Raw genomic sequence first — 442,353 nt, 5'->3', positions numbered from 1 at the left:
GGCAGGAGAGTTACTTCGACGGTGAGGAGCAGTGGCAGGAAGATAACACGCCGCGGGAGTTCATCTTCCCCGGCGAAAAGGGGTTCAGCGATTTCAGGCCCCGCTACGGATGTAACGCGCTACAGGCGAGCTTCGTGCCGCCAGTCAGCCAGTGAAGGAGACACCCATGACCAAATACGATGAGGCCTGGGCTGCCGAACATGAGCAGCACCGCAAGTGGCTCAGCGAAAACGGCATGTACCACGAGACCGAGGAGAAAAGCTCCTGTGGCGTGGGTCTGGTTGTGTCGATCGACGGCTCACCCAGCCGCAAGGTGGTGGAGAACGGGATCGAGGCGCTGAAGGCGATCTGGCACCGGGGCGCGGTGGATGCCGATGGCAAAACCGGCGACGGCGCGGGCATCCACGTGGAGATCCCGGTCAACTTCTTCTACGACCAGATCGAGCGCACCGGCCACGTGCCGGACAAGAACAAGCTCATCGCCGTGGGGCAGATCTTTCTGCCGCGCACCGATTTCGGCGCGCAGGAGCGGGCGCGGACCATCGTGGAGGCCGAGGTGCTCCGCATGGGCTATTACATCTACGGCTGGCGCCACGTGCCGGTGGATATCTCCTGCCTCGGCGAGAAGGCCAACGCCACCCGCCCCGAGATCGAGCAGATCCTGATCTCCAACATCAAGGGCGTGGATGAAGAGACCTTCGAGCGCGAGCTCTACGTCATCCGCCGGCGGATCGAAAAGGCCGCCGCTGCCGCGCATCTGCCCGCTTTCTACGTGTGCTCGCTCTCCTGCCGGAGCATCATCTACAAGGGCATGATGCTGGCCGAGCAGGTGGCCGAGTTCTACCCCGACCTGATGGACGAGCGCTTCGAGAGCACCTTTGCGATCTACCACCAACGCTACTCCACCAACACCTTCCCGCAGTGGTGGCTGGCCCAGCCGTTCCGCATGCTGGCCCACAATGGTGAGATCAACACCATCAAGGGCAACATGAACTGGATGAAGAGCCATGAGATCCGCATGGCCTCGTCGACCTTTGGCGAGTTGGCCGAAGACATCAAGCCGATCATCCCGCAGGGCGCCTCCGACTCCGCCGCGCTGGACTCGGTCTTCGAGGTGCTGGTGCGCGCCGGGCGCTCCGCGCCGATGGCCAAGACCATGCTGGTGCCCGAAAGCTGGAGCAAGCAGGCGGTCGAGCTGCCCGAGGCGTGGCGCGACATGTACAGCTACTGCAACTCGGTGATGGAGCCGTGGGACGGCCCCGCTGCCCTCGCCATGACCGATGGCCGCTGGGTCTGCGCCGGTCTCGACCGGAACGGGCTGCGCCCCATGCGCTATGTCGTCACCGGCGACGGGCTGCTGATCGCCGGTTCCGAGGCCGGGATGGTCACCATCGACGAGTCGGTGGTGCGTGAGAAAGGCGCGCTTGGCCCGGGGCAGATGATTGCCGTGGACACCAAGAAGGGCCTGCTGTTCCACGACGTGGAGATCAAGGACAAGCTCTCCCGCGCCCTGCCCTTCGGTGAGTGGGTCGGCAAGATCAACGATCTCGACGAGGCGATGGTGGGCATCGAGGAGAAGCCCCTGTTCTCCGGCGACCAGCTGCGCAAGCGGCAGATCGCGGCGGGCTACTCGATTGAAGACCTTGAGCAAATCCTTGCGCCGATGGCCGAGGACGGCAAGGAGATGGTCGCCAGCATGGGCGATGACACGCCCTCTGCCGTGCTCTCCAAGAAGTATCGGCCCCTGAGCCACTTCTTCCGCCAGAACTTCAGCCAGGTCACCAACCCGCCGATCGACAGCTTGCGCGAATACCGGGTGATGAGCCTGAAAACGCGCTTCGGCAACCTGAAGAACGTGCTGGATGAAGACAGCAGCCAGACCGAGATCATCGTGCTGGAGAGCCCCTTCGTCGGCAACACGCAGTTCGAAGAGTTGGTGAAGCACTTCAACGCCGAGATGTGCGAGATCGATTGTACCTTCCCACGTGACGGCGGCGCCCACGCCCTGCAAGAGGGGCTGGAGCGCATCCGCGCCGAGGCGCAGGATGCCGTGCGTTCGGGCTCGGGCCACATCGTGCTGACCGATCAGCATTCGAGCGAAGACAAGATCGCCATGCCGATGATCCTCGCCACCAGCGCCGTCCACAGCGGGCTGACGAGCAAGGGCCTGCGGACCTTCTGCTCGCTCGGCGTGCGCTCGGCAGAGTGCCTTGATCCGCATTACTTCGCGGTGCTCATCGGCTGCGGCGCGACCATCGTGAACGCCTATCTGGCCGAAGACAGCCTCGCCGACCGGATCGAGCGCGGCCTGCTCGACATGACCCTGACCGAAGCGGTCAAGAGCTACCGCGAGGCCATCGACCAGGGCCTGCTGAAGATCATGTCGAAGATGGGCATCTCGGTGGTCTCCTCCTATCGCGGCGGGCTGAACTTCGAGGCCGTGGGCCTCTCCCGCGCGATGGTGGCCGAATTCTTCCCCGGCATGACCAGCCGCATCAGCGGCATCGGCGTGCCCGGTATCCAGAAGAAGGCCGAAGAAATCCACGCCCACGGCTGGCTCAAGGGCGCGACCCCGGTGCTGCCGGTCGGTGGCTTCTACAAGGCGCGGCGCTCGGGCGAGACCCATGCTTGGGAGGCCTCGTCGATGCACCTGCTGCAAAGCGCCTGCGACCGCGGCTCCTTCGAGCTCTGGAAGCAGTACAGCGCCAAGATGCAGGCCAACCCGCCGATCCACCTGCGCGACCTGCTGGCGATCAAGCCGCTGGGCAACCCGATCCCCGTGGAAGAGGTCGAGAGCGTCACCGCGATCCGCAAGCGGTTCGTGACGCCGGGCATGTCGCTGGGCGCGCTGTCGCCCGAGGCGCACAAAACCCTCAATGTCGCGATGAACCGGATCGGCGCCAAGTCGGACTCCGGCGAGGGCGGCGAGGATCCGGCGCACTTCGTGCCCGAGCCGAACGGCGACAACCCCTCTGCCAAGATCAAGCAGGTGGCCTCCGGGCGCTTTGGCGTGACCGCCGAGTACCTGAACCACTGCGAAGAGCTTGAGATCAAGGTCGCACAGGGCGCCAAGCCCGGCGAGGGCGGCCAGCTGCCCGGCATGAAGGTCACCGACCTGATCGCCCGGCTGCGGCACTCCACCAAGGGCGTCACCCTCATCAGCCCGCCGCCGCACCACGATATCTACTCGATCGAAGACCTCGCGCAGCTGATCTACGACCTCAAGCAGATCAACCCGACGGTGAAGGTGACGGTGAAGCTCGTCGCCTCCTCCGGCGTCGGCACGATTGCGGCGGGCGTGGCGAAGGCCAAGGCCGACAACATCCTGATTTCCGGCCACAACGGCGGCACCGGGGCCTCTCCGGCGACCTCGATCAAATACGCCGGCCTGCCGTGGGAGATGGGCCTGACCGAGGCGCATCAGGTGCTCTCGCTCAACAACCTCCGCTCCCGCATCACTCTGCGGACGGACGGCGGGCTGCGCACGGGCCGCGATATCGTGATGGCCGCGATGATGGGCGCTGAGGAATATGGCATCGGCACCGCCGCGCTGATCGCGATGGGCTGCATCATGGTCCGGCAATGCCAGAGCAACACCTGCCCGGTTGGCGTGTGTACCCAGCGCGATGACCTGCGGGCCAAGTTCACCGGCAACGCCGACAAGGTGGTGCATCTCATCACCTTCTACGCGCAAGAAGTGCGGGAGATCCTCGCCTCCATCGGGGCTCGCAGCCTCGCCGAGGTGATCGGCAGGGCCGACCTGCTCGGTCAGGTCAGCCGTGGCTCTGCCCACCTCGACGACCTCGACCTGAACCCGCTGCTGATCTGCGTCGATGGCGCCGACAAGGTGGATTACACGGTCGAGCGGTCGCGCAATGCGGTGCCCGACACGCTGGACGCCCAGATCGTGCAGGATGCCAAGCGGTTCCTGCGGGACGGCGAGAAGATGCAGCTGCAATACGCGGTGCAAAACACGCATCGGACGGTCGGCACCCGCACGTCCAGCCACATCGTGCAGAACTTCGGCATGCGCAACGCCTTCCTCCCCGATCACCTGACGGTCAAGCTCTCGGGCTCCGCCGGGCAATCGCTCGGGGCCTTCGCGGCGCCGGGGCTGAAGCTGGAAGTCGCGGGCGATGCCAACGACTACGTCGGCAAGGGGCTGAGCGGCGGCACCATCGTGGTGCGGCCAACCATGTCGAGCCCGCTGGAGGCAAGCTCCAACACCATCATCGGCAACACCGTGCTCTACGGCGCGACCGACGGCTACCTCTATGCCGCGGGCCGGGCGGGCGAGCGCTTTGCGGTGCGGAACTCCGGCGCCAAGACGGTGATCGAGGGCTGCGGCTCCAACGGGTGTGAATACATGACCGGCGGCCTCGCGGTGATCCTCGGCACCATCGGCGCCAACTTCGGCGCGGGCATGACCGGCGGCATGGCCTATCTCTACGATCCGGACGGCAAGGCGGCTGACATGATGAACATGGAGACGCTGGTGACCAACCCGGTCACCGTCGAGCACTGGATCGAGCAGCTGCACGAGATGGTCTCCAACCATCTCAAGGAGACCAAGAGCCGCAAGGCCGAGGCGATCCTGCAACATTGGGAGAGCGAGCTGCCGAACTTCATCCAGGTCTGCCCGAAGGAGATGCTCGACAAGCTGAGCCACCCGCTGACGCTCGAAAAAGGCGCTGTTCCGGCGGAATAGAGCCTTTAACGCGGGGTGGGTCGCCCCCATCCCGCGCGCGGGGCGGCCTCCGGGCTGCCCCCGCCCGCGCGCGGCAGGGTGCCTGACGGGTTTTCGAACCCGCAGCGGCGGCGTATAGCAATCAGGATGGCGAAAGCGAGCAAGACAGCGAAGGCCCCGGCCAAACGGACCCGCCCCAAGCCGCCGGCGGTGCGCCGGGCCTGGCGGTGGTTTCTGCGCCGTCTGGCGCTGGTGCTGGCGGTGCCGGTGCTGCTGGTATTTCTCGCTATCCTGCTCTTCGCCTTCGTCGACCCGCCCACGACCCACACCATCTGGTCCGAAAAGCGCCGCCTCGGCGATGTGGACAGGCAATGGATTGGGATCGAAGAGGTCGCCCCCGCCGCCGTGCGCGCCGTGGTCGCCGCCGAGGATGCCAACTACTGCCTGCACTGGGGCTTCGACGTGGACGCGATCCGCGATGCGCTGGAAGACGGCGGCACACGCGGCGCCTCGACCATCAGCCAGCAGACGGTGAAGAACGTGTTCCTCTGGCAGGGCCGCAGCTGGCTGCGCAAGGCGCTGGAGGCGCTGATCACTCCGGCGGCCGAGGCGGTCTGGAGCAAGCGGCGGATTCTGGAGATCTACATCAACGTGGCCGAGTTCGATGAGGGGGTCTTCGGGATCGACGCAGCCTCGCACCACTACTTTGGCGTACCGCCCGGCAAGCTCTCGCCGATGCAGGGCGCCCTGCTCGCCAGCGTGCTGCCCAACCCCAAGGGCCGCTCGGCCTCGCGCCCCTCGACCAGCCAGCGCAAACGCGCGGCGCGGATCGCCGATGGCGCCGCCACCATCGCCGCCGACGGGCGGGCCGCCTGTTTCGAGGATTGAAGGTTCTTTGATTGAAGGCGGGGCCTTGGCCGCGTTATCACGGGGCAATTCACCAAGTTCCCGGGGGAGCCCATGAGCAGCCGCCTTTACCACGTTCCACTCTCACCCTTCTGCCGCAAGGTGCGCCTTGTGATGGCGGAAAAGCGGCTGGAGGTGGAGCTGGTCGAAGAGCGCTACTGGGAGGCGGAGCCTGATTTTCTGCGCCGAAACCCGGCGGGCAAGGTGCCCGTGCTTCGGCTCGACGGGCAGATGATGGCCGAGAGCCAGCCGATCTGCGAATACCTCGAAGAGCGCCACCCCGAGCCGCCGCTAATGCCCAAGGATGCCGAGGGCCGCTACGAGGTGCGCCGCATCTGCGCGTGGTTCGACGACAAGTTTCACCACGAGGTCACCGCCAACCTGCTCTACGAGCGCGTGAACAAGAAGGTCACCGGGCAGGGCTATCCCGAAAGCCGCAACGTGAAGGCCGGGGCCAAGGCGATCAAGTATCACCTCGATTACATGAGCTGGCTGCTCGACCAGCGCCGCTGGCTCGCGGGCGACTCCCTGAGCCTCGCCGACTTTGCCGCCGCCGCGCACCTGAGCGCGCTCGATTACATCTCCGACGTGGACTGGAACCGCAGCGAGAACGTCAAGGACTGGTACGCCAAGATCAAATCCCGCCCCGCCTTCCGCGGGCTTCTGGCCGACCAGGTGCCGGGCTTCCCGCCGCCGCCGCATTATGCCGATCTGGATTTTTAGGAACAGGCGTTGGAGTGGGGGCCAGCCCCCACGCCCCCGGGAATATTTTCAGCAAGAAAATGGGGCGGGCTGGTGAAAGAGGCGATCGTCTCGCGTGCGCTGGAAGAGGGATTCTCGCTCTGCCGCGTGGCGCGGGCAGCGCCGTTTGACCGGGTGCCGGAGTGGCTGAGGGCCTTCCTGCGGGAGGGCCGCCATGGTGAGATGGCTTGGATGGAAAAGCGCCTTGAGTGGCGGGAAGACCCCACGGCGCTCTGGCCCGAGGCGCGGAGCATTCTGGTGCTGGGCGAGAGCTACGGGCCGGAGTTCGACCCGCTGGCAGCGTTGGGAGAGAGCGAACGCGGGCTGATCTCGGCCTATGCGCGGGGGCGCGACTACCACGATATCGTCAAGAAGCGGCTGAAACGGCTGGGGCGCTGGCTGATCGAGGAGTTCGGCGGCGAGATCAAGGTCTTCGTCGATACCGCCCCGGTTGCCGAGAAACCGCTGGCGCAGGCAGCGGGTCTCGGTTGGCAGGGCAAGCACACCAATCTGGTGAGCAGGGAAATGGGTTCGTGGTTCTTTATCGGCTCGGTCTTCACCACGCTCGAAATCGAGCCTGATCCTGCGGAAACCGACCATTGCGGCGGCTGCAGGCGGTGCCTCGACATCTGCCCCACAAGCGCCTTTCCCGCGCCCTACCAGCTCGATGCGCGGCGCTGCATCTCTTACCTGACCATCGAGCACGCCGGACCAGTGGACGAGGCCTTGCGCGGCAAGCTGGGCAACCGGATCTACGGCTGCGACGATTGCCTCGCCGTCTGCCCGTGGAACAAGTTCGCGGTGGAGGCTGCCGATATGCGGTATCACGGAGGATCAGAGACGGATTTGCCCGCGCTGGAGGAACTGGCCGCGCTGGATGATGCGGCCTTTCGGGCGCGGTTCTCCCGCTCCCCGATTAAGCGGATCGGGCGGGGGCGGTTTGTGCGCAATGTGCTCTATGCCATCGGCAACTCGGGCGCGGCGCGGCTGAAGCCGGTGGCGCAGGGGCTGTGTGAGGATGAAGACCCGGTGGTGGCCGATGCAGCGCGCTGGGCGGTGGCAGAGCTGTCCTAGGGCCACGCTTGTCTCGCCTCAATCCGGCGCCAGCATATACCCTTCGCCGCGCACGGTTTGCAGGTAGCGCGGCTGTTTCGGGTCGGCCTCGATCTTGCGCCGCAGCCGAGTGATCTGCACGTCCACCGCGCGTTCCTGCGCCTGCCCGCCATCGCGGCCGAGGTCTTCAACCAGCTTGGAGCGGGTCACGGCGCTTCCGGGTTGGGTGGAGAAGATCCGCATGAGGGCGCTTTCGGTCGCCGTCAGCCGCACCATCTCCTCGCCCTTCCACATCTCGCCGCGGGCCACATCGTAGCGCACCGGGCCGAGCGAAAGCACTTTGGGGCCGGTATCCACCGCCACCTCGCTCGGCACCCGGCGCAGGATGGCGTTGATCCGCAGCAGCAGCTCCTTCGGCTCGAAGGGCTTGGGCAGGTAGTCATCCGCCCCGGCCTCCAGCCCGGCGATCCGATCTTCGGTTTCGCCCTTGGCGGTGAGCAGCAGGATCGGGGTGGCGAGGCTCTCGCGCAGGCTGCGGGTCAGCTCGACCCCGGTCTCGCCCGGCATCATCACATCCATCACGATGAGGTCAAACTCCAGCCCGGCCAGAAGGCGGCGGGCGTGGGCGGCATCGCGGGCGGAGGTGGTGATGAACCCGTGGCGCAGGAGGAACTTTTGCAGCAGGCCGCGAATACGCTCGTCATCATCCACGATCAGCAGATGGGCATCACACTGGTCGACTGGAGTCATCAATTCCCCTCCTTGAGCGCGGTATAATGGTGCCGCAGCTCGGGGTCCATCATGGCCTCCAGCACGGCGCGAAAGCCAATCACGGCTTCGGGACCGGCCTGCCGGAAGGCGTGGCGCATCCGGTCGCGCTGGGCATCCGAGAGGCGGCGCTCCAGTTGGGTGCCTGCCTCGGTCAGGTGCAGGTGGCGCTCGCGCCGGTCCTGCCGGCCCACCCGGCTCTCCACCAGCCCGTCCTCGATCAGCGTGCGCAGCACCCGGTTCAGCGATTGCTTGGTCACGCCCAGGATCGACAGCAGGTTGTTGACGGTGGTGCCCGGCGAGCGATGGATGAAATGCACCGCCCGGTGATGCGCCCGGCCATAGCCCAGCTCTTCGAGGATCCGGTCAGGATCGGCGGTGAAACCACGATAGGCGAAGAACATCGCCTCGATTCCCTTCCGCAGCTGCTCGTCGGTCAGAAACAGCAGGCTTTCGCTTGTCGCCGGGTTGCCGGGGCCGTCGGCCATAGTGTTGTCCTTGCTGGATTTCTCCTCTTGGGGCGAGACAATACGTCAGCCTTGTTGACTTTCCAAGCGCGGATCGGTAGTGAGTCGCAGGTTTTGCGCAAGAAAATGTCCGATGCGGACGTAACTGGCGCAACAAATGCAAATTGGAGGGAGCGAGATGGCTGGATCCTACGACGACCGCGACGGCAAGATCTGGATGGATGGCAAGCTGGTGGACTGGCGCAGCGCCAACGTACATCTGCTCACTCACGGGCTGCATTACGCCTCCAGCGTGTTCGAGGGCGAGCGCTGCTACAACGGCAAGATCTTCGAGAGCCGCAAGCATTCCGAGCGGCTGATCGCCTCGGCCAAATGGCTGGATTTCGAGATCCCCTACACCGTGGATGAACTGGAAGCGGCGAAATACGAGATGCTCAAGGCCAACGGCTGGACCGACGCCTACGTGCGCGCCGTCGCATGGCGCGGCTCGGGCGAAGACATGGGCGTGTCGTCCATCCGCAACCCCGTCCGCGTGGCGGTAGCCGGCTGGGAATGGGGCAACTACTACGGCGACGCCAAGATGAAGGGCGCCAAGCTCGATGTCGCCAAGTGGAAGCGCCCGTCGCCCGAGACGATCCCGGTGCACGCGAAGGCCGCCGGGCTCTACATGATCTGCACCATGAGCAAGCACGAGGCCGAGGCCAAGGGCTGCTCGGACGCGCTGTTCATGGACTACCGCGGCTATGTGGCCGAGGCGACCGGCGCCAACATCTTCTTCGTGAAGGACGGCGAGGTGCACACGCCCAAGCCCGATTGCTTCCTCAACGGCATCACCCGGCAGACCGTGATCGGCATGCTGGAGGACCGCCAGATCAAGGTCCACGAGCGGCACATCATGCCCGAGGAACTGGAAGGCTTCGAGCAGTGCTGGCTCACCGGCACCGCCGCCGAAGTCACCCCTGTGGGTCAGATCGGCGACTGGAAGTTCGAGGTCGGCGCGCTCTGCCGCGAGATGAGCGACAGCTACGAGAAGCTGGTGCGGAGCTGAGGCTGACGGCGGCGCGCAACGCGGGCCGCTCTTAACCGGATCGAAAGGCGGTGCTGGGAGACTGGCACCGCCTTTTTCATGCCGGAGCGCCCTCATGTGGGCCAAGCAGCTTCTTTACGGGATCTTTCTTGCCGCCGTGGTCGCCCTGCCCTCGGCGCTTGCGCTCGGGTATTACAAGATCACCGGCGACCCTTCGCTGCGCCCACTCGCGCAGAGCATCGAGTCGGTCGTCTTTGGCGGCACGCTGGGCGAGACCCGCGATCTCAAGGTCGAGCTGCGGCTGCACACCCCGTCGCAGGAGCGCGGGTTCCGGATGGCGCGGCAGATCCAGCGCAGCTTTACCGCGAAAGGGATCGACGCGCAGGTGTTCGTCATCAGCGCGGCGGCGGGCGAGCCGGCCAATGTGGCCTTTGTCGTTCACCGCAACCGGATCGGCCCCTTCCCGCTGTCACGCGCCTCCGACGGCATTCAGGCGGCGGTCTCGGCCTATCACATGACAGTCGGGCGCGCGGCGGAGTGATTTGCGGTCGCACCCGCCGGGCGGACGTGATCTAAGGGCGGCAGACCCGAACAGATTTGCAGTATGAAACCCCTCGTCGGAATCTCGCTCACGCTGGGCGCGATCTTTCTCTTTTCCATCATGGGCGCCCTGGTGAAAGCGGCCGAAGGCGTGCCGGTCGGCCAGACGGTGTTTTTCCGCGCGGGCTGCGGCCTGCCGGTGATCGTCGCATGGCTCTGGCTGCGCGGCGACATGCCCGAGGGGCTCAAGGTGCAAAGCGTCAGGAGCCACGCGATCCGTGCGATTGTCGGCTCTGGCGCAATGGGGCTGGGCTTTCTGGGGCTGCGCTACCTGCCGCTGCCCGAGGTCACGGCACTGCGCTTCATCACCCCGATCCTCATCGTGATCTTCGCCGCCATCCTCCTGCGCGAGCGGGTGCGCCTGCTGCGGATCACCGCCGTCGCCGTAGGGCTGGTGGGGGTGCTCATCATCATGTGGCCCCGCCTCTCGCTCGATGGCGGGGAGCGCGAGTTCATCGGCACGGTGATGATCCTCTCTTCCGCCCTGCTGGCCTCGCTGGCGCAGATCTTCGTCAAGGCGATGGCCTCGAAAGAGAGCACCGCCGCCATCGTCTTCTACTTCTCGGCCACCGCCACCACCCTCTCGCTGCTGACGATCCCGTGGGGCTGGGTCTGGCCGACACCGCTGGAATGGGCCCTGCTCATCGGCGCGGGGCTGACCGGCGGCGCGGGGCAGATCCTCGTCACCTCCTCCTACCGCTTCGCCGATGCCTCGCTGCTCGCGCCTTATACCTACAGCTCGATGATCTGGGCGCTGGTGATCGGCTTCTTCGTGTTCAACGAGGTGCCGACCCTGCAAATGCTGGCCGGTGCGGCGCTGGTGATCTGCGCGGGTGCCTTCATCGTCTGGCGCGAGCAGCAGCTCGGCAAGGACCGGGCCGCGCGCGGCAAGATCAACGCGACGATGAAGTAACGCTCAGAGCAGCGTGCGTTCGACCACCCAGAAGGCGGCCACGGCGGCAATCGCCAGCGAGGCCGGGATGGCGATGAACCGGCGATACCACGGCTTGCGGCCAAACCAGTAGCCCACCGTCAGGAAGGCCACGGCAATCACCGTCAGCTGCCCGATCTCGACCCCGATGTTGAAGCCGATCAGCCCGGTCAAAAAGCGCGCTGGCTCCAGCCCCACATCGCCCAGCACATAGGCAAAGCCCAGCCCGTGCAGCAGGCCGAAGGTCGTTACCACCGCCACCCGCCACCAGCCGAGCCGCCCGCCAAAGATGTTTTCAACCGCGACATAAACGATCGAGGCGGCAATCAGCGGCTCCACCACTGCCGCAGGGATCACCACGATCTTCAGGCTCGCCAGCGCGAGCGTGACAGTATGGGCCAGCGTGAAGGCCGAGATTTGCCAGACCAGCGGGCGCATCTTGAGCGAAAAGAAGAACAGCCCGAGCACGAAGAGGATGTGATCCAGCCCCTTGGGGATGATGTGCTCGAAGCCCACCACGATGTATCGGGTGAAGAGGGCGGCCCACCCCTCGGTCACGATTTCGCCGCTCCGGGGCAGCGGCTGGCTCACTGTGCCGGGGTTGAGAAAGTCCGAATAGGCATCTTCCCCGCCGCCGACCTGCCGCAGGATCAGCGGGCCAAAGCCCGAGGTCCAGCCCACCGTCACCGGCGCGTCACCGGGCGGCAGCGCGCCCGTGATCACGGCGCGCCCATCGCGCGGCAGGCTTTCATCGGGCACGTCGGCAATAGTGATATCGGTCAGCTCCAGCGTTACCGGCGCGTCGCCAGCACGCAAGTCAAAATCCGCTCGCAGGGTGGGCCAGGCCTCGTAGAACCGCTGGGCCAGCTCTTCAGCGGGCAGGGCGCGCAGCGCGTCATACTCCGCCGCTTCGGGCGCATCATCGGTGTTCTCGCCGGTGGATTGGTCGATCCCCGCGAGCATGGCCTCCGTGTTCAGCGAGAGTTCCAGTTTCACTGTTTCGGCCGAAACCGTCACATCCGCCACCGAGGGGTTCAACTCGTGGGCGGCGCTCGCGGAGGCGTGGGTTGACAGCAGAAGGGCAAGTGCCAGTGTCCGTAGGATGTTCATGCGTCTCGCCTCACTCGCCATGTGCCTCAGCGCCGCGCTGCCTGCTGCGGCCCATGAGTTCTGGATTTCGCCCGATGCCTATGCGGTCCCGGTTGGCGGCACGCTATCGGCGGAGTTCCGGGTAGGGCAAGAGTTCAAGGGCGCCGGATACGTCTTTGTGCCCGGCCGCTCCGAGCGCTTCGAGGTGGTCACGCCCCAGGGCGTGGTGGAGGTGACACCCCGCGTGGGCGACCGCCCCGCACTCAACATCCCGGCCCCCGCCGAGGGGCTGCACGTGGTGGTCCACCAGACCGGCGAGCTGAGCCTCACCTACAAAGACGTGGCCCAGTTCCGCCGGTTCATCGAACACAAGGATTGGGCCGAGTTAGAGACGGTTCATCACGAGCGCGGCCTGCCGGAAGAACGCTTCAAGGAGGCCTACCGCCGCTACGCCAAGAGCCTCATCGCCGTGGGCAATGCCGAAGGGGCTGACCGCGCGATGGGGCTCGAGATCGAGATCGTCGCGGTGAAAAACCCCTATGTCGACGACCTCTCCGGCGGCATGGTGGTCGATGTCATCTACGATGGCGCCGCCCGGGCCGATGCGCAGGTGGAGATTCTCGACAAGGCCCCCGACGGCACCGTCGAGGTCAGCCAGATCCGCACCGATGCCACCGGGCGCGCGGTGTTCCCGGTCACGCCGGGGCATGAGTACCTCGTCGATAGCGTGGTCGTGCGGGCCGAGCCGAACGACGATGCCCAGGCCGGGCCTGTCTGGCGCTCGCTCTGGGCCTCGCTCACCTTCCGCGTCCCCGAGTAGCTTGCGGGCGCGCGCCCGGCGCGGCAGGGTAGCGCCATGACGACCGCCCTCTTTACCCATGACGATTGCCTCCGGCACCTCACGCCCCCCGGCCACCCCGAGCGGGTGGCGAGGCTGGAGGCGATTCTCGAAGTGCTCGAAACCCCCGAATTTGCCGCGCTGGACTGGCACGATTGCCCGCTCGCCGACCGCGCCGAGCTGCTGCGCGTCCACCCCGAGGCCCATGTGGCCGCGGTGGAGCGCGCGGTGGAGGCCGCGGGTGATGGCTGGGCCTCGATCGACGCCGACACCCACGTGATGGCCGGCTCACTCAACGCCGCCCTGCGCGGCGCGGGCGGCTGCGTGGCCGCCGTGGAGCGGGTGATGAGCGGTGCGGCCCAGAACGCCTTCGTCGCCGCACGGCCGCCGGGGCACCACGCCGAAAAGACCACGCCGATGGGCTTCTGCCTCTTCGGAAACGTCTCTATTGCAGCGAAAAACGCACTCGATGTTCACGGACTGAGCCGCGTCGCCGTGATGGATTTCGACGTTCACCACGGCAACGGCACGCAGGACTTGCTGTGGGACGAGACCCGCTGCCTGTTCATCTCCACCCACCAGTCGCCGCTCTACCCCGGCACCGGCGCTCAGCACGAGTCCGGCGCCGACAACAACGTGATGAACGTGCCGCTCCCGCCCGAGACCGGGAGCCAGGGCTTTCGCCGGGTGATGGACGCCGAGGTTCTGCCCGCGCTGGATGACTTCGCGCCCGAGCTGCTGCTGATCTCCGCCGGGTTCGACGCCCACCGCGCCGACCCACTGGCCCAGCTGAACCTTGTGGAGGAAGATTTCGCATGGGCGACCGAGCGGCTCTGCGATGTGGCCGATGCGCACGCCGGTGGCCGGGTGGTCTCGACCCTCGAGGGCGGATATGATCTGGAGGCGCTGGCCGCGAGCACGGCGGCGCATGTGAAAGTGCTGATGAAACGGGGCGCAAGATGAACGACAAGCCGGTGGCAGAGATGAGCTTCGAGGAGGCAATCCGTGAGCTGGAGGCGGTGGTGAGCCGTCTGGAGGGCGGCGAGGTGCCGCTGGAGGATTCGATTGCCCTCTACCAGCGCGGCTCGGAGCTGCGGGCCAAATGCGATGCGCTGCTGAAGGCCGCCGAGGAAAAGGTCGCCAAGATCACCACCGACGCCGATGGCAATGCGGCGGGCACCGCCCCGCTGGATGTCGACTAAGGCCGTTTTGCCGTGAAACAGAGACTTTCCGAGGCGCAGCAACTCGCCAGCGCCGCGATTTCTGCCGCGCTGCCCAAGGGCGGCACGGTGGCCGAGGCGATGGGTTATGCCTGCGCGGGCGGCAAGGGGCTGCGGGCGCTTCTGGTGGTCGAATCGGCGCGGCTGCACGGCATGGCCGCCAAGGCCGGGCCGGTGGCCGGAGCAATCGAGGCGCTTCACGCCTACTCTCTCATCCACGATGACCTGCCCTGCATGGATGACGACGATCTGCGCCGCGGCCAGCCCACCGTGCATCGCAAGTGGGATGAGGCCACCGCCGTGCTAGCGGGGGACGCGCTGCAATCGCTCGCCTTTCAACTCATCGCGGAGGCCGACCTGCCTACCGGGGCCCGTATTGCGCTGGTACAGAGCCTTTCCGTGGCCGCCGGCGTGCGCGGCATGGTCGGCGGCCAGGCCGCCGACATCGCCGCCGAAACCGCCGAAACGCCCCTGACCCTGCCCCAGATCGAAGCGCTGCAAGCGGGCAAGACCGGGGCGCTGATCACTTGGTCTGCGCTGGCCGGGCCGCGCATGGCAGGGCAGGATTCCGCCGGGCTGCGACACTATGGCGATGCGGTTGGACGGGCTTTTCAGATCTTTGATGACATATTGGATGTAGAGGGCAGCGCCGAGGCCGTCGGCAAGGCGGTCGGCAAGGATGCGGCCCGGGGCAAGGCGACCTTCGTGTCGCTCCTCGGGCTGGAGCCCGCGCGCAAGCGTGCCGCCGATCTGGTCGAGGAAGCCATCGCGGCGCTGGAGCCCTACGGGCAGGAGGCCGAAACGTTGCGGGAGCTTGCGCGTTTCGTTATTGCCCGCCGCAGTTAGGAGGCCCCGATGAGCCAAAGCCCAGCCACGCCCACGCTCGACCGTGTGAACGAGCCCGCCGCCCTGCGCCAGATGAGCGACGCCGAGCTGAAACAGGTCGCCGGGGAGCTGCGGGCCGAAACCATCGACGCCGTCAGCCAGACCGGCGGACACCTTGGCGCGGGCCTCGGCGTGGTGGAGCTGACGGTGGCGCTCCATGCGGTGTTCGACACGCCCCGCGACCGGCTGATCTGGGACGTGAGCCACCAGTGCTACCCCCACAAGATCCTCACCGGCCGCCGCGACCGCATCCGCACCCTGCGCCAGAAAGACGGGCTGAGCGGCTTCACCAAGCGGACCGAAAGCCTCTACGACCCCTTCGGCGCCGCCCATAGCTCCACCTCAATCAGCGCCGCCCTCGGCTTTGCCGTGGCGCATGATCTCGGCGCGCCCGCCGACCCGCCGCTGGGCGACGCGATTGCCGTCATCGGTGACGGCGCGATGAGCGCGGGCATGGCCTATGAGGCGATGAACAATGCGGGCCACCTCGGCAAACGGCTCTTCGTGGTGCTGAACGACAACGAGATGAGCATCGCACCGCCCACCGGCGCGATGAGCGCCTACCTCAGCCGCCTTTATGCCGGCGCGCCGTTTCAGGAGTTCAAGGCCGCCGCCAAGGGCGCGGTCTCGCTGCTGCCCAGCCCGTTTCAGGAGGGCGCGCGGCGGGCGAAGGAACTGCTGAAGAGCGTCACCGTGGGCGGCACAATGTTCGAGGAGCTTGGCTTTTCCTACGTTGGCCCGATCGACGGGCACGACATGGAGCAGCTTCTGCCGGTCCTCCGCACGGTCAAGGCACGGGCGGACGGGCCGGTGTTGATCCATGTGATCACAAAGAAGGGCAAGGGCTACGCCCCCGCCGAAACGGCGGCAGACAAGGGCCACGGCGTCGCCCGGTTCGATGTGATCACAGGCGAGCAGAAGAAGGCGCCGAGCAACGCGCCAAGCTACACCAAGGTCTTCGCCCAGAGCCTGATCCAAGAGGCGGAGGACGACCCGCTGATCACCGCCGTCACCGCCGCCATGCCCGATGGCACTGGGCTGGACCTTGTCGGCAAGCGCTTTCCGACCCGCGTGTTCGACGTGGGCATTGCCGAGCAACATGCGGTGACCTTCGCCGCCGGTCAGGCCGCTGGCGGGCTCAAACCCTTCTGCGCGATTTACTCCACATTCCTGCAACGCGGTTACGACCAGGTCGTGCATGACGTGGCGATCCAGCGCCTTCCTGTCCGCTTCGCAATCGACCGCGCGGGGCTGGTCGGGGCCGATGGCGCCACCCACGCGGGCGCGTTCGACGTGGCCTTTATGGCCAACCTGCCCGGCATGGTGGTCATGGCCGCCGCCGACGAGGCCGAACTGCGCCACATGGTCGCCACCGCCGCCGCGCATGACGAGGGGCCCATCGCCTTCCGCTATCCGCGCGGCGAAGGCACGGGGGTCGACATGCCGGAGCGCGGCGTGCCGCTCGAAATCGGCAAGGGCCGGATCATTCAGGAGGGCAAGCGCGTGGCGCTGCTGTCCTTCGGCGCGCGGCTCTCCGAGGTGATCACCGCCGCCGAGGCTCTGGCTGCAAAGGGTATCACCCCGACAATCGCCGATGCCCGCTTCGCCAAACCGCTGGACCAAGAGCTTTGCCTGCGACTCGCCGCCGAGCATGAGGCCGTGATCACGATCGAGGAAGGCGCGGTGGGCGGATTCGGCAGCCATGTCGCCCAGCTCTACGCAGAGGAAGGTGTGTTCGACCACGGGCTGAAATTCCGCTCGATGGTCCTGCCCGATATCTTCATCGATCAGGCCAGCCCGCGCGACATGTGGTCGGTTGCGGCGCTCAACGCAGAGGACATCGAGGCCAAGGTGCTCAGCGTGCTCGACGTGGCGAAGATCGGCTCGAAACGGGCCTGAACAGAGCCTGTTTCAGCTCAACAGCCAGTAAATCGCCCCACCGGCCACGCCAATCCAGAGGTAGCCGAGCAGGGTATAGAGCCCGTCGCGCACCAGCAGGCCAATGGCCAGAAGGCTGATGGCAACCGCAAAGAGCGATGTGACCATCGGCAGAAGTTCGAGGAAGGGGATCACGACGCAGATTAGCGTGATCACAAGCGCGGTGATCAGGTTGGCCGGGCGTGAAACCAAGGGGCTGAGCCGCTTACGCGAGTGATCGTCGATCCAGCGGCAGGGCTTGCGCATCCAGTCCACCGCCCCCGCCAGCCGCTCCCCGGCCACATTGCGACGGGTCAGCCAACCGGGCAGCCAAAGGTGGGTGCGACCTATCAGCTTCTGCACGATCACCAGAGCGATCAGAGTGGCCCCGATGGTCGGCAGTCCGGGGATGCCCGAAAGCGGCGTGACGAGAATCAGCGCCGGGATCAGCACCAGCGGCGCGAAGGCGCGCATCCCGATCTCTTCCAGCAGGTCCTTGATCGAGACTGTTTCGGGCTCGGAGAGCCGGTCAAGCGCCTCCAGCACGTCGCTCAGCGAGCGAATCTCATGCGTCGCGGAGGAGCGCGCCGAGCCCTTCCCGGTAGGTCGGGAAGAGGAGTTCCACTCCAAGGTCTCGCTTGATCCGGTCATTCCTCACCCGCTTGCTCTCTGCATAGAAACTGCGGGCCATGGGGGTAAGTTCCGCCTCTTCGAAGGGAATCGCCTCGGGCACCGGCAGGCCGAGCAGTTCGGCGGCATGAGCGATCACATCCTGCGGTGGGGCCGGGTCGTCATCGCAGAGGTTGTAGATCGCGCCAGGGTCGGGCCGCGCCATCGAGGCCGCGAGCACTTGGGCAATGTCCTCGACATGGATGCGCGAAAACACCTGCCCGGGCTTGATGATCCGCCGCGCGGTGCCGGCGCGCACCTTGGTGAACGGACCGCGCCCGGGGCCATAGATGCCCGCGAGCCGAAAGATATGCAGCGGCAGGCCATGGGTGGCGGCGAGGCTTTGCCAGGCGGATTCGGCTTGAAGCCGCATCTCGCCTCGGCGGGTCGAGGGGGTCAGCGGTGTCTCCTCATCCACCCACTCACCAGAGTGGTCGCCATAGACCCCGGTGGTGGAGAGGTAGCCGATCCAGTCAGGCCTCGTTTCAGCAAGGATAGAGCCGATCTCCGGCAAAAACGGGTCGCCCTCCTCGGTTGGCCCTGCGTTCAGCAGAACGTGCGAGGCGCGGGCGGCGAGCGGGGCGAGGTCGGTGCCCGGCCAGAGGTGCATCTCGGCGTGACCGGCCTCCAGCTTCTCAGCGCTGCGCGTGGTGCCGATCACTGTCCACCCCTCAGGGGCGATCCGTGCGGCGAGGGCGCGGGCCGAATAGCCGTGACCGAGCGACAGAAGGGTTTTGCCCGGCGCGTCAGTCACCGGTCACCGCTTTGACGGCGGCAAAGAAGGCCTCGGCATCCGGCTCAGGCCCAGCGGCGGCCAGCTCGTCAGGCAGAATCCGCAGCGCGTGGCCGGTTGCCAGCGCCCGCAGGTAGGTGCCGGCGGCCCGCTCGAAGCGGTGAAGGTTCGACAGCGCGTGAGACACCCGGCTGCCGAGGGTCAGCACGCCCTGGTTGCCGATCACCGCGGCGCGGGTGTCGGGCGCGGCGAGCAGCGCGGCAAGGCGCGGGCCTTCCTCTTCCGCCGGGCGGCCCCCGAAATCGGGGTCGACCACGTGGCGGTGATGAAAGAGCGCGGAGTCCGGGCAGATCGGCGGCAGCAGGCTTTCGGAAAGCGCGGCCAGCGCGAGGGCGTTCTGCGGGCGGGCGAAGATCAGGCAGCGGGCGTCCACCTGCCCCAGCGCGGCGGCCAAGGCGGCGCCCATCCCGTGCGGCGCCTCGGAGCCAATCGCATCCGGCCCGGCGCCCGCGCCGCCCGCCACGAGCACCGTGTCGCCATCGGCCTTGAGCAGCGCCAGAAAGTCCCCCGGCTCGCCCAGCCCATTGCGCAACGCCCAGCCGCTTGCCGCCGAGAGGTCGGTGCGATCGGGCCAATTGCTGATGCTTGGCAGGCTGGAAAAGAGGCCTTTTTGCATGAGATCCTGAATAATCAGGTGGGCTGGCGGGTCAAGGCCCTGCTGCGGCGCAGAGCGGGCCTTCGCCTAGGGCTGCCAGCGCGCGATCAACTTCAGGAGCCGCCGCTCGGGCAGGCGCAGGCCGGGGCGGTCGGGCGCTGTCTCAGGCAGGGCGGATGGGTCTTCAGCGAGGTCGATCACGGCGGGGTGGATGTAACTGTTGCGGGCGATTGTGGCGGTATTGCCGAGCCGCTGTGCCGCGGCCTCCGACATGGCCTTGATCGTGACTGTTTCAGCCGAACTCGCCGCCTCGAGCGCCGCCACCGAGCCGGACCACGTGCGAAAGGTCTTGGCGGTGATGCCCGGTGTGCCGGTCAGATCAGCCAGCCAGGCGTTCACCCTGGAGGAGCTGACGGTGCGCGCCTCGCCCTCTTCATCCACCCATGTCACCAGCTCGGCGCCGGGCAGATCATCAAGCTCCTGCAGGGTCTGCTGCATCCGCTTGTTGCCAATCTTCCGCCGCACCTTCTTGCCGCCCTTTGAGGTGTAGCCAAGGTGCAGGTCACCGTCCTTCAGCCGCAGGTGGCGGGAGCGGAGCGTGGTGGCGCCGTAGGTGCCGTTTTCGCTGGCATAGTCACTGTTTCCAACCCGCAGCGAGAGCCTGTCGATCATCGCGATGACGGCGGCGAGGGCGAAGGCCTCCTCGCCTGCATCGAGGTTCAGGTCGCGGGCCACGCGGCGGCGGATCGCGGGCAGGGCCTCCCCGAAGGCAGGCAGCTCGGAGTATTTGGTGGCGGCACGAAAGGCCGTCCAATCCGGGTGGTAGCGATATTGCTTGCGCGCCCGCGCGTCGACCCCCGTGGCCTGCAAGTGGCCGTTCAGCTTTGGCGAAATCCAAACATCCTCATAGGCGGGCGGCACTGCCAGCGCCTTGAGCCGCGCGCGCTCCGTGCGGTCGTCGATCGTGGTGCCGTCTGGCGCGGTGTAGGTAAAGCCGCGACCGCAGCGGCGCCGGGCGATGCCGGGGCGGCTGTCGGGATAGTACACGAGGGAGGCGGGCGCGGCGTTCATGGCCAGAAAACGCATCTGCCGCCACGGCGGTTCCGCCGGGGGTTGCGCAGCCGGGCGGCGCATGGACAATTGCGCCATGACGGCTGATTTCAAAACATGGGCGGAGGCGGCACCCGAGCTGGTGGCCGTGGCCGCAGGGCGCGAAGCGGCGGATCTGGTGATCCGTGGCGGCAAGCTGGTGAACGTGCAGAGCCGCGAGGTGCTGGACGGCTGGCAGGTGGCGGTGAAGGCGGGGCGGTTTGCCTATGTCGGGCCGGATGCCTCCCATTGCATCGGCGATGCGACCGAGGTGGTGGAGGCCGAAGGGCGCTACCTGATCCCCGGCCTCTGCGACGGGCATATGCACATCGAGAGCGGCATGCTGACCCCGGCTGAGTTCGCCCGCGCGGTCACCCCCCACGGCACGACCGTCATGTTCACCGACCCGCACGAGATCGCCAATGTGCTGGGGCTGGAAGGCGTGCGGCTGATGCACGATGAGGCTCTGTTGCAGCCGGTTTCGATCTTCACCCAGATGCCAAGCTGCGCCCCCTCCGCGCCGGGGCTGGAGACGACCGGCTTCGAGATCAGCCCCGAGGATGTGGCCGAGGCGATGGATTGGCCCGGCATCATTGGGCTGGGCGAGATGATGAACTTTCCCGGTGTCAGCGCGGGCGACCCGAAGATGCTGGCCGAGATCGCCGCCACCCAGCGGGCCGGCAAGACGGTGGGCGGCCACTATGCCTCGCCCGATCTTGGCCCGGCGTTCCATGCCTATGTCGCCGGTGGCCCGGCGGATGACCATGAGGGGACCGGCGAAGCCGATGCGGTGATGCGCGTGCGGCAGGGGATGCGCTCTATGATGCGGCTGGGGAGCGCCTGGTATGACGTGGAGAGCCAGATCACCGCGGTGACCGAAAAGGGCCTCGACCCGCGCAACTTCATCCTCTGCACCGATGATTGCCACTCCGGCACGCTGGTGCATGACGGCCATATGAACCGGGTGGTCCGCCATGCCATCGACTGCGGCTGCGACCCGCTGATCGCGCTCCAGATGGCCACGGTGAACACCGCCACCCACTTTGGACTTGAACGGGAGTTGGGCTCCATCGCACCGGGCCGGCGGGCGGATGTGATCCTGACCTCCGATCTCAAGGCCCTGCCGATTGAGAAGGTCTGGGCAAAAGGCGTGCTGGTGGCTGAATCCGGCAAGGTCAGTGTCGATTTTCCGCATCTGGACTGGCCCGAGAAGGCCCGCAACACGGTGCATCTGGGCAAGACCCTCACGGCGCCCGATTTCATCATCGAGGCTCCGGAGGGGGCCAACTCCGTCCGCGCCCGGGTCATCGGGGTGGTCGAGAACCAGGCACCGACCAAGGCCTTGGTTGAGGAGCTGCCGGTGGTCGACGGCGTGGCCGAGGGCGCGGAGGGCACCTGCCAGATCGCGCTGGTCGAGCGGCATCGCGGCACCGGGGGCGTGACCAACGGTTTCGTCAAAGGCTTCGGCTACGAGGGGCGCATGGCGATGGCTTCCACCGTCGCCCATGACAGCCACCACATGATCGTCGTCGGCACCGACCGCGAGATGATGGCGAAGGCCGCCAACCGGCTGGGCGAGGTGGGCGGCGGCGTGACGGTCTGGAAGGACGGCGCCGAGCTGGCGCTGGTCGAGCTGCCCATCGCCGGGCTGATGAGCGACAGCCCCGCCAGCGAGGTCGCCGAGAAGGCCGCGCAGATGGTGAGCGCGATGGAGGCCTGCGGCTGCACGCTCAACAATGCCTACATGCAGCATTCTCTCCTCGCGCTGGTCGTGATACCCGAACTCAGGATTTCGGATCTCGGGCTTGTCGATGTCACCAAGTTCGAGCTGACCGAGCTGTTCGAGGAGGGGGCAGGATGAACGCGAACGAGCAAATCACCCCGGTCGTCACGCCAGAGGGCCAGCGCGCCGAGCTGTTTGACGATCCGGCCAAGGCCGTAGAGCGGCTGGAAGAGCTGTATCACGACAGCACCCGCTTTCTGGCCAAGCACTTCAGCGAGGCGGTCACCGGCGATGCGCCGACTGTACGCTACCGCGCCTACTACCCCGAGATCCGCCTCACCACCACGAGCCACGCCAAGACCGACAGCCGCCTTGCCTTCGGCCATGTCGCCGGGCCGGGCACCTACAGCACCACTGTCACGCGGCCCGATCTGTTCCGGTCCTACCTCAAGCAGCAGATCGGCCTGCTGATCCACAACCACAACCAGCCGGTGCTGATCGGCCCCTCCGCCACGCCGATCCCGGTGCATTTTGCCGTGGCGAACGATGCCAAGGTCTCGGTCCCGCAGGACGGCGCGCTCAGCTACCCGCTGCGCGACGTGTTTGATGTGCCGGACCTCTCCACCACCAATGACGCGATCGTGGATGATTTCGGCTATGTCCATGAAGATGGCAGCCACCCGCTTGCCCCCTTCAGCGCCCAGCGGATCGATTATTCGCTCGCCCGGCTCAGCCATTACACCGCAACCGCGGCGGACCACTTCCAGAACCACGTGCTCTTCACCAACTACCAGTTCTACGTCGAAGAGTTCGAGGCCTACGCCCGGCACGTGCTGGCCGATCCCAAGAGCGGCTACACCAGCTTCGTCAGCACCGGCAACGTCGAGATCACCGATCCCGAGGCCGAGATCCTGACACCGGCAAAGATGCCGCAGATGCCGACCTATCACCTCAAGGCCGAGAACGGCGCGGGAATCACCCTCGTCAACATCGGCGTCGGCCCCTCCAACGCCAAGACGGCCACCGACCATATCGCCGTGCTCCGGCCCCACGCCTGGCTGATGGTGGGCCATTGCGCGGGCCTGCGGAACAGCCAGAGCCTTGGCGACTTCGTGCTCGCCCACGCCTACCTGCGCGAAGATCACGTGCTGGATGATGACCTGCCGGTCTGGGTGCCGATCCCGCCGCTGGCCGAGATCCAGATCGCGCTCGAGAAGGGCGTGGCCGACGTGACCCAGCTCGAGGGCTTCGAGCTGAAGCGCATCATGCGCACAGGCACCGTCGCCACCATCGACAACCGCAACTGGGAGCTGCGCGACCAGTCCGGCCCGGTCCAACGCCTCAGCCAGTCCCGCGCCGTGGCCCTCGACATGGAGAGCGCGACCATCGCCGCCAACGGCTTCCGCTTCCGGGTGCCCTACGGCACGCTGCTCTGCGTGAGCGACAAGCCGCTGCATGGCGAGCTGAAACTGCCCGGGATGGCCTCGGAGTTCTATAAATCACAGGTTGCAAACCATCTTCTGATCGGGATACGAGCGATGGAACACCTGCGGACAATGCCGCTGGAGCGGCTGCACAGCCGGAAATTGCGCAGTTTTGACGAAACTGCCTTCCTCTGATCCCGAAAATCGCAGAAAACGCCTTGATTTACTGGGCGAAGGGCCACTAAACGTTGTGGGACGCCGCAAGATGGCGTAGATTTGCCAAACATAAGACCCAGACTTGGGTCACTTACGAGGAGACAAGTACATGGCAACCAAACCGATGACCAAGACTCAACTGGTCGCCGCCATCGCCGAAGAGCTGGACAGCGACAAGAAGTCCGCCGGTGCCGCGCTCGAAGCGATCACTGCGATCATCACCAAGGAAGTTTCCGGCGGCGGCGCCGTGACCCTCCCCGGTGTGGGCAAGATCTACTGCCGCGAGCGCCCCGAGCGCATGGTGCGCAACCCCGCCACCGGCGAGCAGATCAAGAAAGAGGCCGACAAGGTGGTGAAGATGACCATCGCCAAGGCTCTGAAAGACAGCGTGAACGGCTAAGCCGACCGCTAAAAGCTGCCAAGGCTTTCGAGGCCGCCCCATCCGGGCGGCCTTTTACTTTGGTGACCCACTTTCTCGGCAGCGCGGCATCCGCCAACATGCTTGCTCTCGTCATGCAAATCGGCTGGACCCTCCCGCGCGGGAGGCGTAGGGCGGTTGGGCGACGACAAGGGGCTGAATATGGATATCCGCGCAATCTTCATGGGGCTGACTTTTGCCTTCATCTGGTCGTCGGCCTTTACCTCGGCGCGGATCATCGTCACCGCCGCCCCGCCGCTGGCAGTCAGCTCGATCCGGTTCTTTCTGGCGGGCTGCATCGCGCTGCTGATCGCGCGGGCGCTGGGGCAGAGCTTCAACCTCACGCGCGGCCAATGGCGCGCGACGATCATCTTCGGCGTCTGCCAGAATGCGCTCTATCTTGGCCTGAACTTCATCGCCATGCAATGGGTCGAGGCCGGGCTGGCGGCGATCATCGCCTCCTCCATGCCGCTGCTTGTGGGCCTGATCGGCTGGGTCGCACTGGGCGATCGGCTGCCGCGCGTCGGCGTGCTGGGCCTCGTGCTTGGCTTCGGCGGGGTGCTGCTGATCATGGGCGCGCGGCTTGAGGCGGGCGTGAGCCTGCCCGGCGTGGCGCTTTGCGTGGTGGCGGCCCTTGCGCTGGCGGTGGCCACGCTGGCCCTGCGCGGCGCCTCCGGCGGCGGCGGCAACCTCATGGTCGTCGTCGGCTACCAGATGCTCATCGGCGGGGCCTGCCTGATCCTGCCCTCCGCCCTCTTCGAGACGTGGGAATACACCCCCAGCACCTCGCTCCTGCTGGCCTTCCTCTACACCGTCTTCGTCCCCGGCCTGCTGGCGACCTGGATCTGGTTCCTGCTGGTGGGGCGGATCGGGGCGGTGAAGGCCGCCACGTTCCACTTTCTGAACCCGTTCTTCGGCGTGCTGGTCGCCTGGATCTTCCTCGATGAGCGTATCGGCCCGCTCGATATTGCGGGCGTCGCCATCATCGCCGTGGGCATCCTGCTGGTGCAGCTCGCCAAGGTCGCCAAGAAGGCCGAGGGCTGACCTACGCGCGCTCCCGCGCCACCACGGCCTGCACCGCCGGGCGGGCGTTGACCCGGTCGAACCATGCCTCGATCACCGGCACCTTGGGCAGCCAGTCGCGGTTCCACTGGTAGGGCGAGGCCATGATCAGGTCGGCCGCCGAAAAGCCGCTTTCGAGCAGGTAGTCCTGCCCCTCCAGCGCCGCTTCCATTCGCGCGGTCATGGCCCCCATATCGCGATAGGTGGTCACCCAGATCGGGTTGTCCGCCACCTCGCAGACCATCCCCATGATCAGCGGCTCCACCACGCCCGCGTAATAGGCCAGCCACATCAGGAACGGCCCTCTCTCGGGGTGGCCGGGCGGCACTGCTGTGGGCGCATCGGGGAAGAGCTCGGAGAGCAGCGCGAGGATCGCGGCACGTTCCGTCACCAGCGTTCCGTCCACCTCCAGTGCGGGCACTTTCTTTTCGGGGTGGGGGTTGTCGGCGTCCGGCCCGCCGGAGCCATCCTGCCGCGCAACAGAGACGATTTTCGTCTCTATTTCTGCGGAAAGGCCCATTTCTTCGATTGCCATGGCAACGGTGCCGCTGCGGGAATGTGCTGAATGGTAGAATCTGATCATGACTGTCTCCTGTGTCTGCCGCCTCCCTAGCAGAGCCCACCTGACAGGGTTGTGTCAGGAGCGCTGGCAGGATCGGCGACAGGAGGCAGTCAGCCGATCTTGCCGGGCAATCCTTCGCCCACCTGCCCGCGATGCAGCAGGATGTGATCGAGCAGCACGCAGGCCATCATCGCCTCGCCCACCGGCACCGCGCGGATGCCCACGCAGGGGTCGTGCCGGCCCTTGGTGATGATCTCGGTCTCCTCGCCCGCCTTGTTTATCGTCCGCCGCGGCTTGAGGATCGAACTTGTCGGCTTCACCGCGAAACGCACCACGATGTCCTGCCCGGTCGAGATACCGCCGAGAATGCCGCCCGCGTGGTTGGAGCTATAGACGGGCCCGCCCTGGCTCATGCTGATCTCGTCGGCATTCGCCTCACCGGTGAGCCGCGCAGCGGCGAAACCGTCACCGATCTCCACGCCCTTCACCGCGTTGATGCTCATCATCGCGGCGGCAAGATCGGTGTCGAGCTTGCCATAGACGGGCGCGCCAAGCCCCGCAGGGGCGCCCGAGGCCACAACCTCGATCACCGCGCCCACCGAGTTGCCGCTCTTGCGCAACTCGTCGAGGTATCCGGCCCACTCTTCCGCAGCCTGTGCGTCAGGGGTCCAAAAAGGGTTCTGGTCGATCTGGGCCATGTCGTAGCGGGCCGGGTCGGCGGCACGGTTGCCCATGCTCACCATGAACCCCTTGATCGAAAGCGACGGCGCCAGCTTGGCCAGCGCATTCCGGGCCAGCCCGCCCGCCGCCACCCGCGCCGCGGTTTCCCGCGCCGAGGAGCGGCCGCCGCCGCGATAGTCCCTGATCCCGTATTTCTGCCAATAGGTGATATCGGCATGGCCCGGCCGGAACTTCTCGGCAATGTCGCCATAGTCCTTCGAGCGCTGGTCGGTGTTGCGGATCATCAGCTGCACCGGTGTTCCGGTGGTCACACCCTCGAACACGCCCGAAAGGATCTCCACCTGATCCGGCTCGCGCCGCTGTGTGGTGTATTTGTTCTGCCCCGGCTTGCGCTTGTCGAGCCAGACCTGCAGCTGATCCGCTGTCACCGGCACGCCCGGCGGGCAGCCATCGACGGTGCAGCCAAGGGCAGGCCCGTGGCTCTCGCCCCAAGTGGTGACGCGGAAGAGGTGGCCGAATGTGTTGAGGCTCATGGGCAGGGCTCCTTTGGCAGCAAGGAGTTACCCAAGGCGCGGCGCGGTGCCAAGGAGAAACAAACCGGCAGGAGCCCGGGACAATCAATGATGACAATGCCACCGCCCAGCTCTTTCAGAGGCCCCCGGTGGCATATTGGGGGGCCCGAGCTCCTGCCGATTCAGTTCAGCAACGAACCCCCGGTAACCATGGGGGCATCGTAACCACACTGGTCGTTGCGAGGCGCTTGGAGCGCCTTCGTTATGTCAGAGAACATACCACAACCCGGCGCGAACCGTTTCGCATTTCGCGCCAATCCGCACGCGGCGGCGGGAATGTTGCAGATGGGTTACGCTGGGTTAACTTCGGATAACACCCTATAAAAGCGAGTGATTTTCCTTACGGCAACGGAAGGTTGTGAAGCACCCCGCGGCGCGAGGAGAACTCCGGCCGCGCCGCACGCCGCCCGTCGAGCGGAATGGTGATGCCAACGGCCACCCAGTTTTCGCGCTTGTCCAGCAGGTCAAAATGATGCTGCCCGGCGGCGACCGAGAGCTGTATCTCGCGCCCCGAGCCGGGCATTTCCAGCCATGTGTCGACCCCGAGGGCGAGGCGGTAGAAATCCTGATCGCCCGAGGCGAGGTTGGCGGTGTCTTTCAGGAAGGCACCATAGGCCGAGACCGGCCCCTGCCCGGTGTACCCCACCCGCAGGCCCTTGTTGGTGGCATAGCCCTCATCGCCCAGCACGCCGCCCCGGGTCTCGCCAAACCACAGCTCGCCGCCCCAGCCGGAGGCGGTCTGCACTGCGGCCTCGACCCCCAGCGCATAGGCCCCGCCGCCCTCGCTCTGGCTGCCGAGCCAGAGATAGGGGCCAAGCGCCACCCAGCTGGCGGGCCGCGCGGAGGCATGCACCAGCACCCCGGCGGCTGTCAGGCTCTCAGACCCGGCCTCGGTGGTGGAGAGCGAGAGGTCTACCGCCAGCTCGCCCCAGCCCAGCCCATAGATCGCGCGGGCTTCGCCGGTGAGGCCAAGGTAGTCCCCCGCCGGATGTCCGCCGCCCTCCAGCGTAACGCCGAAGGACTCAAAGCCAGTGGCCTGCTGCGCGGCGGCGGGCAGCGGCAGAAGACAGGCCAGTGCGAGGGCGATTGGGCGGATCATGTCGGTCTCCATTGAACAGTCACAAATGCTAGGCCGCGCGCATCAAAAGGGAAGGCCCGGGCGTGCCGCAGCGCAGCATCTGTGACCTCCTTGCCATTGCACCGCACCGCTCTATGCTGCGCCTCACCTCGGGGTGCCCCAGCAGTGGGGCTGAGATGCCGGCCAAGCGCCCGCGAACCCGTCGAACCTGAACCGGCTAGAACCGGCGGAGGGAAGGTTTCGAGTCCCCTCGATTGCCCGCTCCGTCCGCATGCAATGGAGGATACCCATGAAGACCCCCCTCATCGCCGCGGGATTTGCCCTTGTCGCCAGCATGGCGACGGCGGAAACCCTGACGGTCTATGCCCCTGACTACTTCGCCAGCGAGTGGGGCCCCGGCCCCGCGATCAAAACCGCCTTCGAGGCCGAGTGCAGCTGCGAGCTTGAGTTTGTCACCGGCGACGTGCTGCCGCGCATCCTGCTGGAGGGCGCCCGCAGCGAGGCCGATGTCGCCATCGGCCTGAGCCAGGATGAAATGGCCCGCGCCGCCGCCTCCGGCCTCTTCGCCGCCCATGGGCAGGATGTTTCGACCCTGACCATGCCCGTTTCGTGGGAGGATGACACCTTCCTGCCGTTCGACTGGAGCCACCTCGCCTTCATCTACGACCAGCGCACCGAGACCCCGCCAACCAGCTTCGAGGCGCTGCTGGCCATGCCCGATGACACCCGCATCGTCATTCAAGACCCACGCGCCTCTGCCGCCGGGCTGGCGCTGGTGATGTGGGTCGAGGAGCTTTACGGCGACAAGGCGGGCGAGGCCTGGGCGCGGCTGGCGCCCAAGATCCTCACTGTCACCAAGGGCTGGAGCGAGGCCTATGGCATGTTCACCGAGGGCGAGGCCGACATGGTGCTGAGCTACACCACCTCGCCCGCCTATCACATCATGGCCGAGGGCGATGAGAGCAAGAAGGCGGCGATCTTCGAAGAGGGCAACTACCTCTACGTCGAACTGGCCGCGCAGCTTGTCGGCACCGACCAGCCCGACCTTGCGCAGCGCTTCATGGATTTCATCCTGAGCGACGGTTTCCAGACGGCCATCCCCGAGGGCAACTGGAGCTTCCCGGCCAAGCTGGACGCCGAGAAACTGCCCGAAACCTTCCGCACCCTCCCGGTGCCGGACAAGGCGCTCTACGTCGATGCCGAGACGGCAGAGGCCATGCGCGATGAGGCCATCGAAACGTGGCGGCAGGGTCTCAGCCAGTAACCCGCAGCCTCGCCGCGCTCGCGGCGGCGCTCGTGCTGGCGGTCACGCTGGGCACGCTCGCCGCCGTGGCATGGCGGGCCGAGGGCTTTGCCGGGGTCGGGCCTGCGGCGCGCGATGCGCTCTGGTTCACCCTCTGGCAGGCCGTGGTTTCGGCCAGCCTCAGCGTGATTCTTGCCGTCCCGGTGGCCCGCGCCCTCGCCCGGCGGCGCTTTCGCGGCCGGGGGGCGGTGATCACCCTCATGGGCGCCCCCTTCATCCTCCCCACCATAGTCGCCGTACTGGGCCTCGTCGCCGTCTTCGGGCGCTCCGGCGTGGTCAACGTGGCACTCCGGGCGCTTGGCCTGCCCGAGGTCAGCCCCTACGGCGCGCAGGGGGTGATTCTGGCCCATGTCTTCTTCAACCTGCCTTTGGCGGTGCGCCTCGTGCTGCAAGGCTGGCTCTCGATCCCTGCCGAACGCTTCCGCCTCGCCGCCTCGCTGGGCATGGAGGCAGGCGCGGTGCAGCGCGCGCTGGAGTGGCCCATGCTCCGCAGCGTGCTGCCCGGCGCATGGCTACTGATCTTCGCCCTCTGCCTCACCAGCTTTGCCGTGGCGCTGGCCTTGGGCGGCGGGCCGGGCGCCACCACCGTCGAACTGGCGATCTACCAGGCCTTCCGGTTTGACTATGACCTTGGCGCCGCCTCGGTACTCGGCCTCGTGCAATTCGCCCTCGCGGGCGTCGCCGCCGCGCTGGCTTGGGGCCTCGCGCGGCCTGCCGTCTTTGCCGGGGGGCTGGGCGGCGTGGTGCGCCGCTGGGATGGCGGCGGCTGGTTGCGCCTGCAGGATGCCACGGTGATCGCGCTCGCCGCGCTCTTCCTGCTCGCACCGCTGCTGGCCGTGGGCCTGCGTGGCGTGGCAGGCCTCGCCGAGATGCCCGCCGCTGTCTGGTGGGCCGCGCTGCGCTCGATCCTCGTGGCCCTCGCCTCCGCCGCGCTCTGTCTCGCCCTCGCCCTGCCAATGGCGCTCGCCGCCCGGCGCGGGCTTTGGGTGCAGCTTGTCGGCGTGCTGCCCATCGCCGCCTCGCCGCTGGTGATTGGCACCGGCCTCTTCATCCTCAGCTACCGCTGGGTCCGCCCCGATGAGATCGCGCTGGCGGTGACCGCCCTCGTCAACGCGGTTCTGGCCCTGCCGTTCGCCCTCGCCGCGCTGGTGCCCGCCGCGCGCGAGATGCGCGCAGGCTCCGGGCGGCTGGCCGACAGCCTCGGCATGAGTGGCTGGGCGCGGATGCGGCTGGTCACCCTTCCTGTCCTCCGCCGCCCCATCGGCTTTGCCCTCGGCCTCGCCGCCGCGCTCTCGATGGGCGACCTCGGGGTGATCGCGCTTTTTGCAGATGGCGACACCGCCACCCTGCCGCTGCAACTCTACCGCCTGATGGCCTCCTACCGGATCGATCAGGCGGCAGGCGCGGCGTTGCTGCTTCTGGCCCTCTCGCTGGCGCTGTTCTGGGGATTCGATCGGGGAGGGCGCGCAAATGCTGGCGCTTGAAGGGCTGCGGCTCACGCAGGGCAGTTTCACCCTCACCGCCGATTGGGCCTTGCCCCCCGGCGCCCGCGCGGCGGTCATCGGCCCCTCCGGCGCGGGCAAATCGACCCTGCTGATGGGCATCGCGGGCTTCGTAGAGCCTGCGGCGGGCCGGGTGCTCTGGGACGGCGCCGAGATCAGCGCCCTGCCGCCCGGCGCGCGGCCCGTCAGCGTACTGTTTCAGGAAGAGAACCTCTTCGGCCACCTCAGCGTGGCCCGCAACACCGGCCTCGGCCTGCGGCCCGACCTGCGGCTCTCTGCCGAGGAGCTGCGGCACGTCGAGGCGGCGCTGGACCGCGTCGGGCTGGGGGGCATGGGCAACCGGCTCCCACGCGCGCTGAGCGGCGGCCAGCGCAGCCGCGTGGCCCTCGCCCGCGTGCTCCTCCGCGCCCGCCCGGTGCTGCTGCTCGATGAGCCTTTCGCCGCGCTGGGGCCTGCGCTGAAACGCGAGATGCTGGCGCTGGTGGAGGAAATCGCGGGCGACGCGGGGGCCACGGTCCTGATGGTCACCCACGACCCCGCCGATGCCCGCGCCTTCGCCGGGCAAACCGTGGTGGTCGCCAATGGTCAGGCCGCCCCGCCGGTCGAGACCGGCCCGCTGCTCGATGATCCGCCCGAGGCGCTGCGGGCCTATCTAGGGTAGCTCGTCATCGGCCCCTGGCCATTCCTCGCCACTGCGAAGACGCCTCGAAGGGCGGATGAGCAACCCCCCAAACGACGAAGGCGCGAACCTTGCGGTCCGCGCCTTTTTGTCAGTCTGCCGTCAAGGCTCAGTCCTTGGCGTTGAGCGCCTTGGCCTTCGCCTTATGCGGCGCCCAGAGGCGCTTGTTGGTCAGGTAGAGCAGCACCGAGAGGAAGATCAGGAAGCCGACGATCAGGAAGCCGGTCTCCTTGCGCTGCATCATCTTCGGTTCGGCAGCCCACATCAGGAAGGCGGCGATATCCTCGGATTCGTGGTGCAGGTCGTTGCTGTGACCATCGTCAAAGTCCACGTCCTCACCGGCGAGCGGCGGGGCCATCGAGATCCAGCCACCGGGGAAGGCGGTGTTCTCGTAGAGGGTCGCGCCATACTCAGTCTTCTCCTCGCCGGTGTAACCGGTCAGGAGCGAGGCGATGTATTCGGCGCCGCCCATGCCCTTGAAGAACTGGTTGATGCCGGTGCCGTAAGGCCCGTGGAAGCCCGCGCGCGCCTTGGCCATCAGGCTGAGGTCGGGCGCGTTGGCGGTGGTCACGGCCGGGAAGTTGTCTGCCGGGGTGGGCGTGCGGAACTCGCCCGTCTCGGCATCGTAGTAATCCCGGTTGGCGTCTTCATCGAGGATCGCGACCTGCGAGGCGTAGGCGCGCACCTGATCTTCGGAGTAGCCCAGCCCGCCCTCTTCGGCCATCGACCGGAAGGAGACGTATTTCAGCCCGTGACAGGCCGAGCAGATCTCGGTGTAGATCTTCAGGCCGCGCTGCAGCTGGTTCTGGTCATACTTGCCGAAGGGGCCCTCGAAGGAGAAGGCAAAGTCTTCGACGTGGCCCTCGGCCCCCGCCGCGAGGGCGGAGGTCGCCGGCGTTGCCAGCGCGAGGAGGGCGGTGAGTGCGAGTTTGCGGATCATGTCTCTCTCTCCGTCCTCTTATTCGGCGGGCGTGGCCGATTTGGCCTTGCCGTAGTGGGCGTTGAAGTCGTCTTCGATCGTCGCCGGGCGCGGCAACGGTTTCTCGATGACGCCGAGCAGCGGCAGGATCACCAGGAAGTAGGCAAACCAGTAGGCCGAGGCGACGAGCGAGAAGCTCGAGTAGGGCTCTTCCGCCGGCATGGCGCCAAGCCACATCAGCACCACGAAGTCGATGACCAGCAGCAGGAACCACCACTTGAACATCGGGCGGTAGCGACCGGAGCGCACCGAGGAGGTGTCGAGCCAGGGCGCCAGCGCCATCACCGCGATCGCGCCGAACATCGCCAGCACACCGAAGAACTTGGCGTCGATGATGCCGAAGCTGATCCACTCGGCGAACATCACCACCCAGACGTCGGAGGTGAAGGCCCGCAGGATCGCGTAGAACGGCAGGAAGTACCACTCAGGCACGATGTGCGCAGGCGTCGAGAGCGGGTTGGCTTCGATGTAGTTGTCGGGGTGGCCGAGGTAGTTGGGCATGAAGGCCACCACCGCGAAGAACACCGCGAGGATCACCGCCAGCGCGAACAGGTCCTTGATCACGAAGTAGGGCCAGAAGGGCAGCGTGTCTTTCTCGGCCTCTTCCTTGGTCGCGGTCCGCACGGAAACACCCGTCGGGTTGTTATTGCCAGTGGTGTGGAAGGCCCAGATGTGCACGGCCACCAGCGCCGCGATGACCATCGGCAGCAGGTAGTGCAGCGAGAAGAAGCGGTTCAGCGTGGCGTTGTCCACGGCCGGTCCGCCGAGCAGCCAGGTCTGGATGTCGGGGCCGATGAAGGGGATCGCGCCGAACAGGCCGGTGATCACCGTGGCACCCCAGAAAGACATCTGACCCCAAGGCAGCACGTAGCCCATGAAGGCGGTGCCCATCATCGCGAGGTAGATCAGCATGCCCACGATCCAGGTCACTTCGCGGGGCGCCTTGTAGGAGCCGTAGAACAGGCCGCGGAAGATGTGGATGTAGACCGCGAAGAAGAACAGCGAAGCGCCGTTCATGTGGGTGTAGCGGATGAAGTAGCCGCCGTTCACATCGCGCATGATGTGCTCGATGGAGGCAAAGGCGTAATCCACGTGCGGGGTGTAATGCATCACCAGCACAACGCCGGTGGCGATCATCAGCACGAGGCAGAAGGTCAGGACGATGCCCCAGATCCACCACCAGTTCAGGTTCTTGGGGGTGGGGATCATCAGGGTGTCATAGGCCAGCCCAACGATGGGGAGGCGCGAGTGAAGCCATTTCTCGATGCCCGTCTTGGGCTCGTAATGGTCGTGCGGGATACCGGACATGCGCGTTTTCTCCCTTAGCCGAGCTGAATGGTGGTTTCGTCGACGAACTCGGCGACAGGCACCGGAAGGTTCTCGGGCGCCGGGCCTTTGCGGATACGGCCCGAGGTGTCGTAGTGCGAGCCGTGGCAGGGGCAGAACCAACCGCCGAACTCGCCAGCACCATCACCGAGCGGCACGCAGCCGAGGTGGGTGCAGACCCCCATCATCACCAGCCACTCGCCGTTCTCGTCCAGCGAGCGGTTCTCATCGGTCGCGGGCAGGCCGGGCTTGTTGGCGTTGCGGTCCTCGGGGTCGACCAGCTGGCTGACCTCGACAGCGCGCGCCTCTTCGATCTCTTCGGCGGTGCGGCGGCGGATGAACACCGGCTTGCCGAGCCATTTCACGGTCAGCTGGGTGCCGGTCTCGACACCCGAAACATCGACGCGAATCGAGCTGAGCGCCCGCACGTCGGCAGAGGGGTTCATCTGGTTGATGAGACCCCATGCTGCACCGCCAGCAACGACGGTGCCCGCCGCTGCGGTTGCATAATAGATGAAATCCCGGCGTGTACCTTCGGGCTCGTGAGTGTCCGACACGGGTTGTTCTCCTTCTCACCGGCCCGGCGCGTGGCGGGCCATGACGCGGCATGACAAGGGCGTGAACCCCAGCCATTTCGCGCGGTTATTAGCTGGCCCATCCGCGCCAGTCCAGCGGACATTCCCGCGCAGTTGCGGCCAAGTGACGCAAAAATCGCGGAACTGCCGGAAAAATGGCACAGGCAGGCCGGTTCTGCAGCGGCGCGGGCGCCGCTGGCTGTAAATCCGCCAGCGGCGTGCTAGGTGAGGGAGAACGCACCTGAAGACCCCCGGAGCACAGCCCACATGCGCATTTCCGCCCTGCCCCGCATCGCCGCGGCCCTCGCCCTATCCCTCGCCAGCACGCTGGCCGTCACCCTTCCGGCACAGGCCGAGATGGAGCTGAGCGTCTACACCGGTTACCAGACCGCGCCGCACAGCCGGGTCGAGGGCAATGACGGCACCGCCGACTTCTCCTTCCTGTCCGAGTGGGAGGGCCGGAGCTTCGAGATGCCGCCCTACTACGGGATTCGCGCCACGTGGTGGCGCAACGCCAACCTCGGGTTCGGCGCCGAGTTCACCCACACCAAGGTTTATGCCTCCGACGAAACCCTTGCCGACAACGGCTTTGACCGTCTCGAGTTGACCGACGGGCTGAACATCATCACCGCCAACGTGCTCTACCGCTGGCCCGGCCAGTGGGCCTCGGGCAAGGTCACGCCCTACGTGGGTGCAGGCCTCGGCATCGCCGTGCCGCACGTGGACATCACCCCCACCGGCGGCTCCAAGACCTTTGAATACCAGTTCACCGGCCCCGCCGCGCGCTGGCTGGCAGGCGCCTCCTACGCGATCAACGACACGTGGTCGGTGTTTGGCGAGTATCAGGGCACCTATTCGTCCAACAAGGGCGACCTCGCAGGTGGCGGCGAGTGGGAATCGAACATCCTCACCAACGCCATCAACATCGGTGTGAGCTACAAGTTCTGATGAAAGCGGCGGGTGCCTGCACCCGCCCGGCAGGCTGAGCGCCGGTTACGCCTCGGGCGGCCGGGTCGCCTGCATCGAGGGGCGCTCGCAGAAGCGGGCGTACCACTCGGCCAAGGCCTCGTTGCCCGCGCGCCAGTCGCGGTGCGGATGGCGGAAATCGGCATAGCCAAGGCCACAGGCCAGCGCGATCTGGGCCACGTCGAGCGGGCCGGACAGGTGGCTCATCCAGCGCGCGTTGGCATGGGTCGCCGCCCTCTGCGCCTTGCCCCATTGCGCCTCCACGATCTCGGCACTCTGCATCGCCTCGGGCCGCAGCCGGCCCTCATAGGTCATCGCCAGAATCGCCTCGGTAAAGCCATGCGCCAGCGCCTCCAGCGTCAGCACCTCCCAGATCCGGCTCTCCGGATAGAGCGTGCCGCTGCCCTGCGTGTCGAGAAACCGGCAGATCACCCGGCTGTCGAACATCGCCGGGCCATCTGGCCGTTCCAGCGTGGGGATCTTGCCGAGCGGGTTCTGCGCCACCGGCATGGTGCCCGGCTCCAGCGGGGTGCCCACGGCCTCGACGCAATCGATCTCATCGGCCAGCCCGACCTCATGGGCCACCACCATGACCATACGGACAAAGGGCGAGGCGGGGCTGTGATGGAGAATGTAGGGCATGGTGGAGCAACCGGCTGTGTTTGTGAGATATTCACGTTGGCCGAAGTTTGCGCCACTGGCAAGTTAACCTTATAGGCGGCCCGCTTCCGGCCACGGATCGCCGCGCAGGCTCAGTCTCCCGCGCCCATCATCAGCGCCGCCAGCAGCGCCACCTCCTGCCCGATGCCATAGCCCTTCACCTGCCGCGCCGCCGCCATCCTGTGCTCCGCCGGCTTGTTCTGCGCCAGCTTCCACGTGCTCTCCACCTTCTCGACGGCAAAGCGGAACGGCACGATCATCCGCATCAGCCGGGCCAGCGCATCGGCTGGCATCTTGTCCGCGGTCCACGGCGGCTTTGGCAGCAACCGCTGCTCGAAATGCTCCGACAGCGCGTCAAGCACCGCCCGCAGCTCGCTATCCGGCATCGGGTGGAGCGTGCCGTCGAGCTGCACCGCCACATAGTTCCACGTGGGCACCTGATGGTCCATCTCGTACCAGTCCGGCGAGATATAGCTGTCCGGCCCCATCACCGAGAGCCGCGCGGGCAAGGGTGCCGTGCAGGCCCGCGCCAGCGGGTTGGAGCGCATCAGGTGCAACAGTGCCACCCCGCTCTCGGTATCGAGCACGAAGGGCACATGGGCCGTGAGCGGCAGCGTCTCGCCATTGGCACTCAGCGTGCCGAAACCGCGCTCGGCGGCAAATTCGAGGCTCTGGGCGGTGGGCGCGTCACGGTAGATCGGGTTGGGATGCATCGGCAGATCCGGGCGGCGAAGGTTCGGCCCCCACCCTAAGCGCTTCTGCGCCGGGTGGAAGGGCGTCCCGCGCGGCCTCCTTCCGGCCTCCCCACCCAACGCGCCAAACGGCAACCGCCCGGCCAAAAGAGATTCAGGGCCTCCGGCGGGAATACTTGCAGCAAGAAAATGAACAAGGTGATCCAAACTGCACGCACCGCCCGCGCCTCAACCCTTCTTCAACCCCCCGGCATAATCCTCTACCCTGCCCGCAACCCACCCCAACCACGGGAGACCCTGATGACCCAGCGCCTTCACCTCGTCTTCGGCGGCGAGCTGATCGACCCGTCCAAAAGTGCCTTCAAGGATGTCGACGCCATCGACATCGTCGGCATGTTCCCCGATTACGCCTCCGCCTTCGACGCCTGGAAGGCCGCAGCCCAGCGCACCGTGGATAACGCCCACATGCGCTACTACATCGCCCATATCCACCGCCTCCGCGACGAGGAGGCCGAGGCCTCTCCGACCGAGGAACTGGGCTGACCGCCCTTTCCGCGCCCGGCCTGCCATGAGCCCCTCGCCGCTCTCCCGGGCCTTCGCCGGTCTGACCGGCCGCAGCCGCACTGCGCCTGCACCCAGCCCCGCCGGGCAGCGCCCGCCGGGGCGGCTGGTGTGGTGCCACGTGGCGGGCGGATGCGATGTGGAGACCCTTATCGAACTCGCCCGCGACATGGCCGAGAGCCACCCGGTCACCCTGCTTGTCACCGGGCTGGGCGAGCGCGCGGCAATCCATGATGAGAGCGATGGGGTGCTGCTGTTTCGCGCGCCGCCCGTGGCCGGGCGCACCGCGGCTCGCGCCTTTCTCGCGGCATGGCGGCCCGATGCCGGGCTCTGGGTCGGCCCGCCCGACAATGCCCCCCTGCTCACAACCCTCGGCACCGCCTGCCCGACCACCTTGATCGCGGCAGGAGACGACCGGCTCGCCGGGGCAGACCGCGCCACCCGCGCCGCGCTCCGGCTGGTGGCCGAGATCTGGGTCGGCAGCACCAGCGTTGCCGGGGCCGCCCGTGCCACCGGCATCGGCCCCTCGCGCATCCGCGTCACCGGCCCGCTCTTCGCCCCGCCCGCGCCGCCGCCCTGCATCGAGAGTGACCGGGCCGAACTGGCCGAACGCCTCGCCGCCCGCCCGGTCTGGCTCGCCGCCCGCCCCGCCGCCGATGAGTTGCCCCATGTGCTCGCCGCCCACCGCGCCGCGCTCGCCATTGCCCACCGCGCCCTGCTGCTGCTGATGCCGGGGGAGGATTGCCCCGAGGATGCCGCCCTCGCCGAGCGCCTCGCCGCGCAGGGCTTCAGCACCGCCAGCCGGGCCGAAGGCGAGGAACCCGCCGACAGCACCGAGATCTACCTGACCGACCGGCTCTCCCCCGAGGAAGATGGTCTCTGGTTCCGCCTTGCGCCGCTCTGCTACCTCGGCGGCACGCTGACCACCGGCACCCCTGTGCAACCCGCCGCCCCTGCCGCCGCGCTCGGCTCGGCCATCACGTTCGGCCCCCACGGCGAGGCGGAGGCGGCAACGCTGGCGCGACTCGCAGGCGCAGGCGCCGCCCGCGCACTGGCCGATGGCGCCGCGCTGCCCGCCGCCGTCTCCGAACTGCTCTCGCCCGACCGCGCCGCCGAACTGGCCGCCGCCGCATGGACGGAAATCTCCGAAGGCGCCGCCGTCATCTCGCGGCTGGCCACCCACCTCGGCACCCAGCTCGAAACCGGGGGCGCGATCTGATGCGCGCCCCGCTCTACTGGTACACCGCGCCAGAGGCCCCGGCGTGGCAGGCCCGCGCCCTCGCCCCGCTCGGCTGGCTCTACGCCCGCGCCACCGCCCGCCGCCTCGCCCGCCCCGGCATGCGCGCCTCGGTGCCGGTGATCTGCATCGGCAACATCAACGCGGGCGGCACCGGCAAGACCCCCACCACCATCGCGCTGGCCCAGCGCATCGAAGGCGTCCACATCGTCTCGCGCGGGCATGGGGGCAGCCTCGAAGGCCCGGTGCAGGTGAACGAGCGCAGCCATACCGCCGCCGAGGTCGGCGACGAGCCGCTCCTCACCGCTGCCTTCGCGCCTACATGGGTCGCCAAGGACCGCGCCGCCGGAGTCCGCGCCGCCGAGGCCGCAGGCGCGCGGGCAGTCATCCTCGATGACGGCTTCCAGAACCCTTCGGTCCATAAGGACTTCTCTCTGGTCGTAGTCGATGCCCATCGCGGCTTCGGCAATGGCCGCTGCCTGCCCGCCGGGCCGCTGCGCGAGCCGGTTGCCGCCGGGCTGGCCCGGGCGGACCTGCTGCTCTCCATTGGCCCGGAAGCCGCGCAGCAGAAGTTCGCCGCCGATTGGGGCCATGCCATCACCGTGCCGCACCTCACCGGCCACCTTGAGCCACTGCAAACCGGGATGGATTGGGAGGGTCTACCCACGCTCGCCTTCGCCGGAATCGGCCACCCCGAGAAGTTCTTCGCCACCCTGCGCGGCCTCGGCGCCAATGTGATCCGGGGCGAGGCACTGGACGACCACCAGCCGCTCACCCCCGCCCTCATGGCCCGGCTGGACCTGGAGGCCAAAGCCCTCGGCGCCCAGCTTGTGACCACCGAGAAGGACGCCGTGCGCCTGCCGCCCGACTTCCGCCAGAAGGTGCTCACCCTCCCCGTCCGCCTCGAACTCTCCGACTGGTCCGCCCTCGACGCCGCCCTGCCCTAGGCCGGGACTCGTCTCACTCCGCCTCACACCACACCCCGACCAGCGTGCGTTGTATTAGTTAATGCCCAAAACCCAACGTGCGTATGCATGGGATGTGCATCACTTGTGCATCGGATGTGCATGCCCCGAAATGCCGTTAACCCCTATGGGTTAACACAAGGCACGCTGCCCCGGCCCAAGGCCCGCGCCGGGCAAAAAAGGGGCCCCGTTGCCACTGGGGCAAACGGGGCCGAAGGTCGTGCCATGTGTCAGGCCACAGGCACCGGCGGTAACTTTGTGAACTCGAAGGGCTCTAGTCGCGCATCTCGGCGCGGATCTGCTGGCGCAGCACATCAATGCTCACCGGCTTTCCATCTTTCTTGAAGTGCCAATAGGTCCATCCGTTGCAGCTCGGCGCGCCTTCCAGATGCGCCCCCACCTTGTGGATCGAGCCCTTTACGTCATTGGCCACAAGCGTGCCGTCTGCCCGCACTTTGGCCGCGTTCTTGCCGTTGCCGCTCACCAGCATCTCGCCGGGGCGCAGCATCCCGCGCTCCACAAGCTGGCCAAAGGGCACCCGCGGCTCGGCCCGTTTGGAGGTGCTGACCGTCAGCGCGTCGCTGTCGATTTTCCGCACGTTATCAATGCGCTTCTGGGCAACTTCGCGGTATTCTGCCTCGCGCTCGATGCCGATGAAATCACGCCCGAGCATCTTGGCCACGGCGCCTGTGGTGCCGGTCCCGAAGAACGGGTCCAGCACCACATCGCCAGGGTTCGTCGTGGCGAGCAGTACACGATGGAGCAGGGCTTCCGGCTTTTGCGTCGGGTGCGCCTTCTCCCCCCTGGAGTTCTTGAGCCGCTCGTGGCCATTGCAGATGGGCAGCACCCAGTCCGACCGCATCTGCACGTCGTCGTTGAGCGCCTTCATTGCCTCGTAGTTGAAGGTGTATTTGCCACCCTCGGATTTGCTGGCCCAGATCATGGTTTCATGGGCGTTGGTCAGCCGCATGCCGCGGAAGTTGGGCATGGGGTTGGATTTGCGCCAGACCACGTCATTCAGAATCCAGTAACCCGCATCCTGTAGCTTGGTCCCGACCCGAAAGATGTTGTGATAGCTGCCGATCACCCAGATCGCACCATCTGGTTTCAGAATCCGGCGCGCGGCAGCCAACCACTCCTCGGTGAAGCGGTCGTAGGCCTTGAAGCTGTCGAACTGGTCCCAATGGTCGTCGACGGCGTCGACCTGCGAGTTGTCGGGGCGATGGAGGTTGCCCTTGAGCTGCAAGTTGTAGGGAGGGTCCGCGAAGATAAGATCAACCGAGGCCTCGGGGAGCTTGTTCATCTCCGCGATGCAGTCACCAGCCAAGATCTGGTTGAGCGGCAGCTCACGCTGCCCCTGTCGGGTCGTCGTCTTCGTCATGTGTCTGCCTCTGTCCCTGCGCTCTTTTGGCGCTCGGTGTTGTTGACTTGAGCATGAGTCAGAGGCGATTCGCGGTCAATTTCTTTTTTGAATCAGGGGTTTGTAGATTTTTGTTGCATCAAGATATTGCGTATCGGGGCAAAGGAACGCCGATGATGTTGTGTGACCCCCAATTGCTGGAGTGCCCTCAAGTGCACACTCGTTCCGTAGCCCGCGTTGCTCTCCCAGCCGTAGCCGGGGTGTTGTTGCGCCAAATCCACCATGAGCGCGTCACGGGCCACCTTGGCCACGATCGAGGCCGCCGCGATGGAGAGTGATTTGCCGTCACCCTTCACCACCGCCTCGGCCGATCCGCAGCCCTGCGGCAGCTTGTTTCCGTCGATCAGCAGGTGGTCCGGGGCGTTTGGCAGGCCAGCCACGGCGCGGGTCATCGCGGTGAGCGCGGCCTGGAGGATATTGATCTCGTCGATCTCCTCCACGCTCACATGCACGATGCAAACCTGCGCCGACGCATGGATCGCCTCGTTCAGCGCAAGGCGGCGTTTCTCGGTCAGCTTCTTGCTGTCGTTCAGCCCGGGCGGAATATTCGCAGGGTCCAGCACCACCGCCGCCGCCGTCACCGGCCCGGCCAGCGGGCCGCGCCCCACCTCGTCCACCCCGGCCACGCGGGCGAGGCCGCGGGCAAAGGCAGCTTCTTCAAGCGAGAAATCAGGAAAGCTCTTCATACCCTCCCATCACCCGGCAAGCGGCGGGGCGCAATGGGGAAGAGACCATAAAAATGCGCCATAAAAATGGGGCGGAGAGCCTCACCCTCCGCCCCCAGTCCAGCGTGGCCCCATGGGGATGACAGCCACGCCCTGCTCGGCGGTGCGCCCCAGGAGACCGGGACGCGCCTTGCCTGTTCGGTGTTCAGTTCCGGCGCATCAGGTCCGGTAGCCGGCGCGGCGCAGGCAGCGCTGCTCGTAGGCCTTCACCCGCTTGCGACCGAGGTCGAGCGTGTAAGAGCAGTTCTGCGGCAGCCGGGCCCGAAAGCCGCTGCGGTCGAGGCAGGGCTGGCCGTAGAAGATCTGCGTGCCCCGGCGGGTCGGCACGGCGGTTTCGCAGCGCTGCGGCAGCCGCGCATGGCGATTGCGATCCTTGTAGCGGTCGCCGCCGTAGCCGGGGGTGACCCGGATCACCCGGTCGGTGTCGCGGCGCGAGGTGCTGGCGCGGTCCTTGTTGCGCTCGTTGGCGGCCACCAGCGCGCCGATGGCACCAAGGCCGAGCAGCAGGCGGAGGGTTTCGCCCCGGTCCATCTCGGCCTGTGCGGGCGAGCTGAAGGAGGTGAGCGCCACGGCGGCGGCGAGGGCGGTTGCGGTCAGGGTCTTGAACATGGCGTTGTCCTTTCTTGCGTCTCAGGAGCCCGGGATGGGCGTCTGTCCGAGACGCGCCGGGGCGGTGATGAGATGAGGATGGGCGGGGGTGGGCCGGACAAACAATATCGCCGCCCGGCTATTGGCTATCAGGCCGAAACCGCGCTGTTGTTATTGAATATCGGCGCCGGTAACCGCATGACTATGCGCATGAAAACGCTCTTCACCCTCCCTGCCGCCGCGCTGGCTCTCGCGCTGGCGGCCGCCCCTGCGGGGGCCACCTGCTACGCCGAGTACAAGGCCAAGCAGGACAATCCGCTCAAGCTCCATTACGGCGTAATGGAGCTCGGGCCAGCCTGCCCGCCCCGCGGCGATGCCAAGGCGCAGGTCGCCGCCCGTTTGCAGCGCGGCGGTTGGGTGCTACTCAATGTCATCTCGCTCTTCGAGGGCACCCCCAGCAAGGCGCAGCAGCAGAATGCCGGATCAAACTTCCTTCGCTACTGACCTGCGGAGCACGGGCAACCGTGTTGTCACATTCGGCATCGCCGGGATCGTTGCGATCCTCGGCCTTGCCGCGGTGTTCCTGTTCCTGACCCTGCCGGATGGCAACGCCTTCAACGAGCGGGTCGAGCAGATCTTCACCGAGAACGATGCGCTGGTGACATCCGAGGCGGTGAAGTTGCTGGAGGTGCTGGCCCAATCCGGCACCGCCTTCGGCGATGTGCTGGTCAGCTACCGGATCGTCATTTTCGTGCTGCTGATCTTCTCTACCGCCCTGCTGATCGCCGCGCTGGTGTTTCTGGTCACCATCATCGCGCTGAACAAGCGGATGGGAGAGATCGAGAAGCAGGGGATTCAGGTTTCCTCGCTGGTCATTTCCCGCGAGGAGCGGGTGGTCCTGCTGAACAACATGGAATTCAAGCTCACCGAGGCCGCCATCGAGACCCTCGCCGTGCTCGCCGAGGCCCGGATGGATGAAGATGTGCTCTCCGGCGCCGCCATCGAGGGCGTGATCCAGGGCAAGCCTGAGGCCGATTGCGACGAGGCCGCCGGGGCCACCCGGATCAAGCGCCTGCGCGACTCACTCGGCAACCAGATGGTTTCGGAACTGCTGGTGAAGAACATCGCCCGCAAAGGCTACATGCTCGCCATCGACAAGGACGTGATCCGGATGGTGTGAGGCGCCGGGTAGCGCCGTCCCGCGGGGTGGCGCCATCAACGGGTGTTTGGGTCACTTTATGGCGCAGAGGTCATCTTCCATGCGAGGTTATCCGCAACCTCACCGAAGCGCCGCCCCGGGGGGCGGGACGGCGCTGCCCGGCGCCTGCGGCGCGCATCGGGCGGGCGCACTCCATCACCCCGGCAGCGGCAACTCCCCCCGCTTGTAAGGCCCCCAATCGGTGATCTCCGGGTAATACATCGCCCGCCACTTCCGCACCCGCGGGTTCATCGCCCTGAACCACAGCGGGCTCACCAGCGCCATGAACCCCATCGCCTGGTATCCGAATGGCAGCTGCGGGGCCTCGCCTGCATCGTAGGTCTGCAGAAGCGGAAATCGCCGCGATGGCTTGTAATGATGGTCCGAGTGCCGCTGCAGGTTGATCAGCAGCCAGTTCGTCGCCCTGTGCGACGCGTTCCACGAATGATGCGGCCGCACCGGCTCGTAGCGGCCCTTGCCAAGGTGCTTCCGGGTCAGCCCGTAATGCTCGATGTAATTGGTCAGCTCCAGCAGCCAGATCGCAGTGCCCGCCTGATAGAGAAACAGCAGCAGCCCAGCCCAACCGCCGAGCGCGATGGCCGCAATGACAAAGGCCAGCTGCAGACCCCAGTAGCGCCAGTGCGGATTGCTCCGGTGCCACCACGGCAGCCCCTTGCGCGCCAGCATTGCCTTCTCGGCATGGAACGCGCTCACCGGCTCCTCGCGGACAACCCGCAGCAGGTAACGCCAGTAGTTTTCACCATAGCGCGCCGTCACCGCATCGCGCCGGGTGCCGACATGCACGTGATGCACCAGCAGGTGCTCCGACCGGAAATGCGAGTAGAGCACCGAGGCCAGCAGGATATCCCCCAGCCACCGCTCCAGCCGGTTGCGCTGATGCACCAGCTCGTGGGCATAGACGATCCCGATCGCGCCATTGGTCACGCCGATGCCGAAGAAGATCACGATTTTCTCCACCACATTCAGATGATCCGCCCCCGGCACCCATGCGAGCATCAGCAGCAAGAGCGCCACCTGCACCGGGCACCAGACCAGCGTGATCAACTTGTACCAGAAGAGCTGCGCCTCCTCGGTTTCGGTCTCTGGATTGTCGAGGTTCAGCCCGGTGACCCCATCCAGCAGGGTGAAGCCCACGAGGGTGAAGAGCGGCACCCCTAGCACCCAAAGCCCGCCCCACGCGGCGGAGGCGATCACCAGAGGCACGGTCAGGAGCGACACCCAGAAGGGCGCCGCCGCGCGGAAACTTGAGATAGGTGCAGAGGCCATTGGCCCTCTCCCGATGGTCATGCGCGCCCCGGCCAGATCATACGGGGGCAGGGCGGCGTTTCAATCGCCTGTGACATTCAGCGCTTGCGACGTTGCGGCAAGGTCGTAGGCCTTGCGCATCACGGTGGGCAGCGCAGCCGGCGCCAGCCGTTCCCAATGCAGCCCGTCCGGCGCGTCGACCTCGGCCATACCGGCATGAACCCGCAGGATCAGGTGGAAGTGCGTGAAGGTGTGGCGCACCTCCCCGACCTCCTCCAACGCGGCGCTCACCGGAGACGCGCCTTCTGGCGGCTCCTCGGCCCAATCCGAGCCGGGCCAGCCGAGCATCCCGCCCAGCAGCCCCTTCTCCGGCCGCCGCTCCAGCAAAAACGCCCCGTCCCCCCGGCGGATCACGTAGACATGCCCCAGCCGCACCTGTTTGGGCTTTTTCGGAGACTTTTTCGGCAACTCCGCCGCGATGCCCTCCGCCCGCGCGGCGCAGGGCTCCCGCCACGGGCAAATCCCGCAGGCCGGGTTCTTCGGGGTGCAAATCGTAGCCCCAAGGTCCATCACCGCCTGGGCATAATCTCCCGCCCGCGCCTCAGGCGTCAGCGCAGCGGCATGACCCACCAGCACCGGCTTGCTCGCGGGCAGCGGCTCCTGCACCGCATGGAGCCGCGCCATCACCCGCTCCACATTACCATCCACCACGGTCTCCGAGCGGCCAAAGGCAATCGCCGCCACCGCCGCTGCCGTGTAGGGGCCGATGCCCGGCAAATCGCGCAGGCCCTCAACGGTGTCGGGAAAGCCGCCGCGCTTAGCCACGACGCGGGCGCATTTCAGCAGGTTGCGAGCGCGGGCGTAGTAACCAAGGCCAGCCCACCGGGCCATCACATCCTCGTCCTTCGCCGCCGCCAGTGCCTCCACGGTGGGCCAGAGCCGGGTGAAGGTGTGAAAGTAGTCTTTCACCGCAGCCACCGTGGTCTGCTGAAGCATCACTTCCGACAGCCACACGCGGTAAGGATCGGCCCGCTCGCCGCTGCCCGGCGGCACCCGCCACGGCAGCACGCGGGCGTGGGCATCATACCACTCCAGCAGCGCCCCGCTCATCTCCCCGGCCTGTAACTCGTCACGCAATGTTTATGGCTCTCCTGCCCGCATTTGGCTGGCCCCGCCGTGGCCGCGGGCGGTAAGATAGGGGCCACACAGCTGAAATGCGAGGCCATGGCCAAGGCACCTGCAAAACCTCCCAAGCGCCACATGCGCGGCTTTGCCCAGACGGCGAAGTTCGTGACCGGCGATATCCGCAAGGCAACGGAGAAACGGGGCTTTGCCGAGATGCGCGTGCTGACCCATTGGGCCGAGGTCGTAGGCGAGGAAACCGCCGCCGTCACCCGCCCGATCGATGTGAAGTTCGGGCGCGGCGCCTTTGGTGCCACCCTGCGCGTGCTGACGACCGGGGCCCACGCCCCGATGCTCGAAATGCAGAAGGAGCAGATTCGCGAGCGGATCAATGCTGTCTACGGCTTTGCCGCGATCCAGCGCATCCAGTTCACCCAGACGGCCCCCACCGGCTTTGCCGAGGGGCAGGCCGATTTCAACCACGCCCCCAAACGCCGCGCCCAGCCCGCCCCAGCCCAACGCGAGGCCGCCGAGGTGCTGGCGCAGGGCGTCACCGATCCCGCGCTGAAAGCGGCCTTGAGCCGGCTCGGCGCCCATGTCATCCACAAATCCGAACGCGGCTGAAGGCCCGCGCAGAAGTCCGAAAGGCCCTTTATGAACTCCAAGATTCTCTATTCCGCCGTCTTCGCCGTGGCCATCGCCGCCGGGACGTACTTTGCCATCAGTCGCACCAGCACCCCGGCCGGCACCGGCTTCGACCTTGCGGCACAGGCCCAGACGGCAGCGGATGTCGACACCTCGGGCATCGCCGAGATGACGCTGGGCGAAGAGACCGCCCCGGTGAAGGTGATCGAATATGCCTCCTTCACCTGCCCGCATTGCGCCAGCTTCCACCAGAACGTGTTCAAGAAGCTGAAGGAAAACTATATCGACACCGGCAAGGTCCACTTCACCTACCGTGAGATCTACTTCGACAAGCCCGGCCTCTGGGCCGGCATGGTCGCCCGCTGCGCCGGCCCTGTGCGCTACTTCGGCCTCTCCGACGCGATCTACAAGGAGCAGACCGAGTGGCTCAAAACCCGCGATCTGGCCGGAATCCACGGTGACCTGCGCAAGCTGGCGATCAAGTCGGGCCTCGGTGCCGAGCAGGTCGACGCCTGCCTCGCCGATGCCGAGAAGGCCCAGGCCCTCTATGCCGTCTTCCTGAAGAACGCCGAGGCCGATGACATCAGCTCCACGCCGTCCTTCATCATCGACGGCGAGAAGCATACCAACATGAGCTACGACGATTTCGCCGCCATCCTCGACGAGAAGATCGGCGAATGAACGCAAGGCCCTGTCGCGGTTAACGAAAAGATAGGGCTTTCATCTTAGCACCTTGAGAGCGTGGGCGCGGCCAGTCGCGCCCGCACTCGCAAGGAGGCGGTGGATGAGCGTTGAACAGGAGCGGCGGCAGGAATGGCGCCCGGAACGGGGCGAAGCGCCGTTTGATCTTGGCGAAGTTTTCTATTCGCGCACCGATGAACGCGGCATCATCCAGAGCGGCAACTACGTGTTTCAGCGCGTCGCCCATTACGAGTGGGACGAGCTGATCGGCGCCCCGCACAAGACCGTGCGCCACCCCGAAATGCCCAAGGCCGTGTTCCGCGTGTTCTGGGATGAGCTGAAGGCCGGCAAGGTCACCGCCGCCTATGTGAACAACCGCGCCAAGGACGGGCTGCACTATTGGGTCTTCGCCATCGTCGCGCCATGCAAGGGCGGCTACCTCTCGGCCCGGATCAAGCCCACCAGCGAGCTGCTGGAGCCGGTCAAGGCGCTCTATCAGAAGCTCCACAAGGCCGAGGTGCAGGGCAGCTCGGTGGATGACAGTGCCGCCGCGCTGCTGGACGGTTTGCGCGCAATGGGCTTTGCCGATTACGACAATTTCGTGCTCAAGGCGCTGGGCACCGAACTCGTGAGCGAATGCCGCGAACTCGGAATTCCCCCAACCGCCAACGTCACCGGGGCCACCGAGCTCGTCGACCTCGCCAAGCAGATCGTCGAGGCCACACGAGAGCTGTCCGGCGAGTTCTCATACCTTGAGGGCATCCCCCGCAACCTCCAGATCAAGGCCGCCCGCGTCGAACGCACCGATGGGCCGCTGAGCGTGCTGGCCCGCAACTACGAGGGCATGTCGATCGACATGTCGGAATGGTTCGAGGCTCATGTGGTGGGCGAGAACACCAGCTTTTCCTCGATTCGCGGCACCATCGAACGCGCCATGCTGGTGGGCTCGGTCGCCACGATTCTCGCCCGCTGCGACAAGCAGCTATTGGCCGAGCGGCGCGGGTTGGGCGGGGTCGATATCATGCCAGAACGGACGATGCTGAGCGAGCTGCAGGCCAGCTACAAGGCCAAGTCACGCGAGGCCTTCGCCCAGGTCGCGAGCGAGGCAGGCCGCATCGTCGCCTCCTGCCGCGACATGAAGCGCATGCTGCTCGGCCTCGACACCCTGCGCGTCGCCTTCAAGATCGAGGACAGCCGCTCAGGCGAGGCCAATGCCGGGATCGGCGACATCATCGCCCAACTCGCCGCCGCACAGGAGCGGGCCAACACGCACCGAAACACCATCCTCGAACGCAGCGAACGCATGGCAGAACTCGCCGCAGAGATGCAAGGGCCGGAGCGCTCGCACCAGCCCGACCTGCTGCTCTACGGCCCGAGGATGTTGCCCGCCGTCGAGAAGAGCCCCGCGCTGAGAAAGTCCGCAGCCTGATCCGCCCCTTGCCCCTCCCATCCCCGGCCTGACCGCAGTAGCTTGGCCCGAGCGCCCGCATGCCTTGCGGGCGGCACACAAGGGGAGGCAGGCCCATGGCCATGCAGTGCGCGATTCTCGATGACTACCAAGGCGTGGCACTCACCTGCGCCGACTGGTCGGGCCTCGCCCCGGCGGTCGAACCGGTCGTCTTTTCCGACACGATCTCGGGCGACGCCCTCGTGGACAGGCTCCAGCGCTTCGAGGTGATCGTTGCCATGCGCGAGCGCACCCCGTTCGACGCTGCCCTGCTCGCCCGCCTTCCCAACCTGCGCCTGTTGGTCACCACCGGCATGCGCAACGCCTCCATCGACATGGAGGCCGCCAAAACCCAAGGCGTCACTGTCTGCGGCACCGCCAGCCTCGGCCACCCGACGCCCGAGCTGACATGGGGCCTGCTTCTCGCCCTCGCCCGCCGCATCCCCCAAGAGGATGCCGCCCTTCGCGCTGGCGGCTGGCAAACCACCCTCGGCATGGACCTGAAGGGCAAAACCCTCGGCCTCATCGGCTTTGGTCGGGTGGCCCAAGCGATGGCCCGCTACGGCCTCGCCTTCGAGATGGAGGTGCTCGCCTTCAGCCGCAGCCTGACCGACGAGGCCGCCGCCGCGAAGGGCGTGCGCCGGGCAAACGGCCTGCACGCCCTGCTGGCCGAGGCCGATGTCGTCAGCCTGCACGTACCCCTAAACGACAGCACCCGCCACATCATCGACGCAGCCGCCCTCGCCGCCATGAAGCCCTCCGCCTATTTGCTCAACACCTCCCGCGCCGGCGTGGTCGGTACCGACGCCCTCGCGACAGCCCTACACAGCGGCCAGATCGCCGGCGCCGGGGTCGATGTGCACGACCCCGAACCCCTGAACGGCACCTCGCCCCTGCTTACCGCCCCCAACACCGTGCTTACCCCTCACCTCGGCTATGTCTCACAGGACAACTACGCAGGCTTCTATACCGAAGCGGTTGCAAACATCCGCGGCTGGCTCAACGGCGCGCCGCTGCGGGTTCTGGCATGAGGGCTGGTGATCCCGGCAGGATTCGAACCTGCAACCTGCCCCTTAGGAGGGAACCGTTCATAGCGCTATTCCTTCTGTGATTTCTTACGATTGGGTGTTTGTACAGCGTCCGCCTGTACGTGGTTTGTACGAAAACGGGCTCTGACATCGGCCTCATCCGTCTCTGCATGAGCGTAGATGCGCATCGGCAATTTGGGGTCAGACCAACGCCCGGCCTTGGCCGCAGTAACCGGGTCGACGCCTTGGCGCACGACCAATTCCGTGAAAAACCGTGCCGTCCTGCTGGGTGGGCAGAGAGGTATGGGATGCCCGCGCTCTTGCAGATCGTCTTCCAGCGTGTGTTCTAGCCAGTGGAGCTTCCATAACCGAAGACACGCGGCTTCATGAACTTGCCTGTCTTGCGGTTTTTCGGCCGATTCGGCGGCAATGCTAGGAACTCGTCCATCATCTGGGGCGATACGGTGATCCAGCTTTCTGGGTGTCCTTTTTACGCTTTCACCCTGACCTTGTTTTCGGCGGTTCGCAGATCGTCAGGCTCAATCGAGACAGCCTGACCGGTCCGCGCCGCTGTCTCAAACATGAACCGCACCAGGGCCGCGTTGTACGGATCAGCGGCCCGGCAAAACGCCTCGATCCAAGCCTTGTCGGCGGGCTTGCGTTCAACCCGGCTATGCTTGCCGCGCCGCTTGTCCTGTGCGATCCGCTCAAATTTGTCGTAAGGCTTCACTCGAATGAGCGGCGTCCCTTCCAGCTCATGCGCGTTGTTGATGACTGCGCTCGCGGGCGTCACGATCTCGCGCCACCAAGTGTCCGTCGATGCCTTTGGCTTCAGCCTCGGTCCTAGCCCTTTAAGGAGAGCGCCAGAAATCGCGCCCAGAGGCGTGTCGCCGATCTCTTCGACAATAGGGATTAGCTGCTTCGCGGTCTTCGGCGACGCGTTTTAAATCATGATCGCATCCGAGAAGGTCTTGCTCGGTTCATCGCCGACCACATGGCGGCGTATCTGCATCTCGGTTTCGCGGTTAATCCAGTCCCTTGCGCCTGCTTCTGTAGATGCCTTAGTGCTTCGCCGGTATGGGCCTGCGATTGGCCTGCCGTTGTACTCGACCCAGCCCGTAGCCCAGTAGACGCGGCCCCTCTTATAGATTTGGAGCGGCATGACTGGCCTCCTTCAAAAATCTTGTCGATCTGCGCAGGCGTGATGGGCATGGTCCGTCCAAGCCGGTAGAACGCGCCCGTGTCATTCGCCTTTTCGCGCAAGGTACGTTCGGAGATGTCGATCCCCATGCCTGCCATGACCTCGACCCATTGCGCGGGCGTTTTGCCAAGCCCCAGGATTTGCGAGCTGTCTGAGTTTTCGGTCTCTGCCATTTCAGTCGTCCTTGTCCGCTATGGTTGAGCTCAGAAATACGCATGGAATCGCTTGTTCAGTACCTTCTGACGTGCTCAGATGGGATCAACCGTGAATATGCGTCACTTTGTGCGATATTTATACAAAATTGCGCCACCGTCGATTGGGAAGTCAAAATGGCGCATGAAGATGCGGATTTGTTTGCAGAGATAGGTGCGCGCCTAGCCATCTCCCGCAGCGAAATCGGCGTTTCGCAGGCCGCGATGGCAGAGGCGATTGGCGTCTCGCATCGGGCCTATCACAGCTACGAAAAAGGCAAGCGCGGCATCCCTGTCGAAGCATTGGTCAAGCTGCAAAGCCGATATGAGGTTGACGTTGCCTGGTTGCTGCTCGGCATGAAATCAATCCGCGCCGGTCACGATTTCGATGCGCTGAAAGAGATCGAGACCTCGCTCGATCAGTACCTGGTGAGCGCTGGCATCAAGATCAAAAGCGAGAAGCGTGGGGCAATAGTCGCGCGCTGGTACGAGTCACATGTCAAGGGGCGGGAAGTAACGGATGATGAAGTTCACACTTGGATCGAGTTCGCAAGGGAATAGGCGATTGGAAAAACCAAGCAAGAAGTGGCAGAACTTGCGCAGGGCAACATTGGAACGCGTCCGCAGGACCGCGATAGAACCACTTACGCCATTATACATGATTTATGTGGGCGTTTGTGTTTGCTAACTGACCAGTTTCCTGCGTTTCCAATTCTTCGACCATGGCGCCGATCTCAACTGGATCACGGCGGCGCAGCTATTGATTGCGGCTTTAGCGGGGGCTTTGGTACCTTTTCTGACCGGATCGGTGCTGACCCTGCATTTCGCCCATCGCAAGCTGGAAGAATTGGCGAGCGAGTAAGCGTTGCAATCAAACCAGCCAAACCTTGTGTAAATGGCAGCATCCCGCGATAAGTTGCGGGAAACGAAAGAAAGAAGGCATCCGCATGTCCGGCAAATACGATGATCTCAACAAGGCGCAACTGATCGAGCTTCTGGAAAAGCGCGACCGGACCAAGAAGCTTGGGCTGGTCTGGGAACGCGATGAAATCGCGGCGGATCAGGCCATCGACGAGAATTTCATCGCCTGCGAGATCGTGCCGGAGCTGTCGGACAAGCCCGCGCCCTGGCCGAACATGGTGATCGAGGGCGACAATTTCGATGCGCTGCGCTGGCTGCGGATGACGCTGGCGGGGCGGGGCGGGTCAAATGCATCTATGTCGATCCGCCCTACAACACCGGCAACAAGGACTGGGTCTATAACGACCGTTACATGGACCCCGAGGACCGGTTCCGCCAGTCCACATGGCTGGAATTCCTGTACCGCCGCTTCACGCTGGCCCGCGATCTTCTGGCGGAGGATGGGGTGATACTTGTCTCGATCAATGATGACAATAGAGCGGTATTGGAGCTCATGATGGACCAGGCAATACCGGGAATGCGACTTGGTTCTTTGGTCTGGAGGACTCGAGATACAACCAGTGCGAAAGGTGGAAACTTCTCGGACGTTCACGAGCACATCTTGGTATACGTCAAGCCTAACTTCATCTTCACGGGTAAGCAAAAGTCGAACAAAAAGTATAAGAACCCAGACAATGATCCTCGTGGGATATGGAATGTTGATCCTCTGACACTTGCGTTCGATCGAGATGATCGAGAGAACTTGTTCTACCCATTGCACGATCCCAGAACCGACATTTGGTATCACTGTGACCCTGATCGTGTGTGGGCCTATGCATCCAAAGATCGGCTGAAACCGGGTCAAAAGACACGCTCAGACACTATGGAAGCGCATATCGAAAACAGAATGATATTGTTTCCAGAGCAGCAAGAAGTAGTGGTCTTGAATTCCAAGGAAGAAGTGCTTTCTGCTATCGAGCTAGGCGCTGCTCCCGTTGCGCCCAGAGATAAAAAACCATTGATCTGAATAGATACCTATCCCGATTTTTGGGCTGGGAAGAAAGTTGGATTTGGCCGCCCAGGTTTCAAGAAGTTTTGGAAAGATCTGCGAAGCCATGTATCCCCGTTGAGTAGCTGGATCGCACGAATGAACGAGGATGAACTCGATAATCTTTTTACACTTAGAACGGGGTCCGGCGGCGGTGCTGGCACCAACGAAATTCAAGGTATCTTTGGAAGGAAAGCATTCCAGAATCCAAAGCCAAAAGCACTCATCAAACAGTTGGCCGCTCAGGCTTCTAGTTGTAGCGACATAGTCGTTGATTTTTTTGCTGGCTCAGCCACAACTGCTCATGCGGTTATGGAGCTGGACGCCGAGGATGGCTGCGACCGGCGGTTCATCATGGTCTCCTCGACCGAGGCTGCGGAGGAGGAACCGGACAAGAACCTTTGCCGCGATGTGATGGCGGAACGGGTACGGCGGCTGAATGCCAGCGACGATCCGGAATATGCCGATCTTGCCGCGCCCTTTGCCTATCTGCGCACCCGCGAAATCGCCTTTGAGGATCTGGATTACGATCTGGCCCCCAAGGATGCCTGGGCCGCGCTTGAAACCCTGCACGGCCTGCCCTTGAGCGTCTACGACAGGACAACCCCGTGGAACGCGCATGAGGGTGACGGCGTCACGCTGGTCATGGTGGACCGCTATGACGCCGCGCTGCTGGACTGGCTGCGTGACCGGTCGCGCCAGAACGTCTTTGTTTATGCCTGGGCACCGGGGCAACTGGCGCGGGAATTGTCCGGCGTTGAGGTCGAAATCCGTTCGGTCCGTGACACGCTAGTGCGGAGCTTCCAGCAATGAGCGACGGGCGCTACGCACTGGCAGGATACCAAACCCGCGCGGTCGCGGCGCTGACCGGCGTGATCCGCAAGGTGACGGAATATCACGACAACCGCCCGCAGCACCGACAGGAGATCGCGCTGAAGAGTGGCGTGACACTGCTTCAAGCACCGACCGGCTCGGGCAAGACACTGGTCCTGGGGCGCACACTGGAAGGGTTGCGCGGGGGGCTGTCGCGTCCTGTCGTTTGGTTCTGGTTCGCGCCCTATGCAGGGCTGGTCACGCAGACCCGGGATTCGATTGTCGAACAATGTGGTTCGCTTTGGGTCCGGGGCATCACCAAGGATCGCGAGCCAGTTGGAACACGCGACGGCGATGTATTCGTCCAGACCTGGGGTGCGGTCGCTGCGAACAACAGGGACGCCCGCAAGGTAAGGCGTACAAAGGAAAGCGCGCTGTCGCTGGACGACATGATCGAGACGCTGCGCGACGACGGATTCTTCATCGGTGTGGTGATCGACGAGGCGCACCTCAATTTCGGCGCGTCCGCAGCCGCCGCCGCCTCTTTCTATCTAAATGCTCTGAAGCCGGATTTCACGATCCTTGCCACGGCAACGCCGAATGATACCAGGCTTGAAGCATTCGAGGAAGAAGCCGGTGTCGAAGTTGCGAGCAGAGTAATTGTCCCGCGAGGAGAGGTCGTAGAAGCTGGACTGAACAAGGAAGGCCTGATGATGGGCGTAATTCGCATGAGTGATGCGGATCGCGACTTGGTGGACCACGAGCAAGCCACCCTTACCGCCGGGTGGACGCAGCATCTGCGCCTTAAGACAAGACTGGCGGAGCGCGGCATAGCACTGACCCCCCTGATGCTGGTTCAGGTGGAGGATCAGTCAAAGGGCCGCGATGATCCGGTCGCAAGGGTTCGGGAAAAGCTGATCGAAGTTGGTGTGCCTGATGCCGCGATTGCCACCCATACCTCTGGACAACCCGGTCCTGATTTCCACACGCTCGCCTATGACCCAGACAAGGAAGTGCTGATTTTCAAGGTTGCGGTCGCCACTGGCTTCGATGCTCCCCGCGCCTGGACTTTGGTTTCCGTTCGTCCGAACCGTGGCGTCGAATTCGGCCTCCAGATTGTTGGCCGGATCATGCGGGTGCACCCCCTGATCCGCCCCATTGACGGGCAGGATGCCTTGCTGGATCGTGGCTATGTGTTCCTGACAGACCCTGAGTTGCAAGCGGGCCTCGATGCCGCCGTCGAAGAGGTCAAGGCGGTGCGCCAGAGCATTGAGCTGATTACGGATCGGCTCGATGTCTTCGAATTTGGAAGCGCTTCAAAACCGCTTGTGTGCAACGATATCGCTACAACCTCCCGGTTTATGCCCCCTATGCCGACAACGCCAGAAGACCGCCAGATGCGGCTTTCGAATTTGATCGAGAGCGGCTTGGTGAAATCGGACGTATCGCAGCTGCCTGAAGCCGAACAAGACCGCGCCATCCTTGCGGGCGAGGCATGGCAGCAGTTGGCGCAAACGCCCTTATTCGGCAACCTGCCGGAAGCAGAACGCCCTGCGTCCGGGGCCAGCATACCGGCCAAGCCCAATCTTCGCCACTACCCCCTGCGCAGAGATATCGACCTTCCGAAAGGCCTCTGGCGGGAAATGCCGCCCGATCCCGGCAGCGCGGAAAAGCTGGTCGATGACACTGCGAAGCTCTTTTGCAAGAGCTCGAACACCGTGTCGCTTTTGCAGAAGCGGAAGACCAAGGCCAAGATGAGCCTGCGCGATTTGTTCGTCGTGGACCTGACCGAAGAGGTCGATTTGCGTCTGCGTCTCTCGAATGCGCGGGTCGCAGAGAAGGCGCAGATGGCCTTCAACTTAAACGACGCCATCGATCCGAGATTGCTGAAACGAGCGCTGATCACAGAGCTGCGCCGGGTGGTTGATGATGAGGGTATCGATGCAGAGGAACGCGACTTGCGCCGCGCGCTGGATTTCGCGGTGATGGGTGAGCCGGAGAAGCTGAAAGAGGCGATGAAGACTGCGCAAGGCCGAAACGTGCGGCTGTCTGACGCCGAGCGATCCCCGAAAGCTAATACGGCCCCGATGGCCAGCCGGTCGCCAGGAAGTCAGCCTATGGCGTCTTTGCTGCACGCCTGAACGAGGAAGAGCAGAAGTTCGCAGAGGTCCTCGATGAGGATGGGACCGGCACCGTGCTCTGGTGGATGCGAAATCCGGAAAACGAACGCTGGGCAACTAGGATCGTGCTGCCGAGCGGCAAGAACTTCTTTCCGGACTTCGTTGCTGGTGTCGCCGGACGCGCCACGCCAAACGCAATTGCCTTGGTCGAGATCAAGGATGACGGCGAAACCGGGCGCCTTCAATCCGACCGAAACATCGACAAGATCAGGGTGCAGCACCGCGAATATCGCAACGTTTTCTGGACTTACCGAGACAACGGTGACTGGGTTCGAGCACGATACGCCGAGGGGCTACACCGAATAGTGCCGAAGGATATGTTCTCCTTGTCGGAAATGCTATTCCTCGAGTAAAGGCGCCCCAGTTTATAAGACCTACCGAGATCTTCCTGCCTTTACGCGCATTTCCCGGTCATTGGAAAAGAAGCTCTCTTTTAGCACCTTTGCGCCGATTTCTTGGCTGTTATGGGTCTCGGAGATGATGGTGAATTCTCCAGGCAACGTGCGAAGCGCCTCCGCGACAGGGTCCGGCCTGGGATGGAACAAGCCGTCTCTTGAGCTTTCGCCCACAGCGGCTTCTCCAAAAAGGTCTTTCTGCTCTGGTTCGGGATAGTGATCATCTACTGCACGATGCTGAATCTCTCCCCGTGGCCCGAAATGGATCGGAGTATAGTGAAAATGCGCTCGTTTCAGTGGGTTATTATCCAGGAAACCTTGAATTTCATTGCATAGAGCGAAAATGTTATCCGCGTTCTCTAGAGTTCCCAACGTTCTCGCATGCACGTGCCCAAAATCGATGCAAGGATGAACACCTTCAATTTGCTTCGATAACGATAGGATTTGATCGACAGAACCCAGCTGACCGACTTTCCCAGCTGTCTCGATAAACAGTCCAATGTCAGTGGAACCAAGTTGCTCGACGAACTTGGCCGCATTGTCCGCAAACCGAGCCGAAACCTCGTCTTCATCTCCACCGTACAGTGGTCCTGGATGAAGAATCACCTCTTTGCCGCCGAGTAGGTCGGTCAATTCGTAGGTCTTGTTCAACGTGTCGATCGAGCGAGAAATCTTTTCTTCCTCACTACTTGTCAAGACAATGTAGTATGCTGCGTGCACCGATACCCTTATCCCAAGGTCATCAGCTAGCGCCTTATATTCTATGCATTTTTCAGGCTTGGTCCTCGGACCATAGGTCATCTGCAGCTCAACCGCATCCAAGCCAATTTTGGAAACCCATTCAAAGATTTTTGAGCGGTCTTTTCCGTCAGGGCCTTCAATGAAAGCCAACGGGTATCCTGCGACACCAAACCTCACCATCGGGCAACGTTGCGGGCAGCACTGGAACTGACTGAATGCGCCCAGGACTTCCCTGCGGCCATTGCCTGAACAATACCGCGCGACACTCCTGCAGCGTCCCCGATGACATAAACACCTTCGACCGACGCCTTGAACCCTCGAGACAGTTGCACCTTGGGCCAGTACAGATCGATCGAGGGACCGAACACTTTGAGAGGCCCATGCTCTCCTTTGGCATCATCGAAAACCTGGCAAGACTGGTCGTTGAGAAGCCTGTGAAGCAAAGCCTGAAGAACCTTTTTGTACTGCGGGCTCGGTCCTTCGGGGATCACGTCAAGAATATCTTGCTCCAACGTGGAATCGCTTCCCGAAAACTTGTCAATGGCTCCGAGGAGTAGCCGACCCTCACTCGCCTCGTTAACGGACTGGCACCATTCCTCAAGGAGCTGCGGTTCAAAAACCTCTCCAGTTCTTGCCATTAGCGCGACGTTGGTCCGCCCGGTGTCTTTTCTTACAAAGGCACCATCCGCAAAGAAGCCGTTTCCAAATTTGACGGGAACAATCTGCCCGCCCTTGCATGTGCAGAAGGTTCTCGCCTGTCCCAGCCCCCCAAAATCAAACTTAAACTTCGGGTCATCCTGGTAAAGGAACTGCCTGCTGATCGTGTTCGACGGGGTCTCGATCCGAACACCGATGTCCGGCGAGTTCTCAGCATATTCAATGCCCAGCTGATCCAACCACCGTCGCAAGGCAATGTGCCCGCTTCTACCAGTTGCGATCACAACGTTCTCGGTTTCGATGGTCTCACCCGTTTCCGAGACCAGTCTGAACCAGTTGGCACCAAGGCGCTCAACGCGCTCCACCGACCAACCTTCGAAGATAGGTGTCGTTGATTGCACGTCCGAGACTAAGTCGTCGATGGTAGTTCTGTAGCTATCCGCATGCGCGATGCTGACGTCATATACTTTGCGGTTCGGCACGTTGGGGTGTTGAACCACAACGCGTCTTCCATGAGTGGATGCCTCGGCCAGCGCGATAGGTTGGGCGTTCATCAATTCTTGGACGCCAGAACTGGCAGGAAAGTGGCAGTACTTGTTGCCGAACGTTGCTGATGCCCCACCTATGCCATTGATGACATGGCATTTCTGCTCGAAACAACTTGAACAAGACTGGCGCTTCAGCGACGGGCAAACCTTCCGTTCGCCCCTGAGGCCTGCGTCGAGAACTACAGACGACAAACGGTCGTCGAGAGGCAATTCGACAACTGAATTTAAGGCGGCTGGACCCGCGCCGATGAGGGCGTACTTAAACATCGCTCTACTGCTCCACTTCCGAGTTCGCGCTCGGATTTTGCACTTCATCTTGCACTACTTCCGGAGAATTTTCAATCTGCCGCTGGAGTTCCAGGAGGCGTGTGCTGATCTCATCTATGCGAGTGGCGACAGCGTCCAGTCTGTTATTGCCATTAGAAGAGTCTTTGATCGTCTCGATCTCCGCTTCCAGAGTGGAGAGTTGCCCGCCCAGGTCTTGGTCGAAGTCAGTAAAGGCCAGCGGACGAGCAAAGTTGATAGCAAATCCTATGAGGAAGGGAATGAGCACAGAAAATGCAGCGATGCCTAAGCCGCCAAGCAAAAGCTGCTTCTTAAAAGCCCGCTCGTCTTTCTGAAGAGCTGTTAGCGCCCGATCGACTTCAGTTTTTGCGTCCAACTTTGACTGCAAAACAGCAAATCTGTTCTCAATTAACCCATCGAGAGACCTTTCCAGCTCTGTCTTCGAGGACTCAATTTTGGTCATCGCAGTTTTTAATTCGTCTCTGTTTTCCTCGACTAGTTTGAGGAGGCCGCCGATTTGGTTTTCTGCAAATTCTGTATTCTCCAGAAAATTTCTCAGAGTCCTAAACTCCTTTAGCTCCTCTGGTTCTTCCGCAACTCCATTGGTAAACGCAAATTGTATAGTAAATATTCGTTCTGCGTCGTCGCCTCCCCACTTCAGCTCGACCGGAGATGCAGTCACATTGTGAATAATTGCAAAAAGCCTTCCCTTGTAGTGTGGCTCGACTTGAGTGCCCATTTGCACAAAGAGGCCTTTCACGGCCAATTTGATACGAAGATCAAAATCGCCTACCACATTGCCCGGCATCCTCAAGAATTCTCTTGTGGAAACAATCAAGCTACCCAAGGGGGGTACTACGACGTTGCAGCCTTGTAGGGGTTCTCGTGCGAACTGTTGCTTACCGTCGGTGCTTACGTAGAGATCACCGATTCTCAAATCGTAACTAGCGGGCTTGAAGCAGTGTTCAGCGGAGCCTTCGCTGATGATCTTCAGGTCGCGGATGTCCTTTTTAAGCAGGAAACCTGATGGCTGCTCGACTTCAACTTCACCTTGCGTGGCCATCGTTCCCCCTTAGTGGTATCGGCGCTGTAAGTTCCTTCACCACATTGGTACTATTGGCACAAACGGCGGTAAAGCAAAGAACCTCAAAGGTCGTCTGCGATGGATCAGCATTTCATCACGATCACCGGCGCGCACGGCGTCGGCAAGACCTCGCTAATCGAGGAAGTAACCGCGCAAGCGGCAAGGCGGGAAGACATCAGCGTCATCCGCGAACCAGCAAGGGAGATCGCCAAGCGTGGCTTCTACGTCAATGACAAAATATCGCTTGATGGCGTCTTCGAGTACCTAGGCTACTGCCTGGCCGAGGTGCGCCAAGTTCAAACCAAGCTCGTCTTGACCGACAGATCGATCCTCGACCTCTATGCCTACACTCGTGACCAGTTCCCTCATCGGTTTTCGTACTCACTTGAGAAGCTGATCGTTGAGCAGATACATGCGGAAAAGCACAGAACCCGGCTATACGTATACCTGCCGATTGAGTTCCCGATGGAGCATGACGAACTGAGACCGGCGGACCTTGAGTACCAGGCGTACATCGATGGAGTCATCCGAGAACTGCTGGATCACTTCAGGATGCCAACCCTCGAAGTGCGCGGTACTATCGAAGAGCGTTCCTCCAAACTCCTGGAAGCGATTTCGAGCTTGTCGGAAGTGGCGTAGAGCTTAAGCGATATCGGTGACCGCAACGTCAAGAAACGACACTACTTTTTCTCCCAGCTGTGACGGAGAGGCATTCTCTGCATCGAGCATGAGGTCGGAAATTCCAGCCAATTCTGACTGATAGCTTTCACTGACATCTTTTGCGAGGACGCTGTAATCTTGTCCGGCATCTATGTCCCGCGATCTCAGACTATGACGATGAACAAGGTGGTCATAGCCGGCCCCAAGGTGAACGTGCGTCAGATTCAGGGTAGTTTGCGCACGAAGCACAAGAACCTGCTCCGGTTTGCGCACCGCATCGACCACCAATGAATGATCAGGAAACTCGCGCTCAAGCGTTGACACTTCGTCAGCGATCCAACGAAAATTGGTTTCTTCGTCGAGACTATTCCCCGCGAGTTGCAGAAACGCCCTTCCCGGCGATAGCGCAGGTCGGATGCTGGAAATCAACGAACTGGTTGAGACATGGAGCGCCCCGAGGCGTTTGACCAATTCTTGCGCCAATGTCGTTTTTCCGACTCCGGTCGGGCCAGAGATCACTATGATATGTGCTCTTCTGTCCTTCATGAGTTCTTGGTGCCTTCTCAAGGGCTTCTGTCAATCGACTGTTTATGTACAAGTGGTGTTTCAAGCAGTCTCTGCCGACTCTTGTCAGCCCGACAGTACACAGGATTGGACTAATCAGAAAGAGCAGCCTATCCCTGTTCGCCGTGCATGCCTTCATCCCGCGATGACCGTAACAAATTCTACCAACGGCCCGAACTCAAACACATCCGCAGCCTGCAGTGCCGCGATGAAGCGAGCCCGATGGTCGTTATCAGCCGTCAATGTACCGCCACCTGACCAATCGAGTTAGATATCCGGATCAATCGTGGCCAAGTAGGTATCCGCCATCATCCTTGCCCAGCGTCCGTTGCCGTTGGCAAAGGGGTGAACCCAGACCAGCTTGTGATGGAAGCGTGCCGTGGCTTCCAGCGGGTCGTAGGTGCCGTTCTCGCGCCAGTAGCGGGCATCGTCCATGCAGGTGCGCATTTCGGTCGATATGTGCCAGACTGGCACGCCAATGTACTTCTCGGTCAGACGATAGACACCCGCCCAATCCCAGACTTGCCCGAACAGCCGCTTGTGGACCTCGGGGGCTGCATCGTCGGTCAGGATGTTGAAAGACTTGGGCCGCCGGTCCAGCCAGGTCAACCCCTCGATGATGTTTTCGCCCTCCAGCTCGTTCAACTCGCCGCGCGTGGTGATGTGCTTGGCCTTGAGGCCAAGCAACTCGTCGGGCGTGAGTGGGGTCGCGCCGGTGGGTTCGTGCAGTTCCAGGGTCACTTCCAGAAATCCCTCGGCATTTCGCGGGCGATTTCACCCGCCAGGTCCTCGATCATCTCGTCCTGGCTGCGTAAGCCTTCGGTCTGCTCTTCAAGGGCCATGTGCGCGCGTGTGCGCTGGATGATGCGTCTGGCCTTCTTGCGGGCCTGGGCCGTGACAATCTCTTCGACCGGCCCTTCGCGCGGGATGATCGCGTAGACCAGCTTGCCGCCCATTGCCTCGGCCATCTTGTCGAGCTGGTTCAGGGAGATTGTCCCGGCTTGTTCGTTCTGGATAGAGCTGTAGACGCTGTTGCGAGACACGCCCAACCGCTCGGCCAGCGCGGGTGCGCTCATGCCGATGGCTTCCTGGAAGGTCGCAATCCAGCCCCCAAGTGGCTTGGCGAATGCTTGAGCCACTTGTCTGGCTTGATTGATCTTGCCTTCTGCTTGCCGCTGTTTTGCGCGAGAAACGGACATTTGCCAACCTGTGAGTTTGCATACTGGATCAGTTTGTAATTCCAAAATATGGCATTTGTTCGGATATTGCAGTATTATGGTATGGCGAAATCTCATGGAACGCCAAACCACGCTATGGCAGCTATCGCTCAAACTTAATGCGTCAGCCCCCGGTCTATGCCCCGATCCTGCACCTCTAGCTCTGTTTCAGCCGCTCTTCGGCGTGCCTCGCTAAGGTCAAGCTCTCGTTCAACTTCGCGTCCAGCGCGTTGTAGGTGGCCTCTTCGCTCAGCAAGCCACGCAACGCCTGCATTGACGCGATCTGCGAGCGTATGAGCAACGTCGCGCAGGCCGCGATACCATCCAGCTGGGCTTGCAGCCTCTTCGTCGAGCGCGCTCCCAAGCCGCTCAATTCCTGCGCTGAGGTTTCGCAGGCCGTCACCAACCGCTCGACGCAGGCGAGCAAGTCGCGCTCCAAGGCTGTCAGGGGCGTCGTCATTCATCTCTCCTCGATCTTGATGCAGATGACCGGCGTCCCGGCCAGTGTGCAGGTCTTCAACTCGGTCCTGGCCGGGTCCAGCGTCAGCCAGGTCTCTTCCCCCTGCTCGATCCGCGTCTGACCCAGCTCCACCATCTCCGAGCGCGTCAGCATGGCCGTCCAGAACCAGCTCGCGGCCATCATCGAGGCGATCCCCGTCACGATCAGCCCCGAGATCACCCAGGGCGAGATCGTCAGCCAAAGCCTGATCTGCTCGGTCCGCGTCTCGAACAAGCTCCTGTTCTCGTTCAGGAAGTGGCGCGTATCGCTCTCGATGGTACGCCGCGCGTCGCTCGCAATGGCTGTCAAATCGGTCCTGAAGCTCTCCAGCTGGGATGCCATCGAGGCGGCGTAGTCCTGGCGTATCGTGTCCAGCTCCGCGTTCAATTTCTCGCTCAGCCGAGTCGGCTTGCCAGTCTTCATGAAAAATCTCTCCTTTCAGGCGCCAGCGTTCGCCGGTCTCGGGGTCCTGCGCGGTGAGGTAGGCCTTGCCGACGCGGGGCAGGTCGAAGCCCGCATCGGCTAGGGCATCGAGCATGCTGGCGCGATCCTCGATTAGACCCATCGATATCTGATCGAGGATCCACGCATGCAGCTCGCCACGGCCATGGGCGCGGGTCGGAGCCTCGATGGTGTCGCGCACCCCCTGGGCGCGCTCCAGCTCCATCGAGTCGGCCCAGCCGTGGCGCTGGTTCATCAGGTCGCGCAGGCTGTCATAGGCGTCCTGATAGCCCGGCGGTGCGATGTTCAGGCTGCGCCCAGTTGTCAGCTCAAGACGCGGGGTACAGAAGTGCAATTCAATGCGGTCCTCGTCGCTGTGCCGGACCCAGAGTATGTCGTATTGCTCTCCTTCCAGCCCTGCGAAGGCCAGCTTTTCGAAGGCGTCCATGGCCTCGGCCTGCTGCGCTTCGGTGGGCGCATCCTCGGTGGCGAAGCTGATCACGCCTGCGCGGTAGGTCCACTGGTGGCGACTGGCGTCGATCAGCGCCTCCGTGCGGCCTGGATCGCCGCGCAGCACCTCGGGCAAAGGGTCGCGGGCCGCGGTCAAGGGTTGGCCCTCGGCATCGCGGACCAGGTCGCGATTGCCGTCATAGGACAGCACGCGCTCGGCCACGAGATACCCGACCGGCCCCGCGCCTGTACCCTTGCCGTTGGGAAAGAACTTGATCAACACCGCCGCGCCTCATCGAGGAGCTGAGCGAGCTGGCGTTCGATTACCAGCAAGCGGCGCGCGACGGTCAGACTGTCGAGGTCAGTGCGGCCAGCCTTCATGGCGCGGTTCAGCCAGCGTGCGATCTGGCTGAGGTTGCCGCCGATGCGCCCTACGGCCAGCACAAGCGCCGGATCGACGCGTGGCACGGGCTTGCGGCGGCGGGCCTCGGTGAGGCCAAGCGCCTCGCGCAGGAGAGTTGCGGCGGGCAGGCCAGCGGCCTCGGCCTTGGCGCGCAGCTCGGCCTTCTCGGTCGCCGTGCAACGGAAGACGAAGGTCTCCGTCAACGGCTCCTTTGCGCGGGGCTTGCCCGCGCCGGTGGGGTTCGAAGGGGAGGTTCGCCGCCTGGATTTGCGCCTTTGTCACCAGCTTTGCGGCCAGCAACGCATCGACTTGGCCCGCCACCTGCCGGACTTGAACCAGTTATCGGAGAAACAGACCTTCGACCGGGTGAAGCCCGAACTCTCGGTCGTATAGGCCTTCACGGCCGGCAACAGGTCCTCGACCTCCGTCCCGGCATCCAGGGCCTCCCTGATCCGCCTGAGACAATCCGCCCTCCTCCGCACTCGGTCCGGTGGATAGGCCGCCAACACCTTCTCGGCTTCGTCATCCTCCGCCGCCACGCGCTCGCGCGTAGGGGGTTTCTGGATGGTTTTAGGATGGTTTGGGGGCCGCTGTGGCCCCGGTACCCCGGCCACTGTGGCCCCCGTTCCGGGTCCGGTGTGGACGGGGTCCACTGTGGCCCCCGTCTCGATATCGGGCTCGGCAGTCAGTTCCAGCGCCTCGATCCGGGCCAGATCGATCCGGTAAACGACGGTGAATCCGTTCTTGCATCCCCGCGCGCCGGTCTCGACCAGGATGCCTTCCTTCAAGAAATCCCGGATCGTTCGTTTGACCGTGGTCTCCCCTAGCTCCGTGTGTCGCTGGATCGTCCCCTTGGAACACCAAATCCCCGAGCCGTCATCCGACGCCTTGTCTGCCAAAAACATGATGATCTGCTTGCGCGCCGCACTCCCGAGCTTCCGCTCGGCGCACGCATTCGCTACCCGCCAGCTCATTGGAAAGCCCCAAAAGCCGCACGAGCGTGCGAATCTTGTACAGGCTTCGTACGAGATTTCGGTCGTTTTCGGGGAATTCGGCGGAGAACAAATCGGGTGTTTCTGCACGCTTCCGCAGAACCTCTTGCAAATAAGCCATATTTTTCAGGTGTTTTTGGCGACCCCGGCAGGATTCGAACCTGCAACCTGCCCCTTAGGAGGGGGCTGCTCTATCCAGTTGAGCCACGGGACCACGCCGGGCGGGTTTAGCCCGCGCGGGCGGGTCGATCAATCCTGAAGCCCAGCTTAAGGGTGCGCCGGCGCTCGGGCCTTTTCATTTGCGCGCCCACGGGCCAAAAGCTGTGTCAAGGAGGAGACACCCATGGTCACAGTTTCGCAGCGCACCGGCCGCCTTGGCACCGAAAGCGCCTTCGAGGTCCTCGCCCGCGCCGGCAAGCTCGCCGCGCAGGGCAAGAGCATCATCAACCTCGGCATCGGTCAGCCCGATTTTCAGACGCCCGCCCACATCGTCGAGGCCGGGATCAAGGCGCTGCGCGACGGCCACCACGGTTACACCCCTGCCAACGGGCTGCCCGCCCTGCGCGAGGCGGTGGCCGCCGACCTGCATCGCCGCCACGGCTGCGAGGTGAACCCCGATAACGTGGTCGTGCAACCCGGCGGCAAGCCCACCATGTTCTTCGCCTGCATGCTGCTGGGCGAGCCCGGCGCCGAGATCATGTATCCCAACCCCGGCTTCCCGATCTACGAGAGCGTCATCAAGTATTCCGGCGCCACGCCCGTGCCGATCGCGCTGCGCGAGGACAAGGGCTTTGCCTTCTCTGCCGAGGAGGTTCTGGGCCAGATCACCGAGCGCACCCGGCTGATCATCATCAACTCCCCCGCCAACCCCACCGGCGGCGTGACCCCCAAGGAAGAGATCGACAAGCTGGTCGCGGGCCTCGCCGATCACCCGGATGTGGTGCTGATGTCGGACGAGATCTACTCCTGCATGCTCTACGGCGGCCGCTCCCATGTGAGCCTCCTGAACTACCCCGAAATCCGTGATCGCCTCATCATGCTCGACGGCTGGTCCAAGACCTACGCGATGACCGGCTGGCGCCTCGGCTATGCCGTCTGGCCAGATGCGCTGGTCGACCATGCCACGCGCCTCTGCATCAACGACCACTCCTGCGTGAACGCGCCCACCCAGTTCGCCGGTATCGCCGCGCTTGAAGGCCCGCAGGACGAGGTGGTGAAGATGGTCGAGGCGTTCGACCGCCGCCGCCAGGTCATCGTCGAAGGCCTCAACGCGCTTCCCGGCGTGCGCTGTGCAGATGCGGCAGGCGCCTTCTACGCCTTCCCCAACATCGAGGGCACCGGCCTTTCGGCCCGCGAGGCGCAGGACCGCTTCCTCGAGGAATGCGGCGTCGCCACCGTTGCGGGCACCAGCTTCGGCGCCTTCGGCGAAGGGTTCCTGCGGTTCTCCTATGCCAACAGCGAGGAGAACATCCGCGAAGCGCTGTCGCGGATCGGCAAGGTTCTGGAGAGCTGAAATGGCGCATGAAAAGGCTCTAACTCAGCTTGAAAGCCTTCTTGGCGACCGGCTGAAGCGCTCCGATGCCGAGCGTGCGGCCCACGGCCAGAACGAGGCGCATTTCCCCGATATGCTGCCCGATGCGGTTGCCTACCCCAAGAGCACCGAGGAGGTCGCCGCGGTAATGCGCATCGCCCATGCCGAGGAGATGCCCGTGGTCGCCTACGGCACCGGCACCTCTCTGGAGGGCCATCACCTGCCGGTTCGGGGCGGCCTTACGATCGATCTTTCGCTGATGAACCGCATCCTCGCCGTACATGACGCCGACATGGATGTGACCGTGCAGCCCGGCGTCACCAGGACCCAGCTCAACGACGAGCTTCGCGCCACCGGCCTCTACTTTCCGATCGACCCGGGCGCCGATGCCTCGCTTGGCGGCATGGCCGCGACCCGTGCGAGCGGCACGATGGCGGTGCGCTACGGCACCATGCGCGAGAATGTTCTGGCGCTTGAGGCCGTGCTCGCCGATGGCCGGGTGATCCGCACCGGCTCCCGTGCCCGCAAGTCGTCATCCGGTTACGACCTCACCCACCTGCTGATCGGCTCCGAGGGCACGCTCGGCATCATCACCGAGCTGACCCTCAAGCTCCACGGCCAACCCGAAAGCATCGTCGCCGCCACCTGCCGCTTCCCGACGGTCGAAGACGCCGTGAACTGTGTGATCACAACGATCCAGACCGGCATCCCGATGGCCCGGATCGAGTTGGTCAACGGCACCATGGTCCGCGGCTTCAACCGTGCCAGCAACGCAGGCCTGCCCGAGGAACCGCATCTCTTCCTCGAGTTTTCCGGCTCCGAGACGGCGGTCGAAGAGCAATCAGCCATGTTCGAGGAGATCGCCGCCGATTTTGAAGCGCAGGACTTCAAGCGCGCCACCCGGATGGAGGAGCGCAACGCGCTCTGGGCCATGCGCCACAACGGCCACCACGCCTCCAAGGCGCTCTACCCCGGCAAGCGCATCTTGGCGACCGATGTCTGCGTGCCGATTTCTCAGCTGGCCGAAGCCGTCACCGCAGCCGAGGACAAGGCCCGGGAGCTTGGGCTGGAGCCCTGCATCGTCGGCCATGTGGGGGACGGCAACTTTCACACCGGCATCGGCTTCGACCGTGACGATCCCGCCGAACTGGCCATGATAGAGACCTTTTCGGCCCATCTCGCCGAAACCGCCCTGCGCCTAGGTGGCACCGTCTCGGGCGAGCACGGCATCGGCCTCGGAAAGCGCAAGTACATGGAGGCCGAGCACGGCCCGGCGCTTGTGCCGATGCGCGCGATCAAACAGGCGATGGACCCGAAGGGCATCTTGAACCCCGGAAAGGTTCTGCCGGACTAAGCGGTCAGCAAGCCCTTTAGCATGGAAATTTCGGCGGCGAGGCGGCGGGTCTGATCCGCCGCCAGCCGGGTGAACCGTTCCGGCGCGTGGCTCTCGCCTGCGACTGCTGCGATCTTTGCCCAAAGCGCCAACGCCATGGTGCAGCCGCACAAGCGGCAGAAGTCGTGCGCCAAGGGCGCAGCGTCTTCCGCTCCGGCCAAAGCCATACGCGCTTCTCCCCAATCCCGCGCGGCCTGTGCCACGGCATCAGACCCTGCTTCGGCTGAAACAGTCTCTAACCATGCCCCAAAGGCATCCGCGCTCTCGGCATATTTTCCCCGCACGAACCGCTCCGCCAGCGTCCGCGCGTGGATGCCATTCGCACCCTCGTAGATCGCGGCGATCCGCACATCGCGGTAGCTTTGCTCCAGCCGATATTCCTTGAGGTAACCGTAGCCACCGAGCACCTGCATGCCGGTCTTGGTCGCCCGCATGCCCGCCTCGGTGCACCACACCTTCGCCAGCGGTGTCAAAAACTCCACCAGCGCCGGGTTGTCGCCCGACTCCAGCAAAACCAGCGCCACATGAGCCATCGCCCGGGCACTCACGGCATGGGCGTCGATCTCGTCGATCATCCTCTGCACATCCGCATGGGCATCCAGCGTTACCTCGCCCTCCGGCCCGCGACCCTGCACGCGCTCGGCGGCATAGCTGCTGGCCACGTCCCAGGCGCGAGCAGCATGGGCGGCGCCCTGCAGGGCCACGTCGAGTCGGGCGTGGTTCATCATCGTGAACATCGCCATCAGCCCCTCGCCCTCCTTGCCGATCAGTTCCGCCTCCGCGCCGTCGAACGCAAGCTGGCAGGTCGGCTGGGCATGGATCCCCATCTTCTCCTCGATCCGCGTCACGCTCACCGCATTGCGGCTGCCATCCGCCTTCGCGGACGGGCAAAGAAACAGACTTAGGCCGCGCAGCCCGTCATCCGAACTGCGGGCCAGCACCAGATGCAGGATCGTCTCCGTCGCATCGTGATCGCCGCCGGAGATGAAGATCTTCTCGCCGGTGATCTTCCAGCCATCGCCCGCTGGCACGGCCCGACAGCGAATGCGGCTGAGGTCAGAGCCGGCGCCCGGTTCGGTGAGCGCCATCGTCGAGAGCCATTCGCCGGACGCCAGAGGCGGGATGCAGCGCTGCTTATGCTCATCGGTCCCGAATTGCAGGATCGTGTCGATCGCTCCATGCGCGAGGCTCGTGAGCATCTGCAGCGCATGGTTGGCGGCGGTGAAGATCTCGGAGGTCACCGCAAACACCGGCCGCCCCATCTCTTGCCCGCCATAGGCCTCGGGCGCCATGAGCCCCTGCCAGCCTTGCTCGGCGAGGCTCTTGTAGGCGGCCACAAAACCATCAGGCAGGCGGACCCTGCCATTCTCCAGCCGCGCGCCTTGGGCATCACCCGCCTCGTCCAGCGGCGCCAGCTCACCCTCCGCGAAGGCGGCAAAATGCGCCCCGATCTCGGCGGTCAGCTCGGGGTCATACCCCGGCAGGCCTTTGGCCCCTGCCACGGCTTCGAGACTGAAAAGAATGTCCTCCAGCGGCGCTTTGAACGGCTTCATCAGTCTCTATGCCAGCCCAAGGAGCCGCGCGGCATTGCCCTTGATGATGTCTTCGCGCAGCTCGTCCTTGATCGCGATCTTCTCAAAATCCGCCAGCCAGCGCTCGGGGGTGATCATCGGCCAGTCGGAGCCAAAGAGCACCTTCTTGCGGAGGATCGAGTTGCAGTAGCGCACAAGGATCTCGGGGAAGTACTTGGGCGACCAACCGCTGAGGTCGATGTAAACGTTCGGCTTGTGCTGGGCGACCGCAAGCGCCTCCTCCTGCCAAGGGAAGGAGGGGTGCGCGAGGATGATCTTCATGTCGGGGAAGTCCACCGCCACGTCATCCATATACATCGGGTTCGAGTATTTCAGCCGCATCCCGTTGCCGCCCGGCATCCCGCTGCCCACGCCGGTTTGCCCGGTATGGAAAAGTGCGATGCAGCCCTCTTCCTGGATCACCTCGTAGAGCGGATACGCCATGCGGTCGTTGGCGAAGAAGCCCTGCATGGTGGGGTGAAACTTGAAGCCCTTCACCTTGTATTCCCGGATCAGCCGGCGCGCCTCGCGGGCGGCCATCTTGCCCTTCCACGGGTCGATCGAGGCGAACTGGATCAGCACATCGCTGTTCTCGGCCACCAGCTCAGCGACCTCATCGTTGGAGTAGCGCCGATAGCCGGTCTCGCGCTCAGCATCGACGGGGAAGATCACCGCGGCGATGTTCTGCTCACGGAAGTGCGCCGCCGTCTCGGGGATGGTCGGCGGGTGCTCCCACGGGGCGCGGAAGTACTTGGCCATGGTGCTTTGCAGGTCGTCGTAGCCGTCATCCGTATGGCAGCCGCAGGGCTCCTCGGCGTGGGTGTGAATGTCGATCGCGCGGACCTTGGATATATCGACCATGTCAGCTGTCCTTCAATGTGATCACAGCCGGATCGGCGTTGTCGTAAAGCCGTTCCAGCATTTCGGCGCGGCGCGTCAGCACCTTGCGGAAGTTGAGGTTTCCCTTCGCGGTCATCTCGCCGTCGCCCATCGAGGGCGGCTCGGAGAGAACGAGGGCGCGCGTGATGAGTGAGGCGGAGCCAGAGGTTTGGCCGGCCCGCTCGGCAAGGCGGTGACGGATTTCGCGCTTCAGATGCTCGCCGACCAGCGCGCCATCGGCGGCGTCTTCCTCGAAGCCGGCCTTTTTGAGCGCTCCCATGTTTGGGAAGATCAGCAGGCCGATCTCCTTGCGGTCGGCGCCTGTGATCACAAGATCGGAGGCGATGCCATCCAGCAACTTCAGCGCCTCCATCCTCAATCCCGCGGCGCGGACCCAAGTGCCGGTTTGCAGCTTGAAATCCTCCGAGATCCGGCCGTCGAACTTCATCCCTTTGTTGATATCGCCCGCGTCGACGAAGACCATCGCATCGCCGGTGATGAAGTAGCCCTCTTCGTCAAACGCCTCTGCGGTCTTGGCCGCGTCCTCGAAGTAGCCGGGCATGATGTTCGGCCCCTTCACGCGCACCTCGCAGCGCATCTCCTCATCGGGGATAAGCTTGGTCGTCACCCCGGTCAGCGGAACGCCGACGATGCCGGAACGGTCGGTCGGCTCATGCTGGAGCATGGTGGCCGGCGCGGTTTCGGTCAGGCCCCAAGAGGAGGTCATAAGCGGGAGCGCGCCGCGCACCTCCATCGCCATCTCTTCCATCGCCGTCCACACGTCTTGCGGCAGGGAGGCGCCAGCGTAGAAGATCATGTCGAGTTCCGAGAACACGCTGCGGCGCAGGGCTTCGTCGCTCTTCATCGCGTCCACGACCATGCCAAAGCCCACCGGCACGTTGAACCAGATGGTGCCGGCCTTCATGGTCAGGTTCTCGAGCGTGCGGTCGATCAACGCGGGGGTTGGCTTGCCGTCGTCGATGTAGATCGAGCCGCCGTTGGCCAGCATCATGTTGAAGTTGTGCGACCCGCCGAACACATGGTTCCACGGCAGCCAATCCACGATCCGGGGCGGCTTGGTGCCGAGGAAGGGCAGAGCGTCGAGCAGCTGGGCCTGGTTGGCGCACATCATCCCATGCGTTGTGATCACGGCTTTGGGGTTGGAGGTGGAGCCACTGGTCAGCAGGTATTTCGCCACTGTATCGGGGCCGATTTCCGCGTGGATAGTATCGATGTTAACGCCAGTGTCGCCTTTCAGAAGTTCATCGAACGCAACCATCCCCGGTTCTGCATTCACTGAAACCAACCGCTCCAGTGCTGCGATCTCGGGCAGCGCCAGCGCCTCCGCGTAGCGGGCGGCGTCATCGGCGTAGATCATCCGGGGCTTTACCAGTTCCACCGCATGCTTCAGCCGCCCGTGGGCGCCGTGGATCAGCGCGTATTGCTCGGCCACGGGCACCAGCGGGATGCCCACGTATTGGGCCGCGAGTGCCAGCAGTCCGTGGTCCACGCCGTTGCCCGACATCACGAGGATCGGCGTGTCGGCGCCAAGGCCCCGGCCCACAAGAGCCGACCCAATGGCACGAACCTGCTCGAGCACTTCGGCATAGGCCAACTCGCGCCAGCCAGCGCCGGAGCGCTCGGCGATGAACACGCGGTCCGGTGCCTCCTCGGCCCAGCGGTGCAGCCAATCGCCTGTGACAGGCGCGGGCGTGCTCATCTGGTAGCCGGAGCGCAGCAGCATGGTGCCATCTGCGCGCGTCTCCTGCTCGACCTTATGCGCCAGATATCGGCTGTCGGTGGTCATTTCGGGCTCCTCCCCAGTTTGCCGTTGCGCTCGATCCGGCGCAGGGCGGTGATCAGCAGGTCGAGTTCGGCGTCCGTCAGCCCCTCGGCCATGCGTTTGTCATGCGCGCTCACGGCGATCCGCGCCTCTTCGCAGAGCGCGAGGCCCTTGGCGGTGACGTGCAGCGCATAGGCTCGCCGGTCGTCTGGGGCGCGATCGCGGGTGAGCAACCCGGCCTGCTCTAGCTCATCGAGAATCACCACGAGGTTTGGGCGCTCGATGGCCAGCAGTTCCGCCAGTTGCGATTGCCGCAGCCCCGGGTTTTCCATCACCACGACCAGCGCTGAGAAGGTCACCATCCGCAGGCCGAAGGGCGCGAGCGTGGCGTTCACATCCATCTGGATCATGTGAAACGCCCGCTTCATGTTGTAGCCGACGTGGCCGCGCAGCCCCTCGTCATCCGGGTCCGGCTGCACCAGTTGGGGGCGCGGCGCTGGCATCAGCTGAATTTCGGCGCGCGCTTTTCGAGAAAGGCAGCCAGCCCCTCCAGCGCATCCGGCGATGTTTGTGTCAGGGCGGCACAGAGACTTTCGGTAAAGAGCCCGTCCGCCTTGGCCATGTCTTCGATCCGGGCGATGGCCTGCACCATGATGTAGTTGGAGAGCGGCGCGTTGGAGGCGATCTTTTTCGCAAGATCCATCGCCAGATCGAGCGCCTCGCCCTCACCCACGGCATAATGGGCGAGGCCAAGTGCTTTGCCCTCCTCATGGCCATACTTCCGGCCGGTCAGCATCATCTCGATCATCCGGTCGGCGCCGAGGATGCGGCCCACCCGCACGGTCGCTCCGCCGCCCACGAAAATCCCGCGCCGCCCCTCGGGCAGCTGGAAGATCGTCGAGGCTTCGGCGATGCGGACATGTGTGGAGGTCGCCAGCTCCAGCCCGCCGCCGATCACGGCGCCATACATGGCCGAAACCACCGGAACCCCGCCAAACTGGATACGGTCCATCACCTCATGCCATCCACGCGAATGGCGCATGGTGCCCTCGGCGTCGCGCGCCTTGTGCTCGCTCAGGTCGAGCCCGGAGCAAAAATGCCCTTCGGTGCCGGTCAGCACCACTACGCGCACGCCCTCGGGCACCTTTCGGAAGAACCCGTCGATCGCCTCCAGCAGTTCGTCGCACATCGCGTTGCGCTTGCCGGGGCGGTTCATGGTGAGCACGGCAATGCCGTCATCCCTCACGTCGATTTTCAGCATGTCGCTCATCGTGTTTCCTTATCGGGGCGGCAGGCGGGTGGCGCCGTCGAGCCGGATCACCTCGCCGTTCAGGTAGGCATTTTCGACCATGTGCTGCACCAGCATGGCGTATTCTCGCGGCAGGCCGAGACGGTGCGGGTAGGGCACGTTTGCGATGATCGCCTGCGTCGTCTCTTCCGGCAGGCTCTCCATCATCGGCGTGTTGAAGAGGCCAGGAGCGATGGCGTTCACCCGGATGCCGGTCTTGGCGAACTCACGCGCCGCTGGCAGGCACATTGAGGCCACGCCTCCCTTTGAGGCCGCATAGGCCGCCTGCCCAAGCTGGCCGTCTTGGTAGGCGGCGGAGGCGGTGTTCACGATCACGCCGCGCTCGCCATCTTCGTTCAGCGCTGGCAACTCCTGCATCAGCCGGGCAGCATGGGACATCACGTAATAGGTGCCGAAAAGGTTTACCTTCATGACCTTCTCGAAGAGATCGGTAGAGAGCTTGCCCTCCCGCCCCACGATCCGCGCCGCCAACCCAAGGCCCGCGCAGTTGACCGCGATGCGCGGGGCCTCGCCCAAGTCGGCCGCGGCCTTCTCGACCGCCGCCTGCACTGCCGCCTCGTTGCTCACATCCGCCGGGCAGGCCGCGCCGCCAACTTCTGCCGCCACGGCCTCTGCGGCCTCGGCGTTGTAGTCGAGCACGGCGACCTTTGCGCCAAGCCCGGCCAGGTGCCGCACAGTCGCCGCGCCAAGGCCGCTTCCGCCGCCCGTCACGAGGGCTACGTTTCCGCTGATATCCATGAGTCCTCCCAGACGAATTTAAAACAGTTATAACTCATACCTAAATTTGCGCAAGCCACCCGCGCTCGGCTTTGGCGCGGGTGTCAGACCGGAATGAGAAAGAGCGTGATGACCGGGAAGGCCACGAGGATGGCCACCCGGACGATGTCGGAGGTCACGAACCACATGACCGCCTTGTAGGTCTCCACCATGGGCGTTTTGCGGTCCATCGCGTTGATGATGAACAGGTTCATCCCCACCGGCGGCGTGATCAGCCCCACCTCGACCACGATCAGCACAAGGATGCCGAACCAGATCGCCACATGCTCCAGCGAGACACGAGCGAGGTTGGACTCATTCGCCCCGCGCAAGCCGATGGCCTTCATCGTTTCGTCATCCAGCGTCGCGCCCGATTCGAGCGTGGCGCGGGCGGCCTGCACCACATCCGGCGTGGTCTCGCCGAAGATTGCGGCAATCTGCATCGGGGCAAGGCTGGCGGCGTCGGCTACGGTTCCGAGGCCAAGCACGGCCATCTGCTCGTTGGCGCCCTCCAACTCCCGGGCAAAGCGGCTTTCGCGCATACCCTCAATCGCCCCGGCCTGTAGCCCCTCGAACCACATCTGCGCTTCCGCGAACCAACTCTCGAACCGGGCCTCCTGCAGCGCGTGCAGCGAGATCAGGCCAAAATCGAGGTTGGAGATGATCGGAAAAAAGATCGGGATCGTCAGCAGGATCATGCTGAGGCTGTCCATCAGGCAGCCGAAGACGAGGTAGAAGGCGAGGATGATGATCAGCACCATCCAAGGGCTCCAGCCGAGGCCGACGATTGTGTTCGAGAGTTCCTGCGGCACTTGAGAGAGCGCGAGGAACGAGTTGTAAAAGCCCGCGCCCAGCACGATGAAGAAGATCATCGCCGTGGCCTGGGCCGTGCTGATGATGCTTTCCTTGAACCGCGCCCAATCAAGCTGGCCGCTCACCAGCGCGATCAGCCCGGTGCCCGCCGCGCCCACGGCGGCGCCCTCGGTCGGGGTGAACCAGCCAAGGTAGATGCCACCCACCACGAGACCGAAGACCAGTAGCACCGGCCAGACATCGAGCAGCGCGCGGATGCGCTCGCTGTAGGGCACTGGCTCACGGGTGCCGGCGGCGTCGGGGTAGAGCCGCACGTAGATGCTGATGGTGATCATGTAGCCGATGGCCGCAAGCACGCCTGGGATGAAGGCGGCGAGGAACAGCTTGGCGATGTTCTGCTCGGTGAGGATCGCGTAAATCACGAGGATCACCGAGGGCGGGATCAGGATGCCAAGCGTGCCGCCCGCGGCCAGCGTGGCGGTGCTGAACCCACCCGAGTAGCCGTAGCGCCGCAGCTCGGGCAGCGCGACCCGGCTCATGGTGGCTGCGGTGGCGAGCGAGGAGCCACAGATCGAGCCGAAGCCCGCACAGGCGCCCACCGAGGCCATCGCCACGCCGCCCTTCCGGTGACCCAGCCAGCTTTCCGCCGCCTTGAACAGGGCCGTCGACATGCCCGAGAGCGTGGCGAACTGGCCCATCAGCAGGAACATCGGGATGATGCTCAGCGAATAGCTGGAGAAGGTCGTGTAGACCTCGCTCTTCAGCTTTGCGAGAAACACGGTCGTGCCGCCGGTCGCGTAGTAGAGCCCACCAAGGCCGACAACGAGCATGGCAAGGCCAATCGGCGCCCGCAGGAAGATCATGATGAGGAGGATCGGGAACGAGAGGTATCCCAGTTCGAGCACGCTCAATGTGCCGCTCCTTCTGCTTTGGGCAGCCAGTGCTGATCGGTCGTCAGCTCCATGACCCGCCCCACGGCGCAATAGATCGCCACAAGCGAGGCGACGACGGCGGCGATGAAGCTGGCGAGGAACGCCCACCAGATCGGGAATTGCAGCAGCAGCGAGGTCTCACCGTTGCCGATCTTGTCTTCGAGGCCGTAGTAGAGCCGCCATGTGATCAGCAGCACGATCACGGTAAAGACGATTTCCCAGAAGGCGATGATCACAGCGTTCTTCCGCTTGGAGAGGAAGGAGGTGAACACATCCACAGTCGCATGGGCCGAGAAGAGCTGGCAGATCGGCAGGAAGGAGAAGATCGCAAAGGCGATGCCGGCCTCGACGATCTCGAAATCGCCGTTCACCGGGCCAACCCCGGTGCCGAGCAGCGTGTTGGCCAGCCCCTCGGCGGCGTTCTGCAGAAAGTCGGAATGTCCAAAGGTGTTGAGCCCGCGCCCGACCACGCTGATGCAGGTGAGGAGGATCAGCGCCACCAGCACGACCCCGCCAGCCAACGCCATGCCTCTTGCAAGACCTGTCATGAATCTAAGCACTGTCTCCCCCTCCCCAAGGGCGCGCCCGGCCTTGTTTCCCTAAGGCTGGCGACGCGGCTCCCCTAGCCTGAGTTGCACGCCATTTCCAGCTTCACTTTCGGTTTTTGAATGATGCTCCCGCAAGATTCATCCACCGCCGCCGAAGCCCTGCAATTTCGTTATGGCACATAACTATATTGGACGCGCACCTGTAAACCCTGTTTATGCCGGCGCTGCGCCCAATGTCTCACTCGAGACAGCCCCCTCAAGCCCGGTCGAACCATAAAGCCAAGCGACGGCCTCATACCAGTCTTCCGGCCTCTTGGCGCTCATCACGGTGTTGCGAAGCTCCGCATGGGCGCCCTCGGGGTGGTAAACGTGTGTGCCGATCTCGCGGCTTTGCAGTTGGATGCGGGCGGTGCGCTGGCGGCGCATCTCGTTGTAGCGGGTCAGCACCGCCCCCACCTCGCCGCCCTGCTCGACAAGGTGCGAAAGGGCCACCGCATCCTCCATCGCCATGCAGGCACCCTGCGCGAAGTATTGCATCGTCGGGTGCGCCGCATCGCCCAGCAAGGCCACGCGGCCATCGACCCAGTTCAACACCGGGTCACGGTCGCACAGCACCCAGACCTTCCAGTCCTTGCCCTTCTCGATGATCTGCCGCGCCTTCGGGCTGATGTGCTCGAAGCCCTGCGCCACCTCCTCATGCGTCACCGGCTTGCCCGCCACCGGCTCGGGCGCGTGGTTGTGGTAGGTCACCACAAGATTCCACGTCTTGCCGCCCTGAAGCGGGTAATGGACGATATGGCACTTCGGCCCGGCCCAGAGCGTCGCCGCGTTCCAACGCAGATCTTCCGGCATGTCCTCGGTCGGGATCACCGAGCGATAGGTCGAGTGGCCAGACACGCGCGGCATCCCGTCCCCAACCAGTTGCTGCCGGATCTTGCTCCAAAGCCCCTCCGCCCCGATCAGCGCCTTGCCCGTGACACGCTCGCCGCTGGCCAGCACGGCGCTGGCGCTGCTTTCGTCCTGCTCGTAGCCCGTCACCTCGCAGGAGGTGCGCAGCTCGACCAGAGCATGCGCCATACAGGCTTTCAAAAAGACGCCGTGCAAATCGCCCCGATGAACCACCGCATAGGGGTTCTTGAACCGAGTGCGGAAGTCCTCGCCCAGAGGAATGCGGGTGATCTCGTCACCGCTCATCGCATCCATCAGGCGGAGGTTGTCGATATACACCGCCATCTCCCGCGCGGTGTCACCCACGCCAAGGTAGTCGAAGGCATGGAAGGCGTTCGGCCCCAGCTGAATGCCCGCACCGATCTCTCCGAGTTGGCTTGCCTTCTCCAGCACGATGGAGCGTTGCCCCTTCTGGGCAAGGCCAATGGCGAGGGCGAGTCCGCCTATCCCACCGCCTGCAATCACGAAACGGTCGTTGCTCATCGGGTCTCCTCCCCCGTTGTGGCTAGTCAGCGCCGGTCATTCTGCATCGGGCTGTTTGCTCGGGTGCGCCTCGGCAAAGGCCGGTAGCGCGTTGCAGGTCTCCGCAATGCGCCGCAGGTTGGGCATGGCGCTCAGGTCCACCTTGAACCGCGCGGCAGAAAAGACCTGCGGCACAAGGTAGATATCGGCCATCCCAGGCGCGTTGCCAAAGCAGAAGTCCTGCGCCGGCCGCTTGGCCAGCAGCGCCTCGCAGGCCGCCAGCCCGTTGCCGATCCAGCGCTGGCACCAAGCCTCCACACCCTCCTGATCCTGCCCGTATTCACCGCGCAGGTATTGCAGCACCCGCAGGTTTTGCAGCGGGTGGATCTCGCAAGCGATGGCGGCGCAGAAAGCCCGCACATGGGCGCGCTCAATCGGGTCATCTGGCAGCAGCTTCGGCTCCGGGTAGGTCTCGTCGAGCCACTCCAGAATGGCGGGCGATTGCGTCAGCACCTCGCCGCCCTCCAACTCGAAACTCGGCACCAACCCCTGCGGGTTCAGCGCCTTGTAGCCTTCCCCCTTCTGCGCGCCGCCATCCTTGGTGAGGTGAACAGACACGAAGTCATAATCCACCCCCTTCAGGTTGCAGGCGGTCCGGCAGCGGTAGCTGCTGGACGACCGGAAGTAGCCGTGAAACTTCATTCCGCTGGCCCGATATCGAGTGCGATCGGCGCGAGGCCGTCGATGCCGCCGGTCAGCTTGTCACCCGCCACCACCGGGCCAACGCCCTCGGGCGTGCCGGTCAGGATGATGTCACCGGGCCGCAGGTGGTAGAAGCCGGAGAGGTGGGCGATCACCTCGGGCACCTTGTGGATGAGCAGGTCGAGGGTCGAATCCTGCTTCTGGGCCCCGTTCACCTCCAGATGAATCCGCTGCGTGCCCACGCTAAACCCGTTCGCCTTGGTCATCGGCGAGAGCACGCAGGAGCCTTCCACGTCCTTGCCCAGCATCCACGGGCGCTTCTTGTTGCGCGAGGCGATCTGCTGGTCGCGCCGGGTCATGTCCAGCCCGCAGCCATAGGCGTACACCGCCGCCGCCCCCTGCTCGGGCGTGCCCTTGAACACCTCCGCGCCCAGCGCCACCGCAAGCTCCATCTCGTAATGAAAGTCCTCGGTGCCGGGCGGGTAGGGCAGGGTGCTCCCGGTCGGCAGCACGGCATGGAGTTGCTTCGAAAAGTAGAACGGCGCCTCCCGATCCACCTCGAACCCCATCTCCTCGGCATGGGCGGCGTAGTTCCGGCCAACGCAGAAGATCCGGTGAATCGGGTATTCCGCGCTTTCACCCTCCACCGGCACGGATTTCACCTCCGGGGCATCAAACAGGTAGTCGGTCATCGGGCGCGCTCCTCGTAGTAGTCCAGCTTCTCCTGAAGCGGGCGGTCATGGATGCGAACGAGAAAGGCTTCCTCATCCGCGTGATGGGTGATTTCTGCAAAGACCGGGGCGGTAAACGTGTCTTTCGCCGCCCAGTCGATCCGCTCGCCGTTGACGATGGAGTGGCCCTTGCCCTCGATCACATGAAAGGCAGAGGAGCAGGAGCGCAGCGGCGGTGTTTCCGTGCCGCCCGCCTCGATCATCATGGCGGTGAACCCCATGGTCGGCAGCACATCCGTCCCGGTCTCGGGGTTGATGTAATCCAGCTCCACCACCGGGCCGCCATCGTATTTCATCGTCTCCACCAGTGCCTCGCGGGTCCGGGCCCAGGGGTAGCGCGCCATCGGGTAGCGCTTTTTCTGCGCCCCCAGCTTGCGGGCCGGGGCGAGACCGGCGGCGCGATAGTCGATCTGGCTGGGGTCAGGCCGGTTGCGCTGGTTTTGCAGCGGGCCTTCTTCGGCATAAGACCCTTCGAGGTAAACAAAGAGCGGCAGGTCCAGCGCGTCGAGCCAGACAACGGGGTCCTTGCCCTCATGCCCGTGGTCATGCCACTCGCCGCCGGGGGTGAGCACAAGGTCGCCCTCCTGCATCGGCAGCTTCTCTCCGTTCACCACCGTATAACCGCCCTCGCCCTCCACGATGATCCTCACCGCGCTGGGTGTATGCACATGGGCCGGGGCGGTCTCGCCCGGCAGCAGGAACTGGAGACCAAGGTAAATCGAGGAGGTCGCCTGCATCGACCCCGTCCCGCGCCCCGGATCGCTCAGCACCAGCACCCGGCGCTCGGCCTTTTCAACCGGGGTCAGCTCGCCCGCGCGATGCAGAAGCGGGCGGATCGCCTCGTAGCGCCAGTGGCCCGGCTTGGTCACCGGCTTGGGTGCGCCATGAGGCAGCACGTTGCGCATCATCGGCCAGAGCGGGGCCACGCCCGCCGCCGTCATGTCTTCCCGGTAGTCCTCCGGAAGCTCCTCGAGTGTTCCGAGCAGAGCCATCGCTTCCTCCCTATCGCGTTATTGGTATGCATACTTACTATAAGCATGCTTGTCAATTGCCCTCCGCGAGTCTACCCTGCCAAGCCATCCGCCCCACCACAAGAGGCCCGTCTTGCCCGCCATCCACAACATGCCCGGCCACCTGATCCGCAGGCTGAACCAGATTGCGGTGGCGATCTTCACCGAGCGGCTGGCCGAACGCGGGCTTGAGCTGACCCCGGTGCAATATGCCGTGCTCTCCACGCTGGGTGAATCCGAGGGGCTGGGGCAGGCCGCGCTCGCCGGGGCCGTGGCCTATGACAAGGTCACCATCGGCGGCGTGCTTGACCGGATGGAGAGCAAGGGCCTCGTCGCCCGCCGGGTCAGCCCGCGAGACCGCCGCGCCCGCGAACTCTCCCTCACCGAGCAAGGGGCCGCCCTGCTGGCCAAGGCCAAGCCGGTCGTCGCCGCACTGCAATCCGATATCCTAGCGGGGCTAGATACCGCCGAGCAGGCCACCTTCCTGAGCCTGCTGCAAAAGGCCACCGAGGCGGGCAATGCCCTCAGCCGGGCGCCGCTAAAGCTCTGACCCGGCCTGCCAGACGCGCTGCACGTTCAGGCTCTCATCCAGCGCGATGAAGTCGGCCGGTGCCTTGGGCCTGAGCCGCCCCACCTCGGCCTCCACCAGCGCGGCAGGCACGCCGGTCGCCATCGCAATCGCCTCCTCCACGCTCAGCCCCATGAGCCGCACCGCGTTCTGCACCGCCTGCGCCATCACCAGATCGGCGCCCGCCAGCGTGCCATCGGCCAGCGTGAGCCGCCCGTCCCGCCGCAGGATCTCGCGCCGGTCCAGCGTGAAGCTGGCAATCTCGCTGCCCGCGCAGGCCATCGCATCGCTGACCAGAAACAGCCGCCCCGGCCCCTGCTTGCCCCGCGCCGCCAAGCGCATGGTCTCCGGGTGCACATGCACCCCGTCGCAGATCAGCCCGGCGCTCAACTCGCCGCAGGCCAGCGCCGCCCCCGCCAGCCCCGGCGCGCGGCTCTCCATCTGGCTCATCGCATTGAACAGGTGGGTCACACAGCGCGCGCCTGCCGCCGCATAGTCTCTCGCCTGCTCATAGGTGCAAGCGGCATGCCCGAGCGACACCAGCACACCATCCGCCGCCAGCCGCTCGACCTGCCCCAGACTCACGCTGTCAGGCGCCAGCGTCACCTTCAGCCGCCCCCGCACCGCCAGAAGCCGCGCAAGGTCATCCTCCCCCATCGCCCGGATCAGCCCGGGGCTGTGCGCCCCCGCCTTTGCCGGGTCAAGGTGCGGCCCCTCCAGATGCAGCCCGATCACGCCCGGAATGGCCGTTTCAACTGCGGCAATGGCCTGCTCCGTGGTATCGGGCGCAGCAGTGATAAGGGTCGGCAGAATCGAGGTGGTGCCGCAGGCGGCGTGGGCGCGCGCCATCACCCGCAACCGCTCCGGCGATGGCCCGTCGTTCAGCATCACCCCGCCGCCGCCGTTCACCTGCAAATCCACGTAGCCGGGCGCGATGATCGCCACCCCGGTCTCCACCAAAGCGCAGTCCTCGGGCAGCTCTCCCGCCGCGGCCAGCCCGCGCACCACCGGCCCCTCGACCACCAGTGCCACGCCCCGGCGCAGCGCGGTGCCGTCATGCACGGCCCCGGCGGTATAGGCGACGGCGCTCACGGGCGCTGCTCCAGCGCGAGGGCAAGCGCCCCATCCAGCGCCGAACCGCAGGCAGGCACCAGCGCGTCCTGCATCTCCTGCGGCAGAAACCCGGCATAGCGCGGCCCCGCGCCGCCGGTCAGGCAAATCACATCGCCCGCCGACCAGCCCAGCGCCAACAGCCCGCGCGCAATGTAGTCGCCGCCGCACACCAGCATGTGCCGCGCCACCGAGTCGCCCTCGGCCTCGAAGACCCTCGGCGCAAGGCTGGCAAACTCCTGCGGCCTCGCGCTGGCGGCGAAGGCCACAACGCCAGAGGCGCCACCGAACTCAGCGCTCACCGCCCGCGTCAGCGGCGTAGCAGGCTCCATCCCGTCCGCCACCGCCAGCACGGCCCGCAACAGCTCCCGCCCCAGCCACGCGCCCGAGGCCTCGTCGCCCAGCACCAGCCCGTGCCCGCCGATGGTGGCAAATCCGGCCTCTCCCTGCCGCGCAAGGTAGGAGCCGGTGCCGATGCCCGCCACGAAGCCCGGCTCTGCGCCGAGCGCCCCCCGCACCGCAGCGCGCTGGTCTTCCTCCACCACGCCCGGCACCGGCAGCGCCTCCGCCACTGCCTGGGCGATGCCCTCGTCGACAACGCCCGCAATCGCGTAATGCGCCGGGAGGCCCTTCAACGCCTCCACCGCAACGCCCGCCGCTTCCGCCGCGCGCGCCAGCAGCGCCGCAATCTCCGCCACCGCGCCCGCCCTGTCGCTCGTCGCATTGGCTGGCCCGCCCGTCACCTCATGGCGGGCACCGTCCCACAGCAACACAAGCCGCGAGCCGCTTCCGCCGCCGTCACAGCCGACCGCCCGCGCAACCGCCATCGCGCCGCTACCTCCCGCCATACGTGCAAACCCGGTCTGCACGTTGCGAAAAAGCGACGTTCTCGCTAGCGTTTTGGCGGGGAGATTCATGTGCCATCGGGGGATTCACATGCCAGACCAGAGTGTCCAAGCGGTTGCCAAGCACATCCTGTCGCTCGGCGACGTCGAAGTCGCTGATTTCATTCGGTGTGAAGTATCGCACAAACGTCTCAGCTCCAAACTGCACCTGCTGAACGACGGGGTCCGTCGCGGCAATTCCGATTCGCGCGAGTTGGCGCTTCAGGCCATCGAGCGGCTGGGCTTCGTCTGACAGGCGGGGCCGTTCGCGCCGCATCGGCGCCGGCCCGCTCCCGTCAGTTGCTCAGCTGATTGCCAACACCCACCGCGCTGCCCACCAGCGAGAAAATCGTGCGCGCGTTCGTCACCGGGCTTTCGGTCACGAGCACCGTGTCCTGCGGGTGGATCGCGAACTTCTCGGCCGAGAACAGGCCATCGGCCCGCGTGAGGTCAATGGTGAAGACCGTCCGCACGTTCTGCGGCCCCTTCACCCCGTCCGCCCGCACCGCGCGCGGGCTGTAGTGCCGCAGGATCAGCACGCCCTTGGGGTTGGCCCGCGTATCTTCCAGCCCGCCGATCAGCGACATCGCATCCAGAGCCGAAATATGCTCTTTCTCGAAGTAGATCAGCTGCTCGGTGCCGCTGGCGCCCAGCGCGCGGAAGTAACGATCATCGGCAAACAGCATTACCTTGTCGCCGCCCACCAGCGTGGTGTCGAGCGAGGGGTTGTCATAGAGCCGCTGCAGCGAGGTGGCATAGGTGTGGCCGCCGCGGATCAGCCGCACACGCGGGTTGCGCAGCCCTGCCTGCGGACCACCGCCTTGGGCGATCAGGCCAAGCACAGTAAAGCCGCCATCGGGCAGCGCCACGGTGCCCGGCGCGTTGACCCCGCCCACCAGTGAAACAGCGCTTGCGGTGCCGGGCAGCACGGTGAGCTGCACCTGCGCCGAGGGGACAATCTCGATCATCCGGCTTTCCAGCTGGCGGCGGGCGGCATCGGCCGTCTTGTCGGCAATGCGCTGCTCGCCAAGGTAGGGCACGTAGATATGGCCGCTCTGATTGACCCGGAGGTTGCGCAGTTCAACCAGCTTGGCCCCAGTCGGGGTGATGAGCGAGTTGTCCTCTGAATCCCAGATGATCAGGTCGACCCGGTCGAAGGGCTTGATATGCGGCTCGCCGGTGCGCCCGGAGCCACGCAGCCAACCGTCCGAGCGGATGCCGCTGCCGGTATAGGGCCAGGAGGCAAAGCGGGGCAGCAGGGCGCGGGTCACCGGGTACACCGCGATCTGCGGGTTCTCCGCATTCTGCTCCTTCAGCACCTCGTTCGAAATCGCGGCACCCCGCGGAAGCGAACAGGCCGCCAGAAGCAACATCACGATCAATGGCCGGAGAATCTTCACGCCGCTGTCCCTTGCGCCCGTTCGACGCGGTCTTTGCGCCGCACCTTGGGCACAAAATAGAGGGGCAGGCGCAGTCAGGTCAACCAAGATGCTGCGGTCCTTGCGCAGCGGCACCCTCCCGCCACCCGAGGCCAAGGGCCCTTGGAATCACTCAGATTTTTACCATCATTTTAAGCAGCTTGTTCGCAAGATGCGCCGTTCAGCCACAATCGCGCCCCGGCTCCCGCCCGTGGCAGCCGCCAGAAATCCGCCATCGCAGCTTTTCAGGTGAGCAATCATGGCGGCATTTCAGTTCGTGGGCCTTCTTCCCGGAGACGGCAGCCCCTTTCCCGTGATGCTGGGCACACTCGCCAGCACATCCACCGGCGTCACCTTCATCGACCACGGCAACGACGCGGTCGTGAGCTACGACGCCACCGGCGCGGGGCTGGCGAGCACCGGCAGCAGCTCGGCCCTCGGCGGGCGCATCAGCTTCACCCTCTTCGGCCAGAGCGTCAGCCTCGCTAGCAGCGTGATCGAGGCGATGCTGGCAGAGCTGGCCGCCGGAGACACCAGCTCCGAGCGGGCCTTCCTCTCCACCATCAAGAGCCAGGCCAATGCCGCAACGCTCATCTGCGCCAGCGTCGGCGGAACCGATTATCTCTTCGTCGCGCCCCAGAACGGCGCGGGCGTGGCCGTCTATGCCGTCACCGATTCCGGCAACACACTCACCCTTGTCGAGAGCCAGCCCGATGCCTACAGCCACTACGCCGCCAATGTATCCGCCATGACGATGGTCACGGTGGACGGCACCCCCTACCTGCTGGCTGGCTCGTCCAGCGAAGACGGTGTCAGCAGCTACCGGATCAACGCCAACGGCACCCTCACCGAGGTCGACAGTTTCGGCCGTGACGAGAGCCTGCCCGTGCAAACCGTGACCGCGATGGACAGCGCCGAGATCAACGGCACCACTTACGCCATCATCGCCGCCTCCGACTCCAGCTCGCTCAGCGTGGTCGAGGTGCAGCCCGGCGGCCTCATGGCCCCTGCCGAACATGTCGTCGATAGTCTCGATACGCGCCTTGACGGCGTCTCCGCGCTGGAGATCGTCGAGCTTGGCGGCGGGCGCACCCTGGTCATTGCCGGCGGCAGTGATGGCGGGCTCACGGTCTATACCCTTCTGCCGGATGGCCACCTCGTCCCGTTTCAGGTGATCGAGGGCGATCTGGAGAGCGGGCTCGACAGGATTTCTGCCATCGGCACCCACCTCTCCGGCGCCCAGCTCGACCTCTTCGTCACCACCGAGGGTGCGCCCGGCGCGGTGCAATACACCCTCGATGTCACCGACCTCGGCCCGCTCGACTTCGCCACCGCCAGCGGCCACCACGGCACTGCGGCGGACGACCTGATCGTACTCGACGCACTTGGCACCCTCTACACCTATGGCGGCGCGGGCGATGACATAATCGTCGACGGCCTCGGGAGGGACAGGCTCTATGGCGAGGCCGGAGCCGATGCCTTCGTCATCATCGGCGGCGACCTCGAGCGCGACCGGATCATGGACTTCGAGATCGGCATCGACACCGTCGACCTCTCCGATTGGACCATGTGCTACGGCACCGCCTGGCTCGATGTCTACGAGTGGCACAACGGCGCCCTGCGGATCAACTACGGCACCGAAAGCCTCGAAATCTTCTCCGCCGACGGCCAGCCGCTGACCTTCGCCGACTTCGACAACATCACCTTCACCTTCTCCAGCAACTACGAGGTGGTCCGCGCCCCGCTGGAGGAGGCCGGTGAAGAGACAGGCGCCGACCTGATCGGCACGGTCGAGGATGATGTGCTCAACGGCACCGATGGCGATGACGACATGCACGCAGGCGGCGGCGACGACCTGATGATCTCCGGCGGCGGAACAGACAGGTTCTGGGGCGGGTCAGGCACAGACACCGTGAGCTTTGCAGGCTCTGGTACGGCGGTCACCATCAACCTCTCCGACTCCAGCCAGAACGCGGGCGCGGCGGCGGAGAGCCTGTTCTACGACATCGAAAACCTGATCGGCTGCGCGCTGGCCGACAGCCTCACCGGCGATGCCCTCGCCAACCGGCTCGAAGGCGGCGATGGCAACGACTGGCTCGACGGGCTGGAGGGCGACGACATCCTGATCGGCGGAGAGGGTCACGACTCGCTGCTGGGCCGGGGCGGCAACGATTACATCGAAGGTGGCGCCGGGGACGACAACATCGCGGCCTCCGACGGTGATGACGAGGCGCATGGCGGCGCGGGCAACGATGCGCTCGGCGGCGGCAATGGCAACGATCTGCTCTATGGCGATGACGGCAATGACCACCTCGGCGGCGGCCCGGGGGACGATTACCTCTCCGGCGGCGATGGCAACGACCAGCTCTCCGCCACCTATGGAAACGACACTATCTATGGCGGAAACGGGCACGACCATATCGCGGGCGGCCCGGGCACCGATCTGATCTATGGTAACGCTGGCGATGACAACATCGGCGGCGGCGCAGGCTCCGACGAAATCCGCGGCGGCGGCGGCAATGACGTAGTCGGCGCCGGAGACGGGCATGATCACGTCTGGGGTGGCAGCGGAGCCGACCAGCTCAATGGCGGCGCAGGCAATGACACGTTGGAAGGCGGCACCGGTTCTGACCGCATCAATGGTGGCACCGACGATGATGTGATGACCGGCGGCGCCGACGCCGACACCTTTGTCTTCGCCGCATTCACTGCTGGCGAGACCGATGTGATCACAGATTTCGACTGCCTAGGCGGCGACATGCTCCAGCTCGCGGGCATCTCCGGCAGCTCACTGGCTGGCCGCCTCGCCGCCCTTACCCCGACCCAGCTGGGCGATGACGTGGTGCTCACCTATTCCGGCCACACGATCATTCTCGAGAACGTCGATCTGACCGATCTCACCCTCGCAGATTTCACCTTCCTCTGAGCCGGGCCGCGCCGCTTGCGCCTACTCGTTGCGGTCCGTCTTCATCAGCCGCATGTGGTGGGCAATCGCGTCTTCCACATCGGTGTAATAGTGCAGCTGCCCTTCCTCCAGCACCGCCCCCTGGCTGCACAGCCGTTTGACCTGCGGCAGGGCGTGGCTGACAAAGATCGCCCCCGATTTCTCCAGCCGCGCCCGGATCACCGCCTCCGATTTCGCTTTGAACGAGGCATCCCCCACCGCCGTGATCTCGTCGATCAGGTAGGTGTCAAAATGCACGCCCATCGAGGCGCCAAAGGCCAGCCGCGAGCGCATCCCGCTGGAATAGGTCCGCACCGGCATCCGAAAATGCGCGCCCAGCTCGGCAAAATCCTCGACGAATTCCACCAGCTCATCGGTATCCACCCCGTAGACGCGCCCGATGAACCGCACGTTCTGAAGGCCTGTCAACTCGGGGTGGAAACTGCCCGCAAACCCCACTGGCCACGAAACCGTACCGCGAATTTTCACCTCGCCCCAATCCGGCTCCATCGCGCCCGAAATCATCCGCAACAGGCTCGATTTGCCCGCCCCGTTCCGCCCCAAGATCGCAACCGCGGTGCGCGCCGGAAAGGTGACATTCAGGTTGTCGGCCACGATCTTGCGCGTGCCCTTCACGCTGTAGGACTTGGTGAGGTTGCAAAGCTCGATCATCGCAATGGGTCCGGCACGGGCGGCAGCAGTCAGCGCCGGTCGCGCAGCGAGTAGTAGATCATCGTCAGCACCGTCCATGCCGTGGCCAGCGCGCCAAAGAGCGTGAGCAGGGTCGTCCAGCGGCGCGGGAACAGCGGCGTCTCGGCGGCGGAAGGCTCGATATAAGTCGCAAGGTAGCGCGACTGTCGCTGCGCCTCGGCAATCGCCGCGTCATAGGCAGCCAGCGTGGCCACGTAGGATTCTTCGGCGAACTTCTGATCGACCGCCAGCGCCTCATATTGGCTGATGAGCTGCGAGTAGGCCTCCTGCTCCTGGCTGGCGTCGCCATCCTCGCTGAACCGGGCCCGCTCCTCGCTGATCCGCACCCGGATCACCTCCACTCGTCGCTCCGCCTGCACGATCCGCGGGTCATCCTCCCGGCTGTTCTGGCGCAGCAGGTCCAGGTCGATGAGCGCATTGGCCAGCTCCGCCTGCAACGTGTTGAGCAGCCCCATCCGGCCTTGAATATCCGCCGCCGGGTCGACGATCTGGTTGCGCGTCCTGAAGTCGGTCAGCGCCGCGCGGGCCTGCTTGAGCCGCTCCAGAGAGCGGTCCAGCTCCGCGCGGGCATAGCGCGTTGCATCCTCGCGCGCGATGGCCGAGAGCTCGTTGATCGTGCGGTTGCTCTCCTTGCGGATCGCCTCGGCAATGTTCAGCGCATCCTCCGGAGTGAAGGCCTTCACCCGGATCTCGATCAGGTGGCTGGACCGGTCGAAGTACACATTGACCATCCGCCCCCAATAGTCCGAAACCGCCTCGATCCGCGTGTCATCCCCCAGCGAGAACACCGGGTCAGTCGGCCGCGTGTAGGCCGCAACAAGGTCCACATCCCGCATCACCGCCCGCACCATGTTGGGGCTCTGGATATACTCGAACAGAATGTCGGTATCGTTGGTCGAGGACCCGCCTGTGAGGTCGGTGATCCCGCCAAGGATCTCCACCGCACTGCCGATGTCTTCCTTGCGCACCGAGAAGCCTAGATTGCTGGCGTATTGGTCTTCCGCAACGGTGAAGAGATACCAGGCCGTCACGCCGACAGGGGCACCGACCAGAAACAGGAACGTAACCAGCAGGCCCCAGTGCCGGCGCTTTGGCCGTGCTGCGCGCGCAGGTTTTGCCGGAACGTAGGAGTCGGCCGCCTCGGGCGCGAACGCCCCTGCCTTCCCGCCCTGTCCAGCGCCTGCCAGCTTTTTCGGGGACTGAGCCGCCTTCGCCCGGGGTCCACCACCCTGCGCGTTGCGCCCCTTGCCTGCACCTCCCCCGCGTGCCTTCTGCGGGTCGGCCTTGCCTTGGGCCTCGGGGTTTGCGGACTCGTTACTCGGATTCTCGTCCAATCTGTTGCCCTTCGTCCTTAGGCTGTGCGATTTAGACGTAACAAACCCCGACAGGTTGCGCCAGTTGTGACGATCCCCAGCTCAGCAGATGCCCAGAGCGTGCCCATCCCGGAGCTGCCGCTGGCCAAACCTGCCCGGTTCCGGACAGGGCGGACCATCGCGGCGCTCTTCATCCGCGAAATGTCCACGACTTACGGCCGCAATGCGGCAGGCTACGTCTGGGCGGTGCTCGAGCCGGTGGCGGGGATCGCACTGATGTCGATCATCTTTTCCATCGGCTTCCGCTCGCCTTCGATCGGCACCAACTTTCCTTTGTTCTATGCTTCAGGGCTGCTGCCGTTCCTTGCCTACATGAGCGTGAGCAACAAGGTCGCCCAGTCGGTCCGGTTTTCACGGCAGCTCATCATCTACCCGGCAGTCACCTTCATCGACGCGATCATCGCGCGGTTCATGCTCAACGCTGTGACAGAGATCCTCGCCTTCATGATCCTTCTGACCGGCATCATCATCGCCTTCGATGTCAGCGTCATCCTCGATGTGCCCGCCATGGCCCTCGGCATGTTCCTCGCGCTTTGGGTGGCACTCGGGGTTGGCACGCTCAACTGCTACCTGCTGGCGACCTACCCCTCATGGGAGCGGACATGGGCAATCCTCAACCGCCCGCTCTTCATCGTGTCCTGTATCTTCTTCATCTACGATGACATCCCCCACCCCTATCAGGAGTGGCTTTGGTACAACCCGCTGGTGCATTGCGTCGGCATCGTGCGCTCCGGCGTCTACGCCACCTATGATGCAAGCTACGCCTCTGCGGGCTATGTCATCGCCTTCGGCGCGGTGCCCATGGCGCTGGGCCTCGTGTTTCTCCACCGCAACCACCGCAACATCATCAACAACACCTGACTGGCAGGCGCTGTTCGCGCCAACCGGCCGTGCCTTAACGTTCGCCGCTTAGACGAAATTGAAGTCGCTGATCGTCAGATCCGTCGCAGTGTAGTCGAGCAGAACCACCGTCTGACCACCCGCCCATGTGATCTCGGTGTCAAAACCGGACTGAGAAATGGTGAGGCTGTTGAACTTGTCCACATCCGTCGCACCGGCCACGCCCCCAAGCGTCATGAAATCGCCTTCGGGGGAGTGGAAGTCGAGAATGTTGTCCGTATCGATGGCGCTGTAGTCGGTGAAGATAAACTCATCCGCCCCGCTGCCGCCAGACAGGATATCATCGCCCTGACCGCCATCCAGCTTGTCGTTACCCCCTTCGCCATCGAGAATGTCATCGCCATCCTCGCCGAACAGCTTGTCCTTGCCGGTGCCGCCTTCGATGATGTCGTGACCTGCGCCACCGAAAACCGTATCGGCGCCGCCTTCAGCGACGATCTGATCGTCATCGCCCTGCCCATAAATTTTGTCTGAGCCTCCGCCGCCATTGATGATGTCGGCTCCATTGCCACCGAAGATCTTGTCGATGCCGTCTTCACCTAGCAACTCATCGGCGCCATCACCGCCGATCAAGGTGTCATTACCGGTGCCGCCAAAGATTCTATCGTCACCGCCTTGGCCATTCAGAAGATCGTTGTCAGCGTCCCCGTAGATTTTGTCTTTACCACTGCCTCCGACGATTTTGTCATTGCCGGCGCCGCCAAAGATCGTGTCTGCGCCACCCTCGGCCCGGATGTCGTCAGCGCCGTCTTGGCCGTAAATCTTGTCAGACCCGCCACCGCCATTGATGATGTCAGCGCCAGTGCCGCCGAAGATCTTGTCAATTCCGGCTTCCCCGTAAATCTCGTCGTCACCATCCCCGCCGATCAAGGTGTCGTAACCCTCTCCCCCCCGGATCACATCGTCGCCGCCCTGGCCGTTGACGGTGTCGTTCTCTCCGTCACCGTTCAGGTCGTCTGCACCGCCGCCACCAAGAATCCGGTCTTCACCATCACCGCCATAGACTTCGTCGGCACCTCCTTGGGCAGTTATCTCATCGTCGCCGGACTCGCCGTAGATGGTATCGGAGCCACCACCGCCATCGATTGTGTCATCGTCTGCGCCACCCCAGATCGTGTCCTTCCCGCCCAATCCATTGATCGTATCGTTCCCCGCAAACCCGTAGATTTCATCATCATCCTCGGTGCCATTCAGAGTGTTCGGGTCCTCGTCACCCTCGATCGGCCCACCTGCCAGCGCCAGAACTTCTGCCTCCGTCAGGATCCCGTCGGTGAACTCATAGAACTCGACGCTGCTGTAGGTGTCGGTGCCGAGGCTGGAGGTCACCTGAAGCGTGCCGCCGCCCATGTCGGTCACCGAGATGCCGCTGGTGTCGATAGTGTAGATCACACGGTCGGAGCCGGTGCCGCCATCAAAGGTATCGTTGCCGAGGCTCTCGTAGTACCAGTCGCTGCCGCCGCCGCCCTCAATGTCGTTGTCGGCATCGTTCCCGTAAATGTCGTCATTCCCGGAACCACCGATCACGTTTTCGATGATCGTGCCGAGCGAAACGACGATGTTGCCGACAACCCCGCCAATATCGCTGACCCCGCCTTCCATCAGGTTGATAACCTGAGCGACCACAACACTGGACAGATCCCAAGTGTCGATGCCATCAGTGTCGACCACCGTCATCCCGAGGTCGCCGCCTTGGTAGATATCGGTATCCCAGGTGTCGCCATCAAAGATGTAACCGAAGACCGTCCCCATGGTCCCGCCGACGTTGGAATTTCCAAACCAAGTGGTGTTGCCGGCGTAGACTGGTGTGGTCGGCTCGCCGTAGAGCACCCACATGGCCGCCACATCAGCGATCATCGGCGTGGCAATGGTGACATAGTCGCCCAGCCCCGCCTCATCGGCGCCGAAGTAAGACATCACCGTCATCTGGGTGGTGTCATTGATAAAATGGTTGTCGACGCCGTAGGTCGCGAACCCGTCGTAGTTGCCGGAGTGCACGAGGCCCAGCGCATGGCCGATCTCGTGAAGGTAGGTTTGGAACGAGTAACTGTCGATTGTGGTGCCGTTGACCGCAAGCCAGTCATACGCCCCCGGCGGCAATTCAGAGCCCGTACCAACATTGACGAGAGCCTGGCTGATCTCTCCACTGTTGTAATCGCTCCAAGTCTGCGGACCGGCAAAGGCGCCTTCCTGGCTGTCATCGAAGACGATATCCGCAGAACCGCTGAAAACGGTCTCGGTAAAGGTGATGCCAGTGACGATCGACCATTGCTCCAGCGCCCACTCTGCAAGCTGGCGGCCATCGGCGTTCAGGTCATTGAGAAATACCGTCATAATATCGCCGGTGTCTTCGTCGTGCCCGATGGCCGTGGAGTAGCCCCAGCCAAACTCGGTCAGCTGGCTGACGACATCGTCCACGTCAAACTCGTTGGTCGAGGTGCGCAGAATGTAGTCGCCGGTATCGCCGCCAAAGCCTCTGACTTCGATGTAGTAGGTCCCGCTGCTGGTGACGGTGTACTCGACCTGCGAGTGATACAGTCCGAGCGACTCGTTGGCCGCATCGTTGTAGGCAAGCTCGGTGGTCCCGTCGGAGCCGTACAGGTGGATCACCGAATCCGATAGGCCGACGTTATTGCCGTTGGTCCCGTAGGCCGAGAGTACGATCGACTCACCTGCCTCGAGGTAGATTGCGATGTAGTCGCTGTCGCCGAAGGTGATTTCGCCCTCGAATGTGTCGCCGAGGTCGATGGAGTAGCTCGGGTCCGCGCTGTCAGGCGCGTCGGTGGAGCCTTCCGTCACATCCGCATCGGGCACATCGTTGATGAAATGTCGCGTCGCCGCTTCGCCTTGGAAAATGCCGAACAGCGGTGAGATCGAAACATCTTTCGCGACCTGATAGCAAAGCTGACACATTTTAAACCATTCCTATCCATTATCCGCCCATCGCAGTGCCGACGCACCACAGACCGGGCCCATCCATCCACGGGCCGAATGACCAACGTAGGGCGTATAAATGACGAAAACGTGCCACCCCGCACCGAATGTCCACAATTCACCGCCGCTTCGCGGTCTTCCACCGCTCCCTCAAGCGCCTCTTTCTGTCCCGAAAGGGGCGGTGTCCGAATACCCCAGCACTTCCGATCTGGGAACAGGGCAATCTTCACAACTGAGGAAGTCCGCCACCGTGGTGCTCGCCGCGTTCCGGCCTGACCCGGCGCAGCTCGAAGCCCAACTGGCCAGCATCGCCGGGCAGAGCCTGCGGCCCGCGCAGATCGTGGCTGTGATCGCCGATTTGACCTCGGGGCCGTTGGTGGAAGAAGTCGCCGCGCGGCACGGGCTCGCCTGCCATCTCGTGCTGCCGGAACGCGGCCTCGATGCGCCGCGGGCCTTCGCCGCCGGCTTGGCCGCCGCGGTCGAACACAGCGCGCCCGACAGCCTCATCGCCCTCTCCGATCAGGATGACATCTGGCACCCCGAGCGGCTGGCGCGCGGCGCCGCCTTGCTGGAGGATCCGGAAATTCAGCTCATTCATTCCGATGCGCGTGTCGTCGATGCAGAGGGGGCCGAGCTGCACCCTTCGGTCTTCGCGCTGGAACGGCGGATGCGCGCGCCCTCCCTGCGTGACCTGCTCTACCGCAACACTGTCACCGGCATGACCACCCTGTTCCGGCGCGAGCTGGCCGAACTCTCCCTGCCCTTTCCCGGCCAGTCCGGTGTGCATTTTTACCATGATCTCTGGCTCGCGCTCCTTGCCACAGCCACCGGGCGCGTGGCGCTGATCGAGGAGCCGCTGGTCGACTATCGCCAGCACGGCGCCAATGCCGTCGGGGCCATCGGCGGGGCCCGTCGCCTGCGGCTCTGGCAGTTCCGCCGCCCGGCGCTTCGGATCTGGCTAAGGCAAAGGGCCACCAGCTACGCGCTGGCACGGTATCTCGCCCGCTGCGTGCAGGCCCGCGTGTCAGAAGCGGTGATCTCAGGCCGCCTCGCCCCCGACAAACCCGCAACCCACGACCTCCGCCCCTATCTCCGGCGGCGCGGCCTCGGCCTGCCGCATCTGACCGACAGCCTGCGGCTGGCGCTCCACTTCCGCGGCGAATTGGCCAGCATTGCCGCCTCGCAGTTCACCATCGCGGCGGGCCGGTTGCTGTGGTCCCTCCGCGAGGCGCTCACCGAGGGTCTGCTCGGCGCGCTCTCCCGGTTCGACACCCGCCTCTTCACCCTCTCGCCCGGCATCGCCCCGCCCGAGATCGACCCGGCGGGCAACGTGGTGCGCCTTCCCACGCCTGACGTTCAGCATCCGCAGCCACAGCCCAAGCCCCATGCGCAGCCCAAGCCCTCCGCCGCCTTCGTCGATACCCGAAAAACCCCCTCGTGGACGCCCAAGTTCACCGCACCGGAACCGGCCCTTGCGCTGCTCGTCCCCACGCTCAACCCGACCGAGGCGTTTGCGGGCATCGCCACCGCGATTGACATCGGCATCGGCCTCGCCGCCCGTGGCCACCGCGTCCGGATGATCGCCACAGACCTGCCGATGGCCAACCCCGCCGCCTCCCGCGCCTTCGTCGAGGACCGTGCCGGGCAGGCCGGGTCACAGGCCATGCAGCGCATCAGCCTCCACTGCGGGCTGACGGGTGACAGTAACGGGCCAGACGGACCAGTCATCGCCCAACACGTCGGCGATGTGTACCTCGCCACCGCATGGTGGACCGCCCATGTCGCTCAAACACTCACCCGCAGGCACCCGTTCCTGAATCCGCAGTTCCTCTACCTGATTCAGGATTTCGAGCCCAACTTCTATGCATGGGGCACCACCTGCGCCGATGCCGCGGCCTCCTACACGATGGATTATCTGCCGGTTTTCAACACCACCCTGCTGCGCGATCACTTCGCCCATCTTGGCCTCTGCGCCCCCGATGCCCTCGCCTTCCGCCCCTCCATCGAGGTCGAGCGCTATGCCCGCGGCACCCGTCTGCCCCGGAACGGCCCCCGGCGGCTGGCGCTCTACGGGCGGCCCGAGGTGGAGCGCAACATGTTCCCGATGGCAATCGAAGCGCTCGAAGGCTTCCTCACCGCCGAAGGTCTCGGCCCCAATGACATCTCCCTCGTCTCGGTCGGCCTCCGGCACGAGCCGGTCGCCTTCTCCACCGGCGTCCGACTGGAGAGCCTCGGCAAGCTGCCTTGGGCGGAGTATCCCGACTTTCTCCTCGGTGTCGATCTGGCCCTCTCGCTGATGTACTCGCCCCACCCGAGCCACCCGCCGCTGGAGATGGCGGCCTCCGGGGTGCGCGTCGTCACCAACCGCTTTGGCGTCAAGGATCTTGGCCGCCTCTCGCCCGCCATCCTCTCCGCCGAGCCCGCGCCCGAGGCGCTCGCCGCCGCGCTCTCGCAGGCATGGGCCGCCGGGCCCGTGCCCGAACACCAGCGCCAGCTTGACCTCACGCCGCTCGGCCTGCCGCTCGACGCGATGATCGACGAGCTTTCTGCCGGGCTCTTCCCCCTTCTCAAACCGGAGGCTTCCGCCGCATGACCCGCAAACTCCTGCTTCACATTGGCATGCACAAATGCGGCTCGACCTACCTACAGCAGGTGCTGCTGCGCAATCAGGCCCGGCTCAAGGCGGCGGGCATCGCCTATCCGCACAAGGGGGTTGACCATCCGGGCAATGCCGAGGGGATCGAAGCCGCCAACGCCGCCCGGCTTGCCGCACTCTTTGGCCCGCATGACCGGCTGGTGCTCTCCTATGAGGATCTCATCTCTCAAGGCGCCGCCGCCCAGCCCTTTGCCCGGGCCGTCACCACCCTCGGTGCCGAAGTCGAGATCGTGGCCTTCATCCGCCCCTTCAGCGAGATCGTCTTTGGCGATTACTCGCAGGTGATGAAGCAGCATTTCCGCACCTTCATCGCAGCAGGCGCCGCCTATGGCGGCAAGAGTTTCGAGCGCTTCGCCGTGGCCCGCAGCCGCCAGATGAACCCGCGCGGCTGGCTCCGCGCTTGGCGGCAGGCCTTACCAGCTGCTCGCTTCACCCTCGCCAGCCACCGGGCAATCCGCGCCACCGTAGAGCCCTTCCTCGCAGGGGCGGAGGTCGGCTGGGAGGTGCCGCGCCACCTCACCAACCCCTCGTTGCGCACCGAGGATTGTGACCGCATCGCCGCGATGATCACCGCTGGCGAATCGCCCGGCCGCCGCATCGTCGAACGGGTGAAAGAGGCGCTCCACGCCCCGAGCACGCCTGACGCCGGGCGCACGCCCGAGCGCCAAGCCTGGATCGAGGCGGTTTTCGAGCATCACAACACAGCGCTTCTCAAGGAGTTCGGGTATGACAACCGTCTGCCCGCCCCGGCCATCAGCGCTTTGCCGGAACCCATAGCAGAAGGCGCGGCCTGAAACGGTCGCGCCCACTGTGCTGACTTCGGGGAGTTAACCGGCCTCTCAGAGCCGGCCGAGTGCCACCGAGACCCACATGATCGAATTCGCAAACTGGGTCTGACGGTGAATGCCTGCCTCGCGCAGCATCTTCATCCGCACCGCCAGCGGTTGGCGGCGGGCCGCCATCACCCGGCGCAAAAGGCGCCGGTTTTCGGGGGTGAAGTAGGGCGCGCAGGTCTTCAGCGCCTTCAGGTTGGTTTCCATCCAGCCCTTGTAGGTGCCATCCATCACCATGCGCAGACGCCGCGCGCGGGCGCGCATGCCGTCATTCGCGCCGATCAGGTTGGCGCCGTGCTGGCGATAGAGCAGGCTCGGTGCATCATCATGCACCACCACGCCGCCCGCACCGGTGATGAGCTGATAGAGCCACCAATCATGCACGGTCACATCGTCCACGTCTTGAGCCGCGGCGTGGACCAATCGGCTCGCCGCCGGGTTCAGCACGATGGTGTTGCCGCCCGCGATGTTCTGCACCAGCGCATTGGCAAAGCTCGGCGGCTTGGGACGGGCGGGCGAGATCCGGTGATTATCGAGCGAGTCGTCGGTGATCAGGCAGCGGCTGTGATACATCGCCGGCGTGTTCCACGAGACCTCCTCCAGCCGCTCGATCGCGCGGGAGAGTTTGTGCGGCAGCCAGAAGTCATCCTGATCGGAAAAGGCCCAGTAGTTGCCCGGGTCCACCTGCCGCATCAGGTGCAGAAAGTTCGCCGCTGCGCCCTTGCCCGGCCCGCTGATCTGGCTGATCCGGTTGCTCGCCGCGTGGTTCTCGATGATCTTCGCGCAGCCGTCGTCCTCGCCATCGATGCTGACGACCAGTTGCCAATGCTCGTGCTCTTGGGCGGTTAGGCTGTCGAGTTGCTCTTCCAGATGCGAGGCGCCCTGATGCACGGCCATCAGCACGGTGACGGGCTGCGACTCCTGATTGCTCGTGTATCCAGATGCGCTTTTTCGCCATTCTGGCGTCAATTGCAGCATGACCAGCCCCAAAATCATTCCAACCAAGCAAACCCCCGCAGCGGGAGAACGCCATGCAACTCTGCGAAACCTACGAAAGCGCGTGGAACGCCCCCGCATCGACCCTTGCCCGCCGTCTCCAGATGGCTCCTTCCCCGAGCCTGACAGGAAGCAGTAAAGAGTCGATTACTTCTACTCAGCCGGTCGCTCGCCTCAAAGGGGAAAAGTGAGTGAAATCCGGGGTGAAGGGGGCAATCGGCACCTTCTCGCGCACCCTTCCGAGGTTCCCTTGGGTCACTTCGGCAGGTTCTGGCCCGAATCCTTCAAAGCGCTTTTAACGCTTCCGCCCAACGAATCAGCCAAGCGCCTCGAAAACGATCAGTTGAGCAGGTTCAGCAGGTAGGCACCGTAGTCGTTTTTCGCGAAGAGTTTCGCCCGTTCAACCAGCGCCTCGCGGCTGATCCACCGCTTGCTGTAGGCGATCTCCTCCAGCGAGCCGGTCTGCAGCCCCTGCCGTTTTTCCAACGTTCGCACGAAGTTACCCGCATCCAGCAGGCTGCCGTGGGTGCCGGTATCGAGCCAGGCGTAGCCCCGGCCCATCGTCTTCACGTCGAGCTTTCCATCGGCAAGATAGCTCTCCAGCAGCGTGGTGATCTCAAGCTCACCCCGCGCCGAGGGTTTCACCTGCCGTGCCCGCTCCGGCGCGCTGCCGTCGACAAAGTAGAGCCCGGTGACCGCGTAGTTCGAGGGCGGCACCGGCGGCTTCTCGATCAGCGCGCGCACCCGGCCTTCGCCGTCGAAATCGACCACGCCATAGCGCTCCGGATCGGCCACGCGATAGCCAAAGACGGTCCCGCCATCGTCTTTGGCTCCGGCCTCCGCGAGCATCTCCGGCAGGCCGTGGCCAAAGAAGATGTTGTCGCCCAGCACCAGCGCCGAAGGCGCGCCTGCAAGGAACTCCTCGGCGAGGATAAACGCCTGCGCCAGCCCGTCGGGCGATGGTTGCTCGATATAGGAAAACCGCAGGCCCCATTGGCTGCCATCCCCCAGAAGTCGTTGAAACTGGTCAGAATCTTCCGGTGTGGTAATCACCGCGATGTCACGGATACCCGCCAGCATCAGCACCGAGATCGGGTAGTAGATCATCGGCTTGTCGTAGATCGGCAGCAGCTGTTTCGAGACGCCCATGGTGATGGGATAGAGCCGTGAGCCGGTGCCCCCGGCGAGGATGATGCCCTTGCGGTCGGTCATATCGCTCTCCTCAGGCCGAAAGGCCCAGCCGCTGGCCCACGCCCGCGCGGTCGCGCAGGGCCTGCCACCAGCCCGTGTTCTCCAAGTACCACGCCACCGTCCGGCGCAGGCCCTCCTCCAGCGTCACGCTCGGGCGCCAGCCCAGCTCGCTGGCAATCCGGCTCGGGTCGATCGCATAGCGCATGTCATGCCCCGGACGGTCGGTGACGAAGGTGATCAGCTCTTCGCGCGGGCGGTCGGCGGGCCGGGCCTCATCAAGCAGGCGGCAGATTATCCGAACGAGGTCGATGTTGCGGGCCTCGTTCTCGCCGCCAATGTTGTAGCTCCGCCCGACTGCGCCGCGCTGGATCACCGTCAGCAGCGCATCGGCGTGGTCTTCGACAAAGAGCCAGTCCCGCACGTTCTCACCGCGCCCGTAAACCGGGATCGGCTTGCCCTCCAGCGCGTTCAGAATCACCACCGGCACCAGTTTTTCCGGAAAGTGGAAAGGCCCGTAATTGTTGGAACAATTGGTCATGACCACCGGCAGACCATAGGTTTCGTGCCAGGCCCGCACGAGATGGTCGGAACTCGCCTTGGAGGCCGAATAGGGGCTGCGCGGGTCGTAGGGCGTGGTCTCGGTAAACTGCCCCTCCGCCCCCAGCGAGCCAAAAACCTCATCGGTGCTCACGTGATGAAACCGGAAGCCCTCGGGCTGGCCTTGCGCCTGCCAAAAGGCCCGCGCGGCCTCGAGCAGCTGGAAGGTGCCGATCACGTTGGTCTCGATAAAGGTCGCAGGCCCGTCGATGGAACGGTCCACATGGCTTTCGGCGGCAAGGTGCATGATCGCGTCCGGCTTGTGCTGCGCGAGCACCCGGTCGAGCGCCGCGCGGTCGCGGATGTCGACATGTTCAAAGGCATAGCCCGGCGCATCGGCCACGCTGGCCACGTTGTCGAGGCAGGCGGCGTAGGTCAGCGCGTCGAGGTTCACCACCTCATGCCCCGCCGCAATCGCCTGCCGCACGACAGCCGAGCCGATAAACCCGGCACCGCCCGTCACTAGCAGCTTCATGCGCTGCCCTCCCAAGTGAACGGGCTGTCAAAACCCGCGAGGCGGCTGGCCGCAGCGTCTTTCTCCGAAAGCACCGGCTCCGCGCCCTCCAATCCCCAGTCGATCCCGATGTCGGGGTCGTTCCACAGGAGCGCGCCCTCGGTCTCGGGCGCGTAGGTGTCGGAGCATTTGTAGACGATCTCGGTATCCGGCACCCGGGTCACGAAGCCATGGGCAAAGCCCGCGGGCACCAGCAGTTGCGCCCCGTTTTCCTCGGTCAACTCGGCGCCGAACCACTGGCCGTAGGTCGGGCTGCCCCTGCGAATATCGACTGCCACGTCGAAAAGCGCGCCACGCCCGCACCGCACCAGCTTGTCCTGCGCGCGCGGCGGGGCCTGAAAGTGCAACCCGCGCAACGTGGGCGTCACCCGCGACAGCGAGTGATTGTCCTGCACGAAAACCGTGTCGACTCCCGCCTCCGCCAGCTTGGGCAGCGAGTACGTCTCGGCGAAGTAGCCGCGATGGTCGCCAAAACGCGGCGGGGTAATCAGCATCACGCCGGGCAGGGGGGTCTGTTCTATCTTCACGGTGCCTTTCGCCTTTTGGCTGAAGTCATCTTAATCAGGCCGGAGCAATGCGGCCAGAGCGGATCATTTTTGCTGAAGCACCCGCGCCAAAGCCACCCGCCAATCCGGGCGAGGGATGGCAAAAGCGGCCTCGGTCGCGCTGCAATCGAGCCGCGAGTTGAGCGGGCGTTGCGCCGGGGTCGGGTAATCGCTGCTGGGGATGCGCGCGACCTCGCAGGTGATCCCGGCCTGATCGAAAATCTCCATCGCGAACTCGGCCCAGCTGACATCGGGCGCGCCCGCAAAATGATAGGTGCCGCTCTTGGCCGGTTCGTTGCGCAGGGCGCGGGCGATGGCCACGCAAGCGGCGGCAATGTCGGCGGCCTCGGTCGGGCCACCGCGCTGATCGTCGACAATCGTCAGCCTGTCGCGCTCGGTCCCGAGCCGCAGCATGGTCTTCACGAAGTTCGCGCCATGGGCCGAAAACACCCAGGATGTCCGCAGAATTGCATGCGCTCCGCCCGCCGCGCGCACCGCCTCCTCGCCCGCCAGCTTGGTGCCGCCATAGGCGCCGAGCGGGGCGGTAGCGGCGCCCGGCGCGCGGGGCTCATCGCCGCTGCCATCGAAGACGTAATCGGTGGAGATATGCACCAGCGGCAGCCCGCGGTCGGCACATGCCTTCGCGATGGCACCCGGCGTTTCGGCGTTGACCTTGCGGGCCAGCGCCTCCTCTTCCTCGGCCTTGTCCACGGCGGTGTAGGCCACGGCATTGATCACCGCATCGGCCTCCGCCTCGGCCACGATCCCGGCGGCGGCGGCAGGGTCGGCAAAATCCGCCTGCGCCCGTGGCACGCAAGTCACCTCAAGGTCCGCCTTGGCCAAGGCCGCAAGCTCGCGCGCCACCTGACCGGTTTCTCCGAACACCAGCAATTTCATGCAGTCTGGCTCCCGCCTCTCTCAGCTTACAAGTTCAGCGTCGTACCATTCGAACGTGCGCGCAATCCCGTCGCGCAGGCTGTGGCGCGGCACAAAGCCAAGGTCGGCGCGGGCGCGGGCGATATTGGCGCAGTTGTGGCGGATCTCCCCGCACAGCGCCGGGCCATGCTCCACCTGCAGCGCCGCGCCGGAACCAAGCGCGCGGAAGATGCTCACCACCTCGTTCAGCGAGGTCGGCACCCCGGTGCCCAGCTGGTAGAGCCCTTCGGCCCGCATGGCGACCGCGCCTGCGATGGCACGGGAGATATCATCGACATAAATGTAATCGCGGGTCTGCCCGCCATCACCGTTGATCCGCAGCGGCGCGCCCGCCAACAACCGCCGGCAGAAGTGCGGAATCACCCCGCCCTGCCGCCGCGACCGCGGGCCATAAACGTTGGAAAACCGGAGCGAGACCCCGGCAAAATCCCATGCGCTGGCATAGGCAGCCATCAGCGCCTCGGTGGCCAGCTTGGATGCGCCGTAGGGCGAGGCCGGGTTGGCCGTGGCGCTCTCGTCGATCGGCCCCTCGTCCTGCGAGACTGCGCCGGTAGAGGCAAAGACAAAATGCACATGCGGCGCGTGGCGGCGCAGATGGTCGATCAGCCGGTGCGAGCGGGCCGCGTTGTTCTCGAAGGTGCCGAGCGGGTCGATCATGCTCTGCTGCACCGAGGCCTGCGCCGCCAGATGCACCACCGCGTCGCCGCTGGCCGCCAGCCTGAGCGCCGCGTCGGAGGTGAAACAGCCGGTGTGAAACTGGTCGAACACATCGCGTTCCGAGGCCGGTCCGTCGCTGTATCGATCGATCCCGATGAGGGTGACCTTGCTGCCGGTGCTGCGGAAATAATGGGCCAGATTCTGCCCGATGAACCCGCGCGCGCCGGTAATCACCACCTTCATCATGCACCCACACCCAGCATATCGTCTCCATCAAAAAGCCGTCGCCTGACCGGCTCCGCACACACGCGGAAGGTGCAATTCACTGCACCCCCTTGATTTTGCCTCTACGCGAAAGCGCCGCGCAGGCAAACCCTGATCCCCACGTAAGCCCGTCTCTCGGCGGAATACCCCCGCAAGTTGACCAAAGGGTTAACCATGCTGTGAAAACGCCGAAAAAGGGCTCAGACCCGCGCCGCCTTGGCCCGCAGCCGGTTCAGGCGCGCGCCGGGCAGGGGCGCCAGCTTTCCGGCGGTGAGATAGAGAATGTAGAGATCAAGGCAGAGGCTCCGGCGGGCGGTATAGAGCCTGTCGATGGCCGCTTTCCGGGGCACGCATTGCCGCACGTAGATCTCTTCAGTCTCCTCCGCCGAGCGGCTGTGCTTCAGCAACCGCTCCTCGTGGCTGTGGTGCATGATCGTCGCCAGCCCGGTGATTCCCGGGCGGCTTTCAAGCACCTCGCCGTAGATCGCCGGAAACTGCTCCACGTATTGCCGCATCGGCGGGCGCGGGCCGACAAAGCTCATGTCGCCTTTCAGTACGTTGAAGAGTTGCGGCAGCTCATCCAGCCGGAGGCGGCGCAGGGTCCGGCCCAGCGGGGTGATCCTGTCGGCCTTGTCGCCGCCCGACACGCCCACCTCGGCCTCGCCCGAGCCCTTCCGCATGGTGCGGAACTTGTAGAGGTCAAAGGGCACCCCCGGCGCCTTCATCCGCTCCGAGGTATAAAGCGCCGGCCGCCCGTCGCGCAGGGCGATCACGCACCAGAGCACAGCCATCACTGGCAAACCCGGCACCAGCAGCAACACCGCGAGTGCCACGTCGAAGATCCGCTTTGAGGGTGTCACCCCGAGGTCTCCCGCCCGGCCCGGTGTCAGCCCGCCGCGGCGACGCCCGGCTCGCCCTGCAGCGCCGTGGCATCCGGGCGGCCAACGCAAACGTAGGCCTCGAACCCGGCAGAGCGGGCATCGTCACGCGAGTAGATGTTGCGCAGGTCGGCCATGCGGGCGCCGCGCATCTCACCGGCCATCCGGGTCAGATCCAGCGCGCGGAACTCGTTCCACTCGGTCAGCAGCACCAGCACATCCGCCCCCTTGGCGGCGGCGTAGGGGTCTTCCTCCCATGTCACGCCGGGCAGCAGCGCCTCGCCCTCGCGGCGGCCTTGCGGATCGACCACGCGCACCTCGGCCCCTCCGCCCACCAGCGCGGGCACGATGGTGAGGCTCGGGGCCTCGCGCATGTCATCGGTGTTGGGCTTGAAGGTCACGCCCAGCACCGCCACGACCTTGCCGTTGAACGAGCCGTCACAAAGATCGCGGAGCTTTTCGACCATCCGGCGCTTCATGTCCTCGTTCACGGCAATGACCGCCTCGGTGATCTCCAGCGGCACCGCATGGTCCTGCCCGATCCGGGCCAGCGCCTTGGTATCCTTCGGAAAGCACGAGCCGCCATAGCCCGGCCCGGCGTGGAGGAACTTGTTGCCGATCCGCCCGTCGAGGCCCATCCCCTTGGACACCGCCTTGATATCGGCCCCCACCCGCTCGCAGAGCATGGCGATCTCGTTGATGAAGGTGATCTTCGTGGCCAGAAAGGCGTTGGCCGCGTATTTGATCATCTCGGCGGACTCCAGATCGGTGTAAACAATCGGAAAATCACGCAGGAAGAGCGGGCGGTAGATATCGCCCATCACCTCTTGGGCCGGCTTCGCCTCGACGCCCACCACAACCCGGTCCGGCCGCATGAAATCATCAATCGCGGCGCCCTCACGGAGGAACTCGGGGTTCGAGGCCACGTCAAAGCTGCCCTCTTCGCAGGTCTTCGCGATGATCTCGTAAACCTTCCGGTTAGTGCCCACCGGAACGGTGGATTTGGTGACAACCACGGTGAACCCGTCGAGCGACTGGGCGATCTCCTCGGCGGCGGCGAAAACATAGGTCAGGTCGGCATGGCCGTCGCCCCGGCGGGTCGGCGTGCCCACGGCGATAAACACCGCATCGGCCCCGGCCACCGCAGGCGCCAGATCCTCGGTGAAGGTCAGGCGCCCGGCGGCCACGTTCTTGGCCATCAGCACATCCAGCCCCGGCTCGTAGATCGGCACCTCGCCCCGGTTCAGCTGCGCCACCTTCTCGGGGTTCTTGTCGACGCAAACGACCTCATGCCCGAAATCCGAGAAACACACCCCCGAGACCAAGCCCACGTAGCCCGTGCCGATCATCGCAATCTTCATCGTCCGCCCATCCTTATGCGCCTTGCGGTTCTGCCGCCCCTGAATGGCGGCAGCGGCGCTCAAAAGCAACCTGTGCAACGGTGTTTCCCAATTGGCGCCTTATTCTGGCCGTCTCGGGGGGATTGTCTGCACTCAAAGCAGATGGTGGGGGCCAGATGCTTGAGGTAACCAATGCAGAAGGCACTTCGCCTGGCCCTCGGGGCCGTGATGACAGTGGCGAGCCTGTCCACATCCGCCAACGCCTGCACCCGTGGTGCGGTCTCCGGCGCAAACGCAGCGATTGACCCGGCCCGGCTGAACCAGCCGCTGCTGGATGCCGCCATCGCCGTTGAAGTGAACTACCAGCGCTGCCGCAAGGGGCTGTCTCCGCTGGCCGATGCACCCGCGCTGCGCAATGCCGCCCTCGGCCACGCCAAGTGGATGGCCCGCAACAGCACGCTCAGCCACAAATCCACCCGCCCCGGCCGCGCCACGGTGAAAGCCCGCATCCTCGCCTCCGGCCTCAAAATCCGCCGTGGCTCCGAGAACATCGCCCGCGTGGCGCTCTATCAGGTCGAGGGCAGCACCGGCTACCGGATCGTGAATGCCTCCGCCTGCCAGTTCGCGACCCCTGCGGGCAAGCGCATCGGGCGGCACAGCTATGCCTCGCTCGCCCGCTACACGGTCACGCTCTGGATGAACTCGCCCAGCCACCGGGTCAACATTCTCGGGCGAAAGTACAACATGGCTGCCACGGCGGTTGCGCATGACCCTCGTGGTCGCGCCTGCGGATCTCTGTTCATCACCCAGAACTTCGCGGGCTGAAACGCCCCACCGAGGGCAGCGTGACGATTCCGCCACAAATCCCTGTCGGACTGGCCCGTGCAGGGCCGTCCAACCCCTCTGTTTTCAAACGATTTTCGGGGCCACACCCCTAGGATGACTTAAGGTCATACGAAGATTCCCGCCGATTGCGCCGGAAAACGTCATCTGCCGCTTTACGGTTAACGCCCTGATAACAATAATGGCTGTGAAAGTTTTCGCGTAACGGAGCCAGACATGTTCAAGATTCTCACCACCGCCGCCTTCGCCTCCGCGCTGGCCACTTCCGCCTTCGCTGGCGGCTTCGAAGAGCCCGATCTCGAAGGCGAAGTCTTCGTTGAAGAGAGCGGCAGCTCGGCTTCCAGCGGCCCGTCGCTCGGCGGCGCCAACGCCGGCCCGATCATCGGCGGCGTTCTGGCTCTGGCCGTCATCGGCGCCCTCGCCGGCTCCGACGACGACACCGCCGAAGAGCCGACCCAGGCTGTGCAAAACTGAGGTCAGGCCAACGGCCAAGAATTAAAGCGCCCGTCGGGGAGACCCGGCGGGCGTTTTCTGTTTCCGGGTAAGCCCCTGACAATCAGTTATAATGCCTGTCGTACCACTCCACGAAGGCGCGCACGCCCTGCGTGATATCGGTCTGTGGCAGCGGGCCAACGAGCTCGGTGAGCAGTGTGGTATCGGCCCACGTGGCAGGCACGTCGCCGGGCTGCATCTCCATCATGTTCTTCTGCGCGGTCTCGCCCAGCGCCGCCTCGATGGCTTCGATGAAGGTGCCCAGTTCCACCGGCGCGGCATTGCCGATGTTCACCACCCGCCACGGCGCCACGGGTGAAAGACTGTCGGCCTCGCCCACCGGTGCGCCGCGCTCGGGCGCCACATCCACCAGCCGCCGGATGCCCTCCACCAGGTCGTCGATATAGGTAAAATCCCGACGCATCTTGCCGTGGTTGTACACGTCAATCGGCTCTCCGGCGCGAATCGCCTTCACGAACTTGAAGAGCGCCATATCGGGCCGCCCCCACGGGCCGTAGACCGTGAAAAAGCGGAACATCGTGATCGGCAGGCCGTAAAGATGGGCGTAACTATGCGCCATCGCCTCGTTGGCAGCCTTGGTCGCGGCGTAGAAGCTCATCTGATGCGCCACCCGGTCCGTCTCGGCATAGGGCATCTTCTCGTTCGCGCCATAGACCGAGCTGGTCGAGGCCATCAGCATATGCTTGGGCGGGTGGGCACGGGCAGCCTCCAGCAGGCGGAAGGTGCCAATCAGGTTGGCCTCCACATAGCTCTCCGGCGCGTCGATCGAGTAGCGCACCCCCGCCTGCGCAGCGAGGTGAATCACGATCTCGGGCGCGTGCTCCTCCAGCAATTCCTCCAGCCGCCCCGGCTCGTCCAGCCGCGCCTCCACCGCGCTGAACCCCTCGCTCTGCATCAGCCGCTGGTGCCGCCGCTGCTTGAGGCTCACGTCGTAGTAATCGGTCATCGCATCCAGCCCGATGACCCTGAAGCCATCGTCCAGCAAACGGCACGAGATATGAGAGCCGATGAATCCGGCGGAACCGGTCACGAGCGCGGTGCGGGTCATTGGGCCTTACCTGCGCAGGAGTTGAATCGCGATGTAGCCGATTTCCGGCCCCATCCACTGGCGCGAGTTCCAGATCGTGCCATCCCCGGCCACCTGATAGATGTTGGTAAAGGTCTGGCCGCCGCCATGACAGATTTCCACCATCCGCACCGCGCCCACCGTGCCCGCCGTCGCAGTCTGGATCGGCTCGGCCTTGTCGCGGCTGATCCGGCAGTCGAACCGGGTCGGGACTTCATCGTTCTCGCCGTTGAGCCAGCGCATCACGCGCACCGCCTGCCCGGCGCGTCGGCCGGTGACAAGCGCAGTGCTCTGGGTGATCTCCGAGGACATCAGGTCAAAGCCCACGCCCCGCGTCTCCGCCAGCATCCCGCGCCGCAGCACAAGCGTCTGGCCCTCGGTGGTCAGATAGGTCCGCCACGGCCCGCGCGTCTCCTGCTCGCCGAGCGCGGCCAGCTGGGTGTTGTCGCGCAACAGGATCATGATCGCAGAGCCTCGGATGCGCTGCAGCGCCACCGGGATCAGCGCGGCCACCTGCGCCGGGGTCACCTCCTTCGGCTTTCCGCGCTTGGCGGTCACGCTCTGCACCGCCATCTGCAACAGCCCCGGCCCCTGCCGTGCAGGGTCGTTGCTGCACCCGGCCAGCACTGCAAGGGCGGCCAGCGCCCCGATCCAACGCATCTTCCGCATCATCTCCAGAACCGCCCCCACCGGTCTTCCAGCTCAGGGCGGTGGGTGTCGCGCACCGTGTCATAGAGCCGCCCGTTGACCGAGAGCTTCGCGCCCCCGTCCCGCGCCAGCGAGCGCAGCGTGGTGCCCGCGGTCTTCTTGCTCGGCTGGCCGGTGAAGAAGCTGTAAGGCACGGTCACCCGGATGCCCTTGTCAAACGAGCCTTCACCAAAGTCCTCCGCCGAAACATCGGTGACCGTGGCATAGGCCCCGATCCGCCAGCCGTTGTCGAACTCCCGGTCCAGCGCGACGGTCGCGCCCCAGTCACCCGCAAGGTAGCGGCCCACGTCGAGCGTGCCGTGATAGCCGTTGCCAAAGTCGTAGTAGGCAGAGACATGGCCGGTCACGACCTCGTATTCCCGGAAGCTGAAGAGCTGGTCATAGTCCCGCTGCTTCACCCAGTTCAGCTCGCCGCCCAGCGCAAGGCGGCTGTCCACCGGCTTCCAGAGCAGCTCGCCCGAGACCCCGCCAAACATCGATTCCAGCATACCCACCGTGAGGCGGCTGTAGAGGTTGGGACCGGGGCGGCCATAGTAGGCCAGCGTCAGCCGCTCGATCGCCGGGTCGCCCTCGGCGGCATAGAGCGCCGCGTCCGAGCGAACATGCGGCAGAACCGAGGTCGATGGGTTCTCATCCTCGCCGCCGTTGCCGAACACCTTCTTGGTGATCGCACCCTCCAGCACCCAGCCCGGCGCAAGGTCATACCGGCCCGAGAGCCGCAGACCCACGTCGCCGCGCAGGGGGCTTTCGGGGTCAAAGGCGGTGAGCGCCACATAGGGCGAGAGAGACCACGTGAACCGCGGATACTGACCGGGCAGATACTCCAGCCCCGCCGGATCGGGCGCAGCGGCGGTATCGGTGATCTGCGCGGCAGCCAGCACCGGGGCCGAGCCTGCGTGTTCAAATGCCTCAAGGTCGCTGCGCTTCAATGTCACCCGAGCGCCCGGCACCCCGTTCTGCACCGGCACAAGGCTGAAGGTCTCGACCGAGGCGGGCAGGGCGCGGGTCAGAATGCGCGAGATACGCCCCATTGCCTGCGGCTCGGCAATGTAGCGCGTGTTACGATAGCGCAGCTCGATACTCCGCCCGCTGTAGGCCATCGCCTCGAGGATCAGCCCTTCCTTGGCCATCGCATTGCCCAGCACCCGGCGCAGGCCGGGCTTGGTCGCCGGATCACTCGCCCAGGCGGTGTCCCAGGCGCCGGGATCCGACCGGCGGGCAGGGCGCCCCGCCACTGGCAGCGGCGCGGTCTCGTTGCCCGGCCCCACCGCAGGCTTGCGCGGGTTGGTGCTGAAGCTGAGCTGCACCGCCACCTCAGAGCCGCCGATATAAGCCGCCTGCAAATGCGCGTTTTCGCGGATCTTGTAATCGAGGCCAAAGTTCCACGGGCTCTTGCGGTCGATCAGGTCGTCGCCCGCCTCGTCCACATAGCCCGCCGTGGAGTATTCGGCCTTCAGCGTCAGCCTGTCGCTGGCCTGAAAGGCGAGGCCGCCAAACGCCGCCACATCGCCCTGAAACCAGCTGCTGGCATTCACAGTGCCGCCCTCGTCGCCGGGGATGTAAGGCTCGCGCTCGCCCGCGCTGCCGATCACCCCGTAGCGCGCCAGCCCGCCCCAGCCGAGCCCGGCGCTGAACCGCAGCCGGGGCGATACCGTCTTGGTCGCCACAATGTATTCGCCGCTATAGATCCCGCTGCCCAGAAAATCCTGAAAGCCCACAGCCACCGCCGGCCACCACTTGCCGGGCTGCTCCTGCAGCACCTGAAACTTCAGGTCAAAGCTCCGGTCGGAGAGCGGCTCGCCGTCCATGTAATAGTCTTCGATGCGCGAGTAGCGGAAGCTGCCGGTGATCCGCGGCGCAAGCTGGAACGAGAAGCTCGCCCGCGTCTGCCCGCCCATCGAGGTGAGCGTGGCCGAGATTTGTCCATCCTCCAGCGCCTCCGCAGAGGGCATCGAGAGGATGCCGGGCGTCCCGAAAAGCGTCAGGCTGTCGGTGATCTGGGGGTCGGCCTTGGTGGCCCGCGGTCCGGCTCCCGCCACGAGGCCCGCCACCAGCGCCACAGCACTCACACCCGCCCAACTCTTGATCCGTGCCACGGCTCGCCCCTCGCATCCTGTCGGCACCCGACTATAGCAACGGCACGTCACCGCAAAAGCCCTCCGCTCACAAAGTGGAGGATTGTCGCCGTTCTACATCGCCCGTCACTGGCCCCAGCAGTCGCCCGGCACCCGCCAGACCTGCTGCGGACGCCGCCGAAAGGCCCCCTCTCGCGGGATGATCGGCTCTAGCGCCTCGGCCGCCTCGCAGATCGGGGGGTCTGCGCGGCGGGTCACATAAAGCACCTCGTCTTCGCCGCCCGGCCACGCATGGCTCTGCACATAGTGGTTCGGCGGGCGGCCCAGTTCGGGTCGGGCATAGGCCTCCAGCCCGATGATCTGCCCCTCCACGCCCCGGCCCCGGATGCGGTAGAAGAGGTCGGCCAGCACGTCGCGGTCATCAGCCACAATGGTCGTCACCCCCGCCGCCTTTGACCGCGCGGCAATCTGCGCGCTCATGTCGATCCGGCCCAAATAGCGCTCCATCAGCAATGGCCCGTCCCCCAGCCGCAGCGAAGCGGCAAAGACGGTTGCGCCCACCAGCACCACGGCAAAACCCGTGCCCAGCGCAAGGCTCGCCCCCATCGCCCAGCGGCCCCAGCCGCGCACTACCATCACGGCAGCGATGGTGCCCGCCAGATAGGCCGCCGCCGCCCAGTTGGCATAGGCCTTGGAGAGCAGCGCCTGCCCGCAGACCAGCGCAAGGATTGGCAGAGAGAACCACAGCAGCATCGCGCTCCGCCGCCACACCGCCGACCAAAGCAGCCCCGCCAGCAGCACCGGCCCGAACACCACGATCTGCGCCCCGGCAAACTCCGCCAGCGAGGCCCAGTTCAGCCCCGCCCGCTTGCCCGGGTCGCGCACCCATTCGGCGTTGTCCATCGTGTGCTCGAGGGTCGAGAGGCCGTTCTGAATGTTCCAGATCACGTTGGGCGAGATCACGATCAGCAGCGCCACGATTGCCGCCACCGCATCACCCCAGCGCACCCGCGCCGAGGGCACGAAGAGCGCCGCCAACCCGGCGCAAAGCACGTAGTAGATGCCCGCGTATTTGCTCATCACCGCCAGCCCCACGCAGGCCCCGGCCACCACCGCCGCCACCCGGCTCTGCTCGCGGGTCACTCGCACCCACGCCCAGAGCGCGCCCGCAAGGAAGGGGAACATCACCGTGTCGGTGCTGATCAGAAAGCTGCCCACCGCCACCAGCGGCAGGGTGATGTAACTCGCCGCCACGAGGATCGCCGTGCGCCTGTCGGCCAGTTCTGCCGCCAACCCGGCCAGCAGCAGCGCGGTGATCCCGTGCAGCACCGCCGCCGGGGCGCGGAGCCAGAAGGCCGCATCGCTGCCCGCCAGGTCGGTGACCGCCCGCAGCAGCCAGCCGATCATCGGCGGCTTGGAATAGTAGCCAAAGGCCAGCTCCTGTCCCCAGAGCCAGTATTGCGCCTCATCCACAAAGATCTCGGCCCGCGCAAAGGGGAGCAACGCGAGGCGAAACACCACCAGCGCCGCCACCACCGCAAAGGCAGGGCCAAACCAGCCGGCGCCCTCAGGCTTCGCGCTTGCTGACATGGATCAGGTAGAGATTGCGAACATAGATGAAGAGCCCCATCGCCTGCCCCAGCACGAACACCGGGTCTTTCCGGTAAAGCGCATAGGCCAACAAGATCAGCCCGCCGAAGATCGAAAAGTACCAGAACGCCAGCGGCACCACCGACCGGCGGGCCCGCTCCGAGGCGATCCACTGCACCAGAAATCGCGCGGTGAACATCAGCTGCCCGCCCAGCCCGATGATCACCCACCAGAACTCAACCCACGTCTCGACATGCAGGATGTTGAAGAGCCATTCAGCCATCCGGCGTGATCTCCGTGGGGGTCTGGGTCTTGCGCCGCTTGATCAGCCAAGCCACGCCGATCAGGTCGTAAATCCCCACAAGCGCCCTGCCGAAGTTGGTGTATTTGCTCCGCCCCGCGGCGCGCTCGGCATGGCTCACGTCCACATGGGCGATCTCCCAGCCGTCCCGCCGCATCAGCGCAGGCAGGTAGCGGTGCATGTGGTTGAAGAACGGCAGGGCCAGAAATGCATCGCGGCGAAAGCCCTTGAGCCCGCAGCCGGTGTCGCGCGTGCCATCCTTCAGGATGCGTGCGCGCAGACCGTTGGCAAACTTGCTCGCCCAGCGCTTGCTCGCGGTATCCTGCCGGTCCACCCGCTGGCCCGCGACGAGGCCCAGCTTGCCCGTGGTGTCGGCCAGCAGCGGGCCATATAGCTTTGGCAGTTCCTCCGGCGGGTTCTGCCCGTCGCCATCCAGCGTCACGCACACCGCGCCCCGCGCCGCCCGCACGCCCGAATGCACCGCCCCGCTCTGCCCGGCAGGCCTCGGGTGTTGCAGCACCCGAATGCGGGCATCCTCCCGCGCCAGCTTGAGCAGCTCATCGCCCGTCGCATCGGTGGACCCGTCGTTGACCGCCACCACCTCGAACTCGACATCCGCGCAGGCGGTCACGATCCGGCCGATGAGCGGCGCCGCGTTCTCCGCCTCGTTCATCATCGGGATCACCACCGAAACCTTGGGAGACATGCGCTCAGCCCCGCGCCAGCGTGTCGCCCAGCGCCAGCACCGGCTCCAGCTCGGTCACCGTGCCGCCGCCTTCGCCCGCCAGATCGCCGCTCGCTGTGCGCTCCGCCACGATCCGCGCCGCCGCCTCGCCAATTTCGCGGCGGCAGGCGTCCATCGTCGCCAGCTTCTGCGGGAAGGCGGCCAGCATCTCCAACGCGTTGAAGCCCGCAAGCCCCAGCTCGCCGGGAATGTCGATGCCGGCCGTCAGGCAGTGCAGCATCCCGCCCGCACCGATCATGTCGTTGGAATAATAGATGAAATCCAGCTCCGGCGTGCGCTCCAGCATGGCCGCCGTCATCTCGCGCCCCTTGGCGAGGCCGCTGCCGCCCGCGTAAAACTCCCGGTCCCGCACCTCCAGCCCGGCGCGGGCCAGCGCCGTAGTGAACCCCTCGAACCGCTTTCGCGCCCGGTGATCCAGCGGCATCTTGGTGCCTGCGAACCCGATGTTCTTGTACCCCGCACCGGCAATCGCCTCGGCCATCATCCGCCCCGCGCGGCGATGGCTGATGCCGACCATCGAGTCGATCGGCTCGCCGTCCACATCCATGATCTCCACCACCGGGCAGCCTGCGTTGGCCAGCATGGCGCGGGCGGCATCGGTATGTTCCAGCCCCGCCACGATCACGCCCGAGGGCCGCCACGAGAGCATCTCGTAAAGCACTTTCTCGGCGCGCTCGGGCTTGTAATGAGTCACGCCAACAACCGGCTGAAGGTCGGTGTCGTCCAGCACCGCACCAATGCCCGTGAGCACCTCGGGGAAGACCATGTTGGAAAGCGAGGGGATCACCACCGCCACAAGGTTCACCCGGCTGCTCGCCAGCGCCCCCGCAATCTTGTTGGGCACGTAGCCCAACCGCTTGGCTGCAGCGAGCACCTTCTCCCGCGTGGCCTGGCTCACATCACCCCGGTTCCGCAGCACCCGGCTCACCGTCATTTCGCTAACGCCAGAGGCCTCCGAAACGTCTCGGAGCGTCAGCGGGCGGCGCGGCGGGATGGGCTTGGGAGCGTCCTGGTTCAACGGAGCGGGCCTTTCAACGGGTCTTTCTCCCTGCTTACCGCCTTATGAACGCCTGTCCAAGCGGTTGCCGTGTCACAACCGGATGGCGCGATAGCTCAGGATCTTGTCGCAAGCCTCTTCCAGCGTCAGATGCTCCCACTCCTTCGCGTAAAGGTAATCCAGCCATTGCGGGTCGAGGATGCGGGCGGAAAGCTCGGCCACATAAGCCTCCTCCTCCGCCTCCGGCACCTCCGCGGCCACCAACCGGCGCAGCCGCGGCTCCAGCTCCTCGCGGGTAAAGGGCTGCAGGGCAGTCACCCGCCCTAAAGCTCGATGTCCGGCAGGCTGTCGAGCGCGGCGGTCAGGGCCTCGCCCCAGCCGCTTGAGATGCGCTGAAAATCGGCGTCATCGGCCTCGATCCGGCTCTGGTAGCCCAGCGTGAGGCTGCCTTCTTCATAGAACTGCACATCGAACGGCAGGCCGACCGTCAGGTTGGCTTTCACCGTCGAGTCGAAGCTCACCATCAGCAGTTTCACCGCTTCGGCAAAGCTCATCTCCGGGCGGTAGGCGCGCACAAGGATCGGGCGGCCATATTTGGTCTCCCCGATCTGGAAGAACGGTGTGTCGTCCCCTGCCTCGATGAAGTTGCCTTCCGGATAGATCAGGAACAGCCGGGGCGCGGTGCCGTCGATCTGGCCGCCAAGGATCAGCGTCGCGCCAAAGGCAGCGGCCTGCTGGCCCGCCTGCTCATGCTCGGCGATCACATCCTTCAGCACCTTGGCCACCATCCGCGCGACCTGGAACATGCTCGGCGCTTCCAGCAGCGAGGGGTTGCGCTCGCTCTGCGCCTTGGTCCGCTCCTCAAGGATCGAAACCACCGCCTGCGTCGTCGCCAGATTGCCCGCGCTCATCAGGGTGATCACCCGCTCGCCGGGCACCTCCCACGAGTGCATCTTCTTGAAAACGCTGATGTTATCGACGCCCGCATTGGTCCGGGTGTCAGACATGAAAACGAGCCCGCGATCGAGCTTCATTCCGACGCAATAGGTCATGTTACTGTTCTTGGCTCTGGCTCATCTGTTGCGCCACCTCTATGGCGACGGAAAGGGATTCTTCCTCGCCACCGGTGCGCGTTCCAGTTACCGGCGCAGCGCCTGCGTAGTCCAGCCCTGTCGCAACGCGAACGTAACGTGTGTCGGGCGACTGATCGTTGCTCACGTCAAAGCCAACCCAGCCCAGCGCGTCCACATGGGCCTCGGCCCAGCCGTGCATCGCCTCCTGGCTCTGGCGGTCGTCCAGCATCAGGTAGCCCGAAACGTAGCGCGCCGGATGGCCGAGCAGCCGCGCGGCGGAGATGAACACATGGGTCTGATCCGAGCACACGCCCTTGCCGGCCTCCATCACCTTCTCCGCGCTCCAGTCCGAGGCCGAGGCGCCCGCGGTGTACTTCACCGCCTTGGCCACCGCCGACATCAGCGCATGGAGCTGGTCCAGCCCCTCGCGGCCGTGTAGCGAGCGGGCCAGCTCACGCACATGCGGGCCGGGCTTGGTTTGCGGGGTCTGCCGGTCGAACAGCCAGAGCGGCGTCAGGCTCTCATGCGGGCCGATCACGCCATTGGTCTCTTCCAACTCCACCTCGCCCTCGCTGCGCAAAAGCAGCTCGGTCTCGCCGGGAGTGATCGAAATCAGTTCGACCGTGTTGCGGTGCTGGTCCTCGTACTGCAGCTCTTTCTTGCCGCCGATCACCGAGGTCTCCCAACTCACAACCTTCTGGTTGCGGTAGGATTTGGGCGTTTTCCGCATCTGTTGCAGCCCATAGCGCACCGGCTCCGAAAAGCTGTAGCGGGTCTCGTGGGCAATCTTCAGGCGCATGGTCTGTCCGGCCTATTCATAAAACCGATAGTCGACCTCAATCTGGCGGCTGAGCTCGCCCAGCGCAATGAGGATCTCCTGGATGAACTCGTGCAGCCCGATATCGAAGATCTCATCGATGCTGCGTTCCTTGAGCCGTTTGCCAAGTTGCACGGCAAGGTCGTGGCTTGTGGCGGTCTCGCCGTAGTCATGGGCGAGGTAGCCGAGGTTGTCTTGCAACTTCTTGGCGCAGAAGTAGAGACTGCGCGGCATCCGCCCGTCGAGAATGAGGAAGGCGGCAATGTCGCGTGGGGTCGGGTTGTGGCCATAGACCATCCGAATGCCGCTCTCGCCGCTGACCGAGCGCAGGATCGTCTCCCACTGCACGTTGTCGAGCTGGGAGCCGACCGCATTGGCCGAGGGCAGCAGCACATAGTACTTCACATCTAGGATACGGCCGGTGTTGTCGGCCCTCTCGAGGAAGGTGCCGATCCGGGCAAAATCGTAGATGTCATTGCGCAGCAGGGTGCCGTGGGTCGCGCCGCGCACGAGGGCGGTGCGCTGCCGGATCAGGCCCAGCGCCTGCGGCAGGTCGCGTTCGTTCACCTTGCGCTTCAGCAACTCCTTCAGCCGCATCCAGCAGCCGTTCATCGCTTCCCATGTCTCATGGGTCAGCGCGCCGCGCACCTGCCGGGCGTTGTTGCGCGCAGCTTCCACCGCGCTCATCACCGAAGAGGCGTTGTCCTTGTCGCGCAGCATCCAGTCGATGACCGTGTCCTTGCTGAGCTCGTCGTATTTTTCGAAATAGCCGAGATCGACCGAGGCGGTCTGAAGCACGCTCGCCCACTCGTCGTCATTCTCCTGATTCCGGGTGAGCGCAATGCGCTGGCCGGTCTCGATCATCCGGGTGATATTCTCGGCCCGCTCAAGGTAGCGGTACATCCAGAACAACCCGCCTGCCGTCTTGCCTAGCATCGCGTCAGTCCTCCAGCACCCAAGTGTCCTTGGTGCCTCCACCCTGGCTCGAGTTCACCACGAGGCTGCCCTTCTTCAGGGCCACGCGGGTGAGGCCGCCGGGGGTGATGTTCACCCCTTCCGGGCTGACGAGCACGAAGGGCCGCAGGTCCACGTGGCGCGGGGCAAGGCCCGCTTTGGTCATGATCGGCACGGTCGAGAGACTGAGCGTCGGCTGGGCGATGTAGTTGCCCGGCTTCGCCTCCAGCTTCTTGCGGAACTCGGCCAGCTCCTTCTTGCTCGCGGTCGGCCCGATCAGCATGCCGTAGCCGCCCGAGCCATGCACTTCCTTCACCACCAGCTCGTCGAGGTTGTCGAGCACGTATTTCAGGCTCTCCGGGTCGTTGCAGCGCCATGTCGGCACGTTCTGCAAGATCGCCTTCTCGCCGGTGTAGAACTCCACGATCTCCGGCATGTAGCTGTAGATCGCCTTGTCATCGGCAATGCCCGTGCCCGGCGCGTTGGCAATGGCGATGTTGCCCGCGCGATAAACATCCATGATCCCCGGTACGCCCAGCGCACTCTCGGGGTTGAAGGTCAGCGGGTCGATGAAATCGTCATCGATCCGGCGGTAGATCACGTCGATCGGCTTGTAGCCCTGCGTCGTCCGCATCGCCACGCGCCCGTCGACAACCCGCAGGTCCGAGCCTTCCACCAGCTCCACGCCCATCTGATCGGCAAGGAAGGCATGCTCGAAGTAGGCAGAGTTGTAGCTCCCCGGCGTGAGCACGGCCACAGTGGGCGTGCCCTCGGCACAGCTCGGCGCACAGGCCGAGAGCGAACGCAGCAGCGAGCGCGGATACTGGCTCACCGGCTGCACCTTGGTCTGGCTGAACAACTCGGGGAACATCTTGTACATCGTCTCGCGGTTTTCGAGCATGTAGCTCACACCGCTCGGCGTGCGGGCGTTGTCCTCCAGCACGTAGAACTCGTCGTCGCCGGTGCGCACGAGGTCGATGCCGACAATATGTGTATAAACGCCGCCCGGCGGGGTCACGCCCACCATCTCCGGCAGGTAGGCCTCGTTGTTCTTGATCATCTCCACCGGCAGCCGCCCAGCGCGGACGATCTCCTGGCGATGATAGATGTCATGCAAGAAGGCGTTGATCGCGCGGACCCGCTGCTCGATGCCCCGGGTGAGCTTCTTCCACTCCGCGCCGCTGATGATCCGCGGCACGATGTCGAAGGGGATCAGCCGCTCCTCGGCGGCGGCCTGCCCATAGACGTTGAAGGTGATGCCGGTGAGCCGGAAAACCTCCTCCGCTTCGCGCTGTTTCGCCCGCAGTCTCGCCGGGTCTTCGCCCTCGAACCACTGCCCGAATTGGGAGTAAGGCGCCCTGAGCGCGTCTTCTCTCCCCCACATCTCGTCAAAGATTTTTGTCATTGCTTCAATTATCCACGTCCCCGATGGCAATACAAAGCGAAATGACACAGAATCCTGTATCTCCCCGAGATTGCCCGTTTTTTAGGCGTCCGCCAAGCCCCTGAGGGTGGCCGCGATGGCCCGGACGGCAGCGCCAAGGTCGTCCGATTCCGCATGTTCGTCGGGCCGGTGGCTCACGCCGCCACGGCAGCGGATGAACAGCATGGAAATCGGGCAAAGGTCAGCAATTGCGCTGGCGTCATGGGTCGCGCCCGAGGTCAGCTCCAGCCCCTTGCCGCCGCCCTGCTGCACCGCCTTGACCAGCGCTGCCCGCAAGTGCGGATCGCAGGGCGCGGCTGGCTGGGCATAAGTCCGCCGGGCTTCCAGCGTCAGCCCCATATCGGCGGCCACGCGGCTGGCGAAGCTGGCAATCGCCTGCCCCGCCTCCTCCCGCGCCGAGTCGTCCTCGCTGCGCAGTTCCACCGGCATCCTCACTTCGCCCGGCACCGCGTTCACCGCCCCCGGGCGCACATCCACCTGCCCGACCGTTGCCCGCAGCCCCGGCGTCGCCCGCGCCAGCCGGTCGACCTCGGCAATCACCCGCGCCGCGCCCACCAGCGCATCCTTGCGCGCCTCCATCGGCACCGTCCCGGCATGGCCGGTCTCCCCGGTGAACGTCAGCGCGTGCCGCTCGATCCCGCAGATGCCCGTCACCACGCCCAGCGCCTCGCCCTCGGCCTCAAGCACCGGCCCCTGCTCGATATGCGCCTCCAGATAGCCCAGCGCCTGCGCCCCGTCCCGCGCCACCTGCGGAATCGCCTCCGGGTCGCAGCCAAAGCCCTCCAGCGCCGCCCGCAGGCTCACGCCGTCCCGGTCCACCATGTCGAGCACCGCCATATCCACCGTGCCCGCCACCGCCCGGCTGCCGACGAGAGCTGTCGGAAAGCGCACCCCCTCCTCATCGGCAAATGCCATGACCTCCACCGCGAAGGGCAGCACCACGCCTTCCTCCGCCAGCAACTGCATCGCCATCACCGGCAGCACCACGCCCGCGATCCCGTCAAACGCCCCGCCCTGCGGCACCGAGTCCTGATGGCTGCCCATGTAGAAGGTGCCTGCCCCGCCGCCCTCCGTGCGGCCCACCAAACTCGCGGCGGCATCCAGTGCCGGCACCAGCCCGGCGCCACGCATCATCTCCCGCAGGTAATCCACCGCCTGCCGATGCTCCGGCCCGTAGGGCAGGCGGGTCACGCCGGGGCCGGGCACGGAAATCTCCGCCAAGGCCTGCAAATGCCGCGCGGCCTCCGCGCCCCAATCCTTTCCGCTGCCGGTCATTCCTCCGGCTCCGGCACCAGCGTGCCCGTCAGTGCCTCGTCCAGCACCCGTTCCGGCGCTTCCAGCGTTGGCACCTGCCGCGCCCAGTCGCCGTAATCCCCGCTCGTGGCCCGTTCCAACAGCGCGCCCAGCGCCTCCAGTGGCTGCTCCGAGTAGTCCACCCGCAACGTCAGCGGTGCCGCATCAGGCCGCAGCACCAGCAGGGCCGCAGAGAGCAACCCACGCTTGTCGCTCCCGCCCTTCGCCGCCGCCCAGAGCGCGGCCATCAGGCGTTCGGGCAGGCTGCCCAGCGCCTTGAGGTAGGCCTGCGCCATCGCCTCCGGCAGCTCCGCGCTGCCCAGCATGTTGCCAGCCGCTACCCCGCAGTCAAAGACGTGCGAGGCCACCAGTGCCGTGTTTCTCTTGCCGCTGAAGCAGGCCCCCGCGCCGCCCATGTCCAGAGCCGAAAGCTGCCGCCAGTCGCGCCCCTCGTCCGGGCCGGTCACAGCCTCCACCGCCGCGGCGGCGCCCTTGCCGCCTGCCATCTCGTGCAGCACCTGCTCGCCCCACATCGTCGAGGGCGCCGCGCCCTGGCTCGCGCTCATCCCCGCACCCCACCGGCCCCGCAGCACCCAGCCGCCCACGCAGAGGCTTCCGGTCGCCGCCGCACCGGCAATGGCGTTTGTTTGGGCGTCCTGCACAAGAATCGAGAAAGTCATATCGGCGCGGGGCTCCTTGCGAAGAAATTTATCATGAAAAATTGACCGGTCAAATTTATCATGATTAATTTCTCACACGAACACCCGGCTTCCGCAAGGGAATCGCCGCCATAAAAACCACAGGGAGATGCTCCAATGACCCTCTTCAACTGGACCCGCCGCGCGGTCCTCGCTGCCGGAGCCGCGCTCGCGCTGGCACCGATGGCGGCCACCGCGCAAACACCCGAGGGCGTGCTGATCGTCGGCCAGGTGGCCGAACCCAAGTCGCTCGACCCGGCCGCCGTGACCGCGGTGAACGACTTCCGCATTCTGGTGAACCTTTACGAGGGCCTGACCCGCTACAAGCCGGGCACGCTCGAGGTCGCGCCCGGTCTGGCCGAAAGCTGGGAGGTCTCCGAGGACGGCACCGAATATACCTTCAAGCTGCGCGAGGGCGTCACCTTCCACGACGGCACGCCCTTCAACGCCGAGGCGGTCAAATTCAACTTCGACCGGATGCTCAACGAGGATCACCCCTTCCACAACACCGGCCCCTTCCCGCTGGCCTTCTTCTTCTCCTCGGTCGAGGAGACAACGGCGGTCGATGAGACCACCGTCAAGTTCAAGCTCTCCGCGCCCTACGCGCCCTTCCTTTCCAACCTCGCCTATCCCACCGGCCTCATGGTCTCCCCTGCCGCCGTCGAGGCAGGCGGTGCCGACTTTGGCCGCGCACCCGTGGGCACCGGCCCCTTCAAGTTCGTCGAATGGCGCGCCAACGAGGCCGTGGTGATCGACAAGTATGAAGAATACTGGGGCGAGCCCGCCGGGGCGCAGGCCGTGGTCTTCCGCCCGATCGAAGACGCCAACACCCGCGTTGCCGAGATGATCGCAGGTGGCATCGACATGATGGTCGAGGTCCCGCCCACCGCGCTCTCCCAGTTCGAGGGCGACGGCTTCAACGTGGTCGAGCAAGCCGGCCCGCACGTGTGGTTCCTGATCCTGAACGCCAAGGAAGGCCCGCTGGCCGACAAGAAGGTGCGTCAGGCGGTGAACTACGCCATCAACAAGGAAGCCATCGTCAACGATGTACTCGAAGGCACCGCCGAGGTCGCCGCCGGCCCCACGCCGCCCGCCTTCGCATGGGCCTATAACGACAGCCTCTCGCCCTATTCCTACGACCCTGAAAAGGCCAAGGCCCTGCTGGCCGAAGCCGGGGCAGAGGGCGCCTCGCTCACCTTTTATGTGACCGAAGGCGGCTCCGGCATGCTCGATCCGGTCGCGATGGGCACCGCGATTCAGGCCGACCTCGCTGCCGTGGGCCTCGATGTGTCCATCGAGACCTACGAGTGGAACACCTTCCTCGGCAACGTGAACCCGGGGCTGGAGGGCAAGGCAGACATGGCCGAAATGGCCTGGATGACCAACGACCCCGACACCCTGCCTTACCTCGCCCTGCGCACCGACGCATGGCCCGACAAGGGCGGCTTCAACTCGGGCTACTACTCCAACCCCGAGGTCGACGCCCTGCTCGAAGAGGCCCGCACCGCCGTCGATCAGGATAAGCGCGCCGAACTCTACAAGCAGATGCAAGAGATCGTGCAGGAAGACGCCCCCTGGGCCTTCATCGCGAACTGGAAGCAGAACGCCGTCACCAACGACCGCGTCGAAAACTTTACGCTGGAGCCCTCCTTCCTGCTCCAGCTCGAGAAGGTGGTGAAGAAGTAACGAGTAACCACCGGCTGCTCCACGGCCACCCCCGGCTCTCCTCGCACTCGCGATGAGGACCAGGGCGCCGGGAGCGACCACCGCGGCGGGCACCTGTGTCACCTCCCCGTGCCCGCCGCACCCCCCACGCAGGGTGCGCCCTCATCGCGCATCACACCGCAGGAGACATCATGGGCAGCTACATCCTCAAACGCCTCGTCGCCGCGATCCCGGTGCTCATCGGCGTCTCCGTCCTCGTCTTCTTCATCATGGCGATGATCCCGGGCGATCCGGCCCTTGCCATCCTCGGCGCCTATGCCACGCCCGAGAACGTCGCCAAGATCAACGCCGACCTCGGCCTCGATAAGCCTCTGGTCCAGCGCTACTTCATCTGGCTCGGCAACATGCTCACCGGCGATTTCGGCCGCAGCTATTCGCAGAACAAACCGGTGATCGACGAAGTGATGGGTCGCTTCGGCAACACCCTCATCCTCGCCGGCGTCGCCTTCGTGCTCTGCTCGGTCCTCGGCATCCTCGCCGGAGTGGTCTCGGCGGCACGGCAATACGGCCTCGCCGACAAGCTGATCACCTTCACCGTGCTCATAGGCATCTCCATCCCAAGCTTCTTTCTGGGCATGATCCTGATCATCATATTCGCCCTGAAACTGCGGATGTTCCCGGTCTCCGGTATGTATCTCATCTACGGCGGCGGCGGCCCGGTGGACCTGATGAACCACCTCATCCTCCCCGCCTCCGCTCTCGCCGTGGTCGCCACCGGCGTCATCGCTCGCCTCTCCCGCTCCGCCATGCTCGAGGTGCTCCGGCAGGACTACATCCGCACCGCCCGCGCCAAGGGCGTCGGCGAGCGGAGCGTGATCATGGGCCATGCCCTCAAGGCCGCGATGGTCTCGATCATCCCGGTCCTCGGCATTCAGGCCGGCTTCGTAGTCTCCGGCGCGGTCTATATCGAGATGGTCTTCGACTGGCCCGGCATCGGCCAGATGCTGGTCAACGCCATCTCCCAGCGTGACGTGCTGCTGGTGCAGGGCGGCGTCGTGGTGGTCGCCGCCTGCTACGTGCTCTTCAACATCGTGGTCGACGTCGCCCAGGCCCTGCTCGACCCGAGGATCAAGTCATGAGCGCCCATCGGACAGGGCTTGTCCCGCCATCGCACCCGCCAGCCAACACAAGCACCCCGGAGCGCACAAAATGACCGCCTTCCTCAAGCTCCTCTTCCGCAACCGCCTCGCCGCCATGGGCGCGGTCGTGCTCGGCATCATCCTCCTGCTGGCCCTGCTCACCCCCATCCTGCCCCTGCAGGACCCCAACATCACCAACACCGGCGACCGGTTCGCCCGCCCCTTCACCGAGGGCTACGTCCTCGGCGCTGACCACTTAGGCCGCGACCAGCTCTCCCGCCTGCTCTACGGCACCCGCACTTCGCTCGCCGTGGGCGCCGTCGCCGCCTTCCTCGCCGCCTTCTTCGGCTCCGCGATCGGCATAATCGCCGGCTACTTCGGCAAGCGCACTGACAACATCCTGATGCGCCTGATCGATATGCTCATGGCCTTCCCCTACATCCTGCTCGCCCTCGCCATCGTGGCCGCGCTGGGCACCGGCCTCATCAACGCGCTCATCGCCGTCGCCGCCGTCAACATCCCCTTCTTCGCCCGCAACATCCGCGGCATCACCGTGGGCCTCGCCCACCGCGAGTTCGTCGATGCCGCCCGGCTGGCAGGCAAGGGCCACATCCGCATCATCCTCACCGAGGTGCTGCCCAACGTGCTGCCGGTGATCGTCATCGCCATGTCCACCACCGTCGGCTGGATGATCCTCGAAACCGCAGGCCTCTCCTTCCTCGGCCTCGGCTCCCAGCCACCCGATTCCGACCTCGGCTCCATGCTCGGGCAGGCCAAGAACCACTTCACCACCCACCCGCACACCTCCATCATCCCCGGCGTGATGATCTTCCTGATCGTCATGTCGGTGAACCTGCTCGGCGATGGCGTGCGCGATGCGCTCGACCCCCGCCTGCGCTCCGGCGCCCTCTCGCGCCCGCTGGCAGTGACCAATGTCGCCAAAAACCGCAGCCTCCCCGCCGCCAACCCCGAGGCCCCGCTGCTCGACATTCAGGAACTGGAAACCCAGTTCCATGTCGGTGACCGTGTCTATGAGGCGGTCGGCAAGATCTCTCTCTCGGTCAAACCCGGCGAGTGCCTCGGCATCATCGGCGAAAGCGGCTCCGGCAAATCCGTCACCGCCCTCTCCGTCACCGGCCTCGTCGCCTCGCCCCCCGGCGTCATCACCGGCGGCGCAGTGCGGCTCGAGGGCGAGGATCTGCTCTCAGCCAGCTACGAAACCCTGCGCCGCACCCGCGGCAACCGCATCGCCTATATCTTTCAAGACCCGCTCAGCACCCTGCATCCGCTCTACACCGTGGGCGACCAGCTGGCCGAGGCGATCCGCGTCCATGACAGCCGGGTGAGCAAATCCGCCGCCCGCGCCCGCGCTTTGGAGCTGATGAAGCAGGTGCGCATCCCCAACCCCGAGTCCCGGCTGGGCAACTACCCGCACGAGATGTCGGGCGGCATGCGCCAGCGCGTCGGCATCGCCATGTCGCTCGCCAACGAGCCTGACATCATCATCGCCGACGAGCCCACGACGGCACTTGATGTCACTGTTCAGGCCCAAATCCTCTCTCTGCTCAACGATCTGCGCCGCGAGCGCGGGCTGGCGATCATCTTCATCACCCATGACTTCGGCGTGGTGGCCCAGCTCTGTGACCGGGTCGCGGTCATGTATGCCGGGCGGATCGTCGAGGAGGGGCCAACCCAATCGGTGCTCGATGCGCCCGCCCACCCCTACACCAAGCGCCTCATCGCCTGCGTGCCCGAGCTTGGCGGCGGGCGGCGCGAGCTGGCGGCCATCCCCGGCCTGCCCCCGGTGGTGAATGACCTGCCCCCCGGCTGCCACTTCGCCGCCCGCTGCGATAAGTGCCAACCCGAGTGCAAGGTCGGCTACATCCCGCTGGAAGGGAGCGATAAGCGCACCGTCCGCTGCATCCACCCCGAGGAGGTGCTGGCATGACCACGCAAAAACTCGCCCTCAAAGTTTCGGACCTCTCCAAGACCTTCCCAATCGGCGGCGGCCTCTTCTCCAAGCCCAAGGCCGGGGTCCGCGCCGTCCGCCCCGTGTCCTTCGAGGTGCCCGAGGGCGAAACCCTCGGCATCGTCGGCGAGAGCGGCTGCGGCAAGTCCACCTTCGCCCGCATGCTCGTTGGCCTCTTGGAGCCCACCACCGGCCATATCTTGATCGCCGGAAAGGCGCTCGACAATGCCGATCCCGCCGCCTTCGGGCGGCTCATCCAGTACATGTTCCAAGACCCGATTTCGTCTCTGAACCCGCGCAAAACGATCCGCCAGATCATGGAAGCGCCCCTCAAGCTGCTCCACGGGATGGACAAGCCGCAGCGCGACGCCCGCATCTCCGAGATCTTCGCCTCCGTGAACCTCCGCGAGGAATTCCTCGAGCGCTATCCGCACGAGTTTTCCGGCGGTCAGGCCCAGCGCATCGGCATCGCCCGCGCCCTCGCCGCCTCCCCCGAGATCATCATCCTCGACGAGCCTGTTTCGGCGCTGGATGTCTCTGTTCAGGCCCAAGTCCTCAACCTGATGGCCCGTCTCAAGGCCGAGTTCGGCCTGACCTACCTCTTCATCAGCCACGATCTCGCCGTGGTCGAGGCGGTGTCTGACCGGATCATGGTGCTCTACTTCGGCTCCGTCGTGGAGATCGGCCGCGCCGAGAATGTCTTCTCCGCGCCCAAGCACCCCTACACCAAGCTGCTCGCAGGCTCCGCCCCCGTGGTCGGCCGCCCGCTGACCGCCCCCGAATCCGCCGCCGCCGAGCTGCCAGACCCGCTCAACCCGCCCCCCGGATGCCCCTTCGCCGGGCGCTGCCCGCGGGTCACCGACAAATGCCGCGCCGAAGAGCCACCGCTCGAGGCCATGGGAGAAGATCACTTTGCCGCCTGTTTCCACCCCCTCTGACACCCGCCTCAGCCGCCCCGTTCAGGTCGCCGAGGCAATCAAGACTTGGGTCGTCGAGCACGGCATGAAAGCTGGCGACCGTCTGCCCGCCGAGGCCGAGCTGATCGAGCGCTTCGGCATGGCCAAGGGCACCATCCGCGAGGCGATGCGAATCCTCGAGGCGCAGGGCCTTGTCAAAACCCGCACCGGCCCCGGCGGCGGCGTCTTCGTGCACGAGGTCAGCCGCGAGCGGGCGCGGGCGCTGCTCGGCAATTACTTCTACTTCAAGGATCTCACGATCGCCGACATCTACCAGCTCCGGCAGGCGCTGGAGCCTGAGTTGGTCGCCTCTCTGGCCGGCAAGCTCTCACCTGATGTGCTGGCCGAACTTGAGGCCAACATTGCCACCTACGCCGAGCCGTCCAAGACCATCGAAGAAGAGCGCGAGCAGCACATCGCCTCGCTCCGCTTCCACGCCCTGCTGGCCGCCCAGTCGCCCAACCCGCTGCTGAGCTTCTGCATCGACTTCATGGTCGCCCTGCTCTCCGACATCACGGTTTACCGCGAGCTCTACGCGCCGCCCAACATCGAGCTCTGGCAAAAGGGCCGCGACTTCCAGTGCCGCCTCGTCGATGCGCTGCGCGATGGCGAGGCAGAAGAGGCCCGCGCGATCATGACCGAGCACATGGCCACCGCCCGCGCGCTGATGGAAGGCCAGGAGGCGGTGATGATGCAACGCTTCATGACCGGCTGACCGGGCTCCATCAAACCCATCCGCTGTGAGCGAGAACGACCGCTCGGTGCATTGATTAATGCACCCGTATGTCATCTGACATACACATCATTTGTGCATCGGATGTGCATCAGTTGTGCATCAAGAAAATATGGGGTTAACGCCGGATTCTTAACCCGGCGTACGCTCCGCCCAACCGGCAAAAATGCTCTCCAGCCAGACCACGATGTAGTAGAGCAGGATACCCAGCGCCGCGAGGGCGATCAGCACCGCAAACATCAGCGGATAATCCGAGTTGGTCTTGCCGCTGTCGAAGAGCGCGCCAAGGCCTCTGCCATGGGGCGAAACGATCTCCATCAGGTTGGTCCCGATGAAGGCCAGCGTCACCGCCACCTTCAACGCCCCAAAAAACTCCGGCAGGGTTTTAGGCAGCGCGATCTTCCAGAAGATCGTGCTCTGCGATGCCCCCAAAGCCCTTAGAATATCACGATATTCCGGCTCCAGCGTGCTCAGCCCGATGCTGATGGAAACGGCAATCGGGAAGAACGAGATCATGAAGGCAATGAGCACCGTGTTGAAGTCATGCGCCCCCACGAACATCAGCGCCACGATCGGTACGACCGTCGCCTTGGGGATCGCGTTGAACCCCACCAGAAGCGGGTAAAGCGCCTCCCGCATGGTCCGCGAAAAGCCCATCACCATGCCAATCGCCACGCCCACGATGATCGCTAGGATCAACCCCACCACGGTGCGCCACAGCGTCTGCCAGCCCATCACCAGGAACAGTTCCCAGTAACGGCTGAAGGCCGGCACCAGGTCAGACGGCGAGGCCATCTTGTAGTTCGGCCAACCCATTGCCCAGACAAGCAATTCCCAGAGGATCAGGAAGATGACAACCGCCGCCAGAGGCACCGCGATCTTGCGCAATCTCGGGCTCATGCCGCCCCCTCCTCAGCCGGGGCCCGCCCCTGCGCCACCTCGATCTGGTGCCGCAGGATCGCCAGCATTTCCGCCGATTCAGGCGTGTAGAGCTGCTCGATGTCATGCCCCCGGTCGGGCACGTCGAGCACGTACTGCGTGCGCGCCGGACGCCCCGAAAGCACCACCACCTGATCGGCCAGATAGATGCTCTCGCGCAGGTCGTGGGTGATCAGCACGCCGGTGAACGGCTCGGCCTCCTTCACCTTCTGCATGGTCTGCCATAAGTCTTCGCGGGTGAAGGCGTCCAGAGCCCCGAAAGGCTCGTCCAAAATCAGAACTTCAGGCTTGTGAACAAGGGCGCGGCACAGGCTGGCGCGTTGCCGCATCCCGCCCGAAAGCTCGCTTGGCCGCTTGTCTTCGAACCCCTCGAGGCCCACCAGCCCAAGCAGGTACCGCGCCCGCTCTTCCTGCTCCTTCCGGCCCATCTTGGTGGGCACGATCTCCAGCGGCAGCATCACGTTCTTCAGGATCGAGCGCCACTCCAGCAGCACCGGGTTCTGAAACGCCATGCCCACCGTCGAGCGCGGCCCTTTCACCTTCTCCCCGTGCAGCCAGACCTCGCCCTCGTCGGGCTTCATCAGCCCGGCCACCAGCCGGGTGAGGGTGGACTTGCCGCAGCCCGAGGGGCCGACCACGGCCACAAAGCCGCCTTCGGGCACCGCCACATCCAGCCCATCAAGCACCGGCAGGCGCCCGCTCGGGGTCTGGTAGGCGTGGCGGACGCCCTTGATTTCTATGAGGTTCGTCATGCTGCCCAGCCCGCAGGGTGGGCTACCCGCCCACCGCCACGGACCCTCCGATCACTTCAGCGCAAAGCCGCCTTCGGGCAGATACTCTTCGGTGAAGTAGAGCGACGCATCGGGTTCATTCACGAACTCATAGGTGCTCTTGATCTGCTCCACCGAGGAGGTGAGACGCTCTTCGTCGATGGTGCCAAACCCGCCGTCCATCGTGTAATCGGTCAGCACGTTGGCATCGATCGAAAGCTGCAAGCGGCGCTGCTCCAGCTCCGCATCAGCAGCCGGGTTGCGCTCCATCAGGCTAGCGGTCGCGGCCGCCGGGTCGGCAATCGCGTCTTTCCAGCCGGCGGCGACAGCGGCCAGAAACCCCTTAAGCGTGTCGCTGTTTTCGGCGGCCCACTCGGTGTTGACGATGATGGCATTCCCGTAGAGGTCCACGCCGTAATCAGCCATTAAGATTGTCGAGATATCGTCCTCTTCGATCCCGAGGCGCACGAGGTTCAGATAGGAGCTGAACGAGAAGCCGGTGATCGCGGCGACGTTGCCCTCGGCAAGCATCGGCTCCCGGGTCGGAAAGCCCACAGGCTCCACGGTGATCGCCGCCATATCCAGGCCGTTTTCCGCGGCAAAGATCGGGAACTGCGCCCAGGCCCCATCGGGGGGCGGCGCACCCAGCACCTTGCCTTCAAGGTCTTTGGGCTCCGAAACGCCGAGCGACTTGCGGCCAATCACGGCGAACGGCGGCTTGTCGTAGATCATCATCACCGCGGTCACCGGGGCGCCGGGGTTCTGGTCGAGGAACTTGATGAGCGAGTTGATGTCGGCAAAGCCCACGGGGAAGGCGCCGGTGGCCACTTTCGGGATCGCGTCGAGCGAGCCGGAGCCTGCGGTGATTTCCACGTTCAGGCCATTCGCCTCGAAGTGGCCGTTGTCGATGGCGGCAAAGTAGGGGGCCGAGGGGCCTTCGAACTTCCAGTCGAGGGCAAAGGGCAGCGCCATGGCATGGCTTTCGGCGCGGGCGTCTTGCGTTGCGGTCAGAGTGGCGGCAACCAGCGCTCCGGCGCCGAGGATTGTGCGAATGAACACGGGTGAAAACCTCCGTTTCAGGTGTTGAGCGGACCGACATAGCCACGCCGCCGCGCCAAGGTGAATTGCCGCCGGGACAGGAACACAACGTCAGCGAGATTCGCCTAAAGATTAGGCCATTGCGTACTGCATGGCTGCAAAAATATGCGCCGCCCTGTCTGAAGAGGGTGATGCAAGTTTTACGAAAACACCGCTGAAAGCCGGTCTGGCCTCAACCCGCTTTTAACCCAAGGGCCCTAGCTTCCGCGCTCATGGCGGCACCTATGCTGCCGCTTTTCCCTGCTGAGCAGACCGCAGACACCGGAGACCCCATGTTCAAAAAACCCATCCTCGCCGCCGCCCTCGCGGCCCTCGCCCTGCCCGCCGCCGCGCAGGATTATCATGCCGCCATGACCGATTATCTCTCGGCCAGCGTCGCCACCTGGGCCAGCAACGATGTGCTGGTCGCCGCGATCAAGGCCGCCAACGCCGACCGCGCCGCGCTGACGCAGGCCGACATCGACGCGATGGACCAAGCCTGGCGCGCCGAGGCCGATGCAGGCGCCGGCCCCACCATTGACCCGATCATGCAGAACGCCGCCGCCGAGTTCCTGCGCCAGCAGGTCGCCGGCTCCGGCGGGCTGATCTCCGAGGTCTTCGTGATGGATAGTCATGGCCTCAACGTCGCCTCCTCCGCCGTCACCTCCGACATGTGGCAAGGCGACGAGGACAAGCACGCCAAGACCTACGCAATGGGTGCCGGAGCCACTTTTGTGGACGAGGTCGAGTATGATGAAAGCTCCGACACCTACCAAGGGCAGGTCTCGATGACCATTTCCGACCCGGCCACCGGCGAGCCCATCGGCGCCATCACCGTGGGGCTCGACGCCGAGGCCCTATGACCCACTGCGGGACCCCGGCCGCCTCACGCGCGGCCGGGCCAGCCCAGCGGCCCTGAGATTGCACGCTAGGAAACCTTTCGCAGATGCGGCATAAATTGTGTGTTCGGAACAATTAAGAGCACGCACAGCGGCATGGCCATTCTCGCAAGCATCTACCATCTGACGCACTACAAGTATGACCGTCCGGTCACCCTTGCGCCGCAGATCATCCGGCTCAGGCCCGCGCCACACTCGCGCACCCGCGTGCTCTCACACAGCCTCAAGATCTCGCCCGGCGGGCATTTCGTGAACCACCAGCAGGACCCTTACGGCAACTGGCTCTCCCGCTTCGTCTTCCCCGAGCCGGTCCGCGAGCTGAAGATCGAGGTCGACCTGACGGCAGACATGACCGTCTACAACCCCTTCGATTTCTTCGTGGAGGAAAGCGCCGAGAAGTGGCCCTTCGACTACCCCGAAGACCTGCGCGAAGATCTCAGTATCTACCGCCGCCCCGAGCCCGAAGGCCCCAAACTGGCCCAGTTCATCGGCGGGCTGGACTTTGGCACAGATGGCACGGTCGACTTTCTGGTGGCGCTCAATGCCCACATCTCAAACACGGTCGACTACACGATCCGCATGGCGCCGGGCGTCCAGACGCCGGAAGAAACGCTCACCGTCAAATCCGGCTCCTGCCGTGACAGCTCTTGGCTGCTCGTCCAGTGCCTCCGCCACCTCGGTTTTGCCGCCCGCTTCGTCTCGGGCTACCTGATCCAGCTCAAGCCAGACGTGAAAGCGCTCGACGGCCCCTCGGGCACCGAGGTCGACTTCACCGACCTGCACGCATGGGTCGAGGTCTACATCCCCGGCGCCGGCTGGATCGGGCTCGATCCCACCTCCGGCCTGCTGACGGGCGAGAGCCACATCCCGCTCGCCGCCACGCCCCACTACCGCAACGCCGCCCCAATTACCGGCGGCTTCACTGCCGCTGGCACGCCTGAGGTCGACTTTGCCTTCGACATGAAGGTGGACCGCGTGGCCGAGCATCCGCGCATCACCAAACCCTTCTCCGACGAGGCTTGGGGGCGGTTGAATGACCTTGGCAACAAGGTCGATGAAGACCTCAAGGCCGCCGATGCCCGCCTCACCATGGGCGGCGAACCGACCTTCGTTTCGATCGACGATTTCGAAGGCGCCGAGTGGAACACCGCCGCCGTCGGCCCGATGAAGCGCGAACTGGCCGACCAGCTTATCCGCCGCCTGCGCGACCGTTTCGCCCCCGGCGGCTTCCTGCACTACGGGCAGGGCAAGTGGTATCCGGGCGAGACCCTTCCGCGCTGGACCTTCTCGCTCTACTGGCGCCGCGACGGCAAGCCTGTCTGGGCCGATGAGGCATTGGTCGCCAAGGAAGGCGAAGACACAGGCGCGACCGCCGAGCACTCACAGCAGTTTCTCGAGGGCATGGCCGAGGAGCTTGGCGTAGGCGCCGACTTTGTTGCCCCGGCCTTCGAGGATCCGGGCGAGTGGATCCTGAAGGAGGCCAACCTCCCCGAGAACGTGACCCCCGAGAACTCCAAGCTGAAAGACCCCGAGGAACGCGCCCGCATCGCCAAGGTCTTCGAGCGCGGCCTCACCGAACCCGCCGGCCATGTGCTGCCGATCCAGGCGTGGCAGTCCAAGGCCTCCGGCCACAAGTGGCGTTCCGAGAAGTGGAAGCTCCGGCGCGGCAAGGTGTTCCTCGTGCCCGGGGATAGCGCGGTCGGCTACCGCCTGCCCTTGGGCACACTGCCCTACGTCCCGCCCAGCCAGTTTCCCTACACATACATCACCGATCCCAGCATCGAGCGCGGCCCGCTGCCCGACTATCACGAGGAGGCCGGAGACGCGCTGCCCGAGGTCACTGAAGAGCGCAGCCAGCCGGTCTCTGCCCCCAAGGCGACCGGCCCCACGCAGGACATCGTCGAGCAGGAGCTGACCATCGGCGGCGCCGTCCGCACGGCAATCTCCGTCGAGCCGCGCGATGGCCGCCTTTGCGTGTTCATGCCGCCCGTGGAGAGCGTGGAGGAGTATCTCGACCTGCTCGCCGCCGCCGAGGCGACCGCCAAGAAGATGGGCCTGCCCATTCACATTGAGGGCTACGCCCCGCCCCACGACCACCGGCTCAACGTAATCCGTGTCGCGCCCGACCCCGGCGTGATCGAGGTCAACATCCATCCAGCCTACGACTGGCAGGATTGCGTGGCGACGACCGAAGCGATCTACGAAGAGGCCCGCAACTGCCGCCTCGGTGCCGACAAGTTCATGATCGACGGGCGCCACACCGGCACCGGCGGCGGCAACCACGTGGTGGTCGGGGGGGAAACACCAAATGACTCGCCATTCCTCCGCCGCCCCGACCTGCTCAAAAGTCTGATCCTGATCTGGCAGCGCCACCCATCGCTAAGCTACCTTTTCTCCGGCCTCTTCATCGGCCCCACGAGCCAAGCGCCGAGGATCGACGAGGCCCGGCATGACACGCTCTACGAGCTGGAAATGGCCCTCGCGCAGGTGCCCGCGCCCGGCGAGGGCGACATGCCGCCGCCCTGGCTGGTGGACCGGCTGTTCCGCAACATGCTGACCGACGTGACCGGCAACACCCACCGCGCCGAGATCTGCATCGACAAGCTCTACTCCCCCGACGGCCCCACCGGGCGCCTCGGGCTCATCGAGTTCCGCGGCTTCGAGATGCCGCCGCACCCGCGGATGAACCTCGCGCAACAACTGCTGATCCGCGCCATCATCGCCCGCTGCTGGAAGGCGCCGGTGCAGGGCAAGCCGGTCCGCTGGGGCACCGTGCTGCACGACCGCTACATGATGCCCGAGTTCCTCTGGGCCGACTTCCTCAAACTGCTCGAAGACCTCGCGCAGCACGGCTATGCCTTCGACCCCGTCTGGTACGAAGCGCAGGCCGAGTTCCGCTTTCCGTTCTGCGGGCAGGTCGAGGTGGAAGGCGCGCATCTGGAGGTCCGACAGGCGCTGGAGCCGTGGCACGTGCTGGGCGAAACCGGCGCCATCGGCGGCACGGTGCGCTACACCGACAGTTCGGTGGAGCGCTTGCAGGTCAAGCTGACAACCCAGCATCAGGGCCGCTATCGGATCATGGTCAACCAACGCCCGGTGCCGCTGTCGCCCGGCAACCAGAGCGGCACGCAGGTTGGGGCAGTGCGCTTCAAGGCCTGGCAACCGCCCGAGGCGCTGCACCCGGTGCTACCGGTGAACACGCCGCTCAGCTTTGACATCTACGATGATTGGACGGGCCGCCCCATCGGTGGCTGCACCTATCACGTAGCGCACCCCGGCGGGCGCAATTACGAGACCTTCCCTGTCAACGGCAACGAGGCCGAGGCGCGGCGTCTGGCGCGGTTCGAGCCCTATGGCCACGCCCCGGGCGCCTACCGGCCCGCGCCCGAACAGCCGCACCCGGAGTTTCCTTGCACGCTCGATCTGCGGCGCGATCCGAGGCTCGACGCTTGAGTGACGCAAACGCCCTCCGTGCCGATGGCCTTTCACATCTGTTGAAGGGCTACAGCCCGCGCAAGGGCACAGCGGATGAGTTGATCGACGGGCAGGGCCGGATGCGTCCGGTGTGGGAGAGTTTCATCTCTTCGCTCAGCAACCTGTCACGGCAGGAGACCGAAGAGCTCTTTGCGCGCGGCACCCACTACCTGCGCGATGCTGGCGTGTATTTTCGGCAGTATTCCAACGACCCGGCGCCCGAGCGCGACTGGCCCTTCAGCCATGTGCCGGTGATCCTGCACGAGCAGGAGTGGTTCTCGATTTGCGACGGGCTGGCCCAACGTGCCGACCTGCTGGAGCAGGTGATGGCCGACCTCTACGGGCCGGCCGAGTTGGTGCAGGGCGGCCACCTGCCTGCCGAACTGGTGGCCCGCAACCCCAACTGGCTGCGCCCGATGGTGGGCATCACCCCGGCCTCCGGGCACTTTTTGCACCTCATCGCCTTCGAGATTTCCCGCAACCCCGATGGCAGCTGGTTCGTACTGGGCGACCGCACGCAGGCTCCCTCCGGCGCAGGCTTCGCGCTCGAGAACCGGATGGCCACCTCGCGGATCTTTCAGGACCCGTTCCCACGCGCCAATATTCACCGCCTCGCCGGGTTCTTCCGCGCCTTCCGCGCCGCGCTCGACAGTCAAGCGGGCCCCGCCGGGCGCCGCGCCGCCATCCTCACGCCGGGGCCGGGCAACGATACCTATTTCGAGCACACCTACATTGCCCGCTACCTCGGCATGATGCTGCTCGAGGGCGAAGACATGATCGTTCATGACGGTCAGCTCAAGGTGCGCACCGTCGAGGGGCTAGAGCCGCTTGGCACGCTCTGGCGGCGGCTCGACAGCGAGTTTGCCGACCCGCTGGAGCTTGATGAAACCTCCTATCTCGGCACGCCCGGGCTGGTGCAAGCCTTGCGGCTCGGCACGCTCTCGATGGTCAATGCGCTCGGCGCGGGCGTGCTTGAGATGCGCGCCATTCAGGCCTTCCTCCCCCGGATCTCCGAGGTGCTCACCGGCCAACCGCTGAAGCTGCCAAATATAGCGACATGGTGGTGCGGCACCGAGAGTGAGCGAGAACATGTGCGCAGCCACACCGCCGAGATGATGATCGGCGAGGCCCTTGCCTCCGACCTGCCGTTCGAGCTGGGCGCGACGACGGCGCAGGGCGGCGACTTCCGCTCAAGCGCGCAGCCCTCCATCGACGCGTGGATCGAGGCCGAGGGCGGCAACCTCGTGGCGCAGGAGATGGTCACGCTCTCCACCACGCCCGCATGGGAGGAGGGCCGGCTCGTGCCCCGCCCCATGACCGTGCGCGTCACCGCCGCCCGTACCCCCACGGGCTGGACCTTCATGCCCGGCGGCTATGCCCGCATTGGCTCGTCGGATGATCACTCGGCCCTCGCCATGCAGCGCGGCGGCACGGTGGCCGATGTCTGGATTATGGGCGATGCGCCGGTGGCGGCCGAGTCGATGCTTGGCTCCACCTCCGCGCTCGCGCCACGCACCGGCACTCTACCGGCCCGAGCGGCAGAGAACCTCTTTTGGCTGGGCCGCTATGTCGAGCGCTTCGAGGGGGCCGTGCGCCTGCTTCGCGCCTACCACCTGCGCCTCGCCGAAACCGGCGACCGGCAGGATCCCCGCCTAGTTGCCCTTTCCAAGTTCATGGAGAGCTTCGGGATCGACAGTGACGAGCCGGTACCCGCCGCGCTGGAGGGCTTGCTCGGCTCTGCCCGCACCTGCGCTGGCAAGGTGCGCGACCGGTTCTCGATCGACGGCTGGAACGCGCTCTCCGATCTCGCCCGCGGCCTCGATGCGATCCGCGGGTCGACCTATCCGGGCGATGGCGTGGCCCACGAGATGGGCGTGCTGCTCCGCAAGATCACCGGCTTCTCCGGCCTCGTGCAGGAAAACATGTATCGCTCGATCGGCTGGAGCTTTCTTGCCTTCGGGCGGGCGCTCGAGCGGGCCGATGGCCTCTCGTCGATCCTCGCCGTCTTCGGCGAGGCCAGCCAGCCGCAGGGGAGCCTCGATATTGCGCTCGAGCTGGGCGACGCAGTCATGACCCACCGCCAGCGCTTTCCCATCGAGGCGAGCCGGGGCACCGTGGTCGACCTGCTGGCGCTCGACCCGAACAACCCGCGTGCCGTAGTGTTTCAACTCTCCGAGATGCGCGAGCTCTCCCGTATGATGCCCGGCAGCACCGCGCCCGGCCGCCCCTCGGCCCTGACGCGGGCGATCATGCCCACCGAGACCCGGCTGCAAACCACCGACCCCGGCATTCTGGGCTGCAAGGCCTTTGTCGAGCTGCGCGCCGAGCTGGCGAACATCTCCAACCTGCTCTCCACGCTCTACCTGAGGTGACCCGGTGCGCTACGATGTGAAACTCCAGATCGAGTACGAGTATCAGGGCACCTCCGACCATGCCCGCAACCTGCTCCACCTATTGCCAGCCGAAATCCCCGACAGGCAGCGCATTTCTGCCAGCCTGCTGACGGTCGACCCGATCCCGAGCGAGCGCCGCGACCTGTTCGACTTCTACGGCAACCTGATGACCTTCATCGCCTTCCACGAGCCGATCGACAAAATCTCGCTGACCCTCGCCGCCCGGGCCGAGCGGCTGCTGCAACCGCCGGGGCTGGAGCTGTCTCCGCCGCTGGCGCAAATGCCCTCCGAGATCTCGGCGCACAACGCCATCGGCGGCACCGCCCCGCATCACTTTCTCGGCCCCAGCCCGCGTGTGTCGCCCGACCCGGATATCAGCGCCTTCGCCCGCAATGTGGCCGCCTCAAACATGCCCGTGCTTGAGGCGGTGCGCAGCCTCGGCAAGGCGCTGCATGAAGAGATGAGCTTTGATCCCGAGGCCACCGAGGTTGATACCCCCGCGTCCGAAGCCTTCGCGGCCCGCCACGGGGTGTGTCAGGACTTCTCGCACATCATGATCGCGGGCCTGCGTGCGCTTGGCATCCCTGCTGGCTATGTCTCGGGCTTCCTTCGCACCATCCCGCCTGAGGGCGAAACCCGGCTCGAAGGCGCCGATGCCATGCACGCATGGGTGCGAGCGTGGTGCGGCGCGCAACTCGGCTGGGTGGAGTTCGACCCGACCAATAACATCAGTGCCGGGATGGACCATATCACCGTTGCAGTCGGCCGGGATTACGGCGATGTCGCGCCCGTCAAAGGCGTCATCCGCACCGCCGGGGAGCAAGACACGCACCATAGCGTCGACGTGATTCCCCTCACCGCCGCCTGATTGACAGCTCTCGACCGCGGCAGCCATGCTGCCTGCGGCCCAACACCAGAACGGACCTGCCCGTGAAGACCTCGATCGCCACCGTCTCGATATCCGGAAACCTGCGGGAAAAGCTCGAAGCCATTGCGGCAGCGGGCTACGACGGGATCGAGATTTTCGAGCAGGATTTCATCGCCGACGAGGGCAGCCCGCGCGATGTGGGCCGGATGGTCAGGGAACACGGGCTCGAGATCACCCTGTTCCAGCCCTTCCGCGATTTCGAGGGCCTGCCACAGCCGCTGCGGGCCCGCGCCTTCGACCGGGCCGAGCGCAAGTTCGATGTCATGCAGGAGTTGGGCACCGATCTGGTGCTGTTCTGCTCCTCCTGCCACCCCGAGGCGCTGGGCGGGATAGACCGGGCCGCCACCGACTTTCGCGAGCTGGGCGAGCGGGCCGCCGCGCGCGGGCTGAGGGTCGGCTACGAGGCGCTGGCCTGGGGCCGCCACGTGAACGACCATCGCGATGCCTGGGAGATCGTCCGCCGCGCCGACCACCCCAACATCGGCCTGATCGTCGACAGCTTCCACACCCTCGGCCGCAAGCTCTCGCCTGAGAGCATCCGCGCCATTCCCGGCGACCGTATCTTCTTTGTTCAGTTGGCGGATGCCCCCGCCATCGAAATGGACCTGCTCTACTGGTCCCGCCACTTTCGCAACATGCCCGGCGAGGGCGACCTCGCGGTGACAGACTTCATGCGCGCGGTCATGGCCACCGGCTATGCGGGACCGATCAGTCTCGAAATCTTCAATGACCAGTTCCGGGGCGGCAACACAAAGGCCATCGCCCGTGACGGTTATCGTTCGCTCATGGCGGTGATGGATGATGTGCGGCGCTCGGAACCGACGCTGGATGTCGACCTGCCGGCCTTTCCCGCCCCCATCGCCCCTAAGGGCGTGGCCTTCATCGAGTTCGCAACCCGCGGCGACGAGGCGCGTGCGCTGGGCGCGCTGCTCTCCACGCTGGGCTTCTCCCACACCGGCCAGCACCGCAACAAGGCGGTATCGCTCTGGCAGCAGGGCGATGTGCGGATCGTGCTCAACGAGGAAACCGAGGGCTATGCCTCCTCCGCATGGGCCGCGCGGGGAACCACTGTTTGCGACATCGGCCTTCAGGTCGGCTCCGCGGCCGAAACCATTGCCCGCGCCACGGCGCTCGGCGCGCAGAGCTTCTCTCAGCCCATCGGCCCCGGCGAGCTGGAAATCCCGGCCATTCGCGGTCTCTCCGGCAGCCTTCTGCATTTTCTCGATGACAGCAGCGGGCTGGAGCGGGTCTGGGAGGTGGAGTTCGAGCCGGTCGAGCAGCCCAATGAGGGCGCTGGCATAAGCCGGATCGACCACCTCGCACAGACCATGAGCTACGACGACATGCTCAGCTGGACCCTGTTCTACACCACGCTCTTCGAAATGGCCAAAACCCCGATGGTCGATGTGATCGACCCGGACGGGCTGGTGCGCAGCCAGGCCCTCGCCGCGCCCGACGGCGCCCTGCGCATCACCCTCAACGGGGCCGATAGTCACCGCACCCTCGCAGGCCGCTTCCTGTCAGACACCTTCGGCGCGCCGCTCCAGCACATGGCGCTGGCCACGGACGACATCTTCGCCACTGCCGAGGCCCTCGCCGCCCGCGGTTTCCAGCCCTTGCCCATGCCCGCCAACTACTACGCCGACCTCGCGGCGCGCTTTCCGCTGGCGCCAGAAATGCTGGTGCGCCTGCAGGCCGCCAACATCCTCTACGACGCCGACGAGAACGGCGAATTCTTCCAGCTCTACAGCCGCGCCTTCGCCGGCGGCCTCTTCTTCGAGATCCTGCAGCGCAAAGGCGGCTACGCCGGCTACGGCGCCCCCAACGCGCCCTTCCGCATCGCCGCGCAAAAGCGCCTCACGCGGGCAAAGGGCATGCCCAGCGGCTAGGGATGTTCAAGAAAACTGGTGCCGCTGAAGCGCACTGAACAAGCTGACTAACGCGACGGTGAAATCCGCCAAGCCCAGAATTCACGGCGGACCGCTACAACACCGGCGGTGAACTTCCTTTCCTGGCTATCCACCTATGGTGCTGGCTGTGTCGTAAATCCACAATCATTCCATGCCGAGCTGCTTAGACGGGTGGGTCTTGGCCCGGTTGTAAATAACTGAATATAATCAGCAGGTTAATGACAATTTTGCCTACTATTCCAGCAAAGATTCGTATGGATGACATCGCTTCTCCATACTCAAGTGTCGCTTGAATAAAGGATTTTAATCGGCGGGATAATAAAGCTAGATTCAGTAACACGAACGAAGTTTGGCAAGGGGGTCTAGATGGTGCGTACATCCGGAAAATACACACAACAGCTTGAAGGCTACAAAGCGTTCATCCCTTTTGACCTCCCACCAGCTCCGCCAGTTGAAATTGACGAAGAGATGTACGGGCTCCTGTCAAAGGCGGACAGAGCACTTGGTCGTCTGGACGGATCAATTCAATCGCTACCGAACCCTGACCTCTTCGTGTTCATGTATGTAAGGAAGGAAGCTGTTCTTTCCTCACAAATCGAAGGGACACAGGCATCGTTGGGCGACGTTCTCGAAGTCGAGGCTCAAATATTCGATCCAACTAGGCCCGACGACACTGAAGAAACGCTTAACTACGTCAGTGCGCTGAACCATGGGTTAGCGCGCCTCGCCGACCTTCCAATGTCGCTTCGCCTCATCAGGGAGATTCATGCTCTCTTGATGCAGGGCGTACGCGGGCAGCATGCAACACCTGGCGAGTTCCGTACGACCCAGAACTGGATCGGAGCGGCTGGCGTCACACTCAAAGACGCTACTTTCGTTCCGCCGCCTCCCGATACTCTGTCGGGACTACTCGGCAATCTTGAAAAATACATACATGAAGAAGACACAACGCCGCTTCTGATTAGGCTTGGTTTGATACATGCTCACTTTGAAACCTTGCACCCATTTCTCGATGGCAACGGGCGGATGGGGCGTCTGCTCATCGCGTTTACGCTATGCGAGCGGGGGGCACTGCTCAAGCCAGTCCTCTACATTTCTCACTACCTGAAGAGAAACCGCGCGGAGTACTATGATCGATTGCAAGCAACACGCGATCGAGGCGACTGGGAAGGCTGGATGAAGTTCTTCTTAACTGGGATTGCAGTTGTTGCCAACGAAGCTACTGAAACCGCCCGGGACATTGTTCAAATGCGCGAAGAGCATCGTCAGAGGTTAGTGGACAACCTTGGTCGCGGCGCAGCCAATGGATTGAAATTGCTTGAATCACTCTACCTGAGGCCAATCTTTAACGTCGCAACAGTCTCGGACTTTTTGCAGATTTCGCCGCAAGCCGCGAATACATTGACTGACAAGTTCGTGGAGCTTGGCTTGGTAGAGGAAATAACCGGTCACCGAAGGAACAGGATTTATCGCTACACGCCATACATTGAGCTATTCAGCGACTAGCAGCCAGAGGTGGTACCGCATTGCTGGCAACCGGGAGGAGCAAGTCCGCCCGCCTGATCAGCACTCAAAGGCGCGTCATGCGTGGACAGCGAGGCGCATACGCTCAAAAGAACCGTCGCCAGACCACCGTATTTGCTACACATTTCTGAGAAAACTGGTGCCGCTGAAGGGACTCGAACCCCCGACCCCATCATTACGAATGACGTGCTCTACCAGCTGAGCTACAGCGGCAACCGGCGCGGTCTATAGCGCGGACGCTTCCTGCGGGCCAGCCCTATTTTTCCTTCTCTTCCACTGGGCCGTCCTCTTCCGGCTCCGTGGCGGGCTCGACGGTTTCGGCCTCTTCCACCTCGCCTTCATGCAAGACCACAGGGGCCTCTTCGGGCTCCGGCTCGGGCGCCGGGCCAACGAGCAGCGGTAGCATTTCGACGCCGCCGGGCATGCTGACCTCGGCTTTCGGCGGTTCGCGCCAGCTGAGGGTATCGAAGGCGCCGCAGTTGTCGCAGGTCGGCGACCATTGGCCGTGGATGTTTTGACACTTGTCACACACCCAAGCCGGACCGCGCGGCGCGGTCAGGGCGCGGGCAAGCCAGGCGCGAACAACGTGATCGTCACCGCCTTCACCGCGTTCGACAGCGGCCATGATCGTGAGCGCACGGGCGTTGGCCCCCTCGGCACTGGCAATCTGTGTCACCGACTTGCGGGCAGCCGGAAAGTCTTCTGCCGCGAGGTTCAGCTCGGCCAGCAGCAAGCGCGCTTCCTCATGCTCCGGGTGCGAGCGGAGCAGCGGCTGGAAGCGCTTCAACCGGGCTTCCGGCGACTCATCGGGCTGGATCGCGGCAAAGGCCGAGGCCAGATCGGGGTGCGGCTGAGCCTCCCAAGCCTTCTTGATCACGCGGGTCGCGTAGCGCGGCTTATCCTGTTCGATGTAGCTGTGCGCGGCCATGACGGCGGCAGGCACCAGATCGGGCGAGAGCCGGTTCGCCTCGATCGCGGCTTCGCGGGCCTCGATGCTGCCGCCCTCGTCGACCACTCCCTTCGCCTCCGACAGCGCCAGAACCGCATCGCGGCGGCGATGCACATCGCGCGGCAACGAGCCGTGCTTCAGCTTGGCACTGAGGGTTTTGCGGGCGCCGGTCCAATCGGCATTGCCGGCCTGGAGTTGCAACAGGGTATCCTGCACCTCCTCGTGGCCCGGCTTCATCGAGAACGCCTTCTCGGCGAGCTTTAGCGCGGTATCGGTCTCGCCAGCGGCGAGCTTCTGCTTCATCAGGCCACGCACGCCGACAAAGCGGGTGCGGTCATCGGTGAGCATGGCCTTGTAGGCTTCTTCCGCCGTCTTGCGGTCGCCCACCTGTTCGGCAGCCTGCGCGGTGAGCAGGCGGGTCAACTCGGGTTTGCCAAGGTAGCGCTCGGCCCGGTTGGCCTTGGTTAGCGCCAGCTGCCCCTCGCCCGAGGCCAGCGCCATCATGCCGTCCGAAAGCGCCTCGTAGCCGCGTTTTTCGCGGTGGCGATCGAAATACCGGCTCATCGCTGTTTCGTCGCCGTTCAGAAAGCGGACAACGGCCACCAGAAGCCCGGCCAGCTTGAGGATGACCCAGACCGCCAGCAGCAAGAGCAGCGCGCAGATGATCGCCACCAGCGGCGAGGGCGCAAACTCGATGGAGCCGACGCGCAGCAGCACCGATGGGCCATTTTCCATCACGAACCCGGCGCCCAGCGCGAGCGCCGCGACGATCACCACGAAAAACAGGATTTTGAGAACCGACCAGAGCATTCGCCTGTTTCTCCTAGTTACTTGTCAGTGTGGCAGAGAGGCTTTCGGCCCCGGTGACGGCATCGTTGCGGATGCGGGCCTGCGCGGCCCAATCTGCCATGGCGTCCTGACCGCTTGGGGGCAGGGCGGCAATCTCTTCGAGCGCGGTCGCCAGCGCGCCGGTGGTTAGCGCAGCCTCGGCGCGGGAGAGCACGGCATCTGGGTCGCCGCCCTCCTTTGGCTCGAGCGAGCGCGCGCCGACCTGGCGGGTGAGCCACGAGCCAAACCCGCCGCCATCCTCGCCCGCCGTCTCGGCTCGGGACACCTTCAGCGCCTCACGCGCCGCTGCGGGGAAGCCGGACTTCAGGGAATCTAGCGTGGGCACGCCCTCGGTGGCGGTAGCTGCCAAGCCTTCCGGGATCTCGGCAGAGGAGATCCGGCCCAGCGCTTCGCTATAGGGCACACCGGTCTCCAGCGCCTGCTGCACATCCAGCAGCGCACGCTGCTCGGCGGCGCGTGCTGCGGCAGCAGCAGCCTCTTCCTGTCGCGCGGCGGCCTGTGCCTCGGTCTCCTTGGCGGCCTCCAGAGCGGCATTCATCTGGCTCATCTGCTCCGAGACTTCCTTGCGCAGCGCCTCGACCTCACGGCCATAGGCAGCCAACGCGGCTTGGCTCGCCTCGTCGGACGAGCCCTCGACCGGAGCCTTCTCCAGCTCCTCGATCCGCGCAGAAATCGCGGCCAGAGCCTCTGCCTGATTGGCGATGGTGGTCTCTGTCTCGCTGGTATCCGCCGCAGGGGCCGACTCCAGCGTGGCGATCCGGCTATCCAGCGCCGTCACCGCCTCGACAGAAGCCTTGGACTCGACAGAGGTTTGAACGACCTCCAGCGCCTCCGCCTGTGCATCGACGCGGGCCGTAAGCTCGGCAGCCGATCCATCGCGACCCCAGATGTACCACGCAGCGATAAAGCCGATCAGCCCGGCAAGGAGGCCGCCGAAGAGCATGGGGACTACGGTGGACTTCTGCGGCGCGGGAGCGGGCGTCGCGAGCGCGGTAAGGGTTGCCTCCGGCTCCGGCTCACTCGTGAGGTCGGGCACATCGTCAGCGGAGGCATCAGCCGATCCATCCGATGTATCGCCTTCCAGCGTGTCAGGGCCCCGCTCGGTGGCGCCGGTCTTCAAGGGCTCGGCAGGCTCTAGCGTGGCGTCGGGCGCGGCGGCATCACCGCTGGGGGCATCGGCGGCCGAAACCGGCTCTGGCTTGGCTGTCTCATCCGCGGGCTCTGTACCGTCAGCAATATCACCCTTGGCCGAAGGGTTCTTGAGGCCGCTCTGTTCGGGGATCGAAAGTTTGGTATCGGCCTTGGCCGCGTCGTCCGATGTTTTGTCCGGCTTGTCGTCAGAACCCGCCACAGTCATTCCTCTCGTCACTTTGCCGCGCTGCCGCATGCCACCCTAGCCTGCCGCCCTCAGGCGCTCAACCGGACTCACGGAGCACAGTGTCGCGCATCGCCTCAGCATCCGGCCGGTCCGCAAGGGCGCAGGGGCCCGGCCACTTGTCGGCCACTGCCTCACTCAACGCGACAACCCGCAGATTCGCACCAATGTTTTTGACTTCTGCGGCCAATAGCCCTGCCGTGCGCGGTGAGAAGAGCGGCGTAACCATCGCCTCACCGGCCCCGATCCGGGCGCGCACGGCGGGGTCCAACGGCACGGCGGGCTGATCGTAGATCACCACGCTGCGGGCCTGAATGCCAAGGGCAAACAAGTCGCTCGCAAGGTCGCCGCGCTGGTGCGTCCCATGCAGATGCCAGAGCAGGCCAGTGCTCCTTTCGGCCCGAATGATCTCAGGCAGTTGCGCCGCCGTTCCGGCCCCCGCCACGGCCTGAAACCCCGCAGCCCTCGCCGCCCGCGCCGTGCGCTCTCCCACGCACCACGCCCGGCGGCCCGCACCCTCCTGCCATGCGCTGAACGCTTCGACACCGCTGACGGAGGTGAAAATCACCGCATCCTCCGGCCCCGGCAGTGTGGCAGGGCGCATCGCTTCGATCCGGATGAGCGGGCTGGTGATGATTTCGATGTCGCGCGCCGCCTCCTGCAGCAGTGCGGCAAATTCCGCCGATCCCCGCTCCGGGCGGGTGAGCAAAACGGGGAGGCGGTTCACAAGGCGCATCCGGCGGGATAACAACGTTCAGCCATCAGCGCGGGTGATGCCGTGCGCCCCTGAAAAAGGCAAGACATGAGCACCATCACCGTTCTTGGCATCGAATCCAGCTGCGACGACACCGCCGCCGCCGTTCTGCGCTGGGATGGTGCGGCGGAGGTGCTCTCCTCCGAGGTCTCCGGCCAGACCGATCTCCATGCCGCTTTCGGTGGCGTCGTGCCCGAGATCGCCGCTCGCGCCCATGCCGAACGGCTCGATCTCATGGTCGAACTGGCGTTGGAGAAGGCGGGCCTCGGGCTGGGCGACTTGGATGCCATCGCCGTCACCTCGGGTCCGGGGTTGATCGGTGGCGTGGTCTCCGGCGTGATGTGCGCCAAGGGTCTCGCGGCGGCCACCGGCCTGCCCCTCCTCGGGGTCAATCACCTCGCAGGCCACGCTCTGACCCCGCGCCTGACCGATGGCCTCGCCTTCCCCTACCTGATGCTGCTCGTCTCCGGCGGGCATTGCCAGTTTCTGATCGCCCACGGGCCAGACAACTTCGAGCGGCTCGGCGGCACGATCGACGACGCCCCGGGCGAGGCCTTCGACAAATCCGCCCGCCTCCTCGGCCTGCCCCAGCCAGGCGGCCCTGCCATCGAAGAGGCGGCAAAGGCGGGCGATCCCTCACGGTTTGACCTGCCCCGCCCGCTGATCCGTGAGCCGCATTGCGACATGTCCTTCTCCGGCCTCAAGACCGCCCTGCTTAGGGCGCGGGATGCGGTGATGCAGGAGGGCAACCGCCTGAATCAGCAGGATGTTTGCGACCTCTCCGCCAGCTTTCAGGCGGCTGTGGGCGAGGTGCTCGCCGCCAAGACCGCCCGCGCGTTCGAGACCTACATGGCGCTCGGCCCAAGCGAGCCTGCGCTGGCCGTAGCGGGCGGCGTGGCGGCCAACCAATCGCTGCGCGCGGCACTTGCTGCCGAGGCCGAACGCGCCGGTGCCCGCTTCACTGCACCGCCCCTCGCCCTCTGCACCGACAACGCTGCAATGATCGCATGGGCCGGGATAGAGCGGCTCCGCGCGGGCGGCCAGGCCGACGACATGACCCTCGCTGCCCGCCCCCGCTGGCCGCTTGACAGCGCCGCCGTTCCAATGCTCGGCTCCGGCAAGAAAGGCGCAAAGGCATGAGTGATATTTCCGTTATTGGCGCCGGAGCGTTCGGCACCGCTCTGGCCAGCCAGCTTGCCGGGCATGATGGCCCTACCGTCACGCTCTGGGCGCGTGACGCGGAGCATGCCGCGCAGATGAACGAGAGCCGCGAGAATGCCCGCTACCTGCCGGGCGTCACGCTCCCGCCGGAGCTGGCCGTGGTCAATGACAACGGCGCCTTCGCCGCGCCAATCATCATCATGGCCACGCCGATGCAAACGCTCGCGGGCCTGCTTGAGAGCCACCGTCAACACATCGGCGAGGCCTGTGTCGTTGCCGCCTGCAAAGGCGTCGACCTCGAGCGCGGCAAAGGGCCGACCGGGATTATCGAGGGCGCTGCGAAAAAGGCGATCCCGGCAATCCTGACCGGCCCCTCTTTCGCAGTCGATATCGCCCGGGGGCTGCCGACCGCCCTCACACTCGCATGCGCCGACAAGCAGACGGGGGAAATGCTGCAATCGGCGCTCTCCACCACCACGCTCCGGCTCTATCTCTCTACCGATCCGATCGGGGCGGAGTTGGGTGGCGCGCTGAAGAACGTGATCGCCATCGCCTGCGGGGCCTGCATGGGCGCAGGCTTCGGCGAAAGCGCCCGCGCTGCGCTGATGACTCGTGGCTACGCCGAAATGGCCCGTCTCGCCTCGGCTCTGGGCGGCAAGAAAGAGACCCTCGCTGGCCTCTCCGGCTTTGGCGACCTCGCGCTCACCTGCACCTCCGACAAGAGCCGCAACTTCCGCCACGGCTTCATGCTGGGCCGAGGCGAAACCCCGGAACCGGGCGTCACCACCGAGGGCATCGCCACCGCCGAGGCCACGTTGCGCATCGCCAAGAGGCGCAAGCTGGACATGCCGATCACAGAGGCTGTGGCCGCGCTCACCGATGGCACCCTCTCAGCTGGCGAGGCCATGGCCCTGCTGCTCTCCCGCCCTCTGACCAAGGAATGAACCGATGGCCTACTGGCTCTTCAAATCTGAACCATCGACATGGAGCTGGGATGACCAGGTCGCCAAGGGCGAGGCTGGTGAAGAGTGGGATGGCGTGCGGAACTACCAGGCCCGCAACATGATGCGTGAGATGAAGCTCGGCGATCTCGGCTTCTTCTACCACTCGCAGAAGGACAAGGAGATCGTCGGCGTGGTCGAAGTCTGCGCCGAGATCCACCCCGACAGCACCACCGATGACCCGCGCTGGGAGTGCGTCGATATCAAGGCCGTCGGCCCGGTGCCGAAGCCGGTGACGCTGGCAGACTGCAAGGCAGAACCGGCGCTGGCAGATATGGTTCTGGTCAACAACACCCGCCTCTCGGTGCAGTCGGTGACCGAGGCCGAATGGGCCGTGATCTGCAAGCTTGGGGGCTATTCCCCGAAAGGTTGATATGCGGCATACTTCCTGCAGATCACGCAGGGAGGGAGACCCATGGGGTTCATCGCAGTCATCGTCGCCGCCATCGCCGGGTTCGCCGTTGGGGCCGCCTGGTACATGACACTCTCGAAACAGTGGATCGCTGCAGTCGGGATCGCCACCGATGAAAACGGCAAGCCCGCCAATGTCGGGTCGGTGACGCCCTTCATCATCTCGGGTATCGCCATGCTGCTGGTCGCCGGGATGATGCGGCACATCCTCGTCATGGGCGGGATCGAGGGCGCCGGAAAATCCGCCCTCGTTGGCCTCGGCATCGGGCTGTTCATGATCACGCCCTGGGTGGCGATGAACTACGGCTATGCCGGGCGAAAGCGCGAGTTGACCATCCTCGATGGCGGCTACTCGATCTTGGGGCCAACGGTGATCGGGCTGGTGCTCGGCTTCTTCTGATCGGCGCTCAGCCAGCCGCCTGCGATAGCGCAATGCGGCAGGCTTCCCACTCCGGCAGGGCCTCGTCATGGCTTGTGCCGAATGTCGCCACGCAGATCGGCCGGGGGAGGCCTTCAAACCGGTAGATCGCGCAGGAGCTGAACGGCCCTGATCCGGAGTGGCCAACCACGCGCCCTGCTCCTTCGACGCGCCCCGCCATGACCCCCAGCCCATAGCCGGTTTCCACCCACGGGCGGCCCTCAAGCGGGCCCCCCAACGGGATCACAGGCGCGCCTTCCAATAATGGCAGAACACGCGAAAGCACCCGCACCGCATCCAAAGGTGTGCCCATGAAGCATCCGTGGTAGACCCAGCCGGGGTGGTAGCCATCGGCACCGGGAACGGCGGCAAAGTCGCTCGGGCTGCGGGCAAGCCTGAAAGTGCTGAGACCCTCGCCAAAGTACCGGCCCGCCAGAGTGCCAATATCGCACTCCGCCGCCGCCTCGATCCGCTCCCGCGCCAGCAGGTAGCCAATGTTAGAGTAGGCCCAGCCCTTGCCGGGCGCAAACAGCGGCTCCTTCGGCACCTCGGTCATCAGCCGCTCCCGGCTCCACGGCGCCTCTCGCTGGGCAACGGCATGGTGATAGGCCTTCAGCCGCGCATAACAGGGCGCGCCCGCGTCGTGGCGGAGCAGTTGCATGGGGGTCCACTCGCCGTCATCCGGCGTATCGAGATCAAGCCTGCCCTCAGCGTGGAGCCGCTGCGCACAGGCGGCAATGATCGTTTTGGAAAAACTCCACCATGGCAGGCTAATCTGCGCATCCCCGGATGTGCCGCTTTCACCATCGTCGAAGAGCCAGGCCGCGGTCATGGTCGCCTCACATCAAGTCACCCCAAAACAAAATGGAGGGCCTCGACCCCCGAGACCCTCCATCTTCCCACGAGCTCCCAATCGCACCGCTCGTATCTGGTATGTCCCGGGTCATCCTGACCGTTCGCTTGAGATCCTTCTACCGCAAAGCAGCGCAAAAAGCAATCTCAGCGTGTGGAAAAATGTCTGTTTTACAGTAAGTTAGGCATTTAGGCGCGTTAACCAAAATCCCGCAGCCCATCTGCGGGAAGATGTGCCATCACGGGCCACCGGCAATCCGGCCAAAGCACCGAAAACACAAGAGGGAACCGCCTTTATCTAGCCCCCTCCTTCAATGACAGGCGCAGAGAGCGCCCGCCACACTCCTTTACGGCAGCTTACCGTTTCGGCGGGTTCTGGCCGCTTAATTGTAAACGGAGTCTTTCTTGAAGTGCTTCACGAGCAGGTAATAAAACACCGCGCGATACTTGTTGCGCTCCGATTTGCCGTAGGTCTCGATCGCCTTCTCGATACCGGCCATCAGGTCAGGGCCAGCCTTCAGGCCGAGTTTCTTGACCAGAAAGTTTTTCTCGATGGTCTCAAGCTCGCTCTTCTGGCTCGCGGCAACGGTGGAGGCATCATCATTGTAGATCGACGGACCGCAGCCGATGGTGACTTTCGTCAGCAGATCCATGTCGGGGGTCATCCCGCATTTGTTCTTCAGGTCGTCCGCATACTTCGCGATCAACTCGTCTCTCTTGCCCATGATGCTTCACTCCCTCGCATGGTGGCGTTCCGGCGAGTTCTCCCGCCGTTGCATCGGACCATACGCAACGCCCCCCCACCGGCAAAGGAAAAATGCCCCCGACGCTGGGTCAACCGCATGTCGGGCGACATCCCGCCAGCGCACCCGCTTCCCGCACCAAAAGCAAAAATTCCGTGACAGAGGCATGCGTTATCGCACAGGTTGTGAGGGCGAGCCGCCGGTTGCGTTCGGTTTCTTGGCAAGTCCGGCGGGACTGACACAAGAGAAACGGGGGACAACAAATGAGTTCAGAGACATTTATCGTCGCGTATGAGGGCGAGAAGGGCGATACGCCCACGCTCGATTACGCGATCGAAAGGGCAAAGAAGGATGGGGCGAACCTGCTGGTCGTCCACATTCTGGAGTGGTCGCCCTACAGCTTTCTAACACCCGACGAGCTTGAAGAGCGTCATGGGCGCCGCAAGCAGGAGATGGCCCGCGCCAAGGAGATCGTGCTCGATCCCGCGGTCGCCAAGGTAAAGGCCGCCGGTCTCGAAGCCAGCGCAGAGCTGCGCTACGGCAGCGTGGTCGACAAGATCGTGGAGATCGCCGCCGAAAAGAGCGCCTCGATGATCTTCGTCGGGCGGGCCGGGTCCCAATCCATGGCGGCCCGCGTCTTCGGCTCAGTGCCCATCGGGCTGGCACAGGTTGCCCCCGTTCCCACAGTGATCGTGCCCTGAGCGCCGGAGAAATCAGATGAACATCAAAGCAACTCTCGCCGCCCTGCTCGTTACGCTGCTGGCGCCCTTCCCGGCGCTGGCGCAGGGCATCGACGAAACCATCAACAGGATCTTCGCGGACTATACCGGCTGGTATGTGTCCTTCATCTTCGCGCCCCTTCCGGGCACCACCTTCTCGTGGATCGCGCTCTGGCTTGTCGTCGGCGCGCTGGTTTTCACGCTCTATTTCGGCTTCATCCAGATCAAGGGCTTCGTCCACTCGATCCAGCTGGTGAAGGGCGATTACTCCGACCCGAACGATGCCGGCGAGGTCAGTCACTTTCAGGCACTCGCCACTGCGCTTTCGGGCACCGTGGGCCTCGGCAACATCGCCGGTGTGGCGGTCGCCGTGGGCATTGGCGGGCCGGGTGCAACCTTCTGGATGGTGATCGCGGGCCTCTTCGGCATGGCAACCAAGTTCACCGAATGCACCCTCGGCGTGAAGTATCGCAACGAGTACCCCGACGGGCGCGTCTCGGGCGGCCCGATGTACTACATCACCAAGGGCTTCAACGAACGCGGCCTGCCCGGCGGCAAGATCCTCGCGGTGCTGTTCTGTGTCTTCACCATCCTCGGCGCACTCGGCGGCGGCAACATGTTCCAGGCCAACCAGGCCCACGCACAGCTTGCTGGCGTGATCGGTGACTATCCCGGCTGGATCACCGGCATCATCCTCGCCGCCGTGACCTTCGCGGTGATCGTGGGTGGCATCAAATCCATCGCCCGGGTGACCGAAAAGGTCGTGCCCTTCATGGGCATCTTCTACGTCGGCGTGTCGCTCATCATCCTGATCATGAACTACGACATGATCGCATGGGCCTTCGGGCAAATCTTCATGGGTGCTTTCACCGGCCTCGGCGTGGTGGGTGGCTTTACCGGCGCGCTGATCCAGGGTTTCCGCCGCGCTGCCTTCTCCAACGAGGCAGGTATCGGCTCGGCCGCCATCGCCCACTCGGCGGTGCGCACCAAGGAGCCGGTGACGGAGGGCTACGTCGCCCTGCTGGAGCCCTTCATCGATACAGTGGTGATCTGCACCATGACCGCGCTGGTCATCGTCATCACCGGGGTGCTCAACGTCGATCCCGAAACCGGGCTCTATATCTGGAACGCTGAAGCGGGCCGCATCGCGACCGAAGGCGAGGTTTCGGGCGTTGCCCTCACCTCGGCGGCCTATGCCAAGGCCTTCTCGTGGTTCCCGGTGCTGCTGGCCGTGGCGGTGGTGCTCTTCGCCTTCTCCACCATGATCTCGTGGAGCTACTATGGCCTGAAGGCGTGGACCTACCTCTTCGGTGAAGGAAGCTCGAAGGAGGTGATCTTCAAGATCATCTTCTGCCTCTTCATCATCATCGGCTCAGCCGCCAACCTCGGCCCGGTGATCGACTTCTCCGATGCCATGCTCTTCTCGATGGCGATCGTGAACATAATCGCGCTTTACCTGCTGATGCCGATCGTGAAGCGAGAGGTGAACAGTTACATCGCCCGGCTCAAGTCGGGTGAGATCAAGCGGTTCAAGCACTAAGCTTTCGGCGCTCCGCGATCTGTCGCGGGGCGCCAAACCCGTAGGGTGGGCGATCTGCCCACTGCCGCTGAGAATCTACCCGAACAGTCTGGCCCGCAGCGCGTCAGCCGTCAGGCTCCCGGGTTTACCACCCTCCGCCATCATCTCTACAGACAAAGCCTGAACCCGCGCATTCAGCGGCGCACGCACGCCATGTTGCCGGGCCAGCTGCACGATTTCGCCATTCAGCCAATCGGTCTCCACGCTGCCCGTCGCCCGCGCCAGACTTTGAGTGGTGGAGTTGCCCGCGCGGCCCTGCACGTTGTCGCCCCGCTTCTGCATGAACTTCGCCCGCCGCTCGGTTTTGCCAACATCTTCCCAAGCGATCCCCGCGGCCTTCAACACCGCCTTGCCTTCGTCGCGGAGCGGCCCGTCGAACTCGGCACAATCCGCGCCCGGCGGCAGCAGAGCGCCAGTGATATTACCGAGGTTCAGGATCAGCTTGCCGTATTTCGGGGCCATCGCATCGTCCCGCACTTCAGTCGCGATGTTGGCGCGGTTCAAGGCCTCCGCCATCGCATCGTCGGCCCCGTCATGCCCGCCGGGATAGCGGCCAATGTCAAACACACCGAACTTGGGCTGACAGTGGATCTGCACCTCTCCCGGCTCGAGGTAGCTGGCCGGCATCATCACCGTGACGGCGTGGACATTGGGGAAGAACCGCAGCGCAAACGGCTCGTTGGCTACCCCATTCTGGCAACAAAAAACCGGCTGATCCGTCAGCCCCGCCGCCCGCAGATCGGCCAGCGCGGCGGCAGTGTCCTGCCCCTTCACGCAAAGCAGCACCGCGTCATCGGGCCTGAATGTGATTTCGCTCGGATGGCCAACACAGTCGAACCGCGCCAGCTCCCTTCCGCGCTCACTGTCGAGCAGCAGCCCCTTCTCCCGGATCGCCTCCAGCATCCGGCCACGCGCAATGCCGATCATCTCTTGCCCGCTCAGGGCCAGCGCCGCCGCAACTACGCCACCAATCGCGCCCACTCCGTAAACGATGATCCGCATGTTACCTCCAGAAAATCAAAAAGCCCCGAGGTCTCCCCCGGGGCCCGTTTGCCGTAGGGTGGGTGAAACCCACCGCAGGTTCAATAGCGGTAGTGCTCGGGCTTGAACGGCCCTTCCGGCGTGACGCCGATGTAGGCCGCCTGCTCACCCGAGAGCTTGGAGAGCTTCACCCCGATCCGCTCAAGGTGAAGCATCGCCACTTTCTCGTCGAGGTGCTTGGGCAGGATGTAGACGCCCGGCTGATATTCTTCGCCCTTGGTCCAAAGCTCGATCTGCGCCAGCACTTGGTTGGTGAAGGAAGCGCTCATCACGAATGAGGGGTGTCCGGTTGCGTTGCCGAGGTTCAGCAGGCGCCCTTCAGAGAGCAGGATGATCCGGTTGCCACCCGGCATCTCGATCATGTCCACTTGGTCCTTGATGTTGGTCCACTTGTGGTTCTTCAGGTTGGCAACCTGGATCTCGTTGTCGAAGTGGCCGATGTTGCCGACGATCGCCATGTCCTTCATCTCGCGCATGTGCTCGATGCGGATCACGTCCTTGTTGCCGGTGGTGGTGATGAAGATATCGGCCTTGCTCGCCTCATCCTCCAGCGTCACCACCTCGAACCCGTCCATCGCAGCCTGAAGTGCGCAGATCGGGTCGACTTCCGTCACCTTAACCCGCGCACCGGCGCCCCGCAGCGAGGCGGCGGAGCCCTTGCCTACGTCACCATAGCCGCAGACCACCGCGACCTTGCCGGCCATCATCGTGTCGGTCGCGCGGCGGATGCCGTCTACCAGCGATTCCTTGCAGCCGTACTTGTTGTCGAACTTCGACTTGGTCACCGAGTCGTTCACGTTGATCGCCGGGAAGGGCAGTTGCCCCTTCTTGTGCAGGTCGTAGAGCCGGTGCACGCCGGTGGTCGTCTCTTCGCTCACACCCTTGATCTGCTCGCGGACCTTGGTGAACCAACCGGGGGAGGCCGCCATCCGCTTGGCGATCTGCTTCTTGATCACCTCTTCCTCTTCAGATTGCGGCACAGGGATTACGTCTTCCCCCGCCTCAGCCCGTGCGCCGAGCAGCACGTAAAGCGTGGCATCGCCGCCATCGTCGAGGATCATGTTGGGGCCGTCGTCGAAGAGGAAGGACTTGTCGAGATAGTCCCAGTGCTCCTCAAGGCTCTGGCCCTTTACGGCAAACACAGGCACGCCTGCTTCGGCAATCGCCGCGGCGGCATGGTCCTGGGTCGAGAAGATGTTGCAGGAGGCCCAGCGCACATCGGCGCCCAACGCGACCAGCGTTTCGATGAGCACGGCTGTCTGGATGGTCATGTGCAGCGAACCGACGATCCGCGCGCCCTTCAGCGGTTGGCTCTCACCAAACTCGGTGCGGCAGGCCATGAGGCCGGGCATCTCGGTTTCGGCGATGTTCAGTTCCTTGCGGCCAAAATCGGCAAGAGAAATGTCTTTAACAATATAATCTGCGGCCATCGGGTGCTCCTGATGCGTGTTATGCGTCCATCGGCACATAGCATCGGCCCCGAAGTGCGGCAACAGAGCGTGGGCAATCTTAGGAAGCTCGCCTTGGCTTGAGGCGTCAGGACGCCTCGCCTTTCACGCCGACAAACCCACTCGCTTCATGAAAATCCTCACCCGTGAACGCAACGCAGGTTTTCCCGGCTGCGTCCGTCACGAGGATGGTAAAGCTCCCGGTCTTCTCCGAGGCCCAGATCTCCACAAGGGACTCTTCGCTTTGGAGCCCGCCAGCCACCGGCTGCTCCTCGTAAGTCTCGACCAGTTGATCCACGAAGTACTCACGCTTGCCGCAGGGTCCATCCATCTGCTGTGCTGCCAGCGGGGCTGCTGCGAGAAGGAGAGTGGCGGTTGCGATGATGGTTTTCATGGTCCTGTCCCTTGGGCGGCTCACCAACGGCGGAGGCTTGGCCCGGTTTCAAAAAGTCTTGCGTGTTGGGGAGTTAACCGGGGAATGGCAGGATCGGTTCCGCCCCGCGTTTACACCTCGGCGTGATCGCGCTACCCAAATCCTGCCAATTCGGGCGAGAGGGAGACGACGATGGCCAAGGCACCGCCCCGCGCGTGGCAGCGCATGCTGTCGGGTCGCAGGCTTGATCTGTTGGACCCGACGCCGGTGGATATCGAGATCGAGGATATCGCCCACGGCCTCGCCTTTGTTGCCCGCTGGAATGGGCAGACGCATGGCGACTTTGCCTATTCCGTGGCCGAGCATTCGCTGCTGGTCGAGGCGCTTTTCACGCGAATGAACCCGTCCGCGCCGGTCAAATGGCAGCTTGCCGCCCTGCTGCATGACGCACCTGAATATGTGATCGGCGACATGATCTCCCCGGTGAAGGCCGCCGTCGGCCCGAGCTATGGCGCGCTGGATGATAGGCTGACCGCCGCGATCCACCTGCGCTTCGGCCTGCCCGCTCAGGTGCCCGTGGCCGTGAAGAAGCAAATCAAGAAGGCCGACAAGGTCTCCGCCTGGCTGGAGGCGACGCGCATCGCGGGCTTTACCGTGGCGGAGGCCAACAAGTTCTTCGGCGTGCCCGTCCCCGAGCTGATCGAAGACATGGAAATCACCCTGCGCCCGCCGGTGGAAGTGCGAAACGAGTTCACCGCCCGCCACAACACGCTGCTGGCGGCGCTCTGATGGCCCCCGCCGCGCTGCGCAGCCTCGTTTTTCTGGTCTATGCGGCGCTCGCCTATGCCATCTTCTTCTTTGTTCCGTCCGACACCAACGTTCTGTGGCTGGCGCTCTGGTTCGCCCTCGGTCTCGGGCTGGCCGGCCAGTTGGTATTCGACTGGCACCGAAGGCTGCGGTTCTGGGCAGTCGTCGGCCGCACCAGCCTTGCGATGCTGCTGGTCGCCTGCGTGCTGGCCATCCTCTGGATCGAAACGGTGATCTGTATCGCCATGATCCTGCCCATCGCCATCCTCATCGCCATCATCGGGATCGCAGTAATGCGCGTCGTGCTGGACCGTTTCGAAAGCGGCAGCCAACTTTGCCTGCCCTTGCTTGCGCTTCCACTCGTGGTGCCGGTTTTCGATTTGCCGTCACCTACGTCAAACGAGCTTGTCTCGGTCTCGACGACCGTCACCATCGCCGCGCCGTTGGGCGTGGTCCGCGCGCAGGCAGAAAGCGTCTCTGATATAGCCAAAAACGAGCTTCCTTGGACGGTCACCCACAGCCTCCTGCGAGCGCCCAGCCCACTCGCTGCCCACACCGAGAACGGCGTAAGACATGCCCGATGGACCAACGGCGTACGGTTTGAGGAGCACCTGCTGCCCGGCCCCGATCTGGCTTGGCGGTTCGTATTCCCTGACCCAAGCCTGATGCGGGCCGTTGATCCCCGGATCTCTCCAACTGGGCCCGAGGTAGAGATGCTGGAGGGACGCTATACTTTCGAGCGCCTCGACCCCGCCCGCACCCGCGTGACGCTGACTACGAGCTACCGACTGACGACGCCGGTCAACGCATACCTGAAGCCGTGGGGCAGGCTCATTCTCAACGACATGCACCACGCCGTTTTGCATGTGATCACAAATCGAGCCGAGGCCGCCTCATGATCCATATCCGCCGCGCCGCCCCGGCTGATGCCCGGGCCATCACTGAACTGCTGCAAGAGGTTGTCGATGCCGGCGGCACCACAGCCATCACCGGCACGGTGAACCGCCGCGATATTGAAGCGCAGCTTGCGTGGACCGACCGCGCCGCTTGGCATGTGGCCGAGGATGATCAGGGCGAGCTGCTCGGTTTCCAGTGGATCGAGCCAATGGTGGACGAGCCCGAGACCTGCGCCGAGATCGCCAGTTTCGCAAGACGCGGCAAAACCGGCCTCGGGATTGGCTCAGAGCTGTTCGAGGTCACCCGCACGGCGGCTAAGGCGCTTGGCTACACGTGGATTCGGGCCAATATCAGGGCCGACAACGCGGGCGGGCTGGCCTACTACCAGTCGAGAGGCTTCGAGGATTATGGTCGGATCGAAGGCTACGTGATGGCTGATGGTACGGTCGTGGACAAGGTGCTCAAGCGCTACGATCTGTAAGCTGGGCAATCTGCCCTCAGACGCCTCAGCAAGTCGCCCCCGCAGACTGACCCGCTGCCTGCCAGCCAACGAACTCGCGCCCCTGGAACACCGCTGTCAACCCGTCCCGAAACCCGATCAGCGCCATGCCGTTTCCGCAGGCCTCCTCGGTCGTGACCGGCCCGGCCAGCTTCTGTAGCGCGACGGTCGCCCCGGGGTTCACCCGATCGAAGCTCACCTCCTGCGGGGAACCGGGAACGCCAATTCCGGTCTGCCGAAGTTCGTAACCAAGAGGTTTCTGGGCCGGGCGCTGGGCCTCACCAGATGTGGTGCAGCCCGCGAGCAGAATCACAAGGAGCCCGAGTTGCGTATGCATTAGATGTGCATGGGTTGTGCATGGGTTGTGCATCACCGCTGCAGCGCCGATCCGGTCACTTGGGCGACCGTTTGGCGAGGATCCGCTGCAAGGTGCGCCGGTGCATGTTAAGCCTGCGCGCGGTCTCGCTGACGTTGCGGTCACAGAGCTCGTAGACCCGCTGAATATGCTCCCACCGAACCCTGTCCGCGCTCATCGGATTCTCGGGCGGCGGAGGCAGTTCATCATCGCTCGCCAGTAGGGCCGCTGTGACCTCATTGGCGTCCGCGGGCTTCGAAAGATAGTCAGTCGCACCGATCTTCACCGCGGCGACCGCGGTGGCGATTGCGCCATATCCAGTGAGGACGACGACCTTGGCATCCGGTCGTTTTTCACGAATGGTTTCAACCACATCGAGGCCGTTGCCATCCTCGAGCCGCAGGTCGACCACGGCATATGCAGGGGGCCGGGCCGTTGCGATTGCCCGGCCAGCAGCGACTGATCCGGCCATCTCCGGCTCGAACCCGCGTTTCTCCATCGCACGCGCCAGACGCCGCAGAAATGGTTCGTCGTCATCGACGATCAGAAGAGATCTGTCCTCCCCGATCTCGCTGAGATCCCGCTCGGCCACGCGCGTCCTCCGCCGGTCATTCGTTGTTACGGTTCAGGCTATACGGGCTATGATTCAGCGACAAGCCTTTCCGCACAGGGCCTTACCCCGCGTCGAGAAAGCACTGCACCTCATCCGCGAGCTGTTCCCCAGAGAGTTCACGCCGGAAAAACCCTGCAAAACCAGTGTCCGGGAAGGTGAGGTAGGTGAAGGTCGAGTGGTCGACCAGGTAGTAATCAGGGTCGTCATCGGTGTGGGCCTTGTAGTAGGTGCGGTAGGCCTTGGAGGCCGCCTCGACCTGCTCTGAGCTACCGGTCAGACCGATCAATTTGTCACTGATATTGGCAGCAAAATCACCCACCGCCTCGGGTGTATCGCGGGCCGGGTCGACCGAGATGAAGACCGGCGTCACATCATAGCCGCGCTCGGCCAGAATCTCGGTTGCCTCGGCGTTCCGGACAGTGTCGAGCGGGCAGACATCGGGACAGAAAGTGTAGCCAAAATAGAGCAGGGTCGGCTCGGTGATAACGTCCTTGTCCGTCACGGTTTCGCCCTGCGCGTTGACCAGCTCGAACGGCCCGCCGATCGCAGCAGAACTGGCCCCGCCGTTGCATTGGGCAAAGGCATTTTCCGGCACGTCGAGATAGACCTTCCAGACCGTGAAGCCGATCACACCGCAAATCGCGGCAACAGCCGTGCCTGCCCATATCGCCGTTCGCATGGTCCACTCCCTCTGGCGCGTGTTGCCCTTTGCTGACGCCTCCGCTGCGGGCTAACAATGGGTCCGACTGTCACACCAGAGGCGCTGCCCGCAAATCAAATGCCAGAGACTGGCCTGTCCGATAACCCCTTCCAGCATCCGCGCCGGGCCAACTGGATTCGCCTGCGGACGTTGATCGTTTTGCGCTGGGTCGCGGTGGCCGGGCAGAGCATCGCAATCGCTGCGGCGCATTTCTTGTACGAGCTGCAGCTCGAAATTGGCCTGTGTGTTCTGGCCATCGGCATGTCGGTCATTGCCAACCTTTTGGCCATGTTCATCTACCCGGCGAACAAGCGGCTGAACGAGGTGGAGGCCATGCTGATGCTGGTCTTCGATCTCGCGCAGCTTGGTCTGCTGATCTACCTCACCGGCGGGCTCCACAACCCCTTCGCCCTGCTGCTTCTCACCCCCGTCACTATCGCCGCCACCGCGCTGGGCCTGAACGCCGTTTTGATCGTTGGCGCCGTGGCCATCGGCATCGTGACTTTCGTGGCTTTCGACTATCTGCCGTTGCGCACCATCCAAGGCTTCGTACTGCGTGTGCCCTCGATTTTTTTGTTCGGGTCGTGGATCGCCATCGTGATCGGCGTTTCATTTCTCGCGCTCTATGCCCGCAAGGTGACAACGGAAATCGCCGCGATGGGCGACGCGCTGCTCGCGACGCAACTGGCTCTGGCTCGCGAGCAAAAGCTCACTGATTTGGGAGGTGTTGTAGCCGCCGCAGCGCACGAGCTTGGTACGCCCTTGGCCACCATCAAGCTGGTGAGTTCGGAGATGGCGGACGAATTGCAAGGCGATGCCGAGGTTGACGGACTGCTTGAGGACGCGCGCCTTATTGGCGAGCAGGCCGACAGGTGCCGTGAAATCCTCCGCTCAATGGGCCGGGCCGGGAAGGACGACCTGCACATGCGGACGGCTCCGCTTCAGTCGGTGCTGGAGGAAGCAGCCGAGCCTCATCAGGAGCGGGGGAAAAGGCTGCATTTTGACATGCATCCGGGCGCCGGAAGCGACGAGCGGCAGCCCGATATCCATCGCAGCTCCGAGATGATCCACGGCATGCGAAATCTGATCCAGAACGCCGTGGATTTCGCCGCCGGGAACGTGTGGATCGAGGGGCGCTGGACGGCCCAAAACGTGGTGGTGCGCGTGATCGACGATGGAGAGGGTTATCCGCCGCATCTCATCGGCCGGATCGGTGACCCTTTCGTCCGCCGCCGCCGGGCGCCGGATGAGCCGCGGAAAAGGCCTGAATACGAAGGCATGGGGCTCGGCCTGTTCATCGCGAAAACACTTTTGGAACGTATCGGTGCCAGCCTGACGTTCGCCAACGGATCCGACCCGTTCCTCGCACCGGATGAACGCCCCGACAGAGGTGGGGCCATCGTTGAGGTCACTTGGCCGCGCAAGCTGCTAGTCGCTGAGGAGGCGGAAGCGCGGGGTGCCCTTGGTGACAATCTACGCTTCGAGTCCTGATCTGCTCGCATACCCCTAACCGCCGCGCCCGGCATTAACCTGCGGTTAACCAAAATCACGTCTTCTTTGACTTGGAGTTTTACTCTCTTCGGGAGCGTGAACGGATTGTTGGGTGAGCTGCCTTGGGCATTTGCATTTGTTCTGGTGACAACGTCATTCGGGACCGCCCTCCTTGCCATGCTGGCGGTTGGCTACCTGCAACCCAAGCGGCGTGTAACGTGGGACAAGCTGACAGGCGTTTCAGGCGATGACATGACCTTCCTGTTCGAGGACGACGAGTTGGTGGACGCAAGCGAAGAGGCACATGTGTTTTTGGCATCCGGGCCGGAGACACTGCCGCCTTGGCCGCGCTTCCTGGCCCTTCTCGCAGGCTCCTTCCCCGACATCGGCAGCCGACTCGGCCAATTGGCAGAGTTGGGCAAGCTGGAGCTGAGGGCAAGGGACGGGACATCACGGCTGGATGCCGAGTTGAAAAACGGCCTCACGCGTTTCTCCTTGCATCAAGGCGAGGAGGATGAGCCAGTCGAATACGATTCCTTCGCCGTGACGGCCATGGCTGAAGAACTGGATGTGCTGCGAACAGTGGTCGACGACGCACCGGTGCTGGCGTGGCGCGAAGATGAAGATGGCAACGTCACCTGGGCGAATGGTGCCTACATCGACCTTCTGCATCGGATGCAACCCAGGAAGGCCACACTGGCTTGGCCCCTGCCCCGCGCAATTTCTCACAGCTTTCATGACTGTGAGACCGATGTGCTCCATCGCGTCTCGATAACAATCCCCTATATCGAGCAGGTCATCTGGTACGATTGCAGCACGCGTGAGATGGGCGAAGAAACGCTTGTGTTCGCGGTGCCTGCCGACCGGTTGGTTCAGGCGGAACGGTCACGCATCGAGTTTTTGCAGACCCTCACGAAAACCTTTGCCGATCTGCCAACCGGGCTTGCCGTGTTCGACCGTGGCCGCCAGCTGGCTCTGTTCAACCCCGCGCTGACCGATCTTTCCTCCCTCGAACCGCATTTCCTCTCATCTCGCCCGACTTTAGTGTCCTTCCTCGATCACCTCAGGGAAGCCCAGAGGATGCCGGAGCCAAAGGACTATAAAAGTTGGCGGGCCAGTATCGCAGAGTTGGAGAGCGCCGCATCGGAAGGGATGCATCAGGAGATCTGGTCACTTCCGACCGGCCAGACCTATCGGGTGACCGGCCAGCCACATCCGGATGGGGCCGTGGCCTTCCTGTTCGAAGATATCTCTGCCGAGATGTCGCTGACACGCAGGTTTCGCTCAGAACTCGAGATGGGGCAGGCCGTCGTCGACAGCCTTGATGAGGCCATTGCTGTGTTTGCCCACACCGGCTCTATGGTATTGTGCAACCGCGCATACCAGGAGCTTTGGAACTGCGACCTTGTCGGGTCTCTTTCTGACGTCAGTGCGCAGGAAGCGGTGCGAGACTGGTCAGCCCTCTCCGATGACGATGCCCTTTGGACTCGCGCAACACGGTTTCTATCCGGCCGAAGTGATCGACGGTCGTGGAGCGTGATCCTCGATACCGCGGCCTACGGCCGGGTCACTTGCCGGTTCGCGCCTGTCGCGGGCGGAGCGGCCCTTGCAGGTTTCAAGCTGGGAGACGGCGCAGCGGGTGCTCCGGAGCGGTCTGACGTGGCTAAGATGACCGCCTGATTTCTTACGCCTTGCCCTGCGCGGAATGGCGGATAGTCTGGCCGCGATGACCCGCGCTGCTTCGTTCCCACTTACCTTGCACCTCGCCTCTCCCGAGCACACCGCCCGGCTTGCAGCCGTTGTGGCACCGCTGCTGGGAGCCGGTGATGTGCTGCTGCTGTCCGGCCCTGTCGGTGCTGGGAAGAGCCACTTTGCCCGTGCCTTGATCCGTTGGCGGATGGAGCGGGCGGGTTCGGTGGAGGATGTGCCTTCGCCCACCTTCACATTGATCCAGACTTACCCGCTACCGGATGGCGAAATCTGGCATGCCGACCTTTACCGCCTGTCGAGTGCGGATGAAGTGGAGGAGCTCGGGCTTTCTGCGGCCTTTGAAGATGCCATCTGCCTCGTCGAGTGGCCGGATCGCTTGCCCGAGCCCCCCGCAGGTGCGCTTTGGCTGGAGTTTTCCAATGCGGAAGAGCCGAATGCACGCAGCCTTGTGGTAAATGGCCCGGAGCACTGGTCACAGCGACTGGCAGAGCCACTTGAGGCGGCGGCATGAGTGCAGTCGAAGATTTTCTGACAAGTACCGGATGGTCTGGCGCGGAAGCTGCTCCGCTGGCCGGCGATGCTTCCGCCCGGAGTTATCAGCGGCTGACTCGCGGGAGCGAACGGGTTGTGCTGATGGTGGATCCGGAAGGTAACGTTGAGGCATTTCTCGCCATCGCCCGCCATCTTGCGGCACAAGGCCTGTCCGCCCCAGTGATCTTCGCGGATGACGCGGACTACGGGTTGGTTTTGATGGAGGATCTCGGCGACCGGCTCATCGCTCGTCTTGCCGCCGATGACCCTTCCGCTGAAACGGACCTTTATGTTGCGGCGACCGAGGTGCTGGTCAAACTGCACGAGGCGCCATTGCCGGAAGGCCTTCAACTTTATGGCCCGCAGGAAATGGCGGTCATGATCGGACCAGCGGCAGAGTTCTATGCTCGGGCCGCAGGAGAACCGGTAACCCATGAAGGCTGGCTCCAGTTGACGGCTGCGCTCGAGGAAGCACTTTTCCAAACAGACACGCAGCCGCAAGTGATGATTCACAGGGACTATCACGCCGAGAACTTGATCTGGTTGCCTGAACGAGCGGGCACAGCGCGTGTTGGCCTGCTGGATTTTCAGGACGCGCTCATCGGACATCCTGCTTATGATCTCGCCTCGCTGCTTGGTGACGTTCGCCGGGACATCGGCGCAGACGCACAGGAGGCCGCTGTTCGGTGCTATGTGGACTCGACGGGCTGTGACGAAGGCAGGTTTCGGGCGGCACTTGCAGCGCAGGGAGCCCAGCGCAACTTGCGAATTCTCGGCGTCTTCACCCGGCTTTGCACTGTCCTTTCAAAGCCCGGATACCTTGATCTGATGCCCCGCGTCTGGCGCAATCTGATGCGCGATCTTGATCATCCTGATCTCGCGATCCTGAAAGATGCGGTGCTCGGTACACTGCCCGAGCCGACGGCGGAGCGATTGGACCGAATTCGTCGCGTGGCAATATGAGTGCGCCTAACTCCGCCATGGTCTTTGCGGCGGGCTTCGGCACGCGGATGCGTCCGCTCACGGATACCCGGCCCAAGCCACTCGTGGAAGTTGCCGGAAAGCCGCTCCTCGATCATGCATTGGAATTGACCGAGTGCGTGTCACGCGTGGTCGTGAATGCTCACTATCTGGGGGAGCAGATTGCAGACCATCTCGCTGGTCGTAATGTCGATGTTGTGCATGAAACCGAGATTTTGGACACTGGCGGTGGTTTGCGAAACGCGCTGCCACGGCTTGGCCCAGGCCCCGTTTTTACTCTCAATTCCGATGCAGTTTGGACAGGCCCCAATGCGATCGAGACACTGAGGGCCGCGTGGTTTCCGGAAGAGATGGACGCTCTGTTGCTGCTGGTCCCGGTGCAGAACGCACGCGGCTACTCCGGGACCGGTGACTTCTCGCTCGACCGTGAGGGTCGCCTGACTAGGGGTGACGGTTACGTTTACTCCGGTGCTCAGATCATCAAACCCGATGGGCTCTCTGAGTTCTCCGAACCAGCGTTCTCACTGAACTTGCTGTGGAACAAGATGCAGGCTGCAGGCCGCCTGTTTGGCGTGGCTCATCCGGGCGGCTGGTGCGACGTGGGGCACCCTGGTGGGATTGCAGTGGCTGAGGAGATGTTGGCGGAGGCGGGGAATGTTTGAGCCTTCAGCCACGCCACGCCTGTTTGGCACGCCGATCGGCGCAGACTTTGGAGCGACGCTGCTGGAAGGGCTTGAAGCACGGCTTGCGGGAGCGCCGCCCGAGGCATGGGGGCGTGTGACGCTTTTGGTCAATACGACCCGGATGAAGCGACAGCTACTGGATCAATTCGCGGCGGGGCCAGCACGACTGATGCCGCGCGTGCATCTGGTGACCGATCTGGCAGGTGGCCTCCACCTGACCGGGCTGAAGCCTGCCGTTTCGTCCTTGCAGCTACGCCTTCAACTGCGGCAAGCCGTGGCCCGGCTGATCGACCTCCAGCCTGACATCGCTCCAAAGAGCGCCGCTTTCGACCTCGCCAACAGTCTGGCTGCCTTACTTGAAGAGATGGACGACGAGGGAGTAGACCCGGCGACACTTGGCGACCTAGATGTTGGCGATCACTCTGCGCACTGGGCGCGGAGCCTTTCAGTCATTTCGCTGCTTTCAGGCCAGGATAGTGACATTTTTCGCACTCAAGCGGCTTTCAATAGAGATGCTTTGTCGGCGCTTTTATCGCTGTGGGACGCTGCTCCGCCGCAGACTCCAATTATCGTGGCGGGTTCCACAGGATCACGGGGCACGACGCGGCTGCTGATGGAAGCCGTGGCCCGCTTACCTCAAGGCGCGGTGGTGTTGCCAGGGGTGGACAGGGACACGCCTCAGGAGGTCTGGCGCAACTTAACAGCGTCCTGCGATAACCCCGACAGGGCGCCGGAAGAAGACCATCCGCAGTTTCGCTTTGCAGCGCTTGCCAAACGCCTGGGCGTCGCTCCAGACGACATTGCCCCTTGGACCGATACCAAGCCCGACACGCATTCGCGCAACAGGCTGGTTTCGCTGTCGCTCCGGCCGGCTCCTGTGACTGACCAATGGCTCAGTGACGGACCGAAGCTTGTCGAGGAACTGCCAGACGCTACGGATGGGCTCTCGCTGATTACAGCCCGAACTCCACGCCATGAAGCCGCAGCAATCGCATTCGCGATCCGGGAGGCTGTTGAGGCCAACAAGACGACGGCACTCATAACACCCGACCGGACATTGGCACGGCAGGTCACTGCTGCTCTGTCCCGCTGGGGCATCGTACCGGACGATTCTGCTGGTATGCCCCTCCACCAAAGCCCCCCAGGGCGATTTTTGATCGAGACAGCTGCGCTGTTTGGCCGCCCGTTGGACCTTGCTGTCGCGCTGTCGCTTCTGAAGCACCCACTTACGGCTTCAAACGCCGGCATGCGCGGCCCTCACCTGCTAAACGTTGGACGATTTGAAACTTGGGCAAGGCGCAAGGGCGTGCCGCGCGTTGATGCGGCGGTATTGCAAGACTGGTTGGGCAGCTGGAGCGCAACGGATGAAGCGAAGGATTGGGTTGGTTGGCTAGGCAGCGTGCTAGAGAATTTGCCCAACACAGGTGGCGAACCTCTGGAGGCCCGACTTGAACGACACATCGACTTGGCGGAAGCCATCGCCGCGGGGCCCGATTCCAGCGGGTCTGGGCAACTCTGGGCGGATAAACCCGGGGAAGCCGCTGGTGCTGCAGTAGATGAGCTGCGCATGGCGGCGCCGTTCGGCGGAGCGGTCGATAATGTGCAGTATCTCGGCATCATCAGATCTGTTCTCGCCGGCGGGGAGGTGCGGGAAGCGCCAATTGCACATCCGCTGGTCTCCATCTGGGGCACGATTGAAGCGAGAACCCGAACAGTCGATCTGTCCATTCTTGCAGGGTTAAACGAAGGGACATGGCCTGCCGCCTTGCCCCACGATCCGTGGATGAACCGGGCGATGCGGCGCGATGCCGGGATGCTGCTGCCTGAGCGGCGCGTCGGGCTTGCTGCCCATGACTACCAGCAGGCAATGGGCGCGCGCGAGGTTATCTTCAGTCGCAGTGCACAGAGCGCAGACACCGAAACCGTGCCTTCCCGCTGGCTGAACCGACTGACGAACCTGCTTTCGGGCCTTGGTGAAATCGGCGAAACCTGCCTCAAAGAGATGCGCGCACGAGGAGACCGGCTGGTAGCCATCTCATCAGTCTTGGCGGTGCACTCCGAAAACCCGATCTCCGCTCTGCCTGCGCCCCGGCCCGCTCCAGCTCCTCCAGCTGAAGCGCGACCCAAGGGGCTCTTTGTAACCGCGGTATCGACCCTGATCCGAGATCCCTACGCGGTCTATGCAAAGAACGTCCTCGAGCTGAGAAGGCTCGGCCCGAGAGCACCGCAACCGGATGCCGCGATGCGTGGAACGGTGCTTCATGCGGTGATGGAGCAGTGCCTGAAAGACGGTTTCGATTTCACCGGTCCGTCGGAGTGGACTGCCGAAGCGTTCATGGAGGTTGCGGCAGAAGTCGTTGCGACCCACGTGCCCTGGCCCGCCACGCGGCGGCTCTGGTTGGGCCGTCTGGCCTCTTCCGCACCGGCGTTGGTCCGGGTTGAAGCAGCACTCCAAGCGAGCGGGATGCCAATCATCGTGGAGGAAATCGGCTCTGTTCAACTGCGAGGCGTCGATTTTAGGGTGTCGGCAAAACCCGACCGGATTGACCGACTGGAAGCCGGCGGTTGCGCAGTGCTCGATTACAAGACGTCGACCAAGCCGCCGTCCGAAAAGGAGGTGGAAGCCTTCGACAAGCAGCTACTGCTGGAGGCGGCCATTGCCGAGGCAGGTGGCTTCAAGCAACTCGGCGCAAAGCGGGCCGCGCGGGTGGGATACATCTCAATCGGCAACCCCGCCAATTCACGGGACGAACCGCTGGAGATCGAGGGCGTTTGGCGCCCGGATGCGATGCTGCAAAACCTCGCTGCCTTGATCCGAACCTACGAAGACCCCTCCAAGGGGTACACGGCACGGCGCGCGCCGCAGTTCCTGATCTACGCAAGCGACTACGATCACCTTTCGCGATTTGGGGAGTGGGACGTAACTGCCGCGCCTGAAACGATACTGGTGGGCCAATGACCGCGCCGAACGAAGCCACCGCCGCTCAGATCAAGGCCGCGACACCGGAGCTATCCACGTGGCTTTCGGCCAACGCCGGCTCCGGCAAGACGCGCGTGCTGACCGACCGGGTGGCGCGGCTTCTTCTCCGCGATGTCCCGCCGCAGAACATACTGTGCCTCACCTTCACCAAGGCCGCCGCCGCTGAGATGCAGAACCGGCTGTTCTCACGGTTGGGCGAGTGGTCGATGCTCACGGACAGGGAGCTTGCCGATGCTCTTTCGACGGTCGGGGAGGACACGTCGGATGCGAACCGGCTTGCCAAAGCCCGTCGACTCTTTGCGCGGGCGATCGAAACGCCAGGTGGCCTGAAGATCCAAACGATCCATTCGTTCTGCTCCGCCATCCTGCGCCGGTTCCCGCTGGAAGCAGGCGTGCCCCCGGGTTTTGTGGAACTCGATGACGTCAGCGCCAAGGCGCGATTGCAGGAAGCGTTGGACAAGGTCGCAGAGGATGAGCCAGCTGTCTTCGATACCTTTGCCTCCCTGTTCTCAGGAATCGAGGTCGAAGGGTTTTGCGCTAAGTTGGCCGGACAGAGGAACGCCTTTGGAAGCCTCAGCAGTTTCGAGACTATTTCGGCTGCAGTGGGCCTTCCGGAGGGGTACGATGAAGCGACCTTGATCCCTGAGGTCTTCCTTGGAAACGAGAGAAGCCTTGTCGCGTCGGTCTTGCCCTATCTCGCCGCGGGCAGCACAACCGATGCAAAAGCCGCCAGCGAACTGGCGGAGCTTGCACAAGATCAACTTACTACTCTGGCGATACTCGACAAACGGTTTGTAGGTCAGTCCGGAAAGTCCGCGGGTCAGCCACGGATCGGGAGCTTTCCCACGAAAGCCACACGTGAAGCGATGCCATCTGAGTTGCTGGCCCAACTCGAAAACCTGATGACGCGGGCCGCCGATGCACATGATCGCGCAAAGCAACTCCGTCTAGCAAGGCGATCTGATGCCTTGCACCAGTTCGCTGGGGCCTTTCTGCCTGCTTACGAGGCCGCCAAAGCAGCGCGGGGCGAGCTCGATTTTGACGATCTGATCTTCAAGACTCGAGATTTGCTGACCAATGACAGTGTGGCCGATTGGGTGCTGTTCCGGCTCGATGGCGGAATTGACCACATCCTCGTGGATGAGGCGCAAGATACCAGCCCGGCGCAGTGGGAGGTGATCGATCTGATCTCCCGCGAGATCACGTCAGGCAGTGGCCGCCGGGAAGCCGGGGAACGGACGATTTTTGTCGTGGGGGACAAGAAACAGTCGATCTATGGCTTTCAGGGCGCCGATCCTGACGGGTTCGAACGTATGGCAGACACGTTCTCCGATCGGTTGGGCACATCCGGCGCCGCGCCACAGCGGATGGAGTTGCAATACTCCTTCCGTTCAGCTGCCCCCATACTGCGGGTGGTCGACGCAGCCTTCCCTGATGAGGCGCGTGCGATGGGGGGTGCCTTGAACCACATCGCTTTCCACTCTGAGATGCCCGGACGGGTGGATCTTTGGCCATTCATCCCCAAGCCGGAGAAGGCCGAGGACGAAACCCCGTGGTTTGACCCCGTCGACATGGTCAGTGCAGACGACCCTCAGGTGCAGCTTGCCCAGCGCATCGCAAAGGAAATTTCGCGAATGCAGGCGGAAGAGAGACTTTTTGACCATGTCGATGGTGAGTTCCGGCCACGACGTATCACGGATGGCGACGTTCTCATTTTGGTTCAGAGCCGGAGCCTGATCTTCCATGAGGTGATCCGCGCCTGCAAGGCCGAGGGGCTTGAGGTGGCGGGGGCCGACAGGGTGCGCCTTGCCGATGCCATGGCGGTGAAAGACTTGCTGGCGTTGCTGGCATTTCTCGACACGCCCGATGATGATTTGTCCCTCGCTGCGGCGCTCCGCTCGCCCCTGTTTGATTGGGATGAAGACGCGATCTACCGCTTGGCACAGCCGCGGGAAGGCCGGCTGTGGGAGGCCCTTCGGAACTACGAAGCAGGGGAGCCTGCGCTGATGATTTTGCGCGACCTGCGCAATCAGGCTGGCTTTCTCCGCCCATATGAATTGCTTGAGCGCATTCTTACCCAGCACGAAGGCCGTGCACGCTTGATTACGCGGTTGGGTGCGGAGGCCGAGGAATCGATAGATTTGCTCCTCGCAACCGCGCTGTCCTACGAGCAGGCCGAAACGCCGAGCCTGACCGGCTTTCTCGCTTGGATGGAGGCTAGTGAGATTGACATCAAGCGCGGTCAGGAGAGCGGCGGACGGGCTATAAGAGTGATGACCGTGCATGGCTCCAAGGGGTTGGAGGCGCCGATTGTGTTTCTCGCCGAAAGCGGAGACCGCCAGCCGCCACGCGAGGATGGTGCCGTGATGCTCGAGGGACTGCCTCCGCTCTGGAAGCCCTCAAAGCCGGATACCCCGGAGCTACTGGTGGCGCCGCTCGCCGCGTTGAAGGAGCGGCAGGAAGAAGAGCGGCTGCGGTTGCAGTACGTTGCGATGACCCGTGCAGAGCAATGGCTGATTGTTTGCGGTGCGGGGACCGCGAAGGAAGACAAGGAAAATTGGTATCGTCGCACCGAAGGCGCACTTGAGCAGGTTGGGGCCGTAACGCACATGTTCCCGTTCGGAGCGGGTAAGCGCTACGAGAACGCACGGCCGGATGAGGAGGGCGTGACCGAAACGACGGACAAGAGCGCGGCGCAGGTCATTCTGCCCGACATCGCTTTGGCCCAGCCCGTAACTCTGCCGCGGCCACCCCAGGTGCTCTCACCGTCAGGGTTGCCGGGTCCGAAAACCTTGCCCTCTGAAGGTGTTGGCAACCCGGATGCGCTTGATCGTGGGACGGCTTTGCACCTGTTACTAGAGCACCTCCCCAGATTTGAGGCGTCCGATCGCGAAGTCCGGGCCAGCGCCTTGCTGGAGGCGTTTGCGCCTAGCACTGCGCCCGATTTGATTGCAGAGACATTGGCAGTGCTGCGGGCGCCCGAACTGATTAAGTTGTTCGAAGGCGACGCGTTCGTTGAGGTACCCGTTACAGCCCGCCTCCCCGAGAGAGGCGGAGAACCGATGCAGGGCATAATTGACAGGCTCGTTGTCACCGAAAGCACAGTTACCGCCATTGACTACAAGTCCCATCAGGTGGTGCCGGAACGGATTGAAGATATCCCCTCGGGCCTGCTCGCCCAGATGGGCGCCTATGCCTCGGCACTAACCCAGATCTACCCAAACCATCACGTTCAAACGGCACTGCTCTGGACGAAGATCCCGCGGCTCGACGTTCTTCCACACGACCTTGTGACGAATGCGCTCAAAGCTACCGCATCTGCTTGACCTGCCCAAGCCGCAACCCTACCTTCCCAACCCGAACCGCAAAACATCAGGAGAGCCGAGATGGCGACCGTTGCCGTGACCGATGACACCTTCGACACCGAGGTGAAGGAAGCCGACATCCCCGTAGTGGTGGATTTCTGGGCGGAGTGGTGTGGCCCCTGCAAGCAGATCGGCCCGGCACTCGAAGAGCTTTCCGAAGAGCTCGACGGCAAGGTGAAGATCGTCAAGGTCAACGTCGACGAAAACCCCAACTCCCCGGCCCAGATGGGTGTGCGTGGTATTCCGGCACTGTTCCTGTTCAAGGACGGTCAGGTGGTGTCCAACAAGACCGGCGCTGCGCCCAAGGCCGCGCTGCACGGCTGGATCACCGAGTCGATCTGAGCACCGTCTCACCGCATGGATCGGGGCGCTTCGGCGCCCCTTTTTCTTGCGGGCGCCGGGTGGCATGGCCATATACCCCAAGAACGAAACGGAGAGCGGCATGAGCGACAGCGAATTTCCCGGTTGGCACGGCACGACGATCATCGGTGTCCGCAAGGGCAACGAGGTGGTGGTGGCCGGTGACGGGCAGGTGAGCCTTGGTCAGACGGTCATCAAGGGGTCTGCCCGCAAGGTCCGCCGCATCTCGCCCGGTGGGCACGAGGTGGTTTGTGGCTTTGCCGGGTCAACGGCTGATGCCTTCACTCTACTGGAGCGTCTGGAGAAGAAGCTGGAAGCCACGCCCGGTCAGCTCGCGCGGGCCTCGGTTGAGCTGGCGAAAGACTGGCGCACTGACAAGTACCTGCAAAAACTCGAAGCCATGCTCATTGTGACCGACGGCAAGGAGCTTCTGGTGATCACTGGCGCCGGTGATGTTCTGGAGCCGGAACATGGCATCGCGGCCATCGGCTCGGGTGGGAATTACGCGCTGGCAGCGGCCCGCGGGCTGATTGATCAGGATATTGATGCCGAGACCATCGCGCGCAAGGCAATGGGCATTGCGGCCGACATCTGCGTTTACACCAATGGCAACCTGACCGTGGAGAAGATCGGCGGATGAGCATCACCCGTGATGACATCCGGGCCGCCGTGGGTGCCGGCAAGATCAGCGAGGCGCAAGCAACCGCCATTGTTGCGTTGTCCGACGCGCGGCGCGGCGCGCGTGAAAACCTTGGAGGCCTTGATGAACCATTCGAGCTGTTCAAAGGCTTCAACGAGATATTCATCGTTGTCGGACTGACCATCCTCTACGCCGGATGGACAGGATTGACCGGCATTTCCACCTATCTGGCCAGCAGCAGCATGGTCTCACTCCTGCTTTGCGGGTTGGCCGGGATGGCTGCGCTCGCCGGATTGGCGCTTTACTTCACGCGCCGGCGGAGGATGGTTGCGCCTTCAATCGCTCTGGCGATCATGTTTGCCTTCTCCGCCGTGCAAGCAGGCTGGGCGGTGAGCTATTGGATGGTTCCCGATAACGGCATCCCGAAGATCACCGGCTTCAATGACGTGCGAACTGTGATCATGCTGGCCTTGGCGACACTGGCACTGATCGTCTACTGGCTCGCATTTCGCGTGCCGTTTGCGATGCTGCTCATTGCGCTGGGCTTCTATGCGACCTGCTTCGGGCTTACCGCGCTGAACGGCCCGGAATTGGAGAGCGTGCGCGATGTTTTCCTGCTGTCCGCCAACTCCGCCTTTTCGTGGATAACGCTTGCGCTGGGCTTGCTTGGGCTAGCCTTGGCGCTGAGGTTTGATGTGTCCGACCCGCACCGGGTGACACGCCGCGCCTCGCAAGCGTTCTGGCTCCACGTCATCTCTGCCCCGGCCATCGTGAACACGGTTGCCTTCACGCTATTCCAGCAAGGTGGAGCCGTGGACTACCTCATCCTCAGCGGCTTTCTTGTGCTCATGGCGGTCTTTGCCATCGTGATTGATCGTCGCTCCTTCCTCATATCGGGTATCGGCTATGTGGTGGCACTCACCGCACTTGTGGCTGAAGGCCAGACTTGGGCCTTCATCCTGCTTCTCGGCGTTTTCCTCGTTGCGCTTGGTGCGTTCTGGGAGAGCATCCGTGGCGGGATCATGGCCGTGATGCCCGGCTTCCCCGGAAAAGACAGACTGCCGCCCTGGACGCGGCCGAGAGAGTTTTCTGCATGACTGATCTGACGCCCCGCGAAATCGTTTCGGAGCTTGACCGCTTCATCATTGGCCAGAAGGACGCCAAGCGTGCCGTCGCCGTGGCGCTGCGTAACCGTTGGCGGCGCAAACAGCTGGCCGATGATATCCGTGACGAGGTCTATCCGAAGAACATCCTGATGATCGGCCCTACCGGCGTCGGCAAGACCGAGATCAGCCGTCGCCTCGCCAAACTGGCGCGGGCCCCCTTTATCAAGGTCGAGGCGACCAAGTTCACCGAGGTTGGCTATGTTGGCCGAGATGTTGAGCAGATCATCCGCGATCTCGTTGATGCCTCCATTGCTCAGACCCGCGAGTTGATGCGGGAGGACGTCAGAGCCAAGGCCCGCGATGGGGCTGAAGAGCGGGTGCTGAGGGCGATCGCCGGAGAAGACGCGCGAGGCAAGACACTGGAGATGTTCCGCGACAAGCTCCGCAGCGGGGCGCTCGACGATACCGTGATTGAACTGGATATCGCAGAGCCCACCCCCTCAATGCCGATGTTCGAAATCCCGGGCCAGCCCGGCGGCGGAATGCAGGGGATGGGGAACTTGCAGGACCTGTTCGGCAAAGCGTTTGGGGGCCGCACGACCCGCCGCAAGATGACGGTGGCCGAGAGTTACGACATCCTCATTGGGGAAGAGGCTGACAAGCTGCTCGACGACGAAACGGTCAAGACCGCGGCTTTGGAGTCGGTGCAAGAAAACGGCATCGTCTTCATCGATGAGATCGACAAGGTGTGCGCCCGCGCTGAAACCCGAGGCGGTGATGTGAGCCGCGAAGGCGTTCAACGCGACCTGCTTCCGCTGATCGAAGGCACAACCGTCAGCACCAAGCATGGCCCGGTGAAGACCGACCACATCCTTTTCATTGCGTCCGGGGCCTTCCACATTGCCAAGCCATCCGATCTGCTGCCGGAGCTACAGGGGCGGCTGCCCATTCGAGTGGAACTGCGTGCGCTGACCGAAGAAGATTTCGTTCGTATCCTTACGGAAACAGACAACGCGCTGACCCGGCAGTACACCGAGTTGATGAAGACCGAGGGCGTGGATGTCAGCTTCACTGATGACGGAATTTCGGCGCTTGCCCGGATTGCCGCCGAGGTAAACCAGAGTGTCGAGAATATCGGCGCGCGCCGGCTCTACACGGTGATCGAGCGCGTCTTCGAGGAGCTTTCGTTCGTTGCGCCCGACAAATCCGGCGAAGCTGTTCAGATCAATGCTGACTACGTTGAGGAGAACCTTGGCGAGCTGGCCCGATCGACCGATTTGTCGCGCTACGTTCTATAGCGATGGTGCCCTTGGTGGGGCCGCGCTAACGTTGACCCATGACGAGGTTCGCGCGGCTTCTCCTGATATCCCTGCTCCTCACGGCCTGTGCGCCGCGAGCGACTCTTGTCGTTGTGCCGAGTGCGGTTGGGGTGGGGACGCCCTACAAGATCTTTGTTGGGAGCACCCGGCTGCGTGACCCGAACAAGAAAGTGGTGAGGTACACTGATCGCGGTCCCTTGGGTTATCTGGCCTATGAGGTTTCCGTGCCCCCGCTGCGTAACCCGGGCGATGTACGCACCGCCCGTCTTAAGGGCCCGGATGTGCAGCGTGATTTCGTCGCCACATCAGCCAGCCGGTTTGCCACACCGCAGGTATTTCGGGTTGCGGTTCGTGAGGCATTAAAGGCGAAGCCGGCGGCCAGAGGAAACGTCATCGTGTACGTCCATGGCTACAACAACACGATCGGAGACGCCGTTTTTCGCCTCGCGCAGCTTACCCATGACCTGAAGATCGATGATCTGCCGGTCAGTTACACGTGGCCATCCGCGGAGAACCCTCTTGCTTATGCTTACGACCGGGACAGTGCGCTCTTTGCTCGGGACGGGCTCGAGGAGTTTTTGACGGAAGTCTCAAAGTCCGGCGCGCGGTCGATTACGATTGTGGGCCATTCAATGGGCTCTCTTCTTGTGATGGAAACCCTGCGCCAGATGGCCATTCGGAACGACCGGCAGGTGATGCCTAAGCTCAATGGCGTCGTGCTCATGTCACCCGATCTGGACGTGGATCTCTTCCGCTCTCAGGCGACCCGGATCGGCGATTTGCCCGAACCCTTCGTTATCTTCACATCCAGCCGCGATAAGGCCCTGCGTTTGTCGGCCCGGCTCACCGGCCTGCCAGCGCGGCTTGGCAACCTGAAGGATGTTGAGGAGGTGGCAGACCTCGACGTGACCGTGATTGATGTTTCCAACTTCGGGACCGGTGGCCTGGATCACTTCGCGGCGGCCGAAAACCCGGCTTTGCTAAAGATACTTGGCCAGATCACGGCCGTCGACGCCGCCTTTGGCCGCGACAATGCTGGGCGGGCCGGATTGTTGCCCGGCACGATCCTTACTGTTCAGAGCGCGACCTCGATCATCCTTTCTCCGGTGACGGCCATCACAGGAAACTGAGCGCTTTTCATTGCCGAGGGCCGGGGCGATAACGGCGGCATGGGTTTGCTCAGCTTCCTACGTGGTAACGCCCCGTTCCTGCTGGTCGGAGCCTTGCTATCGTTTGCCTCATCTTTTGGGCAGACGTTCTTCATCTCGATCTTCGCTGGCGAGATCATGGAGAGTTTCAGCCTGTCGGACGGTGAATGGGGCCTGATTTACACGGTCGGCACCACGATTTCCGCCATTACGATGGTCTGGGCCGGCGCATTGACGGACCGTTACCGGGTGCGGGCGTTGGCCAATGTCGTTGGCCCAGGGCTGGCACTTGCCTGTCTTGGGATGGCGCTTTTGTCCGGGCCGGTCGCACTGGTTTTCGTGATATTCGCGCTGCGCCTGTTCGGCCAAGGGCTGTTCTCTCATCTGTCTATCGTCGCAATGGCCCGATGGTTCGTTGGACGGCGTGGTTTGGCACTCTCGATTTCTTCGATGGGCTTCGCCTTGGGTCAAGCCATTTTGCCGGTGGTTTTTGCGGCCGGGATGGTCTGGATCGGCTGGCGCTGGCTATGGGTGGTTGCTGCACTTGTGGTCCTGGGGGCGCTTCCAATCCTCGCTCGGCTCTTGCGCGCAGAGCGGACGCCACAAGCCGCAGCCGATGCCACCCCATCTGCGGGGATGGACAACCGACATTGGACGCGGAGTGAGGTATTGCGTCACCCACTCTTCTGGTTCTCCGTCCCGCTGTTACTGGGCCCTCCAGCTTGGGGCACCGCCCTCTTTTTCCAGCAGGTTCACTTCGCAGCTGTGAAGGGGTGGGCGTTGGTCGACTATCTGGCGCTCATGCCTGTTTTCACCGCGGTATCCATCGCCGCAACCTTCGCATCCGGCGCGTTGATTGACCGTTTTGGGACAGCGCGGCTAATGGTGTTCTACATGCTGCCCTTTGCGATCGGCTTTTTCATCCTCTGGCAAGCAGAGGGCCTCGTGATGGCGGCACTGGGCCTCGCAGTTTTTGGCATAGGCACCGGCGCGCAGGCGACGCTACCGGGCTCCTATTGGGCAGAATTTTTTGGCACCCGGCACATCGGCTCCATCAAGGCGATGGCGGGCGCAATCATGGTGTTCGGCTCAGCCATCGGGCCAGGTATCACGGGTTGGCTTATTGACACCGGGCTGACGTTTGAAGACCAGCTGCCGTGGATTTCTTTGTACTTCTGCCTCGCAGCATTGAGCATTGCGCTCGGTGTTGCCGCAGCACAGCGGCGGCTACCGGGTGCGGCGTAGGTAGACGTAGAAGGCACCATCTCCGCCGTGCCTCAGGTTGGCTGGTATGACCTCAAGCACGAGCGATGCCAAGGGTGGGCGGGTGAGCCAGTCTGGCACTTGGCGCCGGAGGACTCCGGGACGCGACGGGATGGGGCCGTCGTCATCTGGTTTGGTTCTACCTTTGCCGGTGATGACGAGGACCAATCGCTTGCCGTCCGCATGCGCAGAATGAATGAACTTCATCAATCGCGGCTGGGCTTCGGCAAGTGTCATACCGTGCAGGTCTATCCGGCCTTCGGGCTTCAACTTGCCGCGCTTCATTCGGTTGAAGGCCTTCCGATCCATGGCGGGCGGCGGCGGCGCTGTGTTTTGGATTTGGTGGCGAGGCTGCGATCGCTCGCCCACCGAAAAGGCCTGCGGTGTGAACACAGAGCGGAGCTCGGGCTCATGATGCGGTTTATCGACTGGTTTGAGCTTGGGCCGGTTCTTGGCCATTGGCGTGGCATTTTCGACGACCTTGCGCCAGAGCGCCTCATCCTCGGCTGAAAGACGCTTTGGAGTCTTCCGGGTCATAGGCCGGCTCGCGGCACGAGTTTGTAAGATCGGATTGTGGTAAATAGCTTCCCGGCCTGCTCACCGGCGATATTGCCGGTACCACAGAACAGGTCTGTCCGGCCCGGCCCTTTGATTGCCCCGCCTGTGTCCTGGGCGACGCAAAGCCGAGACGGCGTGTCAGCATCCGGTATGTCGAGGTAGATCAAGCTGCCGAGGGCGGTGGACGCAGGGTCAACCGCGACGCTTCGCTGCGGTGTCAACGGCACGCCCGATGTGCCGATTGGGCCAAGTTCCGGCGCGATATCCAGTGGCTTGAAGAAGACGAAGCTGGGGTTTTCGAGGAGGGCCTTCGCACCCTCTTCCGGGTTGGCATTATACCAGGCGCGAAGGGCCTGCATGGAAACATCTTCGGGCGTGAGCGCACCGCGCTCCAGCAATAGTCGGCCGAGCGACACATAGGGATGACCGTTCTTTCCGGCAAAACCGAGCCGGAGCTCCGACCCACCTGGCAGGGCAATGCGGCCGGAGCCCTGCACCTGAAGGAGAAATGCATGCAGCGGGGAGGCTAGCCAGGCAAGTTCGCGACCGGCCAACAGGTTCTTTTCGACGATTTCAGTACGCGACGCGAAAGATTGCCCAGTCTGCCAACCTTCAGGTACGGCGTAGACAGGTGCCGGATATCTGTCACTTCGCTCCAATGCGCCGCGATAGACTGGCTCGAAATAGCCAGTGAGTACCGCGCCTTCTGCCAGCATTTCGGCTTGGAAGTGGGTCTCGAGGTGTTCCTTTGCCGCGCCGGGCATGACCCCGTGCGCAGGGTCTTCGGGAGTTGCGGTTGTCAGAAAGGTCCGGAATGCTGCCTCGTGGTCATCCTCGGCCCAGCCGGGGAGGTTGGCGAGCTCTATCCGGGCCAACGTGCCTTACTCGCCGGTCGCGACCAGTTTCCAGTTCGGGTCACCGGTGCCCATCTGCCGCGCAAATGTCCAGATATCGCGCTGGCGCTTCACCGCGTTCGGATCGCCTTCGACAATGTCTCCGCCTGCATCGCGAACCACGCTTGTCAGCTCACCGATAAAGCGAACCGTGATCTCGGCCTCGCTGTTTGCCTCATCAAAACTGGCTTCCGTGAGTTTTACTTCGCGGACGCCGATGAAACTCGCATCTACGGTTACACCATTCTCGGCGCGCATCTTCACGACTTCATTGAAGCTATCCATGACATCTTCGCCCAGGAAGGGTTCAACACTGACCAGATCACCGCGTTCGAATGCCATCAGGATCATCTCGTACGCTCCGCGGGCGCCCTGAAGAAACTCACCAACTGAGAAACCCGGCTCGACGCTCTTCATGCGTGCAAGTGCGTCCGCTGTAGGACCTTCCTCGACGTGGTCGGCAATATCACGATCCACGCCGCCCTCGATAACCTCGAACTCGTGGCGGCCATTGTCGCGGCTGCGGCTCGCCTCAGGGACCGGCGCTTGCGGCTTTTCAAACCCCTCTCGGGTGCCCAGCACAGAGCGCAGGCGCAGGATCAGGAAGATCGCAACGCCGGCGAGCACAAGGAGCTGGATCACGGCAACATTCATTGGGGCCTCGGGCACAAAAGTGGCAATTGGAGCGTTCCGAACATATGTAGGCTTTCGCAGGGGGCAAGTCCACCAGCCGCCTTGCGACACTTACGGAGGTTTGATGCCCCTTTTGGCGCTTTTCATCGCGGTCCCACTCATCGAGATCGCACTCTTCATCCAAGTTGGCGGGTTGATTGGCTTGTGGCCGACTCTCGGCATTGTGCTGGTGACTGCCGTTCTCGGAACATGGTTGGTCAAGAGCCAGGGTCGGCAGGTTCTGGCGGACATGCAGGGTCGGTTCAATGAGCTAAGTGACCCCACTGAGCCGCTCGCACATGGGGCAATGATCCTGTTCTCCGGTGCTCTGCTGCTGACGCCAGGGTTCTTCACCGACGCTGTTGGTTTCCTGCTGCTGATTCCGGCGTTCCGGACGGCCGCATTTTCCTGGCTCCGGAAGCGGGTGAAGGTGCAGAGCTTTACGATGGGCTCCGGCCCGGCCCAGCGCCCGGCGCGGGATGACGTGGTGGACGGCACCTATCGCGAGGTGACGCCCGACAAGCCGGAGATCCCGGGAAACTCAGGCTGGACCCGCCATTGAGGCTGCCGTCGCACCCTGATAAAGCAGGCGCGACCCAAGATAACCGGAGAGAGCCCGATGGCCGACACCCCCGAGAATGGCGCCGCCGCGCCACAGCAGCAGCCGCAGGTGCAGTTGCAGATCCTTGCTCAGTTCATCCGCGACATGTCTTTCGAGAACATCGTCGTTCAGAAGGGTATTCAGGGCGAGGTCCAGCCCGAGATGCAGGTCGCTGTCGCGGTGGATGCCCGCAAGCGCACGACCGAGAACCAGTACGAAATCACTCTGAAGACCAAAGTCGAGAGCAAGAACAAGCCCGACGGCAGCACGCTCTTCCTGCTTGAGTTGGACTATGGCGCCGTGTTCCAGATCGATGGTGTTCCGGATGACCAGTTGCATCCCTTCTTGCTGATCGAGTGCCCGAGGCAGATTTTCCCCTACGTTCGCCGCATCGTGTCTGACGTGACCCGCGACGGGAACTTCCCGCCGGTGAACCTGCAAAACATCGATTTCGTGGCGCTGTACCGTCAGCAACTCGCCCAGCGCGCAGAAGCTGCGCCCAAGGCCGACGCCTAATTCTCGAAGCGTTTCCAGACCGCCGCGTCACCTAGCTTTTCAACGAAGGCTTGGTGCGTGGCGGTTTCGCTTTCGGTCAGCCGTGGCGGAAGTGGCTGCGGCCGCGGTGAAGGCCGCCAGTTTGTGTCAACTGTGGTGGTGTTGGTCTGGGTACGCGCCTCAGAGAGCACCAAGCCGGGTTGGCGACCACCAATGAGTTCAAGATAGACATCAGCCAAGATCTGACTGTCGAGCAATGCCCCGTGCAACTCGCGCTCGGTTGTAATCCCGAACCGCCGACAGAGCGCATCGAGCGACGCCGGAGAACCAGGAAATTTCCGACGCGCCATAGCCACGGTATCGATCGCGCGGTCATCGGAGATTAGTGGCTTGTTGACCCATTTGAGTTCGGCATTGAGGAATTTCATGTCGAAGGCGGCGTTGTGGATGACGAGCTTGGCGTCTCCGATGAAATCCAGGAAGTCCTGAGCGATCGCGGCGAAAAGCGGCTTGTCGGCGAGGAATTCCTCGCTGATCCCGTGGACTTCAAAGGCCTCGGTGGGCATGTCGCGTTGCGGGTTGATGTACTGGTGATAGTGGTTGCCGGTTGGCATATGGCCCACGAGTTCGACGGCGCCGATCTCGACGATGCGGTCACCGCTGAACGGATCGAACCCCGTTGTCTCTGTGTCGAGTACGATCTCACGCATCGATTGTCCTCCTGACCTCTGCCAAAACCGCCTCAACTTGTGCTCGCGCATTCTCCACTGTGTCAGTGATGATCACCCGATCAGCTTGTGCCTGTTTTTCTGCATCCGGCATCTGTGCTTTCAGAATACGTTCAAGAGTCTGCTCGTCCATGCTGCCACGCTCAAGAACGCGGCGGCGTTGCTCTTCCGGGCTGCACGAGACGGTGACTGTCAGATCCATCTCTTGGTCTGCACCAGTCTCGAAGAGGAGGGGAATATCAAAGAGGACGATAATGGCATCCGTCGTTTCGGCAAAGTCGGCTCGATCCTGTTGTACAAGAGGGTGAACCAGCGCTTCGATCTGTGCTAGTGCGCTTGCGTCCTCGGCGATCCAAGCGCGGAGGGCCGGGCGCGAAACCGTGCCACCTTCAACGGCTTCTGGCCTCAACGCTGCGATTTCTGGAACGGCAGCGCCATTCTTGGCATAGAGGCGGTGTACCGCGGCATCGGCGTCCCAGACCGCCACGCCCGCATCTGCGAACATCTTTGCGGTCATCGACTTGCCCATCCCGATACCGCCCGTAAGACCTATTCGGAACGGTCTGCTCACCAACCCATCACCGCGGCACGGGTTTTGTCGGTGACGGGTGGTCGTTGCCCAAACCAGCGTTCGAAGCCCGGGGCGCCTTGGTGAATCAGCATGCCCAACCCATCGACCGTCGTGCAGCCAATTTCAGCCGCAGTCTTGAGGAGCTCTGTTTGAAGCGGCGTGTAAACGATGTCTGTTACGACCATGTCAGGAGTAAGCGCGTCCAGCGGTACCTTGAACTCCGCTTTCCCGACCATGCCAAGGGAGGTGGTGTTAACGATAAGTGCAGCGCCTTCGATCATCGAACCGGCCAGCACCCAATCGAAAACAGTGATCTTTGGTCCGAACTCTGTTCGGAGCGCTTCGGCTCTTGGCCGCGAGCGGTTGGCAAGGCGGATGTCGGTGCAACCAGCTTCAATGAGAGAGGCCAGCACGGCCCGGCAGGCTCCGCCAGCACCGAAGATCACCACTGGGCCATCTTGGGGCGACCATCCTGGGGCGCCGGCTCTCAGATTGGCTATGAAGCCGTAACCATCTGTATTATCGGCATAAATCGTACCGTCATCACGAAAGATCAGCGTGTTTGCAGACCCGATCAGGGCTGCGCGGTCGCTGACAGCATCTGCCAAGTTCAGTGCCGCGACCTTATGTGGGATCGTGATGTTGCACCCCACGAAGCCCATTTTGGGAAGAACACGCAGTACCTCTTCGAGGTTCTCATGGCTGACATCCATCGGGATGTAGTGGCCCAGAAGACCAAGTGCCTCGAGCCAATGCCTGTGAAGTGCAGGGGAACGCGAGTGGGCGATCGGCGAGCCGATCACGCCAGCCAGCGGTATCTTCTCCGTCATGTCGGGATCACACCCTTGATCGCCAGATAGTTCAGCAGTTCCAATAACGGCAATCCCAGCACATTGAAATAGTCCCCCTCGACGCGGGCAAAGAGCCGCGCACCCTCTTGCTCGAGCTGGTAGCCGCCTGCGCACCAGCGGATGCTGTCCCAGGTACGGGCAACGTAGTCTTCGATGTACGCCGGCGACAGAGGGCGCATGTGCATACGGACGACACCGACATGCCGCCAGATTGGCGCTCCGTTCTCGTAGATGACGGCCGCCGACAGAAGCCGGTGTGTTTGCCCTGCCATCGCGGTGAGTTGGCGAATTGCCTCCTCGACGCTCCCCGGCTTGGCGAGGATATTCCCGTCAAACTCAAGCACCTGATCACAGCCGAGAACCATTCGATCAGGTCGCTTGCTGGCAATCTTGGCAGCTTTCATCTCTGCGAGTGCATCGGCGATGTCCCGGGCCTTGGCGCCTTCAGCTTCAAGTCCCGCCCTCAGTGCCCCCTCGTCGACTCTCGGTGCTTCTATATCAAACGGTACGCATGCATTCCGAAGCAAGGTCGCTCGGATCTCTGACCCTGATGCCAAGAGAAGCGATGTTGTCATGTGGATAACCTCGGGGATGACTCTGAGTGTAGGGTGTGACTCCGATGTGGCCGGTTTTGGGAGAGGGAGCAACCGGGTGGTAGACGACCCACTTGTCAACTCGGAGTCAGGTTTCGTCCCCATGAGGAGAACACTTCACTTGCGTTCTGGATAACTCATGATCGTGGCGGTTCGCCCCCGAGTGTGCCCACGAGTTCTCCATGTGTTGAGTTCTTATATGACTGGAATCATTGAGTAATGTTTCATTAGTCAGTTCTCGATCGCATGGATACTCTCTGTGTGTGGATCTGTGGAAAACCGAGTAATCCCCATATCCCCAGCCCCTACTACAAAAACAACCTTTCTTAAGATTCTATTTTATTATTGAAGGGTGCGAGGAGGTGACCTGTGCTCTCAGACTTTCTTACGTGGTGCTATCCTTGGACCAAAGCGCTCCATATTCTTGCCGTCATCTCTTGGATGGCAGGTATCTTCTACCTTCCCCGCTTGTTTGTACATCATGCAGAGAAGGGCGTTGAGCAGGTACATTCGGACGAGATGCTCCAAATGATGGAGCTGAAGCTGCTGCGGGTCATCATGAACCCTGCCATGATCGCGACTTGGATCTTGGGCATCATGCTCGCGCTGACCCCCGGGATCATTGATTGGTGGGCAATCTGGCCCTATGCGAAGTTCGCCTCGGTTGGGGGCCTTACTTGGTTTCACCACTGGTTGGGAAAGCGGCGGAAGGATTTTGCCAATGGCGCCAATGTCATTTCCGGCCGCACCTATCGAATGATGAACGAAGTACCCACGCTTCTGCTTATCATCATCGTTGTCGCTGTCGTTGTCCGTCCCTTCTGAGGTACGCTTGACTCAAAGCGGCCTGCGGCTTATCTCACCGTCCTAAGTGGCCGTTCTGGCCGTGGATCCTCCAGTTACTACATTTCGCGCCCCGCAGCAGATCTGCGGTCTGCGCAGCGAAGGCCTGTTCATGACCCAGCCGCAACTCTCTCTCTACGATCTCAAATCCAAAACGCCTGCCGACCTTCTGTCGATGGCTGAGGAGTTGGAGATCGATAACGCCTCCACCATGCGCAAGGGCGACATGATGTTCGCCATCCTGAAGGAACGCGCGGAGGAAGGCTGGGACATTTCCGGCGATGGTGTTCTCGACGTGCTGCAGGACGGTTTCGGGTTTCTACGGTCGCCAGAGGCCAACTACCTGCCCGGTCCCGATGACATCTACGTTTCGCCAGAGATGATCCGCCAGCACGGGCTGCGCACCGGCGACACCGTGGAAGGCTTTATTAAGGCACCCGGCGACAACGAAAACTATTTCTGCATGACGAAGGTCACGCAGATCAATTTCGAAGAGCCCGAGAAGGCCCGGCACAAGATCAACTTCGACAACCTGACGCCGCTTTACCCCGACGAGCGGCTGAACATGGAGATCGACGATCCGACCATCAAGGATCGGTCTGCCCGGATCATCGACCTGGTGTCGCCCATTGGCAAAGGCCAGCGCTCGCTTATCGTGGCGCCGCCGCGGACGGGTAAGACCGTGCTGCTGCAAAACATCGCGCATTCCATCGAGACGAACCACCCCGAGTGCTACCTGATTGTTCTGCTGATCGACGAGCGCCCGGAGGAGGTTACCGACATGCAGCGCTCGGTGAAGGGTGAGGTGATTTCCTCTACCTTCGACGAGCCCGCCACTCGCCACGTGGCTGTGTCAGAAATGGTGATCGAAAAAGCCAAGCGCCTGGTGGAGCATAAGCGGGACGTGGTTATCCTGCTGGACTCGATTACGCGCCTGGGCCGTGCCTTCAACACGGTGGTTCCTTCCTCCGGTAAGGTGCTCACCGGTGGTGTGGATGCCAACGCGCTCCAGCGCCCCAAGCGGTTCTTCGGCGCTGCCCGGAATATTGAAGAAGGTGGCTCGCTGACGATCATTGCTACGGCCCTGATCGATACCGGTTCGCGCATGGACGAGGTGATCTTTGAAGAGTTCAAAGGCACCGGTAACTCCGAAATCGTTCTCGACCGGAAAGTAGCCGACAAGCGCGTGTTCCCGGCGATGGACATCCTCAAGTCCGGCACTCGGAAAGAGGATCTTCTGGTCGACTCGAAAGACCTCCAAAAGACCTTCGTGCTTCGCCGCATTCTCAATCCTATGGGCACCACCGATGCGATTGAGTTCCTTATAGGCAAGCTTAAGCAGACCAAGAGCAACGCTGAGTTCTTCGACTCCATGAACACCTGATACATCAGGAAAATCAAAGAGTTAAACATGGATACCATTGTTGCTGAAGCCACCGCGGCCGGCCGTGCGGGGGTTGCGGTAATTCGTATCTCGGGCCCTTCTGCAATTGCGGCGCTTCAGCATCTGGCTGGACGTGCTCCCGAGCCGCGACGCGCAACGTTGATGCCCTTGCGGAGCTCAGATGGAATCCTCGATACGGCAGTGGTGCTCGTTTTTGAGTCTGGAGCCAGTTTCACCGGGGAAGCGGTTGTTGAGCTGCAAACTCACGGTTCGGTTGCAGTGGTTAGGGCGCTGATTACGGAGTTGGTTTCTCTGCCTGATATCCGATTGGCGGAGGCAGGCGAGTTCACCAAGCGTGCGCTTGAGAACGATCAGTTGGACTTGGCTCAAGTGGAAGGCCTTGCGGATCTGATAGACGCGGAAACTGAAGCGCAGCGACGGTCAGCACAGGCAGTTTTTGCCGGAGCATTGGGTACCAAAGTGGAAGGGTGGCGAAGCCGACTGGTGCGTGCCGCTGCCCTTCTCGAGGCCATGATCGACTTTGCGGATGAGGAGGTTCCGGAAGACACAAGTGCTGAGGTGCTGGAGTTAGTTGATATTCTTGCCTCGGAGTTCGATGCCGAGGCACAAGGAGTGAAGGGGGCGGAGCGGGTCCGCCAAGGGTTCGAAGTTGCGATCGTGGGAGCACCGAACACGGGCAAGTCGACCTTGCTGAATCGTTTGGCGGGGCGCGATGCTGCCATTACTTCTGAGATTGCCGGAACGACCCGAGATGTCATCGAAGTGCGAATGGATGTAGCTGGATTACCGGTTACACTGCTTGACACAGCGGGGCTGCGAGAAACTATTGATCACGTCGAGGCGATCGGTGTGGAGCGTGCAAAGGCACGCGCATCCGCTGCCGACCTTCGCATTTTTCTTGGAGAGATCGAAGGTTTGGCGTTTCAGGATGGAGACATCCTTGTTCGTCCCAAGTCGGATTTGGGTGGAGAGGCTAGTGAAGGCTTACCGTTATCTGGTTTAACTGGCCAAGGCGTAGACGATCTACTCGCTCGTATCGAGCGGGAGCTCGAGGTCCGTGTCCCTGCTCTAACAACTGCTACCCGGGCCCGCCATCGTTCCACTCTTGAAGATGCGGCCGCGGCTTTGCGGGCCTCTCGAATCGAGGTAGAAGCTGGTCCAGGGCGGGCGGAGCTGGCAGCGGAAGAACTTCGGACAGCATTGCGCCGCATTGAAGCCCTTACAGGGCGAATTGGTGTAGAGGACCTGCTGGGCGAAATCTTCTCAAGCTTTTGTATCGGCAAGTAGGAGTGTTTCACGTGAAACATGATTTCGATGTCATCGTAGTTGGCGGTGGTCACGCCGGTGCGGATGCTGCCCATGCCGCCGCTAGAATGGGTGCGCGCACGGCTTTGGTCACATTGCGATCCAGTGATCTCGGGGTCATGTCGTGCAACCCGGCAATTGGGGGTTTGGGAAAGGGGCATCTCGTTCGCGAGATCGATGCCCTCGATGGTTTGATGGGGCGAGTGGCTGATGCGGCCGGAATCCAGTTTCGGCTTCTGAACAGAAAGAAGGGGCCGGCGGTTCAGGGTCCACGCGCTCAGGCGGACCGGAAACTCTACCGACAAGCGATGGCTGCTGCCATCAGCAGCACGCCGCTACTCAGCGTGATCGAAGCCGAGGTCGCTGGCTTGGTCATAGAGAGCGGTGAAGTTTCAGGCGTGGTTTTGGGCGATGGCTCAAATCTTCGGTCCGCGGCGGTTGTACTGACCACGGGAACTTTTCTTCGCGGCACAATCCACATTGGTGATAAGTCATTCCCCGGTGGTCGAATGGGTGCTGATCGGTCTCAGATGCTTGCGGAACAACTCGCCGCTCTCGAGTTGCCTCTCGGGCGCCTTAAGACCGGAACACCGCCGCGTCTCGATGGCCGTACCATTAACTGGGACGAGCTTGAATCTCAGCCTGGCGACGACGATCCGGTGCTCTTCTCTTTTCTCTCTAAGGAGCCATTGGCGCGGCAAGTTTCCTGCGGGATTACGTACACAAACGCTCGTACACACGAGATCATAAACGAAAACCTCCATCGCAGCGCGATGTATGGCGGGCATATTGAAGGCGTTGGTCCGCGATACTGTCCTTCGATCGAGGATAAAGTGGTTAGGTTCGCCGCGAAGGACTCACATCAGGTATTCCTTGAGCCGGAGGGGTTGGACGATCCGACGGTCTATCCCAACGGTATTTCAACTTCGCTGCCGGAAGAGGTGCAGGAGGACTATGTTCGGTCGATCGCCGGACTTGAGAATGTGAAGATACTCCAGCCAGGCTATGCCATCGAATACGACTATATTGATCCCCGGTCGTTGGCTGCGTCTCTAGAGCTTCGGGCTCTTAAGAACCTCTACCTTGCGGGACAGATCAACGGGACGACTGGATACGAAGAAGCTGCTGCGCAAGGGCTGGTTGCCGGTCTGAATGCCGCTAGACGCGCAGCGGACGAAGAGCCGATCACATTCGGGCGGGCGAAGTCCTACATCGGCGTAATGATTGATGACCTGACGACACAGGGTATAGCTGAGCCGTACCGCATGTTCACGTCGCGCGCTGAGTTCCGGTTGTCGTTGCGCGCGGATAACGCCGATCAGCGTCTCACTCCTATGGGGCGTGAGATTGGATGCGTGAGTGACCAAAGACACTCAGCGTTTTCGGTGAAAATGGACGCGATTGAGAAGACTCGGCGCAATTTGGGAGAAGTGAGCTTTTCGTCCCGGGAGCTTTCGGAGGCGGGTTTTCGTGTTAACGCTGATGGCCCACGGCGTAGTGGTCTTGAGGCCCTTGGTCTTCCGGATGCCTCGATTCAGAAACTGCATTCATATGCGCCTGAGTTGGCGTTGGTTGAGCATGACATTGCCGTACAGGTTGAACGGGACGCTCTTTATCAGAACTATATTTCGCGGCAGGAACAAGACGTTGCAGCTTTAGAGCGTGATGAGAACCGCACCATTCCTTCCGACTTCGACTACAATGACCTTGAGGGCCTCTCCAACGAGTTGAAGATGAAACTGAATGCGGCACGACCGAATTCTTTAGGGCAAGCGTCGCGGATAGGTGGGATGACTCCTGCTGGATTGGGTTTGATTCTCGCCCGCTTGCGCCGCGACGAGAAGCGGAAAGCCTCGTGACCCGGGAAGCTACGCTGGCTCAGCTTGATGTTTCACGTGAAACAACGGCCAAGTTGGACATCTACGCCACGCTTCTGAGTAGGTGGAACAGAGCCATCAACCTGGTAGCGCCCAACACGCTGCCCGACCTATGGCGGAGGCACTTTCTCGATTCGGCACAAGTGCTGGCCTATGGGCCCGATAAGGGAATTTGGCTAGATATTGGGACGGGTGGTGGCTTCCCGGGACTTATCTGTGCGCTACTGGCACATGAAACACGCCCGCAGCTCAATTTCCAGTTCATCGAGTCCGACCAACGAAAATGCACGTTTCTTGCAACGGTAATCCGTGAAACGGGCATCAACGGAAGGATTCACGCGGAACGAGTGGAGTCACTGCCTCCTGTCGGCGCTTCTGTTGTCTCGGCGCGCGCTTTGGCACCACTAGCGATACTAATTGAGTATGCCGAGCGGCATCTAACACCTGGCGGCACTGGCCTCTTTTTGAAGGGTACGAAACACGATCAAGAGATTGCCACGGCACTTGAAACCTGGTCGTTCGACGTTCAGAAACACACAAGCGAAACCGACCCATACGGCGCTCTTCTCACAGTAGGAAACATAGCTCGTGTCTGATCCCACCCGCCCCAAGGGACCAAAGATCATCGCTGTCGCCAACCAGAAAGGCGGCGTTGGCAAGACAACGACGGCCATAAATCTTGGGGCGGCTTTGGCCGCAGAGGGCAAGGCGGTGCTAATTGTGGATCTCGATCCACAGGGAAACGCATCTACCGGTCTCGGGGTCGAACCGATTGATCGTAAGAGAACAACTTATGATCTGCTGCTGGATGACGCGCCGCTTCGTGACGTAGTTCTCGCCACAGATGTTGACAACCTACTGCTCGCACCTGCGACAACGGATCTTAGTTCGGCCGATATTGAATTGGTTGCCAACGAGCGCCGCAGCCACCTGCTCCATGACGCTCTCCGACAACCAGAAATCGACCGCTACTCGCTCGACTACATTCTAATCGACTGTCCGCCTTCGTTAAACCTTCTGACGGTTAACGCAATGATCGCCGCAGATTCCGTGCTAGTACCGCTTCAATCTGAGTTCTATGCACTCGAGGGACTTTCGCAGCTCATGCTGACCCTTCGTGAGGTTCGGGAGACAGCAAATCCCAATCTACGGATTGAGGGTGTCGTCCTTACGATGTTCGATATGCGAAACAATCTCTCGCAACAGGTTGATGACGATGCCCGCGAAGCGCTCGGGGATCTGGTCTTCCAAACACGTATTCCGCGCAATGTGCGGGTCAGCGAGGCGCCGAGTTTTGCTATGCCGGTGCTTGACTACGATCCTTCGTCAAAAGGCAGTATCGCCTATCGAGACCTGGCAAAAGAACTGCTGGGTCGGCCGGCACAGTAGGGGGAACAGAAATGGCTGAGAAAAAGAGAGGCCTGGGCCGTGGATTGTCTGCCTTGATGGCCGATGTCGCTCCGAGGGATGATAGCTCTTCTGTGCCGACAGCAGCTGAGCGCCGACTGCCGATAGAGCGTGTTGAGCCGAACCCGGAGCAACCTCGCCGCGATTTTGAAATGGAACCACTGCAGGAGCTGGCCGACTCGATCCGCGAGCACGGCATCATCCAGCCTCTCATAGTTCGTGAAAATTCATCTAAATCAGGTACTTACCAGATTGTAGCGGGCGAGCGAAGGTGGCGGGCGGCGCAAATGGCGCAGCTGCATGAGGTGCCGGTAATCATCCGCGACTTTTCGGATGAAGAAGTGCTGGAAGTCGCAATCGTCGAAAACATCCAACGCAAAGATCTCAACCCGATCGATGAAGCCCATGGATATCGCCAACTGGTCGAGCGGTTCGGCCACACACAAGAACATTTGGCTAAAGCACTGGGCAAAAGCAGGAGCCACCTGGCCAACCTCATGCGGCTCCTTCAGTTGCCGGAAGACGTTCAGCGATTGCTTCGAGACGGCCGGCTTTCATCCGGACATGCCCGCGCACTTATCACCTCCGAAAATGCCTCTGAACTCGCTCGCACGGTCGTCCAGAAAGGGCTGTCGGTTCGCGACACTGAGAAACTAGCCAAAGGTGGTGCCCAGTCAAAACGGCAAGCAAAGCCAAGACCATCGAAAGATGCAGACACCCAAGCGCTGGAGAATGACCTTTCGGCTAACCTTGGTTTTAAAGTCTCAATAGAGCATGCCGCGAACGGATCTGGTAAAATGATACTGTCCTACCGAGATTTGGATGATCTGGACGCCCTTTGCCGCCTTCTGACAGCTACGCCTCTGGACGTGTCCAGATAAACAGCATGACGCAGCTTAAGATAACGCACTGAATAATCAGGATTTCCGAGGCAAGCTGAAAGCCAACAGAGATGCTGAATACCACTACAACCGACAGCGTTACCGCAATTTTCGCTGAACGGCCAATTGTGCCTTTGCTCTGCCAGTTCTCAATCATCGGCCCAAAGGATCGGTGGCTGACAAGCCAGCGGTGAAGCCGATCTGACGAACGCGCGAAACAGAATGCGGCCAGCAGAACGAACGGAACTGTCGGAAGCAAAGGTAGTATCACCCCTAGCAAGCCCAATAGAAGCGCGAGGGATCCAGCGAGTCCCCACAGGGCACGCATGCTAGACCATGAGCTCGCGGATCACGGCATTGAGCACCATTCTGCCGCGTTGGGTGGCCCGAGTCCGGTCTCCCTGCACCACTATGAGCCCTTCGTTGACTAGGTCGAGAAGTTTGGTCTTTTGGAGGGCTATGCCACCTAAAGCCTCAAATCGCTCAAGCGAAATACCGTCATTAATCCGAAGGCCCATCATGAGGTACTCAGACGCCTGCTCGGCACCAGAAATCACCTCGCGCGACTCTACAGATCCCTCAGCCTGTTTTGTCAACCAAGACGAGGGCATTGTTGATGCAACCGTCGCCAATTTCTGCCCATCGAGCGTGAGCCTTCCGTGAGCTCCTGGGCCAATACCCGCATAGTCGCCATACCTCCAGTAAATGAGATTATGCCGCGATTCAGACCCGTTTTCAGCATAGTTAGAGACTTCATAGGCTGACAATCCAACGCTAGAAGTTATCTCTTGAGTTAGCTCATACATGTCCGCCCCGAGGTCGTCATCAGGCAGCCCCCTGAGCTTTCCGACAGCATAGCGATCACCGAATGCGGTGCCGGGTTCGATGGTCAGCTGATAGAGCGAGAGATGATCTGCAGAGAGCTCAAGCGCCTCATCTAGTTCTTCCTTCCATGCATCGAAGGTCTGATGTTGCCGGGCGTAGATCAAATCAAAACTCACACGATTGAAATGAGACTTTGCCACTGAAAGCGCAGTCTTGGCTTGTGCCACATCATGCAGTCTACCCAGCGCCCGAAGGTCGTCGTCACGAAGGGACTGTACCCCAAGGGACACCCGGTTCACGCCGGCCTCTGCATAGCCTGCAAAACGCCGAGCTTCGACTGAGGACGGGTTTGCCTCGAGTGTTATCTCGATGTCATTGGCTCTTGGCCAATACAGGCCGATCTCGGCGAGGATTGCAGCCACCGTATCGGGCTCCATGAGCGAGGGTGTGCCGCCACCGAAGTAAACAGAGTTGAGCACGCGCCCTTCGGTTTCGCTCCCGATACGGGCGATCTCTCTCAGATAGGCTTCCCGCCACGCGGCGTGATCAATCCTAGAGGAAACGTGCGAGTTGAAATCGCAGTACGGGCACTTGGCGGCGCAGAACGGCCAGTGGATGTACAGGCCGAAGCCGCCGTGCTGCCAGTCAGCGAGCAAAACAACCTGCAACGAGTTTTTCGAAGGCCTTGGTGCGGTGCGCAAGCGGTGCCTTTTGCTCTGGCGCCATTTCGCCAAAGGTCAGGTTCTGGCCTTCTGGCAGGAACATGGGATCAAACCCAAAGCCGCGATCACCGCGCAACGGCCAAACGAGCTGGCCCACTGCCACGCCTTCAAACACTTCGTCATGCCCGTCGGGCCACGCCAGGCAGAGCGTGGCCTTAAACCTCGCCAATCTCGGCTCGGGAGCAGAGATACTCTCACATTCCTCCCAAACTTTGGTCATCGCGAGAACGAAATCTCTGCCGTCCGGCGTTTCGGCCCAGTCGGCAGTAAACACACCGGGCCTGCCGCCAAGGGCATCCACCTCGATACCGCTATCGTCCGCGAGAGCAGGCAGGTTGGATGCCTTGGCCGCGAAGTGCGCCTTGATACGCGCGTTGCCGACAAAGGTGGTTTCAGTCTCTTCAGGTTCTTCCAAACCAAGCGAACCCGCGCTAACAACATCAACCTCAAAAGGAGCCAAGAGAGTAGAGATCTCCCGCAGCTTGCCAGCATTGTGGGTCGCGATAACCAGCTTGTTGTCGTCAAACTTGCGCAACTACTACGCCTCCACGGCGGACTTCTGTGCTGCGACCAACTGAGCGACGCCTGCCTCAGCGAGATCCATCAACGCGTCCAGCTCAGAACGCGCAAAAGTTGCGCCCTCTGCGCTTGCCTGAACCTCAATCAGTCTGCCGGAGCCGGTCATCACGAAATTGCCATCGGTGCCCGCTTCGCTGTCTTCTGCATAGTCGAGGTCCACTACGGGTTGGCCCGCGTAGATCCCGCAACTGACAGCGGCGACATGATCGAGGATCGGATTGGTCTTTACCAGACCGGCTGCCATGAGCTTTTTGACCGCGAGACTCAGCGCGACCCAGCCGCCGGTGATGGAGGCGCAGCGCGTTCCGCCGTCAGCCTGGATCACATCACAGTCGATTTGAATCTGACGCTCGCCGAGCGCCTGAAAATCAACTCCAGCACGGAGCGAACGACCAATAAGTCGCTGAATTTCCTGCGTTCTTCCGCTTTGACCATTCTTGGCTTCACGGCGCATACGGCTGTGGGTCGCCCGCGGTAGCATGCCATACTCAGCCGTCACCCAACCTTTGCCGCTGTTCTTCAGGAATGGCGGAACACGCTCCTCCACTGTCGCCGTACAAATGACGTGAGTCTCGCCGCATTTGATCAAGCATGAGCCTTCCGCATAGCGCGTGACTTCAGTTTCAATCTCGATCGGGCGCATATCGCCAAGGGCGCGGCCGGAAGGGCGCATGTTCAGTCCTCCTCATGGGTTGCCCCGTCTTGGCCCCGCCGGCCAGCGGACGCAAGCAAGATTGACGTTTCCTGTGCTGCGTCCCTATCTAAACCCCATGAATGACGCCGGAAAAATTCTGGAAGAGATGAACGATCGGTCCCGCGAGGTCTTCCGCCGCGTGGTCGAGAGCTATCTGGCAACAGGTGAGCCTGTTGGCTCAAGAACACTCACCCGCGTGCTGGAGGAGAAGGTCTCTGCCGCCACGATCCGAAATGTCATGCAGGACTTGGAGTATCTTGGGCTCTTGAATAGCCCTCACGTGAGCGCTGGCCGGGTGCCGACTCAGCAAGGCTTGCGCATGTTTGTCGATGGATTGCTCGAAGTGCGCGATCTGGGTGCGGAAGACCGTGAGAAGATTGATGCCACCCTCGGCACGAACTCTTCAGATGTTTCCAGCCTTCTCTCTCGCGTCGGGTCAGCGCTTTCGGGAACCACGCAAGTTGCCAGCCTCGTGTTGGCACCCAAGCATGAGGCTGAGATCAAACATATCGAGTTTGTTCAACTCGGGCCGGAGCGAGCCCTAGTGGTGTTGGTCTTCTCGGACGGTCACGTTGAAAACCGGGTGTTCACACCCCCGCCCGGGCAAACCCCCTCTTCCATGCGAGAAGCAGCCAACTTCTTGAATTCATTTGCTGAAGGGCATTCTCTTTCAGAGATGCGAGGAGTAATCCAGCGAGAGATTGGCCAACGTCGGCAGGAGATCGATGCCTTGGCCGCAGAGCTTGTTGCCGAGGGAACCGCGATTTGGGAAGCGCAAGGCGAGCCGCATGAACGCCTCGTGGTCCGTGGCCGCGCAAACCTGCTGGGCGAGTCGGAGCCCGAGGAACTGGACCGCATACGCACTCTCTTCGATGACCTAGAGAGAAAACGGGATATTGCAGAGTTCCTCGAACTCACCGACGAGGGTGAGGGTGTGCGCATTTTTATCGGCTCCGAGAACAAGCTGTTCTCACTTTCGGGTTCATCTTTGGTGGTTTCTCCTTATATGAATGCCGACCGGAAGATCATCGGCGCCGTAGGTGTGATCGGGCCGACGCGGCTCAACTATGGCCGGATCGTTCCAATCGTGGATTATACCGCGCAGCTTGTTGGAAAGCTGATCGCGGATCGAGGCAAAGGGTAAGACATGGCAGATCCGAAGCAGGAACCCGAAGAGCTCATCGACATCGACGCGCTCGCCGATGAAGACGGCGAGGCGGTGGAATTGGACGAGCTCGAGATCCTCCGCGCTGAGCGGGATGAAATGCGTGACCGGTTCATGCGCGCACTGGCGGATGCTGAAAACGCCCGCAAGCGCGGTGAACGTGATCGTCGGGAAGCAGAGCAATACGGCGGCTCCAAACTCGCCCGTGACATGCTACCAGTCTATGACAACCTGAAGCGCGCGCTTGACGCGGCGGGCGACCATGAGGGACGGAGCGAGAGCATGTCTGCCCTGATGGAGGGTGTTGAGCTGACCATGCGCGAATTGCTGAATATCTTCGAAAAACACGGCATCAGCCGTATTTCTCCAGAGGTGGGCGACAAGTTCGACCCGCAGCTGCACCAAGCGATGTTCGAGGCTCCTCTGCCCGATACCAAGCAGGGAGATATCATCCAGGTCGCTGCCGAGGGCTTCATGCTCTACGATCGCCTCTTGCGCCCAGCACAGGTCGGAGTGAGCTCCAACCCCGGTTAACTCTTGTGCTGCGCCCGATGTGTTAGTCGGCCAAGCGCTTTAACTCATAGATAACCTCAAGCGCCTCTCGAGGCGTCAGCTCGTCGGGTAGAACCTCGGCGAGCTTTTCTTTGAGCGCGTTGTGCTCAGCCGTCTTCGGCAATGAAGACTGTTTCGGTATTGCAGCGAAGAGCGGCAGATCGTCGATGAGCTTTGACTTGTCACCACCTTCCCGTTCACCTTTTTCCAGTTGCTCCAAAACCATTCGAGCGCGCGAAACCACTGCTTCCGGAAGCCCGGCCAACTTCGCGACCTGAACGCCATAGCTCGCTTCTGCTGCACCCATCTTCACCTCGTGGAGGAAGATGACGTCTCCCTCCCACTCCTTCACCGCCACGGTCGCATTTTCAGCGCCTTCGAGCTTGGCGCTCAGCGCGGTCATTTCGTGGTAATGTGTCGCGAAGAGCGCGCGAGACCGGTTCACATCATGCAAGTGCTCCATTACCGCCCAAGCAATGGAAAGACCGTCATAGGTTGCAGTGCCCCGACCGATCTCGTCCAAAATCACCAGGCTCCGGTCGTCAGCCTGGTTCAGGATTGCGGCGGTTTCGACCATCTCGACCATGAAGGTCGAGCGGCCACGCGCGAGGTCATCCGCCGCGCCGACCCTTGAGAACAGGCTTGAGACGATACCAACGTGCGCGCGTTTGGCTGGGACGAAACTTCCAGCTTGCGCGAGGAGAGCGATCAGCGCGTTCTGACGAAGGAAGGTCGACTTACCCGCCATATTCGGTCCGGTCAGCAACCAGATGTGCGCGCCGTCCGCACCGTCAGACAATCCACAGTCGTTCGCTACGAAGGATTGACCGCCTTCACGACGAAGCGCGGCTTCCACTACGGGGTGACGACCGGCTTCGACTTCAAAGGCACGGCCTTCATCCACGTCCGGTCGGACCCACCCTTCCCCGCTGGCCAGATCAGCAAGTGCACAAGCCAGATCGAGTTCTGCGAGAGCCCGCGCCGCGCCGCCCACGTTGGCAGATGCATCCAAAACAGCTTCGCTCAGGTCAGAGTAGAGGCGTTTCTCGACTTCCAGCGAGCGCCCGGCTGCGTTCAGAATCCGCGTTTCAAGTTCGCTCAGTTCTACGGTCGTGAACCGTATCGCGTTGGCAGTGGTTTGGCGGTGGATGAAAGTTTCCGAAAGTGGCGGCTTCATCATCTTGTCGGCGTGTGTTGCCGTTGTTTCGATGAAGTAACCGAGGACGTTGTTATGCTTGATCTTTAAAGCCGATATCCCCGTCTGTTCAGAGAACTCCGCCTGCATTCGCGCAATTACTCCGCGACCCTCGTCACGGAGGGTGCGAGCCTCGTCCAGCTCGGCATTATAACCGGTGGCAACGAACCCACCGTCGCGCGCCAGCAATGGCGGTTCCGCGACCAACGCTGCATCCAGCAAATCAGCCAACTCTGTATGCCCTCGAAGAGCGTCCGCGGCCTCGGTCACAAGCTCCGGCAGCTCACCGATTAGCGACGAGGCCAGCAATTCAGCCTGTGCCAGCCCGTTTCGAACGGCAGCCAAATCGCGTGGCCCGCCCCGGTCGAGTGCCAGTCGCGAGAGTGCCCTGTCCATATCTGGCACGCGGCGAAGTGCGTCTCGCAACTGTTCTCGCCGCCCGCTATCCATTGCCCATTGGACCGTGTCGAGACGTCGTTGGATCTCAGGCAGTTTGCGGGATGGCGAAGAGATTCGCCTTTCGAGCAGACGACCACCGCCAGCGGTAAGTGTTCGGTCGATTGCGGCGATCAGGCTCCCCTCGCGGCCCCCGCTCAGACTGCGGGTCAGCTCAAGATTTCGCCTCGTGGCGGCGTCGATCTGCATGACCCCGCCCATGTCCTCAGACACCGGAGGGCGCAGAAGCGGCAGTTGGCCTTTTTGGGTGAGTTCCAAATAGGCGACGATTGCGCCGAGTGCTGCAAGATCGGCCCGCCCAAAGGTGCCGAAGGCGTCCAGCGTTTTTACCCGGAGGGCCGCACAGAGCCGTACCTTACCACCCTCACTGTCGAAGCTCTCTGCAGAGGCCATAGTGGGTGCACCACCAAGGTCAGACACTATTTCAGCCAAAAATCCTTCTGAGCGCTCGCTTAGCAACACCTCGCGCGGCATCAGCCGCGCCAATTGCGGCCCCAGCATTTCGGACCCGCAGCGCACGACCCGAAAGGCCCCGGTCGAAATGTCGACCCATGCCAAGGCGCCCTCCCCACGTACATCTGCATAGGCAGCGAGGTAGTTGTGGCGTCGCGGCTCAAGCAAACTTTCCTCGGTCAACGTGCCGGGCGTGACCAAGCGCACCACCTCGCGACGAACCACCGCCTTGTATCCGCGCTTCTTGGCTTCGTCCGGGCTTTCCATCTGCTCGCACACGGCAACCCGGAAGCCCTTCCGAATGAGCGTCAGCAAGTAGCTCTCGGCGGCATGAACCGGCACACCGCACATCGGGATGTCGTCCCCATCGTGTTTACCACGTTTCGTGAGTGCGATATCGAGTGCTTCTGCCGCCGCCACTGCGTCGTCAAAGAACATCTCGTAGAAGTCGCCCATTCGGTAAAACAGCAGCGCGCCTGGATGATCTGCCTTGATCTCCAGGTATTGCGCCATCATCGGTGTGACTGCTGCTGAACTCACACTTGCCCCCGCCTGCTGATTTGGCGGACCATAGCCCCAGCGCATGGGAGGAAAAACCCCCGGTGGACGTCACGTCACCGCCGGATTAAGACGCGCGGCGCAAGGAGGAAAGACATGGCCAAATCTCGCATCACGCCCGAAGAGGCGCTGAGTTTCCATCTCGAGCCCCGCCCAGGCAAGCTCGAGATCAACGCCACCGTGGCCATGACCACTCAGCGCGACCTCTCGCTGGCCTATTCACCCGGTGTTGCTGTGCCAGTGGAAGCTATCGCCGAGAACCCGGCTGCCGCATACGACTACACCTCCAAGGGCAACCTGGTGGCCGTCATCTCCAACGGCACCGCGATCCTCGGCCTCGGCAACCTCGGTGCTCTGGCCTCCAAGCCAGTGATGGAGGGCAAGGCCGTGCTGTTCAAACGCTTCGCCGACATCGATTCGATCGACCTTGAGCTCGATACCGAAGACGCGCAGGAGTTTATCAACGCGGTCAAACTGATGGGCCCCTCCTTCGGCGGCATTAACCTTGAGGACATCAAGGCGCCCGAGTGTTTTATCATCGAGCAGCAGCTCAAGGAGTTGATGGACATTCCTGTGTTTCACGACGACCAACACGGCACCGCCGTGATCTGCGCCGCCGGTCTCATCAATGCGCTCCATATTTCCGGCAAGAAGATCGAGGATGTCCGTATCGTGCTCAACGGCGCCGGCGCGGCGGGCATCGCCTGCCTCGAGCTTCTCAAGTCGATGGGCGCGCGGCATGACAACTGCATCATGTGCGACACCAAGGGTGTGATCTACCAGGGCCGCACCGAGGGCATGAACCAGTGGAAATCGGCTCACGCGGTCAAGACCGACCTGCGCGAGCTGAAGGAGGCGATGGCGGGCGCAGACGTTTTTCTCGGTGTCTCCGCCAAGGGAGCAGTGACCCAGGAGATGGTGATGAGCATGGCCGAGAACCCGGTCATCTTCGCCATGGCCAACCCCGATCCCGAGATCACCCCCGAAGAGGCTCACGAAGTTCGCCCGGATGCCATCGTAGCGACAGGCCGCAGTGACTACCCCAACCAGGTCAACAACGTCCTCGGCTTTCCTTACCTCTTCCGCGGCGCTCTCGACATTCATGCCCGCGCCATCAACGACGAGATGAAGATAGCTTGCGCCGAGGCGCTGGCCGAGCTCGCCCGCGCAGACGTTCCCGATGAAGTGGCCATGGCCTATGGCCGCAAGCTGAGCTTCGGACGCGACTACATCATCCCCACGCCTTTCGACCCCCGTCTGATCCATATCGTTCCGCCCGCGGTGGCACGCGCAGGAATGGATACCGGCGTCGCCCGCCGCCCGATCGTCGACATGGATACCTACGAGGCCAACCTGAAGGCCCGGATGGACCCGACCGCCTCGATTCTCCGGTCGATCCACGCGCGCGCCCGGAATGCTCAGGCCCGCATGATCTTTGCAGAGGGCGATGACGTCCGCGTGCTCCGTGCCGCTGTAGCTTATCAGCGGCAGGGATGTGGCAAGGCGCTCATTGTCGGCCGTGCAGAAGATGTGAAGGAACGGCTTGAGGGCGCTGGGCTTGGCGATGCTGTCCGCGAGTTGGAGGTGGTGAACGCTGCCAACACCGTTCATCTCGATCACTACAAGGACTTTCTCTATTCGCGCCTACAGCGCCGCGGGATTGACCGGCAGGATGTTCACCGCCTCGCCGCCCGGGATCGCCACGTGTTCGGTGCGCTCATGCTGGCCCACGGCCACGGTGACGGGCTGGTAACAGGCGCCACCCGCAAGTCAGCTCACGCGTTGCAACTGGTTGGCAACGTCTTCGACGTCACGCCCGAATCTGGAGCGGTGGCTGTGACGGCCCTGCTCCACCGAGGGCGGATCGTGCTGATCGGGGACACTCTGGTGCACGAGTGGCCCGATGAAGAAGACCTCGCCAACATCGCGGAGCGCGGTGCCGCGGTGGCGCGCTCCCTCGGCTTGGAACCCCGTGTCGCGTTTCTCTCGTTCTCGACATTCGGATATCCGGTGTCGGAACGGGCGGAAAAGATGCATCTGGCGCCGCAAGTTCTTGATCGCCGTGCAGTGGACTTTGAGTACGATGGCGAAATGACGGTTGACGTGGCGATGAACCGCGACCAGATGGCCAACTACCCCTTCTGCCGCCTAACTGGCCCGGCCAACGTGCTGGTCGTTCCAGCGCGCCATTCCGCCTCGATTTCGACGAAACTGATGCAGGAGATGGCAGGTGCTACCGTGATCGGCCCGATCCTCACCGGCATCGACAAGTCGATCCAGATCTGCTCGACAACCTCGACTGCGAGCGACATTCTCAACATGGCCGTGCTTGCGGCAGCCAAGATCGGATAAGGCAGGGCGGAGCGTGACAGTCTACAACTTCGGCTCGATCAACCGCGACCTCATCCACGAGGTTCCGCACATGCCAGCACCGGGCGAGACCCTTGCCGCCACGCGCTACTCAGTCGGACTCGGCGGCAAGGGCGCCAATCAGTCGGTCGCCTGCGCACAAGCCGGGGCAATGACTGTCCACATAGGCGCCGTGGGAAAGAACGACAGCTGGGCAACAGGCCAGCTCGAGCGTTTCGGCGTTGATATCAGCCAGATCCGGCGGGTCGAATCCGAAACCGGCCATGCCGTGATCTATGTCGATGCAACGGGCGAGAACTCAATTGTCATACAGCATGGCGCCAACGCTCAACAGTCTCTGGAATCGGTTGAGGCCGCGCTCTCTGGGGCGGTGGCTGGCGACATCCTGATGCTACAGAACGAGACCCCGTTTACCGAAGAAACCGCAAAACTGGGCCGAAACAGAGACCTTTTTGTCATCTATTCTGCCGCCCCCTTTGAGCCCCATTCTGTCAGCGTAATGCTACCCTACATCGACCTTCTAGTGATGAACCGTGGCGAATGCGAAGAATTGGAGCGCCGCAACCAGATGCCGCTTGCCGACATCCCGGTGCCGCACGTCCTGGTCACGCTGGGGGCCGACGGAGCAATCTGGCGCGATCAATCCGATGGTAGCGTCACGCACGTTGCTGCCCGCAAGGTCGAGGCCGTGGATACCACCGGTGCAGGCGATTGCTTCACCGGGGTCATCGCCGCCGCCCTTTCGGAGGGCAAGAGCCACAAGCAGGCACTCGAAATGGCCACAGCCGCTGCCAGCATCCAGGTCACACGGCCCGGTGCAGCGCCTGCGATGCCGTCCCGCGACGAGATCGACGCCGCGCTGTAGGGCGAAACCGGTCTCGCCTATCCGCCAGCAAACGGCGCTGCCGAGCCCCAAAGCTCTCGCACCCGCGCATCGCGCCCGCATCCTTCACGATAAAGCTTGTAGGCATTGGCCTTCGACTTCGGCCCGAACCGCGTCAGGATGATATCACCCTGCTTGTAGTAATCCTGATGATAAGCCTCCGCCGGGTAGAAGGCGCTTTCGTCCAGTACCGGTGTTACAACCTTGGCCCCAAGCGCCTTCTGTGCATCCCGCAACGCGGCCTCGGCGGCTTGCTTTTCGGAAGAGTTGGAGACAAATATCGCGGTCCGATAGCTCTCGCCCCGGTCGCAAAACTGGCCGCCCGCATCGGTCGGATCCACGCTGCGGAGAAAGCTGTGCAGGATCTGGTCGTATGAGACAACGGCCGGGTCGTACCTCACTTGAACCGCCTCATAGTGCCCCGTCCCGCCGCGCACGACCTGCTTGTAGGTCGGGTTCGCCACGCTCCCGCCGGTAAAGCCCGAGATCACCTCTTCGACTCCCTTCACCTTCTCGAAGTCCGCCTCAACGCACCAGAAGCAGCCACCGGCCAGCACCGCCGTTTCGGTCGCCGCGGCCTTTGCCGGTGCGCAGTTCACCACGATCCCCAGCGCCATCGCCAGGGCCAGAGCCATCGGTCGTCCGCGTTTCATCTTCATCAACATCGCCATTCCTCCTCTTGATCCGACCCTTGCCGCCACCCCCATGCCTGGTCCAATCACCGGCCCGTGACCTCACACCGTCTTTACCCTTGGAAACATTCGCGGCCCTGCCTAGCGTGGCGCCATGGATACCGAAGTCACCACCCACACCGCCGAGGACGACCAGCGCAACGAGTCGCTCCTCATCTGGCTGAACGGCGAGCTCAAGCCCCGTGCCGAGGCCCTCGTCAGCGTCTACGATTCCGGCTTCATGCTGGGCGATGGCGTCTGGGAGGGGCTCCGCCTCTATGATGGCCGCTGGACTTTTGTCGACGAGCACATGGACCGTCTGTTCGAAGCCGCCAAGGCGATTGATCTCGACATTGGCATGACCCGAAAGCAACTCGTTTCGGCGATATCAGAGACACAACAGGCTAACGGCATGACCACCGACGCCCATGCGCGCCTCATGGTCACACGCGGCATCAAGACCCGCCCTTTTCAGCACCCGTCGCTCTCCCGTCAGGGCCCGACCGTGGCGATCATCATGGAGCACTCCAAGCCCTCCATCCCCCGCCCGATACGGCTTGCCACCGTCCCTTACCTGCGCGGTCTGCCAATGACGCAGGACCCGAAGCTGAACTCCCACAGCAAGCTCAACTGCATCCTTGCCTGCATCGCCGCCGAGAAGGCCGGTGCCGACGAGGCGCTCATGCTCGATGTGCATGGCTTCGTGAACACCACGAACGCCTGCAATTTTTTCATCGTCCGCAAGGGCGAAGTTTGGACATCGACAGGCGACTACTGCATGAACGGCATCACCCGCCAAAAGGTGATCGACCTCTGCCATGCAAACGGCATCCCCTGCCGCGAGAAAAACTACTCCCTCGTCGAGGCCTACTGTGCAGAAGAGGCCTTTCTCACCGGTACATTCGGCGCGCAAACCCCGGTTGGCCAGATCGATGGCCGCACAATCGGTTCCGGAGAGATGGGTCTAGTGACCACGCGCATCCGGGCGCTCTACAAGGCGCTGGTGACCCCATGAAAATCGCCATGTGGTCCGGACCGCGCAATCTTTCGACCGCAATGATGTATGCCTTCGGCAACCGGGCCGATTTCCATGTGGTGGACGAGCCCTTCTATGGCCCCTACCTGCGGCTGACAGGTCTGGACCATCCGATGCGGAGCGAGATCCTCGCAAGCCGCCCCGAAAACACCGAAGAGGTCTCGGCGCAGCTTCTGGGGCCCATCCCAGGCGGCAGGCCCCACGCGTATCACAAGCATATGACCCAGCATATGATTCCGGGCGTGCCGAGGGGGTTCATAGAATCCTGTGTGAACGTCTTCCTGCTCCGCCATCCTGCCCGCGTTCTGGCGAGTTTTTCCGACAAGTATGAGGGCGTTACCGCCGACGATATCGGCTTTCGCCAGCAAGCGGAGCTCCACGATCACGTCCTCTCGCTCGGCCAAGCCCCGGTCGTCGTGGACAGCGCCGATATCCGGCAGGACCCCGAAAGGATGCTGAGAAAACTCTGTGCCGCGATCGGGCTGGCCTGGGACCCGGCGATGCTGAGCTGGCCCAAGGGCGGCCACGCCTCCGACGGCGTCTGGGCCGCGCATTGGTATGCATCGGTGCATGACAGTAGCGGCTTTGCGGGGCCGGAAGGGCCTCTGCCAACGGTTCGGGCCGAACTGCAGCACCTCGTGGAAGGGGCGATGCCGCACTACGAGCGATTGGGTGCCGTTGCCCTGAAACCCTAGGCTTCTAGATACTTCGCCAGTTCCATCGCGGCGGCGGGATTGCCGGAAACCCTGAGCTTGCCCATGACCACGCCGGTCATCGGATTGAGCTCTCCCTTGAGCAGCTTCCTGAGGTTCTCGAGCGACAGTCTGATCGTGCAATCGGCGGGCCGGTCATCGACCGCAACCTCGCGGCCGTCCAGCACCATGATCCCGTCACTGCCGCAGTCGAACTTCAGGCTTCGCTCATTCTCGCTGGCGGCAAGATGAGGGGCGATCTTGTCGGCGATCTCTTGCAGGGGGGTCGTCACTCTGGCGCTCCGGCTGTCTCTGGCAGCAACGAAGTGGCCCGCCGAAGCGGGCCAGATCAAGCGTAACGCGGCGTCCGACTAGCCTTTAACGCGTTGATTCCGCTTTGCGATCAGCTTCAGCCGCAGCGCGTTGAGCTGGATGAAGCCCTGCGCGTCCTTCTGGTCGTAGGCCCCTGCGTCCTCCTCGAAGGTCACATGCGCCTCGGAATAGAGCGAGTGATCCGACCACCGCGCAACCGTGCGGCAGAAACCCTTGAACAGCATCAGCTTCACCGTGCCGGTCACCTGCTCCTGGCTCTTGTCGATCGCGGCCTGAAGCATCTCGCGCTCGGGGCTGAACCAGAAGCCGTTGTAGATCAGCTCGGCATAGCGCGGCATCAGGCTGTCTTTCAGGTGCCCCGCGCCGCTGTCGAGGGTGATCTGTTCGATCCCCCGATGGGCTTCAAGCAGGATTGTGCCGCCCGGGGTCTCGTAAATCCCGCGCGATTTCATCCCGACAAACCGGTTTTCCACAAAGTCCAGCCGCCCGATTCCGTGGTGCTTGCCGACCTCATTGAGCTTGGTCAGGATCGTCGCCGGGCTCATCGACTCGCCATTGATGCTGACGGCGTCGCCCTTCTCAAAACCGATCTCGATGTATTCCGGCTCGTCCGGCGCGCTCATCGGGTCATCCGTGCGCTGATACACGTATTCCGGTGCGTTCTGTCCCGGGTCCTCCAGAACCTTGCCCTCGCTCGAGGTGTGCAGAAGGTTCGCATCCACCGAGAACGGCGCCTCGCCGCGCTTGTCCTTCGCAATCGGAATCTGGTGTGCCTCGGCAAACTCAATCAGCTTGGTGCGGCTGGTTAGGTCCCATTCGCGCCAAGGGGCGATCACCTTGATTTCTGGGTTCAGAGCATATGCGCTGAGTTCAAACCGAACCTGATCGTTGCCCTTACCCGTTGCACCGTGAGCGACTGCATCGGCACCGGTTTCAGCAGCGATCTCGACAAGCCTTTTAGAGATCAGAGGGCGGGCAATGGATGTGCCGAGCAGATAGAGCCCTTCGTAAACCGCGTTGGCGCGGAACATCGGAAAGACAAAGTCGCGCACGAACTCTTCGCGCACATCTTCGATGAAGATGTTCTCGGGCTTCACACCCAGCATCTCGGCCTTCTTGCGCGCGGGCTCCAGTTCTTCACCCTGGCCCAGATCAGCGGTGAAGGTCACCACTTCGCAGCCGATTTCCACCTCGAGCCACTTTAGGATGACCGAAGTATCAAGCCCGCCGCTGTAGGCGAGCACCACTTTTTTTGGGGCAGTCATGTGAGGGGCGCTCCGTCGCTTACGTTCAAGGCGGCGGTGTAGGCGGTTTCTGAAGTGAATCCAAGAGGCCGGCGGTCGTTCGCCTCAGCGGTTAAGTCCCTGCTCGAATTCAGTCATCGAAGCGCGGAAGCTTGCCGCTACTGCGGCTGCATCTGAGGGACCTGCCTCGCCGTAGCGAGCACGGACCTCAGCATCCTGACAGAGGCGGGCGACTTCCTCGAAACCCATATTCAGGGCCGAACTTTTGAGGAAGTGGAAGTCCTCTTCCCACCTGCCGGAGCCACCAGCCTCAAACTGGCTCAACAGTTTCTCGGCCTCATCGATGAAGATAGCCCGAACCTCGGCGAACGCCTCTTCTCCCACGTCGCCCCGCAACTCGGACACACGCTCCCAATCAATCATATCCCACTCCTTCACGTGATCACCGCGAGAAGCTAGTCGTCACCAGTTTAGGAAAAATTACTTCGCCGCCGAAAACTATGCGGTTCATCCAACCTTAACTGCTTCCTGACAAACCTTGCTGGTCACGAACGAATGAGCTCAAAGCCCCTTGCAGCACAGCCATGTAGAACCTGCGCGCACACACTCTGTTGCGCCCGCAAACTCCAGGCGGGTTCTGGTTGTCGACGACAGCCGGATGCAGCGCCGTATCCTTGCTGCGATGCTCAAGAAATGGGGCTATCACGTTATCGAGGCCGAGGGTGCCCGGCAGGCGTTGGGCATCTGTGTTGATGAACCGCCAGACTTCGTCATTTCGGACTGGATGATGCCCGGGATGAACGGCATTGAGTTCTGTTCGATCTTTCGGGCGATACCCCGCGAAACCTACGGGTACTTCATTCTACTGACCTCAAAAAGCAGCACGGAAGAGGTTGCTGCCGGTCTCGATGCTGGCGCCGATGACTATCTGTCAAAACCCATATCGCCCGATGAACTGCGCGCGAGGCTGGCGGCGGGTGAACGCATTTTGGGAATCCACGCTGAACTGGTTGAGAAAAACCGGCTTGTCAGCCAGACCCTCTCCCAAATCTCAACGCTGTACGATTCCCTCGATCGAGATCTTCAAGGCGCGAAGAAACTCCAACAGTCTCTCGTCAAGGAGCGTTTTAGGGATTTTGGCTCAAGCCGTGTATCGCTTTTGCTGCGCCCATCCGGCCACGTTGGAGGCGATCTGGTCGGTTTCTTTTCGATCAACGCTGACAGGGTCGGGCTCTTTGCAATCGATGTATCGGGCCACGGTGTCTCCTCTGCCCTCATGACCGCTCGGCTCGCAGGATTCCTATCCCCAACCTCTCCCGACCAGAACGTCGCCATGACTGAAAATGAGCTGGGTCTGTACGATGCCATGCCACCTGCTGATCTGGCTGCCGCGCTGAACCGTCTTGTGTTCAGCGAGCTCGACACTGACCATTACTTTACCCTAGCCTATGCTGACTTCGACCTGACGTCCGGCAGCTTTACACTTGTACAGGCGGGTCATCCGCATCCGATGATCCTTCGGGCCAGCGGTACAATTGAACCTCTTGGACACGGCGGATTGCCGGTTGGGCTAGTTGAAGAAGCGACTTACCAACAAATTAGTGGTCGACTGAAACCTGGCGACAGGCTCTTTCTAATGTCGGATGGGTTGACTGAAGCGGTGGATGCGGAGGGCAAAATGCTTGGTGACACCGGGCTAGCCGCGCTGCTGCGCCGAAACGCCGGAACAAGGGGACCCGGCTTTCTTGAAGCACTGACTTGGGACCTCAGCGAATATACGGGAGCCGACGACTTCGAAGACGATGTGTCGGCCATCCTCGTCGAGTACGACGGCCCAAAGCAAACCGTCTAACGGCTGCCTTTCAAAGCCTGCTGGGCAAACATGACGTCTCCGGCATTTCCGAGCAATTCCAGAGCGTCATCAACTTTGAGCCAAACCGCACTGTGCCCCGGCTCAATCGGCGGCCCGTGTTGGTGGATCGGTTTTGCCAATACGACGGTGCAGACTTTCTCCGCCCAAAGATCGTAGTCCGGCATGTATGTGAAGCGCCGAAAGAAACCCAGCCTTTTGATGGGCTCGATGCGCCAGCCTGTTTCCTCCATCACCTCCCGGTGCAGAGCAGCCATCGGTTGCTCACCCGGGTCAATCCCGCCACCGGGCAACTGGAACTCCGGCCTAGGCTGCTCCTGAAACGTCACCAGCAAATCATGGCCGCGTGTTAGCAACGCGTATATGCCCGGTCGCCTGACGTAGCGCTGTCCTGCCTTCACAGGCTCACCCACTCTCCGCGTCACACTCCGCCCCTTTGCCTTGTCAACTTCGGCCCTTATATGGCACCGACAAACCATGCCCACACCGTCAAGGAAAGCAAATGACCCTCGGTGCACAGATCGCCTGGGATGACACCGTCCTGCCCTTTCAACTCGACCGATCCGACATTCGCGGCCGAGTGGCGCGGCTCGATGGGGTCCTCGATGAGATTCTCGCCCAGCACAACTATCCGGATGCGATAGAGCAACTGGTGGCAGAAATGGCCCTTCTCACGGCCATGATAGGCCACACAATGAAGCTTCGTTGGAAGCTGTCCCTGCAAGTCCGCGGAGATGGACCCGCACGGTTGATCGCAACCGATTACTACGCACCGGAGAAAGAGGGCGGACCTGCACGCATCCGGGCCTACGCGAGTTTCGATACAGCACGTCCGCTTACGGGACAGCCCTTCGACCTGATTGGAAAGGGTTACTTTGCAATCCTCATCGACCAAGGTGAGGGCACCACACCATATCAAGGGATCACGCCAATTGATGGCGGCTCGCTCTCGGCCTGTGCAGAAACCTATTTTGCCCAATCCGAGCAACTGCCGACGCGCTTTCAACTTCGATACGGACGTTCTCTGGATGCCGACGGGACCGCTGGGAGTTGGCGAGCTGGTGGCATGATGTTGCAACTCATGCCAGAGGCTTCACCATTTCTGAAACCTGCTGAAAGTGACGAGCCGCGCCTGCTGCAGCCGACCGATATGCTCGACGATGAGAACGAGGAGCACTGGAATCGCGCCAATATTCTTCTGGATACGGTGGAAGAGCTTGAACTCGTTGGCCCGACCGTGCAGCCAACCGACCTTCTTGTGCGTCTCTTCCACGAAGAGAGCCCTCGCGTGTACGATCCACAGGCCATCAAGTTCGGCTGCACCTGCTCGGAAGAGCGTGTGCGTGAGTCGCTCTCCATCTATTCGGCGAAAGACATTGCTACGATGACCACCGATGAAGGCCGGGTGACGGCTGATTGCCAGTTCTGCGGGGCACACTACGATCTGGACCCGGCGACGCTTGGGTTCGAGGCGAAGGATGGCAATGACTGACATTGAGGCACGGCTTCTAGCGGCTATAGCTGCAGAGGGCCGTCCTTCGTCGGACTACGACCTCAATCCGAGCCGACCATCGGTGCGGGCTAAGACGCGAGCGGCCGGAGTGTTGGTGCCTGTCTGGATGACCGGCCACGAGCCACGTCTGATCCTGACCAAGCGCAGCTCCCGGCTCAAACATCACCCGGGGCAGATCGCATTTCCTGGCGGAAAAGTTGATCCGCAAGATGCAGATGTCGTGGACGCGGCGTTGCGCGAGGCGAGTGAAGAAGTCGGCCTCCCCCGAAAGACGGTGCGTGTGCTCGGCACACTCCCACCGCATGAAACCGTTACGGGGTTTTCGGTGACGCCTGTGGTTGGGCTGATCGACGGTGAATTCGCGCCGCGCCCTGAGGTTGGTGAGGTCGATGAGGTTTTCACCGTTCCGCTTAGCCACGTCACTGAGCCGACCAACTACATAGTGCAGGGCCGTTTCTGGCAGGGATACAACCGGCGCTACTACACTGTCCCCTACGGCCCCTACTACATCTGGGGGGCCACTGCCCTGATGCTTCGTGCGCTGGCAGACCGGATGCAGGCATGAGACGTATCAACGCATCGTGGCTCGCGGCGGTTGGCCCTCAGGCACTGTGTGGAGCGCTCGAGAACAAGGGCTTCAAGGCGCTTTTTGTTGGAGGTTGCGTTCGCAACACGCTTCTCAGCGCTCCGGTATCAGATCTTGATCTGGCAACTGATGCGCTGCCTGAGAGCGTCACCGAAATAGCCAAGCAAGTCGGGTTTCGGGTTGTCCCTACGGGCGTCGAGCACGGTACCGTCACTGTCCTTGCCGGGGATGAACCGATCGAGGTGACCACTTTCCGCAATGATGTGTCTACCGATGGCCGTCGCGCCACGGTGGCTTTTGCACGCAACATTGCCGAGGACGCCGCCCGACGCGACTTTACCATGAACGCGCTGTATTGCGATGCACGTGGAGATTTGATCGACCCATTGAATGGGCTGCCCGATCTTGAGGCCGGGCGGGTGCGCTTCATCGGGAGACCCGAAGAGCGGATCGCTGAAGACTACTTGCGGATCCTCCGCTTCTTCCGTTTCACAGCGTGGTACGCCGACCCAGCTCAAGGCATCGATGAAGAGGGTGTCGCCGCCTGCGCTGCAGGTGTCGATGGGCTGGCAAGAGTTTCGGCTGAACGCATCACGACCGAACTACTGAAGCTGCTGGCTGCTCCTGACCCTTCGGCTGCCGTAGCCGCCATGGCTGCTTCTGGGGTTTTGCATCACGTCATCCCTGGTGCCGATGCACCGACGCTTGCGAGATTTCTGCACTTCGCTCCCACTTCAGAGGTGACGGCACGCCTCGCAGCACTGGGTGGCGACCGCGATGGGCTGAGGTTGCCCCGCGCGCATGAGCGCGGCATCGAAATGCATGTGACAGCCGCGAGCTCGATGTCCTCTGCGAGTGAGCTTGGCTACCGGTTCGGGTCAGAAACCGGGCTAGATGCCATTCTCTTGCGCGCGGCCCAGACAGAGACGCTTCCACCGGAAAACGCAGGCGAAGAAGCTAGAAAGGGCGCAGGCCAAACGTTTCCAATCAAAGCAGCCGACCTGATGCCACGGTTCTCTGGTCCGGAGTTAGGCGCACGCCTGAAAACGTTAGAGGCGCGTTGGATCGCGTCCGGCTTCGAGTTGACACGAGAAGAGTTGCTCAAGGCCTAGTTTCCTTCTTCCGCGCCCGGGCTACGTTGCTTCCGGACGCCCAAGGACTGCCTATGCAACGCATTGCCCGCCGCCTCGCCAATTTGATTGACGCCTTTCGCCACGCGGATGGCGCGCCGCCGGACAAGCTGATGCCGTTTATGCATTGGGCTGTGCGTGGCGCGGAAGTGCCTCTCGTCGCATCGGGCTTGCTCTTCACAATCACCGGGACGCTGGAGGTCATCACCGCCCTCCTGCTTGGCCAGATCATCGATTCTGCTCTCGCTGCGGGTCCGGATGCCTTCTTCTCAACGCACCTCTGGCTGATCCTCGGCACGCTGGGCTTCTTTATTATAATCCGCCCCGCCTGCTTTCTGGCGTCCGCCGCTGCCAACACGCTGGTCATCCAACCCAACGTGATGCCTCTCGTTTTATCGCGTCTGCATCGCTGGACGATGGGCCAGGCGGTGCAGTTCTTCGACAACGACTTTGCGGGTCGCATCGCGCAGAAACAGATGCAGACCGCACGCGCGATCACCGATGTCATTTCGGAAATGGCCAACACTGTCTGTTTTGCCTTGGCTTCGCTCGTCGGCGCGGTGCTGCTGCTGATCGGGATCGATTGGCGAATCGCGCTCACGCTCGCGGTTTGGCTCATCGCCTATTTTTGGCTGATCGCTTGGTACATGCCGCGCATTCGCGTGCGCTCCAAAGCCCGAGCCTCGGCGCGCGCGATGGTCACAGGGCAGGTTGTGGACACCATCACTAACATTAAGACGGTCAAGCTGTTTGCCCACGCCGACCATGAAGATCGCGCTGCGCTCGGCGCAATGGGGAAGTTCCGTGACTCAGTGATCCACGTCGGCACGCTTGCTGCCGGGTTTCGTGGTGCGCTCATGTTGCTGGCGGGCGTTCTCCCTGCCCTCCTTATTGGGGGGACGCTCTTGCTCTGGAAAGGCGGCACTGCAACGGCTGGTGACATTGCCGCAGCCGGTACCATCGCGATCCGCATCGCGCAGATGACAGGCTGGGTCAGCCACACCCTACTCGGCATCTACGCCAGTGTAGGTGAGATCGAGGACGGGATGAGAACGCTCACGCCGAGCCATTCGGTCACCGACGCATCAGATGCGGTGGCGCTCGAAGTGCCTGAAGGCGCGATTGAGTTCCAAGACGTGGAGTTCACCTACGGTCGTGAGCGTGATGGGGTGCATGGAGTGTCGCTTCGCATCGCGCCCGGGGAGCGCCTTGGTATCGTCGGGGCCTCCGGGGCAGGCAAGTCCACCATGGTCTCGTTGCTCCTGCGTCTCTACGATACGGAGAAGGGCCGCATCCTGATCGACGGTCAGGACATCTCTACTGTCACTCAAGAGAGCCTTCGCCGTGCCATTTCAATGGTCACGCAAGACACGGCCATGTTTAATCGCTCCGCGCGCGACAATCTGAAGTACGGTCTCCCGGACGCTCCGGATGAAGATATGGAAGAGGCCGCCCGCCGCGCCGAGGCCCATGAGTTCGTAACAGGCCTTGAAGACTTCAACAGCCGGCAGGGCTACGATGCCCATCTTGGCGAGCGTGGCGTGCGCCTTTCGGGCGGGCAGCGACAGCGTGTTGCCCTTGCTCGCGCTATTCTTAAGAACGCTCCGATCCTCGTACTCGATGAAGCAACCTCCGCGCTGGACTCAGAGGTTGAGGCCCAAATCCAAGGCGCGCTTGATGAGGTGATGGAGGGCAAGACCGTGCTCGCGATTGCCCACCGCCTCTCAACTATCGCCCGGATGGACAGGATCGTTGTGTTGGACGATGGCCGCATAATCGAGGAAGGCACCCATGAGGAGCTGGTCGCGCTGGGTGGGCGCTACGCGGGCTTCTGGCATCGTCAGTCCGGAGGTTTTCTTGACCTGACTGAGGCCGCCGAGTAACGCCTCGAGCATGGAAGAGGTAGTAGTCGAACGGCTGAATGTTCGCGGCGAAGGGGTTGCGGAGGGCGTGCAGCCCGTTCCGCGTGTGCTCCCGGGTGAAAAGGTCGCAGTTTCCACAGGCAAGGTGCAGGTTCTGACGCCGTCAGGGGCGCGAGTGTCACCTCCCTGCCGACACTTCAAGGCCTGTGGTGCCTGTGCGATGCAACATGCATCTGACGGGTTCGTTGCCGAGTGGAAGACCTCGGTCATTGTGCAAGGCTTGGCCGCCCAAGGAATCGAGACTGAGATCCGGTCCATAACGACCTCGCCTCCCGCTTCCCGGAGGCGCGCAACCCTCCATGGGCGACGCACCAAGAAGGGGGCAATGGTCGGGTTCATGGCCAGAGCTTCCAACGAGCTTGTAGAGGTGCCGGACTGCGAGGTACTCCATCCTGATATCATCGCTGCCCTTCCAGCGTTGGAGGCTTTGACGCGGATCTCGGCCACACGCACCAGTGGCGTGGATATCGCAGTAGCGGTTTCTGAATCCGGCCTCGATGTTCGTATAAGCGGCGGCCGATCGGCGGACCGATCTGTTCTGGTTGAGTTGGCACAGTTGGCCGGGGAACATGGCCTCTCGCGGCTGACCTACGGCGATGAGCCCATCGTGACCCGTGAGCCGCCGGTTCAGCGCTTTGGTGCCGCCCGCGTCGTTCCGCCACCCGGTGCGTTTCTTCAGGCAACCGCCCATGGGGAAGCGGCCCTTTTGTATGCAATACAAGACGCTTTGGGCCAAGATCAGACCCTGATCGCCGATCTGTTTGCAGGTTGCGGAACTTTCACGCTACCGCTTGCTGCTGGTAGTGAAGTTGAGGCGTTTGAGGGCTACAGGCAGCTTGTCGAAGCTTTGGACGCTGGCTGGCGCTCGACCGGTGGAGGCCTCCGGCGAACCACTGCCAAGGTGCGAGATCTCTTTCGCCAGCCACTATTGCCCGATGAATTGGAGCGCTTCTCCGGCGTGGTCATCGATCCGCCCCGTGCCGGCGCCGAAGCGCAGCATGACGCTCTCGCCAAGAGTATGGTACCGACCATCGCGGCTGTTTCCTGTAATCCGGTCACCTTTGCCCGTGACGCCCGCATTCTGGTTGAGGGCGGCTACACTCTGGATTGGGTTCAGCCAGTAGACCAGTTTAGGTGGGCGTCTCATGTGGAGCTGGCAGCGCAATTCACGCGGGCGTGAGACGCACCGTCGCACCTTCTCAGACCAGCCAAAATCCGTATAGTGCGGCGCATAAAAACAAACAGGCACATGCTGGGATTTTAACGGTGATCAAGCTGACACGCCGCGCCACGCTCTTTGGCGCTACGGCCCTTGCCATTGCGGGCTGTTCGAGCAAGTTCAAAACCTACAACGGACCGGAAGTTACTCGGATCGTCGTCTATAAGGACCGTCGTCGCATGTACTTGCTTCATCACCAAGAGGTGTTGCGCGAGTACAAAATCGGGCTTGGCTTCGCGCCGAGTGGCCACAAGCAGTTCGAGGGGGACGGCAAGACGCCTGAAGGCCGCTACACGATCGATAGGCGGAACCCGAACTCGAGCTTTCACCTTTCGTTGGGGATCTCATACCCCAATGACGCAGACCGTGAGTTTGCAGCCTCTCAAGGCAAGAAGCCCGGCGGCGACATCTTTATCCATGGTGCACGCGAGAGCAAACGCGACCGGAAGGGCTCGGATTGGACGGCTGGTTGCATCTGGGTCAAGAATCGAGAGATCGAGAAGATCTACGCCATGGTCCGCAACGGCACCGTGATTGATATCCATCCGTAGTGTTGCGCTCACACAAAAGCGCCCGGCGCAAAGCCCGGGCGCGTTGACTGTCTGTATTTAAGTTTAGCTTCCGGTGATCAGGGTCCACCAGATCTTGCCGTTCGGCTCTTGGTACCAGGCAAAACCGAGGTTTCGTGCGGAGGGGGCTAGGATCACATTGCGCGTGTCGGGCTGCTCCATCCAGGCGGACACAGTCTCGATTTCGGACTCAAACGTCTCGCTGATATTCTCACCGAGGAATTGCCCCGAATACCCGGTGCGACGCACCCGATCCAACGGGCTAGAGCCATCGGACCCAAAGTGCCACGGTCTGTTCTGAACCGACATGTCGCGCGCATGGGTCGAAGCCGCCGCAGTCAGCTCCGAGCTCAGCGCAACAGGACTCACGCCGCGAGCGGCCCGCAGCTCATTGACGGTGTCGAGCACCCGATAGGGGATTTGGTTCGCGTCGCGGGCGCTGATGTTGTACACCCGAACGCCGCCCTCGCCGCTCGTCGTAACGGCGGGTGCACAAGCGGAGAGCGAAACCGCACTCACGACAATCAAGGAAATCATCCGCAGCATGATGAAGGCAGCCCCTGTAAACAGTGTCGGGCGTCAGCCATAGCTGCTTGCCCTTAGTTCTGCAATTGCGGCGACATCACGTTCACGGCTTTGCCATGTGTTTGATTTGCGACTGAGGCTTTCACGCAATATAAATGCTACCCAGCGGAGATCTGCACTCCGCGAACATTATTTCGAGGACAGGATGACTGATTTTTCGAATGCCAAGTTAAACCGCCGCGCATTTTTGGGGGCCACGGCTGCTGCTGCAACTTTTCCAGCCGCAAGCTGGGCCGAAGAGGTCGACCCTTCGGCTTTGCGTTCGCAGGAACAGGTTACCCGCAACATCTCCAGCTTTCGTTCGCTTGATTGGCGGCCTTACTTCAGCTCCACCCGAGGTGGCGCCATTCTGGTGGATCTAACCTCTCGTGCACTTCACTACTGGTCGCCTGACCAATCGGTTTACAAGCTGTACCCAACCTCTGTGCCCATCTCTGAGGATCTTACCCGCCGTGGCCGCACATCGGTTGCGCGAAAGGTCGAGGGCCCGACGTGGTCGCCAACCCCGGCCATGAAGCGCCGTAACCCCGAGTGGCCCGACTTCGTGCCTGCTGGGCCGGATAACCCGCTCGGCACCCACGCCCTTTACCTCGGCTGGACCTACTACCGCATCCACGGCACCCACGACACGCGCAAGATTGGACGTAAGTCATCTAACGGCTGCATTGGTCTTTACAATGAGCATATTGCCGAGCTGTTCAGCCTGGTGCGCGTGGGCGCTCAGGTGCTTCTCATCTGAACATGGCGCCGGGACAGGTGCTCGCGGCGGCACTCGAATGTGCCGTTCTATTGGTTCGTAGTCTGGGCGTGCCGCGGTAGACCCTTGCTCAATAGCTTTGTGTTGGCGCATAGACGGGGGGCATACAAGGAGCCTCGATGCCTGTCATAACGACTGATCTTAACCTGCTGTTGGTCACTGCACTGCTGGCCTACCTGTTAGGTTCCGTACCCTTCGGCTTGGTCATGGCACGGGCGTTCGGTTTGGGTGATCTGCGCAAGATTGGTTCTGGAAATATCGGGGCAACAAACGTCCTGCGTACCGGCAACAAGCTTGCCGCCCTTCTCACCTTGGTCTTCGACGCTGGCAAAGGCGGTATCGCTGTGCTCGTGGCTCGCTGGCTCCTTGCCGAAGATGCGGCCCAAGTGGCGGGCCTATTCGCCTTCCTAGGTCATCTTTTTCCGGTTTGGCTCAAATTCAAGGGCGGCAAAGGCGTTGCCACCTTCCTTGGCACACTTCTCGCTCTGCACCCACTCACAGGCCTGGCAGCCTGTGGAACATGGCTGATCGTTGCCTTTGCCACGCGCCTCAGTTCTCTGGCGGCCCTGATCTCGGCGGCGACTTGTACGTTTTGGATGTTCACACTCGGCTATCCCAACGGTTTCTTCCTTGGTATCGCGCTGACAGTGCTCATCTACATCCGACACGTTGAAAACATCCAACGGATGAAGGCAGGCACCGAAACCCGCATAGGCGAAAAAAAGAAAACCGGGCCCTGAGGCCCGGCTTCCCTAACTTCAAAGGTGTGGCGCGTTTTAGCGTCCGGCCAGCTTCTCCACCGCTTCGGCGGTGCGCTTGGTGTGGTAGTAGATACCGATTTGGATGAAAAACAGGGCCATGATGATCACGGCGTAGAGGATGCCGCCGATGATGAAGCCGAGGCCAACCACTTCGCCCTGCGCCAGAACGACAATACCGGCGATGATACCGCCGATGGCAGTGATCGCACCGATCACCCAGATAAGGACGTCGAAAATCTTGATAATGGTGTCACGCATTGAATAAATCCCTCTTCACGTTCAATGTCTTGTGCCGAGAGATTGGGCACTTTTTTACCGTTGGGTCAAGTAAGGTTAACATTTCCGTGTGCTCCCGCCCGACTGTGACGGAAGTTTTCACGTAGCCCTCACGCGGACTGCACTTTAGTAGCTGTAAGCCGGATAGATCCGCTTGAGGTCTCCACTCCAATCGGTGTCGAAATGCTCGAGGAGTTCATCCGCCGGGGTCTGTCCGCTTTCGACGCTGTCCTGCAACGCATTGAGAAAATGCGTCTCGTCGGCGACCATCCCGCCAGAACCGGGCCGTGCGCGCGCCTTCAGGCCCGCTTGCGCTATGGCAACCGCTTCCTTGGCCAAATCGAGCATCTTCAGGCCGTTCACTTCGCCAGCAAGTCCTTGTTCGCCTGCCGAAACACGCAGCGCTTGACGGGTTTCAGCATCCCAGCCCTTCACAATGTCCCACGCGGCATCCAATGCGCCTTGGTCATACGTCAAACCCACCCAGAATGCAGGCAAAGCGCAAAGCCTACGCCACGGTCCGCCATCGGCGCCGCGCATCTCGATGAACCGCTTCAGGCGCGCCTCGGGAAAGAGCGTCGTCAAATGATCGGCCCAATCGCTCAATGTCGGCTTCTCGCCGGGCAAAGCGGGTAGTTCACCCTTCAGAAAATCCCGAAACGACTGACCGAGTGCGTTGATGTAAGTGCCGTCCCGATAGACGAAGTACATGGGCACATCGAGAGCGTACTCGGCGTAGGCCTCAAATCCGAAGCCGTCGTCGAAGACAAAGGGCAGCATCCCGGTGCGGTCATCATCCAGATTTCGCCAGACGTAGGATCGGAAGCTCTTCATTCCGTTCTTCTTGCCTTCAAAGAACGGCGAATTGGCGAAGAGGGCCGTGGCCACTGGCTGTAGTGCCAGCGCAACGCGCATCTTCTGAACCATGTCAGCCTCGGAGCCGAAATCGAGGTTCACCTGAACCGTGCAGGTTCTCCGCATCATAGTCGTACCCAGCGGCCCGACCTTCTGCATGTAGTCGTTCATCAGCTTGTAGCGGCCCTTGGGCATGAGGGGCATTTCATCATGCATCCACTCGGGCGCAGCACCCAAACCGATGAAACCCACTCCGATCTTGTCAGAGACCTCTTTGACCTCCCGAAGGTGCTCGTTCACCTCGTCACAGGTCTGGTGAATGGTCTCTAGCGGGGCACCGCTAAGCTCCAGTGCCCCGCCGGGCTCCAAGCTAACATTGGCACCATCCTTCTCAAGGCCAATAAGATGGCCCCCCTCTTCGACGGGCGCCCAGCCATAGGTATCCCTCAGTCCCTCGAGCACTGCCCGGATCGAGCGCTCGCCTTCGAATGCAAGAGGCTTGAGCGAGTCTTTGCAGTAGCCGAACTTCTCGTGCTCGGTGCCAATGCGCCATGCGTCCTTCGGCTTGCAGCCAGACGCCAAGTACTCTGCAAGTTGCTCGTGCCGCTCGATCGGCCCGCCGCCGGATTGGGGGATAGACATGTATGGCTCCGGGGTTTGTGGCCTTCTGAACCGTCAGACTTGGCGGCATGAGCGGTGAAGTCAATGCACCAGAAGTCTATCCTTCTGCCACACGATGAACAGCCGCGGTTCGGTGCTTCCGGAGGCCGCGATGACCTGCTCGTAACGAGCCCCAGAGAAGGCGGCAAGGGCATCTACCAACTTCTCTGAGCCAGTTGCGGAGGCGGGAATGCGAGCGGTGCCTTCCGGCGTCACCCACAACCAAAACAGATCATCCTCTGTCGGGCCATCACCGGTGGTCTCGATCTCAACGCGCACGACTTCCGGCAGCGAGACGATCACCCCGCCTTCGCCAGTCAGGTAGCGCAACGCGCCCTCATCAAGCTCGATCACACCGCGCCCGCCAGAACGTGGCCGAATACGGGCGCGTTGCAGGCCCGTGAAAAAGGCCAAACCACCCAAAGCCGTCAGTGCGACCGCCAACCACCAGACAAGCCCGGAAAAGTTGAGCCCAAAGAATACTCCGAGGACCGCAACACACGCACCAGCTATGCACTCTCTCCAACGGTAGAGTACGGCCTGCGCTTCTGGGCGAATAAGGCTCATTCGAGGACCCGCGCGGCTGTGGGTCGGGCAAGAATTGAGATCCGGTAGTGCCCAACTTGGTTGAAACCAATTGCTTCGTAAGCCCGAGCGGCAGCCGGATTGTTGGCAAAGAGCACTGCGGTGCGGGCGCCCTTGATTCGCTGCTCTGCTAACAGCGCCGCCGTAACCCTGCGGCCGAAGCCCTGATTGCGCATCGATCGCAGCACATGAACGGAGCCAAGCTGCACAAAGTCCGCCACGCGCGCATTGATGCCCGCCATCGCCACCGGGACGCCACCCTCGATAAGAATGCGCAGATCATCGCTTCGAGCCATTCGCTCTGCACGGCGCCGTGCGTCGACCATCGCCTGGTTCTTATTGGGCGCAAAACCTGTGTCGAGGAAGTGCTCGGCGTACCAAAGCCGGAGCATCTCTTCGTCGCCGGCCTGTGGAGGCCGCAACTTGGCCGAGGGGTCTTCGAGCCTATCTAGTTCGAGACGGTAAAGCGGTTCATCGTGGTTTAGCGTGTACTCCGCGTTCGCAAGGCCCAAGCCTTGCAGCGCCGTTTGGACCTGTCCGTCTTCGCCTGTCATTCCGGCAAGCTTGCGACCGCCAAGTGCGTTCGCCACTGCCTCCCAAAGACTCGGCTTAGGTTCAGGCACCTGTGCCATCAGGAAACCATCGTTGTTGCACCCCACAACCGCACGAACGTTGCCCGCCTCGGTTTCCGAAAGCCAAAACGTACTGGCGTGCGGGTGATCACTCGGAGAAAGTCCATGGGCAGCAAGGTTGCCGCGTAGAAACATCGAAGTGTCGGGATGCTTCGCCAGAAACGCATCCAGCCGAGCTTCGTCGCCGGGATGCGCCTGACGGATCATTGCCAATCTCCATGGGTTGATTGCCAAACAGTCAGCGCTGCAACTGCCGCAGTGTCGGCCCGCAGGATGCGCGGGCCAAGACTTACCGCGTGGGCTTGGGACAGCTCCGAGAGCCGCTGGCGTTCGGCGTCAGAAAAACCACCCTCGGGGCCGATCAATACCGCCCAAGGGCCTCGTGTTCCGGCAAGCTTTCGGTCTTCGCCCACCAACGCTTCGTTGCAAAACATCAGGCTTCGTTCCTGCGGCCACATGTCCAGCAAGTTTGCCAACTTCACCGGCTCAGCCACCTTAGGCACAAATGTCCCGCCACACTGCTCGGCTGCCTCCACCGCATGGGCTTGCAACCGGTCGATCTTCACCCGCTCCGCGTTGGTGAACTCGGTCAGCACCGGCACTATCCGGCGCGCGCCCATCTCAGTCGCCTTCTCGACGATAAAATCGGTGCGCGCCTTCTTGATCGGTGCAAACAGCAGCCACAAATCGGGCGGCGAGACCTGCGGGCCGGTCTGCGTGCGACACTCCAACACCGGGTTACGCTTGTTCGCCACGATCACCTCGGCCAGCCATTCGCCGGCCTCGCCGTTGAACAGCAGCACGCCGTCACCCGCCTCGAGTCGCATGACGGCGAACAGGTAGTGTGCCTGCTCCCGCGACAATCCAACGGTTTGCCCCGCGCCCAGCGGGTGATCTACATAGAGGCGAACTTTTGCTTTCATGGGGCCAGAGATATGTCTGCCGAACCCGAAACGCCAGATGCGGGACAGGTCGCGGATGCGGTGAGCGGCAACTGGGTCGACCGCTTGGCCCCGCCTGCCACACGCCCCTATCTGCGGCTGTCGCGTGCCGACCGCCCGATCGGAACATGGCTGCTGCTTCTGCCGTGCTGGTGGGGCGTGCTGCTCGCCGCCGCATCGACCGGCTGGCGCTGGTTCGACCTCTGGATCATCGCAGGCTGCGGCATCGGCGCGGTGCTGATGCGCGGCGCAGGCTGCACCTGGAACGACATTACCGACCGCCACATCGACGGCTCGGTGGCCCGCACCCGTTCGCGGCCGATCCCCTCGGGCGCGGTCTCGGTCAGGCAGGCGCTGGCCTGGATGGCGGCGCAGGCGCTGGTCGCCTTCGGCATCCTGCTCACCTTCCCGCCCACCGCGATCTGGCTCGGGATCGGCTCGCTGGGGCTGGTGTGCATCTATCCCTTCGCCAAGCGCTTCACATGGTGGCCGCAGATCTTTCTGGGCCTCGCCTTCAACTGGGGCGCCCTGCTGGCCTGGGCCGCGCATACCGACAGCCTCGCGCTTGCGCCGGTGTTCCTTTATCTCGCGGGCATCGCCTGGACGGTGTTCTACGACACCATCTATGCCCATCAGGACATCGAGGATGACGCGCTGATCGGGGTAAAATCCACCGCCCGGCTCTTCGGCGAGAACTCGCCCCAGATCCTGCGGCTCTTCCTCGCGCTCACCGTGACCCTGATGACCGTCGCGATGATCGCCGCGCTGATCGAGCCCGCCTCGCCGCTACAGCTTGCGGTGGCCGCCTGCGGGGCTTGGGCGATGGGCTGGCACCTTGCGTGGCAGCTCGGACAACTCAACACCGGAGACCCCGCCACTTGCCTGCGTCTATTCAGATCCAACCGCGACGCTGGGCTGATCCCCGTGCTGTTTCTCGCCGCCGTCATCCTTCTGTGATCGCGGCATGATTGCGCCCGGCTCCCCGGCACTCTAAAGCAAAGGCCTACCCGCAGCTGCGCCGGAGCACCAATGCGTCTCAGCCCCAAAGCCGTCACCCTTGCCGCGCTCGTTATTGCCGCTGTTCTTTGCTACGTCAGCGCCACGGCTGCAGCTGGGTTGATTGAACGGGGTTCACACTCTGCGGTGCGGACAGCGCTTATCGAGGGCGGCCATGACTGGGCGACTGTCGAGACAGATGGTCTCCAAGTGCTCCTATCCGGCACTGCGCCCTCCGAGGCAGCTCGCTTTCGGGCTCTTTCCGCGACCGGTGCTGTTGTTGATGCCTCCCGGGTAATCGACCAGATCGAGGTAGAGCCCGCCAAGCCAATCACGGCGCCCAAGTTCTCCATCGAGATCCTGCGAAACGATGATGGCATCTCGATGATCGGTTTGATCCCGGCGGAAATTGACCGGGATGATTTCGCCGGCCGGATCACCAAGGCGGTCGGGCAGGGGGTCGGGATCACCGATCTGCTGGAAACCGCCGACTACCCCGTGCCAGACGGCTGGGATCGTGCTGTTGAGTTCGGGCTCTACGCGCTCAATGCGCTGCCGCGCTCGAAGGTCTCTATCGCGGCAGATCGTGTGGCAGTCACCGCAATCTCCTCGTCAGGCGCTGAAAAGCGCAAACTTGAGACGATGCTGGCCAGGCAAGCACCTGACGGTGTGCAACTTGTAGTCGATATCACAGCCCCGCGCCCGGTCATTACCCCCTTCACGCTCCGCTTTCTGATCGATGAAAACGGAACAGCCCGGTTTGACGCCTGTTCAGCCGATACTGAGCAAAGTCGTCGCCGGATACTCTCCGCTGCTCGTGCTGCGGGGCTCGAAGGTCAGGCCGATTGTGTGCTTGGACTTGGCGTACCTACGCCGGACTGGGCTGGCGCCGCCGAACAGGCAATCGCAGCGGTGGGCGCACTGGGTGGCGGTGCGGTTACCTTCTCCGATGCCGATATTTCCCTCGTGGCGCTCGCGGGCACCTCGCAGAGTGATTTTGACCGCGTTGTGGGTGAGCTTGAGAGCAACCTGCCGGAGGTCTTTTCTCTCGCTTCCAAACTCCCTGAGCAGGTAAAGGTCGACGGCACGGGCGAGGCAGATCAGGGTCCGCCCGAGTTTGTCGCCACTCGTTCTCCCGAGGGCCGTGTGGCGCTCCGTGGCCGGGTGACCAACGAACAGGTGCGCGAAGCGGTAAAGAGCTTTGCACAGGCCAGTTTCGGATCAGAGGCCGTTTATCTGGCCACTCGGCTCGATCCTGACCTGCCCGACGGTTGGCCAATCCGTGTTTTGGCGGGCCTTACGGCGCTCGGCCAGTTGAACAACGGTACGGTGGTGGTGCAGCCCGCATACATCGAGGTCCGTGGCCAGACAGGCAATCCAGACGCAAAGGCTGAGATCGCCCGCCATCTGGCGGAGAAACTGGGCGAGGGTGCGCATTATGAGATTGCCGTCACGTATCAGGCGCAACTCGACCCTCTCGCCGATTTGCCCACTCCCGAGCAATGTGTCGCGAAGGTCGTCGCGGTCAACGAAGCCACAAAGATCACCTTCGAACCTGGCTCCACCGAGATCACAGGCCCCGCTATCGGTGTGATGGACAAGATCGCCGAAGTGCTTAAAGGCAAGTGCTCGGAGGTCGACTTTGCAATGGAGATCGGCGGCCATACCGACAGCCAAGGCCGCGAGCAAATGAACCAGAAACTCTCGCAACAGCGCGCAGATGCGGTGCTCAACGCCCTGATGAACCGCCGTGTTCTGACCTCCAACATCACCGCCACGGGCTATGGTGAAGAGTTACCGATCGCCGACAACGAAACCGAGGAGGGCCGCGAAGCCAACCGCCGGATTGATTTCACTCTGGTTTCCGCAGATGCCGTAAGAGAAGCCGAAGAGGCTGGCGCTGCTGCCAGTGATGAGGCAGAAGGTGAAAACCCGTCAAATGACGGGGTTGAAGAAGAAGGTGAGGCGGAGACCGCGGGTGAGTAGATCAGAATTCATCATCGTCACGGCGATCATCCTCTTTGTCGCTTTCATTTTGGGGTGGTTCGCTAACTGGCTCATCCACCGCCTCAGCCGGGTGACGCAATCGGAAATGGGCGAACTCGACAAGATGGCCCAATCGCTTCACGAAGCTGAAGAGACCCGTGATCAAGCAATTGCCTACTTGCAACAGCGCGAGGCTGAGTTGACCAACCAGCTTTCGCAAACCGAGGCCGAGCTAACTGCTGCGATGGACGGGCTTCGCGATGCACGGCGGGAAGCAGAAGAACTCCGGAGCTACATTGAGCGTCATCAGCAAGCCGGATGACGGGATCGCTGCCTTCACTCGACGCCCCCTCTCCAACTCGCGCGGCGCACTCGGTGGAGTGGCACCTTGGCTGATCCAGGCAGTTACTGAAACCCAAGCGGCCCGTTGGGACGGTCCCGGCTATGGCAACTCCCCAGGCGCCGCGCGTGTGTCAAAAAGGGCTGGCTTGCCACCTTCCGCAGGAACTATTTGGCCAGCCGCTTCAGCCCTAGGAAGCTGCTGTTTCAGATGCAACGCACAGCCATAGCGAAACCATTCGAACGCACTGGTCCGATCCCGGCTACGATCATGGCGAATGGTTTTTCGGCACCGATGCCTACTCCCGGTGGCTCGGCTATTCCGCCGCTTCTTAGATCATCTCGCAAGACTCGAAGATCACACAGCGGCCAATGCCGCGGCTTTGGAACGCTATCCACCGGAGCGATTTCGGGGTGAGCTTCAGCTCTGCAAGCCCGTAACTTCACCAGCGCTTCAGCGCATCCTCGTCTGCTTCCACAGCTGCTACCCAGCCAGCGCCATCGCGTGCCACTTCTTTCTTCCAAAAAGGCGCTCGGCTCTTCAGGTAGTCCATCAGGAACTCCGCAGCTTCAAAAGCGGCGAGACGGTGCGCGGAGGCGGTGGCAACCATCATGATCTGCGCGCCCGGCTCTAACCGCCCGTAGCGATGTATCACAAGTGCGCCGGTGAGCGGCCACCGGCTCTTCGCGTGTTCCACAATCCCTGAAATCGCCTTTTCGGTCATGCCCGGATAATGCTCGATCTCCATCGCATTCAGACCGCCGGCGACATCACGGACCACACCCGTAAAGCTCACGACAGCTCCGGCACCGTCTTGTGCTTCAGAGAAACTGTTCAGCTCTGCTCCGGCGTCAAAGCTCTCCGTCTGGACCCGAACCTCGGCCATCACCCGCCCGTCATCGGCGGGAAGAAGGCCACCTCGCGTACGCCCTCAAGAGAAGCATCAAAGTCAGCTAATTCCTGATCCAGTGCCACGCGCAGGGCTGAGACATCCTCGAACGCTGCGGCATAGCGTGGCTCGCGGACGCGGAGCTCGTCAACCAACTCTGCTACTGTCTCGGCCCCGGTTTCGACGATCTCGCGCGGCAACCCGATCCGCTCACGGACCCATGCAAAGTAGAGCACATCCACCGTCATTTCGGCCCCTTCAGGAAGGGCAGCGCCTTACGGAAATAGTCCCATCCTGTCACCAACGTAAGCGCGCCAGCGAGCCAGAGGACCCATATTCCCGTGACCGTTGCCCATCCGGCCGGGCCGTCCCGGAAGCGCGCCAAGCCTCCCGGCCCGTCACCGCGATGGGTCAACCAGTCCAGACCCGTGCCCAGAAATAGAATAGCGATCGCCACCATCTGCGTCGTGGTCTTCCACTTTGCGAGCTGCGTCACCTTCAAGGTACCTGCCGTGTCGCCAAGGTACTCGCGCAAACCCGACACAAAGACCTCGCGAAACATGATCAGTGTTGCCGGCAGAAGGATCCAGGGGTTCATGCCCGAGAAGCCCGTGATGACCAGCAGCGCGATCACCACCATCGCCTTGTCGGCAATTGGGTCGAGCATAGCGCCGATCTTGGTTTCCTGCTTCCATTTGCGAGCAAGCCATCCGTCGAAGAAGTCCGTCACTGCGGCGGCCATGAAGAGCACGAGAGCAAACCAATCTGCCCATGGGCGATGGAAGTACAAGAACATCACCGCAACGCCGGGGGCGGCAAGCAGGCGCAAGACCGTCAGGATATTGGGTATCGTCCAGACCATGCTTCGGGTTTACCTCAGCCTTGGGAAGGGTGGAAGTGCGACGATTTCACGGTGTACTAACGTCTGCGGTCTGTCGTTCCGTGCTAACATGCACTGGCACGACAGGAGCGCAGACATGTCTGGAATACTTGCCGATGCGCATGGTCGCTATATAGGCACTGGCCGCTGGGCTGATGGAAAGGGTGACAGCCATGCTTACAACGTGGAACTCGAGCTCGCGCCCGAGGGTGACTACGGGATTTGGCTTCGGTTCCGGCACGTCTTTGTAGAAGAGAAAACGCCGGATGTGGTGATGGAAATTCCGATGCAGGCGACTGCTCCCGGCATCGTCACGTTTGAGATTTCCGGCATGCCCCAAGGCCTAGGTTACTTTACTCAGACGGCACTGCATTTCTCTCTGCCCGTGCCTAATGCCACCGTCGAGGTAACGCACATTTTCGAGAATGGAGGGTGCCATGTGCTTGGTTCCAGCCAAAAAAACTCTCTTGGCCGCTATGTGATGTGGGAGGAGCGGCTGGCGCACTCATGAAGGTTCATCACCCCTTCTCGTGGAAAAAGTCGTAGATTTTCTGCGCCAAACCTTCGCTCACTCCATCGACGGCCTTTAGGTCCGCCAACGCGGCTCTGCTCACGGCCTTGGCTGAGCCAAAGTGCGCCAGCAGCGCCCGTTTCCGGGTGGCGCCAACGCCAGAAATTTCGTCTAGCGGAGTAGCTGTCATCGATTTGGAGCGCTTGGCGCGGTGTGTTCCAATGGCAAAGCGATGTGCCTCGTCGCGCATTCTCTGGATAAAGTAGAGCACGGGGTCATTGTGCCTTAGAGCCATCGGCCGTTCACCCGATCTGTGAAACTCCTCCTTGCCCGCATCCCGGTCGATGCCCTTTGCAACGCCGATGAATGGCACATCTTCCACTCCAAGCTCGGCCATGATCTCGGCAACCGCACTCACTTGCCCGGCACCCCCATCAATCAGCAAGAGGTCAGGCCAGGCTTCGGACTGGCGGTCAGGGTCTTCCCTCAGCAGCCGTTTGAACCGGCGTGAGAGCACCTCCTTCATCATGCCAAAGTCGTCGCCAAGCACCAGCTCCTCACCCTTGATGTTGAATTTCCGATACTGGCTTTTCACCCAACCGTCTGGGCCCATCACCACCATCCCGCCGACGGCATTTGTGCCTTGGATGTGGGAGTTGTCGTAGATCTCGATGCGCTGGGGAGCTGCAGCAAGGTCAAAGGCTTCAGCCAGGCCCTTCAGCAGCTTCGACTGTGCTGCGCTCTCGCTCATCTTCCGTGCCAGACCTTCTCGCGCATTCCTGAGCGCGCCTGCCACGAGTTCAGCCTTTTCGCCGCGCTTGGGTACGTTCACTTCTACTTTGCGTCCGGCAGCCTCAGTCAGCAGTTCCTCCATAACCTCGCGATCTTCGATTTCGTCCGACAACAAAACCAGCTTTGGGGGCTCTTTGGTTGAGTAGAACTGACCAACGAAAGCTTGCAAAACCTCTGCCGGGCTCTCCGCACCACCAAGCCTCGGATAGTAATCCCGGTTGCCCCAGTTCTGCCCGGCACGGATGAAGAACACTTGGACGCAGGCTTGGCCACCTTCCATGTGCAGCGCCAACACGTCTGCCTCCGGAGTGGACCGCGGGTTGATGCCCTGGGTTGTCTGCACAGCTGTCATTGCCCTTATCCGATCGCGCAACGCAGCGGCCCGCTCGAATTCCATTGCTTCCGAGGCTTCCTGCATCTGCTCTGCCAGTTGTTCCTGCACACGGGTCGACTTGCCCTGCAAGAAACGCTCTGCATCGGCGACCAAGGCACAGTAGTCGGGCTCGCTGATGTGCCCGACGCAAGGGGCTGAGCACCGCTTGATCTGGTAGAGTAGGCAGGGTCGTGTCCGGGTTTCAAACGTGGCGTCGGTGCAGTTCCGAAGCAGAAACACCTTCTGCAGTTGGTTCAAGGTCCGGTTCACCGCTCCGGCGCTTGCGAAGGGGCCGTAGTAAGCGCCCTTTTCCTTCTTGGCACCCCGGTGCTTCTTGATCTGCGGAAAACTGTGATCCTTTGCCACGAGGATATTTGGGAAGCTCTTGTCGTCCCGCAGCAGCACATTGAACTTGGGTTTGAGCTGCTTGATGAGGTTCTGCTCAAGCAGCAGCGCCTCCGTTTCGGTCGATGTGGTCAGGAACATCATCGACGCGGTTTCGGAGATCATTCGCTCAATGCGAGGGCTGTGGCCGGTCGGCCGGGCGTAGGAACTGACCCGTGCTCTTAGGTTCCGGGCCTTGCCGACGTAGAGTACCCGGCTCTCCGCATCGAGCATCCGATAGACACCAGGAGACCCATCGAGGTGCCGCAACTGGTCGCGTATGACCTCATGGCCGGTCTTCATGCCACCTACTTGATCTAGTTCGTGATTCCCGCTCATGGCTGCAATGGTAGTCGGATAGGGGCAAGAGGAAAGCTCTCCACGTTTTCTGTGGATAACTCTTTGGAGAAACCCTCATGGAATGGAAAATCTCTTTGAATCACGGCGGATTCTGGAGTTTGCCTAAATTTTATGCGTGACGTTAAGGTGTTATAATTACGCGCTATTTTTTCTTCAGTTTTGTAAATAAATGATTTCATTGAGGAATTTCTAACGGTTTTGTAACGTTCGCGGCTACGCGGGATAACTCTGTATCCCACGGTATTCATGCCTTGATTGTCAGGAGACAACTGGACGCAACGGCAACTTTCGGCGACTCGTGGTCAGCTCACCACGACCACAAGATATGCCACGTAGAGAAGACTGAATATCACCCCGACAGCACGGCCCATGTTTTGGCGGAGGAATACAAAGGGGATCAGGGCCAATGACGCCGCCAGCATGACCCACAGATCAAACTGTAGGATCTCCGGGTCGACCGGGATCGGGCCAACGAAGCTCGCGATACCGATAATTGCGAGGAGGTTGAACATGTTGGAGCCGATGACATTGCCAAGCGCCACATCAGCCTGGTTGCGTAGTGCCGCCATGACTGTGGTCGCAAGCTCGGGCAAAGATGTTCCAATAGCCACCAGCGTAAGGCCGATCACCGTGTCGGAAACCCCCAACACGGTCGCAATCCGAACTGAACTGTCCACGAGCAGATCTGCTCCGAGGGGCAAACCGACGAGCCCAAGGACGGTGAACACACCAATCTTCCACCAAGGCATCGTCGGGTCGGCGCCTTCCAACTCCTCTTCCTGGTCCGCGCCATAGTCCTGAGTGGCTGTAGCCCTACGGTGACTGCGCGCGGTGTGGATTGCATCCCACAGAACTCCCACGAGGGCAGCGCCAAGAACGAGACCGTGCCACCAGCGGATCGGACCTAGGAAGCAGAGAGCAATGAAGAGCAGAGACCCCGCCACCATGAACATGAAGCTACGGCGGGTGTCGTGATCCTTAGTCGCCAAGACCCGCATCAAGGCGGGCACCCCGAGTACGAGCAAAATGTTGGCTATGTTCGATCCGACGACATTGCCGAGCGCTAGCCCTCCTGCGTTGTCGCGCACAGCTTTGACTGAAATCAGAAGCTCTGGCGCCGAGGTGCCGAATGCCACGATCGTGAGAGAGACGATGAGTGCCGGGATGCCCAGTCGAAGTGCGATGTTGACGGCACCTCGCACCAATGCGTCGCCCGCCAACAGCAGGATCACGAGGCCAAGCCCCGCGATCATGAGATCATAGGTCATGCTTCAGCGCTTCCCGCAGGCACAGTCGCCCGTCCCGATCCGGTAACTCCCACAATCCGGGCACTTCTTTGCCGACTCCATCCGCTTCGGCGCTGGCTTCTTGCCGGAAACCTTCTTCTTACCGAAGATCGCCAGCAGGCCCATCGCGGCCAGAAAGAGAATGACAGCCTTGAGCAACATTTAAAGCCCGAACCTCGCCCACATCGCGCGGTCTTCCACTGCGCCGACTACACCGTTCATGGTCTCCGCGCCCAACCGCCGCAAGAGGCCCCTCTTTGGGCCGTATACGGCAAACCGGGTCTTCTCTCCGAAGCGCTCTTTCATGGTTGGAATGAGATGTCCGACTGCATCGGCGAGACCGAGGTCAACGGCTTGGCGCCCAACCCAGATATCGCCTGTGAACAAGTCGACACCTTCTCGGAGCTTGCTCCCGCGCCGTGCTTTCACCTGATCGATGAAGTTGTCGTGGATAACTTTCTGAAGTGCCTCGAGACGCTGGACATCCTCAGGTTTCTCCGGCCGAAACGGATCCATGAAGCTCTTGCTTTGCCCGGCGGAGTGGACCCGTCGCTCGATACCGTGCTTGCCTATGAATTCGTGCAGCCCAAAGCTGGCAGAGATCACACCGATTGAGCCAGTGATCGAGTTCGCGTCAACAATGATCTCGTCACCTGCAGTCGCCAGCCAGTAACCGCCAGACGCCGCAACGTCTTCTACGAAGGCAAAAACCGGTACTTTCTTCTCATCAGCAAGCCGGCGAATACGCGCTGCGATCAACGCACTTTGAGTCGGAGAGCCGCCGGGCGAATTGATCTGCAGAGCGATCGCTGCAGGCTTCCCGCGTCCGAAAGCGCGCTCGATGGCTGATGCCATACCGGCATCGCTCATGCCCCGCGCGCCGACGCCAATGGCGCCCTGCAAGCGCACTACGGCAATCAACGGAGGTTTTTCTACAAAGGGTATGAATCGGCGCATGACCACCCATGTATGTACGCCCGTGCATACTGGCAACCCACGCCGCTGCGATGTTGCAATGCACGTTTCGGCCGTTAACTCCCTAGCGTGTGTCCTCTCGGGCATAGAGCTTCCACGTGAGCATTAACGCACGGTCAGCGCGCGACCGGATTTCGGCCTTGGTGGGCTGCGGAGCAGCGTGGATCGCGCGACGGATCTGGGAGTCTCCGAGCAGTAGTGAGATGTAAGTGTCGTAAATCGCGTCTGCATCGCCACCCTTCAATGCGCGCTCGTCCAGAGCCTTCTGGCAGAGCGCCGCGATCATGGGCTTAACTTGGTGCCGACCGGCGTCCGCGAGCGCGGAACCTAGGCTGCCTGTAGGGTCGGCCGCGGCCGCCCGGGCCAAAGCAACGGCGCGGGAGGAGGTCAGCAGTTCCAGCAGCACCGGGCCCAGGCCGTCAAGCGCCTCGAGCGGCGAGGCATCTTCGGCCAGCGCCGCCTCCAGTCGCGCCACCAGCGCCTCGCCGTTGCGCTCGGCCATCGCCCGGAACAGGCCAAGCTTGTCGCCGTACCAGTTGTAGAGCGTCTCGTTGCTGGCCTTCGCCGCCTTGGCCACGGCCAGCATCGACATACCTGCAGCGCCCTTCTGCTCGAGCAGCATATAGGCCGCGTCGATGATCTCGGCTTCCCGCTTGGCCCGGGTCTCGTCGCGCATGATGCAATCCCGTGTTGACACATTTCCGTATATCAGATTACGGATACGGCACAAGCGTAACTAAATGTACGGATCGCAGCATGACCCTCGCCTTTCGCTTCTCTGCCCTCGTGGCGCTTCTGCTCAACGGCGCCTTGTTCGGGTTCTTCTATGCCTGGGTTTGCTCGACCATGTGGGGGCTCGATGCGGCCGCGCCGGAGGTGGCGATCCGCGCGATGCAGGCGATGAATGCCTCTGTCCGCAACGCGGTGTTCGCCCCGGCCTTCTTTGCCACAGGCCCGCTGTTGCTCGTCACCGCGGTGCTGGCATGGAAGAGCGGTCAGAGTGGTAAGGTCTCGGGGCTCTTGGTGCTGGCCGGCGGCGTGGTGCTGCTGGGCGGCACGGTGCTGACCATGGTGGTCAACGTACCGATGAACGAGGCTCTGGCCCTCGTGACCGAAGCGCAGATCGAGGCGGGTCCCGCGGCGATCTGGGCCGACTATTCCGCCCCTTGGCAGGTGTGGAACCAGACCCGCACCGCGCTCACCGGCCTCGGGCTCGTGCTCGCCGGCGCGGCTCTGCTGGCGGCGCGGCCGACCGGAGCCTAGGCCCCGGTGATCTCGGCCATCGCGGCAAGAAAGGACGCAACCTCGCCCTCGGTGTTGTAGTGGCACAACGAGACCCGCAGGCAGCCGTCGTAGCCCAGCGGGGTGAGCACATTGCCTGAGTAGTGGTCGGCCTTGCGGGCGTGGGTGCGGATGCCGCGCACCCGCAGCTCCGAGACCAGCGCCTCGGCCGTCATGCCCTTGACGACGAGCGACACGAGCCCCTCGCGCGCCGGGTTGTCGGCGCCGCCGAGCACGGTGACGCCGGGCAGTTCGGTCAGGCCCTTCTGGTTGTCAGTGCCGCGCAGCATGGCCTCGGTCAGGTCCCATTCGTGGGCGTGGATCGCCTTGGCCGCCGCCTCGATCTTGGCGCGCTGGTCGCCGGTTGCCCCCACCGCCTCACCGAGCCACGTAAAATAGTCGATCACGTCGGAGAAAGCGGCATAGGCCCCGGTGTCGCGCGTGCCCATCTCCCATGAGCCGCCGCCCTGGAGCGTGTCATGCGGGCAGGCCGCGAGCCTGTCGGAGAGCCAGGCCAGGCCGAAGCCGTGACGCGCGAACATCTTGTAGGGCGAGACGACATAGCCATCCACACCCGCCGCTGCCACGTCGACATGGCCGTGGGCGGCGTGCTGGATGCCGTCGACGATGATCGTGCACCCGGGCGAGACGGCGCGGATCGCCGCTGCGATGGCCGCCACGTCCATCCCCATGCCGGTCACCGGGGAGGCATGCACGATGGTGGCTACCCGCACATCGGGCGACATGGCCGCGGCATAGGCATCGGGGCCGACGGTGCCGCTGGCGTCGTCGTGGGCGACGACGATGTGCTCCAGTCCGGCAGCTTCGGCGCCCAAGGCTGCCGCCGAGCGGCTCGCGGGGTGCTCCATCGTCGAGCTGATGACCTTGCCGCCCTTGCCCTTCCAGGCGTTGCAGGCGGCGCGCGCCAGGCGGAAGAGAAGCTCGGTACCGCTCTCGCCCACGATCACTTGCCCGCCGCTGGAATTGAGAAAGCAGGCTGCATCCGCCTTGACCTTGGCGATGATCGTAACCAGATGCGCAGACATCGGGTTGTCGCGCCCCTGGTTGTCGGGGATCGCGGCAAAGGTAGCGGAGGTCGCGACAACGCTCTTCAGCGTGAGCGCGCCGCCCGCGTTCTCGAAGAAAATCCTCTCGCCGGTGAACGGATCACTCTCGACATGGGCAAACCGCGCCCGAACCTCATCGATCAAACCTGCGTTGTTACCCAGCATCGGTGCCTCCTTGGTTACCACCGCTCTATGCCTTGAGACCGGCTACAACAAGGCGGTGAAGGCTGGATTCAGCACGACGACAAGAACAAACGTTCAAGGCTCGGACGTTTAGGCCGGGACTCGCCTCACGTCTGAGAACGTGAAAATGTTCATCGCTCGCGCGGAACAAGCCGCCACATAGACTTCCAGTCGACTGACTGCTGCCAAAAACTTCGACTAGAGGGATACCCTTCGGCAGTTAAACTAAAGAAACGCCGACACCACACCCACGCGCTCTGCGTTATCTCTCGCCAACGTGCCATCCTCGTTAACCAGTGAATTCTCGAACCCGACACGCATCTTTCCACCTGCAGCAACAGCCGCCCGCAGGCACGCGGTTTCACCCTGCCCAAAAGCACAGACGGCCCAGTCAGCCTTGCGTCCACCCAGCCAGTCACAAAAGGGCTCTAGCATTGCCGGCTTCGAAACCTGACCCGCAACATAACGCCCCAACACGAATATCAGCTGAGACTCTGGCTGCAAACCTCCCGGCAAGACCCGCTCAAGATGCCGGGCATCTTCATCATCATAGAGAATGTGTTGCACCGCTATCCCGCGAGCCTCGGCCTCAGCATAGAGCCGCGCAGCCAGACCATCCCCGTCGCGGCAAATCTCACGCACTGAGACGGAGACCATATCTGCGCCCGAGTGCAGCGCCACGTGGGCCTGATGCGCAGGGCCATAGCGTCCGCCAGCTTCCGTCGTAACCTGAACTGCCAAATCCGGCAGAGACTGAGCCAGTTCCGCAAGCGCCTCTCGGTAAGCACCAGAGTCCAGCAGGTGGCCACCCTCATCGTCGCGCAAATGCAAATGCAATCCGTCTGCTCCGGCGGCCTTACAATCACGCGCGCACTGCACCACCTCCCATAAGGTTAGGGGCACCTTCGGGTGATCGTCGTGCGTTTTGCTCGCCCCATTGGGGGCGACCATCAAGTGTGGTAGCGGCATGGCTAAATCCCCTCCGCGCTAAACTCCCGCGCTTGAGCCGAAGCGTCAACCGCCCAACGGCACGCGCCGGATCAGCCTGAACCGGCCGTCATCGCCTTCGCCGACGAGGCAAAGAGACCTGATCTGGAATGGCGAAAGGCCCAGCTGACTCAGCGCGGACCCCAACGCAACCTCTGCACGGCACGCGGTCAACGCATCAAGAGCGCCTGTCAGCGTCAGATGAAAGCGGAACTCATCCAAAACGTAAGGATAGCCCCAACGGAGCAACAGCGAGTCCTGCCGCGCCGTCAGCCCGCCCTGACGTCTTCGATCCAGCTCAGCGGCGCCGGGAGGAGCCCGAAAGCCATCCAGTTCCGTCACAACCCTCGCTGCGAGATCCGAAAGAGGTCTTGTATCTCCCACCGGTACGAGCGCCAGAAACCGACCCAATGCGGCGAGGCGTAAGCCGTCCAGCGACACTGGCGCGGTGGTGGCGCACACTTCACACAGCGCGGCCTCCAAGCCTTCCCTGTCCTTGCTCTCCACTAGCCGGAAGGGTGGTTTGACAGTTCCATGAAACCCGTACCTGCGCGGCGCTTGAGTGAGCGCAGCTATGTCCAGACCGGGAACCACCGTCTGCACAACGTCCCGACCCGTCTCGGCATCCCAGCCAAGCCAATCAGCCCCGAAGTCCGCAAGCGGGCCCTTAGGTGGAGTATAGTAAATCGCATATCGGCTGAATTTATTCATCGGGCCATCTCTCTGTCAGGCAAGCAACATCTCGATGACAGACCGGCGCAAACTGTGGCGAGATTTAGTGAAAGGGAAGGCGTATTGGCCACAGAAGGCAACCAAATGTTAACAGCGAACTCCGTAAGGTCACTGCGATCAGCTTGCCTTTAGGATGAATGATAACGCCATGTCTACTCAGCCTGTGCCCTTCCCTGCGCCCCCCACCGCGACCTCTACCGCTATGCCAACCCGCCTCCGAGCCTTGGTCATCGACGATGATGATATAGACCACCTCCGCCTCCAGCGCATTTGCGAGCGCGCCGGGCTCGATCTGGACATCACCGAGGCCTACACGATTGCAGAAATGCGTAAAAAGCTCGACACGCCGTTCGATGTCGCTTTCATCGACTACAACCTTGGTATGGAAACCGGGCTTGATGCACTCAAGGTGATACTCGGGCATGAAGAGCAGGCACAGATCATTCCGATCATGCTCACCTCCGTCACCCGCCGTGCGATCGCGGTTGAGGCAATGCGCCGAGGATGCGCCGACTATCTCGTGAAGGAAGAACTCTCGGTCGACAACTTGCGCAAGTCCATGGTGTCTGCCTTCGAGCGACGTATGTTCTACGCGTCCATCTCCGATGCTCGAGCCTTTCAGGACAAAATGAAGCGGACGATCCGTCAGTTCCTCACATCTTGCGGTCCGGAGATGCGCGAGATTCTCAGCAATACGCTGTCGAATATCCGCAAGATCCGAAAGGATGAGAGCAAGGCCACCGTCAACGAGCACGTCACCATGCTCGAGCGAGGCTGCAAGGATCTCGTCATTTTTTTGGATGACCTGATGAGCATCGTCGAGCAGAGCAAGCTCGAGACCGCCCGCAACATCAAGCTTGTAACAAACAACGGCTGACCTCATCCGAGCACACGCCATGAGCCCCAATACAACTGTCGACCCAGGTTCCGCTCGCGCGCTTACCCACCGGATTACCTTGATCGCGGTTGGCGTTGTTCTGGTGGTGAGCCTGCTCTACGGCTCCTACCATGTACTCGCGGCGCGATCTGCCGCTCTGCGCGCTACTGAAACGGAGCTACAACAGCGCGCCAGTTTCTATGCGGGGCAAATTTCTTCCGGCTTCAGAGAGATACAGGATCAGGGTGCTACTCTGGCCCGCCATCCGCCCGTTGCTGGAATTGTTCGCGCAATGGCCGACCCGCGTGGGATGGATCCTGCCGATGGCTCCTCGCTTTCGCAGTGGAAGGATCGGCTAGCCGTCATCATGACCAACAAGATAGAGGTCCACCCGCACTTCACCCAGATTCGCCTGATACTCGCTGAGGGCGACTGGCGCGAAGTAGTGCGGGTTGACCGACGCGAGGGCCAATTGCTGCGCGTTCCAGAGGCCGATCTGCAAACCAAAGGCACCGAACCCTATCTCGACCGCATACAGGCCATCCCCGAAACGGAGCCATACTTTTCGCGCATCACATACAACCGCGAACACGGCAGGCGCGATGGCGGGCCGGTCACAATTCGGTATGTTCAGCCAGTTCGTGACGCAGCCGGCGCAACGGTCGGGGCACTTGTGTTCAACGCGGACTATGCAGAACTTCTCAAAGCAGTTCGGCCCGGTGTGCTTAAGAACCAGTCTGTGGCAGTAGTGAACAGCGAAGGAGATTATCTCCTTTTCCAGCATGGCGAGAGTTCAGCGCGCTTCTACCACCACACCGACTCCGGCTTTCGGCCTCTACCACAAGCAGAAGCGTTGGGCAGCCGGCTCGGCAAGAACTCCTTTGCTGACCTTGATGACGAGTTGGTCTACCTATCGACGGTTCCAATGGATCCGAGCCAGCAAGTTCCTGCGCAGTTTGGCGTTCTGACCTTCGGCGCTCGAGAAATGTTGGAGAGTAACGTCACAAGCGTACTCTTGCGCCACTTGATGATCACCCTCGTCCTCGTCGGTTTTGCGGCTGGGGTCACGCACGTACTCGCATCGGAAGTCGGAAGCAAATTTGAGGCGCTCCATCGCGCCGTCGATCAGAGTCACAAGCGATTGGGTTGGACGCTGCGAAACATGGCGGACGGATTGGTAACGATCTCAAGCGATGGCATCGTCGAAGAGTTAAATCCGGCGGGCGAAGAGATGTTTGGGTATTCCGCATCCGAAGCGGCAGGTCAGCCCCTAACCCGGCTCATGTTCAGCGAAGACGCCATCGGGCACCAATCCCACGTTTCCAAAAGCCGGATCGGCCCACACCGCACGGCCATGGCCCTCAACCGAGTGATTTACGGGCGCCACAAATCTGGCACCAGGGTTCCAATTGAGATCTCGGTCAGCCGTGCCGAACTGGATGGCGAAATTAAGTTCATCGGCATGGTCCGTGACATCAGCGAACGCCACGAGGCGCAGGCACGTATGTCAGACCTTGTCGCACAACTCCGACGCTCTAATGAAGAACTTGACCAGTTCGCCTATGTCGCGAGTCATGATTTAAAAGCTCCTCTACGGGTCATCCAGAATGCCTCACAGTGGCTGGCTGCAGACCTTGAGCCACATCTGACTGACGACACGCGCGAAAGCCTGGATCTGCTGAAAAGCCGAGCAACGCGAATGGAGCATCTACTCAATGATCTGCTCGAGCACTCCCGTATTGGTCGTACAGATCAGGCGGAAGAAGAGGTCGCCGGAGCTGACTTCATCCAAAACCTCTTAGGCCTCCTGAACGTACCGAAAGGCATGAAACTTGAGACCGAGGGTTTCAACACCCGACGGCTTCCGCAAATGCCTCTTCAGGTTGTCATCCTGAACCTCGTTTCAAATGCGTTCAAACACCATGATCGAGAGCAAGGCACTGTGCGGCTCAGCCTAAGCCAAGCGTCAGATGCGTGGCTCTTCACTGTCGAGGATGACGGGCCTGGTATCCCGCCAGAGTTTCATGAGCGGGTGTTTCAGATCTTCCAGACTTTGCGCCCGCGTGATGAGCTGGAAGGGTCTGGAATGGGCTTGGCGATCGTCCGTAAGCATGTCGACCTCGCCGGAGGCGAGCTTTCTCTGCAGTCAAATGGAACCCGAGGCACCACCTTTCGCCTCAAATGGCCCAGAACCTCCGCTGGTTCTCAACCCAAAGGTCTCGCTGCATGAATGCTCCCCTCCACCCCGATGCACTTCGAACCATGCTCAACATCATTTTGGTGGAAGATGATGACGGCGATGCGAAGTCCGTAAAGCGAGCCCTTAGCCGCTCTCGTATTGCCAACCCGGTGCATCGATTGCGTGATGGGCTGGAGGCGCTCTCTTTTTTGCGCGGCGAGGCTGAAGAGCTACCGCCAGAGCACTATGTGATCTTGCTCGACGTCAACATGCCCCGAATGAACGGTCATGAGTTCATGGCCGAGCTACGCTCGGACCCTCGCCTCCAGCGAGCGGTTGTGTTTATGTTGTCGACCTCGGAGGACGAAACGGACATTGCCCGCGCATACGACAACAATGTCGCTGGCTACGTACTCAAGGGCAACGCAGGCATGGATTTCCTACGGCTCATCGAAGGAGTTGAGCACTATTGGAGTATCGTCGTCTTGCCGGACATGTCTCATTCTAGCCCAAAGAGCGGTGGCTGACGGTGTCACTTAAAGTGCTCATCGTCGATGATGACGCAGGCGATCGCAAACTGCTTCGACGCCTCATTACCCAGCACAGAAGCCCTGCCGAGATTTCCGAAGCCGCGAGCGGGGAAGAGGCTCTGGCCAATCCAGACTTGGAACCCGACCTCATCTTCTTGGACTACCTTCTGCCGGATGCGCGTGGCGTTGACTTAATTTCTCTACTCGCCGATTGCTGGCCGCGTGCAGCTATATGCATGATGACCGGACAGGGAGATGAGGAAATCGCGACGCTTTCGATCCAGCGAGGCGCCGTCGATTACCTGCCAAAGCGAAGCATCAGCGCGGCCGCGCTGGATCGAGTCATCGAGAATGGCTGTAAACTCGCTCGAATGCGCTGGCAGCTTGAAGAGCATCGTGAGGATCTTTCGGTCTTCTCTGAGGTGCTCGTGCATGACCTGAAAGCACCGATCCGTTCGATGCGGTTCTTGGTCGAAAAATTGAACGAAGACCTCGCGGAGGGCACGGCCAACGAGGTTCAGCGTGATGTTCAACTAATTGGAAAATCTGCGGATAGACTGAATGAACTGGTCACCAGTCTCGCGAGCCATGTTCATCTGGACCGCGAGACTGTTGAAGAGAAAATCTCTATCGCGGAACTTGTTGAAGAGACTCGCCTCTCGCTAATGGCCGAGATCGAGCGCACGGGGGCAAAAGTGAGGCTGGAGGGGAAAGCTACCCTGACCTGCCATGTGCCTCAAGTCATCCAACTACTGCAAAATTTGATCGGCAACGCGATTAAGTATGCTGGCGAGTCGCCCCCGAAGATTACTGTGCGGTGTAGCGAATGCCATGATGCCATTCACTTCGAGGTGGCGGACCAAGGCATTGGCGTCCCGCTTGAATACCGCAAGACCATCTTTGAGCCGTTCAAGCGACTGCCGGTCGCTGCCGCGATCCCTGGTACCGGCCTTGGGCTGGCCACCTGCCGCAAGGTCGTCGAGCGTCACGGCGGTCGTATCTGGTGCGATGAAGCGGCCACCCAAGGAACGATCATTCACGTGAACTTTCCTCGCCGCCCCCCTTCCCAGTCGCGGGCCGGCTGACCCCCGTTGCAGCGCAGCCCCGATGCTCTACCATCGGGATAGATACAGACACCCGCAGCAGCAGGAGCCCCCGGTGAATAAGCCCGATACCCCGACCGCACCCCACGCTATCTACGGCGTCAACCGATGGGGCCGTGGCCTTGTTGAGGTCATGGAGAGTGGCGAAATCGGCCTTATGGACCCGCTGAACCCCGGGGCTAAACCAGTCAGTCTGCCTGGGATCGTGAACGCCCTCTCCGAACGGGGCATTCAAACGCCGGTGCTCATCCGAGTGACCCAGTTTCTTCAACATGGTCTTCAGCGGGTGACCGGAAGCTTTGCGGATGCCATCGCAAAAGCAGGCTACAAGGGCGCCTACCGCGGTGTCTTTCCGATCAAGGTGAATCAGCAGGAGCAGGTGGTGCGCCGGCTGGTCGAATATGGCGCTCCGATGAGCTACGGGCTGGAGGCCGGCTCGAAGCCTGAACTTGTGATCGCATTGGGCCAACCGCTTGCGAAAGACGCGCTGATCATCTGCAACGGCACGAAGGATGAGGAGTTCGTTGCGCTCGCCACGCTTTCTCGCAAGGCCGGCTTCAACACGTATATCGTGCTGGAAAGCCTGAACGAGGTCGATATTGCCATCCGCGTCGCCAAGGATCTGGGCATCGACCCGCTGCTGGGTGTTCGGATCAAGCTGACCAATCAGATCGGCGGTGCTTGGGCTGCATCTTCAGGGGATCGTTCGGCTTTCGGCTTGAACTCCGAGCAGCTTGTCACGGCTGTTGAAAAGCTGAAAGAGGCGGATCTGCTCCACTGCCTCACACTCCAACACAGCCACCTCGGCAGTCAGATCCCTGACGTGAACGATGTGCGCCGCGCCGCCTCTGAGGCCTGTCGGTATTTTACAGAACTTCTGAAGGAGGGCGTTCCGCTTACACGTCTCGATCTCGGCGGCGGCCTTGGTATTGACTACACTGGCGAGGCCAGAGCGACAGAAAGTTCCGTGAATTACTCCGTCGCTGAGTACTGCACCAACATCGTTGAGACGGTGAAATACGCGATGGATGAGGCTGGGGCAGCCCACCCCGACCTCGTGACCGAGAGTGGGCGCGGCGTCGTCGCGCTTTCCGCAGCGCTGGTCTTCGATGTGCTCGAAACCACTCGATACGATGTCGAAAGCGCCCCCGAGCCTGAACCGAACGATCATCACCTCGTGTCTGATCTGGCCGGAATTGCAGCCTACCTTGAACCTCAGCGCCTTCAGGAATGCATCAATGATGCCAGCTACTATCGCAATGAACTGAGGGCGATGTTCCGTCGCGGGGCGATTGGCCTTCGGGAAGTTGCCCGCGGCGAGCGCATCTATCTTTGGCTCATGTCGCGCATCCACGACATTGCAGAGGCACCCGGTGGCCCCGCCGAAATCCTCGATCAGCTCGACACGACCGCTGACATCCTCCACTGCAACTTCTCGCTCTTCCAGTCGCTGCCCGATGTCTGGGCGATCGATCAGTTGCACCCGCTTGTGCCGCTGCAACGGTTGAATGAGACACCTGATCGCCGCGCGATCTTAGCGGACATTACCTGCGACTCCGATGGCAAGATCGACAGGTTCATTCTTGAGAATGGCACGGCCACCACCCTGCCTGTGCATACCGTGCAGGAGGGCGAGCGCTATCACTTCGGCACCTTTTTCGTTGGTGCATATCAGGAGACGCTGGGAGACCTACACAACCTCTTCGGCGATACGAATGTGGCAACGATCACACTGCGTGAGGACGGCGGGTTCGATCTCGTGGAGGAGCTGCAAGGAGATACGATCAGCGAGGTGCTGAGCTATGTCGAATACACACCACGTGATATTTCAGACGGCTTCCGGAAGCGCGTGGATGCAGCGATTTCCGAAGGTGGGATTGATGCCAAGGAAGGCCGCGAACTCATCGAAGCCTTCCGCAACAGCATGAACGGTTACACATACTTCGAGTAGGCTCAGGCCTTCTTGGGTCGCTGAGCGAAAATCGATAGAAGCGCCAAGAGGCCCGAACCAATCATCAGCACAACTGAGGTGGCATTCAGCACCGGGGTCGATCCCGCTTTGACCATGCGGTCGTACATTGTGATCGTCAGCGGCGAGTCAGAGCCGACGAGGAAGAGCGTGGTGTTGAAGTTTTCGAACGATACAAGGAAGGCGACCACGAAGGCCGAGAACATCGCCGGGAACAAGAACGGCAGCGTTACCGTCAAGAGGGTACGGGTCCGAGAGGCCCCGAGGTTCAGTGCGGCTTCTTCCAGCGAGATGTCGAACTTTTCCAGCCGCGCAATGATGACCAGCGAGGTGATCGTTACGAGGAATGAGAACTGACCCATAACCACCAGCGGGATGCCGGGCCGCAACGACGTGAGAAACACGCCGAACCACTGGTCCGCCAGCCCCGCAATCGTGGAGGCAAGCACCAGAATGGAGATGCCGAGTATCACACCGGGGATTACCAGCGGCACCACCATCAGCACGTAAAGCGCGTTCTTGAACCTGAAGTCCTTGCGCACGAACAGGAAGGCGTTGCACGTCCCCACCGCCACCGAAAGCGCGGCCACGATCACCCCGATATAGAGCGAGTTGCCAAGCCCCTGCAGCAGCCGGTCGTCATGAAACAGCCCTAGCTTGGGCTCGCTGGGCGAGAAGAACCAATCCCAAGTAAACCCATTCCACGGCAGCGAGGGGAACATGCTGTCATTGAAGGCAAAGACCCCGGCCGCCACCAGCGGCGCCACGAGGTACAGGAAGAAGGCTACAACGTAGCCCCGGTAAATCCACATCAGCCCGGCGGAACCCTGCATCGCACTCACTCCTTCGCCACAGTGGTCGCCAGGCTCTGCCCGGTCAGCCGGAGTCCGGCCCAGACCACGAAGGAAGTGAAGACGAGCAACGAAACCCCAAAGGCCGAGCCGCTCTCCCAGTTATATCGGGTGATGAACTGGTTGTAGATTTGCTCGGTGAACCAACTCGAGTTCTTGCCGCCCAGCAGGATCGGGGTGAGGTAGCTTCCGGCCGTCAGCATGAATGTGATGATACAGCCCGCGACGATGCCCGGCATGGCGTAGGGTGCGATGATCCTGCGGAAGACTGTGATGCGGGATCCGCCGAGGTTGTAACCCGCCTCCAGCAGCGCATCGTCCATGCCCTGAAGGGTAGAAACCAGCGGCACGATCATGAAGAGGATCACGGTGTAGACGAGGCCAATGATGACCGTCATATCGTTGTAGAGCATCTCGATGGGCTGCGAGATGATCCCCCATTTCACCAGCGTCATCGAGATCACGCCGGTCTCGCGCAGCAGCACGATCCAGCCATAGGCGCGCACGAGGTCGCTCACCCAGAGCGGAATAAGGCACATCAGGAACAGCGCGGCGCGGCTCCGTTCCTTGGCGATCTTGGCGATATACCAGGCGATGGGAAAGCCGATCACCAGCGCCAGCGCCGTGACCAGAATGCTCATCCAGGCCGTGCGCAGAAGCGTGTTGCGATAGACCGGCTCGGTGATGAAATCGACGTAATTCTTGAACCCGTATTCGTAGGTGTTGATCCCCACCTTCTCGCGGATCGAGACATATCCGATCCCGATCTGCGGCAGGATGATCAGCAGCAGAATCCACAGCGCAAAGGGCGTGAACAGCAGGATCAGAGAGAGGCGCCCCGCGTCGCGGCTCATGCCGCGGCCCCAGAGCCTGGCCGTCTTGCAAAGATACGGGCGCGGTCGGGCGTCCAACTCACGGTCACGGCGCTGCCCTCACCCACATCGCTGCGCTGCTCGGGATCGGCAACCTCGATGAGATTGCGCCCGGTCTGCACGAGGATCCGACTCGACGCGCCGTTGAAGAGAAGGCTCTCCACCTTACCGCCCAACTGGCATCCGCTCTCACCGTCGCCGAGCTTCAGCGCCTCGGGTCGCAGAAACACCTCCACCGCGTCACCGCTCTTACTGCCATCGGAGACGGTGCCGATTACCTCCTTGCCGCCCTCAAGAACCACTCGGCCCTGATTGCCGCGCACTTCACCCAGCTTGCCCTCAAGCACCGTGGCGTCGCCCACGAACCCGGCAACAAAGCCAGAGGCGGGCGCGTCATAAAGCTCTTTAGGCGCACCGATCTGCTCGAAACGACCGGCGTTCATGACCGCGACATTGTCAGACATCACCAGCGCTTCAGATTGGTCATGGGTGATGTAGAGAAATGTCGTTTCGAACTGGTGCTGCAGTTGCTTCAGCTCGATCTTCATGTGTTCGCGCAGCTTCAGGTCGAGCGCGCCTAGCGGCTCGTCGAGTAGCAGTACATCGGGCTCCAGCACCATGCAGCGAGCAATTGCGATCCGCTGTTTCTGTCCGCCTGAAAGCTGATCGATCTTCTTGTCTTCATTGCCGGGCAGGCCAACTCTGTCCAGCACCCGCGCTACCTTGCCCGCAATCTCGCTCTTCGGTTCTTTCCGGCAGCGCAGTCCGTACGCAATATTTTCGCCCACGGTCATCATCGGAAAAAGCGCAAGGTGCTGGAACACCATCTTAACGTTGCGTTTGTTGGGCGGCAGTCTCAGCACGCTCTCGCCCTTGATCGCTATGTCACCCGATGTCGGGCTCTCGAACCCCGCGATCATACGCATCAGTGTTGTCTTGCCGCAGCCAGACGGCCCGAGGATCGAAAAGAACGAGCCCGAGAGAATATCGAGCGATACATCGGAAACGGCAGTAAAGGTGCCGAACCTCTTGGTCAGATCGGTGCAGCTCAGGTCATACATGGGCGGGTCTTTCTGTCATCGGCCCGTAGGGCGGGATTTGTCCCGCAATCCGAACGGAGCCGGAAAAGGGCCGGAGTGCAAGCACCCCGGCCCATTCATCCTCAGTTGGCAGCCTTGATGCGCTCCAGCGCTAGGCCTTCCATGTCTTCGATCCCCGGCGGGATGTTGGCGAAGAACTTGAGGTTATCCAGGTCTTCCTGATCGAAAGCTGCCGAGATCGCGGCCTTCTTGTCGTCGGGCATCAGATCAATCCCGTTCGGCACGGCAGCAATGGCGCCGGTGGAAGCCGACATCATCTTGGTGATCTCGGGCCGCAGCACGAAGTTGATCCACTTGTAGGCGGCATCGTCAGCCTCGCCACCGCGCGGGATGGTGAAGGTATCGATCCAGGCCAGCGCACCGGTCTCCGGTGGCACGAAGACGATGTCTGGGTTCTCGCCGTAGAGCTTGAACGCGGTCGAGTCCCAGGTCTCCGATACCACGACCTCGCCCGAAAGCATCAGCGCGCTCAGGTCATCGCCGCCCGACCAGTACGTCTTGATGACAGATTTACAGGCGATCAACTTCTCGGTGACCTGATCCAGCATATCCTGGTAGCCTTCCGGGTCCGCATAGAGCGCGAAGGGGTCCATGCCCATGCCATAGGCAGTGCCGAGGAGGATGGTACGGCGCAGGCGCATCGAGGTGCGGCCAGCGTATTGCTCGTCACACAGGTCATTCCAACCGGCGACCTCAGGGGCCTCCTTCATGTTGGCCATCACGCCGGAGGTGCCCCACTGGTGCGGCACTGAGTAAACCTCACCTTCGATGGTGGTGTTGGCCTTCACGCCCTCCAGCAGGTTCGGCGTCATCGCGTCGGTGTTGATCTGGCTGAGGTCCAGCGGCTTGTAGATGTTGTACTCCAGTTGCGCGGCGTAAACGCGGTCGTGGCTGGGCTGAGCGAGGTCAAAGCCCGTGCCGCCGGTGGCGCGCAACTTGGCTATCATCTCTTCGTTGTTCGAAAGCGTCACCTCAACATCGATGTCGGGATACTCTGCTTCGAATGCGGCGATCACGTCCTCGGGGGCGTAGCCGCCCCACGTAAGCAGGCGCAGCGTCTCGGCGTTGGCAGTGCCGCCCGCCAGAACCATCGCGGTGCCCGCAAGCAGGGCGCGGAAGGTGGGTTTCATGTCAGATCCTCCGGTTGGGTCTAATGATGTCTGTGGATCCGTCTTGTGCGGACCTTCCAGTGAGTGAAGCGCAGATTGGTTTGGTCCGAAAGGTCCATTCCGCGCATGCTGGCAAACCGATACAATGCCGTTACAAACCGAGGCGGTCGAGCATGCGATAGCCTGCAACCGCTGCGGGCAAAAACCAAGGGTCACCCTTGTAGAAGGGGCGCGTGGGGAAGTTCGGCGTCATCAGTGGGGTCTCCCCGGCCGGGTCACCCAACACTTTGAGCCCTGCCTTCATTCCGAGATAAGAGGCCATACCAATGCCCGATCCGCAATAGCCCATCGCATGGCGGATCTGGCCGCGCGCGCCCGCGTGGGCCAACTTGTCGAAAGCGAAGGCGACAAACCCCATCCAGCTATGGGTGATCCTCACGCTCTCGAGTTCGGGGAAAAGCCTTACCATCTCGGCCCTCAGCCGCGCGGCGGCGACCTTTGCGCCAGCCTCCCCCGCAGCTGCGCGTCCGCCGAAGAGCACGCGCTTTCTGTTGGGTGAAGCACGATAGTAGTAAATCACCCTGCGGCTGTCGCAGTGCATCCGGTTCTTCGGGAACAGGCGATCCATGACGTCCGCTGAGAGCTCTTCGGTTGCGATGATGTAGCTACCAATCGGTATCACGCGCTCCCGGTGCCAAGGTGTGGCTTCCTGTGTGTATCCATTGGTACCAACCACCACATCCTTCGTGGTGATGCTCCCATGCTGCGTCCGGACGACAACGTCGTTGCTGCCCTCGTCCATCGCGATGACTGAGCAGTCCGGTAGCACCGTGACTCCGGCTTCTAGCACCTTGGCGAGTAGCCCCGCATGGTAGCGCCCAGGGTCCAGGGCACCGTAGTGCCTATGAACAATACCGCCGTGGTACCAATCGCTGCCGATCTCTTCTCGCTGCCTGTCCTTCGGGACGGAGATGATACTCTCGCCATCAGCTTCGTGGTTCATCTCCACCCACGCTCTTGCAGTTGCGGCCCCATCGAACCGCCCGCAGAGGCGATAGTCGCAATCAATACTCTCGGTCTTGATGAACTCGCCGAGGAAGGCGAGCGAGGCTGGGCCCTCGGCGCGGATGGCGGCGGCCAGTTCGGCCCCGTGTTTCGCAGTCAGCTCGCGTAGACTGGGCTTGATCGAGTAACTGAGTTGCCCACCGTTGCGGGTGGAACAACCCTCGCCGATGCGCCCCTTCTCCAATACCACCACCGAGCGCCCGCCTCGAGCAATTTGCAAAGCGGCGTGCAGGCCTGTGTAACCCGAGCCGATCACAACCGCATCCGCGCGGGCTGGCAGATCACCGCGCTCAATTTGGGCCAATGGCGTCGTGTCCCACCAATAGGGTGTTGTCTTCAGCTCCATCCGCTGATCCTGCATCCGACCAGCGCCCTGTTCAATCGACTTCGCTCACGGCATAGCTGGCAGACTCAAGCCAGTCTGGCGCGATCTCCACGCCCCATCCCGGAGCATCAGTAACCTCCACCGTGCCACCCTCCACTTTGTAAGGATCGTTGCGATAAAGCCCGTATTGCCATGGGTAATAGTCGGCACCTTCGATTGAGAATTCCAAGTATGGCCCCGCGTTTGGAATTGCTCGCAGTAGGTGCATGGTGAAAAGCGTGATCAGCCCGAGGTTGGCGGCATGGGGCGTGACCGGAAGGCCGGCAGCCTGTGCCATCCGTGCCACTTGCAGCGTGCGCCCGATCCCGCCGAGATAGAGCACATCCGGCTGGGCCACGTTCACAGCCTTCAGCTCGAACATCCGCCGCCATGTAGGCAGCCAGCAATCCTGCTCGCCGCCGGTCACGTCGATCTTGAGCGCTGCCGTCACCTCCGCGGTCTGCTCCAGCTCCCAGTAGGGGCAAGGCTCTTCGTAGTGCACGATCCCGTTGTCTTGGAGCATCTTGCCATAGTGGATCGCGCGTTCGGGAGAGTAGCACGAGTTGGCATCGACGAGCAGCGCCGCGCCCTCGCCCACGGCGCGTGCGATGGTCGGGATGATCTCTTCGGTGCGGCCCTCCCACTCGTCCCGGTTCCGGCCCACTTCGGCCCCTATGCGAAACTTGAAGGCATCAAATCCGAACTCGCCCCGGAGCCGCCTGAACCGCTCGGCCTCGTCGGTTGGGGTGATATCTCGCTTCATCGAGGAGGCATAGGCTCGGATCTTGCCCGCGGATCCGCCCAGCAACTCAGCCACGGGCTTGCCCGCCATCTTGCCGCGTAGGTCCCACAGCGCCGTCTCTACACCGCCGATTGCCCTGCACATATACGAACCGGGGAACTTGTGTTCCTTCTCCCAAGCCCGGTCGAACAGGTCGTCTTGGGACGTAACAGGATCGAATTCCACGCCGAGTACATGGGGCACGACCTGCCGGTGTAGCACTTGGGAGGTAATGTCACTCTGGTAAGTCGAAACCTGCCCCAAGCCTTCGTTGCCCATCTCGTCGGTGACGCGGACAAAGCCAATCTCGGGAATGGAAAATGTCTCGATCTTGGTTAGTCTCATGGCATCGGGCTCCCTGTTCGTGGCGATAAAACTTGCCAAACGGTCTGGCGGTAAGGTCCACTCTTCATTGGCTGGCAGACCATTATGGAGTCGTAATGACAAAGTATGCAGGTGGCGCGCTTATTCCCGGGCTTTCGGTGGACCGGTCCGATGCAGCGTCACTCTCGATGCAACTCGCCACTCGTCTGCGGGACATGATCCTTTCAGGCGAGCTTCCGCCCGGCACTCGGTTGCCGGCAACCCGTGTTCTGGCCCGCGATCACGGGGTGAGCCGCACCACCGCCGTCACCGTCTACGAGCAGCTTGCCTCCGAGGGCATGGTCACCAGCCATGTGGGCGCGGGTACCTATGTGTCGCAAGAGGTGCGCCCGCACGCCCCCGCCACACCTCGTCCGCAGAGCCTGCCCCGAGTGGCGGGCGGACATCCGGCTCAATTCTTTCCGCGGCTCGAGCACCCGCGCAACCCGCGCCCCTTCGTCACTGGCATGCCCGCCTTCGATGCCTTCCCGATGGCGCAGTGGGCGCGGATACAAACAAAGTACTGGCGCAGCCCCCGCGCCAGCATCATGAGTTACCCCGAGGCCGCAGGCCTTCCCGCGCTGCGCGAGTCCATCTGTCGCCACCTCCGCGCCAACCGCGGCCTCACCTGCGCGCCCGAGGAAGTTTTCGTCTTTGCCGGGGCGCAGGACGCCTTCCTGCAAATTGCCCAGATTCTGCTGGAGCCGGGCGACTCGGTCTGGATCGAGAACCCCGGAGCTATCGGCGCCCGCAACGCCTTTCTGGCCCGTGGTGCGCGGCTGGTGCCGGTACCGGTCGATGCCCAAGGGCTCGATGTGGCCGCGGGCCGGGCCGCCGAACCTCGGTTTCGCGCCGCCTTTACCACGCCAGCTCACCAGCACCCGCTCGGCATGCCCATGTCGCGCGACCGGCGGTTCGAGCTTCTTGAGGAAGCCGAGCGAGCCGAGGCTTGGGTAATCGAAGACGACTACGTCGGCGAGTTCCACTACGGCCGCGCGCCTCTGCCGCCGCTGAAGGCGCTCGATGCCGGGGGCCGTGTGATCTATGTCGGCACTTTCTCCAAGGCTCTGTTTCCCGCCATCCGGCTGGGATACGCCGTGGTTCCGCCCGGCCTTACGGAGGTGTTCACCCGCACGTTGGAGGCCGCCGCGCACGGCGTGTCGCACTCGGTACAGGCCGTGGTGGCGAACTTCATCGAGGAGGGCCGGTTCTCGGCCCACATACGCCGGATGAGAGATCTGTACCGTGACCGACGGGACACGCTGATGGAAGCCGCCGAAGCACACCTGGATGGCTTGCTGAAGGTACAGCCCACCGAGACGGGCTTTCACACTGTCGGAATCCTACCAGAACCCCGCTGTGAGAAGAATGCCGCCAAAGCGGGGTTGGCAGAAGGTCTCGCCACCTCGCCCCTGTCCCGCTTTGCACTTGCGCCCATCGCCCAAGAGGGTCTAACTCTCGGATTCTCTGCCGTGCCGCGGATTGAGATCGAACGCGGGGTCGAGCGGCTTGCGCGTGCCCTCAGAGCCGCGCCGCGATAAGGTCGGCCGCCTTCTCGCCGATCATCAACGCGGGCGCATTCAGGTTTCCCGAAGTGATTTGTGGAATGATAGAAGCATCAGCCACAGTCAGCCCTTCGATACCGCGCAGTCGGAGGTCGGGGGTGGTCACGGCGGTCTCTTCCGGCCCCATGGCGCAGGTGCCGCAGGGATGGAAGACCGAACCTGTCACAGCCCGGATGTAGTCCACCAGCGCTGCTCGATCGGTGACCGCGGGGCCGGGCTTCAACTCGGCCTTCGTGATCCCGGACAACGGTGCCTTTGCCGCAATCGCCCGCATGATCGGAACCGAAGCCAGCAACTCGTCCATATCTTCCTCTGCACTAAAATAGTTGGGCCGAATTGATGGTGCCTCCGCCGGATCGGACGAGCGAACGTGCAACTCTCCACGGCTCTTGGGGTGGCAGTTTGAAATGCCGATCATGAAGCCCGCAAAGGCATCAGGCTTCATCAGCCGCCGCTTTCCCGGGACCGTTTTGGTATAGCTAAGCGGCGAGAAATAAAGCTGCAGGTTAGGCCTGTCGCGCCCTGCATCAGACCGAATAAACCCACCTGCCTGGTTCACACTGAGAGAAAGCGGCCCGCCTCTCGAGATCACATAGCGAAGGCCAGCACCCATCCGCCCGAGCCAGCGCCCTAGAGTGGCGTTCAGAGTTGGCACAGTGGCCTCGTAAACAAGGTCGAGCCCGATGTGGTCTTGCAGGTTCTGGCCCACCATTGGAGACGAATGAATAGTCTCTATGCCAAAGGAACTTAGTCGCACGCTGTGACCTATCCCCGATAGCTGAAGAATCTGCGGCGATCCGATTGCTCCAGCCGAGAGAACCACCTGTCGCGTTGCCCGCACACGGTACCGCGTGTCACCACGCACGAACTCGACACCTGTGCAGCGCCGCCCATCAAAGGTGAGCCGGGTTACGTGTGCGCCAGTCTCCAGGCGCAGACCACGTCGCCGCAAGGCCGGCCGTAGATAACCCGCCGCTGCAGACGAACGAAACCCACCGCGCGTAGTGATCTGGTAGAAGCCAATGCCCTCCTGAGTCGCCCCGTTGAAGTCGGGGTTCAGCCTATGCCCTGCGGCCTGAGCAGCACGGACAAAACTGTGGGAAAGCGGGTGTACCTCGGCGGAGGTCTCCTTCACCCCGATTGGGCCACCCGTCGAACGCCAGTCGTCGGAGCCCGCCAAGTTGTCCTCGAGTCGCTTGAAGTAAGGAAGCACATCTGAATAGCTCCAACCTTCGCAGCCGGCAGCGGCCCATCGATCGTAGTCATCGGCTTGCCCTCGGATGAAAACCATAGCGTTGATCGAGCTCGATCCGCCGATCACCTTGCCTCGCGGCCAGTAAGCGGTGCGCCCCCCGAGACCCTCTTCTGCCTCGGTGTAGTAGCGCCAGTTCAGTCGAGGGTGATAGAAGGCACCACCATAGCCGATTGGCATGCGGACCCATGGGCTCAGGTCGCCGCCGCCGGCTTCGAGCACACAAACCCGCAGCCCCGCGCGTTCGGCCAGCCTTGAGGCCACGACACAGCCGGATGAGCCTGCGCCCACAACCACCACGTCACAGTCGATCGTATCCACGCACGCGCTCCCTAACCCTGCGGCCCCTGAGGCTAATCGCCAATCGGTCTGCCGTCACCGGACCATTCTTCATCTTTGAGGGGTCCAATTAGCAGGTGCCAGCCCTCGCACTTACCCGACTTCCGTGTCACCCTGTGATACCCGCTCCCCTTTCAGAGGCCCCCTATGCCATCCCTCCGCGACTTGACCCAAAACCATAGCGTTCAGATGGGGACCTACATCGGGGAGTTCACCCAGCCGGGCATTGGTGCGCTGCTCAAGAGTGCGGGCTGTGAGTTCGTATTTCTCGATATGGAACACAGCGGCATGTCGTTCGAAACGGCAAAGGCTACAGTGCGAGCTCTTCATGACTCTGGCATCGCCAGCCTGCTCCGCCCGCCCAGCAGCGCAACGCACCATATTTCTCGCGCCTGCGATACAGGCGCACAGGGCATCATCCCACCGATGATGGGCAGCGCCGCGCAGGCGCAGGGTGTCATCGACGCCATGAAATATCCGCCACTCGGAACCCGCAGTGCAGCGTTTGGTTTGGCCCATGATGATTTCACTCCTTTGTCGATCCCGGAGTCGATAGCGCAGGGCAATGCCAAAACCAGTTTCGTTGCCTTGATCGAAACCGCAGAGGGTCTGGAGAGCGTGGAAGAAATTGCATCGCTCCCGGGGTGCGATGCCCTATGGATAGGTCAGGTCGACCTTTCTATTTCGCTGGGCGTGCCCGGCGAGATGGATCATCCAAAGCTCATTGCCGCCACCGATCGGATCATGGCGGCAGCCAAATCGGCTGGAAAGCCCGTGGGGCGAGTGGTCGGCGATACCGACGAGGCGCAACTGCGCATCTCGCAGGGCTGCACCTTGATCTGCTATTCCACCGATGTCGGGGTCTATCGCAACGCACTGATGCACGGCTTCAACGCCATCCGAGCCAGCAGCCAGACATGACCACCGGTCACTCCGCCCATTCGCCTCTGCGGTGCAAGTGGTGAGCCGTGCAGGATTCGAACCTGCGACCCACTGATTAAAAGTCAGTTGCTCTACCAACTGAGCTAACGGCCCACTTGAGGCCCGCTCTCTAGGGAATCCCCAAAGAGGGGTCAAGCGGGAATCTTGCATCCCGGACTGGAAAGCGTATCACCCGCGCTGTATATGCCCGCTCATGCGCAACCAGACCCCTCCCTCCGGCTTGCCCTTCATGAAAATGCACGGGCTTGGCAATGACTTCGTGGTGCTCGATCACCGCGCGGGGGGCGTTGCTGTAACACCCGATCTGGCCACCGCACTGGCCGACCGTCATCGAGGCGTTGGCTTCGATCAGCTCGCAGTGATCACCGACACCGGCGAGAGCGACGGCCACCTCACCTTCTGGAACGCCGATGGCTCGCCCTCGGCCACGTGCGGCAACGCTACCCGCTGCATTGCGCAGTACCTGATGGCAGAGAAGGGCGTGACCCATGTCACCCTCTCCACGGCCAACGGCAACCACCTCGCCCGCGATCTGGGCGGCATTGTCAGTGTCAACATGGGCCCGCCCAGTCTCGAATGGCAGAAAATCCCTCTGGCCCGCGAGATGGACACGCTGGAGCTGCCACTTCCCGGCACCCCCACGGCCACCTCTATGGGCAACCCCCACTGCACCTTCTTCGTAGAGGATGCCGATGCAGTGGATCTTGCAACCGAGGGCCAGCGCTTTGAGCATGATCCGCTCTTCCCGCAGCGCACCAACGTCCAGTTTGCTTCACTGATTGGGCCTGACAGGCTGCGGATGCGGGTGTGGGAGCGGGGTACGGGCATCACACTCGCCTCCGGCTCCTCCTCCTGCGCCACCGCCGTCGCAGCGGCCCGCCGGGGCATAACTGGCCGCGCGGTCGAGATCGTACTCGACGGTGGCACGCTCCAGATCGACTGGAACGATGAGGGAGTCTGGATGACCGGCCCCACAGCCCATGTCTTTGATGGCGTCTGGCATGGCTGACGCTCCGATCTTCTCCACCCACGGCTGCCGCCTCAACGCCTATGAGACAGAGGCGATGCGCGAGCTGGCGGCAGAGGCCGGGCTGCACGGCGCGGTGATCGTCAACACCTGCGCCGTCACCTCCGAGGCGGTGCGCAAGGCCCGGCAGGATATTCGTAAGCTGCGCCGAGACAATCCTGACGCAAAGCTCATTGTCACTGGCTGCGCCGCCCAGACCGCGCCGGAAACCTTTGCCGAGATGGCCGAGGTTGACCATGTCGTCGGCAACACCGAGAAGATGCAGCCTGAAACCTGGGCCAGCCTCGCGCCCGACTTCATCGGCGATACCGAGCGCGTGCAGGTGAACGACATCATGTCGGTTACAGATACGGCGGGTCACCTGATCGACGGCTTCGGCCGCCACCGTGCCTATGTGCAGGTACAGAACGGATGCGACCACCGTTGCACCTTCTGCATCATCCCCTTCGGCCGCGGCAATTCGCGCTCGGTGCCTGCGGGCGTGGTGGTCGAGCAGATCAAGCGGCTCGTCGGCAAAGGCTTCAACGAAGTCGTCCTCACCGGCGTCGATCTCACCTCGTGGGGCGCCGACCTGCCCGCACAGCCCAAGCTGGGCGATCTCGTCATGCGCATCCTCAAGCTGGTCCCCGACCTGCCTCGTCTGCGCATCAGCTCCATCGATTCGATCGAGGTCGACGAAAACCTGATGCAGGCCATCGCCACTGAGCCGCGACTCATGCCCCACCTCCACCTTTCGCTCCAGCATGGCGCCGACCTGATCCTTAAGCGGATGAAGCGCCGCCACCTTCGCGACGACGCCATCCGCTTCACCGAAGAGGCGCTCAAGCTGCGCCCCGAAATGACCTTCGGCGCCGATATCATCGCCGGTTTCCCCACCGAAACCGAGGCGCATTTCGAGGATTCGCTGCGCCTCGTGGAAGATTGTAACCTGACCTGGCTCCACGTTTTCCCTTACTCCCCCCGCCCGGGCACGCCCGCTGCCAAAATGCCCGCCGTGCCTGGCCCGGAAATCAAATCCCGTGCCGCGCGCCTTCGTGTAGCCGGTGAGCAGGCCATCGAACGTCACCTCGCCGCACAGCGCGGCCGCACCCACAGCGTATTGACTGAGTCACCTCGCATGGGGCGTACGGAACAGTTTGCCGAGGTACAGTTCTCCAGTGATCAGCCTGAGGGCGCCCTGGTCTCGGCTACAATCACTGGTAGCGAAGGCCCGCGCCTGACGGCTGCTTGAGCCTCGCCATCTAAACTCTTTAGGCACCGGAGCGCGCGCTATCGCGGTGCGGCAGCCCGGGTGAGGCGGTCGTTGATTGCGAGTCCGAGTCCGTGATGTGGAACTGGCGCGACAGCGATCGTTGAGCCGGGCTGAGTGTCCAGCGCATGCAGCATCGCGAAAAGATTAGCCGCAGCTTCTCGAAGGTCGCCACCCGGCGAAAGGTTGGCGCTGGCATGCGGGTAACCCGGCCCGAAAGCAAGAAACAGCGCATCTTCCGGCGGTTTAGTGATGTTCAGCAGCACCTTCTTGCCCGGCGCGTAGTGAGAGGAAAGCTGGCCGGGCGCGTTTGGAGCGGTGTCGTTGGTCGGCGCCTCGAGGTTCAGGGGTGCGCCAAGCGCAGCTTCAAGCGCCTCGACCGGCAGACCGCCGGGGCGCAAAAGGCGTGGGCTGGGACCGGAGCAATCGACGATAGTGCTTTCAACGCCAACCTCAGCAGGTCCACCATCCAGCACTGCGGCGATGCGGCCTGCGAGGCTTTCGGCCACGTGGCCAGCGGTGCTGGGGGAGATCTTGCCCGAAGGATTCGCTGAAGGAGCGGCGAGCGGGCCATCGAACGCTGTAAGCAGCGCATGGGCTAGCGGCAGGGCCGGAACACGGAGCGCGACGGTGTCTAATCCGGCGGTGACGAGCGACGAAAGGCCCGGGTCAGCACGCAGCGGCACCACCAGCGTTAGCGGACCCGGCCAAAATGTTTGCGCCAGTTCCAAAGCCGCGCCCTCGATCACGCCCACCTCTGCGGCAGCCTCCAAAGACGCCAGATGTGAGATCAACGGGTTGAACCGGGGCCGTCCCTTGACCTCGAAAATCGCGGCCACCGCCTCACCGTTTCGAGCATCGGCGGCGAGGCCATAAACCGTCTCGGTCGGGATCGCCACAAGCTCACCAGCGCGCAACAGCGCAATCGCGCGTGTCAGCCCTGCTTCGCCTACCAGCCGTTCGGTCATCGGGGCTCCCTCGTGACGCCGCGTTCTTGCGCCCTTTCGCTTGGGGGCGGGTGTTAACTCTCTTATGCTGCTGCGAACGGCCCCTCAAGGCCGACCGAGGAGGATTTGTCGATGCCCTATACCGCGCCCACAGATGAATTTCGCTTTCTGCTCAACCACGTGGTTGGCTACGGGCAGGTGACCGAGACCGAGCGCTTTGCCGAAGCAGGCGGAGAGATGGTCGATGCCATCCTGACCGAGGCTGGCAGGCTCTGCACCGAGGTTCTTGGGCCGCTCCAGCGCAATGGTGATCTGCACCCAGCGGTACTAGAAAATGGCGTCGTCCGCACCTCGCCCGGCTTCGCCGAAGGCTACAAGGCCATCGCCGAGGGCGGCTGGATCGGCATCAGTGCAGACCCGGAGCACGGCGGGATGGGCTTGCCAATCGCGCTGATGGAATCGGTGAACGAAATGATGAACGGCGCCTGCCTCTCATTGGCGCTGAACCCGTTGCTGACTCAAGGCCAGATCGAGGCGTTGGAACATCATGCTTCTGATCAACTGAAGGCCACCTACCTGCCCAAGCTCATCAGCGGCGAGTGGCAAGGTACGATGAACCTGACCGAGCCTCAGGCCGGCACGGATGTCGGGGCGCTCCGCACCAAGGCTGAGCCGAATGGCGATGGCAGCTATAGCATCACCGGGCAGAAAATTTACATCAGTTGGGGCGACGCGGATTTTGCCGAGAACGTCTGCCACCTCGTGCTTGCCCGTCTGCCTGATGGCGTGCCGGGCACCAAGGGCATCAGCCTGTTCATGGTGCCTCGAAATATACCCAAAGAGGACGGCACACTGGGTGAGCGGAACAGCCTGCGGGTAGTTTCGCTGGAGCACAAGATGGGCCTTCATGGCTCCCCCACGGCGGTGATGGAATATGACGGCGCCACCGGCTGGCTGGTGGGCCAAGAGCATGGGGGCATGGCCGCAATGTTCACCATGATGAACAACGCCCGCCTCGGTGTGGGCATCCAAGGTATCGGGGTGGCCGAAGCCGCCACGCAAGCCGCCGTCGCCTATGCTGCCGACCGCAAGCAGGGCAAAGTCGGTGGCTCCGGCTCCATTATCGAGTTCCCCGATGTGCGGCGGATGCTGATGACCATGAAGGCCGAGACCCAAGCGGCACGCGCTATCGCGCTGGCCAATGCCGTAGCGCTCGACATGGCCAACGCCACTGGCGATGCGGGCTGGGCAGCCCGCGCTGCGCTCTACACCCCCATCTCCAAAGCCTACGGTACCGATATGGGCTGCGAGGTGGCAGCGATGGGCATCCAAGTGCATGGAGGCATGGGGTTCATTGAAGAGACTGGAGCGGCGCAGTTCTACCGGGATGTGCGTGTAACCACGATCTACGAGGGCACAAATGGCATTCAGGCGCTCGACCTCGTCGGGCGCAAGCTGATGGATGGCGGCGAAGCCGCGCTGACGGTGATCTCGGAGATAGAAGATGCCGCCGAAGAGGCACGCGGCCAGTTTCCGCGGCTGGCTGATGCGGTGTGGAATGCCGCCGAGGTGCAGCGCGAGTTGACCGAGGCGTTGCTGGGCATGGACATGGACGCCCGTGGCGCCGTGGCTGTGGCCTACTTGCGGGCCTTTGCCCGTGTGCTCGGGGCCCACTATCATTTGCTCGCAGCCCGCGCCGAAGGCGACAAGGGGCCGCGTTATGGGCTCGCCCAGTTCTACATCACCCGGCTCCTGCCACAGCATGCCGGTCTCGCCGAAGAGGTCCGTATGGGCGGCGAGGGGATGGATGCCCTTTCCAACGAGGAGCTCGCGGGCTAGCTCAGGGGCATGGACGCTCAGCCCCTCACTTTCCCATGGGAAAGCCCGCCTGCACCCGGTGACGCCGTTGAGGTCGCGCCGGGCATCCTTTGGTTTCGCCTGCCGTTGCCAATGGCGCTGGACCATGTGAACCTCTATGCGCTCGACGAAGGTGATGACTGGACGCTGATTGACAGCGGTATGGCGTGGAAGAAGGCGCGGGCGCAGCTTGAGGCGGTGCTGAGCGGGCCGCTCGGTGGCAAGCCGGTGCGCCGGGTGGTGTTGACCCACCACCATCCCGACCACATCGGCCTTGCTGGCTGGCTCGCCGAACAAGGTGCTGAGATCGTGGCTACGCGGGTCGCATGGCTCACCGCCCGGATGCTCCAACTCGATGAGCAGGATCGCCCCGTGGAAGCCCAGAAGCTCTTTTGGCGGCGGGCCGGGATGAACCCGGACATCTATGCCCGGCGCTGCGACGAGCGGCCCTTCAACTTTGCCGACATGACTGTTCCGCTGCCGCTCGTGTTCACCCGGATCGCGGAGGGCGACGCCATCACGCTTGGCGGGCGCAGCTGGCGTGTCAGGCTGGGTCAGGGCCATGCACCTGATCATGCGACCTTCTGGTGCGAAGATGCCCCGCTTGTGCTGGGAGGAGATCAGCTATTGCCGTCGATCTCGCCCAACCTCGGTGTCTACCCGACCGAGCCGGAGGCGGATCCGGTGGGCGAGTGGCTGGAGAGCTGCGAGCGCCTCTCAGCCTACGCCCGCGACGATCATCTCGTGCTGCCCGGCCACAAACTGCCATTTACAGGTCTTCCCGCCCGATTGGTGCAGATGGCAGATAACCACCATGCCGCCCTTGCCCGGCTGCTTGAGCACCTCGCTGAAACGCCAGGCACTGCCCACGATTGCTTCCAGCCGATCTTCGGCCGAAAGATTGAGGGCGATGCCTATGGTCTGGCGCTCGTCGAAGCAGTGGGCCATCTGAATCATCTCTACGTCACCGGAAAGGTCAGCCGTGAGGTTGGGCCCGGTGATGCATACGTTTTCCGGGTGGTCTGAGCCATGAACGACGATATTCGAACGGTTGCTGAAGCTCATGAGGAAGCAGCTCTTTTGCGGTCACGCGCCATCCACGCCGACCCGGACGCCCCGGCGACCGCAGAGCAGAAGCCGTTACCGCAAGCCATGTGTGCGCGGCCGGCGGAGGAGAAGTCGGCTGCCGAATGGGCCTATGAGCGGCTGATTCTCTACATTCAGAACTTCGAGGAACAACTCGACCCCGATGAAGAGATTGCCATGGGCATGACGGATGGCGGAGCAGGGTTGCTGCGCATTGAAGGGATCGGCTTTTTCGCGCCCGACATCGTTAGCTTTTATGGTCGCGACATGGAGGGCGGGCGAATGCAGCTTGTGCAGCATGTGACCCAGCTCAATGTCACGCTCCGAGCGCTGCCGAAGCCCAAGGGCGAGGTCGAGGCTCAGCGCATCGGTTTCCGGCTCGCGAAAGGTCTGGGATAGGCCCGAAAACGGTCGGAGTATCCAAGCTTCGAATGGGTCAGAACCAAAAAAGTCCCGCCCTATGGCATGATCCTTTGCAATAGACCGCTATGAAGCGCCGGGTTGGCGGCCAAGGTTCCGGCAGTAAGCCGACTGGGCGTGTTGAACTGTAGCCGGGCACCATGCCGGTCAGTGACCATGCCGCCAGCCTCCTCCACGATCAGCGCCCCAGCGGCGATATCCCATTCCCAGGTATCTCGAAACGTGACCATCGCGTCGTAACGGCCCTCTCCGACTAGAGCGAGCCGATAGGCCAGCGAGGGGCGGTAGTGGCGGGTGTGGCGCGGTGTGCCGTTGGGCCAATAGTGATCGGCGAGGTTGGGTTTGGCGGTGACGATTGTCACATCATCTGGCCCTGGGGCGGCGGTGACGTGCAGGGGCTTGCCGTTGCGAGTGGCGCCGCCTCCGGCAGACGCAGCATAGGTCACTTTCTTGGCAGGCATTGCGACCACTGCGGCAATCACACGTCCCGCCTCGGCAACGGCGATGGAGTGCGCCCAACTCACCTCGCCGGCTGTAAACGAGCGTGTGCCGTCGATCGGATCGATGATGAAGCAGCGTTCAGCGGAGAGCCGTGCGACATCATCCGCGGTCTCCTCCGAGAGCCAGCCGTAGTCGGGCCGGGCCCCCATCAGCTTGCCGCGCAGCATGGCATCGACAGCGAGGTCTGCCTCGGTCACCGGCCCGGCGCCATCGCCCTTGTCCCAAACGCGGTGTTCGGCGCGGAAGTATCGCATGGCGATGTCGCCGGCCATCGCCGCTGCCTCGGTCAGCAGCGCAAGGTCACTCGCCGCATCATGCCCCGGCAAGGGTGAGCCCTTCGACCAGCAAAGATGGGATGCGATGGGATTTGTGTGCCTTGGCATCATTCGCCGGCGTCAGGCTGGCCAGCATGTCCAGAAGATTGCCAGCGATGGTGCACTCGTGAACGGGGTAGGCGATTTCACCGTTCTCAATCCAAAAGCCTGAAGCACCGCGCGAGTAGTCGCCGGTGTTGGGGTTGATCGTGGAGCCAATGAGCGATGTCACCAGCAGGCCAGTTCCCATGCTCGAGAGCAGTTCGTTGCGGCTGGCACTTCCTGGCGTCAAGGTGACGTTGCTGACCGAGGGCGAGGGCGGCGCTGATGTGCCGCGCGCGGCATTGGCGGTGCTCTCCAGCCCCAGCTTGCGGGCGGACGCAAGATCGAGCACCCAGCGAGCGAGCCGTCCATTCTCGACGAGCAAGGAGGCACGCGTGGGCAGCCCCTCGCCATCAAACGGCCGGGAGCCGGATATGCGAACGCGGTGCGGTTCCTCGGTGAGAGAGAGCGCTTCGGGCAACACTGCTTCTCCCACCTTGCCGATCAGCCAAGATGATCCGCGAGCAATTGCTGCGCCATTCGCGGCCGACAGAAGGTGACCGATGATCGAGGTGGCAGCACGCTCGTCGTAGAGCACAGGGAAGCGGCCAGAAGGCGGCTTTCGGGCCCCGGAACGCGCTGCAGCACGCTCACCGGCGAGAGCGCCGACTTCGGCAGGCGTGGGAAGGTCACCGTGATAGATACGGTGCTCGTAGCAATGGTCGCGGTCCATGGCTGTTCCCCTGCCGGTGATGGCAGACGCCGAGAGCATATGCCCGGTGCGCATGTAACCGCCAGAAAACCCGTTGGACGCCGCGAGGTGTATGCGTGTGCGCCCGAAGCCCGCCGAGGTGCTCTCAACCTGTGTCACGCCCGAGACGCCAGCGGCGGCGGCCTCACAGGCCAGCGCGGCCTCTTGCAGGGCAGCAGCCTCAGGCTCCGATCCGACGTCGGCGAGATCGAGTGCGGCAACATCCCAACCCTGGGCCAGTTGAGAAGGGTCAGCGAGGCCGCAGTGCGGATCTTCCGGGGCCAGCCGTGCCATTGCTACGGCCCGCTCGGCCATGGTGGCCATTGTCTCTGCGCGCAGGTCTGAGCCCGATACGCAAGCCTGCCGTTTTCCCACGAATACCCTCAGGCCGATCTCAGTGCCTTCTGACCGCTCTGCCTGTTCCAAAGCGCCTGCGCGCGTGTCGATGGAGAGCGAAGTGGAGGCGACAGCCATGGCGTCTGCGGCTTCGGCGCCAGCGCTACGGGCGGCGGAGAGCAGCGCCTCTGTCAGGCTTTCGAGGCTTGGGGCATCTGTCATTTCTGTCCTTCCGGCATGGCTCTGCCGATCTGAGCTAGCTTCCGGGTGGGCGCGGTGCAAGCCCGGAGGGATGAAAACCGCCGAGGCTACGCGCCAAGTCAATCCGCTGGAGCACCGTTGGTGAGCATCTGAGCGGAACAGAAAACCCCCGCCGCGTAGTGCGCAGCGGGGGCATTGTACTAACCTCGATGCCCCGCCTACTGGAGGGGGATCGGGATGCCGTTGGCCGAAACTGTGCCGTCAGGGGAGACGCCGATCTCGGTGGTCAGCACATCCGGCCCATCACCGGGGCGAAAGAACATGCCCGACATCATCTTGACGCCATTGGCCTGATCAGCCGGCACGAAGCCCATGGTCACGAGGTTGTCCAGCAGCCCGTTGGCACCCGAGAGGCGGGCGCGCAGCGTGCCATCGGGGGCGGGCATGCCGCCGAAGGTCATCAGGTCGGAGTTGTCGAAGGTGAAGGTGCCGTCGGCAGTCAGCTCCGCACCGGCGACGTTTAGCTTCACGTCCGAGATGTTCAGCGAGTGCAGCTCACCTGGCATGCCCTGCGGGTTGGCCAGCGCCTCTTCGTCGAGAATGTCGATCAGCCAGTTGCCGGTGCCCGCAAGGTTGAAGGTAAGCGTGGCCGGATCGCGCGGCAGCACGGTGCCCGGGTCGAACATGTTCCAGATGCCGTCAGCGATAGTCACATCGTTCAGACCGACGGCGAGCACATAGGGCTTGGGCTCGGTGGATTGGGCCAGCGGGAAAATCACGTTGAACGAGGTTTCCCCCATGCCGAGGGAAACTTCCGGCAGCGGAATATCCGAGCCGGACATGGTGACATCGAAACCGGTGTAGTTGACCGCGTAGAGCACCTGCTCGGCGTTCAGCGTGACCGAGCCGGAGCCGCCGTCCATCTTCCCGGAAACCGCAAAATTATCGCTGCCATCGACACCCTCCACCGCAAAGGTGGTGGCCCCGACGGTGGTGCTGCCCTGCATTGACGCGCCAGCCTTCAGCATTGCTGGAAGCTGCTCGGGGTCCATGAAGAACATTTGGCCCTGACCAGTCGAGCTGGAGGCGATGTCGGCCATGGTGATCGAGCCCTTGCCACTGCCGCCGCCCTCAGGATCACGGCCCTCGAAGTCGATTTGAAGGGTCTCGGCGGTGAACTGCGACGCAATGCCCTCACCAGCCTTGGTGTAGGTGCCAGCCGAGTTGCCGATTGTGCCGGTGAAGGTGAGCGGGACCGCTTCACCGTCCACCTTCATGTCACTGATCCCGAAGGTCATCGAAGGCGCGGCATAGGTGAACGCCACGCCGTCATCGGCGTCTGTGGCCGACATATCGAGGTCGTCCATCGCAAAATTGATGTTCAGCTCGACCTTCTCGCCGTACTCCGGCGCCACAGACATCATCAACTGAAACTCGGGCGGGATCGCGATGGCAACGGTGCCATCACCGTTTTCGGTCATGGTCACATCGCCAAGGGTGCCGGAAATGGTCATCTCCTCCATCTCCATCGAGACGGCAACGTCGGAAGCGGTGAGCACACCCCCCGACATGGATGTGTTCGCAGCGGTCACCTGTTCGCCATACTCGGCGGCCATACCGACCCAGGCTTCCCAGGCCTCTTCGGCGGTGAGCGACCATGCGGCGGGGCTGGCGGCGCAAAGTGCGGCGGCCGCAGCGGACAGGCGGAGGAATGGTTTCATCGGAGAATGTCCTTTCGGGCAGAAATGAAGTGGCGGCATCCTCCCGTGGGGCGCGGGCGGGGTCAAGGGCAGGAAAGACCGAACCGGGTGGACGAAAGGCACCTTTCCGTTATCTCTGGAACGAAACTCATAAGGAGGGTGCGCCATGGAGATGAGCGGCAAAGTAGTGATGATCACCGGGGCAAGCCGGGGGATCGGGGCGGAGGCTGCGCGTGCCTTTGCAGGTGCTGGCGCAAAGGTGGCACTTCTGGCCCGGAGCGAGGAAGCCGTGGCTGATCTAGCAGGGGAACTGGGCGCCGAGGTCGCGCTCGCAATCCCCTGCGATGTGAGCCGATTCTGGGAGATGGAGGCCGCGGTGGCAGCCACGGTCGAGGCCTTCGGGCGGCTCGACGTGTTGGTGAACAACGCGGGCATGCTGGAGCCGATCGCGCATCTGGCTGAAGCCGATCCAGATGCATGGGGGCAAGTGATCGACGTAAACCTGAAGGGCGTCTTCAACGGTATGCGTGCGGCCTTGCCGGTGATGCTGGAGCAGGGCGGCGGCACCATCCTGACCGTGGGCTCGGGCGCGGCGCATGGCCCGGTGGAGGCATGGTCGGCCTACTGCTCCTCCAAGGCCGGTGCGCTCATGCTGACCCGGATGGTGGACAAGGAAAACGGCACGCAGGGCATTCGTGCGATCTCGCTCTCTCCGGGCACTGTGGCCACGCAGATGCAGCGCGACATCAAGGCAAGCGGTATCAATCCGGTGAGCCAGCTCGATTGGTCCGACCATATCGCCCCAGATTGGCCGGCTAAAGCGCTGCTCTGGATGTGTACGGCGGAAGCTGATGACTTCAAAGGCGCGGAGGTGTCGCTGCGCGACCAGGAGATTCGCCGCAAGGTGGGGCTGTTATGATCCGCGTCTCTGATAAAGGCGGGCTGCGGACGATCACCATCGCCCGCCCCGACAAGGCCAACTCTCTGACCTCGGAAATGCTCGAAGCGCTGATCGAGGCCGTGGAGGACGCGCCGAGCGGCGCCCTCATGATCACTGGCGAAGGCAAGGTCTTCTCCGCCGGAGCCGATCTGGACGAGGCCAAGGCGGGGCTGGCAACTTCTCCGCTCTGGGAGCGTCTCTCCCATGCCGTGGCTGAAAGCGACGCGCTGACGGTGGCTGCTCTGAACGGAACACTGGCGGGCGGCGCCTTTGGCATGGTGTTGGCCTGCGATCTGAGGATCGCAGTGCCGGGGGCGAAATTCTTCTATCCTGTCATGCAACTCGGTTATCTGCCCCAACCGTCCGATCCGGCACGACTGACTGCGCTGGTGGGCCGGGGTCGGGCGCGGATGATTTTGCTGGCGGCGCAAAAAGTCGCGGCGGATGAGGCCGTGGCTTGGGGGTTGGTGGATCGGCTGGTCGAGCCCGAGTCGCTGATTGGCGAAGCTGCGGCGCTCTGCGAGGCGGCCATCGCGGCCGAGTCCAAGACGCGTGCAGGCATCAAGGCGATGTGCCGGGGCGTGACGGTGCCCGGCGTCATCCCCGCCGACGCGGACCTGCCGTCTTAGGGTTGAACTCAGGTGGGCGTTTGGCCACCCATGTGACGAAAGCGGCTAGACGCGGATGGGCGCGCAAGGCCTCAGGTGTTGCATAGTCGCGAGCGAGCTCTGTCTCGGTCAGCGTGGCGTGGATTTCCTTGTGGCAAATGTGGTGGAGCAGAACCGTTTCACCGCCCTTCGCGCCCCGCAGACGCGGGATCAGGTGGTGGCGGCTCTGCGGCACGCCAGGCGGGATTGGCCGGTGGCACAGTGGGCAGATGGGCGGTGTATCGTCCATGAGGCATAGATGGGCCGGGAGGCTGGCGTGACAACGGATGCATTGGTGATCGGAGGCGGCCCTGCCGGGCTGGCGGCGGCAGAAGTTCTGGTTGCGGCTGGCAAAAGCGTGCTGCTGGCAGAGGCCAAACCCTCGGTCGGCCGCAAGCTGCTTATGGCTGGCAAGTCGGGACTGAACCTGACCCAGGAGGAAGAGGGCTTTGGGGCGGCCTATGGAACAGACTGGCTTGTACCGATGCTCAAGGCTTTTGGACCAGCGGACGTGCGTGCATGGGCAGAGGGGCTGGGGCAGCCGACCTTCGTGGGCTCGACTGGGCGTGTTTTTCCCAGAGCGATGAAGGCGTCGCCGCTGCTACGTGCTTGGATGGGGCGTCTCTCGCGCGTAGAGGTGCGGACCCGTTGGCGCTGGTGTGGATGGGAGGACCGGGCAGCGCTTTTCGACACGACGGAGGGCATGCAGCGCGTAAAGCCCGGAGTAACGATTCTCGCACTGGGCGGAGCGAGCTGGTCAAGACTTGGCTCGGACGGCGCATGGGCAGAGTTGCTGGCAGCCGAGGGCATTGAGGTGGCGCCGTATCGGCCAGCGAACATGGGTTTCGAAGTAACATGGTCGCCCCACATGACGCCGCATTTTGGTAGCCCGGTGAAGGGAGCGCGGCTGACAGCCGGAGCATCGCAGAGCCACGGAGAGTTCGTCATATCGGAGCGTGGGCTCGAAGGCGGCGGGATCTACGAGGTGTCAGCCGCAATGCGTGATGGTGCGCCGCTTTTGCTCGATCTGCTGCCAGACATGACCGCCGAGTATGTCGCCGCACAGCTGGCTAAAGGTGGAAAGGAGAGCATCGGCAACCGCCTGCGCAAACGCCTCGGTCTGAGTCCTGTGACGCGGGCTTTGATTATGGAATTCGGGCGTCCTCTGCCGGAAGGCGCGGCCTTGGCAACACTGCTCAAGGCCCTGCCCATTCGCCACAATGGCCCACGCCCGCTCGATGAAGCGATTTCGGTCGCCGGAGGCGTAACCCGCGCGGCGGCGGATGACGGGCTGATGCTGCGGGCAAGGCCGGGCGTCTTCGTCGCCGGTGAAATGCTCGATTGGGAGGCCCCTACAGGTGGCTATTTGCTAACCGCTTGCCTCGCAACGGGGCGCTGGGCGGGGCAACACGCGCTGCAATACCTCGGATAGATTCAAGATTTTGGGGTGTCGTGCCGAAGCGTGCCTGCCTGGGTTGCTCCCCCACCTGATGTTGGGGAATGGCCGCTTCGGCATACGAAACCTAGCAACCCGATTTGTTTCGAGTCAACCCACAGATGTAGCGATGGATAGATCGCACAGAAGTGGCCCCGGCAGGGACATGCCGGGGCCGTTGACTTGCGGAAACTCAGGCTCTGCTCGGCTGGCTGACGGCCTGCACCAGCGCCACTCGGCCGAACCGCGACAGTGCGGAATTCAGCGGGAGAGGCTCTCGGCAAGGCGCATCAGATTAACCGCCTCCGCGCGGTAGCCAAACTCGTCCTCTCCCTTGGCCCCATTGGCCAGTTCGATGGCCTCTGCGTAGCTCCAGTCTCCAAGGTAATCGGAGCCTTTCAACAGTTGGCCGAACCCGGCAATGGCAGCGGCGAAGCGGGTCTCACTGGTGGCATCGCCCATGCCCTCGGTGATCGGTAACTCCAGCAATTCGCTCTCACTCTTCCCCGGCTCCTTCCAGCGCATCCGCAGGAAGGCCAACTCAGGGTTATCCTGCTCGCCCTGCGCAGGAGCAACGGAGGCATCGGCCGAGCCATAGCGCAGAGGGTCGTTCAGCACGGCGGGCGAACCCACGTGTGTCACCTCGTAGATAGCCGTAACCGAGTGGCCTGCGCCGATCTCGCCCGCATCTACCCTGTCGTTGTTGAAGTCCTCACGTTTCAGGGCGCGGGTTTCATAGCCGATCAGCCGGTACTCGGCGACCTCGGCAGGGTTGAATTCCACCTGGATCTTCACGTCAGATGCGATCGGAAAGAGCGCACCAGTGAGCTGATCGACCAGCACCTTGCGCGCCTCGTTCAGCGTGTCGATATAGGCGGCCTGTCCATTGCCGTTCTGTGCCAGCGACTGCATCAACGCATCGTTCAGGTTGCCCCGCCCGAAGCCAAGAACGGAGAGGAAAGTGCCGCTCTCGCGCTTCTCTTCGATGAAGTCCTTCATCTCATCGGGCGAGGAGAAGCCCACGTTGAAGTCGCCATCAGTGGCCAGCAGAACGCGAGAGATTTCGCCCTCTTCGGTCATCTCCTCAGCCACTGCATAAGCTTGTTCCAGCCCGGCCGCTCCGGCGGTGGAACCGCCCGCGCCAATGTTGTCGAGCGCAGCAAGGATCTTGGCGCGGTCCCCGGCTGGCGTCGGGGGCAGGACCAGTCCGGACGAGCCTGCATAGGCCACGATGGCCACCTGATCCTCGGGGCGCAATTCGGGCAGCATCAACCGGAGTGACTGCTTGAGCAGGGGCAGCTTGTTTGCGTCCGACATCGACCCAGACGAGTCCACAAGGAACACAAGGTTCAACGGCGGGCGATCTTCGACAACCGGCATCTCGCCCTGAATGGCCACCGTAACAAGCTGGGTATCCGGGTTCCATGGGGTCTCCGAAACCACAACGGTGGGCTTGAACGGCGCAGGATCATCCGCCTCTGGAGCAGCGTAGGCATAGGGGAAATAGTTGACCATTTCCTCCACCCGCACCGCATCGGCGGGCGGCATCTGCCCAGCGTTGAGCGAGGAGCGCACCACCGAGTAGCTGGCCGTGTCCACATCGATGGAAAAGGTCGAGACCGGCTCCTCGGAGGCCACTTTCACAGGATTGCTCTCGGCCTCCGGGTACGCCTCGGTATCGGGTGCCGGGTGGGCAACCGTGCCCTCATCTGGCCTCGGCGGCGCGAAGGTTCCGGCGATGCGACCGAGGGTGCCGTCTTTGGCGGCGCCTGCGGTGGCGGAGCGCTTGCGCGCGACAGTTGCCGTGCGCGGTGCGACCGAAGGCGCGGGTGCCGGCTCGGCGGCGACATCGGCCATCGCGTCCGCTTCCATAGGTGCCTCGCTTTCGGTCAGCGCTTCGACGGCTTCGGTAGCGGCAGCTCCGCCAGCGGCGCCATCGTCGGCGCGCGCCTCATCTGCGGCAGCCACTTCCTGACGGGCCACCTGCTGTCCCGGGGCGGACTCGGCCTGTTCACGAACCTTCGGCTCAGCAGACGGATCGGTCGGGCCCTCGCTAACCGTCACGATCTCGGGTGCGCCGCCCTCATTGATCTGCGGGATAATCACAACGGCCGCCAGCCCGGCGGCAACGATCCCCGTAGTGGCGGCCAGCCCGGCCTTGGTGCTCAGCTTCGAAAACATCTCTCTGACTCCTTGCATCAGCCCCGCCTGTCGGGGTCTTTCAGGAGTGGGACGGGCCTCGGCTGCGGATCCTTGGCGCAATGCCGCATTTTCCTCGTGCTGGTCTTCGAAGGCCTGCATGGCAAGGGCCGTCGCGCGGGCCTTCGCCTCCGGGTCAGGGGCGGGAGGGGCGGCGCGCATCGCCGCTTTCAGCTTTTCGAACTCGTCGGTCATGACGCTCTTTCCTCGGTTGCCACGGCGCGGAGGCGCTTTTTGACCTCCGACATGCGCCAGGCGATTGTGCCCTCGCTTACGCCCAGCACCTCTCCGGCCTGGGATTGTGTCATCTCTTCACCGAGCACGAGCGCGCAGGTGTCGCGCAGCTCTGGCGGCAGGGCGCGCAGGGTGGCGGTGAGCCAGTCCACCGCCTCGGCGGTTTCGGCCATCTCGGCCTGTCGTGCCTGCTCCCAGTCACCCCATTCCTCGGCGGCCCGGGCCTGCGTTGCCGCGCGCCGCCGCCGGTCATGGGCCGCGTTCACCGCCACCCGGTAGAGCCAGGTGGTAAAGGCTGCCCGGCCCTCGTATCTGGCCAGCTTGGCGGGCAGAGCAAGGCAGATGTCCTGCGTCAGATCTTCCGCTTCCGCACGGGCCGCGGTCAGCCGAAAAGCGAAGGCGAAAAGCCTGTCGTAATGCCGTGCCAGCAGCGAGGCGAAGGCCTCCCTGTCACCGCCAGCGGCGGCGAGGGCAAGGGAATGGTCAGACACCGACATGCGCATACCGTTGGTCAGACGCATGCGGCGCGTCAATCCTTGGGACTATGCGAGAGATTTTTTTGCTCGCCGCCTCTTACCAAGACAGTTGTCGATCCCAGCGGGCATCGCGAAACTCAGCCGCGCACCCGCCGCCTGCGGCCCGTGGCCAGCGCAATCAAGCCTGCGCCCACGATAATGGCAGATCCTGCAAGCGTGGCGGTGTCCGGCCGCTCTCCAAAGAAAAGCGCAGCCAAAATCATGGCCACCACCAGCCGGGTGTAGCGGAAGGGCGCAACCACGCCCACATCGCCCGTGCGCATGGCGATGGTCAGCGCATAATAGGCCGAGGCCCCCGCCAGAGAGGCGGCGAGAATGCGCAAGGCATCCGTACCGGAGGGGACCACGGGTGCGGTTTGAAAAGCAAGGATAACCAACCCCGCCGGAATCAAGATAGCACAGCCGTAGAGGCTGAGTTGAACGTGAGAGAGCACTTGCGGCGCGGCACGCGTGGCGAGGTCACGCCCGGCAAAGCCGATCATGCCGAGCACGGACAGGATCGCCAGCATGTCGAATCCGGCAAGGCCAGGGCGGAGCACCAGCAAAACGCCCGCGAAGCCCACCACGATCGCCAACCACCGGGCCGGGCTGACCGGCTCCCGCAAAACGGTCATCGCGCCGAGCGCCACCACCAACGGGGCGGCTTGCAGGATCGCCGAGGCAGTGGAGAGCGGCGTGAGTGCAATGGCGAGTGTATAAAACACCCGTCCAACCATCTCGAACCCGCAGCGCACCGCCATGGGGCGCGAAAACAGTGCCGGATGGATCAGCCGCTCGCCCCGGCGGAGGCACAAGACCACGAAGATTGCCGTGCCGATGAGCCCAAAGGTGGCCAATACCTGCCCAACCGGCACCGCCCCGGCGGCGGATTTGATGAACGCGTCTTCGACAGCGAATCCGGCCATCGAGGCCGTCATCCAGAGCGCGCCCTGGGCATTGGGAGAAAGGGGCATGAGGGCCTCGCGGTGGTGTCGGGGCAAGTTGCCCGGCTGGCGGGCGAGGTCAAGTGCCAGCGCTTCGAGGCCGCATAGGCGGAAACCGCCCGTATCAGACCCACTTCGCCATTGGGGGAAGGCTCATCAGCACAGCATTCGCGTCATGCCCCGTGACCAAACCAAACTTGGTGCCTCGGTCGTAGACAAGGTTGTACTCTGCATAGAGCCCACGATGGACCAATTGCGCGTCCTTCTCCGCCGCCCCCCAAGCCTGACCCCGGCGCTTTTCGACCAGTGGCAGGTAGGCGGGCAGAAACGCTCGCCCGATATCCTGCGTCAGGGCAAAATCCGCCTCCCAGTCGCCGGTGTTTCGGTCATCCATGAAGATGCCGCCTACCCCACGCGCCCGGCCACGGTGAGGAATGAAGAAGTATTCATCCGCCCAAGCCTTCAGCTCGGGGTAAAGCTCCGGCCCGTGTGGCTCCAAATACGCCTTCTGCTGCCCGTGAAAATGCGCCGTGTCCTCGTCGTACTCGATGCAGGGGTTCAGGTCGGAGCCGCCGCCAAACCACCAAGCCGAAGGGGTCCAAAACATGCGGGTGTTCATGTGAACGGCAGGCACATGCGGGTTTTGCATATGGGCGACAAGGCTGATCCCAGAGGCCCAGAAGCGGGGATCTTCGGCTACACCAGGCACGCCGCGGGCCGCCATGGCTTTCTGCGCAGCATCTCCCAGCGTGCCGAACACCTCCGACACGTTCACTCCCACCTTCTCGAAGACCCCTCCACCGCGCATCACGCTCATCAGCCCGCCCCCGGCATCGGAGCCATCTTCAGCGCTGCGCGATGTTGGCGTTACTTCAAAGCGCCCGGCGTCCCCCTCACCGTCAAAGCTGTCCTCCAGCCCTTCGAAGGCGGCCACGATCTCGTCACGCAGGCTACGGAACCACGCCGCAGCGCGCGATTTCTGGTCTTCCATTGTGTCGCTCATTCCGGCCCTCCCCGCATATCGTGATTTGGCGAATCCGCGCGGCGACCCTAAACAGGGGGCCAAGCCATTGAAAGGACGCCCGATGCGGCATTTTCTGCCTCTGCTCCTCATCCCCCTCGTCACCGCCTGCGCCACCCCGCGCGAGGCCTGCGAGGCACGGGCAACCAAGGATCTGCGGGTGATGAACAAGCTGATCGCGGAAACACAGGCCAATGTCAGCCGTGGTTATGCGATCGAGCGGGAGTCCTACGTGACCACGCGCTACCAGGTTTGCGCCCGCTCCGGTGACGGCCCGGTCGAGGCCGTCTGGTGCCACCGCCCCGAAACCCGCTACCGCACCAAGCAGGTCGCGATCGACCCAGCCGCCGAACAACAAAAACTGCGCAACATGATCGTCAAGCGCGACCAGTTGGAGCGCGAGGCCCGGTCACAAGTCGCCGCTTGCCGGAAGGCCTATCCGGAGGGCTGACCGGGCTCAGATATCGTTCCGCGGAATCCGCAGGACCTGACCCGGGAAGATCAGGTTCGGGCTGGCCAGCACGTGTTGATTGGCCTCGAAGATCGGTTGGAAGTTCCCATTGCCATATTGCGACTGGGCGATACTCGAGAGAGTGTCTCCCGGTTGAACGGTATAGGGTTGCCAGCCCCGGTAGCCGGGCAGGATGCGGGGGCCAAAGAGCACGGGGATGGTCACCGACGGGCCGTTTTCGTTTCCGGTATCATCTGCCAGCGTCAGAAACAGGCGGTTGAGTTGGAAAGAGTTCGTCGCCGGAATGTCGATGGAGCCCTGAAACTGCCGAAGTCCGAGTGAACCGACGTGGGTGAAGCTGGAATACTCATCGTGCCCCTCGCTGACATGGATCGTCAGCGTGCCTTCAAAGGCAGTGGCGTTACCGGCGATCAGGATCGTGTCGCCAACGAGATCGAATGGCCGGGGTTGTTGGATATCGAGCGTGGGCGTCATGGCGTGCGACTCCGTTGCGGGGTTGGGCAAGCTTGAGCTCAGCCTAGCAGCCGCCGCCCGGGAAACGGTGTGAAAACCCCATGAAAAAGGGCGGCGCGGGGTGAGCCGGCCGCCCTTCTGGCGTGAATGTCGCCGGTGTTACGGGTTTGCGGAGATGATGCCGTTCAGCCAGTCCACGTAGTTCGCGGTGCGGGTGTAGGCCGAGAATTTGGCCTGCTCGTTGCAGCTCTTGCCGCCCTCACCGGAGAGACCCCAGCTCACAACACCCGCCTGAATGTAGAGACCCTCGTCGTTAACTTTGACCACCAGCGGGCCGCCGCTGTCGCCCGAACAGGCGGTCTTTCCACCCTCATAAGTGCCAGAGCAGATCATGTTCTCCGAGATCGGAATGGGCGCACGTTTCACCAGTTCTTCCCACGCACCCTGAGCATCATCGGGCGTGAGGCCAAAGGTCTTGGCCGCAAAGACGAAGCCCTTGGCAGCCACCTCGGCGCGGGCCTCCATCAGAGCCTGGTTGCAGGCGTCGCGGGGGAGCATCTGAATATCGGCCTGGCGCATATCTTGCGGATGCTCGCCGCCGTCGATCAAGCCCCAGCCGGTGACGGTGGTGGTCACACCCGGCTGCTCCAACAGGTCACCCAGCTCGGCATCGGGGATCTTCACCGTCTCGTAGGGGACCTGCGGCGCGCGGGAGAGCTTCAGCAGCGCGATGTCATTGTCGAATACGCCGCCGATATAGCCGGGGAAGCGGTAGAGCGCGGCCACGTCGATCAGGTCGCCCTTGCCTTCGGCAATCTGGTTGGTGCCTGCAAGCACTTGGATAGCGGCGGGGTTGATGTCACGATATTGGCCCTGCGGGTCCTGCATGTGCACACAATGCGCCGCGGTCAGCACCCACTGGTCCAGCACCAGCGAGCCACCGCAAAAATGGGCGTCAGGCGTTATGCCCTTGCCCTTGATCATCAGCGCCACCTGCCACGGCCAAGCGCCATCAGCGGCCACTTCGCCACCGATCACGCGCGAGCCGCTGTCTTCGCTGGCCTTCTCCTCCAGATACTCCGCTTTCTCGCCGCTTTCGGCCCATGCGAAGGGCGAGGCGCTGCCGTCGTCAGAAAAATCCTGTGCCGTAGCGGTGCCGAGGCCAAGCCCGGCGACCGCCGCGATTACCGCTGCAAATCTCATGTCCGTTGTCCTTCCTTCAATCGTCCTTGGGTGTGATACGCACCGGGATCCGCGTCACGGTAAGCGGGGCGGGTGCGGTCGAAAAGCTGAAATTCCGTGAGGCTTCGCCGGGTGGGGCGGCGGCAGCCTGGATGAATTCTTCCATCGGGTTGCTCGCGCCCCGGCTCTGCCCGTCATTGGCGAGACCGGTCAGCGCGGTGCGCGGTGCGCCATCTTCAGCCGGGGTGACCAGCACGATCACCTCTTCCAGAGCCACGCCATCGCCCTCATTCACCATCAGCATCCCGACCGGCACGGTTTCGTTGAAGTTGAGCCGGTTGGATGTGCCGGAGCCGGGGAAAATGGCGGTGATGGTGAAGCTCTTGTCGCGGTAGAGAACGGTCACGTCCTGCGCATTGCTGGATGTGTTGCGGATGTGCAGCCACAGTTGGGCGCAATGAGGCACAGTCTCGGGCGCAGGCCGGATCGGGGTGCCGGTTGCACCATCGCAGTCCGCCGGTATCATCTCGGCCTCCACCTTCACAGGCGGGCCGGACACGGTGAAACCTTTCTTGGCCCCCGCCTCGGCTTGGGTCAGCGCGGCCTCCAACCGCTGAACCTGAGCAAGGCGCGGCAATGCCTCTGCAAGGTCATGGGCTGAGAACCGTGGCGAAGAACCGGGCCCGTCCGGGTCAAGCACACCATCTGGACCGGTCACAGCAAGCTGGCCACCAGTCAGCACGAGCGCGCGGTCAGGCTGCTCAGCATTCCATGCGACGCCATCGACAAGTCCTTCGGCTTCAAGGCGCGCAAGTTCGTCCGCAATGGCGGTGTAGTCCTCGCCATCGGAGACCACTGGCGTGGAGAGCCGAAGCGGCACAGCCTCGGCTGGCGCAAGAGAGGTGACTTCGGCGTACTTGGCGCCCTGCGGCACGGCAGAGAGCGCGGCGCTGAGAGGGGTGAGCCCGGTGATGCTTGCGGTGCCAAGCGGTTCGCCGCCCGCCGCCGCTGCGTAGAAGGTGATTTCGCTGCCCTCCGTCAGGCCCGCGAGAGCCCCAGCCTTAAGCTCCCCATCCACCCGCAAGCGCGCATTGGCTTCGGCGCCACCAAAGACCGGAGCCGCCATGAAGGTGCCTTCACCATCAGGGGTTTGCGTGGCTGTTGCGGTCTCTTTGCGCATACCGTCCATCGTGGCGGTCAAGAGTTGCTCCCACGTGAGGTCAGGCGTCGAGGCCATGACAGTGGTGAGCACGCGCGTGAATTCGCCATACCAATTGGCCGGGTCGTCCGGGTCGCCATGCGGGTATTCAAAGCTGCGCTGGTCAGATTGCGACGAGTAGAGAAAGGCAAACTGTCCTTCTAGCGCCGGTGCAGGGCGGCTCTCAGCCGCCTCCATCGCTTCTGGGATGCCCAGCAGCGTGGGCTCGATGTACCGAGCCGCGCCCTTGCCGGGCATGGCCCGAAAGCCGGTGGCGGCATGGCAGGCATCGAGTACGGCAACAAGCGCCGCACCGCCTGACATGATCGCTTCGGCGGCGGCGCGCAGTTCATCATCGAGGATCGCGTTCTCAACCGCGCCCACCGTGCCCTTCCAGCCGGAGGCATCGGACGGCAGAAGAATTTCATCGTAGCCACCCTGATCGTCGCCATCGAGATCGGGCGCTTGCGAGCCGTGCCCGGAGAAGTAAAAGAAAACCGTGTCGCCCTCACCCGTCGCCTCGGCAGCCTCGGCAAGACCGTTGAGGATCGCCTCGCGGCGGGGCATCCCCACAACAACCCCCTCGGGCAGCAGTTCAGGCGCCGTGGTCAGCACAGTGATATACTCGGCGGCCACTCCGCGCGACATGAGCGTGCGTGCCATCAGCGCTACGTCATTCACCGGGCCGCGCAGGTCTGCATCCAGATACTCGTAGTCGCCCACCCCGATCAACAGGGCGCGGGTTTCGGCCGCCACGGGGGCAGCGCAGGCCAGCGCGGTGAGCGTGGCGAGGGAAAGGTGCCTGAGCGTCATGATGGCGATATTATTGGTGAAATCGCTCCGGGCAAGGCTCACGGGCGCTCATGACAGCAATTGACACACTTCCCTGCAGCCGCGCCCTGCGTTAGGCCCAACGCCATGGCCTACACCCTGCCCGACCCACTCTCAGGCACGTCCCTGCCCTTTGACACCGTAATCGACGTACGCTCACCCTCCGAGTTCGCCGAAGATAATGTGCCCGGCGCCATCTCGCTGCCGGTATTCTCCGACGAGGAGCGCGCCAAGGTGGGCACGATCTACGTGCAAGAGAGCCCCTTTCTGGCCCGCAAGATCGGTGCCGCAATTCTGGCCCGCAACGCGGCAGCTCACCTGGAGGGGCCACTGGCCGACAAAGATGGGGGGTGGAAGCCGCTGGTCTATTGTTGGCGTGGCGGCCAGAGGAGTGGCGGGTTCGCAACCATCCTCGGGCAGATCGGCTGGCGGGTGGAGAAAGTCGAAGGCGGCTACCAGAGCTACCGTCGGTCGGTGGTAAAGGCGCTCTACGAAGGCGAGTTGCCGCATCACGTGGTGCTGCTGGACGGGAACACCGGCACCGCCAAGACTGACCTCCTGCACCGGGTCGCCGAGCGCGGCGGGCAGGTGCTGGATCTTGAAGGGCTGGCCAACCACCGTGGCTCGCTCTTGGGCAATGTCGGCCCGCAACCAGCGCAAAAAGGCTTTGAATCCGCTCTGCTTCAGGCGCTGGCGCGGCTCGATCCGGCCCGGCCCGTGCTGGTGGAGGCCGAAAGCTCCAAGGTGGGCGAACTTCTGGTGCCGCCCGCGTTCTGGAAGCGGATGATCGAGGCACCGCGCCTCACCCTTGCCGCCGGTCTCGAGGATCGCGCCCGCTATCTCGCCCGTGTCTACGCCGAATTAGCGGCGGACGTGCCGGCCTTGAACGCACTCTTGGGGCAACTCACCCGGCTGCATGGGCGCGAGCGGGTTGCGAGCTGGCAAGCGATGGCAGCAGTCGGCGATGTGATGCAGCTTGCGGCAGAGCTTTGTCGCCACCACTACGACCCGCGCTACGCCAAGTCGCGCCGGTCAGACACGCCTAAAACCCGGCTCGAGATCACGCTGGACGAGGACGGCCTGAACCGTGCCGCCGACCGGATCGCGGCAGAACTCAAGGCGTAGCCTTAGAACGCCGAAGCTTCAGGGCCGCTCGCGCAGGTGATCCTCGGCGTCGGCAACGTTGATGTCGAGCGCATCCAGACCATCTTCGAGCATATCGGCCAGCTGTGGCTCGCCGCCAAGGTAGGTCTCCGTAGGCGAGGACTTCTCAGCCACTGCCATCCGGCGGGCCTCTTCGATATCATCGGCATCATAACTGCCGCGCCCGACCCACATCAGGGCCACTAGGCTCGACTGCTCATCTTCGTTCATGTCGGAGATGTAGTTGCGGGTCTGCACCCCGTCAGAGCCGTACTCGCGGGCCAGCGCGATAACGCGGACGATCTTGTGCATGGAAATGTCGAGCATGGCAGGGCCTCCTTGGCCTGAGAGTGCCAGCATAGGCGCGCGCTTTCCAGCCCTTGCACCGGCCCAGACCTGCGTCAAAGTTGCGAGCGAAAGAGCCGGTAGTAGAGCCAGTTCGGCATGAGCTGTGACACACGCACGAGCCAACCCCGCATGGTCGGGAAGCTCTTCTGGAACACGTCGTCGTTCATGTGCTCGAAAAGTTCCCGCGCGGCGGCCTCAGATGTCATCACTGAGGGCGGCAATGCTGCGGGCGTATCACCCTCGTTCAGCGCTTCAGGTTCGATCACGTGACCGGGGCAGGCAAGCTGCACCTGCACCCCTGTGTTGCGGAGCTCGGCATAGAGTTCTTCGGCAAGGTGCATGACGGCGGCCATGGAGGTTCCGTAGCCGATTTCACCCGGCAGGCCGCGATAGGCCGAGAGGCCCGCGACCAGCAGCAAGTGCCCCTTGTCGGCGTCCACCATCCCCGGCAGCACCGCGCCCACGGTGTTGAGCGCACCGTCGAGGTTACGGTCGATAACCTGCTTGATAGCGACCGTATCCCAATTACGGGCACCGTGGCCGCCCATCGCATCGGGCAGGTAGATCACGCCGTCGACCGCACCCACGCCCGCCGCTGCGACCTTCATCGCCTCGGCATCGGAGGTATCGGCTTCAACCGCCGTGGCCTTGCCGGGCAGCATCTCGGCCAGCTTCTTCATCGCCTCCGGCTCGGCGCTGGTGAGTGCCAACTCAGCGCCCACGCGGCTCAACTGATCGGCCAGCGCCCGCCCCAGAGCGGAGCTCGCACCGATGATCCAGTACTTCTTGCCCTGCCATTCGACCATGAAATCTCTCCTCCGTGGAAACGCCGCGTTCTGAAAATATGGGTGCGGGCAAAGTGATTCCATGCCGCCCCGCTCCCATTATAACGCGCTGGTAACCGGAGGGTTCACACTGGGCCTGAGATCACGCCTAATTTAATGCCATTGCCCTGCGATTGAGCAGCTTTCAGCTGGATGGCCCGGTCGCAGGGCTGCCAAGGGGAACGACCTGCGCAGGCTCTTCGGGAGCCAGCTCCTCGAAGTCGAAGGCATCGAGCCTGTGCGCCCGCTTGCCCGCCTTCTCGGCAGAGATCTTGATCTCTTCGATGTCCTTCGCCGCTTGCCCGAAGTGCCGGTCGAGATTGCCCACACGTGTGCCGAGCCTGTCCACATCGGCATGGAGCAGCGCCAACTCCTTGCGGATAGCCCCCGCTTGCTCGCGCATCCGGGCATCCTTCAGCACCGCGCGCATGGTGTTGAGGGTGGCCATACAGGTCGTGGGCGACACGATCCAGACCCGGGCCGCAAAGCCCTCGCGCACCACTTCGGCAAAGTTGGCGTGCAACTCGGCATAGACCGCCTCGGAAGGAAGAAACATCAGCGCCCCATCAGCGGTTTCACCCTCAACGATGTAGCGCTCGGAAATGGCGGTGATGTGGGTTTTCACCGCGGCCCTCAGGGCCCGACCGGCGGCAGCTTTCTCGGCATCGCTCGTCGCGGCGCGGAGTTGCTCGTAAGCCTCCAGCGGGAACTTGGCATCAATCACGATCGGGCCGGGCGGGTTGGGCAGGTGAATCAGGCAGTCCGCTCGCTTGCCGTTCGAGAGCGTGGCTTGCAGCGTGTAGCTGTCCCGCGGGAGCGCTTTGGAAACGATATCGTTCAGCTGGATCTCGCCAAACGCCCCGCGGGTCTGCTTGTTGCTCAGAATGTCCTGAAGGCCGAGCACATCGCCGGAGAGCTTCTCGATATTGGCCTGCGCCTTGTCGATCTGTGCCAGCCGCTCTGTGAGCTGGGTCAGCGAGGTGGCGGTTTGCTTGGAACTGCCCGCAAGCGTTTCGTTCACCTTTTCCTGCATGTCGTTGAGCGTGCGTGCTGAGTGCAGCGCGGTCTGGTGCAGCCGGTCGGCCACCTGAGCCTGAACCTCGGCCAGACGCGCCTCCATAGCAGCCACGATCTGAGCTTGGCCCGTTTGCTGGCTTTCGGAGACGGAAGCGATCCGCCCGCCAAGCTCATGCTGACCCTGTGCAAGCGCCTCGACCGCCTTTGAAACGGTGCCGATCTGTCCAGCCGCCTCAGCGGCTCGGCCAGCGCGGCGGACGGTGGCAATCAAGAGCCAAAGCAGGATCACGATGAGCAGCGCACCGGCCAGCACCGCGATCACGCGCGGGTCGGTCAGGGCGAAGGGCTGTCCACCAATCTCGATCATCGGCGCCCGAAGAGCCGCTCGATGTCGTGCAGCTTCAGCTCCACGTAGGTGGGCCGTCCGTGGTTGCACTGTCCCGAGTGAGGCGTCGCCTCCATCTCGCGCAGCAGCGCGTTCATCTCCTCGGCGCGCATCCGGCGGCCAGAGCGGATCGATCCGTGGCAGGCAACGCGAGAGAGGATGGCTTCGAGCCGCTCCTGCACCAACTGGCTCTCGCCGATGTCGTCCAGCTCGTCTAGCACATCGCGCAGCATGGCTTCGGCGTTGATCTCACCAAGAATCGCCGGGGTTTCCCGTACGGCAATGGTGCCAGGTCCGAAGGGCTCGAGGGTCAGTCCCATGCGGGTGAAGGTTTCGGCATGCGCCAAAAGGGTCGACGCGTCTTGCTCCGAAAGTTCAACGATCTCGGGGATCAGCAGCGCCTGCGCGGCAACGCCATTCGCTGCCATCTGGCGCTTGAGCTTTTCATAAACAAGGCGCTCGTGGGCAGCGTGCTGGTCAACGATGACCATGCCGCTCTCTGTCTGGGCGATGATGTAGTTCTCATGTACCTGCCCGCGGGCAGCGCCAAGCGGGTGATGGGTGAGGGTTTCATCCATGCCCTGCGGCGTTTCTTCGACCCGACCGGTCGGTGCCTCGGCAAACCCCATCGGCTCGACCACAGGCGTGGGCCAGCGGTAGTTCTGTGCGCGGTCCCGCGCGGCGAGGTCCATCTGGTAGATGCGGGGCGCCTCCGGCGCCTCGGCCCGTTCAGGCGTCATCGCACCAAGCACTTCGCCAGCGATGGTCGATGAGGCGCGATGACCTGCCTCGGCCAACGCATGCCGAATGCCGCTGACGATCAAGCCCCGCGCCACACCCGGCTCTCGAAAGCGTACCTCGGATTTGGCGGGATGTACGTTCACGTCCACCCGCTGCGGATCGACATCGAGAAAGAGTACCGCCGCCGGGTGGCGCTCACGGCTGAGATAGTCGGCATAGGCCCCGCGCAGGGCGCCGATCAGCAGTTTGTCCTTAACCGGCCGCCCATTGACGAAGAGGAACTGCGCAACCGAAGAACCCCGAGAATAGGTCGGTAGTGCGGCATATCCAGTGAGGTGAATGCCCTCGCGCTCGGCGTCGAGACGAATGGCGTTTTCTGCAAAGTCCCGCCCCAGAACTGTGGCAAGGCGACCGGCAAGCGCATCGAACAGGTCGCCCGATTGCGCATCAGCACGGAACGTGACACGCGGCTCGCCGCCGGATTCATCGCGCAGGGTGAAGCCGATGAACGGCTCGGCCATGGCGAGGCGTTTTACCACCTCGGAGATTGCCTGAGTTTCTGCGCGGTCCGACCGCAAAAACTTGAGTCGTGCAGGCGTGGCATAAAACAGGTCGCGCAGTTCGACCTGGGTGCCAGATGTGAGCGCAGCAGGTTTGACCGGGCCAAGCGTGCCACCTGCGCAGGCGATGCTATGCGCGTCGGTACGGGTGGGCCGCGACGTAATGGTGAGCCGCCCCACCGCGCCGAGCGACGGCAGCGCCTCGCCCCGGAAGCCGAAAGAGCGAATATCGAGAAGGTCAGAGCCGTCGATCTTGGAGGTCGCGTGGCGCGAGAGGGCAAGTGGCAGGTCTTCCGCCGGGATGCCGCAGCCATCGTCGGTGACCCGGATCAGGGTCTTGCCGCCATGAGAGATGCTGATCTCAATCCGCGTCGCCCCTGCATCAATCGCGTTTTCGACCAGCTCTTTCACCGCAGAAGCCGGGCGCTCCACAACCTCACCCGCGGCGATCCGGTTGATAACCGTCTCGTCGAGCTGCCGGATTTGCGGCGGGCTAGGGCTTATATTGGGCTTCGGCGCGTTCATGCTACTAGGGGTAGCATGGCGGTGAGCGATTCTGCGAGGGGGAATCTCGACGTGAGAAGGCTTGTTCGCGTGCCCTGCACGGCTTGCCGCGTCCTGCGTTTCAGCCTTTAGGTTTCACCGCCCCAACCAGCGGACCAAGCGGAAAGCCCGTGTCATGCCGTCCGACTTCTGGTGCAAAGAGGCGCGACACGGAGCCATCGAAATAGAGGGCGTTCGGTGTTCTGAGTCCGTCCCGAAAGAGCGTGCCAAACTCCCAAAACGTCACCGGCTCGTCGGAAATGACAAAGTGGATCGTACGACCATCGGCCTCCACTCCCACGCCATTGCGGAAGTGCCGGGAAGTGCTGTCCCGCAGAAAGCGCGGATGCAGCGCCCCGTCCAGCACCAGCATCGGGCCTGATTGCGATGCGTAGCGGCAGGCAGGTGTGTTTGCATCGTAAGCCAGCGTCTCCACAACAGCCGCCGACCCATCCATCAGGCAAAACACTCCATTGGGCACGAGGCCAAAGTTGCCCGGCCCCGGGTTGGTTACCAGTGGCGCAGTCTGGCGACCCTCTTCGAGGTAAAGGCCCACAGGGCTGCGGTCGTCGTGATACATACCCGCATTCATTGCGAAGGTCAGCTCGAGCCCATCAGCGGCCAGCATATCTTCGAGCCGGGCAAAACTACCGATCACCTTGCCACCGTTGCTGTGGAACAGACGGATGTCGTCGACCGCCGCATCCAATGTGCAAAGCGTGTAGGCGCGGCCCTCGTGGGCGATATCGCGGCAGGCGGGCGCCGCAGTGAGCGGCGCAGCGGTGAGCAGCGCCAGCAGCGGAGCGAGGAGGCGGTTAATCCTCGCCATCGTCCTCGGCCTCGACATCGCGGCGAACTCGCTCTTCCGAGAACATGCGGCGGGTGTCGTCCATGCGGTCGAAGGTTTCGTCGAGCTTGAAGCGCAACTCGGGCGAGAACTTCAGCGCGAGAGATTTGTTCACCGCGCGGCGCAGCTCGGAGCGGTTTCTGCGCAGCGCATCCAGGCCCTCTTCAGCATGAAAACCACCAAGAGGCATCACGTAGGCGGTGGCAACTTTCAGGTCCGGCGAGCAGCGCACCTCGGAAACGGTGATCGACATGCGGGCTAACTCATCGTCATGCACATCCCCGCGCTGAAGCACCTGGGCCAGCGCGCGCCGGATGGTTTCGCCCACGCGGAGCTGTCGCTGCGAGGGGCCGGGACCGTCATGAAACTTGTTCTTCGCCATGGGCCGGACATAGGGCGCGCACCGCCGTCACGCAAGCAGGCCTTTGCGCCGTGGCGCGGCGTCAGCTAAACGGAGCCGAACGTGAGAAGGACGATGAGCGATGATGGACGTGCCCGGGATCGTGGTGATGGGAGCCTCCGGCCGGATGGGGCGGATGCTGGTGCAATCGGTGCAGGAGAGCCCGGTGATGCGGCTCGCCGGCGCGCTGGAGCGCGAGGGCCACGAGTGGGTGGGCCAAGATGTGGGCGGGGCTATGGGTGGCGCGGCGCTTGGCGTTACGGTCACCGCGGACCCGCTTGAGGCAATGTCCAAGGCACAGGCGGTGATCGACTTCACCGCCCCTGCCGCCACTGTCGAGATGGCCGGGCTGGCCGCGCAGGCGCGAGCGGTCCACGTGATCGGCACCACCGGTTTGACCGACGATGACATCGCCAAGATCGACCTTGCCGCGCGCCATGCGGTTGTCGTGCGAGCCGGCAACATGTCTCTCGGGGTGAACCTGTTGACGGTGCTGGTGAAGAAGGTCGCGGCGGCGTTGGACGAGGATTTCGATATCGAGGTGGTGGAGAGCCATCACCGGCACAAGGTGGATGCCCCCTCCGGCACCGCTCTGATGTTGGGGGAGGCCGCCGCCGAGGGGCGCGGCCATGGGCTGAAGGATGTCTACGAGGCCGCGCGGGATGGCATCACCGGTGCGCGCAAACGCGGGCAGATCGGTTTCTCCGCCATTCGCGGCGGTGACATCATCGGCGAGCATGATGTGCTCTTCGCCGGGCCGGGCGAGCGCTTGACGCTCTCGCACAGCGCGACAGACCGGAGCCTCTTCGCCAAGGGGGCGCTAAAGGCCGCGCTCTGGGGGCAGGGGCGCAAGCCGGGGCATTACTCGATGCTGGATGTGTTGGGACTCGGCGAGGCGTGATGGGGCGGTGGGTGCCAACCCACCACTCAAAAGTCGATCGCGAGGCCCTTCTTCTCCCAGTCACCGTAGCGCACCGGCTCGGGGCCATCGCGGCCGCCCAGTTCTTTGGGCAGCTCTTCCGCCTTTGCAGCCTTTCGGCGCGCCTCTGCTTCGGCCAGGGCGCGTTGGGCTTCGGGGGGCAGGTCTGTTCGGTCGGTCATCTCGGCGCTCCTTGTCAGGGCTTGGCCTGTGATATAGCCCGCGAGGCACAACCGGAAAAGGGGAAGGCCAATGGCCGATGCGGCACGCGAGCTGGCGCTTTCATTCATCAAGGGTGTGCTGGCGCAGCGGATCATGATGTCAGAACTCGTGGCCGCCACGCAGGCGCCGCCCGAGGTGATGGCCCGTGCCCAGCGGCTGGCCAACGCCACGCTCCGCAATCTCGGCCCGGCAGATGCGGCTTTGAAGCCCTACATCAAAAAGGCCCCGCCCGCCCCCGTGCGCGATGTGCTGCGGCTGGCGACCGTGGAACTTCTGGCGCTGGGCGAGGCCGCGCATGGCGTGGTCAGCGAGGCGGTGAGTCTGACCCGTGAGGTCTCACCACGGGCAGCCGGCATGGCCAATGCAGTCCTGCGGCGCGTCGCGGAGGAGGGGCAGGCCGCATTTGATGCCGCGCCGCCGACGCGTATGGCCAACTGGCTGCGCGGGCGACTCGGAGCCGCGTACGGCAATGCGGTCGTGGCACAGATCGAAGCGGCCCACGGTTCGGGCGCCCCGCTGGACCTGAGCGCCAAGGGCGACCCGGCAGCGTTGGCCGAGGCCGTGGGCGGCACGCTCCTGCCCGGTGGATCGGTGCGCATCACCGGGCCAGCGCAGGTGTCGGCGCTTCCGGGCTTCGAGGAGGGCGCGTTCTGGGTGCAGGATGCCGCCGCCGCGATGCCCGCAAAACTGCTCGCCCCCCAGCCCGGCGAACGCGTGCTTGACCTCTGCGCCGCGCCCGGTGGCAAAACCATGCAACTCGCCGCCGCCGGTGCCGAGGTGACCGCGCTCGATCTCTCCGAGTGGCGTTTGAAGCGGGTCGATGAGAACCTTGCCCGCACCGGCCTGTCCGCCAATCTGGTCGCCGCTGACGCGCTGACTTGGACGCCCGAAGAGGCCTTCGACGCGATCCTGCTCGATGCCCCCTGCTCGGCTACCGGCACCATCCGCCGCCATCCCGACCTGCCGCATGTGAAAGACGGCAAGGGGTTGAAAGAGCTGTTCGCGCTTCAGGCGCAAATGCTGGAGCGGGCGATGGGCTGGCTCAAACCCGGTGGGCGGCTTGTCTACTGCGTGTGCTCACTGCTCCCCGAAGAGGGCGAAAAGCAGGTCGAGGGCCATGAGCTCATTCGACCAGAGGCAGAATGGATCGAGGAAAGCTGGCGCGCGGGCAACGGTCTTCGTCTGCGGCCCGATTTCTGGCCGGATCGTGGCGGGATGGATGGGTTCTACATGGCAGTTCTGCGCAAGCCCTGAGGGCAGATCTAATCGGCACCCAATCCGCCGAATGCCCCGCGCGTTCGGATCAGCAGGTGACACCCGCCGCCCGTGGCCTTATCCTCTGCCGCAACCAACAACAGGCCCGCAACGGGCAGCCCGAGAGCGCAATGGCAGGCATCCTCGCAAAGCATCCGTCCGCGAAATGGGCGCGCATGGCCAATCGGTTTCAGGCGCGGCTGGCAACGTGGTCGCGCCCAGCGACCGCCTTCACCAGCCACCCCGAACCGCGCACAATCGGCAGCTTCGCCAAGGGGCGGCAACTGGTGGCAGGCACCTACCTATTCGCCGGCTACCTCGTTGAAGCACAGGGAGACGAGCGTCCGATCTGGGATCTGCCTGCCCCCGCCCCCGAGTTCACCGAGGCGCTCATGGGCTTTTCATGGCTCGATGACCTCGCCGCCGTCGGCGACCTACGGGCGCGCAAGAGGGCGCAAGGGTGGACGTGGGTCTGGATCGAGCGCTTCGGGCGTGGCCGCGGCCCGGGGTGGACCCCCGATCTAACCGGCCGCCGCCTGATCCGCTGGATCAACCACGCGATCTTTCTGCTGAATGGCCGAAGCTCGGACCAGTCCGAAGCCTATTTCAGGGCGCTCGCCGGGCAAACCCGGTTCCTGTCCCGCCGATGGCGCTCCGCCGCGCCGGGCCTGCCCCGGTTCGAGGCTCTGACCGGCCTGATTTATGCGGGCCTCGCGCTGCAAGGGATGGAGGGTCACGTGGACCCGGCGCTGAAGGCCCTCTCCCGCGAATGCGACCGGCAGGTGGATGCGCAGGGCGGCATCCCAACGCGCAACCCCGAGGAACTGATGGAGGTGCTGACGCTGCTCACATGGGCGGTGCATGCACTTGTGGATGCGGACCACCCGGTGCCGCGCCCTCTCACTGCCGCCATCGCCCGGATCACCCCCACCCTGCGTGCCCTGCGCCATTCCGATGGCGGGCTGGCGCGCTTTCATGGCGGCGGGCGCGGGCTTGAGGGTCGGCTGGACGCGGCACTCGCAGCCTCCGGCGTGCGCGAGGGGCCGGGTGAGGGGCTCTCGATGGGATACGCCCGGCTGGCCGCAGGTCGCACCACGGTGATTGTCGACGCCGCCCGTCCACCCCGCGGCCCGGCCTCTGCCCGCGCCCATGCCTCCACCCTCGGCTTCGAGCTGACCTCGGGCCGCCGCCCGTTGATTGTCTCCTGCGGCTCAGGCGCAAGCTTCGGCGAGGGCTGGCGGCGGGCTGGCCGCGCCACGGCCTCTCACGCCACGCTGGCGGTAGAACGCTACTCCTCGTCCCGGTTGGCTCCTGCGGCTGGCCAGCGTGGCGAGTTTCTTGAAGACACGCCCGGGCAGGTAAAGGTGGAGCGCACCGGCGACTCTTCAGGCGCCCATCTTCTGGCCGGTCACGATGGCTACGCCTCCACCCACGGCCTCACCCATATGCGGCGGCTGGATCTTGACCCCTCCGGCCGTCTGCTCACCGGCACCGACACGCTCCGCGCCTTCACCGAAGACGCCCGCAAAGCCTTTGACGCGGCAATGACCCGGATGCAGCTGCAGGGCGTAAGTTTCACCGCCCACTTCCACCTGCACCCTGATGTGGATGCGACCGTCGACATGGGCGGCCTCGCGGTCTCGCTGGCGCTGAAGTCTGGCGAGATCTGGGTCTTCCGCTATTCCGGCAAGGCGGAGCTGTCGCTTGAACCTTCGGTCTACCTCGAACAGGGCCGGATCAAGCCCCGCGCCGCGCGTCAGATCGTTCTTTCTGCCAAAGTCCTCGATTATGGCCACGAGATCGGCTGGACCTTGGCGAAAGCACAGGATACCCCGCTGGCCATTCGTGACACGCTCCGCGATGACGATGATGAAGAGGACGCGGAGCAGGGCTGACCGAGGGGACCGATGCCGATGACCAACCTGCAACCCATCCGCCGTGCGCTGATTTCCGTTTCCGACAAGGAGGGGCTGGTCGAGCTGGCCGAGTTGCTGGCGCAGCGAGAGATCGAGATCCTCTCCACAGGCGGCAGCGCAGGCATGCTGAGAGAGGCTGGCATCGCGGTGAAGGACGTGGCCGATGTCACCGGCTTCCCCGAGATGATGGATGGCCGGGTCAAAACCCTTCACCCGGTCGTGCATGGCGGCCTTCTGGCCTTGCGCGACAATGACGAGCACCTGGCCGCGATGGACGAGCACGGCATCGGCCCGATCGACCTGCTCGTGGTCAACCTTTACCCCTTCGAGGCTACCGTGGCCAAAGGCGCCGACTACGACACCTGCATCGAAAACATCGATATCGGCGGCCCCGCGATGATCCGCGCCGCAGCCAAGAACCATGCCTTCGTAAACGTGGTGACGGACGTGGCGGACTATGCCGCGCTGGTCGCTGAACTAGACGACAACGATGGCCAAACCACCCTCGCCTTCCGCCAGCAGCTCGCCCAAACCGCCTATGCCCGCACGGCCGCCTACGACGCCGCGGTCAGCACCTGGATGGCGGACGCCATTGGCCAGCCCACCCCGCGCCGCCGCGCCTTTGCAGGCACGCTTGCCGCAACCATGCGCTACGGCGAAAACCCGCATCAGCAAGCGGCCTTCTACACCGATGGCACCGGCCGGGCCGGAGTGGCCACTGCCGAGCAACATCAGGGCAAGGCGCTAAGCTACAACAACATCAACGATACCGATGCCGCCTTCGAGCTGGTCTCCGAATTCGCCACAGAGGGCGGCCCGGCCTGCGCGATCATCAAGCACGCCAACCCCTGCGGCGTGGCCCGTGGCGCAACGCTTGAAGAGGCCTATCGCCGCGCCTTCGACTGTGACCGCACCTCTGCCTTTGGCGGCATCATCGCGCTGAACGGCAAGCTCGATGGCGCCACCGCGCGGGCCATCAGCGAGATCTTCACCGAGGTCGTCATCGCGCCCGACGCCGATGACGAGGCCAAGGAGGTCTTCGCCGCCAAAAAGAACCTGCGCCTGCTCACCACCGGCGCGCTGGCCGACCCGCGTCAGCCGATCCTGACCTATCGTCAGGTCTCTGGCGGCATGCTGGTGCAAGACAAGGACGTAGGCCATATCAGCAAGGATGAGCTGAAAGTGGTGACCAAGGTGCAGCCGACCGATGCTCAATTGGATGACCTGCTCTTCGCCTGGACTGTGGGCAAGCACGTCAAATCCAACGCGATCATCTACGTGAAGGACGGCGCGACCGTGGGCGTGGGCGCGGGCCAGATGAGCCGTGTCGATAGTTCGCGCATCGCCGCCCGCAAGAGCCTCGACATGGCAGAGGCGCTGGGCCTGTCCGAGCCGCTGACCAAGGGCTCCGTGGTCGCTTCCGATGCCTTCTTCCCCTTCGCCGACGGCCTCATGGCCGCGGTCGAGGCAGGTGCAACCGCCGTGATCCAGCCCGGCGGCTCGATGCGAGATGACGAGGTGATCGCTGCTGCCGATGAGGCAGGTATCGCCATGGTCTTCACCGGCATGCGGCACTTCCGGCACTGATCGGGCGGCACTCATGCGCACCCTCACTCTCTTCGCGGTCATCGCCTTCGTGATCGATCAGGCCAGCAAGTGGTTCGTCTTCCAGTGGCTGAACCTTTGGGAGCGCCAGCGGATCGACGTCATCGACCCCCTTCTGGTGTTCCGCCCCGGCATCAACGAGGGTATCAACTTCGGCCTCTTTGGGGGCGGCTCGGGCGCGCAGCGGGTGATCCTGATTGTGATTGCGCTGGTGCTCTGCATAGCACTGGCCGTCTGGGCGGTGCGCAGCTTTACCACCCGCCGCGCCTTCGCCTCTGCGGGCATGGTGATTGGCGGGGCACTGGCCAATGCGCTCGACCGCGTGCTCTTTCCTGGCGTGCTGGACTTTCTCAACATGTCCTGCTGCGGCATCTCCAACCCTTACCTCTTCAATCTCGCCGATGTTTTCATCTTTGCCGGGGCCTTTGGGCTGATCCTCTGGACCGGCGAGAAAAAGGCGGCTGACGAGGGCGGCGAAACACGTTAGAACGGGCAAAAGAACTGAGGGAAGCCGAGTGGTGTCAGGGGCAATGAAACGGGTTGAGGCAGCCGGGCGCGCTGCGCTTGTGCTGGCGCTCTGCGTGGGTGTGACCGCCTGTAGCCGCACGCCGGACCTGATGAACACGCAGCGCGGGCAGGATACGCCCGACGAGTTTGCCATCCTTCCCAATAAGCCGATTCAGCAACCCGAGAACTACCGCGATCTGCCTCCGCCCACGCCGGGCGGTAGCAACCGCGCCGATGCGACGCCGTTCAAGGATGCCGTCGCGGCGCTTGGCGGCAGCCCCGACCGCTTGAACCGAACGGGCGAGATCCGCGGTGAACCGGGCCTGATCGGTCACGTGACCCGCTTTGGCCTAGGCCGCGATATCCGCACCATTCTCGCCAAGGAAGACTACGAGTATCGCAAAAAGAATGACGGGCGCCTGCTGGAACGGCTGTTCAACGTGAACGTCTACTACAAGGCCTATCGCCCGCAATCGCTGGATCAGGAAGCCGAGCTGGCTCGCTTCCGCCGCGCCGGAGCGGCCACGCCCTCCGCCCCGCCCAGCGGCGAGTTTCAGTAGCCGTTAACCACGCTTCAGGCCGATGCGTGATACACCGGGCTTCACAACCCCGTTGCCCTACTTGCGCATATCCGCCCCATGCCTAGGGTAGCTCTCGCACTACACGAGAGGAGCGCTGATGCCCCCCATCCGCCGCGCCGGAGCCGCCCTTTTGGCGCTCCTTGCCTTCACTGCCCTGCCCGCCACCGCTGAAGAAGTCACCGCCTTTTCGCTTGAAAACGGGATGGACGTTGTCGTGATCGAGGATCACCGCGCGCCGGTTGTGGTGAACATGGTCTGGTATCGCACCGGCGCCGCCGATGAGCCGCCCGGCAAGAGTGGCATCGCGCATTTTCTCGAGCATCTGCTGTTTCAGGGCACCGACGATCTCGCGCCCGGCGAATTCTCCAAGGTGGTCGAAGATAACGGCGGCACCGACAACGCCTTCACCTCGTGGGATTACACCGGCTATTTCCAGCGTGTCGCCGCCGACCGGCTTGAGCTGATGATGAAGATGGAGGCTGACCGGATGGTGGACCTCCTGATCACCGAGGAGGATGTCGCAACCGAGCTTCAGGTGATCCTCGAAGAGCGCAACCAGCGGGTCGAGAACGATCCCTCCGCCCTGTTCGGCGAAGATCGTCGTGCCGCCCAGTGGATGAACCACCCGTACGGCATCCCGATCATAGGCTGGAAGCACGAGATGGAGGGGCTGACTCGGCAGGACGCGCTGGATTTCTACAAACTTCACTATTCGCCCAGCAATGCGATCCTCGTGGTGGCTGGCGATGTGACCCCGGAACAGGTGAAAGGGCTGGCCGAAACCCACTTTGGCCCGCTGCCCGCCAACCCTGAGATCAAGGCGCGCGCCCGCCCACAGGAACCGCCGCAAAGAGCAGCCCGTCACCTCAAGTTCTCCGATCCGCGCATCTCTCAGCCATATGTGGTGCGCACCTACCTCGCGCCGGAGCGGGACGCCGGCGCACAGCAGAAGGCCGCCGCGCTGACCATCCTCGCCGAGCTTCTCGGCGGCTCTCCCACCTCTTCGCTGATGGGTCGGATGCTCCAGTTCGATGAAAGCCTCGCCGTCTATTCTGCCGCCTTCTACTCGGGCGAGAGCCTTGATGACGGCCAATTCGGCTTCTATGTCGTGCCCGTGCCCGGGCGCTCGCTTGAAGAGGCGGAGGCCGATATCGACCGGGTGATCGAGGCCTTCATGGAAGAGGGCGTCGACATGGAGGCCTTCGAGAGGATCAAGATGCAGGTCCGCGCCTCTGAGATCTACGCCAAGGACAATCTGCAACGTCTGGCGCGCCGCTACGGCGAAGGGCTGACCTCCGGCCTAACGGTCGAGGATATTCAGGCTTGGCCGCACGTCCTTCAGGCCGTCACACCGGACGATGTGATCGCCGCCGCCCGCGAAGTGCTCGATATGCGCACCTCCGTGACCGGCTACGCCATGCGCACGCCCGACCCTGCCGCAGCGCCCGAGCCGGAGCCTGCCAGCGCCGCCGCGCCGGAAGTCGAGTCCGAGACAGAGATCGAAGCCAAGGAGATTTCGCAGTGACCTATCTCAAGCGTATCGCCTGCGGGCTTGCCCTCGCCGCCCTCCCTTTCATGGCCTTGGCCGAGGTCGACATTGAAGAAGTCACATCACCGGGTGGTGTGGAGGCATGGCTGGTCAACGAGCCCTCGATCCCCTTCGTCGCGCTGGAGATTCGCTTCAAGGGCGGCGCGTCACTCGATGCGCCCGGCAAGCGCGGGTCAATCAACCTGATGACCGCAATCCTCGAGGAAGGCGCAGGCGACATGGACGCCCGCGCATGGGCCGCCGCTCGTGACAGCCTCGCCGCCTCCTTCGACTTCGACGTTCACAACGACGCGCTCTCGATCAGCGCCAAGTTCCTCACCGAAAACATGGATGAGGCCGCCGAACTGCTGCGCCTCGCGATGGAAGACCCTCGCTTCGATCAGGATGCCCTCGACCGGGTGCGGGCGCAGGTGCAGTCTATCATCCGATCCAACGGTAACGACCCCGACAAGATCGCCGGCGACACCTTCGACCGGCTGGCTTGGGGCAATCATCCCTACGGCACCGATCTGAACGGCACAGCCGAGAGTGTCGCGGCCCTGACGCGCGAAGACATGTTCGATGCCAAGGCGCGGGTGATGGCCCGTGACAGGCTCTATGTCGGCGCTGTCGGAGATATCGACGCCGAGCGCCTCGCCGCCCTGCTCGACAAGCTGTTTTCCGGCCTCCCCGAGACCGGCGCCGAACAGGCTGAACACATGGACTACACCCTACAAGGCGGCCTCACCGTCGTGCCTTTCGATACCCCGCAGTCAGTGGTGAGTTTCGGCCAGCGGGGGATCAAGCGCGATGACCCCGATTTCTTCCCCGCCTTCGTGATGATGGAAATCCTCGGCGGCAGCGGCTTCAACTCCCGCCTGATGGAAGAGGTCCGCGAGAAGCGCGGTCTGACCTATGGCATCTATGCCTATCTCGCGCCGATGGATTTTGGCGAGATCATCGGCGGCGGCGTGGCATCGGCCAACGGGCGCGTCGCGCAGGTGATCGAAGTGGTGCGCGACGAATGGGCCAAGCTCGCCGACGAAGGTGTGAGCGCCGAAGAACTGGAGCGTGCCAAGAAGTACCTGACCGGAGCCTACCCCCTGCGGTTCGATGGCAACGGCAGGATCGCCAACATCCTTGTTGGCCTCCAGATCGAAGGGCTCGGCCAAGATTACATCACCAACCGCAACAGCTTCGTCGAGGCGGTGACGGTGGAAGACGTGAAGCGCGTCGCCAAGCGGCTGATCGACCCTGATGCGCTGCACTTCGTCGTGGTCGGTGCGCCGGAAGGGCTCGAGGAGACGGCTGGCAACTGACGCGGGTCGAGGCGCGCGCCTCCGCCCGTTGACGCCCCGCCGCTCCCGCGCTACCCCGCGCCTCTCACCACCGATGGAGGCTCCATGGCCCGCCGCAAGGGACGCGACATTTCCGGCTGGATCATTCTCGACAAGCCCGCCGGGCCCACGAGCACCGCCTGCGTGAACAAGCTGCGCTGGGCCTTTGAGGCCAAGAAGGCCGGGCACGCCGGCACGCTGGACCCGGCGGCCACCGGATTGCTGGCCATCGCCTTCGGCGAGGCGACCAAATGCGTGCCCTACGTGATGGACGCCGATAAGTGTTACAGCTTCACCATCCGGCTGGGCGCGGCGACCAACACCGACGATGCCGAGGGCGAGGTGATCGAGACCGCCGAGGCCCGGCCTGCCGATGATGAGATCCGCGCGGCGCTCCCAGGCTTCACCGGCGAGATCATGCAGGTGCCGCCCAAATACTCCGCCGTGAAGATCGATGGCGAACGGGCCTATGCCCTTGCCCGTGACGGCGAGGACTTCGAGGTCGAGGCCCGGCCACTCTGGGTCGAGAGCCTAGAGCTGGTGTCGCGCCCCAATGCCGACACAGCCGAGCTTCGAATGGTCTGCGGTAAAGGCGGCTATGTACGTTCCATCGCGCGGGATCTGGGCAAGGCGCTGGGCTGCCTTGGCCATGTCGTGACCCTGCGGCGCGAGTGGTCCGGCCCTTTCGATCTGGATAAGGCGGTCACGCTGGAGCAGGTCGAGGAGCTGGCCCGCCAGCCAGAGATCGACGGCTTGCTGGTGCCGCTGGAAGAGGGTCTGGGCGACCTGCCCCGCGTCACCGTGAACGAGGCCGCCGCCACCCGCATCGCCAATGGCAACCCGGCCCCTGTGGTCGCCTCCGATGCCGAGTTCGGCGAAGATTGCTGGGCCGCCCACATGGGGCAGGCCATTGCTCTCGGCCGCTATCTTGGCGGCGAATTTCACCCAAGCCGCGTGCTGAACCGGTGAGCCCCAAGAGCGCCAAGGAGTGGCTGGCATGATCACCCGTACCCACACCAAGGGCGACGCACCCTCCACGGCCGTCTATTCCGACTGCGAGCGTTATCGCTATCTTCTGACGCGCACGTGGGACCCGGCGGGCGAGAAGGCGCTTTTCATCATGCTCAATCCCTCGACCGCGACCGAGGTGCAGAACGACCCCACCGTCGAACGCTGCGAGCGCCGCGCCCGTACGCTAGGCTTTGGCAGCTTTCGCGTGACCAATATCTTCGCGTGGCGCGACACCGACCCCAAGAACATGCGCGCCGCGCCCGAGCCGGTCGGCCCGGAGAACGATGCCGCCATTCTCGAAAGCTGCGGCTGGGCCGACAGGATCATCTGCGCATGGGGCAGTCACGGCGCGCATCTGGATCGGGGTCATGCGGTGGAGGCGCTCCTGCGCCAGGGCGGCTGGCCACTCTATCATCTCGGGCTGACCAAGCACGGCCAGCCTAAGCACCCGCTCTACATCGCCTATACCGAGCAGCCCCGGCCTTGGGTCACTCCGGCGATCGCATCCTGATCCGCACTGCACTGCCGAGGGCTTCAGCGCCCGCGTCGCACTCCACCTGCACCACTGGCCGACCGCCGAGGTTGATCTGCCAAGTATCGTCGATGGTGGGCAGCATCACGATGTCGGTGGCATCGGGCCCATCATAGAAGATGACCAGCCGCTCGGTCTCTGGATCGAACCCCTGCACCACGGCAATCGGCCATTGCCGATCGACTGCCAGCTTAAGCCGACGGGGCGCCTCGGTGGGCACGATGATGTCTCCCATCCCCATCGGCAAGATCAGCCTGCCCTCCGAATCGTGAAGGTCTTCGGCTCCGTTGGAAGATGAGACCTCCTCGACGCCATCGGCGTCTGCAGACGAAATCTCTTCCGCTACGGCTTCGGCTTCAAGGGGTTCGTCCGCCGCCGCCGCCACTTGCACTTCCCAACGACTCTCGGCCTCAGCCGTTTCTCCCGGTCCCTCGACCTGCGCTAAGGCCTCTTCCACCTCGGGGATCTCGTCCTCTTCAGTTTCGGGCTCAATCGCATCTACAGGTGCGTCTTCCTCACCCTCCACAACCTCGGCCAAAGGCGCCTCTTCTTCAGCATCCGCCTCAACTGCCGCCTCAGCTTCATCCGCATCAGCCTGCGCCTCCGCAATCGCGGCGCGCGCGGCGGCCTGTGCTTCGTCCATCCGCAGCATGGCCTTTTCGCTCTCGGCTTCTTCGAGCCGAATACGGTTCAGCTCTTCCCGAACGGCCTGAATCTCTGGCGGAAATTCCCTGAATTCCTCGCTTGCCGTGAGCCTCGGAACGGCATCCGCGCCCGGCTCTGGAACCTCCGGCTCAGCAGTGCCTTCAGCCACTGCCCCGCTCCCTGCCAGTTCCGCATGGCGGCGCGACCGAAGGCGGAACCAGAGTGCAATCAGCACCATGGCCAGAAGGAAGATCAACAGGGGAACGAGCCAATCGGGACGCATGCGCGGATCATCCACCGAACACCCCCTACATTCCAGCCCTGCCGCCAGAAACGCCGACAACTTGTTGCATAATCTAGGCACCTTTTTCGGCGGCATAAGGGTTTCATCCACCATGCCACGCTATCCCGATTTCTGCGTTGCATGACACGGTCACGGGAGCGGCCTGGGTTGCAGCCGCTAACGCTGTTGAGGGGTCACCGGCATGTTCTTGCTGTTCGGATTGATGGGTGCCGTGCTTGTCGGCTCGGCTGTTGTGGGGATCGCCGGAGGCGGCGAGGAGGTCGAGGAGGATGCCGTCGACCTCGACACCGTGGAAGACAGCTCTGGCGGTGCCGGTACCATCGGCACCTCCCTGCTCGATGACGAGGCACCCGATGGCGTCGAGGCGCTCGAACCCACCGAGGACGATCCCGCCATTGATCCCCCAGCCCCTCTTGAGTCGACAGATCCAGACGCTGGCGCCACGCAGATCGGGAGCGATGCAGCCGACAGCATTGAAGGCGGCGCAGGCGACGACATCTTGCAGGGCAACGCAGGAGCCGATGAGATCAGCGGCAATGAGGGTGATGATGTCGCCCTCGGCGCCGAAGGCGATGACAACCTCGCAGGCGGGGACGGGTCCGATAGCCTCTTTGGCGAGGATGATGACGACCTGCTCGATGGCGGCAGCGGGGATGACACGCTATGGGGCGGGTCTGGCGATGATACCCTGCTCGGCGGTGACGGTGCCGACAGCCTGACCGGCGGCGATGGTGCCGACGTGCTCGCAGGCCAATCGGGTGATGACCAGCTCGAAGGCGGCCTTGGCGATGATCTGCTCTTTGGCGGTGAAGGGCATGACAACCTCCAGGGCGGCGCTGGCAATGACATCCTGATCGGCTCGGATGACCTGGGCGTCGACTGGTTGAACGGCGGCGAGGGCGATGACGTGCTGGTTCTTGGCGACGGTGACGTTGCCACCGGCGGTGAGGGCGCCGACATGTTCAGCCTTGGCCCTGACCTCGTGGAAGAAACCGTGGCCGAGATCATGGACTTCAACGCCGATGAAGACGGTCTCGCCCTGCTCTGGGACGACACCGCAAGCAGTGAGGCGCCAGAGATCACACTCGGCGAGATCGACAGTGACCTTATCGAAGTCTTTGCCGACGGCGAGTTGATCGGGCTGGTGCACGGCGGCAGTTCATTGACGGCGGCCGATATTCAGCTCGTGCCCATGTCGGCAGGTGCACCCGTTTGAGCGTCGCCAACTGCGCCCGACCTGCCACTTCCTGACGGGTTTTCAATCCGGTGAATTCGGCTAGGGTCGGCGCATGAGCGACCCCGACCCGCACCTCTCCTCCGATCCCGTGGCCACCCAGAGCGCCGCCGAAGCAGACGCCGCGCATGATGCCACGCGCTCTGATCTTCAGCGCGAGATCGTGGCGCTGCGCGAGGAAGTGGCCAAGCTGAACGATCACAAGTTCCTGCGGGTCTACGCGCAGTTCTGGCGCCTGATCGCCTTTCAATTGCTGCGCGGCATGGCCTTCGGTCTCGGCTCTGTTGTGGGCGCGACCGTTCTGGTCTCGATCCTCGCCTACCTGCTGAGCCAGGTCGATTTTATCCCGATCCTCGCCGAATGGGCCGCAGAACTGGGCGTAGAACTGGATCAGGAGAAATCCGAAGCCGAAGCCGAGCAGCGGGTTGAAGAGCAACTGCCAGCCCCCGATGGCGCCGGAACCCAGCCAGAAGATCCGCCGCAGGCCGAACCGGGCGAGATGCCCCCGGCCAACGCCGACTGACCGGCGCGGACGAATCACCTTCCCATCTGGACGGGCTTGGCCTATACGCCCCCTCTGTCGACCGGGATCGCCCGGGCGGCCCACTCCATGGACCCTGCTGGACGACATCCCGGCTTGCGCCCGCAACACCAAACCAAAGGAGACCCCGATGTCGATCACTGCTGAAGACAAGGCCCGCGTCATCAAGGAATACGGCACCAAGGACGGCGACACCGGTTCGCCCGAAGTTCAGGTTGCCATCCTCTCCTCGCGGATCAGCACGCTCACCGAGCACTTCAAAACCCACAAGAAGGACAACCACGGCCGCCGTGGCCTTCTGAAGCTCGTGGCTCAGCGCCGCAAGCTGCTGGACTACCTCAAGAACAAAGACGAGGCCCGCTACAAGGACCTCATCGGCAAGCTCGGCATCCGCCGCTAAGACGGACCGCCAGGGACAAGCGAAGGGGTGGCCTCACGGCTGCCCCTTTTTTGTTCGTCACAAGGCTGCCCCTGTTCCGCCACCTCCCGCGCAACGCAACGTCGCCGCGCCCTGCCGCTTGACCGGTGCGCCCTGCCGCACCCATCCTAAGCGCAGGAGGAGAACCATGATCCCAGCGCTACGCGTCATCATTCACATGGGCGGGCTGCACCGGCTGTTCCCGTTCTGGCTGGTGGGCTTGGGGCTGGTCGTGTTCGACTTCCAGCTCTGGATGCTGGCGGCCATCGCCTATGGCGTGGTGATCCAGTGGTTCAATGAGTACCTGATCCACCGCTTCATCTACCACCGCAAGCCGCCGACAGCGCAGAGCCCGTTCAACCGGCTCTACCGCAGCCACATCGGGCACCATGAATTTCCTCAGGATGAAGAGTTCTTCACTGGCGACGATCACTGGTTCCCGCTCCGCTTTGCCGCCGGGTCCTTCGCCGCGCACATGCTGGTGCTCTGGCCACTGCTGGGTTTCTGGCTGGCGGCAAAGGTAGCTTGGGTCGCGCTCTTCGTCGGCTCCGCTTCGGCCTTCGCCTTCTACGAGTACTGCCACACACTGGCGCATCTAAACGTGACAAAGGGGCGGTTCGGGCGGTGGGTGACTCGCGAGCACATGGCCCACCACTATCAGGACCATCACGCCACCTTTCACGTAACCGCCGGGATGGGCTGGATCGATCGGCTCTTCGGCACCGCACACAGCCCGGCAAAAGCGCGGGAGCGCTATGACCGGCGCACCATGATGAGCATCGGGATGGACCCGGAAGATCTGCGCCTCGTCACCGCCCGCAAGGCCTACGGCATATCCAAGGCGCCACGCCACATCGCGTGAGTGCTGGTCAGATCGCAGCCTGAGGTTGCGATCACTTGGCAAATGACACACTGCATCGCACCGCAATGGCACGGATCGACATAAACCCGCACAAACCTTTGGCATTAACCTCAAATTTTATTTCACCGGCCCGCCGAGCCTGCTAACCCCTTGGCCCGAACCGCCGCGCAGAGGGAGGCCGGGCAGAATGACGGGAGTGCCGGAATTTCCGACCACCGAACCTGAAGGGCATGAGGACGAGTTGGGCCGCCGCGAGCGGCTGGCCGACCTTGCCAAGACCGGGCTCATGGATAGCGTGCCGGAAGAGGTCTATGATCGCGCGGTGCGACTGGCCAGGCAGATCACGGGCGCGCCTGTGGGGTTGCTTTCGCTCGTCGACAATCGCCGCCAGTTCTTCAAAGCGCAATCCGGTCTCGAAGAAGCCGGTGTGGAGCAGCGCGAAACGCCTCTAAGCCACTCTTTCTGCCAATACGTGGTGTCGTCCCGCACCTCCCTTGCGGTGGTCGATGCCCGGACCCATCCGCTTCTGGCGGGCAATGGCGCAGTGGGCGACCTTGGCGTCATCGCCTATCTCGGAGTGCCGGTTCACGGGCCGGGGGGCGAAGTTCTTGGCTCCTTCTGCGCCATCGATTCCGAGGCGCATGAATGGTCCGAAGGGCAGATGAAGGCGCTCGAAGACATTGCCGGGATCGTCGAGAGCGAGATTCGCCTGCATCAGGCTCTCTCCGAGCGCCAGTTGCTGGTGCAAGAGCTGAATCACCGGGTGAAGAACCTCTTCACCGTGGTGTCCGGAATGGTGCGCCTGAGCCATGCGAATGGCGAGGAGTCATCCGCCCTCGCTGCGCGGCTTCACGCACTGGCCAATGCCCACAACCTCCTTGCCCCGGCCATTCAGGCGGGTCAGCCGGTGGGCGACAGGATCTCCCTGCACGACCTCCTCGTTACCCTGCTCACCCCTTATGGAGACGAGCATCTGACAGGGATCGATGGCCCCAATGTTGTGCTCGGCCCGCGCGCCAGCACCTCGCTCTCGCTGGCCCTGCACGAGCTGGCCACGAATGCCGCCAAATACGGGGCGCTTGCTGCAGCTCAAGGGCGGCTTGCGGTGACTTGGGGCGTTGAGGGCAACGACCTCAAGATCCGCTGGGAAGAGACCGGCCGCGCCACCCAAGAGGCCGGTCAGCCCGCGGGCTTCGGCTCGCGCCTTGTGTCGCTTGCGATTGAAGGCCAGCTGGACGGCACGCTCGAAACCGATCTGCGACCGGAAGGTATGATCCGCCAGATCACCCTGCCGCGCGACAGGCTGGCAGAGTAACCGCAGCCCGCGCGCGGACCTCGCAAGCCGGCCCGGTCCGTTCACAAAGCTTCCCATCGCCACAACTTTCCTGTATGGCCCGCGCATCTGAGACGTTGCGCCAAGGCCCCGGCGCTCGATGGAATAGGTATCAGGGGCCGGCGGCAATGGGGCCGCCACTCAAACGGGAGACCCGGGATACGCCCGGGAGCGCTCCCCTACAGGAAACGAACATGTTCAAAATTACCAAGAAATCCATGGAGTGGGGCGAAGAGACCCTCACCCTCGAAACCGGGCGTGTGGCCCGTCAGGCCGATGGCTCCGTCATCGCGACCCTGGGCGAAACCTCTGTCATGGCCAACGTGACCTTCGCCAAGACCCAGAAGGAAGGGCAGGACTTCTTCCCCCTTACCGTTCACTACAACGAAAAATACTACGCCGCCGGTAAAGTGCCCGGTGGCTTCTTCAAGCGTGAAGGCCGTCCGACCGAGAAAGAGACGCTCACCTCGCGCCTGATCGACCGTCCGATCCGCCCGCTCTTCGTGCCGGGCTTCAAAAACGAAGTCCTCGTGATCTGCACCGTGCTCTCGCACGATCTGGTCAACGACCCGGACATCGTCGCCATGATCGCCGCTTCGGCCGCGCTCACCATCTCCGGCGCCCCCTTCATGGGCCCGATCGCCGCCGCCCGCGTCGGCTTCGAGGATGGCGAATACGTGCTGAACCCCGAAGTGCAGGACATGGACCAGCTGCGCCTGAACCCCGACCAGCGCCTCGACCTCGTGGTCGCCGGCACCAAGGACGCGGTGATGATGGTCGAGTCCGAAGCCTACGAGCTTTCGGAAGACGAGATGCTCGGCGCCGTGACCTTCGCCCACGAGCAAATCCAGCCGGTCATCGACCTGATCATTTCGCTGGCTGAAGAAGCTGCCAAAGAGCCATTCGACTACCAGCCGCCGGATTACTCCGAGCTCTATGAGGCCGTGAAAGCCGCTGGCGAGACGGACATGCGCGCCGCCTATGCGATCCTCGACAAGCAGGAGCGCACTGCTGCCGTGTCCGCCGCCAAGGAGAAGATCCTCGGCGCCCTGACCGACGAGCAGAAGGAAGACAAGAACCTCGGTTCCGCGCTGAAAAAGCTCGAGTCCTCCATTCTCCGTGGCGACGTGGTGAAAAACGGCAAGCGGATCGACGGTCGCTCGACCACCGATGTGCGCGCCATCACCTCCGAAGTGGGCATCCTGCCCCGGACCCACGGTTCTGCGCTCTTCACCCGCGGCGAGACGCAGGGCCTCGTGGTCACCACGCTCGGCACCGGTGACGATGAGCAGATCATCGACGCGCTGCACGCCAACTACCGCAGCAACTTCCTGCTGCACTACAACTTCCCCCCCTACTCGGTGGGCGAGGTTGGCCGTTTCGGCCCTCCGGGTCGTCGTGAAATCGGCCACGGTAAGCTGGCCTGGCGTGCGCTTCAGGCCGTTCTGCCCGCACCGACTGACTTCCCCTACACCATCCGCGTGGTCTCGGAGATCACCGAGTCCAACGGCTCCTCTTCGATGGCTTCCGTCTGCGGCGGCTCGCTCTCGATGATGGACGCCGGTGTGCCGCTGAAGGCCCCGGTGGCTGGTGTGGCCATGGGTCTGGTGCTGGAAGATGACGGCTCCTACGCCATCCTGACCGACATCCTCGGCGACGAGGATCACCTCGGCGACATGGATTTCAAGGTGGCCGGCACCGAAGAGGGCATCACCTCGCTCCAGATGGACATCAAGGTTGCGGGCATCACGCCCGAAATCATGAAAGCCGCCTTGGCTCAGGCCAAGGAAGGCCGGATGCACATCCTCGGCGAGATGAGCAAGGCTCTGACCGCCGGGCGCACCGAGTTCTCGGCCCACGCCCCGCGCATCGAAACCATGAACGTGCCCACCGACAAGATCCGTGAAGTGATCGGCTCGGGCGGCAAGGTGATCCGCGAGATCGTCGAGGTTTCGGGTGCCAAGGTCGACATCAACGACGATGGTGTCATCAAGATCGCATCGCCGAATGCCGAGTGCATCGAGAAGGCCCGCGAGATGATCCACTCGATCGTCGCCGAGCCGGAAGAGGGCAAGATCTACAACGGCAAGGTCGTGAAGATCGTCGATTTCGGCGCCTTCGTGAACTTCTTCGGCAAGCGCGACGGCCTCGTGCACGTCAGCCAGATTGCCAACCAGCGCCTCAACCACCCCTCCGACCAGCTGTCGGAAGGCCAAGAGGTGAAGGTCAAGCTGCTGGGCTTCGACGATCGCGGCAAGGTGCGCCTGTCGATGAAGGTTGTCGACCAGGAGACCGGCGAAGAGATCAAGAAGGAAGAGAAGGCCGACTGAGGCCACTCGACCTGACGAACACGGAAAGGCCCGGGGGAAACCTCGGGCCTTTCTGCTTTATTCTCAGGCTTCGATGAAGCGCGGTGTCTCTCCCGGTGCCATAATCACGGCTGTCAGCCGCCCGGTGGCATAGGCCCCGGTGTCGATGGCAATGCGACCGGGGACGACCTCTGGTTCATCGCGAATATAATGGCCGTGGACCACCCAGATGCCATCCGGGCGCGGCGTCGAGAAAAACCCGGGGTGGCCGTACGTGAGCGAATGTCGCTGGGCAGCGATAGGCCGTGACGGGTCAGCGCCCGCGTGGGTGACGGCCACGTTGCCGCTCTGCCAATAGCGCGGCAGGGCCGTCAGCCACTCATGCAAACCCTCCGCCTCCAGAGCCTTGGCCAACCCCTCCTGCGCGGCCTCAAGCTCCGGCCCGCCCTCTTCTGACACCTCTGCGCCAAGGCCAAAACTCGCGAGGGTCTGCAAGCCGCCGTAGGCCAGCCACCGCGGATACTTCCCGCGGGCAAAATCGAGCATCATGTCCTCGTGGTTGCCGCATAGGCAAACGGCGCGGCCGTCCTCGCAAAGTGCATTGAGCCGTCGCAGCACCCCTGCCGAAGCTTCCCCGCGATCCACGTAATCCCCAACAAAGATGAGCGGCAGGCCCGGCGCTTCCTGCTCCAGACGGCTAAGCAACCGCGCAAGCAGATCGTCCCGGCCGTGGATGTCTCCGATGGCCACAAATGCGGCGTCAGGCTGGGGGGGCGAGCCACGAAAGCCGGGCGCTGTCGGGGCCGAGCGCGACCAGCCGAACGGGAGCCATGACAGCCATTTCATCTTCAGCGACTGATAACCTGGCAGCTTTCGGCCTTCACCAGTTTGCGGCTCTCCCGCTGCGTGGCCCCCCTCACTGCCCGGCCTCTTCCGGCCTCCGTCACCTGCGTGGTCGAAGAGGAGACAAGTTCGGTCAACTGGCACTTGTTTCCCTGCAGCGCCACTTTCATGCGAAAGCCCGCCTCGGTCACCTGTTTGCTGCCCTCAGCGGTGGTCAGCACACGGTTGGCGTTGACGGTGGCGGTCAGCCCGCTTCGGCTGAGCTGGTAGCGGCTGCGGGTGTCGACCGTGGCCTTGTAGTTCACCGCGATGCCGGGGGGCAGGCGCACCTTGCTGCCATCGTTGCAGGCCTCGGTGCGGCTCTTGGCCGAGTAGCTGCACGATTTGCGCTGGCGGCTGGAAGGGCCTTCGAAAACCAGCGCAGAGGCCGAGCCATCCGCCCCACGCTTGGCACCAATCTCAAAGGTCTTGCAGTTGGATTTCACCGTTTCAATCGCCAGCAGCCCGCCGAACTGGTTGATGTCATAGACCGTGCGGCAAGTGTCGTTCGACCGGCCGAGGCCACGGGTGCGCACCTGCTTTTCGGTAAAGCTCATCCGCAACTTCAGCTCTGCCTTGGCGGTGGTTGCCGGCAGGGTCACGGCCATCATCAGGGCGAGGGCCAAGGTCAGAAGTTTCATCTCATCACCTCCCGCAGGGCCGCCCCGCGCTCAATTGCAGTAGGTCCGGCCATTGTAGGTTGCACATTTGCGTGCCGAGCCGCCACCCCCGCTGCTGCTGCGCTTGGGTTTCGAGGCCTTGGCCTGCCGGACCTGACAGGAGCCGCGTGTGTCGAGGTATTGCCCGGAGGGGCAGGTCTTCAGCTCGCAGCGATTGTCGACCTTCACCTCGCGCACCGAGCAGACCAGCGGGCATGTGCCTTCGGGCATCATCTGCATCAGTCCGGCAAGGGTGATCGATAACTCCATTTCCGAGATGTCGGGCACTGCATCGCGCAGCCGGTCCATCGCCTGCTCCGAGCGGCGGCCCCAGTCGCCATCCACCGGCCCGGCATCGCAACCCAGACGGTTAAGCTCTTCCTGAAGGGTAAAGAGCATGTCTTCGTGCTCCTCATCCTCGATTGGCATGAACACGGTAGCCGGGATCGCCACGCGCACGATGGGGGTGCCGTCATCGGCGCGCGTCACCTGCACGTCTTCGCCGATGATACCGTCAGTGTTGACCCCTTCGGAAACATCCACCTCCGCGGCGTCATCGATCAACACCGCGGCCTCTGCCCCAGCCTCGCCAACGGCCTCCTGAGCATGCAGGGGCGCGGAAGCGGCCAGACCCGCTCCGATCACGAGGGCAAGCACGGCGCAAATCCGCCGGTAGGGGTTCGTCATTCAATCCATCTGCGCGGCGCCAAGCGCTGCGGCCACGCACCTTTCGCAACAAAGCCTAGCAAAAAAGCCCCGTTGTCACCAACGAGGCTTTCTCACATCTGCGGGATGTTGCCGCAGGGTCTCAGGCGCGGCTCAGCCCGGGTTCTTGGCGAAGCGCAGGTAGGGCAGTTTCTTGTCGAGCGTGCCGTATTTCTCTTCTGCCGCGGCATCGTCCAGCGCCAGCGCCACGATCACGTCCTGCCCGGTTTCCCAGTTGGCGGGGGTGGCCAGCGGCTGCTCGTAAGTGCGCTGCAGCCCGTCGAGCGCGCGCACCACTTCGGCAAAGTTCCGGCCCACGGTCATCGGGTAGGTCATGACCAGCTGCACCTTCTTGTTCGGCGCGATAATGTAGACAGAGCGGACGGTTGCGCTGTCGGCCGGGGTGCGGCCATCGGGCAAGTAGGCATCTGCGGGGAGCATGTCGAAGGCCTTGGCCAACTCCAGACCGTCATCAGCCACGATCGGAAAGGTCGGCTCGGCGCCGCCGAAACTCTGGATATCGCCCTTCCATTTCTTGTGATCTTCCACGCCGTCGACCGAGACGCCAAGCACCTTGGTGTTCCGCTTGGCCCATTCGTCGGCCAGCTGGGCCACCGCACCAAACTCGGTGGTGCAGACGGGGGTAAAGTCCTTCGGGTGAGAAAAGATGATCGCCCAGCTGTCGCCGATCCAGTCGTGCAGCGAGATCTCGCCCTGGTCGGTGGTGACGGTCAGGTCGGGGGCGGTGTCGTTGATGCGCAGAGCCATGAGGTATCCTCCTTCGGGCAGCGTTTCCTTGCGGCAATAGATACGCGTGGCAGACAAAATTGAAAGGCCCGTGCGGCCCAGAGAAGGAGGGCGTTTTGCCACTGGATGGACAGGGCGAACCTGCGTCTCCTCAGCGCCGGGCGCGTGGCACGGCGGTTCTATGCAAGCATTCAACCTATAAGCGAAATCCCGCCGAGGTGGTTGCCCCTGCCGCCTCACATCACAGGTTTGCGAGGACGGAGCTCACAACAACAGGGAGAGAGACATGAAACCAGTCATCGTGGGGGCACTGGCCCTATCGTTGGCCGCTGGCCCGCTTGCCGCACAGGAGGCGGCCATTTTTTCGGGCGACGACCGGCTTCATCCGGTCTACGCGCAAAACGGCATGGTCTCTGCCCAGGAGGCCGTGGCAGCGCAGGTCGGGCTCGATATCCTGCAGTCCGGTGGCAATGCGGTGGATGCCGGTGTGGCCGTGGCCTTTGCGCTCGCCGTCACCCTGCCCCGCGCAGGCAACCTCGGCGGCGGCGGCTTCATGATCGTGCATGATGCCGAGAGCGGCGAGACCAAGGCCATCGACTATCGCGAGATGGCCCCAGCTGCCGCAGATCGCGACATGTTCCTCGACGCCGAGGGCAACGCTGACAGCAACCTGAGCCGCTTCACCGGCTTGGCCACCGGCGTGCCCGGTACCGTGGCGGGCATGCAGATGGCGCTGGAGCAATACGGCACCATGACCATGGCCGAGGTCGTCGCCCCCGCCATCGCGCTCGCCCGCGACGGGATCGACGTGACCCCGGGCCTCGCCGACAGCCTCAAGGGGTTGGAAAAGCGGCTGAAGGCGCATCCCTCCTCCGAGGCAATCTTCTACAAGGAGGGCGGTGGCTTCTACGAGCCGGGCGAACGGCTGGTGCAGGCCGATCTCGCCGCCACGCTCCAGAAAATTGCCGACGAGGGACCGGATGGATTCTACAAAGGCACAGTGGCCGAGGCGATCAGCAAGGCCGTCACCGATGCCGGCGGGCGCATCACCGTCGAGGATATGGCCGGTTACAAGGCCGTGCTGCGCGAGCCGGTCACCGGCAGCTACCGAGGCTACGAGATCGTCTCCATGCCACCGCCCTCCTCCGGCGGGGCGCATATCGTGCAGATCCTGAACATCCTCGAGGAGTATCCAGTGGGCTGGCTTGGCCATAACTCAGCCGAGACCATTCACCTGATGGCCGAAGCAATGAAGCGCGCCTATGCCGACCGCTCCGAGTATCTGGGCGATAGCGACTACGTCGATGTGCCGCTCGCCGAGATCACCTCCAAGGACTACGCCGCCGCGATCCGCGAAGAGATCAGCCGCAACGTGGCCACGCCCTCCAGCACCATCAAACCCGGCAACCTCGCGCCCTACGAGAGCAACGAGACCACGCACTTCTCGATCGTTGACCAGGATGGCAACGCGGTCTCCAACACCTACACCATCAACTTCTCCTACGGATCCGGCATGGTTGCCGATGGCACCGGCGTGCTGATGAACAACGAGATGGATGACTTCGCCGCCAAGCCGGGCGTGCCCAATGCCTACGGGCTGATCGGCGGCGATGCCAACGCGGTGGAGGGCGGCAAGCGCCCGCTGTCCTCCATGAGCCCGACGCTGGTGATGAAGGATGGCGAGGTGTTCATGGTCACCGGCTCACCCGGCGGCTCGCGCATCATCACCACCACGCTTCAGGTCATCATGAACGTGATCGACCACGGGATGAACATCGCCGAGGCCAGCACCGCGCCCCGCATCCACCACCAGTGGCTGCCCGACGAGATTCGCACCGAGGATGGCATCAGCGCCGATACCGTGGCGATTCTGGAGCAGAAGGGCCACAAGCTGCGCCAGCAATCGGTGATGGGCTCTACCCAGTCGATCATGGTCGACAAGGAGGCCGGCCTGCTCTTCGGCGCGTCCGACCCGCGGCGGGTGGATGCCGCAACCGTCGGCTACTGATCCAAAAGGCCTGCCGGTTCATTCCGGCGGGCTTGCTCTTTGCATCCAATCATGTTGACCTCAACTCAAATGGTATGGAGGCCGAGATGAAAGACAGCCAACTGAAGGTCTGGGGTTACGACTGGGTGCCCGATTTCGCCAAGGGCCAGGTGCGCGACTTCCGCCTGCGCTGGGCTTTGCTGGAGGCCGGGTTGAGCTATGATGTGGCCCATGTGGCGATGGGCACGCAGGGCAAACCCGAGCATCTCGCACGCCAGCCCTTTGGGCAGGTGCCAGTGCTCGAGGTCGACGGCGCGCCGATGTTCGAGAGCGGTGCAATCGTCTGGCGGATCGCTGAGCAGAGCGACGCGCTCCTGCCCCCGGGCGTAGATCGCTACGCAGCCCTCAGCTGGGTCTTTGCCGCGCTCAACTCGGTCGAGCCTCTCACCGCCGTCGTCGGCACCGTCCAGACCTTCGTGGAAGACCGCGAAGCCGCAGAACGGGTTGCGCCAACACTCCGGGCGATGGCTGGAAAGAAACTGAAACGGCTGGCCGGGGCTCTGGGTGAAAAGGACTATCTGCTCGGCGACACATTCTGCGTCTCCGACCTGATGATGGCCTCCGTCCTGCATGGCCTCGACGGTCTGAACCTGATCGAAGAGCACCCTACCCTCGTTACCTACCGCGACCGCTGCCTCGCGCGCCCCGCTTACGAGAAAGCAATGGCCGATCAGATCGCAGAGATCGACAGCAACGCGGCGAAATACGCGCGGTAAGCCGCCCGGGCGCGGCGATGGGTGGGGTCAGAAAGGCACCTTCGCGCGAAAGCTCACGCCCTTCCCGCCATCCGGGTGAAGCACCCGGAGCATCTCGGCGTGGAGCATAAGGCGCGGAAAATCGCGCGCCGCACCCTCGGCGTAAAATGGATCGCCCAAAATCGGGTGCCCGATCTCGCGCATATGCACCCTGAGTTGATGCGAGCGCCCCGTTTCGGGCATCAGTCGCACCCGGCTCTCGCCCTTCCCCGCCTTCAGCCGCTTCCAACGCGTCAGCGCGGGCTTGCCGGTCTCATGGGCAACCATCTGCCGCGGCCGGTTGGGCCAGTCCACGATCAGCGGCAGGTCCACAACGCCCTCCGCCTCGGCCAACTCACCCCAAACCCGCGCGACATATTGTTTCTTCGTCCGTCGATGCTCGAATTGCAGGCCAAGGTGGCGCTGGGCGTGAGGTGTCAGGCCAAACACCATGACCCCGCTCGTGTCCCTGTCCAGCCGGTGAACAAGCAGCGCCTCAGGGAAGGCCGCCTGAACCCGCGACAGCAGGCAGTCGGCAAGATGCTCGCCCTTTCCCGGCACGGAGAGCAAGCCCGAAGGTTTGTTCACAGCCAGCAACTCATGGTCATGATGCAGCACGTCGAGCGGCGTGTCGGGCGGCGCGTAGGTGTCACTCATTCCTGCGGCAACCCGTGCGCGATCTCGTAATAGTCACCCTTGCTGGCCACGTGCAGATGCCGCTGCAGCCGCAAGCCCGAGGGCCCGTCCAGTGCTCCCAGCGAAAACCTCATGTCACCCGATCCCAGCCGCTGCCAGAACAGCCCCGACCCGCAGACCGGGCAAAACCCGCGGCGGGCCGTAGCGCTGGCCTGATACCACCGCACTGCGCCCTTGATCCCGATCTCGCCTTCGGGCACTTCAGCATCCGCCATGAAATGCCCTGATTGCTTGCGGCATTGCATGCAATGGCAGGCCACCGCCTCGTCTGGCGTGCACGTCACGGTAAATCGCACCGCGCCGCAGTTACATCGACCGGTAAGACTCACCGCTGCTCCACCCCGTCCGCGATGTCGTAATAGTCGCCCTTGTCGGCGGTGAAGATGTGCTTCTGCAGGCGCAGGCCGGTCGGACCGTCGATGGAGCCGAGCGAAAAGCTGATGGTGTCCTCGTCATTGTGCTTCCAGAACAGGAAGCTGCCGCAGATCGTGCAAAAGCCCCGCTTGGCGGTCTCGGAACTTTCATACCACTGCGGCTCACCCGATATCGTTAACGCGTCGTCCGGCACGTAAGCCGAAGACCACAAGTGCCCCGACATGCGCCGGCATTGCCCGCAGTGGCAGACCGAAACGCCTTGCGGTTCGCCACGAGCTTCGAAGCGGATCGCCCCGCAGAGGCAGCTGCCTTTCAAACTCACCGCCAGTGCCCCCCGTTGCCAAAGGCCACCTCCAGAACGCGCGTCAGCCCCTCGGCATCGGCCTGAGTGAATGCGGCGGGTTTGTCACTGTCGATATCCAGAACCCCGATCAGCCGCCCCGAGGCCCCGCGCACAGGCAGCACGATCTCGGAGCGGGTGGAGGAGGAGCAGGCGATATGGCCGGGAAAGGCCTCTACATCATCCACCAGCTGCACCTCGCCGGTCTGCGCGCAGGTGCCGCACACGCCTTTGCCGAAAGGGATGACAAGGCAGCCGTGTCCGCCTTGGTACGGGCCGATCTTCAGCACGCCCGGTGCGGTGACGCGGTAGAACCCCGTCCAGTCAAAGCGGTCGTCGGCATGGTGGATTTCGCAGGCCAGCGTGGCCATGATCGCCACCTCGTCGGTCTCACTCTCGGTCAGGCTGTCGACCACTTCGGCGAGCGCGGCATAATCCACCTCAGGCACGTTCGATCGCGATGGCCGTGCCCTCGCCTCCGCCGATGCAAATCGCGGCCACGCCGCGCTTGAGGCCCCGCTTTTCTAGTGCGTTCAGCAGCGTCACAATGATCCGTGCGCCGCTGGCGCCGATCGGGTGGCCGAGCGCGCAGGCGCCGCCGTTCACGTTGATCTTTTCCCGCGGCACGCCCATCTCGTGCATGAAGGCCATCGGCACCACGGCGAAGGCTTCGTTCACCTCCCAGAGGTCCACATCCTCCACGCCCCACCCAAGGCGCTTCAGCAGCTTCTGCGCGGCAGGCACGGGCGCCGTGGTGAACCAGCCGGGCGCCTGCGCGTGGGAGGCATGCCCGAGGATATGTGCGCGGATCGGCAGGCCGGAGCCTTCCCCCGCCAGCACTAGCGCCGCCGCGCCATCAGAGATGCTCGAAGAATTCGCCGCCGTCACCGTCCCACCTTCCCGGAAGGCGGGTTTCAACTGGGGTATTTTGTCGGGCCGGGCATTGCCGGGCTGCTCATCCTCGCCAACAACCACCTCGCCCCGGCGGGACTTCACGGTAACCGGCGTGATCTCCCCCTCGAAGCGGCCCTCCTTCTGGGCGGCCAGCGCGTTCTCGAGCGATCCGAGCGCGTAATCATCCTGCGCCTGCCGGGTAAACTGGAACTTCTCCGCGCAATCCTCGGCAAAGGTGCCCATCAGGCGGCCCTTGTCGTAGGCGTCTTCCAGCCCGTCGAGGAACATGTGGTCAATCACCTGCCCGTGGCCGATCCGGGCGCCGCCGCGCATCTTGGGCAGCAGGTAGGGCGCGCCGGTCATGCTCTCCATTCCGCCAGCGATGACCACATCGGCGCCGCCGCCCGCGATCGTGTCGAACCCGGCCATCGCGGCCTTCATGCCGGAGCCGCACATCTTGTTCAGCGTGGTGGCCGGTAGTCCCTCGCCCAGCCCGGCGGCAAAGCCGGCCTGCCGCGCCGGAGCCTGGCCTTGACCGGCGGGCAGAACGCAGCCCATCAGCAGTTCATCGGCGCTCTCCGCCCCGGCCTGCTCCATCGCCGCACGAATGGCCGCGCCGCCGAGCTCGGCGGCGGTCACATCGGAGAAGGCGCCCTGAAACCCACCCATCGGCGTCCGTGCCGCCCCTGCAATTCCTACCCGCGCCATCGCTCTCTCCCTTGGCCTCTCTGCTCCCGTGCATACCGAATGGTAAGGTTTCACGTCTAGGCCTGACACAACCCCAATTGCGACGGAGCAGGCCATGAACGTTGATGCAACTCCCAAGGGCAAAGTGCTGTTGGTGACAGTGGCCGAAAGCCGGATCGACGCGGCGATTTCCGTCGCCTTCAAGGAGCGGATGCGCGAGCTGACCGTCGGCCACCCCGGTCGGATCATCGTGGACATGAGCGCAGTTGGCTTCCTCGACAGTTCCGGCCTCGGTGCCGTGGTGGGTGCAATGAAGCAGGTGGACCCCGGCGCAACGCTGGAGCTCGCGGGGCTGACGAGCACGGTCGCCAAGGTCTTCAAACTCACGCGGATGGACACGGTCTTTGCCATCCACAGTTCCGCAGAAGCCGCGCTGGCTGCCGACGAAAATGCCGCCTGACCCCGCCGCCTGATGCCCAATCGCGCCCGTATCGAAAGACCCGCCGATACCCTGCCGCACCCCCGGCTGCTGGAGGGTCAACGCAACGCGCTGCGCATCGTGCTCTCGAGCACCCCACTGGAGGTGCGCCGCGCGCTGGAGCGTGTGCTGGGCGACCTCTCCCCGCTGCAACTCTCCGAAGAAGACCGTGGCACCGTCGAGCTGGTTCTGGCTGAGGTGCTCAACAACGTTGTTGAGCACGCCTACGAGGCGGCTGCGGAAGGTGTGATCGAAATCACTGTCTTGCAGGGCCAGCAAAGCCTATTTTGCTCGGTCACTGATCACGGGCGCGCTATGCCTGGCCTTTCCGCCCCTTCGGGCGAAGCCGCGGCTGTCGACGTGCCGACCGAGGCGCTGCCAGAGGGCGGCTTTGGCTGGTTCCTGATCCGCGAACTCTCAGATGATCTCAACTACCGCCGCGAAAGAGACGAGAATCGCCTGACGTTCTCGCTCAAGGTCGGCTCTTTGGCCAATCGCGGCTAACACAGCCCCCGTTCCCGCCTGCGCCCTCGCGCTTTCCATCGCAGCTCACTGCCAAACCTCTCCGCCGCAGTAGCATTGTTTCTCAGTCGGAAATCACCGCCCCAAAATGGTCCCTATCCGACCAAAACCCAGACAGGTTCAACCCGCACAACAAAGGGGTAGCTGCATATAGCTTCCCTCGGCGCCACGCTTCATAGCCCCCACCCAGTGTGTGGCGTCGAGGTTCTTCTCTTTCTCCCCATCGCCACCTTGCCGCTGCCTGCCGTGCCGCCTAGTCTCGCCGCCGGAGGACAGACCCCATGCGCAATTTTGAATACCCCGGTCGCTCGCCCGTGCTGGCGACCAACGGCCTGTGTGCCACCTCACATCCGCTCGCCGCACAGGCCGCGGTGGAAATGCTGAAATCGGGCGGCAACGCGGTGGATGCCGGCATCGCCGCTGCCGTATTGCTCGGCTTCTGCGAGCCGCAGAGCACAGGCATTGGCGGCGACTGCTTTGCGCTGGTCAAGCCCGCCGGCTCCAATGAGATACATGCGCTCAACGGCTCTGGCCGGGCACCTTCTGGCGTCGATGCCGATGCGCTCCGTGCCGAGGGAGATGCCATTTCTCTCACTTCGCCCCATTCCGTCACCCTGCCCGGCGCCATCGCCGGTTTTGCCGCGCTTTCAGAGCGTTATGGCCGAAAGGGCCTCGCCGCCAGCCTCGCGCCCGCGATCCACTACGCCGAAGAGGGCATCCCCGTCGCGCCGCGCGTGGTGCGGGATTGGCAGGCCGCTGAGGCCACGCTGCAAGGCGCAGCGCGGGAGCATTACCTGATGGGTGGCAAGGTGCCGGAGGTCGGGCAGGTGTTCCGGGCACCCGGCCAGGCCGAGGTGTTGCGCCGGATCGCCAAGGACGGCCCTAAGGCCTTCTACGAGGGCGAAGTGGCCGAAGATATGCTGGCCGCCTGTGCCGGTGGCAGCCACGCGCTGGAGGATTTTGGCACCGTCACCGCCGACTGGGGCAGCCCACTCACCGGGCCGTACCGTAGCCGCGAGATCGCCGAGCATCCGCCCAACGGGCAAGGCGCTGCCGCACTGCTGCTCGCCGCGATCCTCGCAGAGTTCGACATCGCTGCGATGGACCCGCTCGGCCCCGAACGGACCCATATCGAGGCCGAAGCGATCAAGCTGGCCTATGACGCCCGCAACCGCCTCATGGCCGACCCTGCTGCGATGAAAGACCCGGCGGCACTGCTGCGCCCCGGCCTCGCGCAGGAACTCGCCGCGCTGATCGACCCGAAGCGGGCAATGGCGCAGGTGACGAGCGTGACCGAGGCGGTGCATCGCGACACGGTCTACCTCTGCGTGGTCGACCGTGACGGCATGGCGCTTTCGCTGATCTACTCGGTCTTCCACAGCTTCGGCTCCGGCCTCGCCAGCCCCAAGTTCGGCATCCTGATGCAGAACCGCGGCGCTGGCTTCACGCTGGAGAAGGGCCACCCCAACGAGGTCGGGCCGGGCAAGCGCCCGATGCACACGATCATCCCGGGGATGATGCTCGAACAGGGCCGGGTAGAGATGCCCTTTGGTGTCATGGGCGGCCAGTATCAGGCTGCTGGCCATGCGCGATTCGCCTCCAACATGTTGGATTTCGGGATGGACCCGCAGGAGGCGATCGATTTTCCGCGCCTCTTTGCCGAGAAGGGCGAACTTCAGCTCGAGGCGCCCTTCCCCGAGGCGACCCGGGCGGCGCTGGCCGATCTTGGCCACAAGGTTGTGCCGCCGCCCACACCCATCGGCGGGGCGCAGGCGATCCGGATCACGGCGGATGGTGTGCTGATAGGCGCGTCCGACCCGCGCAAGGACGGCTGCGCCATTGGCTACTGACAGTAGGGCCTAAATCAGCAAACCCGTTGCGCTTCAGTCAGTTAAGCTGAAAGTGCAGCGGGTAGATCCCATCTTCGAACGGGCCGAAGAGATCGGGCAGATCCGGGTGGTCCACCGGTTCGCCGGAGTAATCGGCCATCAGGTTCTGCTCGCTGACGTAGGCCACGTAGTAGCTTTGGTCGTTTTCCGCGAGCAGGTGATAGAACGGCTGGTCCTTGGACGGGCGGCTCTCTTCGGGGATGGCGTCGTACCATTCTTCGGTGTTCGAAAACATGGCATCGACATCAAAGATCACCCCGCGAAACGGGTGCTTTCGATGCTTCACCACTTGTCCGAGGTGATATTTCGCCCGGGTCTTCATCATACCATTGTGCTCCCCACGCCCCGATGGTTAGTGCAGGCGGGGGGCGATGTCTATCAATCGGCCCGGAAAAACAGGGAAACAGTGTGTGAACCTCGTTCTGACAGTGGCGCAAATTGTCGCGCCCGTATTCATCCTGGCAGCCATCGGCTTTGCCTGGGTGAAGCTCGGGCAAGACTACCCGATGCGGTTCATCACGCGGCTGGTGATGACCATGGCGATCCCCTGTCTGATCTTCGGCGCCCTGATGAAAACCGAGATCGACCCGCAGGCGCTCACCGCCGTCTCGCTGGCCGCGCTGGTGGCCTATCTCGTCGTCGTCGCCGTCTTCACCGTGATCGCCTTCGCTCTCCGGCTCGACCGGCGGACCTATCTGGCGCCGCTGATCTTCGGCAACACCGGTAACCTCGGCCTGCCGCTGGCGCTCTTCGCCTTCGGCGAGGAGGGGCTGGGCTTTGCCGTGGTGATCTTTGCGATCATGGCGATGATGAGCTTCACCTTCGGCATCTGGCTTGTCTCGGGTGGCGGCAATCCTTTAAAATCCATTAAGGAGCCGGTCGTCATCGGCACCGCGCTCGGGGCGCTGTTTCTGTGGCAGGGCTGGCAGACCCCGAAGTGGATCACAAACACCGTCGATCTCATTGCGCAGGTCGCCATCCCGCTCATGCTCATCACCCTCGGCGTGGCCGTGGCCCGGCTGAAACCCGGCGACCTTGGTCGCTCGTTCTGGCTTTCGCTCCTCAAGGCCGCGCTCTGCGCGGCCATCGGCGTGGGCGCGGGCTGGGCCTTTGGGCTCGAAGGCACGGCCTTTGCCGTTCTGGTCCTGCAACTCATAACCCCGATTGCGGTTACGAATTACTTACTGGCCGAACGCTTCGGGGCCGACAGCACCGCCGTCGCGGGCCTCGTGGTGGCCTCGACCCTGCTTTCCGTTGCCTTCTTGCCGCTCGCCCTGGCCTTCCTGATCTGAAATTGATCGCCGCTGCGCAGTAAGACATTCCAACACGCAGGCAATTCGCTTATTCTCGGGCAAAAGCGGCAAAGACCGCGCAATGAGGCGAGCGAGTGATAATGTTCAGGAAAATCGGCTGTATGCTGGTATTGGCCCTGCTGTCGGGCTGCGGTGGTGGGCGTGAGCTGGATAGCCCGCGCAACCTCGAAAATGCCTGCGCCCTGGCAGATGAGCGGCCCAAGTACCTGCGGGCCATGAAGCGCACGGAGCGGCGCTGGAACGTGCCGGTGCATGTGCAGATGGCCACGATCTACCAGGAAAGCAAGTTTGACGGCGATGCCCGTACCCCCTTCAGGTGGTCGCTCGGGGTGATCCCGATGGGGCGGCAGAGCTCGGCCTTCGGCTACTCTCAGGCGCTGGATGCGACCTGGCAGGAGTACAAGGACGAGACCGGAAATCGCCGCGCCAAGCGCGATGACATTCAGGACGCGACCGACTTCATGGGCTGGTACATGAACAAGACCCGCGAGAAGAACGGGGTCCCGCTGACCGATGCGCGCAACCAATATCTCGCCTATCACGAGGGCCACACCGGCTTCCGAAATGGCAGCTACAACGCCAAGTCGTGGTTGGTGCGGGTTGCGGGCGAAGTTGGCGCCCGGTCCGAGGTGTATCGCACCCAGTTGCGGGCCTGCGGCAAGGCCTGACCCCCAATAGCAAAGGGCAGCACCCGATGGCGCGGCCCTTGTTTTGTTGACCCTCCGGCGCGGTCAGTTGCCGCGGCGGTTGGTCTCTTGCGGGATGTTGAAGAGCGAGGGGCGCATGTTGCCGCCCTTGTTCAGCTCGCCCAGCACCACGGTCGTCTGGGTGCCGGTGTCATCGGTGATGACCCATTGGCGCAGTTCGACCGGCGAGGAGGTGAAGACCAGCTCGATGTGGCCGTACTCCGGGTGCTCGGGGTCCTGGGCGCGGATGGTGGTGGTTTTGCCGTCGGACTTGTGGCCGGTGATCATGCCGGAGCGGTTGAAATCGACCGTCTTGGCGAGAATGATCGAGAGCGGCGTGCGGGCCAGCGGGTATTGCTCAGGCCCGGTGTTCGACTTGCTGTCGAAGATCGCCACCTGCCCGCCGCCAGCCATGACGAGGCTGTTGTCGGGCTTGTTGTACTCGAACCGGATGCGCCCGGGACGGTGAATGTAGATCTGGCCGGTGGAAATGGTGCCATCGGAGTTGATCTGAGTAAACTCGCCCGTCGCGGTGGTGAAGTTGTTGAGATACTTCGACAAATTGGTCAGGGAGACCTTCTCGGCCGCGGCCGGGAGGGCGAGGGCCACCAGCAGGACCGGGGCCATCAGGGTGCGCAGGAGTTTCATGCGGCGCCTTTCTTGTTTCTGTGCAGGCTCAGTGCCCGTTAACGCCCTACTTAGGCTGTTTGCTCCTGATATGCGATAACAAGGCGGCGAGTTCGGGCCCAGTTGGGCGGTCATCCGTTAACAGAGCCTTGACCCACCGCGCCAAACCCTTTCCAGCCGGAACGGGCGGGGAACACTGGCGATGCACAAGTGATGCACAACCGATGCACATTCCATGCATACGCACGTATGGCCGGATTCTGGTTAACCAATCGGGCGGGGGAGGGGGTGGTAGGCTTCACCCACCCTACAGTTTGTCCGCAGGGTTGGTGTAACGCATCACGTTCAGTTCTGCTCAGGCGCCAGGATCTCGCGTTTGCCGACGTGGTTGGCCGCCGTCACCAGCCCGTTCTCTTCCATCTGCTCCACGAGGCGGGCGGCCTTGTTGTAGCCGATGGCGAGTTTGCGCTGGATGTAGCTGGTCGAGCATTTGCGATCCTGGATCACCACCTGCACGGCCTGATCGTAGAGCGCGTCTTCGCCATCGGTGTTGCCGCCGAGGCCGAGGACGAGGTCGATGTCGCTCTCCTTGTCGTCATCCGGGCCTTCGACCACGCCGCTGACGTATTCGGGCGCGCCGAAGCTCTTGAGGTGGTTCACGACCTCCTCGACCTCTTCATCCGAGCAGAACGGCCCGTGGACGCGGGTGATGCGCCCGCCGCCGGCCATGTAGAGCATGTCGCCCATGCCCAGAAGCTGCTCGGCGCCCATCTCGCCGAGGATGGTGCGGCTGTCGATCTTGCTCGTCACCTGGAAGGAAATCCGGGTGGGGAAGTTGGCCTTGATGGTGCCGGTGATCACATCGACCGAGGGGCGCTGGGTGGCCATGATGAGGTGGATGCCCGAGGCACGAGCCATTTGGGCGAGGCGCTGGATGCAGGCCTCGATCTCCTTGCCCGCGACCATCATCAGGTCGGCCATCTCGTCGACGATCACGACGATGAAGGGCAGGGTCTCGGGCTTGAACTCCTCGGTCTCGAAAATTGGCTCGCCGGTGTCGTCGTCAAACCCGGTCTGGATGGTGCGGGAGAACATCTCGCCCTTGGAGAGCGTGTCGCGGACGCGGGCGTTGTAGCCCTCGATGTTGCGCACGCCCATCTTGGACATCTTGCGGTAGCGGTCTTCCATCTCGCCCACGACCCACTTGAGGGCCACCACGGCCTTTTTCGGGTCGGTCACAACGGGCGAGAGCAGATGCGGGATGCCGTCATAAACGGAGAGTTCGAGCATCTTCGGGTCGATCATCACCATCCGCAGCTCTTCGGGCGGGAGCGTGTAGAGCAGCGAGAGGATCATGGTGTTGATGGCCACGGATTTACCGGAGCCGGTGGTGCCCGCGATCAGCAGGTGGGGCATCTTGGCGAGGTTGGCCACGACCGGTTCGCCGCCGATGTCTTTGCCGAGCGCGAGGGGCAGGCGGTGGTTGCCATCGCCGTAATCCTTACCGGAGAGGATCTCGCGGAAGTTCACCATCTCGCGGCGCTCGTTGGGCAGCTCGATGCCGATGACCGAGCGGCCGGGCACGGTGGAGACGCGGGCGGAGAGGGCCGACATGCTGCGGGCGATATCGTCGGCGAGGCCGATCACACGGCTGGCCTTGAGGCCGGGCGCCGGCTCCAGCTCATACATGGTGACGACCGGGCCGGGACGGACCGAGACGATCTCGCCGCGCACGCCGTAATCATCGAGCACGGTCTCCAGCATCCGGGCGTTCTCTTCGAGCGCCTCGTCGGATAGGTGGCTGCGGTCCACCGCCTTGGCGGGGGAGAGCAGGGAGAGCGGGGGCAGCTCGAACTTGGCCTCTTCGGGGTCGAAGGAGAGGGTCGGCTGCGCCTCTGCCTGCGCGCGGCGCGAGGGCTGGGCGGGCTTGCGCACCGGGTGCTGCACCACAGCACGGGCCTCGGGGGAGGGCGCCGGGGTGGCCACGGCAGCCGCGGGGGCTGCGGCGGGCGCGGCGGTGACGGGCGGCTGGGCCGGGATCGGCGCGGCCTCGCGCTCCAGCACCTCAACCTCCTCGTCGAGCATGGCCATCGGCGCGGGCGGCACGGCGCCCTTGGTGTTCAGCAGCAGCGGTTGCGGCTTGCGGGCGCGCACCAGCGGCGGCTCGGCGGGCAACCCGTTGGAGAGCACCGGGCGCACCGCTCCGCCGCCACGCGCGCGCTGGCGGATGGCATCGGAAATGCGGGCGCGAATGCGGTCATCGGCGGGCTGCTCGGGGTCGTATTCGACCTGCGGCTCATGCTCCACCAACTCCGGCTCCACCGGGCGGCGGACGAGCCCGGTGACAGAGGCCAGCAAGCCCTTGCGCTCCGGCGCGGGGGCCTCGAGCACGGGATCATCATCGCGCATAACCAGCGGGCGCGGGGTAAAGTCGGTGCGGGCGGGTGCGGGGGCGGCAGCCTCGGTCAGAAGCTCGGCCTCGGCAGCAGCCTCGCGCCGGGCATCGCGGCGGGCCTTCACGGCCTGCGCCAGCGTCAGCGAGCCCTGCGCGCCCTTGCCCATCAGCTTCATCGCGCCGGCATAGAGCATGATCAGGCCGACCAGCAGGAACTTTCCGAACAGGCGCAGCTCGAGCTTGGTGCAGCCGAGTGCGAAGACCAGCATCGCCAGCGCGCCGAGGCCAAAGGGGATGGCCAGCAGCTTCACGCCAAGGCCCGCGCCGATGGGCAGGATGTTGAGCAGCGCGCCCAGAACGGTATCGCCGAACAACCCGCCAAGGCCGAAGCTGTGCGCCCAGTCGCCGCCGGGGGTGAGCATGGCGCCGTAGATCGCGGCCAGCGCCACGGCGATCGGGGCGAACACGAGCCGGGACAGGGCCCGTTCGCTCCCGTAATGCCGGGCAAAGCGGAGGCCCCATGCGCCGAGGATCACCGGCAGGGTCCAGGCCGCGTGGCCGACGATGATGAAGAGCGGCCCGGCAATGGAGGCGCCAAAGCGGCCGAGGATATTCTGCGCCGGGGCGTCGGTGGCGGAGAGCCACGAGGGATCGTCCGGCACGTAGGAGCCGAGCATCAGCGCCACGATGAGACCGGCGGCGATGAGCCCGATTCCGATCATCTCCTTGCCGCGTTTCTCGATTGCCGCCTGCATGGCGCTGTCGAACAGCGGGTCACGGTGTTTTGCCTGATATGCCATCTTGTCCCTCGTCCTGATCCTCAACTTGCGAGGCAGTCGCGGAGCCTTGTCAGCCCCGCCTGCAACTCGTCTATATCTTTCGTCACCATCGCCACCCGGATGTAGCCTGCGCCCGGGTTCACCCCGTCCGTCGCGCGGCCAAGGTAGGCCCCCGGCAGCACCTTCACCCCGGTCTCGCGCCAGAGTTTGAGGGTGGCCTGCTCGCTGTCATCCACCTTGAGCCACAGAAAGAACCCGCCCTGCGGGGGCATGTAACCGGGCCAGTCGGCGAAGATCTTGTCGGCGATTGCGTATTTCTGCCGGTAGAGCGCCCGGCTTTCCTCCACATGGGCCTCGTCTGTCCATGCCAGTTGCGCGACGTGTTGCAGCGGCAAGGGCATGGGGGCGCCGGAGTAGGCCCTGAGCCGCTTGATGGCGGTCAGGTTGGCCGGGCCGGAGGCCACAAAGCCCGAGCGCAGGCCGGGGAGGTTGGAGCGTTTGGAGAGCGAGTGGAAGCTGACGATCTTTTCCGGGTCCGCGCCCAGCTCGGCGGCAACCTGCAGCACGCCGGGGGGCGGGGTCTCGCGGTAGATCTCGGAGTAGCACTCGTCGGCGAAGATGCGGAAGCCGTAGCCCTCGGCCATGCTGATCAGCTCGCGCCAGTAGAGCGTGTCGGCCACCGCGCCCTGCGGGTTGGAAGGCGAGCAGATGTAGGCGATCTCGGCGCGGGCGAGGATATCTTCGGGCAGAGAGGCGAAATCGGGCAGAAAGCCGGTTTCGGCGGTGGCGGGCACCAACACAGGCTCGGCCCCGGCGGCGGCCGCGGCCACGGCATAAACCTGATAGAACGGGTTGGGGATGAGCACCGTGGGCGTGTCGCCATTGGCGGCCCGCTCGGGGCAGAGCGCAAGGCAAGCGTTGAACAGCCCCTCGCGGGTGCCGTTGAGCGCCATCACCTGAGTTTCGGGGTCGAGAGTCACGCCATAGCGGCGGTTCAGCCAGCCGGTGATCGCCGCCTTCAGCTCGGGTGTGCCATCGTTCGGCGGGTATTTGGCAAAGCCTTCAACGGTTTCGGCGATGACGGGGGCGACGAAGCCGGGCAGGCCGTGGCGCGGCTCGCCGATCGTCATATCGATCACCTCCCCGCCCGGCTCGGTGCCGTGCAGGAGCTTCCGCAGGCGCGGAAAGGCGTAATCTGGCAGGTTCGAGAACCGCTCTGGAAAGGTCATCTTGTTTGTACGTTACTGCCTCGGGTGCAGGGTCTTTGCCCCGCTTTTGCAGGCAGGATAGGCCGCGCGGGCGGGCCCCGTCCAGCGAAACCGTTGCTGTTTGGTCCGGGTGGGGCGCGAATTGTGGCATTTGAGTCAAACGGTTGTCCTACGACATGCCCGGAGCCTCAGCGCAGCGCCTTCTCCGCAGCCGCGCCGAGCCGCAGCAGCCGCTCCTCGCCCATCGGTGCGCCCATCAGCATGATGCCGGTGGAGGGCAGGCCGGTGGGCAAGGTGAGTGCGGGCAGGCCCATGAGGTTGCCGATGCGGGTGTTGCGCAGGGCCATCAGGTTCTCGGCGGTGAAGAGCGCCTCGTCGGCCAGCACATCGGCCTGTTTGGGCGGCAGGTTGGCGACGGAGGGGATGAGGATCGCGTCGAAGCCTGCGGTGGCCTCGGCCCATTCCGCCCGCAGGCGGTGGAGGGTGTGCCATGCGGCGATGTTCTCGCGCGCGGCCACATCGCGCCCGCCCCGGAAGCGGGCAAGCACGGGGGGATACATCTTTTCGGGCGCGGCCTCGATCTCGGCCTCCCATGTGGCATAGGCCTCGGGCGCATAGAGCGGCCCGGCCAGCGCCATCGCCTCTGTGACCAGCGGCAGGGCGCGGCGGGTGACGAGCGCGCCTGCGGCCTGAAGCCGCTCGACGGCGCTGTTGAAGCCGGCAGAGACCGGACCGGCGAGATCATCCAGCGCGACGGTTTCCAGAACTATCAGGCGGGTGCCCTCCAGCGTCGCGCCGCGCAGGTCGGCGGGGCGGCCTGCTTCCATCACCGCGAGCAGTTCGGCGGCGTCCTCCACGTTGCGGGTGAGCGGGCCGATGGTGTCGAAGCTGGCGCAGAGCGGGACGGTGCCGGTGAGCGGCAGACGGCCCGAGGTGGTTTTGAGGCCGACAAGGTCGTTCCACGCGGCGGGGGTGCGGACGGAGCCGCCGGTGTCGGAGCCGATGCCTGCGGCTGCCAGCCCAAAGGCCACCGAGGTCGCCGCGCCGGAGGAGGAGCCGCCGGAGACGGCCTCGTGATCGTTGACGCAAGGGGGCGAGGCGGTGACGGGGTTGAGGCCGAGGCCGGAGAAGGCCAGCTCGGTCTGGTGGGTCTTGCCGAGGCAGACGAGGCCGGCAGCGGAAGCGCGGGCGAGCACGAGGGCGTCGCGCGTGGGCGTGCGACCTTTGAGCAGTTTAGAGCCGCTTTCGGTCGCAACGCTCGCAGTATCGAAGAGGTCTTTCCACGAGATCGGCACGCCATCGAGCAGGCCGCGGCGGGTGCCGGCCTTGGCGCGGGCCTCTGCCGCCTCGGCCTCGGCCAGCGCCCGCTCGCGGGTCAGGCGGGCGTAGATGCGGGGGCCGAACTCATGGGCCTCGATGGCCGCGAGCATCGCCTCGGTCAGCGCCAGAGGAGAGATCTCGCCCCTGCCAATCGCCCTGCCAAGCTCCGATGCCGATGTGCCCTGCCAGTCCATATCCGTCTCCCCGTTCTTCGCGGCGACGGTAGCGACGCCGCGCCCCATGGACAATCCCGCGTGCCGGGCCATAGTCCGCCCCATGTTTGATGCGGATGTGATCATCGCGGGCGGCGCGCTCACCGGGGCCTCGCTGGCGCTGGCCCTGGCCAAGGGCGGCGCAAGGGTTGTGGTGGTGGACCGGCTGCCTGCCGGGGCGCAGGTGTCGCCCGATTTTGACGGGCGGTCCTATGCGCTGGCGCTGGCCTCGCAGCGGCTGTTGCGGGCGCTGGGCGTGTGGGAGGCGGTGGCCGAAAAGGCGCAACCGATCCTGCATGTGAAAACCGGAGACGGGCGGCCCGGCGAGGGCGTGTTGGGCGGCTTGCTGCACCTCGATCACGGCGAGATCGACGAGGGGCCGATGGGCTTCATGATGGAAGACCGGCACCTGCGACCCGCTTTGATGGCGGCCTTGGCGGAGGCCAAGGGCGTGACGGTGCTGGCAGGCGAGGAGATCGTGGCGCAGGAGGTGCAGCCGGGGCATGTGGCGGTGACGCTGGCCTCGGGCCGGGTGCTGAAGGCGGCGCTGCTGGCCGGGGCCGACGGGCGCGGCTCGCCCACCGCGCGGCGGGCCGGGATTGCGCGGCGCGACAGTGACTACGGCCAGACCGCGCTGACCTGTGCCGTGGCCCATGAGCGGCCCCACGGCGGGGTGGCGCATCAGTTCTTCATGCCCTCCGGGCCGCTGGCGATCCTGCCGCTGCCGGGAGATCGAAGCTCGATTGTTTGGTCGGAACGGCGAGACCGGGCTGAAGACTTGGCGAAGGCCAGCGATGAGGCGTTTCTGGAGGCGCTGAGGCCGGTGTTTGGCGACTTTCTCGGGGAGATCCGGCTGGAGGGGGTGCGCTTTGCCTACCCGCTGGGGCTGACCGTGGCCGAACGGATCGTGGCGGAGCGGGTGGCGCTGGTGGGCGATGCGGCGCAGGGGATTCATCCGATTGCCGGGCAAGGGCTGAACCAGGGGCTGCGCGACGTGGCCACGCTGGCCGAGGTGGTCACAGAGGCGCGCCGGCGCGGCGAGGATTGCGGATCTGCGCTGGTGCTGGAGCGGCACCGCGCGTGGCGCAGCTTCGACCGGACCGCGTTGACGCTGGCGACGGACGGGTTCAACCGATTGTTCTCTAACGATAATCCGTTGCTGAGGGCGGCGCGGGACTTGGGCGTTTCTGCCGTGGCGGCCGTGCCCGAGCTCCGCCAGCGGTTCATGCGCGAGGCGGCGGGGCTGACCGGAGATCTGCCGCGGTTGTTGCAGGGGAAGGCTCTTTAGGCGCGGTGCGCCCTGATTGCACGCCCTGCGACGGATCACCCTTTTAGCGCCGTCCCGCCCCACGGGGCGGCGCTTCGGCGAAACCGGCGCATTCCAGTCAGGTAAGATGACTACGGCGCCATAAAGTGCCATGCGCAACGGCTGCATGCGCCACCCCACGGGACGGCGCTGCCCGGCTCACTCCTCCAGCTTGCGGGCCTCGTCCACCAGCATGATCGGGATGCCATCGCGGATCGGGAAGGCGAGCCTTGCCCGCTCGGAGATCAGCTCGCCCGCCTCGGGGTCGTAGCGCAGCACGCCCTGCGTTTCGGGGCAGACCAGCGCCTCCAGAACATGGCGTTCCACGCTGGAATGGGCCTTGATCTCAGCGCTCATTGCAGCCGCTCCTCGCCGTCTTCTCCGCTGCGCAGGGCGAACTCGATCAGGGTCACCAGCGTCTCGCGCCGGGTTTCCAGCGAGGGCGCCTCGAGCAGGGCCTGTTTGTCTTCGACCTCGAAGGGGCAGAGCATGGAGAGCGAGTTGATCAGCAGCTCGTCGTCGGCCTCCTCAAGGCTCTCCCAATCGGTCGAAAGCCCCTGCGCCTCGAAGTAGCGGCAGAGCTTGGGCATGAAGGATTTGCGGTCAAACCCCTTGTCATGCTCGGGCTTGCCAAGGTCACGGTCAAACCCTTTCCAGCAGGGTTTGACCTTGCGGTAGGGGGTGAAACCATCGAGCTCTTCCTGCAGCCGGAAGCGCGAGATGCCGGTGAGGGTCACCATGTAGCGGCCATCTTCGGTTTCGGAAAACCCGGTGAGCCGGCCGGCGCATCCGATCTTCTGCAGGCGCCCCGGCCCGCAGCCGCAGCCTTTGGGCCCCTCGCAGGGCTGGACCATGCCAATCAGCCGCCCCGGCGTTTTCAGCGCATCGTCGAGCATGGCCAGATAGCGCGGCTCGAAGATGTGCAGCGGCAGCCGGGCGCGCGGCAAGAGGAGGGCGCCGGGAAGGGGGAAGACAGGGAGTGTCTCGGGGAGATCTGCTGCGTGCATCATGGCCAAGGAGGTAGGCCGACCGGTGCGTCAGGCAAATATCATCGAGGAGAGTTTACGGCGGCCGTTCAGCACCACCGGATCGCTCGGCTTGAGCGCATCGAAGATGGTGAAGAGCTGGGCCTTGGCGGCACCATCGTTCCACTCGCGGTCGCGGCGGAAGAGCTCGAGCAGCTGGCCAACGGCCCCCTCGGCATCGCCCGAGGCATGCAGCGCGGTGGCAAGGTCGAAGCGGGCCTGATGGTTGGCCGGGTCGGCCTCCACGGCGGCGGTCAGCTCAGCCAGCGGGCCGGCGCTTTCGGCCTGTTTCAGCAGGTCGAGCTGGGCCTTGGCGGCCTCAACCTCGGAGGCGCCAGACAGGGCCTCGGGGGCATTGGCCAGCATCGCCTCTGCCTGCTCCACTTGGCCTGCGGCGATATAGGCGCGGATAAGCCCGCCAAAAGCGGTGGCGTTCTCGGGCTCTTCGCCCAGCACACCGGCAAAGACCTCGGCGGCATCGGCGGCGGCGCCTTCCTCAAGCATCTCCTCGGCGGCGGCGAGCGCCTCGGCCAGCCCGCCATCGCCCTCCGGCCCCATCGCGGCGATCTTGGCGACGAATTCCTTCAACTGGCTCTCGGGCAGCGCGCCCTGAAAGCCGTCGACCGGCTGGCCCTGCCAGAAGGCATAGACGGTGGGGATGGACTGGATGCGAAGCTGCCCGGCGATGCCCTGATTCCGGTCAACATCGACCTTGGCCATCTTCACCCGGCCCTTCTGGGCCACAACGGCGGCTTCGAGCTGCGGGCCGAGGGTTTTGCACGGGCCGCACCAGGTGGCCCAGAAATCCACGATCACCGGCACTTCCTGCGAGGCCTCGATGACCTCTTTCATGAAGTCGGCTTCGTTCACGTCCTTGATCAGGTCGCCTGCGGGGGCGGCATCGGTGCCTTGGCCGAGTTCAAGCATCTCAAGTCTCCATCATCTGTTGGCAGGGTAGATGGAGCACTCAGCCCTTGTTTGCAAGGGCACCGGGGAGCGGAAGGCAGCCTGTCAGCCCGGCGGGCAGCACCAGCAGGGCCCCGGCGCGATAGAGCCGGGCGGCAAAACCGGGTGTGTCGGACTTGAGCGTGAGACTCACCGCGTTCTGGCTGAGAATCGCAGCATCGGGCGGCAGGGCGGCGATGAAGCCCTGCGAGGGCAGCATCACCACGGCGGCGGGCGCGGCATCGGAAAAGCGCATGACGGCGGCCATGACGGCGACCCATGCGGCAAGCAGCAGCGGTGCGCAGAGGGCGATGCGCTTAATAATCGTGGACATGCTCCACCATAGCGCCGTTTTCGCGCAGGAAGGCGGCAAGTTCGGACACCTTCATCAGCATCAGCGAGCGGGTGTCGCCATAGCCCTGCCGCGCCTTGGCATAGAGCGCGCCGGGGAGGGGTGCCTCGGCCACGGCGGTGAGCATGATGTCATCGTTGCCGGCGATCTCGGTGAACTCGACGCCGCGCGTGGCCATCGCCTTCATCAACTCGGTCAGCTCGCGGTAGCGCGGGGTTTCGAGCACCAGCCCCTCGGGGCGGGTTTCGATGATCTCGACGCCCTCCAGCCCGGCCACCTGCTCCGGCTCGGCCCGCACCACCATCCGCAGCCGCAGCGCATCGGCGCCAACGCCGGCCACGGCGGCCTCAATCGCCTTGGCGTAACTCGCTTTGGCAGAGAACTCGATGCCCAGCGCCAGCCGCCGCTCGTTGTCGCGCGGGGTGCCCTCGGTGGCGGCCGCCTGCTCGGCGATGTCGCGCTGGAAGTCCCATTTGTACCACGGGGTCTGCTGGAGAAATTCCGCATAGTCCCGCGCCTGCCGGGCGGAAAGATCATCCAGCGCCGAATGGTCTGGCCCGCGTCGCCATGTGTAGAAGCGCCCGATGGTCTCCTCATAAGCGGCCTTCAGCATCAGCTCGGCGGTGAAGCTGACGCCGATCACGTAGATCGTTTGCTTGGTGGTCCAGTCGAAGCCGCCGTGGGGCGGGGAGGCCTCGGAGAGAGCGCAGAGCGAGCCCCAGAAGCCACCAACGGCCTTGAGGTAGCCAAAGTCGTGCGGGTCGTCCGTGGTGATGACCTGCGCGTAATCGTCATAGGCATGAACGATGTGCCACTCCGGGTAGGTCATCAGCGTGCGGCCCTCGGCGCGGTGCCACTCGGGGGGCAGGATCGGTTCGTAATCGCTCGCCACCGCATCGCCGCCGCGGCAGGCAACCTCCACGTAGCCGACCGGCGCCAGCAGGGCGGCGATCAGCAGGACCGCCACCACCAGCAGCCGTTTGACCCATTTCCAGAGCCAGCGGATCATTTGCGATCCAGCACCAGCCCGGCGAAGAGGGCAAAGCCGCCAAGGCCGATGTGCGGCAGGTTGGCGAGGATCTTAAAGCCGAAGGGCAGATCGAGCACGCCGTTGGTGAAGATGCCCATGTCGAGGTAGCCGGAGCCAAAGGCCAGCCCCATCGCGCCATCGGCCAAATAGAGCGCCCCGAAGATCAGCAGGAAGAGCTTGCTCGCCCGGTGCGAGGTGAGCGCTGCGCCCAGCGCCCAGAGGGCAGAGACGAGATGCAGCGCATCGTCAAAGATATCCAGCTCGAAGATGCCGAAGGCGAGGCCAGTGCTGTCTGTGATGCCGGGGATGTAGTTGAGCGCGGCGGCCCCGAGCAGGGCGATGAAATAGCCGAAGGCGATGAGGCGAAGAATGGTCATATGAGGCCCAGGTAACTGTCCCAAAGGTTGTTCCGGAGCAGGAGCCCCGGGTCGATCTCGCGTTTGCGCGCGGCAAATTCCTGCGCCCTCGGGTAGGCCACCGCAAGCTGGTCGAGCGTGGCGTGGGGCCGGTAGGGCAGGTAATAGGCGCCGCCGATGGCGTTGATGCCTTCGATCAGGCTGCGGGTCATGCGAGCCATGTCGGCCTCGCCGCGCGCGGTCATTTCTTGGCTGAAGCTCATCACGGCGGCAATGCGCGGCACGCGGGCGTAGGAGAGCCAGCTCGTTTCGTCGGTATCCACGAACCGGAGGGTCACGTTCAGGAATTCCTGGTAGCTGGCCGGGATCACATCGCGGCAAACTTGCAGGAAATCGGAGAACCGGTCGAAGGGCACGAAATACTCGTGCAGGATATCGGTGCGGGCCTCGTCGCCATCGTCCAGCGTGACGACCGGCTCGTTCATCAGCGCATTGCGGTTGGCGGGGCCTGCGAGCATCGGGGCAAAGCTGGCTTCCGTCCACCAGCGAAAGCGCTTCATCCGCTCGTTGCCAAGCTGCCAGCGGTAGAGCCTTGCGGCGGCCTTTGAGGTGAAGCCGGAGGCATATTCAGCGGGCGGGATCTCGGTGCTTTCGGGGTCTTGCGCGTAGGTGATGAGCAGCGCCTCGGAAAGGAAGCTATCGCGGCCCACGTTGAGGCGGCCATAGGCCATCGGGATACCGGGCGTGTCGACGGCGGTGCGGAAGGCGGGGGCGAAGGCCTCGGCCTCCATCCGCCGGAAGGTCGGGACCAGCCGCTGATTGGGCACCATATCCACCACCATCTCGGTGATGAGGCCAACGAGTCCGTAGCCGCCCATCGCCATCGCGAAGAGCTCGCCGTTCTCGCTGCGGCTGGCGGTGACCAGCTCGCCATCGGGCAGCACCATCTGCACGGAGCGGACGGTAGAGCCCATCGGGCCGTAAGGCACCGGCCAGCCGTGGGCGTTGACCGAGAAGGTGGCGGCAAGGCCGAAATCGGAGTTGGATTGCATGACGGCGGGGCCAAAGCCCTGCGGATCGAGCGCGGCGATCACCTCGTACCAGCGGGCGCCGGCATGGGCGCGGTAGGTGCTGGCCGCCGTATCAAGCTCCACGAAAGGGTTGCGGTAGCTGATCGCCGTGCCCTCGCGCGGGATCGCCTGCCCGCCCATCGAGTGCCGCGCCGCGCCAAGGTTCACCGGGCGGCCCTCGGCCTGCGCCTCCTTTAACTCGGCGCGGAGCGCGGCCACCAGTTGCTCGCCCGGATCGTCGGTGAGGATCACGTGCTTGGCGACCGGGGTTTCGCTGAGGCCGGAGGCGTCATTGAGGGTGTTCACCCGGCCGTCGGGCGCGATCGAGCGGGTGCCTGCCAGCACCGGCACATCGCTCTTCAGCCACTTCGCGCCCGCCACCCCTGCTGCGGCCCCTGCGCCAAATACCACGGCCCTGCGGCCCAACTTACCCATCACACGCCCTCGCTTTTGCCGCATCCTGCCAATGGACGCCGCCCCGGAAAACGGGAAATCTGCGCAGGCGGCAAAGCGAGGAGGAAACCGTGGCACAAAGGATTCTCTGTTTTGGAGACAGCAACACCTACGGCACGCCCCCGATGGAAGCGCGCGGGCCGGGGCAGCGCTTTGGCCGCGACGTCCGCTGGCCCTGCGTAATGGCCGAAGCGCTGGGCGATGTTGAGTTGGTGGAAGAGGGGCTGCCGGGGCGCACGACCCAGCATGACGACCCGCTGATGGGCGCCTTCATGAACGCCCAACCCGCGCTGCGGATGGCGCTGCGCAGCCATGCCCCGCTGGACAGGATGGTGCTGATGCTCGGCACCAATGACTTCAAGGCGCGGTTTGCCCCCACGGCAGAGAAGATCGCGGCCGGGATCGCGGGGCTGCTCGATATCGCCGCCAGCGCCGAGGAGGCGCCGCGCTCTCCTGATATGCAGATCACCCTCGTCGCGCCGCCTGCGCCGATCGAGGCCGGGCTGTTCCGCGCTGAATTTGCCGGGGCGGGGGCGCATGGGGCGGGGCTGGCCCCGGCGCTCCGGGCGCTGGCCGAGCTGCGGGGGATCGGGTTTTTCGATGCCGGGTCGGTGATTTCGGTCAGCCCGGTGGATGGCATCCACATCGCGGCGGAGGATCACGTGGCGCTGGGCCGTGCGCTGGCGGCGCATTTGAGCGCGGGTTAGAGCCTAACTGCTGGCCCGCCGGGCGAGGGTGAAGCCCATGTCGATGCGGGTTTCTGCCAGCGCTTCGCCTGCGGTGGCGGCGAGGGTCAGGGCGGCGGCCTTGCGCCCGATGGCGTGGCCGTCGATCCGCACGGTGGTGAGGCCGAGCGCCGAAGCGCCGACCTCTGGCACATCGCCGAAGCCGGTGATGGCGAGCCGCCCCGGCACCGCGATGCCGCGCCGCTCGGCCTCGCAAAACGCGCCGATTGCCAGCGCATCGGATACGCAGACAATGGCATCGGTATCGGGCCAGCGTTCCATGACCTGCGCCAGCCCTTCGGCGCCATACTCCGGCCCTGTCGCCTCGGCGCGGGGGGACAGGCGCAGGATGCGGGGGGCGTGGCCGGGCACGAGGTCGGTGAGTGCCTCTGTGTAGCCCTCCGCGCGCATGTGGGCGCGGGTGTCATGCGGGCGGTCGGTGGTGAGGAAGGTGATGGCGCGGCGGCCAGTCTCTGCCAGATGCGCGGTCACCGCATGGGCGGCGGCGCGGTTGGAGAAGCCCACGGCGGCATAGATCGGGCTTTCGGGCAGCTCCCAAAGCTCCAGCACCGGCAGGCCCGCGCGGGTGAGCAGCGCCCGGGTTTCAAGCGTGTGATCGGAGCTGGTCAGAATCAGCGCATCGGGGCGGCGCCCCATGAGGGCAGAGACAAGCTCGGCCTCGGTCTCCGGCTCATATTGGGTGGTGCCCAGCAGCAGCTGCAGCCCGCCCTCCGCCAGCCCCTCGGAAAGGCCGCGGATGGTGGAGGCGAAGGTCGGCTGATCGAGGCTGGAGACGAGCGCCCCCACCACCCGGCTGCGCTGCGACGAGAGCGCGCCTGCCGTGTCATCGCGCACGTAGCCCAGCTCCGCCACGGCGGCGGCAACCTTCTCGCGGGTCGCGGGCGAGACCTTTTCAGGCGTCGAGAGGGCCCGGCTGACGGTGATCTTGCCCACCCCCGCCGCGCGCGCCACGTCGCCCATGGTGACCCATTTCTTTTGCATCGGCACTCCGCTGTTGACGGTTTCGGGATAGCGATGGTATCGGTACCACGCAAGATATGGTATCGATACCATAGCCAAGGGATCGAGTCGCTGACGGGAGGAAACGCGCGATGCTGACGAATGAGCAGAAAGAGTTCTACGAGGAGAACGGCTACCTGATGGTCGAGGATGTGGTGGACCCGGAGCAGCTGGCGAAGCTGCAGGAGATCACCGCCGAGATGATCGACGCCTCCCGAGAGTTGACCGAGAGCGATGCCCGCTACGACCTCGACAAGGGCCATACGGCTGAGAACCCCCGCCTGACCCGGATCAAGCTGCCGCACCTGCAGAACCCCTATTACTGGGAGATTCTGACCAAGAGCCGGGTGACCGAGGTGCTAAACGACCTGCTTGGGCCGGACACGATCATCAACACCTCCAAGCTCAACACCAAGGCCCCGGGCGGCGGCGCGGCGGTGGAGTGGCATCAGGATTGGGCCTTCTACCCGCACACCAATGACGACTTGCTCGCCTTCGGGCTGATGCTGGCCGATGTCGATGAGGCGAACGGCCCGCTGATGGTGATCCCGGGCTCGCACAAGGGGCCGGTGCTGAGCCACCATGTGAACGGCGTGTTCGCCGGGGCGGTCTCGCCCGAAGATCCGGATTTCGACATGGAAAAGGCGGTCACGCTCACCGGCAAGGCAGGCAGCATGACCGTGCATCACGTGCGCACCCTGCACGGCTCCGCGCCCAACATGAGCGACCGCAACCGGCTGATCCTCTTCTACGAGCTGGCAAGGGCCGATGCCTGGCCGATTCTCGGGGCATCGAGCTACATCCACAGCCTCGGCCAGAGAAAATTCTGGGAGGATATCCAAGGCCGCGTGGTGACCGGTGCGCCGGTGCTGGAGCCACGACTGGAGAGCGTGCCGGTGCGGATGCCCCTGCCGCCCGCGCCGGATAACACCTCGATCTTCAAGACCCAGGCCACGGCGGGGCAGAAGAGCGCGTTTGCGGTGATGTGAGGGAGGAGCGCTCCCCACGACTAAGCCTTGCCCCCGCACGGAATCATGGCAAAGCCGCCGTGCAGCGCCGTCTCGCCCCCCGGGGCGGCGCTTCGGTGAGGGCAGCACTCACCTCTGAAGTAAGATGAACAACGCACCATAAAGTGCCACGAACAGCCCTTGCATGCGCCACCCCACGGGACGGCGCTACAGGGCTCACCGCGACAAGCGCATGATCATGTAGCGGTTGAAGTGGCAGAACGCTTCCGCCGTCCGCTTCTGCTCGTTCAGCCGCTCGTTCAGCCGGAACAAGCGCCGCTCGCTCACCATCCGCTTGATCGCGAAAGCCAGCGTCCAGCGGGTCTTGGGGCGCTTCAGCTTCAATTCCTCGTCCACCCGGCTCACCGCATGGCCGATCACGTTGAACAGCCCCTGTTCGAGGTCGATCGAAGGGGCGACGGCCTCGGTGATATCCTCTTCGGCCTCCACCGTCAGATCCATCGCCGCGACCGTCTTGCGCATCGCCGCAAGGCGGTGGCCGCCACCGACCGTCTGGCTGCGCTTCACCCCCTCGTAGTGCTCCGAGCGGAAGCAATCGGCGATCAGCACCTGCCCGCTGGGCTTGAGCAGCCCAAAGGCCTCCTCCAGCGCCAGCTCATGCGGAATGTACTGAAAACTCTCGGAAAACAGGCACAGGTCAAACCCGCCCGCGCCGCTGAACTCCTCGAAGAAGCACTGATGCACCCGCGCCTCCGACGCGTTCTGGCGGCAGCGGGAGGCGAGGAAGGGCGAGGGCACCACGATCTCGACCTCATGGCCGAGCGCGATCAGCTTGCGCGCCGTCTCCCCGGCGCCGCCGCCAATGTCGAGAATCCGCAGCGGCCCCTCGGGGAGGTAGGAGAACAGTTTGTCGGTATAAGCCGCCTGCGCCGCGCCAAGGTTCTCGGCGGTGCAGGCCAGCCCGTCCCACAGCCCGTAATGCAGGTTCTCGGCCCCTGTGAGCCATTTCATGAAGGAAAGCCCCACGTCGAGGCCGATGGCGCGGGTATCGACTTTCTGTCCCATGCATCCCGTCTAGCCGAGCCGGGATGTGCGGAAAAGCACGATCAGCGCATCTCGGTCGGGCAGCTCCCGCCTTTGTGGCAGGTCAGCACCCTGCGCAGCTCGGCACTGGTGGGCTTGGGGTAGATCTTCGAGGAGCAGGGATCGGAGAACACGGTCAGCCCGCCGCCCTTGGTTTCTTCGACCGCCATCAGCATCTGATCCGATCCGGGCCAGCCGCCGCACCACGAGGCAAAGCACTCCAGCGTCACCGTCACGGCTGCGTCGATCGGGGTCGAAAAGCCGCCCTTGCCAAGCTGCATCCCCTGCAGCCGGGCCTTCACATGCACCGGCTTGGGGTTGAGCCGGTCGCTGCCGGTCTGGCGGCGCTTTCGGATGGTCTCCTGCGCGGTCAGCGTACCGTGGACGATGCGGAACCGCCCGTCGCTGTCGCGCGCTTGGGTGTAAAGCTGCACCGGGTCCGGCCGCAGGCAGGAGAGCGCATTGGCGGGCAATGCGGGGGCCAGCGCGGCGGTGAACGCCACGGCGGCGGCGGAAATGGAGGCGAGGGGCTTCATGCGAGATACTCCCTGAATTCGGCCACCACGGCCTCGTAGACGGCCCGCTTGAATGGCACGATGTTGGCAACGAGCTCCGAGCCGGGAAGCCAGCACCACTCGGAGAACTCCGGGTGATCGGTGGCAAGGTCCACCTCGCTGTCGTCGCCGAGAAAACGCATCAGCACCCAATGCTGTTCCTGCCCGCGATACTTGCCCTTCCAGACCTTGCCGAGCAGCTGCGGCGGCAGATCATAGCGCACCGGCTCCGCGGTTTCGGCGATGATCTCCACCCGGCTGGCGGCGATCCCGGTCTCTTCCTCCAACTCCCGCAAGGCGGCGGTGCGATGATCTTCCCCCTCGTCGAGCCCGCCCTGCGGCATTTGCCAGGCGGGCGTTTCGCTGTCGATCCGCTGGCCGACGAAGACTTCGCCCGCAGCATTGAGAAGCATCACGCCCACGCAGGGTCTATAGGGAAGCGAGTCGGGGTTGATTGCGGTCTGTGCCATGCCGGGAGTTAGAGCGAGGCGGGGCGGTTATTCAATAGCCGGGTGGCCGTGGTTGTGCCTCTGGAGATCGGACTATTCACAGCTGTTGGCCCTGAAGCCGTCCTTAAGAAAGCGTATGTAGGCACCTCTGCTGGGCGGATCGACCTCGTAAAGATTGGGGCGCTTGGTGACATAGGTCCGCCAAGTGGGATCAGGAATGTCCGCAAGAGTGATCTTGTGAGTTCGTAACATCTTGGCCCCGAGGGAGGTGAAAAGGATACCTCTTGCCTTGCGGCTACCCATTGCGATGACGGTGCGAATTTTCTCGTCCAGCGAGGTCGCTGTGATGGACGCGAGTGGTGCGTCTTCGCATGGAAGTTCCGCGAACCTATCGAACGCCTGCCCAAGACGACCGGAAGAATCTCTATTGCCCAATCCGTTGACCGTACAACGGTACTTTCGCAGGCGGCGGGCGAGATGTGTGAAGTCGGTGTCAGATGAAACCAGTGTAAAGTAATTGTATCCGCCTGTCAGAGCGAGCTCGAGGGCATCAAGCGCCAACAGGATGTCCGAGGCATTTTTGTGCTGGCCGGAGTGTATGATTTCGAAGGCCGCCAAGTGCCGCCAATTCTGTACGTGCGCGGCATCAACGTAGACACGGGCGACCTGCCCGGTTGGCGCCGCTGCGAGGATTGCTTCGGCATGCTTGGCGTTGATGTTGTCGCCGTCAATCAACAGGGCGGTGCGGGCGGGAGTGGACTCGTGAAACATGCGCCGAGCATCAGTTCCGGCTGTGGCGGAAATGGGGCGCGGGCGGGGAACGAAAAAGGGCGGCCCGGAGGCCGCCCTTTTCATAACCTAAAACCGCAACCTACTCGGCGGGCTCCAGTGCGTGGAGGCCTTTCAGGAGGTCGATGGCGTAGGCGAGTTGGTAGTCCTCGTCGCGGAGTTCGGCGGCGGCTTCGGCGGCGGCGCGTTCCTCTTCGATCTGGCGGATCTCGTCTTCGCTCAGGCTGTCGTTGCTGATTGCGCCGCGCAGGTCCGCTTCGGAGCGGCGGCGGGCGGCGGCGGAGGCCTCTTCATCCTCCTCCGGCTCGGCGTTGGGGTTCACCGTGGGCTGCTGCACGACGATGTCGGGCGACACGCCCAGCGCTTGGATCGAGCGGCCCGAGGGCGTGTAGTAGCGCGCGGTGGTCAGGCGCATCGCGCCGTCACCCTTGAGCGGCATCACGGTCTGGACCGAGCCCTTGCCGAAGCTCTTGGTGCCGACCACGATGGCGCGGCGGTGATCCTGAAGCGCACCGGCCACGATCTCGGAGGCCGACGCGGAGCCGCCGTTGATCAGCAGCACGATCGGCTTGCCCTCGGCAAGGTCGCCCGCGGTGGCGTTGTAACGGTCGCCATCGGCGGCCTGACGGCCCCGGGTACTCACGATTTCGCCCTTCTCGAGGAAGGCGTCGGAGACCTTGATCGCCTGCGTCAGCAGGCCGCCGGGGTTGTTGCGCAGATCGAGCACGATGCCATTGATCGCATCCATGCCGCCGGCCTCTTCCACCGCCTTGGCGAGGCCCTCTTCGAGGTTGGGGAAGGTCTGGTCGTTGAAGGTGGTGATCCGCAGCACCACCGAATCGCCCTCGGTCCGGGTGCGCACGGCGGTCAGCTTGATGGTGTCGCGCACGATGGTCACGTCGAAGGGCTCATCGACACCTTCGCGGACCACTGTGATGATGATCTCGCTGCCGACCGGGCCGCGCATCAGCTCGACCGCATCGTCGAGCGTTAGGCCGAGCACCGACTCGCCATCGACATGGGTGATGAAATCGCCAGCCTCGATGCCGGCCTCGTCGGCGGGGGTGTCGTCGATCGGGGAGACGACCTTTACGAAACCCTCTTCCTGCGTGACCTCGATGCCGAGGCCGCCGAACTCGCCGCGGGTCTGCACGCGCATGTCGGCGGCATCATCGGGCGAGAGGTAGGAGGAGTGCGGATCGAGCGAAGTGAGCATGCCGTTGATGGCGGCTTCGATTAGCTCTTTCTCGTCCACTTCCTCGACATACTGGGCGCGGATCCGCTCGAAGATGTCGCCGAAGAGATCGAGCTGCTCGTAGATCGAGGCGTTGCGGTCGGTCTCCTGCGCGATCAGCGGGCCGGCGATCTGGGTGCTCAGCAGCACCCCTGCCAGCGTGCCGCCCAGCGCGGCCATCGTGAACTTCTTCATGCCATCATCCATCCTTTGTCGCGGCGAACCATTCGGTCGGGTCCACCGGGGTCTCGCCCTGTCTGAGCTCCATATAAAGCGTTTCGCTGCGCTCCGCACCAGCCTCCGGTGGCTGACCTTCGGCAAATTCTCCGGCCTCGTCCTCCGTCACCCGCCCGCCCATCAGGCCGAGCGGCGCGCCAGCGGTCACGATCTGGCCAGGCTCACCATAGACAGTTTCGAGCCCGGCGAGCACCAACAGAGTGTCGGGCGCGGGCTCAAGGATCATCACGTTTCCGTAGTCGAGCAGCGGGCCGGTGTAGCGGATCGTGGCGGCGGCGGGGGCGGTGAGCAGGGTGCCGGGATAGAGCGCGAGCAGCAGGCCGGGGCGGGCGATGCCCGCGGCGTCCGGCTCTTCGAAGCGGCGGATCAGCGTGGCCGGGCCGGGCAGCGGCAGGCTGCCTTTCTGCGCGTCGAAGCTGGCGTTCTCGGGGGCGGTTTGCCCCTCGATCCGGCTGAGGCCGGAGGCGAAGGCTGCGAGCGTATCGGAAGTCTCCAGCAACTGGCGCAGGCGGGCCGGGTCCTCGACATAACGGCGCGGCAGGTCGGTGCGCTCGTCAATCGCGCGGGTCAGGGCAAGCCGCGCCTGCTGGGCGCCATGCAGCCCCTCGGCCAGCGTGTCGCGCGCGCTTTCCTGCAACACGCGGAGCAGGGCGATTTCCTCGACTTGCGCCCTGAGCGCCGCCGCCTCGGCCTGAAGGCCGGGGGTGACCGCGCCCAGTGTCATCGCGGCGCGGGCGGTGCCCGCCGGGCCGGAGGGGTGCAGCAGCAGGAGCGGCGCGGGCGAGCGCTCCATGGTAGAGAGCACGCCCAGCAGGCGGCTGACCTCGCTTTCGCGGGCCTCCAGCATGGCGCGCAGCACGCCCTCGCGGATTGCGGCTTGCCGCAGCCCGGTGCGCAGGGCGGTCAGCCCGGTTTCATAGGCGCGCACGGTTTGGGTCAGCGCCTCGACCCGGTCGGCCCGGGTTTCGGCTTCTTCCAGCGCTGCAGCGGCGCGTGTCAGCAGCGAGGCGGCCTCCACGGCGATATCCGCCGGGTCGGCCTGCTGGGCCGTCGCCGGAGCGCCAAGGAGCAGGGCGAGCAGGGCAGCGCGGATCATGCGAGCAGGCTCTTGCCGGTCATCTCATCGGGCTGGGGCAGGCCCATGAGGGCGAGCACCGTGGGCGCAAGGTCGGCCAGCCGCCCTTCGCGCACCTTGGCGCCCTCAGGCGCACCGTAGACCACCACCGGAACCGGGTTGAGCGTGTGGGCCGTGTGCGGGCCGCCGGTTTGGGGATCGATCATCATGTCGCAATTGCCGTGGTCGGCGGTGACGATGATCGCGCCGCCCGCCTGTTCCAGCGCGTCCAGCGCCTTGCCCAGCCCGGTATCGACCGCCTCACAGGCGGCCACGGCAGCGGGTATCACCCCGGTATGGCCCACCATGTCGGGGTTGGCGAAGTTGACCACGATGAAGTCATAGCCCTTCTCGATCGCCGCCACGAGCCGCTCGGAGACTTCGGGCGCGCTCATTTCGGGCTGCATGTCATAGGTCGCCACATCGGGGCTTTTCGGCATGTATCGGTCTTCGCCCGCCTCCGGCTCTTCCTTGCCGCCGTTCAGGAAGAAGGTGACATGCGGGTATTTCTCGGTTTCCGCGATATGAAACTGGGTCAGCCCCTGCTTGGCCACCCATGCCCCCAGCGTGTTGACGATGTCGCGCGGCGGGAAGCAGGTGGTCATGTAGGCGTTGTGGCCCTCGGAGTACTCCACCATCCCCAGCAGCGCGGCCAGGTCGGGGCGGGTGCCGGCATCAAATTCGTTGAACCCCGGCTCGCCGATGGCCCGCAGGATCTCGCGCGCCCGGTCGGCCCGGAAGTTGAGGAAGAAGAGGCCATCGCCATCTTTCATGCCCGCGTAGTCGCCCAGCACGGTGGGAAGGATGAACTCGTCGGTCTTGTCGGCGGCGTAGGAGGCCGCAACCGCGCCCACCGCGCTCTCGCCCGCCTCGCCCTTGCCATGCACGATGGCCGCGTAGGCCTTGGCGACCCGGTCCCAGCGGTTGTCACGGTCCATCGCGTAGTAGCGGCCCGAGACGGTCACGAACTTTGCGCCGTCGGGCAGGTTCTTCTCGGTTTCACCGATGTATTTGCTGGCGGATTTGGGGGCTACGTCGCGGCCATCGGTCAACGCGTGGATGGCGACCGGTACGCCTGCGGCGGTGATCGCGCGGGCGGCGGCGATCATGTGGCTCTGGTGGCTGTGGACCCCGCCGGGCGAGACCAGCCCCGCGAGGTGGGCGGTGCCGCCGGACTTTTTCAGCGCGGCGATGAAGGCGCCCAGCCCCTCGTTCTCGGCAAAGCTGCCGTCTTCGATGGCAAGGTCGATCTGGCCGAGATCCATCGCCACCACGCGGCCCGCGCCGATGTTGGTATGCCCCACCTCCGAGTTGCCCATCTGGCCGGTCGGCAAGCCCACATCGGGGCCGAAGGTGGTGAGGGTGGCATGGGGGCAGGTGGAAAGGAGCCTGTCCATCGTCGGGGTGTTCGCCAGCGCCGGGGCATCCCCCGGCCCGCCATCGCCAATGCCCCAGCCATCGAGAATGCAGAGGACAACGGGCTTGGGCATGGGGCGGCTCCTTCACGGGTTCGCTGGCCTTTTACCCCAGAGCGCAGGCGGGGGAAACGGCAGAGCGGCGCGCCACGCCGAAACCGGCCTGCGGCCCCCGGCGCGCTAGGAATTGAGCCGCTACCCGTGTTTCACCATGGGTGCTATCAGTCGGACATGAAGCGTATTTTTAGGATCGTCGCGGCGCTTGCCGTTCTGGCCGTGGGGCTGGTGGGCTATACCGCCGCGATGGCCCGCGTGGGCTCCGGCACCGCGCCCGAGATGGCCGCCGAGAGCGAACAGGCCGACGAGATCCGCGTCGACAAGTCGGAGCGGCGGCTCGAGCTGCTCCGCGCGGGCGCGGTGATCCGCAGCTATGAGGTGAGTCTCGGCGCTGCGCCCGAGGGTCACAAGGCCCGCGAGGGGGATGAGCGCACGCCCACCGGCCGCTACGTGATCGACTGGCGCAACCCGAATTCCATCGCCCACCTCAGCCTGCACATCTCCTACCCCAACGCCGAGGACCGCGCCCGCGCCGAGGCGGCGGGGCACAGCCCCGGCGGTGACATCATGATCCACGGTATCGCCAATGGCTGGGGCTGGCTCGGCGGGCTGCATCGCGCGTGGGATTGGACCAATGGCTGCATCGCCGTGACCGATGCCGAGATGCGCGAGATCTGGGCACTGGTGCCCGATGGCACCCCCATCACCATCAGCGAGTAATCCCGTGGGCCGTTTCATCAAATTCCTCCTGAAGCTTGCCGCCGTTCTGGTGGTGATCGTCGTCGTTGCCCTGCTTGCGCTGCGCGGCATGGCCGCCCTGCGCGAAACCCAAGCGGAAGCGCCCCGCTGGGGCAGCATGGTGCAAACCGTGATGGGCGAGGTCTACGTGATAGACTATGGCCCCAAGGAGGCGACCCCGGTGCTGCTGGTGCATGGCTCCGTCGGCTGGTCGGCCTTCTGGGATGAAACCATCGTCGCGCTCGAGAGCGCAGGCTACCGCGCCATCGCCTTCGATATGCCCCCGATGGGCTGGTCGGAGCGGGATGCGGAGGGCGATTACAACCGCGTGCGGCAGGGCCAGCGCGTGCTGGCGTTGACCGAGGCGCTGGGCGTGACGCCCGTGCTGGTGGCGCACAGCTTCGGCGCAGGCGCTGCGGCGGAGGCGGTGATGTCCGATCAGGCGGCCTTTGCCGGCTTCATCGTGGTCGATGGCGCGATCGGGCTGGATGCGGAGGCCAAGGCGCTGCCTCTGCCGCTCCGCGCGCCCGCGCTAAGGCAACTGGCCGTGTCGGCCACCATCACCAACCCATGGGCGATGCAGCCGATGCTGAAGGCTTTCCTTCACAAGAAGGACCGGGCCGCGCCCTATGTGGACACGCTCAACGCCCCGATGAAGCGCGAGGGCACCACCCCTGCCATGGCCGACTGGTTGCCCACCCTGCTCGCCCGTCCCGAGGGCGCCGCCAGCGTGACCGAGGCAGGTTGGCGCGGCCTCACCCTGCCCGTGGGCGTGCTCTGGGGCGTGGAAGACACCGCCACCCCGCTGGCGCAGGGTGAACAGCTGGTCTCGCTGGTCGAAGGGTCGCGGCTCTGGCCGCTGGAAGGGCTGGGCCATATTCCGCAGATCGAAGATCCGGGGTCCTTCATGGCAGCGCTGGAGGAGGCGCTGGCCTGGGTCGAGGGGGCGAGGTAAGGCGGGAAAGTCCCGCGCTACTCCATGAAGCCCAAGGAGGGATCGGCGCAGATGGTTGCGACGTCAATCCGGCCTTCTATGCCGCGCAGATGCCGGTACCATGCCACCATGTCGGGCAAAGCCGCGCCATAGGCGGCGATGGCGTTATCCAGCGCCTCGCTGTCGTCCCAGAACATTCTCAAACCCATGTCGGCCCGGAATTCCTCGATCCCGCCGTCCTCCGGCGTTTGAAAGATGTTGCCGATCATGGCCGGAAGTCTGGTGGCGCTCCGCAGCTTGTCGCCCTCCTCCCGCTGCGCATCGGTCAAATCGGCCTTGAAGGGCGCGGCGCGGCGGGCGGCGAAATCATAGTCCAGCATGGTGCGGAACCCGCCCAGCACCCGGATGAACCGCGCCTCCGCCGGAGTTGGTTCTTCCTCGGCCAGCAGCGGCGCAAGCGCACGCACCTCGCAGCCACCCATCTGCGCGATCGACTGCTCGAAAACGACGGGGATGGAGGCAATGGTCAGCGCGTCCTCGGCCGAGACGGCATAAAATTCCATCGGCGTGCCTGCCGAGGTTAGGGTGAAGCCCGCGTCGGTCGGCGCAAAGCCCGCCTGCTGCAACAGGCTGATCACAAAGGCGGTGTAAATCCGGTCCTGCGGGATCTCGAGGTACTTCATCGTCGAAGGCTCGATCGCCGCGCTCTCGTCGATCTCGATGTTTTCCAGCACCAGGTTGCCGCCGTCCACTCGCGCAGTGGCCGTGGCCGCCTGCACGGTGCTTTCGCAGATGCCTGTCGTGTCGCAGGCCTCGAAGTCCAGCGGCAGCGGATGCACGAAATGCAGCTGCATCGCCTCGCCCTCGAAGGCCAGCCGCACAGACCGTGGCAGCACGTGATCGGGCCAGATCGCGCTGCCCAGCATGAAGCTGCCCTGCGGTGGCGGATCGGCCCTGAGCGGCAGGGCGGCAAGCAGGAGGGCGGCGGCGAGGAGCTGTTTCATGGCGGCGAGAGTGGCGTGGCAGGAGCGGTGGCACAAGGGGTGGAAACCCCGACGCCGCCGGGCTATCCCGGCCCCGAACCCAAGAGGCGGGCCAAGGAGGCGGGCATGACATTTTCACTGGCAACATGGAACATCAACTCGGTGCGGTTGCGGGCCGATCTCGTGGCCCGGCTGATGCGCGAGGAAACGCCCGATGTGCTTTGCCTGCAGGAATGCAAGAGCCCGGTCGACAAGATCCCGGTCGAGATCTTCGAGGCGCTCGGCTACACCCACATGGTCGCCCGCGGGCAGAAGGGCTACAACGGCGTCGCGATCCTCTCGAAGCTGCCGATGGAAGAGGCCGGGGCGGCGGACTATGCCAAGCTCGGCCACGCCCGCCACATCGCCGGAAAGCTTGAGAACGGCGTGACCATCCACAACTTCTACGTCCCTGCCGGCGGCGATGTGCCCGACCGCGAGGTGAACGAGAAGTTCGGCCAGAAGCTCGACTACCTCACCGAGATGCGCGACGCCTTCCACGCCGACGCGCCGCAAAAGAGCATCCTCGTCGGCGACCTCAACATCGCGCCGCGCGAAGATGACGTGTGGGATCACAAGAAGCTGCTGAAGATCGTCAGCCACACGCCGGTAGAGGTGGAGGCGCTGGGCGAGACTCAGGACGCGGGCAAGTGGGTGGATATCACCCGCAAGGACATCCCCGAAGGCCTGCTCTACAGCTGGTGGTCCTATCGCGCGAAGGACTGGGACGCCGCCGACAAGGGCCGGCGGCTGGACCATATCTGGGCCACGCCCGATATCGCCAATGCCGGCCACTCCAGCCGCATCCTCCGCCCGGTGCGCGGCTGGGAGAAGCCCTCGGACCACGCGCCGGTGTTCGCCGAGTTCGACCTCTAGGCACGGCTGAGCCGTTCCGCGGTGGGGGTTTCACACCCCCACACCCACGAGTCCTGAGTGGGGGTTTCATACCCCCACACCCCCGTGGAGATATTTGAGCCAAGATGAAGGGCGTGTGCGGGCAATTTTAATCAAATTGTCCCGGTTTGAAGGGCGCGCCATTTGGCAGCGGTCAGTCGCGGCGGATGACGCCGGTAAGGGCGGCGGCGGCCAGCGCCGTGACGATCCAGCCGATGCCCTTGGCCAGCCAGCGCAGCCCCCAACCAAGGCGGCCCAGCGGCGAGCGTGAGGTGGAGGGGGCCCATGCGTCTTCCTGCCCGAAGTTCACCAGCGGTATCACCAGATCGGCGGCATAGGCGAGAGAAGAGAAGGTCTCCCAGTCCTGCCCGGCCTGCCCCGGCTGGCTCCAGAAGGCGCCGGGGCCCTCGGGGTGGCTCTCGGTGGCGGCGATCCAGGGCTGCGAGGTGAGGATCGGCGCGGCGTTCGGCGTCATGTCGCCCGCGTTCCACGTGGCCTGGTAAAAGGCGGCCAGCCCGGCGATGAGCACCACGGCAAAGGCCACCGAGCGGCCGGGGCGGTAGCCGTAGCCCACGGTGAAGCGCAGAACCATGTCGGAGAGCCACATCATAAGCCAGCGCGGCCCGTAGCCTGAAGTTTCGGCCCGCAGCCTGCGGTTTTCGGCCCGCAGCAGCCGCTCCTTCACCATCAGCACCGTCTGCGCATCGCTGCGGTGGCCCATCCGGCCCAGCACATGGGCGAGTTGCTCGTAGGGCTGGGCGTTGAAGTTCAGCTCTTCAGGCCGCCGGGCCAGCCAGCTCAGGCGCTCGGTCGGGCGGGTGTCGGCGTGGCGCGAGAAATCGGAATAGCGGAAACCGTCGAGCCGCAGCGGATAGCTCGCGCCCTGCCCCGATGGTTCGTCCTTGAACCGCGCCACCTCGGCCCCGGCGAGGTTGACGACCCGGCCGATCTCGTTGTGCTGGAAGTAGAGGATGCCGCCAACGCGGGCGCGGGCGAGCGAGACGGCGATGTCGGAGCCGTGCTCCTCGGTGGCGCCGAAGGCCTCGTGCCCGAGCGGCTCGTCGGGCAGATCCACCGCGCAGTTGGTGATGAAGCAGTCATGGTCGATCCGGGCGGAGGAAAAGAACAGCATTCCGCGGCAGGTGAGCGTGGTTTCGCCCTCGGCGTAAGGGTAATTGCCCAGAAAGGCCGAGCCTTCGACCCGGAGCGAGGGGGCGAAGACCGCATCCTGCCCGCCGCCGTCGATGGTGACGCCGCAGAGTTGCAGATCGCCGCCGATCCGGGCGCCGGCCAGCCCGATCTCGCCCGCCACATGGCTCTCGCCCCGCAGGTAGACCGAGCCGCTGAAGCGGGCGTTGTCGGCGGTGATCGCCTTCACCCAGCAGCCCTGCAGATGCAGCCCGCGCAGGGAGGCGTTCACAAGGTTCATCTCGCCCTCGATCCGGCAGGCGGAGAGGGTGATATCCTGGCTGCAATCGGTGCCCTGCAAGTCCAGCGTGCCGGTGATCCGCGCTCCGCGCAGGCGCAGACCCTTGGGGTTCAGCGGATGCTCGTAGAGCCCGAGCAGCAACTCGCGCAGCAGGGCGGCGCGCACCGTCACATCCTCGCCCGCCTCCTCGCCGGGAAGCGCCCCCTCGCCCAGCGTCACCCGCTCCGGCCCGGCGCAGGTGGTGAGCAGTTTCTCTTCCGCCGGGGTGAGCGGGGCAAAGGCGCTGAGCTCTGTCATCGGGCCGAAGGTGCCACCGGGCGGCGGGGGCGGCAAGCGCGGAGCGGCCTGCGCGGCGTGCAGCGGTGCGACAGAGGCGTTACGCAGTGTCATGAAACATTGAAGCAGGGCGTGGCCGGTGTTACCTTTGTGGCACGCCCGGCGCCGGGGCTTTGCAGGCGCGTAGCCACGGAGGACCATCTCCTGTCTCACTCCTCGGAGGCCGCCGTCCAGCACACGGCAGGCAACGCGCCCCTCGCAGGGGCACACAGCAGCGACCAAGGCGGCACGGCCCTGCTCGCGCATATCCTCAAATCGCTTGAAGACGACAAGGCCGAGGAGATCGTGACGATCGACCTCGCCGGCAAGTCGACCATTGCCGATCACATGGTGATCTGCTCGGGCCGCTCCACACGCCAGGTGGCTGCGATCTCCGAAAAGCTGGTGGACCGTCTCAAGCAGGACTTCGGCACGCAGTGCAAGGTCGAGGGCAAGGATGCGGGCGACTGGGTGCTGATCGACACGGGCGACGTGATCGTTCACGTGTTCCGCCCCGAGGTCCGCGACTTCTACCAGCTCGAGAAGATGTGGCAGCCGGTCACCGCGACCGCCTGACACCGCCTTGAAGCTGACCATTCTCGCCATCGGGCGGCTCCGCGCCAGCCCGGAGAAATCCCTGATCGATGATTATCTCGACCGCGCCGGAAAAACCGGGCGCGGTCTGGGGCTTGGTCCGGCCTCCGTTGTGGAGCTGGAAGACAAGCGCGGCGGCGGCAAACCCGCCGAGGCCGAGCTGCTGCGCCGCGCCCTGCCGAGTGGGGCCGTGGTGGTGGCAATGGACGAACGCGGCAAGGTGGTCTCGTCACCCGGCTTTGCCGACCAGCTAGGCAAATGGCGCGATACCGGCCGCCCCGAGGTGGCGCTGATGATCGGCGGCGCCGACGGGCTGGACCCGGCGCTGGTGGCCGAGGCCGACTTTACCCTCAGCTTCGGCAAGATGGTCTGGCCGCATATGCTGGCCCGGGTGATGCTGGCCGAGCAGCTCTACCGCGCCACCGCGATCCTTGCAGGCACGCCGTATCACCGCGTGTAGGCCGGGCCTCGCCCCGTTCGCTGCCCCTCGCACGACTCAGTCCATGAAAAAAGGCCCGGGCGTTAACCCGGGCCAGTCCAACAGGGAGGTGTGGCCAAGTACCCCGGCCACGGAGGGATCTTGTCAGGCGACCAGCCGGTAGCCGCCGCTCTCGGTCACCAGAAGGCGCGCGTTGGAGGGATCGGGCTCGATCTTCTGGCGCAGGCGATAGATGTGGGTCTCCAGCGTGTGGGTGGTAACCCCCGCGTTATAGCCCCAGACCTCATGCAGCAGGATATCGCGCGGCACCACGCCCTCGCTCGCCCGGTAGAGGAACTTCAGGATGTTCGTCTCTTTCTCGGTGAGGCGAATCTTCTTCTCGGCGTCATCCACCAGCATCTTCATCGAAGGCTTGAAGGTGTACGGCCCGAGCTGGAAGACTGCGTCCTCGCTCTGCTCATGCTGGCGCAGCTGGGCACGGATGCGGGCCAGCAGAACCGGGAATTTGAACGGTTTGGTCACGTAGTCATTCGCGCCGGCATCGAGGCCGAGGATGGTGTCGGCATCGCTGTCCTGGCCGGTGAGCATCAGGATCGGGCATTTCACCCCCTGCTTGCGCATCAGCTTGCACAGTTCGCGGCCATCGGTATCGGGCAGCGCCACGTCGAGGATCACGAGATCATAGATCGCGTTTTTCGCCTTCTCCATCGCGCCGTGGCCGTCTCCGGCCTCGAACACGTCGAAGTCTTCAGTCATCACGAGCTGCTCGCTCAGCGCCTCGCGCAGGTCTTCATCGTCGTCGACGAGGAGTATTTTCTTCAGGTTGGCCATGGGGAGCCTCCTTTCTTCTGCTCTCTCGGATGTGTGAACGGGGCACGGGAGCGACAAGATTTGCTGCAAATCGCTCACGCAACCGTGTGCGGGAGGGCGGAAATGTTTCATATTCCTACGAAAACCCACTAGATGTGCTGCAAGTTCCGCATAGGTTTTCGGCATGAGCCTCCTGCCTACCCCTGATGAGATGCGCGCCCGCGCCCGTGCCGATCTGCGGCTCGGGTTGCCTGTTGTGCTCGGCTGCGGCGCGGATCAGGCGCTGGTTCTGGCCGCAGAGGGGGCCGCGCCCGAGCGGGTCGCGGCGCTGGTGGATGTGGCGTCGGGGGCAGGAGCCTACCTTGCCATCACCGCCCGCCGGGCCGAAACCCTGAAGGCCCGCGCCTATGATGGCGACATGGCGCGCCTGCGCCTGCCCGCCGAGGGCGCGGCAGCATGGGCCGCGGCCACGGCAGATCCGGCGCGCGACCTCGCCACCCCGATGAAAGGCCCGTTCAACGCCCTGCGCGGCGCGGAGGGCTGCCCCGAGGTCGCCCGCGCGGGCATCCGGCTGGCCAAGGAGGCCCGGCTGCTCCCAGCTGTTCTGGTGGCCCCGTTCACCGGAGCGGCCTCCGCAGGGCTGACCCGGATCACCGATATGCCCAGCGGCGAACTTGCCCCTTTTGCCGAGGCGGTCTCGGCGCGGTTGCCGATGCATCTTGCGGGCGCAGGGCGGCTGCATGTGTTCCGCCCCGGTGACGGCAGCGAAGAGCATTACGTGGTCGAAGTCGGCCGCCCTGACCGCGACGGGCCGGTGCTCACCCGCCTGCATTCGGCCTGCTTCACCGGCGATGTGCTCGGCTCGCTCAAGTGCGACTGCGGCCCCCAGCTCCATGCCGCGCTGGAGGCGATGGGCGCGGCGGGCGGCGGGCTGCTGCTCTACCTCAACCAGGAGGGCCGGGGGATTGGCCTTTCCAACAAGATGCGGGCCTATTCCTTGCAGGATCAGGGGTTCGACACGGTCGAGGCCAACCACCGGCTCGGCTTCGAGGATGACGAGCGCGATTTTCGCATCGGCGCGGCGCTCTTGGGCAAGATGGGTGTGGGGCAGGTGCGGCTGATGACGAACAACCCCGCCAAGATCGCCATGATGGAGGCGCGCGGCATCAAGGTGGTGGAACGGGTGCCGCTGAAGGTGGGGCTGACCCCGCAGAATGAGGCCTATCTCGCCACCAAGGCCGCCAAGTCGGGACATCTGCTATGAAGATCTCACCCTTTCTCAAGGCCGCCGCCCGGCTGGAGGATTTCTCGCAGGCCGAGGTCGAGGCGATGCTGGGCCAGCCGCTCCGCCGCACCCAGCAGAGTAGCGCATGGATCGGCTTCGAGGCGGCGGGCGCAGGCCATTTTGCCGAGTTCGAGCTGCGCAGCCCCGGCCCCAGCGCCCGGTTCGGTGGCCTGCTGATCGGGCGTTTTCCGCAGCCGCTGACGCTGCAAACCCTCGCTCCCGCGCTCGATGCCCTGCCCTTCCTGCGCGAAGAGATGAACCCGCCGCCCATCGGCGCTGCGGTGCAGCCGCCCACCGGCGGGCGGTGGTTCCGGCTGGGGCCGCATGAGTTGGCGGTCTCGATCCAGCTCACCAGCCCGGTCAGCGCCACCGCGCTCGCCGTCCACGGCGCCTACCCGTGATGCGGCTCACCCCGCGCGGGCTGCTCTTTGCCGGGCGGCTCCTGCCCACGGTCGTTGGGCGCGGCGGGATCAGCAGTGAAAAACGCGAGGGTGACGGGGCCACGCCCACTGGCCTGCACCATATCCTTGCCTGCTATTACCGCCCCGACCGCGTGCCGCCGCCCGCGCCCTGGGCCATCCCCATCGGGTTGCGCGACCTCTGGTCCGATGCGCCGGATGACCCGGCCTATAACACGCTGGTCAAAGCCCACTACGCCCCCAGCCACGAGAAGATGCGCCGCGCCGATCCGCTTTATGACATTGTGCTCACCACCGATTGGAACACGCCTGCCACATCAGGCGCAGGCTCGGCGATCTTCCTGCACCGCTGGCGCAAGCGCGGCCACCCGACCGAGGGCTGCCTCGCCTTCGCGCCTGCCCATATCGCCTGGATCGCCGCCCGCGCCGCGCCGGGCACGCCATTGCTCATTGACGGCCCTTAGCAGGCGCGCAGCTATTCGGGCAGCAGCCCCTCGGCTTCCAGCGCCTCCAGCATCGGGGCAAGCTGGGCCTCGTAGCGCTTCCAAGCGCCGATCGAGCGCGTGTTAAGCGGCTCGCGGACCTGCGATTGCGACAGCGTCCGCACATCGCGCCGGTTTTCGTGGAAGGCCATCACCTGCGGATCCCACGCCAACCCGGCAGCCTCGACGATCCTGCGCGCCTGCGGCTCCGGCTCGGCCACGAGGCGCTCATAGCTGACTTCGGTAAATGCCCCCGGCGCGGCCTCGCGCCAAAGGTCCACCATCGCGCGATAGGCCTTGTAGGCATGCACGAGGTCATCCAGCCCATAAGCATAGCGGTGCCGCCCTTCGCGGAAGACCTGCCGGAAGATCGAGAACAGCTGATCGCGCGGGTCGCGATAGATCACCAGAATTGGCGCGCCCGGCAGAAGCGCCGCGAGCGCGCCGATGTTGCGGTAGCCCTGGATCGACTTGTCGGTGATCACCCGGTCAAAGCAGGCGCGGCGGCGCATGGCGGCCTCGAGCGCCGGGCCAAAACCCTGCGGCGCGGCGCTGCCCGCCAGAACCGGGCGCAACGTGGGACCGACCACCGCCATCTCACCGCCGCCGGTCACCTCGGGATGGCTCGCCAGCATCTGCTCCACCAGCGTGGTGCCGGAGCGCGGCATGCCTGTGACGAACACCGGATGAAAGCTGCTGGTCTCAGAGCGGGGCAGGCGGGGGAGCGCGGCACTGGCCTTGATGTGGGCCTTGTCCTCGGCCTCCCGCGCCGCGCGGTCATAGGGAAAGCGCGCCCGGGTCAGCGCATTGCCCTCTTCGAGATAGCGCCAGACCTCGCCCGGCTCGGCGCCGGATTGCTCCAGCGCCCCGGCAAGGGCAAAGCACAGGCTGGCCCGCGTGGTGCCGCTGGCCCGCCCGCTGCGGTAGAGGCCGCGCATCTCCTCGATCAACGGGTCGCCCGGCTCTGAGCGATGGGCGCTCATCCGCAGACGGTAGAGCTCGCCATCTTGCGGCCGCAGGGCCTGCGCCGCCGTAAAGGCCGCCTCGGCCCGGTCGCGTCGCCCGGCGCGTTGCTCGAGCAGACCGATCTCCACATGCGGGCCAACCGCGCCCGGCACCGCCCGCTGCACCTCTCGGTGCGCGTCAATCGCCGCGTCGATCTGGCCTGCATCCGAGAGCACCTGCGCCCGCTCGATCAGCACGGCCGGCTCGCCGGGGCGATGCTTGCGCGCGAGGTCGAGCGCCTTGAGCGCAGTGCCAAGGTCGCCGGTGCGGTGCCTTATGCGCCCGATCTCGTAATGCGCCTCCGCCGTCTGCGGGCGCAGCGCGACGATGTCCTCGTAAAGCGCGCAGGCCTCCCCCAGCTGGCCATCGGCCTGAAGCTGGCGAGCGCGGCGAAACACGGCTGGAATGTCGTTCATTCGAAAGGTGGGCATATCTCATCTCCACCCCTCCCCAAGGCCAATAAGCCCATGAGTTGAGTGGATAGCCACCCTGAACCGAACCGTTTGGTTCAAATAAACTGTTTGTGAATCAACTCTGTGCGGTGGCGCGCCTTAGGGGTTCGGAGATGTGCATCACCGCGAAGATCTAGCCGTTGGCCCAGCCAGTTCGCGCAAAAATTGTGCAGCTCAGGCTTTGGCCGCAGGCACCCGTTCGCCAAAAATCGCGGAGCCGACGCGCACGTGAGTCGCCCCCAGCGCAATCGCCCGCTCGAAGTCGGCGCTCATACCCATGCTGAGGCCGGTGAGCCCGTTCCGCGCGGCAAACTTGGCGAGCAGGGCAAAGTGCAGGCTCGGCTCCTCCTCGACCGGGGGGATGCACATCAGCCCTTTCACCGGCAGCGAGAGGCCCCGGCACTCGGCCACGAAGTCATCGACCTCCGACGGCAGGCATCCCGCCTTCTGCGGCTCCTCCCCGGTGTTCACCTGAATGAACAGGTCAGGGCACCGCCCCAACTCATCGGCCAGCCGGGCGATGGTGGTGGCGATCTTGGGCCGGTCCACCGTGTGGATCGCGTCAAACAGCTCCATCGCCACGCGGGCCTTGTTGCTTTGCAGCGGGCCGATCAGGTGCAGGTCAACACCCTCGAAACGCTCGCGAAATTCGGGCCACTTGCCTTGCGCCTCCTGCACCCGGTTCTCGCCAAAACAGCAATGCCCCTCGCCCAGCACGGCCTCGACCCGCCCATCGGGCTGCACCTTCGACACGGCAATGAGCCGCACGTCTTCCGCCGCCCGTCCGGCTTCTGCGGCGGCCTTAGCCACCCGGCTCCTGATTTCTTCAAGCCCCATCCGGCAGCAATCCTTCCTTCTCAAGCGCGTCGATCAACGGCTTAATGTCATCTCCATAGCGTTCCCAGGCGCGGGTCGAGCTCTGGTAGATCGGCTGACGCACCTGCGCGACCGAGAGCGTGCTCACCCGCTGCTTCTGGGCGTAGAATTCGAGGCATTGGTCCTCCCATTCCAGCCCTGCGGCCTCCACCAGCCGCCGCGCCTCCACCTCCGGATCGCCCACCAGCGCCTCGTAGCGCATTTCGGTGAAGAGCCCCGGCGCCTTCTCGTGCCAGAAGTCCATCATTTCGCGGTGCGACTTCAGGTAATGGACCATGTGCTCAAAGCGATAGGCGTATTTGTGGGTGCCTTCGGAGAACACGTTCTTGTAGATCGAGAGCAGGTTGTCGCGCGGGTCACGCTGCATCACGATCACCCGGGCGTTGGGCATGATGAGGCGGATCAGGCCGATGTAGTGCCAGCTCTGCACCGACTTGTCGACGCAGACCCCCCCGAAGCTGAAGCGCCGCCGGGTCAGCTCCTCGGCCCGCTTGCGCATCGCGGCCAGATCATCGGTCGACAGATCGGCAAGCGGGCGAAACCCGCCATCCGGACGCCCGAGATACTGCCGCACCGCAAGGTTGAACTCACGCGCCTCGCCGATGGCGGTGGCCTTGCTGTGCGCACCCACGATCTGCTCGGCAAGCGTGGTGCCAGAGCGCGGAATGCCGGTGACGAACACCGGGGCGTAGCCCGGATCGGGCTCCAGCGCGGGCGTGTTAAAGTCGATCCCCTCGAAAGCCGCCTTGAGGCCCGCCACTTCGGCGTCACGTTCGGCGGGGTTGTAAGGCGCGATCTTCGCCAGCTCGTCGTTGCCCCGCTTCAGGTGCTTCATCACCAGGGCATAGTCCTTCACGTCCTCATGGGCCTTGGCGAGGGCGAAATCGAGGTTGGCTCGGTGGCGCGGGTGGAGCGACGTGTCGCTATAGAGTTTTTCCATCTCCCCGATCACCGGGTCGCCCGCCTTCAGTTTGCGGCCTGAGGCCAGCAGCCGCCATGTGACCCCGTTCTTGGGTTGCAGGGCGATGCAGCGCCTGAGCTGCGATTCCGCCTCTTCGAAGTCCCCTATGTATTGCAGAGCGATAGCGAGGGCGCTGCGGGCCTCGAAATCATTGGCCTTCAGGGCAAGGATGCGGCGGAGCACCTCTATCTCGCGGGCCGTGTCGCCGAAGGACGAGAGGGCGACGGCAAAGTCGCGCAGAACCACCAGTTCCTTCGGCTTGAGCTTTTGCGCCCGGTCGAGCGAGTCCACCGCGGTGCGGAAGTCGCCGATCTTGGCGGCGATCCGGCCGATCTGCCAATGCGGCTCGGCCATATTGGGGCGCAGCCGGGTGATCTGGGTGAAGAGGCCCACGGCCTCGCGCAGCTTGCCCGCTTTTGCCAGCTCGACGCCCTGCCGATAGGCGGCGGGGATCTGGGCGGGGGTCAGCGGTGCGGCCATTTCTGCTCTCTCGTCTGCTCTGTGTCCGTTGCTAACACAGGCAATCCCGAATGCGCAGGGGGCAAAACCGGCGGCCCCAAAAAGAAAAGAGCGGGCCTAAGCCCGCTCTTCCCTTGTACCGTTATCGGTGTCCTTAGAAGGACATCGACAGACCCAGCGACCAGGTGTCGGTGGTGGTGGTGCCGTTGTCGGACGAGCCGTAGCCAGCCAGAACGGAGGCGCCGCCGCCGAGGTCGTAGCCGAGAGCCAGACCCCAACCGGAGATCGGGTCAGCCAGCGAGTCGGAGTCGAACTGACCCCAGTTGATGTGGCCCGAGAAGGCGTCCACGGCGTAGCCGAGGCCGATACCAACGTGGGTCACGTCGTCACCGCCGGCGAAACCGCCGAACTGGGTGTACTCGATGCCAGCCGACAGGCCGTTGTCGAAGGTGGTGACGGCGGAGAAGCCGATGGCGTCTTCCACTGCGATGCCTTTGATGGCGCCGGCGTTGCCGTCAACCGACTGGTAACCAAGGCCGAGGGCCAGGTCCAGGCCGCCGAGCTCAGCGTTGTACTTGAAGCCGAGAGCGTAGCCGGTGTCGAGAGTGCCGGTTTCGTCCATCTCGACGGAGATGGCGACGCCGAAGTCACCGAAGGTGTTGTCGTAGCGAACGATCTGGCCGTCGTAGGTGCCGTCCAGGTAAGCGCCGAGGTAACCAGCGTGCGAGGTCTCGTCGTCAGCGATCGAGCCCGGGTTGCCGATGTTGCCGGCGTCGGTCAGGGCCCAGTCCATGGCGCCGTCGGTGTCACCCATGGTCACGGTGCCGAAGGAGCCGGAGATGAAGATCGACGCGCCGCCGTCTTCAGTCACGTCATCCAGAGCGTCGTTGGTGCAGTCCAGCGAGGTGCCGGAAGTGATGCACGAACCGCCGGAAACGTAGGACAGGCTGTCCTGGGCTTCGTCGAGATCGATCGACGCGCCGAAGGTCAGGCCGCCGTCGGTTTCACCGGACATGGTGAAGGTGACGTCCAGATCCTGGAAGAACTGAGTTTCGACGCCAGTGCCGCCGAAAATACCCATCTCGGCGGAGCCGGTGATGGAAACTTCTGCCGACGCGGCGCCAGCGAAGGCGACCAGCGCGGTCGAAGTGAGAAGAACCTTTTTCATCGTGTTTCCCTCGTTATCAAAGGTCAGCCCAACGCGGGGAATCCACATTGGGTATGGCAGGGTGTTTCGCTCTTTCGTTGATTGATTGCAATAATGCCGAAAAGCCCGTCGGGGACTCTGTAAGATATGGTGCATGTCTGCCACAGTGAGTCATCTGGCACCTCGGGTGGCACCTTGGGCCAAAAAGCCTTGTGGGGCTGGAGCCGCTCGGATAGACAAGCAAAAAAGGGTGAGAGGGGCAGTTTTCAATGACCTTCCGGAAGGGACTTCGGGCAGCAGGAATGTCGGCGCTTGTTCTGATGCTGGCCTCGTGTGGTGTGAGCAACCGGGTTGGCGCGAGTTTTGGCGGCAGTTCCGCCGGTGGCTCCAGCACGATCCGCAACGCGCCCCGGCAAGTCGAGACTGACGCCCAGGGCCGCACTCTATATAAAGGCAAGGTTCGCCAGTCGACGATCTGGGATCTCTTCGGCAACAACGACGACCCCAACATCACCGTCGAGGTGAACAAGTATATCTGGCGCGCCTCGCTCGAAGTTCTCAACTTCATGCCGATCCAGACAGTCGATCCCTTCACCGGTGTCATTGTCTATGGCTACGGCACCCCGCCCGGTGGTGGTCGCCCGTACCGCGCGACTGTTTATGTGCAGGACCCGGCGCTCGATGCCCGCTCGCTGAAGGTGGCGCTGCAGTCGCGCTCCGGCCCAGTGAGCGCCGATACCGTGCGCGCCGTCGAGGATGCCATCCTCACCCGCGCCCGCCAGCTCCGCATTCAGGACACCAACCTGTAAGAGCGGTGGGGTAGCCCCCACCCCACAGTCTGGCCCAAGGTCCGGCCAGCCCGCAGCGTGGGCGGCGACCCATCGCATCTTCCAACCCGCTGGACCCTGCGCCGCGCCCGCCGTAAACACGCCGGGACCAATTGCACGACCCGCAGGACCGCCATGACCCGTTTCACCCCGTCCGAGATCGAACCCCGCTGGCAGAAGGCGTGGGATGACGCCGAGACCTTCAAGGCGGAGCGCGACGAGAGCCGCCCCAAGTATTACGTGCTCGAGATGTTCCCCTATCCCTCGGGGCGCATCCACATGGGCCACGTCCGCAACTACTCGCTGGGCGATGTGGTCGCCCGTTACAAGCGCGCGCAGGGTTTCAACGTGCTGCACCCGATGGGCTTCGACGCCTTCGGGATGCCCGCCGAGAATGCCGCGATGGCCACCGGCGGCCACCCGAAGGATTGGACTTACGGCAACATCGACGACATGGTCGCCCAGATGAAGCCGCTGGGTCTCTCGCTGGACTGGTCCCGCATGTTCGCCACCTGCGACGTGGAATATTACGGCCAGCAGCAGGCGCTCTTCCTCGATATGCTGGAGGCCGGCTTCGTCACCCGCCGCAATGCCACCGTCAACTGGGACCCGGTCGATATGACCGTGCTCGCCAACGAGCAGGTGATCGACGGCAAGGGCTGGCGCTCGGGCGCCGAGGTCGAGCGCCGCGAGCTGACGCAATGGTTCTTCAAGATCTCCGACATGTCGGAAGAGCTGCTGGAGGCGCTGGACGGGCTGGAGGACTGGCCCGAAAAGGTGCGCTTGATGCAGTCCAACTGGATCGGCAAATCGCGCGGCTTGCAGTTCAGCTTCGAGCGCCTCGAAGGCGGCGAGCCAGTGACAGTATATACCACCCGCCCCGACACGCTGATGGGCGCGAGCTTTGTCGGCATCTCGCCTGATCACCCGCTGGCCAAGGAACTGGCCGAAAGCAACCCGGAGGTTGCCGCCTTCCGCGCCGAATGCGCCAAGGGCGGCACCATGGCGGAAGAGCTGGAGACGGCCGAGAAAAAGGGCTTCGACACCGGGCTGAAGGTGCGCCACCCGCTGGACCCGTCTTGGGAGCTGCCGGTCTGGATCGCCAACTTCATCCTGATGGACTACGGCACCGGCGCGATCTTCGGCTGCCCGGCGCACGACCAGCGCGACCTCGACTTCTGCCGCAAATACGACCTGCCGGTGGTCGACACCTTCTTTGCACTGGACGATCCGCAGCCGGTGCAGGCCGAGGCCTTCACCCCGACGAAAGAGCAGAAGGTGAAGTGGGTCAACCACTTCGCTGGGCTGGATGAGGCCACTGGGCAGGAGGCGATCGACGCGACCATCGCCTTTGCCGAGGCCGCCGGTTGGGGCGAGGGTGTCACCAAGTTTCGCCTGCGCGACTGGGGGCTGAGCCGGCAGCGCTACTGGGGTTGCCCGATTCCCGTGGTGCATTGCGAAAAATGCGGCGTGGTGCCGGAGAAGAAAGAGAACCTGCCCATCGAGCTGCCCTATGACGTGTCCTTCGACACGCCGGGCAACCCGCTGGACCGTCACCCCACGTGGCGCGACTGCGCCTGCCCGTCTTGCGGCGCGCCTGCAAAGCGCGAGACCGACACGATGGATACCTTCGTCGATTCGTCGTGGTATTTCGCCCGCTTCACCGCGCCCCGCGCCGAAACGCCCACGGTGCGCGAGGATGCCGACTACTGGATGAACGTCGACCAATATGTCGGCGGCATCGAGCACGCTATCCTGCACCTGCTCTACTCCCGCTTCTTCGCCCGCGCGATGCATGCCACCGGCCACCTGCCGGAGAAGAGCAAGGAGCCGTTTAACGCGCTGTTCACCCAAGGCATGGTGACCCACGCGATCTACCAGACGAAGGATGCCAATGGCCGTCCGGTCTACCACTACCCCGAGGATGTGGTGGTGGGCGAGAATGGCGCTGCGCTGAAGGATGGCACGGCGGTCGAGGTGATCCCCTCCGCCAAGATGTCGAAATCCAAGAACAACGTCGTCGACCCGCTGAACATCATCGAGGGCTACGGCGCTGACACCGCCCGCTGGTTCGTGCTGTCCGACAGCCCGCCCGAGCGTGACGTGGAATGGACAGCCTCCGGCGCAGAGGCGGCCAACCGCCACCTCGCGCGGGTCTGGCGCATGGCCGACGAGATCGCCGCCAGCGATTCCCCGGCCAACGATGAAGACGCCGCCCTGCAAAAGGCCCTGCACCGCACCATCGCCGATGTGACCGAAGGGGTGGAGAGCTTTGCCTTCAACACCTCCATCGCCAAGCTCTATGCCTTCACCAACACGCTCTCCAAATCCAAGGCGGGCGGCGCGGCCAAGAAAGAGGCGATGGCGACCATGGCCCAGCTGATGGCCCCCATGACCCCGCATCTGGCCGAGGAACTCTGGCACATGCTGGGCCGCGAAGGCCTCATTACCGAGGCCGCTTGGCCCAAGGCCGACCCGGCCCTGCTGGTTGAAGATACCGTCACCCTGCCGATTCAGGTGAACGGCAAGCGCCGGGCGGAGATCAGCGTGCCGAAGGACATGGACAAGGCAGAGGTTGAAAAGCTGGCGCTGGCCGAAGAAGCTGTGCAGCGGGCCCTCGATGGTGCGGCCCCGAAGAAGGTGATCGTGGTGCCGGGACGGATCGTGAATGTGGTGGCGTAGCGCCCTCATCGGCGGGTACGCCCTGCTCGCCTCCTGCGGCTTCGCGCCGCTCTACGGCCCCGGCGGGCCGGGTGACACGCTGCATGGTCAGGTCGAGATCGCAGAGCCGACCACCGAGAACGAGTTTGATTTCGTCTCCCGCGTCGAAAACCGGCTCGGCCGCACCGCCGCCGGGCCGATGCGGCTCGACTATACCATCGACACCCGCCGAGAGGGGCTGGCGATCACCGCCGATCAGGAAACCCAGCGCTACAATATCGTTGGCGAGGTGACCTATCAGGTGACCGACACCACCACCGGCGCCGTGCTCTCCACCGGGCGGACCAACAGCTTCACCAGCTATTCGGCCACCGGCACCACCGTCGCCACCTCCACCGCCTCGCGCGATGCCGAGGCGCGGCTGATGGTGATTCTCGCCGATCAGGCCGTCACTCACCTGCTGGCCACCGCCGAAACCTTCTTGCCGTGATCGCCGGGCCATGAAGCTCTCGACCCGCGACGCCAACGCCTTCTTTGCAAAGCCCACGCCGGGGCCGGGCATCTTGATTTCGGGCGCCGATGCAATGCGGGTCGCGCTGAAACGGCAAGACCTGCTGAAGGCCCTCGTCGGCCCGAGCGGCGAGGAGGAGATGCGCCTCTCCCGCCTTTCCGGCGCCGATCTGCGCGGCGACCCGGCGGCGCTGCTCGATGCGATCCGGGGCGCGAGCTTCTTTCCCGGCCCGCGCGCCGTCCATGTCGAGGGCGCGACCGACGGGCTGACGGACCTCTTTGCCACCGCGCTCACCGAGTGGCAGGAGGGCGACGGCATGGTGGTGGCCACCGCCGGCAGCCTCAAGGCCTCCAGCAAACTGCGGAAACTCTTCGAGAAAGACCCGCGCGCCCGCTTCGTTGCCATTTACGACGACCCGCCGAGCGCAGGCGAGATCAAGGACAGGCTCACCGCCGCCGGCCTCGCCGACGTCGAGCATTCCGCGATGGAGGCGCTGGTGGCGCTGGCCTCGCATATCGACCCGGGCGATCTGCGGCAGTTCATCGAGAAGCTGGCGCTCTACAAGATCGGCGATTCCACCCCGCTGTCGGAGGCCGAGGTCGATCTGCTGGCCCCCGCCACCACAGAGGCCGGGGTGGATGAGTTGCTAAACGCCGCCGCCGAGGCCCGGCGTCACCAGATCGGCCCGCTGATGGCCCGGCTGGAAGGGCAGGGTGTGAACCCGACCACGCTCTGCATCATGGCGGGCATGCATTTTCGCACCCTCCACGCCGCCGCTGCCCACCCCGGCGGCCCGGCGCAGGGCATCGGCAGCCTGCGCCCGCCGGTCTTTGGCCCGCGGCGTGACAGAATGATCCGTCAGGCGCAGGCCTGGGGCCTCGACCGGCTGGAGCGGGCGCTTGCGCTACTGCTCGATACCGACCTCGCCCTGCGCTCCGCCGGGCAGACCGCCCCGCAGATGGCGCAGGTGGAGCGGGCGATGATCCGCCTCGCGATGATGCCCCGCTAGGGGCCAGTCACCGAAAGCCCGCGTCGCCGCCCCTCCACCCGTCTTGTCATGCAACTGACATGGCTCTGTTACGCGGGCGTCACCGCTTCGGCCCAAATGTCCCCCACAACAAAAACCAAGGGGACTCCCATGCACCGCACGCTTCTGACCTCGGCGCTCGCGCTGGCCGCCGCAACCGGCGCCGCTCAGGCCGAGATGGTCTTCAACCGCATCGCCTCCTTCCCGGTCATCAAGAACATGGCCGAAGGCGAAGACACCGCCCGCGAAAGCTCGCCCGAGATCATCGACGTGACCGCCGATGGCATGACGCTGGTTTACACCGACAGCCCGCTCGGCGTGCTGGGCCGGGTCGACATCACCGATCCCGCCGCGCCCAAGCCTCTGGGCAATATCGAGTTGAATGGCGAGCCAACCTCGGTGGCCGTGATCGGCACCACCGCCTTCACCGGGATCAACACCTCCGAGAGCTACGTGGCCCCCTCCGGCCGCCTCGCCGCGATTGACGTGACCTCGGGCGAAGAGCTGGCCAGCTGCGACCTCGGCGGCCAGCCCGACTCGGTCGCCAAGGCGCCCGATGGCAGCTTCATCGCCGTGGCCATCGAGAATGAGCGCGACGAAGACCTGAACGATGGCGTCATCCCGCAAATGCCCGCCGGTTTCGTGGTCAAGATCGCCCTCGCGGATGGCACCCTTGATTGCGACAGCCTCCAGCAAATCGCGCTGATCGGCCTCGCCGATGTGGCGGGCGATGACCCGGAGCCGGAGTTTGTCGACATCAACGCGCTGGGCGAGATCGTCGTGACGATGCAGGAGAACAACCACATCGCCGTCATCGGCGCCGACAACACCGTCACCGCCCATTTCTCCGCCGGTGCGGTGGATCTCGATGGCATCGACGCCACCGACGAGCGCGGCGCGCTGCTCTTCACCGAGAGCCAGAAGGGCCGCAAGCGCGAGCCCGACGCGGTGAAGTGGATCGACGATCAGCACTTCGCCACCGCCAACGAGGGCGACTATGAAGGCGGCTCGCGTGGCTGGACGATCTTCAGCAAGACCGGCGAAGTGGTCTACGAGAGCGGCACCAGCTTTGAGCACGAACTCATCAAGATCGGCCACTACCCCGACAAGCGCTCCGATGCCAAAGGCGTCGAGCCGGAGTCCGTGACCTTTGCCGAGTTTGGCGGCACCCCGATGATCTTCGTCGGCTCCGAGCGCGGTTCCGTCGTCGGCGTCTATGACGCGACCGACCCGGCCAACCCCGTGCTCACCCAGCTCCTGCCCTCGGGCATCGGGCCGGAGGGCTACGTGACCATCCCCTCCCGCAACCTGCTGGTCTCGGCCAACGAGACCGACCTGATCGAGGACGGCGGCGCACGCGCCCACGTGATGCTCTATGAGTATGCCGAGGGCGAGGCGAGCTACCCGCAGCTGACCTCCGAAGGCATGGCCGAACTCACCGGCTGGGGCGCGATCTCGGGCATGGTGGCCGAGGGAGACAGCACCGTCTGGGCGGTGTCCGACAGCTTCTATGGTTACCAGCCGCGCATCTTCAAGATCGACGTGAGCAGCAAGCCTGCCCGGATCGTGGAGGCCATTGACATCACCCGCGCCGGCTACCCCGCGCAAAAGCTCGACCTCGAAGGTATCACCCTTGATGGCGAGGGCGGTTTCTGGCTCGCCTCCGAGGGCCGGACCGACCGGGTGATCCCTCATGCGCTCTACCACGTGAACGCGCAAGGCGAGATCGAGGAAGAGGTGGGCCTGCCCGCCGAGCTGATGGCGGTTGAAAAGCGCTTCGGCTTCGAGGGCATCACGCTGGTCGATGGCACGCTCTGGATGGCCGTGCAGCGTGAATGGGCCGACGATCCCAAGAACACCGTGAAGCTGGTGGCCTACACCCCCGAGAGCGGCGCGTGGGGCGCAGTGCGCTACACCAAGGAAGAGCCCGCCACCGGCTGGGTCGGCCTGTCGGAAATCACCGCCCACGGCGATCACGTCTACCTCGTGGAGCGTGACAACCAGCACGACGACCGCGCCGTGACCAAGAAGATCACCCGCGTCTCCCTCAGCCAGATGCAGCCCGCCCCGCTCGGTGGCGACCTGCCGATGGTGAGCAAGGAAGACGTGCGCGACCTGCTGCCCGACCTCAAGGCAGGCGGCGGCTACGTGCTCGACAAGGTCGAGGGGCTGGCGATCTTCTCCGATGGCACCGCATGGGTGAGCACCGACAATGACGGCGTAGATGACCACTCCGGCGAGACGATGTTCTTCACCGTCGGCCAACTCGGCACCGGCTACTGATTTCCCTCGAAGACCTTTTCAGCAAAGCGCCCCGAAGCGGTCCGCCGCTTCGGGGTTTTTTGTTGCTTGTGGAGGCCTTGCACCAACCTCAAGCCGGGCATCGCCGTCCCGCGGGGTGGCGCAAGCAACAGCTGTGCATGCCACTTTATGGTGCAACCGTCATCTTCCCTTTGATGTCGCGCCCAACCTCACCGAAGCGCCGCCCCGGGGGGCGGGACGGCGCTGCCCGGCGCCTTACGGCGCGCATCGGGCAGGGGCATCGCTCAACCCCGCCGCCCAAGCAGCGTGGGCAATTCGCCCGCCACCCCTCACAAGATCGCCGCCTCGCCGCCAACCTTCGCAGCCCCGGCCCCGCCGCCAAGCCCCGGCAACAGCCCGTTCTCGGCCACGGCGCCCGCCTCGCCGCGGATCGCCCGCAGCAGCGCCCGGTGCCCTGCCGCCGCCTGCACCTGCGCCCCGATCCCGGCGCGGGCGCGTTTCACGAAGGCTTCCCATTTCGCCGGATCGAGCGTGCGCCCGGTCGAGAACTTGCCCTTCCCGAACCCCGTCTCGTAAACCCGCTTGCCCAGCAGCACCGCCTGATAGGTCATCGGGCTGAACAGCGAGACGAAGCGGATGTCGTTATGCGCCGGCAGCCCGTATTGCCAAAGCTCGAGGTTCTCCGCGAGCGTGTCGGGCACCTCCAGCTCCTCCCGCGCGTCGATCCAGTATTGGTCGTCCGTCCGGTTGCCGAGCGCGTAATGCAGGCAGATGAAGTCGCGCACCTCGTTGTAAAGCTCGTCCACGAGGTGGTTGAACCGCCCTCGCAGCGGCTCGGCATAATCGGTGTCGGGGAAGTATTGCACCAGCCAGCGTACGGCGGTGTCGATCATATGGATCGCGGTCGATTCCAACGGCTCGATGAACCCGCCCGAGAGGCCCACGGCCACGCAGTTCTTCACCCATGCGTTCCGGTTGCGCCCCACCCGCATCGGGATCACCCGAGGCTCGGCGCCCTCGCCATCCGGCCCCAGATGCGCCAGAAACTCCTCCCGCGCCTCCTCATCCGTCCGGTGCGCGGAAGAAAACACGTAGCCCGTGCCGATGCGGTTGAAGAGCGGCACGCGCCACGCCCAGCCCGCGCCCAAAGCGGTGCTCTTCGTCACCGAATCCAGCCGCTCCGGCTCCCGGTGCGGCACCTGCACCGCCATCGCCCGGTCGTTGGCCAGATACTTGCCGTAACTCTCGAAGGGCTCCCCGAGCGCCTGGTTGATGATGAGGCCGCGAAAGCCGGTGCAGTCGATCACCAGTTCAACAGGATGCCGCCCGCCGCGCTCCAGCATCAGCGCCGCCACGTAGCCGCACTCGTCCAGCTCTACCTCCACCAGATCGTCCAGCACATGCCGCACCCCGCGCGCCACGCAATGCTCCTTCAGCATCCCGGCGAATTTGCCCGCGTCGAGGTGGTAGGCAAAGCCCACCGGCGGCCCCGGCATCTCGCCCGGCCCGCGCGGCCCCTTGGCGGCGGCGGCAAGATCCACCGAGGGCGAGAAGGTTTGTACGAAGTCGAGGCCCCCGGTGCCGAATTGCAGGGCATATTCCGCCGCCGAAACCCCGTCGATCGCGGGCGGATGGGCGAAGGGGTTGATGTAATCGACCCGCTTGCCCTCGGCATCCTCGTTCCAATGGCCAAAGACGACCCCGAGCTTGAAGCTGGCGTTGCAGGTCCGGAAGAAGGCGCGCTCGTCGATCCCGCCTTGGCGCAGGGTCCGGGGCATGCCGGGCACCGTGGCCTCGCCCACGCCGACCGTGGGGATGTTGGGGCTTTCGATCAGGGTGATCCGCACCCCGTTCTCGCCGCCCTTCAGCATGGATTGCAGCAAAAGCGCCGTCATCCATCCGGCGGTGCCCCCGCCAACGATCGTCACCTCGCGGATCGGTTGCCCCATGCGCGCATCCCCCGTTTACCCTGCGTCAGATGCTAATCAGCGGTGGGCTGCGGCTCAAGCCTGCCGTCACTTGGCCTTGCCGGGGCTTCCGTGCGGCACGTGGCTGCTCTGCTGGATCGCATGGGTCACCTCGTGGCCGATCAGCCGCATCGCGCCTTTGCCCTCGGCCTTCACGTCGAAGGAGAACGGTGTGAAGCCGTGCGAAAATGCCTTGGCCCCGACGAGCCCCTTGGCCGTGCCCGCCGCATCGCCCATCGTCTGCACCCGGATGCCCTTGTAGCCCGCCTGACGCAGCGACTGCTCCACCTTCACCTTCTTGCCCTGCTTCGGCCCGCCAGCGGCAAGGTTGGGGTAGGGGATCGGCACCGGCCCGCCCGGTGCGGGGGTCTTGCACACATCGGGGAAGGCGATGAGCAGGGTGCCTTGCCAGTCCTTCTTCACCCCGGCCTGCATCAGCGCGCCGGGCAGGTCATGGCCCTTCACCTTGCGGCCGCCCTGCTTGCCGGAGGTTATGATGATGGTATCGGTCTTTCCCTTGGCGGCGTCATCAAGGTTCGAGCTGCTCATTTGCAGCTCCTCTTCTTCCTCTTCGTCCGGCATCGAAATCACTCCGCTAAAATGAAGCAATCACTATGCCACCGAATCGGGCCGTTAACACGCTGCGGCGCAGCGAAAATGCTGCGCCTGCGATATGCATGGAATGTGCATCACTTGTGCATCGGATGTGCATGGGGCCTGTATCGCGGCTCCGGCGCCGTTAACCGCCGCGGACGGTGTCGATCATCAGCTGCACATTTTCCGGGTCTGCATCGGGGGTGATGCCATGCCCGAGGTTGAAAATATGGGGCCCGTGGCTGAAAGCCTCCACGATCCGGCGGGTCTCGTCGACCAGCGCCTGACCGCCCGTAACCATATGGGAAGATTTGAGATTCCCCTGCACGCAACCGTCCGGCTGCACATGCTCCGCGGCCCATTCGGGCGTCACCCCGTCATCCAGCGCCACGCAATCCGCGCCGGTGGCCTTGTGAAAGCCGATGTAGCGCTCCTTCGCCCCGCGGGGGAAGGCGATGATCGGGGTGTCGGGATGTTTGGCCTTCACGCCTGCGATGATTTTCTTAATCGGATCAACGCTGTAGTTGTCAAAGTCATCGCCGGTCAGGCTGCCCGCCCAACTGTCGAAGATCTTCACCACCTCGGCCCCGGCCTCGATCTGGCGGTTGAGGTATTCGATCGTGGCCCAGGTCACCCGCTCGATAATCGCGTTGAACAGCGCCACATCCTTGGTTTTCAGGTCATGCGCCGGCCCCTGATCGGGCGTGCCGCGGCCCGCGATCATGTAGGTCGCCACCGTCCAAGGGGCGCCCGCGAAGCCGATAAGCGTAGTCTCTTCAGGCAGTTGGCCACTCAGGTTGCCCACCGTCCGGTAGATCGGCGCAAGGTGTTCATGCACCTCGTCCCCGTTCTTCAGGGCTTCGTAATCTTTTCGCAGTCCAATCGGTTCCAGCCGCGGGCCTTCGCCGGTGACGAACCAAAGTTTCTGTCCCAGCGCCTGCGGGATCAGAAGGATATCGGCAAAGAGGATGGCCGCGTCAAAGCCGTAGCGCCGGATCGGTTGCAGCGTGACCTCGGTGGCCAGATCGGAGTTGTAACAGAGCGACAGGAAATCGCCCGCCTCGGCGCGGGTGGCCTTGTATTCCGGCAGGTAGCGGCCCGCCTGCCGCATCATCCAGATCGGCGGGGTGGGTTGGGTCTCGCCTGCCAAGGCTTTGAGAATGCTCTTGTTTTCGGCCATCTTGCGCCTCCTCGGTCGCCGCATGGGTCGCCTTCCGGGGGCCGAGTGTCAAGTGTCGCATTGTCACGTCTGGGCGTGGGCGCTATCCCGCGAGCATGACCAAGACGCTCAAGATCGGCACCCGCGGCAGCCCGCTGGCCCTCGCTCAGGCCCATGAAACCCGCGCGCGGCTTATGGCGGCCCACGGGCTTCCGGATGAAGCCTTTGAAATCGTGATCATTTCCACCACCGGCGACCGGGTCCAAAACCGCGCGCTGCGGGAGATCGGCGGCAAGGGGCTGTTCACCAAGGAGATCGAGGAGGCGATGCTTTCGGGCGAGATCGACATTGCCGTGCATTCCTCCAAGGATATGCCCGTCGAACAGCCGCAAGGTCTTGTGCTGGATTGCTTTCTTGAGCGTGAAGACCCGCGCGATGCCTTTGTCACGCTGGACGGCAAGCCATTCTCGGCCCTGCCGCAGGGCGCCGTGGTGGGCACCTCCTCGCTGCGCCGTAAGGCGCAGCTTCTTGCCAAACGGCCCGATGTGCAGGTGGTGGAGTTTCGCGGCAACGTGCAGACCCGGATGCGCAAGCTCGCCGATGGCGTGGCCGAGGCGACCTTTCTCGCCCAGGCGGGCCTCAACCGGCTGAACGCGCAACACATTTCCTGCCAGGCGGTCGCGCCGGAGGATATGCTTCCGGCCATCGCGCAGGGGGTGATCGGCATCGAGCGCCGGGCGGATGATGCCGAGGCCGACAGGCTGCTCGCGCCCCTCCGCCACGTCGAGACCCACACCCGCGTTGCCGCCGAACGCGCCCTTCTGGCCGGGCTGGATGGCTCCTGCGAAACCCCGATTGCTGGGCTTGCCACGCTGGACGGCAATACCCTGACGTTGCGGGGAGAAATCCTGCGCACCGATGGGTCCGAAGTGCTCACCGGCTCCCGCACCGGCCTGGCCGAGGATGCCGCCGAAATGGGGGCGAGCCTTGCCGAAGAGTTGCTCGCGCAGACCACGGATGATTTCTTCGACTGGAAGTAGAAAAACCTTCGCGAAGATTTTTCGGCCTGAAGAATTTTCTTTAAAATTCTTCTAGTTGACCCGTTCCAGCAGCTCCAAAACCCGCGGCCCCATGTCTTCGACCACAAGCCGCACCCCGCTGGCCGAGGGGTGAATGCCGTCCCCCTGCATATGCTCCCGCCGCGCCGCCGCCTGGTCTTCCAGCGCGGTCAGGGCAGCGAAGAAGTTGGGGTAGAGCAGGGCGCCGTATTGCTCTGCCAGTTCGGGATACATCGCATCGAAGGCGGCCTTGTAATCGGGCCCGTAATTGCCGGTCGCGGTCATCCCCACCAGCAGGATCGGCAGGTCACGCGCATCAGCCGCCTTCAGAATACCGTCGAGATTCCCGCGGCTTACCGCCGGGTCGATGCCGCGCAGCAGATCATTGCCGCCCAGCTCCACGATGAGCGCATCCACATCATCGGTGAGCGTCCAGTCCACCCGGCTGAGCCCGCCCGCCGTGGTGTCTCCGCTCACGCCGGCGTTTCGCAGTTCCACCTCCGCGCCCTGCGCCTGCAACCAGTCTTCCATCACCGGAACGAAGCCCTCCTCCTGCGGCAGGCCGTAACCCGCTGTCAGGCTGTCTCCCAAGGCGGCGACCACAACAGGCTGGGCCGAGGCGACGGAAACCAGAAAGAATGTCGTTAAAACCTTGAGCGCCAGCAACCTGGCCCCATATCGGAATGAAACAAAAGGCGCCCGCATGACCGATCCGATCCTGTCCCTGAACGATGTCACCTTCACGCTCGACGGCAATGCCGGAAAGGTCAACATCCTCAAGGGAATAAGCCTCGATGTCGCAAAGGGCGAAACGCTGGGGCTGATCGGGCCGTCTGGCTCTGGCAAAAGCTCTCTCCTCATGCTCATGGGCGGGCTTGATACTGCGACCTCCGGTTCCGTCACCGCGCTCGGGCACGATCTGACGGCAATGGGGGAGGACGCATTGGCCCGCTTCCGCCTCAAGCATATGGGGGTGGTGTTCCAGTCCTTCCACCTTATCGGCACGATGACGGCGCTGGAAAACGTGGCCACGCCGCTTGAATTGGCGGGAGTGACCGATGCTTACGAGCGTGCCGAGGCCGAGCTGGCGGCAGTCGGGCTGGGCGACCGGGCGCATCACTATCCCAGCCAGATGTCGGGCGGTGAGCAGCAGCGGGTGGCACTGGCCCGCGCCATCGCCCCGCGCCCCGATATCCTGCTGGCCGACGAGCCCACCGGCAACCTCGATGCGGCCACGGGCGATGCGGTGACTGACCTGCTCTTTGACCTCTCCGAGAAACACGGCGCGACGCTGGTGCTCGTCACCCACTCCCGTACCCTTGCGGCCCGCTGCGGGCGGGTGGTGCGGCTCGCCGATGGCGTGATTTCTCCGGAGCAGCAGGCCGAGGCCGCCGAATGAGCCTTGCCCAGTCGGCCCGGATCGCCCGGCGCGAGCTTCGTGGAGGCCTGCGTGGCTTCAAAGTTTTCCTTGCCTGCCTTGCGTTGGGCGTTGCCGCCATTGCCGCTGTTGGCCTCGTGCGCGAGAGCCTGTCTGGCGGGTTGATGCGTGAGGGCGCGACCATGCTGGGCGGTGATGCCGAGTTGCGTTTCACCTACCGCGCGGCGGGCGAGGCGGAGCAGGCCTGGATGGCCGAGCGCGCGACCCGTGTTTCGGAGATCGTCGATTTCCGTTCAATGGCGCGCGCGGGGGAGAACACCGCGTTAACCCAGGTGAAGGGGGTGGATGATATCTACCCGCTCTATGGCGAGGTTCGGCTCGAGCCGGCCATGCCGCTGGATGAGGCGCTGGCCGGGGCAAACGGCTTGCCCGGCGCGGTGATGGACCGCTCGCTTATGGCGCAGCTGGAGCTTGAGGTGGGCGATACCTTCGAGTTGGGCACGGCAAGCTACCACCTCGCCGCCGCGCTGACGCTGGAGCCGGATGCCGCCGGCTCGGGCTTTTCGCTCGGGCCGCGCACGCTGCTGTATCGCGCCGATCTTGAAGGCTCGGGGCTGCTTGCCCCCGGCACGCTCTTTGAAACCAACTACCGGCTCGCCCTACCGCCCAGCACCGACCTTGAGGCGATGCGGGAGGACGCACTGGCGCAGTTCTCCGACAGCGGCGCGCGGTGGCGCGACAGTCGCAATGGCGCGCCCGGCCTCAACCGCTTCGTCGACCGGATCAGCGCCTTCCTCGTGCTGGTCGGCCTTGCCGGTTTGGCCGTGGGCGGCGTGGGGGTCAGCGCAGCCGTTCGGGCCTATCTGGAGCGCAAGACGCCGGTGATCGCCACGCTCAAGACCCTTGGCGCTACACGGCGCACGATCCTTTGGGCCTATCTGATCCAGATCGGGGTGCTCTCGGCGCTGGGCATCGTCATTGGCCTCGCGCTTGGCGCCGCCGCCGTGCTGGCCTTGGCCCCGGTGCTGGAGGCGCGGTTGCCGCTGCCGACCGAGTTCACCGTCTATCCCGGCCCGCTGGCGGAGGCCGCGCTATACGGTGCGCTCACAGCGCTGATCTTCACCCTCTGGCCGGTCTCCCGCGCCGAAGAGATCCGCCCGGCGCAACTGTTCCGCGCCCTCAGCGACACGCGCCGCCACCTGCCGCGCTGGAGCGTGATGCTGCTCACCGCCGCGCTGGCGACGCTCCTCGTTGGCGTGGCGGCCTATTTCTCGGGCCTCTGGGAGTTGACGATCTGGGCCGCGCTCGGCGTCTGCTTTGCCCTCGTCCTCCTCCTCGCAGCGGCATGGGCCATTCGCAAACTCGCTCGCCGCCTCTCCCGCGCGCGCTGGGTCCGGGGCATTCCGGCGCTGCGGCTTGCGCTCGGCTCGGTCGGCGGGCCGGGGCAGGAGGCCTCCGCCGTAGTGCTCTCGCTCGGGCTTGGCCTTTCGGTGCTGGCGGCGGTGGGGCAGGTCAGCTCCAACATGCGGGCGGCGATCGAGGGCGACCTGCCCGATGTCGCGCCCTCCTTCTTTTTCATCGACATCCAGCCCGACCAGATCGACCCGTTGCTCGCCCGGCTCAACGGCGATGCGGCGGTCACCAAGATCGACACCGCGCCCATGCTGCGCGGCGTGATCACCCGCATCAACGACCGCCCGGCGACCGAGGTTGCGCCGGACCATTGGGTCGTGCGCGGCGACCGTGGCCTGACCTATGCCGCCGAGCAGCCGGAGCGGGTGACGGTTTCGGAAGGGGAATGGTGGCCGGAGGATTATTCCGGCCCGCCGCTGATGAGCTTTGCTGCCGAGGAGGCCGCCGAGATCGGGCTGAAGATCGGCGATGAGATCACGGTGAACGTGCTTGGCCGCGAGATCACCGCCACCATCGCCAGCTTCCGCGAGGTCGATTTTTCGACCATGGGGATCAACTTCGTGATGACCTTCAACGCCGCTGCCCTGCAGGGCGCGCCACACAGCCACATCGCCACGGTTTATGCCGAGGCAGAGGCCGAGCCGGCGATCCTGCGGGACGTGTCGCAGACATGGCCCAACGTCACCGGCATCGGCGTGCGCGAGGCGATCAGCCGGGTGGCCGGGCTGCTGGAGGGCATCGCGGCGGCCATCACCTATGGCGCGCTGGCCTCGCTGGTCACCGGCGGCGTGGTGCTGATCGGCGCGGCGGCGGCGGGCCAGCCCGCGCGGGAGTTCGAGGCGGCGGTGCTGAAAACGCTGGGTGCGGTGCGCGGGCGGGTGCTGGCCTATCTGGTACTGCGCGCGGCGCTCTTGGGCTTGGCCGCAGGCGTCGTCGCCATCGTCGCCGGAGGGCTCGCGGGCTGGGGTGTGACGACCTTCGTGATGGAGGGCGACTACAGCTTTGAGCCGGTCTCTGCGGTGCTCATCGTCTCGGGCGGGGTGCTCGCCACCCTCATCGCCGGGCTGGGCTTTGCCCTGCGTCCACTGTCGATGCCACCTGCACGTGTGCTGCGCAGCGCGGAGTGATGTCATAAGACATGAGCGATTGCTCTAAGGGTCTGGAATTACAGGCCTAACGGCATTTGTCACCAAATACCACCTTCCCTTACGCCGCGGCATTTGCCAGTGTCTGTGCATCATTTCGGCTGCCGTCAGTTCGGCGGGGCCGCCCATGTGAAGGGAAGGACGAAGAGTAATGATGACGAAATTCAAAACCCTCAGCGCCGTGCTTGCGACCACGGCCGTGGTTGCCCTCGGCAGCTCCGCCTGGGCACAGGATCAGGAAGGCCCCAACGCGGCCGATGGCGCGGGCGAGGGCGAGGCTGGCGCCGTTGCGCAGATGGCCATGGCGCAGGACCTTTACGCCTACGGCTCGGCCAACAAGGATGCGCTGGCCATCGCCACCGCCGCCAAGATCGCCATGTCGGTCGAGGCCGAGGACGTGGAGCGCGAAAAGGAGACCTCCGACATCGAGGGCTTCGAGGGCACCGAAGAGGGTGAAGGCGTGGATGCGCCGGTGACCCCCGAGATGATGCTGGCCGAAGCCGAAGAACTGGCCGGTGAAGACGAGGCGCTCAAGAGCATGATCGCCGACATCAAGGCCGAGGGCTCCCGTGGCCGCATCGGCGGTGCTTCCCGCACCCTGTCGCGCCTGCCTGCCGGCAAGACCGACGTGTTCAAGGTGCCGTTCTACGGTGGCCGCCTGGCCGAACTGGCCATTGTCGGTGACGGCGACGCCAACCTCGACCTCGTGGTGACCGACGAAGGCGGCAACGTGATCTGCCTCGACCGCAGCTACTCCGACAAGCTCTACTGCTCCTGGACCCCGCGCTGGGATGGCTACTTCTTCATCGGCGTCCGCAACCAGGGCCGGATCCGCAACAGCTACTACATCCTGACGAACTGACCTCTTCGTCAGATCGCAAAGACAGACGCCGCCGGGCTTTCCGGCGGCGTTTTTTGTTGGTGTGCTGGCTGGGGTCCGCTCAGTGGCGGCGCTGGTCGGCAGGGTAGACGCCGAGGATCTTCACCTCTTCGGTGAAGTGATCGAGCTCTTCCATCGCAAGCTGCACGTTCGGGTCGTCGGGGTGGCCCTCGATATCAGAGTAAAATTGCGTCGCGGTGAAGCTGCCGCCGACCATGTAGCTCTCCAGCTTGGTCATGTTCACCCCGTTCGTCGCAAAGCCGCCCATCGCCTTGTAGAGCGCGGCGGGGATGTTGCGGACGCGGAAGACGAAGGTGGTCATCATGTCATCGGCGCGGCGGGCAGGCTGGGCCTCGGGCGCCATGATCAGGAAGCGCGTGGTATTGTGGGCATGGTCCTCGATGTGGCGGGCCAGCAGGTTGAGGCCGTAGATCTCGGCGGCGAGGTCGGAGGCCAGAACGCCCTCGTCGCGCGCGCCGGAGGCCTGAAGCTCCGCCGCCGCGCCTGCGCTGTCGGCGGCGGCCTCACCGGCAATCCCGTTGGCGGAGAGGAAGCTGGCGCATTGCGGCAGAAGCACGAGGTGGGCGCGCACCTTCTTCACCTCCTCCAGAGTCACTCCCGGCAGGGCCATCAGCGAGATATGCACCCGCACGAAGGCCTCGTCGACGATGTGCAGCCCGCTTTCGGGCAGCAGGCGGTGGATGTCGGCGACCCGGCCATAGGTGGAATTCTCCACCGGCAGCATCGCCTGATCGGCGGCGCCGGAGCGCACGGCCTCGATCACATCCTCGAAGCTGCGGCAGGGGATGGCCTCCATATCCGGGCGCGCCTCGGCGCAAGCCTGGTGCGAGTAGGCCCCCAGTTCTCCCTGAAATGCGATCCGGCCTGCCATTGCCGCCTCTCCCCTGACACTTCACACAATTTTTGCCCCCTCGGGCGTTTGGTCGCGCCTGATACGGCTTGCAGCGCGGGGTGGGAAGCGCGTAGAAGGCGCCGAGACCCACACCACGGACAGGATGCGACATGTTCGACACAATGACGATGGTCAAGGCATTTGGCTGGTTTTGCGGCGCGCTGCTGATCTATCTGCTCATCAACTGGGCCGGTGAATCGCTCTATGCGATGGATGCCGGTGGCCACGGCGAAGAGGGCGAAGAGCACGCGATGGGCTATGCCATCGAGGTTGCCGACAGCGGTGAAGGTGCCGAGGCCGAGGAAGATACCGGCCCCGCCTTCGAAGAAGTTTTCGCATCGGCTGATGCGGCCTCCGGCGAGAAGGTCTTTGGCAAGTGCAAGGCCTGCCACAAGCTCGACGGCACCGATGGAACCGGCCCGCACCTGAACGGCGTCGTGAACCGCGCCATCGGCAGCGTTGCCGGCTTTGGCTACTCCGACGCGATGGCATCGCATGGTGGCGAGTGGACCCCCGAGGCGCTGAGCGAGTTTCTCGCCAACCCCAAGGGCTACATGAACGGCACCAAGATGAGCTTTGCCGGCCTCCGCAAGATCGAGGACCGCGCCGACGTGATCGCCTACCTGCAGTCCGCGCAGTAAGCGAAACCGCCAAGCATTCAGAGGCCGCCGCCGGGCAACCGGGGCGGCCTTTTTCATGGGCAGGTGCCGGTTTGCCGCAGGCCTCGCGACGTGCTCACGAGGTTTCAACTTGCAAGCCGGGACCGGGGGCATTTAGCTAAAATTAACGATGCTTTGCTGTAATGGTGCCCGCGCGGGTGCCCTGCCCAGCCTGATCCGAGAGGAGCCCGACTTGCGCCAGACAGACACGCCGCCCAACGCCGCCCCTGCCAGAGCCTCCGCCAAGGCCATTGCCGCCACCGCCCAGCGGGCCAAAGGGCGAGAGATGCTGGCTTGGGGTGCCGGGCTCGCGCTGGCGATGGTTCTGGCCGCGCTGCCCGCTCTGGCGCAGGAGACGATCACGCGCCACGGGATCACCACCTTCCCCGGCGGCGAGCTGAAGTATGCGGCCGATTTCGAGCATCTGGAGTATGTGAACCCCGAGGCGCCCAAGGGTGGCGAGATGTCCGTTTGGACCTTCGGCGGGTTCGACAACTGGAACCCCTACACCATCAATGGCCGTTCCGGCGCGCTGGCCAGCGCTCCGCATGAGAGCCTGCTGGTGGGCACCTCCGACGAGATCGGCGCGGACTACGGGCTGCTGGCCGAAAGCCTCGAATACCCGGAAGACCGCTCTTGGGTAATCTTCACCCTGCGCGAAGGCATCACGTTTTCGGACGGCTCGCCGCTGACGGCGGAGGACGTTCTGTTCTCCTATGAGCTCTTCCGCGAGAAGGGCCTCCCGAGCTATCGCGAGATCCTGTCTGCCTCAGTTCAGAGCGCCGAGGTGATCGACCCCCGGCACATCCGCTTTGACTTTGTTCCAGAGAAGGAAAAGCGCGACCTGATCCAGATGGTCGGCGGCCTCGCGATCTTTTCCAAGGCGCAATACGAGGCCGAAAAGATGGACCTCGAAGAGCCGCAGAACACCCCGTGGCTCGGCTCCGGCCCCTATGTGGTCGACCTCTCGCGCAGCGAGATGGGCAAGACGGTGGTGGTGACCCGAAACCCCGACTATTGGGGCGATGAATTGCCGATCAACGTGGGCCGCAACAACTTTGATGCGCTGCGGGTCGAGTATTTTGCCGACTATGCGGTGGCGCTGGAGGGCTTCAAGGGCGGCACATACCTGTTCCGCAACGAGGCCAGCTCCAAGGACTGGGCCACGGGCTACGATTTTCCGGCGGTGAACAACGGCTGGGTGGTGAAGCGTGAGCTGGAGCACGGGCGCATCGCACCGGGCCAGAGCTTCATCTACAACCTCCGCCGCCCGCAGCTGCAAGATGCTCGGGTGCGTGAGGCCATCGGGCTGATGTTCAATTTCGAATGGTCGAACGAAAAGCTCTTTTACGGCATCTACGCCCGGGTCAGCTCCTTCTGGGAGAACACCGACCTTGCTGCCACGGGTATGCCCAGCGAGGCGGAGCTGGCGCTGCTTGAGCCGCTGCGCGCCGATATCCCTGAAGAGGTCTTCACCGAAGAGCCGTTCATGGAGCCGGTGTCGGATGCCGGTAGCGCGACCGACCGGCGCAACCTGCGCAAGGCCAACCGCCTGCTGGACGAGGCGGGCTGGAGCGAGTTCAACAACCAGGGCCTGCGGGTGAAAGATGGCAAGACCCTGCGCATCGAGTTCCTGAACGACAGCCAGACCTTTGACCGGGTGATCAACCCCTTCGTCGAGAACCTGCGGGCCGCCGGGATCGACGCGGTGCACCAGCGGGTCGATAATGCCTCCGCCACCGAGCGCGAGCGCCCGCCGGGCTTCGACTTCGATATCGTGACCGGCTTCCTGCAAACCGGCTACATCCCCGGCGACGGGCTGAAGCAGTATTTCGGCGGCGAAACCGCCGATACCTCGACCTTCAACAAGATGGGGCTCAACAACCCCGCCGTGGACTCCCTGATCGAGAGCGTGAAGGCGGCCACCGATGAAGACGAGCTGCGCGTGGCGATCTCGGCGCTCGACCGGGTGCTGCGGGCGTTGAAGTTCCGCACCGGTCAGTGGCACAAGGCGGCCGATACCGTGGCCTACTACGATATCTACGAGCATCCCGACCCGCTGCCGCCCTATGCCCTCGGCAACCTCGATTTCTGGTGGTATAACGCCGAAAAGGCCGAAGAACTGAAGGCGGCCGGCGCGTTTTGAGCAGCGCGACAAGAACGATAAGACAGGCGAAAAGGCTCTAGATGAGCGCATATATCCTCAGGCGGCTCCTGCTCATCATCCCGACGCTGTTCGGGATCATGCTGGTGAACTTCGTCCTCACCCAATTCGTCCCCGGCGGCCCGATCGAGGCCGTGATCGCGCGGGTCGAGCAGGGCGAGGGCGCGGGTGACAACGTGACGGGCGGCGCCGATGCCGGACAGCAGCAGAGTGAAAGCGTTGATGAGCGCTATCAGGGCGCTCGTGGCCTTTCGCCCGAGTTTCTGGCCCAGCTCGAGGTGCAGATGGGCTTTGCGCGTGTGGTCTGCGAAGAGGGTTACGAGCCGCGCAACGGCGAGGAGATCACCCATCGCGACCTGAGTGCAGAGGCCTGCACCAAGGAAGACATCGGCATTGCCGAGCGGTTCTTCATCATGATGGGCCAGTATGTGACCTTCGATTTCGGTGAGAGCTACTTCAAGTCGAAGTCTGTCGTGAGCCTCGTGATCGAGAAGATGCCCGTCTCGATCACCCTTGGCCTTTGGTCGACGCTTATCGCCTATCTCATCTCGATCCCGCTGGGCATCCGCAAGGCTGTGCGCGACGGCTCCCGGTTCGACACATGGTCATCCGGCGTGATCGTGGCGGCCTATGCGATCCCCGGCTTCATCTTTGCGATTCTGCTGCTGGTGCTCTTCGCCGGTGGGTCGTACTGGAAGATCTTCCCGCTGCGCGGCCTCACCTCGCCTTCGGCGATCTGGGAAGATCTCAGTCTCTGGGGCAAGGCGCTGGATTACCTCTGGCACATCTTCCTGCCGGTGCTGGCAAGCTCCATCGCGGGCTTCGCCTCGCTGACCCTGCTGACCAAGAACAGCTTCCTTGACGAGATCAAGAAGCAGTATGTCATCACCGCGCGCGCCAAGGGGCTGAGCGAGAGCAAGGTGCTTTATGGCCATGTCTTCCGCAATGCGATGCTGATCGTGATCGCAGGCTTCCCCGGCGCATTCCTCGGCGTGTTCTTCGGCTCGTCCCTCGTGATCGAGTGGCTCTTCTCGCTCGACGGGCTCGGGCGGCTTGGCTTCGAGAGTGTGGTCGACCGGGATTATCCGGTGGTCTTCGGCACGCTTTTCGTCTTCGGCCTCATTGGCCTGCTGGTGAATATCCTGAGCGATCTGATGTATGTCTTCGTCGACCCGCGGATTGACTTTGAGCGGAGGGCGGGCTGATGGCTTTGATCAAACTCGGACCGCTCGGCAAGCGCCGCTGGCGGAACTTCAAGAAGAACCGCCGCGCCTTCTGGTCGCTGATCCTGTTTAGCCTGCTCTTTGGCCTCAGCCTCTTTGCCGAGTTCCTTGCCAACGACAAACCGATCCTCGTGCAGTATCGCGGCGAGTATTACATGCCGATCCGCACCTTCTACTCCGAGCAGGACTTTGGCGGCGATTTCCGGACAGAAGCCAAGTATCGCGACATCGAGGTGCGCTGCCTGATCCGCTCCGGCGGGCTGGACGCCTGCTTCGACGATCCAGAGGCGGTGTATGAAGACGCGGCGGATGGCGTGGTGGACGGGGAGCAAATCGAGCAAGGCTGGGCGCTCTGGCCGCCGATCCCCTATTCGTTCAACACGCCGAACGACGATATCGTCGGCGCGGCCCCCTCGGCGCCCGACCGCAACCACTGGCTCGGCACCGATGACGGCAGCCGTGATGTGCTGGCGCGGGTGATCTACGGCTTCCGCCTTTCGGTGTTATTCACCCTCATCGTCACGGTCGTGGCCTCGGTCATCGGCATCGCGGCGGGGGCTGCGATGGGCTATTTCGGCGGTTGGGTCGACCTGTTCTTTCAGCGGATGCTTGAAATCTGGGGCGGGATACCGGGGCTCTACGTTATCATCATCATGTTCGCGATCTTCGGCCGAAGTTTCTGGCTGCTGGTCTTCCTCACAGTACTCTTCGGCTGGCCAGCCCTCACGGGCGTGGTTCGCGCCGAGTTCCTCCGCGCGCGCAACTTCGAATATGTCCGCGCGGCCAAGGCGCTGGGGGTTTCCGACAGCAAGATCATGTTCCGCCACATCCTGCCCAATGCAATGGTCGCGACGCTGACGCTCATGCCCTTCATCATCACCGGCACCATCGGCGGGCTCGCCACGCTCGACTTCCTCGGCTACGGCCTGCCCTCCTCGGCACCATCGCTCGGGGAGCTGACTCTGCAAGCCAAGCAGAACCTGCAAGCTCCCTGGCTCGCCTTCACCGCCTTCTTTACCTTCGCCATCATGCTCTCGCTTCTGGTCTTCGTGTTCGAAGGCGTGCGCGATGCCTTCGACCCGCGGAAGGTGTTCTCGTGAGCGCGGTGCTTGAGGTCGAGGGGCTGAAGGTTTCGTTCCGGCAGGATGGCGAGACGACCCATGCCGTGAAAGGCGTGAGCTTTACCGTCGGCAAGGGCGAGACGGTGGCGCTGGTGGGTGAGAGCGGCTCTGGCAAGTCGGTGACCGCGCTTTCAACTGTGAGCCTCTTGGGCGACAGCGCCCGGGTACAGGGATCAGTGCGCTACAGGGGCCAGCAGATGGTGGGCGCGGACGAGCAGAAGCTGATGGAGGTGCGCGGCAACGACATCTCCTTCATCTTTCAGGAGCCGATGACCTCGCTCAACCCGCTCCACACGCTGGAAAAGCAGCTGGCCGAGAGCCTCGAGCTGCACCAGGGCATCAAGCGCAGCGAGGCGCGCGGTCGGATTGTGGAGCTGCTGGAAGACGTGGGCATTCACGACCCGGAAAGCCGCCTTGGCGCCTATCCGCACCAGCTTTCGGGCGGGCAGCGGCAGCGGGTGATGATCGCCATGGCGCTGGCCAACAACCCCGACCTGCTGATCGCCGACGAGCCGACCACCGCGCTCGACGTGACCATTCAGGCCCAGATCCTCGACCTGCTGGCTGAGCTGAAGCAGAAGCGGCAGATGAGCCTGCTGTTCATTACCCATGACCTCGGGATCGTGCAGGCGATTGCCGATCGGGTCTGCGTCATGAAGGACGGCGAGATCGTCGAGGCCGGGCCGACGCAGGAGATCTTCGGCAGCCCGAAGCACGACTACACCAAGAAGCTGCTCGGCGCCGCGCCGCAGGGCGGGCCACCGGCGATTGCTGCCGGGGCGGATGAGATCGTGCGCACCGAAGACCTGCGCATCTGGTTCCCGATCCAGGCTGGGTTGCTCAAGCGCACCGTGGGCCATGTGAAGGCGGTGAACGCCGCCAGCCTTTCTGTGCGCGCGGGCGAGACCGTCGGGATCGTGGGCGAGAGTGGCTCGGGCAAGACAACGCTGGCGCTGGCGATCATGCGGCTGATCCGGTCGGACGGGCCGATCTATTACCTTGGCGACAATATTCAGGGCTGGAAGACCCGCCAGATGCGCGAGCTGCGGCGGCATATGCAGATCGTGTTCCAAGACCCCTTCGGCAGCCTCAGCCCGCGCCTGACGGTGGCGCAGATCGTGGCCGAGGGGCTGGGGGTGCATGGCGTGGAAAAGGGCCAGAACCCGCGCGAGCTGGTGGCCCAGATGCTCACCGAGGTCGGGCTCGACCCCTCGGTGATGGACCGCTATCCTCATGAGTTTTCGGGCGGGCAGCGGCAGCGGATCGCGATTGCCCGCGCGATGATCCTCCGGCCTCGGCTGGTGGTGCTCGATGAGCCGACCTCGGCGCTCGACATGACGGTGCAGGTGCAGATCGTTGATTTGCTGCGTGACCTACAGCAGAAGTACGGGCTGGCCTATCTCTTCATCAGCCACGACCTGCGGGTTGTGCGGGCGCTCAGCCACAAGGTCATGGTTATGCGTCAGGGCGATGTGGTGGAGGCCGGGCCTGCGGCAGAGGTCTTCGATGCGCCAAAGACCGAGTACACCCGCACGCTCATGGATGCGGCCTTCGACCTGCCGGGCGCGGGCGAGGCGTGATCCGGGCCATCGCTTGGGATTTCGACGGGGTGCTGAACCGCTGCGTTGAGAACGGGCGGTTTCTTTGGGCAGAGAACTTCGAGCGCGACACCGGGCAGAGACTTGCCGGGTTTCAGCGCGCGGTCTTCGGAGAAGGCTTTCGTGAGGTGATCGAGGGGCGTGAAGACCTCGCCGACCGGGTGCGTGGCTGGTGCGAGGTGGTGGGCCATGCGCCGGGGGCCGAGGCGCTGATCGACTACTGGTTCAAGCGCGACGACAACCCGGATGAGGAGATGAAAGTGCTGTTGGCCCGGCTCAAGGCCGATGGCATGGCGCAGGTGATCGCCACCAACAACGAGGCGCGACGTGGTCGCTACATCCGTGAGCAGACCGATTGGATGTTGTGGGTCGATGGGCTGTTCTGTTCGGGCGAGTTGGGCGTGGGCAAGCCGGAGGCGGGGTTTTTCGAGGCGGTGAGTGAAGCACTCTCTGTGTCACCGGCAGAGTGCCTCTTCGTCGACGACACCCTCGCCAATGTGCAAGCTGCCCGCGCGCTGGGCTGGCAGGCCTTTCACTTCACGCCCGAAACGCGCGGGCGGCTTGCTGCCGTGATCGCGGGAGAAGATGCCTCGCCGCGCAGATGAGGCGGATCAGATTGCCGAGCTGTGGCCCGCGCGGGACAGGTCGTAGGCATCCGCCGCGCGCGCGATGACCCGTGTGAGCGGGCGTGCCTCGGGCGGGATCTGGATACCGGTGGAGGACTGGGTGACCACCCCGCTGAAGCGGGCGGCGATGCCCGAGAGCACGCTGCGCACCCAATCGGGGCGTGCCCCTACGGCGGTGATCTGGTCGATATCGCAGCGGAACTCGCACATCAGTTGCTCGATGATCTGGCCACGCCAGAGGTCTTCCTTGCTGAACACATGGCCCCGCGCGGTGGCGAAGCGGCCCTCGCGCACATCGCGGATGTATGCAGAGGTGGCGGAGGCGTTTTGCGCGTAGCCTTGTGGGAAGCGCGAGATCGACGAGGCCCCGAGGCCGACTAGCGCGGTGGCGGTATCGTCGGTGTAACCCTGAAAATTGCGGCGCAGGCGGCCCTCGGCCAGCGCACGGGCGAGGCCATCGCCGGGGCGGGCGAAATGGTCGATTCCGATCTCGTCATAACCATCCCAGCAGAACAGGCGCCGGGCTGTCTCGAAGAGTCCCAAACGCTGTTCCGGCGTAGGCAGCGCATCGGTCGGCAGGAGCGATTGGCGCTTGGCCATCCACGGCACGTGGGCGTAGCCATAGAGCGCCACCCGGTCGGGTGAGAGTGACAGCAGCTTCTGCACCGAGCTGGCCATGCGTTCATCGGACTGGTGCGGCAGGCCGAAGAGGATATCGGCGTTCAGGCTCTCGATCCCGCGAGCTCTGATCATCTCGACCGCGCGGGCGGTCAGCTCATAGCTCTGGTCGCGGCCGATGACCTTTTGAATCTCGGGGTCGAAGTCTTGCACGCCGATGGAGGCGCGGGTCATGCCTGCCGCGGCCAGCGCATCGAGGCGGGTTTCGTCGATCTCGTTCGGGTCGATCTCGACCGAAAACTCCGCGCCGGGTGCCATCGGCACCACGGTTTCGACCGCCTCGGCCAGTTCGGCCATTTGCCCGGCGTCCATCAGGGTGGGCGTGCCGCCGCCCCAATGCATCCGGCTCAGCCGCACGCCGGGTGCAAGGTGACGGCCAAGCATGGCGATTTCGGTTTTGAGCACCTCGAGATACGCCCGAACCGGCTCGGCGGAGGATGTGCCCTGCGTGCGGCAGGCGCAGAACCAGCAGAGCCGGCGGCAGAAGGGCACGTGGATATAAAGCGAGATCTGACCGTTCTCGGGGATCGCGCGGAGCCATTCGGTGAAGCGGTTGCCATCCACACCCCCGGCAAAATGCGGGGCGGTCGGGTAGCTGGTGTAGCGGGGCACACGTGCGTCAAAGAGGCCGTGGCGGGCAAGTTGTGTGGTGGTTTCCATTGGCCTAGATTACGGCCCTGAGGCACCGGGGTGCCTTGACCCAGATCAACAGGTACAAAATGGCCGTCCTCGACATCCAGTTCACGTCACACGACTGCGGCTCCTGCCCGATCCGCCACCGTGCGGTGTGCGCCCGTTGTGATGATGACGAGCTCGCGCGGCTGGAAGAGATCAAGTATTACCGCAGCTTCGAGCCGGGGCAGACGCTGATCTGGTCGGGTGATCACATGGACTTTGTCGGCTCCATCGTCAGCGGTGTGGCCACGCTCAGCCAGACGATGGAAGACGGGCGGACGCAGATGGTCGGCCTGCTGCTGCCGTCGGATTTTGTTGGCCGTCCGGGCCGCGAGCAGGCGGCCTATGATGTGACGGCGGTGACCGACCTGACGATGTGCTGTTTCCGCCGGAAGCCGTTTGAGCACCTGATGGAGACCACCCCGCATGTTGCCCAGCGGCTCTTGCAGATGACGCTGGATGAGCTGGATGCGGCGCGGGAGTGGATGCTGATCCTCGGCCGGAAGACGGCTCGGGAAAAGATCGCCAGCCTGCTTTCCATCATCGGGCGGCGGGATGCCTCGCTGGGGCTTGGAGGGCCGGTGGGCGACGAAATGGTGTTTGATCTGCCGCTCACCCGCGAAGCGATGGCCGATTATCTTGGCCTGACGCTTGAAACCGTGAGCCGCCAGGTCTCGGCGCTGAAGAAAGACGGGATCATCGCGCTCGAAGGCAAGCGCCGTGTAAGGGTGCCGAGCTACGATGCGCTGCTTGCCGAGACCGGGGACGATTCGGACGGCGGGTTGATGGCCTGAGCCGGGTGGTAGGGTCTCCCACCCCTCGGATCAGTCGCGCGGTGGGAACCAACTCACCAAGGGGCACAAGCCTCACCGCGCCATGAACACCGGCACCGGCGGCTCTTCCAAAACGTCACGAGTGGCCCCGCCGAGAATCGCCTCGCGGAATCGGGAGTGTCCGTAGGCGCCCATCACCAACATTTCCGCCCCGAAGTCCGCCACATGGCGGGAGAGCACGTCTGACACTTTCGGCATGGTGCGCGACAGCACCGAGATTTCGCAGCGCAGCCCGTGGCGGGTGAGCATCTGGCTCAGCGCGCCGCCCGGGTCGGAGCGTTCGGGGCCGTGGCGCGGCGGGTCGATAATGGCGATGTTGACCAGATCGGAGCCAGCCAGCAGCGGCATGGCCCGACGGATGGCGGCGAGCGCCTCGGGACTCTGGTTCCAGGCCAGCACGGCGCGGCGCGGGCGCACCGGCGCTGCCGCGGCCTCTGGCACGACCATCACTGGCGCGTGGCTGTCAAACAGGGCGGCCTCCAGCGCGATCTCGTACTCCGGGCCTTTGCCGCTGCTGTAGGGGGCGGGCATCACCACCAGATCGGCAAAGCGGGCGCGCGAGGTGATCAGGCCCGCGAGGACCCCCATCTGGCCCACGGCACTCTCGACCGACCAGCGCAGCGGTGAGGCTTTGAGGTGCGCGCGCGCGGAGGCCTCGATCTGCTCGGTGGCCGCGTGGGCCTCGTTGTAGGTTTCCTGCTGCACCACCGCGGTGGCGCCTGCGTAATAGTAGCCGATCTGGGTGCGGTCGCAGCCGATCCCGATCACTTCGAGATGCGCGTCGAAGGCATCGGCCAGCGCCTCGGCGTGGCCCAAGGCCAGCGCATGCGGTGCGCCCTCAGAGAGCGGTTCGAGCAGGGGGGCGAGTATCGTTTTCGGATCCATCATCGTCATTTCCTCACGCGACTGAAGGGCAGACATGGCCGCCATGTTGCTGCTTGGAGAGTGCCGCAAACGGCGCGCGCGGAAATTGACCTGAATCAAGGACGCACCGCCCGTTTCAGAAGAGTTTGCCCACAATTCGCAGGCCCGTGCCGGGGGGATTCCCGCTGTGGCCCGCGTGAGGACAAAGAAGGGAAACGTCATGTGGGACTACGTGAAGATCGTGCTGTTCGGCCTGATCGCGTTGCTCGCGGCGATTGCTGCGAACTATGCACGCGACCTGGCCTATATGGTGCACGCTCTGATCATCTTCGCCGTTGCGGCGGGGATGTTCATCTGGGCGGTACGCACCACCTGGGAGGAAAAACCGGCGCCTGCCGTCAACGCGGAAGGCTATATGGACGGGGTGGTGCGCTACGGCGTGGTCGCCACGGCCTTCTGGGGCGTTGTCGGCTTTCTGGTCGGCACCTTCATCGCCTTTCAGCTCGCATTCCCGCAGTTGAACTTTCACCTGCTCGGTGACGGCATCGGCAACTTCGGACGGCTGCGCCCGCTGCACACCTCGGCGGTGATCTTCGCCTTTGGGGGCAATGCCCTGATCGCAACGAGCTTCTACATCGTTCAGCGCACCAGTGCGGCGCGGCTGTGGGGCGGCAACCTCGCGTGGTTCGTATTCTGGGGCTACAACCTGTTCATCGTTCTGGCGGCCACCGGCTACCTGCTCGGCGCGACGCAGAGCAAGGAATACGCCGAGCCGGAGTGGTACGTGGACCTCTGGCTCACGCTTGTCTGGGTGGCCTACCTGTTGGTGTTCCTCGGCACGATCATGACCCGGAAAGAAAAGCACATCTACGTGGCGAACTGGTTCTTCCTGAGCTTCATCGTCACCGTGGCCCTGCTGCATGTGGTCAACAACCTGAGCATCCCTGTCAGCATCTTCGGCTCCAAGTCGGTGCAGGTGTTTGCAGGTGTGCAGGATGCCATGACCCAATGGTGGTATGGCCACAACGCGGTGGGCTTCTTCCTGACCGCGGGCTTCTTGGGGATGATGTATTACTTCGTGCCCAAGCAGGCCGAGCGGCCGGTCTACTCCTACAAGCTGAGCATCATCCACTTCTGGGCACTGATCTTCCTCTACATCTGGGCCGGTCCGCACCACCTGCATTACACCGCGCTGCCCGACTGGGCCTCGACCCTCGGCATGGTGTTCTCGATCGTGCTCTGGATGCCCAGCTGGGGTGGCATGATCAACGGTCTGATGACGCTTTCGGGCGCATGGGACAAGCTGCGCACCGACCCGATCATCCGGATGATGATCGTCTCCATCGGCTTTTACGGCATGTCCACCTTCGAAGGGCCGATGATGTCGATCCGCGCGGTGAACAGCCTCAGCCACTACACCGACTGGACCATTGGCCATGTGCATTCCGGTGCGCTCGGCTGGAACGGGATGATCACCTTCGGGGCGCTCTACTTCCTCGTGCCGCGCCTGTGGAACCGGGCCAAGCTCTATAGCCTGCCCGCCGTCAACTGGCACTTCTGGCTCGCGACCATCGGGATCGTTCTTTACGCCTCCTCGATGTGGGTGACCGGGATCATGGAAGGCCTGATGTGGCGTGAAGTGGACGCCAACGGCTTCCTGGTGAATGCCTTCGCCGACACGGTGAGCGCGAAATTCCCGATGTATGTGGTCCGGGCTCTGGGCGGGGTGCTCTACCTTGCCGGTGCGCTGATCATGGCCTGGAACCTGTGGATGACGGTGCGGAAGGGTGAGGCTCGCATGCCTGCCGCCGCCGCCGTCGCCGCTGAATAAGGAGGGCCGGAGCAATGGCACTTCTCGACAAGCACAAGATCCTAGAAACCAATGCTACGCTGCTGCTGGTGGGCTCCTTCCTCGTTGTCACCGTGGGTGGCATCGTGGAGATCGCCCCGCTCTTCTACCTCGACAACACCATCGAGGATGTGGAGGGGGTGCGGCCCTATAGCCCGCTGGAGCTGACCGGGCGCGACATTTACATCCGCGAGGGCTGCTATGTGTGCCATAGCCAGATGATCCGCCCGATGCGCGATGAGGTGGAGCGCTACGGCCATTACTCCCTTGCGGCGGAATCGAAGTACGACCACCCGTTCCAATGGGGCTCCAAGCGCACCGGGCCAGACCTTGCCCGCGTGGGTGGGCGCTACTCCGATGAATGGCATGTCGATCACCTGATCGATCCACAGAGCGTGGTGCCCGAGAGCGTGATGCCGAAGTACGGCTACCTTCTCGACCGGCCCATCGAGGGTGAACATGTGGGCGAGCTGATGGCCACGCACCGCATGGTCGGCGTTCCTTACACCGACGAGATGCTCGAAGCTGCGGCGGCGGACTTTGCCGCGCAGGCCGACCCCGACAGTGACTATGACGGGCTGATCGAGCGTTACGGCGACTCTGCGCAGGTGCGCAACTTCGACGGGCAGGCGCAGCTCACCGAGATGGATGCGCTGGTGGCCTATCTTCAGGTGCTGGGCACGATGGTGGATTTCTCCACCTTCCAGCCCGACGAGAGCCGGTAAGGGAGGGCGCGCGCAATGGATACCTATTCGTGGATGCGTGAACTGGCCGACAGCTGGGTGCTGCTCGCCATGTTCGTTTTCTTCCTTGGTGTCGTGGTCTGGGCCTTTCGGCCCGGGTCGCGGCAGGACCATGAGGAGAGCGCCAATCTGATCTTCCGGAACGAAAAGACGCCTGCGGGCGAGGGCCTCGAGGAGGCGAAGCAATGAGCAAGAAACCGACGACGCCCGAGAAGGACATTCCGACGACCGGCCACACTTGGGACGGGATTCAGGAATACGACAACCCGATGCCGCGCTGGTGGCTCTGGACCTTCTACGCCACCATCGTCTGGGGCATCGGTTACACCATCGCCTATCCGGCCTGGCCGCTCGTGAAGGGCGCAACGGAGGGGATTTTGGGGTATTCGACCCGCGCCGAAGTGCAGGCCGAGATCGACAGCTTCGATGCCGCCAACGAAGGCATGCGGCAACGGCTGGTTGAGGCCGATCTGAACCAGATCAGCACCGACACGGAGCTTGCCAGTTTTGCCCAGAATGCCGGTGGCGCGGTGTTCCGGACGTGGTGTGCCCAGTGCCACGGCTCGGGTGCGGCGGGGGCCAAGGGCTACCCGAACCTGCTCGATGACGATTGGCTCTGGGGCGGCGACATGGAGGCGATCCACTTCACCGTGACCCACGGCATCCGGAACGAGGACGACCCGGATGGTGAGGCCCGCTACTCGGAGATGCCGCGTTTCGGCACCGACGAACTGCTCGAGACAGAGGAAATTGAGCAAGTGGTGAACTACGTGATGTCACTCTCTGGCGAGCCACAGGACGCTTCAAAGGTTGAGGCCGGTAAGGTCGTGTTTGAAGACAACTGCTCCGCCTGCCACGGCGAGGCCGCCGAGGGCGACCGCGAGCAGGGTGCGCCGAACCTCAGTGACGCGATTTGGCTCTACGGCAGCAGCTATGCCGATGTGATGGACTCGGTGAGCAACGCCCGCTTCGGCGTGATGCCCAACTGGAACACCCGGTTGAGCGAGGCCGAGATCCGCGCGGTCTCCGCCTATGTGCACGGGCTTGGCGGTGGCGAGGCGGCTGCGGAGTAAGGCGCGCAGGAACAACACAGAGAGGGCCGCCCCGGGAGATCGGGGCGGCCCTTCAGATTTTTATGCCGATCAGTGGGCCGTCATCTCATGCACCACGTCCTCGGCGGAGAGCGAGGAGGGGTAGTAGGTGGGCCAGTTGGTGAGTTCTTCGAGCAGCGCGGCCCGGTCATCGCCCCAGTAGAGGTGGTAGTGATCCGCCTTGCCGGGTGCGATCTTGTGGTCGGAAAACTGGAAGAACCCGGGCGCCCCGGCATCGCCTTCGGTCTTGGCGAAGACGAACCGGACGCCGCGATTGCCCTTTTCGTAGTTCAGGATCTCGTAACCGTCGTAGGTGTAGCGCGCCTGAAGCGGGCCGCTCTCGCCGTGGAAGGTGACGGTGTCACCGTCGATCACGATCCGGTCCACATCGGTGGCATACCCGACCTCGTAGTAAGCTTGGTATTCCTCGGCGGTCTTGTCGCCGTTCTCGGCCTTGTGCTGCATCACGGGGTCGAGCTTACCCGAGGTGAGCAGGGGGTAGACCGACTGCCAGTCGCCCGCCCAGTCGGAGAGCGGGCGATCGGCGATCTGGCTGTCTTCAAAGTAACCTTTGTAGATTTGCTCGGCCTCAGCATCGTGGCTGTGATCGTGGTCGTGTTTGGTCTCAGACCAGGCAGGGGCCGCGAGGAGGAAGCCAGCGAGCGCCGCGCCGAGGAGGTTGAATTGCATGGTGTGTCCTTCGGGATGGTTCGAGATGTTATAACATAACGGACATCACTTACCGCAGGACCCCGGCGGTCTGCAACCGGACCGTAGAAACGCGAAGAGAGCCGCACCGTTCCGCCGATGCAGCTCTCTTGCGTGCCAGTGCAGCTCACATTCAGGCGTCGGGGAACGCAGTGAGCCGCGGGAGCATATGCCGCCAGGGAGCGATGGGACGGGCAGACGCCTTGGGGCTCTCGCCAGTCCGGGTGGCCGTGAAGAAGGCCCTTGAAAGAATGTTGAACATATCGCGCCTCCTTTCTGCGCAGGTTGTTCCACTGTTATTGACCTTATTGGCGCTTCAGGCGAGCTTAATAGAAAGCCAGATGTTAGATGTGCTTACAAATGCCGCTTAGAGACCTTCCGCCCCCAGCCATGCTTCGCGCCTTTGCCGCCTTGGCGGAGGCTGGCTCTGTCACCGCAGCGGGTGTGGCGTTGGGCGTGACGCACGCGGCAATCAGCCAGCAGATCCGGGCCCTTGAGGCGCATCTGGGCGTGGCGTTGGTCGAGCGTAGGGGCCGGTCAGTGCAGCTTACGGATGCCGGGGAAGAGCTTGGCGCAGCGGTAAGCGGTGGCTTTGCACTGATCGGAGATGCGGTCGCGCGGATCACAGGGCAGGGCGAGGGCCGCCCGGTGCAGATCACGACCACGCCGATGTTTGCCGCCTACTGGCTCATGCCGCGGCTGGCCGGGTTTCGACAGCGCTTCCCCGAGGTCGAACTGATGCTCAATCCATCGCCCCACCTCGTCCCACTCACCCCGGGCGGGGTAGATATTGCCATTCGCCACGGCGCGGGAAACTGGCCGAGCGTGGAAACAGAACTCCTGCTGCCGTCGGAATATGTGATCGTCGCCGCGCCCGAACTGGTCGAAGGTCGCAAGATTGCCGAACCGCAGGATCTTCTCGACCTGCCTTGGCTCCAGGAGTTGGGCACCAACGAAGTGGATGACTGGCTTGCAAGCCACGGAGTGACTGAGGCGCGTGCCCGGCTGCACAGCCACCTGCCCGGCAATTTCGTGCTGGAAGCTGCCCGGCGAGGCGAGGGGCTGGCGGCGACGACGCGGGCGCTGATCGAGGAAGATATCGCGGCGAGGACACTGAAGGTGCTCTTCAGCCGCGACACGATGAATGAGGGCTACCACATCGTCACGCGCCCCGGCCCCCTCCGCCCGCCGGCGGCCAAGTTGAAAAAGTGGCTACGGGCGCAAAAAAGCTCTGCCGATTGACCCAGATCAAGGCCGCTGAGTCGGGCGGGGCGTAAAAGGAAGGCATAGCGAGCCAAGGCACCCTCCCTTCCGCCAAGGTTCCGCACTTCCGGCTTGTCCGGATAGGCCCCGGCCCTCCTTCCTGTTCGCGCGTTTCCTTGGAAGGGTCGGGGCCAAAGTGCATCTGCCCCCCTCAACCCAGCGCGAAAATCCGCAGTGAAGAGTCAGCTTTTGATTCAGGTCAAAGCCGCTCCGGCGCACCGATGCCATTCATGATGCGGGATATATGCGCGAAAGGGCGTTAGTCGTGAGCACGGTCGAGCCGGAAGAACCAAAGAGCCTTTATGCGGCGCGAGAGCCGATCTTTCCCCGCCGGGTGAAGGGCAACTTTCGCAACCTGAAATGGGTCATCATGATCGTGACCCTCGGGATCTACTACCTCACCCCGTGGCTCCGCTGGGACCGTGGCCCGAACCTGCCCGACCAGGCCGTGCTCGTCGACCTCGCCAACCGCCGGTTCTTCTTCTTCTGGATCGAGATCTGGCCGCATGAGTTCTACTTCATCGCGGGCCTGCTGATTATGGCGGGGCTGGGGCTGTTTCTGTTCACCTCGGCTCTGGGGCGGGTCTGGTGTGGTTATGCTTGCCCGCAGACGGTCTGGACTGACCTCTTCATCCTCGTCGAGCGCTGGATCGAGGGCGATCGCAACGCCCGCCTCCGCCTCCACCGGCAAAAGAAGCTCGACCTGCGCAAAGCGCGGCTCCGTGCCACCAAGTGGGCTGCCTGGTTGCTTATCGCGCTCGCGACCGGCGGGGCCTGGGTCTTCTACTTCACCGATGCGCCGACCTTGCTGAGCGACCTCGTCACGCTGAGCGCTCATCCTGTGGCCTACACCACCATCGGCGTGCTGACGGCGACGACCTTTGTGTTTGGCGGGTTCATGCGCGAGCAGGTCTGCATCTACATGTGTCCGTGGCCGCGCATTCAGGGCGCGATGATGGACGAGAACACGCTGACCATCGGCTACCGCGACTGGCGCGGCGAGCCGCGCGGCAAGGCACGCGATCCGAGCGCGGGGGACTGCGTGGATTGCATGGCATGCGTGAACGTCTGCCCGATGGGGATCGACATTCGCAACGGACAGCAGATGGAGTGCATCACTTGCGGCCTTTGCATCGACGCCTGCGACGAGATGATGGACAAGCTCGGCCGCAAGCGCGGCTTGGTGGCCTACCTCGCCATCTCCGATGAAGAATGGGAGACGACCGGGAACGCGGCAAAGAGCGTGTGGCGGCATCATATCTTCCGGCCCCGGACGATGCTTTATACCGCGCTCTGGTCGCTGGTGGGCATCGCGCTCGTCGTCGCTCTGTTCATCCGCGATGACATCAGCCTCACCGTCGCACCTGTACGGAACCCGGTTTACGTGACCCTCTCGGACGGCACGATCCGCAATACCTATGAGCTGCGCCTCCGCAACAAGCACGGCGAAGACCGTCGGTTTGGTATCGCGATCACAGGCGATCCGGCGCTGCGCGTGGCGATCGAAGGCACGCCCTATGGCTCGGTCATGGTGCCGGCCGATGAGACCATGCTGCAGCGGGTCCACGTGCTGGCCCCGGCAGGGTCGGAGGCGGCGCAGGGCGACCTCACAGATTTCCGGTTCTGGGTGGAGGACCTGAGCAATGGGGACCGGGTGCACAAAGACAGCACATTCAACGGAAGGGGAGAGTGACAATGGGCGAGATTACCGGACGGCAGGTGTTTGCAGGCACGGCTGGGGCCTTTGCCGTGATCATCGGGGTGAACCTCGTAATGGCCTACAAGGCGGTCAGCACTTTTCCGGGGTTGGAGGTGAAAAACAGCTACGTCGCCAGTCAGGAGTTTGACCGCAGGCGCGCGGCACAGCAGGCGCTGGGCTGGACGGTCGCGCCGAACTATGAAGCGGGGCGGCTCGCTATTGCCGTGAGTGGACCTGATGGGCACCCGGCAAAGCTTGAGGGCTTCGCGGTGCAGGTCGGGCGCACCACTGAGCGGCAGCATGATGTCGAGCCGGAGTTCATCTACGAGGCCGGGCACTTCGTGGCGCCGATCGAGCTGGCGCGGGGTCGCTGGGAGTTGCGGGTGAAGGCGCGGGCTGAGGATGGCACCCCCTTCGAGCAGCGGCTCATTCTGACGGTGAAGGGCTGAGATGGACGGAACCCTTGAGCGCGGCGGCCTCGCGGCCTGCCCCGCCTGCGTGGCGCTGCCCAACGTGGGGGATGTGGCGGGCGGCGCGGCGGAGAAGGAACTACTGATCTCGCTGCCCGAGATCCACTGTGCGGCCTGCATCATTGGGGTCGAGAGGGTTCTGGCCGCTCAGCCGGGCGTGGCCTCCGCTCGGGTGAACCTCACGCTGAAGCGTGCGACGGTCGAGGCAGAAGAGGCGGTTCAACCGGGCGCCTTGGTGGCGGCGCTCGGTGCGGCGGGCTTCAAAGCTCAGGAGTTGGACGCCGGGCTATTGAGCAGCACCGAAGCAGATAAGGCGGGCCGCGACCTGCTAATGCGCCTTGCAGTGGCGGGCTTCGCGATGATGAACGTGATGCTCCTCTCGGTTGCCGTCTGGTCCGGGGCCGAGGGGGCGACGCGCGACCTGTTCCATTGGATCAGCGCTGCCATCGCCTTCCCCGCCGTGGGCTTTGCCGCGCGGCCTTTCTTTGCCTCCGCCTCGGTGGCCTTGAAGGCGGGGCGGCTCAACATGGACGTGCCGATCACGCTGGCGATCCTGCTAGCGCTGGGCATCTCGCTCTACGAGACGATCCATTCCGGGGCGCATGCCTATTTCGATGCCGCCCTCTCCCTCACGTTCTTTCTGCTGGCCGGTCGCTACCTCGATTTCCGCACCCGTGCGGTTGCCCGCTCGGCGGCAGAGGAACTCGCGGCGCTGGAAGTGCCTCGCGCCGTGCGGATCGTAGATGGCGCGGAAGAGACCGTGGCAGTGGGCGAGCTGGCGGTGGGTGACATGGTGGTGGTGCGTCCCGGTGGCCGGATGCCGGTGGACGGGGTGATCGTGGAAGGTGCGTCGGAGCTGGACCGAGCGTTGCTGACGGGGGAGACCCGGCCTGTGGTGGCCGCCCCCGGCCAGCAGGTCAGCGCGGGCGAGGTCAACCTGACCGGCCCGCTGACCTTGCGGGTGACTGCGGCGGGCAAAGACAGCTCGCTCCACCGCATGGCCGATCTGGTAGCCGTCGCCGAGAGCGCCAAGAATAAATACACTTCGCTGGCCGACCGGGCCGCGGGGCTCTACGCCCCCGGTGTTCATATCCTTTCTGCACTGGCCGGGATCGGCTGGTATCTGGGCACGATGGATGCCCGCGTGGCGCTGAACATCGCGGCTGCCGTGCTGATCATCACCTGCCCCTGCGCGCTTGGTCTCGCCGTGCCTGCCGTTGTTACCGCCGCCTCTGGCAAGCTCTTTCGCAAGGGGCTGCTGATCAAGGACGGCACTGCGCTGGAGCGGCTGTCGGAGGTGACTCACGTGATCTTCGACAAGACGGGCACGCTCACTATGGGCACGCCCGAGCCGATGAACCTGTGCGACATTCCGGAGCGGAAAAAGCGGCTGGCGCTCTCGCTGGCGATGGGCTCGGCCCACCCGTTGGCGGTGGCTCTCACTGGAGCGTTGCGGGGTGAAGGCGTTTTGCCGCTGCCGGTAGAAGGCCTTCGGGAGGTGCCCGGTTACGGCACCGAGGCACGTTGCAAGGGCAGGGTGGTGCGGCTTGGTCGGGCCGAATGGGTTGGTGCCGAGGCGGGCGACGAAACGGCGACCTGGCTATCGGTGGCAGGGGAGGCGCCCGTTGCCTTCACCTTCGCAGACGCGCTGCGCCCGGGTGCGGCTGAAGCCGTGGCAGCTTTGAAGGCTGCCGGCTGCGAGGTCGAGCTGCTCTCGGGCGATGCGCCGAGCGCGGTGGCACGCTTTGCGGCTGCACTCGGGATCGACTCCTACCAAGCGGGTGTGCTCCCGGCGGAAAAAGCCGCTCTGGTGGAAGCATTGCAAGCCGGGGGCGCAAAGGTGCTGATGGTGGGCGACGGGCTGAACGATACCGCGGCGCTCGCTGCCGCGCATGCCAGCGTCAGCCCGGCCACGGCGCTGGACGCAGCCCGCGTGGCCTCTGACATTGTACTGTTGGGCGAGAGCGTGGCGCCGGTGGCTGAAGCCGTGACAACCGCCCGCAAGGCGGTGAAACGGATCCGCGAGAACTTTCAGATCGCGACGGCCTACAACGTCGTCGCGGTGCCGCTCGCCGTGGCGGGCATGGCAACGCCGCTGGTGGCGGCGCTGGCGATGTCAGCCAGTTCAATCACCGTCTCGCTCAACGCCCTTCGGTTGCGGTAGGGTCGGAGCATGGAAATTCTCGTCTACCTCATCCCGATCTCGCTGATCCTCGGTGGAATCGGGCTTGGTGCCTTCTGGTGGGCGGTGCGGAGCCGCCAGTTTGATGACCCGGAGGGCGACAGCCAGCGCATTCTATCCGACGAGTGGGACGATCACCCGAGGCCGTAGAAGCCTAGTATCGGTCAGAACAAACTGCCCCTGAAAACGAGTGCGCCCGGCAGATTGCTCTACCGGGCGCGTCCCTCGTTTATGCTTCTGGTTCAGCCCTGGCCGGGCTCGAGTGCGGTGCAGGTCGTGCCGCGGGCCTCGAGGCGGGCGCAGGCGAGCTTGGCCTTGTCGGCGGAGAGGCCGACGAAGATCGCCTCGAACCCACCCTTGCGGTTGTTCACCTTGCGCAGGCTGCCGTCGAGCGTTTCCATCTCTTTCAGCGCGGTCTTCAGCAGCACCTTCTCCGCGGAGAAACGGGAGGGATACTTACCGAGCGAGATCGCCCAGAGCTTGCCGCCAGAGGTGGAGGCGCGGGTGATGACAACCGGCTCTTCCGGCTGGGTGCGCGCCGGTGCGGCGACCGGCAGAGCGGCGGGGGCCGGGTCTGCGGAGGCAAGCTGCACAGTTTCAGGCTCGGGGGCGCTGCGCTCGGGGCGCGGCTTGGGCAGGAGGGCGCGCGAGAGGGCGGGGCCGCCTGCGGCCACGAAGGTGCCCGGCTCTTCGGCCACGGCCATCTCGAGGTCACCCGCGCTGCCCGGCACTTCACCCGGCTGGGCTTCGGGGCGGGCGGTGGGGCTGACGGCCGCCAGCATCACCTGCTCGGGAGCCACATCGGCCTTTTCCGGCTCACCTTTCAGCTCGGCGAGAGCCTCGGCCACCTGCTCTTCGTTCTCGAGGTTGCCCTCGGGGGCCGCACTGGCGAGCTTGGCTGCCTCTGCAGGCGCTACCTCAACCTTTGCTTCGGCGGCCACGGCAGCGACGGCGGCGTCAATCTCTTCGGAGAGCGCGGCCAGCAGCATCTCATCGGTGCTCTCGGCCTCCGGCGTTGCTGGCTCCGAGCCAGGACGGCGGCGGGGGCGAATGGAAAGCTGGACCGTGCCGCTCACGCGGATCGTTTTGCCCTTGTAGATGCCATCGCCAGTCTTGGGCGCGGGGGTCGGCTCCTCCAGCATCGCGGTCATGACTGGGGCAGGGCCAGTGTCATCACGGGTGTAGGCCGGCCTTGCGGGCTTGCGAACGGCCACCTGAGAGGGGGCCCTGCGAAAGCCGAGATCGAGCAGTTCGGCCACCTTGGCGTTGCGCGTGGCAGAGCTGCGGCCGCCGAAAACGGTGGCGATGATACGCTCGCTGCCGCGCTCGGCTGACGCCACGAGGTTGAAGCCGGCGGCACGGGTATAGCCCGTCTTGATGCCATCGGCGCCCTTGTAAGCGGAGAGCAGGCGGCGGTTGGTGTTGTTCACCGTCTTGCCCATGGTCGAAGTGCTCATGCGCGAGAACAGGTTGTAGTAGTCCGGGTAGTCGTAAAACAGGTGACGGCCCAGCTTGGTCATGTCGGAGGCGGTCGACAGATGGCCCGATTCGGTGAGGCCGTGGGCGTTTTTGAAGGTGGTGCGCGACATCCCGAGCGCTGCGGCGGTGCGGTTCATCCGGCGGGCAAAGGCGGCCTCGGAGCCGGAAATGCCCTCACCGATGGCGGTGGCGGCGTCGTTGGCCGATTTCACCGCGGCGGCGCGGATCAGGTAGCGCAGCTCGACCTTTTGGCCGGCCCGCAGGCCGATCTTGGAGGGCGGCTCGGAGGCGGCCTTCTGCGAGATCAGGATCTTGCTATCGAGCGAAAGCTCGCCGTGCTCCACCGCCTGAAAGGCGATGTAGAGGGTCATCATCTTGGTCAGGGATGCTGGGTGCAGCCGGGTGTCGGCATTGCGCGAATGCAGCACCTCGCCGCTGCGTGCGTCGATCACCATTGCCGCGTAGGGTGCCGCGTTTGCGCGCAGCGAAATGCCCAGAAGCGTGATGAGAAATAGTCCGATGAAGAGGCCAAAACGGCCTCTGTGGGAGAGCGTGCTCACGTCGCTTGCCTTTTACTGCCTCAGGCTGCCGGATTTTTCCGGTCAGCAATTTTTGTATTGATTTGATACCACGCTAGCACAGGAATTTTCGTGCGAAAACAGGGCATTTTCGTGGTTTTTTAAGGTTGCAGCGATGCCACATGCGCAACATCTAGCGTGGGGCTGCGGGCCATTCCGCTAGATGCGTTATCCGATCTCGGCAACGAGTGCCGGAAGTTTGCCCAAATCGGCAATTTCGCGGAACCGGGTTTGCGCGCGGGGAGGGTCGGCGTGCTCCAGTGCCCATCCGAGGTCATGCGGTATGAAAATGCCCCATGCGCCCGCGTGGATTGCGGGCAGAACATCGGATTTCATCGAGTTTCCGACCATCATCGCCTGACCCTCGCCATGACCGGCAAAGATTCGGGCGTAGGTTTCCGGTGTTTTGTGGCTGACGATCTCGACCGAGTCGAAGAGGTCACCGAGCCCCGATTGCGCCAGTTTGCGCTCCTGATCCAGCAGGTCGCCCTTGGTGATGAGCGCGATTCTGTGACTGTCTGCGAGGACCTCTACAGCCTCGCGCGCGTGTGGGAGCAACTCTATCGGGTGCGAGAGCATCTCCTGCCCGGCGGCAAGGATCTGGCTGATCACCTCACCGGGCACCCGGCCTTCGGTCACCTCCAGCGCGGTCTCGATCATCGAAAGCATGAAGCCTTTGATTCCGAATCCGTAGTGCCCGATGTTGCGTTTTTCGGCCTCCAGCAGGCGTGCATCGAGATGGCCCGGTTCGGCAAAATCGGCCAGAAGCTCGGCGAATCTCTCTTGGGTAAGCTGGAAAAACCGCTCGTTGTGCCACAGCGTATCATCGGCATCGAAGCCGATCATACGGAGGTTCTGCGACGTTGTGCCGGGCATTTTGCGCGTTTCTCACCGTTCGCACCCTTTTCAGGGCGGGTACGGGCCATATATAACGGCCCCGATATCCCTTGCACCAGACCGCCAGACCGGAGCGCCATGCGCCTTGAGCCCATCACGATGTCGCAAGACGACGAAGACGACGCCATCGGCGGCGATCCGTCGATTGCCCTCAAGACACGGCCCAAGACGAAGAAGCCGCCGATGTACAAGGTGCTGCTTCTGAACGACGATTACACGCCGATGGAGTTTGTCGTTCATGTGCTGGAGCGGTTCTTCAACATGACGCACGCGGAGGCGTTCGAGATCATGCTGGCGGTGCACAAGAAGGGCCTTGCCGTGGTCGGTGTGTTCAGCCACGAGGTGGCCGAAACCAAGGTGGCCCAGGTGATGGATTTCGCCCGGCGGCACCAGCACCCGCTGCAATGCACGATGGAAAAGGAGTAGGGCTGCGGCCCTCCCGGCAATGACTTCCCGATTGAAAATGGCGCTCGATGCGGGCGCGGCGACCCTGCCAGAGGGCCGGATTGCGGTGTTTCGCCCTGGCGCGAGCGAAAGCTGGCTGCACGAGGGCGCCGAGGTGATCACTGGTTTCTACCCTGATCATGCAGCCTGGACAGCGCGGGGCTTTGATGTGGCCCGCAGCCCCGAGGGCACCTATGCGGGTGCGGTGCTGTTCGTTCCGCGCGCCAAGGCTCTGGCGCGTGATCTGCTGGCGCAGGCGGCGGCGCTGGGCGGGCCGGTCGTGGTGGATGGCGCCAAGACCGATGGGGTCGAGAGCCTGTGGAAAGCGGCCCGCAAGCGGGGCGAGGCTTCTGACGCCTTTTCGAAGGCGCATGGCAAGGTTTTCACGGTCACCGGCGGCGATTTTTCTGCATGGCGACTTGCGGAGGGCAGCGAGTCCGAGGGCGGGTGGATGACCGCGCCGGGCGTTTTCTCTGCCGATGGGCCGGATGCGGGCTCGGTGTTGCTGGCCGAGGCTCTGCCAGCGCAGATGAAGGGCCGTGTGGCAGACCTTGGAGCGGGCTGGGGCTACCTTTCCGCCGCCGTGCTGAAGCGCGAGGGCGTGACGGGTGTGGAGCTGGTGGAGGCCGAATGGGCCGCGCTGGAGGCCGCACGCAGCAATGTGGCAGACCCGCGTGCAACCTTCACTTGGGGCGATGCGATCCAGCCGCTGGCCGAACCGTTGGACCATGTGGTGATGAACCCGCCGTTCCACCCGGCCCGCACAGCAGACCCGGCGCTCGGGGCTTCCTTCATCGCCTCTGCCGCCGCGTCACTGAAGCCCTCGGGCAAACTCTGGATGGTCGCCAACCGCCATTTGCCCTATGAAGCCGCCCTCGCGGCTCACTTCGGTGAGGTGAAGGAGATCGGCGGCGACACGCGCTTCAAGCTTTTCTCCGCCGCACGGCCCGCTCGCCAAGGGCGTAGATAGACACTAAGCTTCGGCCCCATTGGCCGTGTTGAAGGATCGCACATGAGCTTCTCGATCAAGGGCAAGAGCTGCATCGTGACCGGCGCCAGCCACGGGCTGGGCCTTGCCATCGCGCGGCACTTCGCGGAGCGCGGCGCCTATGTGATGGCGGCAGACAGCGACGACAAACGGCTCGCAGAGGCTCTGGCGGCAGATGCCGAGGCCGAGGACAGCCGGTTGCGCTACTTTGCCGGTGACCTTCGCCAGCGGTTGGCACAGGCCAACCTCGTCTCGGCCACCATCGACGCTTTCGACCGGGTCGACGTTTTGGTGAACGCTTACCGCATGGTCCTGCCCTCCAAGCCGGGAAACCCGGACGAAGACGCGGTGGAGGAGCTGTTGCAGCAAAACCTGCTTACGGCGCTGCGGATGACCCAGCTCGTCTCCAAGCGTTTCGTGAAACAGGCGGAAGGCAGCGAAGATGAGGGGGGCGTGGGCTGCGTGATCAACATGAGTTCCATCGCCGCCCGGCGCACCCACCCACGGCTGCTGGCATACTCCGTATCCACCGCTGCGTTGGACCAGATGACTCGCTCGATGGCCGTGGCCCTGGCGCCCGACCGTATCCGGGTGAACGCTGTGAGCTTCGGTTCGGTGCTCACTACTTCGCTGAACCAGGCGATGAACGAGAACGAGGGCTATCGCGAAGATATCGTGAGCCACACCCCGATGGGCCGCATTGCGCAGCCCTCCGAAGTGGCAGAGGTCGTGCAGTTTCTGGCCTCCGAGAGCGCAGGCTTCATCACCGGTCAGGTGGTGACGATGGACGGCGGCCGCTCGCTGGTGGACCCGGTGGGCGCACCAGTGCACTGAGAGCCTTGCGGGCGTGTTCCGCCTTCAGCCCTTGGTGGCAATCCCGCGATCGATGGCGTCCCAGATCTGGGCGGCGACATTGATGCCGTCGAACCGCTCCAATTCCTGAATGCCGGTGGGGGAGGTCACGTTGATCTCGGTGAGCCATTCGCCAATCACGTCGATCCCCACAAACACCTGTCCGCGCTCCCGCAGGAGCGGGCCTATGCGGGCGCAGATCTCGCGGTCGCGCTCGGTCAGATCGACCTTCACCGGTTTGCCACCGACGTGCATGTTGGACCGGGTTTCGCCCTCCAGCGGAACCCGGTTGATCGCACCAACCGGCTCTCCATCCACCAGAATTACCCGCTTGTCGCCCTTCGAGACGGCGGGCAGGAACTTCTGGGCGATCAGCGGCTCGCGGTTGATGCCGGTGAACAGCTCGTGCAGCGAGGCAAGGTTGCGGTCGTCCGGGCCGAGCCGGAAGACGCCCGCGCCGCCGTTGCCGTAGAGCGGTTTCACGATGATGTCGCTGTGCTCAGCCTTAAAGGCCTTCAGCGCATCTAGGTCGCGGGCGATCAGGGTGGGAGGAGTTAGGTCTGGGAAGTTCAGCACGAGCAGCTTTTCGGGGCTGTTGCGCACCCAGAAGGGGTCGTTCACCACGAGTGTCTTACCGCCTATCTGCTCAAGCAGATGGGTGGTCGTGATGTAGCCCATGTCGAACGGCGGATCCTGCCGGAGCCAGACCACATCCATCTCGGCCAGGTCGATCTCAGCTAGCTCGCCAAGGCTGAAGTGGTCGCCTTCGACGCGGCGCACCTCCAGCGGCCAGCCTTGGGCGACGACCCTGCCCTGTTTCCAAGACAGTTTGTCCGGGGTGTAGTAGAACAGTTCCCATCCCCGCGCCTGTGCCTCTTCGGCGAGTCGAAAGCTGCTGTCGGCGTTGATGTTCACGCTGCCGATCGGATCCATCTGAAAGGCGACCTTCATCGCGCACCCCCTCAAGCTTCTGCTCCTTTCTCATGGCGGAGCGGGCAGGGAGTTGCAACGGCTCAGGCGCAGAGCGCCCCTTCGAGAATGCGCAACTCGCCGCGTGCATTCACTAGTGCGAGGTCGAAGCGCATCGGGGTGGAGAGGGCAGTGGGGTACCGGCCCACGTATTCGGAGGCTGCGGCCATGATGCGGGAAACCTGCTGCGGTGTGATGGCTTCGGCAGCGCTGTCGAAGGTGCGGCTTTGTTTGACTTCGACAAAAACCACCGTGTCCGGCGCTTCGGCCACGATATCGATCTCGCCGCCTTCGCCCCGCCATCTGCGCTCGGCGATCCTCACGCCCTGTGCTTCGTAATGAAGCGCAACGGAATCCTCGGCCATGCGCCCTGCATCGTAGTTGCGCCGACCGCGTTGGCGGCGTGCCGGGCTTGGGGCGAGGTCAAAGGGCATCAACTGTCTCCATCAGAGCGGGCCAACTCGAGTGCCCGCTGATACATCTCACGCTTCGGCCGCCCGTATGCGGCGGCCACCTCGGCGGCGGCATCCTTGACCCTGAGCCGCGCCATTGCCGAGCGTAGCGCTGCATCGACAGCCTGCGGATCGGCCTCTACAGCCTCCGCCCGGCCAAGGATTAGTGCGATCTCCCCGCGGGGCGGGTTGTCATCGACCGAGACGAGTAACTCCGCAAGCGAGCCCCGGCGAACCTCCTCGAACTTCTTGGTTAACTCGCGGGCAAGCGCTGCCGGGCGGTCCTTCCCTGCATGGTTGCAGAGAAGGTCTAACAATCCCCTAACGCGCTTGGGGGATTCGTAGAGGATCACAGTGGCCTCCAGCCCGGCGATCTCTTCGATGAACTTCTTCCGCGGGCCGCCGGAGGAAGGCGGGAAGCCGACGAAGGTGAAGCGGTCGGAGGGCAGGCCTGAGAGGGTGAGCGCCGCAATGGCTGCCGAGGGACCTGGGGCGGTGGTCATGTGGATGCCCCGCGCGGCGGCCTCGCGGCTCAGCGCAAAGCCCGGATCGGCCACCAGCGGGGAGCCCGCCTCGCTCACATAGGCGATGGAGGCCCCTTCGGCGGCGAGCCTCAAAAGCCCGTCCCGCGCTGCCGGAGTCGAATGGTCGTGATAGGCGATCAACCTACGCCCGGCGAGCGGGACGCCATGCAGCTCCAGCAGCTTGCGGGCCGTGCGGGTATCTTCGGCGGCGATGACCTCCGCCGAGGCCAGCACATCCAGCGCCCGCAACGTGATGTCACGCACCGAGCCGATGGGGGTCGCCACGAAATAGAGGCCCGCCGCGAGCGGGGTCTTGCGCCAGGCTGGTCCTCCCGAAGGCTCAGACATTTACTTGGCTCCCGCAGATGTTAGAATTGTTCGAACCCGGCTGTTGACACCGAAGCCCCGAGGCTCTGAAGGAGTATCCCATGTTCGCCGTCTTGACGACACCCCGCCGCCTGGCGGCCAAGATCCTTGCCGTTGGCGCCATTGCGCTTCTGGCTGCCTGTGACCCGGCGGCGCTTGGCGGTGTTGGCGGCAACTCCGGTCCGAAGATCGACGCAAGCCGCGCCGTTCCGGTGGCGCTTCTGGTGCCGGGCGGCTCCGGGCGCTCGGGCGATGACGTGCTGGCCAAGGCGCTCGAAAACGCGGCGCGCCTCGCAATCGCCGATCTCGACGGTGTGCAGATCGACCTTCAGGTTTACAACACCGCCGGCAATGCGGCGACCGCGGCGCGGCAGGCGCAGGCGGCGGTGAATGCCGGTGCCAAGATCATCCTCGGGCCGGTCTACTCCGAAGCGGCCAATGCCGCCGGTGTGGCTGTGGCCGACGAGGGCGTGAACGTGCTGGCCTTCTCCAATAACCCGGAGATCGCGGGCGGCAATGTGTTCGTCCTCGGCCCGACCTTCGAGAACACCGCCAACCGGCTGGTCTCCTACGCCCGGCGTCAGGGCAAAGGCAACATCTTCACCGTGCATGCCCGCTCGGTTGCCGAGGAAATCGGCCGCGACGCCATTGCAAAGGCGATTCGGAACAGCGGCGCCAGCAACGCGGGCTCCGTCTCGTTCGAGCTGAGCCAGCAGGGGCTTGTGGCGGCGGTGCCGAACATCGTTGCTCAGGCCAAGGCTTCGGGCGCGACCTCGGTGTTCTTCACCTCTACCAATGACGGTGCGATGCCTTTCCTCGCGCAGCTGTTGCCCGAGGCTGGCCTCTCGCCGTCGGCGACCCAATTCATCGGGCTTGGCCGCCTCGACATTCCGGCCGAAGCGCTGACACAGCCCGGCCTTCAGGGCGCCTGGTTCGCCCTGCCGGATAACAACCTCTACACCAGCTTCCAGAACCGTTACGCCGCCCGCTTCGGGGGCAGCCCGCACCCGATCGCCGGCCTCGCCTTCGACGGGATCGCCGCAATCGGTGCCCTCGTTGAGCGCCGCGGCGCCGATGCGCTGACCCGTGGCGCCCTGACCCAGGGCTCGGGCTTTGTCGGCACCGGCGGTATCTTCCGGCTCCGCGGCGACGGCACCAACCAGCGTGGCCTCGCCATCGCCCAAATCCGAAACAATCAGGTCGTTGTCATTGACCCAGCCCCAAGAAGCTTTGGCGGAGCCGGTTTCTGACCGGCAGCCTGCCAGCCCGCACCTGCCAGACCCGATCACCCCTTCCGGCGCGCTCCTGTGCCCGCCGGAAGAGATCATCGACCCTGCAGTCCTAGCCGAGGCCATAGAGGCCGAGTGCCGGGATGCAGGCGGCGATGCCATGGCTCTGCGCGGCCTCATCACGCGGCACCTGAACGCAGCGGCAAAGGCCGGGCGGGCAAATATTGGCGCGGCCTTCGAGGCCCACCCACTGCGCGCCCGCGAAATGGTGCATGCCTATGCTTACCTGACCGACGGGCTTGTGGTGACAGCCTTCTGGGCTGCCCGGCGCTTCCTGCATCCGCTGCCCAACCCCACCGCTTCGGAGCGGCTCGCGCTCTGCGCAGTAGGCGGCTACGGCCGGGCCGAGATGAGCCCGCAGTCGGATGTCGACCTGCTGTTCCTCACCCCCTACAAGATCACCCCTTGGGCCGAGAGCGTGATCGAGAGCACGCTCTACATCCTGTGGGATCTTCACATGAAGGTGGGCCACGCCAGCCGCACGGTGAAAGATTGCCTGCGCCTCGGCAAGCAGGACTACACGATCCGAACCTCGCTGATCGAGTTGCGCTTTCTCGCCGGTGACAAGGCGCTGGAGGCGGAGCTTCACACCAAGCTCCATCAGGGCCTGTTTGCGGGCACCGGCAAGGAGTTCATCGAGGCCAAACTCGATGAGCGCTCCGAGCGACACAAGAAGCAAGGTGGCCAGCGATACATGCTGGAGCCTAACGTGAAGGAGGGCAAAGGTGGTCTGCGCGACCTTCAGAGCCTGTTCTGGATCGCCAAATACATCCACCACGTGGACAAAATCGAAGATCTCGTGCCGCTTGGCGTCTTTACCCCGGAGGAATACTGGGCCTTCGAGCAGGCCGAAAACTTCCTTTGGGCGGTGCGCGCGCATTTGCACCTGATCGCCGGTCGTCCGGCTGACCAGCTGACCTTCGACATGCAGATCGAGGTTGCCGAGCGGATGGGCTATGCCGACAGCCCGGGCCGCCGGGGCGTTGAGCACTTCATGCAGGATTACTTCCGCCACGCGACGATGGTCGGCGAGCTGACCCGCATCTTCCTCACCGCACTCGAGGCCGATCACGCCAAGCAGCTGCCGGGCCTCATGGGGCTGCTCCGCCGCCGCAAGGTGAAGCCGGGCTATGCCGTGCGGCAGAACCGGCTCGACGTGAAGGATGAAAAGAAGTTTCTGGCAGACAAGCTGAACCTTCTGCGGATCTTCGAAGAGGCCCTGCGCACAGGTCTGCTGATCCACCCCGATGCGATGCGACTCATCACCGCCAATCTCGACCTGATCGATGATGACATGCGTGGCGACAAGGAGGCCGCCCGCATCTTCCTCGATTTGCTGGTGAAGCATGGCAACCCCGAGCGGGCGCTGCGCCGGATGAACGAGCTTGGCGCGCTCTCGGCCTTCATCCCAGAGTTCGCCCCGATCGTGGCGATGATGCAGTTCAACATCTATCACAGCTACACGGTGGATGAGCACACCATCCAGTGCATCAGCCAGCTCGCCCAGATCGAGCGCGAGGAACTGGTGGAAGACCTGCCCGTGGCCTCCCGCATCCTCAAGAAGGGTGTGAACCGCAAGGTGCTCTACCTCGCTCTACTGTTCCACGATATCGGCAAGGGCCGGGAGGAAGACCACTCTGTTCTGGGTGCCAAAATTGCCCGCGCCGTGCTGCCCCGCTTTCACCTCAAGCCGCGTGAAGCGGAGGACGTGGAATGGCTGGTGCGCTACCACCTGCTGATGTCGGACATGGCGCAAAAGCGCGACCTCTCCGATCCCCGCACCATTCGCAGCTTCGCCCGTGCGGTGAAAACCAAGAAACGGCTCGATCTGCTGACCGTGCTCACGGTCTGCGACATTCGCGGTGTCGGCCCGGAGACGTGGAACAACTGGAAGGCCCAGCTACTGCGCAACCTCTACCGGCAAACCGCCGACGGGCTCGAGAATGGGCTGGAGGACCTGAACCGCGACAAGCAGAGCGCCGAGGCGCGACGTGAGCTGCGCGAGGCTCTGGAGGGCTGGGACAAGGCCGATGTGCGTGCCGAGCTGGCGCGGCATTACGACCCCTATCTACAAGGTCTCTCGACCCAGACGCAGGTGATCATCGCTGGGTTGCTGCAAGGGCTTGGGGATGATGAGATTCGCATCGACCTCACCCCGGATGACGACCGCGATGCCACACGGGCCACCTTTGCCCTGGCCGACCACCCCGGTATTTTTGCCCGCATCGCGGGGGCCTTGGCACTCGTGGGGGCCAACGTGGTGGACGCCCGGACCTATACCACCAAGGACGGCTACGCGACGCCGGTGTTCTGGATTCAGGACGCCGAGGGCAACCCCTACTCTGCGGGCAAACTCGACCGGCTCCGTGCCATGATTTCGCGTACGCTGAAGGGAGAGGTTCTGGCTCGCGCCGAGCTGACCAAGAAGGACAAGTTCAAGAAGCGCGAAAAGAGCTTCCGCTTCCCCACCACGGTCAGCTTCGACAACGAGGGCTCGGAGATTTACACCATCATCGAGGTCGACACCCGCGACCGCCCCGGCCTGCTCTACGATCTTGCCCGCACCCTCTCGGAGCGGAACCTGCAAATCGCCTCTGCGGTCATCGCCACATATGGCGCACAGGCCGTCGACAGCTTTTATGTGAAAGACATGTTCGGGCTGAAGATCCACTCGGAGAGCAAGCAGAAGGCGCTAGAGGCGAAGCTCAAAGAGGCCGTGCAGGCGGGGACTGACAGGGCAAACGGGTAGGTCGGGCAATCTCCATTCCCCCGGCCCTCCCGCCCCTGTATGATCGCGCCAAAACGAACCGAGCAGCGCCATGCAACCCATTCGCCTGATCAAGGGCTTTCTGACCGTCGGACTCTGGACGCTGCTCAGCCGCGTCATGGGGTTTGCCCGCGATATTCTCATCGCTGCCAGGCTGGGCGACGGGCCGGTGGCTGAGGCTTTCGTGGTCGCCTTCACCCTGCCCAACATGTTCCGCCGGTTCTTTGCCGAAGGCGCCTTCAATCTCGCCTTCATTCCGATCTTCTCCAAGAAGCTCGAGAGCGGCGATGACCCGCAGGGGTTCGCCCGAGATGCCTTTGCCGGGCTGGCGGGCGTGCTCATCGTGTTCACCCTCCTGGCGCAGCTCATCATGCCTTGGCTCGTATTGGCGATGGCCTCGGGCTTTGCCGAGGATGAACGGTTCGACCTTGCCACCACCTTCGGGCGCATCTGTTTCCCGTACATTCTGTTCATCTCGCTGGCGGCCCTGCTCTCGGGCGTGCTGAACGCCACCGGCAAGTTTGCCGCGGCCGCCGCCGCACCTGTGCTGCTGAACGTCATCCTCGTTGCGGCCATGCTCACAGCCTCGGCACGTGGCTGGGACTTTGGCCTCACCCTCTCTTGGGCGGTGCCGATTGCGGGCGTGGCCCAGATGGCGTTGGTTTGGGTCGCCGCCTCACGCGCGGGGTTCCGGCTGGTGCCGCGAATGCCGCGGATGACTCCCGAGCTGAAGCGCCTCGCGATCATCGCCGCTCCCGCCGCGCTGGCAGGCGGGGTGTTGCAGGTGAACTTGCTGGTCAGCCGTCAGGTCGCCAGTTTCTATGACGGGGCGATCCAGTATCTGAACCTTGCGGATCGGCTCTATCAGCTCCCCTTGGGGGTGGTCGCCATCGCCATTGGTGTGGTGCTTCTGCCCGAGCTGTCCCGCCGCCTTGCCGCCGGGAATGAGCAGGCCGGGCGCGATGGGTTCAACCGCGCCACGGAGTTCGCGCTGGTGTTGACGGTGCCCGCTGCCGTTGCGCTGGTGCTGGTCGCCGGGCCGATCTGCTCGGTGCTCTATCAGCGCGGCGCGTTCGATGCCGAGGCCGCCGAAGCAACGGCGTTGGCCACCGCGGCCTACGGGCTCGGGTTGCCCGCCTTTGTCCTGCAGAAGGTGCTGCAACCGCTCTACTACGCCCGCCATGACACTCGCCGCCCGATGAACTACGCGTTCGTGGCGATGGTGGTCAACGCGGTGGCTGCCATCGGCCTTGCCCTTACCTTCGGGTTCGTCGGCGCGGCGCTGGGCACCACGGTCGCGGGGTGGGCGATGGTGCTGCTGCTCTGGCGCGGGTCGCGCAAGATGGGCGCGGCGGCACAGGTGGACGCACGGTTGCTCGCCCGGCTGCCGCGAATCGCGCTATCGGCTGCGCTGATGGGGGCGGTGCTATTGGCGACTGAATGGGCGCTGGGCGAGGCGCTCTACACGGCAGGCGTCCGATACTGGGCGTTGCTGGCTCTGGTGATGAGCGGAATCGTCAGCTACTTCGCCGCCGCCCACGTCACAGGTGCGCTGCGGTTGAGCGAGTTGAAATCCGCCATGCGCAGGCGCGGAAGCGCGGAGCGCTGATATCAAGCTCATTGATGGGTATCGTAAAAACAATTCATTTCTGTTGGGTCGGCGCAAGGCTTACATTGGCGGTATCCCTGAAAGGAACGCCCCATGACCGTCACCGATATTGCTTCTCCTGCCCATAGGCTGCCGCGCCCACGGTTAGTGGCTACCGAGCATCTTCCCAGCCTGATTGTCGCCCTCGCCATTGGCGTGATGCTTGGTCTTTTCATCGCCAATGCGCCCGACTACGCGGCGCGGCTTCAGGCATCGCAAGCCGCTGCTGCTGCCCAGCCGACGCCGGAGTGGCATGGCAATGTGCGCCGCTCGGTGGTTCTGCCGTAAGGCGCCATCCAGAGCCTCAACTCTCGCGGAACGCCTTGTTGAAGTAATCTGTCAACGGCTTGACCAGATAGGCCAGCGGGCTGCGATCTTCCGTCCGAATGAAGCTTTCGACCGGCATGCCGGGCAAGATCGCCTTGCCCGCCAGCTTGCTCATCTCGCCCTCGTTCAGCCGAATCTCGGCGCGGTAGAACGTGGACTGGCTGCGCTCATCGGTGAAGGCATCGGCGGAGACCTGCATCACCTTGCCCGAGAGTTCGGGGGTGGTGCGGCTGTCGAAGGCGGGAAAGCGCAGAACCGCATCTTGCCCGACGTAGACCTGATCAATGTGGATCGGCTGGACCCGCGCGGCGATGACCAGCGGCCTGTCTTGCGGGATGAGGTAGAGCACCGGGTCGGCGGGCCGGATCACCGAGCGGGGGGTGTTGACCGTCAGCCCGTAGACGACGCCGGCCACGGGTGCCCGGATATCGAGCCGTGAGAGGCGCACGTTCAGCGCCTGCCGCCGTTCCATCAGCTCGGCCTCTTGCGCCGAAATATCCCGCAGTTGGGTAATCGCCTCCTCGCGTCTGTCGGCGGCGAGCTTGAGAATCTCGATATCCAATTCGGTGATCCGGCCCTCGGCCTCTGCACGAGAGGCGCTCAGCCGCCCGATCTCGCCTGAAAGCCGCGCCTGTTCGCGCTCCAGCGTCAGCACCTTGTCATAGCTCACCAAACCCCGGTCGAAGAGGCCGCGCTGGGTTTCGAGCTCTTTCTCGATCAGTTCGAGCTGGCGGGTGAGCGAGGCGCTCTGGGCGTCGATTCCCTCCACCTGATTGTCGATCTGCCCCTTCCGGCGGGCCAGTTGCTCGGCTTCCTTGGCGAGCGACTCCTTACGGGCCTCAAAGAGCCGCGACTGGCCCTCGACCAACTCGGCAATCTCCGGCCATCCCGTGGCCCGGTCCGAGAGCTCCTTGGCGAACTCCAGCGACTCGGCCTCGTCCCGCTCGGCACCCAGCCGGGCGGCGCGGGCCATGATCTCAAACAGCTGACCCTCCACGATGGCCAATTCGGAGGTGAGTTCCGAGGCATCGAGTTGGATCACCACTTCGCCGGCGGCGACGATATCGCCCTCGACCACCAGCACCTTGTCGACCACCCCGCCATCTGGGTGCTGAACGATCTGCCGGTTCTGCTCCACCTCGATCTGGCCGCTGGCAATGATGGCGCCGGAGATGTTGGAGAAGGTGGCCCATGTGCCAAAGCCGCCGATCAGCAGGAGCAGGGCAATGAAACCAAGAATCAGCGGGCGACGAGCAGAGAGGTTCATGTCACGCCTCCCTTGCCGGTGGAGCGCGAAATTTCGGCGTGGTTCTTAACCATCTGCTTCATCACCTCATCACGCGGCCCAAAGGCCTTTCGCAGGCCACCATCCAGCACCATGAGCACATCGCACTCCTGAATCGCGGCGGGGCGGTGGGCCATGATCAGCACCGATTTCTTGGCGGCCTTCATGGCGCGGATCGCCTTGTTAAGCGCCTCCGAGCCATCATTGTCGAGGTTGGAGTTGGGCTCATCCAGAACCAGAATTACCGGATCGCCGTAGAGCGCGCGCGCCAGCCCGATGCGCTGGACCTGCCCGCCGGAGAGCCGGCCACCGGCTGCGGCGACCGGCGTGTCATAGCCGTTCGGCAGCTTAACGATCATATCGTGTGCGGCGGCCTTCTTGGCGGCGGCGACCACGGCCTCGGCGTTGGGCTGGGGCGACAGCCGGGCAATGTTCTCGGCAATGGTGCCCTCGAACAGGGTGACCCGCTGCGGCAGGTAACCGATGTAACGGCCAAGCGTGTCGGGGTCGTACTGGTCGAGCGAGGCGCCATCGAGCCGGATGCGCCCGCCCGCCGTGGGCCAAACACCGGTGAGCGCCCGGGCCAGAGTGCTCTTGCCCGCGCCGGACTGCCCGATCACCCCCATGGCTTGCCCCGGTTCGAGCCGGAAGCTGATCATCCGCAGCGAAGCCTGGCTCTCGCCGGGTGGCACGACGGTAGCCTGGCTCACATCGAGCAAGGCGCGCGGTGTGGGCAGTTCGGTGCGGGGTTTCTCAGCCTGTACGGCGGTGAGAAGCTGGCCAAGCGATTTCCACCCCTTGGAGGCGCGGCTTGCGGTTTCCCACTGGCCGATGAGTTGCTCGATGGGGGCAAGAGCGCGGCCGAGCAGGATGGAACCTGCAATCATCTGCCCTGCGGTGAGTGAGCCTTGCAGAACGAGGTATGCCCCGAGTGCGAGCATGGCCGATTGCAGAAAAAGGCGCAGGGTGCGGGTCGTGGTGCCATATCCGCCCGCCCGGTCGGAGGCCACCAACGCGCGGTCGGACGAGGCCTGCCGGGCGTTCTGCCAGCGGGCAAAAGTTGAGCCGCGCATGCCGAGAGACTGGATGGTCTCGGCCTCGGTGCGCATCTGGTCGGCCATCCGCTCGGTCGCTTCGCGCTGGCCTGCTGCCTCAAGTGCGGGGCGGCGGGTGCGGGTCTGGTTCAGCAGGGTTACTGCCACAAGCACCGCGCCGCCGCCGACCGCAAGCAGCCCCAGCGCGGGGTGAAACAGGAAGATCGCGGCAATGAAGAGCGGTGTCCACGGCGCATCGAAGATCGCCAGCAGGGTGGGTGAGGCGAAGAACCGCTGCACGCTGTCGAGGTCCCGCAACCCGCTCGCGGCCAGTTCATTGCCGGGTGAGCGGCTCTCGGCTGCCAGAACGGCCGAAAACACGCGCCCCTCCACGTCGCGTTGAAACCGCGCTGCGACACGCGCCATCACCCGGCCTCGGGCATAGTCGAGCAGGCCCATCATCAGGAACAGGAAGGCGACCAGCACGAAGAGGGCGGCCAGCGTTTCTTCAGACCTCGAGCCGAGAACCCGGTCGTAAACCTGCAACATGAAGAGCGGGCCGGTGAGCATCAGCAGGTTGACGAAGATCGAGAACAGAAAGACCGAGTGAAACAGGCCACGTGCCTTGGCGCGGGCGGCGCGCAGCTCGGCCAGCCCTTTTGCCGTATCGGACATGCGCATATCCGTCGCTCTCCTTCTCCCGCCCGCGCATTGCCTTCAGGCCTGCCGCCTTCCGCCGGTTGTGACCCACAGCCGCGACGGCTATTCTGCCCCGAAGACGCGAGCATGATCTTGCCCGCCCACTGTAAGCGCCAAGATACGAATAACTGGTAGAGAATTCCATTGTTTCATCGAGCCAACCTTCGCCGCAGCGGGACCGTCCTGCTGCTGACCCTCGCCACCCTTTTGGCGGGCTGCACGCCCAACACATCAGGCGAGGCGATCTTTGACCCCTACGAGAAGCAGAACCGCAAGGTTCATGCCTTCAACAAGGGGGTGGATCGTACCTTTGGCGGTGGCAAAGGTGGCGGGATCGGCAAGGCTGTTCCGGCGCCGGTGACGCAGGGCCTGTCGAACCTCTCGACCAACTTCAGCCAGCCCAGCTACATGATGAACCACCTGCTGCAAGGCAACATGGAAAGCGCCATGCGCAACTTCTGGCGCGTGGTGGTAAACACGACCGTCGGCGTTGGCGGGCTCTTCGACCCGGCCACCAAAATCGGCCTCCATGATGATGCCACCGACTTTGGCCTGACCCTCGCCAAGCATGGCGTGCCGGAGGGGGCCTACATCGAGTTGCCCATCCTTGGCCCGTCGACCGAGCGCGACGTGGCCGGCAAGATCCTCGATACCGTGCTCAACCCGCTGCAGGGTGTCATCAAGGCGGAAGACCAGAGAAAAATCGCGGGCGTGAAGGTGCTCTCACGCGCCGGTGATCGGGCAAAGTATTCGGAAACCGTCGATTCTGTTCTATATGACAGTGCAGACAGCTACGCTCAGGCGCGGATCATCTACCTGCAAAACCGCAGGGGACGGGCCGGCGATACGGCGTCGGCAGAAGCAGAGGCAGACGAGGTTTACGATTCCTATGAAGACTTTTACGGCGGCCAATGACACCGGCATCCTGACCCGGCGCAGCCTTCTGACCGGAGCCGCAGCGCTGACCGCGTCCGCGCTGACCCTACCGCGCGAAGCCTTCGCGCTTTCGGCCGGCGCATCGCAGCAACTTGTGACGGCAGCGGTCAACGACATCAACAAGGTGATCGCTTCGGGCAAGTCCGAACGCGCGATGTATGGCGATTTCCAGCGCATCTTTGTGCGCTACTCGGATCTCAACTACATCTCCTTCTACTCGCTCGGCTCCGCGGCCCGCAGTGCCTCGAAGGCGCAGATGCAGGCCTACACTCAGGCGTTCTCTGGCTACATCTCCCGCAAGTACGGGCGGCGGTTCCGCGAGTTCATCGGGGGCCGGATCGAGGTGAAGGGCGCCCGCAGCGTGAAGAACTGGATCGAGGTCGATACCATGGCGGTTCTGCGCGGCAGTGCGCCGTTCGATGTGACGTTCTTCGTCAGCGACAAGAGCGGGAGCCACAAGTTCTTCAACCTCTTCATCGCCGATGTGAACATGCTGCTGACCGAGCGCACCGAAATCGGGGCGATGCTCGACCGGCGCGGTGGCAAGATCGACGCGCTGATCGCGGATCTCAAACGCGCGTGAGGGCGTGGCGCCTTCTGGGCCTGGCGCTTGCCTGTGCCGCGACCCCTGCAATGGCGCTGGAGGTCGAGGGCAGGTATCGCGCCAGTCCGGAGGCCGATTGCGAGGCTGGTGACGGGGCCGAGGGCTTTCTGCGGATCGAGGATGGCGTGTTTCACGGCCTCAGCGGCACCTGCAAGATGCTCAACCCAGTCAACGTGCGCGACATGAACGCCCAGCTCTTCGACATGGAGTGCGAGGGCGCCAATCCCAACTTTCAATGGACCGAGCGCGCGCTCTTCATGGAGGGTGCCGAGGGCGGGCTGATTTTGGCGTGGAACGGCTATGCCTTCCGCTACGAGCGGTGCCCGGTGCTATCGGAAACCGCGGAGGCCGAGGCGGCGCCAGCGGCCCCGCCTGCCGAGGCCGCCACAGCCACCGACTGATCGGTCAGCGGCAGCCCAGCAGGCCGCAGAGCACATCCTCCAGAATCCGCTCCGCCACATCGCCGTTCTGACGGCGCCGCTGCTGGCGTTGTTGCCGCTGCGCCTCGCGCTCCGCCTGCCTGCGGGCACGCTCGGCCGCGCGGCTCTCGGCTTCGGTCTGTTCCCGCGCCGTCTGCTCGGGCGGCGGCTGGGTCTGGCTGACCTGTGGCTGGGCGCGTTGGGGGATGAGCATGGGCAACTCATGCACCGGCAGCCCCTCGTTCACACGCACCATCACCTCGCGCCAGATATCGGCGGGCAAGCCGCCGCCGGTGACGCCGGTGAGCGGCGTGTTGTCATCGTAGCCCATCCACACGCCCACCACGTAGTCGGCGGTGAAGCCGAGGAACCACGCATCGCGCGCAGAGTTGGTGGTGCCCGTCTTGCCCGCTGCCGGGCGGCCAATGTTGGCGCGGCGGCCGGTGCCCTGCTCGATGGTCTGGGTCATCATGTAGACGAGGTAGCGCGCCGCCTCTTCGGTGATCACCCGCTCGCCGAGCCCGCCGCCCTGGCCCATGAGCGGCTCGTCATCGCCCTTCAGGCGCAGCTCTAGAATGCCGTAGGGCGTGACCGAGGTGCCGCCGTTCAGGATGCCCGCATAGGCCCCCGCCATCTCCAGCAGTGAGGACTCCGAAGCCCCGAGCGCCAGAGCCGGGCCAGCAGCAAGGTCGCTTTCAATTCCGAAGTCTTCTGCGATGTTGCGCACGTTCTCGCGCCCGACAGCCTCCGAAACCTTTACGGCGGGGATGTTATAGCTGTGGGCAAGCGCCTCGGTCAGCGTGACCCGTCCATGAAACTTGCGATCGTAGTTCTTGGGGCTGTAGGCGCCCGAGCCGGGCACGTTGATGGTGATCGGCTCATCCACAACGGTCGCATTTGGCGTGTAGCCAAGGTCCAGCGCGGCGGCATAAACGAAAGGTTTGAAGCTGGAGCCGGTCTGGCGCTTCGCCATGGTCGCGCGGTTGAAGGCGCCGGTCACCTTGGTCTGCCGGCCGCCAACCATCGCGCGCACGGCACCGTCGGCGCTCATCACCACCACGGCAGCCTGAGCGGCGGAGCCCTCCCTGACCTTGGTGGCGAAGATCTCCTTCATCGCCTCCTCGGCGGCCCGCTGGATGCGCTGGTCGAGGGTGGTTTTCAGAACCACGTCCTCGGTGGTGTCCTTGGTCAGAAAGTCCGGCCCGGTATCCATCACCCAGTCGGCGAAGTAGCCGCCCGCGCGGGCCTGTGCGGCCTCGCTGAGGGTGGCAGGGTTGTTGGTGAACTCCTCGCGCTCGGCCATCGAGATGTAGCCCTGCTCCTGCATCAGCTTCAGCACGGTAGCCGCGCGGGCCTGGCTGCGCTCCAGGTCGGAGGTCGGGGCATAGCGAGTGGGGGCCACGAGCAGGCCTGCCAGCATGGCCGCCTGGGCCGGGTTCAGGTCTTTCGCGGCAATCCCGAAATAGCGCTGCGAGGCGGCGGCGAACCCGCGCGACGAGGCGCCGAGATAGGCGCGGTTGAGGTAGATCGCCAGCACCTCGTCCTTGGTGTAGCGGGTCTCCAGCGCCATGGAGTAGATCATCTCCTTGACCTTGCGCCACAGGGTGGTCTCGCGGCAGTCGGCCTCATAGGCGGCCTCGCTCTCCCACGCCCCCTCGTCATAGGGGATGCCGAGGCAAAGCAGCTTTGCCGTCTGCTGCGTGAGCGTGGAGCCGCCATGGCCGGAGAGGGGGCCGCGCCCCTCGGAGAGGTTGATCCTGATCGCGGAGGCAATGCCGCGCGGGCTGACGCCGAAGTGGCGGTAGAACCGTTTGTCCTCGGTCGCGACCACGGCGTTCTTCAGATGTGGCGACACATTCTCTACGCGGATCGGGCCGCCATAGGTCTCACCGCGCCAAGCATACACCTTGCCGTCCCGGTCGAGCATGGTCACCGACCCGCGCGTGCGGGCGTCGAGCAGGGCCGTCACATCTTCAGGCAGGGTGGTGTAAAAGTAGCCCACGGCGCCGGCCACGATGAGGCCCACGACCACCCCCATGCGCCACGTGACACCCCAGATGACCCGCATGAAAAAGCGGGTGATCCGCGCAACCCAGCCCAGCACGCCCTTTGGCGCGGGCCGCTTGGCGCGCGGCGCGCGTTTCTTCTTGGGGGCCTTGGCCTTCTTGGGTGCCGCCGTTTTGGCGGGCGTCGCGCCGGAATAGCGCTTCTCCGCCACCAGGGGCGTCTTCTTTCGTCCGTTACCGCTCATGCGTGCCTCGCTCGCATTTTTCCGCGCAGCATAGAGGTGGGGACTCGAAAAGGGGAGACAAGACCGCGCGACATCGCCGATTTTTCATGCCGCCTACTTTTTGAGCAAAGAGATTAATTTGTGCAAAAATTGTGCAATCGCCTGCTGAATCCGCAGGCGCAACAGTGCGCCCTCGCTTGATGCCAACGGGCAGGCAGGCTGTGACTGTGGCCGTGAACCCGCCAGGGCTGCGCCTGGCACAAAGGAAGGGGACAAACGTGAAACTCATCATTGCAGCTATCAAGCCGTTCAAGCTGGAGGAGGTCCGCGAGGCGCTGACCGCCATCGGCGTGCGCGGAATGATGGTGACCGAGATCAAGGGCTTCGGCTCTCAGTCCGGCCACACCGAAATCTACCGCGGCGCCGAATATGCCGTGAACTTCGTGCCCAAGGTCAAGCTGGAGATCGTGGTCTCCGCCGCCATGGCCGACCAGGTGGTAGAGACGATCCAGACCACCGCGAAGACCGACAAGATCGGCGACGGCAAGATCTTCGTCCTGGATGTGAACCAGGCCGTGCGCGTCCGCACCGGCGAAACCAACGACGAAGCGCTTTGAGCGCGGACAGATAGGGGACTCTGACAAGATGCAATTCCGCAAATACATCCCGGCCGCCGCGGCCCTGACGGCAGCGATTGCGCTGCCCGCCATGGGCTTCGCGCAGGAGGCCGAAGCCGACATGACGCCGCCCAATGGCGAAATCGGCTATATCTTCACCACCTTCATGTTCCTCGTCACCGGCTTCCTGGTGTTCTGGATGGCCGCGGGCTTCTCGATGCTCGAGGCCGGCCTCGTGCGCCAGAAGAACGTGACGATGCAGCTGACCAAGAACATGGCGCTCTTCTCTATCGCCTCGCTCGCCTACTACCTCGTCGGCTACAACCTGATGTATCCCGGCGACGGCTGGATCTCCGAGGGCTACCTCGGTGCCTTCGGCCCTGCCGTGCTTGAAGCCGTTGGCCTGGCTGAAACGGAAACCGACCTGACCTATGCCTCCGTCGGCTCCGACTTCTTCTTCCAGCTGATGTTCTGTGCCACCACCGCTTCGATCGTTTCGGGCACCCTGGCCGAGCGCATCAAGCTGTGGCCATTCCTGATCTTCGTGATCCTGCTGACCGCGTTCATCTACCCGATCCAGGCTTCCTGGAAATGGGGCGGCGGCTTCCTGGCGCCCGGCGCCGAGGGCGTGACCGACTTCCTCGACTTCGCCGGTTCGACCGTGGTGCACTCCACCGGTGGCTGGGCAGCCCTTGCTGGTGCGCTCATCCTTGGCCCGCGTCTTGGTAAGTACAAGGACGGCCGCGTGCATCCGATGCCCGGTTCCAACCTGACCCTCGCCACCCTGGGTACGTTCATCCTGTGGCTCGGCTGGTTTGGCTTCAACGGCGGCTCGCAGCTCTACATGGACACTGCCGGCAACGTGGCTGACATCTCCCGCATCTTCGCCAACACCAACACGGCGGCTGCCGGTGGTGCTCTCGCGGCGATGGTCCTGACCCAGATCCTCTACAAGAAGGTCGATCTGACGATGGTGCTCAACGGTGCTCTGGCCGGCCTCGTGTCGATCACGGCTGAACCGCTGACCCCTGGTCTCGGCGCGGCCACCCTGATCGGTGCCGTGGGCGGTGTGATCGTGGTCTTCGCGGTGCCGTTCCTCGACAAGCTGAAGATCGACGACGTTGTGGGCGCCATCCCGGTGCACCTCTTCGCCGGCATCTGGGGCACCCTGGCCGTGTGCATCACCAACGGTGACGCCTCCCTCGGTGTACAGATCAAAGCCATCCTGATCGTGGGCATCTTTGTCTTCGTGGTGAGCGGCGTGATCTGGTTCATCCTGAAGGCCATCATGGGCATCCGCGTCAGCGAGGAAGACGAGATCACCGGTCTCGACACCACCGAGCTGGGCATGGAAGCCTATCCGGAGTTCGCCAAAGGCTGACCTCCCCTTCCGGGACAGTCTTGAACCAGCCCCGGGCGTGAAAGCGCCCGGGGTTTCTCTTTGCGAAGGGGCTACCGCCGACTGGAGACGTCTCAAACGTAGGGACGAGCGGCCAAATTTCGGATGGGGGCAATCAGCCGATTGCTGCGTGAACCGGAACAAGCGGGCTGCGGCCGGTCTCGGTCAGCAGCGAAACCGAGAGACCTTCGTCCTCGATCACAACCGCAGAGAGCGGCCCGCCATAGGCCGCCGCGCTGTCGATATTCAGCCGGTTGCCGTAATGCGTGGCGGCTGCCACCGGGCTGTGGCCATGCACCACCAATCGCCCGTGATCGCGCGGGTCAGAGAGAAACGGCTCCCTGATCCAGACAAGGTCGTCCTCGACCTGATCCGCGAATCCCACACCTGGCCGAACGCCCGCGTGCACAAAGAACAGGCCCGGCATCATGTGATGGATCGCCATGCCGTCCAGCAGCGTCACGTGGGCATCGGGCACCGCGGCCCGGGCATCGCGGTGGATCGCCTCCTTGCCGCGGGCTGGGTCGGTATCGATCCCGTAGCTTTCCAGCGTGCTGCGCCCGCCGATGTTGGGTTGCAGCCAGTGCAGATCGGGGCGGGACGGGTCACGCAGGCGGTCCGGCTCGAGGAAGCGGCGCATCATCCGGTCATGGTTGCCCTTCAGGATCACCCAGGGCTTGCCCTGCGCCACGCCCTTGGCGAGGTAACCCAGCACGCCAGCCGAATCCGGCCCCCTGTCCACGAGGTCGCCGACATGCACCACCAGCGCATCGCTGTCGCCCGTGCGTGTGCGGTCGGCCTCGATGAGGGCGTGGACAGCTTTCAGCTTGTCCAAGTGACCATGGATGTCGCCAATCGCGTAAACGCGCATACCGCTTCGACCTTTTAAAGATGCCCGGGCGCCAGCATCGCCCTTGGGCGGGGGATACCACGGCGACGGAATGGGTCAACCTCCCGCGCAAGAAATTGCCTGCGGTGGAAACGAAGGGGGCGGCACCGAACCACTCGACACCGCCCCCTCAAGTCGTTCTGAAGGGCCGTCAGGCCACGTCAAACTGCAGCGGCTTAATCGACTGGAAGAGCGCCGTGTCTGCGAGCTTTCTCAGCACGTCATCGGGCACCCGGTCATCCACATAGAGCAGGGCGATGGCATCCTTACCCACCGAGGAACGCCCAAGGGTAAAGTTGGCAATGTTCACACCGTTGGTGCCAAGCGTCTGCCCGAGGGTGCCAATGATGCCGGGCACGTCTTTGTTGGTGGTGTAGAGCATATGCGCGCCGATCTCGGCGTCGATGTTGATGCCCTTGATCTGGATGAACCGCGGCTTGCCATCGGAGAAGACGGTGCCCGCGATTGAACGCTCGCGCAGGTCGGTCACCACTGTCACCTTGATGTAGCCATCAAACGCACCGGCCTTGTCTTGGCTGGTGGTGGAGATCTTAACACCGCGTTCCTTGGCGATCACCGGAGCGCTCACAAGGTTCACATCCGGGTTGGCCTTTTTCATGATTCCCGCCACGACCGAGCAGTTCAGCGCGGGGAGGTTCATGGTGGACACGACACCATCGTAGAGGATGTTGATCGCCTTGATCGGCTCGTCGGTCATCTGGCCGATGAAGCTGCCGAGATGGTCGGCGAGCTTGACCCACGGCCCCATGACCTTGGCCTCTTCGGCGGTCATCGAGGGCATGTTCAGTGCGTTCTCCACGGCGCCGTCGAGCAGGTAGTTCGACATCTGCTCGGCCACTTGCAGGGCCACGTTCTCCTGCGCTTCCGAGGTAGAGGCGCCAAGGTGCGGGGTGCAGACCACGTTGGGCAGGTTGAACAGCACGTTCTCGGTGGCAGGTTCTTCGGCGAACACGTCGAAGGCGGCACCGGCCACATGGCCCGACTTCAACAGCTCAGCCAGAGCGGCCTCATCGACCAGCCCGCCGCGGGCGCAGTTGATGATCCGCACGCCCTTTTTGGTCTTGGCGAGGTTCTCGGCCGAGAGGATGTTTCGGGTCTGGTCGGTCAGCGGCACGTGCAGAGTGATGAAATCGGCCTTGGCGAGCAGCTCTTCCAGCTCGACCTTGTGCACGCCCATCTTGTCGGCCTTCTCCTCCGTCAGGAACGGATCGTAGGCCAGCACCTTCATGTGCAGCCCGCGGGCTCGGTCGCAGACGATGCCGCCGATGTTGCCTGCGCCGATCACACCGAGGGTCTTGCCGGTCAGCTCGACACCCATGAACTTACTCTTCTCCCACTTACCGGCGTGGGTGGATTGCGAGGCTTCAGGCAGTTGGCGGGCCACGGCGAACATCAGCGCGATGGCGTGCTCGGCGGTGGTGATCATGTTGCCGAAGGGCGTGTTCATCACGATCACGCCTTTCTTCGAGGCGGCTTCCTTGTCGACATTGTCGGTGCCGATCCCGGCGCGGCCGACGACCTTGAGGTTCGTGGCATGCTCCAGGAGCTTTGCTGTCACCTTGGTGGCAGAGCGGATGGCGAGGCCGTCATACTGGCCGATCACTTCGGCGAGCTTTTCCTTGTCCTTGCCCAGTTCGGGCATGAAATCGACCTCAATGCCGCGGTCGCGGAAGATCTGGACGGCGGTTTCCGAGAGCTTGTCGGAGACGAGAACTTTGGGGGCCATTGGTTTGGTCCTGTCGTGTGGATGTGGGGGGAAGGTGCTCGATAACTGCGCACCTTAAGTGTGTTGTGTGTCCCGCAGGGTGCGCAGTCATGGCGCACCCCGGGGCAGGGTCAGGCGGCTTCCGTCAGCGCGGCGATTTCAGCTTCAAAGGCCCATTCGAGCCAAGGCAGCATCGCCTCGATGTCGGAGGTCTCAACCGTGCCACCGCACCAGATACGCAGGCCCGGAGGGGCATCGCGGTAGGCACCCACGTCGAGCGCCACGTTCTCGTCGCCCAGGCGCTTGGCGACGGCCTTGGCGAAGGCGGCGCCGTCGGTGATCCGGTCGTCGGTGAACTTGAGGCACACGCTGGTGTTGGAGCGCGTCGCAGGGTCGGTGGCGAGGTTGGCGATCCAGTCGCGGCTCTCGCAGAACGTGTGGATGGCCTGCGCATTGGCATCGGCGCGAGCGATCATGCCTTTCAGCCCGCCCACCGACTTTGCCCAGTCGAGCGCAACGAGATAGTCCTCGACGGCCAGCATCGACGGCGTGTTGATGGTTTCGCCTACGAAGACGCCGTCGATCAGCTTGCCGCCCTTGGTGAGGCGGAAGATCTTGGGCAGGGGCCAAGCCGGGGTGTAGCTTTCGAGCCGTTCGACGGCGCGGGGGCTCAGTACCAGCATCCCATGGGCCGCCTCGCCGCCGAGCACCTTCTGCCAGGAGAAGGTGGTGACATCGAGCTTGTCCCAAGGCAGGTCCATCGCGAAGGCGGCGGAGGTGGCGTCACAGATCGTCAGGCCTTCGCGGTCCGTCGGGATCGCATCGCCATTCGGTACGCGCACGCCCGAGGTGGTGCCGTTCCAGGTGAAGACCACGTCCGTGTCAAAGTCGAGCTCGGCGAAATCGACAATCTCGCCGTAGTCGGCGGTCTTCACCTCGGCGTCAATCTTGAGTTGCTTGACCACGTCGGTCACCCAGCCCGCGCCAAAGCTCTCCCATGCAATCATGGTGGCCTTACGGTCGCCGAGCAGGTTCCACATGGCCATTTCAACCGCCCCGGTGTCGGAGGCGGGCACGATACCGATGCGGTAATCCGCCGGGATACCGAGGATCTCGCGAGTGGTCTCGATGGCGGCTTTCAGCTTCGCCTTGCCCACGGCGGCGCGATGCGACCGGCCAAGAGCGGCGTCGGAAAGCTTGTCGAGCGAGAAGGTGGGGATCTTGGCACAGGGGCCAGAGGAAAAGCGCGGATTGGCCGGGCGCGCTGCCGGTGCTTCGATAGCCATTGCTGGTATCCTTCCAGATATATGCCTCTCGTTGGGGAGAGGTGTCCCACCGCCGCATGTAGAGGGGCGCCGGATGGCGCGCAAGCCGGAAAATCGCGCGGATGCGACAGGTCAGGTGGCAAAAGCGGCGGCGGATGTTCCGATCGGAAACAGGGCTAGTCGAGCGGCAACGCGTCCAGCGTGTCTTTGAGGAGTTTGGCGCTGCGGGCGAGGTCGGCGGTTTCTTGTGGCGAGAGTTCGGGCGGCAGGTCGGCCAAGACGCCCTTGGCGCCGATGAGGCGAGGCAGCGAGAGCGGCACTTCAGAGACGCCTGCGATATGCGGGGTGACTATGGAAACCGAATGCACCGAGGCCTCGTCCCCGCCAATGGCCTCGACCAGCCGGGCCAGCCCGGCGCCGATGCCATACCACGTGGCGCCCTTGCCCTCGATGATGGTGTAGGCGGCGCGGCGCACGCCCTCGTCAATCCGGTCGCGGGCCTCGCGGCCCAATGGCCGGCCCACCTGCGCCGCGACCTCCTCCAGCGGCAGCGCGCCGACACGGGCCGAGGACCAGGCCAGCACCTCGCTGTCGCCGTGCTCGCCGAGCACATAGGCATGCACCGAGCGCGGATCGACGCCGAGTTCGCTGCCCAGAAGATGGCGGAAGCGTGCGGTGTCGAGGATCGTGCCAGAGCCGATGACGCGGGTGGGCTGCAGGCCTGCGAGGCGGGTGGTGATGCCGGTCATGATATCGACCGGGTTGGAGGCAATGAGCAGAAGCGCGTGGGGTGCGTGACGAGTAATTCCTTCCAGCACCTCCCTGAAAACCTCGGCGTTCCGCGTCAGCAGATCGAGCCGCGACTCGCCCGGCTTTTGCGCCACACCGGCAGCTATGATCACCACGTCGGCACCGGCCAGCGCGTCGAGCCCTCCGGCCTCCAAGGTGCAGGCCGATGCAAATGGCATGGCATGGGCAATGTCCTCGGCCTGGCCGCGCGCAAGGGCGCCGTTGGCATCGACCAGCACGATGTGCCGCGCCTGGCCGAGCAGCCCGCAGGCATAGGCCGCCGCGCTCCCGACCATACCGGCCCCGACGATTCCGAGCTTCATGCTGCACTCCATTGCTGATTCCCGCTTAAGGAGAGTGCCGCTCGCCCGACCCGGTTTGAAGCGGAGCACTGGCCAAGCCCCCCTGCCAAATGTTCTATGGCGCGCGAATCGACATTTCGGAGCCCGTTTGATGTTCATTGCGTCTTTGATTGCCCGCCCCGGCGGGCTGGATCCGGCAGCCGTGGTCGCCCTGCGCAACGCATGGGGCGGCGGCGATGTGCAATGGCTTGCGCCCGATGAGGCGGCGGAGTTCGAACTGCTTGGCGCCTTGCCGACCAACGCACCCGAGGTCAGCGCCGACATGCGTGCGATGGGCGTTGATCTCAACATCCTGCCCGGCGAGGGGCGCAAGAAGCGGCTTCTGCTGGCCGACATGGACTCCACCATGATCGAGCAGGAGTGCATCGACGAGCTTGCAGCCGAAGCAGGCGTGGGCGAGCGGGTGGCGGCCATCACGGCGCGGGCGATGAACGGCGAGCTGGACTTTTTCGAGGCGCTGGACGAGCGGGTGAGCCTGCTGGAGGGATTGCCGGTGAGTGTGATCGACAAGGTGCTGGCCGAGCGGATCAGCTGCCGGCCCGGCGGCAAGGTGCTGCTGGCAACGATGAAGGCCAATGGGGCCCGCACGGCGCTGGTCTCTGGCGGGTTCACCGCCTTTACTGCAAAGGTGGCCGCAGAGCTTGGCTTTGACGAGCACCGCGCCAATGTGCTGCTGACCGAAGGCGAGAGCCTGAGCGGCAAGGTGCAAAAACCCGCGCTCGGGAGCGATGCGAAGGTCGAGGCGCTGATGGATATCGCCAGCGAGATGGGCCTGAGCAACCTCGATGCCATCGCCGTGGGCGACGGGGCGAACGACCTGCCGATGCTGGATACGGCGGGCATTGGCGTGGCCCTGCACGCCAAACCCACCGTGGCCGCGCAATGCGATGTGCGCGTGGATCACGGCGACCTGACCGCACTGCTTTTCCTTCAGGGCTACGCGAAATCGGAGTTCGCGGGGTAGGTCAGGGTTCGTCTTTGCACCCGATCAGAACGCGGGCCTGACCTCACCCACTTCGATGTTGCGCCGGTTGGTCATGGGCCCCCAGCGCTTCAGGACAGCCGGGTCATTCCGATCCAACACGCCGTATTTCACCAGCAGCGCGGCCATCGCGCATTCTGCCGCGCGGGTCGTGCCATCCGCCACCTTCAGCGCGATGCCAAGGCCCTGATCCGGCAGGATTGCGGTGAAGTAGCCCTCGGCCCCGGTCTTAACCGCCGCCTTGCCCTTTGCCGCCCGCATCATCTCAGTGCAGGCCCGGCCTTCACCGGCCACAAGCTCGGGGTGGGCCATCATCGCATCGCGCAGCTGTTGCTCAGCCGAGCCTTCGGCAGCCACCGCGAACTTGGCCATCGCGCGGGCCATCGCGGTGACAGAGCTGCGGAAGTTCGGGGCCGAGCAACCGTCGATCCCGTAGCCTGCTGTCGCCTCGTCGCAGATATCTTCCCACGCCGCGAGAGCGGCCTGCTGCACCGGATGATCGACCTCGTGGTACTCCGGCCCGCCGCCGAGGTGGCTGTTCAGGGTCAGGAAGCCCGCGTGTTTGCCCGAGCAGTTATTGTGAAACTGGCACGGAGACTCATCGGTCTTGATCAGCCCTTCGCGGGCCGGGCGGTCGTCGGGCATCTGTGGGCCGCAGCGCAAATCGGCCTCGCCCAGTTCCAGCGCGGCGAGCCAGCGGGCGACCGGCTTGGTGTGGATCAGCGCGCCGTTGTGCGAAGCGCAGGAGAGCGCAAGCTGCTCGCTGCCGAGGTGCCGCGCCGCCGCCGCGCCGGAGCGCACCAGTGGTAGTGCTTGAATCATTTTGGCTGCCGACCGCGGGTAGGCCGGTAGGCCCGGCGCACCGCGCCCGTCCACCAGCTCTCCCGCGGCGTTCACCACCGCGATATGGCCGTGGTGGACCGATTCCACCTCACCACCTCGTGTTACCTCGACCAGCAGCTCTGCCTGCATGCCTCACCTCTCCGGAATGTCAGCGAAATTCTGCCAACGGGGCTTTCGCAGTTACGGAAAATCACGTTACATTGAGCCAGAGCAAGTTGAAAAGACATTCGCCGCCTGCAAGGAAAGGCGAAGGCTTGAGGCAGAGGCAGCTGGAGGCTGTGGGACACATGAACAACCGGATTTTGGCTGGCCTCGTGGCTGGCGGACTTGCAATGGGCGCGGGCGCCGGCTTTGCGCAGGAGAGCGACAACCGCGTGGCGGCAAAGACCGACTGGTCGGTGTTCGTCGAGGACGATCCCAAGGAGTGCTGGAGCGTTTCGGCCCCCAAGGAAACCGTCAACACCCGCGATGGCCGTGTCGTGGCCGTGCGTCGGAGCGACATCCTGCTCTTCGTCACGTTCCGCCCTGGCAATGGTGCGGGTGAGGTGAGCTTCACCGGCGGTTACCCGTTTGCCGGCGGTTCGACCGTGACGCTGGATATCGGCGGCACCCAGTTCGAGCTCTTCACCGAGGGCGAGTGGGCTTGGTCGGCCAGCCCGCAGGACGATGCCAAGATCCTCACCGCCATGAAGCGCGGCGCCGAGGCCAAACTTTCGGCCCGGTCCAGCAGGGGCACCCGCACCGAGGACACCTTCTCGCTTCTGGGCCTCACTGCGGCTATTGAAGAGGCCGAGCAACGCTGCGGCGGTTGATCGGCGCTCGATTTTCGGCTTAGGCTCCTCGCAGTAATTTTCTGTGTGGAGTCATTGCCTTGCCTTTCATTCTCGGAACCATCGCGCTGCTGACGGCGGCCTATGTGTGGTACATCCGCGCCAAGGGCGCTGCCGACATGGCCGGAGAGCTGATGAACGCCGCGGGCGATGTGCGCGCCGCCGCCCGGCGGTTTGGCTACAAGCTGCGGAAACGGGAGCATCCGGTCGATGGCATCGAAGAGCCTGTCGTTGCGGCGGCGGGGATAGCCGAGGCCTTTATCTCACTCGATGACCTGCCCACACGCGGACAGCGCATGGGCATTCTGCAAGGGCTGCAAAAAGCATACCGGGTCGATTTGAATGGGGCAGAAGAGGCCGCAGTTCTGGGCCGCTGGCTCGTTGGGCAGTGTGGCTCAGCCGATGCCGCGATCAGCCGGATCGTGAAAAAGCTGATCTCCATGGGCGGGCAGAGCGAGCTTCAGCCGCTGATGGCGGTGCTCAACACGGCCGCTGGGGCAGACGGGGCCAGCCTTGGCCCGCGCCAGCAGGAAGCGCTTCAGGAGATCTCCCGCCGCTTTGGCCTTTAGGAGAAAACCTTTGCAATAAGGGCCGTGCCGCCCTATGTGCACGGCTTGAACCCGAAAGCCGGAGACTCCCATGACCGAGGCCAATGCCCCGATCACGCAAGACGTGGCGACGATACCCCGCAAGCTGCCCGAGGGCGGAAAGCGCAACATCGTCGGCTTGACCCGCGAAGGCCTCGCCGAGGCGCTACGCTCCATTGGCGTGGCCGACAAGCAGGTGCGGATGCGGGTGAACCAGATCTGGCAATGGGTCTACCAGTGGGGCGTGCGCGACTGGGAGGCGATGACGAACCTCTCCAAGGCCTTCCGCGCTGAGCTCGACGAGCACTTTGAAATCGCCATTCCCGAGGTGGTGAAGCGCGAGGTCAGCGCTGATGGCACCCGGAAGTACCTAGTGCGCATCGCGGGCGGGCATGAAGTAGAAACCGTCTATATCCCCGAGGAAGATCGCGGGACGCTCTGCATCTCCAGCCAGGTTGGCTGCACGCTGACCTGTTCGTTCTGCCACACAGGCACGCAGAAACTGGTGCGCAACCTCACGGCCGGCGAGATCGTGGGGCAGGTGATGCTGGCCCGTGACGATCTGGGCGAGTGGCCGGAGCCGGGCAAGGGCTCTGACGAGAACGGGCCGCGCCTGCTCTCGAACATCGTGCTGATGGGCATGGGGGAGCCGCTCTACAACTTTGACGCCGTGCGGGATGCGATGAAGATCGCTATGGATGGCGAGGGGATATCTCTGAGCCGCCGCCGGATCACGCTTTCCACCTCCGGCGTGGTGCCGGAGATCGCCAAATGCGCCGAAGAGATCGGCTGCCTGCTGGCGGTGAGCTTCCATGCCACCACCGACGAGGTGCGCGACAAGCTGGTGCCGATCAACAAGCGGTGGAACATCGAGACCCTGCTGAATGCCCTGCGAGAGTATCCGCGGCTCAGCAACTCGGAGCGGATCACCTTTGAATACGTCATGCTCGATGGGGTGAATGACAGCGACGCCGATGCGAAGCGGCTGGTGAAGCTGATCTCCGGCATCCCGGCGAAGATCAACCTGATCCCGTTCAACGAGTGGCCCGGCGCGCCCTACAAGCGGTCGAGCTGGGAGCGGATCGAGGCTTTTGCCGATATCGTCTACAAGGCGGGCTATGCCTCTCCGATCCGCACGCCGCGGGGTGAGGACATCATGGCGGCTTGCGGGCAGTTGAAGTCCGAGACTGAGCGGGCGCGGAAGAGCCGCAAGGAGATTGCGGCGGAGGCGGGGCTTTAACGCACCGTCCGGCCTTAACGCCTCGTTAACCAGAATCGCCTGACGCTGCGAGGATGCAGCGGATTTCTTTTCAGGTCAGCCACGCCACGCTTTCTAGCCTCATGGATGAGGCGCAGAAGGAAGACATCTCGGTCGGCCAGTTGCTCAGGGATGCCGTGCGACGCGAACTTCGGCGTCGTCATACCCCCGCGAAGACGCCTCGAAGGGCGGATGAGCGGCTGGTCGCGCGCCTCGGCGCCCTCCTCGCTCCAGCGTTCGCCGACGCAGCGAGCTGGGAGCACTTGCAGTGCCTGCTTCAGCGCAATGGCTTCGAGCTACGCCCGGCGGGTGGTGGCCTCACCCTGAACGATATCGAAAACGGAAACCGGGTCTGCAAGGCCTCCGAGCTTGGTTACCCCTACGCCCGCCTCATTGGGCGGTTTCGGACGGCCTTTCCCGGGCACGCACACCAGCACCTCGTTGAACGTGTTCTGGGCGCGCTGGACGACGGCCCGGACGACGACTTTGACGTGATCGAGCGGCCCGCGCCTACAAGCACCCATCCTCGGCCCAGAGCCGCAAGTTCCCCTTGAAGGTGCCGCCCATCGGGTGCTCCTTGGCCAGGTTGTCGGCGAAGGCCGGGTCGAGATAGTTGGTCGCCTGCTCGCAGATGCGCTCCTGCGTCCACTCGTGACAACTGGTGCAGAGCTGATCCTTCCAGACCTCGTCCGGCAGCCCCTCAATCGGCGGAAACAGCGGCGAGCCTTCGGTGAAGACCTGCTCGATCGTCTTGCCCTGAATTTCTGGAGCGCCGCCGATCAGCGGCTCGCCCCAGCGCACCGGACCCACCGGCACATCTGGCCCTTCAACCGCCCCGTCTTCTTCGACATCGAGGATGATTACGGCCGGATCACCGGCCTGCTGCGCACCGGCGGCCCATGCCCCGCCAAGGGCGGCAATCAGCCCAATCACGAGGCCTGCACGAATTTCTTTCATTCTTTCCGCCTGCTGCGCTTAGTATCAGGACGCTAGCAACTGTTCTGCCTTCGGGCAATTCTCGTTCCCAATTGAGCCGCCGCGTGGGCGGCATTTGCAACAGACCCATTTTCAGCCTCAACTCGGGAGGTCCCCATGATCCGCCGTCTCGCCCTTATTCTGGCACTCGCATTCACCGCCGTCACCGGCGCCGCCACTCAAACGCAGGCCCAGCAAGGGGCGCTCGAGCCGGGCTGGCTGCTTGATCCCGGTGCCTCCAACCTGCGGTTCCAGTCGATCAAGAAAGAGGTCGTCTCTGAATCCAGCGACTTTGCAACGTTTACCGGCGAAATCTTTCCAAATGGTAAGGCAGAGGTCCGGGTGGCGCTCGAGAGCGTGGATACCAAGATCGATCTGCGCAACGTCCGCATGCGGTTTCTGTTCTTCGAGACCTTCAAGTTCCCCGAGGCGGTGGTGCTGGCAGAAGTCACGCCCACCATGCTGAGCGAGTTGGAGGCGAACCGCCGCGCGACCTTTGACATTCCCTTCTCGCTCGATCTGCACGGGGTGAAAAAGACGCTCGTGGCTGAAGTCGTGGCGACGCTCCTGAGCGATGACCGCATCTCGGTGGCCACGGCGCGACCGGTGGCGATTTCGGTCGAGGAGTTCGGGATGATGGAGAACCTCGGCAAGCTCGAGGATGCCGCCAAGGTGGATATCGTGCCCTCGGCCACGGTGACCTTCGACTTTTTGTTCGACCGGCGCGGCAGCAACGGCACCCCGCTCTCGGGCGGGCGCGAAGGGGCGGTGGATGCCACCAACGCGGCGCTCGAGGATGAGGGGGACTTCAGCACGGAGGCCTGCGAGGGCCGCTTCGAGATCTTGTCGCGCACGGGCAACATTTACTTCGCTTCCGGCTCCTCCCGGCTCTCGGGGGAGAGCGAGCCGCTGCTGAAGGAATTGCTTGATATCACCAGCCGTTGCCCCGGCATCGAGGTGGAGGTTGCGGGCCATACCGACAGCGTGGGCAAGGCCAGCGACAACCAGCGCCTCTCGGAGCGCCGGGCGCAGTCGGTGGCTGATTACCTCATCGAGAATGGCATCGCGCCGGAACGGCTGACGGCGAAGGGCTATGGCGAAGAGAAGCCGGTGGCCTCGAATGACACCGCCGAAGGCAAGGGCAAGAACCGCCGGATCGAGTTTTTGCCACGCACCAACTGAGGCCTGTCAGGCAAGAGCCATTTGCGGGCGAGCGCTGAACTCGGCCTCGCCTGCGACCCGCTCCCACCCGGTGGCACCCCGCGCGTAGGTTGCGCTTTCGCCGGGGGCGAACTCCAGCTCGTCAGCACCCCAGGTGGTGATGGAGACGCGCCCGGCCTCGACATCCAGCACGTTGAAATTGTTGCTCTCCCCGCGCCTGCGGGTGGAGAGGCCGGTGCCGGCCTGCACAAAGAGCAGCCCCGGCGCGGCGGTGAAGGGGGCGGCGGAGGCGGTGTGCAGATGGCCCGAGAGCACCACATCGGCCTCGCAATCCGAGAGAGCCGAAAGCGCGGCGCTGGCTCCGCGCATGAGCCGTTTTTCAACCGTTGGCCCATGCTCGAGCGGGTGGTGCACGACCACGACCTTCAGCTTGTCGCCAGCTTCCGCGAAGGCGTTGCAGACCCGCCGGGCGGTGCGCCGTGAAAACCGGCCCCGTTGCCACGAGAAGCGGTTGACCGTGTTCACGCCGACCACGTGCATTTCATCGTCTTCGATGGAGGGTTCGAGCACCGCGTCGATGTAGGCCTTGTAGCGGTGAAACGGGGTGACGAAGCGGCGCCAGAGATTGTCGATCGGGGTGTCGTGATTGCCCGGCACGGAGAGCACCGGCGCCTCGATCCGGGCCACGAACTCGGCGGCCTCGGCAAACTGGCGCCGCCGGGCACGCTGGGTGAAATCGCCGGAGATCACCACGAGATCAGGCCGCAGGCTGGCGATGGTTGCCAACAGCGGCTCCTCCAGCGCGGCATCGTCGCGGCCGTAGTGCAGGTCGGACAGGTGGAGGATGCGTCTCATTGCGGTTCGGGCAGGATGATGGTCAGCGGCTTATCGGCCATGGTGAAGTGGAAGGGGCTCTTTTCACGCGATTTTTCACCATCGAAGGCGACCAGCGTGCGGGGGCGCGAGGTGGCGACGGTCAGGTCGCGGGCCTGCACCAGGTCATAGTCGCGCCCTTCCTGCATGGTGCCGGTGATCAGCCGCCATGTGATCTTGAAGAGCTTGCCACGGCTGGTGGCGCGGCCAATCAGGACGGCGAACTTGTCATCCGAGATCGCTTGCTTTCCGGCCAGCCCGAAGCGCTCGAGCTGGTAGGCGGAGCGGGCGACGAAGAGCAGAGGCGCGCGGACATCGCGGGTTTCGCCATCGGCGGTGAGGCGCATCTTCATCGGGCGCTGGAACCGCAGGAAGGTTTTGAGCACTGACCAATGCGCCATGATCCGGCGGCGGCCCCAGCGTTTGTAGACGGTTTCGCGCTCTTTCAGGATCGCGGGGTAGACCCCGAGGGAGGCGTTGTTGAGGAACACGCGGTCGCCGACTTTGCCCACGGTGATCTGGTGGCGGTGGCCGGTGAGGATTGCCTGTGCGGCGGCCTCTGGATCTTGCGGCAGGCCGAGGCCGCGGGCGAAGTAGTTGAAGGTGCCAAGGGGCAGCACAGCCAGCGCGGCAGGGGTCCCCAGCATGGCTTGCGCCACGGCCATCGCGGTGCCGTCACCGCCTGCGGCAACGACTGTCCGGGCGCCGTTCTTGACAGCGGTTTCAACGATCTGGTGCAGGTCCTGGGAAGGGCTCCAGTGGGTGAGCGTGGCCGCCTTGCCGAACACGGCCAAGGCACGGTCGATCGCCTCGCTGTCACGGGCATTGGTGCCGGATTTGGCGTTGGCGATCACGCAGATTTCGCCCGGAACGACATCGGGGGCGGCGGGTTCGAGGGGCTGGGGCAGGGCCACCATGTATGGTCTCCGGGTGCGGCAGTTGCGGCGCGACTTCACGATCACAACTCGCGGAGCGGCGTTTGGTTGCCTCGGCCCCGGTCTCGACATCGCCCGACCTGCGGGCTAGCACCGGGGAGAGGCCGGGAAACGCAGGGCAGAGACTGATGGGAATTATCCAACGAAAGCTGTGGCTTGTCGGAGCCATGCTGCTGGGCCTTCTGCTTGCTGGCTGTGGTGCGCCTCCCCCCTCCTCGACCCCTGATGATGTGGCGCGGTTGGAGCAGGCCATTCTGGCCCTCGGGCCGGGGATCGACCCGGAGGAGGCGGCGCGGGCGGCGCGGGTGAGTTACGAGGCGACGGCGCGGTTGGCGGTGGCTTATGAGATCGAGGACGGGCCGCTGGTGCACAACATGAAGGTGAACGCCGGAACCAAGCCGCGCGGGCTCTGCCGCCATTGGGCGGAGGACATGGAGAAGGCGCTGAATGCCGAGGGATTCCGGACACTTGAGATCCACCGCGGTATCGCCCATGCGCGCAATCCGATCCTGCTGGAGCACTCCACCTCGATCATCTCGCGGCGGGGGGATTCGATGTATGACGGGATCGTGGTGGACCCTTGGCGCGAGGGCGGTCACCTGACGTGGATCGCCACCCGCGAAGACCGGCGCTACCCCTGGGAGCCGCGGCTGGCGGTGCTGAAGTGGAAGCAGGAAACCGGGCGGACCAAGCGGGTCAGCCGGGCCGACTGACCGCCCGCACAATTGCCCAGAAATCGCCCGTTTGTTGCTGAACTCCTGACAAACCTCCCGGGTTTTCTCCAGCATGTGGGGGCAGGTCAACTGCCCGGTTTTGCTAGAGAAATCAGGGGAATAATAAAATGGAAGAAATCAGAAGCATCGTGATGCGCGAGAAGAGCCACTCGGTTTCGGACCGCGAGTGGAAGCACCGGCTGGTGGGCTACGGCTACAAGCTGGAAGAGACGGCAAGCGGCTTTGTCGTCAGCTCCATGCGGGGCGAGGCGCTGCTCACGCTCTGAGGCTGCGATGGCCCTCAAAACAGGGTTAACAGCGCCGCATTAACCCTGCGGCGCATGGGATGCACATCCCATGCACAAGTGATGCACATTCCATACATACGCGATTTGCGCACAGAAGCCGATGGTTAACCCATCGGCCTCTCTCACCATTGCAGGGTTGATCCGGCCGTAAGGCGGCGTAGCGTGGGCCGAACAGCCATCGCGAGACCGCCCATGGAAGACCCGCTCCGCCTCTCCGACCTGCCAGACTGGCGCTACCTGCTGCAGGAGTTCGACGTGCTCTACCGCCACGGCTCCTCGGGCGGCAGCAAGCTGATCCGCGGCCACCGCAAACGGGTACGCGACATGCTCTCGAAGGTGGTGGATGCGGCGCCGGAGGTGCGGATGCGCGCGGCGGAGGAAAAGCCGGTGGTGGCGCACCTCGGGCGGGCGCTGGACCGGGGCGAGCGCGGCGCGGTCGCCGGGCTGGCAAGGGCGCTGGGCCGGGTGGCGGGCGCGCTGACATGGGAGTACGGCTACGAGAAGGTGCCGCCCGCGCTGGCGAGAAAATACGCCTACTGCGAGGTGCTCGGGCCGCGCGGGCCGGTGGTGGCGGAACGGCTGATTTTGGGCTTCGTGCTGTTTGCGCCGAAGACGACCTATCCGCAGCATTCCCATGCGGAGATCGAGGAGAGCTATGTGTCGGTGTCTGGCGCGTGGTCAGAGAACGACGCGGCAGTGCATGCGCCGGGGTCGCTCATTTTGAACGGGTCGGGGCATGAGCATCGGATCACAACGGATGAGACGGAGCCGTGCCTGCTGGCCTACGCGTGGATCGGGCCGGAGGAGAAGCTGAACGCGCCGGGGATGAAGCTGACGGGGACGCGGGGGAAGAGGGTTGAGCGGGGGATCTAGACCGCGCCATCAAAAAGGGTGTCGAGATAGGGCGAGCTTTGCGAACGTGTCATAACGCCGAAGCGTGAGAGATGAGGCAATCCAATTAGGGTTCCTCTATCCGAGAAGCCGCGTCGCGCCGTGATATTGCCCCAACCAACGGGGAAACGGTTCATCTTCGAAATACCAAGGATATCTGTCAGAGCGTCCGTGGCTTCTCCACCCATCGTGACGATGAGGTTTGGACTTGCCGTTTGAAGGATTCTTGACCAGAGCGCTTTTCCGAAGGCCAATGATGCTTGCCGGTTCCTAAGGCTCGCCCAATCGGGGGAGCGGAAGGGGACCAAGTTTCCTGCTAGCACAGCCTCAGGCTTGACACCGAGACGTTGGAAAAGCGCCCTCACTTGACGCTGAAGCGGGCTGTTTCCGGCCAAATGTCCTCCTCAGCTTTCGTCAACATATGCACTCTTGCCTATGGGCATTGAGAAACTCGGATGGTCTTCAGGAATCGTGGAGCCGCCTGGATTGAGGCCGATGAATGCCACGCTTGCGTTAGTCAATGTAATTTCAGGGCTCGCCAGCAACCGCCACCCCAGCGCATTTCCTGACGACCGATAGGCTTCCTCAATTTCCGATTTCATTTGTCCTCCGAGGTTCAACACGCGGCGTGCAAATCGCACATAACGCTTTGCACGATATCTAACTTTTTCGGCTCGTCTACATAGCGCCAGCCAGCATCTTAAATGCTGTCGAACGGTAGACCGGGAGGCTCCCCCGCCCGGTGCGCGCCGAAGGCGCCGGGCAGCGCCGACCCGCCCCCCCGGGGCGGCGCTTGGGTGAGGCTTGGGGCATCGCTTGGAGGGAAGATGACCACTGCGCCATAAAGTGGCATGCACGGGCGTTGCGGCGCCACCCCGCGGGTCGGCGCTGCCCGGCTTGTGGGGGCGAGTGGCGCTTGGGGAGCGGGACCAGTCCCGGCCTACCGGCCGGGGATGGCGCCTCGTTTTTCGCCTGCGCCTTCCCAGCCGTCGATGGCGGCGATGGCCTCTTCCGCGGAGTCCACGAATTTGAACAGCTCGATGTCTTCGGGGCTGATGGTGCCTGCGTCTTTCAGGGCGTCCCAGTTGATGATTTTTTCCCAGAAGGCTTTGCCGAACAGCAGGAAGGGCACCTTTTGCATCCGGCCAGTCTGGATGAGGGTGAGAGACTCGAAGAGTTCGTCCAGCGTGCCGAAGCCGCCGGGGAAGACGGCGATGGCGCGGGCGCGCATCAGGAAGTGCATCTTGCGGATGGCGAAGTAGTGGAAGTTGAAGCAGAGGTCGGGCGTGACGTATTCGTTGGGCGCCTGCTCATGGGGCAGCACGATGTTGAGGCCGATGGAGTGGCCGCCGGCGTCTGCCGCGCCGCGGTTGCCGGCCTCCATCACGCCCGGCCCGCCGCCGGTGACGATGACATCCTCGGTGCCGCCTGAGGCGAGGGAGCGCTCGGTCATCAGCCGGGCGAAGCTGCGGGCCTCATCGTAGAAGGCGGAGAGATCGGCGAGGGTCTGGGTGCGGGCAGTGTCTTTCTTGGCCGGTTCGGGGATGCGGGCGCCGCCGAAGAGGACGACAGTGGAGCGGATGCCGTGCTCTTCCATCAGCAGTTCGGGCTTGAGCAGTTCGAGCTGGAGGCGGACGGGGCGCAGCTCGTCGCGGCAGAGGAAGTCTTCATCGGCGAAGGCGAGCGTATAGGCCGGGGCGCGGGTTTGCGGCGTGTCGGGCACCTCGTGGGCGGTGCGCTTGTCTTCTCCGGCGTCGCGGAAGCGGCTGGCGTCGTTCATTGGTCGTCCTTCCCTTGTTCGGGGGGAGGCTATCGCGGGCGGGGTGGAGAGGGAAGGCGGGCAGGGCCAGTCCGCGGGGTGGCGCTGCAACGGTTGGTCGGGTGTGCTTTATGGTGCCGTGGTCATCGGACCTCTGGGGTCGGCGCGACGTCGATGAAGCGCCAGCCCGGTGGGGCGGACTGGCGCTGCGCGGCGGCTTCGCCTTGATTCCGCGCCGGGACCAGCTAAGACGGGCGCGACCATTTCTCGGAGGATGCCCCCATGTCGAACGCCCAGCTTGAAGCCGCCATCGAAGCCGCCTGGGAGGCGCGTGACCAGATCACGCCGCAGACCACGGGCGAGACCCGCGAGGCGATCGAGGACACGCTGAACGCGCTGGACGGGGGCAGCCTGCGGGTGGCGGAGAAGCAGGCGGACGGCTCCTGGCATGTGAACCAGTGGGCCAAGAAGGCGGTGCTGCTGGGCTTCCGGATCAAGGACATGGAAGAGCAGTCCGGCGGGCCGCAGGGTGGCGGCTGGTGGGACAAGGTGGACAGCAAGTTCAAGGGTTGGGGTGACAATCAGTGGAAGGCTGCGGGCTTCCGCGCGGTGCCGAATGCGGTAGTGCGCAAGAGCGCCTATATCGCGCCGGGCGTGGTGCTGATGCCCTCTTTCGTGAACCTCGGCGCCTATGTGGACGAGGGCACGATGGTGGACACATGGGCCACGGTCGGCTCCTGCGCGCAGATCGGCAAGGGCGTCCACCTGAGCGGCGGCGTGGGCATTGGCGGCGTGCTGGAGCCGATGCAGGCGGGGCCGACGATCATCGAGGACAACTGCTTCATCGGGGCGCGCTCGGAGGTGGTGGAAGGCTGCATCATCCGTGAGGGTTCGGTGCTGGGGATGGGCGTGTACATCGGCCAGAGCACCAAGATCGTGGACCGGGAGACCGGCGAGGTGATGTATGGCGAGGTGCCGCCCTATTCGGTGGTGGTCTCGGGCTCGATGCCGACGAAGAACAACCTGAACCTCTACTGCGCGGTGATCGTTAAGCGGGTGGACGAGAAGACCCGCTCGAAGACCGGGATCAACGAACTGCTGCGCGACTAGGGTGGTGGGTTTCACCCACCCTACAGCATGATCGGCTTTTCTGACTGGCCGAAGCGGCAGGTGCTGCATGATCTGCGATGCGTGGCGGAGGCGGCGCGGCCTGCGGTGGAGGCGCGGGGCGGGGCGGCGTTGAAGGCGGTGCCGCTGGAGGCGGATCTTCAGCTCGCCTGCGACGGGGATTACCTGGATCAGGTCATAGAGCTGGACGCGTTGGCGCGGGGGGCGGATGCCGAGCTGGCGGGATATGCGATGGCGCTGCTCATTGGCGATGCGGTGCATGGGCAGATCGGCTTCGCGCCGGAGGGCCTGCCTGTCGACAGCCAGCCGGGCGCGCGGCGGGCGGCGCTGGCGCGGGGGCTTCACGCAGCGGATGAGGCGCATGATCTGGGCGTGGCGCTGCCGGAGCTTGTGACGAGCCTGCCTAAAGAGAAGGTCATCCCGCCGCTGATGCAGATCGCGCGGGAGCTGCGCGGCATGGTCGATGCGGTGGCCCATGCGGATTACGGGATGGATGCGGCGCGCCACGCCGAGGCGCTCAGGGCGGTGCTGGACGCGGAGGACTGCCGCTTTCCGAAGGGGGAACGGTGGTATCCGGCGGAGGTGGTGGAGCTCACGGGGCACGACCCAGACACTGGCGCCACATGGTTGCCTTGCATCGCGCTGCTGGTGCTGGATGACATCCACTATGGCGGCGACTTCGACCAGATGACGTTTCGATGGATGAAGCAGGCCGCGCGCCTGCTGGAGGCGCCGGAGCGGATGCGGGGGCCGATCCTGAGAGGTATCCGCCACGTGATGGAGCGCGAGGTGCCGGGTTACTGGGACCCTTACTTTGAGTGGATGCCACGGAAGATCGCGGAGAGTGCGGTGATGCTGCCTTGGGAGGATGTGGCCTGACGGCGGGTGTGGTTGGCAGGTTGCCCAACCATCGGACGCCCCCAAGGGAACCGTGCGCTGCCCTGCCCGGTTAAAGCGGTAACACGCTGTTGACCGGAAAGGACGGAACAATGGGACTTGGACTTATTCTCTCGATCATCATCGGGGGCCTCGCGGGCTGGATCGCCTCGATGATCATGAAGGCCGATACGGGCCTCATCACCAATATCGTGCTCGGCATCGTCGGCGCGCTGGTGCTGAACCTGCTGCTGCAACTGCTGGGCATCTATGCCGCCGAACGGGTGGTACCGCAGCTGATCGTGGGGATCGCGGGCGCCTGCCTGCTGATCTTCGGCTTCCGGGCCATCGCGCGCCGCTCCTGACGGCGTGCTCTCAGACCTATCGCTGACATGGCTCCTCGTCGCCTTTGCGGTGGCGGGGAGCATTGTTGTGGTGGCCTCGATCCGCGCCACGGCGCTGGCCGATATCATCGCCGACCGCACGGCGATGGGCGAGGCGCTGGTGGGCGGCGTGCTGCTGGGCGGGGCGACCTCGCTCTCGGGCGTGGTCGTTAGCGTGAGCGTGGCGGCGCAGGGGGATGCCTCCTTTGCGTTTTCCAACGCGGTGGGGGGCATTGCGGCGCAGACGCTGTTTTTGGCGATTGCGGACACGCTGCACCGGCGGGCCAACCTTGAACATGCCGCCGCCGAACCTGCGAACCTGTTTCAATGCGTGATGCTTCTGATCCTGCTCGGCCTGCCGGTGGCGGCGATGGCGGGGCCGGATGTGGCCTATTTTGGCATTCACCCCGTGTCGGTGGTGCTGTTCATCGCCTACGCCGCCGGGGTGCGGCTGGCGGCCTCGGTGCGCGAAGAGCCGATGTGGCAGCCGGTGGAGACCGGCGAGACCCGGCGCGACGACCCGGCAGATGCGGCGGATGCGCACAAGAGCGCGCGGGGGCCGGTGCTGGTGTTTGCCGCACTGGCGGCGGCGATGGGCCTGTGCGGCTACGTGATCGGGCAGGGCGGGCAGGAGTTTGTGACCCGGTTCGGGCTGGCCTCAAGCCTCGTGGGGAGCCTCGTGACGGCGGTGGTGACCTCGCTGCCCGAGCTGGTGACGACGCTGGTGGCGGTGCGCCGGGGCGCGTTGCAGCTGGCGGTGGGCGGGATCATCGGGGGGAACACCTTCGACACGCTGTTCCTCGTGTTCTCGGACGTGGCTTACCGCGAGGGCTCGCTTTACCACGCAGTGGGGCTGAGTGACCTCTACTGGCTCGCCACCGGGCTGCTGATGACGGCGGTGCTCATGGCCGGGTTGATCCTGCGCCAGCGCGAGGGGCCGGCGCGGATTGGCATCGAGAGCGTGCTGATGATGGCGATCTATGGCGGGGCCGTGGCGGTGGAGGTGCTTGCGTGAGGCGGGGTCGCGGTGGCGATGGGACCAGTCGCGGGATGGGGAGCCATTTGCCACGGATCGCTTTGGCAGCGCCGTCGTGCAGCGGGGGGCCAGCCCCCCGCACCCCCCGGGAGTATTTTCAGCAAGAAAATGAGCAGGGGCGGGGGCAATCTTAGATGAATTGTAGGGGTTCTCTGCGGTCAGGCCGGTTTCTTCGGGCGGTCTCCGACGGGGCCGCCGCTGGCCTTCCAGCCGGAAAAGCCATCGGTGATGTGGCTGACGTTTTCGAGCCCCATCTCTTGTGCGGCGAGGGCCGAGAGGGCGGAGCGCCAGCCCGACGCGCAGTAGAAGACGAAGCGGTCGCCCGTTTGGAACTGGGGTTTGGCGTAGGGGCTCTCTGGGTCGATCCAGAATTCGAGCATGCCGCGCGGGCAGTGGAAGGCGCCGGGGATCATGCCTTCGCGCTCCAGTTCGCGGGGGTCTCGCAGGTCGACGAAGGTGACCCCCTCCTGCCCGTGCTGCGGGATGATATCGGCGGCGGGCGCGTGGGCGACCTGCGCATTGGCCTCGGCGACCATGTCTTTGACGCGTTTCATCGGCTCTCCTCCTGCTTGACTTCGCGCATCTGGCGGAACACCTAGATTTGTCAGGAGGATATGCGATGTCGGGCGGGAAGGAAAAGAAGGTGCAGGCGGTTTACACGCTGTTGGTCGAAGTCGGCCGCAAGGCGGGCGATGGCCTGCCCGAGGGGGCGCACGGCGCGGCGCTGATGTGCTATGCGGCGGGCGTGGACGAGGCCGAGGCGGTGCGGGAGACCGTCGCGATCCTGAAACAGGCCGACCTCGCGCCGCTGGATGTGACCGGCTACGGCACGCTGGAGGAGCGCGAGGCGCAGGGCCACGAGATTGACGAGGACGAGCGCGAGCTGATGGCGCGGGCGCTGGCGGAGAACGCGGTGATCGTAGCGCAGATGACGCCCTTTTTCGAGGCACCCTCCCATGAAGGCGGCGCCGCCTGATGGCCGACCGGCTGCTTCAGGTGATCGGCTCGGTGGAGCAGATCGACGAGGTGGCGGGCTGCCTTGAGGAGCTCCCGCCCGACCAGTGGTGGCGGCTGCCCTATGACGAGGAGGAGGGGCGGCAGACGCTCTACGTGGCCCTCTTCAAGGCCGATGCGCAGGAGGTGATGGACGCCATCAGCGATGCGCTGGAGGGGCAGGACGGCTGGCGGCTGTTCAGCCTGCCGACCGAGGCGAGCCTGCCGGAACTCGATGACGAGGAGGAGGAGGACCGCCGCGCGCAGAAGGAGACGGTGAACGCGCGGGAGGAGATTTATCGCGAGGTGCGGCAGGGCACGGCGCTGACGCTGGATTACCTGGTGATGACCGCGCTGGCAGCGCTGGTGGCGGCCATCGGCCTCAGCCAGGGGCAGGTGGCGGTGGTGATCGGGGCGATGGTGATTGCGCCCTTGCTCGGGCCGATCATGGCCTTTGCCTTCGGCTCGGCGCTGGGGAACTTCTCGCTCCTTGGGGTCGCGGTGAAGGCCTTGGGCGCGGGGCTGGGGGTGGCCGTGGTGGTGGGCATCGCGCTTGGGTTGATCCTGCCGGGCTCCTACCCGGACACCTCGATGATGGATTTCTCCGGCGTGCTCAGCCTTGAGACCGTGGCGCTGCCGCTGGCAGGCGGCGCGGCGGCGGCACTGATGCTTTCGGGCGGGCAGACCACGGGGCTTGTGGGCGTGATGGTGGCGGCTGCGCTGCTGCCGCCGCTCGCCGCCTTTGGCCTTTTCGTGGGTATATGGGATATCCCCAACGCGCTGCGGGCGCTGGCGACGGTGGTGACCAATATCGTTGCCATCAACCTTGCGGCGCAGGTCGTCTTCCTCGCCAAGGGCATCCGCCCGCGCCGGTGGGAAAGCTCGGATCACAAGACATCGGTCCGGGTGGCGCTGGGGGCCTCGGGCGCGCTGGTCGCGCTTTTGGCGCTGGCGCTCTGGGCGGCGGGGCATGGCTACGTGCCGGGGCTTTAGGTCCGCCGCACCCGAAACGAAAACCCCAGCATTTTCTCAGGCTTGCCCCATTTGTGCCCTGTTTTCGCTCGTAGATTGAATGCGAGTGAAGTGAGGGCCAGGGCACCCATGAAAGAGTCGATAGCCGCAATCAAGTGGGTCGCGAACCTCGTGATGGTGGCGTGCATTCTGGGTGCGGTGTGGCTGGGCTACAAGTTCGCCACGGAGCCGGGATACCTCGCAGAGCTGACCTTGGGTGTGGAGCAGGAGAGCCCCTTTGCCCCGCGCAGCCCGGTGATGGATGGGCCGCCATCCGATCCGGTGGTGACCAGCCGGTTGCCACAGGCCAGCGGGATGCCGCAGGCGGGCGGGGCCAGCGCCAGCGAGCGCAGGCTGAGCAACGACAGCGGCAGCGGCGCGACCACCGACGCGGGCAGCTATGCCCCGCGCACATCGGCCACCGGCGGCCTCCGCACGGTGACCCGGAAAACAAAGCAAGCCCCGGAGGCCTACCAGCCGCCCGTGGCGCAAAGAAAGGTGGTTCGGGTCGGCGATTGAGCCGGGCGCGGGCCGCGACGAGAGAGAGCACACTGGAGGCTGGGGCGCGGTGCCCGGGCCGGACACAAGGGTGAGCAAGCGGGCCGGGGGCCCGTCGTGAGCGGAAAGGCAGGCACGAGATGGCAGCTGTTCGAATAATCCTGATAGTGGTGGTTCTGGCCGTGATGGGCGGGATCGGCTTTATGCAATACTCCACGATGAAGGCGGTGGACACGGCGATGGGCCCCTACGAGGGCGAGGATTACGCCGCGGCGGAAGAGACCACGCCAGCCCCGCGCAGCACCGCCTCGAGCGGCTACTCGGGCGGCAGTGTGATCAAGTCGACCAAGACCTCGAGCCGGGTCGGCGGCGACAAGACGATCACCATCCAGCGCAAGAAGCCCAGCCTCTGGACCCGCATCCGCATGTGGTTCGGCTACCAGCCGGAAGACGCGCACCGCAGGGACTTTGCCCGCCTGAAAGCCCAGCGGGAGGCCGAGGCCGCCCGCAGCAAGGGCGTGAACCAGGTGACCGGTCGCAAGGAAAGCACCGCCAGTGTGCGCAGCGCGACCTCGGGCGCCAAGAAGAAGGCCGCGCCGAACAAGTCGGTGGCGAGCGCGCTGGGCGGCGGCTGAACCTCCTGCCCTAGCCGAAACACGAGGGGCGTCCCACCGGGGCGCCCTTTTTGCATGGCGCTCAACCGCCGAGGGCGGGAAAGGCCGCCACCACCCGGTGACGCGCCTCCGCGCAGGCCTCGCGGGAGCGGCCCTCGGCCAGCACGAACTCCGAGCCGTCGGGCAGCAGCAGCACCGCCCGATACTGTGCTTCGCCGTCGCTGTCTGTTCGCGCCTCCACTGGGGGCAGGGCAAGCGCCGCCGCCTCGTGCTCCTGCCGCCTGCGCCGGTGCGGATAGCGCCAGGTCAACCGCAGGCGGCCTTCCGGCGTGGCCGTTGCAAGGAACATGGGCATATGGGCGCATAGGGCCACCAGACAGAGGCCGCCGATCCAGAACAGGCCCAGCAGGGCGCGGATCAGCTCCGGCGGATAGCCCTCGGGCGGCCCGTCGCGCAGGATCGCGACCGTCACCAAGCCGAGCATCCCCAGCCAGACCGCCGAGAAGGCCCAGAGGATGCCCGTGCGCCGGTTGGCCGCCAGAGGCGCGGCCCGCCGCCTCATGCCGCGCCTGCCCCGTCGCGGGACAGCGACCAGCGCACCACGATGTTGGTCGAGCGCCAGAGCGGCCCCGGATCGGTGAACTGTCGCGCCTCGGTGCCGCCCATCCGGGCATAGAAGGCGCGGGCGCGGGCGTTCTCGGCCACGACGGAGAGCGCCGCCGCCGCGCCGCCCTCGGCCGCGATCCGCTCCAGCGCCGCCAAGAGCAGACGCGCCCCGAGGCCGGTGCCGCGCGCCGACCGGCGCACATAGAGATGGGTGATCTCGGTGGCGCCGTCATGGGCGGCCTGCGACGCAGGCGCGAAGCTCACCACCCCCAGCAGCGTAACGCCCCGGCAGGCCACGATGGCGCCGCTCTGAGGCACGCCCCCGGCGAGGAGGGCCTGCCAGAACGGCAGCCGATGCGCCTCGTCGAGGCGGGCCATCGCCTCGGGCGGCGCGATTCCGGCATAGGTCTCGCGCCAGACTTCAACGTGAAGGGTGGCCAGCGCCCGCGCGTCCTCGGCCCGTCCGGCGCGCAGCACCGGGGGCAAAGGCGCCTCGAAGGTCACGCTGCTCGCAGCGCCTCTGCCGCCCAGAGCCGGGCCTCGTAGCCCGAGAGCATCCGCCGCGCCGCAGGCCCGTAGCCCTCGCCGGTCTCCGGGTCGAGTTCGGGAAAGATCGTGCAGATCTCTTCGACGATTTCGGCTTCGAAGCTGTGCTGCATCTGGCCGCCGGGCAGGAAGCTCTCGGTCGGCAGGCCTTCGGAGAAGATCACCTGATGGCGGTCGAAGAGCAGGTGGACGTATTCGACCTCGCCGCCTTCCAGCCGGGTCACGGCTGCGCCGCCGACCAGCTCCTTGGCGGCCACCAGCACCTCGCCGTCGCCGAACATCAGCTCGGCCAGCGGATCGCGGATCATCAGGCGGTGCAGGGGCGAGATGGTCAGTGCGCGGTGCGGGCCGAAGGTGCCAGCGCGGATGTGGATGGGGGCCATGCTGCCGAGGGCGGGCACGGTGCGGCGGCCGATCCAGCGCAGGGGCTGGGGGCCATCATCGTGGGTGAGCACCAAGTCGCCGGGCTGGAGGCTCTCGACCGGCACCTCGCCGGAGGGCGTGGCGATGAGCGTGCCCGCGACGAAGCAGGGCACCTGATCGAGCTTGATGAAGCCGGTGTCGGTCTCGCCGCTGGCGTCCTCGATGGCATAGGTGAAGACGATCTCTTCGGTATCGCCATCGGAGGTGACATCGAGCGTGCCATCGGCGTTGAGCGTGATGGTCTGGCCGGTTTGCAGGGTGACGCTCTGCCCCGCCGACACCGCCACGCCGTTGATGTGGGTGATGGTCATCGTCGGGGAGCCGATATCGTTGCCCAGCACGTCGATGGTTTTGGTGAAGTTGGTGCCGATCTGGACTTCGTCGGTCATGGCGACGAGGTCGGTCTGGATCGAGTTGCCGGCGATCAGCACGTTGGAGTCGTAGGAACTGTCTGACGTATCGGCGATGCCGATGCGGATGGTGTTCTGCTCGCCTGCGTTGACCGGCATGGTCAGGGTCATGGTCAGAGTGAACCCGTCCATCTCGGTGTTGTACTCGTCGTTCGTGTTGTCGATGTAGAGGTTGGAGTTGTCGGCATCGTTGACGTTGGTCACGGCGGTGTTGCCGCTGCCGACCTCCAGCTCGACGTATTCGCCGTTCACCCAGACGGCGAAGATGTCGTTGTAGATCGACTGGGCATACTCCGGGTACTCGTCGGACGAGAACACGAACTGCATGGTCATCACGTCGCCATCGGGGATGAAGGTGACATCCATGTAGCTGGCGTCATAGGTGGAGGTGCCGGCGATGGCGTTGAAGTCGGAGTTGTTGTTCTGCCCGCCGGTGTTGGTGGAGGTGTTGTTGTCTTGGTTGGACGAGCCCCATGAGTTGGTGAAGTCAGAGGCGCGGCCGGTGGAGAGGATGACGCCGGTATCACCGGGCACCACGCCGGGCGAGGTGCTGTCGCCGCCGGTGTAGATGCCCGAGGAGTAGCTGGAGCCGGAGTAGCTGGCCGAGACCACCTGCACGCTGTCACCGAAGATCGCATCGGCCATGGCCGTCGCATTGGCGTAGGTATTGATCGAGAGTTCCGATGCCGCAACCATGCTCGTCTGTCCTCAATGGACCCTCGGCATGGGAGAACGGCACGGCGCGAAGCCGGTCCGTCGGGGGGTGGTGGGCCGAGAGATTTTTCTCGTCTGACCTGCCGCTGCTCTTCGCCCTGCCTCGGGTCGATGTGTTTGTTTTGACGAAAATTGCCATCATTTCGGCGGGTTGTCAGCACATTTGGCGCGGGGGTCTTGGGGCTGTGGGGGCGGTGCAACAGGCGGTGGGTGGTGCGCGGTGAGGGGAGGGGGTATCTGGGGAGCAAAGGAGACCTGCCCATGACCGACCCCGTAGAGCTGACCCGCGCCTTGGTGAAGTGCCCCTCTGTCACGCCCGAGGAGGGCGGGGCGTTGGTGCTCTTGGAGGAGCGGCTGACGGCCGCGGGGTTCGCCTGCACGCGGGTGGACCGGGGCGGGATTTGCAACCTCTTCGCCCGCTGGGGCCGGGCCGGGAACGGCAAGGCCTTTGGCTTCAACGGCCATACCGACGTGGTGCCGGTGGGTGACGCGGCGGCCTGGACCCACCCGCCCTTCGGGGCCGAGGAGGAGGACGGCTGGCTCTATGGCCGGGGCGCGACCGACATGAAGAGCGGGGTTGCGGCATTTGTGGCGGCGGCGATCGACTTTGTGCAGCAGACCCCGCCCGATGGCTCGGTCGTGCTGGCGATCACTGGCGACGAGGAGGCTGACGCCTTGGATGGCACGACGGCGCTGCTGGACTGGATGGCGGAGAACGGCGAGCGCATGGATGTGTGTATCGTCGGTGAGCCGACCTCGCTGGAGGAGATGGGCGACATGATGAAGATCGGGCGCCGCGGCTCGATGAACGCGCATTACGTGCTGCGCGGCAAGCAGGGGCACTCGGCCTATCCGCATCGGGCGATCAACCCGGTGGCGGCGATGGCGCGGCTCTGCGACCGGCTCGCCTCGCGCACGCTTGATGTGGGGACCGAGCATTTTGACGCCTCGACGCTGGCGCTCACCACCATCGACGTGGGCAACACGGCGACCAACGTGATCCCGGCGGAGGCGCGGGCGACGGCGAACATCCGGTTCAACGACGAGCACACGGGCGAGAGCCTGACCGAGTGGCTGAAGGCCGAGGGCGACAAGGTGGCCGAGGAGTTTGGTGTGGGCGTGGGGCTGACGGTGAAGGTGAGCGGCGAGGCGTTTCTGACCCCGCCGGGTGCGCTCTCGGAGCTGGTGAGCGGCGCGGTGGAGGCAGTGACGGGCCGGGTGCCAGAGCCGTCCACCACGGGCGGGACGAGCGACGCGCGGTTCGTGAAGAGCCACTGCCCGGTGGTGGAATTCGGGCTCGTGGGTCACCGGATGCATCAGGTGGACGAGCGGGTGCGGGTGGAGCAGATCGGCGAGTTGAAAGCGGTTTACGGGCGGATGCTGGCGGATTACTTCGCCGAGGGGTGAGCCCACAAATGTTTTGCCAGAGGCGGACCCACAAATGTTGTTTTGTGGGGCGGGCGGCGCTAGATTGAGGCCATGCCAAGACTCTCGATAGACATCACCGCCGAAGAGCACCGCAAGCTGAAGGCCATCGCCGCGCTGAAGGGCCAGACGATCAAGGATTTCGTGATGAGCCGTGCGCTGAAGGACGACACCGACGACTGGACCGACGACGAGAAGGCCGCGCTGGAAGAGCTGCGGGCGATCCTTCTGCCAAGGATCGAGGCGGCGCGGCGGGGCGAAGTGTCAACCCTGACGATGGATGAGATCGCGGCGAAGGCCAAGGCCCGCAGGGCCGGCTGATGACGGCCTATGTTCTGTCGCTTGCGGCCGAGGCCGATGTTGTCGAGATATGGCAGTACACTGAAAGCAAGTGGAGCGAAGCCCAGGCGCAGGCTTACCACGCAGACCTCGAAAGGCGCTTCGCTCGCCTCTCGGATGGGCCTTTTCGCACCCTCGACGAGATCGCTCCCGGGCTGCGCGTGTCTCGTGCAGGTCGGCACTTGATCTACTGGATGAAGGAACCTGCCGAGAGTACCTTCGTCGTCGCTGTCCTGCATGAGAAAATGGATGTTCTCACACGCCTTTCCAACAGATTGCCCAGAGCCGAATGACCCTCACCATCACCCCCACCCGCGATCTCGACGCCTGCTTTGCCCTCCGCCGGGAGGTGTTCATGCGGGAGCAAGGGTTTTCCGAGGCAGAGGAGTTCGATGGCAAGGATGGGAGGGCCATCCATCTGCTGGCCGCCGAGCGGGGGGAGCCGGTTGGCACTGCGCGGGTGTTTGTGGAGGAAGGGCGGATCGGGCGGATTTGCGTGGTGACGCGGGCGCGGGGTACCGGGCTTGGGGCCAAGATCGTGCGGGCGGGGATGGAGCTGCTGCGCGAGCGCGGGACCAAGGCGGCGGTGCTGGATGCGCAGGTGCGGGCGATGGGATTCTACGAGACGCTCGGGTTCACCGCGGAGGGGCCGGAGTTTGATGACGGCGGGGTGCCGCACCGGCGAATGACCTGCCCGCTGTGAGCGTGGACCTCGCAAATATCAAGATCGCGACGACCGAGGATTTTGCCGCCTGCATGGCGGTGCGGATCGCGGTGTTCGTGAAGGAACAGGGCGTGCCGGCGGAACTGGAGAACGACGCGTTCGACGCCGGGGCGCGGCACCTGCTGGCCACGCGGGATGGCCGCCCGGTGGGCACGGCCCGGGTGATGCGCGAAGGCGCGACCGGCAAGATCGGGCGGGTCTGCGTGCTGAAAGAGCTGCGCGGCACCGGGCTGGGACTGGCGCTGATGCAGGCGGCGCTGGACGAGCTGCACGCGATTGGCGGGATTGAGCGGGTCCAGCTGGGGGCGCAGACCTCGGCGCTGCCGTTCTATGCGCGGCTTGGCTTTGCCCCCTGCGGCGAGGAGTTCGACTCCGTCGGCATTCCTCACGTCATGATGGAACGGACGCTGTAATTTCGCTGTTGCCTTCGCCCGCGCCCTGCTACCTCTTTCACATGGCCGAGCTACCAACGAAAAAAGACATTCTGGACTGGATCGCCGCCCATCCCGAGGCGGCCTCCAAGCGCGATATCGCCAAGGCGTTCCACATCAAGGGCGCGGCGCGGATCGACCTCAAGCGGATGCTCCGCGAGCTGGAGGACGAGGGGCATCTTGCCAAGCGCAAACGCTCCTACCGCGACCCCGAGAAGCTGCCGCCGGTGGGTGTGCTCACCGTCGTCGGCCCGGATGCCGATGGCGACCTGATGGCCAAGCCGATGGAATGGCATGGCGAGGGGCCGGAGCCCAAGGTGTTGATGATCCTGCGCAGCGCCGATGGGGCGCTGGGCGCGGGCGACCGTATCCTGGCCAAGCTGCGGGAGGTGAAGGGCGAAGAGCACCATTACGAGGGGCGGCTCATTCGCAAGATCGGCACCAACCCCAAGCGCATTCTGGGCATCTATCGCAAGAGCGCCGAGGGCGGGCGGATTCTGCCGATCGACAAGGGCGCGGACCGGGAGTGGACCGTGGCGAAGGATGCCACGGCGGGCGCCAAGGACGGTGAGCTGGTGGAGGCCGAACAGGCCGGGCCGAAGGGGCGCATGGGGCTGCCGAAGGCGCGGGTGGTGGAGCGGCTGGGCGACCCGTCCAAGCCGAAGGCGGTGTCGCTCATCGCGATCCACCAGCACGGGATTCCCGACAGTTTCGACGATGAAACCATCGCAGAAGCTGACCGGATGAAGCCTGCGGGCCTCAAGGGCCGGGAAGACCTGCGCGAGCTGCCGCTGATCACCATCGACCCGTGGGACGCGCGGGACCATGACGATGCCTGCTATGCCCATGCCGACGACGACCCGAAGAACGATGGCGGCCACGTCATCTGGGTCGCCATTGCCGATGTGGCGCATTACGTGACCCCCGGCTCGGCACTGGACCGGGAAGCGAAGGAGCGCGGCAACTCGACCTATTTCCCAGACCGGGTGGTGCCGATGCTGCCTGACCGGCTCTCGGGCGATCTGTGTTCGCTGCACGAGGGGGTGCCGCGGGCCTGTATCGCGGTGAAGATGCGGGTCGATGCCCATGGCGAGCTTGTTGACTGGTCGTTCCATCGCGGGCTGATGAAATCTCCCGCCTCGCTGAATTACGAGGAAGTGCAGGCGGCGATGGATGGCGAGGCGAACGAGAAGGTCGCGCCGCTGATGGAAGACGTGATCAAGCCGCTTTACGCGGCCTATCACGCGCTGGTGGATGCGAGAAACCGCCGCCAGCCGCTCGATCTGGACCTGCCGGAGCGGCAGATTGTGCTGGGCGAGGACGGCACGGTGAAATCGGTGCAGTTCAAGGACCGGCTGGATGCCCACCGGCTGATCGAGGAATTCATGGTGCTGGCGAACGTTTGTGCTGGCAAGGAGCTGGTGAAACGGCGCCAGCCGCTGCTCTTCAGGGTGCATGAGGAGCCGAGCGTGGAGAAGCTGGATGCGCTGCGCGAGACGGCGCAGGCGAGCGGGCTGAGCCTTGCCAAGGGGCAGGTGCTGAAGACGGCGCATCTGAACCAGTTGCTTGCGCAGGCGGCGGGCACGGACCATGCCGAGCTGATCAACCTCAGCACGCTGCGCTCGATGACGCAGGCCTATTACAGCCCGCAGCACATTGGCCACTTCGGCCTCGCGCTGGGCACCTACGCGCATTTCACCTCTCCCATTCGGCGCTACTCGGACCTCGTGGTGCACCGGGCCCTCGTCACGGCCCATGGCTGGGGCGACGACGGGCTGACGGAGGCGGATATCGAGGCGCTTGAGGCGACGGCGGTGCATATCTCCGAGACCGAGCGGCGCTCGATGACCGCCGAGCGCGACACCACCGACCGTTACCTTGCCAGCTACCTCTCGGAGCGCGTTGGCAACGAGTTTGGCGGGCGGATCAGCGGGATCGCGCGGTTTGGCGCCTTTGTGCGGCTCGATGAGACCGGGGCGGACGGGCTGATTCCGATCCGCAGCCTCGGGCAGGAGTACTTTCACTTCGACCGCGAGGCGCAGGAGCTGATGGGGGCCGATACGGGCCGGGTCATCGGGATTGGTCAGCGGGTGCTGGTGCGGCTGGCCGAGGCGGTGCCGGTGACGGGTGGGCTGCTTTTGGACCTGCTGGAGATCGAGGGCGCGGCGGTGAAGCCGGGGGCCTCGGCCAAGCGCGGGCGGCCGGTGCGGCGCAAGGAGGGCAAGGCGAAGGCCAAGGCCCAGAAGGGCCGCAAGGTGGCGCGCCGCCGACGCGGCTAACCCGCGCGACGCCGCGCTTTGGCCCGGAGGCCGAATCCGTTATGCTGGGGCCAACGATCTGGCAACAGCAGACGGGCAGGCAGGCGGTATCATGAAGAGAGTATTTGCGGGCGCGGTTTTGGCGCTTGTTGGCGGCGCGGCCCTTGCGGGCCCGGTGGTGGTGGAAACGGCTGTGCGCCCGCTGGCGCGGCCTGCGGGGGGAGGGCTTCCGGTGGCCGAGGTTTCGGGCGAGGGGTTTGGCGCTTGGGTCGAGGGGTTCAAGGCGCGGGCGGCGGCGAAGGGGATTGCGCCGGAGCTTCTGGAGCGGGCGTTTGACGGGGTTGAGTATGACCCCAAGATCATCACTCGCGACCGGAACCAGAACGAGTTTACCAAGACGATCTGGGACTATCTGGACACCGCGGCCTCGGACCTGCGGGTGACCAACGGGCAGGCGGCGCTGAAGCGGGAGCGGGCGGCGCTGGAGGCGATCGAGGCGGAATATGGCGTGCCGAAGGAGATCGTCACCGCGATCTGGGGGCTGGAGAGCGCCTATGGCACCTACAAGGGCGATACCGATATCGTCGAGGCGCTGGCGACGCTGGCGCATGACAGCCGCCGGGGGGCGTTCTTCGAGCAGCAGCTGATGGCGGCCTTCGAGATCTTGCAGGCCGGGGATGTGGCGCCGCGCAACATGAAGGGGAGTTGGGCGGGGGCGATGGGGCACACCCAGTTCATGCCGACGAGCTACCTTGGCCATGCGGTGGATTTTACCGGAGACGGCAAGCGCGACATCTGGGGCGACGACCCGCAGGATGCGCTGGCCTCTGCCGCCGCCTATCTGGCCGATGCAGGCTGGGTGGAGGGGATGCCCTGGGGGCTGGAAGTGGTGCTGCCCGAGGGGTTCGACTACGAGATCGCGGGCGAGCATGAGGTGCGCACGGCGGCGGAGTGGAACGCGATGGGGGTGCGGGACGTGGAAGGACGCCCGGTGCCGGACCACGGGCCAGCCTCGATCCGGCTGCCGGGCGGGGCGAAGGGTGCGGCCTTCATGACCTTCGGCAATTTCATGGTGCTGGAGCGCTACAACACGGCGGATGCCTACGTGATCGCCGTGGGGCACTTGGGCGACCTGATCGCGGGGGGCAAGCGGATTCAGTCCGGCTGGCCGCGCGAGGACCGGGCGCTGACGCTGGCGGAGCGCGAGGAGTTGCAGACCCGGCTGGAGGCGGCGGGCTTCGACCCCGGTGGGGTGGATGGCAAGATCGGCCCGTTGACGCTGGCCGCGGTGCGGGCGTTTCAGAAGAGCATCGGGGTGGTGCCGGATGGCTATGCCTCGCTGGCGGTGTTGCAGAAGCTGAGGTAGGCGCCGCGCGTGGCGGAACGCCCGCCCACCCACCCCGTTCCGCCACGCGCG

The 442,353-nt window shown here is 64.1% G+C and carries 434 protein-coding genes, 3 tRNA genes, 1 pseudogene and 1 riboswitch (1 of these 439 only partly in view); of the genes and pseudogenes, 220 read left to right on the top strand and 218 right to left on the bottom strand.

What is annotated here, in order from left to right; all coding sequences use genetic code 11:
• The 5 genes from KUV38_RS17585 to queG form a co-directional block, all read left to right on the top strand.
• On the top strand, positions 1 to 155 hold the 3' portion of the coding sequence (locus KUV38_RS17585; RefSeq protein ID WP_222471492.1) for a hypothetical protein. 556 nt of this gene lie to the left of the window's left edge; 155 of the gene's 711 nt are visible here — the last part of the coding sequence; the start codon falls outside the window, past its left edge; the stop codon is at positions 153 to 155.
• Positions 156 to 166: 11 nt separating this feature from the next.
• Positions 167 to 4,708, top strand: coding sequence for a glutamate synthase large subunit (gene gltB / locus KUV38_RS17580; RefSeq protein ID WP_222471491.1), 4,542 nt, complete (start codon positions 167 to 169; stop codon positions 4,706 to 4,708).
• Between the two features lie 126 nt (positions 4,709 to 4,834).
• Complete coding sequence (mtgA, locus tag KUV38_RS17575) at positions 4,835 to 5,575, top strand: monofunctional biosynthetic peptidoglycan transglycosylase (RefSeq protein ID WP_222471490.1); 741 nt, start codon at positions 4,835 to 4,837, stop codon at positions 5,573 to 5,575.
• Between the two features lie 72 nt (positions 5,576 to 5,647).
• Complete coding sequence (locus KUV38_RS17570) at positions 5,648 to 6,316, top strand: glutathione S-transferase family protein (protein WP_222471489.1); 669 nt, start codon at positions 5,648 to 5,650, stop codon at positions 6,314 to 6,316.
• A gap of 72 nt (positions 6,317 to 6,388) precedes the next feature.
• On the top strand, positions 6,389 to 7,408 hold the full coding sequence (gene queG / locus KUV38_RS17565; RefSeq protein ID WP_222471488.1) for a tRNA epoxyqueuosine(34) reductase QueG: 1,020 nt from the start codon (positions 6,389 to 6,391) through the stop codon (positions 7,406 to 7,408).
• Between the two features lie 18 nt (positions 7,409 to 7,426).
• On the opposite strand, the gene KUV38_RS17560 is transcribed toward queG, so the two are convergent.
• A complete protein-coding gene (locus KUV38_RS17560) occupies positions 7,427 to 8,137 on the bottom strand; it encodes a response regulator (RefSeq protein WP_222471487.1) in 711 nt (236 codons plus the stop codon).
• Complete coding sequence (locus tag KUV38_RS17555) at positions 8,137 to 8,643, bottom strand: MarR family winged helix-turn-helix transcriptional regulator (protein WP_222471486.1); 507 nt, start codon at positions 8,641 to 8,643, stop codon at positions 8,137 to 8,139. The genes KUV38_RS17560 and KUV38_RS17555 overlap by 1 nt, the downstream gene beginning before the upstream one ends.
• A gap of 157 nt (positions 8,644 to 8,800) precedes the next feature.
• Here KUV38_RS17555 and KUV38_RS17550 point away from each other — a divergent pair, with 157 nt between their 5' ends.
• The 3 genes from KUV38_RS17550 (at position 8,801) to KUV38_RS17540 (ending at position 11,162) form a co-directional block, all read left to right on the top strand.
• A complete protein-coding gene (locus KUV38_RS17550) occupies positions 8,801 to 9,670 on the top strand; it encodes a branched-chain amino acid aminotransferase (protein WP_222471485.1) in 870 nt (289 codons plus the stop codon).
• Positions 9,671 to 9,764: 94 nt separating this feature from the next.
• Complete coding sequence (locus tag KUV38_RS17545) at positions 9,765 to 10,190, top strand: hypothetical protein (RefSeq protein ID WP_222471484.1); 426 nt, start codon at positions 9,765 to 9,767, stop codon at positions 10,188 to 10,190.
• 63 nt (positions 10,191 to 10,253) lie between these two features.
• Entirely contained in the window at positions 10,254 to 11,162 is a 909-nt protein-coding gene (locus KUV38_RS17540; protein WP_222471483.1) for a DMT family transporter, read from the top strand.
• 3 nt (positions 11,163 to 11,165) lie between these two features.
• Here the strand turns inward: KUV38_RS17540 and KUV38_RS17535 are convergent, their stop codons facing one another.
• Complete coding sequence (locus KUV38_RS17535) at positions 11,166 to 12,290, bottom strand: HupE/UreJ family protein (RefSeq protein ID WP_261385419.1); 1,125 nt, start codon at positions 12,288 to 12,290, stop codon at positions 11,166 to 11,168.
• Here KUV38_RS17535 and KUV38_RS17530 point away from each other — a divergent pair.
• From KUV38_RS17530 to dxs, 5 genes are read left to right on the top strand one after another with little or no spacing between them, the layout of a single operon-like run.
• On the top strand, positions 12,283 to 13,089 hold the full coding sequence (locus KUV38_RS17530) for a DUF4198 domain-containing protein (RefSeq protein ID WP_261385418.1): 807 nt from the start codon (positions 12,283 to 12,285) through the stop codon (positions 13,087 to 13,089). The two genes, KUV38_RS17535 and KUV38_RS17530, sit on opposite strands and share 8 nt — an antisense overlap.
• A 36-nt stretch (positions 13,090 to 13,125) precedes the next feature.
• Complete coding sequence (locus tag KUV38_RS17525) at positions 13,126 to 14,070, top strand: histone deacetylase family protein (protein ID WP_222471481.1); 945 nt, start codon at positions 13,126 to 13,128, stop codon at positions 14,068 to 14,070.
• Positions 14,067 to 14,309, top strand: coding sequence for an exodeoxyribonuclease VII small subunit (locus KUV38_RS17520; RefSeq protein WP_222471480.1), 243 nt, complete (start codon positions 14,067 to 14,069; stop codon positions 14,307 to 14,309). Before KUV38_RS17525 ends, KUV38_RS17520 begins: the two co-directional genes overlap by 4 nt.
• A 12-nt stretch (positions 14,310 to 14,321) precedes the next feature.
• Positions 14,322 to 15,173, top strand: a complete 852-nt coding sequence (locus KUV38_RS17515; protein ID WP_410001047.1) for a polyprenyl synthetase family protein — start codon at positions 14,322 to 14,324, stop codon at positions 15,171 to 15,173.
• 9 nt (positions 15,174 to 15,182) lie between these two features.
• Complete coding sequence (gene dxs / locus KUV38_RS17510; RefSeq protein WP_222471479.1) at positions 15,183 to 17,111, top strand: 1-deoxy-D-xylulose-5-phosphate synthase; 1,929 nt, start codon at positions 15,183 to 15,185, stop codon at positions 17,109 to 17,111.
• 12 nt (positions 17,112 to 17,123) lie between these two features.
• Here the strand turns inward: dxs and KUV38_RS17505 are convergent, their stop codons facing one another.
• The 4 genes from KUV38_RS17505 to KUV38_RS17490 form a co-directional block, all read right to left on the bottom strand.
• A complete protein-coding gene (locus KUV38_RS17505; protein ID WP_315898658.1) occupies positions 17,124 to 17,675 on the bottom strand; it encodes an exopolysaccharide biosynthesis protein in 552 nt (183 codons plus the stop codon).
• A gap of 19 nt (positions 17,676 to 17,694) precedes the next feature.
• Complete coding sequence (locus KUV38_RS17500) at positions 17,695 to 18,552, bottom strand: SDR family oxidoreductase (RefSeq protein WP_222471477.1); 858 nt, start codon at positions 18,550 to 18,552, stop codon at positions 17,695 to 17,697.
• Positions 18,545 to 19,207, bottom strand: coding sequence for a class II aldolase/adducin family protein (locus KUV38_RS17495; RefSeq protein WP_222471476.1), 663 nt, complete (start codon positions 19,205 to 19,207; stop codon positions 18,545 to 18,547). The genes KUV38_RS17500 and KUV38_RS17495 overlap by 8 nt, the downstream gene beginning before the upstream one ends.
• A gap of 66 nt (positions 19,208 to 19,273) precedes the next feature.
• Positions 19,274 to 20,272, bottom strand: a complete 999-nt coding sequence (locus KUV38_RS17490) for a DNA topoisomerase IB (protein WP_261385417.1) — start codon at positions 20,270 to 20,272, stop codon at positions 19,274 to 19,276.
• A gap of 61 nt (positions 20,273 to 20,333) precedes the next feature.
• Between KUV38_RS17490 and KUV38_RS17485 the strand changes: the two genes are divergently transcribed.
• The 4 genes from KUV38_RS17485 to KUV38_RS17470 all read left to right on the top strand — a co-directional run bounded on the left by KUV38_RS17485 (position 20,334) and on the right by KUV38_RS17470 (position 25,100).
• Entirely contained in the window at positions 20,334 to 22,136 is a 1,803-nt protein-coding gene (locus KUV38_RS17485) for an adenine deaminase (RefSeq protein ID WP_222471475.1), read from the top strand.
• Positions 22,133 to 23,617: an AMP nucleosidase gene (locus KUV38_RS17480; protein ID WP_222471474.1), complete on the top strand. Its 1,485-nt coding sequence runs from the start codon at positions 22,133 to 22,135 to the stop codon at positions 23,615 to 23,617. The genes KUV38_RS17485 and KUV38_RS17480 overlap by 4 nt, the downstream gene beginning before the upstream one ends.
• 130 nt (positions 23,618 to 23,747) lie before the next feature.
• Entirely contained in the window at positions 23,748 to 24,038 is a 291-nt protein-coding gene (locus KUV38_RS17475; protein WP_222471473.1) for an HU family DNA-binding protein, read from the top strand.
• Positions 24,039 to 24,218: 180 nt separating this feature from the next.
• Positions 24,219 to 25,100, top strand: a complete 882-nt coding sequence (locus tag KUV38_RS17470) for a DMT family transporter (protein WP_222471472.1) — start codon at positions 24,219 to 24,221, stop codon at positions 25,098 to 25,100.
• A 1-nt stretch (position 25,101) separates the two neighbouring features.
• Here the strand turns inward: KUV38_RS17470 and KUV38_RS17465 are convergent, their stop codons facing one another.
• The 3 genes from KUV38_RS17465 to KUV38_RS17455 all read right to left on the bottom strand — a co-directional run bounded on the left by KUV38_RS17465 (position 25,102) and on the right by KUV38_RS17455 (position 28,032).
• The gene (locus KUV38_RS17465) at positions 25,102 to 25,701 is read right to left on the bottom strand and encodes a glutathione S-transferase family protein (protein ID WP_222471471.1); all 600 of its coding nucleotides are present in this window, start codon (positions 25,699 to 25,701) and stop codon (positions 25,102 to 25,104) included.
• 89 nt (positions 25,702 to 25,790) lie between these two features.
• Positions 25,791 to 26,894, bottom strand: a complete 1,104-nt coding sequence (aroC, locus tag KUV38_RS17460) for a chorismate synthase (protein WP_222471470.1) — start codon at positions 26,892 to 26,894, stop codon at positions 25,791 to 25,793.
• 379 nt (positions 26,895 to 27,273) lie between these two features.
• Complete coding sequence (locus KUV38_RS17455) at positions 27,274 to 28,032, bottom strand: hypothetical protein (RefSeq protein WP_222471469.1); 759 nt, start codon at positions 28,030 to 28,032, stop codon at positions 27,274 to 27,276.
• A gap of 119 nt (positions 28,033 to 28,151) precedes the next feature.
• Positions 28,152 to 28,263, top strand: a riboswitch (TPP riboswitch).
• Positions 28,264 to 28,300: 37 nt separating this feature from the next.
• Between KUV38_RS17455 and KUV38_RS17450 the strand changes: the two genes are divergently transcribed.
• Genes KUV38_RS17450 through KUV38_RS17440 form a run of 3 tightly spaced genes read left to right on the top strand, consistent with a single transcriptional unit; the run spans position 28,301 to position 31,477 of the window.
• Positions 28,301 to 29,275, top strand: a complete 975-nt coding sequence (locus KUV38_RS17450) for a thiamine ABC transporter substrate binding subunit (protein WP_222471468.1) — start codon at positions 28,301 to 28,303, stop codon at positions 29,273 to 29,275.
• Positions 29,251 to 30,798, top strand: a complete 1,548-nt coding sequence (locus tag KUV38_RS17445; protein ID WP_222471467.1) for a thiamine/thiamine pyrophosphate ABC transporter permease ThiP — start codon at positions 29,251 to 29,253, stop codon at positions 30,796 to 30,798. The genes KUV38_RS17450 and KUV38_RS17445 overlap by 25 nt, the downstream gene beginning before the upstream one ends.
• On the top strand, positions 30,785 to 31,477 hold the full coding sequence (locus KUV38_RS17440) for an ATP-binding cassette domain-containing protein (protein WP_222471466.1): 693 nt from the start codon (positions 30,785 to 30,787) through the stop codon (positions 31,475 to 31,477). The genes KUV38_RS17445 and KUV38_RS17440 overlap by 14 nt, the downstream gene beginning before the upstream one ends.
• Positions 31,478 to 31,604: 127 nt before the next feature.
• Here the strand turns inward: KUV38_RS17440 and KUV38_RS17435 are convergent, their stop codons facing one another.
• Genes KUV38_RS17435 through petA form a run of 3 tightly spaced genes read right to left on the bottom strand, consistent with a single transcriptional unit; the run spans position 31,605 to position 34,357 of the window.
• The gene (locus KUV38_RS17435) at positions 31,605 to 32,435 is read right to left on the bottom strand and encodes a cytochrome c1 (RefSeq protein ID WP_222471465.1); all 831 of its coding nucleotides are present in this window, start codon (positions 32,433 to 32,435) and stop codon (positions 31,605 to 31,607) included.
• Positions 32,436 to 32,453: 18 nt separating this feature from the next.
• Positions 32,454 to 33,782, bottom strand: coding sequence for a cytochrome b (petB, locus tag KUV38_RS17430; protein WP_222471464.1), 1,329 nt, complete (start codon positions 33,780 to 33,782; stop codon positions 32,454 to 32,456).
• 14 nt (positions 33,783 to 33,796) lie between these two features.
• Positions 33,797 to 34,357 (bottom strand): ubiquinol-cytochrome c reductase iron-sulfur subunit, encoded by a 561-nt coding sequence (petA, locus tag KUV38_RS17425; RefSeq protein ID WP_222471463.1) that lies wholly within the window; start codon positions 34,355 to 34,357, stop codon positions 33,797 to 33,799.
• A 285-nt stretch (positions 34,358 to 34,642) separates the two neighbouring features.
• Between petA and KUV38_RS17420 the strand changes: the two genes are divergently transcribed.
• Positions 34,643 to 35,323, top strand: a complete 681-nt coding sequence (locus KUV38_RS17420) for an outer membrane protein (RefSeq protein ID WP_222471462.1) — start codon at positions 34,643 to 34,645, stop codon at positions 35,321 to 35,323.
• Positions 35,324 to 35,368: 45 nt separating this feature from the next.
• Here the strand turns inward: KUV38_RS17420 and KUV38_RS17415 are convergent, their stop codons facing one another.
• Together KUV38_RS17415 and KUV38_RS17410 are read right to left on the bottom strand one after the other, a co-directional pair.
• Entirely contained in the window at positions 35,369 to 35,983 is a 615-nt protein-coding gene (locus tag KUV38_RS17415) for a glutathione S-transferase (protein WP_222471461.1), read from the bottom strand.
• Between the two features lie 110 nt (positions 35,984 to 36,093).
• Positions 36,094 to 36,714, bottom strand: a complete 621-nt coding sequence (locus KUV38_RS17410) for an FMN-binding negative transcriptional regulator (RefSeq protein WP_222471460.1) — start codon at positions 36,712 to 36,714, stop codon at positions 36,094 to 36,096.
• Between the two features lie 279 nt (positions 36,715 to 36,993).
• Here KUV38_RS17410 and KUV38_RS17405 point away from each other — a divergent pair, with 279 nt between their 5' ends.
• From KUV38_RS17405 to lpxK, 3 genes are read left to right on the top strand one after another with little or no spacing between them, the layout of a single operon-like run.
• Positions 36,994 to 37,236 (top strand): DUF4170 domain-containing protein, encoded by a 243-nt coding sequence (locus tag KUV38_RS17405; RefSeq protein ID WP_140012616.1) that lies wholly within the window; start codon positions 36,994 to 36,996, stop codon positions 37,234 to 37,236.
• Positions 37,237 to 37,261: 25 nt separating this feature from the next.
• Entirely contained in the window at positions 37,262 to 38,473 is a 1,212-nt protein-coding gene (locus tag KUV38_RS17400; protein WP_222471459.1) for a hypothetical protein, read from the top strand.
• Positions 38,473 to 39,438: a tetraacyldisaccharide 4'-kinase gene (gene lpxK, locus KUV38_RS17395; RefSeq protein ID WP_222471458.1), complete on the top strand. Its 966-nt coding sequence runs from the start codon at positions 38,473 to 38,475 to the stop codon at positions 39,436 to 39,438. The genes KUV38_RS17400 and lpxK overlap by 1 nt, the downstream gene beginning before the upstream one ends.
• A gap of 292 nt (positions 39,439 to 39,730) precedes the next feature.
• Here lpxK and KUV38_RS17390 read toward each other — a convergent pair whose 3' ends face one another.
• The 3 genes from KUV38_RS17390 to KUV38_RS17380 all read right to left on the bottom strand — a co-directional run bounded on the left by KUV38_RS17390 (position 39,731) and on the right by KUV38_RS17380 (position 42,210).
• Complete coding sequence (locus tag KUV38_RS17390) at positions 39,731 to 40,837, bottom strand: site-specific DNA-methyltransferase (protein WP_222471457.1); 1,107 nt, start codon at positions 40,835 to 40,837, stop codon at positions 39,731 to 39,733.
• 92 nt (positions 40,838 to 40,929) lie between these two features.
• Positions 40,930 to 41,562 (bottom strand): ribonuclease HII, encoded by a 633-nt coding sequence (locus tag KUV38_RS17385; protein ID WP_222471456.1) that lies wholly within the window; start codon positions 41,560 to 41,562, stop codon positions 40,930 to 40,932.
• Positions 41,563 to 41,760: 198 nt separating this feature from the next.
• Positions 41,761 to 42,210 carry a hypothetical protein gene (locus KUV38_RS17380; protein ID WP_222471455.1) on the bottom strand — a complete coding sequence of 150 codons (450 nt, stop codon included), beginning with the start codon at positions 42,208 to 42,210 and terminating at the stop codon, positions 41,761 to 41,763.
• Positions 42,211 to 42,399: 189 nt separating this feature from the next.
• On the opposite strand from KUV38_RS17380, the gene KUV38_RS17375 reads away from it, so the two are divergent.
• Positions 42,400 to 42,693 carry a hypothetical protein gene (locus KUV38_RS17375; RefSeq protein ID WP_222471454.1) on the top strand — a complete coding sequence of 98 codons (294 nt, stop codon included), beginning with the start codon at positions 42,400 to 42,402 and terminating at the stop codon, positions 42,691 to 42,693.
• Positions 42,665 to 43,369, top strand: coding sequence for a transcriptional regulator (locus KUV38_RS17370; RefSeq protein WP_222471453.1), 705 nt, complete (start codon positions 42,665 to 42,667; stop codon positions 43,367 to 43,369). Before KUV38_RS17375 ends, KUV38_RS17370 begins: the two co-directional genes overlap by 29 nt.
• A 174-nt stretch (positions 43,370 to 43,543) precedes the next feature.
• Here the strand turns inward: KUV38_RS17370 and KUV38_RS17365 are convergent, their stop codons facing one another.
• Both KUV38_RS17365 and KUV38_RS17360 read right to left on the bottom strand, forming a co-directional pair.
• Positions 43,544 to 44,674 (bottom strand): alkane 1-monooxygenase, encoded by a 1,131-nt coding sequence (locus tag KUV38_RS17365; protein ID WP_222471452.1) that lies wholly within the window; start codon positions 44,672 to 44,674, stop codon positions 43,544 to 43,546.
• Positions 44,675 to 44,734: 60 nt separating this feature from the next.
• Positions 44,735 to 45,763: an A/G-specific adenine glycosylase gene (locus KUV38_RS17360; RefSeq protein ID WP_222471664.1), complete on the bottom strand. Its 1,029-nt coding sequence runs from the start codon at positions 45,761 to 45,763 to the stop codon at positions 44,735 to 44,737.
• A gap of 114 nt (positions 45,764 to 45,877) precedes the next feature.
• Here KUV38_RS17360 and KUV38_RS17355 point away from each other — a divergent pair, with 114 nt between their 5' ends.
• From KUV38_RS17355 to KUV38_RS17340, 4 genes are all read left to right on the top strand, one after another.
• Positions 45,878 to 46,399 carry a DUF721 domain-containing protein gene (locus KUV38_RS17355; RefSeq protein WP_261385416.1) on the top strand — a complete coding sequence of 174 codons (522 nt, stop codon included), beginning with the start codon at positions 45,878 to 45,880 and terminating at the stop codon, positions 46,397 to 46,399.
• 30 nt (positions 46,400 to 46,429) lie between these two features.
• Entirely contained in the window at positions 46,430 to 47,101 is a 672-nt protein-coding gene (locus KUV38_RS17350; RefSeq protein ID WP_222471451.1) for a DsbA family protein, read from the top strand.
• Positions 47,102 to 47,204: 103 nt separating this feature from the next.
• Entirely contained in the window at positions 47,205 to 48,530 is a 1,326-nt protein-coding gene (locus KUV38_RS17345; RefSeq protein WP_222471450.1) for a PAS domain-containing protein, read from the top strand.
• Between the two features lie 95 nt (positions 48,531 to 48,625).
• Positions 48,626 to 49,579, top strand: a complete 954-nt coding sequence (locus KUV38_RS17340; RefSeq protein WP_222471449.1) for a D-2-hydroxyacid dehydrogenase family protein — start codon at positions 48,626 to 48,628, stop codon at positions 49,577 to 49,579.
• 487 nt (positions 49,580 to 50,066) lie between these two features.
• Here KUV38_RS17340 and KUV38_RS21010 read toward each other — a convergent pair whose 3' ends face one another.
• Both KUV38_RS21010 and KUV38_RS21005 read right to left on the bottom strand, forming a co-directional pair.
• Positions 50,067 to 50,369, bottom strand: a complete 303-nt coding sequence (locus KUV38_RS21010; RefSeq protein WP_261385415.1) for a hypothetical protein — start codon at positions 50,367 to 50,369, stop codon at positions 50,067 to 50,069.
• A gap of 155 nt (positions 50,370 to 50,524) precedes the next feature.
• Positions 50,525 to 50,950 (bottom strand): hypothetical protein, encoded by a 426-nt coding sequence (locus tag KUV38_RS21005; protein WP_261385414.1) that lies wholly within the window; start codon positions 50,948 to 50,950, stop codon positions 50,525 to 50,527.
• Between the two features lie 42 nt (positions 50,951 to 50,992).
• Here KUV38_RS21005 and KUV38_RS17330 point away from each other — a divergent pair, with 42 nt between their 5' ends.
• The 5 genes from KUV38_RS17330 to KUV38_RS17310 all read left to right on the top strand — a co-directional run bounded on the left by KUV38_RS17330 (position 50,993) and on the right by KUV38_RS17310 (position 56,262).
• Complete coding sequence (locus KUV38_RS17330; RefSeq protein WP_261385413.1) at positions 50,993 to 51,529, top strand: helix-turn-helix domain-containing protein; 537 nt, start codon at positions 50,993 to 50,995, stop codon at positions 51,527 to 51,529.
• Positions 51,530 to 52,055: 526 nt separating this feature from the next.
• Complete coding sequence (locus KUV38_RS17325; RefSeq protein ID WP_222471661.1) at positions 52,056 to 52,895, top strand: DNA methyltransferase; 840 nt, start codon at positions 52,056 to 52,058, stop codon at positions 52,893 to 52,895.
• A 120-nt stretch (positions 52,896 to 53,015) separates the two neighbouring features.
• Positions 53,016 to 53,729 (top strand): DNA methyltransferase, encoded by a 714-nt coding sequence (locus KUV38_RS17320; RefSeq protein ID WP_222471448.1) that lies wholly within the window; start codon positions 53,016 to 53,018, stop codon positions 53,727 to 53,729.
• The gene (locus KUV38_RS17315; RefSeq protein ID WP_222471447.1) at positions 53,726 to 55,870 is read left to right on the top strand and encodes a DEAD/DEAH box helicase family protein; all 2,145 of its coding nucleotides are present in this window, start codon (positions 53,726 to 53,728) and stop codon (positions 55,868 to 55,870) included. Before KUV38_RS17320 ends, KUV38_RS17315 begins: the two co-directional genes overlap by 4 nt.
• 53 nt (positions 55,871 to 55,923) lie before the next feature.
• Positions 55,924 to 56,262 carry a hypothetical protein gene (locus KUV38_RS17310; protein WP_222471446.1) on the top strand — a complete coding sequence of 113 codons (339 nt, stop codon included), beginning with the start codon at positions 55,924 to 55,926 and terminating at the stop codon, positions 56,260 to 56,262.
• A gap of 21 nt (positions 56,263 to 56,283) precedes the next feature.
• Here the strand turns inward: KUV38_RS17310 and KUV38_RS17305 are convergent, their stop codons facing one another.
• From KUV38_RS17305 to KUV38_RS17295, 3 genes are read right to left on the bottom strand one after another with little or no spacing between them, the layout of a single operon-like run.
• Positions 56,284 to 57,195 (bottom strand): TIM barrel protein, encoded by a 912-nt coding sequence (locus KUV38_RS17305; protein ID WP_222471445.1) that lies wholly within the window; start codon positions 57,193 to 57,195, stop codon positions 56,284 to 56,286.
• Positions 57,196 to 57,218: 23 nt separating this feature from the next.
• The gene (locus KUV38_RS17300; RefSeq protein ID WP_222471444.1) at positions 57,219 to 58,517 is read right to left on the bottom strand and encodes a hypothetical protein; all 1,299 of its coding nucleotides are present in this window, start codon (positions 58,515 to 58,517) and stop codon (positions 57,219 to 57,221) included.
• A gap of 4 nt (positions 58,518 to 58,521) precedes the next feature.
• Positions 58,522 to 59,598, bottom strand: coding sequence for a dCTP deaminase domain-containing protein (locus KUV38_RS17295; protein WP_222471443.1), 1,077 nt, complete (start codon positions 59,596 to 59,598; stop codon positions 58,522 to 58,524).
• 99 nt (positions 59,599 to 59,697) lie between these two features.
• Between KUV38_RS17295 and KUV38_RS17290 the strand changes: the two genes are divergently transcribed.
• Complete coding sequence (locus KUV38_RS17290) at positions 59,698 to 60,258, top strand: ATP-binding protein (protein ID WP_222471442.1); 561 nt, start codon at positions 59,698 to 59,700, stop codon at positions 60,256 to 60,258.
• 3 nt (positions 60,259 to 60,261) lie between these two features.
• Here KUV38_RS17290 and KUV38_RS17285 read toward each other — a convergent pair whose 3' ends face one another.
• The 9 genes and pseudogenes from KUV38_RS17285 to KUV38_RS17255 form a co-directional block, all read right to left on the bottom strand.
• The gene (locus tag KUV38_RS17285) at positions 60,262 to 60,825 is read right to left on the bottom strand and encodes an AAA family ATPase (RefSeq protein ID WP_222471441.1); all 564 of its coding nucleotides are present in this window, start codon (positions 60,823 to 60,825) and stop codon (positions 60,262 to 60,264) included.
• Between the two features lie 285 nt (positions 60,826 to 61,110).
• Positions 61,111 to 61,584 (bottom strand): mobile mystery protein B, encoded by a 474-nt coding sequence (locus KUV38_RS17280; RefSeq protein WP_222471440.1) that lies wholly within the window; start codon positions 61,582 to 61,584, stop codon positions 61,111 to 61,113.
• On the bottom strand, positions 61,581 to 62,138 hold the full coding sequence (locus tag KUV38_RS17275) for a hypothetical protein (RefSeq protein ID WP_222471439.1): 558 nt from the start codon (positions 62,136 to 62,138) through the stop codon (positions 61,581 to 61,583). The genes KUV38_RS17280 and KUV38_RS17275 overlap by 4 nt, the downstream gene beginning before the upstream one ends.
• Before the next feature lie 79 nt (positions 62,139 to 62,217).
• A complete protein-coding gene (locus KUV38_RS21000) occupies positions 62,218 to 62,520 on the bottom strand; it encodes a hypothetical protein (RefSeq protein WP_261385461.1) in 303 nt (100 codons plus the stop codon).
• Positions 62,521 to 62,982 carry a hypothetical protein gene (locus KUV38_RS20995; protein WP_261385460.1) on the bottom strand — a complete coding sequence of 154 codons (462 nt, stop codon included), beginning with the start codon at positions 62,980 to 62,982 and terminating at the stop codon, positions 62,521 to 62,523.
• A gap of 316 nt (positions 62,983 to 63,298) precedes the next feature.
• Positions 63,299 to 63,502: pseudogene (locus tag KUV38_RS21175) on the bottom strand (relaxase/mobilization nuclease domain-containing protein); the annotation flags it as partial.
• A gap of 224 nt (positions 63,503 to 63,726) precedes the next feature.
• Complete coding sequence (locus tag KUV38_RS17265) at positions 63,727 to 64,056, bottom strand: MobC family plasmid mobilization relaxosome protein (RefSeq protein WP_261385412.1); 330 nt, start codon at positions 64,054 to 64,056, stop codon at positions 63,727 to 63,729.
• A 75-nt stretch (positions 64,057 to 64,131) separates the two neighbouring features.
• Positions 64,132 to 64,827 carry a hypothetical protein gene (locus KUV38_RS17260; protein ID WP_261385411.1) on the bottom strand — a complete coding sequence of 232 codons (696 nt, stop codon included), beginning with the start codon at positions 64,825 to 64,827 and terminating at the stop codon, positions 64,132 to 64,134.
• A 155-nt stretch (positions 64,828 to 64,982) separates the two neighbouring features.
• Positions 64,983 to 65,059, bottom strand: a tRNA-Arg gene (locus KUV38_RS17255).
• A gap of 129 nt (positions 65,060 to 65,188) precedes the next feature.
• On the opposite strand from KUV38_RS17255, the gene KUV38_RS17250 reads away from it, so the two are divergent.
• Positions 65,189 to 66,358, top strand: a complete 1,170-nt coding sequence (locus KUV38_RS17250) for a pyridoxal phosphate-dependent aminotransferase (protein WP_222471437.1) — start codon at positions 65,189 to 65,191, stop codon at positions 66,356 to 66,358.
• A gap of 1 nt (position 66,359) precedes the next feature.
• Positions 66,360 to 67,730, top strand: a complete 1,371-nt coding sequence (locus KUV38_RS17245) for an FAD-binding oxidoreductase (RefSeq protein ID WP_222471436.1) — start codon at positions 66,360 to 66,362, stop codon at positions 67,728 to 67,730.
• Here the strand turns inward: KUV38_RS17245 and KUV38_RS17240 are convergent.
• The 12 genes from KUV38_RS17240 to KUV38_RS17185 all read right to left on the bottom strand — a co-directional run bounded on the left by KUV38_RS17240 (position 67,727) and on the right by KUV38_RS17185 (position 80,195).
• Positions 67,727 to 69,322 carry an acyl-CoA dehydrogenase family protein gene (locus tag KUV38_RS17240; RefSeq protein WP_222471435.1) on the bottom strand — a complete coding sequence of 532 codons (1,596 nt, stop codon included), beginning with the start codon at positions 69,320 to 69,322 and terminating at the stop codon, positions 67,727 to 67,729. The genes KUV38_RS17245 and KUV38_RS17240 overlap by 4 nt on opposite strands.
• Before the next feature lie 6 nt (positions 69,323 to 69,328).
• A complete protein-coding gene (locus KUV38_RS17235) occupies positions 69,329 to 70,201 on the bottom strand; it encodes an amidohydrolase family protein (RefSeq protein ID WP_222471434.1) in 873 nt (290 codons plus the stop codon).
• Position 70,202: 1 nt separating this feature from the next.
• The gene (locus KUV38_RS17230; protein WP_222471433.1) at positions 70,203 to 72,026 is read right to left on the bottom strand and encodes a feruloyl-CoA synthase; all 1,824 of its coding nucleotides are present in this window, start codon (positions 72,024 to 72,026) and stop codon (positions 70,203 to 70,205) included.
• On the bottom strand, positions 72,023 to 72,505 hold the full coding sequence (locus KUV38_RS17225) for a MarR family winged helix-turn-helix transcriptional regulator (RefSeq protein WP_222471432.1): 483 nt from the start codon (positions 72,503 to 72,505) through the stop codon (positions 72,023 to 72,025). Before KUV38_RS17225 ends, KUV38_RS17230 begins: the two co-directional genes overlap by 4 nt.
• Positions 72,505 to 73,272 (bottom strand): crotonase/enoyl-CoA hydratase family protein, encoded by a 768-nt coding sequence (locus tag KUV38_RS17220; RefSeq protein WP_261385410.1) that lies wholly within the window; start codon positions 73,270 to 73,272, stop codon positions 72,505 to 72,507. Before KUV38_RS17220 ends, KUV38_RS17225 begins: the two co-directional genes overlap by 1 nt.
• A 9-nt stretch (positions 73,273 to 73,281) precedes the next feature.
• Positions 73,282 to 74,049 (bottom strand): SDR family NAD(P)-dependent oxidoreductase, encoded by a 768-nt coding sequence (locus KUV38_RS17215; protein ID WP_222471431.1) that lies wholly within the window; start codon positions 74,047 to 74,049, stop codon positions 73,282 to 73,284.
• 83 nt (positions 74,050 to 74,132) lie between these two features.
• Positions 74,133 to 75,791: a TRAP transporter large permease gene (locus KUV38_RS17210; RefSeq protein WP_222471430.1), complete on the bottom strand. Its 1,659-nt coding sequence runs from the start codon at positions 75,789 to 75,791 to the stop codon at positions 74,133 to 74,135.
• Positions 75,788 to 76,339, bottom strand: a complete 552-nt coding sequence (locus KUV38_RS17205; protein ID WP_261385409.1) for a TRAP transporter small permease — start codon at positions 76,337 to 76,339, stop codon at positions 75,788 to 75,790. The genes KUV38_RS17210 and KUV38_RS17205 overlap by 4 nt, the downstream gene beginning before the upstream one ends.
• Positions 76,340 to 76,573: 234 nt before the next feature.
• A complete protein-coding gene (locus KUV38_RS17200; protein ID WP_222471428.1) occupies positions 76,574 to 77,791 on the bottom strand; it encodes a 3-hydroxybenzoate 6-monooxygenase in 1,218 nt (405 codons plus the stop codon).
• A 36-nt stretch (positions 77,792 to 77,827) separates the two neighbouring features.
• Positions 77,828 to 78,472 (bottom strand): maleylacetoacetate isomerase, encoded by a 645-nt coding sequence (gene maiA, locus KUV38_RS17195; RefSeq protein WP_222471427.1) that lies wholly within the window; start codon positions 78,470 to 78,472, stop codon positions 77,828 to 77,830.
• On the bottom strand, positions 78,469 to 79,164 hold the full coding sequence (locus KUV38_RS17190) for a fumarylacetoacetate hydrolase family protein (RefSeq protein WP_222471426.1): 696 nt from the start codon (positions 79,162 to 79,164) through the stop codon (positions 78,469 to 78,471). The genes maiA and KUV38_RS17190 overlap by 4 nt, the downstream gene beginning before the upstream one ends.
• Complete coding sequence (locus KUV38_RS17185) at positions 79,161 to 80,195, bottom strand: cupin domain-containing protein (RefSeq protein ID WP_222471425.1); 1,035 nt, start codon at positions 80,193 to 80,195, stop codon at positions 79,161 to 79,163. Before KUV38_RS17185 ends, KUV38_RS17190 begins: the two co-directional genes overlap by 4 nt.
• 112 nt (positions 80,196 to 80,307) lie before the next feature.
• Here KUV38_RS17185 and KUV38_RS17180 point away from each other — a divergent pair, with 112 nt between their 5' ends.
• A complete protein-coding gene (locus tag KUV38_RS17180) occupies positions 80,308 to 80,763 on the top strand; it encodes a MarR family winged helix-turn-helix transcriptional regulator (protein ID WP_261385408.1) in 456 nt (151 codons plus the stop codon).
• Here KUV38_RS17180 and nagA read toward each other — a convergent pair.
• Positions 80,752 to 81,873: an N-acetylglucosamine-6-phosphate deacetylase gene (gene nagA, locus KUV38_RS17175; RefSeq protein ID WP_315898657.1), complete on the bottom strand. Its 1,122-nt coding sequence runs from the start codon at positions 81,871 to 81,873 to the stop codon at positions 80,752 to 80,754. The genes KUV38_RS17180 and nagA overlap by 12 nt on opposite strands.
• A complete protein-coding gene (locus KUV38_RS17170) occupies positions 81,870 to 82,718 on the bottom strand; it encodes an ATPase (protein ID WP_222471424.1) in 849 nt (282 codons plus the stop codon). The genes nagA and KUV38_RS17170 overlap by 4 nt, the downstream gene beginning before the upstream one ends.
• A 109-nt stretch (positions 82,719 to 82,827) precedes the next feature.
• On the opposite strand from KUV38_RS17170, the gene KUV38_RS17165 reads away from it, so the two are divergent.
• On the top strand, positions 82,828 to 83,028 hold the full coding sequence (locus KUV38_RS17165; protein WP_222471423.1) for a hypothetical protein: 201 nt from the start codon (positions 82,828 to 82,830) through the stop codon (positions 83,026 to 83,028).
• A gap of 43 nt (positions 83,029 to 83,071) precedes the next feature.
• Here the strand turns inward: KUV38_RS17165 and KUV38_RS17160 are convergent, their stop codons facing one another.
• Complete coding sequence (locus KUV38_RS17160; RefSeq protein WP_315898549.1) at positions 83,072 to 84,175, bottom strand: polysaccharide biosynthesis/export family protein; 1,104 nt, start codon at positions 84,173 to 84,175, stop codon at positions 83,072 to 83,074.
• Between the two features lie 277 nt (positions 84,176 to 84,452).
• Here KUV38_RS17160 and KUV38_RS17155 point away from each other — a divergent pair, with 277 nt between their 5' ends.
• Positions 84,453 to 87,119 (top strand): calcium-binding protein, encoded by a 2,667-nt coding sequence (locus KUV38_RS17155; RefSeq protein WP_222471422.1) that lies wholly within the window; start codon positions 84,453 to 84,455, stop codon positions 87,117 to 87,119.
• 21 nt (positions 87,120 to 87,140) lie between these two features.
• Here KUV38_RS17155 and KUV38_RS17150 read toward each other — a convergent pair whose 3' ends face one another.
• Together KUV38_RS17150 and KUV38_RS17145 are read right to left on the bottom strand one after the other, a co-directional pair.
• Positions 87,141 to 87,809 (bottom strand): ABC transporter ATP-binding protein, encoded by a 669-nt coding sequence (locus KUV38_RS17150; RefSeq protein WP_222471655.1) that lies wholly within the window; start codon positions 87,807 to 87,809, stop codon positions 87,141 to 87,143.
• A gap of 29 nt (positions 87,810 to 87,838) precedes the next feature.
• Positions 87,839 to 88,879, bottom strand: coding sequence for a sugar transporter (locus KUV38_RS17145; protein ID WP_315898656.1), 1,041 nt, complete (start codon positions 88,877 to 88,879; stop codon positions 87,839 to 87,841).
• A gap of 369 nt (positions 88,880 to 89,248) precedes the next feature.
• Here KUV38_RS17145 and KUV38_RS17140 point away from each other — a divergent pair, with 369 nt between their 5' ends.
• Complete coding sequence (locus tag KUV38_RS17140; protein ID WP_315898655.1) at positions 89,249 to 90,082, top strand: ABC transporter permease; 834 nt, start codon at positions 89,249 to 89,251, stop codon at positions 90,080 to 90,082.
• Positions 90,083 to 90,130: 48 nt separating this feature from the next.
• Here the strand turns inward: KUV38_RS17140 and KUV38_RS17135 are convergent, their stop codons facing one another.
• On the bottom strand, positions 90,131 to 93,031 hold the full coding sequence (locus KUV38_RS17135; protein WP_222471421.1) for a M10 family metallopeptidase C-terminal domain-containing protein: 2,901 nt from the start codon (positions 93,029 to 93,031) through the stop codon (positions 90,131 to 90,133).
• A 271-nt stretch (positions 93,032 to 93,302) separates the two neighbouring features.
• Between KUV38_RS17135 and KUV38_RS17130 the strand changes: the two genes are divergently transcribed.
• Positions 93,303 to 95,645: a glycosyltransferase gene (locus KUV38_RS17130; protein ID WP_315898654.1), complete on the top strand. Its 2,343-nt coding sequence runs from the start codon at positions 93,303 to 93,305 to the stop codon at positions 95,643 to 95,645.
• Positions 95,642 to 96,502, top strand: coding sequence for a hypothetical protein (locus tag KUV38_RS17125; protein WP_222471419.1), 861 nt, complete (start codon positions 95,642 to 95,644; stop codon positions 96,500 to 96,502). Before KUV38_RS17130 ends, KUV38_RS17125 begins: the two co-directional genes overlap by 4 nt.
• 45 nt (positions 96,503 to 96,547) lie before the next feature.
• On the opposite strand, the gene KUV38_RS17120 is transcribed toward KUV38_RS17125, so the two are convergent.
• The 8 genes from KUV38_RS17120 to KUV38_RS17085 all read right to left on the bottom strand — a co-directional run bounded on the left by KUV38_RS17120 (position 96,548) and on the right by KUV38_RS17085 (position 104,480).
• Positions 96,548 to 97,537 (bottom strand): glycosyltransferase, encoded by a 990-nt coding sequence (locus tag KUV38_RS17120; RefSeq protein WP_261385407.1) that lies wholly within the window; start codon positions 97,535 to 97,537, stop codon positions 96,548 to 96,550.
• A gap of 339 nt (positions 97,538 to 97,876) precedes the next feature.
• Positions 97,877 to 98,749, bottom strand: a complete 873-nt coding sequence (gene rfbA, locus KUV38_RS17115) for a glucose-1-phosphate thymidylyltransferase RfbA (RefSeq protein ID WP_222471418.1) — start codon at positions 98,747 to 98,749, stop codon at positions 97,877 to 97,879.
• Positions 98,750 to 98,759: 10 nt separating this feature from the next.
• On the bottom strand, positions 98,760 to 99,800 hold the full coding sequence (gene rfbB, locus KUV38_RS17110; RefSeq protein ID WP_222471417.1) for a dTDP-glucose 4,6-dehydratase: 1,041 nt from the start codon (positions 99,798 to 99,800) through the stop codon (positions 98,760 to 98,762).
• Positions 99,797 to 100,366 (bottom strand): dTDP-4-dehydrorhamnose 3,5-epimerase, encoded by a 570-nt coding sequence (gene rfbC / locus KUV38_RS17105; RefSeq protein ID WP_222471416.1) that lies wholly within the window; start codon positions 100,364 to 100,366, stop codon positions 99,797 to 99,799. Before rfbC ends, rfbB begins: the two co-directional genes overlap by 4 nt.
• A gap of 63 nt (positions 100,367 to 100,429) precedes the next feature.
• Positions 100,430 to 101,281 (bottom strand): dTDP-4-dehydrorhamnose reductase, encoded by an 852-nt coding sequence (rfbD, locus tag KUV38_RS17100; protein ID WP_222471415.1) that lies wholly within the window; start codon positions 101,279 to 101,281, stop codon positions 100,430 to 100,432.
• 21 nt (positions 101,282 to 101,302) lie between these two features.
• Positions 101,303 to 102,223: an NAD-dependent epimerase/dehydratase family protein gene (locus KUV38_RS17095; protein WP_222471414.1), complete on the bottom strand. Its 921-nt coding sequence runs from the start codon at positions 102,221 to 102,223 to the stop codon at positions 101,303 to 101,305.
• Between the two features lie 218 nt (positions 102,224 to 102,441).
• Positions 102,442 to 103,101: a sugar transferase gene (locus KUV38_RS17090; protein WP_222471413.1), complete on the bottom strand. Its 660-nt coding sequence runs from the start codon at positions 103,099 to 103,101 to the stop codon at positions 102,442 to 102,444.
• A gap of 26 nt (positions 103,102 to 103,127) precedes the next feature.
• Positions 103,128 to 104,480, bottom strand: coding sequence for a UDP-glucose dehydrogenase family protein (locus KUV38_RS17085; protein WP_222471412.1), 1,353 nt, complete (start codon positions 104,478 to 104,480; stop codon positions 103,128 to 103,130).
• 171 nt (positions 104,481 to 104,651) lie between these two features.
• Here KUV38_RS17085 and KUV38_RS17080 point away from each other — a divergent pair, with 171 nt between their 5' ends.
• Both KUV38_RS17080 and KUV38_RS17075 read left to right on the top strand, forming a co-directional pair.
• Positions 104,652 to 105,284, top strand: a complete 633-nt coding sequence (locus KUV38_RS17080; RefSeq protein ID WP_222471411.1) for a CAP domain-containing protein — start codon at positions 104,652 to 104,654, stop codon at positions 105,282 to 105,284.
• A 234-nt stretch (positions 105,285 to 105,518) separates the two neighbouring features.
• Entirely contained in the window at positions 105,519 to 105,776 is a 258-nt protein-coding gene (locus tag KUV38_RS17075; protein ID WP_222471410.1) for a hypothetical protein, read from the top strand.
• Between the two features lie 82 nt (positions 105,777 to 105,858).
• Here KUV38_RS17075 and KUV38_RS17070 read toward each other — a convergent pair whose 3' ends face one another.
• The 14 genes from KUV38_RS17070 to KUV38_RS17005 all read right to left on the bottom strand — a co-directional run bounded on the left by KUV38_RS17070 (position 105,859) and on the right by KUV38_RS17005 (position 119,558).
• The gene (locus tag KUV38_RS17070; protein ID WP_222471409.1) at positions 105,859 to 106,863 is read right to left on the bottom strand and encodes an NAD-dependent epimerase/dehydratase family protein; all 1,005 of its coding nucleotides are present in this window, start codon (positions 106,861 to 106,863) and stop codon (positions 105,859 to 105,861) included.
• Between the two features lie 6 nt (positions 106,864 to 106,869).
• Positions 106,870 to 107,553, bottom strand: a complete 684-nt coding sequence (locus KUV38_RS17065; RefSeq protein ID WP_222471408.1) for a YjbF family lipoprotein — start codon at positions 107,551 to 107,553, stop codon at positions 106,870 to 106,872.
• A complete protein-coding gene (locus KUV38_RS17060) occupies positions 107,550 to 109,685 on the bottom strand; it encodes a YjbH domain-containing protein (RefSeq protein ID WP_315898653.1) in 2,136 nt (711 codons plus the stop codon). The genes KUV38_RS17065 and KUV38_RS17060 overlap by 4 nt, the downstream gene beginning before the upstream one ends.
• 105 nt (positions 109,686 to 109,790) lie before the next feature.
• A complete protein-coding gene (locus KUV38_RS17055; protein WP_222471407.1) occupies positions 109,791 to 111,254 on the bottom strand; it encodes an ArnT family glycosyltransferase in 1,464 nt (487 codons plus the stop codon).
• Entirely contained in the window at positions 111,232 to 111,537 is a 306-nt protein-coding gene (locus tag KUV38_RS17050) for a lipid-A-disaccharide synthase N-terminal domain-containing protein (RefSeq protein ID WP_222471406.1), read from the bottom strand. Before KUV38_RS17050 ends, KUV38_RS17055 begins: the two co-directional genes overlap by 23 nt.
• On the bottom strand, positions 111,530 to 112,261 hold the full coding sequence (locus tag KUV38_RS17045) for a glycosyltransferase family 2 protein (protein WP_222471405.1): 732 nt from the start codon (positions 112,259 to 112,261) through the stop codon (positions 111,530 to 111,532). The genes KUV38_RS17050 and KUV38_RS17045 overlap by 8 nt, the downstream gene beginning before the upstream one ends.
• A gap of 4 nt (positions 112,262 to 112,265) precedes the next feature.
• Complete coding sequence (locus KUV38_RS17040; protein ID WP_222471404.1) at positions 112,266 to 113,318, bottom strand: LacI family DNA-binding transcriptional regulator; 1,053 nt, start codon at positions 113,316 to 113,318, stop codon at positions 112,266 to 112,268.
• 72 nt (positions 113,319 to 113,390) lie between these two features.
• Positions 113,391 to 113,615, bottom strand: coding sequence for a hypothetical protein (locus KUV38_RS17035; RefSeq protein ID WP_222471403.1), 225 nt, complete (start codon positions 113,613 to 113,615; stop codon positions 113,391 to 113,393).
• Positions 113,616 to 113,620: 5 nt separating this feature from the next.
• Positions 113,621 to 114,349 (bottom strand): peptidase, encoded by a 729-nt coding sequence (locus tag KUV38_RS17030; RefSeq protein WP_222471402.1) that lies wholly within the window; start codon positions 114,347 to 114,349, stop codon positions 113,621 to 113,623.
• Position 114,350: 1 nt separating this feature from the next.
• Positions 114,351 to 115,169, bottom strand: coding sequence for a transglutaminase domain-containing protein (locus KUV38_RS17025; RefSeq protein WP_222471401.1), 819 nt, complete (start codon positions 115,167 to 115,169; stop codon positions 114,351 to 114,353).
• A 12-nt stretch (positions 115,170 to 115,181) separates the two neighbouring features.
• A complete protein-coding gene (locus tag KUV38_RS17020) occupies positions 115,182 to 116,123 on the bottom strand; it encodes an alpha-E domain-containing protein (RefSeq protein WP_222471400.1) in 942 nt (313 codons plus the stop codon).
• A gap of 4 nt (positions 116,124 to 116,127) precedes the next feature.
• On the bottom strand, positions 116,128 to 117,546 hold the full coding sequence (locus tag KUV38_RS17015) for a circularly permuted type 2 ATP-grasp protein (protein ID WP_222471399.1): 1,419 nt from the start codon (positions 117,544 to 117,546) through the stop codon (positions 116,128 to 116,130).
• An 81-nt stretch (positions 117,547 to 117,627) separates the two neighbouring features.
• Positions 117,628 to 118,860 carry a M20 family metallo-hydrolase gene (locus KUV38_RS17010; RefSeq protein WP_222471398.1) on the bottom strand — a complete coding sequence of 411 codons (1,233 nt, stop codon included), beginning with the start codon at positions 118,858 to 118,860 and terminating at the stop codon, positions 117,628 to 117,630.
• Positions 118,857 to 119,558 carry a DUF1028 domain-containing protein gene (locus tag KUV38_RS17005; protein WP_222471397.1) on the bottom strand — a complete coding sequence of 234 codons (702 nt, stop codon included), beginning with the start codon at positions 119,556 to 119,558 and terminating at the stop codon, positions 118,857 to 118,859. Before KUV38_RS17005 ends, KUV38_RS17010 begins: the two co-directional genes overlap by 4 nt.
• A 135-nt stretch (positions 119,559 to 119,693) precedes the next feature.
• Here KUV38_RS17005 and KUV38_RS17000 point away from each other — a divergent pair, with 135 nt between their 5' ends.
• The 5 genes from KUV38_RS17000 (at position 119,694) to KUV38_RS16980 (ending at position 126,020) form a co-directional block, all read left to right on the top strand.
• Complete coding sequence (locus KUV38_RS17000; RefSeq protein ID WP_222471396.1) at positions 119,694 to 121,262, top strand: ABC transporter substrate-binding protein; 1,569 nt, start codon at positions 119,694 to 119,696, stop codon at positions 121,260 to 121,262.
• Positions 121,263 to 121,432: 170 nt separating this feature from the next.
• The gene (locus KUV38_RS16995) at positions 121,433 to 122,380 is read left to right on the top strand and encodes an ABC transporter permease (RefSeq protein ID WP_222471395.1); all 948 of its coding nucleotides are present in this window, start codon (positions 121,433 to 121,435) and stop codon (positions 122,378 to 122,380) included.
• Between the two features lie 70 nt (positions 122,381 to 122,450).
• Entirely contained in the window at positions 122,451 to 124,328 is a 1,878-nt protein-coding gene (locus tag KUV38_RS16990; protein ID WP_222471394.1) for a dipeptide/oligopeptide/nickel ABC transporter permease/ATP-binding protein, read from the top strand.
• Complete coding sequence (locus tag KUV38_RS16985) at positions 124,325 to 125,287, top strand: ABC transporter ATP-binding protein (RefSeq protein ID WP_222471393.1); 963 nt, start codon at positions 124,325 to 124,327, stop codon at positions 125,285 to 125,287. The genes KUV38_RS16990 and KUV38_RS16985 overlap by 4 nt, the downstream gene beginning before the upstream one ends.
• Positions 125,256 to 126,020 (top strand): FadR/GntR family transcriptional regulator, encoded by a 765-nt coding sequence (locus tag KUV38_RS16980; RefSeq protein ID WP_410000900.1) that lies wholly within the window; start codon positions 125,256 to 125,258, stop codon positions 126,018 to 126,020. The genes KUV38_RS16985 and KUV38_RS16980 overlap by 32 nt, the downstream gene beginning before the upstream one ends.
• A gap of 150 nt (positions 126,021 to 126,170) precedes the next feature.
• On the opposite strand, the gene KUV38_RS16975 is transcribed toward KUV38_RS16980, so the two are convergent.
• From KUV38_RS16975 to KUV38_RS16965, 3 genes are read right to left on the bottom strand one after another with little or no spacing between them, the layout of a single operon-like run.
• Positions 126,171 to 126,938, bottom strand: coding sequence for an ABC transporter permease (locus KUV38_RS16975; RefSeq protein ID WP_222471392.1), 768 nt, complete (start codon positions 126,936 to 126,938; stop codon positions 126,171 to 126,173).
• Positions 126,935 to 127,729 (bottom strand): ABC transporter ATP-binding protein, encoded by a 795-nt coding sequence (locus tag KUV38_RS16970; protein ID WP_222471391.1) that lies wholly within the window; start codon positions 127,727 to 127,729, stop codon positions 126,935 to 126,937. Before KUV38_RS16970 ends, KUV38_RS16975 begins: the two co-directional genes overlap by 4 nt.
• A gap of 51 nt (positions 127,730 to 127,780) precedes the next feature.
• A complete protein-coding gene (locus KUV38_RS16965) occupies positions 127,781 to 128,791 on the bottom strand; it encodes an ABC transporter substrate-binding protein (RefSeq protein WP_410001050.1) in 1,011 nt (336 codons plus the stop codon).
• Between the two features lie 326 nt (positions 128,792 to 129,117).
• On the opposite strand from KUV38_RS16965, the gene KUV38_RS16960 reads away from it, so the two are divergent.
• The 6 genes from KUV38_RS16960 (at position 129,118) to KUV38_RS16935 (ending at position 139,934) form a co-directional block, all read left to right on the top strand.
• Positions 129,118 to 129,687, top strand: coding sequence for a hypothetical protein (locus KUV38_RS16960; RefSeq protein ID WP_222471390.1), 570 nt, complete (start codon positions 129,118 to 129,120; stop codon positions 129,685 to 129,687).
• Positions 129,688 to 129,819: 132 nt separating this feature from the next.
• Positions 129,820 to 133,176, top strand: a complete 3,357-nt coding sequence (locus tag KUV38_RS16955) for a DUF2126 domain-containing protein (protein ID WP_222471389.1) — start codon at positions 129,820 to 129,822, stop codon at positions 133,174 to 133,176.
• A complete protein-coding gene (locus tag KUV38_RS16950) occupies positions 133,173 to 135,569 on the top strand; it encodes a circularly permuted type 2 ATP-grasp protein (RefSeq protein ID WP_261385406.1) in 2,397 nt (798 codons plus the stop codon). Before KUV38_RS16955 ends, KUV38_RS16950 begins: the two co-directional genes overlap by 4 nt.
• Positions 135,570 to 135,573: 4 nt before the next feature.
• The gene (locus tag KUV38_RS16945; protein ID WP_222471388.1) at positions 135,574 to 136,458 is read left to right on the top strand and encodes a transglutaminase domain-containing protein; all 885 of its coding nucleotides are present in this window, start codon (positions 135,574 to 135,576) and stop codon (positions 136,456 to 136,458) included.
• Between the two features lie 62 nt (positions 136,459 to 136,520).
• Positions 136,521 to 138,407 carry a bifunctional sugar phosphate isomerase/epimerase/4-hydroxyphenylpyruvate dioxygenase family protein gene (locus KUV38_RS16940; protein WP_222471387.1) on the top strand — a complete coding sequence of 629 codons (1,887 nt, stop codon included), beginning with the start codon at positions 136,521 to 136,523 and terminating at the stop codon, positions 138,405 to 138,407.
• Between the two features lie 387 nt (positions 138,408 to 138,794).
• Complete coding sequence (locus tag KUV38_RS16935; RefSeq protein WP_222471386.1) at positions 138,795 to 139,934, top strand: Fic family protein; 1,140 nt, start codon at positions 138,795 to 138,797, stop codon at positions 139,932 to 139,934.
• A gap of 155 nt (positions 139,935 to 140,089) precedes the next feature.
• Here KUV38_RS16935 and KUV38_RS16930 read toward each other — a convergent pair.
• The 4 genes from KUV38_RS16930 to KUV38_RS16915 all read right to left on the bottom strand — a co-directional run bounded on the left by KUV38_RS16930 (position 140,090) and on the right by KUV38_RS16915 (position 143,852).
• Positions 140,090 to 140,165: transfer RNA gene (locus KUV38_RS16930), tRNA-Thr, on the bottom strand.
• Between the two features lie 43 nt (positions 140,166 to 140,208).
• Positions 140,209 to 141,711, bottom strand: a complete 1,503-nt coding sequence (locus tag KUV38_RS16925; RefSeq protein WP_222471385.1) for a heme biosynthesis protein HemY — start codon at positions 141,709 to 141,711, stop codon at positions 140,209 to 140,211.
• 13 nt (positions 141,712 to 141,724) lie between these two features.
• Positions 141,725 to 143,107, bottom strand: a complete 1,383-nt coding sequence (locus KUV38_RS16920; RefSeq protein ID WP_222471384.1) for a COG4223 family protein — start codon at positions 143,105 to 143,107, stop codon at positions 141,725 to 141,727.
• Positions 143,108 to 143,165: 58 nt separating this feature from the next.
• Positions 143,166 to 143,852 carry a uroporphyrinogen-III synthase gene (locus KUV38_RS16915; RefSeq protein WP_222471383.1) on the bottom strand — a complete coding sequence of 229 codons (687 nt, stop codon included), beginning with the start codon at positions 143,850 to 143,852 and terminating at the stop codon, positions 143,166 to 143,168.
• Between the two features lie 75 nt (positions 143,853 to 143,927).
• Between KUV38_RS16915 and tsaD the strand changes: the two genes are divergently transcribed.
• The 4 genes from tsaD to KUV38_RS16895 are packed head-to-tail and all read left to right on the top strand — an operon-like array spanning position 143,928 to position 146,852.
• Positions 143,928 to 145,019 (top strand): tRNA (adenosine(37)-N6)-threonylcarbamoyltransferase complex transferase subunit TsaD, encoded by a 1,092-nt coding sequence (gene tsaD / locus KUV38_RS16910; RefSeq protein WP_222471382.1) that lies wholly within the window; start codon positions 143,928 to 143,930, stop codon positions 145,017 to 145,019.
• Positions 145,016 to 145,984, top strand: coding sequence for an NAD(P)H-dependent glycerol-3-phosphate dehydrogenase (locus tag KUV38_RS16905; RefSeq protein WP_222471381.1), 969 nt, complete (start codon positions 145,016 to 145,018; stop codon positions 145,982 to 145,984). Before tsaD ends, KUV38_RS16905 begins: the two co-directional genes overlap by 4 nt.
• Before the next feature lie 4 nt (positions 145,985 to 145,988).
• Positions 145,989 to 146,414, top strand: a complete 426-nt coding sequence (locus tag KUV38_RS16900; protein WP_222471380.1) for an EVE domain-containing protein — start codon at positions 145,989 to 145,991, stop codon at positions 146,412 to 146,414.
• 42 nt (positions 146,415 to 146,456) lie between these two features.
• Positions 146,457 to 146,852: a DUF1761 domain-containing protein gene (locus tag KUV38_RS16895; RefSeq protein ID WP_222471379.1), complete on the top strand. Its 396-nt coding sequence runs from the start codon at positions 146,457 to 146,459 to the stop codon at positions 146,850 to 146,852.
• Between the two features lie 7 nt (positions 146,853 to 146,859).
• Here the strand turns inward: KUV38_RS16895 and KUV38_RS16890 are convergent, their stop codons facing one another.
• Together KUV38_RS16890 and KUV38_RS16885 are read right to left on the bottom strand one after the other, a co-directional pair.
• Positions 146,860 to 147,702: a serine hydrolase gene (locus KUV38_RS16890; protein WP_222471378.1), complete on the bottom strand. Its 843-nt coding sequence runs from the start codon at positions 147,700 to 147,702 to the stop codon at positions 146,860 to 146,862.
• A gap of 403 nt (positions 147,703 to 148,105) precedes the next feature.
• The gene (locus KUV38_RS16885) at positions 148,106 to 148,447 is read right to left on the bottom strand and encodes a DUF2853 family protein (RefSeq protein ID WP_222471377.1); all 342 of its coding nucleotides are present in this window, start codon (positions 148,445 to 148,447) and stop codon (positions 148,106 to 148,108) included.
• Between the two features lie 281 nt (positions 148,448 to 148,728).
• Here KUV38_RS16885 and KUV38_RS16880 point away from each other — a divergent pair, with 281 nt between their 5' ends.
• On the top strand, positions 148,729 to 149,166 hold the full coding sequence (locus tag KUV38_RS16880) for a universal stress protein (RefSeq protein ID WP_222471376.1): 438 nt from the start codon (positions 148,729 to 148,731) through the stop codon (positions 149,164 to 149,166).
• 16 nt (positions 149,167 to 149,182) lie between these two features.
• Complete coding sequence (locus KUV38_RS16875; RefSeq protein ID WP_222471375.1) at positions 149,183 to 150,724, top strand: alanine/glycine:cation symporter family protein; 1,542 nt, start codon at positions 149,183 to 149,185, stop codon at positions 150,722 to 150,724.
• A gap of 75 nt (positions 150,725 to 150,799) precedes the next feature.
• Here KUV38_RS16875 and KUV38_RS16870 read toward each other — a convergent pair whose 3' ends face one another.
• From KUV38_RS16870 to KUV38_RS16860, 3 genes are all read right to left on the bottom strand, one after another.
• Entirely contained in the window at positions 150,800 to 151,765 is a 966-nt protein-coding gene (locus KUV38_RS16870) for a ketopantoate reductase family protein (RefSeq protein ID WP_222471374.1), read from the bottom strand.
• A gap of 80 nt (positions 151,766 to 151,845) precedes the next feature.
• A complete protein-coding gene (ahcY, locus tag KUV38_RS16865; protein WP_222471373.1) occupies positions 151,846 to 153,234 on the bottom strand; it encodes an adenosylhomocysteinase in 1,389 nt (462 codons plus the stop codon).
• A 106-nt stretch (positions 153,235 to 153,340) separates the two neighbouring features.
• Entirely contained in the window at positions 153,341 to 153,646 is a 306-nt protein-coding gene (locus tag KUV38_RS16860) for a hypothetical protein (protein ID WP_222471372.1), read from the bottom strand.
• Between the two features lie 171 nt (positions 153,647 to 153,817).
• Here KUV38_RS16860 and KUV38_RS16855 point away from each other — a divergent pair, with 171 nt between their 5' ends.
• Genes KUV38_RS16855 through KUV38_RS16845 form a run of 3 tightly spaced genes read left to right on the top strand, consistent with a single transcriptional unit; the run spans position 153,818 to position 155,810 of the window.
• A complete protein-coding gene (locus tag KUV38_RS16855) occupies positions 153,818 to 154,414 on the top strand; it encodes an HD domain-containing protein (protein WP_222471371.1) in 597 nt (198 codons plus the stop codon).
• Entirely contained in the window at positions 154,414 to 155,331 is a 918-nt protein-coding gene (locus tag KUV38_RS16850; RefSeq protein WP_222471370.1) for a hypothetical protein, read from the top strand. The genes KUV38_RS16855 and KUV38_RS16850 overlap by 1 nt, the downstream gene beginning before the upstream one ends.
• Positions 155,328 to 155,810 (top strand): GNAT family N-acetyltransferase, encoded by a 483-nt coding sequence (locus KUV38_RS16845; RefSeq protein WP_222471369.1) that lies wholly within the window; start codon positions 155,328 to 155,330, stop codon positions 155,808 to 155,810. The genes KUV38_RS16850 and KUV38_RS16845 overlap by 4 nt, the downstream gene beginning before the upstream one ends.
• A 25-nt stretch (positions 155,811 to 155,835) precedes the next feature.
• Here the strand turns inward: KUV38_RS16845 and KUV38_RS16840 are convergent, their stop codons facing one another.
• The 3 genes from KUV38_RS16840 to KUV38_RS16830 form a co-directional block, all read right to left on the bottom strand.
• Positions 155,836 to 156,165, bottom strand: a complete 330-nt coding sequence (locus tag KUV38_RS16840) for a hypothetical protein (protein ID WP_222471368.1) — start codon at positions 156,163 to 156,165, stop codon at positions 155,836 to 155,838.
• Between the two features lie 55 nt (positions 156,166 to 156,220).
• The gene (locus tag KUV38_RS16835; RefSeq protein ID WP_222471367.1) at positions 156,221 to 156,775 is read right to left on the bottom strand and encodes an ActR/PrrA/RegA family redox response regulator transcription factor; all 555 of its coding nucleotides are present in this window, start codon (positions 156,773 to 156,775) and stop codon (positions 156,221 to 156,223) included.
• Positions 156,776 to 156,857: 82 nt separating this feature from the next.
• On the bottom strand, positions 156,858 to 157,475 hold the full coding sequence (locus tag KUV38_RS16830) for an SCO family protein (protein ID WP_222471366.1): 618 nt from the start codon (positions 157,473 to 157,475) through the stop codon (positions 156,858 to 156,860).
• A 99-nt stretch (positions 157,476 to 157,574) separates the two neighbouring features.
• On the opposite strand from KUV38_RS16830, the gene regB reads away from it, so the two are divergent.
• From regB to KUV38_RS16765, 13 genes are all read left to right on the top strand, one after another.
• Complete coding sequence (gene regB, locus KUV38_RS16825) at positions 157,575 to 158,987, top strand: sensor histidine kinase RegB (RefSeq protein ID WP_222471647.1); 1,413 nt, start codon at positions 157,575 to 157,577, stop codon at positions 158,985 to 158,987.
• A 96-nt stretch (positions 158,988 to 159,083) separates the two neighbouring features.
• Complete coding sequence (locus tag KUV38_RS16820; protein WP_222471365.1) at positions 159,084 to 160,667, top strand: PAS-domain containing protein; 1,584 nt, start codon at positions 159,084 to 159,086, stop codon at positions 160,665 to 160,667.
• Between the two features lie 46 nt (positions 160,668 to 160,713).
• Complete coding sequence (gene tsaE, locus KUV38_RS16815; protein ID WP_222471364.1) at positions 160,714 to 161,208, top strand: tRNA (adenosine(37)-N6)-threonylcarbamoyltransferase complex ATPase subunit type 1 TsaE; 495 nt, start codon at positions 160,714 to 160,716, stop codon at positions 161,206 to 161,208.
• On the top strand, positions 161,205 to 162,191 hold the full coding sequence (locus tag KUV38_RS16810) for an aminoglycoside phosphotransferase family protein (protein ID WP_222471363.1): 987 nt from the start codon (positions 161,205 to 161,207) through the stop codon (positions 162,189 to 162,191). The genes tsaE and KUV38_RS16810 overlap by 4 nt, the downstream gene beginning before the upstream one ends.
• 17 nt (positions 162,192 to 162,208) lie before the next feature.
• A complete protein-coding gene (locus tag KUV38_RS16805) occupies positions 162,209 to 162,871 on the top strand; it encodes a nucleotidyltransferase family protein (protein WP_315898652.1) in 663 nt (220 codons plus the stop codon).
• Positions 162,864 to 165,851, top strand: coding sequence for a double-strand break repair protein AddB (gene addB / locus KUV38_RS16800; RefSeq protein WP_222471361.1), 2,988 nt, complete (start codon positions 162,864 to 162,866; stop codon positions 165,849 to 165,851). Before KUV38_RS16805 ends, addB begins: the two co-directional genes overlap by 8 nt.
• Entirely contained in the window at positions 165,848 to 169,198 is a 3,351-nt protein-coding gene (gene addA, locus KUV38_RS16795; RefSeq protein ID WP_222471360.1) for a double-strand break repair helicase AddA, read from the top strand. Before addB ends, addA begins: the two co-directional genes overlap by 4 nt.
• A gap of 60 nt (positions 169,199 to 169,258) precedes the next feature.
• Positions 169,259 to 169,579 (top strand): thioredoxin, encoded by a 321-nt coding sequence (gene trxA, locus KUV38_RS16790; RefSeq protein WP_222471359.1) that lies wholly within the window; start codon positions 169,259 to 169,261, stop codon positions 169,577 to 169,579.
• A 100-nt stretch (positions 169,580 to 169,679) separates the two neighbouring features.
• Positions 169,680 to 170,237 carry an ATP-dependent protease subunit HslV gene (gene hslV, locus KUV38_RS16785; RefSeq protein WP_222471358.1) on the top strand — a complete coding sequence of 186 codons (558 nt, stop codon included), beginning with the start codon at positions 169,680 to 169,682 and terminating at the stop codon, positions 170,235 to 170,237.
• Positions 170,234 to 171,334, top strand: coding sequence for a hypothetical protein (locus tag KUV38_RS16780; protein ID WP_222471357.1), 1,101 nt, complete (start codon positions 170,234 to 170,236; stop codon positions 171,332 to 171,334). The genes hslV and KUV38_RS16780 overlap by 4 nt, the downstream gene beginning before the upstream one ends.
• Positions 171,331 to 172,641: an ATP-dependent protease ATPase subunit HslU gene (gene hslU, locus KUV38_RS16775; protein WP_222471356.1), complete on the top strand. Its 1,311-nt coding sequence runs from the start codon at positions 171,331 to 171,333 to the stop codon at positions 172,639 to 172,641. The genes KUV38_RS16780 and hslU overlap by 4 nt, the downstream gene beginning before the upstream one ends.
• Positions 172,642 to 172,772: 131 nt before the next feature.
• Positions 172,773 to 173,792, top strand: a complete 1,020-nt coding sequence (locus tag KUV38_RS16770; protein ID WP_222471355.1) for an alpha/beta hydrolase — start codon at positions 172,773 to 172,775, stop codon at positions 173,790 to 173,792.
• 39 nt (positions 173,793 to 173,831) lie between these two features.
• Complete coding sequence (locus KUV38_RS16765) at positions 173,832 to 175,055, top strand: MFS transporter (RefSeq protein WP_222471354.1); 1,224 nt, start codon at positions 173,832 to 173,834, stop codon at positions 175,053 to 175,055.
• Here KUV38_RS16765 and KUV38_RS16760 read toward each other — a convergent pair.
• The 3 genes from KUV38_RS16760 to KUV38_RS16750 all read right to left on the bottom strand — a co-directional run bounded on the left by KUV38_RS16760 (position 175,038) and on the right by KUV38_RS16750 (position 177,178).
• On the bottom strand, positions 175,038 to 175,610 hold the full coding sequence (locus tag KUV38_RS16760) for a Smr/MutS family protein (RefSeq protein WP_222471353.1): 573 nt from the start codon (positions 175,608 to 175,610) through the stop codon (positions 175,038 to 175,040). The two genes, KUV38_RS16765 and KUV38_RS16760, sit on opposite strands and share 18 nt — an antisense overlap.
• Entirely contained in the window at positions 175,607 to 176,395 is a 789-nt protein-coding gene (locus tag KUV38_RS16755) for an MltA domain-containing protein (protein ID WP_222471352.1), read from the bottom strand. The genes KUV38_RS16760 and KUV38_RS16755 overlap by 4 nt, the downstream gene beginning before the upstream one ends.
• Positions 176,396 to 176,512: 117 nt before the next feature.
• Entirely contained in the window at positions 176,513 to 177,178 is a 666-nt protein-coding gene (locus tag KUV38_RS16750; protein WP_222471351.1) for a Tim44/TimA family putative adaptor protein, read from the bottom strand.
• A 103-nt stretch (positions 177,179 to 177,281) separates the two neighbouring features.
• Between KUV38_RS16750 and KUV38_RS16745 the strand changes: the two genes are divergently transcribed.
• Together KUV38_RS16745 and secB are read left to right on the top strand one after the other, a co-directional pair.
• Positions 177,282 to 177,758: an FxsA family protein gene (locus KUV38_RS16745; protein WP_222471350.1), complete on the top strand. Its 477-nt coding sequence runs from the start codon at positions 177,282 to 177,284 to the stop codon at positions 177,756 to 177,758.
• Between the two features lie 57 nt (positions 177,759 to 177,815).
• On the top strand, positions 177,816 to 178,313 hold the full coding sequence (gene secB, locus KUV38_RS16740; protein WP_222471349.1) for a protein-export chaperone SecB: 498 nt from the start codon (positions 177,816 to 177,818) through the stop codon (positions 178,311 to 178,313).
• Here secB and dnaQ read toward each other — a convergent pair.
• Genes dnaQ through KUV38_RS16720 form a run of 4 tightly spaced genes read right to left on the bottom strand, consistent with a single transcriptional unit; the run spans position 178,310 to position 181,017 of the window.
• Positions 178,310 to 179,002 carry a DNA polymerase III subunit epsilon gene (gene dnaQ / locus KUV38_RS16735; protein ID WP_222471348.1) on the bottom strand — a complete coding sequence of 231 codons (693 nt, stop codon included), beginning with the start codon at positions 179,000 to 179,002 and terminating at the stop codon, positions 178,310 to 178,312. The two genes, secB and dnaQ, sit on opposite strands and share 4 nt — an antisense overlap.
• Positions 178,995 to 179,591: a dephospho-CoA kinase gene (gene coaE, locus KUV38_RS16730; protein ID WP_315898651.1), complete on the bottom strand. Its 597-nt coding sequence runs from the start codon at positions 179,589 to 179,591 to the stop codon at positions 178,995 to 178,997. Before coaE ends, dnaQ begins: the two co-directional genes overlap by 8 nt.
• A complete protein-coding gene (locus KUV38_RS16725) occupies positions 179,588 to 180,421 on the bottom strand; it encodes a shikimate dehydrogenase (protein ID WP_222471346.1) in 834 nt (277 codons plus the stop codon). The genes coaE and KUV38_RS16725 overlap by 4 nt, the downstream gene beginning before the upstream one ends.
• On the bottom strand, positions 180,418 to 181,017 hold the full coding sequence (locus KUV38_RS16720; protein WP_222471345.1) for a Maf family protein: 600 nt from the start codon (positions 181,015 to 181,017) through the stop codon (positions 180,418 to 180,420). Before KUV38_RS16720 ends, KUV38_RS16725 begins: the two co-directional genes overlap by 4 nt.
• Before the next feature lie 387 nt (positions 181,018 to 181,404).
• Here KUV38_RS16720 and hemJ point away from each other — a divergent pair, with 387 nt between their 5' ends.
• The 7 genes from hemJ to KUV38_RS16685 all read left to right on the top strand — a co-directional run bounded on the left by hemJ (position 181,405) and on the right by KUV38_RS16685 (position 188,753).
• On the top strand, positions 181,405 to 181,860 hold the full coding sequence (gene hemJ / locus KUV38_RS16715; RefSeq protein WP_222471344.1) for a protoporphyrinogen oxidase HemJ: 456 nt from the start codon (positions 181,405 to 181,407) through the stop codon (positions 181,858 to 181,860).
• Positions 181,861 to 181,990: 130 nt separating this feature from the next.
• Positions 181,991 to 183,262 carry a transcription termination factor Rho gene (rho, locus tag KUV38_RS16710; RefSeq protein WP_222471646.1) on the top strand — a complete coding sequence of 424 codons (1,272 nt, stop codon included), beginning with the start codon at positions 181,991 to 181,993 and terminating at the stop codon, positions 183,260 to 183,262.
• Between the two features lie 27 nt (positions 183,263 to 183,289).
• Positions 183,290 to 184,570: a tRNA uridine-5-carboxymethylaminomethyl(34) synthesis GTPase MnmE gene (mnmE, locus tag KUV38_RS16705; RefSeq protein WP_222471343.1), complete on the top strand. Its 1,281-nt coding sequence runs from the start codon at positions 183,290 to 183,292 to the stop codon at positions 184,568 to 184,570.
• Between the two features lie 11 nt (positions 184,571 to 184,581).
• Positions 184,582 to 186,447: a tRNA uridine-5-carboxymethylaminomethyl(34) synthesis enzyme MnmG gene (gene mnmG / locus KUV38_RS16700; RefSeq protein ID WP_222471342.1), complete on the top strand. Its 1,866-nt coding sequence runs from the start codon at positions 184,582 to 184,584 to the stop codon at positions 186,445 to 186,447.
• Positions 186,444 to 187,061 carry a 16S rRNA (guanine(527)-N(7))-methyltransferase RsmG gene (gene rsmG / locus KUV38_RS16695; RefSeq protein WP_222471341.1) on the top strand — a complete coding sequence of 206 codons (618 nt, stop codon included), beginning with the start codon at positions 186,444 to 186,446 and terminating at the stop codon, positions 187,059 to 187,061. Before mnmG ends, rsmG begins: the two co-directional genes overlap by 4 nt.
• Positions 187,054 to 187,854 carry a ParA family protein gene (locus tag KUV38_RS16690; RefSeq protein ID WP_222471340.1) on the top strand — a complete coding sequence of 267 codons (801 nt, stop codon included), beginning with the start codon at positions 187,054 to 187,056 and terminating at the stop codon, positions 187,852 to 187,854. The genes rsmG and KUV38_RS16690 overlap by 8 nt, the downstream gene beginning before the upstream one ends.
• 11 nt (positions 187,855 to 187,865) lie before the next feature.
• Positions 187,866 to 188,753, top strand: coding sequence for a ParB/RepB/Spo0J family partition protein (locus KUV38_RS16685; protein WP_222471339.1), 888 nt, complete (start codon positions 187,866 to 187,868; stop codon positions 188,751 to 188,753).
• Here the strand turns inward: KUV38_RS16685 and KUV38_RS16680 are convergent.
• From KUV38_RS16680 to rph, 4 genes are read right to left on the bottom strand one after another with little or no spacing between them, the layout of a single operon-like run.
• The gene (locus KUV38_RS16680) at positions 188,728 to 189,081 is read right to left on the bottom strand and encodes a YbaN family protein (RefSeq protein ID WP_222471338.1); all 354 of its coding nucleotides are present in this window, start codon (positions 189,079 to 189,081) and stop codon (positions 188,728 to 188,730) included. The two genes, KUV38_RS16685 and KUV38_RS16680, sit on opposite strands and share 26 nt — an antisense overlap.
• Before the next feature lies 1 nt (position 189,082).
• Positions 189,083 to 190,279: a radical SAM family heme chaperone HemW gene (gene hemW / locus KUV38_RS16675; RefSeq protein WP_261385506.1), complete on the bottom strand. Its 1,197-nt coding sequence runs from the start codon at positions 190,277 to 190,279 to the stop codon at positions 189,083 to 189,085.
• Entirely contained in the window at positions 190,224 to 190,835 is a 612-nt protein-coding gene (gene rdgB, locus KUV38_RS16670; protein ID WP_222471337.1) for an RdgB/HAM1 family non-canonical purine NTP pyrophosphatase, read from the bottom strand. Before rdgB ends, hemW begins: the two co-directional genes overlap by 56 nt.
• A 3-nt stretch (positions 190,836 to 190,838) precedes the next feature.
• Positions 190,839 to 191,552, bottom strand: a complete 714-nt coding sequence (gene rph / locus KUV38_RS16665) for a ribonuclease PH (protein WP_222471336.1) — start codon at positions 191,550 to 191,552, stop codon at positions 190,839 to 190,841.
• A 97-nt stretch (positions 191,553 to 191,649) separates the two neighbouring features.
• Between rph and hrcA the strand changes: the two genes are divergently transcribed.
• Positions 191,650 to 192,717, top strand: coding sequence for a heat-inducible transcriptional repressor HrcA (gene hrcA, locus KUV38_RS16660; RefSeq protein ID WP_222471335.1), 1,068 nt, complete (start codon positions 191,650 to 191,652; stop codon positions 192,715 to 192,717).
• Between the two features lie 3 nt (positions 192,718 to 192,720).
• Positions 192,721 to 193,272 (top strand): nucleotide exchange factor GrpE, encoded by a 552-nt coding sequence (locus KUV38_RS16655; protein ID WP_222471334.1) that lies wholly within the window; start codon positions 192,721 to 192,723, stop codon positions 193,270 to 193,272.
• A 22-nt stretch (positions 193,273 to 193,294) separates the two neighbouring features.
• On the opposite strand, the gene mutS is transcribed toward KUV38_RS16655, so the two are convergent.
• Entirely contained in the window at positions 193,295 to 195,979 is a 2,685-nt protein-coding gene (gene mutS, locus KUV38_RS16650; protein ID WP_410001045.1) for a DNA mismatch repair protein MutS, read from the bottom strand.
• 69 nt (positions 195,980 to 196,048) lie between these two features.
• Here mutS and KUV38_RS16645 point away from each other — a divergent pair, with 69 nt between their 5' ends.
• Complete coding sequence (locus tag KUV38_RS16645; RefSeq protein WP_222471333.1) at positions 196,049 to 198,304, top strand: NADP-dependent malic enzyme; 2,256 nt, start codon at positions 196,049 to 196,051, stop codon at positions 198,302 to 198,304.
• A gap of 13 nt (positions 198,305 to 198,317) precedes the next feature.
• Positions 198,318 to 199,187, top strand: coding sequence for a ribokinase (locus KUV38_RS16640; RefSeq protein WP_222471332.1), 870 nt, complete (start codon positions 198,318 to 198,320; stop codon positions 199,185 to 199,187).
• Between the two features lie 17 nt (positions 199,188 to 199,204).
• Here KUV38_RS16640 and msrA read toward each other — a convergent pair whose 3' ends face one another.
• A complete protein-coding gene (msrA, locus tag KUV38_RS16635; RefSeq protein WP_222471331.1) occupies positions 199,205 to 199,870 on the bottom strand; it encodes a peptide-methionine (S)-S-oxide reductase MsrA in 666 nt (221 codons plus the stop codon).
• Positions 199,871 to 199,991: 121 nt separating this feature from the next.
• On the opposite strand from msrA, the gene KUV38_RS16630 reads away from it, so the two are divergent.
• Positions 199,992 to 200,891, top strand: a complete 900-nt coding sequence (locus KUV38_RS16630) for a D-amino acid aminotransferase (RefSeq protein WP_222471330.1) — start codon at positions 199,992 to 199,994, stop codon at positions 200,889 to 200,891.
• Complete coding sequence (locus KUV38_RS16625) at positions 200,888 to 201,607, top strand: sulfotransferase (protein WP_222471329.1); 720 nt, start codon at positions 200,888 to 200,890, stop codon at positions 201,605 to 201,607. The genes KUV38_RS16630 and KUV38_RS16625 overlap by 4 nt, the downstream gene beginning before the upstream one ends.
• Here KUV38_RS16625 and KUV38_RS16620 read toward each other — a convergent pair.
• From KUV38_RS16620 to KUV38_RS16610, 3 genes are all read right to left on the bottom strand, one after another.
• Positions 201,604 to 201,897: an SCP2 sterol-binding domain-containing protein gene (locus KUV38_RS16620; protein WP_410001044.1), complete on the bottom strand. Its 294-nt coding sequence runs from the start codon at positions 201,895 to 201,897 to the stop codon at positions 201,604 to 201,606. The two genes, KUV38_RS16625 and KUV38_RS16620, sit on opposite strands and share 4 nt — an antisense overlap.
• A 78-nt stretch (positions 201,898 to 201,975) precedes the next feature.
• On the bottom strand, positions 201,976 to 203,202 hold the full coding sequence (locus KUV38_RS16615; RefSeq protein ID WP_222471328.1) for an argininosuccinate synthase: 1,227 nt from the start codon (positions 203,200 to 203,202) through the stop codon (positions 201,976 to 201,978).
• A gap of 84 nt (positions 203,203 to 203,286) precedes the next feature.
• Positions 203,287 to 203,604, bottom strand: a complete 318-nt coding sequence (locus KUV38_RS16610; RefSeq protein ID WP_222471327.1) for an Hpt domain-containing protein — start codon at positions 203,602 to 203,604, stop codon at positions 203,287 to 203,289.
• Positions 203,605 to 203,752: 148 nt separating this feature from the next.
• On the opposite strand from KUV38_RS16610, the gene KUV38_RS16605 reads away from it, so the two are divergent.
• Complete coding sequence (locus tag KUV38_RS16605) at positions 203,753 to 205,033, top strand: PP2C family protein-serine/threonine phosphatase (protein ID WP_261385400.1); 1,281 nt, start codon at positions 203,753 to 203,755, stop codon at positions 205,031 to 205,033.
• Here KUV38_RS16605 and KUV38_RS16600 read toward each other — a convergent pair.
• A complete protein-coding gene (locus KUV38_RS16600; RefSeq protein ID WP_222471325.1) occupies positions 205,030 to 205,476 on the bottom strand; it encodes an NUDIX domain-containing protein in 447 nt (148 codons plus the stop codon). The genes KUV38_RS16605 and KUV38_RS16600 overlap by 4 nt on opposite strands.
• Positions 205,477 to 205,553: 77 nt before the next feature.
• Between KUV38_RS16600 and KUV38_RS16595 the strand changes: the two genes are divergently transcribed.
• The 6 genes from KUV38_RS16595 (at position 205,554) to KUV38_RS16570 (ending at position 211,972) form a co-directional block, all read left to right on the top strand.
• Positions 205,554 to 206,543 (top strand): Hsp33 family molecular chaperone HslO, encoded by a 990-nt coding sequence (locus KUV38_RS16595; protein ID WP_222471324.1) that lies wholly within the window; start codon positions 205,554 to 205,556, stop codon positions 206,541 to 206,543.
• The gene (locus KUV38_RS16590) at positions 206,536 to 207,129 is read left to right on the top strand and encodes a CoA pyrophosphatase (protein ID WP_222471323.1); all 594 of its coding nucleotides are present in this window, start codon (positions 206,536 to 206,538) and stop codon (positions 207,127 to 207,129) included. Before KUV38_RS16595 ends, KUV38_RS16590 begins: the two co-directional genes overlap by 8 nt.
• Positions 207,126 to 208,262, top strand: coding sequence for a CCA tRNA nucleotidyltransferase (locus KUV38_RS16585; protein WP_222471322.1), 1,137 nt, complete (start codon positions 207,126 to 207,128; stop codon positions 208,260 to 208,262). Before KUV38_RS16590 ends, KUV38_RS16585 begins: the two co-directional genes overlap by 4 nt.
• A gap of 53 nt (positions 208,263 to 208,315) precedes the next feature.
• A complete protein-coding gene (locus KUV38_RS16580; RefSeq protein ID WP_222471321.1) occupies positions 208,316 to 210,163 on the top strand; it encodes an ABC transporter ATP-binding protein in 1,848 nt (615 codons plus the stop codon).
• Positions 210,164 to 210,527: 364 nt separating this feature from the next.
• The gene (locus KUV38_RS16575) at positions 210,528 to 211,382 is read left to right on the top strand and encodes a class I SAM-dependent RNA methyltransferase (RefSeq protein WP_315898650.1); all 855 of its coding nucleotides are present in this window, start codon (positions 210,528 to 210,530) and stop codon (positions 211,380 to 211,382) included.
• Positions 211,383 to 211,477: 95 nt separating this feature from the next.
• Positions 211,478 to 211,972: a murein L,D-transpeptidase family protein gene (locus KUV38_RS16570; protein ID WP_261385439.1), complete on the top strand. Its 495-nt coding sequence runs from the start codon at positions 211,478 to 211,480 to the stop codon at positions 211,970 to 211,972.
• Positions 211,973 to 212,035: 63 nt separating this feature from the next.
• Here the strand turns inward: KUV38_RS16570 and KUV38_RS16565 are convergent, their stop codons facing one another.
• Complete coding sequence (locus KUV38_RS16565) at positions 212,036 to 212,536, bottom strand: CAP domain-containing protein (RefSeq protein WP_222471319.1); 501 nt, start codon at positions 212,534 to 212,536, stop codon at positions 212,036 to 212,038.
• A 184-nt stretch (positions 212,537 to 212,720) separates the two neighbouring features.
• On the opposite strand from KUV38_RS16565, the gene KUV38_RS16560 reads away from it, so the two are divergent.
• Both KUV38_RS16560 and plsY read left to right on the top strand, forming a co-directional pair.
• Positions 212,721 to 213,314 carry a L,D-transpeptidase gene (locus KUV38_RS16560; protein ID WP_222471318.1) on the top strand — a complete coding sequence of 198 codons (594 nt, stop codon included), beginning with the start codon at positions 212,721 to 212,723 and terminating at the stop codon, positions 213,312 to 213,314.
• A gap of 137 nt (positions 213,315 to 213,451) precedes the next feature.
• Positions 213,452 to 214,072, top strand: coding sequence for a glycerol-3-phosphate 1-O-acyltransferase PlsY (gene plsY, locus KUV38_RS16555; protein ID WP_222471317.1), 621 nt, complete (start codon positions 213,452 to 213,454; stop codon positions 214,070 to 214,072).
• A 36-nt stretch (positions 214,073 to 214,108) separates the two neighbouring features.
• Here plsY and KUV38_RS16550 read toward each other — a convergent pair whose 3' ends face one another.
• From KUV38_RS16550 to KUV38_RS16530, 5 genes are all read right to left on the bottom strand, one after another.
• The gene (locus KUV38_RS16550; RefSeq protein WP_222471316.1) at positions 214,109 to 214,351 is read right to left on the bottom strand and encodes a hypothetical protein; all 243 of its coding nucleotides are present in this window, start codon (positions 214,349 to 214,351) and stop codon (positions 214,109 to 214,111) included.
• 144 nt (positions 214,352 to 214,495) lie between these two features.
• Positions 214,496 to 215,866: a glutamate--cysteine ligase gene (locus KUV38_RS16545; RefSeq protein WP_222471315.1), complete on the bottom strand. Its 1,371-nt coding sequence runs from the start codon at positions 215,864 to 215,866 to the stop codon at positions 214,496 to 214,498.
• A gap of 60 nt (positions 215,867 to 215,926) precedes the next feature.
• Positions 215,927 to 216,451, bottom strand: a complete 525-nt coding sequence (locus KUV38_RS16540; RefSeq protein WP_222471314.1) for a hypothetical protein — start codon at positions 216,449 to 216,451, stop codon at positions 215,927 to 215,929.
• On the bottom strand, positions 216,448 to 217,308 hold the full coding sequence (locus KUV38_RS16535; protein ID WP_222471313.1) for a GNAT family N-acetyltransferase: 861 nt from the start codon (positions 217,306 to 217,308) through the stop codon (positions 216,448 to 216,450). Before KUV38_RS16535 ends, KUV38_RS16540 begins: the two co-directional genes overlap by 4 nt.
• Positions 217,305 to 218,024, bottom strand: a complete 720-nt coding sequence (locus KUV38_RS16530; protein ID WP_222471312.1) for a 16S rRNA (uracil(1498)-N(3))-methyltransferase — start codon at positions 218,022 to 218,024, stop codon at positions 217,305 to 217,307. Before KUV38_RS16530 ends, KUV38_RS16535 begins: the two co-directional genes overlap by 4 nt.
• 12 nt (positions 218,025 to 218,036) lie before the next feature.
• Between KUV38_RS16530 and ubiA the strand changes: the two genes are divergently transcribed.
• From ubiA to KUV38_RS16515, 3 genes are all read left to right on the top strand, one after another.
• On the top strand, positions 218,037 to 218,999 hold the full coding sequence (gene ubiA / locus KUV38_RS16525) for a 4-hydroxybenzoate octaprenyltransferase (RefSeq protein ID WP_222471311.1): 963 nt from the start codon (positions 218,037 to 218,039) through the stop codon (positions 218,997 to 218,999).
• A gap of 72 nt (positions 219,000 to 219,071) precedes the next feature.
• On the top strand, positions 219,072 to 221,024 hold the full coding sequence (locus tag KUV38_RS16520) for an OmpA family protein (protein ID WP_222471310.1): 1,953 nt from the start codon (positions 219,072 to 219,074) through the stop codon (positions 221,022 to 221,024).
• On the top strand, positions 221,017 to 221,346 hold the full coding sequence (locus KUV38_RS16515) for a prefoldin subunit 3 (protein WP_222471309.1): 330 nt from the start codon (positions 221,017 to 221,019) through the stop codon (positions 221,344 to 221,346). The genes KUV38_RS16520 and KUV38_RS16515 overlap by 8 nt, the downstream gene beginning before the upstream one ends.
• A gap of 460 nt (positions 221,347 to 221,806) precedes the next feature.
• On the opposite strand, the gene KUV38_RS16510 is transcribed toward KUV38_RS16515, so the two are convergent.
• From KUV38_RS16510 to pgsA, 3 genes are read right to left on the bottom strand one after another with little or no spacing between them, the layout of a single operon-like run.
• Entirely contained in the window at positions 221,807 to 222,250 is a 444-nt protein-coding gene (locus KUV38_RS16510) for a molybdenum cofactor biosynthesis protein MoaE (protein ID WP_222471308.1), read from the bottom strand.
• Positions 222,250 to 222,501 (bottom strand): molybdopterin converting factor subunit 1, encoded by a 252-nt coding sequence (moaD, locus tag KUV38_RS16505; RefSeq protein ID WP_222471307.1) that lies wholly within the window; start codon positions 222,499 to 222,501, stop codon positions 222,250 to 222,252. The genes KUV38_RS16510 and moaD overlap by 1 nt, the downstream gene beginning before the upstream one ends.
• Positions 222,498 to 223,115, bottom strand: coding sequence for a CDP-diacylglycerol--glycerol-3-phosphate 3-phosphatidyltransferase (pgsA, locus tag KUV38_RS16500; protein ID WP_222471306.1), 618 nt, complete (start codon positions 223,113 to 223,115; stop codon positions 222,498 to 222,500). The genes moaD and pgsA overlap by 4 nt, the downstream gene beginning before the upstream one ends.
• A 115-nt stretch (positions 223,116 to 223,230) precedes the next feature.
• Here pgsA and KUV38_RS16495 point away from each other — a divergent pair, with 115 nt between their 5' ends.
• Positions 223,231 to 223,644 (top strand): hypothetical protein, encoded by a 414-nt coding sequence (locus KUV38_RS16495; protein ID WP_222471305.1) that lies wholly within the window; start codon positions 223,231 to 223,233, stop codon positions 223,642 to 223,644.
• A gap of 7 nt (positions 223,645 to 223,651) precedes the next feature.
• Here the strand turns inward: KUV38_RS16495 and uvrC are convergent, their stop codons facing one another.
• The 5 genes from uvrC to KUV38_RS16470 form a co-directional block, all read right to left on the bottom strand.
• Complete coding sequence (uvrC, locus tag KUV38_RS16490; protein ID WP_261385398.1) at positions 223,652 to 225,496, bottom strand: excinuclease ABC subunit UvrC; 1,845 nt, start codon at positions 225,494 to 225,496, stop codon at positions 223,652 to 223,654.
• Positions 225,497 to 225,855: 359 nt separating this feature from the next.
• Complete coding sequence (locus KUV38_RS16485; protein WP_222471303.1) at positions 225,856 to 226,821, bottom strand: calcium/sodium antiporter; 966 nt, start codon at positions 226,819 to 226,821, stop codon at positions 225,856 to 225,858.
• Positions 226,822 to 226,824: 3 nt separating this feature from the next.
• Positions 226,825 to 227,001, bottom strand: a complete 177-nt coding sequence (locus KUV38_RS16480; RefSeq protein ID WP_222471302.1) for a hypothetical protein — start codon at positions 226,999 to 227,001, stop codon at positions 226,825 to 226,827.
• Positions 227,002 to 227,796: a S49 family peptidase gene (locus tag KUV38_RS16475; protein WP_222471301.1), complete on the bottom strand. Its 795-nt coding sequence runs from the start codon at positions 227,794 to 227,796 to the stop codon at positions 227,002 to 227,004.
• Positions 227,797 to 227,878: 82 nt separating this feature from the next.
• Positions 227,879 to 228,490 (bottom strand): TetR/AcrR family transcriptional regulator, encoded by a 612-nt coding sequence (locus KUV38_RS16470; RefSeq protein ID WP_222471300.1) that lies wholly within the window; start codon positions 228,488 to 228,490, stop codon positions 227,879 to 227,881.
• Positions 228,491 to 228,570: 80 nt separating this feature from the next.
• Here KUV38_RS16470 and KUV38_RS16465 point away from each other — a divergent pair, with 80 nt between their 5' ends.
• Entirely contained in the window at positions 228,571 to 229,077 is a 507-nt protein-coding gene (locus KUV38_RS16465) for a DUF1772 domain-containing protein (RefSeq protein WP_222471299.1), read from the top strand.
• Here the strand turns inward: KUV38_RS16465 and KUV38_RS16460 are convergent.
• The 3 genes from KUV38_RS16460 to KUV38_RS16450 form a co-directional block, all read right to left on the bottom strand.
• Positions 229,074 to 230,327: an aminotransferase class V-fold PLP-dependent enzyme gene (locus KUV38_RS16460; RefSeq protein WP_222471298.1), complete on the bottom strand. Its 1,254-nt coding sequence runs from the start codon at positions 230,325 to 230,327 to the stop codon at positions 229,074 to 229,076. The genes KUV38_RS16465 and KUV38_RS16460 overlap by 4 nt on opposite strands.
• A gap of 243 nt (positions 230,328 to 230,570) precedes the next feature.
• A complete protein-coding gene (locus KUV38_RS16455) occupies positions 230,571 to 231,296 on the bottom strand; it encodes a 3-keto-5-aminohexanoate cleavage protein (RefSeq protein ID WP_261385397.1) in 726 nt (241 codons plus the stop codon).
• Positions 231,297 to 231,359: 63 nt separating this feature from the next.
• Positions 231,360 to 232,043, bottom strand: a complete 684-nt coding sequence (locus KUV38_RS16450) for a DUF1045 domain-containing protein (protein ID WP_222471296.1) — start codon at positions 232,041 to 232,043, stop codon at positions 231,360 to 231,362.
• 154 nt (positions 232,044 to 232,197) lie between these two features.
• Here KUV38_RS16450 and KUV38_RS16445 point away from each other — a divergent pair, with 154 nt between their 5' ends.
• The 5 genes from KUV38_RS16445 (at position 232,198) to speA (ending at position 238,704) form a co-directional block, all read left to right on the top strand.
• Entirely contained in the window at positions 232,198 to 232,941 is a 744-nt protein-coding gene (locus tag KUV38_RS16445; protein ID WP_261385396.1) for a response regulator, read from the top strand.
• 19 nt (positions 232,942 to 232,960) lie between these two features.
• Positions 232,961 to 235,171 (top strand): ATP-binding protein, encoded by a 2,211-nt coding sequence (locus KUV38_RS16440; RefSeq protein ID WP_222471295.1) that lies wholly within the window; start codon positions 232,961 to 232,963, stop codon positions 235,169 to 235,171.
• A gap of 32 nt (positions 235,172 to 235,203) precedes the next feature.
• Positions 235,204 to 235,647 carry a response regulator gene (locus tag KUV38_RS16435; RefSeq protein WP_222471294.1) on the top strand — a complete coding sequence of 148 codons (444 nt, stop codon included), beginning with the start codon at positions 235,204 to 235,206 and terminating at the stop codon, positions 235,645 to 235,647.
• A gap of 14 nt (positions 235,648 to 235,661) precedes the next feature.
• Complete coding sequence (locus KUV38_RS16430) at positions 235,662 to 236,735, top strand: sensor histidine kinase (RefSeq protein WP_222471293.1); 1,074 nt, start codon at positions 235,662 to 235,664, stop codon at positions 236,733 to 236,735.
• 73 nt (positions 236,736 to 236,808) lie between these two features.
• Positions 236,809 to 238,704 (top strand): biosynthetic arginine decarboxylase, encoded by a 1,896-nt coding sequence (speA, locus tag KUV38_RS16425; protein WP_315898649.1) that lies wholly within the window; start codon positions 236,809 to 236,811, stop codon positions 238,702 to 238,704.
• A gap of 2 nt (positions 238,705 to 238,706) precedes the next feature.
• Here the strand turns inward: speA and KUV38_RS16420 are convergent, their stop codons facing one another.
• From KUV38_RS16420 to KUV38_RS16395, 6 genes are all read right to left on the bottom strand, one after another.
• A complete protein-coding gene (locus tag KUV38_RS16420; protein ID WP_222471291.1) occupies positions 238,707 to 239,555 on the bottom strand; it encodes an ABC transporter permease in 849 nt (282 codons plus the stop codon).
• A 5-nt stretch (positions 239,556 to 239,560) separates the two neighbouring features.
• Positions 239,561 to 240,427 carry an ABC transporter permease gene (locus tag KUV38_RS16415; protein ID WP_222471290.1) on the bottom strand — a complete coding sequence of 289 codons (867 nt, stop codon included), beginning with the start codon at positions 240,425 to 240,427 and terminating at the stop codon, positions 239,561 to 239,563.
• Positions 240,424 to 241,506 (bottom strand): ABC transporter ATP-binding protein, encoded by a 1,083-nt coding sequence (locus KUV38_RS16410; protein ID WP_222471289.1) that lies wholly within the window; start codon positions 241,504 to 241,506, stop codon positions 240,424 to 240,426. The genes KUV38_RS16415 and KUV38_RS16410 overlap by 4 nt, the downstream gene beginning before the upstream one ends.
• A 101-nt stretch (positions 241,507 to 241,607) precedes the next feature.
• On the bottom strand, positions 241,608 to 242,675 hold the full coding sequence (locus tag KUV38_RS16405) for an extracellular solute-binding protein (RefSeq protein ID WP_222471288.1): 1,068 nt from the start codon (positions 242,673 to 242,675) through the stop codon (positions 241,608 to 241,610).
• A gap of 130 nt (positions 242,676 to 242,805) precedes the next feature.
• The gene (locus tag KUV38_RS16400; protein ID WP_222471287.1) at positions 242,806 to 244,065 is read right to left on the bottom strand and encodes an NAD(P)/FAD-dependent oxidoreductase; all 1,260 of its coding nucleotides are present in this window, start codon (positions 244,063 to 244,065) and stop codon (positions 242,806 to 242,808) included.
• A 31-nt stretch (positions 244,066 to 244,096) separates the two neighbouring features.
• Positions 244,097 to 245,209, bottom strand: a complete 1,113-nt coding sequence (locus KUV38_RS16395; protein WP_222471286.1) for a mandelate racemase/muconate lactonizing enzyme family protein — start codon at positions 245,207 to 245,209, stop codon at positions 244,097 to 244,099.
• Between the two features lie 95 nt (positions 245,210 to 245,304).
• Between KUV38_RS16395 and KUV38_RS16390 the strand changes: the two genes are divergently transcribed.
• Positions 245,305 to 246,768 (top strand): PLP-dependent aminotransferase family protein, encoded by a 1,464-nt coding sequence (locus KUV38_RS16390; RefSeq protein WP_222471285.1) that lies wholly within the window; start codon positions 245,305 to 245,307, stop codon positions 246,766 to 246,768.
• On the opposite strand, the gene KUV38_RS21120 is transcribed toward KUV38_RS16390, so the two are convergent.
• Positions 246,749 to 248,365, bottom strand: coding sequence for a GMC family oxidoreductase (locus KUV38_RS21120; RefSeq protein WP_222471284.1), 1,617 nt, complete (start codon positions 248,363 to 248,365; stop codon positions 246,749 to 246,751). The genes KUV38_RS16390 and KUV38_RS21120 overlap by 20 nt on opposite strands.
• A gap of 207 nt (positions 248,366 to 248,572) precedes the next feature.
• Between KUV38_RS21120 and KUV38_RS16380 the strand changes: the two genes are divergently transcribed.
• On the top strand, positions 248,573 to 249,304 hold the full coding sequence (locus KUV38_RS16380) for an HpcH/HpaI aldolase family protein (protein WP_222471283.1): 732 nt from the start codon (positions 248,573 to 248,575) through the stop codon (positions 249,302 to 249,304).
• A 38-nt stretch (positions 249,305 to 249,342) separates the two neighbouring features.
• On the opposite strand, the gene KUV38_RS16375 is transcribed toward KUV38_RS16380, so the two are convergent.
• A tRNA-Lys gene (locus KUV38_RS16375) sits at positions 249,343 to 249,418 on the bottom strand.
• 100 nt (positions 249,419 to 249,518) lie between these two features.
• Here KUV38_RS16375 and dapF point away from each other — a divergent pair.
• Together dapF and mtaB are read left to right on the top strand one after the other, a co-directional pair.
• Positions 249,519 to 250,334 carry a diaminopimelate epimerase gene (dapF, locus tag KUV38_RS16370; RefSeq protein WP_222471282.1) on the top strand — a complete coding sequence of 272 codons (816 nt, stop codon included), beginning with the start codon at positions 249,519 to 249,521 and terminating at the stop codon, positions 250,332 to 250,334.
• Entirely contained in the window at positions 250,327 to 251,583 is a 1,257-nt protein-coding gene (mtaB, locus tag KUV38_RS16365; RefSeq protein WP_222471281.1) for a tRNA (N(6)-L-threonylcarbamoyladenosine(37)-C(2))-methylthiotransferase MtaB, read from the top strand. Before dapF ends, mtaB begins: the two co-directional genes overlap by 8 nt.
• A gap of 38 nt (positions 251,584 to 251,621) precedes the next feature.
• Here mtaB and KUV38_RS16360 read toward each other — a convergent pair whose 3' ends face one another.
• Positions 251,622 to 252,569 (bottom strand): L-threonylcarbamoyladenylate synthase, encoded by a 948-nt coding sequence (locus KUV38_RS16360; RefSeq protein WP_222471280.1) that lies wholly within the window; start codon positions 252,567 to 252,569, stop codon positions 251,622 to 251,624.
• A 111-nt stretch (positions 252,570 to 252,680) separates the two neighbouring features.
• Between KUV38_RS16360 and KUV38_RS16355 the strand changes: the two genes are divergently transcribed.
• Genes KUV38_RS16355 through KUV38_RS16345 form a run of 3 tightly spaced genes read left to right on the top strand, consistent with a single transcriptional unit; the run spans position 252,681 to position 255,890 of the window.
• On the top strand, positions 252,681 to 254,387 hold the full coding sequence (locus KUV38_RS16355; protein WP_222471279.1) for an acyl-CoA dehydrogenase: 1,707 nt from the start codon (positions 252,681 to 252,683) through the stop codon (positions 254,385 to 254,387).
• A 9-nt stretch (positions 254,388 to 254,396) separates the two neighbouring features.
• Positions 254,397 to 255,431 carry an MBL fold metallo-hydrolase gene (locus tag KUV38_RS16350; protein ID WP_222471278.1) on the top strand — a complete coding sequence of 345 codons (1,035 nt, stop codon included), beginning with the start codon at positions 254,397 to 254,399 and terminating at the stop codon, positions 255,429 to 255,431.
• 3 nt (positions 255,432 to 255,434) lie between these two features.
• The gene (locus KUV38_RS16345; protein ID WP_222471277.1) at positions 255,435 to 255,890 is read left to right on the top strand and encodes a DUF6173 family protein; all 456 of its coding nucleotides are present in this window, start codon (positions 255,435 to 255,437) and stop codon (positions 255,888 to 255,890) included.
• 59 nt (positions 255,891 to 255,949) lie between these two features.
• On the opposite strand, the gene KUV38_RS16340 is transcribed toward KUV38_RS16345, so the two are convergent.
• The 3 genes from KUV38_RS16340 to KUV38_RS16330 all read right to left on the bottom strand — a co-directional run bounded on the left by KUV38_RS16340 (position 255,950) and on the right by KUV38_RS16330 (position 259,777).
• On the bottom strand, positions 255,950 to 256,738 hold the full coding sequence (locus KUV38_RS16340) for a 3'(2'),5'-bisphosphate nucleotidase CysQ (RefSeq protein ID WP_261385395.1): 789 nt from the start codon (positions 256,736 to 256,738) through the stop codon (positions 255,950 to 255,952).
• Positions 256,725 to 258,077: a TldD/PmbA family protein gene (locus KUV38_RS16335; protein WP_222471275.1), complete on the bottom strand. Its 1,353-nt coding sequence runs from the start codon at positions 258,075 to 258,077 to the stop codon at positions 256,725 to 256,727. Before KUV38_RS16335 ends, KUV38_RS16340 begins: the two co-directional genes overlap by 14 nt.
• A 197-nt stretch (positions 258,078 to 258,274) precedes the next feature.
• Entirely contained in the window at positions 258,275 to 259,777 is a 1,503-nt protein-coding gene (locus KUV38_RS16330; protein WP_222471274.1) for a DUF2125 domain-containing protein, read from the bottom strand.
• A gap of 145 nt (positions 259,778 to 259,922) precedes the next feature.
• Between KUV38_RS16330 and KUV38_RS16325 the strand changes: the two genes are divergently transcribed.
• Both KUV38_RS16325 and KUV38_RS16320 read left to right on the top strand, forming a co-directional pair.
• Positions 259,923 to 260,675: an SDR family oxidoreductase gene (locus KUV38_RS16325; RefSeq protein ID WP_222471273.1), complete on the top strand. Its 753-nt coding sequence runs from the start codon at positions 259,923 to 259,925 to the stop codon at positions 260,673 to 260,675.
• A complete protein-coding gene (locus KUV38_RS16320; RefSeq protein ID WP_222471272.1) occupies positions 260,672 to 261,325 on the top strand; it encodes an enoyl-CoA hydratase/isomerase family protein in 654 nt (217 codons plus the stop codon). The genes KUV38_RS16325 and KUV38_RS16320 overlap by 4 nt, the downstream gene beginning before the upstream one ends.
• Here KUV38_RS16320 and KUV38_RS20975 read toward each other — a convergent pair.
• On the bottom strand, positions 261,294 to 261,593 hold the full coding sequence (locus tag KUV38_RS20975) for an HNH endonuclease (RefSeq protein ID WP_261385394.1): 300 nt from the start codon (positions 261,591 to 261,593) through the stop codon (positions 261,294 to 261,296). The two genes, KUV38_RS16320 and KUV38_RS20975, sit on opposite strands and share 32 nt — an antisense overlap.
• Before the next feature lie 27 nt (positions 261,594 to 261,620).
• Here KUV38_RS20975 and KUV38_RS16315 point away from each other — a divergent pair, with 27 nt between their 5' ends.
• Positions 261,621 to 262,775, top strand: a complete 1,155-nt coding sequence (locus KUV38_RS16315) for a TIGR03862 family flavoprotein (RefSeq protein ID WP_315898647.1) — start codon at positions 261,621 to 261,623, stop codon at positions 262,773 to 262,775.
• Positions 262,776 to 263,039: 264 nt separating this feature from the next.
• Here the strand turns inward: KUV38_RS16315 and KUV38_RS16310 are convergent, their stop codons facing one another.
• From KUV38_RS16310 to hemF, 4 genes are all read right to left on the bottom strand, one after another.
• The gene (locus KUV38_RS16310; protein ID WP_410001049.1) at positions 263,040 to 264,977 is read right to left on the bottom strand and encodes a von Willebrand factor type A domain-containing protein; all 1,938 of its coding nucleotides are present in this window, start codon (positions 264,975 to 264,977) and stop codon (positions 263,040 to 263,042) included.
• 191 nt (positions 264,978 to 265,168) lie between these two features.
• Positions 265,169 to 265,708 (bottom strand): RNA polymerase sigma factor, encoded by a 540-nt coding sequence (locus KUV38_RS16305; protein ID WP_222471640.1) that lies wholly within the window; start codon positions 265,706 to 265,708, stop codon positions 265,169 to 265,171.
• A gap of 116 nt (positions 265,709 to 265,824) precedes the next feature.
• Positions 265,825 to 266,700 carry a DMT family transporter gene (locus KUV38_RS16300; RefSeq protein WP_222471269.1) on the bottom strand — a complete coding sequence of 292 codons (876 nt, stop codon included), beginning with the start codon at positions 266,698 to 266,700 and terminating at the stop codon, positions 265,825 to 265,827.
• A 94-nt stretch (positions 266,701 to 266,794) separates the two neighbouring features.
• Positions 266,795 to 267,673: an oxygen-dependent coproporphyrinogen oxidase gene (hemF, locus tag KUV38_RS16295; protein WP_222471268.1), complete on the bottom strand. Its 879-nt coding sequence runs from the start codon at positions 267,671 to 267,673 to the stop codon at positions 266,795 to 266,797.
• Between the two features lie 82 nt (positions 267,674 to 267,755).
• Between hemF and KUV38_RS16290 the strand changes: the two genes are divergently transcribed.
• A complete protein-coding gene (locus tag KUV38_RS16290) occupies positions 267,756 to 268,142 on the top strand; it encodes a hypothetical protein (RefSeq protein ID WP_222471267.1) in 387 nt (128 codons plus the stop codon).
• Between the two features lie 6 nt (positions 268,143 to 268,148).
• Here KUV38_RS16290 and KUV38_RS21115 read toward each other — a convergent pair whose 3' ends face one another.
• The 3 genes from KUV38_RS21115 to KUV38_RS16275 all read right to left on the bottom strand — a co-directional run bounded on the left by KUV38_RS21115 (position 268,149) and on the right by KUV38_RS16275 (position 271,809).
• On the bottom strand, positions 268,149 to 268,637 hold the full coding sequence (locus KUV38_RS21115) for a LysM peptidoglycan-binding domain-containing protein (protein WP_222471266.1): 489 nt from the start codon (positions 268,635 to 268,637) through the stop codon (positions 268,149 to 268,151).
• Between the two features lie 138 nt (positions 268,638 to 268,775).
• The gene (locus tag KUV38_RS16280) at positions 268,776 to 269,819 is read right to left on the bottom strand and encodes a serine protease (protein WP_222471265.1); all 1,044 of its coding nucleotides are present in this window, start codon (positions 269,817 to 269,819) and stop codon (positions 268,776 to 268,778) included.
• A gap of 16 nt (positions 269,820 to 269,835) precedes the next feature.
• Positions 269,836 to 271,809: a caspase domain-containing protein gene (locus KUV38_RS16275; protein ID WP_222471264.1), complete on the bottom strand. Its 1,974-nt coding sequence runs from the start codon at positions 271,807 to 271,809 to the stop codon at positions 269,836 to 269,838.
• A gap of 105 nt (positions 271,810 to 271,914) precedes the next feature.
• On the opposite strand from KUV38_RS16275, the gene mnmH reads away from it, so the two are divergent.
• The gene (mnmH, locus tag KUV38_RS16270; RefSeq protein WP_222471263.1) at positions 271,915 to 272,952 is read left to right on the top strand and encodes a tRNA 2-selenouridine(34) synthase MnmH; all 1,038 of its coding nucleotides are present in this window, start codon (positions 271,915 to 271,917) and stop codon (positions 272,950 to 272,952) included.
• Positions 272,953 to 272,970: 18 nt separating this feature from the next.
• On the opposite strand, the gene KUV38_RS16265 is transcribed toward mnmH, so the two are convergent.
• The 6 genes from KUV38_RS16265 to rbfA all read right to left on the bottom strand — a co-directional run bounded on the left by KUV38_RS16265 (position 272,971) and on the right by rbfA (position 278,617).
• A complete protein-coding gene (locus tag KUV38_RS16265; RefSeq protein WP_222471262.1) occupies positions 272,971 to 273,297 on the bottom strand; it encodes a DUF3775 domain-containing protein in 327 nt (108 codons plus the stop codon).
• A 74-nt stretch (positions 273,298 to 273,371) separates the two neighbouring features.
• On the bottom strand, positions 273,372 to 274,124 hold the full coding sequence (locus KUV38_RS16260; protein WP_222471261.1) for an SDR family NAD(P)-dependent oxidoreductase: 753 nt from the start codon (positions 274,122 to 274,124) through the stop codon (positions 273,372 to 273,374).
• 163 nt (positions 274,125 to 274,287) lie between these two features.
• On the bottom strand, positions 274,288 to 275,526 hold the full coding sequence (locus tag KUV38_RS16255) for a DNA recombination protein RmuC (RefSeq protein ID WP_222471260.1): 1,239 nt from the start codon (positions 275,524 to 275,526) through the stop codon (positions 274,288 to 274,290).
• Positions 275,523 to 277,370, bottom strand: a complete 1,848-nt coding sequence (gene mutL / locus KUV38_RS16250) for a DNA mismatch repair endonuclease MutL (RefSeq protein WP_222471259.1) — start codon at positions 277,368 to 277,370, stop codon at positions 275,523 to 275,525. Before mutL ends, KUV38_RS16255 begins: the two co-directional genes overlap by 4 nt.
• 100 nt (positions 277,371 to 277,470) lie before the next feature.
• A complete protein-coding gene (locus KUV38_RS16245; protein ID WP_222471258.1) occupies positions 277,471 to 278,217 on the bottom strand; it encodes a phosphodiester glycosidase family protein in 747 nt (248 codons plus the stop codon).
• Positions 278,204 to 278,617, bottom strand: coding sequence for a 30S ribosome-binding factor RbfA (gene rbfA, locus KUV38_RS16240; RefSeq protein ID WP_222471257.1), 414 nt, complete (start codon positions 278,615 to 278,617; stop codon positions 278,204 to 278,206). The genes KUV38_RS16245 and rbfA overlap by 14 nt, the downstream gene beginning before the upstream one ends.
• Positions 278,618 to 278,717: 100 nt before the next feature.
• Here rbfA and dapB point away from each other — a divergent pair, with 100 nt between their 5' ends.
• A complete protein-coding gene (gene dapB, locus KUV38_RS16235; protein WP_222471256.1) occupies positions 278,718 to 279,536 on the top strand; it encodes a 4-hydroxy-tetrahydrodipicolinate reductase in 819 nt (272 codons plus the stop codon).
• Between the two features lie 26 nt (positions 279,537 to 279,562).
• On the opposite strand, the gene KUV38_RS16230 is transcribed toward dapB, so the two are convergent.
• Entirely contained in the window at positions 279,563 to 279,736 is a 174-nt protein-coding gene (locus KUV38_RS16230) for a DUF1674 domain-containing protein (protein ID WP_222471255.1), read from the bottom strand.
• A gap of 70 nt (positions 279,737 to 279,806) precedes the next feature.
• On the opposite strand from KUV38_RS16230, the gene KUV38_RS16225 reads away from it, so the two are divergent.
• From KUV38_RS16225 to KUV38_RS16185, 9 genes are all read left to right on the top strand, one after another.
• Positions 279,807 to 281,030 carry an RsmB/NOP family class I SAM-dependent RNA methyltransferase gene (locus tag KUV38_RS16225; protein WP_222471254.1) on the top strand — a complete coding sequence of 408 codons (1,224 nt, stop codon included), beginning with the start codon at positions 279,807 to 279,809 and terminating at the stop codon, positions 281,028 to 281,030.
• Positions 281,031 to 281,206: 176 nt separating this feature from the next.
• Entirely contained in the window at positions 281,207 to 282,925 is a 1,719-nt protein-coding gene (locus KUV38_RS16220; RefSeq protein ID WP_261385393.1) for a heparinase II/III family protein, read from the top strand.
• An 18-nt stretch (positions 282,926 to 282,943) separates the two neighbouring features.
• Positions 282,944 to 284,533 (top strand): bifunctional phosphoribosylaminoimidazolecarboxamide formyltransferase/IMP cyclohydrolase, encoded by a 1,590-nt coding sequence (gene purH, locus KUV38_RS16215; protein WP_222471253.1) that lies wholly within the window; start codon positions 282,944 to 282,946, stop codon positions 284,531 to 284,533.
• Between the two features lie 13 nt (positions 284,534 to 284,546).
• The gene (lspA, locus tag KUV38_RS16210) at positions 284,547 to 285,038 is read left to right on the top strand and encodes a signal peptidase II (RefSeq protein ID WP_222471252.1); all 492 of its coding nucleotides are present in this window, start codon (positions 284,547 to 284,549) and stop codon (positions 285,036 to 285,038) included.
• 43 nt (positions 285,039 to 285,081) lie between these two features.
• The gene (locus tag KUV38_RS16205) at positions 285,082 to 285,618 is read left to right on the top strand and encodes a DUF3035 domain-containing protein (protein WP_222471251.1); all 537 of its coding nucleotides are present in this window, start codon (positions 285,082 to 285,084) and stop codon (positions 285,616 to 285,618) included.
• Between the two features lie 118 nt (positions 285,619 to 285,736).
• Complete coding sequence (locus KUV38_RS16200; RefSeq protein ID WP_222471250.1) at positions 285,737 to 287,164, top strand: M16 family metallopeptidase; 1,428 nt, start codon at positions 285,737 to 285,739, stop codon at positions 287,162 to 287,164.
• A 50-nt stretch (positions 287,165 to 287,214) separates the two neighbouring features.
• Positions 287,215 to 288,486: a M16 family metallopeptidase gene (locus tag KUV38_RS16195; protein ID WP_222471638.1), complete on the top strand. Its 1,272-nt coding sequence runs from the start codon at positions 287,215 to 287,217 to the stop codon at positions 288,484 to 288,486.
• 84 nt (positions 288,487 to 288,570) lie between these two features.
• On the top strand, positions 288,571 to 289,473 hold the full coding sequence (gene truB / locus KUV38_RS16190; RefSeq protein ID WP_222471249.1) for a tRNA pseudouridine(55) synthase TruB: 903 nt from the start codon (positions 288,571 to 288,573) through the stop codon (positions 289,471 to 289,473).
• Between the two features lie 28 nt (positions 289,474 to 289,501).
• The gene (locus KUV38_RS16185) at positions 289,502 to 290,026 is read left to right on the top strand and encodes a DUF1643 domain-containing protein (protein ID WP_222471248.1); all 525 of its coding nucleotides are present in this window, start codon (positions 289,502 to 289,504) and stop codon (positions 290,024 to 290,026) included.
• Here KUV38_RS16185 and KUV38_RS16180 read toward each other — a convergent pair.
• Entirely contained in the window at positions 290,004 to 290,975 is a 972-nt protein-coding gene (locus KUV38_RS16180) for a hypothetical protein (protein WP_222471247.1), read from the bottom strand. The two genes, KUV38_RS16185 and KUV38_RS16180, sit on opposite strands and share 23 nt — an antisense overlap.
• A gap of 202 nt (positions 290,976 to 291,177) precedes the next feature.
• On the opposite strand from KUV38_RS16180, the gene KUV38_RS16175 reads away from it, so the two are divergent.
• From KUV38_RS16175 to pnp, 6 genes are all read left to right on the top strand, one after another.
• Positions 291,178 to 292,212, top strand: a complete 1,035-nt coding sequence (locus tag KUV38_RS16175) for a calcium-binding protein (RefSeq protein WP_222471246.1) — start codon at positions 291,178 to 291,180, stop codon at positions 292,210 to 292,212.
• Positions 292,213 to 292,285: 73 nt separating this feature from the next.
• A complete protein-coding gene (locus KUV38_RS16170; RefSeq protein WP_222471245.1) occupies positions 292,286 to 292,753 on the top strand; it encodes a DUF5665 domain-containing protein in 468 nt (155 codons plus the stop codon).
• Positions 292,754 to 292,901: 148 nt separating this feature from the next.
• Positions 292,902 to 293,171 carry a 30S ribosomal protein S15 gene (gene rpsO / locus KUV38_RS16165; RefSeq protein WP_222471244.1) on the top strand — a complete coding sequence of 90 codons (270 nt, stop codon included), beginning with the start codon at positions 292,902 to 292,904 and terminating at the stop codon, positions 293,169 to 293,171.
• 166 nt (positions 293,172 to 293,337) lie between these two features.
• Entirely contained in the window at positions 293,338 to 294,051 is a 714-nt protein-coding gene (locus KUV38_RS16160; protein ID WP_222471243.1) for a sterol desaturase family protein, read from the top strand.
• 187 nt (positions 294,052 to 294,238) lie between these two features.
• Positions 294,239 to 295,366, top strand: a complete 1,128-nt coding sequence (locus KUV38_RS16155) for a GAF domain-containing protein (RefSeq protein ID WP_222471242.1) — start codon at positions 294,239 to 294,241, stop codon at positions 295,364 to 295,366.
• Between the two features lie 212 nt (positions 295,367 to 295,578).
• A complete protein-coding gene (gene pnp / locus KUV38_RS16150) occupies positions 295,579 to 297,714 on the top strand; it encodes a polyribonucleotide nucleotidyltransferase (RefSeq protein ID WP_222471241.1) in 2,136 nt (711 codons plus the stop codon).
• 63 nt (positions 297,715 to 297,777) lie between these two features.
• Here the strand turns inward: pnp and KUV38_RS16145 are convergent, their stop codons facing one another.
• From KUV38_RS16145 to KUV38_RS16130, 4 genes are all read right to left on the bottom strand, one after another.
• The gene (locus KUV38_RS16145; protein WP_222471240.1) at positions 297,778 to 298,539 is read right to left on the bottom strand and encodes a metallophosphoesterase; all 762 of its coding nucleotides are present in this window, start codon (positions 298,537 to 298,539) and stop codon (positions 297,778 to 297,780) included.
• Positions 298,540 to 298,541: 2 nt separating this feature from the next.
• Positions 298,542 to 299,216 (bottom strand): hypothetical protein, encoded by a 675-nt coding sequence (locus KUV38_RS16140; protein ID WP_222471239.1) that lies wholly within the window; start codon positions 299,214 to 299,216, stop codon positions 298,542 to 298,544.
• Positions 299,217 to 299,246: 30 nt separating this feature from the next.
• Complete coding sequence (locus tag KUV38_RS16135; RefSeq protein WP_222471238.1) at positions 299,247 to 299,921, bottom strand: peptidoglycan-binding domain-containing protein; 675 nt, start codon at positions 299,919 to 299,921, stop codon at positions 299,247 to 299,249.
• A gap of 132 nt (positions 299,922 to 300,053) precedes the next feature.
• Positions 300,054 to 300,707 (bottom strand): peroxiredoxin, encoded by a 654-nt coding sequence (locus KUV38_RS16130; protein ID WP_222471237.1) that lies wholly within the window; start codon positions 300,705 to 300,707, stop codon positions 300,054 to 300,056.
• A gap of 265 nt (positions 300,708 to 300,972) precedes the next feature.
• Between KUV38_RS16130 and ggt the strand changes: the two genes are divergently transcribed.
• Together ggt and KUV38_RS16120 are read left to right on the top strand one after the other, a co-directional pair.
• A complete protein-coding gene (ggt, locus tag KUV38_RS16125; protein WP_222471236.1) occupies positions 300,973 to 302,694 on the top strand; it encodes a gamma-glutamyltransferase in 1,722 nt (573 codons plus the stop codon).
• Between the two features lie 86 nt (positions 302,695 to 302,780).
• The gene (locus KUV38_RS16120) at positions 302,781 to 303,449 is read left to right on the top strand and encodes a glutathione S-transferase family protein (protein ID WP_222471235.1); all 669 of its coding nucleotides are present in this window, start codon (positions 302,781 to 302,783) and stop codon (positions 303,447 to 303,449) included.
• A 27-nt stretch (positions 303,450 to 303,476) separates the two neighbouring features.
• Here KUV38_RS16120 and KUV38_RS16115 read toward each other — a convergent pair whose 3' ends face one another.
• The 5 genes from KUV38_RS16115 to KUV38_RS16095 all read right to left on the bottom strand — a co-directional run bounded on the left by KUV38_RS16115 (position 303,477) and on the right by KUV38_RS16095 (position 306,480).
• Positions 303,477 to 304,124, bottom strand: a complete 648-nt coding sequence (locus KUV38_RS16115; protein ID WP_222471234.1) for a pseudouridine synthase — start codon at positions 304,122 to 304,124, stop codon at positions 303,477 to 303,479.
• Positions 304,121 to 304,408, bottom strand: a complete 288-nt coding sequence (locus KUV38_RS16110; RefSeq protein WP_222471637.1) for a GFA family protein — start codon at positions 304,406 to 304,408, stop codon at positions 304,121 to 304,123. The genes KUV38_RS16115 and KUV38_RS16110 overlap by 4 nt, the downstream gene beginning before the upstream one ends.
• 80 nt (positions 304,409 to 304,488) lie before the next feature.
• On the bottom strand, positions 304,489 to 304,860 hold the full coding sequence (locus tag KUV38_RS16105) for a GFA family protein (protein WP_410001043.1): 372 nt from the start codon (positions 304,858 to 304,860) through the stop codon (positions 304,489 to 304,491).
• Positions 304,857 to 305,318 carry a GAF domain-containing protein gene (locus KUV38_RS16100; protein WP_222471635.1) on the bottom strand — a complete coding sequence of 154 codons (462 nt, stop codon included), beginning with the start codon at positions 305,316 to 305,318 and terminating at the stop codon, positions 304,857 to 304,859. The genes KUV38_RS16105 and KUV38_RS16100 overlap by 4 nt, the downstream gene beginning before the upstream one ends.
• A 1-nt stretch (position 305,319) precedes the next feature.
• A complete protein-coding gene (locus tag KUV38_RS16095) occupies positions 305,320 to 306,480 on the bottom strand; it encodes an acetyl-CoA C-acyltransferase (RefSeq protein WP_222471233.1) in 1,161 nt (386 codons plus the stop codon).
• 94 nt (positions 306,481 to 306,574) lie between these two features.
• On the opposite strand from KUV38_RS16095, the gene KUV38_RS16090 reads away from it, so the two are divergent.
• The 3 genes from KUV38_RS16090 (at position 306,575) to KUV38_RS16080 (ending at position 309,309) form a co-directional block, all read left to right on the top strand.
• The gene (locus KUV38_RS16090) at positions 306,575 to 306,919 is read left to right on the top strand and encodes an STAS domain-containing protein (protein WP_222471232.1); all 345 of its coding nucleotides are present in this window, start codon (positions 306,575 to 306,577) and stop codon (positions 306,917 to 306,919) included.
• A gap of 12 nt (positions 306,920 to 306,931) precedes the next feature.
• Positions 306,932 to 307,441 (top strand): ATP-binding protein, encoded by a 510-nt coding sequence (locus tag KUV38_RS16085; RefSeq protein WP_222471231.1) that lies wholly within the window; start codon positions 306,932 to 306,934, stop codon positions 307,439 to 307,441.
• Positions 307,442 to 307,740: 299 nt separating this feature from the next.
• Positions 307,741 to 309,309, top strand: coding sequence for a gamma-glutamyltransferase family protein (locus KUV38_RS16080; protein WP_222471230.1), 1,569 nt, complete (start codon positions 307,741 to 307,743; stop codon positions 309,307 to 309,309).
• Positions 309,310 to 309,346: 37 nt separating this feature from the next.
• On the opposite strand, the gene hspQ is transcribed toward KUV38_RS16080, so the two are convergent.
• Positions 309,347 to 309,673 carry a heat shock protein HspQ gene (gene hspQ, locus KUV38_RS16075; RefSeq protein ID WP_222471229.1) on the bottom strand — a complete coding sequence of 109 codons (327 nt, stop codon included), beginning with the start codon at positions 309,671 to 309,673 and terminating at the stop codon, positions 309,347 to 309,349.
• Positions 309,674 to 309,758: 85 nt separating this feature from the next.
• On the opposite strand from hspQ, the gene KUV38_RS16070 reads away from it, so the two are divergent.
• Together KUV38_RS16070 and KUV38_RS16065 are read left to right on the top strand one after the other, a co-directional pair.
• Complete coding sequence (locus tag KUV38_RS16070) at positions 309,759 to 310,640, top strand: AEC family transporter (protein ID WP_222471228.1); 882 nt, start codon at positions 309,759 to 309,761, stop codon at positions 310,638 to 310,640.
• 101 nt (positions 310,641 to 310,741) lie between these two features.
• Positions 310,742 to 311,329, top strand: a complete 588-nt coding sequence (locus KUV38_RS16065) for a transglycosylase SLT domain-containing protein (protein WP_222471227.1) — start codon at positions 310,742 to 310,744, stop codon at positions 311,327 to 311,329.
• Between the two features lie 63 nt (positions 311,330 to 311,392).
• On the opposite strand, the gene KUV38_RS16060 is transcribed toward KUV38_RS16065, so the two are convergent.
• From KUV38_RS16060 to KUV38_RS16045, 4 genes are all read right to left on the bottom strand, one after another.
• On the bottom strand, positions 311,393 to 311,995 hold the full coding sequence (locus tag KUV38_RS16060) for a LolA family protein (RefSeq protein WP_222471226.1): 603 nt from the start codon (positions 311,993 to 311,995) through the stop codon (positions 311,393 to 311,395).
• Between the two features lie 324 nt (positions 311,996 to 312,319).
• Entirely contained in the window at positions 312,320 to 315,169 is a 2,850-nt protein-coding gene (locus KUV38_RS16055) for a DNA translocase FtsK (protein WP_222471225.1), read from the bottom strand.
• A gap of 20 nt (positions 315,170 to 315,189) precedes the next feature.
• Positions 315,190 to 316,377, bottom strand: coding sequence for an aminotransferase class I/II-fold pyridoxal phosphate-dependent enzyme (locus KUV38_RS16050; protein WP_222471224.1), 1,188 nt, complete (start codon positions 316,375 to 316,377; stop codon positions 315,190 to 315,192).
• Positions 316,378 to 316,544: 167 nt separating this feature from the next.
• Positions 316,545 to 317,870 (bottom strand): amidase, encoded by a 1,326-nt coding sequence (locus tag KUV38_RS16045; RefSeq protein ID WP_222471634.1) that lies wholly within the window; start codon positions 317,868 to 317,870, stop codon positions 316,545 to 316,547.
• Between the two features lie 46 nt (positions 317,871 to 317,916).
• Here KUV38_RS16045 and KUV38_RS16040 point away from each other — a divergent pair, with 46 nt between their 5' ends.
• Complete coding sequence (locus KUV38_RS16040) at positions 317,917 to 319,176, top strand: UbiH/UbiF/VisC/COQ6 family ubiquinone biosynthesis hydroxylase (protein ID WP_222471223.1); 1,260 nt, start codon at positions 317,917 to 317,919, stop codon at positions 319,174 to 319,176.
• Positions 319,177 to 319,353: 177 nt separating this feature from the next.
• On the opposite strand, the gene KUV38_RS16035 is transcribed toward KUV38_RS16040, so the two are convergent.
• From KUV38_RS16035 to KUV38_RS16005, 7 genes are read right to left on the bottom strand one after another with little or no spacing between them, the layout of a single operon-like run.
• The gene (locus tag KUV38_RS16035) at positions 319,354 to 319,551 is read right to left on the bottom strand and encodes a Trm112 family protein (protein WP_222471222.1); all 198 of its coding nucleotides are present in this window, start codon (positions 319,549 to 319,551) and stop codon (positions 319,354 to 319,356) included.
• The gene (locus tag KUV38_RS16030) at positions 319,548 to 320,204 is read right to left on the bottom strand and encodes an LON peptidase substrate-binding domain-containing protein (protein WP_222471221.1); all 657 of its coding nucleotides are present in this window, start codon (positions 320,202 to 320,204) and stop codon (positions 319,548 to 319,550) included. The genes KUV38_RS16035 and KUV38_RS16030 overlap by 4 nt, the downstream gene beginning before the upstream one ends.
• A 27-nt stretch (positions 320,205 to 320,231) precedes the next feature.
• The gene (gene trxA / locus KUV38_RS16025; RefSeq protein WP_222471220.1) at positions 320,232 to 321,146 is read right to left on the bottom strand and encodes a thioredoxin; all 915 of its coding nucleotides are present in this window, start codon (positions 321,144 to 321,146) and stop codon (positions 320,232 to 320,234) included.
• Positions 321,147 to 321,186: 40 nt separating this feature from the next.
• Entirely contained in the window at positions 321,187 to 321,498 is a 312-nt protein-coding gene (locus tag KUV38_RS16020; RefSeq protein WP_222471219.1) for a hypothetical protein, read from the bottom strand.
• Positions 321,482 to 322,525, bottom strand: coding sequence for a hypothetical protein (locus KUV38_RS16015; protein WP_261385392.1), 1,044 nt, complete (start codon positions 322,523 to 322,525; stop codon positions 321,482 to 321,484). Before KUV38_RS16015 ends, KUV38_RS16020 begins: the two co-directional genes overlap by 17 nt.
• Positions 322,522 to 322,923 (bottom strand): hypothetical protein, encoded by a 402-nt coding sequence (locus KUV38_RS16010; RefSeq protein ID WP_222471218.1) that lies wholly within the window; start codon positions 322,921 to 322,923, stop codon positions 322,522 to 322,524. Before KUV38_RS16010 ends, KUV38_RS16015 begins: the two co-directional genes overlap by 4 nt.
• On the bottom strand, positions 322,920 to 324,407 hold the full coding sequence (locus KUV38_RS16005) for an FAD-binding oxidoreductase (protein WP_222471217.1): 1,488 nt from the start codon (positions 324,405 to 324,407) through the stop codon (positions 322,920 to 322,922). Before KUV38_RS16005 ends, KUV38_RS16010 begins: the two co-directional genes overlap by 4 nt.
• An 89-nt stretch (positions 324,408 to 324,496) precedes the next feature.
• Between KUV38_RS16005 and KUV38_RS16000 the strand changes: the two genes are divergently transcribed.
• Positions 324,497 to 325,132 carry an SGNH/GDSL hydrolase family protein gene (locus KUV38_RS16000; RefSeq protein ID WP_315898646.1) on the top strand — a complete coding sequence of 212 codons (636 nt, stop codon included), beginning with the start codon at positions 324,497 to 324,499 and terminating at the stop codon, positions 325,130 to 325,132.
• Between the two features lie 3 nt (positions 325,133 to 325,135).
• On the opposite strand, the gene KUV38_RS15995 is transcribed toward KUV38_RS16000, so the two are convergent.
• Positions 325,136 to 326,152, bottom strand: a complete 1,017-nt coding sequence (locus KUV38_RS15995; RefSeq protein ID WP_222471216.1) for a LacI family DNA-binding transcriptional regulator — start codon at positions 326,150 to 326,152, stop codon at positions 325,136 to 325,138.
• 110 nt (positions 326,153 to 326,262) lie between these two features.
• Here KUV38_RS15995 and KUV38_RS15990 point away from each other — a divergent pair, with 110 nt between their 5' ends.
• Positions 326,263 to 327,159: a phytanoyl-CoA dioxygenase family protein gene (locus KUV38_RS15990; protein WP_222471215.1), complete on the top strand. Its 897-nt coding sequence runs from the start codon at positions 326,263 to 326,265 to the stop codon at positions 327,157 to 327,159.
• Positions 327,160 to 327,354: 195 nt separating this feature from the next.
• On the opposite strand, the gene KUV38_RS15985 is transcribed toward KUV38_RS15990, so the two are convergent.
• The 7 genes from KUV38_RS15985 to gpmI all read right to left on the bottom strand — a co-directional run bounded on the left by KUV38_RS15985 (position 327,355) and on the right by gpmI (position 334,088).
• Positions 327,355 to 328,203, bottom strand: a complete 849-nt coding sequence (locus KUV38_RS15985; protein WP_222471214.1) for a class I SAM-dependent methyltransferase — start codon at positions 328,201 to 328,203, stop codon at positions 327,355 to 327,357.
• 41 nt (positions 328,204 to 328,244) lie between these two features.
• Positions 328,245 to 328,757, bottom strand: coding sequence for a hypothetical protein (locus KUV38_RS15980; protein WP_222471213.1), 513 nt, complete (start codon positions 328,755 to 328,757; stop codon positions 328,245 to 328,247).
• Positions 328,754 to 329,245: an RNA pyrophosphohydrolase gene (locus KUV38_RS15975; protein ID WP_222471212.1), complete on the bottom strand. Its 492-nt coding sequence runs from the start codon at positions 329,243 to 329,245 to the stop codon at positions 328,754 to 328,756. Before KUV38_RS15975 ends, KUV38_RS15980 begins: the two co-directional genes overlap by 4 nt.
• Before the next feature lie 72 nt (positions 329,246 to 329,317).
• Complete coding sequence (locus KUV38_RS15970) at positions 329,318 to 329,995, bottom strand: NYN domain-containing protein (protein ID WP_222471211.1); 678 nt, start codon at positions 329,993 to 329,995, stop codon at positions 329,318 to 329,320.
• Between the two features lie 100 nt (positions 329,996 to 330,095).
• A complete protein-coding gene (locus KUV38_RS15965) occupies positions 330,096 to 331,442 on the bottom strand; it encodes a S41 family peptidase (RefSeq protein WP_222471210.1) in 1,347 nt (448 codons plus the stop codon).
• A gap of 4 nt (positions 331,443 to 331,446) precedes the next feature.
• A complete protein-coding gene (locus KUV38_RS15960; protein ID WP_222471209.1) occupies positions 331,447 to 332,580 on the bottom strand; it encodes a murein hydrolase activator EnvC family protein in 1,134 nt (377 codons plus the stop codon).
• Positions 332,577 to 334,088 carry a 2,3-bisphosphoglycerate-independent phosphoglycerate mutase gene (gene gpmI, locus KUV38_RS15955; RefSeq protein ID WP_222471208.1) on the bottom strand — a complete coding sequence of 504 codons (1,512 nt, stop codon included), beginning with the start codon at positions 334,086 to 334,088 and terminating at the stop codon, positions 332,577 to 332,579. Before gpmI ends, KUV38_RS15960 begins: the two co-directional genes overlap by 4 nt.
• Before the next feature lie 156 nt (positions 334,089 to 334,244).
• Between gpmI and KUV38_RS15950 the strand changes: the two genes are divergently transcribed.
• A complete protein-coding gene (locus KUV38_RS15950; RefSeq protein ID WP_222471207.1) occupies positions 334,245 to 334,790 on the top strand; it encodes a murein L,D-transpeptidase family protein in 546 nt (181 codons plus the stop codon).
• A 4-nt stretch (positions 334,791 to 334,794) separates the two neighbouring features.
• Positions 334,795 to 335,763, top strand: coding sequence for an alpha/beta fold hydrolase (locus tag KUV38_RS15945; RefSeq protein WP_222471206.1), 969 nt, complete (start codon positions 334,795 to 334,797; stop codon positions 335,761 to 335,763).
• A 17-nt stretch (positions 335,764 to 335,780) separates the two neighbouring features.
• On the opposite strand, the gene KUV38_RS15940 is transcribed toward KUV38_RS15945, so the two are convergent.
• A complete protein-coding gene (locus KUV38_RS15940; protein WP_222471205.1) occupies positions 335,781 to 336,746 on the bottom strand; it encodes a hypothetical protein in 966 nt (321 codons plus the stop codon).
• A gap of 105 nt (positions 336,747 to 336,851) precedes the next feature.
• Between KUV38_RS15940 and KUV38_RS15935 the strand changes: the two genes are divergently transcribed.
• Complete coding sequence (locus KUV38_RS15935; protein WP_222471204.1) at positions 336,852 to 337,640, top strand: exodeoxyribonuclease III; 789 nt, start codon at positions 336,852 to 336,854, stop codon at positions 337,638 to 337,640.
• A gap of 172 nt (positions 337,641 to 337,812) precedes the next feature.
• Here KUV38_RS15935 and KUV38_RS15930 read toward each other — a convergent pair whose 3' ends face one another.
• On the bottom strand, positions 337,813 to 339,384 hold the full coding sequence (locus KUV38_RS15930; protein WP_261385391.1) for a hypothetical protein: 1,572 nt from the start codon (positions 339,382 to 339,384) through the stop codon (positions 337,813 to 337,815).
• A 273-nt stretch (positions 339,385 to 339,657) separates the two neighbouring features.
• Here KUV38_RS15930 and rsfS point away from each other — a divergent pair, with 273 nt between their 5' ends.
• Both rsfS and rlmH read left to right on the top strand, forming a co-directional pair.
• On the top strand, positions 339,658 to 339,978 hold the full coding sequence (gene rsfS, locus KUV38_RS20960; protein ID WP_410000896.1) for a ribosome silencing factor: 321 nt from the start codon (positions 339,658 to 339,660) through the stop codon (positions 339,976 to 339,978).
• A gap of 7 nt (positions 339,979 to 339,985) precedes the next feature.
• On the top strand, positions 339,986 to 340,456 hold the full coding sequence (gene rlmH, locus KUV38_RS15920) for a 23S rRNA (pseudouridine(1915)-N(3))-methyltransferase RlmH (protein WP_222471201.1): 471 nt from the start codon (positions 339,986 to 339,988) through the stop codon (positions 340,454 to 340,456).
• 123 nt (positions 340,457 to 340,579) lie between these two features.
• Here the strand turns inward: rlmH and KUV38_RS15915 are convergent, their stop codons facing one another.
• A complete protein-coding gene (locus KUV38_RS15915; RefSeq protein ID WP_222471200.1) occupies positions 340,580 to 341,266 on the bottom strand; it encodes a response regulator transcription factor in 687 nt (228 codons plus the stop codon).
• Between the two features lie 163 nt (positions 341,267 to 341,429).
• On the opposite strand from KUV38_RS15915, the gene ribA reads away from it, so the two are divergent.
• Genes ribA through KUV38_RS15900 form a run of 3 tightly spaced genes read left to right on the top strand, consistent with a single transcriptional unit; the run spans position 341,430 to position 343,413 of the window.
• Complete coding sequence (ribA, locus tag KUV38_RS15910; RefSeq protein ID WP_222471199.1) at positions 341,430 to 342,509, top strand: GTP cyclohydrolase II; 1,080 nt, start codon at positions 341,430 to 341,432, stop codon at positions 342,507 to 342,509.
• The gene (locus KUV38_RS15905; protein ID WP_222471198.1) at positions 342,506 to 342,931 is read left to right on the top strand and encodes a hypothetical protein; all 426 of its coding nucleotides are present in this window, start codon (positions 342,506 to 342,508) and stop codon (positions 342,929 to 342,931) included. Before ribA ends, KUV38_RS15905 begins: the two co-directional genes overlap by 4 nt.
• Positions 342,931 to 343,413 (top strand): L,D-transpeptidase, encoded by a 483-nt coding sequence (locus tag KUV38_RS15900; protein WP_222471631.1) that lies wholly within the window; start codon positions 342,931 to 342,933, stop codon positions 343,411 to 343,413. The genes KUV38_RS15905 and KUV38_RS15900 overlap by 1 nt, the downstream gene beginning before the upstream one ends.
• An 11-nt stretch (positions 343,414 to 343,424) precedes the next feature.
• On the opposite strand, the gene KUV38_RS15895 is transcribed toward KUV38_RS15900, so the two are convergent.
• The 4 genes from KUV38_RS15895 to KUV38_RS15880 all read right to left on the bottom strand — a co-directional run bounded on the left by KUV38_RS15895 (position 343,425) and on the right by KUV38_RS15880 (position 348,352).
• Positions 343,425 to 344,867, bottom strand: a complete 1,443-nt coding sequence (locus KUV38_RS15895; protein ID WP_222471197.1) for a tetratricopeptide repeat-containing sulfotransferase family protein — start codon at positions 344,865 to 344,867, stop codon at positions 343,425 to 343,427.
• A gap of 195 nt (positions 344,868 to 345,062) precedes the next feature.
• Complete coding sequence (locus tag KUV38_RS15890; RefSeq protein ID WP_222471196.1) at positions 345,063 to 345,725, bottom strand: YggS family pyridoxal phosphate-dependent enzyme; 663 nt, start codon at positions 345,723 to 345,725, stop codon at positions 345,063 to 345,065.
• A complete protein-coding gene (locus KUV38_RS15885) occupies positions 345,715 to 347,205 on the bottom strand; it encodes a tetratricopeptide repeat-containing sulfotransferase family protein (RefSeq protein ID WP_222471195.1) in 1,491 nt (496 codons plus the stop codon). The genes KUV38_RS15890 and KUV38_RS15885 overlap by 11 nt, the downstream gene beginning before the upstream one ends.
• A 133-nt stretch (positions 347,206 to 347,338) precedes the next feature.
• Positions 347,339 to 348,352: a porin gene (locus KUV38_RS15880; protein ID WP_222471194.1), complete on the bottom strand. Its 1,014-nt coding sequence runs from the start codon at positions 348,350 to 348,352 to the stop codon at positions 347,339 to 347,341.
• A 281-nt stretch (positions 348,353 to 348,633) separates the two neighbouring features.
• Between KUV38_RS15880 and KUV38_RS15875 the strand changes: the two genes are divergently transcribed.
• The 5 genes from KUV38_RS15875 (at position 348,634) to KUV38_RS15855 (ending at position 355,640) form a co-directional block, all read left to right on the top strand.
• Entirely contained in the window at positions 348,634 to 349,140 is a 507-nt protein-coding gene (locus KUV38_RS15875) for a DUF3576 domain-containing protein (RefSeq protein ID WP_261385390.1), read from the top strand.
• A gap of 153 nt (positions 349,141 to 349,293) precedes the next feature.
• Positions 349,294 to 351,840, top strand: a complete 2,547-nt coding sequence (leuS, locus tag KUV38_RS15870; RefSeq protein WP_222471192.1) for a leucine--tRNA ligase — start codon at positions 349,294 to 349,296, stop codon at positions 351,838 to 351,840.
• A complete protein-coding gene (gene lptE, locus KUV38_RS15865; RefSeq protein ID WP_222471191.1) occupies positions 351,827 to 352,309 on the top strand; it encodes an LPS assembly lipoprotein LptE in 483 nt (160 codons plus the stop codon). The genes leuS and lptE overlap by 14 nt, the downstream gene beginning before the upstream one ends.
• A gap of 10 nt (positions 352,310 to 352,319) precedes the next feature.
• The gene (holA, locus tag KUV38_RS15860) at positions 352,320 to 353,339 is read left to right on the top strand and encodes a DNA polymerase III subunit delta (protein ID WP_222471190.1); all 1,020 of its coding nucleotides are present in this window, start codon (positions 352,320 to 352,322) and stop codon (positions 353,337 to 353,339) included.
• 129 nt (positions 353,340 to 353,468) lie between these two features.
• Complete coding sequence (locus KUV38_RS15855) at positions 353,469 to 355,640, top strand: esterase-like activity of phytase family protein (RefSeq protein ID WP_222471189.1); 2,172 nt, start codon at positions 353,469 to 353,471, stop codon at positions 355,638 to 355,640.
• Positions 355,641 to 355,948: 308 nt separating this feature from the next.
• Here KUV38_RS15855 and KUV38_RS15850 read toward each other — a convergent pair whose 3' ends face one another.
• The 3 genes from KUV38_RS15850 to hemE all read right to left on the bottom strand — a co-directional run bounded on the left by KUV38_RS15850 (position 355,949) and on the right by hemE (position 359,360).
• On the bottom strand, positions 355,949 to 357,568 hold the full coding sequence (locus KUV38_RS15850; protein WP_222471188.1) for a tryptophan halogenase family protein: 1,620 nt from the start codon (positions 357,566 to 357,568) through the stop codon (positions 355,949 to 355,951).
• A 66-nt stretch (positions 357,569 to 357,634) separates the two neighbouring features.
• On the bottom strand, positions 357,635 to 358,168 hold the full coding sequence (locus tag KUV38_RS15845; protein ID WP_222471187.1) for a PAAR-like domain-containing protein: 534 nt from the start codon (positions 358,166 to 358,168) through the stop codon (positions 357,635 to 357,637).
• Between the two features lie 157 nt (positions 358,169 to 358,325).
• Positions 358,326 to 359,360, bottom strand: coding sequence for a uroporphyrinogen decarboxylase (hemE, locus tag KUV38_RS15840; RefSeq protein ID WP_222471186.1), 1,035 nt, complete (start codon positions 359,358 to 359,360; stop codon positions 358,326 to 358,328).
• Positions 359,361 to 359,455: 95 nt separating this feature from the next.
• Between hemE and hemC the strand changes: the two genes are divergently transcribed.
• The gene (gene hemC, locus KUV38_RS15835) at positions 359,456 to 360,379 is read left to right on the top strand and encodes a hydroxymethylbilane synthase (protein ID WP_222471185.1); all 924 of its coding nucleotides are present in this window, start codon (positions 359,456 to 359,458) and stop codon (positions 360,377 to 360,379) included.
• Between the two features lie 51 nt (positions 360,380 to 360,430).
• Here hemC and KUV38_RS15830 read toward each other — a convergent pair whose 3' ends face one another.
• Positions 360,431 to 361,102: an arylesterase gene (locus tag KUV38_RS15830; RefSeq protein ID WP_222471184.1), complete on the bottom strand. Its 672-nt coding sequence runs from the start codon at positions 361,100 to 361,102 to the stop codon at positions 360,431 to 360,433.
• On the opposite strand from KUV38_RS15830, the gene KUV38_RS15825 reads away from it, so the two are divergent.
• From KUV38_RS15825 to KUV38_RS15815, 3 genes are all read left to right on the top strand, one after another.
• A complete protein-coding gene (locus KUV38_RS15825; protein WP_222471183.1) occupies positions 361,101 to 361,796 on the top strand; it encodes an ABC transporter ATP-binding protein in 696 nt (231 codons plus the stop codon). The two genes, KUV38_RS15830 and KUV38_RS15825, sit on opposite strands and share 2 nt — an antisense overlap.
• A complete protein-coding gene (locus KUV38_RS15820) occupies positions 361,793 to 364,315 on the top strand; it encodes an ABC transporter permease (RefSeq protein WP_222471182.1) in 2,523 nt (840 codons plus the stop codon). Before KUV38_RS15825 ends, KUV38_RS15820 begins: the two co-directional genes overlap by 4 nt.
• A 169-nt stretch (positions 364,316 to 364,484) precedes the next feature.
• On the top strand, positions 364,485 to 365,195 hold the full coding sequence (locus KUV38_RS15815) for a hypothetical protein (RefSeq protein ID WP_222471181.1): 711 nt from the start codon (positions 364,485 to 364,487) through the stop codon (positions 365,193 to 365,195).
• Positions 365,196 to 365,274: 79 nt separating this feature from the next.
• Here KUV38_RS15815 and KUV38_RS15810 read toward each other — a convergent pair whose 3' ends face one another.
• Positions 365,275 to 366,105 carry a prephenate dehydratase gene (locus KUV38_RS15810; protein WP_222471180.1) on the bottom strand — a complete coding sequence of 277 codons (831 nt, stop codon included), beginning with the start codon at positions 366,103 to 366,105 and terminating at the stop codon, positions 365,275 to 365,277.
• Positions 366,106 to 366,236: 131 nt separating this feature from the next.
• Between KUV38_RS15810 and KUV38_RS15805 the strand changes: the two genes are divergently transcribed.
• The 6 genes from KUV38_RS15805 to KUV38_RS15780 all read left to right on the top strand — a co-directional run bounded on the left by KUV38_RS15805 (position 366,237) and on the right by KUV38_RS15780 (position 373,496).
• A complete protein-coding gene (locus KUV38_RS15805) occupies positions 366,237 to 366,767 on the top strand; it encodes a c-type cytochrome (protein ID WP_222471179.1) in 531 nt (176 codons plus the stop codon).
• A gap of 304 nt (positions 366,768 to 367,071) precedes the next feature.
• Positions 367,072 to 368,931 carry an extracellular solute-binding protein gene (locus tag KUV38_RS15800; RefSeq protein WP_222471630.1) on the top strand — a complete coding sequence of 620 codons (1,860 nt, stop codon included), beginning with the start codon at positions 367,072 to 367,074 and terminating at the stop codon, positions 368,929 to 368,931.
• Between the two features lie 41 nt (positions 368,932 to 368,972).
• A complete protein-coding gene (locus tag KUV38_RS15795; protein WP_222471178.1) occupies positions 368,973 to 370,154 on the top strand; it encodes a microcin C ABC transporter permease YejB in 1,182 nt (393 codons plus the stop codon).
• 8 nt (positions 370,155 to 370,162) lie between these two features.
• The gene (locus KUV38_RS15790; RefSeq protein WP_222471629.1) at positions 370,163 to 371,272 is read left to right on the top strand and encodes an ABC transporter permease; all 1,110 of its coding nucleotides are present in this window, start codon (positions 370,163 to 370,165) and stop codon (positions 371,270 to 371,272) included.
• Complete coding sequence (locus KUV38_RS15785) at positions 371,269 to 372,873, top strand: ABC transporter ATP-binding protein (RefSeq protein WP_222471177.1); 1,605 nt, start codon at positions 371,269 to 371,271, stop codon at positions 372,871 to 372,873. The genes KUV38_RS15790 and KUV38_RS15785 overlap by 4 nt, the downstream gene beginning before the upstream one ends.
• On the top strand, positions 372,870 to 373,496 hold the full coding sequence (locus KUV38_RS15780; protein ID WP_222471176.1) for an HAD family hydrolase: 627 nt from the start codon (positions 372,870 to 372,872) through the stop codon (positions 373,494 to 373,496). Before KUV38_RS15785 ends, KUV38_RS15780 begins: the two co-directional genes overlap by 4 nt.
• 6 nt (positions 373,497 to 373,502) lie before the next feature.
• Here the strand turns inward: KUV38_RS15780 and hemN are convergent, their stop codons facing one another.
• The gene (hemN, locus tag KUV38_RS15775) at positions 373,503 to 374,855 is read right to left on the bottom strand and encodes an oxygen-independent coproporphyrinogen III oxidase (RefSeq protein ID WP_222471175.1); all 1,353 of its coding nucleotides are present in this window, start codon (positions 374,853 to 374,855) and stop codon (positions 373,503 to 373,505) included.
• A gap of 59 nt (positions 374,856 to 374,914) precedes the next feature.
• Here hemN and fnrL point away from each other — a divergent pair, with 59 nt between their 5' ends.
• Positions 374,915 to 375,664 carry a transcriptional regulator FnrL gene (gene fnrL / locus KUV38_RS15770; protein ID WP_222471174.1) on the top strand — a complete coding sequence of 250 codons (750 nt, stop codon included), beginning with the start codon at positions 374,915 to 374,917 and terminating at the stop codon, positions 375,662 to 375,664.
• Positions 375,665 to 375,736: 72 nt separating this feature from the next.
• On the opposite strand, the gene KUV38_RS15765 is transcribed toward fnrL, so the two are convergent.
• A complete protein-coding gene (locus tag KUV38_RS15765) occupies positions 375,737 to 376,588 on the bottom strand; it encodes a universal stress protein (protein WP_222471628.1) in 852 nt (283 codons plus the stop codon).
• 199 nt (positions 376,589 to 376,787) lie between these two features.
• Here KUV38_RS15765 and ccoN point away from each other — a divergent pair, with 199 nt between their 5' ends.
• Genes ccoN through ccoP form a run of 4 tightly spaced genes read left to right on the top strand, consistent with a single transcriptional unit; the run spans position 376,788 to position 380,232 of the window.
• Entirely contained in the window at positions 376,788 to 378,398 is a 1,611-nt protein-coding gene (gene ccoN / locus KUV38_RS15760) for a cytochrome-c oxidase, cbb3-type subunit I (protein ID WP_222471173.1), read from the top strand.
• 14 nt (positions 378,399 to 378,412) lie between these two features.
• Positions 378,413 to 379,141 carry a cytochrome-c oxidase, cbb3-type subunit II gene (gene ccoO / locus KUV38_RS15755; protein ID WP_222471172.1) on the top strand — a complete coding sequence of 243 codons (729 nt, stop codon included), beginning with the start codon at positions 378,413 to 378,415 and terminating at the stop codon, positions 379,139 to 379,141.
• A gap of 15 nt (positions 379,142 to 379,156) precedes the next feature.
• Positions 379,157 to 379,348: a cbb3-type cytochrome c oxidase subunit 3 gene (locus KUV38_RS15750; RefSeq protein WP_222471171.1), complete on the top strand. Its 192-nt coding sequence runs from the start codon at positions 379,157 to 379,159 to the stop codon at positions 379,346 to 379,348.
• Complete coding sequence (gene ccoP / locus KUV38_RS15745) at positions 379,345 to 380,232, top strand: cytochrome-c oxidase, cbb3-type subunit III (protein ID WP_222471170.1); 888 nt, start codon at positions 379,345 to 379,347, stop codon at positions 380,230 to 380,232. The genes KUV38_RS15750 and ccoP overlap by 4 nt, the downstream gene beginning before the upstream one ends.
• A 69-nt stretch (positions 380,233 to 380,301) precedes the next feature.
• Here ccoP and KUV38_RS15740 read toward each other — a convergent pair whose 3' ends face one another.
• Positions 380,302 to 380,940, bottom strand: a complete 639-nt coding sequence (locus KUV38_RS15740) for a ZinT family metal-binding protein (RefSeq protein ID WP_222471169.1) — start codon at positions 380,938 to 380,940, stop codon at positions 380,302 to 380,304.
• Positions 380,941 to 381,348: 408 nt separating this feature from the next.
• Here KUV38_RS15740 and KUV38_RS15735 point away from each other — a divergent pair, with 408 nt between their 5' ends.
• The 5 genes from KUV38_RS15735 (at position 381,349) to ccoS (ending at position 386,722) form a co-directional block, all read left to right on the top strand.
• Positions 381,349 to 382,200 (top strand): LysR family transcriptional regulator, encoded by an 852-nt coding sequence (locus KUV38_RS15735; RefSeq protein WP_261385388.1) that lies wholly within the window; start codon positions 381,349 to 381,351, stop codon positions 382,198 to 382,200.
• A 286-nt stretch (positions 382,201 to 382,486) separates the two neighbouring features.
• Positions 382,487 to 383,914, top strand: coding sequence for a cytochrome c oxidase accessory protein CcoG (gene ccoG, locus KUV38_RS15730; RefSeq protein WP_315898645.1), 1,428 nt, complete (start codon positions 382,487 to 382,489; stop codon positions 383,912 to 383,914).
• A gap of 2 nt (positions 383,915 to 383,916) precedes the next feature.
• Positions 383,917 to 384,369: a FixH family protein gene (locus tag KUV38_RS15725; protein WP_222471166.1), complete on the top strand. Its 453-nt coding sequence runs from the start codon at positions 383,917 to 383,919 to the stop codon at positions 384,367 to 384,369.
• A gap of 1 nt (position 384,370) precedes the next feature.
• Positions 384,371 to 386,554: a heavy metal translocating P-type ATPase gene (locus tag KUV38_RS15720; protein ID WP_222471165.1), complete on the top strand. Its 2,184-nt coding sequence runs from the start codon at positions 384,371 to 384,373 to the stop codon at positions 386,552 to 386,554.
• Positions 386,555 to 386,563: 9 nt separating this feature from the next.
• Positions 386,564 to 386,722 carry a cbb3-type cytochrome oxidase assembly protein CcoS gene (ccoS, locus tag KUV38_RS15715; protein ID WP_222471164.1) on the top strand — a complete coding sequence of 53 codons (159 nt, stop codon included), beginning with the start codon at positions 386,564 to 386,566 and terminating at the stop codon, positions 386,720 to 386,722.
• Between the two features lie 92 nt (positions 386,723 to 386,814).
• Here the strand turns inward: ccoS and KUV38_RS15710 are convergent, their stop codons facing one another.
• Both KUV38_RS15710 and KUV38_RS15705 read right to left on the bottom strand, forming a co-directional pair.
• The gene (locus KUV38_RS15710; protein WP_410001042.1) at positions 386,815 to 388,611 is read right to left on the bottom strand and encodes a D-alanyl-D-alanine carboxypeptidase family protein; all 1,797 of its coding nucleotides are present in this window, start codon (positions 388,609 to 388,611) and stop codon (positions 386,815 to 386,817) included.
• 186 nt (positions 388,612 to 388,797) lie between these two features.
• On the bottom strand, positions 388,798 to 389,505 hold the full coding sequence (locus KUV38_RS15705) for an HAD family hydrolase (protein WP_222471163.1): 708 nt from the start codon (positions 389,503 to 389,505) through the stop codon (positions 388,798 to 388,800).
• 99 nt (positions 389,506 to 389,604) lie between these two features.
• On the opposite strand from KUV38_RS15705, the gene clpS reads away from it, so the two are divergent.
• The 3 genes from clpS to KUV38_RS15690 are packed head-to-tail and all read left to right on the top strand — an operon-like array spanning position 389,605 to position 391,792.
• Positions 389,605 to 389,952 (top strand): ATP-dependent Clp protease adapter ClpS, encoded by a 348-nt coding sequence (gene clpS / locus KUV38_RS15700; protein WP_222471162.1) that lies wholly within the window; start codon positions 389,605 to 389,607, stop codon positions 389,950 to 389,952.
• Positions 389,953 to 389,989: 37 nt separating this feature from the next.
• Positions 389,990 to 390,940, top strand: a complete 951-nt coding sequence (locus tag KUV38_RS15695) for a methyltransferase (protein ID WP_261385505.1) — start codon at positions 389,990 to 389,992, stop codon at positions 390,938 to 390,940.
• 42 nt (positions 390,941 to 390,982) lie between these two features.
• Positions 390,983 to 391,792: an SDR family NAD(P)-dependent oxidoreductase gene (locus KUV38_RS15690; RefSeq protein WP_222471160.1), complete on the top strand. Its 810-nt coding sequence runs from the start codon at positions 390,983 to 390,985 to the stop codon at positions 391,790 to 391,792.
• A gap of 24 nt (positions 391,793 to 391,816) precedes the next feature.
• On the opposite strand, the gene gshB is transcribed toward KUV38_RS15690, so the two are convergent.
• The 3 genes from gshB to rsmI form a co-directional block, all read right to left on the bottom strand.
• Positions 391,817 to 392,761, bottom strand: coding sequence for a glutathione synthase (gshB, locus tag KUV38_RS15685; protein WP_222471159.1), 945 nt, complete (start codon positions 392,759 to 392,761; stop codon positions 391,817 to 391,819).
• Positions 392,762 to 392,823: 62 nt separating this feature from the next.
• Positions 392,824 to 393,213, bottom strand: a complete 390-nt coding sequence (locus KUV38_RS15680; RefSeq protein WP_222471158.1) for a YraN family protein — start codon at positions 393,211 to 393,213, stop codon at positions 392,824 to 392,826.
• The gene (gene rsmI, locus KUV38_RS15675; protein ID WP_222471157.1) at positions 393,213 to 394,103 is read right to left on the bottom strand and encodes a 16S rRNA (cytidine(1402)-2'-O)-methyltransferase; all 891 of its coding nucleotides are present in this window, start codon (positions 394,101 to 394,103) and stop codon (positions 393,213 to 393,215) included. The genes KUV38_RS15680 and rsmI overlap by 1 nt, the downstream gene beginning before the upstream one ends.
• An 80-nt stretch (positions 394,104 to 394,183) precedes the next feature.
• On the opposite strand from rsmI, the gene KUV38_RS15670 reads away from it, so the two are divergent.
• The 4 genes from KUV38_RS15670 (at position 394,184) to KUV38_RS15655 (ending at position 400,113) form a co-directional block, all read left to right on the top strand.
• Complete coding sequence (locus tag KUV38_RS15670) at positions 394,184 to 395,371, top strand: ABC transporter substrate-binding protein (protein WP_222471156.1); 1,188 nt, start codon at positions 394,184 to 394,186, stop codon at positions 395,369 to 395,371.
• Positions 395,331 to 398,159, top strand: coding sequence for a [protein-PII] uridylyltransferase (locus tag KUV38_RS15665; protein WP_222471155.1), 2,829 nt, complete (start codon positions 395,331 to 395,333; stop codon positions 398,157 to 398,159). Before KUV38_RS15670 ends, KUV38_RS15665 begins: the two co-directional genes overlap by 41 nt.
• Before the next feature lie 70 nt (positions 398,160 to 398,229).
• The gene (murJ, locus tag KUV38_RS15660; protein WP_222471154.1) at positions 398,230 to 399,786 is read left to right on the top strand and encodes a murein biosynthesis integral membrane protein MurJ; all 1,557 of its coding nucleotides are present in this window, start codon (positions 398,230 to 398,232) and stop codon (positions 399,784 to 399,786) included.
• Positions 399,787 to 399,879: 93 nt separating this feature from the next.
• A complete protein-coding gene (locus KUV38_RS15655; RefSeq protein ID WP_222471153.1) occupies positions 399,880 to 400,113 on the top strand; it encodes a hypothetical protein in 234 nt (77 codons plus the stop codon).
• A 16-nt stretch (positions 400,114 to 400,129) separates the two neighbouring features.
• On the opposite strand, the gene KUV38_RS15650 is transcribed toward KUV38_RS15655, so the two are convergent.
• Positions 400,130 to 401,419, bottom strand: coding sequence for an HlyD family type I secretion periplasmic adaptor subunit (locus tag KUV38_RS15650; RefSeq protein ID WP_222471152.1), 1,290 nt, complete (start codon positions 401,417 to 401,419; stop codon positions 400,130 to 400,132).
• Positions 401,416 to 403,152 carry a type I secretion system permease/ATPase gene (locus KUV38_RS15645; protein WP_222471151.1) on the bottom strand — a complete coding sequence of 579 codons (1,737 nt, stop codon included), beginning with the start codon at positions 403,150 to 403,152 and terminating at the stop codon, positions 401,416 to 401,418. Before KUV38_RS15645 ends, KUV38_RS15650 begins: the two co-directional genes overlap by 4 nt.
• A 162-nt stretch (positions 403,153 to 403,314) precedes the next feature.
• Here KUV38_RS15645 and KUV38_RS15640 point away from each other — a divergent pair, with 162 nt between their 5' ends.
• From KUV38_RS15640 to KUV38_RS15630, 3 genes are read left to right on the top strand one after another with little or no spacing between them, the layout of a single operon-like run.
• Positions 403,315 to 404,085 (top strand): VacJ family lipoprotein, encoded by a 771-nt coding sequence (locus KUV38_RS15640; protein WP_222471150.1) that lies wholly within the window; start codon positions 403,315 to 403,317, stop codon positions 404,083 to 404,085.
• Positions 404,060 to 404,689: a phospholipid-binding protein MlaC gene (locus KUV38_RS15635; RefSeq protein ID WP_222471149.1), complete on the top strand. Its 630-nt coding sequence runs from the start codon at positions 404,060 to 404,062 to the stop codon at positions 404,687 to 404,689. Before KUV38_RS15640 ends, KUV38_RS15635 begins: the two co-directional genes overlap by 26 nt.
• Positions 404,690 to 404,739: 50 nt before the next feature.
• On the top strand, positions 404,740 to 405,111 hold the full coding sequence (locus tag KUV38_RS15630) for a hypothetical protein (RefSeq protein WP_222471148.1): 372 nt from the start codon (positions 404,740 to 404,742) through the stop codon (positions 405,109 to 405,111).
• A gap of 4 nt (positions 405,112 to 405,115) precedes the next feature.
• On the opposite strand, the gene KUV38_RS15625 is transcribed toward KUV38_RS15630, so the two are convergent.
• Positions 405,116 to 407,380: a transglycosylase domain-containing protein gene (locus KUV38_RS15625; RefSeq protein WP_222471147.1), complete on the bottom strand. Its 2,265-nt coding sequence runs from the start codon at positions 407,378 to 407,380 to the stop codon at positions 405,116 to 405,118.
• 257 nt (positions 407,381 to 407,637) lie between these two features.
• Here KUV38_RS15625 and KUV38_RS15620 point away from each other — a divergent pair, with 257 nt between their 5' ends.
• Positions 407,638 to 407,976, top strand: coding sequence for a P-II family nitrogen regulator (locus KUV38_RS15620; RefSeq protein WP_222471146.1), 339 nt, complete (start codon positions 407,638 to 407,640; stop codon positions 407,974 to 407,976).
• A gap of 28 nt (positions 407,977 to 408,004) precedes the next feature.
• Complete coding sequence (locus tag KUV38_RS15615; protein ID WP_222471145.1) at positions 408,005 to 409,357, top strand: ammonium transporter; 1,353 nt, start codon at positions 408,005 to 408,007, stop codon at positions 409,355 to 409,357.
• A 133-nt stretch (positions 409,358 to 409,490) separates the two neighbouring features.
• On the opposite strand, the gene KUV38_RS15610 is transcribed toward KUV38_RS15615, so the two are convergent.
• From KUV38_RS15610 to KUV38_RS15595, 4 genes are all read right to left on the bottom strand, one after another.
• Positions 409,491 to 410,246 (bottom strand): metallophosphoesterase, encoded by a 756-nt coding sequence (locus tag KUV38_RS15610; protein ID WP_222471144.1) that lies wholly within the window; start codon positions 410,244 to 410,246, stop codon positions 409,491 to 409,493.
• A gap of 169 nt (positions 410,247 to 410,415) precedes the next feature.
• Positions 410,416 to 412,011: a phosphoglycerate dehydrogenase gene (gene serA, locus KUV38_RS15605; protein WP_222471143.1), complete on the bottom strand. Its 1,596-nt coding sequence runs from the start codon at positions 412,009 to 412,011 to the stop codon at positions 410,416 to 410,418.
• 110 nt (positions 412,012 to 412,121) lie between these two features.
• Positions 412,122 to 413,276 carry a phosphoserine transaminase gene (locus KUV38_RS15600; RefSeq protein WP_222471142.1) on the bottom strand — a complete coding sequence of 385 codons (1,155 nt, stop codon included), beginning with the start codon at positions 413,274 to 413,276 and terminating at the stop codon, positions 412,122 to 412,124.
• 155 nt (positions 413,277 to 413,431) lie between these two features.
• Positions 413,432 to 414,367 carry an L-lactate dehydrogenase gene (locus KUV38_RS15595; protein WP_222471141.1) on the bottom strand — a complete coding sequence of 312 codons (936 nt, stop codon included), beginning with the start codon at positions 414,365 to 414,367 and terminating at the stop codon, positions 413,432 to 413,434.
• A 130-nt stretch (positions 414,368 to 414,497) separates the two neighbouring features.
• Here KUV38_RS15595 and serB point away from each other — a divergent pair, with 130 nt between their 5' ends.
• Positions 414,498 to 415,370, top strand: coding sequence for a phosphoserine phosphatase SerB (serB, locus tag KUV38_RS15590; protein WP_222471140.1), 873 nt, complete (start codon positions 414,498 to 414,500; stop codon positions 415,368 to 415,370).
• 24 nt (positions 415,371 to 415,394) lie between these two features.
• Here the strand turns inward: serB and KUV38_RS15585 are convergent, their stop codons facing one another.
• A complete protein-coding gene (locus tag KUV38_RS15585; RefSeq protein ID WP_222471139.1) occupies positions 415,395 to 416,360 on the bottom strand; it encodes an asparaginase in 966 nt (321 codons plus the stop codon).
• 158 nt (positions 416,361 to 416,518) lie between these two features.
• Here KUV38_RS15585 and KUV38_RS15580 point away from each other — a divergent pair, with 158 nt between their 5' ends.
• The 4 genes from KUV38_RS15580 (at position 416,519) to KUV38_RS15565 (ending at position 419,460) form a co-directional block, all read left to right on the top strand.
• Positions 416,519 to 417,043 (top strand): invasion associated locus B family protein, encoded by a 525-nt coding sequence (locus KUV38_RS15580; RefSeq protein WP_222471138.1) that lies wholly within the window; start codon positions 416,519 to 416,521, stop codon positions 417,041 to 417,043.
• A gap of 59 nt (positions 417,044 to 417,102) precedes the next feature.
• A complete protein-coding gene (locus tag KUV38_RS15575; protein WP_222471137.1) occupies positions 417,103 to 417,630 on the top strand; it encodes a hypothetical protein in 528 nt (175 codons plus the stop codon).
• 70 nt (positions 417,631 to 417,700) lie between these two features.
• Positions 417,701 to 418,888, top strand: a complete 1,188-nt coding sequence (gene rlmN / locus KUV38_RS15570) for a 23S rRNA (adenine(2503)-C(2))-methyltransferase RlmN (protein WP_222471136.1) — start codon at positions 417,701 to 417,703, stop codon at positions 418,886 to 418,888.
• Between the two features lie 53 nt (positions 418,889 to 418,941).
• Positions 418,942 to 419,460: a hypothetical protein gene (locus tag KUV38_RS15565; RefSeq protein ID WP_222471135.1), complete on the top strand. Its 519-nt coding sequence runs from the start codon at positions 418,942 to 418,944 to the stop codon at positions 419,458 to 419,460.
• Here KUV38_RS15565 and KUV38_RS15560 read toward each other — a convergent pair.
• Positions 419,417 to 419,863 carry a hypothetical protein gene (locus KUV38_RS15560; RefSeq protein WP_222471134.1) on the bottom strand — a complete coding sequence of 149 codons (447 nt, stop codon included), beginning with the start codon at positions 419,861 to 419,863 and terminating at the stop codon, positions 419,417 to 419,419. The two genes, KUV38_RS15565 and KUV38_RS15560, sit on opposite strands and share 44 nt — an antisense overlap.
• Positions 419,864 to 419,998: 135 nt before the next feature.
• On the opposite strand from KUV38_RS15560, the gene KUV38_RS15555 reads away from it, so the two are divergent.
• Positions 419,999 to 421,063 (top strand): OmpA family protein, encoded by a 1,065-nt coding sequence (locus tag KUV38_RS15555; RefSeq protein ID WP_222471133.1) that lies wholly within the window; start codon positions 419,999 to 420,001, stop codon positions 421,061 to 421,063.
• Positions 421,064 to 421,069: 6 nt separating this feature from the next.
• Here the strand turns inward: KUV38_RS15555 and KUV38_RS15550 are convergent, their stop codons facing one another.
• Both KUV38_RS15550 and KUV38_RS15545 read right to left on the bottom strand, forming a co-directional pair.
• The gene (locus KUV38_RS15550) at positions 421,070 to 421,897 is read right to left on the bottom strand and encodes a metallophosphoesterase family protein (protein ID WP_222471132.1); all 828 of its coding nucleotides are present in this window, start codon (positions 421,895 to 421,897) and stop codon (positions 421,070 to 421,072) included.
• Positions 421,894 to 422,832 carry a diacylglycerol/lipid kinase family protein gene (locus KUV38_RS15545; RefSeq protein ID WP_222471131.1) on the bottom strand — a complete coding sequence of 313 codons (939 nt, stop codon included), beginning with the start codon at positions 422,830 to 422,832 and terminating at the stop codon, positions 421,894 to 421,896. The genes KUV38_RS15550 and KUV38_RS15545 overlap by 4 nt, the downstream gene beginning before the upstream one ends.
• A gap of 185 nt (positions 422,833 to 423,017) precedes the next feature.
• On the opposite strand from KUV38_RS15545, the gene KUV38_RS15540 reads away from it, so the two are divergent.
• The 3 genes from KUV38_RS15540 to KUV38_RS15530 all read left to right on the top strand — a co-directional run bounded on the left by KUV38_RS15540 (position 423,018) and on the right by KUV38_RS15530 (position 424,744).
• Entirely contained in the window at positions 423,018 to 423,563 is a 546-nt protein-coding gene (locus KUV38_RS15540) for a hypothetical protein (protein ID WP_222471130.1), read from the top strand.
• A gap of 128 nt (positions 423,564 to 423,691) precedes the next feature.
• Positions 423,692 to 423,850, top strand: coding sequence for a hypothetical protein (locus tag KUV38_RS15535; RefSeq protein WP_222471129.1), 159 nt, complete (start codon positions 423,692 to 423,694; stop codon positions 423,848 to 423,850).
• Positions 423,851 to 424,063: 213 nt separating this feature from the next.
• Positions 424,064 to 424,744 (top strand): dimethylsulfonioproprionate lyase family protein, encoded by a 681-nt coding sequence (locus KUV38_RS15530; RefSeq protein ID WP_222471128.1) that lies wholly within the window; start codon positions 424,064 to 424,066, stop codon positions 424,742 to 424,744.
• Here KUV38_RS15530 and KUV38_RS21170 read toward each other — a convergent pair.
• From KUV38_RS21170 to KUV38_RS15520, 3 genes are all read right to left on the bottom strand, one after another.
• Positions 424,741 to 425,127 (bottom strand): hypothetical protein, encoded by a 387-nt coding sequence (locus KUV38_RS21170; RefSeq protein WP_410001048.1) that lies wholly within the window; start codon positions 425,125 to 425,127, stop codon positions 424,741 to 424,743. The two genes, KUV38_RS15530 and KUV38_RS21170, sit on opposite strands and share 4 nt — an antisense overlap.
• 39 nt (positions 425,128 to 425,166) lie before the next feature.
• Entirely contained in the window at positions 425,167 to 425,364 is a 198-nt protein-coding gene (locus KUV38_RS15525) for a hypothetical protein (RefSeq protein WP_222471127.1), read from the bottom strand.
• 338 nt (positions 425,365 to 425,702) lie between these two features.
• Positions 425,703 to 426,542 carry a TIGR00730 family Rossman fold protein gene (locus KUV38_RS15520; protein ID WP_222471126.1) on the bottom strand — a complete coding sequence of 280 codons (840 nt, stop codon included), beginning with the start codon at positions 426,540 to 426,542 and terminating at the stop codon, positions 425,703 to 425,705.
• A gap of 261 nt (positions 426,543 to 426,803) precedes the next feature.
• Between KUV38_RS15520 and dapD the strand changes: the two genes are divergently transcribed.
• The 4 genes from dapD (at position 426,804) to KUV38_RS15500 (ending at position 429,923) form a co-directional block, all read left to right on the top strand.
• On the top strand, positions 426,804 to 427,631 hold the full coding sequence (gene dapD / locus KUV38_RS15515) for a 2,3,4,5-tetrahydropyridine-2,6-dicarboxylate N-succinyltransferase (RefSeq protein WP_222471125.1): 828 nt from the start codon (positions 426,804 to 426,806) through the stop codon (positions 427,629 to 427,631).
• A 27-nt stretch (positions 427,632 to 427,658) separates the two neighbouring features.
• Positions 427,659 to 428,528: a hypothetical protein gene (locus KUV38_RS15510; protein ID WP_222471124.1), complete on the top strand. Its 870-nt coding sequence runs from the start codon at positions 427,659 to 427,661 to the stop codon at positions 428,526 to 428,528.
• A gap of 110 nt (positions 428,529 to 428,638) precedes the next feature.
• Positions 428,639 to 428,890 carry a GlsB/YeaQ/YmgE family stress response membrane protein gene (locus KUV38_RS15505; RefSeq protein WP_213547099.1) on the top strand — a complete coding sequence of 84 codons (252 nt, stop codon included), beginning with the start codon at positions 428,639 to 428,641 and terminating at the stop codon, positions 428,888 to 428,890.
• Between the two features lie 4 nt (positions 428,891 to 428,894).
• Positions 428,895 to 429,923: a sodium:calcium antiporter gene (locus KUV38_RS15500; RefSeq protein WP_222471123.1), complete on the top strand. Its 1,029-nt coding sequence runs from the start codon at positions 428,895 to 428,897 to the stop codon at positions 429,921 to 429,923.
• A 179-nt stretch (positions 429,924 to 430,102) separates the two neighbouring features.
• Here the strand turns inward: KUV38_RS15500 and KUV38_RS15495 are convergent, their stop codons facing one another.
• Entirely contained in the window at positions 430,103 to 430,498 is a 396-nt protein-coding gene (locus KUV38_RS15495; protein ID WP_222471122.1) for a rhodanese-like domain-containing protein, read from the bottom strand.
• 65 nt (positions 430,499 to 430,563) lie between these two features.
• Between KUV38_RS15495 and KUV38_RS15490 the strand changes: the two genes are divergently transcribed.
• The 4 genes from KUV38_RS15490 (at position 430,564) to KUV38_RS15475 (ending at position 433,081) form a co-directional block, all read left to right on the top strand.
• A complete protein-coding gene (locus KUV38_RS15490; RefSeq protein WP_222471121.1) occupies positions 430,564 to 430,920 on the top strand; it encodes a hypothetical protein in 357 nt (118 codons plus the stop codon).
• Positions 430,920 to 431,930 carry a TIGR00341 family protein gene (locus KUV38_RS15485; protein ID WP_222471120.1) on the top strand — a complete coding sequence of 337 codons (1,011 nt, stop codon included), beginning with the start codon at positions 430,920 to 430,922 and terminating at the stop codon, positions 431,928 to 431,930. The genes KUV38_RS15490 and KUV38_RS15485 overlap by 1 nt, the downstream gene beginning before the upstream one ends.
• A gap of 108 nt (positions 431,931 to 432,038) precedes the next feature.
• A complete protein-coding gene (locus KUV38_RS15480; protein ID WP_222471119.1) occupies positions 432,039 to 432,467 on the top strand; it encodes a hypothetical protein in 429 nt (142 codons plus the stop codon).
• Between the two features lie 119 nt (positions 432,468 to 432,586).
• On the top strand, positions 432,587 to 433,081 hold the full coding sequence (locus KUV38_RS15475; protein WP_222471118.1) for a hypothetical protein: 495 nt from the start codon (positions 432,587 to 432,589) through the stop codon (positions 433,079 to 433,081).
• A gap of 61 nt (positions 433,082 to 433,142) precedes the next feature.
• Here KUV38_RS15475 and KUV38_RS15470 read toward each other — a convergent pair whose 3' ends face one another.
• The 3 genes from KUV38_RS15470 to KUV38_RS15460 are packed head-to-tail and all read right to left on the bottom strand — an operon-like array spanning position 433,143 to position 435,741.
• Positions 433,143 to 433,622 (bottom strand): hypothetical protein, encoded by a 480-nt coding sequence (locus tag KUV38_RS15470; protein WP_222471117.1) that lies wholly within the window; start codon positions 433,620 to 433,622, stop codon positions 433,143 to 433,145.
• Positions 433,619 to 434,143, bottom strand: a complete 525-nt coding sequence (locus KUV38_RS15465) for a GNAT family N-acetyltransferase (RefSeq protein WP_222471116.1) — start codon at positions 434,141 to 434,143, stop codon at positions 433,619 to 433,621. Before KUV38_RS15465 ends, KUV38_RS15470 begins: the two co-directional genes overlap by 4 nt.
• 23 nt (positions 434,144 to 434,166) lie before the next feature.
• Positions 434,167 to 435,741 (bottom strand): Hint domain-containing protein, encoded by a 1,575-nt coding sequence (locus KUV38_RS15460; RefSeq protein WP_222471115.1) that lies wholly within the window; start codon positions 435,739 to 435,741, stop codon positions 434,167 to 434,169.
• A 273-nt stretch (positions 435,742 to 436,014) separates the two neighbouring features.
• Here KUV38_RS15460 and dapE point away from each other — a divergent pair, with 273 nt between their 5' ends.
• The 7 genes from dapE to KUV38_RS15425 all read left to right on the top strand — a co-directional run bounded on the left by dapE (position 436,015) and on the right by KUV38_RS15425 (position 442,302).
• Positions 436,015 to 437,166, top strand: a complete 1,152-nt coding sequence (dapE, locus tag KUV38_RS15455; RefSeq protein ID WP_222471626.1) for a succinyl-diaminopimelate desuccinylase — start codon at positions 436,015 to 436,017, stop codon at positions 437,164 to 437,166.
• Positions 437,167 to 437,238: 72 nt separating this feature from the next.
• Complete coding sequence (locus KUV38_RS15450) at positions 437,239 to 437,505, top strand: hypothetical protein (RefSeq protein ID WP_222471114.1); 267 nt, start codon at positions 437,239 to 437,241, stop codon at positions 437,503 to 437,505.
• Positions 437,505 to 437,816: a type II toxin-antitoxin system RelE/ParE family toxin gene (locus tag KUV38_RS15445; protein ID WP_222471113.1), complete on the top strand. Its 312-nt coding sequence runs from the start codon at positions 437,505 to 437,507 to the stop codon at positions 437,814 to 437,816. The genes KUV38_RS15450 and KUV38_RS15445 overlap by 1 nt, the downstream gene beginning before the upstream one ends.
• On the top strand, positions 437,813 to 438,226 hold the full coding sequence (locus KUV38_RS15440) for a GNAT family N-acetyltransferase (RefSeq protein WP_222471112.1): 414 nt from the start codon (positions 437,813 to 437,815) through the stop codon (positions 438,224 to 438,226). Before KUV38_RS15445 ends, KUV38_RS15440 begins: the two co-directional genes overlap by 4 nt.
• 2 nt (positions 438,227 to 438,228) lie before the next feature.
• A complete protein-coding gene (locus KUV38_RS15435; RefSeq protein WP_315898644.1) occupies positions 438,229 to 438,660 on the top strand; it encodes a GNAT family N-acetyltransferase in 432 nt (143 codons plus the stop codon).
• Between the two features lie 41 nt (positions 438,661 to 438,701).
• A complete protein-coding gene (rnr, locus tag KUV38_RS15430; RefSeq protein ID WP_222471111.1) occupies positions 438,702 to 440,957 on the top strand; it encodes a ribonuclease R in 2,256 nt (751 codons plus the stop codon).
• 91 nt (positions 440,958 to 441,048) lie between these two features.
• Entirely contained in the window at positions 441,049 to 442,302 is a 1,254-nt protein-coding gene (locus KUV38_RS15425; RefSeq protein ID WP_222471110.1) for a lytic murein transglycosylase, read from the top strand.
• The last annotated feature ends 51 nt before the right edge of the window (positions 442,303 to 442,353 follow it).

This window comes from Vannielia litorea, assembly GCF_019801175.1.
Taxonomy (GTDB): Bacteria; Pseudomonadota; Alphaproteobacteria; order Rhodobacterales; family Rhodobacteraceae; genus Vannielia; species Vannielia litorea_B.
The sequence above is the reverse complement of the archived record's forward strand: the minus strand, read 5'-3'. Positions and strand labels throughout refer to the sequence as shown.

What these genes read in the sequence shown, in the direction of transcription:
- KUV38_RS17475 (WP_222471473.1), top strand. Translation starts at nt 23,748, where the DNA reads ATGGCAACCAAACCGATGACCAAGACTCAACTGGTCGCCGCCATCGCC.
- KUV38_RS15875 (WP_261385390.1), top strand. Translation starts at nt 348,634, where the DNA reads ATGTCGGCGCTTGTTCTGATGCTGGCCTCGTGTGGTGTGAGCAACCGG.
- KUV38_RS16330 (WP_222471274.1), bottom strand. Translation starts at nt 259,777, where the DNA reads ATGAAACCATTCCTCCGCCTGTCCGCTGCGGCCGCCGCACTTTGCGCC.
- KUV38_RS16540 (WP_222471314.1), bottom strand. Translation starts at nt 216,451, where the DNA reads ATGAGCCTTATTCGCCCAGAAGCGCAGGCCGTACTCTACCGTTGGAGA.
- KUV38_RS17070 (WP_222471409.1), bottom strand. Translation starts at nt 106,863, where the DNA reads ATGACCCGCACCGCGCTCGTGACCGGTTCCGCCGGATTCATCGGCTCT.
- KUV38_RS17400 (WP_222471459.1), top strand. Translation starts at nt 37,262, where the DNA reads ATGAGCCCCTCGCCGCTCTCCCGGGCCTTCGCCGGTCTGACCGGCCGC.
- mtaB (WP_222471281.1), top strand. Translation starts at nt 250,327, where the DNA reads ATGGCTGACGCTCCGATCTTCTCCACCCACGGCTGCCGCCTCAACGCC.
- KUV38_RS15585 (WP_222471139.1), bottom strand. Translation starts at nt 416,360, where the DNA reads ATGCAGGCAGAGCTGCTGGTCGAGGTAACACGAGGTGGTGAGGTGGAA.
- KUV38_RS16195 (WP_222471638.1), top strand. Translation starts at nt 287,215, where the DNA reads ATGGCCTTGGCCGAGGTCGACATTGAAGAAGTCACATCACCGGGTGGT.
- KUV38_RS17550 (WP_222471485.1), top strand. Translation starts at nt 8,801, where the DNA reads ATGGCTGGATCCTACGACGACCGCGACGGCAAGATCTGGATGGATGGC.
- KUV38_RS17240 (WP_222471435.1), bottom strand. Translation starts at nt 69,322, where the DNA reads ATGAAGCCGTTCAAAGCGCCGCTGGAGGACATTCTTTTCAGTCTCGAA.
- KUV38_RS15740 (WP_222471169.1), bottom strand. Translation starts at nt 380,940, where the DNA reads ATGCAATTCAACCTCCTCGGCGCGGCGCTCGCTGGCTTCCTCCTCGCG.
- KUV38_RS16180 (WP_222471247.1), bottom strand. Translation starts at nt 290,975, where the DNA reads ATGCGTCCCGATTGGCTCGTTCCCCTGTTGATCTTCCTTCTGGCCATG.
- KUV38_RS16060 (WP_222471226.1), bottom strand. Translation starts at nt 311,995, where the DNA reads ATGAAACTCCTGCGCACCCTGATGGCCCCGGTCCTGCTGGTGGCCCTC.
- KUV38_RS16610 (WP_222471327.1), bottom strand. Translation starts at nt 203,604, where the DNA reads ATGATTGATTGGGAGCGTGTGTCCGAGTTGCGGGGCGACGTGGGAGAA.
- KUV38_RS16550 (WP_222471316.1), bottom strand. Translation starts at nt 214,351, where the DNA reads ATGCGTGACACCATTATCAAGATTTTCGACGTCCTTATCTGGGTGATC.
- KUV38_RS15830 (WP_222471184.1), bottom strand. Translation starts at nt 361,102, where the DNA reads ATGCGGGCGCCTTTTGTTTCATTCCGATATGGGGCCAGGTTGCTGGCG.
- KUV38_RS17450 (WP_222471468.1), top strand. Translation starts at nt 28,301, where the DNA reads ATGAAGACCCCCCTCATCGCCGCGGGATTTGCCCTTGTCGCCAGCATG.
- KUV38_RS15890 (WP_222471196.1), bottom strand. Translation starts at nt 345,725, where the DNA reads ATGGGGCTTGAAGAAATCAGGAGCCGGGTGGCTAAGGCCGCCGCAGAA.
- KUV38_RS15565 (WP_222471135.1), top strand. Translation starts at nt 418,942, where the DNA reads ATGCAGCGGATTTCTTTTCAGGTCAGCCACGCCACGCTTTCTAGCCTC.
- KUV38_RS16415 (WP_222471290.1), bottom strand. Translation starts at nt 240,427, where the DNA reads ATGAGCCGCGACGCGGGGCGCCTCTCTCTGATCCTGCTGTTCACGCCC.
- KUV38_RS16585 (WP_222471322.1), top strand. Translation starts at nt 207,126, where the DNA reads ATGAGACGTATCAACGCATCGTGGCTCGCGGCGGTTGGCCCTCAGGCA.
- KUV38_RS17225 (WP_222471432.1), bottom strand. Translation starts at nt 72,505, where the DNA reads ATGCCAGCGCCGCGCCCCCAACTGGTGCAGCCGGACCCGGATGACGAG.
- KUV38_RS17350 (WP_222471451.1), top strand. Translation starts at nt 46,430, where the DNA reads ATGAACTCCAAGATTCTCTATTCCGCCGTCTTCGCCGTGGCCATCGCC.
- KUV38_RS17535 (WP_261385419.1), bottom strand. Translation starts at nt 12,290, where the DNA reads ATGAACATCCTACGGACACTGGCACTTGCCCTTCTGCTGTCAACCCAC.
- KUV38_RS17530 (WP_261385418.1), top strand. Translation starts at nt 12,283, where the DNA reads ATGTTCATGCGTCTCGCCTCACTCGCCATGTGCCTCAGCGCCGCGCTG.
- KUV38_RS17485 (WP_222471475.1), top strand. Translation starts at nt 20,334, where the DNA reads ATGACGGCTGATTTCAAAACATGGGCGGAGGCGGCACCCGAGCTGGTG.
- KUV38_RS17155 (WP_222471422.1), top strand. Translation starts at nt 84,453, where the DNA reads ATGGCGGCATTTCAGTTCGTGGGCCTTCTTCCCGGAGACGGCAGCCCC.
- KUV38_RS17165 (WP_222471423.1), top strand. Translation starts at nt 82,828, where the DNA reads ATGCCAGACCAGAGTGTCCAAGCGGTTGCCAAGCACATCCTGTCGCTC.
- mnmH (WP_222471263.1), top strand. Translation starts at nt 271,915, where the DNA reads ATGGCCTACACCCTGCCCGACCCACTCTCAGGCACGTCCCTGCCCTTT.
- KUV38_RS16390 (WP_222471285.1), top strand. Translation starts at nt 245,305, where the DNA reads ATGACAAAGTATGCAGGTGGCGCGCTTATTCCCGGGCTTTCGGTGGAC.
- KUV38_RS16345 (WP_222471277.1), top strand. Translation starts at nt 255,435, where the DNA reads ATGAACGACGATATTCGAACGGTTGCTGAAGCTCATGAGGAAGCAGCT.
- KUV38_RS16030 (WP_222471221.1), bottom strand. Translation starts at nt 320,204, where the DNA reads ATGATGCACGCAGCAGATCTCCCCGAGACACTCCCTGTCTTCCCCCTT.
- KUV38_RS15680 (WP_222471158.1), bottom strand. Translation starts at nt 393,213, where the DNA reads ATGCCCTTTGACCTCGCCCCAAGCCCGGCACGCCGCCAACGCGGTCGG.
- KUV38_RS16450 (WP_222471296.1), bottom strand. Translation starts at nt 232,043, where the DNA reads ATGAATAAATTCAGCCGATATGCGATTTACTATACTCCACCTAAGGGC.
- KUV38_RS15450 (WP_222471114.1), top strand. Translation starts at nt 437,239, where the DNA reads ATGCCAAGACTCTCGATAGACATCACCGCCGAAGAGCACCGCAAGCTG.
- KUV38_RS15580 (WP_222471138.1), top strand. Translation starts at nt 416,519, where the DNA reads ATGAACAACCGGATTTTGGCTGGCCTCGTGGCTGGCGGACTTGCAATG.
- KUV38_RS16875 (WP_222471375.1), top strand. Translation starts at nt 149,183, where the DNA reads ATGAACATCAAAGCAACTCTCGCCGCCCTGCTCGTTACGCTGCTGGCG.
- KUV38_RS17525 (WP_222471481.1), top strand. Translation starts at nt 13,126, where the DNA reads ATGACGACCGCCCTCTTTACCCATGACGATTGCCTCCGGCACCTCACG.
- rph (WP_222471336.1), bottom strand. Translation starts at nt 191,552, where the DNA reads ATGCGCCCTTCCGGCCGCGCCCTTGGCGATATGCGCCCGATCGAGATT.
- KUV38_RS17410 (WP_222471460.1), bottom strand. Translation starts at nt 36,714, where the DNA reads ATGCATCCCAACCCGATCTACCGTGACGCGCCCACCGCCCAGAGCCTC.
- KUV38_RS15970 (WP_222471211.1), bottom strand. Translation starts at nt 329,995, where the DNA reads ATGTTTCACGAGTCCACTCCCGCCCGCACCGCCCTGTTGATTGACGGC.
- KUV38_RS16880 (WP_222471376.1), top strand. Translation starts at nt 148,729, where the DNA reads ATGAGTTCAGAGACATTTATCGTCGCGTATGAGGGCGAGAAGGGCGAT.
- KUV38_RS16245 (WP_222471258.1), bottom strand. Translation starts at nt 278,217, where the DNA reads ATGGCGAGGATTAACCGCCTCCTCGCTCCGCTGCTGGCGCTGCTCACC.
- serA (WP_222471143.1), bottom strand. Translation starts at nt 412,011, where the DNA reads ATGGCCCCCAAAGTTCTCGTCTCCGACAAGCTCTCGGAAACCGCCGTC.
- KUV38_RS15940 (WP_222471205.1), bottom strand. Translation starts at nt 336,746, where the DNA reads ATGAAACAGCTCCTCGCCGCCGCCCTCCTGCTTGCCGCCCTGCCGCTC.
- KUV38_RS16745 (WP_222471350.1), top strand. Translation starts at nt 177,282, where the DNA reads ATGCCCCTTTTGGCGCTTTTCATCGCGGTCCCACTCATCGAGATCGCA.
- KUV38_RS16045 (WP_222471634.1), bottom strand. Translation starts at nt 317,870, where the DNA reads ATGGACTGGCAGGGCACATCGGCATCGGAGCTTGGCAGGGCGATTGGC.
- KUV38_RS17220 (WP_261385410.1), bottom strand. Translation starts at nt 73,272, where the DNA reads ATGAGCGACATGCTGAAAATCGACGTGAGGGATGACGGCATTGCCGTG.
- hemN (WP_222471175.1), bottom strand. Translation starts at nt 374,855, where the DNA reads ATGGAAACCACCACACAACTTGCCCGCCACGGCCTCTTTGACGCACGT.
- KUV38_RS15545 (WP_222471131.1), bottom strand. Translation starts at nt 422,832, where the DNA reads ATGGTGGCCCTGCCCCAGCCCCTCGAACCCGCCGCCCCCGATGTCGTT.
- KUV38_RS16185 (WP_222471248.1), top strand. Translation starts at nt 289,502, where the DNA reads ATGATCACCCGTACCCACACCAAGGGCGACGCACCCTCCACGGCCGTC.
- hspQ (WP_222471229.1), bottom strand. Translation starts at nt 309,673, where the DNA reads ATGATGAAGACCCGGGCGAAATATCACCTCGGACAAGTGGTGAAGCAT.
- KUV38_RS16360 (WP_222471280.1), bottom strand. Translation starts at nt 252,569, where the DNA reads ATGACCGAACGGCTGGTAGGCGAAGCAGGGCTGACACGCGCGATTGCG.
- KUV38_RS15900 (WP_222471631.1), top strand. Translation starts at nt 342,931, where the DNA reads ATGCGGCTCACCCCGCGCGGGCTGCTCTTTGCCGGGCGGCTCCTGCCC.
- ribA (WP_222471199.1), top strand. Translation starts at nt 341,430, where the DNA reads ATGAGCCTCCTGCCTACCCCTGATGAGATGCGCGCCCGCGCCCGTGCC.
- KUV38_RS16470 (WP_222471300.1), bottom strand. Translation starts at nt 228,490, where the DNA reads ATGCGCGACGAGACCCGGGCCAAGCGGGAAGCCGAGATCATCGACGCG.
- KUV38_RS17015 (WP_222471399.1), bottom strand. Translation starts at nt 117,546, where the DNA reads ATGACAAAAATCTTTGACGAGATGTGGGGGAGAGAAGACGCGCTCAGG.
- trxA (WP_222471359.1), top strand. Translation starts at nt 169,259, where the DNA reads ATGGCGACCGTTGCCGTGACCGATGACACCTTCGACACCGAGGTGAAG.
- leuS (WP_222471192.1), top strand. Translation starts at nt 349,294, where the DNA reads ATGACCCGTTTCACCCCGTCCGAGATCGAACCCCGCTGGCAGAAGGCG.
- KUV38_RS16280 (WP_222471265.1), bottom strand. Translation starts at nt 269,819, where the DNA reads ATGAGATTTGCAGCGGTAATCGCGGCGGTCGCCGGGCTTGGCCTCGGC.
- KUV38_RS16480 (WP_222471302.1), bottom strand. Translation starts at nt 227,001, where the DNA reads ATGTTGCTCAAGGCTGTCATTCTCTTTCTGGCCGCGATGGGCCTGCTG.
- KUV38_RS15850 (WP_222471188.1), bottom strand. Translation starts at nt 357,568, where the DNA reads ATGGGGCAACCGATCCGCGAGGTGACGATCGTTGGCGGGGGCACCGCC.
- KUV38_RS17520 (WP_222471480.1), top strand. Translation starts at nt 14,067, where the DNA reads ATGAACGACAAGCCGGTGGCAGAGATGAGCTTCGAGGAGGCAATCCGT.
- KUV38_RS16655 (WP_222471334.1), top strand. Translation starts at nt 192,721, where the DNA reads ATGGCAGATCCGAAGCAGGAACCCGAAGAGCTCATCGACATCGACGCG.
- KUV38_RS17355 (WP_261385416.1), top strand. Translation starts at nt 45,878, where the DNA reads ATGGCCAAGGCACCTGCAAAACCTCCCAAGCGCCACATGCGCGGCTTT.
- KUV38_RS16325 (WP_222471273.1), top strand. Translation starts at nt 259,923, where the DNA reads ATGGAGATGAGCGGCAAAGTAGTGATGATCACCGGGGCAAGCCGGGGG.
- KUV38_RS21000 (WP_261385461.1), bottom strand. Translation starts at nt 62,520, where the DNA reads ATGACGACGCCCCTGACAGCCTTGGAGCGCGACTTGCTCGCCTGCGTC.
- aroC (WP_222471470.1), bottom strand. Translation starts at nt 26,894, where the DNA reads ATGAGCCTCAACACATTCGGCCACCTCTTCCGCGTCACCACTTGGGGC.
- KUV38_RS16765 (WP_222471354.1), top strand. Translation starts at nt 173,832, where the DNA reads ATGGGTTTGCTCAGCTTCCTACGTGGTAACGCCCCGTTCCTGCTGGTC.
- KUV38_RS16970 (WP_222471391.1), bottom strand. Translation starts at nt 127,729, where the DNA reads ATGACGAACCTCATAGAAATCAAGGGCGTCCGCCACGCCTACCAGACC.
- KUV38_RS17405 (WP_140012616.1), top strand. Translation starts at nt 36,994, where the DNA reads ATGACCCAGCGCCTTCACCTCGTCTTCGGCGGCGAGCTGATCGACCCG.
- KUV38_RS15600 (WP_222471142.1), bottom strand. Translation starts at nt 413,276, where the DNA reads ATGGCTATCGAAGCACCGGCAGCGCGCCCGGCCAATCCGCGCTTTTCC.
- KUV38_RS17275 (WP_222471439.1), bottom strand. Translation starts at nt 62,138, where the DNA reads ATGAGATTTCGCCATACCATAATACTGCAATATCCGAACAAATGCCAT.
- KUV38_RS15630 (WP_222471148.1), top strand. Translation starts at nt 404,740, where the DNA reads ATGGCGCTGGAGGTCGAGGGCAGGTATCGCGCCAGTCCGGAGGCCGAT.
- KUV38_RS17315 (WP_222471447.1), top strand. Translation starts at nt 53,726, where the DNA reads ATGAGCGACGGGCGCTACGCACTGGCAGGATACCAAACCCGCGCGGTC.
- KUV38_RS15930 (WP_261385391.1), bottom strand. Translation starts at nt 339,384, where the DNA reads ATGACAGAGCTCAGCGCCTTTGCCCCGCTCACCCCGGCGGAAGAGAAA.
- KUV38_RS15810 (WP_222471180.1), bottom strand. Translation starts at nt 366,105, where the DNA reads ATGGCAGGCCGGATCGCATTTCAGGGAGAACTGGGGGCCTACTCGCAC.
- KUV38_RS16560 (WP_222471318.1), top strand. Translation starts at nt 212,721, where the DNA reads ATGACTGATTTTTCGAATGCCAAGTTAAACCGCCGCGCATTTTTGGGG.
- KUV38_RS16090 (WP_222471232.1), top strand. Translation starts at nt 306,575, where the DNA reads ATGAACGTTGATGCAACTCCCAAGGGCAAAGTGCTGTTGGTGACAGTG.
- KUV38_RS16595 (WP_222471324.1), top strand. Translation starts at nt 205,554, where the DNA reads ATGACCCTCGGTGCACAGATCGCCTGGGATGACACCGTCCTGCCCTTT.
- rlmN (WP_222471136.1), top strand. Translation starts at nt 417,701, where the DNA reads ATGACCGAGGCCAATGCCCCGATCACGCAAGACGTGGCGACGATACCC.
- KUV38_RS17570 (WP_222471489.1), top strand. Translation starts at nt 5,648, where the DNA reads ATGAGCAGCCGCCTTTACCACGTTCCACTCTCACCCTTCTGCCGCAAG.
- mtgA (WP_222471490.1), top strand. Translation starts at nt 4,835, where the DNA reads ATGGCGAAAGCGAGCAAGACAGCGAAGGCCCCGGCCAAACGGACCCGC.
- gltB (WP_222471491.1), top strand. Translation starts at nt 167, where the DNA reads ATGACCAAATACGATGAGGCCTGGGCTGCCGAACATGAGCAGCACCGC.
- KUV38_RS16860 (WP_222471372.1), bottom strand. Translation starts at nt 153,646, where the DNA reads ATGAAAACCATCATCGCAACCGCCACTCTCCTTCTCGCAGCAGCCCCG.
- KUV38_RS16615 (WP_222471328.1), bottom strand. Translation starts at nt 203,202, where the DNA reads ATGACTGCCCCAAAAAAAGTGGTGCTCGCCTACAGCGGCGGGCTTGAT.
- KUV38_RS16085 (WP_222471231.1), top strand. Translation starts at nt 306,932, where the DNA reads ATGCCCAATCGCGCCCGTATCGAAAGACCCGCCGATACCCTGCCGCAC.
- KUV38_RS16160 (WP_222471243.1), top strand. Translation starts at nt 293,338, where the DNA reads ATGATCCCAGCGCTACGCGTCATCATTCACATGGGCGGGCTGCACCGG.
- regB (WP_222471647.1), top strand. Translation starts at nt 157,575, where the DNA reads ATGCCAGAGACTGGCCTGTCCGATAACCCCTTCCAGCATCCGCGCCGG.
- KUV38_RS15845 (WP_222471187.1), bottom strand. Translation starts at nt 358,168, where the DNA reads ATGCCGGACGAAGAGGAAGAAGAGGAGCTGCAAATGAGCAGCTCGAAC.
- KUV38_RS15695 (WP_261385505.1), top strand. Translation starts at nt 389,990, where the DNA reads ATGGCGCTCGATGCGGGCGCGGCGACCCTGCCAGAGGGCCGGATTGCG.
- KUV38_RS16720 (WP_222471345.1), bottom strand. Translation starts at nt 181,017, where the DNA reads ATGACAACATCGCTTCTCTTGGCATCAGGGTCAGAGATCCGAGCGACC.
- KUV38_RS17120 (WP_261385407.1), bottom strand. Translation starts at nt 97,537, where the DNA reads ATGATTTTGGGGCTGGTCATGCTGCAATTGACGCCAGAATGGCGAAAA.
- KUV38_RS20975 (WP_261385394.1), bottom strand. Translation starts at nt 261,593, where the DNA reads ATGGACGATACACCGCCCATCTGCCCACTGTGCCACCGGCCAATCCCG.
- KUV38_RS16140 (WP_222471239.1), bottom strand. Translation starts at nt 299,216, where the DNA reads ATGAAACTTCTGACCTTGGCCCTCGCCCTGATGATGGCCGTGACCCTG.
- KUV38_RS16580 (WP_222471321.1), top strand. Translation starts at nt 208,316, where the DNA reads ATGCAACGCATTGCCCGCCGCCTCGCCAATTTGATTGACGCCTTTCGC.
- KUV38_RS15880 (WP_222471194.1), bottom strand. Translation starts at nt 348,352, where the DNA reads ATGAAAAAGGTTCTTCTCACTTCGACCGCGCTGGTCGCCTTCGCTGGC.
- KUV38_RS17055 (WP_222471407.1), bottom strand. Translation starts at nt 111,254, where the DNA reads ATGTCAGCAAGCGCGAAGCCTGAGGGCGCCGGCTGGTTTGGCCCTGCC.
- KUV38_RS16495 (WP_222471305.1), top strand. Translation starts at nt 223,231, where the DNA reads ATGTCTGGAATACTTGCCGATGCGCATGGTCGCTATATAGGCACTGGC.
- KUV38_RS16050 (WP_222471224.1), bottom strand. Translation starts at nt 316,377, where the DNA reads ATGACCTTTCCAGAGCGGTTCTCGAACCTGCCAGATTACGCCTTTCCG.
- hemE (WP_222471186.1), bottom strand. Translation starts at nt 359,360, where the DNA reads ATGGCCGAAAACAAGAGCATTCTCAAAGCCTTGGCAGGCGAGACCCAA.
- KUV38_RS16590 (WP_222471323.1), top strand. Translation starts at nt 206,536, where the DNA reads ATGACTGACATTGAGGCACGGCTTCTAGCGGCTATAGCTGCAGAGGGC.
- gpmI (WP_222471208.1), bottom strand. Translation starts at nt 334,088, where the DNA reads ATGCCCAAGCCCGTTGTCCTCTGCATTCTCGATGGCTGGGGCATTGGC.
- KUV38_RS17365 (WP_222471452.1), bottom strand. Translation starts at nt 44,674, where the DNA reads ATGGCCTCTGCACCTATCTCAAGTTTCCGCGCGGCGGCGCCCTTCTGG.
- KUV38_RS17025 (WP_222471401.1), bottom strand. Translation starts at nt 115,169, where the DNA reads ATGCGCCTGAAGATTGCCCACGAGACCCGCTACAGCTTTTCGGAGCCG.
- KUV38_RS16400 (WP_222471287.1), bottom strand. Translation starts at nt 244,065, where the DNA reads ATGGAGCTGAAGACAACACCCTATTGGTGGGACACGACGCCATTGGCC.
- KUV38_RS16535 (WP_222471313.1), bottom strand. Translation starts at nt 217,308, where the DNA reads ATGATCCGTCAGGCGCATCCCGGCGACGAAGCTCGGCTGGATGCGTTT.
- KUV38_RS16985 (WP_222471393.1), top strand. Translation starts at nt 124,325, where the DNA reads ATGACCACGCAAAAACTCGCCCTCAAAGTTTCGGACCTCTCCAAGACC.
- KUV38_RS17045 (WP_222471405.1), bottom strand. Translation starts at nt 112,261, where the DNA reads ATGTCTCCCAAGGTTTCGGTGGTGATCCCGATGATGAACGAGGCGGAG.
- KUV38_RS16890 (WP_222471378.1), bottom strand. Translation starts at nt 147,702, where the DNA reads ATGACCGCGGCCTGGCTCTTCGACGATGGTGAAAGCGGCACATCCGGG.
- KUV38_RS16335 (WP_222471275.1), bottom strand. Translation starts at nt 258,077, where the DNA reads ATGACAGATGCCCCAAGCCTCGAAAGCCTGACAGAGGCGCTGCTCTCC.
- KUV38_RS16290 (WP_222471267.1), top strand. Translation starts at nt 267,756, where the DNA reads ATGCGGCATTTTCTGCCTCTGCTCCTCATCCCCCTCGTCACCGCCTGC.
- KUV38_RS17075 (WP_222471410.1), top strand. Translation starts at nt 105,519, where the DNA reads ATGTTCAAGATTCTCACCACCGCCGCCTTCGCCTCCGCGCTGGCCACT.
- KUV38_RS16445 (WP_261385396.1), top strand. Translation starts at nt 232,198, where the DNA reads ATGAATGATAACGCCATGTCTACTCAGCCTGTGCCCTTCCCTGCGCCC.
- dapF (WP_222471282.1), top strand. Translation starts at nt 249,519, where the DNA reads ATGCGCAACCAGACCCCTCCCTCCGGCTTGCCCTTCATGAAAATGCAC.
- KUV38_RS15555 (WP_222471133.1), top strand. Translation starts at nt 419,999, where the DNA reads ATGATCCGCCGTCTCGCCCTTATTCTGGCACTCGCATTCACCGCCGTC.
- KUV38_RS15915 (WP_222471200.1), bottom strand. Translation starts at nt 341,266, where the DNA reads ATGGCCAACCTGAAGAAAATACTCCTCGTCGACGACGATGAAGACCTG.
- KUV38_RS17455 (WP_222471469.1), bottom strand. Translation starts at nt 28,032, where the DNA reads ATGATCCGCCCAATCGCCCTCGCACTGGCCTGTCTTCTGCCGCTGCCC.
- KUV38_RS17470 (WP_222471472.1), top strand. Translation starts at nt 24,219, where the DNA reads ATGGATATCCGCGCAATCTTCATGGGGCTGACTTTTGCCTTCATCTGG.
- KUV38_RS17440 (WP_222471466.1), top strand. Translation starts at nt 30,785, where the DNA reads ATGCTGGCGCTTGAAGGGCTGCGGCTCACGCAGGGCAGTTTCACCCTC.
- KUV38_RS16155 (WP_222471242.1), top strand. Translation starts at nt 294,239, where the DNA reads ATGACGGGAGTGCCGGAATTTCCGACCACCGAACCTGAAGGGCATGAG.
- KUV38_RS15520 (WP_222471126.1), bottom strand. Translation starts at nt 426,542, where the DNA reads ATGAACGACGCCAGCCGCTTCCGCGACGCCGGAGAAGACAAGCGCACC.
- KUV38_RS16900 (WP_222471380.1), top strand. Translation starts at nt 145,989, where the DNA reads ATGGCCTACTGGCTCTTCAAATCTGAACCATCGACATGGAGCTGGGAT.
- KUV38_RS17420 (WP_222471462.1), top strand. Translation starts at nt 34,643, where the DNA reads ATGCGCATTTCCGCCCTGCCCCGCATCGCCGCGGCCCTCGCCCTATCC.
- KUV38_RS15805 (WP_222471179.1), top strand. Translation starts at nt 366,237, where the DNA reads ATGTTCGACACAATGACGATGGTCAAGGCATTTGGCTGGTTTTGCGGC.
- dnaQ (WP_222471348.1), bottom strand. Translation starts at nt 179,002, where the DNA reads ATGCGTGAGATCGTACTCGACACAGAGACAACGGGGTTCGATCCGTTC.
- KUV38_RS15480 (WP_222471119.1), top strand. Translation starts at nt 432,039, where the DNA reads ATGAAAGAGTCGATAGCCGCAATCAAGTGGGTCGCGAACCTCGTGATG.
- KUV38_RS15885 (WP_222471195.1), bottom strand. Translation starts at nt 347,205, where the DNA reads ATGGCCGCACCGCTGACCCCCGCCCAGATCCCCGCCGCCTATCGGCAG.
- KUV38_RS16175 (WP_222471246.1), top strand. Translation starts at nt 291,178, where the DNA reads ATGTTCTTGCTGTTCGGATTGATGGGTGCCGTGCTTGTCGGCTCGGCT.
- KUV38_RS15905 (WP_222471198.1), top strand. Translation starts at nt 342,506, where the DNA reads ATGAAGATCTCACCCTTTCTCAAGGCCGCCGCCCGGCTGGAGGATTTC.
- KUV38_RS17095 (WP_222471414.1), bottom strand. Translation starts at nt 102,223, where the DNA reads ATGATGAAGGTGGTGATTACCGGCGCGCGCGGGTTCATCGGGCAGAAT.
- ccoN (WP_222471173.1), top strand. Translation starts at nt 376,788, where the DNA reads ATGTGGGACTACGTGAAGATCGTGCTGTTCGGCCTGATCGCGTTGCTC.
- KUV38_RS16725 (WP_222471346.1), bottom strand. Translation starts at nt 180,421, where the DNA reads ATGACGGAGAAGATACCGCTGGCTGGCGTGATCGGCTCGCCGATCGCC.
- KUV38_RS16255 (WP_222471260.1), bottom strand. Translation starts at nt 275,526, where the DNA reads ATGATCGAGATTGGTGGACAGCCCTTCGCCCTGACCGACCCGCGCGTG.
- KUV38_RS15650 (WP_222471152.1), bottom strand. Translation starts at nt 401,419, where the DNA reads ATGAACCTCTCTGCTCGTCGCCCGCTGATTCTTGGTTTCATTGCCCTG.
- ccoP (WP_222471170.1), top strand. Translation starts at nt 379,345, where the DNA reads ATGAGCAAGAAACCGACGACGCCCGAGAAGGACATTCCGACGACCGGC.
- KUV38_RS16395 (WP_222471286.1), bottom strand. Translation starts at nt 245,209, where the DNA reads ATGAGACTAACCAAGATCGAGACATTTTCCATTCCCGAGATTGGCTTT.
- rbfA (WP_222471257.1), bottom strand. Translation starts at nt 278,617, where the DNA reads ATGGCGAAGAACAAGTTTCATGACGGTCCCGGCCCCTCGCAGCGACAG.
- KUV38_RS16905 (WP_222471381.1), top strand. Translation starts at nt 145,016, where the DNA reads ATGAGTGATATTTCCGTTATTGGCGCCGGAGCGTTCGGCACCGCTCTG.
- KUV38_RS17465 (WP_222471471.1), bottom strand. Translation starts at nt 25,701, where the DNA reads ATGATCAGATTCTACCATTCAGCACATTCCCGCAGCGGCACCGTTGCC.
- KUV38_RS17295 (WP_222471443.1), bottom strand. Translation starts at nt 59,598, where the DNA reads ATGGCCACGCAAGGTGAAGTTGAAGTCGAGCAGCCATCAGGTTTCCTG.
- KUV38_RS16460 (WP_222471298.1), bottom strand. Translation starts at nt 230,327, where the DNA reads ATGCTGGGTAACAACGCAGGTTTGATCGATGAGGTTCGGGCGCGGTTT.
- KUV38_RS15825 (WP_222471183.1), top strand. Translation starts at nt 361,101, where the DNA reads ATGACCGATCCGATCCTGTCCCTGAACGATGTCACCTTCACGCTCGAC.
- KUV38_RS15985 (WP_222471214.1), bottom strand. Translation starts at nt 328,203, where the DNA reads ATGGGACAGAAAGTCGATACCCGCGCCATCGGCCTCGACGTGGGGCTT.
- KUV38_RS16510 (WP_222471308.1), bottom strand. Translation starts at nt 222,250, where the DNA reads ATGGCCGAGGTTCGGGTCCAGACGGAGAGCTTTGACGCCGGAGCAGAG.
- KUV38_RS16405 (WP_222471288.1), bottom strand. Translation starts at nt 242,675, where the DNA reads ATGAAACCCACCTTCCGCGCCCTGCTTGCGGGCACCGCGATGGTTCTG.
- secB (WP_222471349.1), top strand. Translation starts at nt 177,816, where the DNA reads ATGGCCGACACCCCCGAGAATGGCGCCGCCGCGCCACAGCAGCAGCCG.
- KUV38_RS17545 (WP_222471484.1), top strand. Translation starts at nt 9,765, where the DNA reads ATGTGGGCCAAGCAGCTTCTTTACGGGATCTTTCTTGCCGCCGTGGTC.
- pgsA (WP_222471306.1), bottom strand. Translation starts at nt 223,115, where the DNA reads ATGGTCTGGACGATACCCAATATCCTGACGGTCTTGCGCCTGCTTGCC.
- KUV38_RS15645 (WP_222471151.1), bottom strand. Translation starts at nt 403,152, where the DNA reads ATGCGCATGTCCGATACGGCAAAAGGGCTGGCCGAGCTGCGCGCCGCC.
- KUV38_RS15800 (WP_222471630.1), top strand. Translation starts at nt 367,072, where the DNA reads ATGCTGGCTTGGGGTGCCGGGCTCGCGCTGGCGATGGTTCTGGCCGCG.
- KUV38_RS17200 (WP_222471428.1), bottom strand. Translation starts at nt 77,791, where the DNA reads ATGAGCAACGACCGTTTCGTGATTGCAGGCGGTGGGATAGGCGGACTC.
- KUV38_RS17205 (WP_261385409.1), bottom strand. Translation starts at nt 76,339, where the DNA reads ATGGCGTTGGCTGGCGGGGTCGTGCTGGTGGCGCTGATCCTCCTCACC.
- KUV38_RS16760 (WP_222471353.1), bottom strand. Translation starts at nt 175,610, where the DNA reads ATGACCCGGAAGACTCCAAAGCGTCTTTCAGCCGAGGATGAGGCGCTC.
- KUV38_RS16065 (WP_222471227.1), top strand. Translation starts at nt 310,742, where the DNA reads ATGTTCAGGAAAATCGGCTGTATGCTGGTATTGGCCCTGCTGTCGGGC.
- KUV38_RS16320 (WP_222471272.1), top strand. Translation starts at nt 260,672, where the DNA reads ATGATCCGCGTCTCTGATAAAGGCGGGCTGCGGACGATCACCATCGCC.
- KUV38_RS21005 (WP_261385414.1), bottom strand. Translation starts at nt 50,950, where the DNA reads ATGGCAGAGACCGAAAACTCAGACAGCTCGCAAATCCTGGGGCTTGGC.
- KUV38_RS17285 (WP_222471441.1), bottom strand. Translation starts at nt 60,825, where the DNA reads ATGAAGGACAGAAGAGCACATATCATAGTGATCTCTGGCCCGACCGGA.
- KUV38_RS15735 (WP_261385388.1), top strand. Translation starts at nt 381,349, where the DNA reads ATGCTTCGCGCCTTTGCCGCCTTGGCGGAGGCTGGCTCTGTCACCGCA.
- KUV38_RS16010 (WP_222471218.1), bottom strand. Translation starts at nt 322,923, where the DNA reads ATGACCATTCTTCGCCTCATCGCCTTCGGCTATTTCATCGCCCTGCTC.
- KUV38_RS16845 (WP_222471369.1), top strand. Translation starts at nt 155,328, where the DNA reads ATGATCCATATCCGCCGCGCCGCCCCGGCTGATGCCCGGGCCATCACT.
- KUV38_RS15935 (WP_222471204.1), top strand. Translation starts at nt 336,852, where the DNA reads ATGACATTTTCACTGGCAACATGGAACATCAACTCGGTGCGGTTGCGG.
- KUV38_RS17135 (WP_222471421.1), bottom strand. Translation starts at nt 93,031, where the DNA reads ATGTGTCAGCTTTGCTATCAGGTCGCGAAAGATGTTTCGATCTCACCG.
- tsaD (WP_222471382.1), top strand. Translation starts at nt 143,928, where the DNA reads ATGAGCACCATCACCGTTCTTGGCATCGAATCCAGCTGCGACGACACC.
- KUV38_RS15815 (WP_222471181.1), top strand. Translation starts at nt 364,485, where the DNA reads ATGATGACGAAATTCAAAACCCTCAGCGCCGTGCTTGCGACCACGGCC.
- KUV38_RS16645 (WP_222471333.1), top strand. Translation starts at nt 196,049, where the DNA reads ATGGCCAAATCTCGCATCACGCCCGAAGAGGCGCTGAGTTTCCATCTC.
- KUV38_RS17030 (WP_222471402.1), bottom strand. Translation starts at nt 114,349, where the DNA reads ATGACCTATTGCGTCGGAATGAAGCTCGATCGCGGGCTCGTTTTCATG.
- KUV38_RS16855 (WP_222471371.1), top strand. Translation starts at nt 153,818, where the DNA reads ATGGCCAAGGCACCGCCCCGCGCGTGGCAGCGCATGCTGTCGGGTCGC.
- hslV (WP_222471358.1), top strand. Translation starts at nt 169,680, where the DNA reads ATGAGCGACAGCGAATTTCCCGGTTGGCACGGCACGACGATCATCGGT.
- KUV38_RS16135 (WP_222471238.1), bottom strand. Translation starts at nt 299,921, where the DNA reads ATGACGAACCCCTACCGGCGGATTTGCGCCGTGCTTGCCCTCGTGATC.
- petB (WP_222471464.1), bottom strand. Translation starts at nt 33,782, where the DNA reads ATGTCCGGTATCCCGCACGACCATTACGAGCCCAAGACGGGCATCGAG.
- KUV38_RS16200 (WP_222471250.1), top strand. Translation starts at nt 285,737, where the DNA reads ATGCCCCCCATCCGCCGCGCCGGAGCCGCCCTTTTGGCGCTCCTTGCC.
- clpS (WP_222471162.1), top strand. Translation starts at nt 389,605, where the DNA reads ATGCGCCTTGAGCCCATCACGATGTCGCAAGACGACGAAGACGACGCC.
- hrcA (WP_222471335.1), top strand. Translation starts at nt 191,650, where the DNA reads ATGAATGACGCCGGAAAAATTCTGGAAGAGATGAACGATCGGTCCCGC.
- KUV38_RS17290 (WP_222471442.1), top strand. Translation starts at nt 59,698, where the DNA reads ATGGATCAGCATTTCATCACGATCACCGGCGCGCACGGCGTCGGCAAG.
- truB (WP_222471249.1), top strand. Translation starts at nt 288,571, where the DNA reads ATGGCCCGCCGCAAGGGACGCGACATTTCCGGCTGGATCATTCTCGAC.
- KUV38_RS16350 (WP_222471278.1), top strand. Translation starts at nt 254,397, where the DNA reads ATGGACGCTCAGCCCCTCACTTTCCCATGGGAAAGCCCGCCTGCACCC.
- ccoS (WP_222471164.1), top strand. Translation starts at nt 386,564, where the DNA reads ATGGAAATTCTCGTCTACCTCATCCCGATCTCGCTGATCCTCGGTGGA.
- KUV38_RS17235 (WP_222471434.1), bottom strand. Translation starts at nt 70,201, where the DNA reads ATGGTCGATATATCCAAGGTCCGCGCGATCGACATTCACACCCACGCC.
- KUV38_RS16440 (WP_222471295.1), top strand. Translation starts at nt 232,961, where the DNA reads ATGAGCCCCAATACAACTGTCGACCCAGGTTCCGCTCGCGCGCTTACC.
- KUV38_RS16040 (WP_222471223.1), top strand. Translation starts at nt 317,917, where the DNA reads ATGGACAATCCCGCGTGCCGGGCCATAGTCCGCCCCATGTTTGATGCG.
- mutL (WP_222471259.1), bottom strand. Translation starts at nt 277,370, where the DNA reads ATGAACGCGCCGAAGCCCAATATAAGCCCTAGCCCGCCGCAAATCCGG.
- KUV38_RS17215 (WP_222471431.1), bottom strand. Translation starts at nt 74,049, where the DNA reads ATGGATATCAGCGGAAACGTAGCCCTCGTGACGGGCGGCGGAAGCGGC.
- KUV38_RS16120 (WP_222471235.1), top strand. Translation starts at nt 302,781, where the DNA reads ATGAAAGACAGCCAACTGAAGGTCTGGGGTTACGACTGGGTGCCCGAT.
- KUV38_RS15655 (WP_222471153.1), top strand. Translation starts at nt 399,880, where the DNA reads ATGACCGTCACCGATATTGCTTCTCCTGCCCATAGGCTGCCGCGCCCA.
- KUV38_RS15490 (WP_222471121.1), top strand. Translation starts at nt 430,564, where the DNA reads ATGTCGGGCGGGAAGGAAAAGAAGGTGCAGGCGGTTTACACGCTGTTG.
- KUV38_RS15595 (WP_222471141.1), bottom strand. Translation starts at nt 414,367, where the DNA reads ATGAAGCTCGGAATCGTCGGGGCCGGTATGGTCGGGAGCGCGGCGGCC.
- lpxK (WP_222471458.1), top strand. Translation starts at nt 38,473, where the DNA reads ATGCGCGCCCCGCTCTACTGGTACACCGCGCCAGAGGCCCCGGCGTGG.
- KUV38_RS16840 (WP_222471368.1), bottom strand. Translation starts at nt 156,165, where the DNA reads ATGCATACGCAACTCGGGCTCCTTGTGATTCTGCTCGCGGGCTGCACC.
- KUV38_RS17260 (WP_261385411.1), bottom strand. Translation starts at nt 64,827, where the DNA reads ATGAGCTGGCGGGTAGCGAATGCGTGCGCCGAGCGGAAGCTCGGGAGT.
- KUV38_RS17050 (WP_222471406.1), bottom strand. Translation starts at nt 111,537, where the DNA reads ATGGCTGAATGGCTCTTCAACATCCTGCATGTCGAGACGTGGGTTGAG.
- KUV38_RS16205 (WP_222471251.1), top strand. Translation starts at nt 285,082, where the DNA reads ATGAAACGGGTTGAGGCAGCCGGGCGCGCTGCGCTTGTGCTGGCGCTC.
- KUV38_RS17085 (WP_222471412.1), bottom strand. Translation starts at nt 104,480, where the DNA reads ATGAAGATTGCGATGATCGGCACGGGCTACGTGGGCTTGGTCTCGGGG.
- KUV38_RS16805 (WP_315898652.1), top strand. Translation starts at nt 162,209, where the DNA reads ATGGTCTTTGCGGCGGGCTTCGGCACGCGGATGCGTCCGCTCACGGAT.
- KUV38_RS15960 (WP_222471209.1), bottom strand. Translation starts at nt 332,580, where the DNA reads ATGATCCGCGCTGCCCTGCTCGCCCTGCTCCTTGGCGCTCCGGCGACG.
- KUV38_RS17250 (WP_222471437.1), top strand. Translation starts at nt 65,189, where the DNA reads ATGGTCACAGTTTCGCAGCGCACCGGCCGCCTTGGCACCGAAAGCGCC.
- KUV38_RS15625 (WP_222471147.1), bottom strand. Translation starts at nt 407,380, where the DNA reads ATGAGCGGTAACGGACGAAAGAAGACGCCCCTGGTGGCGGAGAAGCGC.
- KUV38_RS17190 (WP_222471426.1), bottom strand. Translation starts at nt 79,164, where the DNA reads ATGACCGACTACCTGTTTGATGCCCCGGAGGTGAAATCCGTGCCGGTG.
- KUV38_RS17385 (WP_222471456.1), bottom strand. Translation starts at nt 41,562, where the DNA reads ATGAAGAGCTTTCCTGATTTCTCGCTTGAAGAAGCTGCCTTTGCCCGC.
- addB (WP_222471361.1), top strand. Translation starts at nt 162,864, where the DNA reads ATGTTTGAGCCTTCAGCCACGCCACGCCTGTTTGGCACGCCGATCGGC.
- KUV38_RS16520 (WP_222471310.1), top strand. Translation starts at nt 219,072, where the DNA reads ATGCGTCTCAGCCCCAAAGCCGTCACCCTTGCCGCGCTCGTTATTGCC.
- KUV38_RS17320 (WP_222471448.1), top strand. Translation starts at nt 53,016, where the DNA reads ATGAACGAGGATGAACTCGATAATCTTTTTACACTTAGAACGGGGTCC.
- holA (WP_222471190.1), top strand. Translation starts at nt 352,320, where the DNA reads ATGAAGCTCTCGACCCGCGACGCCAACGCCTTCTTTGCAAAGCCCACG.
- KUV38_RS17360 (WP_222471664.1), bottom strand. Translation starts at nt 45,763, where the DNA reads ATGAGCGGGGCGCTGCTGGAGTGGTATGATGCCCACGCCCGCGTGCTG.
- KUV38_RS15975 (WP_222471212.1), bottom strand. Translation starts at nt 329,245, where the DNA reads ATGGCACAGACCGCAATCAACCCCGACTCGCTTCCCTATAGACCCTGC.
- KUV38_RS15725 (WP_222471166.1), top strand. Translation starts at nt 383,917, where the DNA reads ATGGGCGAGATTACCGGACGGCAGGTGTTTGCAGGCACGGCTGGGGCC.
- KUV38_RS16225 (WP_222471254.1), top strand. Translation starts at nt 279,807, where the DNA reads ATGGCCGATGCGGCACGCGAGCTGGCGCTTTCATTCATCAAGGGTGTG.
- KUV38_RS15990 (WP_222471215.1), top strand. Translation starts at nt 326,263, where the DNA reads ATGCTGACGAATGAGCAGAAAGAGTTCTACGAGGAGAACGGCTACCTG.
- KUV38_RS17010 (WP_222471398.1), bottom strand. Translation starts at nt 118,860, where the DNA reads ATGACCGGCAGCGGAAAGGATTGGGGCGCGGAGGCCGCGCGGCATTTG.
- uvrC (WP_261385398.1), bottom strand. Translation starts at nt 225,496, where the DNA reads ATGAAGACCGGCCATGAGGTCATACGCGACCAGTTGCGGCACCTCGAT.
- KUV38_RS17375 (WP_222471454.1), top strand. Translation starts at nt 42,400, where the DNA reads ATGAAAACGCTCTTCACCCTCCCTGCCGCCGCGCTGGCTCTCGCGCTG.
- KUV38_RS16630 (WP_222471330.1), top strand. Translation starts at nt 199,992, where the DNA reads ATGGATACCGAAGTCACCACCCACACCGCCGAGGACGACCAGCGCAAC.
- KUV38_RS16465 (WP_222471299.1), top strand. Translation starts at nt 228,571, where the DNA reads ATGACCCTCGCCTTTCGCTTCTCTGCCCTCGTGGCGCTTCTGCTCAAC.
- KUV38_RS15615 (WP_222471145.1), top strand. Translation starts at nt 408,005, where the DNA reads ATGCAATTCCGCAAATACATCCCGGCCGCCGCGGCCCTGACGGCAGCG.
- KUV38_RS15610 (WP_222471144.1), bottom strand. Translation starts at nt 410,246, where the DNA reads ATGCGCGTTTACGCGATTGGCGACATCCATGGTCACTTGGACAAGCTG.
- KUV38_RS15690 (WP_222471160.1), top strand. Translation starts at nt 390,983, where the DNA reads ATGAGCTTCTCGATCAAGGGCAAGAGCTGCATCGTGACCGGCGCCAGC.
- ccoO (WP_222471172.1), top strand. Translation starts at nt 378,413, where the DNA reads ATGGCACTTCTCGACAAGCACAAGATCCTAGAAACCAATGCTACGCTG.
- ggt (WP_222471236.1), top strand. Translation starts at nt 300,973, where the DNA reads ATGAAACCAGTCATCGTGGGGGCACTGGCCCTATCGTTGGCCGCTGGC.
- tsaE (WP_222471364.1), top strand. Translation starts at nt 160,714, where the DNA reads ATGACCCGCGCTGCTTCGTTCCCACTTACCTTGCACCTCGCCTCTCCC.
- KUV38_RS17380 (WP_222471455.1), bottom strand. Translation starts at nt 42,210, where the DNA reads ATGTTCAAGACCCTGACCGCAACCGCCCTCGCCGCCGCCGTGGCGCTC.
- rpsO (WP_222471244.1), top strand. Translation starts at nt 292,902, where the DNA reads ATGTCGATCACTGCTGAAGACAAGGCCCGCGTCATCAAGGAATACGGC.
- KUV38_RS15505 (WP_213547099.1), top strand. Translation starts at nt 428,639, where the DNA reads ATGGGACTTGGACTTATTCTCTCGATCATCATCGGGGGCCTCGCGGGC.
- KUV38_RS17370 (WP_222471453.1), top strand. Translation starts at nt 42,665, where the DNA reads ATGCCGGATCAAACTTCCTTCGCTACTGACCTGCGGAGCACGGGCAAC.
- KUV38_RS17540 (WP_222471483.1), top strand. Translation starts at nt 10,254, where the DNA reads ATGAAACCCCTCGTCGGAATCTCGCTCACGCTGGGCGCGATCTTTCTC.
- KUV38_RS16810 (WP_222471363.1), top strand. Translation starts at nt 161,205, where the DNA reads ATGAGTGCAGTCGAAGATTTTCTGACAAGTACCGGATGGTCTGGCGCG.
- KUV38_RS17245 (WP_222471436.1), top strand. Translation starts at nt 66,360, where the DNA reads ATGGCGCATGAAAAGGCTCTAACTCAGCTTGAAAGCCTTCTTGGCGAC.
- KUV38_RS16995 (WP_222471395.1), top strand. Translation starts at nt 121,433, where the DNA reads ATGGGCAGCTACATCCTCAAACGCCTCGTCGCCGCGATCCCGGTGCTC.
- dapB (WP_222471256.1), top strand. Translation starts at nt 278,718, where the DNA reads ATGATGGACGTGCCCGGGATCGTGGTGATGGGAGCCTCCGGCCGGATG.
- KUV38_RS15820 (WP_222471182.1), top strand. Translation starts at nt 361,793, where the DNA reads ATGAGCCTTGCCCAGTCGGCCCGGATCGCCCGGCGCGAGCTTCGTGGA.
- serB (WP_222471140.1), top strand. Translation starts at nt 414,498, where the DNA reads ATGTTCATTGCGTCTTTGATTGCCCGCCCCGGCGGGCTGGATCCGGCA.
- rfbB (WP_222471417.1), bottom strand. Translation starts at nt 99,800, where the DNA reads ATGAAGCTGCTAGTGACGGGCGGTGCCGGGTTTATCGGCTCGGCTGTC.
- KUV38_RS16260 (WP_222471261.1), bottom strand. Translation starts at nt 274,124, where the DNA reads ATGGTCGAATGGCAGGGCAAGAAGTACTGGATCATCGGTGCGAGCTCC.
- KUV38_RS15855 (WP_222471189.1), top strand. Translation starts at nt 353,469, where the DNA reads ATGCACCGCACGCTTCTGACCTCGGCGCTCGCGCTGGCCGCCGCAACC.
- KUV38_RS16850 (WP_222471370.1), top strand. Translation starts at nt 154,414, where the DNA reads ATGGCCCCCGCCGCGCTGCGCAGCCTCGTTTTTCTGGTCTATGCGGCG.
- KUV38_RS16145 (WP_222471240.1), bottom strand. Translation starts at nt 298,539, where the DNA reads ATGAAATGGCTGTCATGGCTCCCGTTCGGCTGGTCGCGCTCGGCCCCG.
- KUV38_RS16230 (WP_222471255.1), bottom strand. Translation starts at nt 279,736, where the DNA reads ATGACCGACCGAACAGACCTGCCCCCCGAAGCCCAACGCGCCCTGGCC.
- KUV38_RS17185 (WP_222471425.1), bottom strand. Translation starts at nt 80,195, where the DNA reads ATGGCTCTGCTCGGAACACTCGAGGAGCTTCCGGAGGACTACCGGGAA.
- KUV38_RS17000 (WP_222471396.1), top strand. Translation starts at nt 119,694, where the DNA reads ATGACCCTCTTCAACTGGACCCGCCGCGCGGTCCTCGCTGCCGGAGCC.
- KUV38_RS16300 (WP_222471269.1), bottom strand. Translation starts at nt 266,700, where the DNA reads ATGCCCCTTTCTCCCAATGCCCAGGGCGCGCTCTGGATGACGGCCTCG.
- KUV38_RS16310 (WP_410001049.1), bottom strand. Translation starts at nt 264,977, where the DNA reads ATGCAAGGAGTCAGAGAGATGTTTTCGAAGCTGAGCACCAAGGCCGGG.
- KUV38_RS16530 (WP_222471312.1), bottom strand. Translation starts at nt 218,024, where the DNA reads ATGAAAGCAAAAGTTCGCCTCTATGTAGATCACCCGCTGGGCGCGGGG.
- KUV38_RS15705 (WP_222471163.1), bottom strand. Translation starts at nt 389,505, where the DNA reads ATGCCCGGCACAACGTCGCAGAACCTCCGTATGATCGGCTTCGATGCC.
- hslU (WP_222471356.1), top strand. Translation starts at nt 171,331, where the DNA reads ATGACTGATCTGACGCCCCGCGAAATCGTTTCGGAGCTTGACCGCTTC.
- KUV38_RS15720 (WP_222471165.1), top strand. Translation starts at nt 384,371, where the DNA reads ATGGACGGAACCCTTGAGCGCGGCGGCCTCGCGGCCTGCCCCGCCTGC.
- ahcY (WP_222471373.1), bottom strand. Translation starts at nt 153,234, where the DNA reads ATGGCCGCAGATTATATTGTTAAAGACATTTCTCTTGCCGATTTTGGC.
- KUV38_RS15510 (WP_222471124.1), top strand. Translation starts at nt 427,659, where the DNA reads ATGATCGGCTTTTCTGACTGGCCGAAGCGGCAGGTGCTGCATGATCTG.
- trxA (WP_222471220.1), bottom strand. Translation starts at nt 321,146, where the DNA reads ATGCTTGAACTCGGCCAAGGCACCGATGCCGCCCCCGCAGGCGACCTG.
- KUV38_RS16095 (WP_222471233.1), bottom strand. Translation starts at nt 306,480, where the DNA reads ATGGCGCGGGTAGGAATTGCAGGGGCGGCACGGACGCCGATGGGTGGG.
- KUV38_RS16055 (WP_222471225.1), bottom strand. Translation starts at nt 315,169, where the DNA reads ATGGCATATCAGGCAAAACACCGTGACCCGCTGTTCGACAGCGCCATG.
- KUV38_RS15950 (WP_222471207.1), top strand. Translation starts at nt 334,245, where the DNA reads ATGAAGCGTATTTTTAGGATCGTCGCGGCGCTTGCCGTTCTGGCCGTG.
- KUV38_RS17020 (WP_222471400.1), bottom strand. Translation starts at nt 116,123, where the DNA reads ATGCTAGGCAAGACGGCAGGCGGGTTGTTCTGGATGTACCGCTACCTT.
- KUV38_RS15795 (WP_222471178.1), top strand. Translation starts at nt 368,973, where the DNA reads ATGAGCGCATATATCCTCAGGCGGCTCCTGCTCATCATCCCGACGCTG.
- KUV38_RS15470 (WP_222471117.1), bottom strand. Translation starts at nt 433,622, where the DNA reads ATGAGGCGGCGGGCCGCGCCTCTGGCGGCCAACCGGCGCACGGGCATC.
- KUV38_RS15765 (WP_222471628.1), bottom strand. Translation starts at nt 376,588, where the DNA reads ATGGATCCGAAAACGATACTCGCCCCCCTGCTCGAACCGCTCTCTGAG.
- rnr (WP_222471111.1), top strand. Translation starts at nt 438,702, where the DNA reads ATGGCCGAGCTACCAACGAAAAAAGACATTCTGGACTGGATCGCCGCC.
- rfbA (WP_222471418.1), bottom strand. Translation starts at nt 98,749, where the DNA reads ATGACCGACCGCAAGGGCATCATCCTCGCCGGGGGCACCGGCTCACGG.
- mnmE (WP_222471343.1), top strand. Translation starts at nt 183,290, where the DNA reads ATGGATACCATTGTTGCTGAAGCCACCGCGGCCGGCCGTGCGGGGGTT.
- KUV38_RS16275 (WP_222471264.1), bottom strand. Translation starts at nt 271,809, where the DNA reads ATGACGCTCAGGCACCTTTCCCTCGCCACGCTCACCGCGCTGGCCTGC.
- hemF (WP_222471268.1), bottom strand. Translation starts at nt 267,673, where the DNA reads ATGAGCGACACAATGGAAGACCAGAAATCGCGCGCTGCGGCGTGGTTC.
- KUV38_RS16780 (WP_222471357.1), top strand. Translation starts at nt 170,234, where the DNA reads ATGAGCATCACCCGTGATGACATCCGGGCCGCCGTGGGTGCCGGCAAG.
- KUV38_RS16115 (WP_222471234.1), bottom strand. Translation starts at nt 304,124, where the DNA reads ATGAGTGACACCTACGCGCCGCCCGACACGCCGCTCGACGTGCTGCAT.
- lptE (WP_222471191.1), top strand. Translation starts at nt 351,827, where the DNA reads ATGTGGTGGCGTAGCGCCCTCATCGGCGGGTACGCCCTGCTCGCCTCC.
- KUV38_RS16990 (WP_222471394.1), top strand. Translation starts at nt 122,451, where the DNA reads ATGACCGCCTTCCTCAAGCTCCTCTTCCGCAACCGCCTCGCCGCCATG.
- KUV38_RS15895 (WP_222471197.1), bottom strand. Translation starts at nt 344,867, where the DNA reads ATGCCCACCTTTCGAATGAACGACATTCCAGCCGTGTTTCGCCGCGCT.
- KUV38_RS17125 (WP_222471419.1), top strand. Translation starts at nt 95,642, where the DNA reads ATGACCCGCAAACTCCTGCTTCACATTGGCATGCACAAATGCGGCTCG.
- KUV38_RS17330 (WP_261385413.1), top strand. Translation starts at nt 50,993, where the DNA reads ATGGAATCGCTTGTTCAGTACCTTCTGACGTGCTCAGATGGGATCAAC.
- fnrL (WP_222471174.1), top strand. Translation starts at nt 374,915, where the DNA reads ATGGCCGTCCTCGACATCCAGTTCACGTCACACGACTGCGGCTCCTGC.
- addA (WP_222471360.1), top strand. Translation starts at nt 165,848, where the DNA reads ATGACCGCGCCGAACGAAGCCACCGCCGCTCAGATCAAGGCCGCGACA.
- hemC (WP_222471185.1), top strand. Translation starts at nt 359,456, where the DNA reads ATGACCAAGACGCTCAAGATCGGCACCCGCGGCAGCCCGCTGGCCCTC.
- KUV38_RS15550 (WP_222471132.1), bottom strand. Translation starts at nt 421,897, where the DNA reads ATGAGACGCATCCTCCACCTGTCCGACCTGCACTACGGCCGCGACGAT.
- KUV38_RS15425 (WP_222471110.1), top strand. Translation starts at nt 441,049, where the DNA reads ATGAAGAGAGTATTTGCGGGCGCGGTTTTGGCGCTTGTTGGCGGCGCG.
- KUV38_RS16130 (WP_222471237.1), bottom strand. Translation starts at nt 300,707, where the DNA reads ATGGCTCTGCGCATCAACGACACCGCCCCCGACCTGACCGTCACCACC.
- KUV38_RS15460 (WP_222471115.1), bottom strand. Translation starts at nt 435,741, where the DNA reads ATGGTTGCGGCATCGGAACTCTCGATCAATACCTACGCCAATGCGACG.
- KUV38_RS16410 (WP_222471289.1), bottom strand. Translation starts at nt 241,506, where the DNA reads ATGTATGACCTGAGCTGCACCGATCTGACCAAGAGGTTCGGCACCTTT.
- KUV38_RS15995 (WP_222471216.1), bottom strand. Translation starts at nt 326,152, where the DNA reads ATGCAAAAGAAATGGGTCACCATGGGCGACGTGGCGCGCGCGGCGGGG.
- KUV38_RS17435 (WP_222471465.1), bottom strand. Translation starts at nt 32,435, where the DNA reads ATGATCCGCAAACTCGCACTCACCGCCCTCCTCGCGCTGGCAACGCCG.
- KUV38_RS17340 (WP_222471449.1), top strand. Translation starts at nt 48,626, where the DNA reads ATGGCCATGCAGTGCGCGATTCTCGATGACTACCAAGGCGTGGCACTC.
- KUV38_RS17490 (WP_261385417.1), bottom strand. Translation starts at nt 20,272, where the DNA reads ATGCGTTTTCTGGCCATGAACGCCGCGCCCGCCTCCCTCGTGTACTAT.
- KUV38_RS17005 (WP_222471397.1), bottom strand. Translation starts at nt 119,558, where the DNA reads ATGACTTTCTCGATTCTTGTGCAGGACGCCCAAACAAACGCCATTGCC.
- KUV38_RS17345 (WP_222471450.1), top strand. Translation starts at nt 47,205, where the DNA reads ATGAGCGTTGAACAGGAGCGGCGGCAGGAATGGCGCCCGGAACGGGGC.
- moaD (WP_222471307.1), bottom strand. Translation starts at nt 222,501, where the DNA reads ATGACGGTGGATGTGCTCTACTTTGCATGGGTCCGTGAGCGGATCGGG.
- pnp (WP_222471241.1), top strand. Translation starts at nt 295,579, where the DNA reads ATGTTCAAAATTACCAAGAAATCCATGGAGTGGGGCGAAGAGACCCTC.
- rho (WP_222471646.1), top strand. Translation starts at nt 181,991, where the DNA reads ATGACCCAGCCGCAACTCTCTCTCTACGATCTCAAATCCAAAACGCCT.
- KUV38_RS15540 (WP_222471130.1), top strand. Translation starts at nt 423,018, where the DNA reads ATGCTGCTGGGCCTTCTGCTTGCTGGCTGTGGTGCGCCTCCCCCCTCC.
- KUV38_RS16455 (WP_261385397.1), bottom strand. Translation starts at nt 231,296, where the DNA reads ATGGTCGCCCCCAATGGGGCGAGCAAAACGCACGACGATCACCCGAAG.
- KUV38_RS16975 (WP_222471392.1), bottom strand. Translation starts at nt 126,938, where the DNA reads ATGAGCCCGAGATTGCGCAAGATCGCGGTGCCTCTGGCGGCGGTTGTC.
- KUV38_RS15560 (WP_222471134.1), bottom strand. Translation starts at nt 419,863, where the DNA reads ATGAAAGAAATTCGTGCAGGCCTCGTGATTGGGCTGATTGCCGCCCTT.
- KUV38_RS16380 (WP_222471283.1), top strand. Translation starts at nt 248,573, where the DNA reads ATGGGGACCTACATCGGGGAGTTCACCCAGCCGGGCATTGGTGCGCTG.
- KUV38_RS16305 (WP_222471640.1), bottom strand. Translation starts at nt 265,708, where the DNA reads ATGTCGGTGTCTGACCATTCCCTTGCCCTCGCCGCCGCTGGCGGTGAC.
- KUV38_RS16955 (WP_222471389.1), top strand. Translation starts at nt 129,820, where the DNA reads ATGGCCATTCTCGCAAGCATCTACCATCTGACGCACTACAAGTATGAC.
- msrA (WP_222471331.1), bottom strand. Translation starts at nt 199,870, where the DNA reads ATGTTGATGAAGATGAAACGCGGACGACCGATGGCTCTGGCCCTGGCG.
- KUV38_RS15670 (WP_222471156.1), top strand. Translation starts at nt 394,184, where the DNA reads ATGTTCGCCGTCTTGACGACACCCCGCCGCCTGGCGGCCAAGATCCTT.
- gshB (WP_222471159.1), bottom strand. Translation starts at nt 392,761, where the DNA reads ATGAAGGTCGCCTTTCAGATGGATCCGATCGGCAGCGTGAACATCAAC.
- KUV38_RS15980 (WP_222471213.1), bottom strand. Translation starts at nt 328,757, where the DNA reads ATGAAGCCCCTCGCCTCCATTTCCGCCGCCGCCGTGGCGTTCACCGCC.
- lspA (WP_222471252.1), top strand. Translation starts at nt 284,547, where the DNA reads ATGCGCACCCTCACTCTCTTCGCGGTCATCGCCTTCGTGATCGATCAG.
- KUV38_RS16220 (WP_261385393.1), top strand. Translation starts at nt 281,207, where the DNA reads ATGGCCAATCGGTTTCAGGCGCGGCTGGCAACGTGGTCGCGCCCAGCG.
- KUV38_RS15525 (WP_222471127.1), bottom strand. Translation starts at nt 425,364, where the DNA reads ATGAAATCGGAAATTGAGGAAGCCTATCGGTCGTCAGGAAATGCGCTG.
- maiA (WP_222471427.1), bottom strand. Translation starts at nt 78,472, where the DNA reads ATGAAGTTTCACGGCTACTTCCGGTCGTCCAGCAGCTACCGCTGCCGG.
- KUV38_RS17065 (WP_222471408.1), bottom strand. Translation starts at nt 107,553, where the DNA reads ATGATGCGGAAGATGCGTTGGATCGGGGCGCTGGCCGCCCTTGCAGTG.
- KUV38_RS16005 (WP_222471217.1), bottom strand. Translation starts at nt 324,407, where the DNA reads ATGGGTAAGTTGGGCCGCAGGGCCGTGGTATTTGGCGCAGGGGCCGCA.
- KUV38_RS17080 (WP_222471411.1), top strand. Translation starts at nt 104,652, where the DNA reads ATGCAGAAGGCACTTCGCCTGGCCCTCGGGGCCGTGATGACAGTGGCG.
- KUV38_RS17480 (WP_222471474.1), top strand. Translation starts at nt 22,133, where the DNA reads ATGAACGCGAACGAGCAAATCACCCCGGTCGTCACGCCAGAGGGCCAG.
- KUV38_RS15445 (WP_222471113.1), top strand. Translation starts at nt 437,505, where the DNA reads ATGACGGCCTATGTTCTGTCGCTTGCGGCCGAGGCCGATGTTGTCGAG.
- KUV38_RS16475 (WP_222471301.1), bottom strand. Translation starts at nt 227,796, where the DNA reads ATGCGCCGATTCATACCCTTTGTAGAAAAACCTCCGTTGATTGCCGTA.
- KUV38_RS16870 (WP_222471374.1), bottom strand. Translation starts at nt 151,765, where the DNA reads ATGCGGATCATCGTTTACGGAGTGGGCGCGATTGGTGGCGTAGTTGCG.
- mutS (WP_410001045.1), bottom strand. Translation starts at nt 195,979, where the DNA reads ATGCGCTGGGGCTATGGTCCGCCAAATCAGCAGGCGGGGGCAAGTGTG.
- KUV38_RS17555 (WP_222471486.1), bottom strand. Translation starts at nt 8,643, where the DNA reads ATGGCCGACGGCCCCGGCAACCCGGCGACAAGCGAAAGCCTGCTGTTT.
- KUV38_RS17560 (WP_222471487.1), bottom strand. Translation starts at nt 8,137, where the DNA reads ATGACTCCAGTCGACCAGTGTGATGCCCATCTGCTGATCGTGGATGAT.
- KUV38_RS17300 (WP_222471444.1), bottom strand. Translation starts at nt 58,517, where the DNA reads ATGTTTAAGTACGCCCTCATCGGCGCGGGTCCAGCCGCCTTAAATTCA.
- KUV38_RS15535 (WP_222471129.1), top strand. Translation starts at nt 423,692, where the DNA reads ATGGAAGAAATCAGAAGCATCGTGATGCGCGAGAAGAGCCACTCGGTT.
- KUV38_RS16015 (WP_261385392.1), bottom strand. Translation starts at nt 322,525, where the DNA reads ATGATCCGCTGGCTCTGGAAATGGGTCAAACGGCTGCTGGTGGTGGCG.
- KUV38_RS16885 (WP_222471377.1), bottom strand. Translation starts at nt 148,447, where the DNA reads ATGGGCAAGAGAGACGAGTTGATCGCGAAGTATGCGGACGACCTGAAG.
- KUV38_RS16935 (WP_222471386.1), top strand. Translation starts at nt 138,795, where the DNA reads ATGGTGCGTACATCCGGAAAATACACACAACAGCTTGAAGGCTACAAA.
- KUV38_RS16020 (WP_222471219.1), bottom strand. Translation starts at nt 321,498, where the DNA reads ATGTCCACGATTATTAAGCGCATCGCCCTCTGCGCACCGCTGCTGCTT.
- KUV38_RS16110 (WP_222471637.1), bottom strand. Translation starts at nt 304,408, where the DNA reads ATGCAATGCCGCAAGCAATCAGGGCATTTCATGGCGGATGCTGAAGTG.
- KUV38_RS21115 (WP_222471266.1), bottom strand. Translation starts at nt 268,637, where the DNA reads ATGACGCCCACGCTCGATATCCAACAACCCCGGCCATTCGATCTCGTT.
- KUV38_RS17150 (WP_222471655.1), bottom strand. Translation starts at nt 87,809, where the DNA reads ATGATCGAGCTTTGCAACCTCACCAAGTCCTACAGCGTGAAGGGCACG.
- KUV38_RS15750 (WP_222471171.1), top strand. Translation starts at nt 379,157, where the DNA reads ATGGATACCTATTCGTGGATGCGTGAACTGGCCGACAGCTGGGTGCTG.
- ubiA (WP_222471311.1), top strand. Translation starts at nt 218,037, where the DNA reads ATGTCTGCCGAACCCGAAACGCCAGATGCGGGACAGGTCGCGGATGCG.
- KUV38_RS16830 (WP_222471366.1), bottom strand. Translation starts at nt 157,475, where the DNA reads ATGCGAACGGCGATATGGGCAGGCACGGCTGTTGCCGCGATTTGCGGT.
- KUV38_RS15495 (WP_222471122.1), bottom strand. Translation starts at nt 430,498, where the DNA reads ATGAAACGCGTCAAAGACATGGTCGCCGAGGCCAATGCGCAGGTCGCC.
- KUV38_RS16355 (WP_222471279.1), top strand. Translation starts at nt 252,681, where the DNA reads ATGCCCTATACCGCGCCCACAGATGAATTTCGCTTTCTGCTCAACCAC.
- KUV38_RS16755 (WP_222471352.1), bottom strand. Translation starts at nt 176,395, where the DNA reads ATGCCCGGCGCGGCAAAGGAACACCTCGAGACCCACTTCCAAGCCGAA.
- KUV38_RS16565 (WP_222471319.1), bottom strand. Translation starts at nt 212,536, where the DNA reads ATGCTGCGGATGATTTCCTTGATTGTCGTGAGTGCGGTTTCGCTCTCC.
- KUV38_RS15530 (WP_222471128.1), top strand. Translation starts at nt 424,064, where the DNA reads ATGGAAGACCCGCTCCGCCTCTCCGACCTGCCAGACTGGCGCTACCTG.
- dapD (WP_222471125.1), top strand. Translation starts at nt 426,804, where the DNA reads ATGTCGAACGCCCAGCTTGAAGCCGCCATCGAAGCCGCCTGGGAGGCG.
- KUV38_RS15635 (WP_222471149.1), top strand. Translation starts at nt 404,060, where the DNA reads ATGAAGACTTTTACGGCGGCCAATGACACCGGCATCCTGACCCGGCGC.
- KUV38_RS17230 (WP_222471433.1), bottom strand. Translation starts at nt 72,026, where the DNA reads ATGACCACCGACAGCCGATATCTGGCGCATAAGGTCGAGCAGGAGACG.
- rsmI (WP_222471157.1), bottom strand. Translation starts at nt 394,103, where the DNA reads ATGTCTGAGCCTTCGGGAGGACCAGCCTGGCGCAAGACCCCGCTCGCG.
- KUV38_RS15475 (WP_222471118.1), top strand. Translation starts at nt 432,587, where the DNA reads ATGGCAGCTGTTCGAATAATCCTGATAGTGGTGGTTCTGGCCGTGATG.
- KUV38_RS16420 (WP_222471291.1), bottom strand. Translation starts at nt 239,555, where the DNA reads ATGCAGGGTTCCGCCGGGCTGATGTGGATTTACCGGGGCTACGTTGTA.
- KUV38_RS16680 (WP_222471338.1), bottom strand. Translation starts at nt 189,081, where the DNA reads ATGCGTGCCCTGTGGGGACTCGCTGGATCCCTCGCGCTTCTATTGGGC.
- KUV38_RS16265 (WP_222471262.1), bottom strand. Translation starts at nt 273,297, where the DNA reads ATGCTCGACATTTCCATGCACAAGATCGTCCGCGTTATCGCGCTGGCC.
- KUV38_RS15485 (WP_222471120.1), top strand. Translation starts at nt 430,920, where the DNA reads ATGGCCGACCGGCTGCTTCAGGTGATCGGCTCGGTGGAGCAGATCGAC.
- KUV38_RS16685 (WP_222471339.1), top strand. Translation starts at nt 187,866, where the DNA reads ATGGCTGAGAAAAAGAGAGGCCTGGGCCGTGGATTGTCTGCCTTGATG.
- KUV38_RS20995 (WP_261385460.1), bottom strand. Translation starts at nt 62,982, where the DNA reads ATGAAGACTGGCAAGCCGACTCGGCTGAGCGAGAAATTGAACGCGGAG.
- rfbD (WP_222471415.1), bottom strand. Translation starts at nt 101,281, where the DNA reads ATGAAATTGCTGGTGTTCGGAGAAACCGGTCAGGTGGCGCGCGAGCTT.
- KUV38_RS15440 (WP_222471112.1), top strand. Translation starts at nt 437,813, where the DNA reads ATGACCCTCACCATCACCCCCACCCGCGATCTCGACGCCTGCTTTGCC.
- murJ (WP_222471154.1), top strand. Translation starts at nt 398,230, where the DNA reads ATGCAACCCATTCGCCTGATCAAGGGCTTTCTGACCGTCGGACTCTGG.
- KUV38_RS15965 (WP_222471210.1), bottom strand. Translation starts at nt 331,442, where the DNA reads ATGAAGAAGTTCACGATGGCCGCGCTGGGCGGCACGCTGGCAGGGGTG.
- KUV38_RS16485 (WP_222471303.1), bottom strand. Translation starts at nt 226,821, where the DNA reads ATGACCTATGATCTCATGATCGCGGGGCTTGGCCTCGTGATCCTGCTG.
- KUV38_RS16920 (WP_222471384.1), bottom strand. Translation starts at nt 143,107, where the DNA reads ATGACTGTGGCGGGTTCTGACGACAAGCCGGACAAAACATCGGACGAC.
- KUV38_RS16895 (WP_222471379.1), top strand. Translation starts at nt 146,457, where the DNA reads ATGGGGTTCATCGCAGTCATCGTCGCCGCCATCGCCGGGTTCGCCGTT.
- KUV38_RS16750 (WP_222471351.1), bottom strand. Translation starts at nt 177,178, where the DNA reads ATGAATGTTGCCGTGATCCAGCTCCTTGTGCTCGCCGGCGTTGCGATC.
- KUV38_RS16575 (WP_315898650.1), top strand. Translation starts at nt 210,528, where the DNA reads ATGGTCGGGTTCATGGCCAGAGCTTCCAACGAGCTTGTAGAGGTGCCG.
- KUV38_RS17495 (WP_222471476.1), bottom strand. Translation starts at nt 19,207, where the DNA reads ATGCAAAAAGGCCTCTTTTCCAGCCTGCCAAGCATCAGCAATTGGCCC.
- KUV38_RS16960 (WP_222471390.1), top strand. Translation starts at nt 129,118, where the DNA reads ATGTTCAAAAAACCCATCCTCGCCGCCGCCCTCGCGGCCCTCGCCCTG.
- dxs (WP_222471479.1), top strand. Translation starts at nt 15,183, where the DNA reads ATGAGCCAAAGCCCAGCCACGCCCACGCTCGACCGTGTGAACGAGCCC.
- purH (WP_222471253.1), top strand. Translation starts at nt 282,944, where the DNA reads ATGACCAACCTGCAACCCATCCGCCGTGCGCTGATTTCCGTTTCCGAC.
- KUV38_RS16435 (WP_222471294.1), top strand. Translation starts at nt 235,204, where the DNA reads ATGCTCAACATCATTTTGGTGGAAGATGATGACGGCGATGCGAAGTCC.
- plsY (WP_222471317.1), top strand. Translation starts at nt 213,452, where the DNA reads ATGCCTGTCATAACGACTGATCTTAACCTGCTGTTGGTCACTGCACTG.
- KUV38_RS16625 (WP_222471329.1), top strand. Translation starts at nt 200,888, where the DNA reads ATGAAAATCGCCATGTGGTCCGGACCGCGCAATCTTTCGACCGCAATG.
- KUV38_RS17170 (WP_222471424.1), bottom strand. Translation starts at nt 82,718, where the DNA reads ATGGCGGTTGCGCGGGCGGTCGGCTGTGACGGCGGCGGAAGCGGCTCG.
- KUV38_RS16170 (WP_222471245.1), top strand. Translation starts at nt 292,286, where the DNA reads ATGAGCGACCCCGACCCGCACCTCTCCTCCGATCCCGTGGCCACCCAG.
- KUV38_RS16035 (WP_222471222.1), bottom strand. Translation starts at nt 319,551, where the DNA reads ATGAGCGCTGAGATCAAGGCCCATTCCAGCGTGGAACGCCATGTTCTG.
- KUV38_RS16545 (WP_222471315.1), bottom strand. Translation starts at nt 215,866, where the DNA reads ATGTCTATCCCCCAATCCGGCGGCGGGCCGATCGAGCGGCACGAGCAA.
- KUV38_RS17415 (WP_222471461.1), bottom strand. Translation starts at nt 35,983, where the DNA reads ATGCCCTACATTCTCCATCACAGCCCCGCCTCGCCCTTTGTCCGTATG.
- KUV38_RS17390 (WP_222471457.1), bottom strand. Translation starts at nt 40,837, where the DNA reads ATGACGAAGACGACGACCCGACAGGGGCAGCGTGAGCTGCCGCTCAAC.
- KUV38_RS16080 (WP_222471230.1), top strand. Translation starts at nt 307,741, where the DNA reads ATGCGCAATTTTGAATACCCCGGTCGCTCGCCCGTGCTGGCGACCAAC.
- KUV38_RS16925 (WP_222471385.1), bottom strand. Translation starts at nt 141,711, where the DNA reads ATGCTCTGGTCGGTTCTCAAAATCCTGTTTTTCGTGGTGATCGTCGCG.